General features: G+C 67.2%; 384 protein-coding genes, 5 tRNA genes, 4 pseudogenes and 1 riboswitch. Of the genes and pseudogenes, 251 read left to right on the plus strand and 142 right to left on the minus strand.

Annotated features, from left to right (window positions below; genetic code table 11):
• Positions 1-101: 101 nt before the first annotated feature.
• A complete protein-coding gene (locus ABFP37_RS00005) occupies positions 102-308 on the minus strand; it encodes a hypothetical protein (protein WP_347032380.1) in 207 nt (68 codons plus the stop codon).
• A gap of 131 nt (positions 309-439) precedes the next feature.
• Between ABFP37_RS00005 and ABFP37_RS00010 the strand changes: the two genes are divergently transcribed.
• Positions 440-1,030, plus strand: a complete 591-nt coding sequence (locus ABFP37_RS00010; RefSeq protein WP_038635110.1) for an acyl-homoserine-lactone synthase — start codon at positions 440-442, stop codon at positions 1,028-1,030.
• Positions 1,031-1,061: 31 nt separating this feature from the next.
• Here the strand turns inward: ABFP37_RS00010 and ABFP37_RS00015 are convergent, their stop codons facing one another.
• Both ABFP37_RS00015 and ABFP37_RS00020 read right to left on the minus strand, forming a co-directional pair.
• Positions 1,062-1,727: an autoinducer binding domain-containing protein gene (locus ABFP37_RS00015; protein WP_347032381.1), complete on the minus strand. Its 666-nt coding sequence runs from the start codon at positions 1,725-1,727 to the stop codon at positions 1,062-1,064.
• Between the two features lie 322 nt (positions 1,728-2,049).
• A complete protein-coding gene (locus ABFP37_RS00020) occupies positions 2,050-3,036 on the minus strand; it encodes a hypothetical protein (protein ID WP_347032382.1) in 987 nt (328 codons plus the stop codon).
• A 431-nt stretch (positions 3,037-3,467) separates the two neighbouring features.
• On the opposite strand from ABFP37_RS00020, the pseudogene ABFP37_RS00025 reads away from it, so the two are divergent.
• Positions 3,468-4,232, plus strand: a pseudogene (locus ABFP37_RS00025) (NADP-dependent isocitrate dehydrogenase); the annotation flags it as partial.
• 114 nt (positions 4,233-4,346) lie between these two features.
• On the plus strand, positions 4,347-4,937 hold the full coding sequence (locus ABFP37_RS00030) for an acyl-homoserine-lactone synthase (RefSeq protein WP_038635110.1): 591 nt from the start codon (positions 4,347-4,349) through the stop codon (positions 4,935-4,937).
• Between the two features lie 31 nt (positions 4,938-4,968).
• Here ABFP37_RS00030 and ABFP37_RS00035 read toward each other — a convergent pair whose 3' ends face one another.
• Positions 4,969-5,634, minus strand: a complete 666-nt coding sequence (locus ABFP37_RS00035) for an autoinducer binding domain-containing protein (RefSeq protein WP_347032381.1) — start codon at positions 5,632-5,634, stop codon at positions 4,969-4,971.
• Between the two features lie 389 nt (positions 5,635-6,023).
• Between ABFP37_RS00035 and ABFP37_RS00040 the strand changes: the two are divergent.
• Positions 6,024-7,478, plus strand: a pseudogene (locus ABFP37_RS00040) (NADP-dependent isocitrate dehydrogenase); the annotation flags it as partial.
• Between the two features lie 118 nt (positions 7,479-7,596).
• Here the strand turns inward: ABFP37_RS00040 and ABFP37_RS00045 are convergent.
• On the minus strand, positions 7,597-8,274 hold the full coding sequence (locus tag ABFP37_RS00045) for an SRPBCC family protein (RefSeq protein WP_347032383.1): 678 nt from the start codon (positions 8,272-8,274) through the stop codon (positions 7,597-7,599).
• 83 nt (positions 8,275-8,357) lie between these two features.
• On the opposite strand from ABFP37_RS00045, the gene ABFP37_RS00050 reads away from it, so the two are divergent.
• Positions 8,358-8,948, plus strand: a complete 591-nt coding sequence (locus ABFP37_RS00050; protein ID WP_038635110.1) for an acyl-homoserine-lactone synthase — start codon at positions 8,358-8,360, stop codon at positions 8,946-8,948.
• A gap of 31 nt (positions 8,949-8,979) precedes the next feature.
• Here ABFP37_RS00050 and ABFP37_RS00055 read toward each other — a convergent pair whose 3' ends face one another.
• The 4 genes from ABFP37_RS00055 to ABFP37_RS00070 all read right to left on the minus strand — a co-directional run bounded on the left by ABFP37_RS00055 (position 8,980) and on the right by ABFP37_RS00070 (position 11,869).
• Complete coding sequence (locus tag ABFP37_RS00055; protein WP_347032381.1) at positions 8,980-9,645, minus strand: autoinducer binding domain-containing protein; 666 nt, start codon at positions 9,643-9,645, stop codon at positions 8,980-8,982.
• A 315-nt stretch (positions 9,646-9,960) separates the two neighbouring features.
• Positions 9,961-10,170 (minus strand): SRPBCC family protein, encoded by a 210-nt coding sequence (locus ABFP37_RS00060; protein ID WP_347032384.1) that lies wholly within the window; start codon positions 10,168-10,170, stop codon positions 9,961-9,963.
• Between the two features lie 125 nt (positions 10,171-10,295).
• The gene (locus ABFP37_RS00065; RefSeq protein WP_347032385.1) at positions 10,296-10,676 is read right to left on the minus strand and encodes a hypothetical protein; all 381 of its coding nucleotides are present in this window, start codon (positions 10,674-10,676) and stop codon (positions 10,296-10,298) included.
• Positions 10,673-11,869 carry a serine/threonine-protein kinase gene (locus tag ABFP37_RS00070; RefSeq protein WP_347032386.1) on the minus strand — a complete coding sequence of 399 codons (1,197 nt, stop codon included), beginning with the start codon at positions 11,867-11,869 and terminating at the stop codon, positions 10,673-10,675. Before ABFP37_RS00070 ends, ABFP37_RS00065 begins: the two co-directional genes overlap by 4 nt.
• 46 nt (positions 11,870-11,915) lie before the next feature.
• Between ABFP37_RS00070 and ABFP37_RS00075 the strand changes: the two genes are divergently transcribed.
• Complete coding sequence (locus tag ABFP37_RS00075; RefSeq protein WP_131949441.1) at positions 11,916-12,524, plus strand: acyl-homoserine-lactone synthase; 609 nt, start codon at positions 11,916-11,918, stop codon at positions 12,522-12,524.
• Positions 12,525-12,676: 152 nt separating this feature from the next.
• On the opposite strand, the gene ABFP37_RS00080 is transcribed toward ABFP37_RS00075, so the two are convergent.
• The 3 genes from ABFP37_RS00080 to ABFP37_RS00090 form a co-directional block, all read right to left on the minus strand.
• The gene (locus tag ABFP37_RS00080; protein ID WP_347032387.1) at positions 12,677-13,750 is read right to left on the minus strand and encodes a hypothetical protein; all 1,074 of its coding nucleotides are present in this window, start codon (positions 13,748-13,750) and stop codon (positions 12,677-12,679) included.
• A gap of 88 nt (positions 13,751-13,838) precedes the next feature.
• On the minus strand, positions 13,839-14,918 hold the full coding sequence (locus ABFP37_RS00085; RefSeq protein ID WP_347032388.1) for a hypothetical protein: 1,080 nt from the start codon (positions 14,916-14,918) through the stop codon (positions 13,839-13,841).
• 131 nt (positions 14,919-15,049) lie between these two features.
• Positions 15,050-15,679 carry a hypothetical protein gene (locus ABFP37_RS00090; protein ID WP_347032389.1) on the minus strand — a complete coding sequence of 210 codons (630 nt, stop codon included), beginning with the start codon at positions 15,677-15,679 and terminating at the stop codon, positions 15,050-15,052.
• 12 nt (positions 15,680-15,691) lie between these two features.
• Between ABFP37_RS00090 and ABFP37_RS00095 the strand changes: the two genes are divergently transcribed.
• A complete protein-coding gene (locus ABFP37_RS00095) occupies positions 15,692-16,300 on the plus strand; it encodes an acyl-homoserine-lactone synthase (protein ID WP_131949441.1) in 609 nt (202 codons plus the stop codon).
• Here the strand turns inward: ABFP37_RS00095 and ABFP37_RS00100 are convergent.
• From ABFP37_RS00100 to ABFP37_RS00115, 4 genes are all read right to left on the minus strand, one after another.
• Entirely contained in the window at positions 16,253-16,729 is a 477-nt protein-coding gene (locus ABFP37_RS00100; RefSeq protein ID WP_347032390.1) for a Gfo/Idh/MocA family oxidoreductase, read from the minus strand. The genes ABFP37_RS00095 and ABFP37_RS00100 overlap by 48 nt on opposite strands.
• Before the next feature lie 109 nt (positions 16,730-16,838).
• Complete coding sequence (locus tag ABFP37_RS00105) at positions 16,839-17,546, minus strand: ABC transporter ATP-binding protein (RefSeq protein WP_078030181.1); 708 nt, start codon at positions 17,544-17,546, stop codon at positions 16,839-16,841.
• 2 nt (positions 17,547-17,548) lie between these two features.
• Entirely contained in the window at positions 17,549-18,991 is a 1,443-nt protein-coding gene (locus ABFP37_RS00110; RefSeq protein ID WP_078030180.1) for an FtsX-like permease family protein, read from the minus strand.
• 279 nt (positions 18,992-19,270) lie between these two features.
• Positions 19,271-19,765 carry a substrate-binding domain-containing protein gene (locus ABFP37_RS00115; protein ID WP_347032565.1) on the minus strand — a complete coding sequence of 165 codons (495 nt, stop codon included), beginning with the start codon at positions 19,763-19,765 and terminating at the stop codon, positions 19,271-19,273.
• Here ABFP37_RS00115 and ABFP37_RS00120 point away from each other — a divergent pair.
• On the plus strand, positions 19,764-20,372 hold the full coding sequence (locus tag ABFP37_RS00120) for an acyl-homoserine-lactone synthase (RefSeq protein WP_131949441.1): 609 nt from the start codon (positions 19,764-19,766) through the stop codon (positions 20,370-20,372). The two genes, ABFP37_RS00115 and ABFP37_RS00120, sit on opposite strands and share 2 nt — an antisense overlap.
• Before the next feature lie 11 nt (positions 20,373-20,383).
• On the opposite strand, the pseudogene ABFP37_RS00125 reads toward ABFP37_RS00120, so the two are convergent.
• From ABFP37_RS00125 to ABFP37_RS00140, 4 genes and pseudogenes are all read right to left on the minus strand, one after another.
• Positions 20,384-20,980: pseudogene (locus tag ABFP37_RS00125) on the minus strand (substrate-binding domain-containing protein); the annotation flags it as partial.
• 53 nt (positions 20,981-21,033) lie between these two features.
• On the minus strand, positions 21,034-22,311 hold the full coding sequence (mmsB, locus tag ABFP37_RS00130) for a multiple monosaccharide ABC transporter permease (protein ID WP_078030178.1): 1,278 nt from the start codon (positions 22,309-22,311) through the stop codon (positions 21,034-21,036).
• Positions 22,312-22,355: 44 nt separating this feature from the next.
• A complete protein-coding gene (mmsA, locus tag ABFP37_RS00135) occupies positions 22,356-23,912 on the minus strand; it encodes a multiple monosaccharide ABC transporter ATP-binding protein (protein WP_078030177.1) in 1,557 nt (518 codons plus the stop codon).
• Positions 23,913-24,042: 130 nt separating this feature from the next.
• Entirely contained in the window at positions 24,043-25,233 is a 1,191-nt protein-coding gene (locus ABFP37_RS00140; RefSeq protein WP_078030176.1) for an ROK family transcriptional regulator, read from the minus strand.
• A 207-nt stretch (positions 25,234-25,440) separates the two neighbouring features.
• Between ABFP37_RS00140 and ABFP37_RS00145 the strand changes: the two genes are divergently transcribed.
• The gene (locus ABFP37_RS00145; RefSeq protein WP_078030218.1) at positions 25,441-26,268 is read left to right on the plus strand and encodes a nitrilase-related carbon-nitrogen hydrolase; all 828 of its coding nucleotides are present in this window, start codon (positions 25,441-25,443) and stop codon (positions 26,266-26,268) included.
• Here ABFP37_RS00145 and ABFP37_RS00150 read toward each other — a convergent pair.
• Both ABFP37_RS00150 and alr read right to left on the minus strand, forming a co-directional pair.
• Positions 26,265-27,908: a PucR family transcriptional regulator gene (locus ABFP37_RS00150; RefSeq protein WP_347032391.1), complete on the minus strand. Its 1,644-nt coding sequence runs from the start codon at positions 27,906-27,908 to the stop codon at positions 26,265-26,267. The two genes, ABFP37_RS00145 and ABFP37_RS00150, sit on opposite strands and share 4 nt — an antisense overlap.
• Entirely contained in the window at positions 27,898-29,112 is a 1,215-nt protein-coding gene (gene alr, locus ABFP37_RS00155; protein WP_078030174.1) for an alanine racemase, read from the minus strand. Before alr ends, ABFP37_RS00150 begins: the two co-directional genes overlap by 11 nt.
• Positions 29,113-29,212: 100 nt before the next feature.
• Between alr and ABFP37_RS00160 the strand changes: the two genes are divergently transcribed.
• Together ABFP37_RS00160 and ABFP37_RS00165 are read left to right on the plus strand one after the other, a co-directional pair.
• Positions 29,213-30,754, plus strand: coding sequence for an amino acid permease (locus ABFP37_RS00160; RefSeq protein ID WP_347032392.1), 1,542 nt, complete (start codon positions 29,213-29,215; stop codon positions 30,752-30,754).
• Positions 30,751-32,481 carry an NAD(P)/FAD-dependent oxidoreductase gene (locus ABFP37_RS00165; protein ID WP_347032393.1) on the plus strand — a complete coding sequence of 577 codons (1,731 nt, stop codon included), beginning with the start codon at positions 30,751-30,753 and terminating at the stop codon, positions 32,479-32,481. The genes ABFP37_RS00160 and ABFP37_RS00165 overlap by 4 nt, the downstream gene beginning before the upstream one ends.
• 6 nt (positions 32,482-32,487) lie before the next feature.
• Here the strand turns inward: ABFP37_RS00165 and ABFP37_RS00170 are convergent, their stop codons facing one another.
• The 3 genes from ABFP37_RS00170 to purU all read right to left on the minus strand — a co-directional run bounded on the left by ABFP37_RS00170 (position 32,488) and on the right by purU (position 34,389).
• Positions 32,488-33,009 carry a gamma carbonic anhydrase family protein gene (locus ABFP37_RS00170; protein WP_347032394.1) on the minus strand — a complete coding sequence of 174 codons (522 nt, stop codon included), beginning with the start codon at positions 33,007-33,009 and terminating at the stop codon, positions 32,488-32,490.
• A 37-nt stretch (positions 33,010-33,046) separates the two neighbouring features.
• Positions 33,047-33,406, minus strand: coding sequence for a class I SAM-dependent methyltransferase (locus ABFP37_RS00175; RefSeq protein ID WP_078030171.1), 360 nt, complete (start codon positions 33,404-33,406; stop codon positions 33,047-33,049).
• A gap of 122 nt (positions 33,407-33,528) precedes the next feature.
• Positions 33,529-34,389 carry a formyltetrahydrofolate deformylase gene (gene purU, locus ABFP37_RS00180; protein ID WP_347032395.1) on the minus strand — a complete coding sequence of 287 codons (861 nt, stop codon included), beginning with the start codon at positions 34,387-34,389 and terminating at the stop codon, positions 33,529-33,531.
• A gap of 305 nt (positions 34,390-34,694) precedes the next feature.
• Here purU and glyA point away from each other — a divergent pair, with 305 nt between their 5' ends.
• The 13 genes from glyA (at position 34,695) to ABFP37_RS00245 (ending at position 46,430) form a co-directional block, all read left to right on the plus strand.
• A complete protein-coding gene (gene glyA, locus ABFP37_RS00185; RefSeq protein WP_347032396.1) occupies positions 34,695-36,002 on the plus strand; it encodes a serine hydroxymethyltransferase in 1,308 nt (435 codons plus the stop codon).
• Between the two features lie 8 nt (positions 36,003-36,010).
• Complete coding sequence (locus tag ABFP37_RS00190; protein WP_078030215.1) at positions 36,011-36,904, plus strand: bifunctional methylenetetrahydrofolate dehydrogenase/methenyltetrahydrofolate cyclohydrolase; 894 nt, start codon at positions 36,011-36,013, stop codon at positions 36,902-36,904.
• A gap of 109 nt (positions 36,905-37,013) precedes the next feature.
• Complete coding sequence (locus tag ABFP37_RS00195; protein ID WP_347032397.1) at positions 37,014-38,189, plus strand: sensor histidine kinase; 1,176 nt, start codon at positions 37,014-37,016, stop codon at positions 38,187-38,189.
• Positions 38,186-38,851 carry a response regulator transcription factor gene (locus ABFP37_RS00200; protein WP_347032398.1) on the plus strand — a complete coding sequence of 222 codons (666 nt, stop codon included), beginning with the start codon at positions 38,186-38,188 and terminating at the stop codon, positions 38,849-38,851. Before ABFP37_RS00195 ends, ABFP37_RS00200 begins: the two co-directional genes overlap by 4 nt.
• A gap of 189 nt (positions 38,852-39,040) precedes the next feature.
• Positions 39,041-39,340 carry an SHOCT domain-containing protein gene (locus ABFP37_RS00205; protein ID WP_139362952.1) on the plus strand — a complete coding sequence of 100 codons (300 nt, stop codon included), beginning with the start codon at positions 39,041-39,043 and terminating at the stop codon, positions 39,338-39,340.
• A 139-nt stretch (positions 39,341-39,479) separates the two neighbouring features.
• Entirely contained in the window at positions 39,480-40,433 is a 954-nt protein-coding gene (locus tag ABFP37_RS00210; protein WP_347032399.1) for an ABC transporter ATP-binding protein, read from the plus strand.
• Entirely contained in the window at positions 40,426-41,301 is an 876-nt protein-coding gene (locus ABFP37_RS00215; protein WP_260680817.1) for an ABC transporter permease, read from the plus strand. The genes ABFP37_RS00210 and ABFP37_RS00215 overlap by 8 nt, the downstream gene beginning before the upstream one ends.
• On the plus strand, positions 41,298-42,131 hold the full coding sequence (locus ABFP37_RS00220) for an ABC transporter permease (protein WP_078030166.1): 834 nt from the start codon (positions 41,298-41,300) through the stop codon (positions 42,129-42,131). Before ABFP37_RS00215 ends, ABFP37_RS00220 begins: the two co-directional genes overlap by 4 nt.
• Positions 42,132-42,204: 73 nt before the next feature.
• Entirely contained in the window at positions 42,205-42,768 is a 564-nt protein-coding gene (locus ABFP37_RS00225) for a hypothetical protein (RefSeq protein WP_078030165.1), read from the plus strand.
• 10 nt (positions 42,769-42,778) lie between these two features.
• Entirely contained in the window at positions 42,779-43,612 is an 834-nt protein-coding gene (locus tag ABFP37_RS00230) for an exodeoxyribonuclease III (RefSeq protein ID WP_078030212.1), read from the plus strand.
• Positions 43,613-43,629: 17 nt separating this feature from the next.
• Positions 43,630-44,715: a tryptophan--tRNA ligase gene (trpS, locus tag ABFP37_RS00235; RefSeq protein ID WP_347032400.1), complete on the plus strand. Its 1,086-nt coding sequence runs from the start codon at positions 43,630-43,632 to the stop codon at positions 44,713-44,715.
• 4 nt (positions 44,716-44,719) lie between these two features.
• A complete protein-coding gene (locus ABFP37_RS00240; RefSeq protein ID WP_078030164.1) occupies positions 44,720-45,328 on the plus strand; it encodes a 2'-5' RNA ligase family protein in 609 nt (202 codons plus the stop codon).
• Positions 45,249-46,430, plus strand: a complete 1,182-nt coding sequence (locus tag ABFP37_RS00245) for a YihY/virulence factor BrkB family protein (protein WP_347032401.1) — start codon at positions 45,249-45,251, stop codon at positions 46,428-46,430. Before ABFP37_RS00240 ends, ABFP37_RS00245 begins: the two co-directional genes overlap by 80 nt.
• Here ABFP37_RS00245 and ABFP37_RS00250 read toward each other — a convergent pair.
• The 5 genes from ABFP37_RS00250 to sdhC all read right to left on the minus strand — a co-directional run bounded on the left by ABFP37_RS00250 (position 46,387) and on the right by sdhC (position 50,850).
• Positions 46,387-47,157 (minus strand): alpha/beta fold hydrolase, encoded by a 771-nt coding sequence (locus ABFP37_RS00250; protein ID WP_347032402.1) that lies wholly within the window; start codon positions 47,155-47,157, stop codon positions 46,387-46,389. The genes ABFP37_RS00245 and ABFP37_RS00250 overlap by 44 nt on opposite strands.
• Before the next feature lie 116 nt (positions 47,158-47,273).
• Positions 47,274-48,056, minus strand: coding sequence for a succinate dehydrogenase iron-sulfur subunit (locus ABFP37_RS00255; protein WP_078030161.1), 783 nt, complete (start codon positions 48,054-48,056; stop codon positions 47,274-47,276).
• A 1-nt stretch (position 48,057) separates the two neighbouring features.
• Positions 48,058-49,857: a succinate dehydrogenase flavoprotein subunit gene (gene sdhA, locus ABFP37_RS00260; protein ID WP_078030160.1), complete on the minus strand. Its 1,800-nt coding sequence runs from the start codon at positions 49,855-49,857 to the stop codon at positions 48,058-48,060.
• A 102-nt stretch (positions 49,858-49,959) separates the two neighbouring features.
• Positions 49,960-50,421, minus strand: coding sequence for a succinate dehydrogenase hydrophobic membrane anchor subunit (locus ABFP37_RS00265; protein WP_078030159.1), 462 nt, complete (start codon positions 50,419-50,421; stop codon positions 49,960-49,962).
• A gap of 3 nt (positions 50,422-50,424) precedes the next feature.
• Positions 50,425-50,850, minus strand: a complete 426-nt coding sequence (gene sdhC / locus ABFP37_RS00270; protein WP_347032403.1) for a succinate dehydrogenase, cytochrome b556 subunit — start codon at positions 50,848-50,850, stop codon at positions 50,425-50,427.
• A gap of 213 nt (positions 50,851-51,063) precedes the next feature.
• Here sdhC and ABFP37_RS00275 point away from each other — a divergent pair, with 213 nt between their 5' ends.
• From ABFP37_RS00275 to ABFP37_RS00390, 24 genes are all read left to right on the plus strand, one after another.
• Complete coding sequence (locus ABFP37_RS00275) at positions 51,064-52,197, plus strand: sugar phosphate nucleotidyltransferase (RefSeq protein WP_078030157.1); 1,134 nt, start codon at positions 51,064-51,066, stop codon at positions 52,195-52,197.
• Between the two features lie 60 nt (positions 52,198-52,257).
• Complete coding sequence (locus ABFP37_RS00280; protein WP_078030156.1) at positions 52,258-53,457, plus strand: amidohydrolase; 1,200 nt, start codon at positions 52,258-52,260, stop codon at positions 53,455-53,457.
• A 135-nt stretch (positions 53,458-53,592) separates the two neighbouring features.
• Positions 53,593-54,027 (plus strand): MarR family transcriptional regulator, encoded by a 435-nt coding sequence (locus ABFP37_RS00285; RefSeq protein WP_347032404.1) that lies wholly within the window; start codon positions 53,593-53,595, stop codon positions 54,025-54,027.
• Positions 54,028-54,103: 76 nt separating this feature from the next.
• The gene (locus tag ABFP37_RS00290) at positions 54,104-54,538 is read left to right on the plus strand and encodes an organic hydroperoxide resistance protein (protein WP_347032566.1); all 435 of its coding nucleotides are present in this window, start codon (positions 54,104-54,106) and stop codon (positions 54,536-54,538) included.
• Positions 54,535-55,566, plus strand: a complete 1,032-nt coding sequence (locus ABFP37_RS00295) for an NADP-dependent oxidoreductase (protein WP_078030153.1) — start codon at positions 54,535-54,537, stop codon at positions 55,564-55,566. The genes ABFP37_RS00290 and ABFP37_RS00295 overlap by 4 nt, the downstream gene beginning before the upstream one ends.
• Before the next feature lie 338 nt (positions 55,567-55,904).
• Positions 55,905-57,011 carry a BMP family ABC transporter substrate-binding protein gene (locus ABFP37_RS00300; protein WP_347032405.1) on the plus strand — a complete coding sequence of 369 codons (1,107 nt, stop codon included), beginning with the start codon at positions 55,905-55,907 and terminating at the stop codon, positions 57,009-57,011.
• A gap of 167 nt (positions 57,012-57,178) precedes the next feature.
• A complete protein-coding gene (locus tag ABFP37_RS00305) occupies positions 57,179-58,774 on the plus strand; it encodes an ABC transporter ATP-binding protein (RefSeq protein WP_347032406.1) in 1,596 nt (531 codons plus the stop codon).
• Positions 58,767-60,212, plus strand: coding sequence for an ABC transporter permease (locus tag ABFP37_RS00310; RefSeq protein WP_347032407.1), 1,446 nt, complete (start codon positions 58,767-58,769; stop codon positions 60,210-60,212). Before ABFP37_RS00305 ends, ABFP37_RS00310 begins: the two co-directional genes overlap by 8 nt.
• On the plus strand, positions 60,209-61,531 hold the full coding sequence (locus ABFP37_RS00315; RefSeq protein ID WP_347032408.1) for an ABC transporter permease: 1,323 nt from the start codon (positions 60,209-60,211) through the stop codon (positions 61,529-61,531). The genes ABFP37_RS00310 and ABFP37_RS00315 overlap by 4 nt, the downstream gene beginning before the upstream one ends.
• A 5-nt stretch (positions 61,532-61,536) precedes the next feature.
• Positions 61,537-61,947, plus strand: a complete 411-nt coding sequence (locus ABFP37_RS00320) for a cytidine deaminase (RefSeq protein ID WP_078030149.1) — start codon at positions 61,537-61,539, stop codon at positions 61,945-61,947.
• Positions 61,944-63,257, plus strand: coding sequence for a thymidine phosphorylase (locus tag ABFP37_RS00325; RefSeq protein ID WP_078030148.1), 1,314 nt, complete (start codon positions 61,944-61,946; stop codon positions 63,255-63,257). Before ABFP37_RS00320 ends, ABFP37_RS00325 begins: the two co-directional genes overlap by 4 nt.
• A gap of 4 nt (positions 63,258-63,261) precedes the next feature.
• Positions 63,262-63,879 carry a DedA family protein gene (locus ABFP37_RS00330; RefSeq protein WP_078030147.1) on the plus strand — a complete coding sequence of 206 codons (618 nt, stop codon included), beginning with the start codon at positions 63,262-63,264 and terminating at the stop codon, positions 63,877-63,879.
• 104 nt (positions 63,880-63,983) lie between these two features.
• Positions 63,984-64,733: a DedA family protein gene (locus ABFP37_RS00335; RefSeq protein ID WP_347032409.1), complete on the plus strand. Its 750-nt coding sequence runs from the start codon at positions 63,984-63,986 to the stop codon at positions 64,731-64,733.
• A gap of 57 nt (positions 64,734-64,790) precedes the next feature.
• Positions 64,791-65,942, plus strand: coding sequence for an adenosine deaminase (locus ABFP37_RS00340; RefSeq protein ID WP_078030145.1), 1,152 nt, complete (start codon positions 64,791-64,793; stop codon positions 65,940-65,942).
• Positions 65,935-66,624 carry a MazG nucleotide pyrophosphohydrolase domain-containing protein gene (locus ABFP37_RS00345; protein ID WP_347032410.1) on the plus strand — a complete coding sequence of 230 codons (690 nt, stop codon included), beginning with the start codon at positions 65,935-65,937 and terminating at the stop codon, positions 66,622-66,624. Before ABFP37_RS00340 ends, ABFP37_RS00345 begins: the two co-directional genes overlap by 8 nt.
• Positions 66,625-66,746: 122 nt before the next feature.
• Positions 66,747-68,027, plus strand: a complete 1,281-nt coding sequence (eno, locus tag ABFP37_RS00350) for a phosphopyruvate hydratase (RefSeq protein ID WP_347032411.1) — start codon at positions 66,747-66,749, stop codon at positions 68,025-68,027.
• A gap of 147 nt (positions 68,028-68,174) precedes the next feature.
• Positions 68,175-68,870 (plus strand): septum formation initiator family protein, encoded by a 696-nt coding sequence (locus ABFP37_RS00355; RefSeq protein ID WP_347032412.1) that lies wholly within the window; start codon positions 68,175-68,177, stop codon positions 68,868-68,870.
• 69 nt (positions 68,871-68,939) lie between these two features.
• A complete protein-coding gene (locus ABFP37_RS00360; RefSeq protein ID WP_078030142.1) occupies positions 68,940-69,650 on the plus strand; it encodes a DUF501 domain-containing protein in 711 nt (236 codons plus the stop codon).
• Positions 69,647-70,594, plus strand: coding sequence for a Ppx/GppA phosphatase family protein (locus ABFP37_RS00365; protein ID WP_078030141.1), 948 nt, complete (start codon positions 69,647-69,649; stop codon positions 70,592-70,594). The genes ABFP37_RS00360 and ABFP37_RS00365 overlap by 4 nt, the downstream gene beginning before the upstream one ends.
• Before the next feature lie 33 nt (positions 70,595-70,627).
• Positions 70,628-72,013, plus strand: a complete 1,386-nt coding sequence (locus ABFP37_RS00370) for a S8 family serine peptidase (RefSeq protein WP_078030140.1) — start codon at positions 70,628-70,630, stop codon at positions 72,011-72,013.
• Positions 72,014-72,047: 34 nt separating this feature from the next.
• On the plus strand, positions 72,048-73,514 hold the full coding sequence (locus tag ABFP37_RS00375) for an FAD-dependent oxidoreductase (protein WP_078030139.1): 1,467 nt from the start codon (positions 72,048-72,050) through the stop codon (positions 73,512-73,514).
• 134 nt (positions 73,515-73,648) lie between these two features.
• Positions 73,649-74,629: an N-acetyltransferase gene (locus tag ABFP37_RS00380; protein WP_078030138.1), complete on the plus strand. Its 981-nt coding sequence runs from the start codon at positions 73,649-73,651 to the stop codon at positions 74,627-74,629.
• Positions 74,620-74,693: transfer RNA gene (locus ABFP37_RS00385), tRNA-Leu, on the plus strand. The genes ABFP37_RS00380 and ABFP37_RS00385 overlap by 10 nt, the downstream gene beginning before the upstream one ends.
• A gap of 380 nt (positions 74,694-75,073) precedes the next feature.
• Positions 75,074-76,423 (plus strand): ABC transporter substrate-binding protein, encoded by a 1,350-nt coding sequence (locus tag ABFP37_RS00390; protein ID WP_078030137.1) that lies wholly within the window; start codon positions 75,074-75,076, stop codon positions 76,421-76,423.
• 216 nt (positions 76,424-76,639) lie between these two features.
• Here the strand turns inward: ABFP37_RS00390 and ABFP37_RS00395 are convergent, their stop codons facing one another.
• Genes ABFP37_RS00395 through ABFP37_RS00410 form a run of 4 tightly spaced genes read right to left on the minus strand, consistent with a single transcriptional unit; the run spans position 76,640 to position 80,690 of the window.
• Positions 76,640-77,416 carry an ABC transporter ATP-binding protein gene (locus tag ABFP37_RS00395; RefSeq protein WP_078030136.1) on the minus strand — a complete coding sequence of 259 codons (777 nt, stop codon included), beginning with the start codon at positions 77,414-77,416 and terminating at the stop codon, positions 76,640-76,642.
• Positions 77,413-78,432, minus strand: coding sequence for an ABC transporter ATP-binding protein (locus ABFP37_RS00400; protein WP_347032413.1), 1,020 nt, complete (start codon positions 78,430-78,432; stop codon positions 77,413-77,415). The genes ABFP37_RS00395 and ABFP37_RS00400 overlap by 4 nt, the downstream gene beginning before the upstream one ends.
• Complete coding sequence (locus tag ABFP37_RS00405; protein WP_078030134.1) at positions 78,429-79,397, minus strand: branched-chain amino acid ABC transporter permease; 969 nt, start codon at positions 79,395-79,397, stop codon at positions 78,429-78,431. Before ABFP37_RS00405 ends, ABFP37_RS00400 begins: the two co-directional genes overlap by 4 nt.
• Positions 79,398-79,406: 9 nt before the next feature.
• Entirely contained in the window at positions 79,407-80,690 is a 1,284-nt protein-coding gene (locus ABFP37_RS00410) for a branched-chain amino acid ABC transporter permease (RefSeq protein ID WP_347032414.1), read from the minus strand.
• A gap of 516 nt (positions 80,691-81,206) precedes the next feature.
• On the opposite strand from ABFP37_RS00410, the gene ABFP37_RS00415 reads away from it, so the two are divergent.
• Positions 81,207-82,115: a Bax inhibitor-1/YccA family protein gene (locus tag ABFP37_RS00415; RefSeq protein WP_078030133.1), complete on the plus strand. Its 909-nt coding sequence runs from the start codon at positions 81,207-81,209 to the stop codon at positions 82,113-82,115.
• Positions 82,116-82,235: 120 nt separating this feature from the next.
• Here the strand turns inward: ABFP37_RS00415 and ABFP37_RS00420 are convergent, their stop codons facing one another.
• From ABFP37_RS00420 to ABFP37_RS00435, 4 genes are read right to left on the minus strand one after another with little or no spacing between them, the layout of a single operon-like run.
• Positions 82,236-83,474, minus strand: a complete 1,239-nt coding sequence (locus tag ABFP37_RS00420) for an acetyl-CoA C-acetyltransferase (protein ID WP_078030132.1) — start codon at positions 83,472-83,474, stop codon at positions 82,236-82,238.
• 21 nt (positions 83,475-83,495) lie between these two features.
• Positions 83,496-84,656, minus strand: coding sequence for a galactokinase (gene galK / locus ABFP37_RS00425; protein WP_078030131.1), 1,161 nt, complete (start codon positions 84,654-84,656; stop codon positions 83,496-83,498).
• Positions 84,653-85,837, minus strand: a complete 1,185-nt coding sequence (gene galT / locus ABFP37_RS00430; protein WP_347032415.1) for a galactose-1-phosphate uridylyltransferase — start codon at positions 85,835-85,837, stop codon at positions 84,653-84,655. The genes galK and galT overlap by 4 nt, the downstream gene beginning before the upstream one ends.
• On the minus strand, positions 85,834-86,727 hold the full coding sequence (locus ABFP37_RS00435; RefSeq protein WP_347032416.1) for a DeoR/GlpR family DNA-binding transcription regulator: 894 nt from the start codon (positions 86,725-86,727) through the stop codon (positions 85,834-85,836). The genes galT and ABFP37_RS00435 overlap by 4 nt, the downstream gene beginning before the upstream one ends.
• Positions 86,728-86,858: 131 nt before the next feature.
• Between ABFP37_RS00435 and ABFP37_RS00440 the strand changes: the two genes are divergently transcribed.
• From ABFP37_RS00440 to ABFP37_RS00455, 4 genes are all read left to right on the plus strand, one after another.
• On the plus strand, positions 86,859-87,821 hold the full coding sequence (locus ABFP37_RS00440) for an aldose 1-epimerase family protein (RefSeq protein WP_078030128.1): 963 nt from the start codon (positions 86,859-86,861) through the stop codon (positions 87,819-87,821).
• A gap of 97 nt (positions 87,822-87,918) precedes the next feature.
• The gene (locus tag ABFP37_RS00445; RefSeq protein WP_347032417.1) at positions 87,919-89,256 is read left to right on the plus strand and encodes an AI-2E family transporter; all 1,338 of its coding nucleotides are present in this window, start codon (positions 87,919-87,921) and stop codon (positions 89,254-89,256) included.
• A 3-nt stretch (positions 89,257-89,259) separates the two neighbouring features.
• Entirely contained in the window at positions 89,260-90,498 is a 1,239-nt protein-coding gene (ilvA, locus tag ABFP37_RS00450) for a threonine ammonia-lyase (RefSeq protein ID WP_078030126.1), read from the plus strand.
• A gap of 8 nt (positions 90,499-90,506) precedes the next feature.
• Positions 90,507-91,115, plus strand: a complete 609-nt coding sequence (locus ABFP37_RS00455; protein ID WP_078030125.1) for a rhomboid family intramembrane serine protease — start codon at positions 90,507-90,509, stop codon at positions 91,113-91,115.
• Between the two features lie 91 nt (positions 91,116-91,206).
• On the opposite strand, the gene greA is transcribed toward ABFP37_RS00455, so the two are convergent.
• Complete coding sequence (gene greA, locus ABFP37_RS00460; protein ID WP_078030124.1) at positions 91,207-91,701, minus strand: transcription elongation factor GreA; 495 nt, start codon at positions 91,699-91,701, stop codon at positions 91,207-91,209.
• A gap of 169 nt (positions 91,702-91,870) precedes the next feature.
• Positions 91,871-92,353, minus strand: a complete 483-nt coding sequence (locus ABFP37_RS00465) for a DUF4307 domain-containing protein (protein ID WP_078030123.1) — start codon at positions 92,351-92,353, stop codon at positions 91,871-91,873.
• 85 nt (positions 92,354-92,438) lie between these two features.
• Between ABFP37_RS00465 and mca the strand changes: the two genes are divergently transcribed.
• The 3 genes from mca (at position 92,439) to ABFP37_RS00480 (ending at position 95,945) form a co-directional block, all read left to right on the plus strand.
• The gene (gene mca, locus ABFP37_RS00470) at positions 92,439-93,344 is read left to right on the plus strand and encodes a mycothiol conjugate amidase Mca (RefSeq protein ID WP_078030122.1); all 906 of its coding nucleotides are present in this window, start codon (positions 92,439-92,441) and stop codon (positions 93,342-93,344) included.
• Positions 93,345-93,439: 95 nt separating this feature from the next.
• On the plus strand, positions 93,440-93,718 hold the full coding sequence (locus ABFP37_RS00475) for a hypothetical protein (protein ID WP_078030121.1): 279 nt from the start codon (positions 93,440-93,442) through the stop codon (positions 93,716-93,718).
• A complete protein-coding gene (locus ABFP37_RS00480; protein ID WP_347032418.1) occupies positions 93,696-95,945 on the plus strand; it encodes a thioredoxin domain-containing protein in 2,250 nt (749 codons plus the stop codon). The genes ABFP37_RS00475 and ABFP37_RS00480 overlap by 23 nt, the downstream gene beginning before the upstream one ends.
• Here the strand turns inward: ABFP37_RS00480 and ABFP37_RS00485 are convergent.
• Complete coding sequence (locus ABFP37_RS00485) at positions 95,926-96,645, minus strand: hemolysin III family protein (RefSeq protein WP_347032419.1); 720 nt, start codon at positions 96,643-96,645, stop codon at positions 95,926-95,928. The two genes, ABFP37_RS00480 and ABFP37_RS00485, sit on opposite strands and share 20 nt — an antisense overlap.
• 176 nt (positions 96,646-96,821) lie before the next feature.
• Here ABFP37_RS00485 and ABFP37_RS00490 point away from each other — a divergent pair, with 176 nt between their 5' ends.
• Positions 96,822-97,583, plus strand: a complete 762-nt coding sequence (locus ABFP37_RS00490) for an isoprenyl transferase (protein WP_144275802.1) — start codon at positions 96,822-96,824, stop codon at positions 97,581-97,583.
• Between the two features lie 324 nt (positions 97,584-97,907).
• The gene (locus ABFP37_RS00495) at positions 97,908-99,350 is read left to right on the plus strand and encodes a PhoH family protein (RefSeq protein WP_078030119.1); all 1,443 of its coding nucleotides are present in this window, start codon (positions 97,908-97,910) and stop codon (positions 99,348-99,350) included.
• Between the two features lie 205 nt (positions 99,351-99,555).
• Here the strand turns inward: ABFP37_RS00495 and ABFP37_RS00500 are convergent, their stop codons facing one another.
• The 3 genes from ABFP37_RS00500 to ABFP37_RS00510 are packed head-to-tail and all read right to left on the minus strand — an operon-like array spanning position 99,556 to position 101,614.
• Positions 99,556-100,200, minus strand: coding sequence for a GNAT family protein (locus ABFP37_RS00500; RefSeq protein ID WP_078030118.1), 645 nt, complete (start codon positions 100,198-100,200; stop codon positions 99,556-99,558).
• Between the two features lie 28 nt (positions 100,201-100,228).
• Positions 100,229-100,780 carry a hypothetical protein gene (locus tag ABFP37_RS00505; RefSeq protein ID WP_260680814.1) on the minus strand — a complete coding sequence of 184 codons (552 nt, stop codon included), beginning with the start codon at positions 100,778-100,780 and terminating at the stop codon, positions 100,229-100,231.
• Positions 100,781-100,822: 42 nt separating this feature from the next.
• A complete protein-coding gene (locus tag ABFP37_RS00510) occupies positions 100,823-101,614 on the minus strand; it encodes a hypothetical protein (RefSeq protein ID WP_347032420.1) in 792 nt (263 codons plus the stop codon).
• 58 nt (positions 101,615-101,672) lie between these two features.
• Between ABFP37_RS00510 and ABFP37_RS00515 the strand changes: the two genes are divergently transcribed.
• Positions 101,673-102,296, plus strand: a complete 624-nt coding sequence (locus tag ABFP37_RS00515; protein ID WP_347032421.1) for an A24 family peptidase — start codon at positions 101,673-101,675, stop codon at positions 102,294-102,296.
• Between the two features lie 39 nt (positions 102,297-102,335).
• Here ABFP37_RS00515 and ABFP37_RS00520 read toward each other — a convergent pair whose 3' ends face one another.
• The 5 genes from ABFP37_RS00520 to ABFP37_RS00540 form a co-directional block, all read right to left on the minus strand.
• Positions 102,336-104,066, minus strand: coding sequence for an MDR family MFS transporter (locus tag ABFP37_RS00520; protein ID WP_347032422.1), 1,731 nt, complete (start codon positions 104,064-104,066; stop codon positions 102,336-102,338).
• A complete protein-coding gene (locus ABFP37_RS00525) occupies positions 104,063-104,734 on the minus strand; it encodes a TetR family transcriptional regulator (protein ID WP_347032423.1) in 672 nt (223 codons plus the stop codon). The genes ABFP37_RS00520 and ABFP37_RS00525 overlap by 4 nt, the downstream gene beginning before the upstream one ends.
• A gap of 186 nt (positions 104,735-104,920) precedes the next feature.
• Positions 104,921-106,342 carry a class II fumarate hydratase gene (locus tag ABFP37_RS00530; protein ID WP_078030113.1) on the minus strand — a complete coding sequence of 474 codons (1,422 nt, stop codon included), beginning with the start codon at positions 106,340-106,342 and terminating at the stop codon, positions 104,921-104,923.
• Between the two features lie 87 nt (positions 106,343-106,429).
• Positions 106,430-107,044, minus strand: coding sequence for a carbonic anhydrase (locus ABFP37_RS00535; protein WP_078030112.1), 615 nt, complete (start codon positions 107,042-107,044; stop codon positions 106,430-106,432).
• Positions 107,045-107,054: 10 nt separating this feature from the next.
• The gene (locus ABFP37_RS00540; protein ID WP_347032424.1) at positions 107,055-107,732 is read right to left on the minus strand and encodes a DUF4245 domain-containing protein; all 678 of its coding nucleotides are present in this window, start codon (positions 107,730-107,732) and stop codon (positions 107,055-107,057) included.
• Between the two features lie 211 nt (positions 107,733-107,943).
• Here ABFP37_RS00540 and glpX point away from each other — a divergent pair, with 211 nt between their 5' ends.
• Complete coding sequence (glpX, locus tag ABFP37_RS00545) at positions 107,944-108,963, plus strand: class II fructose-bisphosphatase (protein ID WP_185982402.1); 1,020 nt, start codon at positions 107,944-107,946, stop codon at positions 108,961-108,963.
• 310 nt (positions 108,964-109,273) lie between these two features.
• Here the strand turns inward: glpX and ABFP37_RS00550 are convergent, their stop codons facing one another.
• From ABFP37_RS00550 to ABFP37_RS00570, 5 genes are read right to left on the minus strand one after another with little or no spacing between them, the layout of a single operon-like run.
• The gene (locus ABFP37_RS00550) at positions 109,274-110,233 is read right to left on the minus strand and encodes a peptidoglycan bridge formation glycyltransferase FemA/FemB family protein (protein WP_078030109.1); all 960 of its coding nucleotides are present in this window, start codon (positions 110,231-110,233) and stop codon (positions 109,274-109,276) included.
• A gap of 5 nt (positions 110,234-110,238) precedes the next feature.
• Positions 110,239-111,489, minus strand: coding sequence for a mannose-6-phosphate isomerase, class I (gene manA, locus ABFP37_RS00555; protein WP_347032425.1), 1,251 nt, complete (start codon positions 111,487-111,489; stop codon positions 110,239-110,241).
• Between the two features lie 34 nt (positions 111,490-111,523).
• Positions 111,524-113,173 carry an LCP family protein gene (locus ABFP37_RS00560; protein WP_347032426.1) on the minus strand — a complete coding sequence of 550 codons (1,650 nt, stop codon included), beginning with the start codon at positions 113,171-113,173 and terminating at the stop codon, positions 111,524-111,526.
• Positions 113,174-113,182: 9 nt separating this feature from the next.
• Positions 113,183-113,746 carry a 5-(carboxyamino)imidazole ribonucleotide mutase gene (gene purE / locus ABFP37_RS00565; protein WP_078030106.1) on the minus strand — a complete coding sequence of 188 codons (564 nt, stop codon included), beginning with the start codon at positions 113,744-113,746 and terminating at the stop codon, positions 113,183-113,185.
• The gene (locus tag ABFP37_RS00570) at positions 113,743-114,939 is read right to left on the minus strand and encodes a 5-(carboxyamino)imidazole ribonucleotide synthase (protein ID WP_078030105.1); all 1,197 of its coding nucleotides are present in this window, start codon (positions 114,937-114,939) and stop codon (positions 113,743-113,745) included. Before ABFP37_RS00570 ends, purE begins: the two co-directional genes overlap by 4 nt.
• Positions 114,940-115,136: 197 nt before the next feature.
• Between ABFP37_RS00570 and ABFP37_RS00575 the strand changes: the two genes are divergently transcribed.
• On the plus strand, positions 115,137-115,700 hold the full coding sequence (locus ABFP37_RS00575; protein WP_078030104.1) for a GtrA family protein: 564 nt from the start codon (positions 115,137-115,139) through the stop codon (positions 115,698-115,700).
• Between the two features lie 17 nt (positions 115,701-115,717).
• On the opposite strand, the gene ABFP37_RS00580 is transcribed toward ABFP37_RS00575, so the two are convergent.
• Positions 115,718-116,416: a TIGR03089 family protein gene (locus tag ABFP37_RS00580; RefSeq protein ID WP_078030103.1), complete on the minus strand. Its 699-nt coding sequence runs from the start codon at positions 116,414-116,416 to the stop codon at positions 115,718-115,720.
• A 773-nt stretch (positions 116,417-117,189) separates the two neighbouring features.
• On the opposite strand from ABFP37_RS00580, the gene ABFP37_RS00585 reads away from it, so the two are divergent.
• From ABFP37_RS00585 to ABFP37_RS00595, 3 genes are read left to right on the plus strand one after another with little or no spacing between them, the layout of a single operon-like run.
• Positions 117,190-117,447 (plus strand): WhiB family transcriptional regulator, encoded by a 258-nt coding sequence (locus tag ABFP37_RS00585; protein WP_347032567.1) that lies wholly within the window; start codon positions 117,190-117,192, stop codon positions 117,445-117,447.
• The gene (locus tag ABFP37_RS00590) at positions 117,447-120,851 is read left to right on the plus strand and encodes a glycosyltransferase family 2 protein (RefSeq protein WP_347032568.1); all 3,405 of its coding nucleotides are present in this window, start codon (positions 117,447-117,449) and stop codon (positions 120,849-120,851) included. The genes ABFP37_RS00585 and ABFP37_RS00590 overlap by 1 nt, the downstream gene beginning before the upstream one ends.
• A complete protein-coding gene (locus ABFP37_RS00595; protein ID WP_347032427.1) occupies positions 120,844-122,526 on the plus strand; it encodes a DUF5719 family protein in 1,683 nt (560 codons plus the stop codon). Before ABFP37_RS00590 ends, ABFP37_RS00595 begins: the two co-directional genes overlap by 8 nt.
• Positions 122,527-122,585: 59 nt before the next feature.
• On the opposite strand, the gene ABFP37_RS00600 is transcribed toward ABFP37_RS00595, so the two are convergent.
• A complete protein-coding gene (locus ABFP37_RS00600) occupies positions 122,586-123,098 on the minus strand; it encodes a metallopeptidase family protein (RefSeq protein WP_347032428.1) in 513 nt (170 codons plus the stop codon).
• A 121-nt stretch (positions 123,099-123,219) separates the two neighbouring features.
• On the opposite strand from ABFP37_RS00600, the gene ABFP37_RS00605 reads away from it, so the two are divergent.
• The 4 genes from ABFP37_RS00605 (at position 123,220) to ABFP37_RS00620 (ending at position 126,864) form a co-directional block, all read left to right on the plus strand.
• Positions 123,220-123,609, plus strand: a complete 390-nt coding sequence (locus tag ABFP37_RS00605; protein WP_347032429.1) for a DUF3499 domain-containing protein — start codon at positions 123,220-123,222, stop codon at positions 123,607-123,609.
• A gap of 75 nt (positions 123,610-123,684) precedes the next feature.
• Positions 123,685-123,921: a hypothetical protein gene (locus tag ABFP37_RS00610; protein WP_078030097.1), complete on the plus strand. Its 237-nt coding sequence runs from the start codon at positions 123,685-123,687 to the stop codon at positions 123,919-123,921.
• Between the two features lie 52 nt (positions 123,922-123,973).
• A complete protein-coding gene (ahcY, locus tag ABFP37_RS00615) occupies positions 123,974-125,461 on the plus strand; it encodes an adenosylhomocysteinase (RefSeq protein ID WP_347032430.1) in 1,488 nt (495 codons plus the stop codon).
• A 170-nt stretch (positions 125,462-125,631) separates the two neighbouring features.
• A complete protein-coding gene (locus tag ABFP37_RS00620) occupies positions 125,632-126,864 on the plus strand; it encodes an Ig-like domain-containing protein (RefSeq protein ID WP_347032431.1) in 1,233 nt (410 codons plus the stop codon).
• Here ABFP37_RS00620 and ABFP37_RS00625 read toward each other — a convergent pair.
• The gene (locus ABFP37_RS00625) at positions 126,861-127,682 is read right to left on the minus strand and encodes an RDD family protein (protein WP_347032432.1); all 822 of its coding nucleotides are present in this window, start codon (positions 127,680-127,682) and stop codon (positions 126,861-126,863) included. The genes ABFP37_RS00620 and ABFP37_RS00625 overlap by 4 nt on opposite strands.
• Before the next feature lie 76 nt (positions 127,683-127,758).
• Between ABFP37_RS00625 and ABFP37_RS00630 the strand changes: the two genes are divergently transcribed.
• Positions 127,759-128,745, plus strand: a complete 987-nt coding sequence (locus tag ABFP37_RS00630; RefSeq protein WP_347032569.1) for a stage II sporulation protein M — start codon at positions 127,759-127,761, stop codon at positions 128,743-128,745.
• 123 nt (positions 128,746-128,868) lie between these two features.
• Positions 128,869-130,035 (plus strand): TIGR01906 family membrane protein, encoded by a 1,167-nt coding sequence (locus tag ABFP37_RS00635; protein WP_347032433.1) that lies wholly within the window; start codon positions 128,869-128,871, stop codon positions 130,033-130,035.
• Between the two features lie 63 nt (positions 130,036-130,098).
• Here the strand turns inward: ABFP37_RS00635 and ABFP37_RS00640 are convergent, their stop codons facing one another.
• Positions 130,099-131,805: a phospholipid carrier-dependent glycosyltransferase gene (locus ABFP37_RS00640; protein ID WP_347032434.1), complete on the minus strand. Its 1,707-nt coding sequence runs from the start codon at positions 131,803-131,805 to the stop codon at positions 130,099-130,101.
• An 87-nt stretch (positions 131,806-131,892) separates the two neighbouring features.
• On the opposite strand from ABFP37_RS00640, the gene rsmI reads away from it, so the two are divergent.
• A complete protein-coding gene (gene rsmI, locus ABFP37_RS00645; protein WP_078030090.1) occupies positions 131,893-132,804 on the plus strand; it encodes a 16S rRNA (cytidine(1402)-2'-O)-methyltransferase in 912 nt (303 codons plus the stop codon).
• A gap of 211 nt (positions 132,805-133,015) precedes the next feature.
• Positions 133,016-134,515 carry an NAD-dependent succinate-semialdehyde dehydrogenase gene (locus ABFP37_RS00650; RefSeq protein WP_078030205.1) on the plus strand — a complete coding sequence of 500 codons (1,500 nt, stop codon included), beginning with the start codon at positions 133,016-133,018 and terminating at the stop codon, positions 134,513-134,515.
• Here ABFP37_RS00650 and ABFP37_RS00655 read toward each other — a convergent pair.
• From ABFP37_RS00655 to ABFP37_RS00665, 3 genes are read right to left on the minus strand one after another with little or no spacing between them, the layout of a single operon-like run.
• Positions 134,512-137,094, minus strand: coding sequence for a DUF3488 and transglutaminase-like domain-containing protein (locus ABFP37_RS00655; protein ID WP_347032435.1), 2,583 nt, complete (start codon positions 137,092-137,094; stop codon positions 134,512-134,514). The genes ABFP37_RS00650 and ABFP37_RS00655 overlap by 4 nt on opposite strands.
• The gene (locus ABFP37_RS00660; protein ID WP_347032436.1) at positions 137,091-138,506 is read right to left on the minus strand and encodes a DUF58 domain-containing protein; all 1,416 of its coding nucleotides are present in this window, start codon (positions 138,504-138,506) and stop codon (positions 137,091-137,093) included. The genes ABFP37_RS00655 and ABFP37_RS00660 overlap by 4 nt, the downstream gene beginning before the upstream one ends.
• A gap of 14 nt (positions 138,507-138,520) precedes the next feature.
• Positions 138,521-139,672, minus strand: a complete 1,152-nt coding sequence (locus ABFP37_RS00665) for a MoxR family ATPase (protein WP_347032437.1) — start codon at positions 139,670-139,672, stop codon at positions 138,521-138,523.
• Between the two features lie 285 nt (positions 139,673-139,957).
• Here ABFP37_RS00665 and ABFP37_RS00670 point away from each other — a divergent pair, with 285 nt between their 5' ends.
• The 5 genes from ABFP37_RS00670 to ABFP37_RS00690 all read left to right on the plus strand — a co-directional run bounded on the left by ABFP37_RS00670 (position 139,958) and on the right by ABFP37_RS00690 (position 146,196).
• A complete protein-coding gene (locus tag ABFP37_RS00670; RefSeq protein WP_347032438.1) occupies positions 139,958-140,743 on the plus strand; it encodes a TatD family hydrolase in 786 nt (261 codons plus the stop codon).
• A gap of 294 nt (positions 140,744-141,037) precedes the next feature.
• The gene (locus ABFP37_RS00675) at positions 141,038-142,186 is read left to right on the plus strand and encodes a transglycosylase family protein (RefSeq protein ID WP_347032439.1); all 1,149 of its coding nucleotides are present in this window, start codon (positions 141,038-141,040) and stop codon (positions 142,184-142,186) included.
• A gap of 154 nt (positions 142,187-142,340) precedes the next feature.
• A complete protein-coding gene (gene rsmA, locus ABFP37_RS00680; protein ID WP_078030084.1) occupies positions 142,341-143,228 on the plus strand; it encodes a 16S rRNA (adenine(1518)-N(6)/adenine(1519)-N(6))-dimethyltransferase RsmA in 888 nt (295 codons plus the stop codon).
• Positions 143,229-143,355: 127 nt separating this feature from the next.
• The gene (locus ABFP37_RS00685) at positions 143,356-144,318 is read left to right on the plus strand and encodes a 4-(cytidine 5'-diphospho)-2-C-methyl-D-erythritol kinase (protein WP_078030083.1); all 963 of its coding nucleotides are present in this window, start codon (positions 143,356-143,358) and stop codon (positions 144,316-144,318) included.
• A gap of 48 nt (positions 144,319-144,366) precedes the next feature.
• On the plus strand, positions 144,367-146,196 hold the full coding sequence (locus ABFP37_RS00690) for an ABC-F family ATP-binding cassette domain-containing protein (protein ID WP_347032440.1): 1,830 nt from the start codon (positions 144,367-144,369) through the stop codon (positions 146,194-146,196).
• Positions 146,197-146,533: 337 nt separating this feature from the next.
• Here ABFP37_RS00690 and ABFP37_RS00695 read toward each other — a convergent pair whose 3' ends face one another.
• Complete coding sequence (locus ABFP37_RS00695; RefSeq protein ID WP_347032441.1) at positions 146,534-147,220, minus strand: TetR/AcrR family transcriptional regulator; 687 nt, start codon at positions 147,218-147,220, stop codon at positions 146,534-146,536.
• Between the two features lie 160 nt (positions 147,221-147,380).
• On the opposite strand from ABFP37_RS00695, the gene ABFP37_RS00700 reads away from it, so the two are divergent.
• From ABFP37_RS00700 to sufU, 9 genes are all read left to right on the plus strand, one after another.
• Positions 147,381-147,452 (plus strand) — tRNA-Gln (locus ABFP37_RS00700).
• A 106-nt stretch (positions 147,453-147,558) separates the two neighbouring features.
• Positions 147,559-149,058, plus strand: coding sequence for a bifunctional UDP-N-acetylglucosamine diphosphorylase/glucosamine-1-phosphate N-acetyltransferase GlmU (gene glmU, locus ABFP37_RS00705; protein ID WP_347032442.1), 1,500 nt, complete (start codon positions 147,559-147,561; stop codon positions 149,056-149,058).
• Complete coding sequence (locus ABFP37_RS00710) at positions 149,055-150,035, plus strand: ribose-phosphate diphosphokinase (protein WP_078030079.1); 981 nt, start codon at positions 149,055-149,057, stop codon at positions 150,033-150,035. Before glmU ends, ABFP37_RS00710 begins: the two co-directional genes overlap by 4 nt.
• Before the next feature lie 273 nt (positions 150,036-150,308).
• On the plus strand, positions 150,309-150,911 hold the full coding sequence (locus ABFP37_RS00715) for a 50S ribosomal protein L25/general stress protein Ctc (RefSeq protein WP_078030078.1): 603 nt from the start codon (positions 150,309-150,311) through the stop codon (positions 150,909-150,911).
• 156 nt (positions 150,912-151,067) lie between these two features.
• Positions 151,068-151,652, plus strand: a complete 585-nt coding sequence (gene pth, locus ABFP37_RS00720) for an aminoacyl-tRNA hydrolase (protein WP_347032443.1) — start codon at positions 151,068-151,070, stop codon at positions 151,650-151,652.
• A gap of 163 nt (positions 151,653-151,815) precedes the next feature.
• A complete protein-coding gene (locus ABFP37_RS00725) occupies positions 151,816-154,551 on the plus strand; it encodes a LuxR C-terminal-related transcriptional regulator (RefSeq protein ID WP_078030076.1) in 2,736 nt (911 codons plus the stop codon).
• A 7-nt stretch (positions 154,552-154,558) separates the two neighbouring features.
• Positions 154,559-157,291, plus strand: a complete 2,733-nt coding sequence (locus ABFP37_RS00730) for a LuxR family transcriptional regulator (RefSeq protein WP_260680810.1) — start codon at positions 154,559-154,561, stop codon at positions 157,289-157,291.
• A gap of 474 nt (positions 157,292-157,765) precedes the next feature.
• Positions 157,766-159,091: a SufS family cysteine desulfurase gene (locus ABFP37_RS00735; protein WP_347032444.1), complete on the plus strand. Its 1,326-nt coding sequence runs from the start codon at positions 157,766-157,768 to the stop codon at positions 159,089-159,091.
• A 31-nt stretch (positions 159,092-159,122) separates the two neighbouring features.
• Positions 159,123-159,572: a Fe-S cluster assembly sulfur transfer protein SufU gene (gene sufU, locus ABFP37_RS00740; RefSeq protein WP_078030074.1), complete on the plus strand. Its 450-nt coding sequence runs from the start codon at positions 159,123-159,125 to the stop codon at positions 159,570-159,572.
• Positions 159,573-159,595: 23 nt separating this feature from the next.
• On the opposite strand, the gene nhaA is transcribed toward sufU, so the two are convergent.
• From nhaA to ABFP37_RS00760, 4 genes are all read right to left on the minus strand, one after another.
• Positions 159,596-160,942 (minus strand): Na+/H+ antiporter NhaA, encoded by a 1,347-nt coding sequence (gene nhaA / locus ABFP37_RS00745; protein WP_347032445.1) that lies wholly within the window; start codon positions 160,940-160,942, stop codon positions 159,596-159,598.
• A 144-nt stretch (positions 160,943-161,086) separates the two neighbouring features.
• On the minus strand, positions 161,087-161,308 hold the full coding sequence (locus ABFP37_RS00750; protein ID WP_078030072.1) for a hypothetical protein: 222 nt from the start codon (positions 161,306-161,308) through the stop codon (positions 161,087-161,089).
• Positions 161,309-161,312: 4 nt separating this feature from the next.
• Complete coding sequence (locus ABFP37_RS00755; protein WP_078030071.1) at positions 161,313-161,810, minus strand: DUF2505 domain-containing protein; 498 nt, start codon at positions 161,808-161,810, stop codon at positions 161,313-161,315.
• Positions 161,811-161,857: 47 nt separating this feature from the next.
• Positions 161,858-163,390 carry an SDR family oxidoreductase gene (locus tag ABFP37_RS00760; protein WP_347032446.1) on the minus strand — a complete coding sequence of 511 codons (1,533 nt, stop codon included), beginning with the start codon at positions 163,388-163,390 and terminating at the stop codon, positions 161,858-161,860.
• A 194-nt stretch (positions 163,391-163,584) separates the two neighbouring features.
• Here ABFP37_RS00760 and mfd point away from each other — a divergent pair, with 194 nt between their 5' ends.
• Positions 163,585-167,223 (plus strand): transcription-repair coupling factor, encoded by a 3,639-nt coding sequence (gene mfd, locus ABFP37_RS00765; RefSeq protein ID WP_078030069.1) that lies wholly within the window; start codon positions 163,585-163,587, stop codon positions 167,221-167,223.
• Positions 167,224-167,226: 3 nt separating this feature from the next.
• Positions 167,227-168,051, plus strand: a complete 825-nt coding sequence (locus tag ABFP37_RS00770; RefSeq protein ID WP_185982308.1) for a metal-dependent hydrolase — start codon at positions 167,227-167,229, stop codon at positions 168,049-168,051.
• 86 nt (positions 168,052-168,137) lie between these two features.
• On the opposite strand, the gene ABFP37_RS00775 is transcribed toward ABFP37_RS00770, so the two are convergent.
• The 6 genes from ABFP37_RS00775 to nirB all read right to left on the minus strand — a co-directional run bounded on the left by ABFP37_RS00775 (position 168,138) and on the right by nirB (position 175,318).
• Positions 168,138-168,365, minus strand: coding sequence for a hypothetical protein (locus ABFP37_RS00775; protein WP_078030068.1), 228 nt, complete (start codon positions 168,363-168,365; stop codon positions 168,138-168,140).
• 49 nt (positions 168,366-168,414) lie between these two features.
• The gene (deoC, locus tag ABFP37_RS00780) at positions 168,415-169,158 is read right to left on the minus strand and encodes a deoxyribose-phosphate aldolase (RefSeq protein WP_347032447.1); all 744 of its coding nucleotides are present in this window, start codon (positions 169,156-169,158) and stop codon (positions 168,415-168,417) included.
• 143 nt (positions 169,159-169,301) lie between these two features.
• Positions 169,302-170,186, minus strand: coding sequence for an FAD-dependent oxidoreductase (locus ABFP37_RS00785; RefSeq protein ID WP_078030067.1), 885 nt, complete (start codon positions 170,184-170,186; stop codon positions 169,302-169,304).
• A 238-nt stretch (positions 170,187-170,424) separates the two neighbouring features.
• Positions 170,425-171,645 (minus strand): uroporphyrinogen-III synthase, encoded by a 1,221-nt coding sequence (locus ABFP37_RS00790; RefSeq protein WP_078030201.1) that lies wholly within the window; start codon positions 171,643-171,645, stop codon positions 170,425-170,427.
• A gap of 5 nt (positions 171,646-171,650) precedes the next feature.
• Positions 171,651-172,685 (minus strand): uroporphyrinogen-III C-methyltransferase, encoded by a 1,035-nt coding sequence (gene cobA / locus ABFP37_RS00795; RefSeq protein WP_078030066.1) that lies wholly within the window; start codon positions 172,683-172,685, stop codon positions 171,651-171,653.
• A gap of 2 nt (positions 172,686-172,687) precedes the next feature.
• A complete protein-coding gene (gene nirB / locus ABFP37_RS00800) occupies positions 172,688-175,318 on the minus strand; it encodes a nitrite reductase large subunit NirB (RefSeq protein ID WP_078030065.1) in 2,631 nt (876 codons plus the stop codon).
• Between the two features lie 292 nt (positions 175,319-175,610).
• On the opposite strand from nirB, the gene nirD reads away from it, so the two are divergent.
• The gene (gene nirD / locus ABFP37_RS00805) at positions 175,611-175,976 is read left to right on the plus strand and encodes a nitrite reductase small subunit NirD (protein ID WP_078030064.1); all 366 of its coding nucleotides are present in this window, start codon (positions 175,611-175,613) and stop codon (positions 175,974-175,976) included.
• 11 nt (positions 175,977-175,987) lie between these two features.
• Here nirD and ABFP37_RS00810 read toward each other — a convergent pair whose 3' ends face one another.
• Positions 175,988-177,727: a phospho-sugar mutase gene (locus ABFP37_RS00810; RefSeq protein ID WP_347032448.1), complete on the minus strand. Its 1,740-nt coding sequence runs from the start codon at positions 177,725-177,727 to the stop codon at positions 175,988-175,990.
• Between the two features lie 142 nt (positions 177,728-177,869).
• On the opposite strand from ABFP37_RS00810, the gene ABFP37_RS00815 reads away from it, so the two are divergent.
• Positions 177,870-178,355 carry an Rrf2 family transcriptional regulator gene (locus ABFP37_RS00815; protein ID WP_078030062.1) on the plus strand — a complete coding sequence of 162 codons (486 nt, stop codon included), beginning with the start codon at positions 177,870-177,872 and terminating at the stop codon, positions 178,353-178,355.
• On the opposite strand, the gene ABFP37_RS00820 is transcribed toward ABFP37_RS00815, so the two are convergent.
• Complete coding sequence (locus ABFP37_RS00820; protein WP_347032449.1) at positions 178,352-179,170, minus strand: purine-nucleoside phosphorylase; 819 nt, start codon at positions 179,168-179,170, stop codon at positions 178,352-178,354. The genes ABFP37_RS00815 and ABFP37_RS00820 overlap by 4 nt on opposite strands.
• A 133-nt stretch (positions 179,171-179,303) precedes the next feature.
• Here ABFP37_RS00820 and ABFP37_RS00825 point away from each other — a divergent pair, with 133 nt between their 5' ends.
• Positions 179,304-180,713 carry an NAD(P)H-quinone dehydrogenase gene (locus ABFP37_RS00825; RefSeq protein WP_347032570.1) on the plus strand — a complete coding sequence of 470 codons (1,410 nt, stop codon included), beginning with the start codon at positions 179,304-179,306 and terminating at the stop codon, positions 180,711-180,713.
• 28 nt (positions 180,714-180,741) lie between these two features.
• Here the strand turns inward: ABFP37_RS00825 and ABFP37_RS00830 are convergent, their stop codons facing one another.
• From ABFP37_RS00830 to ABFP37_RS00845, 4 genes are all read right to left on the minus strand, one after another.
• The gene (locus tag ABFP37_RS00830) at positions 180,742-181,563 is read right to left on the minus strand and encodes a hypothetical protein (RefSeq protein ID WP_347032450.1); all 822 of its coding nucleotides are present in this window, start codon (positions 181,561-181,563) and stop codon (positions 180,742-180,744) included.
• A gap of 79 nt (positions 181,564-181,642) precedes the next feature.
• The gene (locus tag ABFP37_RS00835; protein WP_347032451.1) at positions 181,643-183,205 is read right to left on the minus strand and encodes an FAD-dependent oxidoreductase; all 1,563 of its coding nucleotides are present in this window, start codon (positions 183,203-183,205) and stop codon (positions 181,643-181,645) included.
• Positions 183,202-185,388 (minus strand): molybdopterin oxidoreductase family protein, encoded by a 2,187-nt coding sequence (locus ABFP37_RS00840; RefSeq protein ID WP_347032452.1) that lies wholly within the window; start codon positions 185,386-185,388, stop codon positions 183,202-183,204. The genes ABFP37_RS00835 and ABFP37_RS00840 overlap by 4 nt, the downstream gene beginning before the upstream one ends.
• Before the next feature lies 1 nt (position 185,389).
• A complete protein-coding gene (locus ABFP37_RS00845) occupies positions 185,390-186,844 on the minus strand; it encodes an MFS transporter (RefSeq protein WP_078030056.1) in 1,455 nt (484 codons plus the stop codon).
• 278 nt (positions 186,845-187,122) lie between these two features.
• On the opposite strand from ABFP37_RS00845, the gene ABFP37_RS00850 reads away from it, so the two are divergent.
• On the plus strand, positions 187,123-188,535 hold the full coding sequence (locus ABFP37_RS00850; protein WP_347032453.1) for an MFS transporter: 1,413 nt from the start codon (positions 187,123-187,125) through the stop codon (positions 188,533-188,535).
• A 94-nt stretch (positions 188,536-188,629) separates the two neighbouring features.
• On the opposite strand, the gene ABFP37_RS00855 is transcribed toward ABFP37_RS00850, so the two are convergent.
• Positions 188,630-190,444, minus strand: a complete 1,815-nt coding sequence (locus ABFP37_RS00855; RefSeq protein WP_078030054.1) for a biotin carboxylase N-terminal domain-containing protein — start codon at positions 190,442-190,444, stop codon at positions 188,630-188,632.
• A gap of 124 nt (positions 190,445-190,568) precedes the next feature.
• Complete coding sequence (locus ABFP37_RS00860) at positions 190,569-191,246, minus strand: nucleoside triphosphate pyrophosphatase (RefSeq protein WP_347032454.1); 678 nt, start codon at positions 191,244-191,246, stop codon at positions 190,569-190,571.
• Between the two features lie 444 nt (positions 191,247-191,690).
• Between ABFP37_RS00860 and ABFP37_RS00865 the strand changes: the two genes are divergently transcribed.
• Complete coding sequence (locus ABFP37_RS00865; protein WP_347032455.1) at positions 191,691-192,725, plus strand: DUF222 domain-containing protein; 1,035 nt, start codon at positions 191,691-191,693, stop codon at positions 192,723-192,725.
• A gap of 383 nt (positions 192,726-193,108) precedes the next feature.
• Positions 193,109-193,435 (plus strand): hypothetical protein, encoded by a 327-nt coding sequence (locus ABFP37_RS00870; RefSeq protein WP_078030051.1) that lies wholly within the window; start codon positions 193,109-193,111, stop codon positions 193,433-193,435.
• 302 nt (positions 193,436-193,737) lie between these two features.
• On the opposite strand, the gene ABFP37_RS00875 is transcribed toward ABFP37_RS00870, so the two are convergent.
• Both ABFP37_RS00875 and ABFP37_RS00880 read right to left on the minus strand, forming a co-directional pair.
• On the minus strand, positions 193,738-196,281 hold the full coding sequence (locus ABFP37_RS00875; protein ID WP_347032456.1) for an MMPL family transporter: 2,544 nt from the start codon (positions 196,279-196,281) through the stop codon (positions 193,738-193,740).
• A gap of 1 nt (position 196,282) precedes the next feature.
• The gene (locus ABFP37_RS00880; RefSeq protein ID WP_347032457.1) at positions 196,283-197,032 is read right to left on the minus strand and encodes a TetR/AcrR family transcriptional regulator; all 750 of its coding nucleotides are present in this window, start codon (positions 197,030-197,032) and stop codon (positions 196,283-196,285) included.
• A gap of 200 nt (positions 197,033-197,232) precedes the next feature.
• On the opposite strand from ABFP37_RS00880, the gene ABFP37_RS00885 reads away from it, so the two are divergent.
• The gene (locus ABFP37_RS00885) at positions 197,233-197,793 is read left to right on the plus strand and encodes a hypothetical protein (protein WP_347032458.1); all 561 of its coding nucleotides are present in this window, start codon (positions 197,233-197,235) and stop codon (positions 197,791-197,793) included.
• A 52-nt stretch (positions 197,794-197,845) separates the two neighbouring features.
• Here ABFP37_RS00885 and ABFP37_RS00890 read toward each other — a convergent pair whose 3' ends face one another.
• The 5 genes from ABFP37_RS00890 to ABFP37_RS00910 form a co-directional block, all read right to left on the minus strand.
• Entirely contained in the window at positions 197,846-198,550 is a 705-nt protein-coding gene (locus ABFP37_RS00890; RefSeq protein ID WP_347032459.1) for an alpha/beta hydrolase, read from the minus strand.
• 94 nt (positions 198,551-198,644) lie between these two features.
• On the minus strand, positions 198,645-200,108 hold the full coding sequence (locus ABFP37_RS00895; RefSeq protein WP_347032460.1) for a dicarboxylate/amino acid:cation symporter: 1,464 nt from the start codon (positions 200,106-200,108) through the stop codon (positions 198,645-198,647).
• Positions 200,109-200,275: 167 nt separating this feature from the next.
• Entirely contained in the window at positions 200,276-201,961 is a 1,686-nt protein-coding gene (locus ABFP37_RS00900) for a DUF885 domain-containing protein (protein ID WP_347032461.1), read from the minus strand.
• Between the two features lie 79 nt (positions 201,962-202,040).
• On the minus strand, positions 202,041-202,304 hold the full coding sequence (locus ABFP37_RS00905; RefSeq protein ID WP_347032462.1) for an acyl-CoA carboxylase subunit epsilon: 264 nt from the start codon (positions 202,302-202,304) through the stop codon (positions 202,041-202,043).
• Positions 202,301-203,884, minus strand: coding sequence for an acyl-CoA carboxylase subunit beta (locus ABFP37_RS00910; protein ID WP_347032463.1), 1,584 nt, complete (start codon positions 203,882-203,884; stop codon positions 202,301-202,303). The genes ABFP37_RS00905 and ABFP37_RS00910 overlap by 4 nt, the downstream gene beginning before the upstream one ends.
• A 218-nt stretch (positions 203,885-204,102) precedes the next feature.
• Here ABFP37_RS00910 and ABFP37_RS00915 point away from each other — a divergent pair, with 218 nt between their 5' ends.
• The 19 genes from ABFP37_RS00915 (at position 204,103) to ABFP37_RS01005 (ending at position 234,891) form a co-directional block, all read left to right on the plus strand.
• Positions 204,103-204,993, plus strand: a complete 891-nt coding sequence (locus tag ABFP37_RS00915; protein ID WP_078030043.1) for an NAD(P)-dependent oxidoreductase — start codon at positions 204,103-204,105, stop codon at positions 204,991-204,993.
• A 56-nt stretch (positions 204,994-205,049) separates the two neighbouring features.
• Positions 205,050-206,009: a biotin--[acetyl-CoA-carboxylase] ligase gene (locus ABFP37_RS00920; RefSeq protein ID WP_078030042.1), complete on the plus strand. Its 960-nt coding sequence runs from the start codon at positions 205,050-205,052 to the stop codon at positions 206,007-206,009.
• On the plus strand, positions 206,002-206,601 hold the full coding sequence (locus ABFP37_RS00925; RefSeq protein WP_078030041.1) for a PH domain-containing protein: 600 nt from the start codon (positions 206,002-206,004) through the stop codon (positions 206,599-206,601). The genes ABFP37_RS00920 and ABFP37_RS00925 overlap by 8 nt, the downstream gene beginning before the upstream one ends.
• A complete protein-coding gene (locus ABFP37_RS00930) occupies positions 206,591-207,721 on the plus strand; it encodes an adenylate/guanylate cyclase domain-containing protein (RefSeq protein ID WP_078030040.1) in 1,131 nt (376 codons plus the stop codon). The genes ABFP37_RS00925 and ABFP37_RS00930 overlap by 11 nt, the downstream gene beginning before the upstream one ends.
• Before the next feature lie 258 nt (positions 207,722-207,979).
• Positions 207,980-214,084 carry an Ig-like domain-containing protein gene (locus ABFP37_RS00935; protein ID WP_347032464.1) on the plus strand — a complete coding sequence of 2,035 codons (6,105 nt, stop codon included), beginning with the start codon at positions 207,980-207,982 and terminating at the stop codon, positions 214,082-214,084.
• Positions 214,085-214,186: 102 nt separating this feature from the next.
• Positions 214,187-215,158: a MoxR family ATPase gene (locus tag ABFP37_RS00940; protein WP_347032465.1), complete on the plus strand. Its 972-nt coding sequence runs from the start codon at positions 214,187-214,189 to the stop codon at positions 215,156-215,158.
• 67 nt (positions 215,159-215,225) lie between these two features.
• Positions 215,226-216,569: a DUF58 domain-containing protein gene (locus ABFP37_RS00945; RefSeq protein WP_078030037.1), complete on the plus strand. Its 1,344-nt coding sequence runs from the start codon at positions 215,226-215,228 to the stop codon at positions 216,567-216,569.
• A complete protein-coding gene (locus tag ABFP37_RS00950; protein ID WP_347032466.1) occupies positions 216,566-219,070 on the plus strand; it encodes a transglutaminase domain-containing protein in 2,505 nt (834 codons plus the stop codon). The genes ABFP37_RS00945 and ABFP37_RS00950 overlap by 4 nt, the downstream gene beginning before the upstream one ends.
• 235 nt (positions 219,071-219,305) lie before the next feature.
• On the plus strand, positions 219,306-220,400 hold the full coding sequence (locus tag ABFP37_RS00955; protein ID WP_347032467.1) for an RDD family protein: 1,095 nt from the start codon (positions 219,306-219,308) through the stop codon (positions 220,398-220,400).
• A complete protein-coding gene (locus ABFP37_RS00960; protein WP_078030034.1) occupies positions 220,397-221,278 on the plus strand; it encodes a protein phosphatase 2C domain-containing protein in 882 nt (293 codons plus the stop codon). The genes ABFP37_RS00955 and ABFP37_RS00960 overlap by 4 nt, the downstream gene beginning before the upstream one ends.
• A complete protein-coding gene (locus ABFP37_RS00965) occupies positions 221,265-222,992 on the plus strand; it encodes a hypothetical protein (RefSeq protein ID WP_347032468.1) in 1,728 nt (575 codons plus the stop codon). The genes ABFP37_RS00960 and ABFP37_RS00965 overlap by 14 nt, the downstream gene beginning before the upstream one ends.
• Positions 222,989-224,575: a serine/threonine-protein kinase gene (locus tag ABFP37_RS00970; RefSeq protein ID WP_078030032.1), complete on the plus strand. Its 1,587-nt coding sequence runs from the start codon at positions 222,989-222,991 to the stop codon at positions 224,573-224,575. Before ABFP37_RS00965 ends, ABFP37_RS00970 begins: the two co-directional genes overlap by 4 nt.
• Positions 224,566-225,309 (plus strand): hypothetical protein, encoded by a 744-nt coding sequence (locus ABFP37_RS00975; RefSeq protein ID WP_347032469.1) that lies wholly within the window; start codon positions 224,566-224,568, stop codon positions 225,307-225,309. The genes ABFP37_RS00970 and ABFP37_RS00975 overlap by 10 nt, the downstream gene beginning before the upstream one ends.
• Positions 225,306-229,769 carry an FtsK/SpoIIIE domain-containing protein gene (locus tag ABFP37_RS00980; protein WP_347032470.1) on the plus strand — a complete coding sequence of 1,488 codons (4,464 nt, stop codon included), beginning with the start codon at positions 225,306-225,308 and terminating at the stop codon, positions 229,767-229,769. The genes ABFP37_RS00975 and ABFP37_RS00980 overlap by 4 nt, the downstream gene beginning before the upstream one ends.
• An 88-nt stretch (positions 229,770-229,857) precedes the next feature.
• Positions 229,858-230,478, plus strand: a complete 621-nt coding sequence (locus ABFP37_RS00985) for a hypothetical protein (protein WP_139362950.1) — start codon at positions 229,858-229,860, stop codon at positions 230,476-230,478.
• A 60-nt stretch (positions 230,479-230,538) separates the two neighbouring features.
• A complete protein-coding gene (ligA, locus tag ABFP37_RS00990) occupies positions 230,539-232,809 on the plus strand; it encodes an NAD-dependent DNA ligase LigA (RefSeq protein WP_347032471.1) in 2,271 nt (756 codons plus the stop codon).
• On the plus strand, positions 232,806-233,627 hold the full coding sequence (locus tag ABFP37_RS00995; RefSeq protein ID WP_078030027.1) for an inositol monophosphatase family protein: 822 nt from the start codon (positions 232,806-232,808) through the stop codon (positions 233,625-233,627). Before ligA ends, ABFP37_RS00995 begins: the two co-directional genes overlap by 4 nt.
• Positions 233,628-233,911: 284 nt before the next feature.
• Positions 233,912-234,415, plus strand: a complete 504-nt coding sequence (locus ABFP37_RS01000; RefSeq protein WP_185982305.1) for a GNAT family N-acetyltransferase — start codon at positions 233,912-233,914, stop codon at positions 234,413-234,415.
• 89 nt (positions 234,416-234,504) lie between these two features.
• The gene (locus tag ABFP37_RS01005) at positions 234,505-234,891 is read left to right on the plus strand and encodes a RidA family protein (protein WP_078030025.1); all 387 of its coding nucleotides are present in this window, start codon (positions 234,505-234,507) and stop codon (positions 234,889-234,891) included.
• Here the strand turns inward: ABFP37_RS01005 and ABFP37_RS01010 are convergent.
• Positions 234,888-235,553, minus strand: coding sequence for a response regulator (locus tag ABFP37_RS01010; protein ID WP_347032472.1), 666 nt, complete (start codon positions 235,551-235,553; stop codon positions 234,888-234,890). The genes ABFP37_RS01005 and ABFP37_RS01010 overlap by 4 nt on opposite strands.
• A 20-nt stretch (positions 235,554-235,573) precedes the next feature.
• Positions 235,574-237,307, minus strand: a complete 1,734-nt coding sequence (locus ABFP37_RS01015; protein ID WP_078030024.1) for a sensor histidine kinase — start codon at positions 237,305-237,307, stop codon at positions 235,574-235,576.
• A gap of 18 nt (positions 237,308-237,325) precedes the next feature.
• Here ABFP37_RS01015 and ABFP37_RS01020 point away from each other — a divergent pair, with 18 nt between their 5' ends.
• The 5 genes from ABFP37_RS01020 to ABFP37_RS01040 all read left to right on the plus strand — a co-directional run bounded on the left by ABFP37_RS01020 (position 237,326) and on the right by ABFP37_RS01040 (position 243,307).
• Positions 237,326-238,969: a CitMHS family transporter gene (locus ABFP37_RS01020; RefSeq protein WP_347032473.1), complete on the plus strand. Its 1,644-nt coding sequence runs from the start codon at positions 237,326-237,328 to the stop codon at positions 238,967-238,969.
• Between the two features lie 145 nt (positions 238,970-239,114).
• The gene (gatC, locus tag ABFP37_RS01025; RefSeq protein WP_056629433.1) at positions 239,115-239,411 is read left to right on the plus strand and encodes an Asp-tRNA(Asn)/Glu-tRNA(Gln) amidotransferase subunit GatC; all 297 of its coding nucleotides are present in this window, start codon (positions 239,115-239,117) and stop codon (positions 239,409-239,411) included.
• Between the two features lie 6 nt (positions 239,412-239,417).
• Complete coding sequence (gene gatA, locus ABFP37_RS01030) at positions 239,418-241,007, plus strand: Asp-tRNA(Asn)/Glu-tRNA(Gln) amidotransferase subunit GatA (protein ID WP_347032474.1); 1,590 nt, start codon at positions 239,418-239,420, stop codon at positions 241,005-241,007.
• Complete coding sequence (gene gatB / locus ABFP37_RS01035; protein WP_078030021.1) at positions 241,007-242,515, plus strand: Asp-tRNA(Asn)/Glu-tRNA(Gln) amidotransferase subunit GatB; 1,509 nt, start codon at positions 241,007-241,009, stop codon at positions 242,513-242,515. Before gatA ends, gatB begins: the two co-directional genes overlap by 1 nt.
• A gap of 174 nt (positions 242,516-242,689) precedes the next feature.
• Positions 242,690-243,307, plus strand: a complete 618-nt coding sequence (locus tag ABFP37_RS01040) for a DUF5666 domain-containing protein (protein ID WP_347032475.1) — start codon at positions 242,690-242,692, stop codon at positions 243,305-243,307.
• Here the strand turns inward: ABFP37_RS01040 and ABFP37_RS01045 are convergent.
• A complete protein-coding gene (locus tag ABFP37_RS01045) occupies positions 243,304-244,212 on the minus strand; it encodes a LysR family transcriptional regulator (protein WP_347032476.1) in 909 nt (302 codons plus the stop codon). The two genes, ABFP37_RS01040 and ABFP37_RS01045, sit on opposite strands and share 4 nt — an antisense overlap.
• Before the next feature lie 151 nt (positions 244,213-244,363).
• Between ABFP37_RS01045 and tdh the strand changes: the two genes are divergently transcribed.
• From tdh to ABFP37_RS01070, 5 genes are all read left to right on the plus strand, one after another.
• Entirely contained in the window at positions 244,364-245,410 is a 1,047-nt protein-coding gene (tdh, locus tag ABFP37_RS01050; protein ID WP_347032477.1) for an L-threonine 3-dehydrogenase, read from the plus strand.
• A gap of 73 nt (positions 245,411-245,483) precedes the next feature.
• A complete protein-coding gene (locus ABFP37_RS01055) occupies positions 245,484-246,680 on the plus strand; it encodes a glycine C-acetyltransferase (protein ID WP_347032478.1) in 1,197 nt (398 codons plus the stop codon).
• Between the two features lie 36 nt (positions 246,681-246,716).
• Complete coding sequence (locus ABFP37_RS01060) at positions 246,717-247,829, plus strand: FAD-dependent oxidoreductase (RefSeq protein WP_347032479.1); 1,113 nt, start codon at positions 246,717-246,719, stop codon at positions 247,827-247,829.
• A gap of 11 nt (positions 247,830-247,840) precedes the next feature.
• Positions 247,841-249,052, plus strand: a complete 1,212-nt coding sequence (gene hutI / locus ABFP37_RS01065) for an imidazolonepropionase (protein WP_347032480.1) — start codon at positions 247,841-247,843, stop codon at positions 249,050-249,052.
• A 113-nt stretch (positions 249,053-249,165) separates the two neighbouring features.
• Complete coding sequence (locus ABFP37_RS01070; RefSeq protein WP_078030015.1) at positions 249,166-249,975, plus strand: DeoR/GlpR family DNA-binding transcription regulator; 810 nt, start codon at positions 249,166-249,168, stop codon at positions 249,973-249,975.
• A gap of 60 nt (positions 249,976-250,035) precedes the next feature.
• On the opposite strand, the gene ABFP37_RS01075 is transcribed toward ABFP37_RS01070, so the two are convergent.
• On the minus strand, positions 250,036-250,716 hold the full coding sequence (locus ABFP37_RS01075; RefSeq protein ID WP_139362949.1) for a histidine phosphatase family protein: 681 nt from the start codon (positions 250,714-250,716) through the stop codon (positions 250,036-250,038).
• A 106-nt stretch (positions 250,717-250,822) separates the two neighbouring features.
• Between ABFP37_RS01075 and ABFP37_RS01080 the strand changes: the two genes are divergently transcribed.
• Positions 250,823-251,602: a CPBP family intramembrane glutamic endopeptidase gene (locus ABFP37_RS01080; RefSeq protein ID WP_078030013.1), complete on the plus strand. Its 780-nt coding sequence runs from the start codon at positions 250,823-250,825 to the stop codon at positions 251,600-251,602.
• A 130-nt stretch (positions 251,603-251,732) separates the two neighbouring features.
• Here the strand turns inward: ABFP37_RS01080 and ABFP37_RS01085 are convergent, their stop codons facing one another.
• Entirely contained in the window at positions 251,733-252,371 is a 639-nt protein-coding gene (locus ABFP37_RS01085) for a VOC family protein (RefSeq protein ID WP_078030012.1), read from the minus strand.
• Positions 252,372-252,692: 321 nt separating this feature from the next.
• Positions 252,693-252,808: riboswitch (SAM riboswitch) on the plus strand.
• Positions 252,809-252,820: 12 nt separating this feature from the next.
• Here ABFP37_RS01085 and ABFP37_RS01090 point away from each other — a divergent pair.
• From ABFP37_RS01090 to ABFP37_RS01100, 3 genes are all read left to right on the plus strand, one after another.
• Complete coding sequence (locus tag ABFP37_RS01090) at positions 252,821-253,933, plus strand: homoserine O-acetyltransferase (protein ID WP_185982304.1); 1,113 nt, start codon at positions 252,821-252,823, stop codon at positions 253,931-253,933.
• Between the two features lie 194 nt (positions 253,934-254,127).
• Positions 254,128-255,510: an MFS transporter gene (locus ABFP37_RS01095; protein WP_078030011.1), complete on the plus strand. Its 1,383-nt coding sequence runs from the start codon at positions 254,128-254,130 to the stop codon at positions 255,508-255,510.
• A gap of 109 nt (positions 255,511-255,619) precedes the next feature.
• Positions 255,620-256,738: a zinc-dependent alcohol dehydrogenase family protein gene (locus ABFP37_RS01100; protein WP_347032481.1), complete on the plus strand. Its 1,119-nt coding sequence runs from the start codon at positions 255,620-255,622 to the stop codon at positions 256,736-256,738.
• A 66-nt stretch (positions 256,739-256,804) separates the two neighbouring features.
• Here the strand turns inward: ABFP37_RS01100 and ABFP37_RS01105 are convergent, their stop codons facing one another.
• Complete coding sequence (locus tag ABFP37_RS01105) at positions 256,805-257,728, minus strand: LysR family transcriptional regulator (RefSeq protein ID WP_347032482.1); 924 nt, start codon at positions 257,726-257,728, stop codon at positions 256,805-256,807.
• Between the two features lie 125 nt (positions 257,729-257,853).
• Here ABFP37_RS01105 and mmsB (ABFP37_RS01110) point away from each other — a divergent pair, with 125 nt between their 5' ends.
• The 4 genes from mmsB (ABFP37_RS01110) (at position 257,854) to ABFP37_RS01125 (ending at position 261,741) form a co-directional block, all read left to right on the plus strand.
• Positions 257,854-258,756: a 3-hydroxyisobutyrate dehydrogenase gene (gene mmsB / locus ABFP37_RS01110; protein ID WP_347032483.1), complete on the plus strand. Its 903-nt coding sequence runs from the start codon at positions 257,854-257,856 to the stop codon at positions 258,754-258,756.
• A gap of 115 nt (positions 258,757-258,871) precedes the next feature.
• Positions 258,872-260,356 carry a CoA-acylating methylmalonate-semialdehyde dehydrogenase gene (locus ABFP37_RS01115; RefSeq protein ID WP_078030007.1) on the plus strand — a complete coding sequence of 495 codons (1,485 nt, stop codon included), beginning with the start codon at positions 258,872-258,874 and terminating at the stop codon, positions 260,354-260,356.
• A 237-nt stretch (positions 260,357-260,593) separates the two neighbouring features.
• Entirely contained in the window at positions 260,594-261,130 is a 537-nt protein-coding gene (locus tag ABFP37_RS01120) for a hypothetical protein (protein WP_347032484.1), read from the plus strand.
• Positions 261,055-261,741, plus strand: a complete 687-nt coding sequence (locus ABFP37_RS01125) for a hypothetical protein (RefSeq protein ID WP_347032485.1) — start codon at positions 261,055-261,057, stop codon at positions 261,739-261,741. The genes ABFP37_RS01120 and ABFP37_RS01125 overlap by 76 nt, the downstream gene beginning before the upstream one ends.
• A 60-nt stretch (positions 261,742-261,801) precedes the next feature.
• Here ABFP37_RS01125 and ABFP37_RS01130 read toward each other — a convergent pair whose 3' ends face one another.
• The 3 genes from ABFP37_RS01130 to ABFP37_RS01140 are packed head-to-tail and all read right to left on the minus strand — an operon-like array spanning position 261,802 to position 264,440.
• Positions 261,802-262,335: a hypothetical protein gene (locus ABFP37_RS01130; protein ID WP_347032486.1), complete on the minus strand. Its 534-nt coding sequence runs from the start codon at positions 262,333-262,335 to the stop codon at positions 261,802-261,804.
• A gap of 54 nt (positions 262,336-262,389) precedes the next feature.
• Positions 262,390-263,538, minus strand: a complete 1,149-nt coding sequence (locus ABFP37_RS01135; RefSeq protein WP_347032487.1) for a winged helix DNA-binding domain-containing protein — start codon at positions 263,536-263,538, stop codon at positions 262,390-262,392.
• 32 nt (positions 263,539-263,570) lie between these two features.
• A complete protein-coding gene (locus ABFP37_RS01140; RefSeq protein ID WP_078026354.1) occupies positions 263,571-264,440 on the minus strand; it encodes an SGNH/GDSL hydrolase family protein in 870 nt (289 codons plus the stop codon).
• Between the two features lie 76 nt (positions 264,441-264,516).
• Between ABFP37_RS01140 and ABFP37_RS01145 the strand changes: the two genes are divergently transcribed.
• Positions 264,517-265,167 (plus strand): phospholipase, encoded by a 651-nt coding sequence (locus ABFP37_RS01145; RefSeq protein WP_078026355.1) that lies wholly within the window; start codon positions 264,517-264,519, stop codon positions 265,165-265,167.
• 77 nt (positions 265,168-265,244) lie between these two features.
• On the opposite strand, the gene ABFP37_RS01150 is transcribed toward ABFP37_RS01145, so the two are convergent.
• Positions 265,245-265,478: an RNA-binding S4 domain-containing protein gene (locus ABFP37_RS01150; RefSeq protein WP_078026356.1), complete on the minus strand. Its 234-nt coding sequence runs from the start codon at positions 265,476-265,478 to the stop codon at positions 265,245-265,247.
• 33 nt (positions 265,479-265,511) lie between these two features.
• Between ABFP37_RS01150 and ABFP37_RS01155 the strand changes: the two genes are divergently transcribed.
• The 3 genes from ABFP37_RS01155 (at position 265,512) to ABFP37_RS01165 (ending at position 268,976) form a co-directional block, all read left to right on the plus strand.
• Positions 265,512-266,486, plus strand: coding sequence for a DMT family transporter (locus ABFP37_RS01155; protein ID WP_347032488.1), 975 nt, complete (start codon positions 265,512-265,514; stop codon positions 266,484-266,486).
• Between the two features lie 133 nt (positions 266,487-266,619).
• On the plus strand, positions 266,620-268,005 hold the full coding sequence (locus ABFP37_RS01160; protein ID WP_078026358.1) for a glycine--tRNA ligase: 1,386 nt from the start codon (positions 266,620-266,622) through the stop codon (positions 268,003-268,005).
• Positions 268,006-268,007: 2 nt separating this feature from the next.
• Positions 268,008-268,976: a GNAT family N-acetyltransferase gene (locus ABFP37_RS01165; protein WP_078026359.1), complete on the plus strand. Its 969-nt coding sequence runs from the start codon at positions 268,008-268,010 to the stop codon at positions 268,974-268,976.
• Positions 268,977-269,047: 71 nt separating this feature from the next.
• Here ABFP37_RS01165 and ABFP37_RS01170 read toward each other — a convergent pair whose 3' ends face one another.
• From ABFP37_RS01170 to ABFP37_RS01180, 3 genes are read right to left on the minus strand one after another with little or no spacing between them, the layout of a single operon-like run.
• Positions 269,048-270,490: a TIGR00366 family protein gene (locus ABFP37_RS01170; RefSeq protein WP_347032489.1), complete on the minus strand. Its 1,443-nt coding sequence runs from the start codon at positions 270,488-270,490 to the stop codon at positions 269,048-269,050.
• 56 nt (positions 270,491-270,546) lie between these two features.
• Positions 270,547-271,347, minus strand: a complete 801-nt coding sequence (locus ABFP37_RS01175; RefSeq protein ID WP_347032490.1) for a DUF1295 domain-containing protein — start codon at positions 271,345-271,347, stop codon at positions 270,547-270,549.
• Positions 271,344-272,117, minus strand: coding sequence for an alpha/beta fold hydrolase (locus ABFP37_RS01180; protein WP_347032491.1), 774 nt, complete (start codon positions 272,115-272,117; stop codon positions 271,344-271,346). Before ABFP37_RS01180 ends, ABFP37_RS01175 begins: the two co-directional genes overlap by 4 nt.
• 179 nt (positions 272,118-272,296) lie before the next feature.
• Between ABFP37_RS01180 and ABFP37_RS01185 the strand changes: the two genes are divergently transcribed.
• The 6 genes from ABFP37_RS01185 to ABFP37_RS01210 all read left to right on the plus strand — a co-directional run bounded on the left by ABFP37_RS01185 (position 272,297) and on the right by ABFP37_RS01210 (position 278,443).
• Positions 272,297-273,616 carry a YibE/F family protein gene (locus ABFP37_RS01185; protein WP_347032492.1) on the plus strand — a complete coding sequence of 440 codons (1,320 nt, stop codon included), beginning with the start codon at positions 272,297-272,299 and terminating at the stop codon, positions 273,614-273,616.
• Positions 273,617-273,670: 54 nt separating this feature from the next.
• Complete coding sequence (gene dusB / locus ABFP37_RS01190) at positions 273,671-274,852, plus strand: tRNA dihydrouridine synthase DusB (RefSeq protein ID WP_078026362.1); 1,182 nt, start codon at positions 273,671-273,673, stop codon at positions 274,850-274,852.
• Complete coding sequence (locus ABFP37_RS01195) at positions 274,845-276,164, plus strand: deoxyguanosinetriphosphate triphosphohydrolase (RefSeq protein ID WP_347032493.1); 1,320 nt, start codon at positions 274,845-274,847, stop codon at positions 276,162-276,164. Before dusB ends, ABFP37_RS01195 begins: the two co-directional genes overlap by 8 nt.
• A 52-nt stretch (positions 276,165-276,216) precedes the next feature.
• A complete protein-coding gene (gene dnaG, locus ABFP37_RS01200; RefSeq protein ID WP_078026363.1) occupies positions 276,217-278,094 on the plus strand; it encodes a DNA primase in 1,878 nt (625 codons plus the stop codon).
• A 78-nt stretch (positions 278,095-278,172) separates the two neighbouring features.
• Positions 278,173-278,245, plus strand: a tRNA-Asn gene (locus ABFP37_RS01205).
• Between the two features lie 125 nt (positions 278,246-278,370).
• Positions 278,371-278,443 (plus strand) — tRNA-Asn (locus ABFP37_RS01210).
• A gap of 54 nt (positions 278,444-278,497) precedes the next feature.
• Here ABFP37_RS01210 and ABFP37_RS01215 read toward each other — a convergent pair.
• The 3 genes from ABFP37_RS01215 to ABFP37_RS01225 form a co-directional block, all read right to left on the minus strand.
• Positions 278,498-278,905, minus strand: coding sequence for a hypothetical protein (locus ABFP37_RS01215; protein WP_056629491.1), 408 nt, complete (start codon positions 278,903-278,905; stop codon positions 278,498-278,500).
• Positions 278,906-279,026: 121 nt separating this feature from the next.
• The gene (locus ABFP37_RS01220) at positions 279,027-279,206 is read right to left on the minus strand and encodes a glycine zipper 2TM domain (RefSeq protein WP_078026364.1); all 180 of its coding nucleotides are present in this window, start codon (positions 279,204-279,206) and stop codon (positions 279,027-279,029) included.
• 34 nt (positions 279,207-279,240) lie between these two features.
• Complete coding sequence (locus ABFP37_RS01225) at positions 279,241-280,461, minus strand: multidrug effflux MFS transporter (protein WP_347032494.1); 1,221 nt, start codon at positions 280,459-280,461, stop codon at positions 279,241-279,243.
• Positions 280,462-280,642: 181 nt separating this feature from the next.
• On the opposite strand from ABFP37_RS01225, the gene ABFP37_RS01230 reads away from it, so the two are divergent.
• From ABFP37_RS01230 to ABFP37_RS01260, 7 genes are all read left to right on the plus strand, one after another.
• Positions 280,643-281,524, plus strand: a complete 882-nt coding sequence (locus ABFP37_RS01230; protein ID WP_347032495.1) for a phage holin family protein — start codon at positions 280,643-280,645, stop codon at positions 281,522-281,524.
• Positions 281,525-281,579: 55 nt separating this feature from the next.
• Positions 281,580-282,203, plus strand: a complete 624-nt coding sequence (locus ABFP37_RS01235) for a CDP-alcohol phosphatidyltransferase family protein (RefSeq protein WP_347032496.1) — start codon at positions 281,580-281,582, stop codon at positions 282,201-282,203.
• Positions 282,203-283,111 carry a DMT family transporter gene (locus ABFP37_RS01240; RefSeq protein ID WP_078026368.1) on the plus strand — a complete coding sequence of 303 codons (909 nt, stop codon included), beginning with the start codon at positions 282,203-282,205 and terminating at the stop codon, positions 283,109-283,111. Before ABFP37_RS01235 ends, ABFP37_RS01240 begins: the two co-directional genes overlap by 1 nt.
• A 102-nt stretch (positions 283,112-283,213) precedes the next feature.
• Positions 283,214-284,404: a glycosyltransferase gene (locus ABFP37_RS01245; RefSeq protein ID WP_347032571.1), complete on the plus strand. Its 1,191-nt coding sequence runs from the start codon at positions 283,214-283,216 to the stop codon at positions 284,402-284,404.
• Between the two features lie 94 nt (positions 284,405-284,498).
• Positions 284,499-284,572, plus strand: a tRNA-Ile gene (locus tag ABFP37_RS01250).
• Between the two features lie 163 nt (positions 284,573-284,735).
• Entirely contained in the window at positions 284,736-285,062 is a 327-nt protein-coding gene (locus ABFP37_RS01255) for a hypothetical protein (protein WP_347032497.1), read from the plus strand.
• Positions 285,063-285,202: 140 nt separating this feature from the next.
• Positions 285,203-286,393, plus strand: coding sequence for an acyl-CoA dehydrogenase family protein (locus tag ABFP37_RS01260; RefSeq protein ID WP_347032498.1), 1,191 nt, complete (start codon positions 285,203-285,205; stop codon positions 286,391-286,393).
• Positions 286,394-286,457: 64 nt separating this feature from the next.
• Here ABFP37_RS01260 and ABFP37_RS01265 read toward each other — a convergent pair whose 3' ends face one another.
• A complete protein-coding gene (locus ABFP37_RS01265) occupies positions 286,458-287,006 on the minus strand; it encodes a M23 family metallopeptidase (protein ID WP_347032499.1) in 549 nt (182 codons plus the stop codon).
• A 421-nt stretch (positions 287,007-287,427) separates the two neighbouring features.
• Here ABFP37_RS01265 and rpsB point away from each other — a divergent pair, with 421 nt between their 5' ends.
• From rpsB to ABFP37_RS01295, 6 genes are all read left to right on the plus strand, one after another.
• Complete coding sequence (rpsB, locus tag ABFP37_RS01270; protein ID WP_078026373.1) at positions 287,428-288,312, plus strand: 30S ribosomal protein S2; 885 nt, start codon at positions 287,428-287,430, stop codon at positions 288,310-288,312.
• Positions 288,313-288,440: 128 nt separating this feature from the next.
• A complete protein-coding gene (tsf, locus tag ABFP37_RS01275; protein ID WP_078026374.1) occupies positions 288,441-289,277 on the plus strand; it encodes a translation elongation factor Ts in 837 nt (278 codons plus the stop codon).
• A gap of 125 nt (positions 289,278-289,402) precedes the next feature.
• A complete protein-coding gene (gene pyrH, locus ABFP37_RS01280) occupies positions 289,403-290,140 on the plus strand; it encodes a UMP kinase (RefSeq protein WP_078026375.1) in 738 nt (245 codons plus the stop codon).
• Positions 290,141-290,238: 98 nt separating this feature from the next.
• A complete protein-coding gene (gene frr, locus ABFP37_RS01285) occupies positions 290,239-290,796 on the plus strand; it encodes a ribosome recycling factor (RefSeq protein ID WP_078026376.1) in 558 nt (185 codons plus the stop codon).
• On the plus strand, positions 290,796-291,719 hold the full coding sequence (locus ABFP37_RS01290) for a phosphatidate cytidylyltransferase (RefSeq protein WP_078026377.1): 924 nt from the start codon (positions 290,796-290,798) through the stop codon (positions 291,717-291,719). The genes frr and ABFP37_RS01290 overlap by 1 nt, the downstream gene beginning before the upstream one ends.
• A 130-nt stretch (positions 291,720-291,849) precedes the next feature.
• The gene (locus ABFP37_RS01295) at positions 291,850-292,437 is read left to right on the plus strand and encodes a DivIVA domain-containing protein (RefSeq protein WP_347032500.1); all 588 of its coding nucleotides are present in this window, start codon (positions 291,850-291,852) and stop codon (positions 292,435-292,437) included.
• Positions 292,438-292,495: 58 nt separating this feature from the next.
• Here ABFP37_RS01295 and ABFP37_RS01300 read toward each other — a convergent pair whose 3' ends face one another.
• From ABFP37_RS01300 to ABFP37_RS01315, 4 genes are read right to left on the minus strand one after another with little or no spacing between them, the layout of a single operon-like run.
• Complete coding sequence (locus ABFP37_RS01300; protein ID WP_078026378.1) at positions 292,496-293,962, minus strand: cation acetate symporter; 1,467 nt, start codon at positions 293,960-293,962, stop codon at positions 292,496-292,498.
• Positions 293,959-294,312, minus strand: coding sequence for a hypothetical protein (locus tag ABFP37_RS01305; RefSeq protein WP_078026379.1), 354 nt, complete (start codon positions 294,310-294,312; stop codon positions 293,959-293,961). The genes ABFP37_RS01300 and ABFP37_RS01305 overlap by 4 nt, the downstream gene beginning before the upstream one ends.
• Positions 294,309-295,031, minus strand: coding sequence for a LytTR family DNA-binding domain-containing protein (locus ABFP37_RS01310; protein WP_078026380.1), 723 nt, complete (start codon positions 295,029-295,031; stop codon positions 294,309-294,311). Before ABFP37_RS01310 ends, ABFP37_RS01305 begins: the two co-directional genes overlap by 4 nt.
• 36 nt (positions 295,032-295,067) lie before the next feature.
• Positions 295,068-296,264, minus strand: coding sequence for a histidine kinase (locus ABFP37_RS01315; RefSeq protein ID WP_078026381.1), 1,197 nt, complete (start codon positions 296,262-296,264; stop codon positions 295,068-295,070).
• A gap of 164 nt (positions 296,265-296,428) precedes the next feature.
• On the opposite strand from ABFP37_RS01315, the gene ABFP37_RS01320 reads away from it, so the two are divergent.
• Both ABFP37_RS01320 and ABFP37_RS01325 read left to right on the plus strand, forming a co-directional pair.
• Positions 296,429-296,809, plus strand: a complete 381-nt coding sequence (locus ABFP37_RS01320) for a DUF485 domain-containing protein (protein WP_078026382.1) — start codon at positions 296,429-296,431, stop codon at positions 296,807-296,809.
• Positions 296,806-298,422 carry a sodium/solute symporter gene (locus ABFP37_RS01325; RefSeq protein ID WP_078026383.1) on the plus strand — a complete coding sequence of 539 codons (1,617 nt, stop codon included), beginning with the start codon at positions 296,806-296,808 and terminating at the stop codon, positions 298,420-298,422. Before ABFP37_RS01320 ends, ABFP37_RS01325 begins: the two co-directional genes overlap by 4 nt.
• A 97-nt stretch (positions 298,423-298,519) precedes the next feature.
• Here ABFP37_RS01325 and ABFP37_RS01330 read toward each other — a convergent pair whose 3' ends face one another.
• The 4 genes from ABFP37_RS01330 to ABFP37_RS01345 form a co-directional block, all read right to left on the minus strand.
• A complete protein-coding gene (locus tag ABFP37_RS01330) occupies positions 298,520-299,182 on the minus strand; it encodes a hypothetical protein (RefSeq protein WP_347032501.1) in 663 nt (220 codons plus the stop codon).
• A gap of 35 nt (positions 299,183-299,217) precedes the next feature.
• Positions 299,218-299,622, minus strand: a complete 405-nt coding sequence (locus ABFP37_RS01335; protein ID WP_078026384.1) for a DUF4383 domain-containing protein — start codon at positions 299,620-299,622, stop codon at positions 299,218-299,220.
• A gap of 115 nt (positions 299,623-299,737) precedes the next feature.
• The gene (locus tag ABFP37_RS01340) at positions 299,738-300,280 is read right to left on the minus strand and encodes a hypothetical protein (RefSeq protein WP_347032502.1); all 543 of its coding nucleotides are present in this window, start codon (positions 300,278-300,280) and stop codon (positions 299,738-299,740) included.
• 142 nt (positions 300,281-300,422) lie between these two features.
• A complete protein-coding gene (locus tag ABFP37_RS01345; protein ID WP_078026386.1) occupies positions 300,423-300,896 on the minus strand; it encodes an Lrp/AsnC family transcriptional regulator in 474 nt (157 codons plus the stop codon).
• A gap of 195 nt (positions 300,897-301,091) precedes the next feature.
• Here ABFP37_RS01345 and pdhA point away from each other — a divergent pair, with 195 nt between their 5' ends.
• The 3 genes from pdhA to ABFP37_RS01360 are packed head-to-tail and all read left to right on the plus strand — an operon-like array spanning position 301,092 to position 304,650.
• Positions 301,092-302,270, plus strand: coding sequence for a pyruvate dehydrogenase (acetyl-transferring) E1 component subunit alpha (gene pdhA / locus ABFP37_RS01350; protein WP_078026387.1), 1,179 nt, complete (start codon positions 301,092-301,094; stop codon positions 302,268-302,270).
• Positions 302,270-303,280: an alpha-ketoacid dehydrogenase subunit beta gene (locus ABFP37_RS01355; protein ID WP_347032503.1), complete on the plus strand. Its 1,011-nt coding sequence runs from the start codon at positions 302,270-302,272 to the stop codon at positions 303,278-303,280. Before pdhA ends, ABFP37_RS01355 begins: the two co-directional genes overlap by 1 nt.
• Before the next feature lie 8 nt (positions 303,281-303,288).
• Positions 303,289-304,650, plus strand: coding sequence for a dihydrolipoamide acetyltransferase family protein (locus tag ABFP37_RS01360; protein ID WP_347032504.1), 1,362 nt, complete (start codon positions 303,289-303,291; stop codon positions 304,648-304,650).
• 100 nt (positions 304,651-304,750) lie between these two features.
• On the opposite strand, the gene ABFP37_RS01365 is transcribed toward ABFP37_RS01360, so the two are convergent.
• Positions 304,751-305,449: a TetR family transcriptional regulator gene (locus tag ABFP37_RS01365; protein ID WP_313902474.1), complete on the minus strand. Its 699-nt coding sequence runs from the start codon at positions 305,447-305,449 to the stop codon at positions 304,751-304,753.
• Positions 305,450-305,601: 152 nt separating this feature from the next.
• Between ABFP37_RS01365 and ABFP37_RS01370 the strand changes: the two genes are divergently transcribed.
• Genes ABFP37_RS01370 through ABFP37_RS01400 form a run of 7 tightly spaced genes read left to right on the plus strand, consistent with a single transcriptional unit; the run spans position 305,602 to position 313,517 of the window.
• Positions 305,602-307,209 carry a carboxyl transferase domain-containing protein gene (locus ABFP37_RS01370; RefSeq protein WP_078026390.1) on the plus strand — a complete coding sequence of 536 codons (1,608 nt, stop codon included), beginning with the start codon at positions 305,602-305,604 and terminating at the stop codon, positions 307,207-307,209.
• Between the two features lie 6 nt (positions 307,210-307,215).
• Complete coding sequence (locus ABFP37_RS01375) at positions 307,216-309,402, plus strand: biotin carboxylase N-terminal domain-containing protein (RefSeq protein ID WP_347032505.1); 2,187 nt, start codon at positions 307,216-307,218, stop codon at positions 309,400-309,402.
• Positions 309,403-309,404: 2 nt separating this feature from the next.
• Positions 309,405-310,568: an acyl-CoA dehydrogenase family protein gene (locus ABFP37_RS01380; protein ID WP_078026392.1), complete on the plus strand. Its 1,164-nt coding sequence runs from the start codon at positions 309,405-309,407 to the stop codon at positions 310,566-310,568.
• Between the two features lie 23 nt (positions 310,569-310,591).
• On the plus strand, positions 310,592-311,380 hold the full coding sequence (locus ABFP37_RS01385) for a CoA transferase subunit A (RefSeq protein WP_347032572.1): 789 nt from the start codon (positions 310,592-310,594) through the stop codon (positions 311,378-311,380).
• Between the two features lie 2 nt (positions 311,381-311,382).
• Positions 311,383-312,123 carry a CoA transferase subunit B gene (locus ABFP37_RS01390; protein ID WP_078026394.1) on the plus strand — a complete coding sequence of 247 codons (741 nt, stop codon included), beginning with the start codon at positions 311,383-311,385 and terminating at the stop codon, positions 312,121-312,123.
• Positions 312,120-312,671 (plus strand): MaoC family dehydratase, encoded by a 552-nt coding sequence (locus ABFP37_RS01395; RefSeq protein ID WP_260680797.1) that lies wholly within the window; start codon positions 312,120-312,122, stop codon positions 312,669-312,671. Before ABFP37_RS01390 ends, ABFP37_RS01395 begins: the two co-directional genes overlap by 4 nt.
• A 15-nt stretch (positions 312,672-312,686) precedes the next feature.
• Entirely contained in the window at positions 312,687-313,517 is an 831-nt protein-coding gene (locus ABFP37_RS01400) for a CoA ester lyase (protein ID WP_347032506.1), read from the plus strand.
• A 30-nt stretch (positions 313,518-313,547) separates the two neighbouring features.
• Here ABFP37_RS01400 and ABFP37_RS01405 read toward each other — a convergent pair whose 3' ends face one another.
• Positions 313,548-315,002 (minus strand): lipase maturation factor family protein, encoded by a 1,455-nt coding sequence (locus ABFP37_RS01405; RefSeq protein WP_347032507.1) that lies wholly within the window; start codon positions 315,000-315,002, stop codon positions 313,548-313,550.
• A 64-nt stretch (positions 315,003-315,066) separates the two neighbouring features.
• Here ABFP37_RS01405 and ABFP37_RS01410 point away from each other — a divergent pair, with 64 nt between their 5' ends.
• From ABFP37_RS01410 to ABFP37_RS01445, 8 genes are all read left to right on the plus strand, one after another.
• A complete protein-coding gene (locus ABFP37_RS01410; RefSeq protein WP_347032508.1) occupies positions 315,067-315,810 on the plus strand; it encodes a sulfite exporter TauE/SafE family protein in 744 nt (247 codons plus the stop codon).
• A 54-nt stretch (positions 315,811-315,864) separates the two neighbouring features.
• Positions 315,865-317,094: a 1-deoxy-D-xylulose-5-phosphate reductoisomerase gene (dxr, locus tag ABFP37_RS01415; protein WP_347032509.1), complete on the plus strand. Its 1,230-nt coding sequence runs from the start codon at positions 315,865-315,867 to the stop codon at positions 317,092-317,094.
• A 19-nt stretch (positions 317,095-317,113) separates the two neighbouring features.
• A complete protein-coding gene (locus ABFP37_RS01420; RefSeq protein ID WP_347032510.1) occupies positions 317,114-318,445 on the plus strand; it encodes a site-2 protease family protein in 1,332 nt (443 codons plus the stop codon).
• A 104-nt stretch (positions 318,446-318,549) separates the two neighbouring features.
• Positions 318,550-319,290, plus strand: a complete 741-nt coding sequence (locus ABFP37_RS01425) for a hypothetical protein (RefSeq protein WP_347032511.1) — start codon at positions 318,550-318,552, stop codon at positions 319,288-319,290.
• The gene (locus tag ABFP37_RS01430) at positions 319,287-319,814 is read left to right on the plus strand and encodes a hypothetical protein (protein ID WP_347032512.1); all 528 of its coding nucleotides are present in this window, start codon (positions 319,287-319,289) and stop codon (positions 319,812-319,814) included. The genes ABFP37_RS01425 and ABFP37_RS01430 overlap by 4 nt, the downstream gene beginning before the upstream one ends.
• Before the next feature lie 25 nt (positions 319,815-319,839).
• Positions 319,840-320,133 (plus strand): YciI family protein, encoded by a 294-nt coding sequence (locus tag ABFP37_RS01435; RefSeq protein WP_078026402.1) that lies wholly within the window; start codon positions 319,840-319,842, stop codon positions 320,131-320,133.
• 38 nt (positions 320,134-320,171) lie between these two features.
• Positions 320,172-321,338, plus strand: coding sequence for a flavodoxin-dependent (E)-4-hydroxy-3-methylbut-2-enyl-diphosphate synthase (ispG, locus tag ABFP37_RS01440; protein WP_078026403.1), 1,167 nt, complete (start codon positions 320,172-320,174; stop codon positions 321,336-321,338).
• Complete coding sequence (locus ABFP37_RS01445; protein WP_347032513.1) at positions 321,292-322,188, plus strand: GNAT family N-acetyltransferase; 897 nt, start codon at positions 321,292-321,294, stop codon at positions 322,186-322,188. The genes ispG and ABFP37_RS01445 overlap by 47 nt, the downstream gene beginning before the upstream one ends.
• Positions 322,189-322,195: 7 nt before the next feature.
• Here ABFP37_RS01445 and ABFP37_RS01450 read toward each other — a convergent pair whose 3' ends face one another.
• From ABFP37_RS01450 to ABFP37_RS01460, 3 genes are read right to left on the minus strand one after another with little or no spacing between them, the layout of a single operon-like run.
• Complete coding sequence (locus ABFP37_RS01450) at positions 322,196-322,789, minus strand: TetR family transcriptional regulator (RefSeq protein ID WP_078026404.1); 594 nt, start codon at positions 322,787-322,789, stop codon at positions 322,196-322,198.
• A complete protein-coding gene (locus ABFP37_RS01455; protein ID WP_347032514.1) occupies positions 322,786-323,541 on the minus strand; it encodes an ABC transporter permease in 756 nt (251 codons plus the stop codon). Before ABFP37_RS01455 ends, ABFP37_RS01450 begins: the two co-directional genes overlap by 4 nt.
• A complete protein-coding gene (locus tag ABFP37_RS01460) occupies positions 323,538-324,326 on the minus strand; it encodes an ABC transporter ATP-binding protein (RefSeq protein ID WP_347032515.1) in 789 nt (262 codons plus the stop codon). Before ABFP37_RS01460 ends, ABFP37_RS01455 begins: the two co-directional genes overlap by 4 nt.
• 438 nt (positions 324,327-324,764) lie before the next feature.
• Here ABFP37_RS01460 and ABFP37_RS01465 point away from each other — a divergent pair, with 438 nt between their 5' ends.
• The 3 genes from ABFP37_RS01465 (at position 324,765) to ABFP37_RS01475 (ending at position 328,869) form a co-directional block, all read left to right on the plus strand.
• Positions 324,765-326,576 carry a proline--tRNA ligase gene (locus ABFP37_RS01465; RefSeq protein ID WP_078026405.1) on the plus strand — a complete coding sequence of 604 codons (1,812 nt, stop codon included), beginning with the start codon at positions 324,765-324,767 and terminating at the stop codon, positions 326,574-326,576.
• Between the two features lie 18 nt (positions 326,577-326,594).
• Positions 326,595-327,389: a TSUP family transporter gene (locus ABFP37_RS01470; RefSeq protein ID WP_078026406.1), complete on the plus strand. Its 795-nt coding sequence runs from the start codon at positions 326,595-326,597 to the stop codon at positions 327,387-327,389.
• A 76-nt stretch (positions 327,390-327,465) separates the two neighbouring features.
• The gene (locus ABFP37_RS01475; RefSeq protein WP_347032516.1) at positions 327,466-328,869 is read left to right on the plus strand and encodes a pyridoxal-dependent decarboxylase; all 1,404 of its coding nucleotides are present in this window, start codon (positions 327,466-327,468) and stop codon (positions 328,867-328,869) included.
• Here ABFP37_RS01475 and ABFP37_RS01480 read toward each other — a convergent pair.
• The 3 genes from ABFP37_RS01480 to ABFP37_RS01490 are packed head-to-tail and all read right to left on the minus strand — an operon-like array spanning position 328,835 to position 331,931.
• Positions 328,835-329,926: an aminoglycoside phosphotransferase family protein gene (locus tag ABFP37_RS01480; RefSeq protein ID WP_347032517.1), complete on the minus strand. Its 1,092-nt coding sequence runs from the start codon at positions 329,924-329,926 to the stop codon at positions 328,835-328,837. The genes ABFP37_RS01475 and ABFP37_RS01480 overlap by 35 nt on opposite strands.
• A gap of 56 nt (positions 329,927-329,982) precedes the next feature.
• Positions 329,983-330,726 carry a VIT1/CCC1 transporter family protein gene (locus ABFP37_RS01485; RefSeq protein WP_078026409.1) on the minus strand — a complete coding sequence of 248 codons (744 nt, stop codon included), beginning with the start codon at positions 330,724-330,726 and terminating at the stop codon, positions 329,983-329,985.
• Between the two features lie 59 nt (positions 330,727-330,785).
• Positions 330,786-331,931, minus strand: a complete 1,146-nt coding sequence (locus ABFP37_RS01490) for a ferritin-like domain-containing protein (RefSeq protein ID WP_347032518.1) — start codon at positions 331,929-331,931, stop codon at positions 330,786-330,788.
• A gap of 105 nt (positions 331,932-332,036) precedes the next feature.
• On the opposite strand from ABFP37_RS01490, the gene rimP reads away from it, so the two are divergent.
• The 5 genes from rimP (at position 332,037) to rbfA (ending at position 338,008) form a co-directional block, all read left to right on the plus strand.
• Positions 332,037-332,654 (plus strand): ribosome maturation factor RimP, encoded by a 618-nt coding sequence (rimP, locus tag ABFP37_RS01495; protein WP_078026411.1) that lies wholly within the window; start codon positions 332,037-332,039, stop codon positions 332,652-332,654.
• Between the two features lie 11 nt (positions 332,655-332,665).
• Positions 332,666-333,631 carry a transcription termination factor NusA gene (gene nusA, locus ABFP37_RS01500; RefSeq protein ID WP_347032519.1) on the plus strand — a complete coding sequence of 322 codons (966 nt, stop codon included), beginning with the start codon at positions 332,666-332,668 and terminating at the stop codon, positions 333,629-333,631.
• 227 nt (positions 333,632-333,858) lie between these two features.
• Positions 333,859-334,191 (plus strand): YlxR family protein, encoded by a 333-nt coding sequence (locus ABFP37_RS01505; RefSeq protein WP_313902515.1) that lies wholly within the window; start codon positions 333,859-333,861, stop codon positions 334,189-334,191.
• A gap of 152 nt (positions 334,192-334,343) precedes the next feature.
• Complete coding sequence (gene infB, locus ABFP37_RS01510) at positions 334,344-337,247, plus strand: translation initiation factor IF-2 (protein ID WP_078026414.1); 2,904 nt, start codon at positions 334,344-334,346, stop codon at positions 337,245-337,247.
• Positions 337,248-337,498: 251 nt separating this feature from the next.
• Positions 337,499-338,008 (plus strand): 30S ribosome-binding factor RbfA, encoded by a 510-nt coding sequence (gene rbfA, locus ABFP37_RS01515; RefSeq protein WP_078026415.1) that lies wholly within the window; start codon positions 337,499-337,501, stop codon positions 338,006-338,008.
• Positions 338,009-338,075: 67 nt separating this feature from the next.
• Here the strand turns inward: rbfA and ABFP37_RS01520 are convergent, their stop codons facing one another.
• Positions 338,076-339,218, minus strand: coding sequence for a ScyD/ScyE family protein (locus ABFP37_RS01520; RefSeq protein WP_347032520.1), 1,143 nt, complete (start codon positions 339,216-339,218; stop codon positions 338,076-338,078).
• Positions 339,219-339,391: 173 nt separating this feature from the next.
• Here ABFP37_RS01520 and ABFP37_RS01525 point away from each other — a divergent pair, with 173 nt between their 5' ends.
• Both ABFP37_RS01525 and trxA read left to right on the plus strand, forming a co-directional pair.
• Positions 339,392-339,877: a nucleoside deaminase gene (locus ABFP37_RS01525; protein WP_078026416.1), complete on the plus strand. Its 486-nt coding sequence runs from the start codon at positions 339,392-339,394 to the stop codon at positions 339,875-339,877.
• A gap of 13 nt (positions 339,878-339,890) precedes the next feature.
• A complete protein-coding gene (gene trxA, locus ABFP37_RS01530) occupies positions 339,891-340,355 on the plus strand; it encodes a thioredoxin (protein ID WP_078026417.1) in 465 nt (154 codons plus the stop codon).
• A 1-nt stretch (position 340,356) separates the two neighbouring features.
• On the opposite strand, the gene ABFP37_RS01535 is transcribed toward trxA, so the two are convergent.
• Entirely contained in the window at positions 340,357-341,535 is a 1,179-nt protein-coding gene (locus ABFP37_RS01535; protein WP_347032521.1) for a pyridoxal phosphate-dependent aminotransferase, read from the minus strand.
• Positions 341,536-341,666: 131 nt separating this feature from the next.
• Between ABFP37_RS01535 and truB the strand changes: the two genes are divergently transcribed.
• The 3 genes from truB to ABFP37_RS01550 are packed head-to-tail and all read left to right on the plus strand — an operon-like array spanning position 341,667 to position 343,418.
• Positions 341,667-342,602 carry a tRNA pseudouridine(55) synthase TruB gene (gene truB / locus ABFP37_RS01540; protein ID WP_144275794.1) on the plus strand — a complete coding sequence of 312 codons (936 nt, stop codon included), beginning with the start codon at positions 341,667-341,669 and terminating at the stop codon, positions 342,600-342,602.
• A 2-nt stretch (positions 342,603-342,604) separates the two neighbouring features.
• On the plus strand, positions 342,605-342,958 hold the full coding sequence (locus ABFP37_RS01545; RefSeq protein WP_347032522.1) for a hypothetical protein: 354 nt from the start codon (positions 342,605-342,607) through the stop codon (positions 342,956-342,958).
• Position 342,959: 1 nt separating this feature from the next.
• The gene (locus ABFP37_RS01550; RefSeq protein ID WP_078026420.1) at positions 342,960-343,418 is read left to right on the plus strand and encodes a hypothetical protein; all 459 of its coding nucleotides are present in this window, start codon (positions 342,960-342,962) and stop codon (positions 343,416-343,418) included.
• On the opposite strand, the gene ABFP37_RS01555 is transcribed toward ABFP37_RS01550, so the two are convergent.
• The gene (locus tag ABFP37_RS01555) at positions 343,419-344,210 is read right to left on the minus strand and encodes a DUF937 domain-containing protein (RefSeq protein WP_078026421.1); all 792 of its coding nucleotides are present in this window, start codon (positions 344,208-344,210) and stop codon (positions 343,419-343,421) included. It lies immediately after the preceding gene.
• A gap of 236 nt (positions 344,211-344,446) precedes the next feature.
• Between ABFP37_RS01555 and ABFP37_RS01560 the strand changes: the two genes are divergently transcribed.
• From ABFP37_RS01560 to ABFP37_RS01590, 7 genes are all read left to right on the plus strand, one after another.
• Positions 344,447-345,430: a bifunctional riboflavin kinase/FAD synthetase gene (locus ABFP37_RS01560; RefSeq protein WP_078026423.1), complete on the plus strand. Its 984-nt coding sequence runs from the start codon at positions 344,447-344,449 to the stop codon at positions 345,428-345,430.
• A 47-nt stretch (positions 345,431-345,477) separates the two neighbouring features.
• Positions 345,478-346,326 (plus strand): tryptophan 2,3-dioxygenase, encoded by an 849-nt coding sequence (kynA, locus tag ABFP37_RS01565; RefSeq protein ID WP_347032523.1) that lies wholly within the window; start codon positions 345,478-345,480, stop codon positions 346,324-346,326.
• Positions 346,323-347,594 (plus strand): aminotransferase class V-fold PLP-dependent enzyme, encoded by a 1,272-nt coding sequence (locus ABFP37_RS01570; RefSeq protein WP_078026425.1) that lies wholly within the window; start codon positions 346,323-346,325, stop codon positions 347,592-347,594. Before kynA ends, ABFP37_RS01570 begins: the two co-directional genes overlap by 4 nt.
• A 186-nt stretch (positions 347,595-347,780) precedes the next feature.
• Complete coding sequence (gene rpsO, locus ABFP37_RS01575; RefSeq protein ID WP_028271969.1) at positions 347,781-348,050, plus strand: 30S ribosomal protein S15; 270 nt, start codon at positions 347,781-347,783, stop codon at positions 348,048-348,050.
• Positions 348,051-348,288: 238 nt separating this feature from the next.
• A complete protein-coding gene (locus tag ABFP37_RS01580; RefSeq protein ID WP_347032524.1) occupies positions 348,289-350,562 on the plus strand; it encodes a polyribonucleotide nucleotidyltransferase in 2,274 nt (757 codons plus the stop codon).
• Positions 350,563-350,733: 171 nt separating this feature from the next.
• Complete coding sequence (locus ABFP37_RS01585; RefSeq protein ID WP_347032525.1) at positions 350,734-352,077, plus strand: pitrilysin family protein; 1,344 nt, start codon at positions 350,734-350,736, stop codon at positions 352,075-352,077.
• Positions 352,078-352,173: 96 nt separating this feature from the next.
• The gene (locus tag ABFP37_RS01590) at positions 352,174-352,635 is read left to right on the plus strand and encodes a DUF1579 family protein (RefSeq protein WP_078026428.1); all 462 of its coding nucleotides are present in this window, start codon (positions 352,174-352,176) and stop codon (positions 352,633-352,635) included.
• 29 nt (positions 352,636-352,664) lie between these two features.
• On the opposite strand, the gene ABFP37_RS01595 is transcribed toward ABFP37_RS01590, so the two are convergent.
• The 3 genes from ABFP37_RS01595 to moaA all read right to left on the minus strand — a co-directional run bounded on the left by ABFP37_RS01595 (position 352,665) and on the right by moaA (position 354,543).
• The gene (locus ABFP37_RS01595; RefSeq protein ID WP_078026429.1) at positions 352,665-352,946 is read right to left on the minus strand and encodes a hypothetical protein; all 282 of its coding nucleotides are present in this window, start codon (positions 352,944-352,946) and stop codon (positions 352,665-352,667) included.
• A 192-nt stretch (positions 352,947-353,138) separates the two neighbouring features.
• Positions 353,139-353,405: a MoaD/ThiS family protein gene (locus tag ABFP37_RS01600; protein WP_347032526.1), complete on the minus strand. Its 267-nt coding sequence runs from the start codon at positions 353,403-353,405 to the stop codon at positions 353,139-353,141.
• A 4-nt stretch (positions 353,406-353,409) separates the two neighbouring features.
• A complete protein-coding gene (gene moaA, locus ABFP37_RS01605) occupies positions 353,410-354,543 on the minus strand; it encodes a GTP 3',8-cyclase MoaA (protein WP_347032527.1) in 1,134 nt (377 codons plus the stop codon).
• Positions 354,544-354,645: 102 nt separating this feature from the next.
• On the opposite strand from moaA, the gene ABFP37_RS01610 reads away from it, so the two are divergent.
• From ABFP37_RS01610 to ABFP37_RS01640, 7 genes are all read left to right on the plus strand, one after another.
• Positions 354,646-356,313, plus strand: coding sequence for a molybdopterin-dependent oxidoreductase (locus ABFP37_RS01610; RefSeq protein ID WP_347032528.1), 1,668 nt, complete (start codon positions 354,646-354,648; stop codon positions 356,311-356,313).
• A gap of 22 nt (positions 356,314-356,335) precedes the next feature.
• Complete coding sequence (gene glp / locus ABFP37_RS01615) at positions 356,336-357,616, plus strand: gephyrin-like molybdotransferase Glp (protein ID WP_347032529.1); 1,281 nt, start codon at positions 356,336-356,338, stop codon at positions 357,614-357,616.
• Positions 357,613-358,098 (plus strand): cyclic pyranopterin monophosphate synthase MoaC, encoded by a 486-nt coding sequence (gene moaC / locus ABFP37_RS01620; RefSeq protein ID WP_347032530.1) that lies wholly within the window; start codon positions 357,613-357,615, stop codon positions 358,096-358,098. Before glp ends, moaC begins: the two co-directional genes overlap by 4 nt.
• Positions 358,095-358,619, plus strand: a complete 525-nt coding sequence (locus ABFP37_RS01625; protein WP_347032531.1) for a MogA/MoaB family molybdenum cofactor biosynthesis protein — start codon at positions 358,095-358,097, stop codon at positions 358,617-358,619. The genes moaC and ABFP37_RS01625 overlap by 4 nt, the downstream gene beginning before the upstream one ends.
• Positions 358,609-359,100: a molybdenum cofactor biosynthesis protein MoaE gene (locus ABFP37_RS01630; protein ID WP_347032532.1), complete on the plus strand. Its 492-nt coding sequence runs from the start codon at positions 358,609-358,611 to the stop codon at positions 359,098-359,100. Before ABFP37_RS01625 ends, ABFP37_RS01630 begins: the two co-directional genes overlap by 11 nt.
• 105 nt (positions 359,101-359,205) lie before the next feature.
• Positions 359,206-359,964: a 4-hydroxy-tetrahydrodipicolinate reductase gene (dapB, locus tag ABFP37_RS01635; RefSeq protein WP_347032533.1), complete on the plus strand. Its 759-nt coding sequence runs from the start codon at positions 359,206-359,208 to the stop codon at positions 359,962-359,964.
• A 5-nt stretch (positions 359,965-359,969) separates the two neighbouring features.
• Complete coding sequence (locus ABFP37_RS01640; RefSeq protein WP_347032534.1) at positions 359,970-360,449, plus strand: hypothetical protein; 480 nt, start codon at positions 359,970-359,972, stop codon at positions 360,447-360,449.
• 31 nt (positions 360,450-360,480) lie between these two features.
• Here the strand turns inward: ABFP37_RS01640 and ABFP37_RS01645 are convergent, their stop codons facing one another.
• The gene (locus ABFP37_RS01645; RefSeq protein ID WP_347032535.1) at positions 360,481-361,716 is read right to left on the minus strand and encodes a heparan-alpha-glucosaminide N-acetyltransferase domain-containing protein; all 1,236 of its coding nucleotides are present in this window, start codon (positions 361,714-361,716) and stop codon (positions 360,481-360,483) included.
• A gap of 126 nt (positions 361,717-361,842) precedes the next feature.
• Between ABFP37_RS01645 and ABFP37_RS01650 the strand changes: the two genes are divergently transcribed.
• The 8 genes from ABFP37_RS01650 (at position 361,843) to ABFP37_RS01685 (ending at position 370,536) form a co-directional block, all read left to right on the plus strand.
• The gene (locus ABFP37_RS01650) at positions 361,843-362,205 is read left to right on the plus strand and encodes a hypothetical protein (protein WP_260680793.1); all 363 of its coding nucleotides are present in this window, start codon (positions 361,843-361,845) and stop codon (positions 362,203-362,205) included.
• Between the two features lie 9 nt (positions 362,206-362,214).
• The gene (locus tag ABFP37_RS01655; protein WP_347032536.1) at positions 362,215-363,000 is read left to right on the plus strand and encodes a carbon-nitrogen hydrolase family protein; all 786 of its coding nucleotides are present in this window, start codon (positions 362,215-362,217) and stop codon (positions 362,998-363,000) included.
• Between the two features lie 110 nt (positions 363,001-363,110).
• Complete coding sequence (dapA, locus tag ABFP37_RS01660) at positions 363,111-364,019, plus strand: 4-hydroxy-tetrahydrodipicolinate synthase (RefSeq protein ID WP_078026439.1); 909 nt, start codon at positions 363,111-363,113, stop codon at positions 364,017-364,019.
• A gap of 42 nt (positions 364,020-364,061) precedes the next feature.
• Entirely contained in the window at positions 364,062-365,753 is a 1,692-nt protein-coding gene (locus ABFP37_RS01665; protein WP_078026440.1) for a ribonuclease J, read from the plus strand.
• A 93-nt stretch (positions 365,754-365,846) separates the two neighbouring features.
• A complete protein-coding gene (locus ABFP37_RS01670) occupies positions 365,847-368,762 on the plus strand; it encodes a DNA translocase FtsK (protein ID WP_347032537.1) in 2,916 nt (971 codons plus the stop codon).
• Positions 368,763-368,771: 9 nt separating this feature from the next.
• Positions 368,772-369,449: a CDP-diacylglycerol--glycerol-3-phosphate 3-phosphatidyltransferase gene (gene pgsA, locus ABFP37_RS01675; protein ID WP_078026442.1), complete on the plus strand. Its 678-nt coding sequence runs from the start codon at positions 368,772-368,774 to the stop codon at positions 369,447-369,449.
• Positions 369,446-369,946, plus strand: a complete 501-nt coding sequence (locus ABFP37_RS01680; protein WP_347032538.1) for a CinA family protein — start codon at positions 369,446-369,448, stop codon at positions 369,944-369,946. Before pgsA ends, ABFP37_RS01680 begins: the two co-directional genes overlap by 4 nt.
• 230 nt (positions 369,947-370,176) lie before the next feature.
• On the plus strand, positions 370,177-370,536 hold the full coding sequence (locus tag ABFP37_RS01685) for a helix-turn-helix transcriptional regulator (RefSeq protein WP_347032573.1): 360 nt from the start codon (positions 370,177-370,179) through the stop codon (positions 370,534-370,536).
• A 104-nt stretch (positions 370,537-370,640) separates the two neighbouring features.
• Here ABFP37_RS01685 and ABFP37_RS01690 read toward each other — a convergent pair whose 3' ends face one another.
• Entirely contained in the window at positions 370,641-371,150 is a 510-nt protein-coding gene (locus ABFP37_RS01690) for a MarR family winged helix-turn-helix transcriptional regulator (RefSeq protein WP_078026445.1), read from the minus strand.
• A gap of 42 nt (positions 371,151-371,192) precedes the next feature.
• Between ABFP37_RS01690 and ABFP37_RS01695 the strand changes: the two genes are divergently transcribed.
• The 6 genes from ABFP37_RS01695 (at position 371,193) to dapF (ending at position 376,864) form a co-directional block, all read left to right on the plus strand.
• Complete coding sequence (locus ABFP37_RS01695) at positions 371,193-371,417, plus strand: DUF3046 domain-containing protein (protein ID WP_078026446.1); 225 nt, start codon at positions 371,193-371,195, stop codon at positions 371,415-371,417.
• 205 nt (positions 371,418-371,622) lie between these two features.
• Entirely contained in the window at positions 371,623-372,678 is a 1,056-nt protein-coding gene (recA, locus tag ABFP37_RS01700; RefSeq protein ID WP_056627843.1) for a recombinase RecA, read from the plus strand.
• Entirely contained in the window at positions 372,665-373,264 is a 600-nt protein-coding gene (locus ABFP37_RS01705) for a regulatory protein RecX (protein ID WP_347032539.1), read from the plus strand. Before recA ends, ABFP37_RS01705 begins: the two co-directional genes overlap by 14 nt.
• Positions 373,265-373,380: 116 nt before the next feature.
• A complete protein-coding gene (gene miaB, locus ABFP37_RS01710) occupies positions 373,381-374,931 on the plus strand; it encodes a tRNA (N6-isopentenyl adenosine(37)-C2)-methylthiotransferase MiaB (RefSeq protein ID WP_347032540.1) in 1,551 nt (516 codons plus the stop codon).
• A gap of 25 nt (positions 374,932-374,956) precedes the next feature.
• The gene (gene miaA, locus ABFP37_RS01715) at positions 374,957-375,874 is read left to right on the plus strand and encodes a tRNA (adenosine(37)-N6)-dimethylallyltransferase MiaA (protein WP_347032541.1); all 918 of its coding nucleotides are present in this window, start codon (positions 374,957-374,959) and stop codon (positions 375,872-375,874) included.
• A 45-nt stretch (positions 375,875-375,919) separates the two neighbouring features.
• Positions 375,920-376,864 (plus strand): diaminopimelate epimerase, encoded by a 945-nt coding sequence (dapF, locus tag ABFP37_RS01720; RefSeq protein WP_144275791.1) that lies wholly within the window; start codon positions 375,920-375,922, stop codon positions 376,862-376,864.
• On the opposite strand, the gene ABFP37_RS01725 is transcribed toward dapF, so the two are convergent.
• The gene (locus tag ABFP37_RS01725; RefSeq protein WP_347032542.1) at positions 376,845-377,459 is read right to left on the minus strand and encodes a methyltransferase; all 615 of its coding nucleotides are present in this window, start codon (positions 377,457-377,459) and stop codon (positions 376,845-376,847) included. The genes dapF and ABFP37_RS01725 overlap by 20 nt on opposite strands.
• A 374-nt stretch (positions 377,460-377,833) precedes the next feature.
• Between ABFP37_RS01725 and hflX the strand changes: the two genes are divergently transcribed.
• Together hflX and ABFP37_RS01735 are read left to right on the plus strand one after the other, a co-directional pair.
• The gene (hflX, locus tag ABFP37_RS01730; protein ID WP_078026450.1) at positions 377,834-379,411 is read left to right on the plus strand and encodes a GTPase HflX; all 1,578 of its coding nucleotides are present in this window, start codon (positions 377,834-377,836) and stop codon (positions 379,409-379,411) included.
• Positions 379,404-381,461, plus strand: a complete 2,058-nt coding sequence (locus ABFP37_RS01735; protein WP_347032543.1) for an ATP-dependent DNA helicase — start codon at positions 379,404-379,406, stop codon at positions 381,459-381,461. Before hflX ends, ABFP37_RS01735 begins: the two co-directional genes overlap by 8 nt.
• 81 nt (positions 381,462-381,542) lie before the next feature.
• On the opposite strand, the gene lexA is transcribed toward ABFP37_RS01735, so the two are convergent.
• A complete protein-coding gene (gene lexA / locus ABFP37_RS01740; RefSeq protein ID WP_078026452.1) occupies positions 381,543-382,292 on the minus strand; it encodes a transcriptional repressor LexA in 750 nt (249 codons plus the stop codon).
• Between the two features lie 326 nt (positions 382,293-382,618).
• Here lexA and ABFP37_RS01745 point away from each other — a divergent pair, with 326 nt between their 5' ends.
• The 8 genes from ABFP37_RS01745 to ABFP37_RS01780 all read left to right on the plus strand — a co-directional run bounded on the left by ABFP37_RS01745 (position 382,619) and on the right by ABFP37_RS01780 (position 389,041).
• Entirely contained in the window at positions 382,619-383,050 is a 432-nt protein-coding gene (locus ABFP37_RS01745) for a LysM peptidoglycan-binding domain-containing protein (RefSeq protein ID WP_347032544.1), read from the plus strand.
• 114 nt (positions 383,051-383,164) lie between these two features.
• The gene (locus ABFP37_RS01750) at positions 383,165-384,283 is read left to right on the plus strand and encodes a histidinol-phosphate transaminase (protein WP_347032545.1); all 1,119 of its coding nucleotides are present in this window, start codon (positions 383,165-383,167) and stop codon (positions 384,281-384,283) included.
• Positions 384,284-384,342: 59 nt separating this feature from the next.
• Positions 384,343-384,969 carry an imidazoleglycerol-phosphate dehydratase HisB gene (gene hisB / locus ABFP37_RS01755; RefSeq protein WP_347032546.1) on the plus strand — a complete coding sequence of 209 codons (627 nt, stop codon included), beginning with the start codon at positions 384,343-384,345 and terminating at the stop codon, positions 384,967-384,969.
• Complete coding sequence (gene hisH, locus ABFP37_RS01760) at positions 384,966-385,754, plus strand: imidazole glycerol phosphate synthase subunit HisH (protein ID WP_078026456.1); 789 nt, start codon at positions 384,966-384,968, stop codon at positions 385,752-385,754. The genes hisB and hisH overlap by 4 nt, the downstream gene beginning before the upstream one ends.
• Positions 385,755-385,913, plus strand: coding sequence for a hypothetical protein (locus ABFP37_RS01765; protein WP_185982300.1), 159 nt, complete (start codon positions 385,755-385,757; stop codon positions 385,911-385,913). It abuts the gene before it with no gap.
• A gap of 95 nt (positions 385,914-386,008) precedes the next feature.
• On the plus strand, positions 386,009-386,755 hold the full coding sequence (gene priA, locus ABFP37_RS01770) for a bifunctional 1-(5-phosphoribosyl)-5-((5-phosphoribosylamino)methylideneamino)imidazole-4-carboxamide isomerase/phosphoribosylanthranilate isomerase PriA (protein ID WP_078026457.1): 747 nt from the start codon (positions 386,009-386,011) through the stop codon (positions 386,753-386,755).
• A gap of 12 nt (positions 386,756-386,767) precedes the next feature.
• The gene (locus tag ABFP37_RS01775) at positions 386,768-387,679 is read left to right on the plus strand and encodes an SseB family protein (protein WP_347032547.1); all 912 of its coding nucleotides are present in this window, start codon (positions 386,768-386,770) and stop codon (positions 387,677-387,679) included.
• A 60-nt stretch (positions 387,680-387,739) separates the two neighbouring features.
• A complete protein-coding gene (locus tag ABFP37_RS01780) occupies positions 387,740-389,041 on the plus strand; it encodes an MFS transporter (protein WP_078026459.1) in 1,302 nt (433 codons plus the stop codon).
• Positions 389,042-389,135: 94 nt separating this feature from the next.
• On the opposite strand, the gene ABFP37_RS01785 is transcribed toward ABFP37_RS01780, so the two are convergent.
• A complete protein-coding gene (locus ABFP37_RS01785) occupies positions 389,136-389,522 on the minus strand; it encodes a DUF1844 domain-containing protein (RefSeq protein WP_078026460.1) in 387 nt (128 codons plus the stop codon).
• Positions 389,523-389,741: 219 nt separating this feature from the next.
• Here ABFP37_RS01785 and infC point away from each other — a divergent pair, with 219 nt between their 5' ends.
• From infC to ABFP37_RS01805, 4 genes and pseudogenes are all read left to right on the plus strand, one after another.
• Positions 389,742-391,019 (plus strand): translation initiation factor IF-3, encoded by a 1,278-nt coding sequence (gene infC, locus ABFP37_RS01790; RefSeq protein WP_347032548.1) that lies wholly within the window; start codon positions 389,742-389,744, stop codon positions 391,017-391,019.
• 118 nt (positions 391,020-391,137) lie between these two features.
• On the plus strand, positions 391,138-391,332 hold the full coding sequence (gene rpmI / locus ABFP37_RS01795) for a 50S ribosomal protein L35 (RefSeq protein ID WP_009358635.1): 195 nt from the start codon (positions 391,138-391,140) through the stop codon (positions 391,330-391,332).
• Positions 391,333-391,450: 118 nt separating this feature from the next.
• Positions 391,451-391,807, plus strand: a pseudogene (gene rplT / locus ABFP37_RS01800) (50S ribosomal protein L20); the annotation flags it as partial.
• Positions 391,808-392,045: 238 nt separating this feature from the next.
• Positions 392,046-392,891: an RNA methyltransferase gene (locus ABFP37_RS01805; RefSeq protein WP_347032549.1), complete on the plus strand. Its 846-nt coding sequence runs from the start codon at positions 392,046-392,048 to the stop codon at positions 392,889-392,891.
• A gap of 98 nt (positions 392,892-392,989) precedes the next feature.
• Here ABFP37_RS01805 and ABFP37_RS01810 read toward each other — a convergent pair whose 3' ends face one another.
• Entirely contained in the window at positions 392,990-393,256 is a 267-nt protein-coding gene (locus tag ABFP37_RS01810; protein ID WP_078026463.1) for a GlsB/YeaQ/YmgE family stress response membrane protein, read from the minus strand.
• Positions 393,257-393,486: 230 nt separating this feature from the next.
• Here ABFP37_RS01810 and ABFP37_RS01815 point away from each other — a divergent pair, with 230 nt between their 5' ends.
• On the plus strand, positions 393,487-394,440 hold the full coding sequence (locus ABFP37_RS01815) for a cation diffusion facilitator family transporter (protein ID WP_078026464.1): 954 nt from the start codon (positions 393,487-393,489) through the stop codon (positions 394,438-394,440).
• A gap of 49 nt (positions 394,441-394,489) precedes the next feature.
• On the opposite strand, the gene ABFP37_RS01820 is transcribed toward ABFP37_RS01815, so the two are convergent.
• Positions 394,490-395,698, minus strand: coding sequence for an MFS transporter (locus tag ABFP37_RS01820; RefSeq protein WP_078026465.1), 1,209 nt, complete (start codon positions 395,696-395,698; stop codon positions 394,490-394,492).
• Positions 395,699-395,867: 169 nt separating this feature from the next.
• Between ABFP37_RS01820 and ABFP37_RS01825 the strand changes: the two genes are divergently transcribed.
• From ABFP37_RS01825 to ABFP37_RS01840, 4 genes are all read left to right on the plus strand, one after another.
• Positions 395,868-396,326, plus strand: a complete 459-nt coding sequence (locus ABFP37_RS01825; RefSeq protein WP_078026466.1) for a (deoxy)nucleoside triphosphate pyrophosphohydrolase — start codon at positions 395,868-395,870, stop codon at positions 396,324-396,326.
• A gap of 149 nt (positions 396,327-396,475) precedes the next feature.
• Positions 396,476-397,456, plus strand: coding sequence for an ATP-binding cassette domain-containing protein (locus ABFP37_RS01830; protein ID WP_078026467.1), 981 nt, complete (start codon positions 396,476-396,478; stop codon positions 397,454-397,456).
• 32 nt (positions 397,457-397,488) lie between these two features.
• Positions 397,489-398,154, plus strand: a complete 666-nt coding sequence (locus tag ABFP37_RS01835) for a methionine ABC transporter permease (RefSeq protein WP_347032574.1) — start codon at positions 397,489-397,491, stop codon at positions 398,152-398,154.
• A gap of 47 nt (positions 398,155-398,201) precedes the next feature.
• Positions 398,202-399,005: a MetQ/NlpA family ABC transporter substrate-binding protein gene (locus ABFP37_RS01840; protein ID WP_347032550.1), complete on the plus strand. Its 804-nt coding sequence runs from the start codon at positions 398,202-398,204 to the stop codon at positions 399,003-399,005.
• Between the two features lie 96 nt (positions 399,006-399,101).
• On the opposite strand, the gene ABFP37_RS01845 is transcribed toward ABFP37_RS01840, so the two are convergent.
• The gene (locus ABFP37_RS01845; protein WP_347032551.1) at positions 399,102-400,238 is read right to left on the minus strand and encodes an Rv2578c family radical SAM protein; all 1,137 of its coding nucleotides are present in this window, start codon (positions 400,236-400,238) and stop codon (positions 399,102-399,104) included.
• Between the two features lie 183 nt (positions 400,239-400,421).
• On the opposite strand from ABFP37_RS01845, the gene ABFP37_RS01850 reads away from it, so the two are divergent.
• A complete protein-coding gene (locus ABFP37_RS01850) occupies positions 400,422-400,997 on the plus strand; it encodes a pyroglutamyl-peptidase I (RefSeq protein ID WP_347032552.1) in 576 nt (191 codons plus the stop codon).
• A gap of 31 nt (positions 400,998-401,028) precedes the next feature.
• Here ABFP37_RS01850 and ABFP37_RS01855 read toward each other — a convergent pair whose 3' ends face one another.
• Together ABFP37_RS01855 and ABFP37_RS01860 are read right to left on the minus strand one after the other, a co-directional pair.
• Complete coding sequence (locus tag ABFP37_RS01855; RefSeq protein ID WP_078026472.1) at positions 401,029-401,667, minus strand: SIMPL domain-containing protein; 639 nt, start codon at positions 401,665-401,667, stop codon at positions 401,029-401,031.
• A gap of 9 nt (positions 401,668-401,676) precedes the next feature.
• Positions 401,677-402,144 carry a hypothetical protein gene (locus ABFP37_RS01860; protein WP_347032553.1) on the minus strand — a complete coding sequence of 156 codons (468 nt, stop codon included), beginning with the start codon at positions 402,142-402,144 and terminating at the stop codon, positions 401,677-401,679.
• Positions 402,145-402,396: 252 nt separating this feature from the next.
• On the opposite strand from ABFP37_RS01860, the gene pheS reads away from it, so the two are divergent.
• Both pheS and pheT read left to right on the plus strand, forming a co-directional pair.
• Positions 402,397-403,458, plus strand: coding sequence for a phenylalanine--tRNA ligase subunit alpha (pheS, locus tag ABFP37_RS01865; protein ID WP_078026474.1), 1,062 nt, complete (start codon positions 402,397-402,399; stop codon positions 403,456-403,458).
• Positions 403,459-403,460: 2 nt separating this feature from the next.
• Positions 403,461-406,004 carry a phenylalanine--tRNA ligase subunit beta gene (gene pheT / locus ABFP37_RS01870; RefSeq protein WP_347032554.1) on the plus strand — a complete coding sequence of 848 codons (2,544 nt, stop codon included), beginning with the start codon at positions 403,461-403,463 and terminating at the stop codon, positions 406,002-406,004.
• 121 nt (positions 406,005-406,125) lie between these two features.
• On the opposite strand, the gene ABFP37_RS01875 is transcribed toward pheT, so the two are convergent.
• From ABFP37_RS01875 to ABFP37_RS01890, 4 genes are all read right to left on the minus strand, one after another.
• Positions 406,126-407,481 (minus strand): M1 family metallopeptidase, encoded by a 1,356-nt coding sequence (locus ABFP37_RS01875; RefSeq protein WP_347032555.1) that lies wholly within the window; start codon positions 407,479-407,481, stop codon positions 406,126-406,128.
• A 56-nt stretch (positions 407,482-407,537) separates the two neighbouring features.
• Positions 407,538-411,509: a Pls/PosA family non-ribosomal peptide synthetase gene (locus ABFP37_RS01880; RefSeq protein ID WP_347032556.1), complete on the minus strand. Its 3,972-nt coding sequence runs from the start codon at positions 411,507-411,509 to the stop codon at positions 407,538-407,540.
• 80 nt (positions 411,510-411,589) lie between these two features.
• Positions 411,590-412,555 (minus strand): quinone oxidoreductase, encoded by a 966-nt coding sequence (locus ABFP37_RS01885; protein WP_078026477.1) that lies wholly within the window; start codon positions 412,553-412,555, stop codon positions 411,590-411,592.
• Between the two features lie 136 nt (positions 412,556-412,691).
• A complete protein-coding gene (locus ABFP37_RS01890; protein ID WP_347032557.1) occupies positions 412,692-413,717 on the minus strand; it encodes an acyl-CoA desaturase in 1,026 nt (341 codons plus the stop codon).
• Between the two features lie 265 nt (positions 413,718-413,982).
• On the opposite strand from ABFP37_RS01890, the gene argC reads away from it, so the two are divergent.
• From argC to ABFP37_RS01935, 9 genes are all read left to right on the plus strand, one after another.
• Positions 413,983-415,014, plus strand: coding sequence for an N-acetyl-gamma-glutamyl-phosphate reductase (gene argC, locus ABFP37_RS01895; protein ID WP_347032558.1), 1,032 nt, complete (start codon positions 413,983-413,985; stop codon positions 415,012-415,014).
• Complete coding sequence (argJ, locus tag ABFP37_RS01900) at positions 415,011-416,177, plus strand: bifunctional glutamate N-acetyltransferase/amino-acid acetyltransferase ArgJ (RefSeq protein ID WP_078026479.1); 1,167 nt, start codon at positions 415,011-415,013, stop codon at positions 416,175-416,177. Before argC ends, argJ begins: the two co-directional genes overlap by 4 nt.
• Before the next feature lie 31 nt (positions 416,178-416,208).
• Positions 416,209-417,168, plus strand: coding sequence for an acetylglutamate kinase (gene argB / locus ABFP37_RS01905; RefSeq protein WP_078026480.1), 960 nt, complete (start codon positions 416,209-416,211; stop codon positions 417,166-417,168).
• Entirely contained in the window at positions 417,165-418,439 is a 1,275-nt protein-coding gene (locus ABFP37_RS01910) for an acetylornithine transaminase (RefSeq protein ID WP_347032559.1), read from the plus strand. Before argB ends, ABFP37_RS01910 begins: the two co-directional genes overlap by 4 nt.
• On the plus strand, positions 418,436-419,479 hold the full coding sequence (gene argF / locus ABFP37_RS01915) for an ornithine carbamoyltransferase (RefSeq protein WP_347032560.1): 1,044 nt from the start codon (positions 418,436-418,438) through the stop codon (positions 419,477-419,479). Before ABFP37_RS01910 ends, argF begins: the two co-directional genes overlap by 4 nt.
• Positions 419,480-420,016, plus strand: a complete 537-nt coding sequence (locus ABFP37_RS01920) for an arginine repressor (RefSeq protein WP_078026483.1) — start codon at positions 419,480-419,482, stop codon at positions 420,014-420,016.
• A 112-nt stretch (positions 420,017-420,128) separates the two neighbouring features.
• Entirely contained in the window at positions 420,129-421,334 is a 1,206-nt protein-coding gene (locus ABFP37_RS01925; RefSeq protein WP_078026484.1) for an argininosuccinate synthase, read from the plus strand.
• A 5-nt stretch (positions 421,335-421,339) separates the two neighbouring features.
• The gene (gene argH, locus ABFP37_RS01930) at positions 421,340-422,779 is read left to right on the plus strand and encodes an argininosuccinate lyase (protein ID WP_078026485.1); all 1,440 of its coding nucleotides are present in this window, start codon (positions 421,340-421,342) and stop codon (positions 422,777-422,779) included.
• Positions 422,780-423,012: 233 nt separating this feature from the next.
• Positions 423,013-423,750, plus strand: a complete 738-nt coding sequence (locus ABFP37_RS01935) for a maleylpyruvate isomerase family mycothiol-dependent enzyme (RefSeq protein WP_347032561.1) — start codon at positions 423,013-423,015, stop codon at positions 423,748-423,750.
• Between the two features lie 45 nt (positions 423,751-423,795).
• Here ABFP37_RS01935 and ABFP37_RS01940 read toward each other — a convergent pair whose 3' ends face one another.
• Together ABFP37_RS01940 and ABFP37_RS01945 are read right to left on the minus strand one after the other, a co-directional pair.
• A complete protein-coding gene (locus tag ABFP37_RS01940; RefSeq protein ID WP_078026486.1) occupies positions 423,796-424,356 on the minus strand; it encodes a methylated-DNA--[protein]-cysteine S-methyltransferase in 561 nt (186 codons plus the stop codon).
• Positions 424,353-425,876: an AlkA N-terminal domain-containing protein gene (locus ABFP37_RS01945; RefSeq protein ID WP_347032562.1), complete on the minus strand. Its 1,524-nt coding sequence runs from the start codon at positions 425,874-425,876 to the stop codon at positions 424,353-424,355. The genes ABFP37_RS01940 and ABFP37_RS01945 overlap by 4 nt, the downstream gene beginning before the upstream one ends.
• A 223-nt stretch (positions 425,877-426,099) precedes the next feature.
• Here ABFP37_RS01945 and ABFP37_RS01950 point away from each other — a divergent pair, with 223 nt between their 5' ends.
• The 4 genes from ABFP37_RS01950 to tyrS all read left to right on the plus strand — a co-directional run bounded on the left by ABFP37_RS01950 (position 426,100) and on the right by tyrS (position 431,155).
• On the plus strand, positions 426,100-426,786 hold the full coding sequence (locus ABFP37_RS01950) for a DNA-3-methyladenine glycosylase (RefSeq protein ID WP_347032563.1): 687 nt from the start codon (positions 426,100-426,102) through the stop codon (positions 426,784-426,786).
• Positions 426,787-426,833: 47 nt separating this feature from the next.
• On the plus strand, positions 426,834-427,391 hold the full coding sequence (locus ABFP37_RS01955; protein WP_347032564.1) for an adenine phosphoribosyltransferase: 558 nt from the start codon (positions 426,834-426,836) through the stop codon (positions 427,389-427,391).
• 115 nt (positions 427,392-427,506) lie between these two features.
• Entirely contained in the window at positions 427,507-429,735 is a 2,229-nt protein-coding gene (locus tag ABFP37_RS01960; protein WP_078026490.1) for an AAA family ATPase, read from the plus strand.
• 106 nt (positions 429,736-429,841) lie between these two features.
• A complete protein-coding gene (gene tyrS / locus ABFP37_RS01965) occupies positions 429,842-431,155 on the plus strand; it encodes a tyrosine--tRNA ligase (protein ID WP_078026491.1) in 1,314 nt (437 codons plus the stop codon).
• Positions 431,156-431,586 lie beyond the last annotated feature (431 nt).

Here is a 431,586-nt window from a genome sequence, read left to right on the forward strand (position 1 = left end):
TCCCACCTGCCCACGGCGCGGTTTGGGTTTGTGTCTACTGGCTACACGCCCGACGGCGGCGGCCCCTCCAGGGGGCGGCCGCCGTCGGGCGTTAACTTGGTTTAGTTGTCCTCACGTTCTCTGTCAGGTTCGCCTGCCGCCTCCGGGAGGCTGATCTCCCGGGGCTTTGCCAAGGCCATCCGCTCCGGCGTCCAGTACGCCAGGACTTCCTCCGGCGTCTGGCTGACCTGGGCGAAGCTCACAGCTTCGCCACTTTCATCGCGGGGCAGCGATCCCGCCGGCCCGGAGCCGTCAGGCGGACGAGGCATTCTGGTAAACCTTCTCTCCCCCAACGAATGGCTTGACCTCGATTCCACCGAAGCCCCTACCAGATCTTGCAGGTGCCAAGCCTGTGCAAGTCCTCTATAAAACTGCACTCCATCCCTAAGGAACCCCAGCAATGCACATGGAAGAGCACACACTGAGCGAAATGGACGATGAGCTGAAACTCATGCTCGGCCGCTTTCGGCACGAACAATTCGTCGAGAAACTCGGATGGCGGCTGCCCGCCCATCCGAGCCAGGCAGGTTGTGAATGGGATCAATACGACACCGAACACGCCCGCTACCTCCTGGCGTTCAATGCAGACCGCGCCATCGTTGGCTGCGCCCGGCTGATTCCCACCACGCTCCCCAACCTGCTTGAAGGGGTGTTCAGCCATGCCTGCGCCGGGGCGCCGCCCAAGCATCCAGCCGTCTGGGAAATGACTCGCTTCACCACCTGCGAACCGCAATTGGCGATGCCGTTGTTCTGGAGAAGCCTCAAGACGGCCGCCCTGGCGGGCGCAGAGGCCATCGTCGGGATCGTCAACAGCACCATGGAGCGCTATTACAAAATCAACGGAGTCCACTACGAACGGCTGGGCCCGGTCACGGTGCACCAGAATGAGAAAATCCTCGCCATCAAACTCTCGGCCCACCGCGAGCACCATCGCAGCGCGGTCGCACCGTCAGCCTTCATGTCCGGCACATTATTGAAAGAGACAGCTTGATACGGGCCGAGTCGTCCTTTTTGAATGCCCCTCAGATATAGCCCATCGCGACTGCGTAAGACACTGCCTGCACGCGGTTACTGGCGCCGATTTTGCGCTGGATGTTGCGGTGATGGTAATTCACGGTATCGGTGCACACCCCCATGATCACGCCGATTTCCTCCGAGGTCTTGCCGTCGGCCGTCCAGCGCAGCACATCACATTCCCTCCCACTGAACGCCACGCCCGTATTGAAGACACGCACGTCGCTCTCCAGCTCGGAAATTTTCTCGTGGGCCGCGGCGGCAAAGGCTCTGGTCACCGGCTTCAAGGCTTCAAATTCCTGAAGGCTGATGGGGTTGTTCTTGCGCGCCAGGCTTAACACCCCGACCCTCCCCTGGGCGTTGAACGAGGGTTGTGCCAGGCCGTGGCATAAATGTGAATCCTTGGCTTCAGACCACAGGTCCGCGCATCCCCGGAACAACTCATTGCTCCATAGAATGGGGGCCGACGAGACTTTGCTGTGCTTCACCGTGGGATCGATCACCGCGTAGTTAGCCGCCTGATATCGCTGCACCCAGTCCTCGGGGTAATTGCCGTACATATAAGTCCTGGGCCGCATGAACGGGGTCACGCTGCACATGCCGTAGGCAAAAAAATCAAACCGTAGTTCGCGCAAGGCCCTCAACGCGACAGCCGTAAACTCCTGCATATCCATGGTTCGCGCAAAGATACTATAAAAGTACGCATCCCATCCCAACTGCTGCCCTAATTCCATTTTGAGCACCACTAAAGTTGAAAACAGGCCGTTAGACTAGACCAACCTGAATCTCTGTCAACAAGCAAAATCACATCGTCATAGAAGGCTTTGCGCTAGCACTAGATTCATTGCGCCTAATCCAACCAACTACTTAGAACATTGCATCCCGGCGATGTTAGTAAGCCATTACCGCCTCTCAGCCGACGAATGAACCTGCCTCTTCACAATAATGCAACAGTTCATTCGGTGGGCTGCAGCCAACCCGTTCATACGCTAATCACTACAAGATCTGGTAGTCCACCCCCAAGAAACGCAGGTGTATAAACAACACCCGCTCAGCACCGCCAATGGTCTTTCCCCAGTACGGTCCGAACATCGTGGTGGACTGCGTGCCGTAGCCGTAGCTGTTGATGGAGTTCTGGAAGCCGTTGGAGTCGCGGTCGGCGTCCGTGCCGCCCTGCACGAACCACGGCCCGCCTGAGGAACCGCCGGTCATGTCACACGGGATGCCCTGGGTCTTGAACTGGGGGTTGATGGAGTCCGTGCCGGCCTTGCCCGTGCAACTGACCAGAGTCTGGCCGGTGAAGGGGACCGCTGCCGGGTAGCCGAACGACATATAGGTCATCTCGCGCGCCTGGTTGAACTGGACGCCGGATGCGCCCACCACGTCTGACAGGCTCTCACCGTTGACCTTGGAGACGATAGCGAATCCCGTGTCGTACTGAATGTTCCCCAGCTTGCTCCACTGTGACGGCGCGTAGAGTTTCCTGGCCGGCCACTTTCCGTAGGGCGCCGTACCGTTGACGTACCCCGGCACGAAGACGAAGTTGGTGGCGAAGGCGCCGGGGCCCTCGTTGACACAGTGGCCGGCAGTGGAGACGGTGCTCTTGTTGTCGGCAATCACCGAATTGCCCGAGCAGACGTAATTGGCGCCGGCCATGGTGAAGAAGACCTTGCCGATGTGGGCGATGGGGGCAACGTTGGCGTGCAGCGCCTGCAGCGTGACCTGCGCTGTGGTGCCCGCGATCTCGGTACTGGTGCCTGTTTCCGCGACGTCGGCAGTGGCGGACGGGCCTTGGTTGATCTGACGGGCCACTGCCTTGTCAGCCAGCACATCGCCGGGAACAGCTGCCCGCATACGCTCGGGCGTCCAGTATTGGTCCGTGGGTGAATTGGAAACTACGGTGCTGGTGACCTGCAGCGGGTCGGAATCCTGCGACTTTGCAGGAGCAGCGGTTGCGCCGCCGGCTACGGACAGCGCCAGCATCAAACCAGTTGAAAGGCTCGCCAGGCTGGTCGCCAGAGTCTTTTTACTCGTCATTGCGGTCCTACCTATCGGGGTGGAGGGCGGGCGATGGTGGTGCCAGCCGAGTGACGGATTGACCTACCCGGGTATGACAAGCGCTGTAGTTGGAAACGTCAAGTGTGTATTCCAGGTAGGGGTTGTGTAGATATTTCCCCGCCGCGAGGGGTTCACTGGTACGTTCAGCCGCCGGAGCGGTTTTCCTTCATGAGCTAAAGATAGGGCTCAGCCGGGTTTCGGACAATGGATCGTTGCCGCGGATGGCCCGGAGGGTGGTCACGGAATCGGGTCCGGGTGACCCGGTAGGGTTCAAAACGGTCTCCTCGGGTAAGTTAAAGGTTGGTGAAATAGCCGGATTTCCATATACAAGCCGACCTTCAGGGAGACGCCCGAGCATGGCCAAAATTATCTATACCCACACCGACGAAGCGCCGATGCTGGCCACATATTCGTTCCTGCCGATCGTCGAGGCGTTCGCCTCCACCGCAGGTGTGCAGGTGGAAACCCGCGACATTTCCCTGGCCGGCCGCATCATCGCCGTCTTCGGCGACTACCTCACTGACGAGCAGCGGATCAGCGACGCCCTGGCTGAACTCGGCGAACTGGCGAAGAAGCCGGAATCCAACATCATCAAGCTGCCGAACATCAGCGCCTCCGTGCCGCAGCTGAAGGCGGCCATCGCAGAGCTTCAGGCCCAGGGATACAAGCTGCCGGACTACCCGGACAACCCGTCGTCGGACGAAGAAACCGTCATCCGCTCCCGCTACGACAAGATCAAGGGCTCCGCCGTGAACCCGGTCCTGCGCGAGGGCAACTCGGACCGGCGCGCGCCGCTGTCCGTGAAGAACTACGCCCGCCAGAACCCGCACTCCATGGGTGCCTGGTCGTCGGATTCGAAGACCAACGTTGCGCACATGGACGCTAATGACTTCCGTTCCAACGAAAAGTCCGTGGTCATCCCCGCTGACGGCACCATCGAAATCCAGCTGGTCCGCGAAGACGGCACCGTCAAGGTCCTGAAGAAGGCCTTCCCGGTCCTCGCCGGCGAAGTGATCGACGGCACCGTGATGCGCGCTGCTGCGCTGGACGAGTTCCTCGCCGCCCAGGTTGCCCGGGCGAAGGACGAGGGCGTGCTCTTCTCTGCTCACCTGAAGGCCACCCCCCCAACGAATGGCTTGACCTCGATTCCACCGAAGCCCCTACCAGATCTTGCAGGTGCCAAGCCTGTGCAAGTCCTCTATAAAACTGCACTCCATCCCTAAGGAACCCCAGCAATGCACATGGAAGAGCACACACTGAGCGAAATGGACGATGAGCTGAAACTCATGCTCGGCCGCTTTCGGCACGAACAATTCGTCGAGAAACTCGGATGGCGGCTGCCCGCCCATCCGAGCCAGGCAGGTTGTGAATGGGATCAATACGACACCGAACACGCCCGCTACCTCCTGGCGTTCAATGCAGACCGCGCCATCGTTGGCTGCGCCCGGCTGATTCCCACCACGCTCCCCAACCTGCTTGAAGGGGTGTTCAGCCATGCCTGCGCCGGGGCGCCGCCCAAGCATCCAGCCGTCTGGGAAATGACTCGCTTCACCACCTGCGAACCGCAATTGGCGATGCCGTTGTTCTGGAGAAGCCTCAAGACGGCCGCCCTGGCGGGCGCAGAGGCCATCGTCGGGATCGTCAACAGCACCATGGAGCGCTATTACAAAATCAACGGAGTCCACTACGAACGGCTGGGCCCGGTCACGGTGCACCAGAATGAGAAAATCCTCGCCATCAAACTCTCGGCCCACCGCGAGCACCATCGCAGCGCGGTCGCACCGTCAGCCTTCATGTCCGGCACATTATTGAAAGAGACAGCTTGATACGGGCCGAGTCGTCCTTTTTGAATGCCCCTCAGATATAGCCCATCGCGACTGCGTAAGACACTGCCTGCACGCGGTTACTGGCGCCGATTTTGCGCTGGATGTTGCGGTGATGGTAATTCACGGTATCGGTGCACACCCCCATGATCACGCCGATTTCCTCCGAGGTCTTGCCGTCGGCCGTCCAGCGCAGCACATCACATTCCCTCCCACTGAACGCCACGCCCGTATTGAAGACACGCACGTCGCTCTCCAGCTCGGAAATTTTCTCGTGGGCCGCGGCGGCAAAGGCTCTGGTCACCGGCTTCAAGGCTTCAAATTCCTGAAGGCTGATGGGGTTGTTCTTGCGCGCCAGGCTTAACACCCCGACCCTCCCCTGGGCGTTGAACGAGGGTTGTGCCAGGCCGTGGCATAAATGTGAATCCTTGGCTTCAGACCACAGGTCCGCGCATCCCCGGAACAACTCATTGCTCCATAGAATGGGGGCCGACGAGACTTTGCTGTGCTTCACCGTGGGATCGATCACCGCGTAGTTAGCCGCCTGATATCGCTGCACCCAGTCCTCGGGGTAATTGCCGTACATATAAGTCCTGGGCCGCATGAACGGGGTCACGCTGCACATGCCGTAGGCAAAAAAATCAAACCGTAGTTCGCGCAAGGCCCTCAACGCGACAGCCGTAAACTCCTGCATATCCATGGTTCGCGCAAAGATACTATAAAAGTACGCATCCCATCCCAACTGCTGCCCTAATTCCATTTTGAGCACCACTAAAGTTGAAAACAGGCCGTTAGACTAGACCAACCTGAATCTCTGTCAACAAGCAAAATCACATCGTCATAGAAGGCTTTGCGCTAGCACTAGATTCATTGCGCCTAATCCAACCAACTACTTAGAACATTGCATCCCGGCGATGTTAGTAAGCCATTACCGCCTCTCAGCCGACGAATGAACCTGCCTCTTCACAATAATGCAACAGTTCATTCGGTGGGCTGCAGCCAACCCGTTCATACGCTAATCACTACAAGATCTGGTAGTCCACCCCCAAGAAACGCAGGTGTATAAACAACACCCGCTCAGCACCGCCAATGATGAAGGTCTCTGACCCCATCATCTTCGGCCACGTGGTCAAGGCGTACTTCTCCGAACTGTTCGACACCTACGGCAAGCAGCTGGCCGCTGCCGGCATCAGCCCCAACAACGGCCTCGCCGCCATTCTGAGCGGCCTGGACGACCTTCCCGAGGACGTGCGCGAGGGCGTCAAGGCCGCGATCAAGAAGGGCCTGGAAGATGGCCCCGCCCTTGCCATGGTCGATTCGGACAAGGGCATCACCAGCCTGAACGTACCCAGCGACATCATCGTGGATGCCTCCATGCCGGCCATGATCCGCACCTCCGGCCACATGTGGGGCCCGGACGGCAAGGAAGCCGACACCCTGGCGGTTCTTCCGGACAGCTCGTACGCCGGCATCTACCAGGTGGTCATCGATGATTGCCGCGCCAACGGCGCCTTCGATCCCACCACCATGGGCACCGTGCCGAACGTCGGCCTCATGGCCCAGGCCGCGGAGGAGTACGGCAGCCACGACAAGACCTTCGAAATCCAGGCGCCCGGCAAGGTTCAGATCGTGGACGGCTCCGGTGCTGTCCTGATCGAACACGAAGTGGCGCCCGGCGACATCTGGCGTGCCTGCCAGACCAAGGACCTGCCGATCCGCGACTGGGTCAAGCTGGCAGTCACCCGCGCCCGCGCCTCGAAGACGCCCGCTGTGTTCTGGCTGGACGAGGACCGCGCGCACGACGCCCAGCTGATCGAAAAGGTCCGCGAGTACCTCAAGGAACACGACACCGAGGGCCTGCAGATCGAAATCATGTCCCCGGATAAGGCCACGGCATTCACGCTGGAGCGCATCCGCAAGGGCGAGGACACCATCTCCGTCACCGGCAACGTGCTCCGCGACTACCTGACGGACCTGTTCCCGATCCTGGAACTCGGCACGAGCGCCAAGATGCTGTCCATCGTTCCGCTGATCAACGGCGGCGGGCTCTTCGAGACCGGCGCCGGCGGATCCGCCCCCAAGCACGTCCAGCAGCTGCTGCAGGAAAACCACCTCCGCTGGGACAGCTTGGGTGAATTCCTGGCGCTCGCCGTCAGTTTCGAGCACCTTGCCAACACCACGGACAACGCCCGGGCCCAGGTCCTGGCCGACACCCTGGACCGCGCCACCGGCACGTTCCTGCTGGAGGACAAGTCCCCGAAGCGCAAGGTGGGCGAGCTCGACAACCGCGGCAGCCACTACTACCTGGCGCTCTACTGGGCCCAGGAGCTGGCCAAGCAGACGGAGGACGCCGAGCTGGCGTCGTCGTTCGCCGAGGTGGCCGCGGCACTGGCGTCCAACGAGGAGGCCATTGTTGCCGAGCTGCTGGAGGTCCAGGGCTCTCCCGTGGACATCGGGGGCTACTACCGGCCCGACGCCGCAAAGGCCTCAGCCATCATGCGGCCGTCGGCAACGCTCAACAAGGTTGTTTCCAGCCTGGGCTGATCTCCGGCAGCTTGCCTGGGTTTGAAGACGAAGCGCCCCGCCACTCGTTCGAGTGGCGGGGCGCTTCGGTCTATTGCCGTCCGTCCGCCCGGCTGGTTGGCCGGCCCGGATGCGGTGGTTAGCGGTCGGGCGTCTCGTCGCGGCGCGTGTCGGCATGCCGGGTTTCTGTCCGCGGGTCACCTGTCTCCGTGTCCCCGTAGGGTGCGTCGACGGCGAGATCCGGGTCGGCGTCGACCGGCCGTTCAGTGGCGGCTGCGTCGTAGGCGTCTCCTGATTCGTAGGTTCGGCCTGGGACGGCGTCCATGCCGGAGCCGGACGCGTAACCCGTGCCGTCGTCGGCAGATCCGTTGCCGATGCCCGCTCCTGCGGCGCCGGCTCCCGCGGTGCCCGCTCCTGCGGTGCCCGCTCCCGTAGCGCCCGCTCCCGCTCCCGTCGGGCTTTCCACTTCGCCTTCGTTGACGCTTTCACGCCAGGCGCCGGTTTCAGAGCCACGGCTCTCAATGAATTCCTTGAACTTCTTCAGATCCGAAGCAACCTGGCGGGAGTCGAGGCCAACGGCGGCGCCGATTTTCTCCATCGCTGATTCCGGCTCCCACGTGAGCTCGACATTCACCTTGGTTTCGTCAGGGCCCAGGGACTCGAACCAAACGGTACCGGCGTTACGGGGTTCGTTCAGGCTTTCCCACGTCACGCGCTGATCGGGTTCCTGAACAGTGATCTGGGCATCATATTCGCGCTTGACGCCGCCGATGCTGGTCTCGAAATCCCCCAACGAATGGCTTGACCTCGATTCCACCGAAGCCCCTACCAGATCTTGCAGGTGCCAAGCCTGTGCAAGTCCTCTATAAAACTGCACTCCATCCCTAAGGAACCCCAGCAATGCACATGGAAGAGCACACACTGAGCGAAATGGACGATGAGCTGAAACTCATGCTCGGCCGCTTTCGGCACGAACAATTCGTCGAGAAACTCGGATGGCGGCTGCCCGCCCATCCGAGCCAGGCAGGTTGTGAATGGGATCAATACGACACCGAACACGCCCGCTACCTCCTGGCGTTCAATGCAGACCGCGCCATCGTTGGCTGCGCCCGGCTGATTCCCACCACGCTCCCCAACCTGCTTGAAGGGGTGTTCAGCCATGCCTGCGCCGGGGCGCCGCCCAAGCATCCAGCCGTCTGGGAAATGACTCGCTTCACCACCTGCGAACCGCAATTGGCGATGCCGTTGTTCTGGAGAAGCCTCAAGACGGCCGCCCTGGCGGGCGCAGAGGCCATCGTCGGGATCGTCAACAGCACCATGGAGCGCTATTACAAAATCAACGGAGTCCACTACGAACGGCTGGGCCCGGTCACGGTGCACCAGAATGAGAAAATCCTCGCCATCAAACTCTCGGCCCACCGCGAGCACCATCGCAGCGCGGTCGCACCGTCAGCCTTCATGTCCGGCACATTATTGAAAGAGACAGCTTGATACGGGCCGAGTCGTCCTTTTTGAATGCCCCTCAGATATAGCCCATCGCGACTGCGTAAGACACTGCCTGCACGCGGTTACTGGCGCCGATTTTGCGCTGGATGTTGCGGTGATGGTAATTCACGGTATCGGTGCACACCCCCATGATCACGCCGATTTCCTCCGAGGTCTTGCCGTCGGCCGTCCAGCGCAGCACATCACATTCCCTCCCACTGAACGCCACGCCCGTATTGAAGACACGCACGTCGCTCTCCAGCTCGGAAATTTTCTCGTGGGCCGCGGCGGCAAAGGCTCTGGTCACCGGCTTCAAGGCTTCAAATTCCTGAAGGCTGATGGGGTTGTTCTTGCGCGCCAGGCTTAACACCCCGACCCTCCCCTGGGCGTTGAACGAGGGTTGTGCCAGGCCGTGGCATAAATGTGAATCCTTGGCTTCAGACCACAGGTCCGCGCATCCCCGGAACAACTCATTGCTCCATAGAATGGGGGCCGACGAGACTTTGCTGTGCTTCACCGTGGGATCGATCACCGCGTAGTTAGCCGCCTGATATCGCTGCACCCAGTCCTCGGGGTAATTGCCGTACATATAAGTCCTGGGCCGCATGAACGGGGTCACGCTGCACATGCCGTAGGCAAAAAAATCAAACCGTAGTTCGCGCAAGGCCCTCAACGCGACAGCCGTAAACTCCTGCATATCCATGGTTCGCGCAAAGATACTATAAAAGTACGCATCCCATCCCAACTGCTGCCCTAATTCCATTTTGAGCACCACTAAAGTTGAAAACAGGCCGTTAGACTAGACCAACCTGAATCTCTGTCAACAAGCAAAATCACATCGTCATAGAAGGCTTTGCGCTAGCACTAGATTCATTGCGCCTAATCCAACCAACTACTTAGAACATTGCATCCCGGCGATGTTAGTAAGCCATTACCGCCTCTCAGCCGACGAATGAACCTGCCTCTTCACAATAATGCAACAGTTCATTCGGTGGGCTGCAGCCAACCCGTTCATACGCTAATCACTACAAGATCTGGTAGTCCACCCCCAAGAAACGCAGGTGTATAAACAACACCCGCTCAGCACCGCCAGGACCGTCGTGTCGTCGAGTTGGCGGACGGCGTCGACGCCGCTCATGAAACGTGGGAAGTCCTCGAACTGGGTCCATTGGTTGTAGGCCTGGCCTACCGGGACGTTGACGTCGATGGATTCCTGAACAGTTGCCATGCGTAGTTCACTCCTTCAGCGTGCAGGCGGTTAGCCCGTAGTTCTGATTGCTGGGTGTTCGGGTGGAACATCTCCAACGTATCGGGAACGGATCGGCAATTGAAGAGAAGAAGTAAGTTTGCTGACTAAAAAGTGTGATGGGTTGCCGCCTTCGAGGCGGCTGCCTTCTTGGCCGCAGCCGCGGCCGTGAGGTCTGCACGCACGGCGTTGATGGCCACGGTGATGCTCTGGTGCCGCCGGAAGGACACCTGGCCGGCGACAGCAGCGGCGTCGAGCTCTGACCCCAGTCCGTCCAGCGACTTGAGGGCATTGGCGGGGTCGCTGCCGGCGGCAGCGCTGGTGACGGCGAGGACGCGTTGCTGAAGCTGGGCCGCGGTCTTGCCCTCCAGTTCCGGGGCGGGCCCGGCGCACCCGGCGAGCCCCGCGGCGAGGAGGCCGGCCGCCAGAGCGGCCGACGCGCGGATCCCGGGCGCACGACGCCGCCGTGGTCCGGCGAGCAGGATCACGGCTCCACGCTCTTCTGCAGCTCCGAGAGGTGGTCGCCCAAGGTTCCGGTCACGGTGGGGTACGTGACGACGTCGGGCGTTGTAGGTGACGTTAAGGCGACCGTCACCGCGGCTACGCCGCCGAGCAGCGCCGCAGCAACAAGGGCCGAAGCAATCCGGATGCGACGGCTGCGCCACTGCACGCCGGCGGGGCGCGAGCGGCCGTGCAAGCTTGCCGTCGCAGGTTCCTCGACCGGCTGTTGCGCCGTGTCATAGCCCACCGGAAGAAAGGACGACGGCCGCCGCGACGGCAGCGCCGGGAGGACCTTGGTATGTTCCTCGGCCAGTACTGCCGGGGTTGATTCAGGTGAAACCAAGGCTTGACGGAGGGCAATCTCCAGATCGGCGGCCGTCGGCCTGACCGCCGGATCGATGGCCGTCATGGAGGCCAGGAGCTGCGCCCACTCCGCCGGTACGTCCCCGGGGATTTCCGGCGCGCGGTGCAGGCGGGCCACTGCCGATTCCACAGCGCCGCCGGGGTATTCGACCGCACCCTTGATGCATTCCAGGAGCACGAGGCCCAGCGAGTAGATGTCCGTGGCCGGTGAGAGCGGCGAGCCCATGGCCTGTTCGGGGCTGAGGTACGCTGCGGTGCCCACCATGGTGCCGGTTGCGGTAAGCCGGGTGGCGTCGATGATGCGGGCGATTCCGAAGTCGGTCAGCTTGGGCCGCAGGGGTTCCCCGGGCCGGACCTGAACGAGGAGGATGTTGGCCGGTTTGATGTCGCGATGGATGATCCCCAGCCCGTGGACGTAGGCGAGGGCGTCGGCGATTCCGGCGCCGATCACTGCGAGTTCGTCGAGGGGGACCCGGCTGTGCCGCAGGCGGCCCCGCAGGTCCTGCCCCTCCACGAGTTCCATGGTGAGGAACGGCCGTGGCTGGTCCGGGATGCGCGTGTCAATGCCGGCGTCGAACAGCGTCACCAGGCTCGGATGGTTCAGCGTGGCCAGCAGCTCGATCTCGGCTTCCTGCCGCTTGAGCTCATCGGCGTCCGCTGCCTGGGGCGCGAACAGCTTCAGGGCCACATCCCTGCCGAGGTTCTCGTCCCGGGCCGTGTAGACCGAGGACATGCCGCCGCGGCCAATGACGTCTCCGAGCCTGTACCGCCCACCCAGTACTTCAGCTGCCACCCCGCGGGGCGAATCTTCCAACACTTTGCCGTCCTTATCCGCAGTGGCTCCGGTTAAGGGTAATACGCCCATGCGGACCTTCGTTCACGAAGAAGGGCGGTTACCACACGAACTTGCAGCGGATCTCGGGCGCTACCGGCGCCGCGTGTTCGTCGAACAACTCGGTTGGGAGCTCCCGTCGGCGAACGAAAGCTTCGAGCGCGACCAGTTCGATCGCGACGATACCGTGTACGTGTTCGCGCGAAATGCCGGCGGCGACGTGTGCGGATGTGCGCGCCTGCTGCCCACGACGCGCCCGTATCTGCTGCAGTCGCTGTTCGCCGACCTGATCGCCGCAGACATGCCGCTGCCGCAATCGGCGGCCGTCTGGGAGCTGTCCAGGTTCGCGGCGACCGACGACGAAGGCGGGTCGGGCAATGCCGAGTGGGCCGTGCGGCCGATGCTCGCGGCCGTGGTCGAATGCGCGGCGCAGCTCGGCGCGCGGCAGCTGATCGGCGTGACGTTCGCGAGCATGGAGCGGCTGTTCCGCCGGATCGGCATACACGCGCACCGCGCAGGCCCGCCGAAGCAGGTGGACGGACGTCTGGTGGTCGCATGCTGGATCGATATTGATCCGCAAACGTTTGCGGCATTAGGAATCAAGCCGGGGCAGGCAGCCCGGCAAGCCATCGCCGCCTGAATGCAACTGTGGGGGACCGCAGGACGATTCACGGCGGGCATGGCTGCGCCGGCGGCCTGGCTCCGGAACGTCCAAAGACCAATCGGAGCCGGACAGCCGGCCATGGAGCGCGGGGATAGCCCGGACCGGAAGTCCGGGCTATCCCTTCTTGGCTAGGCCATCTTCCTCCGGAGGACCATCAGCATGCCGATGGCGAGGAGGAGAAAAGCGAAAGGCAACAGCTCAGGGTTCGCGCCGGTGTTGGCGAGCGACTGCTTGCCACCCGCCATCTGGGCCGAGGTGGCAGCCGATGCCGAGGCGCCGGTTGTCATCGAACCAGCGGGCTGAATCGTTATTCCCGAGCCTGCCCCGGTGTCTGTTCCGCTGCCGGTGCCGTCTGTGCCCGTGCCGGTGCCGCTTCCGTCGGTGGTACCTGATCCGTCGGTGGTGCCTGATCCGTCGGTGGTGCCTGATCCGTCGGTCGTGCCTGTTCCGTCGGTGGTTCCGTCACCGGGATCCGTGCCGGTTCCATCACCGGGATCGGTAGCGGGAGGGGTGACTACGGACCCTGCGCCGAGGTCGACACCCAGATCGATGCCGAGATTGACGGAAGAATCCGTACCGGTGCCGAGCCCCAGGTCGATTGCGCCTTCAGCAGCCGCACCTGCATCATCCAGAGGACCCGGGTTTCCGAGGTTGACGTCCACGACGGCGGTTGCATCGGTTGCCGGCGTGGTGCCGGTTCCGGTGGTGTTGCCGAGGTTGACGTCGACGAGGGCGTCGGCGGTGGTGCCGGTTCCGGTGGTGTTGCCGAGGTTGACGTCGACGAGGGCGTCGGCGGTGGTGCCGGTTCCGGTGGTGTTGCCCAGGTTGACGGCGGCTGCGGCGGCTGCGGCGGTTGCCGGTGCCGTGGTGGTGCCGGTACCGGTCGTGTTGCCGAGGTTGACGTCGAGGACGGCGGTCGCGGCGGTTGCCGGTGCCGTGGTGGTGCCGGTTCCCGCGGCGTTGCCGAGGTTCACGTCGACAAGGGCCGTCGCATCGGTGCCGGTTAGGGAAGTATTCGACGGCGTTGAGCCACCCAGCAGGCCCAACGACGCCGAAGCAGTGAGGTCCGCAGTGGCGGATTCAGGCGCGACGGTGACCGCGCCATTGATGGTTGTGTCCGCGCTTGCTGCGGTTGCTCCTAGGGCCAAGAGCCCGCCCGCAAACAGGGTGCCCAGCAGGCCCCTGCGAAGATTCTGATGCATTGTGATGTCTCCTGAAGAGTTGTTTGTCAGGCGCTCAAGGCAGCCCGATTGGCCGTGTTTCTGCACATGGAAAGGCAGAAAGGCCCAACTAGTCAGGAGAAGAGCCGGGGTCGATGGCCACCGGCGAAGGGACGTGCTGAAGGGGTCCGCTTACCGGAACGATGCCGGTGAGAGGAAGGTAGTCAAAAGGGCTGGACAGCCACGCGGCCGAGGCCGCCGGGCCGCCCGAGGATTGCCCGCTGCCAGAGCCCGAAGGCGAAGCCGGAAGCAGGGCTTCGAGAACTCGTGTGGCGTCTCCTGCTGGCCCGCCGCCTGCAGGGCTGGCGGGGGAGGACGCAGGGCTGTCGCCGGAGCTTGAAGAACCCGAACTCTGAGAATGAGTCGACAGCGTCCCGCGGGCACCAGTGGCGGCCAAAACGGATGGTAACGGCGGGGTTGCCGTGCCAAGAGCCGGGCCGTCAGGCCTGGCCGCGGGAGGGCTCCCGGGGGCGGACGCTGCCCGATCCGCTACAGGCACGACGTTATTGACAACCTCCACCACGCCGGCAATCGGCGTGACCACCGGAGTAATCAGCGGCGGCGCACCTGCCAGGAGGTCTGAAATTGGCTCGACCGGCAGGTCAACGGGAAGCGTGTCCGTCACGGGTTGACCAACGGTGCCTGCGATGTCCGCAGCCGCTGCGTCAGCCAAGGCAACCACCGGGTCGGTCACCACAGCCACGGGGGCCGGAGGGAGGATGGCGGGCGCAGGCAATTCGCTGAGGAGTGTGTCCACCGGCCCGGTAATCTCGGCCACGATTGGCGCCAGCGCGGTTTCAGGCACAGCCATCACAGGCACTGCGTTCACGGGCTCGGTCGCACCGGCGGGCGCCTTGGTGATGGGCGACGGCACAGGAACCTGTGCCGGATTCGGTGCGGCGGCGGAATGATTGGGAACGTGCGCTCCGCCGGCCGCGTTCCCCACGGCGTCGCCCACCGCCTTGCCCGCGCCGTTGCCGACGGAAGAAACCGTCGACGCAATGCCGCCAAGAAGGGAAGGTTCATCGTGCGGATTGTGGGCGTCCGCGGCCGGTGCGGAAAACGCCAGCCACGCCAAGGCCGCGGCTCCGGCGAGGAGGACCGGGCGCAGGGGGCGGAACGCAGCCCAAGGCAAACGTGCATCGGCCATGCTCAACACCCCCCAGTCACCGAATAATTCGACGATCGTCTACAGCCTAAGCCTGCCGCAAAGTGAGAGTCCAGACCCGGGGAATTAAATCTTCCGATTCGATAAAGCGCCGTCGAGGTCAGCGAAGGACGTCAGTGGGCATCATTCGGGTAACTGACGCCAAGCTGCGCGCGGACGCCGTCGAACAGCCGCATGGTGTTCAAGGAGTCTTCCAGCGGCATGACCGGGCTCTCTGTCAGGCCCTGCTGGACGCACCTCGTGACCTCACGAAGTTCGTAGGTGTAGCCCTGGCCGGCAACCTCGAAGTGCTCGGTCCGGAGGGGCTCACGGCCAATTCCGACCACGAGCTGTTTGGGATTGTTGATGGAACCGAGCGCCTGGAGGTAGCCGAGGCTGCCGGCAACCGTGGCAGCACGCGGGCCGTACGCCAGCAGCGACGACGTGAGTTGCGCCTGGGCGCCGTCGTGGTAGCCGAGGGTCAGCGCATTCTGGGCGTCGACGCCGTCGTCGTTGAGCGTGCCCATGGCACTGACCGCCTGCGGGAATCCCAGCGTGCCCAGTGCCCACAGCAGCGGGTAGACAGTCAGGTCGAGGAGTGCCCCGCCGCCGTCCTTGACGGCCCAGAGCCTGGCTGTGGGGGAGTACGGTGCGGGGAACCCCAGATCGGCGGTGACCCACTGCACGGTCCCCAGTTCGCCCGATCCGGCGATCTCGAAGGCCCGCTGCATGCTGGGGAGGAAGCGGCTCCATACGGCTTCCATCAGGAAAAGGTTATGCGGACCTTCGTTCACGAAGAAGGGCGGTTACCACACGAACTTGCAGCGGATCTCGGGCGCTACCGGCGCCGCGTGTTCGTCGAACAACTCGGTTGGGAGCTCCCGTCGGCGAACGAAAGCTTCGAGCGCGACCAGTTCGATCGCGACGATACCGTGTACGTGTTCGCGCGAAATGCCGGCGGCGACGTGTGCGGATGTGCGCGCCTGCTGCCCACGACGCGCCCGTATCTGCTGCAGTCGCTGTTCGCCGACCTGATCGCCGCAGACATGCCGCTGCCGCAATCGGCGGCCGTCTGGGAGCTGTCCAGGTTCGCGGCGACCGACGACGAAGGCGGGTCGGGCAATGCCGAGTGGGCCGTGCGGCCGATGCTCGCGGCCGTGGTCGAATGCGCGGCGCAGCTCGGCGCGCGGCAGCTGATCGGCGTGACGTTCGCGAGCATGGAGCGGCTGTTCCGCCGGATCGGCATACACGCGCACCGCGCAGGCCCGCCGAAGCAGGTGGACGGACGTCTGGTGGTCGCATGCTGGATCGATATTGATCCGCAAACGTTTGCGGCATTAGGAATCAAGCCGGGGCAGGCAGCCCGGCAAGCCATCGCCGCCTGACTTCTCGCGGGCCACGGCTACCAGTTCGGCCGCCTCCCGGGCATTGATGGTAAAGGCCTTCTCGCAGAGGACGTGCTTTCCGGCGCTGAGGGCCGCCAGCACCATCTGGTGGTGCTGGGCGTGGGGCGTGGCCACGTAGACGACGTCCACGGAATCGTCCGCGAGCAGCCGTTCGTAACCTTCCTGCCCGCCGTCGTCCCCGTACGCCGTGGTGAAGCCGAACTCCTCGGCGAACGCGTCGGCCGTGTGCTGCCCGCGGGAGCTGACGGCGTAAAGATCAGCGTCCTCAAGCAGGGCCAGGTCCCGGGCTACCAGCGACGCGATGCGCCCCGTGGCGATGAAGCCCCACCGCAGTGGGGCTCCGGTGGCGGCGCGGGGATCCTGATTCTGCTGGCTGAACAGCCACGGCTTGGCAATAGGAGAGGTCATCTCGCCATCCTCTCACCCGTCTGTTCGTGTACCGGGAAATTACGGCGGGAGGCGCAGGAGGGTTGGAACCTCCCACACCTCCCGCAGCGCGCACCTCCCGGGGCGTGGATTACACCGCCGCCGGCACCACAGCGCGGTTATGTGCAGGTTCTTCGGTCAACTTGCCCTGCTGCAGCCTGAACCGGCGGTCCGTCTTGTTGGCCAGCGAACGGTCATGCGTGACCACAAGGATGGTGGTGTTGTGGTCCCGGGTGAGCGAATTGAGCAGCTCGATGATGTGCTCGCCGGTCTGCTCGTCCAGGTTGCCCGTGGGCTCATCGGCCAGGATCAGCTTGGGTTCATTGGCCAGCGCCCGGGCAATGGCGACCCGCTGCTGCTCGCCGCCCGAGAGCCGGTTGATGCGCCGCACGTGCTTGTCCGGGTCCAGCTGCACCTGCTCAAGCAACTCGCGCGCCCGCTGGGCCCGCGCGGACTTCCGGACCCCGGCGAACTCCATCGGGAGCATCACGTTATCCAGGGCGGACAGGTTGGGGATCAGGTTGAACTGCTGAAACACGAAGCCGATGTCCCGGCGCCGGTATTCGGTCAGCTTGCCGTCCGGCATGCCGGCCAGGCTGACGCCGTTGACGACGACGTCTCCGCTGGTGGGCTTGTCCAGCGCGCCCAGGAGGGACAACAGCGTGCTTTTGCCGCTGCCGCTCTTGCCCACGATGGACGCCAGCGTGCCCTGTTCCAGCTCGAAGCTGACGTCATTGACGGGCTTGATGGTGCGGTCGCCGGACTTGAAGGCGCGGACGAGGTTCTTGACTTCGATCATGGCTATTCTCCTCGGAGGACTTCGATGGGACGGATGCGGGCGGTCAGCAGCGCCGGAACCAGCGCACCGATGATGGCGACGCCAAACACCGCCACGATGCCCGCGGCAATGACGCCGGGGGACGCGCTTGCCGTGACGGACGTGAGCAGTTGCGAACCGCCGCCGAAGGGTCCGCCCTGACCCGGAATGCCGCCGGCGAAGCCGCCGCCCGCGATGCCGGGGCCGCGCTGGCCGGCGGTCGCCGTCGTCGTGCTTGTGCTCGAACTGACCAGTGCGGAGGCGATGCCGCCGCTGGCAAATGACGCGATCGCCGCGCCGACGACGCTGCCGAGCGCCACCAGAACCAGCGCCTCGAGCACGAACTGCAGGCCAACGGTCCGGTTAGGTGCCCCGATGGCCTTCAGCACGCCGATTTCGCGGCGGCGCTCGCGGACCAGCATGACCATGATCAGCAGGATGATCAGGCCGGCCGTGCCCAGCGCTGCGATGAAGGCAACGAGGGAGATGTTCTTGACGCTGTCCAGCGAGCTGACGGCGGTTTCGAGGTTGCGCTGGCCCTGGGTGACATCGGCCTTGTCGGTGCCGAGCGCGGACTGGAGCGCGGTCTTGGTGGAGTCGACGTTCTCCATGCTGTTGACCGTGACGATCATGGTGGAGAGCTCGCCGGGCAGCGCGGCAAGGGTCTGGGCCGCCGGAAGGGTGACGTACAGGGCGTTGTTGCCGAAGGTCGTGCCGGCGTCAAACAGGCCGGCCACGGTGAAGGTCTTGCTGTTGATGGTGAACGTGGAGCCGACCTTGAGGTTGTTCTTTTCGGCGAGCGTCGTGCCGAGCAGGGCCTTGGCGGAGTCCGCGGTGTAGTCGCCGAGCCCGGTGCCCGCCGTCAGTGCGAGGGCCTTGCCGGTGCTGTCCACTTCGGCGCCGATGCCGGTGGCCGTGATCGGGAGGGAACGCGCCGGCTGCGTGGTTCCGGTTGCGCCGGTGGTGCTGTCGCTGGCCTGGTTGCGGTTGCCAAGGGTTCCGGCGTCGACGGCGGCGGTGAGGCTGGTGGTGAGCGTCGTGGTGGACTGCCCGCCGGGACCCCCCTGGCCTCCGCCCGGGCCGCCTGTCTGGCCGGCCGCCGCCTGCGCGGCAGCTTCGACGGCGTTGCGGAGGCGGAGGGCCTTTGTTCCGACGACGGCGGTCACGTTGGGCACGCCGGCCGCGGTTGCCGCCTGCGCGGCGGTCAGCGGCTCGCCGCCGCCTTCGAATCCCTGGCCGCCGGCCGGGTTGACCGTCAGGACGGTCCCCACCGAAGCGTTCAGCTCCTGGACCTTGGCGGCCACGGCCTGGTTGGCCACGAGCATGGCCAAGGCCAGGCCGATCGCTACGGCCAGCACGGCCACCACGGCTGCCGTTCTGACCTTGTTTCTAAAGGCATTGCCTACACTTCGGGCGAGGACGCTCACTGCACTCCTTGGGATCACGTGCCGGCGGAATGTCCGGCTTCAGATCCCACATTGGTGCCTGCTGCTGTGTAGGAAACCGGCCAAAGCTATGTTTGCGCTGTGAAGGGCCCCCGGCCCGGGCAGCGGACGGGGCCCGGCAGCAGACGGGCGCCCCGGCCCGGGGAGGCGGACGGGGAAGCGGACGGGGAGAAAGGGACGGGGACGAGGGGCCGGGGACGCCAAAGGCCCCGGCCCTCCCTCGCGGGAGAACCGGGGCCCTGGGATGCAGCGCCTGGGACGTTACTTGGTGATCGGTCCGAGTACCGGATCGTCCACGTAGGCCGTCTTGACGTTTTCCTTGGTCACGATGACCGGCTCCAGCAGGTAGGCCGGAACGGTCTTGACCTTGTTGTTGTAGGACTTGTCGTCGTTGATTTCGGGCTTCTTGCCTGCCTGGATGTCCTTGACCATGACGATCGCGTGCTCAACGAGCTTGCGGGTGTCCTTGTTGATGGTGGAGTACTGCTCGCCGGCCATGATGGACTTGACGGACTCAACCTCGGAGTCCTGCCCGGTGACAACCGGAAGCGGCTTGCCGGCCGCCTTGACCGAGGTCAGGACTGCACGGGCCAGGGTGTCGTTCGGGGACAGCACGCCGTCCAGCGAAGCGGAGGAGTAGCTGCCGGTCAGCAGCGTGTCAGCACGGCGCTGGGCGTTCTCTGCCTTCCAGCCCTGGGTGACAGCCTGTTCGAACGTCTTCTGGCCTGAAACGACCTTGAGGGTGCCGTCGTCGATGCGGACCTTCGTTCACGAAGAAGGGCGGTTACCACACGAACTTGCAGCGGATCTCGGGCGCTACCGGCGCCGCGTGTTCGTCGAACAACTCGGTTGGGAGCTCCCGTCGGCGAACGAAAGCTTCGAGCGCGACCAGTTCGATCGCGACGATACCGTGTACGTGTTCGCGCGAAATGCCGGCGGCGACGTGTGCGGATGTGCGCGCCTGCTGCCCACGACGCGCCCGTATCTGCTGCAGTCGCTGTTCGCCGACCTGATCGCCGCAGACATGCCGCTGCCGCAATCGGCGGCCGTCTGGGAGCTGTCCAGGTTCGCGGCGACCGACGACGAAGGCGGGTCGGGCAATGCCGAGTGGGCCGTGCGGCCGATGCTCGCGGCCGTGGTCGAATGCGCGGCGCAGCTCGGCGCGCGGCAGCTGATCGGCGTGACGTTCGCGAGCATGGAGCGGCTGTTCCGCCGGATCGGCATACACGCGCACCGCGCAGGCCCGCCGAAGCAGGTGGACGGACGTCTGGTGGTCGCATGCTGGATCGATATTGATCCGCAAACGTTTGCGGCATTAGGAATCAAGCCGGGGCAGGCAGCCCGGCAAGCCATCGCCGCCTGAATCTTGGGCTGGAGCACCTTCATGGCGCCGTCGAAGAAGACCTTCGCGTTGGCGTCGTCAGGAGATCCGGCGAAGAGCTCGATGTTGTACGGGCCCTGCGGCTTCTTCTTCGCCATGCCCTCGAGGAGTGCCTGGCCCTGCAGCTCGCCGACCTTGAAGTTGTCGTAGGCCACGTAGTAGTCCACGTTCTCGGTGTTCAGGAGAAGACGGTCGTACGCGATGATGGTCGCGCCGGCGTCCTTGGCCTGCTTGAGCTGGGTGCCGAGCTGGGCGCCGTCGATGGCTCCCACGATGATGACCTTGGCGCCCTTGGTGATCATGGCGCTGATCTGGTTCTGCTGCTCCGAGACGCCGCCGTTGGCGAACTGGACGTCCGCTTTGAAGCCGGCGCTGGTGAGTCCGTCGTTGAACAGCTTTTCCGCCAGAACCCAGTTTTCGGAGGTCTTCTGCGGGAGTGCGACGCCGATCGAGGAGTTCTTGGGGAACGCCTCGCCGCCCGCAGTGCCACCGCCCGTTGTACCGGAGTCGGAACGGCCGCAGGCTGTCAGCGCCAGTGCCGCAATGGCAGCGATCGCTGCCGCCTTTCCTGCTTTACCAATCATTCGCATTGCTTGGTTCACTTTCTATAGGGGTGGGAAATGCATCCGGGAGCAGTTCGTGCTCAGGCTTCCCGGGAGATTGTTTCTTTGGTCGAGGTGACCTCGTCCGGCTGGAGCGGCGTGCCTCCGCTGGGACGGTTGAAGCCCTGGGTCAGCATGCCGATGATGGACCTCTTGCCCTGGGACTTGTTGTAGACATCGAATGCCACAGCGATCAGCAGGACCAGGCCCTTGATGATCTGGGTGAGGTCCGCGCCGACACCGAGGAGCTGGAGGCCGTTGTTCAGGACGGCCATCACCAGGCCGCCGACGATCGAGCCGATCACGGTGCCCACCCCCCCGGTCACCGCTGCGCCGCCGATGAACACGGCTGCGATGGCGTCCAGTTCCCAGCCGACGCCGTCGAACGGGCCGGAGGCCGTGGACCGGCCCACGAAGATCATGCCGGCGAGGCCGGCCAGGATGGACATGTTCATCATGACCAGGAAGTTGACCTTCTTGGACTGGACGCCGGAGAGCTCAGCGGCGTGGCGGTTGCCGCCCACTGCGTAGACGTGGCGGCCGACGACGGTCTTGGCGGAGATGAAGCCGTAGATCAGGACGAGGACGGCGAGGATGAGGCCGGGGATCGGGAACGAGGTGCCCGGGCGGCCGGTGGCGAAGAGGTACGTGGCGTACAGGATGGCGCCGCAGACCAGCACCAGCTTGGTGATGACCACCCAGCCCTCGGGGACCTCGGCGCCAAGCGCCTTGGCGGTGCGGCGTGCGCGGAGTTCGCTGAAGACCACGAACGCGACGCCCAGCAGGCCGAGCAGCAGGGTGAGGTTGTTGAACCCCGTGTTCGGGCCGACCTCGGGCAGGTAGCCCGAGCCGATGTACTGGAAATCGGCCGGGACCGGGATGGTGTTGGACTTGCCGACGAACTGGTTGAAGCCACGGAACAGCAGCATGCCGGCCAGCGTCACGATGAAGGCGGGAATCCCCACGTAGGCCGTCCAGAACCCTTGCCAGGCGCCGATCAGGGCTCCCAGCCCGAGTCCGAGCAGGATGCCCAGGTACCAGGGGATTCCCCAGTCCCTGATGGCCAGCGCCACGGTGACGCCGACGAATGCCGCCACAGAGCCCACCGACAGGTCGATATGGCCGGCGATGATGACCAGCACCATGCCGATGGCCAGGATCAGGATGTAGGAGTTGCCGTTGAAGAGGTTGATGACGTTGCCGGGGGTGAGCGTGCGGCCCTCGGTGGCGAATTGGAAGAAAACGATCAGTGCAACCAAGGCGAAGATCATGCCGAATTGGCGGGTGTTGCCGCCAAAGAGCTTCTTGAGCGCGTTCATTGTGTCAGTCCTTGTTCTGGAAGGTTCTGGAGGATTCCAGAGGGTCAGGCGGTTTTTCGGGCGGAAGTCATGAGTTTCATGAGGCTTTCCTGGCTGGCTTCGTCTTTGTCCACGACGCCGGTGATGGCGCCTTCGAAGATGGTGTAGATGCGGTCGGAGAGGCCGAGCAGCTCAGGGAGTTCGGAGGAGATGACGATGACGCCCTTCCCCTGGTTGGCCAGCTGCTGGATGATGCCGTAGATCTCGTACTTGGCGCCGACGTCGATGCCGCGGGTCGGTTCGTCCAGGATCAGCAGGTCGGGGTCGGTGAACATCCACTTGGCCAGGACCACCTTCTGCTGGTTGCCGCCGGAAAGCTTGGCCACGCCTTCCTCCACGGACGGCGTCTTGGTGCGCAGCGATTTGCGGTACTGCTCGGCCACCGTGAATTCCTTGTTGGTGTCCACCACGAAGTGCTTGCTGATCTTGTGCAGCGCCGCAGAGACCGTGGTGGTCTTGATGTCGTCCAAGAGGTTCAGGCCAAGGGACTTCCGGTCCTCCGTGACGTAGCCGAGGCCGGCATCGATGGCCTGCTTGACGGTCTTGAGGTGGAGTTCCTTGCCGTCCTTGTAGATGCTGCCCTTGATGAATCGGCCGTAGGAACGGCCGAACACGGAGCGTGCCAGTTCGGTGCGGCCGGCCCCCATGAGCCCGGCAAAGCCTACGATCTCGCCGCGGCGGACGAAGAAGTTGGAGCCCTTGCAGACCAGGCGGTCCTGCACCTGCGGGTGACCGACGGTCCAGTTCTTTACCTCGAACAGCACCTCCCCGATCTTGGGCTCGTGGTCCGGGAAGCGGGACTCCAGCGTGCGCCCCACCATGCCCTTGATGATCCGGTCCTCGTCAACGCCGTCGGCCTTTACGTCGAGGGTCTCGATCGACTTGCCGTCGCGGATGATGGTGATGGAATCCGCGATCTGCTCGATCTCGTTGAGCTTGTGGGAAATGATGATCGACGTGATGCCGCGGCCCTTCAGGCCCAGGATCAGGTCCAGCAGGTGCTGGGAGTCGGATTCATTCAGCGCGGCGGTCGGTTCGTCGAGGATGAGGAGCCTCACGGACTTGTTCAGCGCCTTGGCGATCTCCACGAGCTGTTGCTTGCCGACGCCGATTTCCTTCACGGGGGTATCCGGGTCCTCCCGCAAACCCACGCGGGCGAGCAGTTCCCGGGTGCGGGTCCGGGCCTCGGCCCAGTCGATCACGCCCCGCTTGACGGGCTCGTTGCCCAGGAAGATGTTCTCGGTGATGGACAGTTCCGGGATCAGCGCGAGTTCCTGATGGATGATCACGATGCCGGCGTGCTCGCTGGCGCGGATGTCCTTGAACTGCTGGACCTCCGCCTGGTACACGATGTCGCCCGTGTAGCTGCCGTACGGGTAGACGCCCGAGAGCACCTTCATCAACGTGGACTTTCCCGCGCCGTTCTCCCCGCAGATCGCGTGGATCTCGCCGGCTTTCACCCTGAGGTTCACATCGGCCAATGCTTTAACGCCGGGGAACTCCTTGGTGATGGAGCGCATCTCGAGGATTACCGGATCACTTTGCGTGTCGAGGGACGTCATTTGCCCTTACGCCTCCAATGCGTGACTTCGTTGTCTGCCCTGCAATCCGCAGGGCCGTCTGATGAAAAAGTAAACTGGATCACAACCCTTGTCGTCAAGTCTTTAACGCAACGGGCAGATAACGAAAAGCTTACGAACGCCGGATTCCGGCATGTTGGAAGACCAGGGCTGCGGCGCCCAAGGCTTCGGCGCGGTCGCCCAAAGAGGACATTGTCAGGGTTGTGGTTTCCCCGATAACGGGCACTGCATGCCGCACCAGGCCACGGCGGACGGGGTCCAGCAGCAGCTCGCCCAGCCCGGCCAGCGGACCGCCCACCACTATCACTTCCGGGTTGATCAGGTTAGCCACATTGCCTAGCGCCCGGCCCACCGCCAGCCCGGCGTCGTCCACGACACGCAGGGTTGCCGCGTCCCTGGCCAGCGCCTTGCGGACGATGTCCGCGGGTGTCAGCGGCCGTTCCTCACCCCGGCCCAGCAGCTCGATCATGGTGGTGGTGGAGGCGATGGTCTCGAGGCAGCCCCTGTTGCCGCAGCGGCAGATCAGGCCGTGTTCATGGATGGTGGCGTGGCCGATTTCGCCCGTGATCCCCACGTTCCCGTAGTACGGAATGCCGTTCAGGATCAGGCCGGCGCCGATGCCCGAACCGATCTTGAGGAACATCAGGTTGCTGACGCCGCTGTGCGGGCCCCACGTGACCTCGGACAACGCCCCCAGATTGGCGTCATTGTCAATGAATACCGGGAACTGCAGGGTGTTTTCGAGGTGCTCCAGGATGTTGATGCCCACCCACTCGGGGAGGATGGCGCCCTGCGCCACGGTGCCCGTCCGGCGGTCGATGGGCCCGGGAATTCCGACGCCGGCACCCACCACGGCGCTGCGCTCCACGCCGCTGCCGGCGAGGAGTTTGGCCAGCAGTGTAACGGCGGCTTCGATGCCCTGATCGGCGTGGTGCCCGAGGGGAAGCAGGACGGATTCCTCGGCGATGATGTGGTAGCTGAGCGAGGCGAGCACGACGCGGAGGTGCCTGCGGCCGAAATCGATCCCGACCGCTACCGCGCCGTTGCTGTTCAGCCGGACGTTGAGCGCCCGCCGCCCGGAGCTGGTGATCGGCTCGGTGGACGCCAGCCCGGAGTCCTGCATGATTTTGACGATGTTGGACACCGTTGCGGTGGACAAACCGGTTTGCCGGGCGAGTTCCGCCTGCGTGGAGGGGCCGTTCAGGAGGCACTCGATGATCCGCTGCTGGTTGAGGTGTCTCAGAGCGGACTGCGATCCGGGGTTCTTGGTTCGGCTCCTCGTTGAGCGCGATGTTGAGGGCATGGTAAGAAGATTGCACCATCGGCTCCTTGTAGTCAAGAAGTTAACGCAAGGCGGGCTCGCCCGAGGTTTTGGGCTCCCCGGACGATCCGTCCCGCAGGCCGGTCTGGCAGGTGCAAATACACCGGCGCGCCCGGCCGGCACCGCGGATACGCTGAGGAGAAAGACGGCCCGGTATGGGGCGGGCGTTCACAAAGACTCGAGGTGATCATGGTGCTACTGGCGCTGTTGCAGGCAAATGCCGCTGTTTTAGACATCGAACGGAACTGCCGGGCCGTTGACGAGGCTGCCCGGAAGGCTGCCGAAGCCGGGGCCGGCGTGCTGCTGACTCCCGAACTCTTTCCCGTGGGGTACGCGCCGCTGCGGATCCGCACCGATCTGGATCCGGCACTCCTACCGGATATCCGCAGCACCTTGGCGGAAATCGCCGCGCGCCACCGGATCGCGCTGGTCTACAGCCTGCCGGCGCTCACGCCCGAGGGGCAATGGCAGATCACCGCGACGCTTCTCGGCGACCGGGGGGAGGAACTCCTCACCTACGCCAAGGTCCACTTGTTCGGGCCGGAGGAGCGTAAGGCGTTCAGCCCGGCACAAGCAGCCCCCGCCGTCGTCGATCTGGCCGGCGTCAGGGCATCGCTGGCCATCTGCTATGACGTGGAATTTCCCGAGATTGTGCGGGCAGCCGCGGCCCGCGGCGCCGAACTGCTCCTGGTTCCCACCGCGCTGGCGCACGGATTCGACGCCGTTCCCCAGGTCCTGCTGCGCGCCCGGGCGCTGGAGAGCCAGCTGACGGTGGCCTACGCCAACCATTCGGGCGCGGAGGACGGCTGCGAGTTCCTCGGCGGAAGCGTCATCGCCGCCCCGGACGGGTCGCTGCTGGCCGCCGCGGGCACCGGCCCGGATCTGCTGTTCGCCGAGGTCAGTGCCGACGCCGTCCGGGACGCGAGGGCGGCCGTGCCGTACCTCGACGACCGGCGTCCCGCCGTTTACCGGTCTTGGGAAGACGGCCTGGGCGGGGACGGCTCAGCCGGGAACTAGGACGGCTCCGCCGGCGGCTGAGCCGTCGCCGGAGGTAGGTCTGCTGAAGGGACCGTCGCCGGCAGCTCATCCGCGTACTGCAGCGCAATCCACAGCTCGGCCCGCACCTGGGCCTCGTTGAGGTCCATGTCCAGCAGCTCCGCCACCGCGTTGATCTGGCGCCGGACACTGTTGCGGTGCAGCCCGAGCACTTTCGCGGTGGCGTCCCAGTTGCCGTTTTCGCCCAGCCAGGATCTCAGCACGGAGAGCTGGGCGCGGCGGCGGTCGGCGTCCTGGCTGAGCAGCGGCTCCAGGAGCCGGCTTGCCAGCATGGTGCCGGCCTCGCGTCCCAGCAGCCCTGCCACGGTCCAGCTGACTTCGCCCACCCGCGCACTTTTGCCGGTGCTCTGGACGCGGGAGCGGAGGGACGTCACGCGCTGGTAGGCGCCGCTCAGGCCGGCCAGTTCGGTGGCATCGCCGATCACCAGGCGCCAGCCGAGCTTTTCGATTTCGGCCAGCAATGCATCGTCCACTTTGAGGCGGGTGACGGCCGCGAAGCCGTAGTCGGTGATTTCCACGAGCTTGGTGTCGAACAGCCGGCGCCACTGCAGCAGCTCACGCACCGGGCTGTCCCCGGCGGGCCACGTTGCCTGGTCCGCCTTGACGCCCTGGACCACCCGAACCGGGGCCGAGCGGGTGGACGAGGTGCTCTGGGCGAGCAGGTCCCGGAGCCCGTTGATGTGCCGCGTTCCGCCGCTGGCCAGGCTGTCCGGGTGGAGCAGCAGTGCCGTGGCCAGCTGGCTTGGCGCCAGGGAACCGCTGGTCCGCTGCCGGACCAGGAGTTCCAGGAGGCCGACGGCGGATGACACCACGCTGTTCTGCGCCGGTGTCAGCGGGGCGCCGGCACCCAGGACCAGGGCCCCCAGGTTGGCGTCGCGGGTGCTGCGCAGCGGATGCCCGAAGACCAGCGCCGACCCTGCGACGTCGAAGGAGTCCATTTCCACCCGGGGCCCGCTCCCGCCCAGGAGGCGGTCCAGGATCGGCTGCAGCGCGGGAAGTTCGACGCCGGAGCCCGCCCGGGCGCGGACCCTTCCGTCCGCGCCCACCAGCACGGCCCACACGGGGACCCGCCGGGTCAGCGCTGCCAGGAGTTCGTGCTCCGGCCGGGCGGAAAGGACGGCACGCATCAGCTGCCTGTTGGTGTCCGCCAGGTGCCGGAACAGTTTGGCGTTGTCCGACTCCAGGAGCTGGGAGAACTCGAGTCCGATCGCCGCGAACGGGACCGTGCTGGGCACCTCCACGAGGGTCAGGTTGTGCCGCACGCAGGCCGCCACCACGGTCTCCGGCACGGCGTCGAAGTACGGTTCCAGCCCGAATCCCAGGGCCCCCACCCGGGCGTGCACGAGGCGTCGCACATAGGCGTCAACCCGGTCCGCGTCGCCCGCCTCGCCCACGAACGGCAGGCCGGCCGTGAGGAGGAACTCGCCGTCGAGCAGGTAGGGGGTCGGGTCTTCCAACTCACTAGGCTCCACCCACCGCAGCAGGCCGGAGCCGTTGCCGCCGTCGTGAAGCACCTTCAACGCCGGCGGCAACTTTGCCAGGAACTGCTCCAGCGTGACGACGCTAAGCCGCTCGGCGCCGGTGGCGGCCTCAGGCGACATGCGGCACACCGTCCCGGGGATCCTCGTAATCCGGGCACTCGTAGGCCCGGGGGAGGCGCGGGGCAATCCTGTTGATGATTTCGTCGCCGTGGCTGCCGATCGCCGCGCCCCATTCGTCCGCGCTGGCCGCACCCGTGCCCGGATCACCAAACAGGACGGCTGTGTCGCCGACGCAGACGCCGCCGGATTCCGGGCCCAGATCCACCATGAACTGGTCCATGCATACCTTGCCGATCACGGGAACCCGCCTGCCGCCGACACGGACGATGCTGCGGCCGGAGATGCCCTTCGGAATGCCGTCCGCGTAGCCGAGCGGGATCAGCCCCAGGAACCGCTCCTCGTAGGTGATGGCCTGGTGCTCATAGCTCACTCCGGTGCCCGCCGGGACCTTCTTCACGAGCACCACGGGAGCCGTCACTGTCAGGGCCGGGCGGAGCCCGTAGTCCGCCGGATCAAGGTGGTCGGCGGGGGCCAGGCCATAGATGGCCAGGCCCGCCCGGACCATGTCGAACGCGAATTCGGGGCGGTCCAGGATGTTGGCGGAGCTGGAAACATGCCTGAGCTGCGGATCCAGTCCGGCCTCCCGCGCCTGGCGGACGGCTTCCTCGAAGGCGGCCACGGCCGCGGCGTTGCCCGGGTGGGCCGGAACGTCGGCCCAGGCGAGGTGGGTCCAGACGCCCCGCACCGTCAGGGTTCCGGCCACCTCGGCCGTGCGTGCGGCGGCCACGAGGTCCGGCCAGTCCTCGGCGCGGGCGCCACCTCGGCTCAGCCCGCTGTCCAGCTCGAGGTGGACGGCTGCCGGCCGTCCCAACGACCGGGCAATGGCCGCCACCACGTCCAGCTGGGCGGTGCTGCCGACTGACATATCGACGTCGTTGTCCACCGCTTCGCGGATGATGTCGCTGGACGCTGTGGCGAGATATAGCCAGGAAAGAACCGGCGCTGTGATGCCGGCGCGGCGCAAGGCGAGGGCCTCGGTGAGCTGGGCGGTCCCGAGCCAGTCGGCGCCGGCCGCGAGCGCCGCCTGCGCCACGTCCACGAGCCCGTGGCCGTAGGCGTTGCCCTTCACCACCGCCATGAAATGCGTGGCAGCGGTGAGGGAGCGGAGGGCCCGGACATTGTCCGAAATCGCGGCCAGATCAACGCTGACCTGGCCGGAAAGCGCCGCGTTTGGGGCGCCTGTCTGTTGTGCATTACGTCTCATGCCAGAACACTATAGGTCATTTTGCACACCGGTGAGAGATGGCTCACACGCCTACTCTTGGTGAGGGGAATCGACAACTACTCACGAACGGACGTCAACGATGACTGTGCCCACCTACACAGAACAGCGGCCGGCGGCGCCGGCTGGCCGCCCCGGCCTGGCAGCCCAGCTGCTTCGCCGCAAGCCGATCGGACAGATGGTCAATGAAGCCGAGACAGGCCACGGCGGACCCCGCCTGGTCCGCAGCTTCGGCGTCCTTCAGCTGACGATGATCAGCGTGGGCGCGACACTTGGGACCGGCATCCTGGTGATCCTGGGCGAATCGGTTCCGCTGGCCGGGCCGGCCATCTGGATTTCATTCGCCATCGCCGGCTTCGCGGCCCTGTTGTCCGCCGTGTCCTACGCCGAGATGGCTGGCCTGGTTCCCGTGGCGGGCTCCAGCTACTCCTACAGTTACGCCACCCTGGGCGAGGGCATGGCCTGGATCTGCGGCTGGTGCCTCGTGCTCGAGTACGCCGTCTCGGTGGCGGCCGTGGCCGTAGGCGCCGGACAATACGTCAACGAGACGCTCGCTGTGTTCGGCCAGGTCCTGCCGGACGCCATCTCGCAGCCGCCCGGCGACGGCGGCGTCATGAACATCCCGGCCATGGTCATTGTCCTGCTGGCCATGATCCTGCTGATACGGGGCGCCAGGGAAAGCGCCTGGGTCAACACGGCCATCGTGATTATCAAGGTGGCCATCCTGATCTTCTTCTGCGCAGTCGCCTTCACGGCCTTCAACGCCGGCAACTTCGAGCCTCTCCTGCCCATGGGCGCTGCCGGGGTCTCCGCCGCCGCTTCCGGAGTGTTCTTTTCCTACATCGGCTTCGACGCGGCCTCCACCGCCGGCGAGGAAGCCCGCAACCCCAAGCGCGACCTGCCCCGCGCCATCATGCTCTCCATGCTGATCGTCACCACCATCTACGTCCTCGTCGCCGTGGCCGCCGTGGGCGCCCGGCCCTGGGGATGGTTCGACGGCAATGAAGCCGCACTGGTCAAGATCCTCGAAGAGACCACCGGCCAGCCCTGGATCGCCCTGGTCTTCGCCGTCGGTGCCGTCCTTGCCATCGCCAGCATCGTGCTGACCGTCCTGTACGGGCAGACCCGCATCCTTCTCTCCATGGCCCGCGACGGCCTCATCCCCAGGGTCTTCGGCCGCGTCTCCCGGAGGACCGGCACCCCGGTTGCAGGCACGCTGATCGTCGGCACCCTCGTGGCCCTGACAGCCGGCCTGGTTCCCCTGGGCGCCCTGGCCGACGCCACCAGCATCGGCACCCTCTTCGCGTTCGCCCTGGTGAACGTGGCCGTCATCTACCTGCGCCGCACCCGGCCCGAGCTCGAGCGGACCTTCCGGGTGCCGCTGTTCCCGCTGACGCCCATCCTGGGCGCGCTGATGTGCGCGTACCTGATGGCCAACCTGGGCGCCGACACGTGGGTGACCTTCGGCATCTGGATGCTGGTGGGGCTCGCCGCCTACTTCGGCTACGGCCGCCGCCATTCCAGGGTGGCCGCGCTGAGCCATGAGGAATACCGTGAACTATCCAGCCGTGAACTTTCCAGCGCTCCGTCCATCCCCGAACTGTCAAAGGCAGACCTTTCATGACCATCGCTACCGAACTGCCGGCCTTCGATCCGTCCAGCACCTCGACCGGACCTGCACCTGCGGCCGCCGACCGGGCGGACCGTGCCCCCGTCACCATGCTGAATCCGGACTTCCCCTTCAGCTATGACCATTACCTCTCCCACCCGGACGGGCTGGGGTCCCTTCCGCCGGAACTGTACGGAACGGAAGTCGCTGTCGTGGGCGCCGGGCTGTCCGGGCTGGTCACGGCCTACGAACTGATGAAGCTCGGGCTGCGGCCGGTCGTCTACGAGGCCGACCAGATCGGCGGCCGCCTGCGCACGGCGAGCTTCCCGTCGGCCCCGGGCGTGGTGGCGGACCTGGGCGGCATGCGTTTCCCGGTATCCGGCAAGGCGTTCTACCACTACGTGGACCTGCTGGGCCTCGAGACCCAGGAGTTCCCCAACCCGCTGGCTCCCGCAACGTCCAGCACGGTGATCGAACTGGCCGGGCAGAAGCATTACGCGACCACCCCGGCCGACCTTCCGCCGTTTTTCCGCGAGGTGGCCGACGCCTGGAAAGCTGCGGTCAACGACGGCGCAAGGTTCAGCGAGATGCAGGACGCCATCAGGGCACGGGATACCGCCCGGATCAAGGAACTCTGGAATGAGCTCCTGCCGCTGCTGGACGAGCAGACGTTCTACGGCTTCATCGCCGGCAGCGAGTCATTCAAGGCAGCGGGCTTTGCCCACCGCGAGGCGTTCGGCCAGGTTGGCTTCGGCACCGGCGGCTGGGACACGGACTTCCCCAACTCCATCCTCGAGATCCTGCGCGTCGTATATACCGACGCCGATGACCAGCACCGCCTCATCGCCGGCGGGGCGCAACGCCTCCCGGAGGCACTGTGGCACCACGCGCCGTCGGGCATGGCCCACTGGCCGGAAGGGACATCGCTGGCGTCCCTGCACTCCGGCTCCCCGCGGGGAGCCGTGGACCGGATCAGCCGGGACGCCAACGGCGACCTCCGCCTCCGTGAGCGGTGGGGACGCGAATCGTCATACCCGGCCGTGGTCACCACCTGCCAGTCGTGGCTGCTCTCCACGCGAATCCACACGGAGGAGGCGCTGTTCCCCGCGGAGCTCTGGACGGCGATCGAACGCTCGCACTACATGCAGTCCTCCAAGACGTTCGTCATGGTGGACCGGCCGTTCTGGAAGGACATCGACCCGGAAACCGGCCGCGAGGTGCTGTCCATGACCCTGACCGACCGGCTCAACCGCGCCACCTATCTCCTGGACAACGGCCCGGACCAGCCCGCGGTGATCCTGCTGTCCTACACGTGGAACGATGACGCGCTCAAATGGCTCGCGCTTGACGCTGACCAGCGCGTGGAGCTCATGCTGCACTCGCTCGAGCAGATCTATCCCGGCGTGGACATCGCCAGCCACATCGTGGGCCAGCCCATCACGGTTTCCTGGGAAGCGGACCCCAATTTCATGGGCGCGTTCAAGGCGAACCTGCCCGGGCACTACCGCTACCAGCAGCGGCTCTTCACGCACTTCAAGCAGGACCACCTGCCGGAAAGCCAGCGCGGGATCTTCCTGGCCGGCGACGACGTTTCGTTCACCGCCGGCTGGGCCGAAGGCGCCGTGACCACCGGGCTGAATGCGGTGTGGGGCGTTGTGAACCACCTCGGCGGATCGTCAGCCGCGGGGAACCCCGGCCCCGGCGACCTGCTCGACGCGCTCGGACCCATCAGCCTGGACTAGCCGACGTCAGCCGGCGTGGATTTCGCGGTGGGCCTGCGCGAGCTCGCGGTAATGGGCCGCGTTGCGCTTCACGCCGTCGAACTCCTCATCCGTGAGTTCCCGGCGGACCTTGGCGGGGACGCCTGCCACCAGGGACCGCGGCGGAACGACCGTGCCTTCCAGGACGACGGCGCCGGCCGCCACGAGCGAGCCGGCGCCGATCACTGCGCCGTTGAGGATGGTGGCGCTCATGCCGATGAGGCAGTCATCCTCAACGGTGCAGCCGTGCACGACGGCGCTGTGCCCGACGCTGACCCGGGCCCCGACGCTGCACGGGAACCCGGGATCGGCGTGCAGCACCACGTTGTCCTGCAGGTTGCTGCCGGCGCCGACGCTGATCGCAGCCGTGTCCGCCCGCACTGAGACGCCGTAAAAGGCGCTGGCGTCTTCGGCGAGGGTGGCACGGCCGATGACGGACGCCGTCGGCGCCACGAAAACTGAGGGATGGATGTCCGGGGTGTCGCCGGCGAAAGAATAGATGGGAGCCATGCCCCAAGCCTAGGACACCCAGTCGGGCTGGCCGGGGCTAGGGGAGGACGACGGCGATCGGCGCGCCTGGCGCGGCCACGCGCTCCAGTTCACGCACGACGCCGTCCGCCTCGTCGGCGGTGAGCCCCGCCAAGGCCTGCACCGCCCAGATAGCCGGGAAGACATGGTCCGCAAACGGCAGGCTTGCGGGTTCCGCCACCGAGACGCTCAGCCGGCGGGAAACGGCATAGCGGACGTTCCCGTCGAATGGATCCACGCCCGTGTAGTGGATGCCCGCCCGGACGAACCTGATTCCGTCGTCGCCCGGACCGCAGCACACCTCCAGCACGGAGCGGAGGCCCTGTGCCTTGAGCAGGGCGATGAACGGTTCCAGTGAGGTTTCCGTGAGCAAGGTCATGGTATTAACCAGTCTCAGTTAAAACATCCGGGGTTGGAAGCCGCGGAGGCAAAGGCCGGACGCCATGACGATCTGTTTCCGGCGTCCCGGACAGACACCACGCCTCAGTCAGGGGCCACGGCTCAGTTGAAGACCACGGTCCGGTTGCCGTCCAGGAGCACCCGGTGCTCGGCGTGCCACTGCACCGCCTGAGCGAGCGTGCGTCCTTCCACATCCCTGCCCATCTGCACAAACTGCTCCGGAGTCCGCGCGTGGTCCACGCGGATCACTTCCTGTTCGATGATGGGGCCCTCGTCCAGCGCGGCGGTGACGTAGTGCGCGGTGGCGCCGATCAGCTTCACGCCGCGGGCGTGGGCCTGGTGGTAGGGCTTGGCGCCTTTAAAGGAAGGCAGGAAGGAATGGTGGATGTTGATGGCCTTGCCCGTCAGCTCGGTGCACAGGTCGTCGGAGATGATCTGCATATAGCGCGCCAGCACGGTCAGTTCTATGCCTTCTTCGGCAATGATCTTCCGCAGCTGGTCCTCGGCCTGCACCTTGGTGTCCGCGGTGACCGGAATGTAGTGGAAGGGAATGCCGTAGAACTCAGCCAATCCGGCGAGGTCGCGGTGGTTGGAGACGATCGCCGGGACCTCGATGGGCAGGGTGCCGGAGCGCTGCAGGAACAGGAGGTCGTTGAGGCAGTGCGCGGACTTGCTCGCCATGAGCAGCGTGCGGACCTTCTGGCCCACCGGGTGGAGGCTCCACTGCATGCCGAAGGCCTCGGCAACAGGTTCCAGCGCGGCCTGGACCGCTGCCCGGGAAGCGGTGGTAGTGGCTTCCACCCGCATGAAGAACGTCCCGGTGGACTGGCTGCCGTACTGCTGCGAGTCCGTAATATTGCAGCCGGCCACCAGAAGGGCGCCGGCGACGGCGTGGACGATTCCGGGGCGGTCGGGGCAGGACAGGGTTACTACGTACGCTTTGGCGAGCTGGTCATCAATCACGAAGAACAGCCTACCCGCGAGGACGCCCGGCATTTGGTAGTCTGTTGGGGTCGCAACTGGCGTTGGGTGGCTAACCACCAGGGAGCGGCATTCACGAAGACCACGGATCGTACGCCTGGGCCGAGGGTCATGTTATGCCGGAAGATCGCTGCGCTTCTCCAAGTGCGCGTTTCCCCGGTGCGTTACAGCGCCTTTGCGGACTCGTGTCCGGGACGGGTCCCTTGGGCTTGTCATCAAAGGGCGGAGCAGCGCCCCAGCCGGTAGCCTGACCTTAGCAGTGCCCATCCCTAGCCAGGAGTTTCTTCGTGACTACTTCACCGACTTCCGTCAGCACTTCCTCCACCGTCAGCAACCAGCCGCTGGCTGAGCTCGATCCCGAGATCGCCGCAGTCCTGGACCAGGAGCTTGGCCGCCAGCGCGGCACCCTGGAAATGATCGCCTCCGAAAACTTTGCGCCGCGCGCCGTGATGGAAGCCCAGGGCTCCGTCCTGACCAACAAGTACGCCGAGGGTTACCCGGGCCGCCGCTACTACGGCGGCTGCGAGTACGTAGACATCGCCGAGCAGCTCGCAATCGACCGCGTCAAGGAACTGTTCGGCGCGGAGTACGCCAACGTCCAGCCCCACTCCGGCGCGCAGGCCAACGCCGCGGCACTCTCCGCCATGATCACCCCCGGTGACAAGATCCTGGGCCTGTCCCTCGCGCACGGCGGCCACCTCACCCACGGCATGAAGCTCAACTTCTCCGGCAAGCTCTACAACGTGGCTGCGTACCAGGTGGAGCAGGACAACTTCCGCATCGACATGGACAAGCTGCGCGAACAGGCCATCGCCGAAAAGCCGCAGGTGATCATTGCCGGCTGGTCCGCCTACCCGCGCCACCTCGACTTCGCCGCCTTCCGCTCCATCGCCGATGAAGTGGGCGCCCTCCTCTGGACCGACATGGCGCACTTCGCCGGCCTCGTTGCCGCGGGCCTGCACCCGAGCCCGGTGCCGCACTCCGACGTCGTCACCTCCACCGTGCACAAGACCCTCGCCGGCCCGCGCTCCGGCGTGATCCTGGCCAAGCAGGAATGGGCCAAGAAGCTCAACTCCAACGTCTTCCCGGGGCAGCAGGGCGGCCCGCTCATGCACGTCATCGCGGCGAAGGCCGTGGCCTTCAAGATCGCCGGCACCGCGGAGTTCAAGGAGCGCCAGGAGCGCGTCCTCGAAGGCGCCAAGATCATCGCCGACCGCCTCAACCAGTCCGATGTGGCCGAGGCCGGCGTTTCCGTCCTCACCGGCGGCACCGACGTGCACCTGGTCCTGGTTGATCTGCGCAACTCGCAGCTGGACGGCCAGCAGGCCGAAGACCTCCTGCACTCCGTGGGCATCACGGTCAACCGCAACGCCGTCCCATTCGACCCCCGCCCGCCGATGGTCACCTCGGGCCTGCGCATCGGCACCCCGGCACTGGCTACCCGCGGCTTCGGCGCGCAGGAATTCACCGAGGTCGCGGAGATCATCGCCACCGCGCTGAAGGCCGGCTCGGGCACCGACGTCGAGGCCCTGCAGGCCCGCGTGGACAAGCTCGCCGCCGACTTCCCGCTGTACCCGCAGCACGAGCAGTGGTGACCCCGTCCATGGCGCAGACCGCGAAGATCCTTGACGGCAAGGCAGCCGCTGCCGCCATCAAATCCGAGCTGGCTGAGCGTGTCGCGGCGTTGAAGGCCCACGGCGTCACCCCGGGCATCGCCACTGTGCTCGTGGGCGCGGACCCTGCCTCGCAGCTGTACGTGTCCATGAAGCACAAGCAGTCTGTGGAGATCGGGATGAACTCGATCCAGCGTGAGCTTCCGGCGGACGCCACCCAGGCCCAGGTTGAGGCTCTTATTGACGAACTCAATGCGGACCCCGCCTGCCACGGTTACATCGTGCAGCTGCCGCTGCCCAAACACCTGGACACCGACGCCATCCTCGAGCGGATCGACCCCGCCAAGGATGCCGACGGGCTGCACCCGACCAACCTGGGCCGGCTGGTGCTCAACGTCAACGGCGAGATCACCTCGCCGCTGCCGTGCACGCCCCGCGGCGTCATCGAGCTCCTGGAGCGGAACGGCTACAGCCTCTCGGGCAAGCACGTCGTGGTGGTCGGCCGCGGCGTCACGATCGGCCGCTCGATCGGGCTGCTGCTCACCCGGCGCGCCGTGAACGCCACCGTGACGCTGACGCACACCGGCACCAAGAACCTCTCGGAGCTGCTCCGGCAGGCGGACGTCATTGTGGGCGCGGCAGGTGCAAAGCACATCGTCAAGGCTGCGGACATCAAGCCTGGCGCGGCCGTGCTGGACGTCGGCGTCACCCGTGAAACCGACCCCGAGACGGGCAAGAGCAAGGTCCATGGCGACATCGATCCCGCCGCCGCCGAGGTGGCAGGCTGGATTTCGCCGAACCCCGGCGGGGTCGGTCCCATGACCGTGGCGCTGCTCATGACCAACGTGGTCGAAGCCGCGGAACGAAAAGCGGGACTCGCTTAGTCGCCCCGAGCTCAACCAGCAGCACCGTAGGGCGCCTACTCCTCCGGGAGTAGGCGCCCTACGCCGTTAAGCAGACGACGATCAGCACCTCCGCCGCTAGGCTCGGACTATGCAGCGCCGTTTCCGTGGACCGCCCACCGCCGTCATCGTGGCCGTGGTGGCGCTGATCCAGGTGGTCGGCACGGTTTTCGCCTCCGCGAGGCAGCCTGACCACCGGCCGCTGGATGCCCTCGCCGTCGCCCTGCTGCTGGCGGGTCCGGCCGCTTTATCGCAGCGCCGGCGCGCCCCGCTGGTCATGCTTCCCGTCGCGGCAGCCGCTGCGGGGGCGTATTTGGCGCTCGGTTACGCCTGGGGTCCGGTGGTTCTGTCGCTGGCGCTGGCCATCGTGTTCTCCGCTGCTGCGGGCAAGCGCTGGCAAACCTGGGCCGTGGCTGGAGCGTGCGGCACGGCGCTGGTGGCCGTGTCACTGTCGCGCGGCGATGAGGCAGCCTTGCTCCGGGCCTTCGCCGGCACTGCGTGGCTGGCCATCCTGGTGCTCCTGGGGGAGGGGGCCAGGCTCCGTAGTGAACGCGTGGCCGAACGGCGCCGGCAGCGGGAGGCCCGGGAGCAGGCGGCCCGCGACGAGTACCGCCTCACCCTCGCCCGCGACATCCATGACGTCGTGGCGCATTCGCTATCCCTGATCAACGTCCGCGCCTCGGTGGCGCTCCATCTGGGCGAGAAGGATCCCGAGCAGTTCCGCCCGGCACTGGAAGCGATCAAGGCTGCGAGCAAGGACTCGCTCGCCGAGATCCGCCAGCTCCTCGGCGTCCTGCGGGACGACGCCCCGCTTAGCCCGGCGCCTCCGCCGCGGCTGTCGCAGATCCCGGCGCTCGCGGACAACGCCCGGCGGGCAGGGCTGGAGGTGAGGGTGAGCCAGCCGGATCCGGACGCAGCCCCCCAGATTCCGGACGCGGTCCAGGAGGCCGCCTACCGGATCGTCCAGGAAGCGCTGACGAACGTGGTGCGGCACGCAGGCGCCGGACAGGCCGCCGTCGTCCTTTCCGTTCAGGCCGCCGGCACAGCGCAGACCGCCGGACTGCTCACCGTGACCATTGACGACGACGGCGCCGGCGCGGCGGGCGTGCCGGACGGCAACGGCGTGACCGGGATGCGAGAGCGGACGGCCGCCCTGGGCGGCACGCTGGAGCTGGCTTCACTGGATCCGGGCTGGCGGGTCCGGGCCGTGATCCCTCTGCCTGAGGAGACAACCCCCGGTTCCCGGAACCCGGACGGCCGGCCATGATCCGCATCCTGCTGGCGGACGATCAGACCCTTATCCGCGCCGGATTCCGCGCCCTGTTGAGCGCGGAACCGGACATGACGGTGGTGGCCGAGTGCGGCACCGGCCGTGATGCCGTGCGGCTGGCGGCCCGCGAACATCCCGATGTGGTGCTCATGGATATCCGCATGCCGGACGGCGACGGGCTCGAGGCCACCCGGCAGATCATGGCCGGCAAGGACCTCGCGGGCACGCGCATCATCATCCTGACCACCTTTGAACTGGACGAATACATCGCCGAGGCCGTCCGGGCCGGCGCCGCGGGATTCCTGGTCAAGGACACCGAGCCGGAGGAGTTGCTCCGTGCGGTGCGCGTGGTCCACGACGGCGACGCGCTGCTGTCGCCATCGGTCACCCGCCGCATTATGGCCCAGCTCGCGGTCCAGTCGCGGGCGGCGGCACCGCCGGCCTCTCTGGACCAGATCACGGAGCGCGAACGCGAGGTCCTGCGGCTCGTGGGCGAGGGGCTGAACAACGCCGAGATTGCCGAGCGGCTGTTCATCACGCCGCTCACGGCCAAGACCCACGTCTCCCGGATCATGACCAAGCTGCTGGTCCGTGACCGGGCGCAGCTGGTGGTGCTCGCCTACGAATCCGGTCTGGTGCGTCCGGGCTGGGCCGGCTGACGGCGTGACCCTCTGACGGCGTGACCCCCGGGCGGCGTGACCCCCCGGGCGGCGCAGCCGGGGGCCTCCCGGCGGAGTATGCCGGCCGCCTAAGGTGACTCCCGACGGCGGACGCCAGGCGGGCGCTTCACGGCCAGACTCGATGCAGAGCCGAAATACGGCCCGGTATTGAGAGTTTGGATGATTGACATGTTTACCGACCTTGCCACCACCGTTACGGCAGCGGCCTCCCAGCTTCCTGCCGACCTTGCCGCCCATGGACCTTGGGGCGGCGGCGGATTCTCGCCGTGGTTCCTGCTTTTTCCGCTGTTCTGGATCCTGGTGATCGGACTGTTCATCTTTTTCGCCCGGCGTACCTGGCGGCGGAACCACGAATGGGCCACCGCCCGGGGCGGGGAAAGCCTCCTCCGGGAGCGCTACGCACGCGGCGAGATCAACGAATCTGAGTACCGCGAGCGGCTCAAGGTGCTGCGCGGCGACCAAAAATAATGTCGGTTCCGGGACGCCTGCCGGCGCCACGCACAACGAATGGATCTTTCGAGACCGGGCTATTCCTTTGACCCCCCGGGCGTACTAGCTTAGGGGGGTGCCCGAACTCCATTCCGCTCAAGAAACGTCCAAAGAGCCTGTGTCCGCCAAAGAAGCCGGAACCGCACCGCCCCACTACGTGATCACCGCGGAAAACCTGACCAAGACCTACGGCGACGTCACCGCCGTCGACGGTATTTCCTTCAGCGTTCCCGCGGGGGAGTCGTTCGGGCTGCTCGGCCCCAACGGTGCCGGCAAGTCCACCACCATGAAGATGATCGGCGGGGTGTCGCAGCGGACGTCGGGCAGCCTGACCATCATGGGCCTGGATCCGGAACAGCACGGGCCGGAGGTCCGTGCGCACCTGGGGGTGGTGCCCCAGCAGGACAACCTTGACGAGGAGCTCAAGGTCCGGGACAACCTCCTGGTCTACGGGCGCTATTTCGGCCTGCCGATGAGCTACCTCAGGCCCAAGGCGGACGAGCTCCTGGAATTCGCGCAGCTCACGGACAAAGCCAAATCCAAGGTGGACGCGCTGTCAGGCGGCATGAAACGCCGCCTGACCATCGCGCGCTCGCTCATCAACGAGCCCCGCATCCTCCTTCTTGACGAACCCACCACGGGACTTGACCCGCAGGCGCGGCACATCCTCTGGGACCGCCTGTTCCGGCTCAAGGAACAGGGCGTCACACTGATCCTCACCACGCACTACATGGACGAAGCCGAACAGCTCTGCGACCGCCTCATCGTGGTGGACAAGGGCAGGATCATGGCGGAAGGATCGCCGGCAAGCCTGATCCGGGAGTACTCCACCCGCGAGGTGCTCGAGCTGAGGTTCGGCTCCGAGCGGAACGCCAGCATCGGCGCGGAACTCGAGGGCATCGGCGAACGGCTGGAGACACTTCCCGACCGTGTCCTCATCTACACCCACGACGGCGAGGCGGCCCTGGAGGAAGTCTCGGGCCGCGGCCTGCGCCCGCTCACCTCGCTGGTGCGCAGATCGTCGCTGGAGGACGTATTCCTCCGGCTTACCGGCAGGAGCCTCGTTGACTGAGCCGTCTTTTGCCGAGGACGTGACGGCACGTCCGACGGCGGCACCTCCTTTGCGTGCCCACTCGCCGGAGGTTTCCGCGGCCAAGGCGCGCCGGTGGGGCGCGTTCTACTATGCCGAGCAGGTGCTGCGCGTCATGAAGGGGTACGGCTGGTCCATCTTCCTGTACAGCGTGGGGCAGCCGGCGGCCTACCTGTTTGCCATGGGCGTCGGCCTGGCCACCCTGGTGGACACCAACACCACCGCAATCTTCGGCGGCGTGAGTTACATCGCCTTCATCGCCCCCGCCCTGCTCATCTCCGCCGCCGTCATGACGGCGGCCACCGAGTTCACGTTCCCGGTGATGGACGGCTTCAAATGGCGGCGGGTCTACTACGGCCCCCATGCGTCCCCGCTGACCCCGGAGCAGATAGCGGGCGGGCAGGTCATCGCCGTGACCTTCCGCTTCCTCCTGCAGTCCGTCATCTACTTCGCCATCGTGGCGCTGTTCGGAGCGTCGCCGAGCGGCTGGGGCTGGGGTTCCGTGGTGGTGGCGACCCTCGCCGGGCTCTCGTTCGGGCTGCCACTGATGGCCTACGCCGCCTCCATCAAGGAGGACAAAGGCCAGTTCGCCATGGTCATGAGGTTCATCGTGATGCCGCTGTTCCTGTTCTCCGGCACCTTCTTCCCGCTGGATACGCTGCCCGTGCTGGTCCGCTGGATCGGCTGGATCTCGCCCATCTGGCATGGCACCGAATTGGGCCGTGTCATGACCTACGGCTACGAGGAATCCCCGGTGCTGACCATCATCCACGTCCTCTTCCTGCTCGGCCTCGCCTGGCTGGGATGGGTCCTCACCAAGCGCCAATTCGTCAGGAGGATGGGGCAGTGACAGTCCTGACCCAGGGCCACAGCGTCACGGAAGAGGCTCGGAACCGGCGTTTCGGCCCGCTGTATTCCCGAAACGTCAGGGCGGTGGTCGGACGTGGCCTGATGGCCACCAAGAGCAGCAACTGGATGGTCATGCTGTCCGGGTTCTTCGAGCCCGTGCTGTTCCTGCTCTCCATGGGGGTCGGCATGGGCGCCGTGGTGGGGTCCGTCCAGGGCCCGGGCGGCCAGGAGATCAGCTACGCGGCCTACATCGCGCCCGCCCTCCTCGCCGTGTCCGCGATGAACGGGGCGGTGTACGACTCAACCTGGAACGTCTTCTTCAAGATGAACTTCGCCAAGCTCTACCAGGGCATGCTCTACACCTCGCTGGGGCCGCTGGACGTGGCGATGGGGGAGATCTTCCTGGCGCTGCTGCGCGGGCTGTTGTACGCCACAGGGTTCACCGCCGTCATGGGCCTCATGGGACTGATCACCACGCCGTGGGCCCTCCTGATGGTTCCGGCCTCGGTCCTCATCGCGTTCGGCTTTGCCAGCTTCGGGATGGGCATCACCAGCTTCATGAAGACGTTCCAGCAAATGGACTGGATCAACTTCATCATGCTTCCCATGTTCCTGTTCAGCGCCACCTTCTATCCGCTCAGCGTGTACCCCGAGTACATCCAGTGGCTGATCCAGGCAATGCCACTGTGGCACGGCGTTGAGCTGCTGCGGGAGATCAGCGCGGCCACCTTCACGCCCGCCACCGCCATCCACATCGGCTATTACCTGGTGATGATCGTGCTCGGGCTCATGCTGACCACCGGCCGGCTCAGGAGCCTGTTCCTCAAGTAGCCGGCCGCGGCGCGCTGTTCGCCGGCGGTGGAAGCGTGCGGGGCAGGCCGCAGGGGTTTGAGACAATAGCTGCATGCAATCTCTGGGCAGCCCCAAGTCTTCGTCCAACCCGTCCAAGGGCGGATTCTCCATGTTCCGCATCAGCGGACCCGGCCTGATGGTCCTGGTCACGGCCTTCGTGGTGGCCGTCATCTTCGCCGCCAACCAGAACGACGTCGTGGGCTGGGTCGTGGCTGTCATCGCACTGTTCTGGCTGCTGCTGGCGTCCTTCGTGGTTTTCAGTATCCAGAAGGCCGCGAAGAAGGCAGGGGCGAAGCTCAACGAGGCGCAGAACGCCTTCAACGCAGCTGCCGGGCGCGCGCCGTCGCGGGTTTCCACGGACCAGGGCGGAACCCGCCTCGTGGGCCAGCGCGGCGAAGCCGAGGAAATCCGGGATTTGAAGCTCGACCACTCCTTCAAGATCGTGCAGGTCCAGGTGCGGGTAGTGGAGAACGAGCGTGCCAAGGGCGACGCCGCGGACCAGGACACCATCCGCCGCGCCCTCGAGACCATCGAGATCACGGCCACCAACGCCCGCGACATGATCAAGTCCTCCGGCGACTCCGGTGAGCCCGTGACCGGAACCATCATCGACTAGAGTGGAACGGGTGAGCTCGGCATTGAAGAAGGACCACCTTCGCATCGCAACAGTCAACGTAAACGGCCTTCGCGCTGCCTACAAGAAGGGCATGGCCGAGTGGCTGGCGCCCCGCGAGGTGGACATCCTGACGCTGCAGGAAGTCCGCGCGCCTGACGCGATCGTCCACCAGCTCCTTGGCGAAGGCTGGCACATCCTGCACGCGGAGGCCGAGGCCAAGGGCCGCGCCGGCGTCGCCATTGCCTCCCGGGCCGAGCCGGTCGCCACGCGCACCCACATCGGCGATGACTACTTCGAGACGGCCGGGCGCTGGGTGGAGGCGGATTTCCGTGTCACGGACGCTGCGGGCAATCCTGCCCAGCTGACCGTGGTGAGCGCCTACGTGCACTCCGGCGAGGTTGATACTCCGAAGCAGGTGGACAAGTTCCGATTCCTGGACGTCATGACCACCCGCCTGACCGAGCTGTCCAAGCACAGTGACCATGCACTGGTCACAGGCGACCTGAACGTAGGCCACACGGAGCTGGATATCAAGAACTGGAAGGGCAACGTCAAACGTGCGGGGTTCCTTCCGGAGGAGCGTGCCTACTTTGACCGCTTCTTCGGCGAGGAGATCGGCTGGAAGGATGTTCACAGGGGCCTGGCGGGTAACGTCAACGGCCCCTACACTTGGTGGTCGCAGCGCGGCCAGGCCTTCGACAACGACTCGGGCTGGCGCATCGACTACCACATGGCCACCCCGGGCCTCGCCGCCGCAGCAGTTTCCGCCGTCGTGGACCGGGCCCCCTCGTGGGACACACGTTTCTCTGACCACGCACCGCTGGTAGTGGACTACCAGCTCTAGTCTTAAGGCTTCGACGAATGACCTCCACCCCAACCGTGACCGACGCCGCAGCTTCCGAGCAGCCCGTTGCCGGAATCCAGCAGGACACCGGCATCCGGCACCGCATCCTTTCCGGAATGCAGCCGTCCGCGGACTCGCTGCACCTCGGCAACTACCTGGGCGCCCTCGTGAACTGGGTGCGGATGCAGGATGAGTACGACGCCATCTTCTTCATCCCGGACCTGCACGCCATCACCGTCCCGCAGGACCCCCACGAGCTTGCCCGCCGCACCCGCGTCACCGCCGCCCAGTACATTGCCGGTGGCGTGGACGTGGACAAGTGCACGTTGTTCGTCCAGTCCCAGGTGCCCGAGCACGCGCAGCTGGCCTGGGTCCTGAACTGCATCACGGGCTTCGGCGAGGCCTCCCGCATGACGCAGTTCAAGGACAAGGCGCACAAACAGGGCTCCGAGCACGCCAGCGTGGGGCTGTTCACCTACCCCGTCCTCCAGGCCGCGGACATCCTGCTTTACCAGCCGCACGGCGTGCCGGTGGGCGAGGACCAGCGGCAGCACGTGGAGCTCAGCCGCGACCTCGCCGCCCGGTTCAACACCAGGTTCGGCAAGGCGTTCACGGTTCCCGAGCCCTTCATCCAGAAGGAATCGGCGAAGATTTACGACCTTCAGCACCCCACCGCCAAGATGTCGAAGTCCTCGGAATCTCCGGCCGGCCTGATCAACCTGCTCGATGACCCCAAGGTCACCGCCAAGCGGATCAAATCTGCCGTGACGGATACCGAGACGGAAGTCCGGTTCGACCGCGAGGCCAAACCCGGCGTCTCCAACCTGCTGACCATCTACTCCGCCATCACCGGCCAGAGCGTCGAGCAGCTCGTCAAGGCCTACGAAGGCAAGATGTACGGCCACCTGAAGGTGGATCTGGCCGAGGCAGTGACCGAGCACCTGACGCCGATCCGCAGCCGCGCCAATGAACTGCTTGCAGACCCCGCCGAGCTGGACCGACTCCTTGCGCTGGGGGCGGACAAGGCGCGCGAGATTGCGTCGGCCACCCTGCAGGACGTCTATGCCAAGGTCGGATTCCTTCCATACGCCGGAGCCCGCTAGACCGATGCCCGCTCCCACGCCCGCCAACAGCGGAGTCAGCAACAGAATGAGCCTCGGGGTCATTCTGGGCTTCCCGCCTGAGATCGCCGAGGAACTGCAGCGATGGCGGGCGTCCTTCGGGGACCCCATGGCCACGGTCATCCCTGCGCACATCACCCTCGTCACCACCACACCCACGCAGGACTGGGAGACGGCCCGGGACCACGTCCGCGCGGTGGCGCGCACGCAGGCTCCGTTCATGGTCACCATCGCCGGGACGGGCTCCTTCCGGCCTGTTTCGCCCGTGGTGTTCATCAATGTGGAGGAAGGCTTCGGCGCCTGCGTTGAACTCCACGAAAAACTGCAGACCGGGCCGCTGGAACGCGATCTGCCCTTTGCCTACCACCCGCATGTGACGATTGCCCACGACGTCGCCCCGGAGAGCCTCGACGAGGCCGAAACAGTGCTGAAGGACTACAGGGCGACCTTCCCCGTGGTTAGCATGGGACTTTACGAGCACGACGCAGACGGTATTTGGCAGCTACGGGAAGAGCTTGACTTTGGTACCGAACCAGACGGCGAACGAGACACACTCCGAGCAGCAGACGCCGACGGAGCAGCCGCTACCCACTGAGCGTGCCCGCCTCAAGCTGGAGGTCATCCGCAAACAGGTGGAGTGGGGCAAGGCACGCAGGTCAGGCGCCGGTACGGCGGCCCAGGCCATGGCGTTGTTACAGTGGCTGCTCGCCCGGCTGAACGCGTTCCGGCCCATGCGGTCGTGGCAGCACTACACCCTCCAGCATGGCCCGCTGATGAGCGCCGGCATCGGGTTCAACATGTTCTTCTCCATCACCGGCCTGCTTACCACCGGATTCTCCGTCGCCGGGCTCGTGCTCCGCGGCCAGCCGGTGCTGCTGGACCGGATCATCGCCAGCGTCTCGGAAAGTGCGCCGGGCCTGCTCAAGGTCAACGGGGGCGACGGGCTGGTGGACCCGAAGGACCTCCTGAACCCTGATGGCCTCGGCTGGACCGCGGTCATCGCCGCCGTCGTCACCGTGATCACGTCGCTGGGCTGGATCGCCGGACTCCGCGAGGGCCTCCGCGGCGTCATGCGCCTGGGGCCGCTGAAACTCAACCCGGTGATCATGAAACTGCATGACGCCGGAACCCTGCTGCTGCTCGGCGTCGTGCTCGTCATCAGCTCCGGCGCGTCGCTCGTGTTCGGAACCGCGGCCGGCTGGGTGATCGAGCAGCTCCGGATGGACGCCGCCGTCGCCGTGCCGCTCGCGGCAGTGATCAAGATCGCCGTTCCGCTGGTGCTCAACTGGGTCACGGCAGTCATCATGTTCAGGCTGGCAGGGGGACTCAAACTTTCCCGTCAGGCACTGCTGGAGGGAACCATTCTCGCCGGAGTCGGCACCACAATCCTGCAGGTCTTCAGCACCGAGCTGCTGGCGGGCGCCGGACGCAATCCCATCCTGGCGCCGTTCGCGATCATCATCGGACTGCTGATCTGGTTCAACCTCGTCAGCCAGGTGTACCTCGTGGCAGCGGCGTGGTCCGCCATCCGCGAGGAAGACCTCAAGGCCGCTCCTGCCGCCAAGCCAACAGGCTGGGGATCACGCCAGGTGCAGCCCGGGAAGACGCCCGTGGAGCGCCACCACCCGGCCGAGCACCCGCGCCCGGTGGGCGTTACCGCCCGGCGTCGAGGTACTGATCGGCCCACGCCGCGATAATCTTTGCGGCCCGGGCCGCCTGGCCCTTGCCCGTCAGCAGGTGGTCGCTGCCCTCGAGGGACACGAAGTTCCTCGGATGGCGCGCCGTCTGGAAGATCGTGCTGGCGTTCTCGATGCCCACGGTGTTGTCCGTGGGGGAGTGCAGGACCATCAGCGGCTTGTGCAGCCGCTTGATGCAGTCGGTGAGGTCGGCGTTTTCGAGGTCCTCCACGAAGTGCCGGCGGATCTCCACGCGCTTGCCGCCGAGGTCCACCTCGGCACTGCCTTCGCTGAGGATCTTGTCCAGGGCTGCGTCAAAGACGTGGGCCACGTGCTTGGGTGAAAACGGCGCGCCGACCGTGGCCACGGCGTCGAGCTCCGGTATTTCGGAGGCGGCCGCAAGGACGGCGGCGCCGCCAAACGAGTGGCCCACCAGGAGCGAGACCGGCCGGCCTTCGGCGCGCATGTACTCTGCAGCGCGGACAGTGTCGGCCACCTTATGGCTGAAGGACCCCTCGGACCACATGCCGGCGGAATCGCCCAGGCCCAGGTTGTCGAAGCGGAGCATGCCGATCCCGTCGTCCGCCAGCGCCTTGCACATCCGCGACGCCGCGGGGCTGTCCTTGCCCAGCGTGAAGCCGTGCGAGAACACCCCCCAGCCCTTGACGGGCCCGTCGGGCAGGTCAATGATCCCGGACAGCATCTCGCCGGTGGACCCTTCAAACGTGATTTTCTCGGAACGTGACATGAGGCCCCTTGGTGACGGCGGAGATGTTGCGGTGGTAATCGTTAAACGACGGCGGCGCCACCCACCGCACGCTTGCCGCGCAGGGTGAGAGACGCCGTCGTCCGCGGTGACCTTTACTAGATCTTGCGGGAGAGAATTGCCTGCTTGACCTCGGCAATCGCCTGCGTGACCTGGATGCCTCGCGGACACGCTTCGGAGCAGTTGAAGGTGGTGCGGCAGCGCCACACGCCTTCCTTGTCGTTCAGGATCTCCAGGCGCATATCGCCGGCATCATCACGGGAATCGAAGATGAACCGGTGGGCGTTGACAATCGCGGCCGGGCCGAAGTACTGGCCGTCCGTCCAGAAAACCGGGCAGGACGACGTGCACGCGGCGCACAGGATGCACTTGGTGGTGTCGTCGAAGCGCTCACGGTCCTCCGCGGACTGCAGGCGTTCCTTGGTGGGCTCGTGGCCCCGGTTGATCAGGAACGGCATGACCTCGCGGAAGGACTGGAAGAACGGTTCCATGTCCACGATCAGGTCCTTTTCAACCGGCAGGCCCTTGATGGGCTCAACGGTGATGGGCTTCGTGGTGTCCAGGTCCTTGAGCAGGGTCTTGCAGGCAAGGCGGTTGCGGCCGTTGATGCGCATGGCATCGGAGCCGCAGACGCCGTGGGCGCAGGAACGGCGGAAGGAAACGCTGCCGTCCACTTCCCACTTGATCTTGTGCAGGGCGTCCAGCACACGGTCCGTGCCGTACATGGTCAGCTTGAAGTCATCCCAGCGGGCTTCTTCGGAAACCTCGGGGTCGTAGCGGCGGACGCGCAGGGTGATGTCGAAGGTGGGGATTTCTCCGCCGCCTCCCACATGGGCAGGCAGCTCGATCTTTGAGGCTGGCTCAGCAAGTTCAGCGGACATATTAGTACTTCCTCACCATCGGCTCGTAGCGCGTAAATACAACCGGCTTGGTGCCAAGCCGAATCCCGGCAATGCTCTCCGCGGATCCGTCCGCGGGAGCGTGCTCGTCCTTGTACGCCATGGAGTGCTTCATGAATTTTTCGTCGTCGCGTTCCGGGAAGTCCTCGCGGAAGTGGCCGCCGCGCGATTCCTCGCGGTGCAGGGCAGCAACCGTCATGACCTTCGCCAGTTCCAGCAGGAAGCCGAGTTCAACGGCCTCCAGGAGGTCCAGGTTGAAGCGCTTGCCCTTGTCCTGGACGTTGATGCGCTTGTAGCGCTCCTCGAACGAGGCGATGTCCTTCAGGACCTGGTTGAGGGTTTCGGCCGTGCGGAACACCTGCATGTTGGCGTCCATGGTGTCCTGGAGTTCCTTGCGGATCTGGGCCACCTTCTCGTCACCGGTGCCGTTGCGGGCAATGTTGAGGAGCTCAATCGTGTAGGCCTCCGGGTCCTCCGGCAGTTCCACGAAGTCCGCCGTCTTGGCGTACTCGGCGGCGGCGATGCCGGCGCGCTTGCCGAACACGTTGATGTCCAGCAGCGAGTTGGTGCCGAGGCGGTTGGAGCCGTGCACGGAAACGCAGGCCACTTCACCGGCTGCGTAGAGGCCCGGCACCACGGTGTCGTTGTCCTGCAGGACCTCGGTGGTGATGTTGGTGGGGATGCCGCCCATGGCGTAGTGGGCCGTCGGGAAAACGGGCACCGGCTCCGTGTAGGGCTCGACGCCGAGGTACGTGCGGGCGAACTCGGTGATGTCCGGCAGCTTCGCGTCGATGTGCGCCGGCTCCAGGTGCGTCAGGTCCAGGAGGACGTAGTCCTTGTTCGGTCCGCAGCCGCGGCCTTCGCGGACCTCGTTGGCCATGGAGCGGGCCACGATGTCACGCGGGGCGAGGTCCTTGATGGTGGGGGCGTAGCGCTCCATGAAGCGTTCGCCCTCGGAGTTGCGCAGGATGGCGCCTTCGCCGCGTGCAGCCTCGGAAAGCAGGATGCCCAGGCCGGCAAGGCCGGTCGGGTGGAACTGGAAGAACTCCATGTCCTCCAGGGGGATGCCGCGGCGGAACGCGATGCCCATGCCGTCACCGGTCAGGGTGTGGGCGTTGGACGTGGTCTTGAAGACCTTGCCCGCGCCGCCGGAGGCGAACACCACGGACTTGGCCTGGAACACGTGCAGTTCGCCGGAAGCGAGGTCGTAGGACACGACGCCGGCAACGCGTTTCTGCTTGTACGGCGTGCCGTCCTCGCGGACGGCGTCTTCCTCGACGGTCAGGAGGTCCAGGACGTAGTACTCGTTGTAGAACTCGACGTTGTGCTTGACGCAGTTTTGGTAGAGCGTCTGCAGGATCATGTGGCCGGTGCGGTCGGCTGCGTAGCAGGCGCGGCGGACCGGGGCCTTGCCGTGGTCACGGGTGTGGCCGCCGAAGCGGCGCTGGTCGATGCGGCCCTCGGGCGTGCGGTTGAACGGCAGGCCCATCTTCTCGAGGTCCAGCACTGCGTCGATGGCCTCCTTGGCCATGACTTCGGCGGCATCCTGGTCAACCAGGTAGTCGCCGCCCTTGATGGTGTCGAACGTGTGCCATTCCCAGTTGTCTTCTTCGACGTTGGCCAATGCCGCACACATGCCGCCCTGCGCCGCGCCCGTGTGGGAGCGGGTGGGGTAGAGCTTGGTCAGTACTGCTGTTCGCGCGCGCTGACCGGATTCGATCGCGGCGCGCATGCCAGCGCCACCGGCACCGACGATGACGACGTCGTACTTATGGACCTGCATACCAGACGCTCTTTCTCTCAAAATTCGCAATAAAACAACGGGCGGGCTGAAGCCGGCTCCGCAAAACAGAAGCCCGCCGGACGGGCGGGCAGCCGCGGTTTGCTACGCGGGGCAGAAGCCGCCGGGCAGCTGGACGCCGTTCACGACCGGGCACGGGTTGAAGGTGAAGATCACCAGGGTGCCCAGGATGATGATGACGGCGGCGGCGGTGAAGAGGACCATCTTGAGCCAGAAGCGGGTGGCGTCCTTCTCGGCGTAGTCGTTGATGATGGTGCGGACGCCGTTGGTGCCGTGCAGCATGGCGAGCCAGAGCATGGCGAGGTCCCAGAACTGCCAGAACGGGTCAGCCCACTTGCCGGCCACGAAGCCGAAGTCGATGGCGTGGATGCCCTCGCCCACCAGGAGGTTGACGAAGAGGTGGCCGAAGATCAGGACAACCAGCACCACGCCGGAGAGCCGCATGAAGAGCCATGCAAGCATTTCGAAGTTGCCGCGGGAGCTGCCGCCGCGGCGGTACTTCGGAGCGATGCCGCTGCGCGGGGAGGGGATCTGCGTTGCAGTCATGGCTTAGTGACCTCCGAGTGCGAGGGACAGGTGGCGGATGGCGAAAGCCACGATGGTGACGATCCAGAGGCCCAGCACTACCCAGAGCATCTGGCGCTGGTATTTGGCACCCTTCTTCCAGAAGTCGACGGCGATGATCCGCAGGCCGTTGAAGGCATGGAACACGATCGCTGCGACGAGGCCCGTTTCACCCAGGGCCATCAGCGGGTTCTTGTAGGCACCGATCACAGCGGTGTAGGCCTCCGGCGAGACCCTCACAAGGGAGGTGTCCAGCACATGGACCAACAAGAAGAAAAAGATCACAACACCGGTAATACGGTGTCCAACCCAGGACCACATGCCTTCACGGCCGCGGTACAAGGTGCCAGCTGGTTTCGTCGGCACTGAATAAACCTCCCTGCAACACAGCGGCGCTGGCGTGGGATCCACGCGGGGGGAACGCCTACTGCGAGAGCACTCGTAGCTCAGGCCTAAATCTAGGCTTCGCTCACAGCTTATTCAATTCAGGTGGTCCTTGGTGACCACGTACTGTACGGTTTTTCGCGGATTTTGAGACGAACGCCACATTCGGTTCCCACTGTGTCCGCAGTGCTGGCGGCGTTGCGGGGGCTTGGCCGGGGTCGTCGGCTAAAGTAGGCCGTGATGAGTAAAGACAAAGTGATAAGCCAGGATTCACCTCTCAGCCGTTTTATTGCTGTGATTCCTGCAGGCGGTGTGGGGACCCGCCTCTGGCCTCTGTCACGTGCAGCAGCTCCCAAATTCCTTCATGACCTCACCGGTTCCGGAAGCACGCTTTTGCGCGCCACTTACGACCGGCTCGAGCCCCTTGCGGGCAATCGCGTCCTGGTTGTCACCGGGACCGCGCACCGCGCGGCAGTCTGCCGCCAGCTGCCGGAGGTCCAGGACGGCGACCTCGTCCTGGAAAGCGAGCCGAAAGACTCCGGCGCCGCCATCGGCCTGGCCGCAGCCATCCTGCACCAGCGGGATCCGGACATCATCATGGGCTCCTTCGCCGCCGACCAGGTGATCAGCCCGGACGAGCTTTTCCAGGACGCCGTCCGCGAAGCCATTCACACTGCAGCGGCAGGCAAGATTGTCACCATCGGCATCAAGCCGACGCACCCGTCCACCGGATTCGGCTACATCCGGTCCGGCGCGTCGCTTCACATTCCCGGAGCGCCCAGCGCCCAGGCTGTGGTCGAGTTCGTTGAGAAACCGGACGAGGACGTCGCCCAGCAGTACGTGGACAGCGGCGAATACGTATGGAACGCCGGCATGTTCGTCGCCCCCGTGGCCCTCATGCTCAAGCACCTGGAAGCAAACCAGCCCGTCCTGTTCAACGGACTGCAGGAAATTGCCGAGGCCTGGGACACGCCGCATCGTGACGAAGTCACCGCGCGCATCTGGCCCACGCTGCCCAAGATCGCCATCGACTATGCGGTGGCCGAGCCAGCCGCGGCCGCCGGGGACGTCGCCGTCGTGCCCGGAACCTTCCGCTGGGACGACGTCGGCGACTTCGCCTCCGTTGGCAGGCTCAACAGCGCCAAGGAAGTGGACGAGGTCACTGTCCTCGGTGAAGGCGCGCGCGTCTTCACCGAAAACGCCAGCGGCGTGGTGGTCTCGGACACCAAGCGCGTCATCGCGCTGATCGGGATCAAGGACGTGGTCATCGTGGACACCCCTGATGCGCTGCTGGTCACCACCAAGCAGCATGCCCAGCGCGTGAAGCAGGCCGTGGACGCCCTGAAGGCCAGCGGCGACACCGACGTCCTCTAACACGCCGTAACGCGGCGAAGGCGATGCCGCTATTCTTTCGGCCCTCGCTACAGTTGAGGTGTGCGCAATTACACTACTGAAGCTGAGCCCACCGCGCTGGTGGGGCCGTGGCTCGAACCGCTCCTGCCGGAACTGATCGATTTTCGCCGGGATTTGCATGCGCACCCCGAACTATCGTTCAAGGAGTTCCGCACCACCGACAAGCTCGTGGAACGGCTGGAGGCCGCAGGCCTGGAGCCGCGGCGGCTCGAGGGCACCGGCCTGACAGTCGACGTCGGCGAGGGTCCCATCGCCACCGCGCTGCGCGGCGACATCGACGCCCTGCCCATCATCGAGGAAACCGGCCTGCCCTTCGCCTCGAAGAACCACGGCGTCACCCACGCCTGCGGCCACGACGTCCACACCACCACCATGCTGGGCATCGCCCTGGTGCTGCACCGCATGCACCAGGAGGCCCCCCTGGGCGGTTCGGTCCGGATCATTTTCCAGCCGGCCGAGGAAACCATGCCGGGCGGCGCTCACGCCTGCATCGAGCAGGGCGTCCTGGACGGCGTGCCGCGCATCCTGGCCCTGCACTGCGACCCCCGAATCAACGTGGGCAAGATCGGGACGCGCATCGGCGCCATCACCTCGGCGTCGGACACGATCAAGATCGAACTCAGCGGCCGCGGCGGCCACACGTCCAGGCCGCACCTCACCGAGGACCTGGTCTTCGCGCTCTCGCAGATTGCCGTGAATGTCCCCGCCGTGCTGTCCCGCCGGGTGGATGTCCGCAGCGGCGTATCGGTGGTGTGGGGGCAGATCAATGCCGGCTCGGCGCCGAACGCGATTCCGGGCACCGGCTACATGGCCGGCACCATGCGCTGCCTGGACCGCGACGCCTGGCACAGCGCCGGCGAGCTGCTCGACGAAGTGGTGCAGCAGGTGGCCGCCCCCTACGGCGTGGATGTCCACCTGGAGCACACCCGCGGCGTGCCGCCGGTGGTCAACTCGGAGCACGAGACTGCGCTCATCGAGGCCGCGGCCCGCGCTGAGATCGGCGAAGGCGCCGTTGTCCTGACCCCGCAGTCCATGGGCGGCGAGGACTTCGCCTGGTTCCTCGCCGAGCTCCCTGGTGCCATGATGCGCCTGGGCACCAAGACCCCCGGCGGCGAGGAGTACGACCTCCACCGCGGCGACTACATCCTGGACGAGCGCGCCGTGGGCTACGGCATCCAGGTGCTCACGGCCGCGGCCCTCCGCACCATCCGCGACCTCTAGGCCCCTTCCCCTATCCAGCGCGAACTGGCAGCTAATTCCCTCAAACTCCGGGTTTGCGGGCATCAGCTGCCACTTCGCGCTTGCTTTTTGCCAAGGTAAGTTGTGCACAATGGAATTGTGGGCTAGCGTTATAGCATGACCGACGCTCCCCGCCTTGACCGCCAGGTGTGCTTTGCGCTCTATGCAGCATCCAGGGCGGCCACCGCCGTCTACCGGCCGCTGCTGGACGGGCTCGGCCTGACCTACCCGCAGTACCTCGTGATGCTGGTGCTGTGGGAAAACGAACCCCGCGGCGTGCGGGAACTGGGGGAGGAGCTGGGGCTCGACTCCGGCACGCTCTCACCACTGCTCAAGCGGCTCGAAGCCATGGGGCTGGTGGAACGCCGCCGCTCCGCAGAGGACGAGCGCCGCGTGGCCGTGCATCTGACCGCGGACGGCACGGCCCTCAGCAGCAAGGCCTCCGGCATCCCCCAGCGCCTCGCCGACGCCGCCGGCCTGAGTCCCCGGGAGCTTGACCAGCTCCGCGAAACCCTGGGCAAGCTCACTGCCGCCCTGCACGATTCGCACTGACGCTCTATTCCGGCCCCAACCCGATACCCCTGGCACCGCACCAGACCCGGATTCCGAAACCATCAGAACGGAACTTATCTTGAAGACTCTCTACACTGCCGAGGCCCTCGCTTCCGGCGAAGGCCGCGACGGCTCCGCACGCACCAAGGACGGCAAGCTGGACGTGATCCTGGCCAGCCCCGTGGAGCTCGGCGGAAACGGCCAGGGCACCAACCCGGAACAGCTCTTCGCTGCCGGCTATGCCGCCTGCTTCCATTCGGCCCTCCGCGTGGTGGGCCGCCAGGAACGCGCCGACCTCACCGATTCCGCCGTGGCGGCGAAGATCCACTTCGGCGCCCTCGACGGCGGTGACGGCTACGGACTGGCGGCCGAACTTGAGATCGCCCTGCCGGCACTGGACCGGGCCGCCGCCGAGGCGCTCATGGCCAAGGCGCACAGGATCTGCCCCTACTCCAACGTGACCCGCGGCAACATGGATGTGGCCCTGAACCTCGTGGAGTTCGCAGCATGAGCGGCAGCCAGGACCGGGCCCTGCCCGCTGTGACCCGCGAAATCCAGCTGGCCTCGCGCCCAGTGGGCCGCCCCGCCCCGGAGGACTTCCGGCTCGCCGAAAGTCCGCTCCCTGAGCTGCGGGACGGGCAGGTGCTGGTCCGGAACCAGTTCATCTCGGTGGATCCGTACATGCGGGGCCGCATGAACGACGTCAAATCCTACTCAGCACCGTTTGCGCTGGATAAGGCGCTCGACGGCGGGGCAGTGGGTGAGGTGATCGCGTCCCGCGCCGCCGACCGCAAGGTGGGGGACGCCGTCGTGCATCACCTCGGCTGGCGGGAGTATGCCGTGGTGGACGCCGCCGCAACCACGCCCGCGCGCACCGACCTCGCCCCGGCGTCCGCCTTCCTCGGCGCGCTGGGCATGACCGGTCTCACCGCCTACGCCGGCCTGCTGAAGGTGGCCGGGTTCAAGGCCGGGGACGCCGTGTTCGTCTCCGGTGCTGCCGGCGCCGTCGGCTCGCTCGTGGGGCAGATCGCCAAGGCCATGGGCGCCTCCCGGGTGATCGGCAGCGCCGGCTCGCCGGAGAAGGTGGCCCGCCTCCTGGAGCTGGGCTTCGACGCGGCCTTCAACTACCGCGACGCCCCCGTCCTGGACCAGCTCAAAGCTGCCGCCGGCGGACGCGGGATCGACGTCTACTTCGACAACGTGGGCGGGGACCACCTCGAGGCCGCGCTGTCCGTCCTGAACGTCGGCGGCCGCGTGGCCATGTGCGGCGCCATCGCGCAGTACAACTCAACCGAACCGCCGGCTGCTCCCCGCAATCTTGCCCTGGCGATCGGCAAGCAGCTGACGCTGAAGGGATTCCTGGTGAGTAGCTACCGGCAGTACGCCGGCGAGTTTGCCGAGCACATGGCCGGCTGGCTGGCCGATGGCACCGTGTCCTACGACGAAACCGTGGTGGACGGCCTCGAGAACGCGCCGCAGGCCTTCATTGACCTCCTGGACGGAGCGAACACCGGAAAAATGGTCGTCCGCATCCAGTAGCAACAAGAGCGCGAACGAAGACTTGAGGCCCTGTTTCGGCGACGATTCAGGGCCTCAAGTCTTCGTTCGTGCTGTCTTTGGCGGGGCTGCCGTGATGCTCCGCGGCCCGGGTGCAGGTGCCCGGCTACTGATAGGTAACAAGTTCTCAACAATCTTCGTTTTCGGCCGCCGATGTGTTATCCGGACGTGGCGCAGGCCACTACAGTGGCTTTCATAAGTGCGCTTCGGCGCAGTGCTGCGAAACCATCAGTGAAAACAGAGTTTCAGTGTGGAGCATTAGAAACGGACACTCATTGAATCTCCGTCGTGGCGCCTATCTCTTTCTTCCTGGAGGAATTTTGAAGAACTCACTGCGTGCAAACGCCAAGCGCGGTTCACTCGCCGGCATGGCTTCCGTTGGCGCGGCGGCCCTGCTGCTGACCGGCTGCGGCCCGGCACCCCAAGCAGGCAGTCCGACCGCCACCGCCAGCGACTACACCGGCTGCATCGTGTCCGACTCCGGCGGATTCGACGACCAGTCGTTCAACCAGTCGTCCTACGAGGGCCTGAAGAAGTCTGAGAAGGACCTTGGCATCAAGGTCAACCAGGTCGAGTCCAAGACCAACAACGACTTTGAACCGAACCTTCGGGCCATGGTGTCCGCGGGCTGCAACCTCACCGTGACGGTCGGTTTCCTCCTTGGTGACGCCACGAAGAAGCAGGCCGAGTCCAACCCCAACAGCCACTTCGCCATCATTGACTTCGGCTACGCCAAGCCGATTGCCAACGTCAAGCCCATCATCTACGACACGGCACAGGCCGCCTTCATGGCCGGCTACCTGGCAGCGGCTTCAACGAAGACCGGCACGGTGGCAACCTTCGGCGGCATCAAGATCCCGACGGTCACCATCTTCATGGACGGCTACGCGGACGGCGTGAAGTACTACAACGAGAAGAAGGGCAAGAACGTCAAGCTCCTCGGCTGGGACAAGGCCAAGCAGGACGGCAGCTTCACCGGCGACTTCGAAAAGCAGGACAAGGGCAAGCAGCTGACCCAGAATTTCCTGGACCAGGGTGCTGACGTGGTCATGCCCGTTGCCGGCCCGGTCGGCAAGGGCGCCGGTGCGGCACTCAAGGAAGCCAAGGCCGCAGGCAAGGACGTCAAGCTCATCTGGGTGGACTCCGACGGCTTCCTCACCGCGCCTGACTACAAGGAGATCATGCTGTCCTCGGTCATGAAGCAGATGGGCTCCGCCGTTGAAACGGTCGTCAAGGAAGACAAGGACGGCAAGTTCACCAACGAGCCGTACATCGGCACGCTCGCCAATGAAGGCGTCCAGCTGGCCCCCTTCCACGACCTCGATTCGGCTGTCCCGGCCGACGTTAAGTCGGAGCTGGACCAGATCAAGAAGGACATCGTCGACGGCAAGCTGAAGGTTGAGTCCGCGGCCAGCCCCAAGGCCTAACTTCCTCCGCTAAGCGCCACCGCCCGGATGGTCATTGACTGCACGGGAGGTGGCGCTTTCCGTTGGGCGCCAACGGCTCACGCCATGACTGCAGGCACTAGGCTGGTGCTGCAGCCACATATCCCGTCCGGCCAGCAGTTCCGGACGCAACGAGATTGGTCAGAGTTTTGAAACTTGAACTCAAAGGGATCACCAAAAGCTTCGGCTCCCTGCTCGCCAATGATCACATAGACGTGGTTGTTGAACCCGGACAGATCCATTGTCTGCTGGGCGAGAACGGGGCCGGCAAGTCCACCCTGATGAATGTTCTTTACGGGCTCTATGAGCCCACCGACGGCGAAATCCTCGTCGACGACGAACCGGTAAACTTCCGCGGACCCGGTGACGCCATGGCAGCCGGGATCGGCATGGTGCACCAGCACTTCATGCTGGTGCCCGTGTTCACCGTGGCGGAAAACGTGGCGCTCGGCGCCGAATCCACCAAAGCGGGCGGCTTCCTGAACCTGGACGACACCCGCCGCAAGATCCAGGAGATCTCGGACCGCTACGGGTTCGACGTCGATCCCGACGCCCTCGTGGAAGACCTCCCGGTCGGTGTCCAGCAGCGTGTTGAAATCATCAAGGCGCTCGTCCGCGACGCCAAGGTGCTGATCCTGGACGAGCCCACCGCGGTGCTGACACCGCAGGAGACCGATGAGCTGCTGGACATCATGCGCCAGCTCAAAAGCGGAGGCACGTCCATCGTGTTCATCTCCCACAAACTGCGGGAGGTGAAGGCCGTCTCGGACATCATCACAGTCATCCGGCGCGGCAAGGTGGTGGGGAGTGCCGATCCCGGCGCCTCAACCACCGAGCTGGCCTCGATGATGGTGGGCCGCGCGGTGAGTCTCACCCTGGACAAGGCACCGGCGCAGCCGCAGGAAACCACGTTCGAGGTCAAGGACCTTACCGTCATTGCGCCGAACGGCCACCACACCGTGGACGGCATCAGCTTCAGCATTGCCCGCGGCGAGATCCTCGCCGTCGCAGGCGTCCAGGGTAACGGCCAGACGGAACTCACCGAGGCGATCCTCGGTTTGCAGGAGCGCGTCAGCGGCTCCATCCTGCTCGACGGAAAGGAACTCCTGGGCCGCAGCGTCAAGGAGGTCCTGCACGCCGGCGTCGGCTTCGTGCCGGAGGACCGCAAGGTGGACGGGCTGGTGGGGACGTTCTCCGTGGCCGAAAACCTGGTGCTTGACCTCTACGACAAAGCTCCCTTCGCCAAAGGCATCAGCATGAGCCCGGCCAGGGTCTTGGAGAACGCCAACTCCCGGATCGGCGAATTCGACGTCCGGACGCCGTCGGCCGCGTCTGCCGCCGGAACCCTCTCCGGCGGCAACCAGCAGAAGGTGGTGATGGCGCGGGAGCTCTCGCGGCCGCTGCGGCTGTTCATCGCCTCGCAGCCCACCCGCGGCGTGGACGTCGGCTCCATCGAATTCCTGCACCGCCGCATCGTGGCGGAGCGGGACACGGGCACGCCGGTCATGATCGTCTCCACGGAACTGGACGAGGTCATGGAACTCGCCGACCGCATTGCCGTGCTCTACAAGGGCAAGCTCGTGGGCATCGTGCCTGCCGGTACCGGCCGTGACGTCCTCGGCCTCATGATGGCAGGGCTGTCACCCGACGAGGCGCACGCGGACCCCGTCCACCATAGCCCTGTTCTCCACAGCGAGCAGGCAGCGACGTCCCCCTCCCACGCCGAAGGAGGCGACCATGACTGACCAGAACGAGCCGCAGCACCCCGGCGGCACGCCCGTAGGCCCCCAGGCTGACAACCACCAGGCTGACACCCACGACGCCGGCACACACCACGCCGATAAGCATCACACTGACAAGCACCACGTTCCCACGCCCGCGGACGAGGAGACTGCCGCGGTGGTGTCCCTGGACACGGCCGGCGGAGCCATGGGACCCTCCGCGGTTCCGGCCACGGCCCAGAGCGGCAAGATCCCCGGCGGCCCGGACACCCTGGCCCGCCGGATTTTCACCGGCAGCGGCCTGGTGTCCGTCCTGGCCGTGCTGCTCGCCCTGATTCTCGGCGGACTCCTGATCGCGCTCACGGACAAGCAGGTGGGTGCCACGGCAACGTACCTGCTGGCCCGCCCCGCCGATTTCTTTTCCGCGGTCTGGGATGCCGCCACCCGCTCCTACGTGGCGCTCTTCCAAGGCTCCGTGTTCAATCCCCGCGGCGCCGGCATCGGCGGGCAGTTCGCCCCGCTCATGGAAACGCTGACCATCGCCACGCCCCTCATCACCGCAGGCCTCGGCGTCGCCCTGGCCTTCCGGGCCGGGCTGTTCAATATCGGCGCCCAGGGCCAGATCATCATGGCCGGCATCCTGGCAGCGTGGGCTGGTTTTGCCCTGCACCTGCCCCTGGGCCTGCACCTGCTGCTGGTCCTTGTGGCCGGGATCGTCGGCGGCGCCATCTGGGGCGGCCTGGTGGGTTACCTCAAGGCCCGGACCGGAGCCCACGAGGTCATCCTCACGATCATGTTCAACTACATTGCGCTGTACCTGCTCAGGTATCTCCTGAATACGCCGGCCTTCCAGCGGCCGGGCGAGTCCAACCCGATCTCACCCATCCTGGACCCCAACGCCGTCTACCCGCAGATCCTTGGCACGCAGTACCGGCTCCACCTCGGATTCCTGCTGGCCATTGCCGCCACCGTCTTCGTATGGTGGCTCCTCAACCGCTCCACCGTGGGTTTTGAGTTCCGGGCCGTCGGCGCCAACCCCAAGGCAGCGCAGACCGCGGGCATCAACGTCTCCCGGTCAACCGTTCTGGTCATGGCCCTCGCCGGCGCCCTCGCAGGCCTTTCCGGCGTGGCCCAGGTGGCCGGCACGGAGAAGGTCCTCACCGACGGCGTCGCCGCCACCTACGGTTTTGACGCCATCACCGTTGCCCTGCTGGGACGCTCGACGCCGTGGGGGACCTTCGCTGCCGGGCTCCTGTTTGGCGCCTTCCGCGCCGGAGCCGTGCAGATGCAGATCCAGACCGGAACCCCGATCGACATCGTGCTCGTCGTCCAGTCGCTGATCGTGCTCTTCATCGCGGCTCCGCCGCTGGTGCGGGCCGTCTTCGGGCTCAACCCGCGGCGCAAGAAGCGGACACCCGCAGGCAGGTCCAAGACGGCAGCAACCACCGGAGGTGCAGCATGAGCACAACATCAACGTCGCCCCTTCCGGGAAAGCCGGGAACCCCGCAGCCGGCTGAAGAGCGCCAGCAGGCCACCTCAGCGAAGCCCGTCACGTGGAAGGTTCCCGTCCTTCTGTCCGTCCTGGGCATCCTGGCATTCATCTTCTTCGGCCTCATGGGGCCCAACCAGACGGCAGGCTTCGGGCTGTCCTCCAGCGGGGACCTCTTCCAGCTGCCCGCCGTCGAAGTGCCGGCCTTCCTGGGCGGCATCGTCCTCTCGGTCCTGATGCTCGGCCTGGCCGGGTACGCCGTGTACCTCAAGACGAAGGACCAGCCCGCGCCGCGCTGGCTCCCGGTCACCTTCACCGTGCTGTTCGTGGCCGCCTTCCTGATCTGGGTGGTGGGTGGTGCCCGCACTCCCAGCATCTCCCTCGCAGGCCTCATCGCAGGCTCGGTGACCCTCGCGGTCCCGCTGGTCTTCGGATCCCTTTCCGGCGTGCTGTGCGAGCGGGTGGGCGTCGTGAACATCGCCATTGAGGGCCAGCTGCTGGGCGGAGCCTTCACCGCGGCATTGGTCGCATCCATGACCAGGAGCCCCTTCCTCGGGCTGCTGGCCGCGGCCGTGGCGGGCGCCGCCGTTTCCATGGTGCTGGCGCTGTTCAGCATCAAGTACCTCGTCAACCAGATCATCGTCGGCGTGGTCCTGAACGTGCTGGTCTCCGGCCTGACGGGCTTCCTGTTCAACACGGTGATGCAGGCGGACAAGGCCACGTTCAACTCGCCGGGCCGGTTGCCCATCATCGACATCCCGGTGCTGTCCAGCATCCCGGTACTAGGTCCCATCCTCTTCAAACAGTCCGTGGTGGGCTACCTCATGTACATCGCCGTCATCGTGGTGTGGGTCGGGCTGTTCAAGACGAAGTGGGGCCTCCGTGTCCGGGCTGTCGGCGAGCACCCGCAGGCCGCGGACACCATGGGCATCAAGGTGAACTCCACCCGGTTCTGGAACGTCACCCTGGGCGGCGCCATTGCCGGCATCGGCGGATCGTTCTTCACGCTGGTGGCGATCGACAGCTTCACGGAGGAGATTTCCGGCGGACGCGGCTTCATCGCCCTGGCGGCGCTCATCTTTGGACGCTGGAACCCCATCGGCGCCTTTTTCGCCTCCCTGCTGTTCGGCTTCGCGGACAACCTGCAGAGCATCGTGACCATCATCGGCACGCCGGTTCCCAGCCAGTTCATGGCCATGCTGCCGTACCTCGTAACCGTCCTGGCCGTGGCCGGCCTGGTCGGCAGGTCACGTCCGCCGGCGGCCAGCGGCATCCCCTACGTCAAGGGCTGACGGCCGTGGACAGTGAAACGTCCGACGTCGATTGGCCGGCTCTGGAGGCCGCCGCCGTCGGCGCCATGAAGAATGCTTACGCCCCCTATTCGAAGTTCCCGGTGGGGGCGGCGGCCTTCACCACTGACGGCCGGATCGTGAGCGGCTGCAACGTCGAGAACGCCAGCTACGGGCTGACCCTGTGCGCGGAGTGTGCGCTCGTGGGCAACCTGCAGATGACCGGCGGCGGGCTGCTGCGGGCCTTTTACTGCGTGGACGGCGGCGGCAACGTTCTGATGCCCTGCGGACGCTGCCGCCAACTGCTGTACGAATTCCGGGCTCCGGGCATGGAGCTCATGACCACTCAGGGAATCAAGACCATGGACCAGGTGCTGCCCGACGCATTTGGCCCCCAACATCTGGAGGAAACCCGGTGACCCAGAAGACCGAGGCGTTTGACGCCGTCGACATCATCCGTACGAAGCGCGACAAGGGCGTCCTGAGCCCCGAACAGATCGACTGGACGATCGACGCCTACACGCGCGGCGTCATCGCCGACGAACAGATGGCGGCGCTGAACATGGCCATCCTGCTCAACGGGATGGACCGGTCGGAGATCTCCCGCTGGACCGCTGCCATGATTGCCTCGGGCGAGCGGATGGACTTCTCCGCCCTCCGGCGGCCCGACGGCGGCGTCAAGGCCACGAGCGACAAGCACTCCACGGGCGGCGTGGGGGACAAGATCACGCTCCCGCTGGCGCCCCTCGTGGCCGTCTTCGGCGTGGCGGTTCCGCAGCTATCCGGACGCGGGCTGGGCCACACCGGCGGCACGCTCGACAAGTTGGAGTCCATCCCGGGCTGGCGGGCCGCACTGAGCAACGACGAGATGATGGCCCAGCTCCAGGACGTCGGCGCCGTGATCTGCGCTGCCGGTGCCGGCCTTGCCCCGGCGGACAAGAAGCTCTATTCGCTCCGCGACGTCACGGGAACCGTCGAGGCCATTCCGCTGATCGCGTCGTCGATCATGAGCAAGAAAATAGCCGAGGGCACGGGCTCGCTTGTGCTCGACGTGAAGGTGGGCAGCGGCGCGTTCATGAAGGACGAGGCACGGGCGCGGGAGCTGGCCGAGACCATGGTGGCCCTCGGCAAGGACGCCGGCGTGAACACGGTGGCGCTGCTGACCAACATGAACACGCCCCTGGGACTGACCGCGGGGAACGCCATCGAGGTGGAGGAATCCGTCGAGGTCCTGGCCGGCGGCGGCCCGGAGGACGTCGTCGAACTGACCGTCCGGCTCGCGGAGGAGATGCTGGCGTGCGCCGGAATCCGCGACGCCGACCCCGCCGCAGCCCTCAAGGACGGCCGGGCCATGGACGTCTGGAACCGGATGATCGGGGCGCAGGGAGGAGACCCGAGGGCGAAGCTGCCCGTCGCCAGGGAAACTGAGACTATTTACGCCCCGGCCGACGGCGTCCTCGTGGAACTTGATGCGATGGCAGTCGGCGTGGCCGCCTGGCGGCTGGGGGCAGGCCGTGCCCGCAAGGAGGACGCGGTGCAGGCAGGCGCCGGAGTCCGCATGCACGCCAAGCCCGGCGCCGCCGTGCGCGCCGGCGAGCCGCTCATGACCCTGCTGACGGACACCCCCGAGAAGTTCGCCCGGGCGAAGGAGGCACTTGACAACGCCGTCACCATCGCGCCGGAAGGCTCGCGCCCGGCACAGCAGCTGATCATTGACCGTATAGCCTGAACCCGTGCAGGCCATCAACGACTTCATCCTTGCTGCCGCCGGGCAGCCCTGGGTCCTGCTCCTTGTCCTGGCCTGCTGCGTCATTGACGGCTTTTTTCCGCCCATTCCCAGCGAATCCGTCGTGGTGGGGCTTGCTGCCGTCGCATCGACGGCGCATGTCCCCAACCCGTGGCTCCTCATCGCCGTCGCGGCCCTGGGGGCGTTCACGGGGGACAACACCGCCTACCTGATCGGCCGCGGCGTCGGCACCACACGCTGGCGCTGGATGCGGGGGCCGCGCATGCAGCGGGCGTTCCGGTGGGCCGGGCGCGAACTGCGGAAGCGTCCGGCGTCACTGATCCTCGTGGCCCGGTTTGTTCCGATCGGCCGGGTAGCCGTCAACCTGACCGCCGGCGCCACGCATTACTCGCGGCCACGGTTCATCGGGATGACCGTGCTGTCCGCCAGTCTGTGGGCCACGTACTCCGTGGCGATCGGACTGTTTTTCGGGCAGTGGTTCGAGCACAACCACCTGCTCGGCGCCGCCATCGCCATAGCCTGCGCCATCGTCCTGGGGATACTGGTGGACATGGCGTTGGCGAAGTTGCGGGGGCGGTTGCCGGATCCGTCCAGTGAGGGGTAATTTCCCGAGCAGGGCGTAGCGGACTATGCTGCGGCCATGGGACACTAAAGAGCGATTTGCGTCACTAATTGTTTTGGTCATTTTCCGCTAGGAGCAACACCCGCGTGGAGTTTATTAATGAGGCCGTGCTCCATGCAGCGGGTCAGTGGTGGATTTACCCTGTATTGCTCGTGTTCTTTTTCGTGGACGGCTTTGCAATGGTCGTTCCCAGCGAGACGCTCATTGTTGCGCTGTCGGCCTTCTCGCGGAACAGCGGCAATCCTAACCTTTGGGTTCTCGGGCTGACGGCGCTCGTAGGCGCCATGGCCGGCGATAACATGGCCTACCTCCTGGGACGGAAGATCGGCTTGGACCGCTGGAAGTGGATGCGCCGGCCGAAAGTTCAGAAGGCCTTCGGCTGGGCACGCTACGAACTCGAAAAGCGCGGGGCCGTGCTCATCTTCACGGCACGCTACATCCCCTGGGGACGCGTGGCGGTCAACTACGTCGCCGGCACCACTGGATTCCCACACCGCCGGTTCTTCGTGCTGGACGCCTTCGCCTGCCTCACGTGGGTAGGGTATTCCATCGGTATCGGGATCGTGGCCAGTTCGTTTTCGTTGCTGCACGACTATCCGCTTCTCGGTGCGGGCATTGCCGTTGTCTTCGCCATCATCCTGGGAATCTTCATCGACCACATGCTCCGCTGGTGGCACAAGAGGCTCGGACGCAACGACGCCGTCACGGCACCGGAAACCCGGACGGAGGAGCCCGAAAGGGGCGCTGAAAGCACCGTTGACGGAACAGGCGATGCCGGCCGCATGGCCCGCGCCGTGCCTGTCGCGGCTGCGGCCGACGCCGAATCCGGGCGCTAAACCGGGGACGCGGGAAGGCCGTTGGCATTGCAGGCGGTCCAACCCTAGAGTTGGTACGTGACTGAGCCAATCGTTGACGCTGCCCCTGCCCTAGACTTCGACCTGAAGAGCCTTCCCAAGGTTTCCCTTCACGACCACCTGGACGGGGGACTCCGCCCGGCCACCATCATTGAGCTGGCCGAGGCCGCTGGCCACACGCTCCCCTCGACCGACCCCACTGCGCTCGGCGTGTGGTTCCGCGAGTCCGCGGATTCCGGCTCCCTGGTCCGCTACCTCGAGACTTTCGACCACACTGTCGCCGTGATGCAGACCAAGGAAAGCCTGGCCCGGGTGGCCAAGGAATTCGTGGAGGACCTCGCGGACGACGGCGTGGTGTACGGCGAGGTCCGCTGGGCGCCGGAGCAGCACCTGCAGCAGGGCCTGACCCTGGACGAAGCCGTCGAGGCCGTCCAGGAAGGCCTGGAAGCCGGGGTAGACGCTGTTGCCGAGACCGGACGTGAGATCCAGGTGGGACAGCTGATCACCGCCATGCGCCACGCCGACCGCGGCCAGGAAATCGCCGAACTCGCCGTCCGCCATCGTGACAAGGGCGCCGTCGGCTTCGACATTGCCGGAGCCGAAGATGGCTTCCTTCCCTCGCGTTTCCGTGAGGCATTCACGTTCCTGGCTGAGAACAACTTCCCCGCCACGGTCCATGCGGGCGAGGCAGCTGGCCTCGAGAGTATCCAGTCGGCGCTTGTGGACGGCCGGGCGCTCCGCCTTGGCCACGGCGTCCGCATTGCCGAGGACATCATGGTGGAGTTCGAGGACGAAGACGCCGATGACGATGACGAAACCGATGACAACATCGGCCTCGTGACGCTGGGCAACCTCTCCAGCTGGGTCCGCGACCGCGGCATCGCCCTGGAAATCTGCCCGTCCTCCAACCTTCAGACAGGCGCCATCGCGGGCTTCGGCGAAGGCATCGAAAGCCACCCGCTCGACATGCTCTACCAGCTCGGCTTCAACGTCACCATCAACACGGACAACCGCCTCATGAGCGGCGTGACGCTCACCGACGAGTTCGAGCTGCTCGTGGAGACGTTCGACTATGACCTCGACGACCTGCTGGAACTCACGCTCAACGCCGCTGAGGCCTCCTTCCTGCCGCTGGAGGAAAGGGAAGCACTGGTGGAGTACATCAACGACGCCTACGCCAACCTTGGCTGAAACCCCGTCCGAGGCGCCCGCCGAAGGGCCGGTGGGGGAGCTTCTCGACGTGATCGCCGCCCTCCGCGAGCATTGCCCGTGGATGGCGGCGCTCACCCACGGGTCGCTCGTGGAGTACCTCCTCGAGGAGGCCTATGAGGTGGCCGAGACCATCGAAACGGGCGCCGATGAAGCGGAACTCCAAGGCGAACTGGGTGATGTGCTGCTCCAGGTGGTGCTGCACGCCCGGCTTGCCGAGGAGCGCGGCACCTTCGCTTTCGGCGACGTCGTCCGCGGCATTACCGCCAAGATGATCCGCCGCAACCCCCATGTCTTCCGGCCGGACGGCTCCCTGCAGGATAGTTTCCCCGCCACCGTGGAGGAGATTGTGCTGAAATGGGACGCGGTCAAGAAAGCCGAACGGCCCGAACGGCTCAACCATTTTGAGGGCATCCCGGGTGCGTTGCCTGCGCTTGCCCGGGCGCAGAAGACCCTCGATCGGGCACAAAGGGCAGGCCGGGCACCGAACGTTGGGCTTGCCCATCCGCTCGTTGAGCTTGCCGAAACCTGCGACACCGAGAACCAGCTAGGCGAGCTGCTGCTCGCCATCGTCGGCTCCGCCCGTAGCAGGGGATTCGACGCCGAACGCGCCCTCCGCGGGGCCGTGCGGCGGTACCAAAACACGGAATCACCGGGATCATGACGTCCGGGTGATGGATAGGTTTCCGTAACGTGCACCACTCTCGACTACGCTAGTCCCTGACGAGGACGTCGAGATTTTCCGCTAGTTTCCCAGTAAATCGCTTCACCATAAGGAGCATATTCATGGCGCTTATCGATGCCATCCACGCCCGCGAGATCCTCGATTCCCGTGGCAACCCGACCGTCGAAGTTGAAGTTCTGCTGTCCGACGGCCAGATCGGCCGGGCAGCAGTTCCCTCCGGCGCTTCCACCGGCGAACACGAGGCCGTTGAACTCCGCGACGGCGACAAAGGCCGCTACCTCGGCAAGGGCGTCCAGAAGGCCGTTGACGCCGTCATCGATCAGATCGCCCCGGCGCTGACCGGTTTCGACGCTACCGACCAGCGCAGCATCGACCAGGCCATGATCGACCTGGACGGCACCCCCAACAAGGGCAAGCTCGGCGCCAACGCCATCCTGGGGGTTTCCCTCGCCGTGGCCAACGCCGCCGCCGCCTCCGCGGACCTGCCGCTGTACAAGTACCTCGGCGGCCCCAACGCGCACGTCCTGCCCGTTCCGCTGATGAACATCCTCAACGGCGGCTCGCACGCCGACTCCGACGTGGACATCCAGGAATTCATGATCGTCCCGATCGGCGCCGAGACCTTCTCCGAGGGCCTGCGCTGGGGCGTTGAGGTCTACCACAACCTCAAGTCCGTCCTGCAGGCCAAGGGCCTCTCCACCGGCCTCGGCGACGAGGGCGGCTTCGCGCCGAACCTGCCGTCCAACCGTGCCGCCCTGGACCTGATCCAGGAAGCCATCAAGAACGCCGGCTACACCCCGGGCAAGGACATCGCCCTGGCCCTGGACGTCGCCTCCTCCGAGTTCTTCACCGACGGTGCCTACCAGTTCGAGGGCAAGGCCCTGACGGCTACCGAGATGAGCGCCTACTACGCCGAGCTCGTGGCCGACTACCCGCTGGTTTCCATCGAGGACCCGCTGGACGAGAACGACTGGGAAGGCTGGAAGACCCTCACCGACACGATCGGCGACAAGGTCCAGCTGGTGGGCGATGACCTCTTCGTCACCAACCCTGCCATCCTGCAGCGCGGCATCGACACCAAGACCGCCAACTCCCTCCTCGTCAAGGTCAACCAGATCGGCTCCCTGACCGAGACCCTGGACGCCGTCTCCCTCGCCCAGCGCGCGGGTTACACCACCATCACCTCGCACCGCTCCGGCGAAACCGAGGACACCACCATTGCTGACATCTCCGTTGCCACCAACGCGGGACAGATCAAGACCGGTGCCCCCGCACGCTCCGAGCGCGTTGCCAAGTACAACCAGCTGCTGCGCATCGAAGAAGAACTCGACGACGCCGCACGCTACGCCGGCCGCAGCGCCTTCCCGCGTTTCAAGGGCTAGTTAGCCGCGAAAACCCGTAACCGGTGGCTATGGTTGAAAGACCATAGCCACCGGTTCTCGTTTAAGGTGGCTGCCCGTCCAGGCCACAGACAAGCGCCACACGTTCACAGGAGTGTCATGGCTACCCGCCGTCCCAAAGTTCCCCGGGTGACCCCAGCAGCACCGCAGTCCCACCCCGGCTCCGCCGGGGGCGACGTCATCCAGGCGGACTTCGGCGGCCACCGTCCGGGAGACACGCACCGCGCGGCGGACGCTGCGCACGGCCGGGGGGAAGCCGCCCGGGAAAGGGACTCGAGCGCGACATCTGCCGGGCCAGCGAACGCCAAGGGTGCAGCAAAGAGTACCCCCGTCAGCACCGGGCCGGCCAAGGAACGGGTGAAGGGAACCGCCGGGAACGGTCGCGTGAAGTCCGCATCCGCCGGGACTGCAGCGGCCGACGAATCCCTCGACCCGGTCCCTGCAAAGGCCTTCTCCGGGCGCATGCTGGCGCTGGCCGTCGTCATGATTGCCATCACCATCATGCTGGCGCCCACCGTAAAGATCTTCATTGACAAGCGCGCCGAAATTGCGGCGCTGGAAGCGGATATCGCGGCCAGCAAGGCGGACCAGGACAACCTCAAACGGCAGGTCTCGCGCTGGCAGGATCCGAACTACGTCAAACAACAGGCCCGGGACCGCATTAACATGGTTATGCCGGGAGAGACCGGCTACTGGGTGTTCGGCAGCGATCTGCCGGCCGGCGCGTCAGGCAGCCAGCCCGGTGCAGCAGCAGCACAAGACCCCGCCGACCTGCCGTGGGTGGATTCCCTGTGGGAGTCCATCAGGCGCTCGGCAACAGACTAGGAGCGGCGCCCGCCGCGGGACTGCCTCAAAGGAGGCGGCCAGAACCGGGCAGGAAGGACGGCCGCGCCAGTGGACGAGAACACGGCAACCGCGCCGGAGGAATCCAGCCAGCCATCGGCACACGACCTTGATGTGCTCAGCCGCCAGCTCGGGAGGCCCGTCCGCGACGTCGTTGAGATCCCGGCGCGCTGCGTCTGCGGCAACCCCCTCGTGGCCGCCACGGCTCCGCGCCTGAGTAACGGGACCCCGTTCCCCACCACCTTCTACCTGACGCACCCCGTCATCACGTCCGCCGTGTCCCGGCTGGAAGCTGCGGGCCTCATGAACGAGATGAATGACCGGCTGACCGCGGACGAGCCGCTGGCAGCCGCCTACCGGGCTGCCCACGAGGCGTACCTGGCGGCACGCGCTGCGATCGGTGCCCGCTCCGGCATCGCTGAGGTCCCCGAAATCGACGGCGTCTCGGCCGGAGGAATGCCCACCCGCGTCAAGTGCCTCCACGTCCTCGTGGGGCACTCGCTCGCGGCCGGTCACGGCGTCAACCCCCTCGGCGACGAGGCCATCGCCGCCATCGCCGAGTGGTGGACGGCCGACCGCTGCTACTGTGACGGCGCGTGGGACACCGACGGCGAAGCGCCGTCCCGGGACCTCAGCCGCCACGGGCCCCAGGGCCTCCCCGCCATCGTCGGGCGGCCTGCGCCGGTCAGGAAGGCCGCGGCCCAGGAGGCCGCAGGCCACGAGTCCGCAGGCCATGAGACCGCCACGGAGGCAGGAAAATGACCACCGTTGCCGCCATCGACTGCGGCACCAACTCCATCCGCCTGCTGATCGCCGACGTGGACCGCAGCAACGGGACCACGAAACTCACCGACCTCGTGCGGGACATGCGTGTGGTGCGGCTGGGCCAGGGCGTGGATGCCACCGGCGAGCTGGCGCCCGAGGCGCTGGAGCGCACGTTTGCGGCCACCGCGGAGTATGCAGAGCTGATCCGCCAGTACAGTGCCGAGAGAGTCCGCTTCGTGGCAACCTCCGCCAGCCGGGACGCCCGCAACCGCCAGGTATTCGTGGACGGCATCCGCAGCCTCCTGGGCGTCGAACCCGAAGTGATCTCCGGTGACGAGGAAGCAGCCCTGTCCTTTGCCGGGGCCAGCAGCGTCCTGCCAATCGCGGGCGATGACCGCGTGCTGGTGGTGGACCTGGGCGGCGGCAGCACGGAGTTCGTGCTGGGCGATGCCGGGGGAGTGCTGGCCGCCAGGTCCGTGGACATCGGCTGCGTCAGGCTCACCGAACGCCATCTCAAGGGAGATCCGCCCACTGCCGAGCAGGTCGCCGCAGCGGAAGCCGACGTCGACGCCGCCATCACCGAAGCGGGGCTGGACGTTCCGCTGGAACGCAGCACCGCCGTCGTCGGGGTTGCCGGTTCCATCACCACCATCACCGCGCATGCGCTGAAGCTTCCGGGGTACCTGCCGGCAGCCATTCACGGAGCCGAACTGTCCATCGGCACCATCCAGGCGGCAGCGACGGACCTGCTGGAGATGACCAGGGCGCAGCGCGCGGAACTGCCCTACATGCACCCGGGCAGGGTAGACGTGATCGGCGCCGGCGCCCTGGTCTGGCGGCGGATCCTCACCAGGATGGGTGAGCTGAGCGGCGGCCGCATCATTACGGCCACCGCCAGCGAGCACGATATTCTTGACGGAATTGCCCTGAGTGTCAGCTAGTCAGGCACCAGCCAACCGAGTATTGGATCTTGAATGACCAGAGCAACAGCCCGGCTCCGCCGGACGGTCTCGGCTCTCCTGTCGGCGACGATCATCGGGGGCATCGCTGCCACGGTGGTCGCAACAGCCCCCGCGGCGCAGGCCGACACCTGGCGCGACAAGGAGTATTGGCTCAAGGAAGCCGGCATCACCAAGGCGTGGGAGGTCTCCAAGGGAGCCAACGTCAAGGTGGCCGTGATCGACAGCGGCGTGGACGCCAACCACCCGGATCTCAAAGGCGTCCTTGCTGGCGGGCATGACGTCTCCGGCGCGGGAACCAGCGACGGGCGGAAGAGCATCGGCGCCAAGCCCGAACACGGCACGCTCGTGGCCACCATGCTTGCCGGCCGCGGGCACCAGCCCAAGAAGGCCGCCAGCGCAAAACCCAGCCCCAGCGCCACGCCGTCCAAGAACATGCCGGACGGCATCATGGGTGTGGCACCTGAAGCCGAGATCCTCTCCGTTTCAACGTGGCTCGGCTCGGCCAATCCCGGCGGAAAAAGCGACCAGGACCAGATCCCGGAGGCCGTCCGCTGGGCCGTGGACAACGGCGCGAAAGTCATCAACATTTCGCTGGGCAGCACTTCCCCGGAATGGCCGCAGAGCTGGGACGCCGCATTCCTGTATGCCGAACAGAAAGACGTGGTGATCGTCGCGGCGGCAGGCAACAGGGTCGGCGGAAACGTGCAGGTTGGGGCGCCGGCCACCATCCCCGGCGTGCTGACCGTGGCCGGCCTGGACCGCGGCGGCGCCGCCAGCACCGACTCGTCCTCCCAGGGCATCAGCATCGGCGTTGCGGCTCCGGCGGAGAAACTCGTCGGAGGGCTTCCGGGAGGCAGCTACGCCGAATGGGCCGGAACATCAGGAGCCACCCCCATCGTGTCCGGCGTGGCCGCCCTGATCCGGTCCAAGTGGCCGCAGATGAGCGCCAAGCAGGTCATCAACCGGATCGTCTCCACGGCCAAGGACGCGGGCGCCCCGGGCAAGGATCCGCTCTACGGCTTCGGCGTGCTCAACGCGGAGGCGGCACTGACGGAGAACGTCGCCGAGACCCAAAGCAATCCGCTGGGGTCTATCTCAGACTGGATCCGCGTGCACCGCCGCGGAAACCTTGCCACGCCCACTCCTGTTCCACCAGCCGAGGCGCCGAGCGCCCACCCCACCCTGCCCGAGGCGACCGTCCCTGTGGCCCAGCCGCCGTCCCGGCTCGACAGCGCACTGCCCGCCGCCGTGGTCCTAGGTTTCGGCGGACTCTTCCTGGCCATCATTGTGGCCGCCGCCATCCAGCTGCGCCGCGTGTACCGGGGTTCAGACGGGAGCCGGGACGAGACCGAGACCGGCGTGCTGGACAAGGTGGACCCGGGCGGACCGACCAGTTAGTGAAGATTTTCACAAACTAATGTATTCTTGAAGCATGGCAACCACCCCCCAGCTCCAGGACCGTCCCCGGGTGCTCGTCGTCGGCGGCGGGTACGTCGGCCTGTACGTAGCACTGAAACTGCAGAACAAGATCGCGAACGCCGGTGGCATCGTCACCGTCGTCGATCCACTGCCCTACATGACCTACCAGCCCTTCCTGCCGGAAGTTGCCGGCGGAAACATCGAGGCACGCCACGCGGTGGTGTCCCACCGCCAGCACCTCAAGCAGACCGAGCTCATCCAGGGCCGCGTCACCTCGATCGACCACGCCAACCGCACTGCCGTGGTTGCCCCGGCAGACGGCGGCGAAAACTTCGAGGTGCCCTACTTCGACGTCGTCATTGCAGCAGGCGCCATCACCCGCACGTTCCCCATCAAGGGCCTGGCGGACAAGGGCATCGGCCTGAAGACCATCGAGGAAGCCGTTGCACTGCGCAACAAGGTCCTCGACCGCATCGAGGTCGGCTCCCTTATCACCGACCCCGCGGAGCGGGCCAAGGCCCTGACCTTCGTGGTTGTCGGCGGCGGCTTCGCCGGCATCGAGTGCATCACCGAAATGGAAGACCTCGCCCGCGCGGCCGTCAAGAACAACCCCCGCGTCAAGCAGGAGGAAGTCCGCTTCGTCCTCGTCGAGGCCATGGGCCGCATCATGCCCGAGGTCACCGAGAAGCAGGCAGTCTGGGTTGTGGAACACCTCCGCAGCCGCGGCATCGAGGTCCTGCTCAACACCTCGCTGGACAGCGCCGAGGGTTCCCTCAAGCTCATCAACCTGCCGGACAAGTCGCTGGCGCAGGAATTCGCAGCCGACACCCTGGTGTGGACTGCCGGTGTCCAGGCCAACCCGATGGTCCGTTCCACCGATTTCCCGCTCGAACCGCGCGGACGCGTACGGGTCCTCGCGGACCTGCGCATCGCCGGCGACGAAGGCATCATCGAGAACGCCTGGGCCGCCGGTGACGTTGCAGCTGTCCCGGACCTCACGGGCAGCGGCCTGCCGGACGGCACCTGCGTCCCCAACGCCCAGCACGCGCTGCGCCAGGCCAAACGCCTCGCCAAGAACCTGTGGGCCTCCCGCTGGGACAAGCCGCTGGTCGACTACAAGCACAAGAACCTTGGTGCCGTGGCCGGCTTCGGCGAGTGGAAGGGTGTTGCCAACATCAACCTCCTGGGCCGCATCGGCCTCAAGGGCGGCCTCGCGTGGCTGGCACACCGCGGCTACCACGGCATGGCCATCCCCACGGTGGAGCGCAAGATCCGCGTGATCATGGGCTGGATCCTGGCTTTCTTCATGGGCCGCGACACCACGCAGCTTGAAGACCTGGACAACCCGCGCGGCGCCTTCGTGGCCGCCGCCACTCCGGCTCCCAAGCCGGCTGCTGCCCCCGTCGCTGCGGCTGCGGACAAGCCCGCAGCCGCCCCGCAGGGCGGTTCCAAGGACGCTGTTGCGGCGGACGCCAAGTAGCACGGACTAACTGACGACGGCGGCCGTTCCCTTTCGGGGGAACGGCCGCTTCGTCGTTTGGCCGCCGTCCGGCTGACCGCCTGCGGCGTGGTGGGGTCCCCGGCAGCGGCGGTCCGCCAGCTTAGACTGGCTGCATGACGGGCGAAAAGAACCTCCAGACCCTGCTGGCCTCGATCCACCCCGTGCTGCGCGAAGGGGAGTATGTATACGTTCTCTGGCCGCACGGAAAACCGCTGACGGGCGGCATCGAAGCGGCCGTGCGGGAGGCCGAGGGGCTGACAGTGGTGTTGCCCCGCGCGGAGGCGGACAGGCTGGAGCTCCCTTACGATTTTGTGGCTGCCTGGATCACGCTCCAGGTCCATTCGGAGCTGGAAGCCGTGGGCCTGACGGCGGCGGTAAGCAGGGCGCTGACGCAGGCCCGGATCAGCTGCAACGTGCTGGCGGGCTTCCATCACGATCACCTGCTCGTGCCAGTGGGGGACACGGCGCGTGCCCTGGAGGCCCTGGCGGAGCTCTCGGCCGCCAACGCCCCGGAGCCTGAGCCGGTCCGGGAGCTGGTGCTGCGCAACGAGAATCCGGAAGACCGGGCAGCAATCCTCAGCCTGACGGCCGAGGCGTTCGCGGTGTCCCCGGTGACGGGGCTGCCCGTGGAAGGCCAGCCCGTGGAGGTGGAGCTGCTGCGGCAGCTCTTCGACTCCGAGGAATACCTGCCGGAGTTCAGCGTCGTGGCGGAGCTGGACGGTGAAATCGTCGGGCACGTCATCAGTACGCGGGCCTGGGTGGATGGGCTGGAGCTGCTGGGGCTCGGCCCCATCGGAGTGACCCCCAGACTGCAGCGCCACGGCATCGGCTCGGCGCTGATGCGCGAAACTGTGGTCCGGGCCAACACGGCGGGGGAGCGCGGCATCGCTCTGCTGGGGAGCACAGAATACTATCCGCGCTTCGGCTTTGTGCCGGCGTCGTCGCTGGGCATCGAGGCCCCGGACAAGAACTGGGGGGACAATTTCCAGTTTCTTCCCCTCGCGCTGTGGCCGGGCGGCGTTCACGGCACCTTCCGATACGCAGGACCGTTTGCCCCCGCGGAAGGCGATACCATTGACCGGGCGCCCCAGTAGCCCAATTGGCAGAGGCAGCGGACTTAAAATCCGCGTGTTGTGGGTTCGAGTCCCACCTGGGGTACTTAGGGCATGGAAGTGCCCGCTTGTGTGCGGGGCCCAGAGGCTGTCGCTTGCCCAAGGCGGCCGCGCTGAAGCTGTCTCCGGCCGTGGCCAAGTGACCGTCCACGCGCATACGGCCGTGGCATTTCTCCGGCCCCAACCGTTCCCTTTGTGCCTTTGCGGCGTTCCCTTGGCACTCCTGTTTCCGAGGTGCCTGTTCTGGCTGCTTCGAAGTCAGGGGCCCCAGTATCCGCAGGTGTCCCATATGCAACGAGTGTTATAAGGATGTGACCTTACTCACTTATGTTCGGGCCTGATTTGCATTAGCTTGAAGTTAAATCAGGAACACCTGACCAATCGCATCAAAGGCCGTTCGCACCTTTCGATCGAGGAGACTCTCAAATGATTTCACTCCCCCAGGCGGCGCCCCGAGTCGCTAAGCTCACAGCGCTTAGCATCGGCGTCGCCCTTCTGGCTTCGGCTTGTGGTGGCAGCTCCACCCCAACCGCGACCACCTCCGCGGCAGGCGCGGCCGGCGGCATTTCCTGCCCGGCGCCCAGCGCGACTGCTGGTGCCTCCAGCACAGCGACCGAAACCGGCGCCGTGCCGCCTTCGACGACGACCACCCCTACGCCACTCAAAATTGGATCGCTTCTGCCGACAACGGGGTCGCTGGCGTTCCTCGGCCCGCCCGAGATCGCCGGTGTTAACCTTGGCATCAAGGAGATCAATGCCGCCGGCGGCGTCCTCGGCAAGCCCGTGCAGGTCATCCACCGCGACTCCGGTGATACCAAGACTGACATCGCGACACAGTCGACCACGGCTCTGCTGGGCCAGGGCGTCAGCGCCATCATCGGTGCGGCATCCTCCGGCGTGTCGAAGACCGTCATCAACCAGATCACTGGAGCAGGTGTGCTGGAATTCTCGCCGGCCAACACGTCCCCGGACTTCACCACCTGGGACGACAAGGGCCTTTACTGGCGTACGGCTCCCTCTGACGTCCTGCAGGGCAAGGTCCTGGGTAACTACATTGCCACCTGCGGAGCTCAGACCTTGGGGATGATGGTCCTGAACGACGCCTACGGCACAGGCCTGCAGAAGAACGTGAAGGAAGCCTTCACCGGGGCCGGCGGCCAGGTCGTGGCTGAGCAGCTCTACAACACCGGCGATTCGCAGTTCAGTAGCCAGGTCGATGCCCTGGTGGCAGCCAAGCCGGACGCTATTGCGCTGATCACCTTCGACGAAGCCAAGAGCATCATTCCGCTGCTGACGGGCAAGGGCATCAAGCCGGAACAGCTGTTCCTGGTTGACGGTAACCTCTTCGATTACAGCAAGGACTTCAAGGCAGGAACCCTTAAGGGAGCTCGCGGCACGCAGCCGGGAACCTTTGCCAAGGAAGACTTCAAGAAGCAGCTACTTGCCATTGACCCCGCCCTGCGGACGTACAACTATGCAGGCGAGTCATATGACGCCGTCAACATGACTGCACTTGCGGCAGAGGCGGCAAAGAGCACGAAGGGCACGGACATTGCCAAGCAGCTCAAGGCAGTCTCCGAGGGCGGCGAGAAGTGCAACACCTTCCCGTCATGCGTCACCCTGCTCCGCAACGGCAAGGACATCGACTACGACGGCCAGTCCGGTCCGATCACGTTCTCTGACGCCGGTGACCCCACAGAGGCTTACATCGGCATCTACGAGTACGACGACACCAACAAGCCGCAGCCTGCTCAAGAAGAGTTCGGCAAGCTGTAAGCCGCTTTCCTAACCAGGTCAGAAGCCCCCGTCCGGCAGGACGGGGGCTTCTGCGTGCCCGCGGGCCTGCGTGAGGTACGTACGAGCGCGGGCGCCGAGCAAAGAGCTGCGGAGGCGGCCGGACGTGCCAGGTGCCAGGCGGAACCAGGCATGCAGAAGGGCCGCCACCGGATCGGTGACGGCCCTGGTGCTAGGTTCTGCCCGTGCGGTTAGCGCCTATTTTTCGTGTTCGTCGGCGAGCGTGCCGAGGTACAGCTGGATGACCTTCGGGTCCTTCATCAGTTCCCGTCCTGTTCCCGTGTACGCATCCTTGCCCTGGTCCAGGACGTAGCCGCGGTCGCAGATCTGCAGGCACCGGCGGGCGTTCTGCTCCACCATGATCACGGACACGCCGGCACGATTGATCTCGTGCACGCGAAGGAAGGTCTCGTCCTGCTTCACGGGGGAGAGGCCTGCCGAGGGCTCGTCCAGCAGCAGCACTGCGGGGTCCATCATGAGGGCACGGCCCATGGCCACCATCTGGCGTTCACCGCCGGACAGCGAACCCGCCCGCTGGGCCCTGCGCTTGCCAAGCTCCGGGAAAAGGCTGGTGACAAAGTCGAACCGCTCGGCGAAGTCCTTGGGACGCTGGAACATCCCCATCTGCATGTTCTCCTCGATGGTGAGCGTGGCGAACACGTTGTTGTTCTGCGGGACAAAACCCACGCCCTGGGTCACCAGCTTGTTGGCTTTGAGGCCGGTCAAGTCCTTGCCACGGACCACGACTGACCCCGAGTGCACCTTCACGAGGCCAAACATGGCCTTGAGAAGTGTGGACTTTCCGGCGCCATTCGGCCCGATGATGCCGATCAGCTCGCCTTTGCGGGCTTCGATGCTGCAGCCGTTGAGGATGTTGACCCCTGGAAGATATCCAGCCACCAGGTTGGTAACTTTGACGACGGAGTCGTCCGCTGCTGCGCTCTGTGCGGCCGGGGCCGCGCTCGTGGCACTCATGCTTTGTCCTTGTCTGTGTGGCCGGGCTCGTGCAGCTCGGGCGCCACAAAGTCGACGGCAATGATGCCGGCGTTCTCCGTGCCCACGATAGATTCCTCGTCCGCGACCAGTTCCTGCTCAAGTGCCTTGATGCCTTCAGAGTCGCCGAGGTCGACGTCGTGGTGGGCGCCCAGGTAGGCGTCGATCACGGCCGGGTTCTTCATGACCTCACCCGGGGGACCCTCAGCCACGATCTTGCCTTCGGCCATGACTACCACCCAGTCCGCGATGTGGCGGACCATGTTCATGTCGTGTTCCACGAAGAGGACGGTCATGCCCTCTGCCTTGAGATTCTTGATGTGGTCCAGCAGGGACTGGGTCAGCGCCGGATTGACGCCGGCCATCGGCTCGTCGAGCATTACCAGCTTGGGCCTTACCATGAGCGAGCGGGCCATTTCGAGCAGCTTGCGCTGGCCGCCGGACAGCGATGCCGCGTAGTCGTCCTTCTTCGTGTCCAGCTTGAATTTCTCCAGCAGGACGTTCGCCTGATCGGTGATTTCCTTTTCCCGGCTGCCCCACATGCCCTTGAACAGGGCCTTGGACAGCCGTTCACCGGGCTGGTCGGAGCCGCCCAGGCGCATGTTCTCCATCACCGTCAGCTTGCCCATGACCTTGGTCAGCTGGAAGGTGCGGACCATGCCCATCCGCGCCACCTTGTAAGAGGAGACGCCGGCAATGCTCTGCCCTTCAAACTGCCATTTGCCGGAGTTCGGAATGTCGAATCCAGTGAGCAGGTTGAAGAGGGTGGTCTTGCCCGCCCCGTTAGGACCGATCAGTGCGGTGATCTTGTGGCGCGGGATCTCAAGGTACTCGACGTCGACGGCGTTGATGCCGCCGAACGTGCGCGTCACGTTTTCGGCGACGACGATGGGGTCCCGTTTCTTGCAGCCGGGGGTGTTCTCGCCGACGGCGATCGCGCGGGCGTCCGTCATGTAGTCGACGCCGGCTTCCATTGACTCTTCGCTGTGCTTGCTCATGCGAACGCCAGCTCCTTCTTGTTACCGAAGACGCCCTGCGGCCTGAAGATCATCAGCAGCATCAGGGCGACTCCCACCAGGATGTAGCGCAACTGCCCGGCCTGGACTGTGGTCAGCCAGGTCACTGCGCCCGATTCGATGAGGCCGTAGAGAATGCCCTGGGTCAGCGACAGAACCACCCAGAAGATCATGGCGCCGATAACCGGCCCCAGGACCGTGGCCATGCCGCCAAGGAGCAGGCAGGTCCACAGGAAGAACGTCAGCTCGGTGCCGTAGTTGGCAGGCTGGACTGCGCCGCGGGGGAGGGTAAACACCATGCCGGCCAGCGCCCCGACGATGCCGCCGATGACCAGCGCTTGCATCTTGTACGCGTAGACGTTCTTGCCGAGCGAGCGCACTGCGTTCTCATCCTCGCGGATGCCCTTCAGGACCCGGCCCCAGGGGCTGCGCATCAGCAGCCAGACGATGATGCAGCAGACAACCACCAGGCCCCAGCCCACGATGCGGATGAAGAAGTCGCGGTTGTTCATGCCGAAGTAGGAGCCCTCGGGGAACGGGTTCATCGAGTAGAAACCGCTTTCAAAGGCTGCGAGTCCGTTGGCCGACCCGGTCACGGAGGTGAGTTGGTTGGTGGTGACGACGTAGCGGATGATCTCCGCCGCGGCAATGGTGACGATGGCCAGGTAGTCTGCCCGCAGGCGGAGGGTGGGGATACCCAGCACCAGCGCGAACAGCACAGAGCAGATGACGGCGATCAGCAATCCCACGAAGAACGGGACGCCGAAGCTGAGGGTGGAGATGGCGAAGCCATAGGCTCCCACCGCCATGAAGCCGGCCTGGCCGAAGTTCAGCAGGCCAGAGTAGCCGAAGTGGACGGCCAGGCCGAGGGCGGCAAGTGCGTATGCGGCCGTCGTCGGGCTGAAAATTTCACTTGCTGCGCTGGAAAGAATGAATCCGAAGTCCATGGCAGCCTCCTAACCCACGCGCTCGCGTCGGCCCAGGATCCCCTGGGGCCGGAACAAGAGGACAACAATCATGATGAACAGTGCTCCCACGTATTTGAGGTCGGCTGCAAGGCCGAAGACGGTGGTCAGTTCGACGAAGATGCCGACGATGACGGATCCGATGAGGGCGCCGAAGACGGTGCCGAGGCCACCGAGGGTAACGCCCGCGAAGATGAGCAGCAGGATCTGCGAGCCCATGTCGAACGTGACGCCGGGACGGTAGTAGGCCCAGAGGATGCCGCCGAGGGAGGCAAGCACGCCGCCAACAATCCAGACGAGACGGATGACGGAGTCCACGTCAATGCCGGATGCCGCTGCCAGGGCGGGATTGTCCGCCACGGCCCGGGTGGCCTTGCCGAGCCGGGTCTTCAGGAGCACTATGCCGATCAGGCCGATCACGATTGCGCTGATCACCAGCGACCACAAGTTATTGGGCGAGATGGAGACCGGGCCGATCTGGATTTCCGCGCTTTGGGCGAAGGGCAGTTGCTGGGTGGCCCCGCCAAAGTAGAACTGGATGATGTAGCGGATTGCCAGGGCCAAGCCGATGCTGACGATCATCATGGGGACCAGTCCGGTGCCGCGGCGGCGCAGGGGCCGCCAGAGGCCGGCGTCCTGGGCATAGCCGAAGAGTCCTCCGCCCAGGAGGGCTAGGAGGATGGCCAGCCAGAACGGCAGGTTCATGGCATCGAAGATGAATACGAGCACGGCCCCGAGCGTCACCATCTCGCCGTGGGCGAAGTTCGTCAGTCCGGTGGTGCCGAAAATCAGGGACAGCCCCACGGATGCGAGGGCCAGCAGGAGGCCGAAGCTCAGGCCAGCGACCAGCCTGTTGAGCAGGTTCTGGCCGAAGTCCTGCTGTTGGACGACGATGCCCTTGCCGAAGGCGAAGATCACCGAAACGTTGGACGTCTGGCTAAACGTGACGTTCCGGGGGTTGGCCTGGCCTTCCGCGAGCTTGATGCCCTGCGGCAGGGTGGACTCGTCCAGTTTGACCTCGTAGGTGCCCTGCGACGGCACCCCTATGTTCCAGGCCCCGTTGGCACCCGACGTTGCTGTTCCAGTGAAGTCACCGTTTTTGGCCGTGATCTTCACACCTTGGATGGGGGCGCGTGCATCATCGCGGAGAAAGCCGCTGATGTTGTTCTGGAACTGCTGGTTCGACGGGGATGGTGTCGGGGATGGCGTGGCCGCCAGCGATGCTGGTGCGGCGACGAGCAGGATCGCCACGACTGCGGCGGCAATTGCCCCCATGGCCTTGAGCAATCCGGCTTGCCGTCGGCGCGGCAGGCCTCTCGGTGTGCGTCTCAAAATGAAAACCTCCACATGGGGATGGTCTGGGTTGCGTCGTTGCAACCGCTGCGAACGGAGAAGGTGACGGACGGCGGAACGGGTGGTGCAAATGGAGCGATGCGATGCTGATGGCTTGACTTCTTGTGATATCCGTCACCCTACTTCGCCCCATGTTACAGCGAGAGCAGTACAAAGTTTGCGCGTCAAGGCGGCCGCCAGATAGCGATCCGATAACGACTGTGAAGCTGGCCACAACCACTAATTCAGCCCAGCTTATGAAAACTTTTGTTGTATGCCAGTATTCCTAAACAGTCCTTCGGTGGCGGGCTGAGCGACCCGCCACGCGGCGGGTGCGTCCATGTCACGATTCCGTGTCAACGGGCCGTCCGCGGAACTTTACACACCGCTGACGCGTGGAAATTGGTAGTTTGAACTTAGAAAATCCATTACTCACCCCTTATTTGGAGGACACCCGCAATGGCACTTGGCGGAAACCCGATCTTCAACGGAAAGAATTTCCGTGAAGCCACCCAGGCACCGCCTGTCCCGCAGGCGTACGGCCAGAACCAGTACGGACAGGGCGCCTACGGCCAGGCGCCCGTCATGGACGCCCCCAGGGGCTGGGGCTCCCAGCAGCCGGGCATGACCGATGACCAGCTGCAGCAGATGTACAACCGGCCGGCCGCCGGGCCGGTCGAAACCGGCCGGATGTCCTACGACGACGTCATCGTCAGGACCGCTATCTGCCTCGGAGCCGTGATGGCAGGAGCCGCCGTCACGCTGTTCGTCGGAATGGCGCTGGCCAGCCTGCTCATGATCGTCGGCGCGCTGGGCGGGTTCGTCCTGGCCATGGTCAACACATTCAAGAAGCAGCCCTCGCCCGCACTCATCCTGGCTTACGCCGGTCTTGAAGGCCTGTTCCTCGGCGGACTGACCCGCATCCTTGACGCCTTGTACCCGGGTGTCGGGCTGCAGGCCGTGATTGGCACGCTCTCCGTCTTCGCGGTGACCCTCCTGCTCTTCCGGAGCGGCAAGGTCCGCGCCACCCCCAAGGCCATGCGCTTCTTCATGATCGCCATGATCGGCTACGCCGTGTTCGCCCTCGTGAACATGGTGATGGTCTGGACCGGCGCGGTGCAGTCCCCGTTCGGCCTCAGCACGAGCGTCGAGATCTTCGGCATCCCGCTCGGTGTTTTCATCGGCATCCTGGCCATCGGACTGGCCGCTTTCTCGCTGATCATGGACTTCACGAGCATTGAAGCCGGCGTCCGTGCCGGCGCCCCTGAGCGCTTCGCCTGGACGGCAGCCTTCGGGCTCACCGTCACCCTCGTCTGGCTGTATGTGGAAATCATCCGCCTGCTGGCGATCCTCCGCGGCGAGGACTAGAACTAAAGCCGGCCTATGCCGTCGTGATTTGAACAAAAGGAGAGGGCCCCGCCAGTTCACCGGCGGGGCCCTCTTTTTGCAGGTCCCTCACCCGGCTAGGCGGGGAGGCGGCGGGCCGGATCAGCTGAGGCGTTCCAGAACGACGGCCATGCCCTGTCCGCCGCCCACGCACAGCGTGGCCAGGCCGAGCGTTCCGTCCGTCTCGCGAAGGCCGTTGAGCAGCGTGGCGGTCATGCGGGCGCCGGTCATGCCGAAGGGGTGGCCCAGTGCGATGGCGCCGCCGTGGATGTTGAGCTTCGCGGAGTCGATCCCGAGTTCGCGGGCACTGGCCACAACCTGGACCGCGAAGGCCTCGTTGAGCTCCACTAGGTCGATGTCGCCGATGGTCAGCCCGGCGGAGGCCAGTGCCCGGCGCGTGGATTCCACGGGACCCATCCCCATCAGCTCGGGTGAGAGCGCGCTGACGCCGGTGGAGACGATGCGCGCAAGCGGCTCCAAGCCGCGTTCCCTGGCCCGCGAATCGCTCATGATGACGACGGCGGCCGCGCCGTCGTTGAGGGGGCAGGCGTTTCCGGCCGTCACGGTACCCCCGCGCCGGAAGACGGGCTCCAAAGCGCTGACGCCTTCGAGCGTGACCCCCGCGCGCGGCGAGTCGTCCCGGTCCACCACGATGCCGTCGCGCCGCCGGTAGGGCGTGATTTCCCGGGCGTAGAAGCCCGAGGCGATGGCAGCCTCCGCGCGGTTCTGGCTCAGCACGGCCCAGGCGTCCTGATCGGCGCGGCTGATGCCGTAGGACGTGGCCACATTCTCGGCCGTCTGCCCCATGGCGATGTAGATGTCCGGCATCCGGCCGCCCAGCCTCGGGTCCGTCCAGGGCGTGTTGGAGGCGGCCCGTGCGGTGGTGCGCTGGCGTGCGGGTTCGAAGAGCGGGTTGTGGTTGCCGGCGTCGGTTTCGCCTGCCCCGGCCCAGCTTTGGTACCGCGACACCGCTTCGACGCCGGCAGCCACGAAGGCCTGCCCCTCGCCGGCCCGGATGGCGTGGAAAGCCATGCGGACGGTCTGCAGGCTCGAGGCGCAGAACCTGTTGATGGTGGCGGCAGGCACATGGTCCAGGCCGGCCAGGATGGTGACCACGCGGGCCATGTTGGAACCGGCTTCCCCGCTGGGCTCGGCGCACCCGAGGTACAGGTCGTCGAGCCCGGGCGTGCTGTCCCCGGTGGGGTCGAACGCCGGCAGCTTGGCCAGCGCCGCACTCACCATGGCCGCGGCGAGGTCGTCCGGCCGCTCGTCCTTCAGGGACCCCTTGAAGGCGCGTCCGATCGGGCTCCTGGCGGTTGAAACAATGACTGCTTCCGGCATGCGCCCAGCCTACGCCCGGTGCTAGGCGAGCCGCATCGCCCCGGCCGCCGGGGTGACGGTGAAGATGTCAGGGGCGGTGTAGCCCGCCTTGGCAAAGGCCTGTTCGACGGCGGCGCGCACCTGCTGCTCCGCCGCCACCGGCGTGAGCGCGATGGCCGCCCCGCCGAACCCGCCGCCGGTCATCCGGGCCCCGATGGCGCCGTTCGCCCGGGACGTGTCGACCGCAAGGTCCAGTTCCGCGCACGAGATTTCAAAGTCGTCCCGCATCGAGGCATGGCTGGCGTCCAGGAGCCCGCCTATCGCTGCGGGACCCTGCCGGCCAAGGAGCTCCACGGTCTGCAGCACGCGCTCATTTTCCGTGACGATGTGCCGGACCCTGCGGAATGTGACTTCGTCCAGAAGTCCGCTGGCCTCCTCCAGGTCCTCCGGTCCGACGTCCCGCAGCGCCCTGACGCCCAGCACCTCGGCGCCGAGCTCGCACGACGCGCGGCGTGAGGCGTAACCGCCGTCGGCATGGGAGTGGGACACCTTGGTGTCGATCACGAGCATGACCAGTCCCGCGTTCTCCGCCTCGAACGGCACCAGCTGCACGCTTTGGTCTCGGCAGTCCAGGAACACCGCATGGCCCTTGGACCCGCGCAGCGACGCGGACTGGTCCATGATGCCCGTGGGGGCGCCCACGAAGTCGTTCTCGGCCCGCTGGGTTGCGAGGACCATCTGCTCGGCACCCAGTCCGGCGCCGGTGAGGTCGTTCAGCGCGGAGATGACGGCGCATTCGATGGCGTGCGACGAGGAGAGCCCGGCACCCAGCGGGACGTCCGAGTCCAGCAAAAGGTCCAGTCCCGGAACGTCGATGCCGCGTTGCTGCAGGGACCAGATGACGCCGAGCGGGTACTTGGTCCATCCCTTGGCCGCCCGGCCATCCAGCGAGGCGGTGTTCGCTGTCGTCAGGCCCTGGTCCCCGTAGGTGGACAGAAGCCGGACGGTTGAGTCGGGACGCACGCCGACGGCGACGCGCGCCGTCTTGTCGATGGCGAACGGGAGCACGAAGCCCTCGTTATAGTCGGTGTGTTCGCCGATCAGGTTGACCCGCCCGGGAGCCTGCCAGACACCGTCCGGGAGGCGGCCGAAGGCGGTCTGGAACTGTTCCGCGAGGTCGGTGGTGCTGACGGCGGGGGTCATGCGTGGGCTCCTTCGGTGAGGCCGGGGGCGGTCGGGGCCAGTGCTTCGGCCGGTGAGGCGGTAACAGTTCCCGGGGAAGCGGGAACGGTGACGGCACGCAGGCGTTCCGCGACCAGCTCGGGGGTGGTGTCGTTGATAAAGGCCCCCATGGCAGCTTCCGATCCCGCCAGGTACTTCAGCTTGTCGGCGGCGCGGCGGGGGGAAGTGAGCTGCAGGTGCAGGTAGCCCGCCGGTCGGAGCGGTTCGTCCACCGGGGCCTGGTGCCACGCGGAGATGTACGGGGTCGGCGTCGGGTAGAGGGCGTCCAGGCGCTTGAGGAGGTCGAGGTACACGTGCGCCAGCTCGTCTTTCTCGTCCCCGCTCAGGGCGGCCAGATCGGGGACCTGGCGGTGGGGCACCAGATGGATTTCCAGCGGCCAGCGGGCAGCGAACGGCACGTAGGCGCTGAAGTTCGAGCTTTCCATGATCATGCGGCTGCCGTCCTCGCGCTCGGCGCGCAGCAGTGAACCGGTCAGCGTCTGCCGGCCGCCGGCGTCGTCATAGAACCTGCGGGCGGCCGCGCCCATCACGGCGGCGCGGGGCGTGACGTACGGGTAGGCGTAGATCTGGCCGTGCGGGTGGTGCAGCGTGACACCGATGTCGGCTCCGCGGTTCTCGAACGGGAAGACCTGCTTGATGCCCGGCAGTGCGCTGAGGGCAGCGGTGCGGTGCGCCCAGGCCTCCACCACCGTGCGGGCGCGGGTTTCACTGAGGCCACTGAACGAACCGGTGTGCTCGGGCGTGAACGTCACCACTTCGCACCGGCCGAAGGCGGGTCCCGTGGTTCCCCAGCCCGGATTGTCCGGGACAGGACCCACTGCCGGACCAAGGGATGGGAAGCGGTTCTCAAACACCGCGACGTCGTAGTCCGGCGCCGGGATCTCCGAGGGATTGGCGTCCGTGGTGGGGCAGATCGGGCACTGGTCCGCCGGCGGCAGGTGTGTGCGGGTCTGGCGGTGCGCTGCCACGGCAACCCATTCGCCCGTGAGGGCGTCGAACCGGACTTCGCCGGGCTCGCCCCTGGGCGGCAGGTCCCGGTGGTCCCTGGTGGTTTCCACGGACCGCGGCCGGGCGGAGCCGGCGTCGTCGAAATAGAGCAGTTCGCGGCCGTCTGCTAGCTGGGTGCTGGTGATGTGGGTCATGCGTCGTGTCCTTTGTACGCGGAAACCTGCGGCGTCCGGCTGGAAGGGAGGGGGGAACGGAGTTGTGCCGAGGGGGCTGCCGCTATGCGCAGATCACCGACAGCCTGTCTTAGTACGTCGGCGGCCTCATGCCGGGCGCCGCGGGTGGCGATGCCGGAATCGGTAATCAGGGTGCCGATGGACGCGAGCGGCGCGATTCCCGCCAGGCCCACAATGCCGTACTTTGACGCATCGGCGAGCACCACCAGCGCACCCGAAGCGCCAATCATGGCTGCGTTGGCCTCTGCTTCCAGAAGGTTCGGTGAGGTAATGCCGGCTTCAGGGTCAATGCCGTGGACTCCCATGAAGCAGAGGTCCGCATGAAGGTTTTCCATGGCGTGCATGGTGACCGGTCCCACGAGAGCCTCGGACGGAGTGCGCTGCCCGCCCAGCACCAGAGTCCGGATGCCGCCGCGCGCGGCTGTGGCCGCGGTTGCCGGGCCCACGGTCCCGGGGACAAGGGCGTTGGCCACCATGATGGAGTTCGTGGCCACCGTCAGCCCGAGATCGCGGGGGAGGAGGCGGGCAAACTCGTACGTGGTGGTGCCGCCGGAAATAAGCAGGGTCATGTCCGGCCGCAGCAGGCTCAGCGCCTCCGCGGCGATGGCCTGCTTTGCCTCGGTCTCCTGTGCCGACTTGCTGACAAACCCGGGTTCGATGGCGCTGAAGGTGCCGGTCCGGGTAGCGCCGCCGTGGACGCGAAGCAGCTGGCCCTCCGCATCGAGGGTGTCGATGTCCCGGCGCACAGTCATTTCGGAGACTCCGAGCACGCCCGCCAGGTCCGCCACGCGGACGGTGCCGCTGGATTGGAGTTCCTGGAGGATCAGGTGCCGCCGCTGGGTTGCGAGCAAGGCTCCTCCTTCCTGTCTGTGGGGCGTATCACCATTGTGGCACAAAACGATCAAAAACAAATACTTTCTAACAAAAGATAACAAGCCGGCCTGCCGGCCGCACGGCCCGGGAGCGTTGTACGGTAGGTTCCATGACTCCCGCCGCCGCTCCTGATCCCAGCGAAAACCACTCGGAACCCAGGCGCTACGCCTCAGGCCGGCAGTACGAACTGAGGCGCGGCGACGCGCTCGCAGTCGTCACCGAGCTCGCCGCGGGCCTCCGTTGGTACAGTCGCGCCGGCATCCAGCTGACCGAGACGTACGGCGATTCGGACATCCCGCCCGGAGCCACCGGAATCACGCTGGCGCCATGGGCCAACAGGGTTGAGGACGGCGTCTGGCACCTTAACGGCAAGAAGCAGCAGCTGGACATCACGGAGGTCTCGCGGAACAACGCAAGCCACGGGCTCCTGCGCAATGCGTCGTACGCGCTGGTCACGGAATCCGAATTCTCCGTGACCCTTGAGGCTCCGGTGTTCCCGCAGCACGGATATCCGTTCCTGCTACGCCACCGCGTGGAGTATTCGCTTGCCGATGACCTGGGGCTCGTGGTGCGGCAGACGCTGATCAACGATTCCCGGGCCGACGCACCCTTCGTGCTGGGTGCCCATCCGTATCTCCGCCTCGGCGAAACTCCCAGCGAAGAGCTCACCCTGACGGTCAGCGGCGCGACGCGGCTGGTGGCCGACGGCAGGCTCATACCGCGCAGCTCCGAACCCGTCAGCGCCGACAGCGACCTGCGGGACGGGCGGAACGTGGGGGACCTCGACGTCGACGTCGCCCTGACTGATCTGCAGTTCGACGGCGGGATCGCCCGCCACACGCTGTCGGCGGCGGACGGCCGGAGCGTCAGCCTCTGGCAGGACGAAACATGCCGGTTCGTCCACGTGTTTGTGACCCGGGAATTCCCGGGCCGCACGAAGGCCGTGGCCATCGAACCGATGACCGGTCCGGCAAACGCCTTCAACTCGGGCGACAGCCTGCGGTGGCTGGCGCCCGGCGAATCCTTCACCATGACGTGGGGAATCGGCGCCGCCCTGGATGCCGCCGCCTAGCGTTTTCTGATCCGGCGGGCGCCGTGCGGGCAACCTGGGCCCGGTATTCCGCGACGCCCCGTTTCCCATTGCCGCAAGGCTAGGGAATTATTGGGCTATGACGCCAGCCAAGGACGCCACACCCGAAGAATTCCCCAGCGCAACGAGAGTGCCGCCGCCCGCCGGACCGGTGCAGCCGGCCAGATCAGACCGGGACCTGGAGGAGGACATTCCCTACGGCGTCCGCATCGCGGCCGCCTGGGCGTGGCGCCTTGGACTGATCCTGCTGATCAGCGCTGCCCTCATATGGCTGCTCGCCAAAGTCACCTTCCTCATTATTCCTGTCATGGTGGCAGCCCTGCTGGCCGGCCTGCTCAGCCCGGTAACAAAGTGGCTGCGGAAGCGGCGCCTTCCGAACGGCCTGGCCGTCGCTGCGACGGTCCTGGGCTTCGTCGGACTGATCGCCGGATCGCTGGCACTCGTCGGGCGGCAGCTGGCGCTGGGCTTCCAGGAGCTGTGGACTGAAGCGCTGACCGGCGTCCAGCAAGTCCAGGACTGGCTCGCGGAGGGGCCGCTGCACCTCACCGCCGCACAGATCGACAAATACATCGAGGAAGCGACGGCTGCGCTGCAGAACAACAGCAGCAGCATCCTGAGCGGCGCGCTCTCCTTCGGCAGCACCGCCGGACACTTTGCGGCCGGACTGGTGCTGGCGCTCTTCATCCTGATCTTCTTCCTCCTTGAAGGCGACCGCATCTGGGGCTTCCTGGTCCGCCTCCTGCCCAGGCGGGCGCGGATCCCCGCCGACGGAGCCGGCCGGCGCGGATGGGCGTCGATGGTCAGCTACGCCCGGATCCAGATGTTCGTGGCCTTCGTCGATGCCTTGGGCATCGGAGTGGGCGCGGCCATCCTCGGCGTCCCCCTGGCACTGCCCCTGGGTGTGCTCGTCTTCATCGGCTCGTTCATTCCGGTGGTCGGTGCGCTCGTGACGGGCGCCATCGCGGTGCTGCTGGCACTGGTCTCCAACGGCCCCGTGAACGCGCTGATCATGCTCGGGATCGTCCTGCTGGTCCAGCAGCTCGAAAGCCACATTCTCCAGCCGCTGGTGATGGGCAAGGCCGTCGCGCTGCATCCCGTGGCCGTGATCCTGTCCGTCGCCGCCGGCTCCTATCTCGCTGGAATCCCGGGCGCGCTGTTCTCCGTTCCCATCCTGGCCGTAGCAAACTCGGCGATTCGCTATATTGCCGGCAGAACGTGGGAACATGAACTTGTGCCGGCTGCCGCGGATGGCAGTGCCATTGCAGGTTCTGCCGGTGCCGGGCTGGACAACACGTTCAGGGAAGTCCGGCTGCCGGGTGCGCATCCCGGCCACGGTAAAGATGCCGATCGTATAACGGGGGCTCCGGGCAGCACTGCCGCTCCGGGCTCCGACGTCGAATCCCCCAAAGGAGAATAGTTCGTGAACACCCCTGAAAGCCTTCCCGTCACGCTGGACGATGTCCTTGAGGCGCAGAAGCTGCTTGACGGGATTATTACCCGGACACCGGTGGAATCGTCCAGGGCCCTGGGCGGCATGGTAGGCGGGGACGTCTTCTTCAAGTGCGAGAACCTCCAGCGCGCGGGTTCCTTCAAGGTGCGCGGTGCCTATGTCCGGATGGCGCGGCTTTCCGAGGCTGACAAGAAGCGCGGAGTGGTGGCAGCCTCGGCCGGCAACCACGCCCAGGGAGTGGCCGTCGCGGCCAAGAGCCTGGGGATCAAGGCGCGGATCTACATGCCGCTCGGCGTGGCCCTCCCCAAGCTCGCCGCCACCCGCAGCCACGGCGCGGAGGTTGTTCTTCACGGTCACAACGTGGACGAGGCACTCGCGGAGGCCCAGCGCTACGCGGACGAGACCGGCGCCGTCTTCGTCCACCCGTTCGACAACGTGGACGTCGTGGCCGGCCAGGGAACGGTGGGCCTTGAAATCCTCGAACAGATCCCCGACGTCGACACCGTCCTCATGGGCGTCGGCGGCGGCGGCCTGCTGGCCGGCGTGGCCGTCGCCATCAAGGCCAGGGCCAAGGAGCTGGGCCGGGAAATCCGGATCATCGGCGTCCAGGCCGAAAACGCCGCCGCGTACCCGCCGTCGCTCGCCGCTGACGCGCTCGTGCCGCTGAAAAAGGTTTCCACCATGGCCGACGGCATCGCCGTCGGCCGTCCCGGGCAGCTGCCGTTCAGCATCATCCGCGAACTTGTCGATGACGTGGTCACGGTCAGCGAGGATTCGCTCGCCAGGGCACTCATCTTCCTGCTGGAGCGGGCCAAGATGGTGGTTGAGCCTGCCGGTGCCGTAGGCGTCGCCGCGCTCATGGACGGCAAGATCGAAAACCCCGGAACGACGGCGGTGGTCCTGTCCGGCGGCAACATCGACCCCATGCTGATGCTCAAGGTCATTCAGCGCGGCCTGTCCGCCGCCGGCCGCTACATGACCGTTCGCATGATGCTCGATGACCGCCCGGGTTCGCTGGCCACCATCGCCCGGATCATTGCCGAGAACGACGCCAACGTGACCGGCCTTGACCACACGCGGGTGGGCGGTTCCATCAGCATGGGAGACGTCTCCATCACCGTGAACCTGGAAACCAAGGGCCACGAGCACTGCGAACAGGTCCTGGGCGCTCTCCGTGCCGAGGGCTTCCAGCCGATCGTGGTGCACTAGGAGCCGGCATGCTGGACACCCCGGGAGACGCTCCGGCAACGCGGGAAACCCCCGCGGCCCGGGCCAAGGGCGGGCTGCTGGTGGTCGGGTCCTTCGTGGTGCTGCTGTTCGCCATTGAGCTGGTGAACATGGTGACGCTGCACGCCCTGAACGGAGTGTTCGGCCTCAGGCCGCGCAGCGCCGACGGCGTCCTGGACATTTTCACGTTCCCGCTGCTGCACGCAAACCTGAACCATGTCCTCTCCAACGCGCTTCCCCTGATCATCTTCGGATTCCTGGTCTTCATGTCCGGGCTGCGCGTCTTCCTCACCGCGGTGGCCTGCAGCTGGCTGGGTTCCGGCGCCGCCGTCTGGCTGATCGGCACCGGGGGAGTCACGGTGGGCGCCTCCGGCCTGGTCTTCGGCCTGTTCGCGTTCCTGCTGGTGCGCGGATTCTTCAACCGCAACTGGTGGCAGATTCTGCTGTCCGTGGTGCTATTCATGGCGTACGGCAGCATCCTCTTCGGGCTGATTCCCAGCGTGGCAGGCTACGTTTCCTGGCAGGCGCACCTCGGCGGCGCCGTCGGAGGCGTCCTCGCTGCCCTGGTGCTGAAGGCGCGGGTTGCTGCCCGCCGCTAACAAGGGTTAAACGGCGACGCCGGCCGTCCCCGCGGAAGGGAGGCCGGCGTCGTGCGTTATTCAGTACCGCCGCAAGTGGCGGGAGAAATGCTTAACCCGCGTACGGCTTGGCGGACAGGATCTCCACGGTGATCTCCTTGCCGTTGGGGGCGGTGTAGCTGAGCTTATCGCCCTCCTTGTGTCCCACGATGGCGGCGCCAAGCGGGGACTTCTCGCTGAAGACGTCGAGATCGGAGTCCCCGGCGATTTCGCGTGAGCCGAGCAGGAAGGTTTCTTCGTCGCCGGCGATCCGGGCAACGACGATCATGCCTGGCTCCACGATTCCGTCATCAGCGGGGGCCTCGCCGACGTGGGCGTCACGGAGCAGGGCGGTGAGCTGGCGGATGCGGGCCTCGATCTTGCCCTGTTCCTCCTTGGCCGCGTGGTAACCGCCGTTTTCCTTGAGGTCTCCCTCTTGGCGCGCAGCTTCGATTTTCTGGACGATTTCCGCCCGGCCGGCGCTGGAAAGGTGGTCCAGCTCTGCCTTCAGGCGGTCAAAAGCTTCCTGGGTAAGCCAAGCTGCAGGCGCGCTGTTGGTGGTAGACACGGACTTCTCCTCTAGTGGTCAAAACAAGCAGTCATACAAGCAAAGACCCCGCCACGGTGGCCACTTGTGGAACTCAGTAACCAACTCAGCGGGGTAAAGGTATTGATCCATTGTAGTCAATCCTGTGGACAAAACCCAACGACCGAGCGGCGTGGGTCACATACCTTCCCTACTTTGCCGCGTCCTTCGCGGCGTCCGGGATCCAGCAGTTGTCCACGACTCCGGACACGGCCTGCGATTCGGTGCGCAGGACGGCGCGCTGGGCCACGGTGCGGCCGCCGTCGGCGCCCTGGTCCTGCTGCGAGTCCGGCTGCACCGGCGGAATGTCAACCACCTTCCAGCCGACCACGGCGAACTTGGAATCGAGGGCCTTGACAGCGCACTTCACCGCAGTGCCGGGTTCCCGAATGACCTGGAAGTCCACCTCGGCCTTCGTGGCATCAACTGTGCTGTAGCCGATGTCCTTGAACGTGACGGACGACGTCGCCGAGGACGTGGACACCCATGCCAGGAAACCGATCCCGGCCGCCAGGGCGGCAACTCCCGCCCAGCGTTTGGCTTTTGCGGACAGCCCGCGCTTTGGACCGCCATAGCGATTGGCTAGGCTAATGTCTGCAGGCTGGGGAGCGCCCGACTTGTCCTCGGTAGTCACCACTCCAGTTTAGTGGTGATCCGCAGGGGAATTATCCGGCCACAGACACCGCAGCCGGCAACCGTAGAAAGAGGAGCAGTCCCCGATGACAGCGTCCACCAGCCAGTCACCTTCGCTTCGCCTTTTGGCCGTCCATGCGCACCCTGACGATGAATCCAGCAAGGGCGCAGCGACCATGGCCATGTACGCGGCCAACGGAGTGGACGTCATGGTTGCGACCTGCACGGACGGCTCCCGCGGCGACATCCAGAATCCGGCGATGGAGGGCGAACCGCACCCGAAGCGGGACATGGCCGGCGCCCGCAGGCTCGAAATGAACCGGGCCGCCCGGATCCTGGGCGTCCGGCAGCGTTGGCTTGGCTTTGTGGATTCCGGGTTGCCTGAAGGCGATCCGCTTCCGCCGCTGCCCGCCGGGTCCTTTGCCCTGCAGCCGCTGGAACGCGCCGCCGCGCCCCTGGTGCGGCTGGTCCGTGACTTCAAGCCGCACGTGATTGTCAGCTACGACGAAAACGGCGGCTACCCGCATCCGGACCACATCATGGCCCACCGTGTGGCCGTGGAAGCCTTCGACGCGGCGGGGGATCCGGCGAGGTATCCGGGCACCGGGGAGGCCTGGGCGCCCAGCAAGCTGTACTACGACCGCGCCTTCAGCCCCGACCGGTTCCGCGCCCTGCACTTCGCCCTCGAGGAGGCGGGCCTCCAATCGCCCTATGCCGAGCGCCTGGCAGCGTGGCTCGAGACGGATGCCGAGGGGCACACCCCGCCCCGGCCGGCCCACGAGACCACGACGCAGGTGGACTGCGGCGACTACTTCGAAGCACGCGATGACGCCCTTCGCGCCCACCGCACGCAGGTGGACCCGCTGGGGTTCTTTTTCGCGGTGTCTGCCGATATGCAGCGGCGCGCGTGGCCGTGGGAGGACTACACCCTCGTCCGGTCCCTGGTGCCCGCCGAACTCCCCGAGAAGGACCTGTTCGCGGGGCTAAGATAGAGACAAGAGATCATTTCTATCCCGTGTAGAAAAGTGCGGGGTAACAACCAACAAGGCCAGGCGTCTCGCGCCCGGCTCCTGAGAAGGTTCCAACAGTGCACCACTTGCTCATCGCCCTGGCTTCGTCCCCGGCACCCTCGCCGTCGCTGCGCCCCGGCGTCACCGAGGACCAGGTGACCCCCGGCCTCCTCGGATTCCTGCTGACGGCGTTCATCGTGGTGCTCACGGCGCTGCTGATCGTGGACATGGTGCGGCGCATCCGGCGCGTGCGTTACCGCGCCCAGGTGGAGGAAGATCGCATGGCAGCGGCCGAAGCCGCCGACATCGCCCACGACGACGCCGCCAACGGCAATGCAGGCCGACAAGACACCTGACCCCGGCACGGGTGACAACGGCCGGGGAACCGGCCAGCCCGGGGAATCCCGGCCGCCCGTGGAAGCCCGGCGGCAGGGACACAACGCGCTGGGCGGGGAACCGTCGGCCTACCTGCGCCAGCACGCCCACAACCCCGTGCACTGGCAGCCGTTCGGCGACCAGGCCTTTGCTGCCGCCGCCGCCCGGGATGTCCCGGTGTTCCTCTCCGTGGGCTACGCCGCCTGCCACTGGTGCCACGTCATGGCCCACGAATCCTTCGAGGACGACGCAACCGCCGAATACCTGAACAGCCACTTTGTCGCGGTCAAGGTGGACCGGGAGGAGCGTCCTGACGTCGACGCCGTGTACATGACCGCCACGCAGGCGATCAGCGGCCAGGGCGGCTGGCCCATGTCCGTGTTCCTGACCCCCGATGGCCTTGCGTTCCACGCCGGAACGTACTTTCCGCCCCGGCCCATGCCCGGCCGCCCGTCGTTCCGCCAGGTGCTCGAGGCCGTGCACGACGCCTGGACCGAACGCCGGGACGCGGTGGAGGAGAACGCCCGCTCACTCGCGCGCAACATGGGCGACGCCCAATTGTCCGCCGCGGTGGACCTGTCCGGGCCGCCCGAGCTGATCGACGCCGGCGTGTTGCCCGCCGCCGTCCGCTCGCTGGCCGCCGAGGAGGATTCCGACGGCGGATTCGGCAACGCCCCCAAGTTCCCGCCGTCGGCCGTACTGGAGTTCCTGATCAGGCACGCGGCAGTCCCCTCGGAAACAGCAGGGGAGGCTCGGGACATGGCGGGCCGCACCCTCGCGGCCATGGCCCGGTCGGCGCTCTTCGACCAGCTCGACGGCGGGTTCGCCCGGTATTCCGTGACCCGGGACTGGTCCGTTCCCCATTTCGAGAAAATGCTCTACGACAACGCGCAGCTGCTCAGGGTCTATGTGCACTGGATCCGGCTGGGCGGAACCGCAGGTTTCCCCGCGGCCGAGGCGGCCGACGTCGCCGGGCGCACCGCCGACTGGATGCTGGCGTCGCTGGGGCTGCCGTCCGCAAACGGCCGCACGGCAGACGCCGGATGCGTTGCCCTGGCGTCCTCGCTGGATGCTGATTCGGTGGTGAACGGGGAACACCACGAAGGCGCCAGCTACCTGTGGACACCCGGTGGCCTGGAGCAGGTGCTCGGCGCCGCCGATGCTGCCGCCGTCGCCGGGATGATGAATGTCGGCGCCTCCGGAACCGTTTCCGACCTCGGCTCGCCGCTGCATCCCGGCCGGGCGCTGTCCGGAGAGGAAGCAGAGGCCTGGGCACGCGCGCGGCCACGGCTTCTGGCGTCCAGGGCGACCCGTCCGCAGCCAGCCCGGGACGACAAAGTGGTGGCCGGATGGAACGGCCTGGCCGTGGCGGCACTCGCCGAAGCCGGAGCGGTCCTGGGCCGCCCGGAGCTCGTAGCTGCAGCGGTGCGCATCGCGGACTACCTGGAACAGGTCCACTGGCGGGCATCGGCCGGGAACCCCGCGGACGGGGAACTGCTACGCGTTTCGCATGACGCTGTGGCCCGGGGGATCGGCGGCCTGCTCGAGGACTACGCGTTCTGCGCGGACGGATTCCTGGCGCTTTACTCTGTCACGGGAGATGCCCGCTGGTACGGACTGTCCGAAGCGGTGATTTCCGCAGCCTGCAGGCGCTTCGTGGCCGGCGGCAGGCTCACGGATTCCGCCGGGGAATCAGGACAGGTTTCCAACGCCCAAGGCGGGCAGCCGGGACTGGACCCCTTTGATAACGCAACGCCCAGCGGTGCTGCAGCCTTCGCCGGGGTTTTGCTGGGCTATGCCGCCCTGTCGGGGTCCGCCGAACACCGGGTCATGGCCGGAAACATCCTGTCGCTCGTGCGTCCGCTCGCAGCACGCGCGCCCCGCGTGGCCGGCTGGCTGCTGGCCACCGCGCAGGCGGCGCTGGCGGGCCCGGTGGAGGCCGCCGTCGTCGGTCCTTCCGGTCCCGAAAGGGACTCGCTTCACCGGGCGTTGCTGCTGGCCCCGAGCCCCGGACTGGTGGTGGCGGTATCCGGCGGCCGTCCGGCTGCAGATGCCCCTGGGCAGCCGGAGGCTGTGCCGTTGCTGCGGGGCAGGACGGCCGGCGCCGACGGGGCGCCGCTGGTGTATGTGTGCCGCGACATGGTCTGCGACATGCCGGTGGCAACCGTATCCGACGTGCTGGAACGGATCAGCTCAGCACCGCGATGACAATCGCCACGAAGTGGGCTGCGAAGGCGAGCACGGTGAAGGCATGGAACAGTTCGTGGAAGCCGAAGTGCTCGTAGCTGATGTTCGGTTTCTTGAGCGCATAGAACACGGCGCCGGCGATGTACAGCGCTCCGCCGATGCAGATGAGCAGGGCGGCAGGGACGCTTGCGGCGAAGAAATCAGGCAGGTAGAAGAGCGAACCGCAGCCAAGGGCAATGTAAATGGGGACGTAGAGCCAGCGGGGCGCATTGGTCCACAGGAGCCGGAACAGCACCCCCAGGATGGCGCCGGACCAGATCAGCCACAGCAGCAGCACCGCGGTGGGCCTCTCAAGAAGGCTCCAGGCCAGCGGGGTGTAGCTGCCGGCGATCACGAGCATGATGTTGGTGTGGTCCAGGCGCTTGAGGACGATCTTCACGCCGGGGGACCAGTTGCCGCGGTGGTAGACGGCGCTGATGCCGAACAGCAGGACGCCCGTGAGGGCGTAAATGGCGGACGTGAGTTTGCGGTCCGGCGTGGGTGCCAGAACAACCAGGATGATCCCCGCGGCGAGGGCCAGCGGCGCGGTGACCGTGTGGATCCAGCCCCGCCACTTGGGCTTGATCATCAGCAGTTCGGCAATGCGGACCGCGGCGCCGTCCACGGCGCTCGGCTGTGGTTCCGTGGCGCCGGAGCTTCCGTCGGGGGCGTTGCTCTTCATGTCTCCAGAATAACCTACGCTCCAGTAAGTTACTCGCTGGTAACATTTCGCCGGGCGGTGGCAGCGCCCCGAAACGGCGCCGGCGGGGCCGATGTGTGCACGCGGCCGCTTCGTCCGGGCGGTAGCCTAGGATTTGCATTGAAGTCATTGAGCCAGGAAGTCAGGTGAATCTCCGGATGGAATTGCCCGGGTTCCTCTATGGCTTCTATGAACGCAAGCTGCTCCGCTCGCTGGAACCGGAACGCATTCCCAGGCACATCGGCGTCATGGTGGACGGCAACCGGCGCTGGGCCCGGCAGTTCAACGCGCCCACCAGCCAGGGGCACCAGGCCGGCGCGGACAAGATCCACGAATTCCTCGGCTGGTGCCAGGAACTCGGGGTCAGGGTGGTCACCCTCTACATGCTGTCCACGGACAACATGAACCGCTCGGGCGAAGAACTGGACCTGCTCATGGGGATCATCGCGAACACGCTGGACCGCCTGGACGAGGACGCCGACATCTCGGTCCATGCCATGGGCGCGCCGGAACTCCTGCCTGACTACCTGGCCGAGCGGCTCACCTCGTTGACGGCCCGGACGCCGGTGCGCGAGAGGCTCCACGTCAACGTGGCAGTCGGCTACGGCGGCCGCCGCGAAATCGTGGACGCCGTGCGCGAGCTGCTGCATGATGCCGTGGCACGCAAGGCGGATATCGGCGAGCTCGCCGACAACCTGTCGGTGGACGACATTTCCCGGTTCCTGTACACGCGGGGCCAGCCGGACCCGGACCTTGTGATTAGGACCTCCGGCGAGCAGCGCCTGTCAGGGTTCCTCATGTGGCAGAGCGCCTACAGCGAGTTCTACTTCTGCGAGGCGCTCTGGCCGGCGTTCCGGAAGGTCGATTTCCTCCGCGCGCTGCGCGACTACGCCGGCCGGCAGCGGCGGTTCGGGACCTAGTCTCCCGCCGGGGCCTGACTTCCGCCTGAACTTCTCCCGCCGGAACCTCCTCTGCGGGGTCGGCCGTGCCCGCGGGGCGCCGCAGGGCGCGCCGTTAATCTCGAATTCACATGACGGCAACAGGAATCGCCGGACGAAGGCTTTGGAAATTAGTTCGGGGAGATTTACGTTAAAACCATCAGCAGGCAAACCGCCGGCTGATCGGGGAGGCCAGTACATGGAGCGAATCATCGCACCGGTTGTATGGGAGGCCGAGCCCGGCCTCCAGGCCGAGCCGCCTCACCAATAACAATTCCGGGCACGCGCCCCGGGGCTGGAGTCGATGTGGCTATTTCTGAACAACTGCCCGAAGTCATCACGGACCAGGGTGAGAAGGCTACCTCTCGCGCCAAGCGAGCTATTTCAAAGACCGGTGCGGCCACGAAAGACGCCGTAGCCGGTCTTGCTGTTTCCGGCCCAAGGTCTGAATCCCAGCCTGCCGTCTCCACCTTTGTCATTGATACCTCGGTGTTGCTCTCCGACCCCCGCGCGCTGCTGCGCTTTGCAGAGCACGAGGTCATTGTGCCCATCGTGGTGATCACCGAACTTGAAGGAAAGCGGCACGACCCCGAACTGGGGTACTTCGCCCGCAAGGCCCTCCGGCTCCTTGATGACCTGCGCATCCAACACGGCGGGCTCAACCGGCCCATTCCGCTGGGAGACGCCGGCGGCACCCTCATGATCGAGATGAACCACATCTCGGCGGAGGTGCTCCCGGCAGGATTCCGGGCCGGCGACAATGACAGCCGCATCCTGGCCGTGGCCAAGAACCTCTCCAACGAGGGCCGCAACGTCACCGTGGTGTCCAAGGACCTTCCCATGCGGGTCAAGGCCTCAGCCATGGGCCTGCTGGCGGACGAATACCGCAACGAGCTCGTCAAGGACTCCGGCTGGACCGGCGTCGCCGAAATCGACGCCAGCGAGGAGGAGATCTCAACGCTCTACGGCCACGAGCCGGTCTTCATCCCGGCAGCCGCCGAGATGCCCGTCAACACAGGACTGGTGCTGCTCTCCAACCGGGGATCCGCACTGGGGCGCGTCGGCGCCGACAAGCAGGTCCGCCTGGTCAAGGGAGACCGCGATGTCTTCGGCCTTCATGGGCGCTCCGCCGAACAGCGGCTCGCCATTGATCTGCTGATGGACCCGGCTGTCGGCATCGTGTCCATGGGCGGACGGGCGGGCACCGGCAAGTCGGCCCTGGCCCTGTGTGCCGGGCTGGAGGCCGTGCTGGAACGGCGCGAACACCGCAAGGTGATCGTCTTCCGCCCGCTCTACGCCGTCGGCGGCCAGGAGCTGGGCTATTTGCCGGGCTCGGAGTCGGAAAAGATGAATCCCTGGGCGCAGGCCGTCTTCGACACCCTGGGCGCGCTGGTGAGCCAGGAAGTCGTGGAAGAGGTCATGGACCGCGGCATGCTGGAGGTCATGCCGCTGACCCACATCCGCGGCCGCTCCCTGCACGACGCCTTCGTGATCGTTGACGAGGCGCAGTCCCTCGAAAAGAACGTCCTGCTCACCGTCATGAGCCGCATCGGGCAAAACTCGAAGATCGTCCTCACCCATGACGTCGCCCAGCGCGACAACCTCCGTGTCGGACGGCACGACGGCGTCGCCGCCGTCGTGGAGACCCTCAAGGGCCACCCGCTCTTCGGCCATATCACCCTCACCCGGTCCGAGCGCTCGCCGATCGCCGCACTGGTGACGGAGCTGCTGGAAGGGGCGGAGATCTAGTCTGAGTGTCGGCAGCCGCGCGGGGTCACCTCCGCGCGGCTGTCGCGTCCCGCCGTCGCTTAGACACCTCCCGCCGCTCCGCTCCGGTCGCTGGGCGACCTCCGCTTCGCTTTGGTCGGCGATGCGCTCCTTTGCGGAACACCACAGCCGCGCTAGTGGGGAAGCGCTGGTTGAGCTTGTCGAAACCCAGGTGCCCGGCCGCTGGTTAGAGCCCCAGGAATCTGGCTGTGGGCTCGTGGCCTTCCACCTTCAGCTGCCAGTCGGGGCGATGGAGGGTTTCCGGGGTCAGGCGGACGCGCTGCACTGACTCCCGCTTGCCGCCCCAGGACATGCGGGTCACGCCGTTGAGTTCGTAGCCCAGGGACCGCGACACGCCCAAGGACTGGGCATTCCAGGCCGCTGCCTCGGACTCCGCCACTTCCGCCTTGAGCCAGTCAAACGCGTAAAGCGCGACGGCGGCGCGCATCTCCTTGCCGAACCCCTGGCCGTGCGCGCTTGACCTCAGCCATGATCCGGTGGTTACGGTCCGAAGCGTGGCGAAATCCTTGGCGTCCATGTCCTGGCAGCCGATGAACGTGTCCCCGTGCCAGATGCCCAGGATGAGCGTCCAGGCCTCCGGCGAGGTGTTGGCCCGGCACCGCCAGTACCACCGGGCCATGTTGGGCCCCAGATCGCCGGCGGCGGCCTCGGCCCACGGTGTGCTGAACGGGCTGCGGCCGCGTTCGTGGATGCCGCTGGCCGCTGCTTCCACCGCAGAGGGAATGTCGTCGTCACGGAGCGGGCGCAGCGTCAGCCGGGGCGTCGTCAGGGTGAGGGCGAACGGAGGCCACACGGAGAACAGCTCAGTCATTTCGGAAGCCTAGCCGATGGCCGGGCTGCTAGCTGCCGGTGTGGTGTGAAACGCCCAGGGACAGCCGGATGCCGTCCGCGTTCTTCAGGACCAGGGCGATGGCCTTGTTCGGAAGTTCGAAGACCATGGTGGCGTCGAGCGACTCGCCCTGGCGAATCTCCGCCTTGGAGGGGGACACCCACAGCGGCCGCAGGTCGCTGCCGCCGAGGCCGCTGACGACGAACCCGGACGTATCCAGCCGGATTCCGCCGGCTTCCAGTGCCGTGAACCGGACCAGCACGCGGACCCGGTGTGTACCCGCGGACGGTCCTTCTTCCAGGACCTGCACGTGCTCGGGCGGCAGCCAGCCGTCATCCTCCAAGGGAACGATTCCGTTGATCCTCGCCGTTCCGCCGGGGACCGTGGCACTCGCCCCGAGGGGCACGCTGGCCTCCGGCTTGGCGTTGAGGAACAGATAGCCGAGAACCAGGCCCAGGGCGCACACGAGGGCAAGGGGGATCACCATCAACCGGCGGCGCCTGTTTCGCGGCGTGGCCAATTCAGTGCCTTCTGTCGATTCTTCCGGGGCAATCGTGGACATGGCTCGAGTCTGCACGGGCCAGGTTGGGAAAACCCTGTGTCCTCAGGCAGGGTTGGGCCGCAGCGGCCACTGGATGTGGGCGCGCACATCCGTGAGGTTCATCGGCTCGGCCACGAAGAGATCATCCAGCATGTACTCGTCCACAGCCAGGATGCGGATCCAATGCCCGCCATGCCGCGATTCGGCGTCGAGGGGTTCGCTGGCCACGCAGACCCCGGTTCCGGCGTCAATCCGGATCCGGGTCCGGCCGGGACCCAGCAGCGGGGCCCCGGGATCGAGAGGACGGTAGCCGGGGTTGGGGGAAACCACTGCTTCCAGCGTCGGCCGCCCCTCGTGGTCCACGTCATGCGCCGGCTCGAGTATCTCCACCGCGTTGGCGTTGGGGAACTCCAGCGGCACGGGCGCGTTGCCTGCCAGTTCCACGGGGTCGAGGGCGGCCGCGAAGCGGCCGTTTCCGAACGACGGTTCCCCGTAAGCAGCCTCCGGGCGGCGCCTGACCAGCCCGCCGTCGTCGTACACCGGGGTGACCAGGTGGGCGGGAAGCAGCCACGACCGCCTGGTGGCGCTGATGTACAGGCCGTCACGTGAATCGTTGATGCCCGTGGTGCTGTTCAGCAGGATACCGTCGGCGGACTCGAGGCGAAGTGCGCCGGGGCGCCGCAGCCAGGCGCGCACCGGGCCGGGGCCGCTGACGGCCGAATCGGAGTATTCGAAGCGGAGGGACTGCCATTTCCACGGGGACGACCGGCAGAGGTTCCGGAAGGATGCGGCCGAATCCGCGGGCGTGGCGGCCCCGCCGTGTTCCTGCCGGTGCTTGGCATCCCAGGTCCCCATATCCACAGTTTACGCGCGGGCCCAGCAGCGGCCGGGGCAAATCCAGTAGCATCCGAGAGTGATCCAACGACTTGGCGAACTCTGGGAAGCAGTTCCGTTCGCATTCTGGCTGGTGCTGGCGGCGTGCGCCTATTTTGTGGTGATGGCCGTGAGGCTCACGGTGATCGATGTGCGGCACCATCTCCTGCCGAACCGGATCGTCTTTCCGTCGTACGCCGTTGCCGGCGTGTTGCTGCTGGGCGCCGTGGCCAGCCTGGCGGCGTGGGCGCCGGCCGGTGCCGGCTTGCCCGACGGCGGGGCTCAGCTGTTCGGGGTTCCCGCGCTGAGGATCGTGGCCGGTGGGGCCGTTCTGTGGCTTTTCTATTTTCTCCTGCGGATGGTCTACCCGCCGGGTATGGGGTTCGGCGACGTCAAACTGGCGGGAGTGCTGGGCATGTATCTGGGCTATCTGGGGTGGCCGCACGTCTTCGCCGGCACGTTCGCCGCGTTCCTGCTCGGCGGCATGTGGAGCATCGGACTGCTGGCGCTCCGGCGCGGAACGCTGAAGTCGGCCATCCCGTTCGGGCCGTTCATGCTCGCCGGTGCCGCGGGGCCATTGTGGCGGCGGCGGGCCTGCGCGGCCCCAAAGGCGGGGGCGCCCCCCCCCCCTGGGTGGCGGCGCCCCTGCTTTTGCTGCGGCTGACTTCCCGAACCCGTCGCCCGGAGTCTTTCCAGGGGCGTGTCAGCGGCGCCGGTCGGCCAGCTCGCCGTCGTCGTTATTGGCGCCGCCCGCCGGGGGTCCGTCTGCGGACGCTGCCGGCAGGTGGGCGGCCGGTTCAGTACCGGTGACGACGGCGCTGCCGCCGTTGCCGCGCCGTGCCGCTTCCAGCCGCTCGGCTTCCTCGCCGCCCACCGCCTCGCCGCGGGCCACCATGCCGGCCGTGTCGGAGAGCGGGATCTGCTTCAGGGTCAGCGCCAGGACCAGCGCAATCCCAAGGAACGGCAGCAGGTACCAGAACACCGGTGCCAGCGAATCTGCGTAGGCGTTCACAATGGCGTCCCGGAGCTGTTCCGGGAGCTGGCTCAGCGCCTGCGGGTCCAGGGTCTGGGTCGACTGCGCCGCTTGTCCGGCGGAGGCACCGGCCCCGGTGAAGGCGTTGGTCAGCGACTCGGACAGCCGGGAGGTGAAGATGGAACCGAACACGGCCACGCCCAGGGACGCACCCACTTCGCGGAAGTAGTTGTTGGTGCTGGTGGCCGTGCCGATCTGTTCCGCAGGCACGGAGTTCTGCACTACCAGGACGATGACCTGCATGATGGAGCCCAGGCCGGCGCCGAAGACGAACAGCTGGACGCAGATGACCCAGATGGGGGTGTCGGCCGTCAGGGTGGTCAGCCAGAGCATGGCGCCCATGGTGAGGGCGGCGCCCATGATGGGGAACATCTTGTACTTGCCGGTCTTGGAGATCCGGATGCCGGAATAGATGGCCATGCCCATGAGGCCCGCCATCATGGGCAGCATGAGCAGCCCGGATTCGGCAGCGGAGGTCCCGGAGGACATCTGCAGGAACGTCGGAACGAAGGCGATGGCAGCGAACATGCCCAGTCCCAGCGTGAAGCCGATGGCCGTGGAGTTCACGAAGATCCGGTTCTTGAACAGGCTCAGCGGGATGATGGGATCCTCGGCCCGGCGTTCCACGGCCACGAAGGCGGCCGCAGCCAGCACCAGGCCGGCGCCGAAGGCCCAGGTGAGCGGCGAATCCCAGCCTTCGTCTTTCTTGCCGCCGAAGTCGGTGAAGAAGATCAGGCATGTGGTGGCGGCAGAGAGGAGCAGCACGCCCAGGATGTCGATCCGTTTCTCCGCCTTCTTGTTCGGCAGGGTCAAAGTGAACCACGCGATGGTGAAGGCGGCGATGCCGATGGGGATGTTGATGTAGAAGGCCCATTCCCAGGTCAGGTGGTCAACGAAGTAGCCGCCCAGCAGCGGTCCGGCCACGGCGGAGAGGCCGAAGATGGCCCCGAGCGGGCCCATGTACTTGCCGCGGTCCTTGGCCGGGACGATGTCGGCAATGATGGCCTGCGAGAGGATCATCAGGCCGCCGCCGCCCAGGCCCTGGATGGCGCGGAAGACCACGAAGCCCCAGAAGTCGGTGGCGAACGCGCAGCCCACCGAGGCGAGGGTGAACAGTGCGATGGCTACAAGGAACAGGTTGCGCCGGCCCAGGACGTCACCAAACTTGCCGTAGATGGGCATGACGATGGTGGTGGCGAGCAGGTACGCGGTGGTGATCCATGCCTGGTGCTCCACGCCGCCGAGCTTCCCCACGATGGTGGGCATCGCGGTGGAGACGATGGTCTGGTCCAGGCTGGACAGCAGCATCCCGGCGATCAGGGCCGAGAAAATGATCCAGATACGTTTCTGGGTCAGCAGCAGCGGCTCGGCTGCTGCCTTGGAACTGACTGCGGTGCTCATTGGTGTCCTTCTGCGGAATGGTGTTCGGGGAGTGTCAGGGGCTGTGAGAAGAGCAGGCGCGCGGAGGCGATGTTTTGCAGCAGCAGGTCCTGGTAGGAACGGGTGTTGCCCTCGGAGAAGTAGGCCATGCTGGTGTGCCGGGCAATGCTGCCCAGGGCCACGACGGCCATCCGGACCACCGGGTGGTCCGGGGTCACGCCTTCGCGGGCGGCCAGTACGCGGGCAAAGTGGGCTTCGCGTTCCTCCGTGGCACCGATGATCTTGAGCATCAGCTGCGGTTCCTTTTTGATGACACCGATCAGCTGGCGCGTCTCCTCCTCGGAGGAGCTCATGCGTTCCGACATCTTCAGCGCCAGCTCCACCAGGTCCTGGAGCAGGCCGGGGGAGATCTCACCGGAGGGGGAGCCGGCGCCGCCGCGGATGAACTCGGCAAAGACCTCGGCAGGCAGCTCATCGTCCACGTGGCCGAGGATGGCGTCCTCTTTGGACGGGAAGTAGTTGAAGAACGTCCGGCGCGAGATGCCGGCCTGTTCGCAGACGTCTTCCACGGTGTAGCCGTTGAGGCCGCGTTCGGCCGTCAGCGACCGCGCGATGGCGGTGATCGCCGCCCGGGTCGCGGCCCGCTTCCGTTCCCGCAGGCCGGTGTCACTAGTTGCACTATTACTCACAAAGTAAAGTTTTGCACCAATTCCTAAATAGTGCAATCTTTGGCAGGAGCGGCCACGTGAGCACCCCCAAAGGGGCGAACGGACACCTGAGCCCCGGCCCGCCGCAGCTCCCTCAACGCCAGCGGCCGCCCGCCTTCGCCGGGAAGGTGGGCGGCCGCCGTCGTACGTAAGGGAGCCGGTGGGGACTTAGGCCTTGTGCGGCGGGCGGGTCATGGACATGACGTCCAGGGCGGTGTCGAGCTGCTCTTCGGTCAACTCGCCGCGCTCCAGGAAGCCCATGGCGACGACGGTCTCACGGATGGTGAGGCCCTCGGCCACTGCCTTCTTGGCGATCTTTGCCGCGTTCTCGTAGCCGATGTATTTGTTCAGCGGGGTGACGATCGACGGCGACGCCTCGGCGAGGAAGCGGGCGCGCTCGACGTTGGCGGTGATGCCGTCGATCATCTTGTCGGCCATGACGCGGCTCGTGTTGGCCAGCAGGCGCACGGATTCGAGCAGGTTGGCGGCCATGACGGGGATGCCGACGTTCAGTTCGAAGGCGCCGTTGGTGCCGGACCAGGCGATGGCCGTGTCGTTGCCGATCACTTGGGCGCACACCATGATGGACGCCTCGCAGATGACGGGGTTGACCTTGCCGGGCATGATCGAGGAGCCGGGCTGCAGGTCGGGGATGGCGATTTCGCCGAGGCCGGTGTTGGGACCGGAGCCCATCCAGCGCAGGTCATTGTTGATCTTCATGAAGGAGATGGCAATGTTGCGCAGCTGGCTGGAGGCTTCGATGAGGCCGTCGCGGTTGGCCTGGGCCTCGAAGTGGTCGCGCGCCTCCGTCAGCGGCAGGCCGGTGTCGGTGGCGAGGAGCTCGATGACGCGCTCCGGGAAGCCGGCAGGGGTGTTGATGCCGGTGCCCACGGCGGTGCCGCCGAGGGGAACCTCGGCCACCCGGGGGAGGGAGGCGTTGATGCGCTCGACGCCGTAGCGGACCTGCGCGGCGTAGCCGCCGAACTCCTGGCCCAGGGTGACGGGGGTGGCGTCCATGAGGTGGGTGCGGCCGGACTTGACCACGTCCTTGAACTCCACGGCCTTGCGCTCCAGCGAATCGGCGAGGTAGCCGAGGGCCGGGATGAGGTCGTTGATCAGCGCGGACGTGGCGGCAACGTGGACCGACGTGGGGAAGACGTCGTTGGAGGACTGCGAGGCGTTGACGTGGTCGTTGGGGTGGACCACTTTGTCGCTGCCGGCAGCCTTCAGGGCGCGGGAGGCCAGTTCGGCGATGACCTCGTTGGTGTTCATGTTCGAGGACGTGCCGGAACCGGTCTGGAAAACGTCGATGGGGAAGTCGCCGTCGTACTTGCCCGCGGCCACCTCGTCGGCAGCGTCTGCGATCGCCTTGGCCAGCTCGCCGTCGAGCACACCCAGTTCTGCGTTGGCCTGGGCAGCGGCCTTCTTTACCCGCGCCAGGGCCTCGATGTGGGCACGTTCAAGGGTCTTGCCGGAGATGGGGAAGTTCTCGACTGCACGTTGCGTCTGCGCGCGGTACAGGGCGTTCACGGGGACGCGGACTTCGCCCATCGTGTCATGTTCAATGCGGAACTCTTCAGTGGAAGTCATGGGGCTAGCTTAGGGCGATCAGGGGCCGCACCGAAAACCGTGAACCGCTTGCTACGGCGCTCCTGGCGGGGCCGCTGCAGTGCCGGTTTAGAGCTCGCCGATTCCGGAAACCAAGTCGGCGCGGCCCTCTGCAAGGCTGTAGGAAAGCCCGATCACAGCCGCCCGTCCGCTTTCGATTGCGTCGGAAATCACACGCGAGCTGTCCACGAGGCGCTGCGACGTCTGCTTGACGTGCTCCACCACCATCTGGTTGACCTCGGTTTCGTCGTTGCGCAGGGAGGTCAGGACGGACGGCGTGATCCGCTCGACGAGGTCGCGGATGAAGCCCACGGGCATCTGGCCCGTTTCCACTGCAGTTTTGGTGGCGCTGACGGCGCCGCAGCTGTCATGACCGAGCACGACAATCAGCGGCACGGCGAGGACGCCGATGCTGTATTCGAGGGAGCCGAGCACTGCGTCGTCGATCACCTGGCCTGCGGTGCGCACCACGAAAGCGTCGCCCAGGCCCAGATCGAAGATAATCTCGGCGGCGAGCCGGGAGTCCGAGCAGCCGAAGATCACGGCGAAAGGATGCTGGTTTTCCACCAGCGAGGACCTTCGCGAGGCGTCCTGGTTGGGGTGTGATGATTCGCCGTTGACGAAACGTTCGTTGCCTTCGCGCAGACGGCGCCAGGCCAGAGCAGGGGTGAGGTAGGTTGCCACGGCAACTACCTTACGGTGCGGGGCTCGCCGAAGGGGAAACCGTTACCGCCGGGTTACTGTCCATGGAATTTACGACGGCGGCGGCCAGCACTGCGAACTCGTCCAGTTGGGCCTCGCCGCTCAGGACGACGGTGGTGCCGCGGTGGTCCAGCACCATACTCTTCTCGCCTTTGCCGGTGTCGCGCAGTTCCCATTCCTGTCCTCCCGCATTCCGGGTTCCGGTCACCGGAGCATTCTTTGTCTGCTGCAGGAGCCAGGTGGGATTGGCGTTCCGGGTCTGGACGAGGCCGATGAAGGCCTCCTTCGGAGTGAGGTAGCCAATTTCCCAGGTGGGCACCCCGGTGCCGGTGCCGGCTTCCCAGCGGGCGTAATTGGGGCGGAATGTGTCGCCCCCCGCGGGGGTCACCGGTGTGAATCCCGCCACACCGGCAGCGTTGCGGGCCACGGCCGTCACATCGATGTTGGGGTGGAACCCGTCGGACTTCGGTGCGGGGTTCATCAGGACGATCGGCAGGAAGGCGGCGATGCTGACCACCAGCGCGACGATCATGCCGATCACCGAGGCGTTGGCCCGTTTGGCGGCAGCGGCGGGGATTACCGGCTTGACAGGCGGCGCTGCCATGGCGGGGGAGCTGCCGTGGCCGGCTTCCGGTGTCGTGGGGGTGGACTTGTCCTGCGTTTCACTCACACCTCTATAGTCGCCCATGCAGGGGCGGAACTCACATTCCGTGCCGGCGACGGTGAGGGAGATCGTGCGTTACGCGGGTGGGTCATCCCATGACCTTGGTGGTCCACCGCGACTATGATCAGTTACAGAGGAATCACCGCGTTGGCCGCCTCAGGCATCGCGGGTCCAATGATCGCCACTCGAAGAAGAGGTTCACGTGTCACCAGCGTCCATGACCCAGAAGTATTCCACGCTTTCCCCGTCGCTTGCCGTTGGCATCGACGAGCCGGACCGCAACCTTGCACTTGAGCTTGTCCGCGTCACCGAGGCCGCGGCGATCGCCGGCGGCCACTGGGTGGGTTTCGGTGACAAGAACAAGGCCGACGGTGCCGCCGTCGACGCCATGCGCTCGTTCCTCCAGACTGTCCACTTCAACGGCGTTGTGGTCATCGGTGAAGGCGAAAAAGACGAAGCCCCCATGCTCTTCAACGGCGAGCACGTCGGTGACGGCACCGGCCCCGAGTGCGACGTCGCCGTCGACCCCATCGACGGAACCCGCCTGACCGCCCTCGGCATCAACAATGCCCTGGCGGTCTTGGCCGTTGCCGAACGTGGCTCCATGTTCGACCCCTCCGCCGTGTTCTACATGGAAAAGCTCGTCACCGGCCCGGAAGCGGCCGACATGGTGGACCTGCGCCTGCCGGTCAAGCAGAACCTGCACCTGATCGCCAAGGCCAAGGGCGTCAAGGTCAACCAGCTCAACGTTATGATCCTGGACCGCGACCGGCACCGCCCCCTCGTGGAGGAAATCCGTGAAGCCGGCGCGCGCACGAAGTTCATCATGGACGGCGACGTCGCCGGTGCCATCGCGGCGGCCCGTGCGGGCACTGGCGTGGACGCCCTCATGGGCATCGGCGGAACCCCGGAAGGTATCGTCGCGGCCTGCGCCATCAAGTCCCTCGGCGGCGTCATCCAGGGACGCCTGTGGCCCACAAGCGACGACGAGAAGCAGAAGGCGATCGACGCCGGCCACGACCTCGAGCGCGTGCTCTCGACCAACGACCTCGTCTCCAGCGACAACTGCTACTTCGCCGCCACCGGCATCACCGACGGCGACCTCCTCAAGGGCGTCCGCTACTCCAAGGACAAGGTGCTGACGCAGTCGATCGTCATGCGCTCCAAGTCCGGCACCATCCGCTTTGTCGATGGCGAGCACCAGGCCAGCAAGTGGGAAGGCTACGCCCGCCGCTAGCCCCACCGCCTAACAGCGCGAACTGGCAGCAAATGACCTCAAATCCAAAGTTTGGGGTCATTAGCTGCCACTTCGCGTTAAGCGCCGGCGTCGTCCTGTCCCGCGATTCGGACCAGTACCGATGCGACATCAAGCGGCAGCGTGTGACGGAACGTCTGGGCTGGCGGGAAGTCCGTGGGCACAGGAGCGACCTGGACGGCGAGCGGCCGTTCGTCGTCGAAAGAGTCTGGGCGCTTCTCGGCGGTCCGTCCTCGCCGATCCGTTCGGCGCGAACTGGCAGCCACTGCCGGCAAAGAACGGAACTGAGGGCTTATCTGCCAGTTCGCGTCAAAACCGAGCGCAGGGTGTCGCGGAGCTTTCGGGCCACCTGGTAGGCCGCGTAGCGGGGCTTGTTGACCGGCAGGTCCCATGTTCCGGGGTAGGCGATCTCGCGGCCGCCGAAGGACTTCTTGAACGCCGTGAAGCCGGCCCACTTGTGGTCCGGCTGGTCGGCCGGGGCCACGCCCCAGAGGTCCACGTGCTTGAGGCCCTTGTCCTGGGCATCGGCCATCAGCGTCACTAGCAGGGGGATGCCGGCACTCAGCTTCCGATGCGTGTCGTCCATGGCCGCGTGGGCATAGGTCCGAGTGTCCGCTGAATCGTACGCCAGGGCAGCCGCGATGGGCCCGCCGTGGAGCTCGGCGATGAACAGCGTGGCGGCGCCGGCGGGCATCATGGCGGCGGCCACCTGGCTCAGGTACTCGTCACTCTGTGGCTTGAAGCCGTTGCGCCTGGCCGTCATATGCAGGAAGTTCAGGAGCACGCGGATGTCCTCCGGATCCTGCGAGGAGCGGAACGTGACGCCCTTCTTGTGGATGTTCCGGTAGAGGTTGCGGTTGACCGGCTTCATCTCGGCAAGGACTTCTTTGAAGTCCCGGTCGAGGTCCACAATCCAGCTGAGCTCGGGCTGCTGATTGACCGGGGCAGGCTGCAGTCCGCGGCTTCGCAGCGCCGCCGGGGCCGTTGCCGGATCCAGTCCTGCCGCTGCGGGCTCGATCCGGATGAAGACGGCGCCGCAGGACTTCGCCACAACCCGAAGGGCCGCCAGGGCGGCATCAAATGCGTCGACGGACTCGGCCACCGGTCCATACGGCGCATACAGCACCTTGCCCGCGGGGTTCTTTTCCTCAACAGCGAGGAAGCTCCACCCCGGGCCGGAGTCCCGGTGAACCGTCCGGCCCAGCGAGGTCTGGAAATCAGCCCATGCCTGGGTCTGCAGGAAGTATTCCACCGGGCTCAGGCCTTCATCGAGGTGGTCACGGCGAAGGCCACGGCTGTTTCCCCGGCACCGGAGACAGAGTGGACATTCACGGGGGCGTCAGCGGCCGGCAGGAACGCGCTCCCGCCGCGGCCCAGTTTAAGGTCACCCCTCGGCGAGTCAAGGTAGACGGACCCCTCAACCACGATGATTACCGCCGCACCTGATTGCGCCAGCGGCACGGGGGCTCCGTCCGGCAGCAGCGCGATCCGCTGGAGCTGGAATTCGCGGAAGGGCGGCTGGTACAGCTCCTGGCCCAGGTCCGAGGCTTCCGCGCGGAGCATGGGAACGCCCACGGACTCGAAGGCAATGGTGTTCAGCAGCTCGGGCACATCGATGAACTTCGGCGTCAGCCCGCCCCTGAGCACGTTGTCCGAGGAGGCCATGACCTCGACGCCGAGGCCGTGCAGGTACGCATGCACGTTGCCGGCGGGAAGATACACGGCTTCGCCGGGCTCCAGCGAGAGCCGGTTCAGCAGCAGGGAAATCAGCACCCCCGGATCTCCGGGGTACTCGCTGTTGAGGCTGAGCACCGTGGAAAGTTCCGGCTGGTAGGGCGCCATCGGCGCGCCGGACGTCAGCGCCTCAACAACCCTCGACGTCGCCTCCTGGACGCCCTCCCCGCCCGCGATCAGCCGCTCGAACGCTGCCCGCAGCGCGGCGCCCTCCTCAGGCAGGGAAAGGTCATCGATCACCTCGGTCAGGATCTGCGGCACGCCGGAGCCGGAGAGCTCCAGGCACCCGGCCAGGTGGAGGAAAACGTCCCGGGACTTCGCCGTTTCCCGGAAACCGCACAGCGCGTCGAACGGGGTGAGCGCGAAGATCATTTCCGGCTTGTGGTTGTCGTCCCGGTAATTGCGGTTCGGTGCATCGGCCGGGACGCCGTCAGCGTTCTCGCGGGCAAAACCGGCCCTGGCCTGTTCGAGGCTGGGATGGACCTGCAGCGAGAGCGGCTTGGCCGCGGCGAGGACCTTGGTGAGGAAGGGAAGGCGGGGGCCGAATTCAGCGACCGATGCCTCGCCCAGGAAATGGTCGGGATCCTCGGAAATCAGCTCGTCCAGGGGCGCCGTGGTGCCGTCCGGACGGGTGGCCACCGACGGGGAATCCGGGTGCGCGCCGATCCACAGCTCCGCTTCGGGGCCGCCCGACTCTGGCCGGCCGAGCAGTCCGGCGATCGCCGTCGTCGATCCCCAGGCGTACGGCCTGAGGACATTGTCGATTTCGTACACAGCCGGGTGTCCTTCTCTCTTGAAGCAGGTGTGACTAAAGGGGAGCGCACTGGCCGTTGGTGGCCACGAGATCCCGGATGGCCTGCTCGTTCCCCTCGCGCTTGAGCTGGTTCAGCATCTTTTCGGTAATAGGTTCGCCGGCCGGCGTGGTGGTCACCGGCGTGAAATCCGACGACGACGACGGCGACGGCGACGGCGCGGGTGTGGTTGCTGGTACGCGCAGCGGGGGACCGGCCGCCGTCAGCCCGCTGCCGCCGGCCGCGCTCTGCGGCTGGAGCACGGCGTCGTCAGGACCGGCCGCGGCCGGTGACGAGGAACTCTGCGAGTCGAGGAGCTTCCGGACACGGTCGTGGATGACGTCGAAGTCAGGCACCGTGGAGAACGACGCGGCGAAGTCCGGCGGACCAATAGTGAGGCGGCGGATCTCCTTGCCCTTGGCCTTCATGGCCAGGTCAACGAAGCTTCCCAGCTGGCTGGAGGAGATGTTGGACTCCACCACCTTGGTGCCGGCGTTGGCGATGTCTTCGAACTTCGAGAGCAGCGTGGCCGGGTCCAGTTGCCTCAGCATGGCCTGCTGGACGCACTGCTGCCGCTGGATCCGTGCGTAGTCGTCAACGAACTCACGGGAACGTCCGTACCACAGCGCGTGGTAGCCATCCAGCTTCTGTTCGCCGGCGGGGATCCAGCCGAGGGGCATGCCATGGATGCCGTTCGCCTCGTCGATCATGTCGCCGCTGATGGGCACCCAGCCGCCGGCCTTGATCCGGATTCCGCCCATGGCATCGATGAGCTTGGCGAAGCCGTCCATGTCCACCAGTACGTACGCCTGGACGGTGATGCCCAGGGTTCCGGACACGGCTTCCAGGGTCGCCTGCGCGCCGGGATCGGCCACGCCGGGGTAGAGGTCCTTGTGTTCGTTGGTGACCTCGGTGTTGATGGCGTTGATGAGGCAGTCGTTGCCGCAGTTGTAGCCGTCGGGATACACCTGGCGCATGGGGGAGCCCTCGCTGAACCGGGCGTTCTGCAGGTTGCGGGGAATGGAGATGATGGCCGTCTTGCCGCTCTCGGCGTCCACGCTGAGGACGGACAGGCTGTCCGGCCGCCGGCCGGTGCGGTCTGCGCCCGCGTCGCCGCCCATCATGAGGAAGTTGTACCGGCCGTCCACGGGATCGATCGCCGGGCCGTTGGCATTGAAGATGCTGCCGATCGCGTTGCGGCTCACGTTGAGCAGGTAGGCCGCATAGCCGAGCGAGCCGCTGCTGAGCACCATCGCGAGGGCCAGCGTGATGCCGACCGCTGGCCGCATCCCCCGCGGAAGGAGGACCGGCCGGATGAGCCGCAGCGTGTTGACGAACAGCACGAACCAGCCGACTGCCAGGGCCGCGAGGATGAGGACGATGAGCAGTGAGGCGATCGGGTTGGTGACAATGTTGATGAGCAGGGTGCGGTTGGTGAACAGCAACACCAGGGCCAGGATCGCCACAGCCCAGACGCTGAGCGTGACCCGCAGTGCTATGCGGCCAAGCTTGCGGTCGCCCGCCACGATCTGGGCGCTCCCCGGCACGAAGAGCGTCAGGAGGATCAGCAGGAAGGCGCGCTTCGTGCGGACGGGCTCCGGCGCACTCGCCGGATTCCGGACGGGGTCCGTCAGCAGGCCCTTGAATGGCAGTTCGTTGTTGGCCATGACGGATCCCTAACGGCTGCCCCGGAGACCGACGTTGTTGTCGGAGAAGACTTCATTGACTTTCTGCCGGAGGTTGGCGCCCTTCCGGCTGGCCACGTCGTTCAGCTCTTGCGCAAAGTCCATGAGCTCGGCGCGCAGGCGCACGGCGAGGTCGTCCGTTCCGGCTGCCAGCATCCGCACGGCAAGCAGGCCGGCGTTCCGGGCGCCGGCAATGGAGACTGTCGCCACGGGGACTCCGGCGGGCATCTGCACGATGGAGAGCAGCGAGTCCATGCCGTCGAGGGTCTTGAGCGGGACCGGCACGCCGATGACGGGCAACGGAGTGACGGAGGCCAGCATGCCCGGCAGGTGGGCTGCGCCGCCGGCCCCGGCGATGATCACGCGGAGACCGCGCTCGTGGGCCGTCTGTCCGTACCGGATCATTTCGGTGGGCATGCGGTGCGCGGAGACAACGTCGGCCTCGAAGGGGATGCCGAACTCTGCCAGGGCATCAGCGGCGGCCTCCATCACGGGCCAGTCCGAATCCGACCCCATGACGAGGCCGACCAGTGGGGCGGGTGTTTCGGGGCTCATGCGTTCTCCTCGGTTGTTGCTGGTCCTGCGTCGGCCGGCAGCCTGCCGTCGCGGATGATGCTGGCCACCGCAGTTGCCCGTTGCCGCAGGGATCCGACGTCCGCAACGGATGCGCCCACCAGGTTGACATGACCTATCTTCCTGCCGGGTCGCACGGATTTCCCGTAACAGTGGACTTTCGCGGCGGGTTCCGCCGCCAGGGCCGCCGGGTAGGCGGAGAACAGGTCCTGGTTGTCGCCGCCCAGGAAGTTCTTCATCACCACGACCTGGCCGAGAACGTCGGTGGCGCCCAGGGGGAGGTTGAGGACCGCCCGGAGATGCTGTTCGAACTGGCTCGTGACGGAGCCGTCCTGGGTCCAGTGGCCGGTGTTGTGCGGACGCATGGCCAGTTCGTTGATGAGGAAGCCGGCCCCGGTCCCGGGCGTCTCGAAGAGCTCCACGGCCATGACTCCGGTGACGCCGAGTTCGTTGGCGATCCGCAGGGCTGCCTCTTCTGCCGACGCGGCAACCTCGAGGGGGATGTCCTGTGCGGGCGCGATCACTTCGTCGCAGACGCCGTCCACCTGGATGGTGTGGACCACGGGCCAGGCCCGGGACGCGCCGTCCGGCGTGCGTGCCACGAGGGCGGACAGTTCACGGCTGAACTCTACCTTGGCTTCGGCGAGGAGCGGGCTCATGGCTTCGAACCAGTCCGCCGTTTCGGCGGCGTCCTCGGCGGAGCTGACGATGCGGACGCCCTTGCCGTCGTAGCCGCCGCGCGGCATCTTGAGCACTACTGGCCACCCGGTCCTGTCGCCGAACGCGATGAGCCCGGCCACGTCGTCCACAGATGCCCATACGGGATTGGGAAGCTCGAGGCGGTCGATGGCGGCACGCATGACGAGTTTGTCCTGGGCGTTGATGAGTGCGTCGGGCCCCGGCTGGACGTTGACTCCGGCTTCGATCAGGGCATGGAGGTGCTCGCCGGGAACGTGCTCGTGGTCGAAGGTCAACACGTCCAAGCCCTTGGAGAACTCCAGGAGCGCAGCGAGATCCTTGTAGTCGCCCACAGGGGCGTTCGCCACGGCTGAGACTGCGGAAACGTCTTCGCCTTCGGCCAGGACGCGGAGTTCAAAGCCCAATGCGGTGGCGGCTGGGGCCATCATGCGCGCAAGCTGGCCGCCGCCAACCACGCCGATTACTGGAAAAGTCACATATGCCAGCCTACAGAAAAGGAGCGCGGTTACCGGCTTCGACGGCGGCGAAGCGCCCTAAATTGCCCGATATCCATGCCGCAGCCCGCTACGGGAGCGCCGTGGGCGGTTCCCCCGTTGAGGATACTCACGGGAAACCGGGCTAAAATGGGAGCTTGGCCCAACGGCCCCCAGTATTCAGACGGCCACGGAGGGTCATGTTTAACACACTTGCAGAGCGCATCCGGGGACTCGCCTCGCTGTTTTGGCGCGAGGTGGCGAAGTTCGGTGCCGTGGGCGGTGTGGCGTTCGTCATTGACAACGGACTGACCTACTACCTCATGCACGGTCCCATGACGGACAGCGAAGCCAAGGCCCGGTTCGTGGGGGCCACAGTGGCCACCGTGTTTTCCTGGATCGCCAACCGCCTCTGGACGTTCCGCCACCGCCGCCAGGCCAATGTGTTGCGTGAGTTCTTCATGTTCATCCTGATCAACGGCATCGGTATTGGCATTTCCACCGGTTTCACGGCCCTGGCCAAGTATTCGATGGGCGTCACGGACAAGAACATGCTCTTCGCCGCCGGCATCGTCGGCATCCTCGTGGCTACCGTTGTCCGCTTCTTTGCCTACCGGTTCCTCGTGTTCAACCAGGAGCTGGACCAGGAGCCGGAGTTTTCCCACGACCACGAGCTCATCGAGCACCACCATGCCGCCAAGCCGGCCGCCCGCCAGGCGGAGCCGGCAGCCGAGGATCCGGAAGTTCCGGCCCGCCGGGAGTGAGTGCGGCGGCGCGGATTTCAATCGCCGTGGATGCGCTCCGCCGCGAGCAGTTTGTCCGTGAGCTCCACGTCGCCGTGCACCAACACCACTGACCCGTCGTTCTTCCACACGCCGAGGGCGTTGGCCAGCGCGGCCTCCAGCCCGTCAGCGGCTTTGACCAGCAGCCTGGCCCCGCCCTCGTGCCCGGCGGCGAACCCGTCCAGCAGTTCCCCATGGCGCACGGCTGTGCCGCCGGCGCGTCGGACGGCCGGCTGACCTGGATCCGGATCGTTGTGGGCCATGAAGACGTCACCGTGCGAGCGGACCTCAGCCGCGTAGTCGAGAACACCGGCGGGCAGTTCACCAGGCCACCGCATGGCCAGGGCGGGCAGCGGCACCGCAATGACGGCGTCGAACCCGTCCCCGGCCCGCGTCGGCTCGGAGGTCGCCAGCAGCTCCGCGCCGTCGCCGTCCAGGATCACCTCCATGCCAAGCTGCCAGGCCGCAAGGGCCCAGATCATGGATTTCCAGTGTGCCGGCAGGTCAAGCCGCAGCCGCGTTCCGGGTCCTGCGTCGAGTTCGTCCTGCAAAAGGTTGCTTGTCTTTGCCACCCAGTTATCCAGCACCCGGCCGGAGAGCTCCACACGCTCCGAGTCGGGTCCGTACCAGGTGAGGCGGGGGGAGGTGGAGTGGCCCGAGCGCAGGGCCGTCATCAGATCAATGGCCGGGATGTTCATGGCTTCATCTTGCCACGCAGAGCACGTGTGTCCACCGGGGTCGTGGCTGGACCGGGCAGCGCCCAGGTCGGCCGCTGGGCCGGTGTCCGCCGCCGGCGTCGGCAGTCCCCGGCACAGCCCGCGAGGGCCGCGGCCGGCCCGGATCAACCATCCGGAAGCCGTGATCTCCGACACATCGCGTTACTAATGTCGTTTTGCGATAACGTGCCGCATTCCTGGGGTTTCCGCGGAATTGCGGTGCACGCTAACCAAACACTAAGCTTGCTGTCAAATTATGCGACCCCGGAATCCGGCCCCGCGAAAAAATTCCCGGGCGTGGCGCGGCCCGTGATCAGGTCGGCCATTGATTATTATCCGGGCGACGGCTTGACTCCCATTACTTACACGCGTGTAATTAGTAATCAAAGCCACCGCGAAGCTCGGGCACACAAACCTAGTGTCCTGAGCGTCCGGGCAAAGGCTGCACTATTCGGGGAGGGGACGCCATGGGGCAAGTTGAGCGTATCCATGAGGAAGCCGTTGTGGCCGGCCAGGCCACTGCAAAATACCGCTCGCGGGGCGTGCCGAGTGACTGGTACGTAGATCCGGCTGATCCGGATGCCGCCGAGCGGTACAACTTGGACACCACTGCGTCGTTGCAGGACCAGGCCACCGCGTTCCTGGCAGAGCATGAAGCACTGCTGGGCGGCCGGCCAGAGCTGGACGAGGACCTCAGCGATCCGCCGATGGAACTGCGGACCCCCGGAGCGGGCACGCTGACCCAGCCGGTGTGGATAGGTTTGCCCCGCGAGCAGGACTTCGACGACGAAGGCGAGCTCGGCTGGCAGACTGATGCTTTGTGCGCGCAGACTGACCCTGAGGCGTTCTTCCCCGAAAAGGGAGGCTCCACACGGGACGCCAAGAAGGTCTGCGGAGCGTGCAACGTCCGGTCCCAGTGCCTTGAATATGCTTTGGCGAACGATGAGCGCTTTGGTATTTGGGGAGGCCTCTCCGAACGTGAGCGCCGTCGGCTGAGGAAGCGAGCAGTCTAATTCTTCAGGAAGTACACGTCACTGCCGTTGTGGTTGCCCATAACGGCAGTGACTATCTCCCCAGGACCCTGGCGGCATTGGCGGGCCAGACCCGGCCGGCGGACGCTGCGATCGGGGTGGATACAGGTTCACAGGACAATTCCGCCGCCCTCCTTGCAGGTGCGTTCGGCAAAGCCAGCGTCACCCGTATCCGCGCCGGCAAAACAGGGATGGGCGCTGCCGTATCGGCAGGCCTTGCTGCACTGGCCCCGTGGAACCCGGAAACCGAGGAGACTGCCTCCGAATGGATCTGGCTCCTGCACGATGATGCAGCCCCCGCCCCGGAGGCGCTGGCGGAGCTGCTGCAGGCCGTGGAGCGTGCGCCGTCAGTCACGGTGGCAGGGTGCAAGCAACTGGACTGGGACGACAAGCGGCGGCTGATCGACGTCGGACTTTCCACCAGCCGCTGGGCCGAGCGGCTCACCCTGATCGAAGCGGATGAGCTCGACCAGGGCCAGTATGACGGCCGCTCCGACACCTTCGCCGTCAACTCTGCCGGAATGCTGGTCCGACGCGACGTCTGGGAACACCTCAAAGGTTTTGATCCGGCGCTCGCCGGCACCGGTGACGACGTGGACTTCTGCTGGCGGAACCGGCTGGCCGGACACCGCGTTGTCGTGGTGCCCAGCGCCAAAATGTTCCACGTTGCGCACCGGCCGCATGCACTGGGCACCGCCACGGCCGCGCGCCGGGCCCAGGTGCACCTCCGGCTCAAGCATGCACCGCTGTGGGCGGTCCCGCTGCACACGGTGGGGGCGCTGCTGGGCAGCATCTTCAAACTGGTCTTCAGCATTGCCGTGAAGGACCCGGGGCACGGCTTCTCCCAGCTTTTGGCGACACTGGCGGCCCTTGGCCGGCCCGGGGCAGTCTTCCGCGGGCGCCGGAATGCCGCCCGCACCCGCCGCGTGCGGCGCTCGGTGGTCAACGCGCTGCAGACCGAACGGCGCGAAGTGTGGGGCCACCGGCGTTCGCTCATGGAAGCTTTGGGCGCCGACGACGATACACAGGCGGCCGACAGCGGGAACGATTCACTGGCGGAACAGCCCAGCGGCGACTCCACGAACGACTTCGCTGCTCTCTCCACCAGCGAACGCGGCTGGGTGGGTAACGGCGCCCTCGCCGCCGTGATTCTTGCCTCGGTGGCTTCCTTTGCCGGACTGGCCGCACTCTTCCAGGCCGACGCCGCCGCCGGAGGCGCACTCCTGCCGGCCTCCGCCAGGCTGGGGGACATCTGGCATCACGCCTCGAGCTGGTGGATCGGACTCGGCGCCGGATTGCCGGGCCACGGTGATCCCTTTGGCTACGTCCTGTGGGTCCTGGGCCTGCTGGGCGGGGGAAACGCGAACGGCGCCCTCATCTGGCTGCTCCTGCTTGCCATGCCGTTGTCCGGGCTGGCCGCCTGGTTCGCTTCGGGCGCCTTGACGTCGCTCCGCCGGTTCCGGCTCGCAGCGGCGGTCGTTTGGGCCGGGGCACCGGCCTTGCAGATCGCCGTCAACCAGGGACGCGTGGGCGCCCTCGTGGCCCACGTCATGATGCCTCTGCTGGTGCTCGCGCTGCTGCGCGCCACAGGCTCCGCGATCGGACGCGGCCGCTTTGCCGTGCCCGCCACGGGCCAGCGGCATCAGGGTGACAAGCTACCGGTGAAACCCGGCGTCAACGGCACACCGTCCTGGACGGCTGCCGCAGCGGCAGGGCTCGCCTTGGCCGTAGTCACCGCTTCGGCGCCGTCGCTGCTGGTGCCGGCCGCCATCGTTGTGGTCCTGAGCGGGCTGCTGCTGCGGGGGAGGGGACGCACCCTGTGGTGGGCCCTGCTCCCGAGCGCGGCTCTGTTCGTCCCGTTCGCCCTGTCCACCCTGGACCGGCCCCGGGCCCTTCTCGCCGATCCGGGACTGCCGCTGGCGTTCGACGCGGCTCCGCTCTGGCAGCAGGTTCTGGGCCAGCCCCTCAGCTTCGACTCCGCAGCCGGGCTGTCCGGCCTGGCGTTTTTCGCGGCCGGTCCCGTGCCATGGGCACTCGTGCTGGCGCTCCTGATCGGCGCGCCGGTGCTCGCACTGGCGGTGGCTGCGCTGCTCATTCCGGCTCGGCGCGTCCGCGTTGCCCGGGCCCTGTGGGCGGGCGCGCTCGTTGTGCTGGCCGGGGGATGGCTGGCCGGGCACGTCGCCACCGGAGCCACGGAGCAGGCCCTGGTGGCGCCGTTCGCCGGGCCCGTGGTGTCCGCCGCCGTGTTCGCGCTGCTCGGGGCGGCACTCATCGGCGGCGACGCCCTGCTTTCCCTTGCCGGGCCCCGCACTTCCCCCGAAGCCGGCGCCGCTTCAGCCGGCAAGGCTCCTGAAACTGCGCCGCGCGGCCGGCGGGCCATCCTGGTCCGTTCCGCTGCGGCGGTGGCCGTAGTGCTCCTCCTTGCCGGTCCGGCGGCGGGCCTCGCCGCCTGGGCGGCCCAGAACGTTCTCCAGCCCGCCGCTACTGCAGGGGCCGCTGCGGACACACCTGCGCTGGGAACTCCCCGCCTCGTGGCTGCCACGAATCCGCGAAGCCTTCCTGCCACGGCCATCGACCGCGGTGAAGGTCCGGAGCAGTCACGCACCCTGCTGATCGGCACGGGTGAGGACGAGACGTACGACGCCTCGCTGATGCGCGGTGCCGGCACAACGCTGGACGGCCTTTCCACCATCGCCTCGGCGCGCAACATCCGGGGGAATCCGGGCAGCGAATCGGTGCGCGAGGATGACGAAGTCACAGCCGCGCTTCGCACCACCGTGGCCACGCTCGTCGCGGGCCAGGGCGTCGACCCGCGGCCCGAACTCGAACAGCTCGGGGCCGGTTTCGTGGTGCTCCGCGCGTCGGACACCGCGGCGCAGCTGACGGCGAGCCGCATGGACGCCGTGCCCGGGCTCGTGGCCGTGGGCCAGACGGACTCCGGCTGGCTATGGCGAGTCAGCCCGCTGAACCAGGCCGTCCTGCAGCCCGCCGACGTCGCCCACCGCGTCCGCATCGTCGACGGCAAGGGCGCTACGATCAGTCTCCTTCCGTCGGGCCTTACCAACGTGGAAACGGCCGTGCCGAAGGGCCCCGAAGGCAGGCTCCTGGTCCTCGCGGAGCGCGCGGACCCGGGCTGGACCGCCTGGCACGACGGCCGCAGGCTCACCTCCACCACCTCGGGCTGGTCCCAGGCATTCACGCTGCCTACGCAGGCGGGGCAGGTCACCGTCCGCTACGAGAGCCCGTGGGCGCCGTGGACGGGAATCATCCAGGCGGCGGTGATCGGCCTGACAGTCCTCCTGGCGCTGCCCATGCCGGCACGGCGCCCCAATACCGGCCTGTCCAGGGACGAAGGCTCCCTGCGTAAGGAATACCAGAATGCATAAGGAAGAGAACGACGCCGGAACACCGGCAGCGTCTTCACCGGCACCCTCCGAAGGAGTCGGCGTCCGCAGCGAAGAACGGGCGAAACCTGCAAAAAAGGGCAGGCGCCCCGCACGCCGCGGCATGGTTACCGGCCTGCTGTCGGCGGTAGCGATTCTGGCGGCCGGGGGCGGGCTGGTCTCAGCTGCATCCCTCGCTCCGCAGCCCGCCAGTGACCGCCGGCTCGAGATCCCGCTGGCTTCCGTTCCTGCGGGCAGCAGCCAGGATGTGTGCCCCGGCCCGGCGAAGCTGCTCGAAGGAACGCCGGTGGGGACGGACCCGCAGTTCAGTCCGGTATCGGCCACGGCCCGGAGTTCGGTCTCGGCGGCCGTCGTCAGCGCGGCCGGCGGTTCGCTGCCCGGAAGCAGGCTGTCCGCACTGGGCGGCTCGGAACTGCTGCGCATCGCTGACGTTCCCGGCAGTGCGACAGCTCCGGCGGGCGCGTCCGGCCAGCTCGCCGGCATCGTCGCCCAGCGGAGCGTGGAGGACGTCAGCGTCCTGAGTGCCGACGCGCTGGGCAACCGGCAGCCGTCCGCAGCCGCCGTCATGAACTACACGGCTACGGACGGGGACCTGCAAGGGTCAGCCGCCGCTGCGTGCCAGGCGCCGTCGAACGACCTCTGGCTTACGGGGGCCAATACGGCAGTGGGCCGCAGCAGTGTCCTGAACATGACCAACGCCTCCACCACGCCAGCCACGGTCAGCCTGGAGCTTTTTGGCAAGAGCGGCCAGATCAAGGCCCCCGGCAGCAGGGGGCTGCTGGTTGCTCCGAAATCCACCCGCTCCATTGTGCTGGCAGGCCTGGCCCCCGGTGAAGAGCGGTTAAGCGTCCACGCCCGCAGCACGGGCGGACCGGTCAGCGCATTCATCCAGCAGAGCGTGCTGCGGGGTCTGACGCCGGGAGGGGTCGATTTCATTGCCCCCGGGACCGCGCCGGCGGCCCGCCAGGTCATGACGGGAATCGACATCCAGGACCCGGACGGGCTGGCAGCGCTCACCGCCGCGCCAGGCTACCTCGACGCCGCACCTTCCGTCCAGATCACCGTTCCGGGGCCCATTGATGCCGTGGTGGAGGTCAAGCTCTTCGGGAGCGCCGGGCAGAAGGCGCTGCCCGGCGGTGGCGTCGTTACCGCCAAGGCCGGGACGGTGACGGATGTTCCACTGGCCGGCGTTCCGGCCGGCCAGTACACCGTGTCGGCGACGTCGGATGTGACCATCGTGGCCGGCGCCCGCGTGAACCGGGGCCTGAAGGCCAGCCAAAGTTCGGATTTTGGCTGGGCGCCGTCAACGGCCCAGCTCGGCAGCCAGCATGTTGTGCCGGTTCCGCAGGACGGCGAGCGGCTGCTCGTATTCGGGGCGCTGGATGACCGGGCCACCATTTCCTACACCCCCATCACTGCCGACGGCAAGCTCCGTCCCGCCGCCAGCGCGAACATCGCCGGGGGCACCACGACGTCCCTGAAGGTGCCGGCCGAAATCGGAAAGTCACCGGTCGTCGCCTACGTGGTGTCCGCCTCCGGCGGCGCGGCCTACGGTACGGTCCTCCTTGAGCGGGAGGGCCGCAACGACGTCTCCACGGTCGCCATCGCTCCCGGCGCCGAGGGGCAGGAAAAAGTGAAGGTGACGCTGGGCCAGTAGGTCCGGTGTGCGGTGCAGGCCCTGCCGGACTGCGGCCAGGCCCTGTTTACCGCCGCGAATCAGTAGCGGCGGCGGTAAACAGGGTCCAGGGTCTCCGGCGCCACGCCGAGCATTTCAGCAGTGTGTTCGACCACAACGTCGTGCACGAGGTCCTGAAGTTCTTCCGGGACCGGGCACGCCTGTTCAACCACCCTGCGGAACAGCGTAATGACGGGTCCCTCGTCCTCGGTGGCGGGCGTGTAGGAGCCAAGGGGGGCCGGCGATCTGTCGGCCACGAGCTGCTCCAGGTTCGGCGGGATCTCCTCGACGGCGAACCGCACGCCGTCGAGCGGCTTGCCCCAGATGTCGTGGAGGCGCTGGGCGGAGTCCATGACGAATTCGTCGAACCGGTCCGAGCGCGTCCGGTAAGCGGGCAGCGTGGGCAGCGTCAGTTCGCCGCGGAGCCCGCGTCCGTGCCGGTTGCGTCGGCGCTGCACAAAGCTTCGCGCGGGAACAGAGCCGGTGGCGTTTAGGGGAGCGTCGGGGTCAGCCAACCGGACCGTAAAACCCGAATCATGGTGCGATGACTGCATATACAGACTCTAAACCCGGCGGATGATTTGCGCGACATAATCCGCGCCGAGCGGCACCGGCGCGGCGCGGGCCGCCGTCAATGTCGGAAAACGATCCCCACCCGGAGTAGTCTGTGATGTCGTGGGTGCTATCCGTCAATGTTCCAGGTCAGCCTGCCGCCAGTCCGCGGTGGCAACTTTGACGTACGTCTACGCAGATTCCACGGCGGTCCTCGGACCGCTGGCCACCTACGCGGAGCCGCATTGTTACGATCTCTGCGAGCAGCATGCCGGCTCCCTGACCGTGCCGCGGGGCTGGGAAGTCCTGCGCCTAGCGATGCCGTCGGAGCGGCCACAGCCCGGCCCGGATGACTTGCTGGCGCTGGCCGACGCCGTGCGCGAGGCGGCCTCCCGGCCGTCGTCGTCAGCCCCTGCGCAAGGGCAGCGCGGCACGCATTCAGCGCTCGAGGCGCCCGCCGGCACGGAGGGTGCCCGCCGGGGCCATCTGCGTGTCCTGCGCGAACCGTCCTGACGCCGAACTGGCGGTAGGCTGGGAGCTGCAAATCCGTCAGCCACAGCGCGCCGCGCCCAGCAGGGAGCAACCATCATGCCAAAGATCAGTCCTGAACTGTTGTCCGTCCTGCGGTGCCCGGTCACCGGATCGGCCCTGACCCAGGAAGGCGAGGAGCTCGTCTCAACCGCCCCGGCAGACAATGGCGAACCGATGCGCTACGCCATTGAAGACGGCATTCCCCTGCTCCTTCCCCCCGAACTCGTCGCCGCGGCCAACGCTGCCCGTTCGGACCAGCACGACGGCCCCGCGACGGCCGCACCCACCGCCTAAACTCCCGCCCGCACCGCAGAAGCCACGACGCCGGATACAGCAAAGGATTCCCATGACTCTCGATTACAAGGTTGCCGACATCTCCCTGGCCGAGGCCGGACGCCACCAGATCCGCCTCGCCGAGCACGAAATGCCCGGACTGATGTCCCTGCGCCGGGAATTCGGGCCCAGCCAGCCGCTGAAGGGCGCACGCATCGCGGGTTCGCTGCACATGACCGTGCAGACGGCCGTCCTCATCGAGACCCTGACCGCGCTCGGCGCCGAGGTCCGCTGGGCATCCTGCAACATCTTCTCCACCCAGGACGAGGCCGCGGCCGCCGTCGTGGTCGGCAAGGGCACCGTCGAGGACCCGCAGGGTGTTCCGGTCTTCGCCTGGAAGGGCGAGACCCTCGAGGAATACTGGTGGACTGCCGAGCAGATCCTCACCTGGCCGGGCGCCGACACGAACCCCGAGCTGGGGCCGAACATGATTCTCGACGACGGCGGCGACGCCACGCTGCTGGTGCACCGCGGTGTCGAGTTCGAGGCTGCCGGCGCCGTTCCGGCCGCCGGGGCCAACGATCCCGAGGAATACGGCATCGTCCTTGACCTCCTGCGCCGGACCCTGGCCGAGGACCCGAAGAAGTGGACACGCCTCGCCGCAGGAATCCACGGCGTCAGCGAGGAAACCACCACCGGCGTGCACCGCCTCTACCAGCTGGCCGAGCAAGGCAAGCTGCTCTTCCCCGCCATCAACGTCAACGACTCCGTGACCAAGAGCAAGTTCGACAACAAATACGGGATCCGTCACTCGCTGCCGGACGGCCTCAACCGGGCCACCGACGTCCTGATCGGCGGCAAGGTCGCCGTCGTCTGCGGTTACGGCGACGTCGGAAAGGGCGCCGCCGAGGCGCTCCGCGGCCAGGGCGCCCGGGTGATCGTCACCGAGATCGATCCCATCTGTGCGCTGCAGGCGGCCATGGACGGCTACCAGGTGGCAAAGCTTGAGACTGTTCTGGCGCAGGGTGACATCTTCATCACCACCACGGGCAACAAGGACGTCATCATGGCCGAGCACATGGTCGGGATGAAGAACAAGGCCATCGTGGGCAACATCGGCCACTTCGACAACGAGATCGACATGGCGGGCCTCGGCCGGGTTCCCGGCATCAGGAAGGTCGAAATCAAGCCCCAGGTCCACGAATGGGTCTTCGAAGGCGACGCCGCGGACGGCGCCGAAGCACGGTCCATCATCGTCCTCTCCGAGGGACGGCTCCTGAACCTGGGCAACGCGACCGGCCACCCGTCGTTCGTCATGAGCAACTCCTTCGCGAACCAGACGATCGCCCAGATCGAGCTGTTCACGAAGAAGGACCAGCCTGCGGGCGCGAGGGAATACGACAACCAGGTCTATGTCCTGCCGAAGATCCTCGACGAGAAGGTGGCCCGGCTGCACCTCGGTGCGCTGGGCGTAGAACTGACCGAGCTGTCCAAGGACCAGGCTGACTACCTCGACGTGGACGTGGCCGGTCCGTACAAGCCCGAGCACTACCGCTACTAGGCGCTGGCACCGGGCGCCCCGGAGGGCGGCGCCGGGTGTGCCATGCCCCCGCCCGCATGGCCCGGGCGGGGTGTTGCCCTGCCGTGCGATAAAATTGACTGGTCAGCGTTACTGCTGGGCACACGGACGGACGCCGACGGGCGGCCCGGCGGGGACATGGAGAATCTGTCATGACGGATAAGAACACGCGGAAGATCGGCAAGATCCTCGCCGTCGTGGCGCTCTGCGCTGCGGTTGCCGCAGGAGGAATCGGTGTCGCCACCGCGCCGGGCTGGGCAAACCCCGCGCCCGAATCCGAGGCTTCCACGCCCGTCCGCAATGAGCCCGGACTGGCCGCCCCCGTGGTCAAGGCCGTCGAACTGGGTGTCACGCCCACGGACGGCGCCAAGGGCGTCAACCCGGCGGTGGCACCATCGGTGAAGGCCGTGAACGGACTCGTCAAGGACGTGGTGCTGGCGCCCACTTCGGGCGGAGCGCCGGTCAAGGGCACGGTGAGTGCCGACGGCAGCACGTGGACCACCCTGGACCCGCTGCTCTTCAACACGGCCTACAGCTACAGTTTCACGATCGTGGATGAGGCGGGCCGGGAAACCAAGAGGAGCCAGACCTTCCACACGGTTGAAAGCGCCAACGAGGCGGACGCCGCCGTCTATCCGGAGAACGGCTCCACCGTCGGGGCGGGGCAGCCCATCGACATCGTCTTCAGCGAACCTGTGGCCAACAAGGCCGCCGTGGAGAAGGCAGTGAAGATCACCGTTTCCTCCAAGCAGCCCGTGGCCTGGCACTGGTACTCGGACCAGCGCGCCCGCATCCGGCCAGAGAAGTTCTGGGCGTCCAACAGCCGGGTCAGCCTGGACATGAAGCTCTTCGGCGTCGACTTCGGCAACAAGATGATCGGCAACTTCAATGCCAAGGTGCAGTTCAAGGTCGGCACGCAGCGCCTGGCGGTCGTGGACGACATCACCAAGACCATGAAGGTCTATTTCGACGGCAAGCTCGTCAAGACTGCTCCCGTCACTCTGGGCAATCCCGAATGGCGGTCACCCACGGGTTACGCCGTCATCCTGCAGCAGGAACGGCGTTCCAAGTTCAACGCCGGCAGCATCGGCCTCAAGCCGGGGGACAAAGGCTACTACCCGCCGCTCACCGTGGAGTACGCCAACAGGCTCACGTGGTCCGGTGTCTACGTCCACCAGGCCCTTGAGTCTGCGTGGAGCTACGTGGGGGTCTCCAACGTGTCGCACGGCTGCGTGGGGCTGCTGCCCGCGGACGCCGTGTGGTTCTTCAACAACATGAAGACAGGGGACGTGGTCCAGGTCCTCAACACCGGCGCGGCGGCCGTCGAGCCGCTCGAAGGCTACGGTGACTGGAACATCCCCTGGGCGCAGTACGCCAAACGTTAGCCCGCGGGGGTGTCCCGGCCGGCGCTGAAGGGGAGGCGGTGGAGGCGTTCGCCGATCCTGCCGCTCTGTTTCCTGGCTTGCTCGAGGCGCCGGAGCTCGCGGCTGCGGCGCTCGGCAAGGACCGCCGCAAGGTAATCGTCGGGAGTCGTGCCGGACGGCGGAGCCGGGGCCACGAAGGCGGCCACTTCCGATGCAAGGGACGCTGCCATTCCGCTGCGTGACAGCGGAGACATCCGTGGTGCCTGCCGGACGAACTGTGCCGCGCGGCGGCCCAGGGCATCCGGGATCCGGCCAATGTCCGCCGCGGCCGCCCAGGCGTGAAGATACCGCGGGGTGACCGCCACGACCGGCGGCTCCACCGGGACGCGTCGGCGCAGCGAATATGTTCCGGCCACAATGTCGCCGAGCCGCCGCGACCTGTCATCGAACAGGGCAACGACAATCGCGATTCCGCCGAGCGTCAGGTAGATCTCCAGGAAGCCAATCAATGCCCGGATGACCGCGTGGCGGAAGCGGATCGCCCCGCCGTCGTCCCGCACGATCCGCAGCCCGGCGGCCAGCTTTCCGAGCGAAAGGCCCCGGGTCAGAGTTTCCACGGCCGCAGGAACAATGACGAGACAGAACACCACGCTGACCAGGATGAGCGCCTGCACGGCAGCCTGGTCCAATTCATCGCCCGCGGCGGCCACTGCCAGCAGGATCCCCACCAGCAATGCGGTATGCGCCAGGACGTCAAGCAGCAGCCCCATGGCGCGGGCCGCAAAGGACGCCGGGCGCAGTTCAAGGACAACTGCCTCGCCTGTGATGAGTGGACTCAATTCGTGCCCCTTACCTCGTGCGGCCTAGTGGTCGCCTAAAGTCTAGTTCGCGGCAGGTTAGGGTAGTGGCGTGGACATGGATGCCTTCTCCGCCGTCAACTCGGACACGTGGTCGAGACTGCATTTCCTCGCGCACAAACGGCTTCTCAGCGGCGCTGACGCCGACGAACTCTTGCGCCTCTACCAGGCGACTTCCGCACACCTGTCCCTGCTGCGGTCCACCGGCGCAGAAAGCGGTCTCTCGGCGTCGCTATCGGCCACGCTTGCGCAGGCGCGCACGCGATTCACCGGCGCACGGTCGAATTTCCTGGCGGACCTTGCGAAGTTCTTCGTCGTCTCCCTGCCCGCCGCCTTGTTCCGAATCCGCTGGCTGACGTTTGCCTGCGGAATCGTGTTCTGCATCATCGGCTGCGCATATGCCTGGTGGATCGGAACGTCCCCCGAGGCCCTGCGGGCCGTTGCGTCGGAGGACGAGGTCCGGCGGTATGTGGAGGAGGACTTCATCGACTACTACTCGGAGAACCCGGCCGCCTCGTTCGCGGGGGCTGTGTGGACCAACAACGCCTGGATCAGTGCGCAGGCGGTGGCTCTGGGCATCACCGGATTCTGGGTCCCCATGATCCTGCTTTCCAATGCGCAGGGGGTGGGAGTGGCTGCCGGCATCTTCGCCGCGGTGGGAAAGGCGGACGTCTTCTTCAGCTACATCCTGCCGCACGGACTGATGGAACTGACGGCGGTCTTCGTGGCATGTGCCGCGGGACTGAGGATCTTCTGGGCGATGGTGTCGCCGGGTCCGCGGACCAGGTCCCGCGCCGTGGCCGCTGAGGGGCGTTCCATGATTACCGTGGCCCTGGGACTGGTCCTGGTGCTGTTCGTGTCGGGACTGGTGGAGGGCTTCGTTACGCCCAGCGACCTGCCGGTGTGGGGGAAGATCAGCATTGGCGGGGCCGTGCTGGCCGCCTTCTGGCTATACGTACTCGTCTGCGGCGGCAGGGCATACCGGGCCGGGGCGAGGGGCGACCTTGACGCCCAAGACGCCGGCTACGGAGAAATAGCCGCGTGATTCCCGCGGGACGCGGGGTGGCATCTCGCGGTGCCGGAGCGCCTGACGGTAGGCTCTTCAGGAGATACACAGCGCTGCCTGGGCCCGACCCGGAGCGCGGACGCCTACGGAAGTGAAGCTGCAGTGAACGACAATACTCCGACCCCGTCCAGACGGCTCGATCCGCAGCTGGATCCGGCCAATGAGCCGGCCATTGATCCTGCCGGCGATTCCGATGCGCCTGCGTTTGACTGGATGAAGCCGGCACCCGCACCGCGGGAGACCGCCGCAGGCACGGAGCGCCCCTCTGAGGACGGCGATTCCGCCGCCCAGCCCGGCAGCCGCGCGGACCGCAAGGCGGCGGAAGCGGCTGCTGCGTACACTGCCGAGGACTCGGACACCGCTGGGCCAGCAGATGCCGCAGCGTCCACCGTCCCCGCCCGCGGCGCCCACTTCAGCGAGCCCCTGCCCACCTCCGCGCTCCAGGTGCGTCCGCCGCGCGAGGACGTGGAGCGACGCAACGCCGAACGCGAACAGGCAGCGAACGCCAAGCCGGTGCTGCCGCGGATCCTGCAGGTCCTGTTGGCAGTCTTCTACCCGGTGATCCTCCTTGTCCTGGCCGTGCGCGCCGTGACCAGCCCGCTCTTCCTGTGGGTCGAGTACCACAGGCCGGGTTTCCCGGGCGATGGCTATGGCTTCAACGCCGACGACCGCATGACCTACGGTTCCTACGCCGTGGACTACCTGAGCAACTGGTCGGGCCCGCGCTACTTGGGCGAACTGGTCAACCGCAGCGGCGACAAGCTGTTCAAAGACGGCGAAGTCAGCCACATGGCCGACGTCAAGCTCGTGATCCTCTCGACTTTCGGCGCCGGAGCACTCCTGGCGCTCATCAGCATCGCGGCTGTCATCTACCTGCGCCGCCGCACCCAAGGCGGCGTCCGCCGCGGGCTGTTCGCCGGTTCCGTCGTCACCCTGGTCATCATCTTGGGCCTCGGCACGCTGGCCGCGCTCGGCTGGCAGCAGTTCTTCACGGAATTTCACCGCATCTTCTTCGCCAACGGCTCTTGGACGTTTGCCCTGGAAGACACGCTGATCCGGCTCTTCCCGGGGCAGTTCTGGATCGACGCCGGCATCGTCATCGCGGCACTCGTCCTGGTCACCGCCGTCGTGACCCTGGTTCTGACCTGGCCGACCCGCCGGCGCCGCGGATTGCCCAAGCCCGTCAAGAAGGACGGCAAGGAAGACGCCGGAGAAGCCGGCACGGACGAAGACGCCGAAGCCGGTGCGGACCAGCCCTCCCGGCTGTAACCGCGACGGCGTACGCCGGCCTGTGCCTCAGATCCGGCCCGTGCGTCAGATCCGGATCTTGCCTCAGATCCAGGAGGGCATCCACATCCTGACGCGCCAGTCCTGGTACGAAATGATCTCGGCTGTCCAGACCGGATAGAAGAAAGCCGAGAGCAGCACGGCGCCCACAACAAACAGGGCAACGCCGTACAGCCCCGACCGCCTGCGCCACAGCGGGTCTGTCCTGCGCCCCAGCACCAGGCCCAGGCAGTAGACCAGGGCGAGGATCAGGTACGGCTCAAAGGAAACGGCGTAGAAGAAGAACATGGTGCGTTCCGGGTACAGGAACCAGGGCAGGTACCCCGACCCGACGGCTGCCAGAATGGCACCTGCCCGCCAGTCGCGGCGTCCCGCCCACCAGAACAGCAGGACCACCAGGGAGACGGCCGCGCCCCACCAGATCAGCGGGTTCCCCACGGACAGGATGGCCGACGTGCAGTTGGAAAGGTCGCAGCCGGGCGTGCCCTGCTTCGGGGATTCATAGAAGAAGGACGTGGGCCTGCCCATGACAAGCCAGCTCCAGGCGCTGGCCTCGTACGGGTGTTCGGAGCTGAGCCCCTGATGGAACTTGAAGGCCTCAAGGTGGTAGTGCGCCAGGGACCGGACCGCGTCCGGCAGCCAGCCCCATACCGCGCTCGGATTCGAGGCGGCCCATTGCCGGTAGTAGGCATCCGTGGACCGGAACCACCCGGTCCAGGTGGCGGCGTACGTCACCGCGGCCACGGGGACGATGCTCGCGAACGCCAGGATGCCGTCCTTGATGATGCCGGCGCTGGTCCAGCCGCGGATGCCGGCGATCCGGCGGGCACTCAGGTCCCAGAAGACCGTCAGGAGACCGAACCCCGCCACGAAGAAGAGGCCCGACCACTTGGTTCCCACGGCCAGGCCCAGGCACACGCCCGCCACGATACGCCACCACCGGATGCCCAGCCAGGGGCCGGACAGCAGCTGGAGGGGCGACGGACGCCCGGCCGGGGTGGCGGCTGCCTGCCGGGCGAGCCGGAGGGCAAGCCGGCGCCGGCCGTCGTCGCGGTCCATCAGTAGTGCCCCGAAGGCGGCCAGGATCCAGAACGTCAGGAAGATATCCAGCAACGACGTGCGTGACATCACCAGGTGATGCCCGTCAACGGCCAGCAGCAGCCCCGCCAGCGCCCCCAGAATGACGGAACTGAAGAGCTTCTGGGCGATCAGGGCGAGCAGCGCGATGGACAGCGTTCCCGTCAGCGCCGCTCCAAAGCGCCAGCCCACCGGATTGTCCGGTCCGAATAGCCACATGCCGGCGGCGATCATCCATTTGCCCACGGGAGGGTGGACCACGTACTCGGGCGTGTTCAGGAGCACGCCGGGATTGCCTGCGATGAACGAGTCGTTCGCCTTCTCCGGCCAGTTCCGCTCATAGCCGCTCACCAGCAGGGAGTAGGCGTCCTTGACGTAGTACGTTTCGTCGAACACCAGGGCGCGGGGGACGTCCAGGCGGACGAACCGGAGGACACCGCCCACGGCGGCGGTCAGGGCTGGAACCAGCCAGAACCAGAGCCTGAGCGACGGCGGGTAGTCCCGCCAGGTGCGGATGCCGCCGAGCAGTCGAAGGGTAAGGGCTTCAGCGGTGAACGCTTCCGTGGGGCGGCTGATCCAGCGGACCCCTCCCGGCTTGCCGCCCGAAGGTTCCGAGGCTGAATCCGGTGTGCTGGCTGATCCGGCCACGTCAGGCCGCACGGAGGTCTGTGTCACCTGCCCATGCTACCTTTCGCCCCCCACGGTCAGCTGACGCCCGGCTATGTGCCCGCTGAAGGTTCCGGCCGGCAGTAGGCTGGACCTGTGGACCAAGACCCGAGCAATGCCCAGACCAGCAGTTCCGAACCGCCTGCAAGCTCGGGGCAGGACGTCACCGCCGGCGGTCCCGGACGAATTGTCCTGGCGGCCACGCCCATCGGCAACGTCGGCGACGCGTCCGCGCGGCTCATCGAGCTGCTGTCCTCCGCTGACATCGTCGCCGCCGAGGACACCAGGCGCCTGCACCGGCTGGTCCAGAGCCTGGACGTCACCGTCGCCGGCCGCGTCATCAGCTACCACGAGCACAACGAAGCCACCAAGACAGCGGAGCTGCTGGAGCAGGTCCGCACAGGGAAAACGCTGGTCATGGTCACCGACGCCGGGATGCCTTCGGTTTCCGATCCCGGCTTCCGGCTCGTCGAAGGGGCAGTAGCCGCGGGGCTCACTGTCACGGCCGTTCCCGGACCCTCCGCCGTGCTCACGGCACTGGCACTCTCCGGACTTCCCACGGACCGCTTCTGCTTCGAGGGATTCCTGCCGCGGAAGGCCGGTGAACGCGCGTCGCGGCTGGCGGATCTCGACGCCGAGCGCCGCACCATGGTCTTCTTCGAGGCGCCGCACCGGCTCGAGGTCATGCTGCGGGCGCTGCATGAGCGCTTCGGGCCGGACCGTAAGGCGGCGGTCTGCCGTGAGCTGACCAAGACTTATGAGGAGGTCATCCGCGGCTCCCTGCGCGAACTTCTGCAGTGGGCGGAAAGCAGCGAGGTCCGGGGGGAGATCGCCGTCGTCGTGGGAGGCGCGCCGGAACGGGCCCCCGGGACACCGGAGGATAGCGTGGCGGCCGTCAATGAACTGGTTTCGCAGGGCATCCGGCTCAAGGATGCCGTGGCCGCCGTGGCCGAAGAGGCCCGCGTCAGCAAGCGCGAGCTCTATGCCGCGGTGCTCGCTGCCAGGTAATTTCCCGCCCGGTTTCGGGCGGGGGCCGTGCTGTGCAGTTGCACAGCGGATGACCGTATGTGTAGTGCGTGCATGCGTAGACACTGGCGAGACGCGGGCAGTAGCGTGGCTTTAAACCGGCCAAGGTTCCGGCAGGGCCGCACGCGGCCAGATGCCGGATGCCGGAGCTGCACACAAACCCGCAACCCGAATTGCTGACGAGGGAGTCACCGTGTCTGTAAATACACAGTCCACTGTTACCGCAGAACGTGAAAGCGAACTGCTCGCATCTGTTCCCACCGGCCTGCTCATCAATGGTGAGTGGCGTCCGGCGGCGTCAGGCAAAACCTTCGACGTCGAAGACCCCTCAACCGGCAAAGTGCTGCTGAGCATCGCCGATGCCTCCGCCGAAGACGGGATGGCCGCCCTTGATGCCGCCGCGGCCGCGCAGGATTCCTGGGCCAAGGTGCCCGCGCGCGAGCGCGGCGAGATCCTGCGCCGGGCATTTGAGCTGGTCACCGAGCGCGCGGAGGACTTCGCACTGCTCATGACCCTGGAGATGGGCAAACCGCTGGCCGAGGCCCGCGGCGAGGTCACCTACGGTGCTGAATTCCTGCGCTGGTTCTCCGAGGAATCAGTCCGGGCTTTCGGCCGCTACTCGGTCTCGCCGGAGGGCAAGACCCGCCTGCTCGTGCAGAAGAAGCCCGTTGGACCCTCGCTGCTGATCACGCCGTGGAACTTCCCGCTGGCCATGGCCACGCGCAAGGTGGCCCCTGCCGTGGCCGCCGGCTGCACCATGGTGCTCAAGTCCGCCAACCTCACTCCGCTGACCTCCCAGTTGTTCGCCGCCGTCATGCTGGAAGCCGGCCTGCCCGCCGGTGTCCTCAACGTCATCCCCACGTCCACCGCCGGTGCCACCACGGGGCCGCTGATCAAGGACGCCCGGCTGCGCAAACTGTCCTTCACCGGCTCCACCGAGGTGGGCCGACGCCTCCTGTCCGACGCATCGGAGAATGTCCTGCGGACCTCGATGGAACTTGGCGGCAATGCCCCGTTTGTCGTGTTCGAGGACGCCGATGTCGATGCCGCCGTCGCCGGTGCCATGATCGCGAAACTGCGCAACATGGGCGAGGCCTGCACCGCTGCGAACCGGTTCATCGTGCACGAATCCGTTGCCGACGAGTTTGCCGAGAAGTTCGCGGCCAAGATGGCGGACATGACCACCGCCCGCGGCACCGAGCCCGAGTCCAAGGTGGGCCCGCTGATCGACGCCAAGAGCCGGGACAAGGTTCACGAGCTGGTCAGCGATGCCCTCGCCTCCGGCGCCACCGCCGTTGTCGGCGGAGCTCCCGTGGACGGGCCGGGCTACTTCTACCAGCCCACGATCCTCAAGGGCGTCACCGAGGGCACCCGGATCCTGTCCGAGGAAATCTTCGGACCCGTCGCGCCGATCATCACGTTCTCCTCCGAGGACGAGGCCGTCCGCCTGGCCAACAACACCGAATACGGCCTGGTGGCCTACGTCTTCACGAGGGACCTCAACCGCGGTATCCGGATGGGCGAGCGCCTCGAGACCGGCATGCTCGGCCTGAACGCCGGCGTCGTCTCCAACGCGGCTGCGCCGTTCGGCGGCGTCAAGCAGTCCGGGCTGGGACGTGAAGGCGGACTCGAAGGCATCGAGGAGTACCTTTACACCCAGTACATCGGCATCGCCGACCCCTACGCCGGCTAGCCTTCGCGCAACCGCCGTACGCCGTCGCGGGCCTTGTCCCAGAGTCCCGCGACGGCACGGCGCACGCGGGCAGCCACACCGCGCACCGCGCGGAAGGGCGCTCCGGCGATCCAAGCCCAGCGGGACATCACCGACGGCGGCAGCCAGTCCGCGCGGAGCCGCGACATCACTCCTGCGTTGCGGCGCAGTGCCTCCCGCACCAGGGCGATCTGTTGCGCCGGTGTTTGTTCCGCCGTGGTTTGGCGGCCCTCGCCGGCCGAGCCAGCATGCCCGTTACCGGGCCGGCCATACTGGTGCCGCTCGAAGTCTCCCGTCAGGGTGATCACCGCGCGGTGCCCGGCGTCGACGGTCCCGGCGTCGGTGGCCCCGGAGCCGGGAGTCCCGGCGTCCACGGTCCCGGCGGATGCGGCACCTTCCGGTTTCCGGCCGTCGTCCCGGTCGAGGGCCGACGAGCCGCGGAGCCGCGCAGAAAAACTCCTGGGTGTTTCACTGGCCGCCGGCGGCACGCCGTAATCCTCGGCGAGGTCCAGCAACTCTGCCCAGGCGAGCGGCACCGCGTCCCGGCCGTTCCTCGCGGCGGCCGGCCTCCGGAGGCGCCGGGCGCGGATGCTGCTGCGCACCAGCCGCGGGGACGCGGCAACCAAGACCAGCACCAGAGCCGCGGCAGCGCCGAAGAGCAGAGGCGCTAGCTGGCTTCCGGTGTCGGCTTCGCCCGCTCCCGGCAGGGGGAGAGGCGGCGTTTCCGGGGCAGCCGGCGGTGTTGCCCCGCCGGTCGGCAGGAGGCCGTCGTTGTTCCCGTCATTCGTGCTGGCGCCTCCGGAGGAGGGATCCTGGGCATAAGGCGGCACCACGCCACGTGAGGGTGTGGGCTCGAACTGAACCCAGCCCAGGCCCTGGAAGTACAGCTCCGGCCACGCGTGGGCATCCCTGGCATCGACCTCGAACTCGGGGAGCGCGCCCTGGCCCGCGACGGACACCGTTTCCCCGGTCAGCCGGCCGGGCGCGTAGCCCACGGCGATCCTGCTGGGGATGCCCTCGACCCGGGCCATCACGGCCATGGCCGAGGCGAAGTGGATGCAGTATCCGCTCTTCTGGGTCAGGAAATCGGCCAGCACAGACAGCCCGTTGCCGTCATAGCCGCCCTGGACCGGTGATTCCAGTGAATAGGTGAAGTCACCGGCACGCAGGTACCGCTGGATTGCCATCGCCTTTGCGTAGGCCGTCGCGCTGTTTCGGGTCACGGCATCGGCAGTGGTGCGGACAATTTCCGGCAGGTTGGCCGGTGGCCTGAGGAACTCGTCCGGAACCCCCTGGACCGGCGCGGAGGACTCGTTCAGCAGCTCCGTGGTCAGCTTGGGGGTGGAGGACACGACGAGGTACTGCTGGTTCCTGGAGTTGGTGTCGGTGCCTTTGATGGTCAGCGTGGCGGGGTCCCAGCTCCACCGGCCCGTGAGCCCGTTGACGGCTTCCGGCGCGTAGGGCGCGGGGAGGTAGGGGCTGGTGAAATCCCCGGTGTTGATCGCCGTTATTTGCCGGACCTGCTCCGGAGCGAGAATCTCGTGCCCCACGTCCATCCGCCCGGCACCCGCCCGGCGGGTTGAATCGCGGTCGTCCGGCGACCAGGACTCGCCGTCGAACCGGTCCACCGTGACGGAGCGCAGATACAGCGGCGCGGTGGCATTCGTGGCATAGGTGATGCGGCCGTCACCTGACGGGCTGCGCAAGCTGTTCCCGAGGCTGATCATGGGATTCAGCCCGTTGGAGGAGCCCCAGGGGTTCAGCCGTGACCCCTGGGGGAAGGTGCCCTGGTCAAAGCCCGGGATGACGAGCTGCAACAGCAGGGCTGCCACCAGGGCCACGGATCCGGTGAGGGCGGCGCGTTTGACCTGTCCGGGGTTCCGGGCCGTGTCCGCCTGGGTGCGCGCATCGGGAGCGAACCACTGGCTGCACGCGAGAATGGCGAGGTACCCGGCCGCCGTCCCCAGGAATCCCGCCAGCCCCACGCTCTGCGGCTTGATGATGGCGGGCACCATCAGGACGGCCAAGAGGCCCAGGCCGCTCGTGGCGGGCATGCCCAAGGGCAGGGCCAAAGCGTCCACAAGGATGACGACGAGGCCCAGCGCGGCGCACGTGACCAGGACGATGCCGGCGTTCGGTGCCACCGGAGAGCTTTCAGCCAGCACGGTTTCGCTGGCGCGCCGGAGAAGCCGGCCCAGCGCGGCCATGGTCGTGTCGGAAGGAATGAACCCCGCGATGCTTTCCCGGCGGAAGAAGGTGAACGTCAGGATGAGCACCAGCGATGCCAGGCCACTCAAGGGCACCAGCACCGGCTGCGCCCGGACGGTGCGCAGGACAGCCATCGCCAGGGACACCACCAGGACGGTGGTGAGAACCGGCAAGAACCACGCCCATCCCCGGAGAACACCGTTGAGGGACAGTGCTGCGCCGCAGACGGCGAGCGCAACGGCGCCCGCCATGACCCAGGGGTAGGCGCCGACGCCACTGCGTTTGGGGCGGGAAGGTTCATTCCAAGGCGGCCGTGCTTCGGCGCTGACCTGGCGCTGGGGCGTGAGCGTCACCGGGCCACCCCCGCACCGCGCCGGACGTCGGCCGAGGCCGTCCAGACCGCTGTATCGCCTTCATCGAAGTACGTCCAGGCTGCGGGCAGCGACGTGGCCGCCTCCACCGCCACAGCACGCCAGCCGCCGAGGCGCAGGGCCTCGAGGACGTCGTGGCACTCGGCGGGCCTGTCGGCGACCACCAAGGCGAACGCGTTCGCCGCATAACCCGCCGCCGGCGCCAGGGCACGGGCCTCCGCCAAGGAGATTTTGCCCAGGACAGCCACGACGGGTCCGCGCATTCGGTGTGCCGCGAGCTTGTCCATGAGCCGGTCGTCGAAAACGGACTGGCCGGAGTCCAAGCCGGTGTGTTCGCGGCGGGCAGCGTCGTGCTCGCGGCGCATGTGGTGCGGACCGGATAACTGGATGGCGGCGAGGCTTTCGGCTACGGACTGCAGGCCGCCGGCGCCGCTGTACTCTTCTGCGTCAGGTTCCGGCGCGGACTGCGAGCGGTGAAAGGCGGGATCGCCCGCCGCGTCAAGGAACCTGAGGGAGTAGTTGCGTTCGGCGAGGTGCGCGCTGACGGACATGGCCGCCGTCACGGCCCATTCGAAGGTGTCACTCGTGACAAGGTCGTCGCCGTCGTCGCTGCCGAAGACCGCGCCGAAGCCCGTGGCAAAGGAGATGAAGCGCTGGTCCAGGATGATCGTGGCCTCAGGCGTGGTGACCGATTCCTCCTGCCTGACCATCAGGGCGCCGTGGCGGGCTGTGGCCGGCCAGTGCACCCGGCGCATCGGGTCGCCGTGCCTGTACTCGCGCGTCATGACGTCGTCATCGCTGGGATTGGCCCGCGTGCGGGTCGCCGTGATGCCGTCGTTTCCGCGGGCGCCGGCCAGTCCCGTCGCGGGAAGTTCGACGGCGGCCGGCGTCACGGTGAGCGTGTCGCCGTCGTCGATGGAGTGCCTGTGCAGCGAAAGCCCGAACGGATCAGTGAACTCCGCCGTCACGGGGCCGATGGTGAACTGCCCCCGTTTTCCTGAACGCAGGTGGTATTCGTAGCGGCTGGTACCGCCCGAGGCGGACCGGGCGGGGAAGCGGAATGCCGGGGATTCGCCGAATCTCGGCGGCAGGCGTTCCTCCATGATGACCCTGCCCACGCCGGTCCCGGTCCGGGCCACGGCCAGCCGGACGGTGGTGATGGAGGCCGTTTCGACCGTCGAGGGGCTGAACTCGCGGTATACCCGGAACCTGGGCTTGACCACCCTGATGCCGGCCAGCGAAATCAGCGGCAGGAGGGTCAGCAGCACGCCGAGCAGCAGGAGGTCCCGGCGGCCCATGACCTGGGCGCAGAGCAGCGAAATCACCCCAGCGGCCAGCAGGCCCCAGCCGCGAGTGCTGAAGAGATGGCGGGGGAGGCTGTCCAGCAGTGCCACGGCGGCGATCCCGGCTAGCGGCTAGGACGCAGTTCGGCTGCCGGCCGCCCCGAGCGGGATCCCGGCTGTCCGGAGCGTGCCGCCTGCCGGTGGGCTTTGGCGGAGTCGGCCATGTCCTGGCTGACGGGCAGCTTGGCCAGGACCCCGCGGATGACGCTCTGCGGGGTCTCACCGGTGCTGGCCGCCTTGCGGTCCAGGATGATCCGGTGCGCCAGCACCGATTCGGCAACGGCAACGACGTCGTCCGGCAGGACGAAGTCCCTGCCGTCCAGTGCCGCTGTTGCCTTGGCCGCACGGAGCAGCTGCAGCATGGAACGGGGGCTGGCACCGAGGCGGAGCATGGCGCTGTCCCGGGTTGCCCGGCCTACGGCGACTGTGTACTCCTTGACGGATTCAGAGACGAAGACCTGCTGAACCGTGGCGATCATTGCCGCCACGTCTGCCGAGGTGACCACTGCCGTGACACGCTCCAGCGGCGAGGTGGCCTGGTGGGTCTCCAGCATCTGGATCTCGGAGTCTTTGTCCGGATAGCCCATGGAGATACGGGCCATGAAACGGTCCCGCTGCGCTTCCGGCAGCGGGTAGGTTCCCTCCATCTCGATCGGGTTCTGTGTGGCCACCACCATGAACGGCGCGGCGAGTCCGTAGGAGTGCCCGTCCACCGTCACCTGGTGCTCCTCCATGCATTCGAGCAGGGCGGACTGCGTCTTTGCGGAGGCGCGGTTGATTTCGTCTCCGATCACGATGTTCGCGAACACGGCGCCGGGCCTGAACTCGAACTGGCGCGAGGACTGGTTGTAGATGGAAACGCCGGTGACGTCGGAGGGAAGCAGGTCAGGCGTGAACTGGATGCGGCTGACGGAACAGTCGATGGTTCGGGCCAGGGTCTTGGCGAGGAGCGTCTTACCCACGCCGGGCACGTCCTCGAGGAGCAGGTGGCCTTGGGCAAGCAGGACCGTGAGCGCCAGCTTCGCGGCCTCAGCCTTGCCGTCGATGACCGTGTTGATGGCTGTCAGGATGCGTTCGCTCGCGGCGCGGAACGCCACGGCATCCAGCGCGGCCGGCTTGTGGCCGTTGAGCTGGTGTCCGCTGTGGGCAGCGCCCCCTGCGAAGCCGTGCCCGCCTTGGATCACTTCGTCGATCGCGGTGCGTCGGTGCGGTTCCATCGGCAACCTTTCAGCCCTGAGTGACGCCCGGAACGGTGCGGCGGAAGTCTGCCGATGCCCGTTGGCGGGCGTTCACATCTTTCCGTACCAGCGTACTAAGACAACTGCCGTGGCTAACAGAGAGTTCCAAGTAATTCTGCGGCCAGTTCCAAGAGGCCAAGCTCCCGCCGCTAGGCTGGAGGGATGCGCCATTCCTTGCCCCCCAGCCCCTATCGCGCGACCGGAAGCGACGGGTCTGGCAAGCAAACCTACCCGCCGGCGCCCGAGCCCCTGCCGGTGCCCGTGATGGACAACCACACGCACCTCGATTTCCCCGGCGACGACGTCCGCGTGGAGGTTGCCGCTGCGCTGGACGCCGCGGAGGCCGTGGGCGTGTGCGGCGCAGTCCAGGTTGGCTGCGACCTCGAATCGTCCAGGTTCACGGTGCGGGCGGTTGATGCGGATGCCCGGCTGCTCGGAGCGGTGGCAATCCACCCGAACGATGCACCTGCCTACGCCCAGCGCGGTGAGCTGGAGGCAGCCCTGACCGAAATCGAAGATCTGGCCGGCCACCCCCGGATCCGCGCCATCGGCGAAACCGGCCTGGACTTCTTCCGCACCGAGGGGGACGGGCTGGCCCACCAGCGGTACTCCTTCCGGCGGCACATCGACATCGCGAAACGGCTGGACCTGACCCTTCAGATCCATGACCGCGACGCCCACAGTGACGTAGTACAGGTCCTGCGGGAGGAGGGCGCGCCGGCACGGGTGGTGTTCCACTGTTTTTCGGGCGATGCGGACCTCGCCCGGATCTGCAACGCCGAAGGCTGGTTCATGTCGTTCGCCGGCACGCTCACCTTCAAGAATGCCGCCAACCTCCGTGCGGCACTGGCCGTGGCGGACCCGGAACTGGTGCTCGTGGAAACAGACTCCCCGTTCCTGACGCCGCATCCGCACCGCGGCCGGCCCAACGCGAGTTACATGGTGCCTTACACCGTCCGGGCCGTGGCCGAATTGACAGGGGCGGACCTCGCCGGTCTGTGCACCGCAATCAGCCGTAATACCGTGCGGGCCTACGGATCCTGGGACTAAGAGGCACGGCTCGCCGCCCCGCTGGCGTGCATACCAGGTAGGCAATAATTTTGGTGGCTTTATAACGCTTCGGTTACAGTGAAAAACTATTAGCCGGGGTCGGGGAAGGCCTCCGGATGATGTCACTCACTTCTTTCAGGCAGGGCGCCTTCGGATGTCCTGCCATGTGAGTGTGGCGGCGCACATGCCTGCTGCAGGCTCCGGGATGGCCCGGAGTCCACCCTAGGGTGATTGCCTCAGGTGCCTCTGTGCGTTTTTCCCCGTGCCCGGACAGCTCAACAGTTACGGGCAATCGTGGTCAACTTCTTCAAGTCGGACGGCAAGTTCAGTTTCGTCAAGGTCGGCACCCAGATGGTGGTGCTCGCGGCACTCGTGCTCGGGCTCGTCGCCTTCGTGGGCAACAACAAGACAGTCACCCTGAATGTTGACGGCAAAGTCAGCTCCGTCCAGACGTTCGGCGGCACAGTGGGCCAGGTGGTCAAGAGCGCCAAGGTTGAGCTCCAGGCAGCCGACCGCGTCTGGCCGTCGGCGGACGCCCGCGTCGAGAACGGCTCCGTCATCAACGTGAACCTGGCCAAGGCCGTGAAGGTGAGCCTCGACGGGGCGGAAAAGACCGTCAGCACCACGGCACCGGACGTGGCCGGGCTCGTGACGCAGCTTGGCGTGGCCAGCGCCTCCGAGATTTCCGTGCCGAAGGACGCCCAGCTGGCCGTCGATGGATCATTCGTGGCCATCTCGACCCCCAAGACGGTGAGCATCATCGCCGACGGCAAGGCAGCCAAGACCACCACGACGGCACCCAACGTCGGAGAAGTACTCAAGGACGCCGGCGTGAAACTGGCAGCGGCAGACCGGTCCTCGCAGCCGGCGAACGCGCCGGTGGTCAACAATATGGTGATCAAGGTTTCCCGTGTTGAGACGGGCAAGACCGCAACCACCACCGAGGAAGTTCCGTTCGACAGGCTGAGCACGGACAGCGCCCAGCTGGCCAAGGGCGAGGAGAAGGTCACCCAGCCCGGCGTCCCGGGCGCGGTCACCAAGACGTACAAGCTGGTGCTCGTTGACGGCCGCGAAGCCTCCCGGACACTGGTCTCCACCACGGCCACCCGGGAGCCGGTCACCGAGAAGGTCACCGTGGGCACCAAGGAAGAGCCGAAGCCGGAAGCGGCCAACACCGGAGCAGCGGCCCCGGCCATGATGAACGTGGCCATGTGGGACAAGATCGCGCAGTGCGAATCGACCGGGAACTGGTCCATCAACAACGGCAACGGCTACTACGGCGGCCTCCAGTTCGACATTCAGACCTGGATCGGCGCCGGCGGCGGAGCCTACGCCCCCAACGCCAGCCTGGCCACGAAGGCGCAGCAGATCGACATCGCCAACCGGGTCTACGCAGAGCGCGGCCTTTCGCCGTGGGGCTGCGGCTGGGCAGCAAGCAGCTAACCAGAAACCTTTAAGCCATCCGGCGCCGCGGCAGCTGACCACAGCTGCGGATCCGCGAAAGGCCGGGTCCGGAACCTCCGGGCCCGGCCTTTGCCGTGCCGCCGCCGTGCCCGCCGTTTCCAGGCGCGGCCGGGCGCCGGGATAGGATACCTAGGTGACTGACCCGACTCCCTCCGCCTCCGGTACTGCGCCAGCCCCCCTATTTGGCGCCTCCGATATCCGCAGGCTGGCCGAGGAAATCGGCGTCCGCCCCACCAAGACCCTCGGCCAGAACTTCGTGATCGACGGCAACACCATCCGCCGGATCGTGGCCGCTGCCGGTATCGGCGCGGAGGAAACCGTCCTGGAAATCGGACCCGGCCTCGGTTCCCTGACTCTCGGCCTGCTGGACGCCGCTAAGTCCGTGGTCGCCGTCGAGATTGATCCCGTCCTGGCGGCCAAGCTCCCGGAAACTGTCCGGCAGTGGCGGCCCGACGCCGCCGGGGAATTCCATCTGGTGCGTGCCGACGCCATGAAAGTCACGGAACTCCCGGCGGAACCCACAGCCCTCGTGGCAAACCTGCCCTACAACGTGGCCGTGCCCGTGGTCCTCCACCTCCTGCAGCACTTCCCGGCGATCCGGCACGGCCTGGTCATGGTGCAGGACGAAGTGGCGGACCGGCTCGCCGCCGGCCCCGGCTCCAAGATCTACGGCGTGCCCTCGGTCAAGGCCGCGTGGTACAGCAGCATGCGCAAGGCCGGCGTCATCGGAATGAACGTGTTCTGGCCGGCACCGAAGATCCAGTCGGGACTTGTGGCCTTCACGCGCCGCGAACCGCCGGTCACCACAGCCACCCGCGAGCAGGTTTTCGCCGTGATCGACGCCGCCTTTGCCCAGCGCCGGAAGACGCTCCGCGCCGCCCTCGCAGGATGGGCGGGGAGCGCTGCCGAAGCGGAGCGCTGCCTCGTCGCAGCGGGGGTGGACCCCACCGCACGCGGCGAAGTCATCGACATCGCAGCGTTCGCCAGGATCGCCGAAGCCCGCCAGGCCGCGGGCGCCTGATGCGCCGAAGCCGGACCCCGGCATCGGCGGCCCGGCCAACGGTGTCCTCTGTAACAGTGTCCCCGGACGACGCCGCCGCGCCCGGGCCTTCTTGGAGCCCGGCACCACCATGCCCTAGCTTGGACTCATGAACGCAGTGAGAGGGCGCTTTGCGGCAAGGACTGTCCGGGTCAAGGCTCCGGGCAAAGTGAACGTCTCACTGGATGTGGGTCCTCTGCGTCCGGACGGCTACCATTCGGTGGCCAGTGTGTACCTGGCCGTCTCGCTATACGAGGAAGTGGCTGCCACGAGCACCGACGGTGACGGCATCACCGTCAGTATCAGTCCCGCCAGCACCCTGGACCTCGACGGCGTGGATATCCCGCTCGATGAGCGCAACCTCGCCTACAAGGCGGCCGCCATCATGGCTGATGTTTCGGAACACTCCACCGGCGTGCACCTGGAAATCACCAAGCGCGTGCCGGTGGCCGGCGGCATGGGCGGGGGATCGGCGGACGCCGCCGCCACCCTGCTGGCCTGCGATGCGTTGTGGAACAGCGGACTGTCCCGGGACGAACTGGCCCATCTCGCCGCCGAGCTCGGGGCGGACGTGCCGTTTGCGCTGCTCGGCGGGACGGCAGTGGGCCTGGGTGTGGGCGATGATCTGTCGCCGGCCCTGGCCAGGGCGCAGATGGACTGGGTCCTGGTCACCGCCGATTTCGGGCTCCCCACCCCGGAAGTTTTCCGGACGCTGGACAGGCTGCGCGACGCCGAGGGGCTGGACGTCGCGGAGCCCACGGCGGTGGACCCGCAGATCCTGCAGGCACTGCGGAGCGGGGACGCCGACGCCCTGAGCAGGGTGCTCGTCAACGACCTCCAACGGGCATCCATCGAACTTGCCCCGAGCCTCCGGGACACCTTGGGCCTTGGCGAGTCATCCGGTGCCATTGCCGGGATCGTCTCCGGCTCCGGCCCCACGGTTGCCCTGCTGGCCCACAATCCCGAGGCCGCAGAAGGACTCGCCGAGGAGCTGCAGCATAAGGGCCTCAGCGCGATTGCCGTCCATGGCCCGGTGCCCGGCGCCCGCATCATCTCCGATACCCTCCTTTAATACCTTCCAACTTTCAGATCCCCCGTTTGCAGAAGAAAGCAGTTCCACGTGGCACACCTGCTCGGCGGCGAGAACCTTACGGTCTCGTACGCAACCCGCACCGTTCTCGATGGCGTAACCCTCGGACTCGAGGAGGGCGACCGGATCGGCATGGTGGGCCGGAACGGCGACGGCAAGTCCACGCTGATGCGCCTGCTTGCGCTGCGGTCCACGCCTGATTCCGGCCGGGTCACCAAGCGCGGGGACGTCAACATCGGCTACCTGGACCAAAGCGACGTGCTCGACGGCGACCTTACCGTCGGTGCGGCGATCGTCGGTGACCAGGCCGACTACGAATGGGCCCGCAATCCCCAGATCCGCGAAGTCATGGGCGGGCTGGTGTCCGACGTCGACTGGCACGCCAACGTCCACGCCCTGTCCGGCGGCCAGAAACGGCGCGTTGCGCTGGCCAAGCTGCTGATCGAGGACCACGACGTCATCATGCTCGATGAGCCCACCAACCACCTCGACGTCGAAGGCGTCGCGTGGCTGTCCAGGCACCTCAAGACCCGCTGGCGCGCCAACCAGGGCGCCTTCCTGGTGGTCACCCACGACCGCTGGTTCCTCGACGAAGTCTGCACCAAGACGTGGGAAATCCACGACGGCATCATGGACCCGTTCGACGGCGGCTACGCAGCCTACGTGCTGGCCCGCGCCGAACGCGACCGCTCCGCATCCGTGGTGGAAAGCAAGCGCCAGCAGCTCGTGAAGAAGGAACTGGCCTGGCTGCGCCGCGGCGCCCCCGCCCGCACGGCCAAGCCCAAGTTCCGGATCGAGGCCGCCAACGCCCTCATCGCGGACGTGCCTGAACCGCGTGACTCCACGGCGCTGAGCAAGATGGCCACGGCGCGCCTGGGCAAGGACGTCCTGGACCTTGAACACGTGTCGCTGGATTTCCTGGGCGGCGACGCCGGCCAGAAGCTGTTCGACAACATCACCCTCCGCCTCGCGCCGGGCGAACGGCTGGGACTCGTGGGCGTAAACGGCGCCGGCAAGACCACCCTGCTGAAGCTCCTCAACGGCGAGATCCAGCCCACCTCCGGGAAGGTCAAACGCGGCAAGACGGTGGTCACCGCGGTCCTCACCCAGGAAGTCAAGGAACTCGACGACGTCTCGGACCTGCGCGTGATCGAAGTGATCGAGCGCGAAAAGCGCTCCTTCAACGTCGGCGGCAAGGAATTCACCGCCGGCCAGCTCGTGGAGCAGCTCGGCTTCACCAACGAGAAGCAGTGGACCCCGGTCAAGGACCTCTCCGGTGGCGAACGCCGCCGCCTCCAGCTCCTGCGCCTGCTGGTGGGGGAGCCGAACGTGCTGATGCTGGACGAACCGACCAACGACCTCGACACCGATACCCTCGCCGCCGTCGAAGACGTCCTCGACGGCTGGCCCGGCACCCTCGTCGTGGTCAGCCACGACCGCTACCTGCTGGAGCGCGTCACGGACCACCAGATGGCCCTGCTGGGCGACGGCAAGATCCGTGCCCTGCCGCGCGGCGTGGACCAGTACCTCGAACTCCGCGAATCCGCCCTCGCCGGTTCCACGGTCACCGGCGGCGGAAACCCGGTCACGTCCGCCAGTTCCGCCCCCGCACAGGCCGTCTCCGGAGCCTCGGAAGCCGAGAAGCGCGACGCCCGCAAGGCCAAGAACCGCATCGAACGGCAGCTGGGCAAAATCACCCAGCAGGAAGAAAAGATCCACGCCCAGATGACCACGGCCTCCGCGGAGCCCTCCGCCGTCGGCCAGCTTGCGGACCTCAACAAGAAGCTCAAGGACCTCTCCGCAGACCGCGAAGCCCTCGAGCTCGAATGGCTCGAGGCGCTCGAAGTACTCGGCGAGTAACTGTCGCAAGGGGTGCCGGAGACGGCCCTTCGACGTCGCTTAGACACGACGCAAAGGGGCTGCTCGCTCGCTGAGCGAGCTCCCACCCCGTTGCGCCGCGATGCGCTCCTTTTCGAAGGACCGCCTCCGGCGAGCGGAGTCACCTCAGCGTTGTGGAACAGCGGGCGTCCCCGAACGGAACTTTTGCAATAGCGGTGCTGGGGTCCTTCGCGTAGTCGCGCATCGCGACGCATCGTGGCGTGAAGGTCGCCCGGCGACCGTAGCGTCACCTATGCGTTGTGTCTAAGCGACGGCGAAGGGCCGTTGCACCGCGTAGGTGACCACAGACGGCGAGGGCTTAGGACTCGCTGCGGAGCTCGGGTTCCTTCTTGAGGCCCGTCAGCCCGTTCCAGGCGAGGTTCACGAGGTGCGCTGCCACGGCGCGTTTGTCAGGCTGGCGGCTGTCCTGCCACCACTGGCCGGTCATCGCCACCATCCCCACGAGCATCTGGGCGTACATGGCGCCGTCGGCCGCACTGAAGCCGCGGCGGGCGAATTCGTCGGACAGTATGTGCTCGACGCGGGCCGTGACATGCGAGAGCAGCGTGGAAAAGGCGCCTTCGGGCTGGGACGGGGGAGCGTCACGCATGAGGATGCGGAAGCCGTCGGTGCGGTCCTCGATGTACGTCAGCAGGGCCAGGGCGGCACGCTCCACGAGGACCCTCGGCTTGGCTTCGTCGGCCAGGGCGTCATTGATGGATGCCAGCAGGATCTTGAACTCAAATTCGACCACCTGCGTGTACAGGCCCTCTTTCGAGCCGAAGTGTTCGTAGATCACGGGCTTTGAGACCCCGGCCGCGGCGGCGATCTCCTCGATGGTGGTGCCGTCCAGGCCGCGCACCGCGAAGAGGCCCCGGCCCACTTCCACCAGCTGGGAACGCCGCTGGGGCCCGGTCATCCGGGACCGCGGGATGCGCGCGGGGACCGCCTCCGGCGTTGCTGTCCGGCTCCCCGCGCCGTCAGTCGTCCCTGTGCTGTTGCTCACCGTCCCATCATGCCTTATGTCAAGCGCCGCCCAGCGGTCCGTGGCCGGTCCCGGCGCGCTGCCCGGAGCGGACCGGCGGCCGTGCGGTCCGAGGTCGCACGAGCATCAACGTTCGTGGCAGAATTGGTTCTCGTGCCTCGGCCTCTGGGCCTTGGCGTGGTCCGCCCTGGTGTAATGGCAGCACCCCGGCCTTTGGAGCCGTGGAGTATAGGTTCGAATCCTATGGGCGGAACGGCTGCATTAGAGGTGTCCAGTAGGATAAGCCTGTTGCCGGTTCCGGGCACACGCTCGGACGCCGCGCATGTAGTACCGCGCAACCGAGCAAGGAGAGCCCGTACGTGAGCCCCGAGAAGTCCGGCCCAGCCGCCGTAATCGTCCTAGCTGCAGGTGCCGGTACCCGGATGAAGTCCCGTACCCCCAAGATTCTCCACGAAATTGGCGGCCGCTCCATGGTCGGCCACGCCTTGCTGGCCGCACGCAGCATCACCCCCCAGCGGCTTGCCCTCGTGGTCCGCCATGAACGGGACCGCGTGGCAGCCCACCTCGCGGAGCTCGATCCCGAGGCCCTCATCGTGGACCAGGACGACGTTCCCGGCACGGGAAGGGCCGTTGAAGTGGCGCTCGAGGCGCTCGACGCCGACACCCCTGTGGCGGGTACCGTCGTCGTGACCTACGGCGATGTCCCGCTCCTCACCGGCGAGATGCTCGCTGAACTCGTCAATACCCACGAAGTCGAGGGCAACGCCATCACTGTGCTGACCGCGCTCCTCGACGACGCCGCGGGGTACGGCCGCATCCTCCGCGGAGAAGACGGAACGGTCACCGGCATCCGCGAGCACAAGGACGCCACCGACGCCGAGCGCGAGATCCGCGAGATCAACTCCGGGATCTACGCCTTCGACGCCGCCGTGCTGAGGGACGCCCTCCGGCACGTCACCACCGACAACTCGCAGGGCGAGAAATACCTCACCGACGTCCTGGGGCTGGCCCGCGAGGCCGGCGGCCGGGTCGCGGCCGTGGTCACCTCGGACCGCTGGCAGGTCGAGGGCGCCAATGACCGCGTGCAGCTCGCCGCCCTCGGCGCCGAGCACAACCGCCGGACCGTGGAGTCCTGGATGCGCGCGGGGGTCACCGTGGTGGATCCCGCCACCACGTGGATCGACTCCACCGTCACCCTGGCGGAGGACGTCCGGATCCTGCCCAACACCCAACTGCACGGCAGCACCACCGTGGCGAGGGACGCCGTCGTCGGCCCCGACTCCACCCTGACCGATGTCCGCATCGGCGAAGGCGCCAAGGTGACGCGCACGCACGGTTCGGGCGCGGAAATCGGCGCGGGCGCGAGCGTCGGACCGTTCACCTACCTGCGCCCGGGCACCATCCTGGGGGACACCGGCAAGATCGGCGCCTTCTACGAAACCAAGAACGTGAAGATCGGCCGCGGCTCCAAGCTGTCGCACCTGGGCTACGCCGGGGACGCCGAAATCGGCGAAGACACCAACATCGGCTGCGGCAACATCACAGCCAATTACGACGGCGAGAAGAAGCACCGCACGGTGATCGGCTCGGGCGTCCGCACCGGCTCCAACACAGTATTCGTCGCACCCGTCACGGTGGGGGACGGTGCCTACAGCGGCGCCGGAGCCGTGATCCGCAAGGACGTACCCGCAGGCGCCCTGGCGCTGTCCATGGCCGCGCAGCGCAATGCCGAGGGCTGGGTTAAAGCCAACCGCCCGGGCACGCGGTCCGCGGAACTGGCAGAAGCCGCAGCCGCCCGCGAAGCCCGCAAAGATTCCCCAAATTCCCCGGCATCTACAGAAGAGGGCAAGCAACCATGACCGAAATTACGGCTCGCGGCGAGAAGAAGCTGGTGCTCGCCGCAGGGCGTGCCCACCCGGAGCTTGCCCGGGAAATCGCCAAGGAGCTGGGCACCGAGCTGCTGCCTGTCGACGCCTATGATTTTGCCAACGGCGAGATCTACGTCCGTGCCGGCGAGAGCGTCCGCGGAACCGACGCCTTCGTCATCCAGGCCCACCCGGCACCCCTGAACAACTGGCTCATGGAACAGCTGATCATGATTGATTCGCTCAAGCGGGCCTCGGCCAAGCGGATCACCGTGGTGTCCCCCTTCTACCCGTACTCCCGCCAGGACAAAAAGGGCCGCGGCCGCGAGCCGATCTCGGCCCGCCTTGTGGCGGACCTGTACAAGACCGCCGGTGCCGACCGCATCATGAGCGTGGACCTGCACACCTCCCAGATCCAGGGCTTCTTCGACGGCCCCGTGGACCACCTCATGGCCATCCCGCTGCTGGCCGACTACATCCGAACCCGGGTCGCCGCGGACAACATCACCGTCGTTTCGCCGGACACCGGCCGCGTCCGGGTTGCCGAACAGTGGGCTGAGCGCCTTGGCGGCGCGCCGCTGGCGTTCGTGCACAAGAGCCGCGACCTCACGGTTCCGAACCAGGCTGTGTCCAAGACCGTCGTGGGCCAGATCGAAGGCCGCACCTGCGTCCTGATCGACGACATGATCGACACCGGCGGAACCATCTCCGGCGCCGTCCAGGTGCTCAAGAACGCCGGCGCCAAGGACGTCATCATCGCCGCCACGCACGCGGTGTTCTCCGATCCCGCCGCGCGCCGGCTGTCCGAGTCCGGCGCCCGTGAAGTGGTGGTCACAGACACCCTGCCCATTCCGGCAGACAAGCGCTTCCCGCAGCTCACCGTCCTCTCCATCGCTCCGCTGATTGCGCGCGCCATCCGTGAGGTGTTCGACGACGGTTCGGTCACCAGCCTGTTCGACGGCAACGCCTGACACCCTGGCTTAAACCATCCGGCCGGCGTTGTGCCCGTTTTCAGTAATCGGGCACAACGCTGGTAGGATTTTTCCCGATACCTTGGCGAGGGAGAGCACCTCCGGAAAACCGGACTGCTGGTCTCCGTTATCGACTGGGTCTGAAACTCCCTTCTGGAAGGGCCGCCCTCCGGCCGCCCGGCGTTGAAGGTCGCTACAGACCTCCGCCCTTGCTGAACACAGTTTTGTTGAACACAGTCGTGATCAACACAGTAAAGCCACCAGGAGAACACTATGTCTGAGCAGAAGCTCGCAGCAGAAGTACGCGCCGAATTCGGCAAGGGCTTCGCCCGCCGCGCCCGCATGGCCGGCAAGATCCCGGCTGTCATCTACGGCCACGGTGCAGAGCCCATCCACATCACGCTGCCCGCCAAGGCCACCACGCTGGCTGTGCGCACCGCCAACGCCCTGCTGTCCCTGGACATCAACGGCGAGGCACACCTTGCCCTCGTCAAGGACATCCAGCGCAACCCGATCAAGCAGATCATCGAGCACATCGACCTCCTGACCGTCCGCCAGGGCGAGAAGGTCACCGTGGATGTTGCCGTGCACGTGTCCGGCGAAACCGCCCCGGGCACCGTTCACAACCTCGAGCTCACCGTTGTCTCCCTCGAGGCCGAGGCAACCCACCTGCCCACCGCCGTCGAGGTCGACATCGAAGGCCGCACGGCCGGCGAGCACATCCACGCCTCCGACCTCGTCCTCCCGAAGGGCTCCGTGCTGCTGACCGACGCCGATGCCCTGGTCGTCAACATCTCCGAAGCCACTGAGGCTGGCGAAGAAGAAGGCGAAGAAGCAGCCGCAGTGGCAGCCCCGGCCGAAGCTTCCGCCGAGTAATCACTGCGTTTCACTTCGCGGTGCCTTCACGCACCGTGTATCAGTGGCCGGGTCCCGTTCGGGCCCGGCCACTGGCGTACCGGCGGGGAACCGCCGGAAACCACTCCCGGCCCGCACCGTTGCCGGCCCGCCCGGCGACCAATTTAGGATTGATGCATGACTGACACCTGGCTGATCGTAGGCCTCGGAAACCCCGGACCCGAGTACAGCCGCAACCGGCACAACGTGGGCCAGATGGTCCTCGACGAACTGGCCGCGCGCATCGGCGGGAACTTCAAGGCCCACAAGTCAAGGGCCCAGGTCCTCGAAGGCCGGCTCGGAATAGGGGGCCCGCGCCTGGTGCTGGCGAAACCCAGCACGTACATGAACGTCTCCGGTGGCCCGGTGTCCGCCCTGGCCAGGTTCTACGACGTTGACCCGTCCCGGGTGGTGGCCGTCCATGACGAAATCGACATTCCCTTTAATACGGTGAAACTCAAGATCGGCGGCGGGGAGGGGGGCCATAACGGCCTTCGGGACATCTCCAAGGGGCTCGCCACCAAGGACTACCTTCGCGTCCGTGTGGGCGTCGGCCGGCCGCCGGGCCGGATGGACACCGCAGATTACGTCCTGCGGGATTTCGCCCCTGCCGAGAAAAAGGAGCTGCCGTTCCTGCTGGACGACGCCTCGGACGCCGTCGAACTCCTGATCAGGGATGGCCTGGCCGCTGCACAACAGAGGTTTCATCCCGCGAAAGTTTGAGCGGCGAATTCATATTCCGCACGCCGAATATCAAGGTCGCCTCAAGGTCTGCGAAATGTGATTCCATGCCCTGTTTTACGGCGGGGGTATCGGGGTAGTCTTCTTCTAAGCGGGGGAGGCGATGGGGCCTTGATCCTGCCAAGCGGGATGTAAGGAAAAGTTCATGTCAATTGAGCCACTGAGCTGGGGACGTGGGTCTACGGCGGGCGTGCTGGCCGGGCCAGCGGCTGCCGGCGGAACGGACCTTCAACGATGGTCGGTTCCGGCGCGTAGTGCCGACCTCGAGGCCATCCGCAATGCGCTGACGGATCCCGATTCCCTGGGGGTAGTAATTACCGGTGCCCGGGGTGTGGGAAAATCCTCGCTCGCACGCACCGCGGTGGCGGAACTTGGCCCTGACGTCTGGGCGATTCAGCTCCGCAGCCCCCTGACCGGTTCACAGACTTCCTACGGCTGCCTGGCTTTCCTGCTCGCAAGGCTTCCGCAAACGGCCATGGGTTCACCCACGGCCATCCTCCAAGGGATCACGTCCCTCATCCGCAGCGACGCCGCAGGCCGGGACTGTGTCATCACCCTGGACACCACCGGCATGATCGACGACATGAGCGCCGGCGTCCTCCTGAACATCATGCTCACGCGCACCGCCAGGGTGATCGCCATTGCCCCCGGCACCAGCGACCTTCCCGCAGATTTCCACTGGCTACTCACGGACCGCCGGCTCACCGAAGTGCGGCTGGAGAACCTCAACGAACTGCAGACCCGGCAGGTGCTTCTCACCCTGCTCGGCCACCGGGTGTCAGCCTCGCTCGTGAGCACGTATCACGCCATCGTCGGCGGCAACCCGCTGCTGCTCAAAGCGCTCGTTACGGAGCAGCAGCAGTCAGGAAACCTCGTCCTGTCCGACTCCGTCTGGACGTTGCGGGACAAGGTGGTGCTGGACGGCGCAACCGGGCTCGATGACATTGTCCGCTCCCGCTGGTCCCGTGAAACCCCGGAGACCCGCGAGGTCATCGAAATGCTGTCCTGTGCCCGCCGGGTGTCCCTTGCCCGGCTGACTGAAATCTATGGCACCGCAACGGTGGCAGACATGGAGGATGCCGGCCTGCTCACCGTTGGGGACACCGAGGCCCGCTGGGTATCCCTGCGGGAACAGTACCTGGGGGATGTCGTCCGTTCCTGGCTGAGCATTTCTCGCCGGCGGGAGCTCCGGGACCAGCTGCTGAACGGGGCGGAACCCGAGCTGACCAACCTGTCCATGGAAGAGCGCATTGAATTCGCCGCCTGGACGCGCGAATGCCAGGCGGAACTCAGCCCGGCCCTGGCAGTGGCCGCGGCAGAGGCGGCCGTGCAGCTGTTCGACCCAAGGTTTGCGCTCAGCTGCCTCGAGAGCCTCAAGAGGACCGACGCCGAATGGGTCGTGGGGCAGCAGCACAAGGGCTCCGCCTACCTGCTGCTGGATCTGCCGCTGCAGGCCATGGCAGCCCTCGACGACATTTCACAGGCCCAGCTGGACCAGCTCGGCGTGGAGGACTTCGCCAACGCTGTGGCACACAAGTGCCGGGTCATGGTCTGGCTGCCGGAACTGACCGGCAACGTCCCCGCTGAGTTGGAAAGGGCGCGCGCGCGCCTGGGCGTGTCCCCCGGCATGGCCACCACCTGGCCGGAGCCGCTGGGTGCGGCCATGAACCGCCTCACGCTGACCGAGTTCGAGTACAAGACCTTCATCGGCGACTACGCCCCCATGATCGAGGCGCTGGAGCAAGCCGCGGATCCGGCAACCAACAAGGACACGGCTTTCCGCATCCAGGCCTCCATGATCCTGATGCAGGCCCTCTCCGCCGTCGGCAGGGAGATGGACGCCCTCCAGCTGATGCGGCGGGTTGGCGGCCAGCTTTCCGACGCCGGACCCATGACCGGACTGCGCGAGAAGTTCGCGATGACGGCCTTCGGCGTGCTGCTGCAGGCCGGCCAATGGCAGCGGTGCCTGGACCTGGTCGGTCCGCCGAAAGGCCAGGCGGAGCGCCGTCTGGCCCACCGTACGTCAGCCACCGAGCTGGCCACCGGAATCGCCTACGTATATTCCGGCCGCGGTGCCGTTGCACTGGATTCGCTGCTGTCCGCTGTGGCACAGCTGGAACTGCGCCCGGTCCTGAACATGCTCCAGGCCGCCTATGCAGCCACGGCCTTCGCTTACGCCCAGATCGGCAACGCCGGACAGTCCCGCAAGTACCTCGACAAGCTGCGGGGCGCGAGGGGCCCGTGCAACTTCGGCACCCAGACCATCACCGATTTCTGCGCTGATATGGCCGGAAGGTGGCTGGGTGACACCGACGCCGTTAAGCGGCTGCTGGAGACGGCCCGGCGCGACATCGCCGCCGGCCGGTACACCCTCGCGGGGATCAGCCTGCTGGGTGCCACCGTCAACGGCACCGACGACGACTTCCGGCTGCTGGAGGAGGTAGCCGGCCACCGGCAGGGAAAGCTGGCGGAGATCTCGCGCCTGATCGCCGTGGGCAGCCGCACCAAGGATGCCAAGGTGCTTCTGGAGGGCGCGCACCTAGCAGCCGAGCTGGAACTGGACGCGGTCGAGGCACGGTGCGTTGCGCTCGCTGTGGACTTTGCCAGGCACTCCGGCGACTCCGCCTCCGCCCGCATCGCGCAGGCCAGGCTGGACAACCTCACCGCCACAGTGCCCAGCCTGCCGATCGTGCCCAGTAGCGGCAGCCCCCTTCTGACCGCCCGTGAGCGGCAGATTTCCAGGCTGGCGGGCAAGGGCGTCTCCAACAAGGATATTGCCCTGGAGATGGGCGTCTCCGTGCGCACCGTTGAAGGCCACCTGTATCAGGTCTTCACCAAGCTCGGCGTGACTTCCAGGGGTGATCTGCCTGGACTCGTCTAATGGCCGCGTGAAAGCGGAATCCGAGCAGAGGCAGCTCACGGGCCGCCGGGAAGTGATTGAGCACGTCTGCAGCATTATCCGCAGCCGGGCGAGCCAGGCTGTCTACCTCATGGCGGGGCCCGGCCTCGGGAAGTCCTCGGTCACGGATGCCGTCAGCGACCAGATGGCCTCGGAAATGACCATCCTGCGCATCCATGGCAGCTCCTCGCTCGCCAAGGTTCCTTATGGTGTGCTGGCCCCGTATACGGCTGAACTCCCCGCGGAAGAGGCGGACTCCCCGGTGGCCGTCCTCAGGGCGGTCTGGACCTATTTTCAGCAGCTCAAAGGGGTCAACGACGTTCCCTTGCTCCTTGTCGTGGACGACGCCCACCACCTTGACGACGCCACCGCAAGCCTGGTGGTGGACATGATGTCGGCCGGGTGGGCCAGCGTTCTGGCCGCCGGCCGTCCACGTCCCGGACTGCCCCAGGCACTGAACCAGCTGTGGTACGACGGCCTCGCTGAGCGCGTGGACCTCAGGCCCCTCACCGGGGACCAGGTGACAGAGGTGGTGGAACACACCCTCCAGGGGACTGTCCCGGCAGGCACCGTGCAGTCGCTGTCGTCGGCGTCAGGCGGCAACCCTTTGCTCCTGAACTGCCTGCTCAGCGATGCGGTCGCGGACGGAACCCTCGTCAAACGGAACGGGATCTGGCTGCTCCTGGGTTCCCTGCCGGCCGACGGGCCCAGGCTCTCTGACGTCGTGGTCAAGGACCTCCTCCGCAGAACCCCGGAGGAACAGGATGCCCTACGCGTCATCGCCCTCGCCGAACCCGTGCAGCGCAGCCTGATCGAAGACGTGTGCGGGGCCGCCGTAGTCCGGTCCCTGTTGGACAACCAGATCGTGAGCGAATCCACCGGCCGGCAAAGCGAACTGCGGCTGTGGCATCCCATCCTGGGCCAATCCATGCGGCACCAGGTGTCAGTCTCCAGGAGCCTGCAGCTGCGACAAAAGCTCGACGGGTACCTGGACACCAGGAACGCCGGCGCCGAAGGCAGGCTGCGGATGGTCGAGTGGTCACTCGAATGCGGCATGGACGTGCCTGATCCGGACCTGCTGGACGCTGCGCTGCTGGCTGTGACCATGTTCAACAATGCCGGTGCCCGCCTTATGACGGCGCACGTCAAGGCCCCGGAACTGCTGGCCCACGCGGAGTCCATCACCGCGAGGGCACTTTTCAACGAAGGCAAATACCGGGAAGCCGCGTCCCTCCTGGACGGATGCTGGCTTGAGCTGGCACGGGATCCTGAGGCTCCGCACATTCTCATGCTCCGGGCGTCAGCCCATTTGGCGCTGGGTAAGTCCGCCCAGCTCCTTCGGGCCGAATCCCGGCACCAACTCGAAACCGCCGGACACGAAGTGGCCGATTCCTGGCAGGACCGGATCCACGCGTTGCTCGAGATGGCAGACACCGGCGATCACGAGAGGATACGCAAAGTCATTGCCGCGCTCGGGTACGCCGGTGTTGCCGACGCTCGCGGCCCCGGGACAGTCATTGGCGGGGAGACCGCAGGGCAGGGCAGTGGACGGTCCAGGGCGGACCTCCGCGCCGCGTCCGTCGGCGAGATCACTCACGCGGTGGCTCAGGCCCTGCTCGCACAAACCCTGGCGTCGGCCGGGTTGGCACACCAGGGTCACGCTGCCGCCCTGACGGCGGCACCGTCGCTGCCTGCACTGCAGGGGGGCCTGTACTTCTTTAATGAGTTCGTCCTGACCCGCCTTGTCGCGACGTCCCTTGCAGCCGGCAACTGGGAATCGGCGGAGCACGAGTTGTCGACCTACGCGCCGGAGCGGGCCGAGGGGGCAGCCACGTTTGGCGGCGGAATCCAGGTGCTGCGCGGCCTCGGGTTCCTGCGGCAAGGGCAGCTGGAACGCGGCTATCAGGTTCTCCTGCCCGCCGTCGAGGCCCTTCGCGTCAACGACCCGCTCCAGGAGTTCAGGTTCGGCTCGGCGCTGGCCTTCTACGCGGCAGCCCGGCTGGGGGACACCGCCCAGGCCAAGCGGCTCGAACAGGACTTCATCGCCGCGCGCCACGCCAGCGGCCCGGGGTATGACCTCTTGGCAGAGGCATACGCGGCGGCTGCCGCGGAGTATCTGGACCGGAAGGGCAGCGGGCTGGACAAACTCCGGGAGCTGGCGGCGTCGGACCCTGTTGCCGCCCAGCCGGGGATCAGGATGGAATGCCTGATCCTGTGTTCCGATCTTGGGGACCGGTCGGTCATCGAGGAGCTTGCCTCGCTGGCCGCTACCGTTGAAGGCCGGTGGGCTGCTGGGTGGCGGCAGCTGGCCCAGGCGTGGGCCTCGGAGGACGCTGACGTCCTCATGGAGACCGCCGCCGGACTGGAGGAAGCGGGACTCATCAACCTGGCGCGTGAGGGGTACGCCCGGGCGGGTGCCCTGCTGGACGGCGCAGGGGAGCGTCGGCGCGCCCGGCAGGCTGTGGCCCACCGGGAGAAGTGCGACGAGGAACTGGGCGAGCGGTTCAGGGAAAGCCCGTTCATCGCCTCGGTTCCGAGCGTCCACCTGACCCGCCGCGAGCGGGACATCGTGGAACTGGCGGTGCAGGGGCTCTCCGACCGCGAGATTGCCCAGCAGCTCATGGTGTCGGTCAGGACCGTCGAGGGCCATCTGTACAGAAGCTACGTCAAACTCGGCGTCCGCCGGCGCGATGAGCTCGCCCTCGCGCTGCCCAAGAAATAGCCTCGCCCACAAAGTAGCGCTGCCCAGGAAAATAGTCCGGCCCAGGAAATAGCCCTGCCCAAGACGTAGCTGCGCGAAATCCGCGCCGTTCGGGCCGCGGCAGGGCCGCCTGCGCGGACCAGTAGTCGATCACCCGAAAAAACGAGTACACAATACTCGTGCCGGAAACGGCAGTGCGCGATTAACTGAGAGAGGCAGCAGAAGCGGTGTCCAGGTGCACCGCCTCAGCTGCCGCCAGGCAGTGCAGGTCTCGATCCGCATACTTCCGGCCACAGCGGCCCGGGTGAAGACGGGGCCGGCGACGTCAGAGCCTTCTGAGACCGAGGCTCTCCCCCCAGCCGTCGCCGGCCCTTATAACTGATAGGCGTGCCGGAGGATACCGGCACAGTCAGGGCGGCCTTTCCCGGGGAAGGGCCGCCTTTACTGTGCTGTGGGACAATTGAGACATACCTCAAGGCACCCCAAGGAGTCCCATTGGCCGTCGTATCAACGCCACCCACGCTCTCGCGTGCCCTCCCCGCCATGGACAACGCTGAGGTCTTGCGGATCCGGAACGACTTTCCCGTACTGGACCAGCTGGTCAATGGCCGTCTGCTGATCTACCTGGACTCCGGTGCCACGTCACAGAATCCCCTGAGCGTCATCGAGGCCGAACAGGAGTTCTACGAGCAGCGGAATGCCGCCGTGCACCGCGGCGCGCACCACCTCGCCGTTGAGGCCACGGAGGTGTTCGAAGACGCCCGGCAGACTGTTGCCGACTTCGTCGGGGCGCAGTTTGAGGAAATCGTCTGGACGTCCAACGCCACCGAGGGCCTGAACCTCATCAGCTATGCGCTCTCCAACGCCAGCCTGTGGGCGGCGCAGGGGCGCGGCGATGCGCGGCTGCGGGAACTGGCCCTTGGCCCGGGCGACGAGATCGTGGTCACCGAAATGGAGCACCACGCCAACCTGATTCCCTGGCAGGAACTGGCTTACCGGACCGGGGCCACGCTGCGGCACATCCCGATCGACGACTCAGGATCGCTGCGCCTGGACCAGGCCGCGGAAATCGTCGGGGAGCGCACCAGGCTGCTGGCCTTCACCCACGCGTCCAACGTGCTCGGCACGATCAATCCGGTCAGTGAACTCGTGGCCTTGGCCCGGCGCGCCGGTGCGCTGGCGGTGCTGGATGCGTGCCAGTCGGCACCGCATCTGTCCCTTGACGTCAAGGAGCTGGACGTCGACTTTGCCGTATTTTCGGGCCATAAGATGCTCGGCCCCACCGGCATCGGCGTGCTGTACGGCAAGCAGGAGCTCCTGGACGTGCTGCCTCCCTATCAGACCGGAGGCTCCATGATCACCACCGTGACCATGGAACGGGCCGAATACCTTCCCTCGCCGCAGCGGTTCGAGGCCGGGACGCAGAAAATCTCCCAGGCCGTGGCCCTCGCCGCAGCGGTCAATTACCTGACGGAGACCGGGATCGACCGCGTGCACCACTGGGAGTCCGAACTGGGCCAGCGCATGGTGGCCGGCCTCGAACGCATCGACGGTGTCCGCGTGCTCGGCCCGGCGTCCGGCCAGGACCGCATCGGCCTGGCGGCGTTCGACGTCGCCGGTGTCCACGCCCACGACGTCGGCCAGTTCCTGGACGCACGCGGAATCGCCGTCCGCGTGGGCCACCACTGCGCCCAGCCGCTGCACCGGCGCCTGGGCCTGACGGCCACCACACGGGCCAGCGCCTACTTGTACAACACCACCGACGACGTCGACGAATTCCTGGATGCAGTGTCCGGGGTCCGCGCCTACTTCCGGGCCTAGTGCCCGGCTACACGAAGACAGGTACCTGAGCATGAGCCTCGACCAGCTTTACCAGCAGATCATCCTGGACCATTCCAAGGCCAGGCATGGCAGCGGCCTGTCGGACACGCCGGCTCCCGAAGGCGCGTCCACCGGCCAGTCGCACCAGCTGAACCCCGTATGCGGCGACGAGGTCACCCTGCGTGTTGCCGTGGATCACGGAACCGTTGCCCAGCTGGCCTGGGACGGCGCCGGCTGCTCGATTTCCATGGCGTCCGCGTCCGTGCTGAGCGAGATGGCCGAAGGCATGTCCGTGGAGGAACTGCGCTCGGTGATCGGCAACTTCCGCGAGGTCCTGCGCTCGCGCGGGAAAGTCCATGCGGATCCCGAAGTACTCGGCGACGCCGCCGCCTTTGAGGGCGTCGCCCGCTATGCAGCGCGGGTGAAGTGCGCCATGATCTCCTGGGTTGCCGCGGAGGACGCCCTGAACCAGGCCGCGTAGCCCGCAGTTCAGCCGTTGGGCTGTCAGCCGGTCCGCTCGAAAACATCCGGCACGCCGTCGCCGTCGTCGTCCCGCTTTTCCTCAAGCTCCACCCGGCGGTAGTGCCGGTTTCGGGCCTTAAGCACGACGGCGGCAATCGCCGACGCCGTCAGCGAGCCGGCCAGGATGGCCACCTTCGCGTGATCATCGTGCACCGAGCCGGGCCCGAAGCTAAGTTCCGCGATCAGCAGGGACACCGTGAAGCCCACCCCCGCGAGCAGCGACAGGCCGGCAACGTCGATCCACTTCAGCCCGTCGTCGAGCTTTGCCCGGGTGGTCCTGGTAACGGCGTAGGTGGCACCGAAGACGCCGATGGCCTTGCCCGCGACCAGGGCAGCCACGATTCCCAACGCCACGGGGTCGGCCAGGGCGGAGGCGATCCCGGCGGCACCGCCGATCGCGACGCCGGCGGAGAAGAAGGCGAAGACGGGCACCGCGAGTCCGGCGGAGACCGGCCGCAGCACGTGTTCCAGGCGTTCGGCCATTCCCGCTGCGTGGCCGGCGCCATGGCCTCCGCCCGCGGCCCGCACCGCGTGGCGGTCCCGGCGTGACACGAGAACCGGGACGGTGAACCCGAGTAGGACACCGGCCACGGTGGCGTGGATCCCGGAGGCATGCACCAGGGCCCAGGTGGCTCCTGCCAGCGGCACCAGCAGGTACCCGCGGCTGATGCGTTTCTGCACCAGCAGGGCAAAGAGCGCCAGCGGGACCAAGGCGGCCAGCAGGAAAACCGGCTCGAGGCCCGAGGAGTAGAAGAACGCGATGATCCCGATGGCGATCAGGTCATCCACCACGGCCAGGGTCAGTAGGAAGGTCCTGAGCGCAGAGGGGAGGTGGGTATTGATGACGGCCAGCACGGCCAACGCGAACGCGATGTCAGTGGCCGTGGGGATCGCCCAGCCCCTGAGGGCCTCGGCACCCTGGCTCCAGGTGACGGCGGCGTAAATGAGGGCCGGCACGGCCACCCCGCCCGCTGCCGCGGTCACCGGAACGATCGCCCGGGACGGCCTGCGGAGTTCGCCGGAAACAAACTCGCGCTTGAGTTCCAGACCGGCAATGAAGAAGAAGATCGCGAGCAGGCCGTCCGAGGCCCAGTGGCCCACGCTCAGCCGGAGGTGCCAGGGATCGAAGCCCAGTTCCAGGTCCCGCAGGCCGAAGTAGGCGCCCGCCGCAGGGGAATTGGCCCAGATCAGGGCGGCGGCCGTGGCAACGAGGAGCAGAGCGCCGCCCACGGTCTCCAGCCGGAGGATGGCTGCTATCCGGAGGTATTCCTTGTAGGTGGAGCGGCTAAACACCGGGCGTGCGCGGGAAGGAAGGGGCGGTCTGGCCACTGGGGCTCCTTGCTCAGGGGGTCGGCAAACGTATTGCCGACCAGACTTCCCGGCGCACCTTTTCTGCCAGCTTAGCCGAGGGTGCCTGAGCGCGACAGCAGAACCCGCCACGGCCGGCTCGGGACCAGTCCCCGGCGGCGCCGCTCAGCCGAGCAGCGCCGCGATACCGATTCCGGCCGTGGCGGCACCCAGAACCATGGACACCGCCACGAGGACCACGTGGACCGTGAGGAACTTCGTGGCCTTGCCGGCGGTGTCCCGCGCCCGCGGGTCCTTCATCACCCGGCGCAGGAACTGGGGCCACACAACGAGCGACCAGAAGCCGGAGATGATCAGGATCCAGGCCAGCACGGCGGGGACGTCCATGGCCTTAGTGGCTTTCGAGCCAGGCCTGGGCCTGCTGCGACTGGATGTTCAGCGCCTTGCCCACCATGGGCTCGGCTGCTTCGGCAATCTTCCCGCCCAGGAACGGGACGGAGGAGGTGACGGTGCCCTCAAGCTCCACGCGGGTGCTGCCGCCGTCGGCCACGAGCCGCTGGACGGCAGTGACGTCGATCGGTGCCCCCGCGATCTTGAGGGAGATGCTGCTCTGGCGGGAGCCGTCGGCGGCCGGAGCGGCCCACTTCTCCACCTGCGTCACCTTGAGGGTTTCACCCACGAACTTGCGGGCGATTTCCGGCAGGCGGGTGGTGGGGAGGGTGCGGACCGAGGTGGTGCTGAAGGCTCCGGCAACGTCACCGTCCACGGTGAAGGACTCGAGGCTGCCGCCCACGAATTCGCTGGTGTGGCGCTGGAAGTCCTCGTTGGCGAACACCTCAGCGACCTTGTCGACGCCGTGGGGAAGGGTAGTGGATGCACTCAGTGCCATGGATCCTCCATTGTTGTGGGGTCAGAACGCTTTTTGCTCCCAACATCCTACGGGGTTGCCTGCGTCTCCTTGTCACCGGGCTTCCTGTTCCCGGACTTTTCAGCGCCGGCGATCTTCCGCGCCGCGGCGGTGATGTTGCGTGACATGGCCGGAAAGATCAGGCTGTGGAACGGTAGGACGGCCAGCCAGTAGAGCCGGCCGCTGAGCCCTTTGGGGAAGAAGATGGCCCGCTGGCGGTACCGGCTGCCGGCCCCGTCGGGCTCCACGGACAGCTCAAGCCAGGCGCGTCCCGGCGCGCGCATCTCGGCCCGCAGGCGGAGCAGCCTGCCGCGTTCGATCCGCTCCACGCGCCACCAGTCCACCACTTCGCCGGCAACAAGGTGGTGCGGGTGCCGCCGTCCCCTGGTCAGGCCGGCGCCTCCTGAGAGCTTGTCCAGCCAGCCGCGGACACTCCATGCGAGCGGCAGGGAATACCAGCCGTTCTTGCCGCCGATGCCCTCAATGATGGTCCACACCTGCGCGGGGTCCACGTCGCCGTAGAAGGTCCGCTCATCCACGTAGACCTTGTGCCCTGCCCACTGCGGGTCGCTGGGCAGCGGATCGGCGTCGGCGCCGGCGTTGGCCCACGTGGTTTCCACCTGCCCGTCGCGTTCCTTGCCCAGCGCCAAGGCGACGGCCGTGCGGTAGCCGGTCAGGCCGCCGTCGGGCTGTTTGATGTAGTCGTCGATGTCATGTTCGGCGGAGACGGCGTCGTGCTGCAGGGACTGCACCAGCGGCACGGACATGGACAGCGGAATCGGGGTCACGAGTGCCACCCAAAGGCCCGCGAGCCTGGGCGCCGGGATAGGCAGCGCCAGGACCACGCGCCGCGGCAGGCCGGCCTCGGCGCCGTACTCCTGCATCATTCCGGCGTAGCTCAGGACGTCCCGGGAACCGATGTCGAAGGTCCGGTTGAGGCGTTCCTGCAGTGATGCGGCGCCCACCAGGTAATGCAGCACGTCCCGGACGGCGATGGCCTCGACCCGGTTCCGCACCCAGCTGGGGGCCGGCATGAGGGGCAGTGTTTCGGCGAGGTGCCTGATCATTTCGAACGAGGCCGAGCCGGAGCCGATCACCACGCCGGCCTGGAACACCACGGCGTCCACGGGGCCGGACAGGAAGACCTTGCCCACGGCTTCGCGGGAGCGCATGTGCGTCGACAGTTCGGTGTTGCGGGGGTGCAGGCCGCCGAGGTAGACGATCCGGTGCACGTCGGCCGCGGCCGCGGCGTTCGCCACGAGTTCCGCCATGGATTTTTCCTTGGCCTCGAAGCCGGACCCCGCAGCCATGGAGTGGACCAGGTAGTACAGGACGTCGACGCCCTTCAGGGCATCCTGCAGGGCACCGGTGTCGTCGAGGCTGCTGCGCACCACCTCAACGTCGCCGAACCAGGGCACACCGGCGATTTTCTCCGGGGACCGGACCAGCACCTTCACGCGATGCCCGGCCTCGAGCAGCCGCGGGACCAGCCGCCCGCCGATGTAGCCGGTGGCGCCCGTGACCAGCACAGTCCTGCGGTCATTTCCGGGGTGGTCGCTCATGGGAGTCTCCTTAGGATGGCTGCGGTGCTGGGTCCAGGCTCAGTTGCCAAGCAAGCTTAGCAACTGGCCCTTCGGGGCGGGCCCGGATGCCGCCCCGCGGCGGCGGGGGTAGGCTGGGACCACCCGGCATTCTCGCGAATTTCGGGTTTTCGTGTTGCCTGCGTTCGAAGTGAAAACCACAGGAGATCCTTGCCATGAGCCCCACCGGCCCGTCCCTCACCGGCCTGCGCCGCGTCCTCGCCGCAGACAAGACCTTCGCCCGCGTTCAGGCCGAGGCAGCCAGGAGCTTCGGCGTCCGCAGCGAGGACTACCAGATCAGCGCCCCCGCGGGTCTGCGCGCGGTGTTGCTGGCGGAAATGGCGGACGGACTCGCACAGGATCAGGGCGGGGATGCCGCATCCGCCGTGGTCCTGGCGGTCACCGCCACGGGCCGCGAGGCGGAGGACCTGACGGCGGCCCTCCGGGCCTACCTGCCGGCCGACTCGGTGGTGGAGTTCCCCAGCTGGGAAACGCTCCCGCACGAGCGGTTGTCGCCGCGCTCGGACACCGTGGGACGCCGGCTTTCGGTGCTGCGCCGGCTGGCGCACCCGGAAAGCTCGACGGCGGGACCCCTGCGTGTGGTGGTGGCTCCCGTTCGCGCCGTGGTCCAGCCGATTGTGGCCGGGCTGGGGGAACTGGTGCCCGTGACCCTGAAGGTTGGCCAGGAGGCCCCCTTCAGCAGTGTTGTGAAGAGCCTCGCCGACGCCGCCTACGCTCGGGTGGACATGGTGACCCGCCGCGGCGAGTTCGCCGTCCGTGGCGGCATGCTGGACGTCTTCCCGCCCACCGAGGACCACCCCATCCGGGTGGAATTCTTCGGCGACGAGGTGGACCAGATGCGCTGGTTCGCCGTCGCCGACCAGCGCTCGCTGACCTCGCCCGGCCTGCACCACCCCACCGAACTCCACGCCCCGCCGTGCCGCGAAATCCTGATCACGCCGTCCGTCATGTCCCGCGCCGCGACGCTGAAATCCCAGCTCCCCGCCGCCGCGGACATGCTGGAGAAGATCGCCGGCGGCATCGCCGTGGAAGGCATGGAATCCCTGGCCCCCGTACTTGTGGACGCCATGGTTCCGTTCATGGAACAGCTCCCCGCCGGGTCCATTTCGGTGGTGGTCGAACCGGAGAAGGTCCGCACCCGCGCGCACGACCTCGCGGCCACCAATGAGGAGTTCCTGGAGGCGGCGTGGTCCACGGCGTCCGACGGCGGAACCGCGCCGCTGGATCTGAGTTCCCAGGCGTCCGCAGCCCTGCACTCCGCCAGCTTCCGCTCGCTGACCGAGACCCGTTCCGCGGCCTTGGGCCATGACGTGTCCTGGTGGTCCATCACCTCGCTGGCCACTGACGAGGAACTCACCCCGGACATCAACGTGCTCAACCTCCACGCCCGCGAACCCCGGGGGTACCAGGGCGACGTCGCCGAAATGATGGAATTCATCGGCTCCCACGTGCGGGACCAGTGGCGCATCGTGGTGGCCACCGAAGGGCCCGGACCGGCTCAGCGCCTGGCTGAGCTGTTCCACGACGCCGACATCCCGTGCGCACGGGTGGAGTCCCTGGACCACGAACCCCAGGCGGGGATCATCGAGGTGACCACGGCCGCCGTCGGACGCGGTTTTGTCCTGGACGGGCTGAAAACCGGGCTGCTGACGGAAGCCGACCTGCTGGGACGCACATCGGCCGGCTCCACGAAGGACATGCGCCGCATGCCGTCCAAGCGGCGGAACGCCGTGGACCCGCTGCAGCTGCTGGCAGGGGACCACGTGGTCCACGAACAGCACGGCATCGGCCGGTTCATCGAACTCATCCAGCGGAAGGTCGCCGGCGGCGGCGACGGCGTCCGCGAGTACCTGGTGCTGGAGTACGCGCCCTCCAAACGCGGGGCGCCGGGCGACAGGCTCTTCGTCCCCACCGACCAGCTGGACCAGGTGACCCGCTACGTGGGCGGCGACACTCCCGTGCTCAGCAAGATGGGAGGCTCCGACTGGGCCAGCACCAAGTCCAAGGCGCGCAAGGCTGTCAAGGAAATCGCTGGCGAGCTCATCCGGCTCTATTCGGCCAGGATGGCGTCCCGCGGCCATGCGTTCGGCCCGGACACTCCCTGGCAGCGCGAGCTCGAGGAGGCGTTCCCCTACGTGGAGACGCCGGACCAGCTCACCACCATCAACGAGGTCAAGGCTGACATGGAACGCGAGATCCCCATGGACCGCCTCGTGTCCGGCGATGTGGGCTACGGCAAGACCGAAATTGCCGTCCGCGCCGCGTTCAAGGCAGTGCAGGACGGCAAGCAGGTGGCCGTGCTGGTGCCCACCACCCTGCTCGCGCAGCAGCACTACGAGACGTTCACCGAGCGGTTCTCCGGGTTCCCGCTGAAGGTGAAGCCGCTGTCCCGGTTCCAGGGGTCGAAGGAGGCGAAGGAAACCGCGGAGGGCGTCAAGAACGGGACCGTGGACGTGGTGATCGGCACGCACCGGCTGCTCTCTAAAGATTTCGCCTTCAAGGACCTGGGCCTGGTGATCGTGGACGAGGAACAGCGTTTCGGCGTGGAGCACAAGGAAGCGCTGAAGAAGATGCGCACCAACGTGGACGTGCTGGCCATGAGCGCCACCCCCATCCCGCGCACCCTGGAAATGTCCCTGACGGGCATCCGCGAAACCTCCACCCTGGCCACGCCGCCCGAGGAACGGCATCCGGTGCTGACCTACGTGGGGCCCTATACGGACAAGCAGACCTCCGCCGCGGTCCGGCGCGAGCTCATGCGCGAAGGCCAGGTCTTCTTCGTGCACAACCGCGTCTCCACGATTGAACGGACCGCCGCCAAGATCCGCGAGCTGGTGCCGGAGGCCAGGGTGGAAGTGGCGCACGGGCAGATGTCGGAGAGCCGGCTGGAGCAGATCATCGTGGACTTCTGGGAGAAGCGCTTCGACGTGCTGGTCTGCACCACCATCATCGAAACCGGGCTGGATATTTCCAACGCCAACACGCTGATTGTGGACGGCGCGGACAAATACGGCCTTTCACAGCTCCACCAGCTCCGCGGCCGCGTGGGCCGCGGACGCGAGCGGGCCTACGCCTATTTCCTGTACCCCTCGGAGAAACCGCTGGGCGAGGTGGCGCTCGAACGCCTGAAGGCGGTGGCCACCCACAACGAGCTCGGCGCCGGCATGCAGCTGGCCATGAAGGACCTCGAAATCCGCGGCGCCGGCAACCTGCTCGGCGGTGAGCAGTCCGGCCACATCCAGGGGGTGGGCTTCGACCTCTACATCCGCCTTGTGGGCGAGGCCGTGGCGGACTACCGCGGCGAGGCCGAGGAAAAGGCCGCCGACATGAAGATCGAGCTTCCGGTCAACGCGCATCTGCCGCACGACTACGTTCCGGGCGAACGCCTCCGCCTGGAGGCCTACCGCAAGCTGGCGGCGGCGCTCACGCACGAGGCGATCGAGGAGGTGCTCGCCGAGCTCGTGGACCGGTACGGCGAGCCGCCGCTGCCCGCGCAGAACCTCGTGGCAGTGGCACGCTTCCGGGTGGGTGCCCGGGAGGCCGGGCTGTCCGACGTCGCGCTGCAGGGCAACTTCATCAAGTTCTCGCCAGCGCAGCTTCCGGAGTCCAAGACCATGCGCCTGAACCGCATGTATCCGGGCGCTCAGTCGAAGCCGGCGCTGGACGCCGTGCTCATCCCCAAGCCCAAGACGGCGAAGATCGGCGGACGGGACCTCCAGGACGCCGAGATCCTGGAGTGGGCCAACGGCGTGATCCGCAACATCTTCTCCGACGCGCCGCTGACAGTGGGCTGAGCCATGATGGGAGGGCACCACGCCGCGTCAGGGGCTGCGGCGTGGGTAGCTGTTGCCTCGACGGGGCCGTACACCCTGGGATGGTATCCGCTGGATGCCACAGGGGTGCTGATCGGCGGAATGGCGACGGCGGGCACTGCCCTGGTCTGTGACTGGGACCACCGCTCCAGCACCGTCGCGCATTCGCTGCCGCCCCTCTCCAACGTGATTGCCGTGGGCATAGAGAACGCCAGCGGCGGCCACCGCCAGGGCACGCACTCCCTGCTCGGGGGCGCGTTTTTCGTGGTGCTGGCCGCGATGGCCGGCCAGATCCAGCTGCAGACGGACTGGGGGCTCCTCTCCGTGGGCGCCGGGCTGCTGTGCATGTTCATGATCAATATCGCAGCCAAGGCGCTGAAGCTGTTTCCGAAGTCGGGCTTCATCAGCAACTGGATCTTCGCGCTGACCATGGCCGGCCTGGTCACCTGGTTCGCGCCCGACCAATGGACCTGGCTGCCGGTGTCCATGCTGATCGGCGTCGTGGTCCACATTGTGGGCGACATGGTGACCACCGGGGGAGTACCCCTCCTGTGGCCGCTGGTGATCAGGCCGCCCAAGTTCCTGCGCCGGCTGCCGGTGCTGAGGACGTTCTGGCGGCCCAACGGCGCGCTGTCCATCCCGCTCCTGGGCCGGGCCGGCTCGCGGCGGGAATGGCTCGTGCTGATTCCGGTGAGCAGCTACGCCATGGTGGGCATGTGCATGGCGGCCTGGTCGCTGGCAGACGCCCATTTTCCTGCCGCGCTGGCGCTGGCCGCCCGGCTGGCCAACAGCCTGATGGGCCTGCTCTGAGGTGAAGCCGCGTTAAACAGCTGAAGCTCCGGACGGGTCCGGAGCTTCAGCTGCTCTTACGTTTGGATGCTGACTGCGGCAGCGGGTCAGTACTCGCCGGCGGAATCCGAGCGGCCCAGGATGGTCTGCGGGATCCAGAACGCGAGGGCGAACAGGCCCAGGCACACAGCCATCGGCCAGGGGTTGTCCAGGGTCAGGAAGGACAGCGAGTAGATGGCGCCCAGGAACAGGGCCATCATCACTGCGAACAGAACAATGCTGGTGACCAGGCTGTTCTCGTTCTGGGGTGTCTGCGTGTCGGTCTTGCTGGACATTCGTTCCTCCTCGGCCCCGCGGGGCTCAAACTGTGGCGGCTTCGGCGGATCAGTAGCCGGACGAACCCTGTTCGCCCTTGACGATCGCAATTCCGGAGCTGGCACCAATACGTGTTGCACCTGCTGCAATCATAGCCTGTGCGTCCGCCAGGGAACGCACCCCGCCGGAGGCTTTGACGCCCAGGTCGGGACCCACGGCGCGCCGCATGAGGGCGATGTCGTCGGCGGTGGCGCCGCCGCCGTTGAAGCCCGTTGACGTCTTGACGAAGTCGGCCCCGGCCTCCACGGCTGCCTCGCAGGCGAGCACCTTCTGGGCGTCGTTCAGCAGGGCGGTCTCGATGATGACCTTCAGGATTGCCTCGCCGGTGTGGACGGCCTCTGCGACCGCCTTGATGTCGTCCACCAGGGCGCCTTTGTCGGAGGCGCGGGCCGCGGCGATGTTGATGACCATGTCCACCTCGTCCGCCCCGTCGAGCACAGCGCCGCGGGCTTCGAAGGCCTTGACGTCGCTGGGGGTGGCGCCGAGCGGGAAGCCGACCACCGAGCATGTCAGCACGCCCGAGCCCTTGAGGGCTTTCTTCACAGTCTTGACCCAGACGGGATTCACGCAGACCGACTTGAACTTGTATTCGGCGGCTTCGGCGCAGACTTCGAGGATTTCCGCCTCGCTCGCCTCCGGCTTGAGCAGCGTGTGGTCGATGAAGGATGCGATATTGGACGCCTGGGCACCGGTAGCGGGGGTCCCTGTGGGGCTTGTCGCGGTGCCCGATCCGGGGCTGGCTTCGTTGCTCATGCTGGTCCTTTCCGTTGGCCTCGTGGGCCGCAGATGCCGCGGTGGTCGCGGTCCTTGCGTGACCATCTTGCCACAGCCTTGCCACAGCGCCGGTGCCCGGCGCCGCAGCGCCAGGCCGCCCACCGTCGCGCCCGCCATCGAGGTCAGGCGGCCGCGGCCAGCCTCCCTGCGGGGACCGCCGCCATGAGCTGCGCGGCGCAGACGCCGGCCGCGGAACCGGAAGCCACCAGCAGCCCCAGCCGCACGCCGTCGAACGACGCCGCATCACCGATTGCCCAGATGCCAGGCACGGAGGAACGGAAGTCGCGGCCGACCACCACGCCGCCGGACTCGGCAGTCTTGACGCCTGCGCCGGCGGCGAGGCTGTCCCGCGGAACCCTGTCCTCCGCCATGACCACGAGGTCGCCGTTCATCCGGCTGCCGTCCTCGAAGACGATGCCTGCGGCCGGCAGCACTGAGCCGGCCAGGGTGGGCACCACAGCTGCGGGACGGGCGGTGGTGCGCACGGGACGGACGCCCCGGGCCCGCAGCACGGCCTCAGCCTGGCCGGCGGCGGGGCCTGTGCCAACGAGGATTCCCAGGGGCCGCCGTCCGAGGACCCGCGTGACTTCCTTGACGGCGTCGCCGATCCTCGCGGCGTCATCAATCGTGGAGTAGCTGAGGCAGCGGCTGGAGCCGTCAACGGGGGAATGCACAGGGGCGGAACCCGTCGCGATGACCAGCTGGTCGTAGCTGAACTCCATGCCGTCGGCAGTGGTCACCACGCGGGCGGCGGCGTCGATGTGGCTGGCAGGCTGGCCGAAACGCACGGAGACAAACGGCAGCGCGGCGAGTTCGAGCAGCTCCGCCGGGGCGTCGTCCCGGCTGCTCAGGACCGTGACCGTTCCGGCGAACCGTGAGGCGGCGAGCTGGCTAACCAGGGCCTGGGCGGCGGGGCCCGCCCCGGCGATGAGGATTTTCGGGGCTGCCTCCGGTGCCGGATCGGAGGTGCGTGCGGTGGCGACGGGGAACTGTGCCGGAGCGGACATGTGCGGGCCCTTTCAAAATGCTGCACCAAGCGGGCCGGATCTCGAGCCCTGTTGTGCTGATGGGACCACTGTAGGCGGGCGGCTTTTCGCGCTTGTTTCCCGTCTGTTGCGGAATTGTCCCTGCCTGTTCGCCAGTTTTTACCCGCCGGTAATACAACCAACGCGGGGTCACTTCGCGCCCATTCGAGTGTGTGGAATGGGCGCGAAGTGACCCCGCGTTGCAGAGGCTGTCCGTGGACTAGACGCGGATCCTGTAACCGCGCTTGACCACTGTCTCCACGAGGCTCCCGTCCGGCAGCGACGACCGCAGCCGGCTCACTGTCATGTCCAGCGCGTGCACGGAGCCGCGCAGTTCGAGGAGTTCGGAGAGCGACTCCCGGGAGAGCACCGCCCCGCCGGCGCCCAGGAGCGCGCGAAGCAGCAGCAGGGGCGCCGGGGCCATTTCCACCAGCTCGCCGTTGATCCGCAGCGAGCGGCCACGCAGCTCCACGCTGCCGGAGCGGGTGTCCAGGCGGCGGACGTGGTTAAGGGCGAGGTGTTCGCACACGAGCCGGATCAGCGCGCCCATCCGGAAACGCTCCGGAACCAGGGGATGGATACCGGCGTCCAGCAGCGGCTGTGCGGTCACCGGGCCCACGACGGCGGTGGTGACGGTGGTCTGCAGGCACTCCACGAGTTGCTTGTACAGTCCCATTTCGTGGGCAGTGCTCCACATGGCGTCCACTGCGGGGGCGCTCGTGAACGTCAGGACGTCCAGGTTGCCGCTGCAGGCGGCCTCGATCAGCCGCGGGAGGCGATCGGCGCCGTCGGGCTTCACCCAGCGGTACGGGGTGACCGTCAGGACGGTGGCGCCGGACATCCGGAGCCGCTCGAGCTGGCGGACGTCCGTGTAGCCGTGCAGCTGCACCGCCACGGTCTTGCCGCGGACTCCCTCGGTCAGCAGCATGTCCACCAGCGTCGCGGTGGTTTCGTCGCTGCTGATCCCGACGTCGGCAAGGCCGGCCGCACGGACGGCGCCGCGGGCTTTGGGCCCGCGGACGAACATCCGGCAGGCAGCCAGGGTTTCCAGCAGCTCCTCGCCGATGCCGGAGGCGTCCGCCGCCTCGCACCAGCGGCGCATGCCGTACGCCGTGGTGGCGATGCACAGATCGGGCTTCGCGGCGATGATGGCCTTGGTGTCCTCGATGAGGCTGATGTCCTCGTTCACCGGCGCGATCTTGAGCGCCGGAGCGTGCAGCACCTCAGCGCCGCGGCGCTCCAGAGCCTCGATGAGGTCGCGGGAACGGCGGTGCGAAGTGACGCCGATCCGGAATCCTTCCAGGGGCGCCTCGGCAACTTCCGGGGCCGCCGCCTCCTGCGGCTCCGAGCCGGCGGTGCCGGGCGCGGCGGATGATGAAGCGGAGGACCCTGCTCGTGCAGTGGGTCCCGTAGCGGGGGCCAGGGCGTTCAACGGACTCATATCGATCACGAACCCAGCAGCGAGGCAGCCAGGCGGTCAAGATCCGCGGCAGCCTCGGCATGCCCGCGGTTGGCCTCAGCCACGCGCACCACCTCGCCGATCACCAGGACGGCAGGGTTGCTGCAGCCGGCGGCGGCGCTGGCAATGGTGCCCAGCTCCGCGATGGTGGTCCGCTGCCCGGGCCGGTAGCCCCGCTCGACGACGGCCATGGGCATGTCGGCGCGCATGCCGGCCCGGCGCAGGCCTGCGGCCAGGTGGTGCAGCGTGCCGATGCCCATCAGGACCACGATCGTGCCGCCCAGGCCGGCCAGGTGGGTGAGTTCCTTCTCAGTCAGCGGCGCGTGGCCGGACACCACGGTGAACATGTGGCTGACTTCCCTGTGCGTCACCGGGATTCCGGCCGCGGCCGGAACGGAGATGGCGCTCGTCACGCCGGAGACCACGCGGACGGGAACGCCGGCTGCAACGCAGGAGGCAACTTCCTCGCCGCCGCGGCCGAAGACGTAGGGGTCCCCGCCCTTGAGCCGGACCACGTTGTTTCCGGCGAGGGCGCTCTCCACCATGAGCTTCTCGATGTCGCCCTGGCTGACTTTGTGGTGCCCCGGGCGCTTGCCGACGTCCACGAGTTCGGCGGACGTCAGGGACGGCAGCTCCTGGTACGGCGCCAGGCGGTCGTAGAACACGACGTCGGCGTCCCGCAGGGCCTTGACTGCCGCCACGGTCAGCAGCTCGACCGTGCCCGGCCCGCCGCCGACGAGCGTGACGTGGCCGATAGGGCCGGCTGCAGGCTCGGCTGCGACCGGAATGCCGGTTGCGCGGCACCTGTCCAGCAGGGCCTCCCAGCCGGGCTGGCCGTCGTCGATCGCCGCGACGAGGAACGGGCGTTCGGGCAGCGGGCCGTCGTGGCCCGCTCCCTGCGGGGTGCTGAGGCGGAAGACGACGGCGCCGGCGGCCTCGTAGCGGCGGACGGCCTGGCGGGCTGCGTGGTCCGAGCCGGTGACCAGGACGTCGCGTCCGGTGAGATCAATGCTGAGCTGCATGCTTATACCTCGTTCTCATCGCGGGGCCTCATGGGGATGGAAGCCCCGATCAGGACCTTCCCCTTTTCTTCTGCCGTGGCCGGGCGCATCTGGCCGCGCTCGTCGGGGACGAAGGTGATGGACTCGTCCTTCTGGTCAGGAGCGTTGACGAAGGAGCGGAACCGGCGCAGGCGCTCGGGATCCTTCAGGGTATCGGCCCACTCGTCCTCGTAGGTGTCGACGTGCTTGGCCATGGCCGCCTCGAGTTCCTCGGCGATGCCCAGGGTGTCGCGCACCACCACGTCCTCGACGTGCTTGATGCCGCCGTCGAGCTCTTCCTGCCACCGGGCGGTGCGCTGCAGGCGGTCCGCGGTGCGGATGTAGTACATGAAGTAGCGGTCAATGTACTTGATCAGCGTCTCGTCGTCGAGGTCCTTGGCCAGCAGCTGGGCGTGGGCCGGGGTGGCACCGCCGTTGCCGCCGACGTACAGGTTCCAGCCGTCGGCGGTGGCGATCACGCCGACGTCCTTGCCGCGGGCCTCGGCGCATTCGCGGGCACAGCCGGAGACGCCCATCTTGAGCTTGTGCGGGCTGCGGAGGCCGCGGTAGCGCAGTTCCAGCTGGATGGCCATGGCCACCGAGTCCTGGACGCCGAAGCGGCACCAGGTGGAACCGACGCAGGACTTCACCGTGCGCAGGCTCTTGCCGTAGGCCTGGCCGGACTCGAAGCCGGCATCCACAAGTTCCTTCCAGATTTCCGGGAGCTCTTCCAGCCGGGCACCGAACATGTCGATCCGCTGGCCGCCGGTGATCTTGGTGTACAGGTTGTACTTCTCGGCCACGGCGGCGATGACGCCGAGCTTCTTGGGCGTGATTTCACCGCCGGCGATGCGGGGAACCACCGAGTAGGTGCCGTCCTTCTGCATGTTGGCCAGCGCGCGGTCGTTGGTGTCCTGCAGGGTTCCGCGGCCGGCGTCGAGGACGTAGGCGCTGTTCTGGCTGGCCAGGATGTTGGCGATGGTCGGCTTGCAGATATCGCAGCCTGCGCCGGTGCCGTACTTGGCCATGATCTCTTCGAAGGAGGTCAGTTCCAGGACGCGGATCGCGTCGAACAGTTCCTGGCGGGACAGCTCGATGTGTTCGCAGAGTGCCTTCGAAACTTCGACGCCGGACTTGGTCAGTTCGGTTTCCAGCAGCTTCTTCAGCATCGGCACGCAGGAACCGCAGCTGGTTCCGGCGCGGGTGCAGCCCTTCAGCTCGCCAAGTTCCTGGACGGGTGCGTTACCGTCGCAGGCGCCGCAGCCGTTGACGGTGTCGCGGATGGTTCCGGCGGACACGTTGTTGCAGGAACACAGGATCGCGTCGTCCGGGAGTTCGGTGTCCGGGGCGTCGCCGCCGCCGGCCGCGGTGAGGTAGGCGCCCGGTTCTGCCGCGAGCTCGCGGCCGAGGAGCGGGCGGAGGCTCGTGTACGGGGTGGCGTCGCCCACGAAGATGCCGCCCAGGAGGGTCTTGGCGTCGTCCGTGGTGACGATCTTCTGGTAGACGCCGCGGGCGGGGTCCGCGTAGACGATTTCGAGGGCGTGCTCGGTCCTGGCGAAGGCATCGCCGAAGCTGGCCACGTCCACGCCGGACAGCTTGAGCTTGGTGGCGGTGTCAAAGCCGGGGAAGGTTGCCTGGCCGCCGTGCAGGCGGTCGGCCACGATCTCGGCCATGGTGTTGGCCGGAGCAACGAGGCCCAGGCACATGCCGCCGAAGTTGGCCACTTCACCGATGGCCCAGATGCCGGGCACCTGCGTTGAGCAGTCGTCGCCGATGACCACGCCGCCGCGGGGGCCCAGATCGAACTGGGGTTCCTCGCCCTCGGCAGCGCGGAAGAGTTCGTCGCGGGGCTTGACGCCGATGGCGACCACCACGAGGTCGGCCGCGATGGTGCGGCCGTCGGCCATCAGCACGCCGGTGACCTGGCCGTCGTCGTCGGCGAGGATCTCGGAGGGGAACACGCCGCCGTGGACTTCGAAGCCCTTGGCCTCGATCAGCCGGCCCAGCGCCTGGCCGGCGCCTTCGTCGAGCTGGGTGTTCATGAGCCAGGGGGCGCCGTTGATAACGACGGGGGTCGCGCCGAGCTGTTCGGTGCCGGCTGCGGATTCAAGGCCCAGGAGGCCGCCACCGATAGTGACGGCGTTGACCTTGCGGCCGAGCTTCTCGGTGAGCTCTGCGATCGACTTGTTGATCGCCCAGACGTCTTCGAGCGTGCGGTAAACGTGCACGTGCTCGGCGCCGGGGATCGGGAGCCTCGCTGCATCCGAACCGGTGGCAACCACCAGTTCGTCGTATTCGTACGTGCTGCCGGCCGCGGTTTCAACGGTCTTGCCCGCGGTGTCGATCCTCACCACGCGCTCGCCGGTCTTCAAGTCGAGTGCGTCGTGCTCCCACATGGATGCAGCTCCAAGCGTGAGGTCAACGCTGCTGTCCGTGAGGGCCTTGCTCAAGGCAACGCGGTCATAGGGCAGGTGCGCTTCTTCCGTGAGAACAGTTACCTGCCAGCCTTCGAGGCCACGGGCATGCATGGCATCCGCAAAACGGTGGGCTGCGGGGCCGCCGCCGGCGACCACGATGCGGCGTGGTGTCTCTGTGCTTGAAGTCTGTTCGGTCACTGTGGGCCTTTCGCTGGGCCGCAGACGGTGCTCTGCAGCTTGTCCATTCAGACTAGGCAAAGGGAATTTCGCTTCAGTTTCCCTTATGTTTCGTGAACTTAACTTCTGCATCACAAACACATTTCCGGACAGGTGAGGTGTCTTTTACGTTCCGGACACATTGACTGCACGCCTCGGAAACACCCGCCGCCTAGCTTGGATATACGGCCGCACTGGCGGCTGATGCAGGCGGAAATACGCCTCGCAGGAACCGGCCCACTGCCGGGAAGCAGGCAAAGGGAGAGGAGCCGACATGACGGCAACACTGGAACTTGAGGATCTGGCCACCGGGTACGCCACTGGCTGGCACCAGGTCTGCGCCGTGGAGGATCTGGAGATCGCCTGGGGCGAAGCGGCACTCATTGCCGGCCTTCAGGTGGCGCTTTTCCGCACCGCGCCCGGTGAGGTTTTTGCCGTGGCACAGGAGGACCCGGCCACCGGCTCCTTCGTCATGGCACGCGGCATACTCGGGTCACGCGGCACGCGTCCCACCATCGCATCGCCCTTGCACAAGGAGGTCTACGACCTCGAGACCGGAGAGTGCTTCGGCAACCCCGAACTGCGTCTGGCCACGTTCAGCACGCGCATCGCCGACGGCGTCCTCGAGGTTGAACTGTAGGACTGCCCTGATTACAGGCCCAGGGCCTCGCGGACGTCGCCCAGCACCTGGTCCAGGGCCGTCCGCGCGGCCAGCCGGGCCTCGGGCAGTTCGGCGGCCGATCCTACGCTGCGGATAACCTCCAGGTAGCACTTGAGCTTCGGCTCGGTGCCGCTGGGACGGATGATCACCCGGCTCAGATCGCGGGTCAGGTAGAGCAGGCCGTCGGTTGGCGGCAGCTGTTCGCTGCCCTCGGCCAGGTCAATGAACGTTTCGACGGCGGAACCGCCGAATGATTCGGGCGGACTCACGCGCAGCCGGTTCATCATGGCATCCAGCAGGCCCAGGTCTGCCACGCGGATGCTCAGCTGGTCGCTCGCGTGCAGGCCGTGGACCAGATACAGCTCGTCCAGGGTGTCGAAGATGGTTTTGCCGTCCGCCTTGGCCGCGGCGGCGAATTCCGCGATCAGCACGGCCGCGGAAATGCCGTCCTTGTCCCGGACCAGGTCCGGGGCCACGCAATAGCCCAGCGCCTCCTCGTAGCCGTACAGCAGGCCCGGGACCCGGGAAATCCACTTGAATCCGGTCAGGGTTTCCTCGTGCGCATACCCTGCCGCGGCTGCGATGCGTGAGAGCAGCCGCGAGGAAACGATCGAATTGGCGAATACGCCGTCGGGCCTTTCCTCGCCGTTTGCGGCCAGCCGCGCCACCACATGTGCCCCGAGCAGGGCGCCCACTTCATCGCCGCGGAGCATCCGCCACGCGCCCGTGTCCGGGTCCTTCGCGGCAACCGCGGCGCGGTCGGCGTCGGGGTCGTTGGCCAGGACGATGTCCGCGTCGGCCTGCATGGCGGCCCCGAGCGCGAGGTCCAGGGCCCCGGGCTCCTCGGGGTTGGGGAAACTGACGGTGGGGAAGTCCGGGTCCGGTTCGGCCTGTTCGCTGACAACCGTGACGTCGGTGAAGCCGGCAGCGCTGAGGACGGACACGGCGGTTTCGCCGCCCACGCCGTGCATCGGCGTCAGCACGATCTTGAGATCGCGGGCGGGGAAGAGTTCACGGTTGGCCAGGGCCGCCGTGGCCGACTCGTAGTCCCGGGCGATGCCGGCGCCCAGCACGGTCCACCCGCCGTCGGCCAGCTGTATGGAATCCACGGCGCCGACCTTGGCGATTTCCGCGGCGATGAGGGCATCGTACGGTGCCACGATCTGCGCACCGCGGCCGCTTTCCTCGACCGCGTGGCGGCCCAGGTACACCTTGTAGCCGTTGTCCTGCGGCGGGTTATGGCTGGCCGTGACCATCACGCCGCCGTCGCAATCCAGTGCCCGCACGGCGTACGCCAGCAACGGCGTGGGCAGCGCGCCCGGCATCAGGAACGTGTCGATTCCGGCTGCGGTGAAGATCGCCGCAGTCTCTTGGGCGAAGATGTCGGAGTTGTAGCGGGCGTCATAACCGACGACGGCGCGCGGCCGGGTTCCGCGGGAGGCCTGCGCCACCGCCCCGGCGAGGAAGCTCGCGAAGCCTGCCGCCGCGCGGCGGACCACCACCCGGTTCATCCGGTTGGGGCCGGGCCCGAGGGCCGCCCGGAGGCCTGCCGTGCCGAACTCCAGCGTTCCGTTGAAGCTGTCGGCCAGTTCCTGGCGCGCCGCCGGCGTGCCGGCTTCGGTGAGGTTGACCAGCTCGGTCAGCGTGGCGGCGGTCACGGGATCCGGATCCTGCGCAGCCCAGGCACGGGCGTCGTTGAGCAGCTGGGAATCGGCATCGGAAGACGTCATAGGAACCAAACTATCGTCAAAGCGGCGGGGACCGGTGCCGGACAAGCCTTCGGTCCGGTCACAACTTGGCTCGCTGCAGCTCCTCGACCGCAGGAATTGCCGTTCCTTGACAGTGAAAATTCAGGACACGTACTGTCTCGGAATGAAGATGAACCAGGGCGTGGAGTGGGCGCTGCACTGTTGCGTGAACATGGCCTGGTTGCCCGGCGATGAGCCAATCAGCAGTGCGCGGCTGGCGGAGCTGTACAAGCTGCCGCCGGCCTACCTGAACAAGCAGCTCCAGGCGCTGGTGCGGGCAGGGGTCCTGGTGTCGGTCTCCGGCCCCAAGGGCGGATTCCAGCTGGCGCGCCGGCCGGACAGGATCACCGTGCTGGACGTGGTGCTGGCCATCGAAGGCAGGGAGCTGGCCTTCCGCTGCGACGGCATCCTGAAGAACGGCCCCGGAGGGGAGATGGACGAGGACTACGCCCGGAGCTGCCTGATCTCCCAGTCCATGCGCCAGGCCGAGCTCGCCTGGCGGACCGAACTCGCCAGGCAGTCCGTGGCGGGCATCGCGCTGTCCATTGAGCGGCGGTTCCCTGAGGCGCGCCCCAACACCGTCGCCCACCTCCTGGGCAGGGTCAGTTAGAGCTTGGCGATGATTTCGGCCAGGAGCTTGGAGATCCGCGGTCCGGCGGCCTGGCCGGATTCGATCACTTCCTGATGGTTTAGCGGCGCGGGGCTGATGCCGGCGGCGAGGTTGGTGACCAGTGAAATGCCGAACACCTCCATGCCCGCGTGCCGCGCGGCGATGGCTTCCAGCGCCGTGGACATGCCGACGAGATCGGCGCCGATCCGCTTGGCGTACTGCACCTCAGCCGGGGTTTCGTAGTGGGGCCCGGTGAACTGCGCGTACACGCCCTCGTCCAGGGAAGGATCAACCTCACGGGCCAGGCCGCGGATCCGGGACGAGTAGAGATCCGTCAGATCCACGAAGGTTGCGCCCTCGAGCGGTGATGTTGCGGTGAGGTTGATGTGATCTTTGATGAGCACGGGGGTGCCCGGCGTCCAGTTTTCGTCGAGTCCGCCGCAACCGTTGGTGAGCACGAGGGTCTTGCAGCCGGCGGCGGCGGCCGTGCGCACGCCGTGGACGACCGCGCGGACGCCTTTGCCCTCGTAGTAGTGCGTACGGGCGCCGAGCACCAGCGCGCGCTTGCCTTCCCGCGTCAGGACCGAGCGGATGGTGCCCACGTGGCCCTCCACTGCCGGCGCGGAAAAGCCCGGCACCTCCGACGCCGTGAGGGTGGCGGTGGTCTCGCCGATGAGTTCCGCGGCCTCGCCCCAGCCGGAGCCCAAAATCAGGGCGATGTCGTGCGAGTCGACGCCGGTCTCTGCTGCGATGTAGTCGGCGGCGGTGCGGGCTGCTTCGAAGGGGTCAGTGTTCAGGAATTCTGTATTACTCACTGGTACAAGCTATCGTGCGGACGCCGGTGTGCACAGCGGAAAACACGGATCGAAGGCACGCCTGCCGGGCGCCGGAGCGGGCCCCGTTTGTTGGTGGTGCGGCAGGGATGCGGGAGAATGGTTGATTGTGACTATGCATCCTGATTTCAGCGCCCCCCGAATCGCAATCCTCGGCGGAGGCCCGGGCGGTTACGAAGCCGCCATGGTGGCCGCCTCCCTGGGGGCACACGTCACCATCATTGAGCGCGCCGGCCTCGGCGGCTCCGCGGTGCTGACCGACGTCGTGCCCTCCAAAACGCTGATCGCGACGGCGGATCTGATGACCCGCGTCGGTGAGGCGGGGGAGCTGGGAGTCAAGTTCGACGTCGACGGCGGGGACTTCGTTCCGGTCATGCGCGCGGACCTGAAGCACATCAACGACCGCCTGCTGGGCCTCGCGCGGCAGCAGTCGAGGGACATCACCGCCGGCCTGGAGCAGCAGGGCGTCCGCATCCTGATCGGCTCCGGCAAGCTGGTGGACAACCACACCATCGAAGTCCTGACGGCCGACGGCACCGAAACCGTTGAAGCCGACGCCATCCTGCTGACCGTTGGCGCCCACCCGCGCGAACTGCCCACGGCCCGCCCCGACGGCCAGCGGATCCTGAACTGGGCCCAGATCTACAACCTGGACGAGCTGCCCGAGGAACTGATCGTGGTGGGCTCCGGCGTCACCGGTGCCGAGTTCGCTTCCGCCTATAACGGCCTGGGTTCCAAGGTCACCCTGATCTCCAGCCGCGACCGCGTTCTCCCCGGCTCGGACACCGACGCTGCGGAGGTGCTCGAGGAAGTCTTCGAACGCCGCGGCGTCAAGGTGCTTTCCCGCTCCCGTGCCGAGACTGTGGAGCGCACGGACGACGGCGTGGTGGTCACCCTGGGCGACGGCTCCCAGGTGACCGGCAGCCACTGCCTGGTCTGCGTGGGCTCCATCCCCAACACGGCCGGGATCGGGCTCGAGGAAGCGGGCGTCGCGCTGACCGAGAGCGGCCACATCAAGGTGGACGGCGTCTCCCGCACCACCGCCCCTAACATCTATGCCGCCGGCGACTGCACCGGCGTTCTAGCGCTCGCGTCCGTGGCGGCCATGCAGGGCAGGATCGCCATTGCGCACTTCCTCGGCGACGGCGTGACGCCCATCAAGCTGCACCAGGTGGCGTCCAACATCTTCACGTCGCCGGAAATCGCGTCGGTGGGCGTGTCCGAGGCCGAGATCGACTCCGGCAAGTACCAGGGCGACGTCGTCAAGCTTTCCCTGAAGAGCAATGCCCGTGCCAAGATGCGCAACCACAAGGACGGCTTCGTCAAGATCTTCGCCCGCAAGGGATCGGGCACCGTGATCGGCGGCGTCGTGGTGGGACCCAACGCGTCCGAGCTGATTTTCGCGATTTCCATCGCGGTGACCCAGAAGCTTCACGTCGACGACGTCGCCAGCACCTTTACCGTGTACCCGTCACTGAGCGGCTCCATCTCTGAAGCGGCGCGGCGCCTGCACGTGCACATGTAGGGGCGCGAGACCCGTGATGTCGATAGGCTCAATCGGCCGTGTCGAGACCGCGCTCCGCGTCCATGCGCCGGTCGGCCACGGGAAGCGCCAGCAGGGTTCCCCAGATCACCATGGCCACACCCCACATGGGACTTGGCATGGCGCCGTCGCGGTCGGGGTATGCGAGCATCGCCGCGCCGATAAGAGTCGCTGACAAGCTGAGGCTCAAGCGCATTAGCGGGCGGCCCGCTGGCCAGAAAGCCATGACTAGGGCGCAAGCCCCCACAGCGAGGCCCGCGGCGCCCTGGACCGGCCAGTGGTTGATGCCCATCGTCTGGAACATCCAATCCTCCGGGCCCGCGGGTTTTGTGCGCGATTCCTCCATGGCCCGCAGGGAGTAGAACAGCCACATCGGCGCGCCGGCGATAGCCAGCAGCAGAACCGGCCAGTCCACCGAAAAGGCACGCGGGAACGGGCCCGCCACTTCCCGGCTCAGCCAGGCGAAGAGCGCAGCCGAGCCTGCAACGGGTACGCCAAGAAGGAGGGGCCGCACATCGGCGCCGATAATGCTGCTGATGGTCAGCGCCACCGCGGCCACCGCGAGCTGCACTACTGCGGGCCAAGCACGGTGGGGCCTGAGCGCGATCCACGCGTAGGATCCCGCCAGGACGAACGTGAACAGGCTTCCCCAGCTGACTTCGAGGGGAACCTTCCACTCGTAGTCCGGATTAGCCCCGTCCGCCAACGTGGTCAGATCGATGATGCCATAGAAGACGACGGCCGATAACCCGGCCATGATCCAGGCGAGCGGTTTCACTGCCTGCACGCGCTCGGAGGTCGCTGTCCCGGGTGTCGCCGCCGCCTCGGCCATACGCAGAGGTTACCTCCGGCCTTCCCTCAGCGGAATACACGCCGGATTTCGACGGGCTCAATCGCGGCCGCGTCAGGTTTTAGACGGCTGCCGCCTGGAAGTGTTTTTCGATGAGCCCCTTGATGTCCTCGTGGCAGCCGCCGCAGCCGGTGCCGGCGCGGGTTGCTGAGGAGACCTCGGCCACCGTGGAGCAGCCGCCTGTCACGGCCTCCGTGATCTTGCCGCCGCTGACGCCGGCACACCGGCACACGGTGCTTTCCGGATCGTTGGAGGCAGCGGACGGCGCCAGCTGGTCCGGTCCGTCCAGACGCAGGAGCAGGGAGCGGTCGGCGGGCAGTTCCGCGCCTCGTTCAAAGAGCTGCACCAGCTCTCCGGCCGTGCGGGGCATTCCCACGCTGACCAGGCCCTCGAGCACGCCGCCGCGGGTGGTCATCTTCACGTAGCGGCCGTGTTCGGGATCGGCCCACTGGGCGATCTGGAGCCGGGGCCGGCCGTTGACTGCTCCGGCGGTCAGGACTTCCTCGTCCCAAGGCTCCGCCGCGTTGTCCCCGGCCACGGCCATGTTCATGCCGCGGGCCTTGAGCACAATCACGCCGGGCTTCTCCTGGGGGAGTGCGGGCAGCGAATCGGCGTCCTCCTGCGATCCCTCGTTGAGCAGCAGCAGGTACTCGGCGAGCCATTCGGCCTGACGCCAGCCCGGTCCGACGAGTCCGGACGGTCCCCGGGCGGTGCGGCACTCAACGCAGTCCGGTTCCGGGCACCGGACTTCGGCGCAGTCGCCAATGGCGAAGATGTGCGGTTCGTGGTGCGCGCGCAGCCGGTGATCCACCAGGATGCCCGTCGCCGTGGAAAGCCCGCAGCCTTCGGCCAGTTCGGTTCGCGGCCGGACGCCGCACGAGAGGACCAGGAGGTCGCCATCGATCGCCGATCCGTCGTCGAGCAGCAGGGCCGAGAACCCGCCGTCGGGAGCGTTGTGTTCCACGCCGGTGGAACGCGCGTTGCCGGCGACGCGCACGCCGCAGTTGCGCAGGCTGGCGGCAAGCACCGCGCCGCCACCGCGGTCGATGTTGCGGCCCAGCGGGTGGGGTCCGTTGTGCACCACGGTGACGGTGGCGCCTTCCTCGGCGGCGGCCAGGGCGGTTTCCAGCCCGAGCACGCCGCCGCCGAGCACCACCACGCGCTTGCGGCCGGCCACGGCCTTGCGGAGGACCTCGGCGTCGCGGAGGTCGCGCAGCGCGGTGACGCCGGCTGGCAGGACGGGCGCGGCGGGGTCCGGGTTGATCCCGGTCAGGTTGGGGATGACGGGGCGGGAGCCGGTGGCGAAGACCAGCCGGTCGTAGTGGGCCGAGGTGCCGTCGGTGAGAATGACGTTTTGCCGTGCCCGGTCCACGCGCTTGACCTTGACGCCCAGCCGGACGTCAACGCCTTCCGCCGTGAGGGCGGCGGCGTCAGCGAGGGCCAGTGCCTCGGCGGTGGTGCGCCCGACGCCCAGATCGGCGACCAGCACACGGTTATAGGCGGCGTCGGTTTCCTGGCCGATGACCGTCAGCCGCACTTGCCCGCCGCGAACCGCCGGCAGCAGTTCGTCGACCAGCCGCGCCGCCACCGGACCGAATCCGACAATTACAATCTGCTCGCTCATGAGGCCTCCGAGGTCTGAAGAACACTGTTGCTTGGTACGTTCGCGGCCAGCCGGATCCATACTTTGTTGAACTTGAATTCGGGCATTCCCGAGATGGGGTCGGTGGCGGCTTCGGTCAGCCGGTTCGCGCTTTCCAGCTCCGGGAAATGGAAGGGCAGGAACACGGTCTCCTGGCGGATGGCCGTGCTGAGCTCCGCCCGGCACACTACCTCGCCGCGCTCGTTCGCCACCGATACCCGTGCGCCGTCCGTGATGCCCATGGCGGCCGCGGCTGCGGGGTGGATCTGCAGCCTGGCTTCCGGCTGGGACGCCAGCAGTTCGGAGACGCGCCGCGTCTGGGCGCCGGACTGGTAATGCTCCAGCAGGCGTCCGGTGATGAGGGTCATCGGCTTCGCGGCCGGGTCAGGGTTCGCCATGGGGGTACGACGACGGCGGGGCGTCACCGCGGTCATGACTGCCCTTCCGTCGGCGTGCGCAAACCCGTCCAGGAACATCCGTGGCGTGCCGGTGCTGCCCGCGGGGTACGGCCAGTACGCGGCTTCGCCGCGGTCCAGCATGGCGTAATCGATGCCGGAGTAGTCCGCCGCGCCGCCGGCGGACGCCAGGCGAAGCTCCTCGAAGACCGTCTCGGGGTCATCGCTGTACGTGGACGGCGCCTCGAGTGCTTCGGCCAGCCGGGCCATGATCCACAGCTCGCTGCGGGCCCCGGCGGGCGGCTGGATGGCCTTGCGGCGGCGCAGGACGCGGCCTTCGAGGTTGGTCAGGGTGCCCTCTTCCTCGGCCCACTGGAGGACCGGCAGGACGAGGTGGGCCTCGGCGGCGGTTTCGGACATGAAGAAGTCGCAGACCACGAGGAAATCCAGGCTGCGGAGTCCTTTGATGACGGCGTTCGCGTCGGGGGACGCCACGGCGATATTGGAGGCGTGCACGAAGAGGCAGCGCACGCCGTCGGGCTGTCCCAGCGACTTGAGCATCTGGACGGCCGGCAGGCCGGGGCCGGGGATCAGCGACTCGGGCACGTCCCAGACCTTGGCCATGTGGGCGCGCGCGGCGGGATCGGTGATCTTGCGGTAGCCCGGCAGCTGGTCGGCCTTCTGGCCGTGTTCGCGCCCGCCCTGGCCGTTGCCCTGGCCGGTGAGTGTGCCGTAGCCGCTGCGGGCGGAGCCGGGCAGGCCGAGCAGGAGGCTGAGGTTGATGGCGGCCGTGGCGGTGTCGGTCCCGTCGACGTGCTGTTCGACGCCGCGGCCGGTGAGGATGTAGCTGCCGCCCTTGCGTGCGCCGTCCGCCAGCCTGCGGGCAGTCTCACGGATGAGGTCGGCAGGAACGCCGGTGAGGGACTGGACGCGTTCGGGCCAGAAGGCGTTGACGCTGCGGACCAGGGCGTCGTAGCCGGAGGTGCGCTCCTGGACGTAGCCGGCGTCGACGAGACCTTCGTGAATGACCACGTGCGACAGGCCGAGCAGGAGCGTGAGGTCGGTGCCCGGCATGGGCTGGAGGTGGAGGCCGCCGCCGTCGGACGTGAAGGCAGCCGTGGCCGAACGGCGCGGGTCCACCACAATCAGGCCGCCGGCTTCACGGACGCCCTGCAGGTGCTGGACGAAGGGCGGCATCGTTTCGGCGACGTTGGAGCCGAGCATCATGATGGTGCTGGCGCCGTCCAGTGCTTCGAGGGGGAACGGCAGGCCGCGGTCCAGGCCGAAGGCCCGCATTCCGGCGGCGGCGGCCGATGACATGCAGAACCGGCCGTTGTAGTCGATGCGGGAGGTGCCCAGCGCGAGGCGGGCGAACTTTCCCAGCTGGTAGGCCTTCTCGTTGGTGAGGCCGCCACCGCCGAAAACGCCGACGGCGTCGGCACCGTACTTGGAACGGGTGTCCTTGACCGCGGTGGTGATGCGGGCCAGCGCCTCGTCCCAGGTGATGGGGCGGTGGACGCCGTCGGGCCCTTTCAGCAGGGGCTCGGTGACGCGGCCGGGGTGCTGCAGGAGCGTGGCCGAGGTCCACCCCTTGCGGCAGAGGCCGCCGCGGTTCGTGGGAAAGTCGCGGCCGCTGACCTCCAGGGCCGGCGCGGCCGGCACGGGGTCTGACCCCGGCTGGACAGCCGGGGTCAGAGCCGCTGGGGACTTGAGCGTCATGGCGCACTGCAAGGCGCAGTAAGGGCAGTGCGTGTCGGCGCTTTTGGTCATGTTAGACGTGTCCCATCGCATTTCGGTTGGCGTTGCGGATGTAGAAGAACCAGCAGACCGCCAGCATTACGACGTAGGCTCCGACGAAGCCGTAGAACGCCGGGGTGTAGGAGCCGCTGGCCGTGTTGGAAGCGTTCAGCACCTGCGGGATCACGAACCCGCCGTAGGCGCCGATGGCCGAGATCAGGCCGAGGGCCGAGGAAGCAAGGCGCTGGGTTGTCACCGAGCTGGCACCCGAGCGGGCGGCCTTGCTGGAGATGGCGAAGATCACCGGGATCATGCGGTACGTGGCACCGTTTCCGAAGCCGCTGGCCGTGAAGAGCATGAGGAAGAGGACCAGAAAGAGCCAGAAGTTCTTCAGCGGCAGGGTCCAGATCATGGTCAGCGTGATCACGGCCATGGCGGCGAAGGCTGAGACGGTCATCCGGGCCCCGCCAAGGCGGTCAGCCATGCGTCCGCCGTAGGGGCGGGCCAGCGAGCCCACCAGCGGGCCGAGGAAGGCCAGCGAAAGGGCCACCGTGCCGACTCCGATGGAGGAGAAGGCGGGGAAGTAGTCCTTGATGAGCTTGGGGAAGACGCCGGCGAAGCCGATGAAGGAGCCGAACGTGCCGATGTACAGCAGGGCCATGATCCACAGGTGCGGTTCCTTGAGCGCGGCCAGCGATCCGGCCACGTCACCCTTGGCGCTGGTGAGGTTGTCCATGTACTTCCAGGCGCCGAAGGCGGCGAGGAGGATCAGCGGTACCCACATGAGGCCGGCTACGGGCAGGTTGACGGTGCCGGCGGCCAGGAGCGTGATGGCGATCGGAACGGCGAGCTGTGCGACGGCGGCACCCATGTTGCCGCCGGCCGCGTTCAGCCCCAGCGCCCAGCCCTTTTCGCGGGCAGGGTAGAAGAAGGTGATGTTGGCCATCGAACTGGCGAAGTTGCCGCCGCCGAAGCCGGCCAGGGCTGCCACGAGCAGCATGACGCCGAACGGGGTCGCAGGGTTCGAGACGCACAGGGCCAGTCCGACCGAAGGAATCAGGAGGAGCATGGCGGAAACTATGGTCCAGTTCCGGCCGCCGAAGCGGGGGACCATGAACGTGTAGGGGATCCGGAGCGTGGCGCCGACGAGGCTCGGCATGGAGATGAGCCAGAAAATTTCCGAGGTGCTGAAGGTGAAGCCTGCGGCGGGGAGCTGGACCACGACGATGGACCAGAGCTGCCAGACGACGAAGCCGAGGAATTCGGCGAAGATGGACCAGTTGAGGTTGCGGCGCGCAATGGCGCGGCCCTGAGTTTCCCACTGGTGCTTGTTCTCAGCGTCCCAGTTGGCGATCCAGCGGCCCGGACGGACCTCAAGGGCGGGTGCGTCGGTGGCGGTTGCGGAAGCGGAGGCGCTTCCGTACCTCGGCTCGGCGGCAAGATCGAGGGAATTGCCGGTGCCGGTTTCTGCGGGGCGGTCAGCAGTCACGGTGTACCTCCTTGGGGGATGTTGTCCTTCTAAGGTAGGGAAGCCGCATTTCGCGGACGGTCGCCGTTTGTTAACGTGCTGTGACATTTGCCTATCAGCGCGCTTCCGGCGGCGTTAGGCTGTTTGAAGGCGCTCATTTTGAGACGGCAGAAAATGTCCGCATTCCGGACCTTTTGTCCATTGAGTGGACTTTGCTAAGTAGTATTGAAGTCTCTGTATCCCTCTGCCGGGCAGCCTTTTTGGAGACGCCGGCCCGGTTCTCACGAAAGCGTTACTACATGTCATCCACTGCCACAACACCGCAGCCGGGGTCAGCCAAGCAAGTGAACTCGCGCGGGCGCGTGATCGTCGCCAGCCTGATCGGCACCACAGTCGAGTTCTACGACTTCTACGTCTACGCCACGGCCGCGGTACTCGTTTTTCCACGGCTGTTCTTCCCCGGCCAGAACGAAACCACCCAGCTGCTGAGTTCCTTCGCAGTCTTTGGCGTCGCTTTCATCGCCCGCCCGCTTGGCTCGATCGTCTTTGGCCACTTCGGTGACAAGTTCGGGCGCAAGGGCACCCTGGTGGCGTCACTGCTGACCATGGGTATTGCCACCTTCCTCATCGGCTGCCTGCCCACGGCCCTCGTTCCGGGCTGGGAATTCTGGGCCCCAGCGCTGCTGGTGGTCATGCGGTTCGCCCAGGGCCTTGCCCTCGGCGGCGAATGGAGCGGTGCAGCCCTGCTGGCCACCGAGAACGCCCCGGCGAACAAGCGCGCCGTCTACGGCACCTTCCCGCAGCTGGGTGCGCCCATCGGTTTCATCATCGCCAACGTCATCTTCCTGGTGTTCAGCTACGCCCTGACCCCGGAGGACTTCGTGGCGTGGGGCTGGCGCGTGCCGTTCCTGCTGAGCGCCGTGATGGTCATCATCGGCCTCTATGTCCGCCTCAAGCTGATCGAGACGCCTGCGTTCACCAAGGTGCTCGAATCCAACGAGGTGGCCAAGCTGCCGCTCGCCCGGGTCTTCAAGACCAGCTGGCGTCCGCTGATCCTGGGCACGTTCATCATGCTGGCCACCTACGTGCTCTTCTACCTGATGACCACGTTCACGCTGACCTACGGCACCCGCCCCGCCACACTGGACGCCGCCAAGGCGGCCGCGGAGAAGGCCGGCAAGCCGATGACCGAGGCCGCTGCCGCGGCGTTCGTTCCCGGACTGGGCTACAGCCGTAACGACTTCCTCTGGATGCTGATCGCCGGCGTCGTGTTCTTCGGCATCTTCACCCTCGTCTCCGGCCCCCTGGCCGAGAAGTGGGGCCGCCGCAAGATGCTGATCGCCGTGACGGCCGGGATCTTCGTGTTCGGCCTGCTGTTCGTCCCGCTGTTCAGCGGCGGGTTCGTCGGCACCATGGCGCTGCTGATCATCGGCTTCTCGCTGATGGGCCTGACGTTCGGACCGATGGGCGCGTTGCTGCCGGAGCTGTTCCCGACGAACGTCCGGTACACCGGCTCGGCCGTCAGCTACAACGTCTCCAGCATCCTGGGCGCAGCGGTGGCACCGTTCATCGCCGTCTGGCTCTGGGAGATGGCGAAGGGCAGCCCCGTGCTGGTCGGCGTCTACCTCACCGTCATGTCGGTGCTGACCCTTGTCGCGCTGTTCCTGAGCAAGGAAACCCGCGACTTGGACTACGAAAACAACGTGGCCTGATACGTAGGCCCTTCCGGATCGCTGGTCCGGCACATACAAATGCCCGGTGTGATCACACACCGGGCATTTGCATGCGTTCTCAGTCCTCGATCGGTCAGTCCTCGATCGTGGCGATGACGGCGCCCGCGGCCACCGTCTGGCCGGCTGCGGCCGTCAGGCCGGTCACGGTGCCGGCACGGTGTGCGGTCAGCGGCTGCTCCATCTTCATCGCTTCAAGCACGACGACGAGATCGCCTTCAGCGACGACGTCGCCCTCGGCCACGGCCACCTTCACGATGGTTCCCTGCATGGGGGAGGTCAGCGAATTTCCGCCTGCCGCCGCGGTGGCGCCGCCCGAGCGGCTGCGCTTCTTGGACTTGGCCGGCTTCGCACCGGCGCTGGAGGCCGCGCCGCTGAATCCGAGGGAGGCCGGGAGTGCCACTTCAAGGCGCTTGCCGCCCACTTCGACCACCACGGTGCGGCGTTCCCCGGCTTCCTCGGCGTCGGGAGTGCCGCCGTCGGGCGTCCATGCCGGAAGGTCGTTGACGAACTCGGTCTCGATCCAGCGTGTGTGGATGCTGAAGGGCCCCTCGGCGGGGGCGAAGGCGGGGTCGCTGACCACGGCCAGGTCGAACGGGATGACGGTGGGGATGCCTTCCACCACCATCTCCTCGAGGGCGCGGCGGGAGCGCTGCAGGGCCTGGGGGCGGCTGGCGCCGGTGACGATCAGCTTGGACAGCATGGAATCGAAGTTTCCGCTGATGATGTCGCCCTGCTCCACGCCCGAATCGATCCGGATGCCGGGCCCCGTGGGGTTCTTCAGCGTGGTGATGGTGCCCGGGGCGGGCATGAAGTTCCGGCCCGGATCCTCGCCCGTGATGCGGAATTCGATCGAATGGCCGCGGACCTCGGGATCGCCATAGCCCAGTTCCTCGCCGCGGGCCAGCCGGAACTGCTCGCGGACGAGGTCGATTCCGGTGACCTCCTCGGACACGCAGTGCTCCACCTGGAGACGGGTGTTGACCTCAAGGAAGGAGATGGTGCCGTCCTGGCCCACCAGGAACTCGCACGTTCCGGCGCCGAGGTACCCGGCCTCCTTGAGGATGGCCTTGGAAGATTCGTAGAGGCGGCGGTTCTGCTCCTCGGTGAGGAAGGGCGCCGGCGCCTCCTCGACGAGTTTCTGGTTCCGGCGCTGCAGGGAGCAGTCGCGGGTGGAGACCACGACGACGTTGCCGTAGGCGTCCGCGAGGCACTGGGTTTCGACGTGGCGGGGGGAATCCAGGAAGCGCTCGATGAAGCATTCGCCGCGGCCGAAGGCAGCGACGGCCTCGCGGACGGCGGAGTCGTAGAGTTCCGGAATTTCCTCGCGGGTGCGCGCCACCTTGATGCCGCGTCCGCCGCCGCCAAAGGCAGCCTTAATGGCCACGGGCAGGCCGAACTTGTCCACGAATTCGAGGATCTCTTCGGCGGACTCCACCGGGTCCGCGGTGCCGGGAACCTGCGGTGCGCCCACCTTCTCGGCGATGTGGCGGGCCTGGACCTTGTCGCCGAGGGCGGTGATTGCCTCCGGGGACGGGCCGATCCACGTGATGCCGGCGTCGATGACCTTCGCGGCAAACTGGGCGTTCTCGGCCAGGAAGCCGTAACCGGGGTGGATGGCGTCGGCGCCGGACTGGCGGGCCGCCTCGATCAGTTTGTCCATCACGAGGTACGACTCGGCGGCGGTGTTGCCGCCCAAGGAGTACGCCTCGTCGGCCAGCCGGACGTGCAGGGCGTCGCGGTCGGGATCGGCGTAGACGGCAACGGAGGCGATGCCTTCGTCGCGGGCTGCGCGAATGATGCGGACTGCGATCTCACCGCGGTTCGCGATCAGGACTTTGGTGAGATTTGCGTGCACTGGACCTGCGGACTGCTCCGGCTTTACTGACAAGGCGTCTCCTTCTTTCCTTCAGGGAGCCTAGCTTGATTTTGAGGATTCCGCCGATATTACTGGCGGAATCCGCGCGTAGGAAGCCTCTGCTTTGTAGGTTTGCTACAAGAAGCCGCCATCTGGCTCATTCGGCCCGCACCTCGGCGGGATCGACGGCGCCGCCGGTCCAGAGTTCAGTGACGCCGACTTTCGCCTGGCCCAGCAGTCCGCGCAGGGTGGAGATGGAGAGCCCGACGACGGTGTGGGGGTCGCCGTCGACCTTGCGGATGAAGGCCCCGCCGTAGCCGTCGATCGTGAAGGATCCGGCGCACTGGAGCGGCTCCCCGGTGGCGATGTACGTATCGATCTCGGCTTCGCTCATGTCCATGAAGTGGACTTCGGCGGAGGACACGGAGCCGAGGGTCGCGCCGGAACCGGCGCGGCCGTCGTCGTTGGAGTTGTCTGTGTCCCGGCAGTCCACGAGCCAGTGGCCGGTGTGCAGGACGCCCATGCTGCCGCTCATCCGGAGCATCCGTTCCTTGGCTACCTCGGCGGTGTACGGCTTGCCGTGGGCCTCGCCGTCGAACTCGAAGACCGAATCGCAGCCGATCACCAGGGCGCCGTCGGCCTCGGGCAGGGAGGCCACGGCCTCGGCCTTCGCGCGGGCCAGCAGGAGGGCGGTGTCGTGCGGGTCTGTCACGCCGTAGCGGGCCTGGACGGCGTCCTCGTCCACATCGGAAACGAGGACCTCGTGGGCGATGCCGGCGTTGCTGAGCAGTTTGGTGCGGGCGGGGGACTGGGAGGCAAGAATGAGGCGGGTCACCGCTCCAGCCTAATCCCGGAAGCCGATCCGGTCCTCTGCCACCGCCCGTCCTTAAATGTCACAGCCCACAGGGACACTTGCATCATCGACGGAATCAGGGACCGGAAGGGGCCAACAATGGCCGGACGCGTTGATTACGACCTCCGTGGCTTGCTCACGATCGGCATCCGCGCGCTTCGGGAAGTGACTTTGCCCGACCGGCTTCGGCGGGCCCTCATTAGGGTGATCGCGCTTAATGTCAGAGCCCACCGGGACACTTGAGCCATGGACGGTAATTGGGGGTCCGACCCGGCTCCGGCCGCAGCGGGGTGCGGTTGCGCCTGCAGCTGCGGTCAGGGTCCGGCAACCGACGGTGCAGGCTCAGCCCTGAGCGGAGGCACGGCCGAGCAGGACGGTGCCCGCCTGATTGATGAGATCCGGACACTGGAAGACAGGAAGTCTGCGTTGGCTGCTCGTCAGGCCCGCCTGTCGGTAGCATTTGACCAGCTGCAGCGCCGGGAGCGGGCTGCGGCCGGGATCCCCGCTGACCAGCTCGGGGCAGGCATTGGAGCACAGATAGCCCTCGCGCGTCGCGAATCCCCGGCCAAGGGGAACCGGTTGTTGGGCCTGGCCAAGGCCTTGGTGATGGAGATGCCCCACACGCTCGCTGCCTTGGAGGCGGGGCAGCTGAACGAGTGGCGGACCACGCTGCTGGTGCGCGAAACGGCGTGCCTGTCCTCCGCGGACCGGTGTGCTGTCGATGAGGAACTCGCGCCCGACGCAGGAACACTGACCGGTTTCGGAGACCGGGCACTGGTGGCCGCAGCCCGCACCGCCGCCTATCGCCGCGACCCGCGCTCCGTCACTCAGCGCGCAGCCCACGCCGCCACCGAACGGCATGTCAGTCTCCGTCCCGCTCCGGACACCATGTGCTACCTGACCGCCCTGTTGCCCGTCTCGGCCGGTGTGGCCGTGCACGCAGCGCTCAGCCGCCACGCGGACTCCCTCCGCTCCGAAGGGGATGAACGTTCCCGGGGGCAGATCATGGCCGACGGCCTGGTTGAAAGGATCACGGGCACACAAGGCGGGATCACGGGGATCGAGATCCAGCTCATCATGACAGACCGCACCCTGTTCCAGGGCGACTCCGAACCGGCCCAGCTGCCCGGTTACGGTGTGGTCCCGGCGGAATGGGCAAGGAGTGCCGTCAGGAAAGCCGCCGCAGTGGAGGGCGGGGCCGCTGGTTCGGACGACGTTGAGGCCTGGCTGCGACGGCTGTACACGGCCCCGGGTGCCGGAGACCTGGTTGCGATGGATTCCCGGGCCAGGCTGTTCCCCGCGGGGCTGCGCCGCTTCATCGACACACCTTATTGCGACGCGCCCATCCGCCATCTGGACCACATCGTTCCCTGGCATCGCGGCGGGACCACCACCCAAGGAAACGGTGCCGGCTCTGCGAAGCCTGCAACCACACCAAAGAAGCGCCTGGCTGGACAGTGAAGCCTTTTGGTTCCGGCGACGCCGGCCGGCTCAGGCACACTCTCGAAGTCTGTACGCCGACCGGCCACAGCTACCGCTCCACAGCACCGCCGCTACCGGGGACGCAGGGTGATGCTCCCGGCGTGGAAGTGAGCCACAGACGCGAACTCCGGCGGTACGCGAAGGTTCGCAAACGTGCCCGGCGACGCGAGGCGGCGCCACGAGACGGTGCGCTCGCGGCCTGAGCCGACAACGCAGATGCTGATTCCACCTGCCCAGTGGCGTTGGCCTTAGAAATGGTCCACTAGTCGGCCTGGTATGTGGAAACAGGATCGCGAGGCTGTTCATGGCAGGCTGAATGGCATCAAAGCCTGGATGGCATCAAAGAAAGGCGCAGGAGCTTCATGAAATGGTTCGGCAAACGGCCTGGCGGTCGTGAGATCGCTTATGAACTTGCGGCGATCGCCAACTGTGCCGTGCACCCTAAGTTTCTGGATGACGCAGTCGTAACCACCGCGAAAGTCGACAGTTGCTTCCTCAACTTCTCGGAACATTTGCACGACTTCGTTGACGCGGTGGAAGAGAGGTTTGCTGTGGACGGCCGTCTGAAAGCCTCGTTCGTCCAGGACGAGTGGGCACGGCACATGAGTGAACTTCCGGATAATTTCGTTTTCCATCGGATTGCTCAGGTTCATTTTCAGCGTTTGGTTGACGGAGTGACTGGGTCCTGAGTCGATTTAGCCGGCGCTGAGTTTGACGACGATGTTCGCCTCGAAGCTGATCTTCCAGATCGTCCGCCGGGTACATCTAAACTGCGCGGCAGTCGGCGCCGGTCCAGGCGGTCGGGCCTTCACCGTCGCCTCCATCGCCTCGGGTGTTACACGTTTCGAATGTGAGCGGCGCCAGGAACCGACTAGGGACTGCGGGAAGAAAGCCGCCCGCCGATCCAAAAGGATCAGCGGGCGGCTTTCCATCAATCCGGGGCGCTGCAGCCGGCAACCGCTGCGGCTACCAGCAGCAGCGGCAGACGGGATCAGCCGGCCGGAGCTTCGGCGGGTTCGGGTACAGAGGCGGCCGCCGCCGTCGTGCTTGGTTTGCGGAGGCGCGCGCCTTCCACATCCACGTCGGGCAGGATGCGGTCCAGCCAGCGGGGCAGCCACCAGGCCTTGTCGCCGAGCAGGTACATCACGGCCGGGACGATCGTCATGCGCACCACGAACGCGTCCACCAGCACGCCGAAGGCCATCGCGAAGCCGAGCGGCCGGACCATGTTCAGGTGGGAGAAGATGAAGCCGGAGAACACGCTGACCATGATGATCGCGGCCGCGGTCACCACGGCAGCGGCGTGGCTGAAGCCCGAGCGGACCGCGTGCCGTGCCGATTCGCCATGCATGAAGGATTCGCGCATGCCCGAGGCGATGAACACCTGGTAGTCCATGGCCAGGCCGAACAGCACACCGATCAGGATGATAGGCAGGAAGCTGAGCACGGCACCCGGGTTGTCGACGCCGAAGATCGCCCCCAGCCATCCCCACTGGTACACCGCCACAACAGCGCCGAAGGCGGCAGCCAGCGAGAGCAGGAAACCGCCCGTGGCCAGTAGCGGCACCACAATGGAGCGGAACACCAGCAACAGCACGATCAGCGAGAGTCCCACCACGATCCCCAGGTAAGGCGGCAGGGCGTCGCCGAGCTTGGTGGAGACGTCGATGTTGCCGGCGGTCTGGCCGGTGAGTCCGATGCTTACACGGGTGGAGTCCTGAATCGCGGCTTTCTCGGCGCGGAGCCGGGAGACGACCTCAACGGTGCTGGCGCTGGCCGGTCCCTCCCTGGGGATGACCTGGAACACGGCGGTGCGGCGGTCCTCGCTCAGGGCTACGGGGATGGCGGCCGTGACGTTCTCCGTGCTGCGGAGGATGTCCGCGACGTCGAGCTGCTTTGCCTGTGCCTCCGCTGCGCTGAGCCCCCCGGGGAGGTCGCCGACGACGACGATCGGGCCGGTTGCGCCTTCGCCGAAGCTGCGGCTGGTCACGTCATAGGCCTTGAAGGCCTGGGAATCGACGGGCTCAGAACCGCCGTCCGGCAAAGCCAGCCTCAACTGGCTCGCCGGCAAGGCGACAATGCCGAGCAGCAGGACGCCGGCCAGCGTGGCCATCACGGGGTGTTTGGTGACGAGTCCGCCCCAGCCGTGGCTGCTGCGGTGCTCGTCCTTGGCGCGGTCCGCGGCCTCGTGCCCGGGCTCGGCATTGTGCTGTTCAGCCCTGGCCCACGCCCGCTTCGAAATCAGCCTCCTGCCGATCAGCGAGAGCACCGCAGGGGTCAGGGTCAGGGCGACGACGACGGCAACGGCCACCGTTGCGGCGGCGGACAGGCCCATCACCGCCAGGAACGGCAGGCCCGGAACGACGAGGGCCGCGAGGGCGATGATGACCGTCAGACCGGCAAAGAGCACGGCATTGCCGGAGGTCCCGGTGGCAAGGGCCACGGACTCCTCGCCGTCCATGCCGGCCAGCAGCTGGCTGCGGTGGCGGTTGACGATGAACAGGCAGTAGTCGATGCCGACGGCGAGGCCGAGCATGAGCGCCAGCATCGGAGAGATGGAGCTCATGTCGACAACCCCGCTCAACGCAAACGTGCCGCCCACGCCGGCGGCCACGCCCAGCAGCGCCATGAGGAGGGGCAGGCCGGCGGCGACCAAGGTGCCGAGCATGAGGATCAGGACGAGGGCCGCGACGGCGATGCCGGTAATCTCGGCAATGCCGAAGATCTCGGAGACGTCCTCGCTGATTTCCTTGCTGGGCAGGGCAGCTACCCCGGCGGGGGAGACTTCCTTGGCGATGTCCTGGACTTGCTGGCGGACCTCGGGTTTCAGTCCGTTGATGGACGTCTTGAACTGGACCTGGGCGATCGCGGCCTTGCCGTCCTCGGAGACGAAGCGCATGCCACGGGAGGCCTCCAGCTGGCGCTTGCCGAGGGCGAGCTTTTCATTGGCCGCCTCGAGTTCCTTGGTGCCGGCGTCAATCTTTTCCTGCCCCGCGGTGAGGGCGGCCTTCTGCTGGCCGAGCTGCGCTTCGATGGCTTCCGCCGGAAGTCCTGCAGCGGTCATTTGCTGTTCGGCGGCCTCCAGCTGGGCCTTGCCGGCGGCGAGTTCGGCGGCGGCCTTGTCCAACTGGACCTTGCCCGCGGCTGCCTTCTGTTCGCCGCCCGCGACGTCCGCGGCGGCCTTGTCCAGCTGCGCCTGCGTGGCGAACGGGTCCACCGTTCCCCGGACGTCCGGGAGGCTGGAGAGCTTTGTCAGCGCGGCGGACACAGCGTCCTTGCCCGCCTGGGTGAACCGGGCGTCATTGGCTTCGAATACGATCCCGGCGGAGCCGCCCGACGCCGAGGGCAGTTCCTTCTTGAGCTTGTCCGCCATCTGCTGGGTCTCTGTGCCAGGGATCTGGAAGTTGTTGGACATGGTTCCGTGAAACGCGGCTGCGGAACCGCCGACGGCCGCAAGGGCCACTAGCCAGAGCGAGATGACGAGCCAGCGGTGGCGGTAGGAAAACTTGCCGAGGCGGTACAAAAGAAGTGCCATGTCAGGACCGTTCTGAGGAGGGCGGGACGGGGGAGATGGATGCCTGGGGCGGGGACAGCGGGGAATCCTGGCCCGTCAGGGCAGGGCGTTCCAGCGGCGAGGCGGCGAAGCCGGATCCCAGCAGGCCCATCGAATCGATCAGCAGTTGCCGGAGGATGGACAGCGATTCCGCGGAGAGGTCGGTGCCGCAGCGGCTGAACCACACTTCCATCGCGGCTTTGCCGCAGGAGATGACGGAGCCGGCCAGGGCGCGGAGGTAAAGCTCGTCCATCTCCGCGGCAGGGCTGTTGGCGGCGCGCTCGCGGGCGGCGGCGATGATCTGCTCCGTGCAGTGGTCCCAGGCCTCGAGCTCGGAGCGGGCCAGCAGGGGACTGGCCTGGGTCAGGCTGAAGAGCTCGGCCATCGGTGCGACCGTCATGGGGTCGGCCAGCTCAACCAGGGCGGCACGCGCAGACTCCAGGATGGGTTCGTCCGCCGGGCGGAGCCGGAACTGCTCCAGGGCGCTGTCCAGGAAGCCGTGAGTGACCGACGCGATGGCGGCCTCGGTGCTGCTGAAGTAGTTGAAGAAGGTGCGGCGCGAAATGCCTGCCGATTCGGCGATGTCCTCCACCGTGAAATTGCCGGGCCCTTCGCTGCGCAGGAGTTCCAGCGTGGAGTCCGAGATGGCCTGCCGGGTTGCGGCTTTGTTGAGTTCACGCCGGGACGGCGGAGCGGCGGAGGGCATGGCCCCTGAAGAAGTGGAAGGTGGCACGCAATTACACTACGTGCATGTTTGCACTCTGCGCAAGAATTTACGGAGAGGGCCGGCTCACAGGTTCGCCGCCGGATTCACATGCAGTTCACAGCCCCCTCATAGGCCCCGGTTTATGTCCGCAGTGCACACTGGTCCCATGGCCGGTACGGCCAGCGAGGACGGCGCCGTCACTGTACGGCAGATCCAGGAGAAATATCATGAAGCGTGCAAAGAAGCTGGCTCTCGGACTCGGTGCGGCGGCCGTGGCGCTCGGTGCGGGATTCGGCGTTACGGGGATGGCGGCGGCAACAACTGCCACTCCGACTCCCACGCCCAGTGCCAGCAGCACTTCCGGCAATCCGGCTCCGGACGGTCATTGGCCGGATGGCGGCAGGCATGGGCACGGCCACGGTGAGCGCGGCGCCCAGGCCGCCGCGCTCGCGGCCAAGCTGGGCGTCGACGAAGCCAAAGTGACGGACGCGCTGAGGGCGTTCCGCGAGGCCAACCGGCCCGCGACGCCCCGAGCGGAAGGACAGCGGCCGGACCGGGCGGCGCGGGAGGCGGCCCTTGCGGCGTCCCTGGCAAAGTCCCTCGGAATTGACGAGGCCAAGGTGAAGACCGCCCTGGAAGAACTGCGCACGGAGGCGCTAAAGAACCGGGCGGCGGAGCTGAAGCCGCGGCTCGATCAGGCAGTTAAGGACGGCACTCTGACGCAGGCTGAGGCGGACGCCGTGGCCAAGGCGGTCGAAAAAGGCGTGATCGGCGGCGGCGGGCGCTAGCTGGCACGCCGGGAGTTTGCTGATTTTGTCGCTGAAGCCTCGCCGGTTTGGTTCAGGCCGTGCGGTCCACCGCGGCGAGGATGGCCGCGCCGAGTTCGGCGGGCTTGGTGAACTGGGGCCAGTGCCCGGTGGGCAGGTCCACGAATTCGACGTCGTTGATGCGCGCCAGTTCCGCCACGTACGGATGGCTGGCTTCGATCCATTCCGTGAGCAGGGAGGACGGAAACTCGCACGCGATGACCGTGGCCGGGACGTCGTAACGGCGGACATCGTGCAGGTGCTGCTGATCCTGGGCCACGCCGCGCGGCTGCGGGATGGCCCGTGCGCGGAACGCGGCCCGCAGCCCGGCATCGAGATCCGTCAGGTCGGCGTCCTCGAAGCCCTCCCACGGCGGCAGCGGCACGTCGTCCCCCTCAGCCGGAAGTTCGTCGTTGATCACTCCGCCTTCGCCGAGCGGGCCGCTGTCCACATACACAGCGCGGGCAACGCGGTCCGGGCGCGCGTCGACGGCGCCGTGGATGATGGCGCCTCCGCCGGAATGGCCGACCAGAACCACCTGGCCGTCGATGGCGTCGACCGCCGCCACGACTGCGTCAATGTGGCTGCGCAGCCCGATGCCCGCACGCGGTGCATCCGCGGACTCCAGCCCGGGCAGCGTGAGCGGATGAACCCGATGTCCGGCCGCTACCAGTGGCGGCGTGACCTCCGACCACGACGACGCATCCAGCCAGAACCCGGGAACCAGAATGATATCCATGGCCGTACCCTACCCGCCCTGCCGACGATTTGGGCTTAACGGACTGTTCCCCGGCGAATAGCCGGGGAACAGTCCTGCTGGCGGCGGTCCGAGGCTAGGGCTTGGAACCGGCCAGCTCACGGCCTTCCGCCGCAGCTTCGGAACGTGCTGCTTCCGAGGCTTCGGCCGCGGAGGCCGCGGAGGCAGGAGCCGGGGCATCGTCCGTGAACGGGTCACCGTTGCGAGGGGCGTTGTAGAGTGCCTCGTCCAGGATGCCCTGGCGCTTGGCCACGATGGTGGGGATCAGCGCCTGGCCTGCCACGTTGACCGCCGTGCGGCCCATGTCCAGGATGGGGTCGATCGCCAGCAGGAGTCCGACGCCGGCCAGCGGCAGTCCCAGCGTGGACAGCGTCAGCGTCAGCATGACGACGGCGCCCGTGGTTCCGGCCGTCGCGGCGGATCCGAGGACTGACACGAGGGCGATGAGCAGGTACTGGCTGAAATCCAGCTGGACGCCGAAGAACTGGGCCACGAAGATGGCGGCGATCGCGGGGTAGATCGCGGCGCAGCCGTCCATTTTGGTGGTGGCGCCCAGCGGAACGGCAAAGGAGGCGTAACCGCGGGGAACGCCGAGGTTCCGTTCCGTCACGCGCTGGGTCAGCGGCAGCGTTCCGATGGAAGAGCGGGACACAAATGCGAGCTGCACGGCCGGCCACACGCCGGAGAAGTACTGCTTCACGGAGAGCCCGTGGGACCGCACCAGTACGGGGTACACGCCGAAGATCACCAGGGCGAGGCCGATGTAGATCGCAACGGTGAACTTGCCCAGCGAGCCGATGGTGTCCCAGCCGTACACGGCGACCGCATTTCCGATCAGGCCCACCGTGCCGAGGGGAGCGATGCGGATGATCCACCACAGCACCTTCTGGATGACGGCCAGCCCCGAAGCGTTGAGTGCCAGGAACGGTTCGGCCTGCTTGCCCACCTTGAGGGCGGCGATGCCGACGGCGATCGCGATCACCAGGATCTGCAGAACGTTAAAGCTGACAGCCGTGGTCACGGCGCCGGAATCGGCAACCGTGGTGGTTGCGCCGAGGCCCAGGAAGTTCTTGGGGAAGAGGCCGGTCAGGAACGCCCACCAGTCACCCGACTTGCCCGAGTATTCCTTTGCCTCGCCGGAAATGCCGGTGTTGGCGCCGGGCTGCAGCAGCACGCCGAGGCCGATCCCGATCACCACGGAAACCAGCGCGGTGATGGCAAACCACAGCAGGGTGTTCCAGGCCAGCCTGGCCGCGTTGGAAACCTCGCGGAGGTTGGAGATCGAGCTGACCACGGCGGTGAAGATCAGCGGCACGACGGCGGTCTGCAGCAGCGAGACGTAGCTCGAGCCGATGGTCTGCAGCGTGGCGCCGAGCCCGTTGGGGCTGGTCTTGGTGCTGCCGGTGTACTTGGCCAGGAGGCCAAGCCCGAGCCCGACGATCAGGGCGGCGATGATCTGGAAGCCGAAGGAGCCTGCCCACCGGGGCAGCTGGAAGCCGGTCTGTCCGGCCGGAGAAGAAGTGCTGGTTTGATTGCTCACCCGAACAACCTAGGCCGCACAAAATACAGCTTCCAGCCGACATTGAGAAATATTACGCGCACCTTGCTGCCCGGCATGGTCCAGATGCCCGGAAAATCAGCGCCAGAGCAAGCTTTTGTGAAGTTATTCCCGCCCTGCCTGTGGCAAAGATCTCTCGGCGAGGAGGTTTAGCCCAGCATCGCGCGCTTGAGCGTGTCGAGACCTACGGAACCGATGTTCAGCGCCTTGGTGTGGAAGGCCTTCAGGTCGAAGCCGGGGCGGGCCTCGACTTCGGCGCGGATCTGCTCCCAGAGCCGCTGGCCCACCTTGTAGGACGGAGCCTGGCCCGGCCAGCCCAGGTAGCGGACGAATTCGAACTGCAGCTGCCCTTCGCTGATGTCCAGGTTGGCCTTGAGGAAGCCGAGACCCTTGTCCGGCGTCCACGCGCCCGACCCCCAGCGTTGCGGCATCTCCAGCTCAAGGTGGACGCCGATGTCGAACACCACCCGGGCCGCCCGCATCCGCTGCATGTCGAGCATCCCCATGTGGTCGCCGGGGTCCTTGAGGTAGCCGAGTTCCTCCATGAGCTTCTCGGCGTACAGCGCCCAGCCTTCGCCGTGGCCGGACGTCCAGCAGACGTTCCGGCGCCAGTTGTTGAGGAGCTCGCGCCGGTAGACGGCAGTGGCGATCTGCAGGTGGTGGCCGGGCACGCCCTCGTGGAACACCGTAGTGGTCTCGGCCCAGGTGGTGAACGTGTCCTCGCCGGCGGGAACGGACCACCACATCCGGCCCGGCCTGGTGAAGTCGTCCGAAGGGCCGGTGTAGTAGATGCCGCCGTCGTCCGTGGGGGCGATCCGGCACTCGAGCGTTTTCATGACCTCGGGGATCTCAAAATGGACGCCGGCCAGCTCCGCCACGGCGCGGTCTGAGAGCCCCTGCATCCACGCCGTGAGGGCGTCGGTGCCCTTGAGCTGGCGCGAGGGATCGTTGTTCAGGATTTCCTTCGCCTCCGCAACGCTGGCTCCGGGCCGGATCTCGCCGGCCACGGCTTCCTGCGCGGCGATGATCCGGTCGAGTTCGCCCACGCCCCACGCGTAGGTTTCCTCCAGGTCCACGGTGGCTCCGAGGAACGACCGCGATGCGAGCGCGTACCGCCCGCGCCCCACGGCGTCCTTGTCCGGCGCAACCGGCAGCAGTTCCTCGCGGAGGAATTGGGCAAACGCCGCGTACGCTGCCCGGGCGGCGGCAGCGCCGTCGTCGAGGTTTTTCCGCAGGTCCTCCGGCAGCGGGCCGTCGGAGGACGTGGCACCTGCCGCCAGCTTCGCGAAGAAGCCGTCCTCGGCGGCGTACCTGGTGGTCTGCTCAATCACGATGCCCACCTGGCGCGAGGCGGAGACCCGGCCGGCCGCCTTGGCCGCGCGGAGGGACTCGATGTAGCCGCTGAGCGCGCCGGGAACGTTGTGGGCGCGGCCGGCGATGTGCTCCCAGTGCTCCAGGGTGTCGGTCGGCATGAGGTCAAAGATGGAGCGGATGTTCTGCGCCGGGGATTCGATGTTGTTCAGCTCGGCGGCGTCCCAGCCCGTTGCGTGGATTTCCAGCTGGAGCCCGAGCCGCTCGCGCATGGCATCAAGCGTGACGGCGTCGACGTCGTCGGCAGGAGCCAGGCCAGCGAGCTCGTCGAGGGTTTCGCGGGCCGCCGCGGCGAATTCCGCGATCCCGGCGGGGGAGAAGTCCTGGAATTCGGTGTCGTGGCCCGGCACGCCCAAGATGGTGGCGAAGCTCGGGTTGAGCCGGATGAGCGTGTCCGTATACGCGTCGGCGACGGCATCGATGGCGGTCTTGGGGCGCGCGGGGGCTGAGGTTTCACTAGTCACCCCACGAGACTAACGGCGCCAGCCCAGTTATGAAAGATTTACTGAACTTTTCCGGATCCCGAGGGCCCCAGCCGCATATTCAGCCGCCGCTGCGCTTCCACGCGCCGGGACCGGGCGTCGGGCCGAGCCGAAGCTGCTGCCGCCGGACCCAGTGCCGGACGCTGGGCTTCTCGAGGCCAGCCTCTTCGGCCGACCCCAGGGAAAGGACGACGGCGGTCAGCGCCGCCAGCTCCTCGGGCGTCGGTTCTCCCTTGGTCACGGAGAAGAGCGGGGCTTCGGCAGGCTCTTTGGTTTCGCCAGGCTCAACCAGCGGGGCGTCGGCCGGCGGATCTTTCGGGCTCACAGCGGGATGTTTCCGTGCTTCTTGGTGGGGAGGCTGGCGCGCTTGTCACGGAGCGCCCGGAGTCCCTTGATGATCTGGACCCGGGTGTCCGAGGGGGCGATGACGGCGTCAACGTAGCCAAGCTGCGCGGCCTGGTAGGGGTTCAGCAGCTCCTCCTCGTACTGGCGGATGACCTCGGCGCGCTTGGCCTCGACGTCGCCGCCGGCTTCGGCCACGGCAGCAAGGTCGCGGCGGTAAAGGATGTTGACGGCACCCTGCGCACCCATGACACCGATCTGCGCGGTGGGCCAGGCGAGGTTCAGGTCGGCCCCGAGCTTCTTGGAGCCCATGACGATGTAGGCGCCCCCGTAGGCCTTCCGTGTGATCACGGTCAGCTTGGGCACGGTGGCTTCCGCGTAGGCGTACAGGAGCTTGGCGCCGCGGCGGATGATGCCCTGGAATTCCTGGTCCTTGCCCGGCAGGAAGCCGGGAACATCCACCAGCGTGATGATGGGAACGTTGAAGGCGTCGCAGTGCCGCACGAACCGGGCGGCCTTCTCGGAGGCCGAGATGTCCAGGGTGCCGGCGAACTGCATGGGCTGGTTGGCCACGATGCCCACGGTGTGGCCCTCGACCCGGCCGTAGCCGATCATCACGTTGGGGGCGTACAGCGACTGCATCTCCAGGAAATGGGCATCGTCGACGATCTGCTCGATGACCTTGCGCATGTCGTACGGCTGGTTGGCGGAGTCGGGGATCAGTGTGTCCAGGGCGCGGTCGTCGTCGTCGACCTCGAGTTCCTGCTGGTGCTCCAGGACCGGGGCTTCGGAAAGGTTGTTGGAGGGCAGGAAATCGAGGAGTTCCCGCACGAATTCGATGGCATCGGCTTCATCCGACGCCAGGTACGTGGACGTGCCGGTGGTCGCGTTGTGCTGGCGGGCGCCGCCGAGGGTTTCCATGTCCACGTCCTCGCCCGTGACGGTCTTGATGACGTCCGGGCCGGTGATGAACATGTGCGAGGTCTTGTCCACCATCACCACGTAGTCGGTCAGGGCGGGGGAGTAGGCGGCGCCGCCGGCGCACGGGCCCATGATCAGCGATATCTGGGGGACGACGCCGGATGCGTGCACGTTGTTGCGGAAGATGTCCGCAAACATCGCCAGCGAGGCCACGCCTTCCTGGATGCGGGCGCCGCCGCCGTCGTTGATGCCCACCACGGGGCAGCCGTTGCGCAGCGCGAATTCCTGGACCTTGACGATCTTTTCACCGTTGACCTGGCTCAGCGAACCTCCGTAAACGCTGAAGTCCTGGCTGTAGAGCGCCACGAGCCGGCCGTCCACCGTGCCGTAGCCGGACACCACGCCGTCGCCGAGCGGCTTCTTCCTCTCCATGCCAAAGGCCGTGGAGCGGTGCACCGCCAGGGCGTCGAACTCCACGAAGGATCCTTCGTCCACGAGGAGGTCGATGCGCTCGCGGGCCGTGTTCTTGCCGCGGGCATGCTGCTTCTCGACGGCTTCCGGGCCGGAGGGCTGCTCTGCACTGGCCTGGCGGTCGCGGAAATCGGCAATCTTTCCCGCCGTCGTGGTCAGATCGTGGCTCATGAATGTCTCCGGCTCTGTAGCTGATCGGTGCTGTAGCAGCGTAACGCGGGGCGCTGGGTGCAGGCTTAAGTAGCTTCCGCACAAATCCAAGGCCCCGATGGCTAGTCTAATGACGCTTATTCCCCGCACCGCTGTAGGGATCCTACAATTTTCGTCCGCGGCGTCGGCGAGATGACCAATGTTACTCGCCAGTAACATTAAGCGGCTAGAGTGTCCCTATGACTTCAAGCGACGATGCTTTCCACGCCCCGGCCACGCCCTACCGTGCCGCCGGTTCCCTGCAGGGCCGCACTATCCTGATGTCCGGCGGCAGCCGCGGGATCGGCCTCGCCATCGCCCTGCGCGCCGCCCGCGACGGCGCCAATGTGGTGCTGCTCGCCAAGACGGGGCAGCCCCACGCCAAACTCCAGGGCACAGTGTTCAGCGCCGCCGAAGCGCTGGAGGCCGCCGGCGGCAAGGCCCTGCCGCTCGTGGGGGACGTCCGCAATGACGAGGACGTGGCGCACGCCGTGACGGCCGCCGTTGAGCATTTCGGCGGGATCGACGTCGTCATCAACAACGCATCAGCAATCGATTTGTCCACCACGGACGCCGTGGACATGAAGCGGTACGACCTCATGCAGGACATCAACGTCCGCGGCACCTTCCTGCTATCCAAGCTGGCCCTGCCCGCACTTCGGAAGTCGGACGGCGGGCACATCCTCACGCTCTCGCCGCCGCTGAACCTTGATCCCAAATGGGCAGGCAAGCACCTGGCCTACACGATGGCCAAGTACGGCATGAGCCTGACCACGCTGGGCCTGGCGGAGGAACTCAAGGCCGACGGCGTCAGGGTCAACTCGCTCTGGCCCTGCACCCTGATTGACACCGCAGCCATCAGGAACATGCCCGGAGGGGACGCGATAGTCCGTGCGGCCCGCGGTCCGGAAATCATGGCGGACGCGGCGCACGCCGTGCTCACCGGCAGCAACCTCGCGGAGGGGACGGGCAGCCCCAGCGGAAACTTCTACACGGATGAACAGGTGCTGTCCGCGGCCGGAGTAACCGACTTCCGGCCCTACAGCCTGGGCGCGGACGAGGACAGCCTCGTCCCTGACATCTTCCTCTGACCGGTTGACCCGATCCGGCCGGCCGTTCCTGCCCGGTAACTCGATAGGATTCAACTATGGAAGCCGCACGCCCTGACGATAGCCGTGAACCGCAGGAGAACCTCACCGGAGCGAAGGGGCTGCCCGAGCGGCCCGCGCTGGACCGGGACGCGCTGTCCAGCGCCGAATTCCTGTCCGCCAACGGAATCGCGCAGCTGACGGTGGTAGACACCACTGGTTCCACCAACGCCGACCTCCTACGTGCGGTAACCGTGGACCCGAAAGCCTGGCCGGACCTGGCGGTCCTGACGGCGGAACACCAGACTGCGGCCCGCGGACGGCTGGACCGGGCGTGGGAAGCACCCGCCCGCAGCTCGGTCCTGGTCTCGGTGGTGCTGCGGCCCGTCAACGCCGACGGCCGGCCGCTGCCCACGCAGACCTACTCGTGGCTCTCCCTCCTGGCCGCGCTGGCGCTGCGCGATGCCTTGCTGGAGACGGCGGGAATCCCTGCCGAGCTCAAGTGGCCGAACGACGTCCTGGTCCGCGGCAGGAAGGTTGCCGGCATCCTGGCCCAGCTGGGGCCGATGGGCGACGGCTCCGTACCGCCCGTCATCCTGGGCACCGGCCTGAACGTCACGCTCACGGACTCCGAGCTCCCGGTTCCGACGGCCACGTCCGTGCAGCTTGAGGGTGCCGGGACCGTGGACCGGACCGTGCTCCTGAAGAGCTACCTGTCCCGGTTCTGCATGCTGTACCGCAGCTTCTGCAACGCCGACGGCGACCCCACGGCGGGGCTGGCTGGCGGACCGTCACTCCACAAGCGCGTGGAAGCCGTCATGGTGACACTGGGCAAGCAGGTCCGTGCCCAGCTGCCGGGCGACCACGAAATCATCGGCCACGCCACCCGGCTCGATGACTCCGGCTCGCTGCGGGTGGTGGATGCCGCCTCCCACGAACACGTGGTGACTGCCGGGGACGTGGTTCACCTGCGCCCCTGGACCCCGCCGGGGCAGTCCGCGGAAAGCGGCTATGCGTAAAGAACTCCTGCCGGGGGAGCAGGTCATTGTGATGACCCGCCCGCAGCCCAGGATGCTGTTTGTCCCGGCGGTAGTGTTCGTTCTGATGCCTGCCCTCGCCGCCTTTGCCAGCGCCTGGATCATCCGCGGCGGACTGTCCGGGCTGGTTCCGGCCGTGTCGGGCCAATGGACGTCCTGGCTGGTTGCGGCCTGCGTGCTGGCGGCCGTGTGGGTCCTGGCCGGCTATTGCCTGCCGAGGCTGATGCGGTGGCATGCAACCCGCTACTTCCTGACCAGCCAGCGGATCCTGGCCCGCTACGGCGTGCTGCGGCGGCGGGACCAGCAGGTCTTCCTGGCCTCAGTGCGTAATGTCACGGTTAGCCAGACGATGCTCCAGCGGATGTTGCGCTCCGGGAATATATCCTTGGATGCCGGGCACCAATTTAGCGCCGAGTTGCGGGACGTGCCGGAAGTTGCCACGTTCCACAGGTTCTTGCTGGATGCTATTGATGAGCTCCCGGATGAAGAAGTTTTTGGAATGGGCCATGCGCCGGAGGAATTCGACGCCGGTTTTCCGCGGGACATGAGAGAAGGTGGAAGAGATGAACGATGATGATCCGCGCAGCAGCCAGGAAACGGACACCGGCGAGGTGACCGACGCCGTCGTCGAAGCTCCGCACACCGGCACCCTCTCCGCGGAACGGATCGCGGCAAAAGCACTCGAGGCGCGCCTGCTGGGTGGCGAGCGCAAGCTGCGCCGCCGTGAGGTGGCCGCCGGCGCCGGACTCTCGCTGCTGTCGGCCCGGAAGCTGTGGCGCGCCCTGGGCTTCCCCAACCTCGGCGACGACGACGTAGCCTTCACCGAGCGCGACCAGGCCGCCCTGAACACCGTGGTGAACCAGGTCCGGTCAGGAAAGCTCACCGAAGACGCCGCCATCTCCGTCACCCGGGCCATCGGCCAGATGACGGACCGCATGGTGGTGTGGCAGATCGAGGCCCTCGTCGAGGACATGGTCCATGAGCAAGGGCTCACGGACGCCCAGGCCCGCAAGCGCCTGGTGCATGAACTTCCCGCGCTCGTGGAACCCCTTGAGGAAATGCTGGTCTACTCGTGGCGGCGCCAGCTCAACGCCGGCGTCCAGCGGCTGGCCGTCCGGGCCGAGGCCGGGCTGCAGGCCAGCGAGGAAGGCCGCGAAGGCGATGAGGACGACGCTCCGCTGCCCCTGGCGCGGGCCGTGGGCTTCGCCGACCTGGTGTCCTACACGAGCCTCTCCCGGCGGATGAACGAAAAAACCCTGGCCAAGCTGGTCCAGCGGTTCGAAAACAAATGCGCCGAGATCATTTCCGTGGGCGGTGGCCGCCTCGTGAAGACGGTGGGCGACGAAGTCCTCTACATCGCCGAAACCCCTGCTGCCGGCGCGGAAATTTCCCTGGCGCTGGCGGAGGCCTTTACCCGGGACGAAATCCTCCCCGAGGCCCGGGTGGCCATGGTCTGGGGGCGGATTCTGTCCCGCCTGGGAGACATCTACGGCCCCACCGTCAACCTCGCCGCCCGGCTCACCACCCTGGCAGATCCGGGAACGGTGCTGGTGGACTCCATGACCGCGGCAGCCCTGGACCAGGACGAGCGGTTCGTGCTGATTCCCCAGGACGTGGAGAACGTCCGCGGGTTTGGCGAGATCCAGCCGGTGGTGCTGGCCCGTGGCCAGGGCAAGGGCCTGGTCCTGGACTGAACCCGTAGCGGACCAGGTGCCGGAACGGGGGAGTCCTCCCCATCGCGCATCGCGGCGGCCGTGGGTAGGCTTGCGCGGGTAACGGGGAGTCCCGCACCGGGCCCTCCTTGGACAACCGCCTGCACCCATGTAATAGTCGAAACTCAGAATTATTCCGGCGTCTCAATGGGGGAGTGGCGGAGTGTCACGGCTCCTGATGAACATCAGGGCCAATAAGCCGCGCTCAGGCGGCTGTGATTTCGGGGGAATAAAAACGCTGTGTCAACTTTGTTCGGCAGGCTGGGGCTCAGGAACCGCCGCAACAAGCTCATCACCGGTACTGCGTTTTCTGCGGCAGCCGTCGCGCTTGTTGCCGGCGCCGTGATCTACCCGGGCTTCAAGACCACCGAGGTGGACTTGAACGACGGCGGCGTATGGGTGGTCAGCAAGGCACGCAACGCTGTGGGCAGGCTGAATTACCCCTCGCGGGTCCTGGACGGAGCGGTAACCCCGGCCAGCACCACCTTTGACGTCCTGCAGAACGCCGGCAAGGTGTTCGTCGATGACGAATCCGGCTCCACCCTGAACCAGTTGTCCGCCGCCAACATGAGGCTCGGCGGGGACAGACAGCTCCCCGGCTCGGCGCAGGTCAGCTTCGGGACCGAGGTCATTTCCGTCACGGACCCCGCCGCCGGCAAGATGTGGGCGATGTCCCCCACCACGGTCAATGCCTTCGACGAGGAATCCAGCGAGCCGGCAGTCGCCGGCTCCCAGGGGCTGGTGTCGGCGGTTGGCTCGGATGACCGGATCTACTCGGCGGATCCGAAAACGGGGCAGGTAACCGTCACCGCCGTGGACGCCTCCGGCCAGCCTACCGCCACGGAATCCAGCACCTGGGACGGCCTGAAGGGCGCCGGCGACCTCCAGCTGGCCGTGGTGGGGGACCAGCCTGTAGTCCTTGACGCCGCCGCCGGCCGGCTGTTCCTTCCGGGCGGCCGTGAGCTGGCGCTGGCGGACGCGAGGGAAGCGAAACTCCAGCAGTCGGGCCCGGCGTCGGACTCCGTGGCCCTGGCCACACCCAAGGCGCTTGTGAAGCAGCCGCTGGACGGCTCGACGGCGAAGACCGTCACCTCCGGCGGGCAGGGCGTGCCGGCCGCGCCCGTGCAGCTGGGCGGCTGCACTCACGCCGCGTGGTCCGGCGTGAACAAGTACGTGCGGGACTGCGCCAACGACGCGGACGACAAGAACGTCGCCGTGCCCAAGGCAAGTGCGTCGCCGAGCTACGTGTTCCGTGTCAACCGGGACCTCGTGGTGCTGAACGACGTGAATTCGGGGAATGTGTGGCTCGTCAACCAGAACATGCAGCTGGTCAATAACTGGGACGACGTGGTTCCGCCGAAGAACCAGGCCGATGACCAGGACGAGGAATCAGCGGACGACAACACCAGCAACATCCTGCCGGACCGCACCAAACCGAACCGGCCGCCGGAAACCAAGCCCGACGTCGTCGGCGTCCGGCCCGGCCGCACCACGGTCCTGAGCGTGCTGGACAACGACTCGGACCCCGACGGCGACGTCCTCACCGCGTCGGTGGGGAACGAGGGCCCCGCAGCGGGCAGCCTCGAGAGCATCCACGGCGGATCGGCGTTCCAGATCGCCGTCCCCGCGGACGCCGCGCCCGGAACCGAGACGTTCGACTACAGCGCGGCGGACGGCCGCGGCCTTTCCGCCGGCGGCAAGGTGACCCTGAACGTGGTGGGTCCCGACGAGAACAGGCCGCCCGCGTTCAAGCGGAGCGATCCCACCACCCTGCTCGTGGAGCAGGGGAAGACGGTCAGCCAGAACATCCTGACGGACTGGGCGGATCCCGACGGCGACGACCTCGTCCTCATGTCCGCCACCGCCGACAATGAACAGGACCAGGTGAAGGTCCGGCGCGACGGGCTGCTCACCTATCAGGACTCCGGGGCCTCGGCCGGCAAGAAAAGCGTCACCGTGTCCGTGTGGGACGGACAGGGCACCTCCACCGGAAAAGTCGTGGTGAACGTGCAGCCGCCGGGCGCACTGGCGCCGGTGGTGAACTCCGACCACGTGACCGCCGTCGTCGGCCAGGACCTGGTCATCGCACCGCTGAAGAACGACGTCGACCCCAACGGCGGCGCCCTCCGGCTCGCCCAGGTGGAGGCCGGCGGTCCCGCCGAACTCGGTCCCGTCACCGACGGCGGCACGGTCACCTTCCGCAGCCGGACGCCCGGGCCCGTCTACCTGACGTACATTGCGAGCAACGGTCCCCAGAGCAGCCAGGGCCTCATCCGGGTGGACGTCGAATCCGGCAAGGACACGGGAAAGCCTGTGGCCGTCCATGACGTGGCCCTGCTGCCGGTGGGCGGCAGCGTGCTCCTGGACCCCCTGGCCAACGATTCCGATCCCTCCGGCGGCGTCCTGGTGCTCCAGTCCGTCTCGCTGCCGGAAAATGCCACCGCCTCGGTCAGCGTCATTGACCACAGCGTCCTGCGGATCACCGACATCGCCGGAACCAAGGACCCCTTCGTGTTCCGCTACACCATGTCCAACGGCCGGGATTCAGCCACCGGAAGCGTGTCCGTGGTGCCGGTTCCCGCCCCGGCCGTGGTGGAAGCTCCGCAGCCCAAACCCGATGAGATCAACGTCCGCGTCAACGACGTGGCCACCATCCCCGTCCTGGACAACGACACCCACCCGCAGGGCGAAAAGCTGAGCGTCGATCCGGTCCTCCCGCAGGCCGTGCCCGCCGAGGACGGCAGGAGCTTCGTTTCGGAAAACACCCTCCGGTTCATCGCCGGCGGCCAGCCGAAGACCGTCCGGGCGATCTACAACGCGGTGGACCCCCAGGGCCAGAAGAGCGCGGCTGCCGTCACCATCCATATTCTTCCGCTCGAGGGCGCCGAGAACTCCCGCCCGCAGCCCAGGAACCTCACGGCCAGGGTGGTTGCGGCCGGCACGGTCCGGATCCCGGTGCCGCTGGACGGCATCGATCCCGACGGCGACTCCGTCCAGCTGACCGGAATCGACAGCACGCCCGCCATGGGCACCGCGACGGCCGGAAGCAACTTCATCGACTTTGTCGCAGCCGGGGACGGAGCCGGAACCGATTCCTTCCGGTACAAGGTGGTGGACCGGCAGGGTGCGGTGAACACCGGCACCGTGACCGTGGGCATCGCGCCCCGCGGCGACACGAACCAGAAGCCCACGCCCGTGGATGACGAAGTCAAGGTACGCCCCGGCCGGCAGATCGCCGTCGACGCGACCGGAAACGACACCGACCCCGACGGTGACCTGATCCGCATCCTCAGTGACGGCATCGAAGCGGACGCCGCACTGAAGGCGCAGGTCAGCAAGCAAAGCGGACGCATCATCCTGCAGGCTCCGGCTGCCGAAGGCACCGTCAACGTCCGGTACACCGTTGCCGACGAGCGGGGCGCCTCCGCCCAGGCGGCCATCCGGGTGGTGGTGGACAGCAAGGTCCCGCTGCAGGGGCCCATTGCCCGGGATGACCGGGTGACCTCCGCCCAGACCCTCGGCAAGACCGCCGTCGACGTTCCCGTCCTCAAGAACGATGAGGATCCCGACGGCGTGGGCGAGAACCTGAAGGTGGCCAGCGGCGCCGAAACGGCCCGCCCCGGGGCGGACGGCAACATGATCGTCGAACTGACCGAGCAGCCGCAGCTGGTGCCGTACACGGTTGAGGATGTGGACGGCAAGACGTCCACCGCCATCATCTGGGTGCCGGGCATCGGGCAGCAGGTGCCGACCCTCGCCAAGGACGATGTGCTCGAGGTCGTTGCCGGCCAGTCCGTCACCGCCGACCTCGCCGAGTGGGTGAAGGTGCGCGAAGGCCGCTCGCCCCGCCTGACCCAGACTGACCGGATCAAGCTGATCGGAGCGGACGGCGCCGACCCCGTGGCGAACGGCGGCACCGCCATCACGTACACCGCGGGCAAGGACTACGTGGGCCCGGGGTCCATCAGCTTTGAAGTGACGGACGGCACCGGTCCCGACGATGCTGCCGGACTCAAGTCCACCCTGAGCATCCGCACCAAGGTGCTGCCGGACCCCAACCGGAACAACCCGCCCACGCTGCTGGGCGGCGCGGTGGACGTGCCGCTGGGAGATTCCGCCGCAACCGATCTGGCCAAGCTGACGTCCGACCCCGACGCCGACGACTTAAGGAACATGAAGTACGAGGTCCTCGGCGCGGCTCCGCAGGGCTTCAACGCGGACATCGACGGCGCGTCCCTCAAGGTCTCGGCGAAGGACGGCGTGCGTCCGGGCGAGGACGGCTCCGTGCAGGTCCGGGCGAAGGACCCGCGCGGGCTGGAAGCCGTCGCCACGTTCCGCCTCTCCGTCACTGCCTCCAACCGCGCCAAGGCCATGGCCAACGACGACATCGAGGCCGATGCGGCGGCCGGCAAGCCCGTGACGGTGAAGGTGCTGGCGAACGACTCCAACCCCTTCCCGGACGTGCCCCTCAAGATCCTGGGCGTGGCGACCGAAACCGGCCAGGGCTCTGCCGCCATCTCGGGGGACTCGGTGACCGTCACGCCGTCGGCCGGATTTTCCGGAACGCTCATTGTGTCCTACACCGTGGCGGACAAGACCGACGAAGCGTCCCGGTACGCCACGGCCCGGATCCGGCTGACGGTCAAGGACAAGCCGCTGGCGCCCACCACGCCGCAGGCCCAGAGCGTCGGCGACCAGACAGCCCTGCTGAACTGGACCGCGCCCGCGGACCGCGGCTCACCCATCACCAAGTACACGGTCTACGGCGAGGGCGGCTACCGGCAGGACTGCCCGGCCAACTCGTGCACCCTGAACAACCTGGTGAACAACACCAAATACCACTTCCAGGTGACGGCCACGAACGACTTCGGCGAGTCCGAACGTTCACCCGTTTCAGCCGAGGTCCGCCCCGACGTCAAGCCCGACGCCCCTCTTGCTCCGGCGATGAAGTTCGGCGACAAACAGCTCACCATCACGTGGAAGGCACCGGCCAGCAAGGGCTCGCCGGTCAAGTCCTACGACCTCGAGATCTCGCCGGCGCCCAACGGTCAGAACGCGCAGGTCCAGAACCTCACGGCCGCCGCCTACGTCTGGAAGGGCCTTCAAAACGGCGTTGCCTACAAAGTGCGCGTCCTGGCCAGGAACGACGCCAAGGACCCTTCTGAATGGAGCGCCTACTCCGCCGCGGAAACACCCGCCGGAGTCCCCGTGACACCGGCCGCGCCGACAGTCTCCGGCGCCGGCTCCGTGGGCAACCAAAGCCAGCTGCAGGTGAACTGGACGGCACCCAACAACAACGGTGACGCAGTGTCCGCCTACACGCTGACAACGTTGCGCGGAGGGACGGCGGTCAAGAGCCAGCAGGTGGCCTCCGGAACGTCCCTGAACGTTTCGGTGGCAAACTCCGAAACCGACTACACGTTCACCGTGTCGGCCACCAACAAGGCGGGAACGTCCGGGACCAGCGCCCAGTCCGCGCCCATACGTGCTGCAGGAAAGCCGGGAACGGTAAACAGCGGCAGCGTGCGCGCGCCGGGAAACAGCGGGCAGCTGGACGTGACGTTCACGCCACTGACCGAAGCCCAGCGCAACGGCTCCCAGGCCGATGAAATCCGCTACCGCTGGTCCACCGCGTACGGTTCAGGCCCGATCAATGCCGGCGGCGGAACCATCACGAACCAGCCCAACGGCAGGACCGTGACGGTCAACATCATCGCCACGTCCATCAAGAACAACGTGTCCGGGGACGCCAAGGCGATCGGATCGGCAGTGCCGTACGGGCCGCCCGGCGCGCCGGCCGTTTCAGGCGAAACGTCCCCCAAGGGAGACCCCCAGGTGCACTGGACCTGGACCGCACCTAACAACAACGGGCGGCCCATCAACCGCTACGAGGTCAACTATGACGGCACCGGCTTCAAGTCCGTGGGCCTGACCCGGCAGTACAACCACTCCGGCGGCGGCTGGGGCCAGCGGCATACCCTGGCGGTCCGAGCCTGCAACGGCACCAACGGGATCAAGGACTGCGGCACGGCGGACTCCGCGGCCTCAACGTCGGGGGCCGATCCCACGCCGCCGCTCACCGAAGTCAGGGTCAAGCGGAGCGACAACAACAGCTGCCCGGGCAAGCCCGGCGTCGCGGACCGCTACAACGCTGCGACGCGCAGCTGCGGAGGCAGCGACGCCAACTGGGTGTCCTATTCGGACGGCTGGATCGCCACGCCGTGCTGGGCGGACATCTACAACAACAACGGCCGCTGGTACCTGATGAACGGCGGGCCGCACTCCGGCTGGTACGTCAAGGGCGTCACGGTGGACGTGAGGGGACCTGGCGTTGGCCAGTGCTGATCCCGGGGAGCCATCCCATGACGAACCAATGAACCGCCCCGGAATTGCCGGAAACTATGCGCCACACAGAAACTTTGCGCCACACAGAAGAGGAACCAACTCATGACCATGACCACCGAGCAGGCCGCCTGGTTTGCAGGCACGTTCGAAAAGCTCGTTGCCAACGTGGGCCAGGCCGTCCTGGGCAAGGCACACGTCATCCGCCTGACGTTCACCGCCATGCTGGCCGAAGGCCATGTGCTGTTCGAGGACGCACCGGGAACGGGCAAGACATCTCTGGCGCGCGCGCTGGCCGCCACCGTCAAGGGGTCCAACAACCGTATCCAGTTCACTCCGGACCTGCTGCCCTCAGATGTGACCGGTGTGACCATCTACGACCAGAAGACCCAGAAGTTCGAATTCCACAAGGGCCCGATCTTCAACAACATCGTTCTCGCCGATGAAATCAACCGCGCCTCGCCCAAGACGCAGTCGGCGCTCCTGGAAGTCATGGAGGAATCCCGCGTCACCGTGGACGGCACCACGTACGAGGCGGGACGCCCCTTCATGGTGATGGCCACCCAGAACCCGATCGAGCAGGCCGGCACATACCGTCTGCCCGAAGCCCAGCTGGACCGGTTCCTGATCAAGACGTCCATCGGCTACCCGGACCACGCCTCCACCGTCCAGTTGCTCGGCGGCGCCAACCTGAAGGACCGGTCCCGGGACCTGCAGCCGGTCATCACCACGCAGGCCGTGGCGGACATGGCCGACCTCGCGGCCACCACGCACGTGGACACCGCCGTGCTGGAGTACATCTCCCGGCTCTGCGAGGAGACGCGGAACGCCCCGGAGACGCGGCTGGGAGTGTCCGTCCGCGGTGCCCTCGCCATGGTCCGGGCGGCCAAGGTCTGGGCAGCCAGCCAAGGGCGCAATTTCGTCCTGCCGGACGACATCAAGGACCTCGCGGCGGTCGTCTGGACGCACCGGTTCGTGATGGACCCCGAGGCCGAGTTCTCCGGTGCGACGGCCGACGCCGTGCTCGCCCGGGTGCTGGCCGACGTCGCAGCGCCGCAGCAGCGCGCGACCGTCTGATACGCGGTATCCGGCCCGCTGCCACCGCTCCGCCACCCACCGAAGCATCGCTAACAAAGGTTCCAACATGTCCACCGGCACCCCGCTCACCAGGCTTGCTGACCGCTCGCGGCCGCCCTTCGGCAAGGACGGCATGCCCTCCGCCAAAGGCAGCCGGCTCCACCGCCCGGCGGTGTGGCGCGAGGCCGGCAGCACCGCCGGACAGGCGCTGGCCCCTGCCTGGCGCGCCGTCCGCGGTTTTTGGGAGCGCCACATCGGTCCCGTGCTCTCCGTGGTGAGCGTCCTGGGCTGGTCCGTGCTGGGGGCGTCGGCGTTCCTCTGGACTGCCGGTCACGCCTACGGCTGGCAGGAAGCCAAGGCCGCGGCGGTCGCAGCGCTGGTGCTCTTCCTCATCGCGGTCGGCTTCATCCTGGGGCGGTCCTCGTACGGCGTCCTGCTGGATCTCGCCCGGACCAGGGTGGCCGTGGGGGACAGCGCCGTGGGCAGCATCGCCGTCTCCAACACGTCCGCACGGCCACTCCTGCCCGCCGACCTGGAACTGCCGGTGGGCGGAGCGACGGCCGTCTTCCACCTGCCCCGCATGAAGCCGCAACAGGTGCACGAGGACCTCTTCACCATCCCCACGGCACGCCGGGCCGTCATCGTGGTGGGCCCCGTGCGTTCCGTCCGCGCCGACCCGCTGCACCTCCTGCGCCGCCAGGTGCTCTGGACCGAGCCCGAGGACCTCTACGTCCATCCGCGGACGGTGGCCTTGGCAGGTTCCGCCGCCGGCTTCATCCGCGACCTGGAGGGCATGCCCACCACCGATCTCTCCAGTGCGGACGTCTCCTTCCACGCCCTGCGCGATTACGTGCCCGGTGATGACCGCCGGCACATCCACTGGAAAACCACGGCCCGGACCAACAAGCTCATGGTGCGTCAGTTCGAAGAAACACGCCGGGCCCACCTTGCCATTTCGCTGTCCATCAACACCGACGAATACGCCTCCGAGCACGAGTTCGAGCTGGCCATCTCCGCCGCCGCCTCCATCGGCCGCCAGGCCATCCGCGAGCAGCGCGAACTGGACGTCCTGACCCAGGCGGGCCCGCTCCGCTGCGAAACCGGCCGCAACATGCTCGATGACATGACCCGGATTGTCGGCGCCCCGCAGCGGAAGACCGCCGTCGACCTTGCCCGGACGCTGGCCGACACCGTCCCCAACGCCTCCGTCGTCTTCTTCGTGGTGGGCAGCCAGGTGAAGCCCGCCCAGCTCCGCTCTGCCGCGGCCTCGGTGCCGCCCGGCGTGCGCAGCATCGCCGTGCGGCTCGACGCCGGTGCGGCCCCGGCACGTGCCAACATCGCCGACCTCACGGTGCTGACCCTCGGCGACCTCTCCGACCTTCCCGCCGTCCTCCGAAAGGCTGCCGCATGAGCCAGGCACCCGGCCTCCGCCCGCGGCGGCAGGTTCCGTCCGCGCCGCCCTCGGCCTTCGCCAGCGGCCAGCCGCGGTGGCATTTCCTGCTCGACGGCGGCGCACTCACCGTGCTGCTCGGGCTGGGCGTCCTCGGCTTCAGCCTCAGCTTCGGCGGCGACCCGTACTACCTGGTGGCGGGCTTCGGCGGGATCATCCTCGGCCTGGCCGTCTCCGCCTGCAGCGCGCATTTCCGGCTGGGCCTCCTGATCACCACGGCCCTGGCTCTAGGTTCCTATCTGGTCCTCGGCACCGCCCTGGCTGTGCCCGGCGCAGCCATCGCGGGCGTCATCCCGAGCCCGGAATCGCTGCGCACGCTCCTGCTCGGGGTGGTGTTCTCGTGGAAGGACATGCTCACGGTGGGGGTCCCCGTGGGAACGGCGGGCGGGGTGCTGATCGTCCCCTTCCTGAGTTCGCTCATCGCCGCGGCGGTTGCTGGGGTGCTGACCTGGCGGGTCAGGAGCCCCTACTGGCCCCTCCTGCCGGTGCTGGCCCTGTTCGTCACCGGCATCGCGTTCAGCACCAATGCCGGGTTCCTCACCGTGGAACGGGGCACCGCCCTGACGGTCGTGGGCATTGCCTGGGCCACGTTCCGCCGGGACTGCCTGCGCCGCACCGACACCCGCAAGGTCTCGGTCAACCGTCCCCAGCACGACGCCGATACCGCCGGCCGGGCGCGGCTGCGGCGCCTGGCAGCCGGGGCCGCCGTCATAGCCGCCACCGTGGGCATCACGGCCGTCGTGTCGCCGCTGTTCGCCGCCGGCGACGAACGCAAAGTCCTGCGGAACGTCGTCGTGCCGCCGTTTGACTCCAAGGACTACGTCACGCCGCTGGCGAGCTTCCGCAACTTCGTCAAGGACAAGAAGGACGACGCCCTGTTCGTCGTCAAGGGTCTCCCCAAGGACGCCCGGGTCAGGCTCGGGGCCCTGGACGCCTTCAACGGCACCAATTACACGATGGACCCGAACGGCTCAGGCAACTTCAGCAAGGTGGGCGACGCAAAGTCGATCAACACCCTCGCCGATACCGCGGCATCGGTGCCCACCAACGACTACACGCTGGACATCACGGTCGAGGACTATCAGGGCTACTTCGTCCCCGGCGGCAGGAAAACCACCGGCCTCAGCTTCGCCACGGGCTCGTCCAACGCAGCCGCGGGGCTGTACTTCAATTCCGGAACCGACACGGCAGTCACCACCAAGGGCCTGTCCCAGGGCGATTCCTACAGCGTCCAGGTTTCGGACCCGGTGAAACTGGAGCACGGCCAGCTGACGCAGTACGACTTTGCCAAGGTCACGCTCCCGGATGCCGCGGAGGTCCCGCCGGTGGTGGGCGCCCAAGCCAACGACCTCGCGGCCGACGCGCCCACGGCCATCGACCGGGTCCGGCAGATCGAGGCCCATTTCCAGAAGAAGGGCGCCTTCAGCAACGGGCTCATCGCCGACGGTCAGCTCCCCAGCGTGTCCGGCCACGGCGCGGCGCGCATCCGGGACCTGCTGACCGCCAAGCAGATGCTGGGCGACGACGAACAGTATGCCGTGGCCATGTCCCTCATGCTGCGGCACCTGGGCATCCCCTCCCGCGTCGTCATGGGCTTCTACCCGGACCCGAAGAGCCCGGAAAACGGCGCAGGTGAAGTCAGGATCCTGGGCAAGGATGTCCACGCGTGGGTCGAGGTTGCCTTCGACCGCGTCGGCTGGGTCACGTTCGATCCCACGCCGCCCAAGGACAACATCCCCATTCCGCCGGACCCCGAAAGCAAGTCCAAGCCCAAACCCCAGGTCCTGCAGCCGCCGCCCCCGCCGCAGGAACCGGCCGACCTCCCGCCGGACTCCTCGCCTGACGCGCTGGACGCGGACGAGAAGAAGAACAATCCGTGGCTCTTCTGGGGTCCCATCCTCAGCGCCATCGGCATCGGCCTGATTCCGGTCGGAATCCTGACCCTGCCGCTGCTGGTCATTGCCCTGCTCAAGTCGCGGCGGAGGAAGTCCCGTTTCGCTGAGGGGCACCCGGCACAGCGGGTCGGGGGCGGATGGAACGAAGTCCTCAGCCTGGCCACGGACATGGGCGCGGCTGTTGACGGCCGCGCCACGCGGCGGGAGACGGCAGCCGTTGTGGCGGAGGCGTTTCCGGCGACCGGCACCACCACCACGATGCTGGCACACCGGGCGGACGCTTCCATCTTCGGGGCGGGCCAGCCCAGCGAGGACGAGGTCCGGGAGTACTGGGAGATCGTGGACGGTTCGCTCAAGGAAATCACCGGCACAGTCGGGTTCTGGCGGCGCCAGCAGGCACGGTTCTCGCCGCGGTCCTTGCTGGCCGATGCCCGGGCCGCCCTGAATTCCCGCGGCGATAATGCACGGACGGCCCTGAATCCTCGGGCCGTCCTGAAGGCACCAGCTGCCCTGCGGGCACGCTTCCGGGGACGGAACGCGTCCAAGGGCGGAGCCGGCGATGAGTGACAGGGTGGAGCGGTGCGTGCACTGCCGTCAGCCTGTCCGCACCGGGGCAACCTACTGCGGTGCGTGCGGGGCGCCCCTGGCGAACCGCGGCGGCCGCGCCGTTCGCGGGTCCAGCGGCGGTGCCCGGTCCGACCTGACCGGGCACAACAGTGTGGGCGGCGCCGAAACCCGGGCCGCGCCGCACGCCGGGCCGATTCCCGGTAGCATCCCGGTAGGGCCGGGGGAAGGATCTGGAATGGGAGGGACACTGGAGCTGGTGCCGGCTGCGCCGGGCAAGCGTCTCGGCGCCGCCGTGCTTGACTGGCTGGCTCCGGCAGTGATCCTAGTGGTCCTTCTGTCCGTCGGATTTGCGAGCGTCACCAGCACCCGCAGCTCCGGCTTCATCGTGTACGACACGGGCATGCTGGTCCTCCTCGGAAGCGTGGCCGTAGGCCTGACCCTCATCTACACGTTCGTCCTGGCAGGCATCGAGGGCAGGTCCGGCAACACCATCGGAAACCGCCTCATGGGCATCCGCAGCACTGACAGCGACGGCTACGCACCGGGCGCCGGTACTGTATTCCTGCGCGGCATCGTCACCGGAGCAGGAATACTCCTGGCAGTCCTCGCCGCCGCACTCGTGGCCATCTTCAAGTGGTTCGATGTTGCGCCGTGGATCCTGGCGCCCGCCGTGCTCCTCGGCATTGCCTGGGCGGTCGTCGTGGTCCTGTCAAATGCCTGGGACAGGAACGGCCGGCTCCGGGGATGGAATGACGTTGCCGCCAAGACCCTCGTGTTTGACGTCGGCGCCGGCCGCAATCCGGTGACCACCGGCGGCATCCAGGGCCCGTACAGCTTCGCGCCCCTGGACCTTCCACCCGTGCAGCAGGTGGCCTCACCGGTCGCCTCGCCCGTTGTTTCACAGCCGGTCTCCCCGGCGGCGGCCAACGCCGGCGGCCACCCCGACGACGGACTGGACCGGACGCAGCTGCGCTCCGGTTCCGGCTTGGCCGGACCGGTCGCAGTGCTGCGGATACAGCTCGACGACGGCCGCGACTTCCGGCTGGACCGGCACGTTCTTATCGGGCGCAATCCCGCCGCCAACCCGGGCGAGTCCCAGGCCCAGCTGCTGGCGGTTCCGGATCCCGGGCGGACCATTTCCAAGACCCACCTTCACCTCCTCACGGACGGTGCGGGCGTCTGGGTGACGGACCGCAACTCCACGAACGGCAGCGCCGTCACCACACCGGACGGCGTCCGCACGGCGCTGCAACCCGGCGTGCCATCATTTGTCAGCCCCGGAACCACGGTTCATTTCGGGGACCGCAATTTCACCGTAGGACAGGCATGAACTCACAGCAGGCGGCCCACACTCCAGGGGCCGGCCGGGAGCCGGGCCTCAGCCTGAGCTACGGCTACGGCACAGACCGCGGCCTTCGCCGCGAGCTCAACGAGGATTCGTTCATCGCCTCCGATCCCGTGTTCGCCGTCGCGGACGGCATGGGCGGCCATGAAGCCGGCGAAGTCGCGAGCGGCATGTGCGTCAGGGCACTGGCGGCAATGCCGCAGCTGGCCACGGGGGAGCGGACCGCCACGGCTTCCGTCGTGCAGCACTTCCTGGCCGCCGCGGATGATTCCATCCGCACCGCCACAGGCTCGCGTGCGGGCACCACGCTGAGCGGCGTGGTGGTGGTGGAGCAAATGGGCGTTCCCTACTGGCTGGTCATGAATATCGGTGACTCCCGGACGTACCGCCTCAGCCAAGGCCAGTTCGCCCAGGTCAGCGTGGACCACTCCGAAGTCCAGGAGCTGGTGGACACCGGAGAGATCACGGCCGAGCAGGCCGCAGTCCACCCCCGCCGGCACGTCGTGACCCGCGCACTGGGCACGGGCGATGACACGGAAGCCGACTACTGGCTGCTCCCGATCGAGGAGGGCGACCGCGTCATGATCTGCTCGGACGGGCTCAACGGGGAGCTGACGGACGACCGCATGCTGGGCATTCTGGGCTCGGTGGAAGACCCCCAGGAAGCTGTGGACGCGCTCATCCAGGCAGCCCTGAGGAGCGGCGGCAGGGACAACATCACCGTGATCGTCATCGACGCCAGGAACGTCCTGGATGATGCAGGCGCGGCCACCACGGCACCGAGGACTGCCTCGGCCGCCGAGGACGAGGACACCCTGCCGCGTGCAGCCGCGACCGAGGAATCTGCCCATGACCGCAGCTAGCTACGTTCCGGGCGGCTGGTTGGGGCTGGTCCGCTCCGGAACGGCGGTCGTCCTTGGCCCCGATACGCCGGCGCCGCTGGTCAACACCGTGTGGGACCTGTTGGGCGACGGGCCAGAAGTCCATGACGTGCTCCACGCCGTGACGAGCGGATTCGGCGTGCCCCTGTCCCGTACGCCCTGGTTCGGCATCATTGGAATCGGGGAGTCACTGAGGGTCTTCCTCCGCGGTGACCTCGACCTGACGGTTCAGCTTCCGGGCGGCCCGGTGGAGCTCGACGGCCGGAATGTCACCACCTGGACCGAGCGGTGGCTGGACGCGCCGGAGTGGTTCAGCCTGACCGTTCCGGGCCAGTCCTCGGCCTTGGAGCTGCCGGTCACGGAAGGCGCAGTCTTCCTTAAGACCCTCCGAGTGGAGGTCACCGGAGGCGGCAAGCCTACGGTGAATCCGCGTGAGGCGGCTTCCGCGCAGGAAGCCAACCCTGAAGCGGTCCTGGAGCAAGCGCGGGAAGCCTCGGCCGAGACCGTCGCGGGGATCCCCGAGGAAACGTCCGCGGGGATGCCGGGGAACGGGCCGGCTGACGGCGGGATTGAAGAGACGCGCATGCCCGAGACGGGCTTCACCGTCACCGGGGCCGCTGACCTGTCCGGCTCAATTGAAGAAGAGCCACAGCCACAGCCGCAGCCGCAGCCGCGGCAGCCGGCACCGGCCACCGAACTTACCGGTTCGTACGACCACCTCTGGGACAAGACTGTGGTGCGCCGCATCGAGGACGCGGCCGTCCGTGACGACCAGGACGACGACGGCGCCCCGCGACCGGCGAGCGAGGCAACCGACGGCACGGAATCAGCAGGCCAGGAATCAGCAGGCCAGGAGCCTGCGGAACCCCGGGAAGCCAACCAGAAGCTGGCTGCCGCGCCGGATGCCGAGCCAGTTGCAGAGCCCGCACCGGCCAGCCACGCGCCGGCGTCCGGCGGACTGATTGATTCGGTGCCGTGGGCCACCGGCGGTGACCGGGGCCCGCGCCCCCAGGCCCCGCCGTCGTTCATTTCCCTGCCTGACGCCCGTCCGGAAGCGGAGGGGGCGCCCGAACAGGAGCTGCCGGCACAGCCGCCCGCCCAGGAGTCACCCGGACAGGAGCTGCCTGGACAGCTTGCCGACGGCGACCACGACGGGCAGACCATTCTCAAGAGCGACCTGGCGGCGGCGCCCGTCCAGCCCGCCGCGGCCGCTGCCTCCGGCCGGTCGCCGGGCGGAGGCCCGCTGGTTTTGGCCCGTGTGTGCGCACGGGGCCACGCCAGCCCGCCCACGAGCGCGCAGTGCCCCGCCTGCGGTTCCGCCCTCCCGGACGTCGCCGTGCAGGTGCCGCGTCCCCGGCTCGGCCGGCTGCGGCTGTCCACGGGAGACGTGATCGATCTCGATGAGTCGCTGGTGATTGGACGGCAGCCGTCGGTGTCGCGCGTCCAGGGCGGCGTCATGCCGCGGCTGGTCCAGGTGGCGAGCCCCGGCGGCGACATTTCGCGGTCCCACGTCGAGGTGCGACTGGAGGGCTGGCACGTGATGCTGTGCGACCTGAAGGCCACCAACGGCACCGTGCTGATCCGTGAAGGCCAGCCGCCGCGGCGCCTGGCCCAGAACGAGATGGCCATTGTCCTGGACGGTGACATCGCCGAACTGGGCGATGACGTTTCCTTGCGCTTTGAGGAGATCCTGTGAGTTCCAAGCGGCCCGTAGCCCCGCCGCCCCGCATCCCCGGCTTCACCTACGTCAGCCTGCTCGGATCGGGCGGATTCTCCGATGTCTACCTCTATGAGCAGGACCGCCCGCGCCGCAAGGTGGCCGTGAAGGTTCTCCTCTCCGGCCTGAAAACGGAAGGCGCGCGGCGCCGGTTCGAGTCTGAGGCCAACCTCATGGCCCAGCTGTCGTCGCATCCGTTCATCGTCACCATCTTCGAGGCCGAGGTCACGGAGGACGGGCACTCCTACCTGGCCATGGAATACTGCTCCCGGCCCAGCCTGGACGTCCGGTACCGGCGGCAGCGCTTCAGCGTGGACGAGGTCCTGGCCGTCGGCATCCAGGTGGCCTCCGCCGTCGAAACAGCCCACCGGGCCGGCATCGCGCACCGTGACATCAAACCGGCCAACATCCTGGTCACGGACTACAACCGGCCGGCCCTGACCGACTTCGGCATCTCCGGAACCCTCGGCGGCGACGCCGACGAGGACGCCGGGATGTCCATCCCGTGGTCCCCGCCGGAACAGTTCCGGGAAGGAAAGGTCGACGGCGCCATGGTGGACGTGTGGGCACTCGGCGCCACGCTGTACACCCTCCTCGCCGGACGCTCGCCGTTCGTCCTGCCCGGGGCGGATAACTCGCAGAAGGAACTGATTTCCCGCATCACCGCCATGCCCGTCCCGCGGCTCGGCCGGGCCGACGTTCCTGAATCGCTGGAACAGGCGCTGGCAACAGCCATGGCGAAGTCGGCGTCCTCCCGGTATTCCTCTGCCCACGCCTTCGCGCTGGCACTCCAGCGCATCCAGGCCGAGCTCAACCTGTCCGTCACGCCCTTCGAGGTCCTGGAGGAGCGCCAGCAGGAGGACAGCCATCCCGACGACGGGTTCGAGGAAACCCGCGTACGCAGCATCGCCGCCATCGACCCCGACAGAACGGGCAGTGCCCCGACCTTCCCGGCGCGGACGTGGCCGCTGGACAGCGGACAGCCTGCCCCGGCGCCGTCCCCGGCTCCTGCGCCGTTAGCACCGGCAGCCGTCCCTGCCGCAGCACCCGACGGCGACGACTGGACCCAGGCAACGGTCCTCCGCAGCGGCCGGCCCAAGGCCCCGGACGCGCCCGCGACCGACGCGCCGCCCGCGGACCACGGGAAGCGCAACCTCTGGCTGGCCATCTCCGGCGGAACAGTCCTGGTGCTCGCCGTCGTGGTGGGCGTCGTAGTGGCGTCCTCGGCGCCGCAGCCCCAGGTGCTGGCCAGCGAACAGCCCAGCAAGCCGCCAGCAGATGCCCTGGATGACGGGTCCGTGCCGGACGTCGCGAAGCTCGCTGGTGCGGCGGGAGCAGCCGGGAAGGTCCGGTTCACGTGGACCAACCCGCAGCCGAAGCCGGGCGACACCTATAAGTGGCGGATCAAGACCGTCAAGGACGGCGGGGGCTACCAGTCCACGTCCGTGCCGCGCGTGGATGTGACCGCCAACCCCACCGAACCCACCTGCGTGCAGGTGATCATTGTCCGCAGTGACGGCTCCGCGTCCCCGGCGGGCGAGGACTCCATCGCGTGCGTCTGACGAAACAGCCCAAAGAGGAGACACTGAAAATGGGAGACCTGGCCATAGACTTCTGCGGCGAATGGTACGAGCCGACGGACGAGGACATCTTCAGCATCGGCCGCGAAGGCGACCTGGAAGTGGATGACAACCCGTACCTGCACCGGCGCTTCCTGCAGATCGCCCGGTACGACGGCATCTGGTGGCTCAGCAACGTGGGCAGCATGCTCTCGGCAACCGTGGCCGACGGCTCTGGCGGAATGCAGGCCTGGCTCTCCCCGGGCGCCCGCCTGCCGCTGGTCTTCAGCCACACCACCATCATCTTCACGGCCGGGCCCACCACCTACGAATTCGCCGTGCACCTGAAGACGCCGTCGTTCCGGCAGGAGGCTCCGGGCGATTCCAGCGCCGGCGACACCACCATTGGGCCTGTGGTCTTCACGGACTCCCAAAAGGCGCTAATCGTGGCGTTGGCCGAACCCATGCTGCGGCGGGAAGGGACCGGATTCAGCGCGATTCCGTCCTCCGCGGCGGCCGCCAAGACCCTCGGCTGGGCGCTCACCCGGTTCAACCGGAAGCTGGACAACGTGTGCGACAAACTGGACCGCGTAGGCGTGGCCGGCCTCCGGGGAGGCGGCGGGAAGCTCGCCACCAACCGGCGCGCCCGGCTCGTGGAGCATGCCGTCACATCCCATTTGGTGACCGCAGATGACCTGTACCTGATTGAAAAAATGAGAGGGACCGACGAAGGATGAGAATCCGACTGACGCTTCGCCGGGACCCCGCTGACGCCAAGGACCTCGCCGTCACCGTGGACGGCCTGGCCACTGTGGCGGACATCGCCACGGAACTCTGGACCGCAGACCCCGGCCGGCGTGATGAGCCCGCCCCGCCCAATCTCTCGCTCCGGATCGATGAGGCGTTCGTGGCCGGCGGCATGCGCGGCATTGTGCTCAACCGCACGGACAACCTGCTGGAATCGGGCCTGCGGCCGGGATCGGTTGTCTCGCTGACCCAGGTCAGCGAGCAGTTTGGAGTTCCCGGGGCCGGGAGTGGTCCTGGCGGCGGCCGCGGACCAGCAGCCGCCACCCTCCGCATTCTGTCGGGGCCCGACGTCGGCCGGGAGTTCTCGCTGCCGTCCGGCACCAGCTACATCGGCCGGGACCGGGACGTCGACGTCCGGCTGACCGACCCGCTGACCTCGAAGCGGCACGCACGCATCACCGTGGGGGAGAGCGTCGAGATCGTTGACACCAACTCGGCCAACGGCCTCCAGATGGACGGGCTGCCCGTCACCCGGGCCACCCTGAATTCCTCGGACACCGTGACGCTCGGCGACACCGAGCTGACCGTGGTGCCGCTGGCCCGCAGCGGCGCGGCCGCTCCGACGTCGCCCCTTGTTGACTTCAACCGTTCCCCGCGCGTGGTTCCCCGGTTCGCCCCGTCAAAGCGGGTGGCGCCCGCCGGGCCAAAACGGCAGGACCACCACGCCTTCCCGTACATCATGCTGATAGCCCCGCTGATGATGGGCGCCGTCCTCTTCGCTGTCACGCAAAGCCTGATTTCCATGGTTTTCATGCTGATGATGCCGCTGTTCATCGTGGGGCATCACGTGGACCAGAAACTGCAGTCCAAGCGGGAACACAAGGAGCAGGTCAAGCAGTTCCGCGAATCCATGGCCGCGTTCCGGCTGGACATCACCGAGCTGCAGCGCGTGGAACGTGCGGTCCGGCTGCAGGAGGCGCCGTCCGTCAGCGACACCGTCGATTCGATCTACAAGCTTGGCCCCCTGCTCTGGACCCACCGGCCCGAGCACCAGGGGTTCCTCGGGCTCCGGTTCGGACTCGGCACGGTGCCGTCGCGGGTGCCGTTCGAGGAGCCGAACTTCAGCGAAACCGAAACGGCGTACCGGCGCGAAATCGAGGACTGCCTGGACCAGTTCCGCGAGATTGAAGGCGTGCCGGTCGTCTCCCAGCTGCGGTCTTCCGGCTCGTTCGGCCTCGCGGGCTCCCGCGGGCTGGTCGACGACGTGGCCAGGGGCATGGTGCTGCAGCTCGTGGGCCTGCACTCGCCGGCCGAGGTCGCGGTCGCGGCCATCACGTCCACCCGGTCGCGGGAACGCTGGAACTGGCTCCAGTGGCTGCCGCATGTCGGGTCGAGCCACAGCCCGATCGCGGGCGACCACCTTGCGGCCGGTTCCGCCAGCGGCTCCGGCCTCCTGGCCCGGCTGGAGGACCTCCTGGAGCTCCGCGAAGCCGCGCTGAAGTCGGCAGGCCCCGTCCACCGGCCCGGGATCCACGAGGAAACCGGGGACCTCCCCGCCCCGGTGCTGCCCTCGGTCCTGGTCATCATCGAGGACGACGCCCCGGTGGACCGGGGGAGGCTCACCCGGCTCGTGGAGCGCGGACCCGACGCCGGGGTGCACGTTCTGTGGGTGGCCACCGGCGTTGAGGCCCTCCCGGCCGCGTGCCGTGACTTCATGGCGGTCGACGGCGAACACGGCACCACTACGGGGCAGGTGCGGCTGGGACGCCACACGTATCCCGTGAGCTGCGAAAGCCTCGACGCCGAACTCGCCGGCCAGCTGGCGCGCATGCTCTCGCCCGTGGTGGACGCCGGAAAGCCCCTCGAGGACGACTCGAACCTGCCCCGCGCCGTTTCCTACGCGGCGCTGATCGGCAAGGACTTCCTGGACAATCCGCAGGTCGTCGCGGAACGGTGGCAGGAAAACAACTCGGTCCGCACCACCGCCGTCGCGAACCGCAAGGACAGCGGGTCGCTGCGGGCGCTGGTGGGATCCAAAGGCGTCGAGCCGCTGTACCTGGACCTCAAGAATGAGGGCCCCCACGCGCTCGTGGGCGGCACCACGGGCGCCGGCAAGTCCGAGTTCCTGCAGTCCTGGGTCATGGGCATGGCCACCGCCTACAGCCCGGACCGGGTGAGCTTCCTCTTCGTCGACTACAAGGGCGGTGCCGCGTTCGCCGACTGCCTGCACCTGCCGCACACGGTGGGGCTCGTCACGGACCTCTCGCCGCACCTCGTGCGCCGCGCCCTGACCTCACTGCGCGCCGAACTGCATTACCGGGAGCGGCTGCTGAACCGGAAAAAGGCCAAGGACCTGCTGGCCCTGCAGCGCGAGGCGGACCCCGACGCGCCGCCGTACCTGGTCATCGTGGTGGACGAGTTCGCCGCCCTCGCCACCGAGGTCCCCGAATTCGTGGACGGCGTGGTTGACGTCGCCGCCCGCGGCCGGTCCCTCGGGCTCCACCTGATCCTCGCCACCCAGCGCCCGGCCGGCGTCATCAAGGAGAGCCTGCGCGCCAACACCAACCTCCGCGTGGCGCTGCGCATGGCCGACGAGGACGACGCCACCGACATCCTCGGCGTCCCGGATGCCGCCTACTTCGACCCCTCCATCCCCGGCCGCGGCGCGGCAAAAACAGGACCGGGCCGGATCCAGGGGTTCCAGACCGGCTACGCCGGCGGCTGGACCACCGAACGGCCGCAGCGCCCGCAGGTCGACATCGTGGAAATGGCGTTCGGGTCCGGTCCCGCCTGGGCGACGCCGGCGCCGGAGTCTGCGGTCAGGGACGAGCCGTCCGGTCCCAACGACATCGCCCGGATGACCGCCAACGTCATCCGGGCCGCGGACCTCCTCGCCATCCGGCCGCCCCGCAAGCCGTGGCTGAACGAACTGGCCATGACCTACGATTTCTCCCTGCTGCCGAACCCGCGCACGGACGAGCGCCTTCTGCTCGGCGTTGCCGACGATCCCGCCCGCCAGGACCAGCCCACGGTCTTCTACGAGCCCGACAGGGACGGCAACATGGCCATCTACGGCACGGGAGGCTCGGGCAAGTCCGCCGCGCTCCGCGGGATAGCCATTGCTGCCGCCGTCACCCCGCGCGGGGGCCCGGTGCACGTCTACGGGATCGACTGCGGTTCCGCCGGCCTGAAGATGCTCGAAGAACTCCCGCACGTCGGCGGCATCATCGACGGCGACGACGTCGAGCGGGTGGGCCGGCTCCTGCGCTGGCTCCGCGACCTCGCTGATGACCGCTCCGCCCGCTTTGCCGAGGTCCGGGCGTCCACGATCGTGGAGTACCGGAAGCTCGCCGACATGCCCGACGAGAAGCGCATCTTCGTGCTCGTGGACGGCATGTCCGCCTTCCGCGAGGCATACGAATACAGCCGCCTCTCAGCCTTGTGGGACCTCTTCCTGCAGCTGGCGACCGACGGCCGTCCCCTGGGCATCCACCTCGTCGTCACCGGTGACCGCCCCAACTCCGTGCCGCCGTCGTTGCTTGCGTCCATCCAGCGCAGGCTGGTGCTGCGGCTCTCCGCTGAGGAGGACTACATCACCATGGACGTCCCGAAGGACGTCCTGGGCAAGGCATCGCCTCCCGGGCGCGGCCTGCTCGGCAGCCATGAGGTGCAGCTGGCCGTCCTGGGCGGCAACTCCAACCTGGCGCTGCAGGCGAGGGAGGTCCACAAGCTCAGCGAAGCCATGCTGCGCCAGGGCGTCGAGAGGGCCCCGCGGATCGAACGGCTGCCGGAACAGGTGGACCTGGACATCCTGCCGGCAGGCCGGCCGGACCTGCCCGTGATCGGCGTCGACGACGAAACGCTGCAGCCTGCCGCCATCATGGCCAAGGGCCCGCTCCTGCTGGCCGGCCCGCCGGGCGCCGGCAGGACCGTGGCGCTGGTGACGCTCGCCTACGCGCTGCGCCGCTCGAACCCTGAGACGGAGCTGGTCTACATCGCGTCGCGGAAGTCGGCGGTGGCATCGCTGCCGGTCTGGGACCGTTCGCTCGTGGGACCGGACGACGTCGAGGAAGCCGTGGAGGCACTGACGGACCATTCCTCGGCCAACCCCGGGAAGCTCGCCATCTTCATCGAGGGCCTCACGGATTTCACGGACACCCTGGCGGAGTCCGGCGTGGAACGGCTTGTGGCGGCTTCCATCAAGGCCGATCAGTGGGTGGTCGGGGAGTCCGAGACGTCCACGTGGTCCTCGGCCTGGTCGCTGGCCCAGCCCTTCAAGTCCGGCAGGCGGGGACTGCTCATCAATCCGGGCGATATCGAAGGCGACAGCCTGCTTAATACGTCGCTGGGACGGGTCAGCACCGACTTCATTCCGGGCCGCGGCTACATCGTGGGCAGGGGCAAGGTGCGCAAACTCCAGATCGCCCTGCCACCGGAGAGCCGGCAGTAGGGGATTTGCTACCCCGCGCTGCCCTGTAGGAAGATACCCGGGACAAGACTCTGTGCGGGACTGTCCTCCGCGGCTGCAAAGGTAACCAATGATCCGACCCCATTTCCTACGGACCACGGTGGTGCCCGGACTCGCTGCCACGGCGCTGGCCCTAGCGGCGGCGGCAGGCGTCACGGGGGCCGCGCACGCCGAACCGCTGTGCGGCCTGCCCACACAGCCGTGCTCGTCCGGTTCGCCCGCGCCGACGGCTCCGTCGTCCGGTTCGCCCGCACCCACGGCCGAGCCTTCGACCCCACCGCCTGCGAGGAAGGCGCCGGCCCCCGCGCCTGCCCCGCCGGCTCCCGCCAAGCCGCCCGCGAACCCCGCCCCGGTTGCGCCCACCGCGGCACCGGCTCCGACTGCCCCGGCCACGGGGCGCATGACGGCGACATCATCACCGTCCGCCACGGCGGCCCGCACGACGGCGGTCCCCGCCACTGCGAGCGCCTCGCCCAGCCGATCCGACTCCGGCCCGACCGCCGAGTCCAACTGGAACAAGCCGATTGCCAAGCCCGTGAAGGCGAGCCATGCAGCGGCCGTCAGCACCGGTGACGACGGCCCCGGCGGATACCTGGGGGTGTTCGCCATCATGGGAGGCGTTCTGCTGGTGGGCTTCGCCGGACTCGTGTTCGCCCTGTGGAGCAGGAACCGCCTCGCCGGCCACGTGTGATCCCTCAGGGACGGCACGTCCAGTCGGCACAATGTCAGGGCTGTAAGGCAAGATAGGTCTGTGAGCACAGCATCAGGCCCCGCAGACAATGCAGCTACCGGAACTGACCAGCTCGAGCCGGAAGTGATTCCGCCGGAGTCGGTCCGTGAAGAATACGAGAACCTGGCGGACCTCGTCCGGAAATACCGGTTCGCGTACTACCAGGAAGACGAGCCGCTCGTCTCGGATGCCGAGTTCGACACCCTCTTCCGGCGGCTGGAGGAACTCGAGGCCCTGCACCCCGAGCTCGTGTCCAATGATTCACCCACCCAGGAGGTGGGCGGGGAAGTGTCGGCGGCGTTTGCCGCCGTCGAACATCTCCAGCGCATGTACAGCCTCGAGGATGTCTTCTCCCTCGAGGAGCTGGAAGCCTGGATCACCAAGGCCGAGGCCGGCATTGCCAAAGTCGGCGACCACCAGGTTTCGTGGCTGACCGAGCTGAAGATTGACGGCCTGGCGGTGAACCTGCTGTACCGCGACGGAAAGCTGGTCCGGGCGGCCACGCGCGGCGACGGCACCACCGGCGAGGACATCACCCACAACGTGCTCACCATCAAGGAAATCCCGCAGGAGCTCAGCGGCAGCGGGTTTCCCGCCGAAATGGAGATCCGCGGCGAGGTGTTCATCCCGTCAAAGGCCTTCGCGGAGTTCAACGAGGCGCTCATCGAGGCAGGAAAGGCGCCGCTGGCCAACCCGCGGAACGCCGCGGCGGGTTCGCTCCGCCAGAAGGATCCCGCCGAAACCGCCAAACGCCCGCTGAAGATGTTCGTCCACGGGATCGGCGCCCGCGAGGGCCTTGAAGTGGCCAGCCAGTCCGAAACCTACCGGCAGCTGGAGGCGTGGGGGCTGCCCGTCAGCCCGTACTTCGAGGTGCTGGGCGGCCTGCCCGACGTCCTGAAGTTCATCTCCCGGTACGGGGACAAGCGGCACAGCCTGCTGCACGAGATCGACGGCATCGTGGTGAAGGTGGATGACTTCGCCACCCAGCGCGCCCTCGGGTACACCACCCGCGTCCCGCGCTGGGCCGTCGCCTACAAGTACCCGCCCGAGGAAGTGCACACCAAACTGCTGGACATCGCCGTGAACGTGGGGCGCACCGGCCGGGTCACGCCTTACGGCATCATGGTGCCGGTCAAGGTGGCCGGCTCCACCGTGGAAATGGCCACCCTCCACAACCAGGACGTGGTCAAGGCCAAAGGCGTGAAGATCGGCGACATCGTGGTGCTGCGCAAGGCCGGCGACGTCATTCCGGAAATCGTCGGGCCCGTCCTGGCCCTGCGCGACCAGCAGGATCCGCCGGTGCGCGACTTCGTCATGCCCACGGAATGCCCGTCCTGCGGCACCCCGCTCTCGCCCGCGAAGGAGGGGGACGTCGACATCCGCTGCCCCAACGCGCGGTCGTGTCCCTCGCAGCTGCGCGAACGCGTGTTCCACCTGGCAGGACGCGGCGGCTTCGACATCGAGGCTCTCGGCTGGGAAGCAGCCATTGCCCTCACGCAGCCCGCCGAACCGGAGGTTCCGCCGCTGACCACCGAGGCCGCCCTCTTCGACCTCACCCCGGAGGACCTCGCCCCGGTGAAGATCCGCCGCGAGAAGCGGTCCAAGGGCGTGGCCACCGGCGAGTTCGAGCTCGTGCCGTACTTCTACAGCAAGGGCACCGCGAAGACGCCGTCCAAGCCGACGGCCACCACGGAAAAGCTCTTCAAAGAACTTGAAAAGGCCAAGACCCAGCCGCTCTGGCGGGTGCTGGTGGCGCTGTCCATCCGGCACGTCGGGCCGCGGGCCTCCCGGGCCCTCGCCACGCACTTCGGCACCATGGACGCCATCCGGCGGGCCTCCGAGGAGGAACTCGCCGGCGTGGACGGGGTGGGTCCCACCATTGCCGCAGCGCTCAAGGAGTGGTTTGCCGAGGACTGGCACCGGGAAATCGTTGACCGCTGGGCCGCCGCCGGAGTCCGGATGGCGGATGAGCGGGACGAATCGACGCCGCGCACCCTTGAAGGGCTGACCATCGTGGTCACGGGCACCCTGCCCGGCTTCAGCCGGGACGAGGCCAAGGAGGCCATCCTGATCCGCGGCGGCAAGGCCGCCGGCTCGGTGTCGAAGAACACGAGCTACCTGGTGGCCGGCGAGAATGCCGGCACCAAGCTGGACAAGGCCGAGCAGCTGGGCGTGCCGGTCCTCGACGAGGACGGGTTCCGGGAGCTACTGGCCAAGGGACCGGCTGCCGGAGCACCGGAGGAAGCGGCCGCTCTAGATGCTACGGACGACGACAGGAACGGCTCCGAATGAGCACGGATCCGACTGAGCTGCTCGGCGTGGCCAAGGCAGCCGCCGAGGCCGGCGCCGCGGTGCTGTCCACCCGGACCAGCGGTTCCCTGGCTGACGGCGCCGTCAGCAACAAGGGCGACGCGGGGGACTGGGTCACCGCGTTTGACGTTGCTGCCGAGGACGCGGTCCGCAGCGCCATCCGCGGCGCCCGCCCGCAGGACACCATCACCGGCGAGGAGCACGGGACCACCCGCCCCGAGAATCCCAGCGGATTCCGCTGGTCCATCGACCCGCTGGACGGCACCACCAACTTCATCCGGAACATCGTCTACTACGCCACCTCCGTCGCAGTTGCCGACGCCGACGGCGCGTGGCTGGCCGGCGTCGTCAACGCCCCGGCCCTGGGGCGCGTGTACTACGCCGCCAAGGGCCACGGCGCCTGGCTCGAACAGGACGGCCGCCGCGTCCAGCTCACCGGTCCAGTGTCCGGCCGCGCCGGCCAGATCCTGGCCACAGGATTCAGCTACGATCCCGAGGTCCGCGCTGAGCAGGCAGCCGCGCTCGGCGGCTTCATGGAAGGGTTCGCAGACGTGCGGCGGCTCGGTTCCGCGGCCCTGGACCTGTGCCTGGTCGCCGACGGCACGCACGACGCCTTCGGCGAGCGGGGCCTCAACGAACATGACTTCGCCGCCGGAGCCCTGATCGCCGAGGAAGCCGGCTGCTGGGTGCGGCGTCCCCGGCTCACCAGCCCGCTGAACGGCGGCCCAACGGACGACGAACGCCTCGCAGCGTGGACATGCGCGGGAACGCTGGAAATGTCCGGCAAGTTTCCGCTCTGAGGCGGCGGCGGTGGACTTGTTACCCGTATACCAGACGTGCCCGGCAAATTTCAGCCCGGGGGCGGGGTCAGGTTGTAGCGCTCAATGATGTCCGGCAGCCAGGGTGCCTCGGCGAAATGCAGCCATAGTCGGACGCCAGTTTTTCGATGACGGCAGGGTCGGGCAGACCCGCCTCAATTGCGGCGGTACGAGCGCCCCAACCGGAAACGGGTGCGAGTGATAGTTCAATCACGGAAACAGCTGTTTCGCGCTGCCCATCCGGGCGCTGGAACTAGCATTGACTGGTGCAGCCGCAGATCATTGTCCGTCCAGCAGTCCCCGCCGATTACGAGGCAATAGCCCGGATCACCCGCGATTCCTATTTGGCGGCGGGATATTTCGACAACGCCGACCACCCCTATATGAAGCAGATCCAGGACGTGGCCAGGCGGGCGGAACAGGCCACCATCTGGGTGGCCGAACGGGACGGCCGGATTGTGGGGTCCGTGACGCTGGCTGTAGCCGGCGAGCCGTATGCGGACATTGCCCTGGGCGACGAACTCGAATTCCGCATGCTCGTGGTGGACCCTGCCGTGCAGCGCAGCGGCGCCGGGCTGGCGCTGGTGGAGGCGATCATCGCGCACGCCAGGTCGCTGGACGGCATCAGCGCCGTGGCCCTGACCACCGGCGGGACATGGGAGAGCGCCCACGGCCTGTACCGGAAGACCGGCTTCCGGCGGGTCCCCGAGCGTGACTGGTTCGTGCCGGACACCGACATAAAGCTGCTGGTTTTCCGGCTGGACGTCTAGCCGACCTAGAGTGGTGCCGACTCATTCCCCCGGCCCATTCCCCGGCTGCCAAGCGCCGGCCGGCGTGCGGCCCCAGTGAAAGGCGCACCATGCGCAAGACATTCGGCACCGGTTCCGTCTGGGAACAGACCCTTGGGTATTCCCGCGCAGTCCAGGTGGACAACACCCTGTACATTTCCGCCACCGCCGCCAGCGGTGAGGACGGCATCGTCGGCAACGACTTCTACGAACAGACCAAGTACATCCTCGAGAAGCTGGAAACCGTCCTGGCCGACGCCGGCTTCGCTTTCGCCGACGTCGTGCAGTCCAAGCTATACCTGACGGACATCACCAAGTGGGAGGACGCCGGCCGCGCCCACGGCGAGGTGTTCGGGGAGATCCGCCCCACGCTGTCACTCGTGCACGTGCTGCCGTTCCTGGACCCCAAGATGCTTGTGGAGATCGAACTCGTCGCCCAGAAGAGCGCCAGCTCTTAGGAGGCCGGGAGGCCGTAGCGGTGTTCGGGCCGGCCCGTGGTTCCGTAGCGGAGCTGGATCTCGACGGCGCCGTCGTCCGCCAGCGAGGACAGGTACCGCTGCGCGGTGGCGCGCGAGACGCCCACCCGCGCGGCGACGTCGTTCGCTGAGTACTGCTCGCCGGGCAGAAGGGATTCCAGCACCGCCGCTTCCGTGGCGGAACGCGGCCTGGCCGACGGCGAGACGTCGCCGGGGATGAGGGCCCGTTTGGCGCGCTCCACGGTGTCCTGGTCCAGCGACCCCGGCTGGGCCAGGATCCGCCGGTACCTGGCATAGGACCGCAGCTGCTGGGACAGGGATTCCGCGGTGAACGGCTTCAGCAAGTACCCCAGGGCGCCGCGTCGGAACGCCGTCCGCAGCGAGGCGGCGTCGGAGGCCGCGCTCAGGATCATGGTGTCCACGTCCAGCTGGTGCAGCAGGTCCAGGCCGGAGGCGTCCGGCAGATATACATCCAGCAGGACCAGGTCCGGCCGAAGGCTATGGATGGACTGCAGGGCGAGCGACGCCGAACCCGCCGGCGGCAGGGCCAGGAACCCCGCCACCGAGTCGACGTAGGCGGCGTGGAGTTTGGCCACGTGGAAATCGTCGTCCACAATCAGCACCCTGAAATCCTCAGACATCATCGTCCCATCCTCGTTGTCGCTCAGTCTTTCCGCGCCGTGGTGGTGCCCGGCAGCATGGCCATGAAAACGGCGCCCGGCCCGCCCGCGCTGCCGGGCTCCAGCACCCTGACGTCGCCGCCGCGGCGCCGCGCGAGCTGCCGCGCGAGGGCCAGCCCCAAGCCGTGGCCCCCTGCCGAGCGGGCGGGTCCGCCCGCCGAGCGGACCGGGCCGGCCGCCGTCGTGAATCCTTCGGCGAACACGGACTCCAGGTCAGCGGCGTCAGGCAGCCCGTCGCCGGAATCGGCGACGACGATATGCAGCGTCCCGCCGTCGTCCGTCGGTTCGTCGAGCAGTTCCAGCTCCACCCAGCGTTCGCCGCCCGAGCCGGCCACCGCCGCGTTGACGGCGTTGTCGATCAGGTTTCCGAGGACCGTGGTGACGTCCTGCGGATCGGTCACCTGGCCCCGCACCAGGGTCTCGGGACCGATGCGCAGGGTGACGCCGCGTTCGTCGGCCTCCACCCCCTTGGCCCCGATGAACGCCTGGAGATACGGGTCCTGGAGCAGTTCGGCCTGGTCCACCGGGAACTTCAGCGGCCCGGTGGCGGCGAGCCGCGCCAGGTAATCCCGCGCCTGCTGGTGCTGGCCGATGCTCATGAACCCCGCAATCGTGTGCAGCTGGTTGGCGAACTCGTGCCGCTGCGCCCGCAGGGCCGTGGACATGGTGCCGACGGCGTCGAGCTGGCGCGTCAGCTGCTGCAGCTCGGTGCGGTCGCGCAGCATGACCACCCAGCCAAGGTCCTCCTGCCGGTGCAGTGCCTTACGGGCGCTCGCCACCAAGACCTGGCCGCCGGCGATCAGCTCCACTGCTTCGCCTTCCCTGGCGTCAGGCTGCGTGAGCGCCTTGAGCTGGGGCGGGACCGGCGCGGCACGCCAGAGGCTTCCGGACAGGTCGGGCTGGCCCAGGAGCCGCTGGGCCGCGGCGTTGAAGACGCTGATGCGGCCTTCCGCGGAGATGCCCACCACGCCCTCATCCACGCCCTCGAGCACGGCCACCTGGTCGTGGACCAGGGTGCTGATTTCCTCGGGTTCCAGGCCCAGGGTGAGGCGCTGCAGCCTGCGCCGGAGCAGGAACGAGGCCAGGACGCCCGCCAGGAGTGAGCCGGCCGCCGTCAGCACGATGGGCCCGATGTCCCGGCCCAGGCTCTGGCCGATGGACTCGGTGGAATAGCCGACGCTCACCTCGCCCACCACGGCGGGGGACGCCCCGCCGGAACCGGAGCCGGCGCCGGTGCCGGGCGCGAAGACCGGCACCTTTGCCCCGGCCGACGGCCCCAGCGTTCCCGTGTTGCGGGTGGTGACTTCGCGGCCGGCCAGCGCCTCGGACGGATCCGTGCTGACCCGCTCGCCCAGCCGCTCGGCGTCGGGATGGGCCAGCCGGAGTCCCGTTTCGTCGGTGATCACCACGAAGAGGGCGCCGGTGCGCGTGCGTGCCCCCTCGGCGGCCGCCATCAGCGGGCCGGCCAGCAGTTCGGCCCGCGGGGGAGTGCCGGGCTGCCGGCTGATGGCCTGCACCTCGGCCCGCACGGACGGGTCCGAAGCCACCGTCCGGGCGAGCGTCAGCGCCTGGTTTTCGGCCTCCCGGCCCAGTCGTTCATACGTGAGCCACGCGTGCACGGCGCCGCTCAGCAGCACCACGAGCAGCACCACGCCGAGCTGCAGCAGCAGCGTCTGCGTGGAGAACCTGAGCGGCAGCCTGCGGGCGGGGCTCGTCATGGGACTCCTTGGGCGGACATGGGCGGGGCTGTGTGCAGACCGCCGGCGGGGCGTGAGCAGAATGCGCAAAATGCTCCCAATAAGCAGTATGCCAATCAATTGAGCCAAAGGCACTGCCGTGACCCGCGCCACTCTAACGTCTGTAGTGCGCATCACATCGAGGTGGTGCCACTCATCAAGAAGGAGCCGGCTGTGCTGGTATTACTTGGATTCGCCATGATCGCGGTATTCATGGTGCTGATCATGACGAAGAAGTTGACGCCAGTGCTGGCGCTGATCATTGTCCCCACCGTTTTCGGTCTTTTCGCAGGCGCAGGCCTCGGCATCGGGGACATGGTGATGGACTCGATGAAGTCCATGACCTCCACCGCTGCGCTGCTGATGTTCGCCATCATCTACTTCGGCCTGATGATCGACGTCGGGCTGTTCGACCCGCTGGTCCGGTTCATCCTGCGCAAGCTCGGCAATGATCCCGCGAAGGTGGTCCTCGGCACCGCAATCCTGGCGGCCGCCGTATCCCTGGACGGCGACGGCTCCACCACCTTCATCCTCACCACGGCGGCCATGCTGCCAATCTACCTCCGGCTGAAGATGAGCCCCGTGGTCCTCACCTGCGTGGCCGGCCTGGCCAACGGCACCATGAACATCCTGCCGTGGGGCGGCCCCACCGCCCGCGCCGCCACCGCCCTCAAACTCGACGTCAACGACGTCTTCGTTCCCATGATCCCGTCGCTGATTGCCGGCCTGGTTGTCGTCCTCGTGTTCTCCTGGCTGCTCGGCCTCCAGGAACGCAACCGCCTCCGCGCCACGGCGCCGGAAATCTGGTCCGTGCCGGACACCGCCGAAGCGTTCGACGGCGGAACCCCCGCCGGCGGTTCGGGAACCGGCCCTGGCCGCAAGGGCACCGGAACCGCACCTGTTCCCGCAACGGGAGGCCCCGCCGTCGGCGGCTCCTCCGTGGCCGTCCTGGAACGCACCGAGACACTCGCGGACGGCGACGCCGGCCTGACGGACACCGCACTGGACCCCAACCGCAAGACGCTCCGGCCCAAACTGCAGTGGTTCAACCTGGGCCTCACCGTCGCCGTGATGGTCATGCTGGTGGCCGACCTCGTGCCCCTGCCGTTCGTCTTCATGGTGGGCTCCGCCATCGCCCTGCTGGTGAACTTCCCCAAGGTCAAGGACCAGGGCGCCCAGCTCGTGGCCCACGCACCGTCCATCGTTGCCGTGGTCAGCATGGTCATGGCCGCCGCCGTCCTGACCGGCGTGCTCAAGGGCACCGGCATGGTCGAGGCCATGTCAGCCTGGCTCGTGGCCATCATCCCCTCCGACATGGGCCCGTTCATGGCCGTCATCACCGGCGTCCTCAGCATCCCGATGACGTTCTTCATGAGCAACGACGCCTTCTACTTCGGCGTACTGCCCGTCCTGAGCGAGACCGCCGCACACTACGGAGTCAGCGCAGCCGAAATGGCCCGGGCCTCCATCACAGGCCAGCCGTTCCACCTGCAGAGCCCGCTGGTTCCGGCCATCCTGCTGCTCGTTTCGCTCGCCAAGGTGGACCTCGGCGACCACCACAAGAAGGTGCTGTGGCGGACCGCCGTCATCTCCCTCGTGATGCTCGGCGTAGGAATGCTGACCGGAGCCATCGGCATCGGCTAGCCAGCCAACCACCCGCACCAAGCAACGCGGGGTCACTTACGGCCCATTCCGGAGCTCCGGATGGGCCGTAAGTGACCCCGCGTTGTTCGTCGTCCAACCCACGTAGACTGGTTCGGAAAACAATCCGAACTTGCAGGGGAGATCCATGGCTGCGATCAACCGTGACGACGTCGCGCATCTCGCGCGGCTCGCTCACATTGAGATGAGTGCTGAAGAGCTGGACAGGATGGCCGGCGAGCTTGCCGTCATCGTGGATGCGGTGAAATCCGTAAGTGAAGCCGCAGGTGACGATGTCCCTGCCACCTCGCACCCGATTCCGCTCAGCAACGTGTTCCGCGAAGACGTGGTGGGCCACACCTTCACCGCCGAGCAGGCACTGTCCGGTGCCCCGGATTCCGATGAGAACCGTTTCAAGGTCCCGGCCATCCTGGATGAGGCATAAGACACAATGACTGACACCAACAGCAACCAGCTCATCCGCCTCTCCGCAGCCCAGCTGGCCGAGAAGCTCGCCGCCCGCGAAATCACCTCCGTCGAGGTTGTCCAGGCGCACCTGGACCGCATCGCCGCAGTGGACGGCGGGGACCGCGGCGTGCACGCGTTCCTGCACGTCAACGCGGAAGAAGCGCTCGCCGTCGCCGCTGAGGTAGACGCCATCCGCGCCGCCGGCGGACCTGCCGCCGAGGAGCTGCACGAGCTCGCCGGCGTGCCGATCGCCGTCAAGGACCTCATCGTCACGGTCGGCCAGCCCACCACCGCCGGGTCCAAGATCCTCGAGGGCTGGCACAGCCCGTACGACGCCACCGTGGTGCAGAGGCTGCGCGCCGCGAAGATGCCCATCCTGGGCAAGACCAACCTGGACGAATTCGCCATGGGCTCCTCCACGGAGCACTCCGCCTACGGCCCCACCCGCAACCCGTGGGACCTGGACCGGATCCCCGGCGGCTCCGGCGGCGGCTCGGCTGCCGCCGTCGCCGCTTTTGAGGCGCCGCTGGCCCTCGGCACGGACACCGGCGGATCCATCCGCCAGCCCGGCGCGGTCACCGGCACCGTGGGCGTCAAGCCCACCTACGGCAGCGTGTCCCGCTACGGCGCCATTGCGATGGCCTCGTCGCTGGACCAGATCGGCCCGGTCTCACGCACCGTGCTGGACTCGGCCCTCCTGCACCAGGTGATCGGCGGCCACGATCCGTTCGATTCCACCTCCCTGCCGGACCCGCTCGGCGACCTCGTGGCCGCGGCACGGCTCGGCAACGTGGACGGCATGAAGATCGGCATCGTCAAGGAACTCCACGGCGAGGGCTACCAGGCCGGCGTGGAGAACCGCTTCAACGAGTCACTCGAGCTGCTCAAGGAAGCCGGCGCGGAAATCGTTGAGGTGTCCTGCCCCAACTTCCAGTACGCCCTGGGCGCCTACTACCTGATCATGCCGTCCGAGGCCTCCTCCAACCTGGCCAAGTTCGACGGCGTCCGGTACGGCCTGCGCGTCCTCCCGGAGGACCCGCCGCTGACCATCGAACGCGTCATGGGCGCCACCCGCGCCGCCGGCTTCGGCGACGAAGTCAAGCGCCGCATCATCCTCGGCACCTATGCGCTGTCCGCGGGCTACTACGACGCCTACTACGGTTCCGCGCAGAAGGTCCGTACCCTGATCCAGCGCGACTTCGACGGCGCCTTCGCCAAGGCCGATGTCCTGATTTCCCCGACGGCCCCCACCACGGCCTTCAAGCTGGGCGAGAAGCTCGACGACCCCCTGGCCATGTACCTCAACGACGTCGCCACCATCCCGGCCAACATGGCCGGCGTTCCCGGCCTGTCGCTGCCGGGCGGCCTGGCCGATGAGGACGGACTGCCCGTGGGCATCCAGCTCCTGGCGCCCGCCCGCGAGGACGCCCGCCTGTACCGCGTGGGCGCCGTCCTGGAATCGCTGCTGGAGGCGAAGTGGGGCGGCCCGCTCCTGGACCGTGCCCCGGAACTGGCCGCCTCACCGGTGGCCAAGCCTGTCGAGACCCTTGTCGACGCCCAGGAGGCAAAATAATGAGCACTGACGCAACCCTGACCTTCGAAGAGGCCATGGAGAAGTACGATCCCGTCCTGGGGTTCGAGGTCCACGTTGAGCTGAACACCAAGACCAAGATGTTCTCCTCCGCGCCGAACGTCTTCGGCGACGAGCCGAACACCAACGTCAACGAGGTGGACCTCGGCATGCCCGGCGTCCTGCCGGTGCTGAACAAGACGGCCGTGGAATCGTCCATCAAGATCGGCCTGGCGCTGAACTGCAAGATCGCAGAGGCCTGCCGCTTCGCCCGGAAGAACTACTTCTACCCGGACACCCCGAAGAACTTCCAGACGTCCCAATACGACGAACCCATCGCGTATGACGGCTACCTGGACATCGAGCTCTCCGACGGCACCGTGTTCCGCGTCGAGATCGAACGCGCGCACATGGAAGAGGATGCCGGCAAGCTGACCCACCTCGGTGGCTCGGCCGGCCGCATCCAGGGCGCCGACTACTCGCTGGTGGACTACAACCGCGCCGGCGTTCCGCTGGTTGAGATCGTCACCAAGCCGATCGAGGGTGCCGGTTCCCGCGCCCCCGAACTGGCGAAGGCGTACGTGGCCGCGGTGCGGGAAATCGTCAAGAACCTCGGCGTGTCCGACGCCAAGATGGAGCGCGGCAACGTCCGCTGCGACGCCAATGTCTCGCTGCGCCCGCACGGCCGCGAACGCTTCGGCATCCGGTCCGAGACGAAGAACGTGAACTCGCTGCGCGCCGTCGAGCACGCCGTCCGTTACGAGATCCAGCGGCACGCCGCCGTCCTGGACTCCGGTGAGCCGGTCATCCAGGAAACGCGCCACTGGCACGAGGACACGCGCACGACGACGTCGGGCCGGGCAAAGTCCGACGCCGACGACTACCGCTACTTCCCGGAGCCCGACCTCGTTCCCGTGGTCGCCTCACGCGAATGGGTGGAGGAGCTGCGCGCCACGCTGCCCGAACCGCCGGCTGCCCGCCGCAAGCGGCTCCAGGCCGACTGGGGCTACTCGGATCTTGAGTTCCGCGACGTCGTCAATGCCGGCGTCATGGACGAGATCGAAGAGACCATCGCCGCCGGTGCCACGGCTTCCGTGGCCCGCAAATGGTGGATGGGCGAGATCGTCGGCCGCGCCAAGAACGCCGACGTCGACCCCGGCCAGCTGGGCGTCTCACCGGCCACCATCGTTGAGTTGAGCAAGATGGTGGAAGACGGCAAGATCAACAACAAGATGGCCACCGAGGTGCTGGACGGCGTGCTCGCCGGCGAAGGCACGCCCGCCGAGATCGTCGAAAAGCGCGGCCTCGCCGTGGTTTCCGACGACGGCCCCCTGCTGGAAGCCATCGACGCTGCGCTGGCCGCACAGCCCGACGTCGCGGACAAGATCCGCGCCGGCAAGTTGCAGGCCATCGGCGCGATCGTCGGCGGTGTCATGAAGGCCACCCGCGGCCAGGCCGACGCCGGCCGCGTCAAGGAGCTGATCCTGGAGAAGCTGGGCGTCAGCGCCTGACGCATGCGTTTTAACCCAACTGGGTCGCAGTTAACGCCGTTCTGAACGCTCAGAACCGCGCGAGCTGCGACCCAGTTGGGTTAACAGCCGCGTTCCATGTTCTCCATAAGGTCCGGGCCCTAAACTGCGGGTTCAGGGCGCCGGAGTCCCGCCGGTGCGGCGGAAGGACATGCCATGCCGGTCAAGGATCCAGGCAAACGACGCAGCACCGCGCTGGCGGTGGCCATCATCTTCGCGCTCAGTGGAGCGGGGGTGGCCGTCGCATGGGCCGCCAGTGAACCCGGAGCACAGGCCCGGGACGCGGCCGCGCAGCTCGCACCGCCGCAGCTGGCACCGCCGCAGGCCGCGGCGACGCCGTCGCCCTCGGGACCGGGCAGTTCCGACAAATCCCAAGGCAAGGTCAAGGCGCGTGAACTTCACGGCGAAAGCGTGGTGAAGAAGGCCGACGGCAGCTTTGAAAAGCGGTTGACGCAAACCGGCACTGTGGAATCCGTGAGCGACAAGGCCATCACGGTCAAGAGCGAGGACGGATTCAGCCAGGAGTATGTGATCAACGCCGGGACGCGGATCGGGAAAGCGCCAAACCCTGCGGCAGCCGCCCCTGCGGACCTCAAGCAGGGGGACACCGTGCGCGTCAGGGGCATCCGGGACGGCCCCTCGGTCACGGCAACGGTGATCGTTGAGGGCGCCGCCAACGGAAAGGGACTCGGCCAGGGTCTGGGCAAGAAACCCGGCCACGGACTGGGCCGGAGTAACGGCCAGGGCAAGGGACTCGGCCAGGGCCAGGGTTAATCGTGGGCGAGGCGGGCCATGATGTCCTGCAGGGCCTCGCAGACCACCCGGACCGATGCGCGTTTGAGGTTTTCCGGCCGGGCCAGGATGTCGATCCGGCGTCGCGTGCTGATGCCCTTCAACGGGCGCAGCACGATGTCCGGGTTCATCACGGGCCGCGCCGTGTGCCGCGGCAGCAGCCCGATCACCCCTCCCGCCGCCACCAGGGCGGCCACCGTGGAGTAGTCGTTGATCCGGTGGACGATATTCAGCTCCCGGCTGGAGACGGCGGCGACGGCGGACAGCACGTCGGCAGGGGAGTAGCCGGTGCGGCTGGTCACCCACGGTTCGCCGACGACGTCGTCCGCTTCCAGCGTTGCCTGGGCCGCCAGCCGGTGGCCGGCCGGAAGCGCGACGTCGAGTGGCTCATGCGCCAGCGGGATCACCGCCACCCGTTCCTCCGGCCAGCGCGGGCTGTGATCCATCCGGTGCGCGATCACTAAGTCGTAGCGGGCCGTCAGCGCGGGGAAGTCCTGCTGCGCCACGTCCTCGTCGGACAGCAGCACCTTCGGCTTGTCCGGCCCGTCCAGCAGCCGCGCCAGCGGCGCGAAGAGCGCCTGCCCGGCACTGTGGAACCCGCTCACGGTCACGGGCGCCACGGTCGAGCCGTGGTAGGCGCCGATGGCCATGCGGGCCTCCGCCATGGCACTGACCACGGCGGCACCGGCGTCCGCAAGCACCTGGCCGGCCTCCGTGAGCACCAGGTTCCGGCCCTCCTTGCGCGTCAGCGGAACCTCGACGCTCTTCTGCAGCTGGGCCAGCTGCTGTGACACGGCGGACGGCGTGACGAGCAGGGTTTCGGCCACGGCCTTGACGCTTCCGAGCGCGCCGAGTTCGCGCAGCATCTCAAGCTGGTGGATTTCCATGGCCACCATCTTATGCCTTAGCAATTGCTAAATCGTCGATTGAGAAAATTCCCCTTGTGCTAATGCGTTGGAGTGGCTCTAATGAAGGGAGATTCCCCCGCATGATGCTGCCAAATGATGCTGCCGCTCATGCCGAAAAGTTAGGAAGCCAATGAAGGCCCTCTACAAGGCCGGCGCGCACGCCGGGTTCGAACTCGTTGACCGTCCCGAGCCCGAGGCGGGCCCCGGGGACGTCAAGATCCGCGTGATGACCACGGGCATCTGCGGCACGGACCTGCACATCCAGTCGTGGGATGCCTGGGCCCAGGGGATCATCCAGGCACCGCTGATCGCCGGCCACGAGTTCTATGGCGAGGTTGTGGAGACCGGCGAAGACGTCCGGGACGTCAAGGTGGGGGACCGCGTCTCGGGCGAGGGACACATCGTCTGCGGCATCTGCCGCAACTGCCGCGCCGGCCGCCGGCAGATGTGCATCCACACTGTGAGCGTTGGCGTGCAGCGGGACGGGGCGTTCGCCGAGTACGTGGTCATCCCGGAAACGAACGTCTGGGTGCACCAGGATCCCTCGGTCACCCCGGAGCTCGGCGCCATCTTCGATCCTTTCGGCAACGCCGTGCACACCGCGCTGAGCTTCCCGCTCGTGGGCGAGGACGTGCTGATCACCGGGGCCGGCCCGATCGGGCTCATGGCCATCGCCGTTGCCCGCCACGCCGGCGCACGCAAGATCGCCATCACCGACGTCTCGGCCCCCCGTCTGGAGCTGGCCCGCCAGCTCAGCGTGGACCTGGCCATCGACGTGTCCAAGACACGGGTCCGGGAAGCGCAGCGGGAACTGGGCCTCCGCGAGGGCTTCGACATCGGCCTGGAGATGTCCGGGCACCCCACGGCACTGCCGGAAATGATCGACAACATGAACCACGGGGGCCGGATCGCCATGCTGGGCCTGCCCAGCCAGTCCATCGAGATCGACTGGGGCAAGGTGGTCACGCACATGCTGACCCTGAAGGGCATCTACGGCCGCGAAATGTTCGAGACCTGGTACGCCATGAGCGCCATGCTGTCCTCCAACCCCGTCCTGCGCGCCAGCATCTCCGCCGTCGTGACGGACGTGCTGCCGGCCTCCCAGTGGGAGAAGGGCTTCGAAATCGCCCGCGCCGGAGTCGGCGGCAAGGTTGTGCTCGACTGGTCTGGATTCTAGCCAGCGCCTGCCCGAAAACAGCACCTGACCCCCAGCCTCAAGAACCCTACCCTTTCCCAGCCGAGGAGCCCCCATGTATTCAGCCACCAAGGACCAGCTGCGCAGCGAACTGGACGAGATCCGCGCCGCAGGCCTCTACAAGACCGAGCGCCACATCGACTCGCCGCAGGCAAGCCACATCACAGCGGGCCAGATCGGGCAGTCCGGCCAGCCCGTCCTGAACTTCTGCGCCAACAACTACCTGGGCCTCGCCGACCACCCGGACATCATCGCCGCGGCCAAGTCCGCCATGGATGAGCGCGGCTTCGGCATGGCCAGCGTCCGCTTCATCTGCGGCACCCAGGACCTGCACCTGGAGCTCGAAGCCCGCGTGTCGAAGTTCCTCGGCACCGAGGACACCATCCTGTTCTCCAGCTGCTTCGATGCCAACGGCGGCGTGTTCGAGTCCCTCTTCGGCCCGGAGGACGCTGTGATCTCCGATGCGCTGAACCACGCCTCGATCATCGACGGCATCCGGCTCTGCAAGGCCCAGCGGTTCCGCTATGCCAACCAGGACATGGCCGACCTCGAGGCCAAACTCGTCGAGGCAAAGGATGCCCGGCGCAAGATCATCGTCACGGACGGCGTCTTCTCCATGGACGGCTACCTCGCGCCGCTGGAGGCCATCTGCGACCTCGCCGACAAGCACGATGCCCTGGTGATGGTGGACGACTCGCACGCCGTGGGCTTCATGGGCGCCACCGGGGCCGGAACCCCGGAACACGCCGGCGTGTCCTCCCGCGTGGACATCTACACCGGAACGTTCGGCAAGGCCCTTGGCGGGGCGTCCGGCGGCTACGTTTCGGGCCGCAGCGAGGTGGTGGCCATGCTCCGCCAGAAGGCCCGCCCCTACCTCTTCTCCAACTCCCTCGCGCCTGCCATCGTGGCCGCGACCATCAAGGCCCTGGACCTCGTGGAGACCTCCGCAGAGCTGCGCGCGCGGTTGTTCCAGAACGCCGAACTGTTCCGCCGCCGGATGACCGAGGAAGGCTTCGAACTGCTCGACGGCGAACACGCGATCGTTCCGGTGATGTTTGGTGACGCCGTGATGGCCGCGAAGATCGCCGACCAGATGCTTCAGCACGGGGTCTTCGTCACGGCCTTCAGCTTCCCGGTGGTGCCGCGCGGTGCTGCCCGCATCCGCGTCCAGCTGTCCGCCGCGCACAGCGCCGACGACGTCGAAACGTGCGTCCAGGCGTTCGTCAAGAGCCGGAACGCGGTGGCCGGCTAGCCCTCGCCGCCACCGTACATCTGCAAGGATGGAGCCATGGCAGCAACTTACGACGTGGTGATTGTCGGCGGCGGGATCGCGGGCCTGTCCCTGGCTTCCGCGCTGGCCGGGCGGTGCAGCGTGGCGCTGGTGGAGGCGGAACAGCAGCTGGCGTACCACACCTCCGGACGCTCGGCCCGGCAGCTCATCCCCAGCTTTGGCCCGTCGGTGGTCCAGGAGCTCACCGTCCGCACGCTGGAACTGATGGCGGCGAGGGATGCCGTGCTTCCGGAACCCGTCCTGACGCCGCGGAGCTTCATGCTGATCGGCGACGAGGAAACCGTGCGGGCGGAAGCCAGCGGCCACATGCGGACCATCAGCCATGCGGAGGCCCTCGCGCAGTGCCCGGTCCTGGCACCGGAATCATTCACCGCTGCCGGCCTGGACACGGGTTCCTTCGGCTGCAACGCACCGGTCCTCCTCGAAGACCACCGGGCGCGGGCCGAGGCCGCCGGCGTGGACATCATCACCGGTGCCCGGGTCCATTCGGCGCAGCGGCTCGGAACGGGATGGCAGCTGGGCGCCGGTCAGGAAGCCTTTCAGGCCGGCGTCGTAGTCAACGCCGCCGGCGCCTGGGCGGACGACCTGGCAGTCATCAGCGGCGTCGAGAAGCTCGGGCTGCAGCCGTACCGGCGCACGGCGGCCATAGTCGCCGTCGAACATTCCCTTCCTGACGCGTGCCCCATGGTGGCCGCTGCTGACGACTCCTTCTACTTCCGCAGGGAAGGGGCCGACGTGCTGATTTCCCCGTCCGAACACGTGCCCAGCGGGGCCGGGGATGCGCGCCCGTTCCCCGGCGACGTGGAGCGGCTGATCACCCGGCTGAACACGGTGACTTCGCTCGGCATCGGCGCGGTCCGCACGGCCTGGACCGGCCTGCGCACCGAGGCCGCCGACGGCGTCCCGGTGGTGGGGTTCGACGCCGAGGCCCCCGGATTCTTCTGGCTCGCCGGCCAGGGCGGCTACGGATTCCAGACGTCGTCCGGGATCGCCGAGCTCGCTGCCGCCCAGATCCTCTCCGGGTCACAATATCCACCGGCTGAGGGCACCAGTCCGGAATCCCGGACAACGGACGCGCTTGCCGCAACGCGCTGGTCCATCCGGCGCTGAAGAATGGGTTCATGACTACCCTCATCACCAACCTCGGCGAGCTCATGACACAGGACCAGGAGCACCGGGTCCTCCGGGATGCCGCGGTGGTGGTCGAGGGCGAACGGATCGCCTGGATCGGGGCGGCGTCCGGTGCCCCTGCCGCGGACGAGTCGGTGGACGCCGGCGGCCGGGCTCTGCTGCCCGGCTGGGTCGATTCGCACACCCACCTGATTTTTGCGGGTGACCGGACAGCGGAGTTTGAAGCCCGGATGGCAGGGCAGACCTACAGCGCCGGCGGCATCGCCGTCACTACCGGAGCCACCCGGAGCACCGGAGATTACGACCTCACCCGGCTCGCGATGGGCCGCGTGGCGGAGGCGGCCTCACAGGGAACCACCTACGTGGAGACCAAGACGGGGTACGGCCTGGACGTGGAGCAGGAGGCCAGGAGTGCCCGGATCGCCGCGGGCGTGGCCGACGAAGTGACCTATCTGGGCGCGCACCTGGTCCCCGCGGGAATGGACGCCGACGACTACACCGCCCTCGTCTGCGGCGCGATGCTGGATGCCGTGCGCCCTTTCGTGGCGTGGGCCGACGTGTTCTGTGAGCGCGGCGCCTTTTCCGAGGAGCAGTCCCGCCGGGTGCTGCAGGCCTGCCGCGATGCCGGGCTGGGACTGCGCGTCCACGGCAACCAGCTGGGCCACGGATCCGGTGTGCAGCTCGCCGTCGAGTTCGGCGCCGCGAGCGTGGACCACGTGAATTACCTGTCCGGGCAGGACATCGACGCGTTGGCTGCGAGCTGGTCCGGCTGGGATCCCGCCGCCGGCGCGGGGCGGCGGGGAACCGTGGCCACGTGCCTGCCCGCGTGCGACCTTTCCACCCGCCAGCCGCTGGCCCCGGCACGCCAGCTCCTGGACGCCGGCGTGCCCGTCGCGCTCGCCTCCAACTGCAACCCCGGGACGTCCTACACCAGCTCCATGGCGTTCTGCGTCACCACCGCCGTGCTGCAGATGCACCTGAGCGTCCACGAGGCCGTCCGCGCGGCGACGTACGGCGGCGCCCTGGCGCTCGGCCGTGAGTCCGGGAACGACGTCGACGGCGAACGAGCGGTGGGGTCGATCGCCATCGGGCACCGCGCGGACCTGCACCTGCTGAACGCGCCGTCGGCCACCCACCTGGCCTACCGTCCGGGCATGCCGCTGACACATGCCGTGTGGCGTGCCGGAGTGCGGGTACGGTAGGAACCCGGGCGAGGCGAAAGCCGGCCCGCGGATGACGGAAGATGATCGTTTGGCGTCTGTTAGAATCAAGAAACGTCACTTTCCAGTGACTTTTGGTTTCCGGAGAGGCTAGCATGACCCGCACCGACCGACTGACGGCAATCCTGGATCTCCTTGCCGAAACCGGGCAGGTGGAGGTCGACGAAATCGTCACCCGGCTCGGCGTCTCTCCGGCCACCGCCCGGCGTGACCTCGACAGCCTTGCAGAGCGCCGTCTGCTGAGCCGGACCCGCGGCGGGGCCACCACCGGGGCCCTGGCGTACGACCTCCCCGGCCGGTACAACCGGGACGACCACGCGGCAGCCAAACAGCAGATTGCCCTGGCGGCCTCCGCCCTCATCGCTCCCGGCATGGTGATCGGACTCTGCGGGGGTACCACCAGCACCGCGCTGGCCCAGATCCTGGCAACCCGGGAGGACCTCAACTCGCCGTCCAACCAGCCGACGCTGACGGTGGTCACCAACGCCATCAACATCGCCTCGCAGCTGGCCGTGCGGCCCAACATCAAGGTCATGGTGACCGGCGGCGTCCTCAACCCGCGGTCCTACGAGCTGGTGGGGCCGTACACGGACATCATCATGCAGAAGGTGGTGCTGGACATCGCGTTCATCGGCGTCAACGGCATTGATGCAGAGGTGGGCCCCACCAACACCGGCGAGGGCGAGGCCTCCGTCAACGCTCTGCTGGCCAGCCGTGCCAGCGAGTCCTACGTCATCGCGGATTCGTCCAAGGTGGGCCGCCGCGCCTTCGCCACCATGGACGGCTACGAGTTCACCCGGCTGATCACCGATTCCGGCATTTCCGCGGCGGACAAGGCGGCCTTCGAAGCCCGGGGCACCGAGGTGATCGTGGCGCCCGAGACGCCGCGGACCAGGACGCTCTGACCGCGGGCCAGCGCTGAAGGCGGCCGCCAGAAGACCGGGGGCCCCTAAGACCGGCGGCCCCTAGAAGACCACGGGCGGCGCGTCGAGCACGGTCTCGTCCACGCGGCGCTCAACCCACTGGGTGAAGGGCTTGTCCAGTTCATACTTGCCGAGCTCGGTGCGGACCAGCATGCGGACCTCCGCGTTCTCCGGGTTGTTCAGCGACTCGAAGTATTCAACGGACCAGTGGAACCAGCGCATGCAGAACAGCCGCATGGTCAGCCCGTGCGTGACCAACAGGGTGTTGGGGGAGTAGCTGGGCTTTGACCAGTGGCGGTAGAGCGTCTCCATGAACGACGAAATGCGGTCATAGACGTCCGAACCGGATTCGCCTTCCCGGAACCGGTAGAAGAAGTGCCCGTAGGCGTTGCGCAGCTCCTTCTGGTCTTCGATGTCGCCGGAAATCTGGAAGTTGGCCCAGTCCTGCTCGCGGAGCCGGGGCTCTTCGATCACGCGTTCGGTGAGGGACCCCAGGTTCAGCGCCTCAAGGGTCTGGTACGCCCGCAGGTACGGCGAGACGTAGACGCTCACCTCGCGGCCGTCCAGTTCGCGCCGGATGCGCTCGCCGGCGGCCTTGGCCTGCTCCAGGCCCAGGTCCGTCAGCGGAATCCGGTAGTCGGGCACCCGGTTGTAGATGGAGGTGTCGGCGTTGGCGGCGGACTGGCCGTGCCGGATCATGATGATTTTCCCGGGCGCACTCATAGTTCCCCAGCATAGGGCCAGACTCCCGGCGCAGGGCCGGCCGCCCCCATGAGGCGGGGCCGGACCCAAACAGGAAAGTACCAGCAACTGCAGGCAAGATAGGAGCATGTTGGTTCCTTCCCGCCGTCGGCTGCGCATTGAAGTCTGGATAGTCCTGGGGCTGTCCCTGGGGCAGTCGGCCGTGTATTCGGTGGTCCAGCTGCTGGACAAGATGACGCGCGCGCCCCTGGCCCAGGGCACGTCCACCCTGAACCGTTCGCAAAGCACGCGCGAATATTTCGACCTGACGTACCAGCTGCTGGACATCATCTTTGCCCTGGTGCCGGTCCTGCTCGTCATCTACTTCATGACGGAGCAGCGCCAGACGAAGGCAGGAGTGGGCTACGACTCCGGCTCGGCCTTCCAAAAGCTCGGCTTCAACTTTGCCCGCCCGGGACGGGACCTGCTGCAGGGCCTGGGCCTGGCAGCCCTGATCGGCGTCCCCTCGCTGGGTCTGTATGCAGCGGGGCGGGCCCTGGGCATCACGACGGCGATCATCCCCAGCGCCCTGGACGCCTACTGGTGGACCATCCCCGTGCTGATCCTCTCCGCCATGCGCCACGCCATTCTGGAGGAAGTCATTGTGGTGGGCTACCTTCTTGACCGTTTCGGCAAGTTCGGCTGGTCCACGCCGCTGGCCATTTTTGCGAGCTCCATGCTCCGCGGCAGCTACCACCTGTACCAGGGGTTCGGGCCGTTCATCGGGAATGCCGTCATGGGCGTGGTGTTTGCCTGGATCTACACCAAAACCCGCCGGGTGATGCCGCTCGTCATTGCCCACGCGCTGCTGGACATCGTGGCATTCGTCGGATTCAGCCTCTTCGGCAAGGCCGTGGGCTTGGGATGAAAGTAATTCGGCCGCCATCGGTGGGTGACGTCGTTGGCACCCGCTGATGGCGGCCGAAGCGTAGGGGCAGCATGCTGCCGGGCCCGGCCACGCTGCCGGAGCCGGCGTGCTGCCGGAGGTGAAGAGGACGTCAGATGGTGACGGCGCCCGCTGCGGTTTCGAAGGTGACGGACAGGATCCCCGGCGTTCCGTGCGGAGCCACCCAATTGACGGCGACATCCTCCAGGGGCTTTTCGACCGGCTCGCCGAGCCACTCGGTGACCCGTTCAGCGGACCCGGCGATGGTGAGGCTGGACATCTTGACGTTGCTGTCATAGGCGTTGGACGGGTGAAGGGAAGGATCGCCCTCCCACTTCAGCATGTACGGAACCTGCGGATCGGCGATGAGTCCGAGGATGCCGATCTGCTTCCATACCAGCTCGCGGCCGTCCGGGAATTTGCGGTTGCCGTTGACGGCGGCCCGCCCCAGTCGCGTCTCGAACGGGGCGAGGTCGTCCACTTCGACGCACCAGCCCATCCAGCCGCCGCCGGCAGCGGACCGGGCACGGACAGCCTGCCCGAAGGGGGCCTTGTCCGACGCCGGGTGGTCCAGCACTTCCACAACTTCCAAATACTTGTGCCCCGCGAGCGGGATAATCATGTTCCGGGTCCCAAACCGGGGATGCACTCCGCCCTTCACGGCTTCGACGCCGAGGGCAGAGGAGATACGTTCGGTGGTGGCAGCCAGGCCATCGTGTTCACAGGCGTAAGAGACGTGATCCATGCGCATGCCATCATCTTGGCATTTTGTGACGGGGCTCTCAGCTAAGGGGATCCTAACCGTGGTGGGATGTCCGGATTTCGACGAAGTTCGTCATAATGCTGGGCGCGTTCAAGGGGTACTGACCGCGTCGTGGCCAGCCCCAGCCTGTACGGCGGCACGCATAACCGGCCTCGAGCACATCGATGACATCCTGGCCGATCTCGACGCCGGATTCCGGGCGGCCAAGGGCGCCTAAGGTGTGCACTCCCAAGGCCGCAGCGCGGCCGGGAGTCACACAACCGTCACAATCTTCGCGCAGGCGGCGACGTGTTTCGTAAACTTAGCCTAGGTCATGAGTGCCAGCAACAGCCCCGGCTTGCTGGCCGGCAACCCTCCTTCCGCGGCGGGGTGCCCCGGGTGAAGACCTGGCCTGCCGGTCAGTCGTCGGCAGGCAAGCGCGTAGAAGAGGTTTACCTATGACGATTTCCGTCACCCGCACCGAAGTCCCGGACGGCACTGTGCAATACGTCAACATCGGCAGCCTGGAGCTTGAAGCGGGCGGATTCCTTCCGGACGTGACCCTTGCCTACGAAACCTGGGGAACTCTGAACGAGGACGGCTCCAATGCCATCCTCGTCCAGCATGCCCTCACGGGGAGTACTCACGTCACGCGGGGGAGCGGAAATGAAGAAGGCTGGTGGGAGCAGCTGGCCGGCCCGGGTGCCCCGGCTGATACGGACCGGTTCTTCGTGGTGTCCATCAACATCGTCGGCGGCTGCTACGGATCCACGGGGCCGTCGTCGGCCGCGCCGGACGGCAAGCCGTGGGGATCACGCTTCCCGCTCGTGACGCTGCGGGATTCCACCGCGGCCGAGGCGCGGCTCGCGGACCAGCTGGGCATCAGCAGCTGGTTCGCGGTGCTGGGCGGTTCCATGGGCGGGGCCCGCGCCCTCGAGTGGGCCGTCACCTACCCGGAGCGCGTGCGCCGCTGCGGCGTTATAGCGGTAGGGGCCAACAGCACCGCCGAACAGATCGCCTTCGCCCAAGCGCAGACTCTCGCAATCAGGCAGGACCCCAACTTCAACGGCGGGGACTACTACGGCGGCCCGCTGCCCGAGGCGGGGCTGGCACTGGCCCGGCGGATCGCGCACATCACGTACCGTTCCGCCTACGAATTCGATTTCCGGTTCGGCAGGAACGCCCAGACCTCCGAGGCGCCGCTGGAGGCCGAATCCCTGGGGGTCCGCGGCCGGTACCAGGTGGAAAGCTACCTGGACCACCAGGGCAGCAAGCTTGTGCGGCGTTTTGATGCCAACAGCTATATCGCCATCACGGAAACACTGATGAGCCACGACATCTGCCGCGGGCGCGGAACCCTGAAGGAAACGCTGTCCAGGACCACCGCCGAGTTTTTCGTCGCCGCCGTCGACACGGACCGGCTGTACTTCCCGGCCCAGTCCCGCGAGCTCGCCGAAGCGCTGCCCGGCGACGTCGACGTCCATGTGATCGAGGCGCCGATCGGCCACGACGGCTTCCTCACAGACATCGGGCAGCTAAATGCCCAGCTGAGGGACCACTTCCTGGCTTAGCCGCCGCCGCACACGGCGGCGCCAGGCGCTGCCGGAATGTGCATTTATGCAGATGCGTTCTGCACTATTTGGCGTTGAGCTTGCAGCAATGGCAGACCATACTCGTTGGAACCGGCGGTTCGTGGTGCGCGTCACACACGTCCGCCACTGACTGGTCCCATGGGCGTCGAAGAAGACCCCGAAGGAGTTCACTAATGAGTACGGAAAACTCCGCCGCAAGGCGCGTAGAGGAAACCGATGTCAAGGCATCCGGCCTGAAAAAAGTCGTCACGGCCTCCATGGCGGGCACCGTTGTTGAGTGGTATGAGTTCTTTCTCTATGCCTCGGCGGCCACCCTGGTGTTCGGCAAGATGTTCTTCCCCAACTCCGGCACGGAGCTGGACGGCATCATTGCCGCGTTCGTCACGTACGCCGTCGGCTTCGTGGCGCGCCCGATCGGCGGCATCGTCTTTGGCCACTTCGGCGACAAGTTCGGCCGCAAACAGCTCCTGCAGCTGAGCATCGTCCTGGTGGGTATCTCCACCTTCCTGATGGGCTGCCTGCCGACCTTCGCACAGATCGGCTACTGGGCACCGGCCTTGCTGGTCTTCCTGCGCTTCGTCCAGGGCTTCGCCGTCGGCGGGGAATGGGGCGGCGCCGTCCTGCTCGTGGCCGAACACAGCCCGAGCAAATCGCGCGGATTCTGGTCCAGCTGGCCCCAGTCCGCCGTCCCGATGGGCAACCTGCTCGCCACCGGCGTACTGTTCACCCTCTCCTCCACGCTGTCGCAGGCCGACTTCCTCGGCTGGGGCTGGCGCGTCGCCTTCTGGCTGTCGGCCGTGATCGTCATCATCGGCTACTACATCCGGACCAAGGTCCAGGATGCCCCGATCTTCCTCGAGGCGCGCAAGGAAGTCACGGTCGAAAAGAAAGGCTACGGCGTCGCCGAAGTCTTCCGCCGGTACCCCCGCGGCGTCTTCACGGCCATGGGCCTGCGCTTTGCCGAGAACATCCTCTACTACCTCGTGGTGACCTTCTCCATCACCTACCTGAAGGTTGTGGTGCAGACTGACACGTCCCGGATCCTGTTGCTCCTGCTGGTGGCGCACTTCATCCACTTCTGCGCCGTGCCGATGGTCGGCAAGCTTTCCGACTCCCTCGGCCGCAAGCCGGTGTACATGGCAGGCGCCGTCCTTGGCGGAACCTGGGGCTTCTTCGCCTTCCCGATGATGGACACCAAGAACGACATGGTCATCCTCGCCGCCATCACCATCGGCCTGCTGTTCCACGCACTGATGTATGCGGGCCAGCCGTCCATCATGGCGGAAATGTTCCCCACCCGGATGCGCTACTCCGGCGTTTCCCTCGGCTACCAGGTGACGTCCATTGTGGCCGGCTCGCTGGCACCGATCATCGCCACGGCGCTGCTGGGCAGCTTCAAGTCCTCTGTTCCGGTGGCCCTGTACCTGCTGGCAGCCTGCGTCGTGACTGCTGTCTCGGTGTACTTCCTCAAGGAAACCCGCGGCATCTCGCTCCACGACGTTGACGCCGCCGATGCCCAGGGAACGGCCGATCTCCTCGCAGCCGGCAGGAAGTAAGCGCCCCGGCAAGAGGAACAGGCAACATCACCAGGCAGCTGCCCGGACCCGCGGCCAACGCGGGCCCGGGCAGCTGCGTGTCAGCCATTCACGCAAAGGCAGGATCCCCATGCGAGCAGCAATCCTCTATTCAACCGTCCCGTCCGGAACCAGGTACGCCGAGGCGCAGCCCCTCGTGGTGCAGGACCTGGACCGGCCCGAGCCCCGGGCCGGTGAGCTGGGCATCGACATCACCTACTCCAGCCTGTGCCACTCGGACCTCTCCGTAGTGGACGGCTCCCGGGTCCGGCCCCTCCCCATGGCGCTGGGGCACGAGGCCGTGGGGCGGGTCGCGGCCGTGGGGGAGGGCGTTGCGGACATTTCCGTCGGGGATCACGTGGTGCTGGTCTTCGTGCCCAGCTGCGGTGACTGCCGGGCCTGCAAGGCCGGCCGCCCCGCCCTCTGCCACCGGGCAGCGGAAGTCAACGGTTCCGGCGACCTGCTGCACGGTGAGGCGCTGCTGCGGACGCCGTCTGGCGAGCGGATCAACCACCACCTGGGCGTCTCCGCGTTTGCCGATTACGCCGTCGTGGCCCGGGAATCCGTGGTGGCCATTGACGACGACGTCCCGGACACCGTGGCGGCGATGTTCGGTTGCGCTGTGCTCACTGGCATGGGGGCCGTCCTCAATACCGCAGCGGTCGACGCCGGCCAGTCGGTTGTCGTCTTCGGGCTGGGTGCCGTGGGGCTCTCCGCCGTCATGGCGGCGTCGCTCGCCGGGGCCTCCGCAGTGATCGCCATCGACCCCAACACCGGCAAACACCAGCTGGCCCTCGACTGCGGCGCGACGGCGGTGGGCACCCCCGATGATGCCGCCCGGCTCATAGCGGAGGCCACCGGCGACGGCGTGGATGTTGCCATCGAGGCCGTGGGTTCGGCCGGTGTGATCGCATCGTGCCTGGAGCGGGTGACGAGGGGCGGAGCCGTGGTCTCGGTGGGCCTGCCCCACCCGTCCGCCGAGCTGACCGTCCCGGCGCTGCAGTTCGCGGGCGCGGGCAAGCGGCTGCTGGGCTCTTACATGGGCGACGCCGTTCCCGGGCGGGACATCCCGCTGTATCTGGGCTACTGGCGCGACGGCCGGCTGCCGGTCGAACTCCTGCACACGGACACCAGGCCGCTGGCCGAAATCAACGAGGGGCTGGACGCCCTTGCCTCCGGGCGCGTGGTCCGGCGGCTGTTCCGGGCGTGACGCCGTCCCGCCGTCGTTCTTGTGCTGCTGTTCAGCCGGTCACGCTGTTCAGCCGGCCAGCACAGTTCAGCCGGCCAGCAGCTCCTGGCGTGTGTGCACTTCCTCCTTGAGGGATGCGATCACGGCCTGCACCGGGGCTGACCGGAGCGATTCGGGGCGGGCCACTGCCCAGATGGGCAACTGGCGCTGGAAGTCGCCGGGGAGGACAGGAACGAACTCCGGCTTCCCCGACACCATGAAATTCGGCAGCAGGCCGATTCCGGCGCCCCGGCGCACGGCCTCCACCTGGGCGAACACGCTGGTGGCCTGGAAGCTGGATTTCGGCACGGGCAGCTGCGCGGACCACCGGTGACCCAGCTCGGCCACCTGCAGGGCCGATTCCACGTAGGACACAAAGCTGTGCTGCCCTACGCCGTCGAGCGTTTCCGGGAGCCCGAATTCGTCGGCGTACGCCGAGCTGGCGTAGAGGCGGAGGTAGTAATTGCTCAGGAAGATGGTCTGGGCGTTGCTGACGTCGGTCCTGCCCACCACTATTTCGAGGTCCACGCCGGACCGGTTCTGGCTGACCTTCCGCGTGGCGCTGAGCATCTCCACGTTCAGCAGAGGGTGCTGCCGCTGGAGCCGGACCAGTGCGGGGGTGACGAACTCGGACCCGAAGCCGTCCGACGTGCTGATCCGCACCAGGCCGGAGAGCGCATGCTGATCCTGACGGATAAGCCCGGACAGCGACCCCAGGGTCTCCTCGATGGCTTCGGCTGCGGTCACCGCCGACGCCCCGAGCTGCGTCAGCTCCCAGCCGTGCGGGCTGCGTTCGAGAGTCCTGCCGCCGAGCTGCTTGTCGAGGGCGAGAATCCTTCGGGAGATGGTGGTGTGGGTGGTGCCCAGCGTCTCCGCCACCGCGTTGAACCGGCCCAGGCGGGCCACGGTCAGCAGGATGAGCAGGTCGTCCGGACTAGGAAGCCGCCGCGAGTCCACGGATGTGCCTTTCACTCGTATGTGCATCAATGCACATGCCGTCTGTATTTTTTCCCCTTGATTGCACTGTAGCAGGGTGTGATGGTTGACACAGAACCTTCGGCCCCAGCGGCCGGACCCAAAGCAAAGGAGCTTGCGCCATGGCAGTAATCGGTTGGATCGGTCTGGGGAACATGGGTGGTTCCATGTCGGCAAACCTGGCGCAGGCCGGGCATGACGTGCGGGGCTTCGACCTGAACCCGGCAGCGGTCGCAGCCGCCGAAGCAGGCGGCGTGAAGCCGGTGGCGAGCATCGCGGACGCCGTTAACGGCGCCGACGTCGTGTTCACCATGCTGCCCAAGGGCGAGCACGCCAAGGCTGTTTACCTGGGCCAGGACGGCGTCCTCGCGCACGCCAACACCCGCACGCTGCTGGTGGACTCCTCCACTATCGACATCGCCTCCGCGCAGGAACTGCACGACGCCGCCGCTGCCGCCGGCTTCCGCTTCGTCGACGCCCCGGTCTCGGGCGGCATGAGCGGCGCCAAGGCCGGAACCCTGACCTTCATGGTGGGCGGCGAGGCGGCGGCCGTGGCCGACGCCACCGGCTACATCGAACCGATGGCCTCCAACATCATCCCCACCGGAGGGGCCACCACCGGGCAGGCCGCCAAGATCTGCAACAACCTGATGCTCTTCATCAACCTCGCATCAACGGCCGAAGGAGCCGTGCTGGCCGATCGCCTCGGGCTCGACAAGCAGGTCTTCTGGGACATCGCGTCCGTCTCCTCGGGAGACAGCTGGGCCCTGCGCACCTGGTACCCCGTGCCGGGCGTGGTTTCCACCGCCGCCTCGAACAACGATTTTGCTCCTACCTTCACCACCGAGCTGGCCAACAAGGACATCGGCCTGGCCATCAGCGCCGCGGAGGACACCGGAACGCCCCTGGAGATCGGCAGGCACGTCCAGCAGCTTTTCCAGCAGCTCATCGACGCCGGCGAGTCGGGCAAGGACTGCTCCATGATCATCAAGCTGGTCGACGGTTCGCTGGACACCACCAAGTAGCCGCCCACTCCCGTTTCACCCGATTCATTTCACGCGCTTCCATTCACCCCACGGTCAACGCCGACCCGCCCCCGTCCGGAACAGCCCGTGCCGGACCCGCCAGAAAGAGACATCCATGGAAACCATTCCGCATTTCATCAACGGGAACCGCGTCAGCGACGCCGACCGTTTCGGCCCCGTCTTCAACCCCGCAACCGGCGAGCAGGAGAAGCAGGTTGCGCTCGCCTCAGCCGCCCGGGTCGAGGAGGCCATCGCAGCGGCGCGTGCGGCCCTGCCGGCCTGGCGGGCAACGAGCCTTGCCAAGCGCACCAACATCTTTTTCCGCGTCCGCGAAATCCTGACGCAGCGCAAGCCCGAGCTCGCGGCGATCCTCACCAGCGAGCACGGCAAGGTCCTCTCCGACGCCGAAGGCGAAATCTCCCGCGGCCTCGAGAACATCGAGTTCGCCACCGGACTTTCCCACATGCTCAAAGGCGAGCGGTCAGAACAAGTCTCCAGCGGCGTCGACGTTCACTCCGTCCGGCAGCCCGTGGGCGTGGTGGCGTGCATCACGCCCTTCAACTTCCCGGCCATGGTGCCGCTCTGGATGATCGGCAGCGCGCTGGCCTGCGGCAACACCGTGCTGCTGAAGCCCAGCGAGAAGGACCCCTCGTCCGCCGTGTTCATCGCCGAGGTCTTCGCCGAAGCGGGACTGCCAGCAGGCGTGCTGAACGTGGTCCAGGGCGACAAGGAGGCCGTGGACGTCCTGCTGGAACACCCCGACGTGAAAGCTGTCAGCTTCGTCGGGTCCACGCCGATCGCCCAGTCCATCTACAAGCGGGCAGCCGACCACGGCAAGCGCGTCCAGGCCCTCGGCGGCGCCAAGAACCACATGGTGGTCCTGCCCGACGCCGACCTGAACATGGCTGCGGACGCCGCGATCTCGGCCGCGTACGGCTCGGCCGGTGAACGCTGCATGGCGGTCAGCGTGCTCGTCGCCGTCGGGAACATCGCCGACGATCTTGTCTCGGCCATCAGCAGCCGCATGGTGACGCTCAAGATCGGCCCAGGCACTGACCCGTCCTCCCAGATGGGGCCGCTGATCACCGCTGACCACCGCGACAAGGTTGCGTCCTACGTGGCGGGCGCCGAAAACGAAGGTGCCACCGTCGTCGTGGATGGCCGTTCGCAGCAGTTCGATTCGGACGGCTTCTTCATCGGCGTCAGCCTGGTGGACCACGTCAAGCCCGGCATGAAGGTGTACGACGACGAAATCTTCGGCCCGGTCCTGTCAGTGGTGCGCGTTGACACCTACAACGACGCCGTGCGGCTGGTCAACGAGAACGAGTTCGGCAACGGCGTGGCCATCTTCACCCGCGACGGCGGCGCCGCGCGGCAGTTCGAGTTCGACGTCGAGGTCGGGATGGTGGGCGTCAACGTGCCGATCCCGGTGCCGGTGGGGACGTTCTCCTTCGGCGGCTGGAAGAATTCCCTGTTCGGCGACACGCACATGTACGGGCCGGACAGCATCCGTTTCTACACGCGCGGCAAAGTCGTGACCACCCGCTGGCCCGATCCGTCCACGTCCGTCATTGACCTCGGGTTCCCGCAGGTCGACTGAATGGTCGGCTAAGCGTCCGACCGTTCAAGCACCGGGCCTGCAGTAAGACAGCCCGTGTCCCCGCCGCCAAAAGCGGCGGGGACACGGGCCGTTCAGTTTCTGCCGCGGATTTGCCGGCAGAGTCCCACTCAACATTCAGGGTTCGGATTTGTAGTTCCGGTGGCCGCCGTTTTTTGTCAGTGGTCGCTGGCAGACTTCAGGTATGGAAGGCATGGGGAACCGGGACAGGATCGAGAAGTGGCGGCGGGAGCCGGCACGAGTGTGCGGGACCTGATCGCGTCCCTGGCCGGCATCCGCCCCTGCAGTGACGGCGGTGCCGGGATGATTGATCAGATGCGGGATCTGGAGGATCTGAAGTCCGCCGCGGCCGCGCTGCAGGCCCGGATCGCGGTGGGGTTCGACGCAGGCCAGCGCCGCGCGCAGGCCGCGGCGGGGGTCCCGGCGGATGAACGCGGCAAGGGCGTAGGGGCGCAGATCGCGCTGGCCCGGCGCGAATCCCCGGCCCGCGGGTCCCGGCTGTTGGGCCTGGCCAGGGCCCTGGTGACGGAGATGCCCCGCACCCTGGCTGCGCTGAGCGCCGGGGAACTGAACGAATGGCGCGTTGCTCCCGGTCACCCGGCGTCGCCGTCCACGCCGCCCTTACCCGGCACGCGGACACCCTCGCCGGGACGGGAGACGGCCGCTCCCGCGGGCAGATCATGGCCGATGACCTCGTCGAACGGATCACCGGCACGCCGGGCGGGATCACCGGCATCGAGATCCAGCTCGTCATGACCGACCGCACCCTCCTCCAGGGCGACTCCGAACCCGCCCGCCTCCCCGGCTACAGCATCGTCCCCGCCGCCTGGGTCCGGGCTGCCGTCCGGGACGCCGCGGTAAGGGAGGGCCGGCCAGCCGCTGCGGAAGACGCACATATCGCGGAAGGCGCACTCAGCGCGGAAGCCGCCACGGGGAACGCCACTGTGGATGTCTGGCTGCGGCGGCTGTACACCGCCCCGGGCACCGGGGAACTGACCGCCATGGATTCCCGTGCCAGGCTCTTCCCGGCCGGGCTGCGCCGCTTCATCCGGGCCCGCGACCACACCAAAGAAGCCCCCGGCTGGCGGGCAGAGCCGCGCCGCGGGCCCGCCGATGCCCGACCCGGTGACGCCGGCCGACGAAGGCACACCCTCGAGATCCGCAGCCCCACCGGCCACAGCTACCACTCCACCGCGCCACCACTGCCCGGCACACCACTCAGTGATACCTCACGGGCCGCGTCGCTAATGGCCGGCACCGCGCCGTCCGGAAGCCGCCGACGCAGGCGCGAGCTTCTGCGCCACGCCAAAAGCCTCAAACGCGCAGCCCTCAAACGCGCGCAGGCCAAAGCCGCGGTTGCCGCCTAGGAGTCAATCGACGCCGCGCACCGGAGAGAGCGCGTTGGCAGACAGTAGTTTGAGGTCCTGCTACCCGTTGGTGATGTCATTGCGGCGGGTCATGTACTCCTCCATGGAGATTTCACCGTTGCTGTACTGCTGGTCGAGTTCGGCCAGTTTCCGGGCGCGGAATCCCTGCGGGGCCGACGGTGGCGGGGGAGCCGAGGGGGCAACGCCCCCTTGCGGGGGCCCTGACTGCTGCTGCGGGTTGGCGCGGTACCCGGGGCTGTCCTCGTACGGCATGGGCCCCGGCGCTCCTGAGGGGTTAGCACCCGCGCCAGGCGATCCCGGGTAGGGAGGGTATCCGTAAGGCTGGTCCAGCGGGGGAAGCTCCTGCCGGCCGCCCGGCGGAAGTCCAAGGCCACCGCTGAGGTAGTCCTGCTGGGTGTAGCCGTCCCTGGGCCCGTTGTCCCGCCGGCCCTGATGAGGGCCACCGAACCGGCCATCAAACTGTCCGGAGAAGCCCTGCCCCTGGTCCCTGCGTTGTACGGACCGCCGGTACATCCGCATTCCCACGGGAACGAGGAACGACAGAATGATGATCCAGAAAAACAAATTGTTCACAGTGGAGGGCCTCTCGTGAGTGTTGTTCCAGCTTAGTCCTCCCGGATGATCTGTTCAGGAGCGGTCTCCGGACCGGAGGGAGGCTGGCATGCCCAGAAAATCCCCGTACTGCGCCATGCTCCGGTGAAGCGCTTGGTTCATCGCCTCATCGCCGGGCCCGTCGCGCATCCCGGGCAGGCGGACGTCCAGTTCGCAGCGCTGCCCGGCGGATCCGTTCCGCACGAACGAATGCCGCCATGAACCGGCCATGCGTCCGTCCAGGAGAACCATGTGCAGGGGAGCGCCATCAAGCGGATATGCCGGCGCGCTTCCGCCGAGGTAATGGCGGGAGACCGAGTACCCCATGATGTATTCGTCGTAGCACTGCACGAGGTCTATCCGCGGCCGCCGGCCAAGCGATAGAGAGTCAGGCGCCCGGAAATAGAACGTGAGGCCGTCGATCGTTGAAGTCTCCAGCGCCGCGGGGTTGGCTTCCAGCCCGAGCGCCAGCCCCAGCCGAACGTCGGCCATCGTCAGGCCGGACCAGTCGGCGCAGTCCTTTACCGTGGCAGGGCCGCGGCTCCGGAAGTACCGCACCGCCAGCGCGGCCAGGGATTCCTCTTTGGATAAGGCGGTAAGGCCGGGCGGCGCCCCCTGGACGCGTTCGTCGAAGGCCGCGTAGGTCTGCCGGAGGGCGCCGCCCGCACTGCGCACGGGCACCCCGCTCGTCAGCACTCCGCTGATTTCGGCATGCATGATCAGGTAGGCCAGGCCGAGCCCCGTGGCCGCAAAACCCGCACGCTGCAGTTCCGCTGCCAGCTGCTCCCGTGTCCGATGTGCGCCGTCCGCCACCGCCGCAGCCAACACTGCGGCGCTCTTTGCCGCAGTCTCGGAGTCGATCCCGGTTCTCCGGTACGTCCCGGCATTGGTCCGGTGCAGGCGCGGAGCGGACAGTGCCCGCAGCCACGGCAAGTCGTCCCGGTGCACGAAATGCCAGGTGGGCCGCAGGATATGGGTCCGGAGGATCCTCCCGTCAGCGACTGCCTGCTCCACGTCGTCCGCGGTGGCGTCCGCAGTCCGCTGCGCCAGGGACCAGCGGGCATAGGGAAATTCCTGGGCCTGAACGGCGAGCAGGTTTTTCAGCGCGTCGTCCGCCGTGGCCGCGGCAGGAGCGCGGAGCTGCTGGCTCGCCAGCCGGATCCGTACCACGTCCTCCGGTTCCATCTCCGCCGTCGCTCCTTACGCGCAGCCCGCTGCTACTGCCGGACCGCGTCCTCCGAGCCCAGGGGGCCTTCGCCGGAACCCAGCGGAACCCCCGGACCAAACACGGGTCCCGGGGTGGGGCGCTTCGGGGTGATGCCGTCTCCGGAGGAGCGGTGGCGCAGGCGCCGGACCACCCAGGGCACAAAGTACTCCCGTGCCCAGACGAGGTCTCCGGTGCGGGCCTCACGCCAGCTGCGCGGGGGCAGCGGCTTGGCGGCCAGCGGCTCAAGACTGTGCTGGACGTTGAGGGCCTCGAGCACCATTGCCGCAATGGTGTGGTGGCCGAGTGGCGAAAAGTGCAGGCGGTCCTCGTCCCACATCTGCGGGTCCTTCAGCTGACGGAGGGACCACATGTCGGCGATGATGGCGTCATGCCGGGCGGCGATGGTGCGGAGGTTCTCGTTATAGATGGCCACCTTGCTGCGGATCCGGCCAAGCACGGACGAACCGGTGTCGGGGCCGTTGAACAGGACCACCGTCGCGCCGCTCATCGTCAGGATCTGCACGACGGGGTCGAGCCGTTCGGCCAGGGTATCGGGGTCCCCGCCAGGGCGGATGAGGTCGTTGCCTCCGGCGGAGAGCGTCACGAGATCGGGTTTGAGGGCCAGGCAGGGGGCGAGCTGCTGGTCGATGACCTGCTGGAGCAGGCGGCCCCGCACGGCCAGGTTGGCGTACGCAAAGTCGTCGTGGCCGCGCCCCAGCTCCTCCGCCACGCGGTCGGCCCACCCCCGGTAGCCGCCCGGGCTGCTCGGTTCGGGATCACCGATTCCTTCGGTGAAGGAGTCTCCCATGGCGACATAGCGGCTCCACGGGTGGCGGCCGGGAGGTCCTTGGGGATTCTGCATCGATTCGGCTCCGCTCACCCTCACATCCTGCCTTGTCCCTGCCAAGCTACGCCACCGTAGGTTGTTACTGGCGGGTAACTGCAAGAATGGAGCCATGACTTTTGCCGACTCCTTTCCTGCCCCCGTCGTTCTGTGGTCCGAGCCCGAGGAGGCACGGGCCGGCAAGCCCCTGTTGGTCCTGCTGCACGGCTACGGAGCGAACGAGCAGGACTTGCTCAGCCTGGCGGACATGCTCCCGGACGAGTTTGCCGTGGCTTCCGTCCGCGCGCCCATCGCCATGGGGCCGGGCTTCTCCTGGTTCCCGCTGACCGGCACGGCCGACTACTCCGTCGACGCGGTCAAGGCCGCCTCCGGATACGTCCTCGACTGGCTCGACACCGTCAGGGCGAACCACCCGTCCGTGACGCTCCTCGGCTTCTCCATGGGAATGGCGATGGCCACCACGCTGCTGCGGCAGCGCCCCGCGGACTTCGCCGCCGTCGTCGGGCTTTCAGGCTTTGTGGTCAACGCGGGCGTCGACGGCGAGTTCCGTGACGCCGAGCTCGACGGCACCGTGCCCCTCTTCTGGGGCCGGGACCAGCAGGACCCGGTCATCACACCGGACAAGATCGAGTACACGATGGGGTGGGTCCGGAACCACGTGAAGCTGACCAAGGTGCTCTACACGGGGATGTGGCACGGCATCAACGCCCAGGAGATCGGCCACGTGTCCGAGTTCCTTACCCATGAGGTGCTGAACAAGTAAACCTGCGCCGGCCACGGCGTCTCATTCACCATGGCCGGCCCAGCTTTGCCCCCTACACAGCCCCCTCTGCAGCCGCGTTACGCCGCTGGCGCACTGACCCGGACGGTCTGGCCGTTGACGGTGACCGTGTCGCCGTCGTGAAGCTGCCGGCCGCGGCGGTCGTCGATCTCGCCGTTGACCTTCACCAGGCCGTTCTTGATCAGCTCCGCGGCCTCCACGCCGTCCTCCACGAGGTTGGCGAGCTTCAGGAGCTGGCCCAGACGAATCATGGCGTCGCGGATGGGGATCTCTTCGATTTCCTGGTTGCTCATACCAGTAATGATGCCTGACGTAAGGTGAATCCAATGACCCATGCACCCCGGCTTCCGCTTGCCGCGGGCCTTCCAATGGCCGTGGCCGCCGGCCTGGCCATCCCCGTCCAGGGACGGATCAACGGTGCCCTGGGTGCCCGCCTCGGAGACGGCATCGCCGCCGCCGTGGTCAGTTTCAGCACCGGCCTGGCCGTGATGATCCTTGTGTCCCTGATCCTGCCGCGCGGACGGGCCGGCCTCCGCCGGATACTGCCGGCCCTGCGCGAACGGCGCTTCCCGCCGTATTACGCCTTGGCCGGAGGCATCGGTGCCTTCTTCGTCTTCGCGCAGTCCTTCACGATCGGCTTGCTGGGGGTCGCGCTGTTCACCGTGTCCACTGTCACGGGGCAGACCGTCAGCGGGCTGCTCGTGGACCGGCTGGGAATAGGCCCGGGGGGCAAGAAGGCCGTGACGGGCATCCGCGTCATCGGCTGCGTCCTCACGATCGCGGCTGTGGCGTGGGCAGTGTCGCCGCGCTTCGGGGCCTCCGGCGCCGCCAGCGACCCCGCCCAGCTAATCCTCCTGGTGCTCCTTCCCGTGGCGGCCGGCTTCCTCATGAGCTTCCAGCAGGCGATGAACGGCACTGCCACCATGCACTACGGCACGCCGATCGCGGCAACCCTGGTGAACTTCATCGCCGGCGGCTTCGTGCTGTGGACGGCGTTGCTCGTGAAGCTGGCGATCGCCGGTGCGGGCAACCCGCTGCCGGGGGAGTGGTGGTATTACCTCGGCGGCCCCATGGGATGCGTCTTCATCGGAGTCGGTGCCCTGCTGGTGCGCAGCCTCGGAGTGCTAGTGACCGGGCTCGGCATGATCGCCGGCCAGCTCCTGGGCTCGCTGGGCCTTGATCTGCTGGTTCCCGCCCCCGGCACCGTGGTGGAAGTGCCCACGGTGCTCGGGACACTGCTGACCCTGGCGGCCATCGTCGTCGCAACCCTGCCGTGGCCGCGGGGCGCCTTTCGGAGGTAGCGCCCGGTAGGCTAGGACACGCAGCTTTCTGCACATTCTTCCCTTCGCACACCCCCCGCCCGGCAACCAGCCGGGGTTCCGGGGCCAGAAACCGCGGACCGCACCCAGCGGCCCTGTAGAAATTGGAGTTCCCATGGCAGCAAAATCCGTCCTCGACCAGGTCATCTCCCTCTCCAAGCGGAGGGGCTTCGTATTCCAGGCCGGCGAGATCTACGGAGGCTCGCGTTCCGCCTGGGACTACGGCCCCCTCGGTGCCGAGCTGAAGGAAAACATCAAGCGCCAGTGGTGGCAGTCCGTGGTGCGCGGCCGCGAGGACGTGGTTGGCCTGGATTCCTCCGTGATCCTTCCCCGCCAGGTCTGGGAAGCATCCGGCCACGTGGATGTCTTCTCCGATCCGCTCGTTGAGTGCCTCTCCTGCCACAAGCGCTACCGCGCCGACCACCTCGAGGAAGAGTACGAGGAAAAGAAGGGCCGGCCGGCTGAAAACGGCCTCAAGGACATCGCCTGCGCCAACTGCGGCACCCGCGGCGAATGGACCGAACCGCAGGAGTTCTCCGGGCTCCTGAAGACCTTCCTCGGCCCCGTGGCCAGCGACGAGGGCCTGCACTACCTGCGGCCCGAGACGGCCCAGGGCATCTTCGTGAACTTCAACAACGTGCTCACCACGTCGCGCAAGAAGCCGCCGTTCGGCATCGGCCAGATCGGCAAGTCCTTCCGCAACGAGATCACGCCCGGAAACTTCATCTTCCGCACCCGCGAGTTCGAGCAGATGGAGATGGAATTCTTCGTCGAGCCCGGCACGGACGAGCAGTGGCACCAGTACTGGATGAAGGAGCGCATGGACTGGTACACCGGCCTGGGCATCCGCGAGGACAACCTCCGTTTCTTCGAGCACCCGCTGGACAAGCTCAGCCATTACTCCAAGGGCACCACGGACATCGAGTACCGCTTCGGTTTCCAGGGCTCCGAGTGGGGCGAGCTCGAAGGCATCGCCAACCGCACGGACTTCGACCTCACCACGCACGCCAAGGCCTCGGGCACTGACCTGAGCTACTTCAACCAGGCCACGAACGAGCGCTACACGCCGTACGTGATCGAGCCTGCTGCCGGCCTGACCCGGTCGTTCATGGCCTTCCTGATCGATGCGTACACCGAGGACGAGGCACCCAACGCCAAGGGCGGCGTGGACGTCCGCACCGTGCTCAAGCTGGACCCGCGGCTAGCCCCGGTCAAGGCCGCCGTGCTTCCGCTGAGCCGCAACGAGGACCTTTCGCCGAAGGCCAAGGCCCTCGGCACCCAGCTCCGCAAGAACTGGAACATCGACTTCGACGACGCCGGCGCGATCGGCCGCCGCTACCGCCGCCAGGACGAAATCGGTACCCCGTTCTGCATCACGGTGGACTTCGACACCCTCGACGACCAGGCCGTCACCATCCGTGAGCGCGACACCATGAGCCAGGAGCGTGTCTCCCTGGACAAGGTGGAGGGCTACCTGGCCGCACGGCTGATCGGCGCCTAGGCGTGGCGATCCAATACCGTGAATGGCGCGAGGGCGACGACCTCGCGCTGCTGGAGGTCTGGGGAGACCCGGAAACCGTCCAGGCCGGACAGTTCCGCGGAACGCTGGCACCGTCCGGCAACTCTCCCTGGCGCCGCTGCATCGTGGCCGAGGACGTTGTTGACGGCGTCGCCATCCCGGTGGCTGCCGGCGTGGTCCACGAGGCGTCGCTGCACCCGGAGCGCCTTTGGGCCTACATCGAGGTGGCGCGGGACCACCGCCGCACCGGCATAGGTTCCACCCTGCTGGTCATGCTCCGGCGCGAGGCTGAAGGGTCGGCGTCGGGCGTTTCCAAGCTGCGGTGCAAGGTGGAGCCGGGCACTCCCGGCGCGGCCTTCGCGGAGGCGGCCGGGCTCGCTCCCATCCAGCGCTCGCAGCTCGTGGTGGTGGAGCCGGCCGCGCTGAAGCTCCCCGTCTTCGGGGACGGTTCCGAGGAAGCGGCGTCGGAGCGCATCGAGGATCTGGCCACCGGTTCGGTGGAGCTCTCCGACGTGGTGGGCAGGTACTACACCGCCGTGCACGGCTGGGACAGCCCGGGCGACCTGAGCGTCGCCACGGTGCAGCGGCTGTTCCTGGACGACCTCAGCGGCGCCCACGGCGCGATTGTGCTGCGGGCCCCGAAGGCCAGCGCCTTCGGCCAGGGCGTGCCGGCATCGAAGAAGGGCAGGCTGCAGGCGTTCGCCGTCAGCTATGCGCAAGGCAGCTCGGACCATCCCTCGGATGTGTTCCTCGGCCATGAGCCGGAGCTGGACCCGGACGAGGCCCAGGCCGCGGTCCGCGATCTCCTGGCCCTCATCGCATACCAGTACCCGGTCCTGATGGAACTGGACGACTCCATGACAGCGCTGCGCGCCGTCGTCGAACCCCTGATGGAATCCGGCAAGGCCCGTCGCCAGGGGTCCGAGACGTTCGTCGTCTCCGACCCGGCCTAGCCCTTAACCCCGCTGACCCGCAGTAGTGACCGTTTCCAACGGTGGCTGCTGCGGGTCAGCGGGGTTAACAGCTACTTGCTCGGGATTACCGGGGGAACGAAGCCGAACGTCATTCCCAGCAGCCACACGAGCAGGAGCACCACGGGCAGGTGGAACACGAACTGCAGGAACGTGAAGCCCACCAGGTCCCGGGCCCGCAGCTTGAGCACCGCGAGCAGCGGCAGCATGAAGAACGGGTTGACCAGGTTGGGCAGGGCCTCGGCGATGTTGTAGATCTGGACGGTCCAGCCCAGGTTCATGTTCACATCCGTGGCCGCCTGCATGACGTATGGCGCCTCCACCAGCCACTTGCCGCCGCCGGAGGGAACAAACAGCCCCAGCACGGCGGTGTAGAGGGCAATCACGACGGCGAACGCGCCGCCGCCGCCGATGTCCGAGAAGAATTCGGCCAGGTGCGCCGAGAGGGACATGCCGCCGTTGCCGGTCGCCTTCGTGAGGATGGCCGCCATGGCTGCGTACAGCGGAAACTGCACGAGGATGCCGGCCGTCGCGGGCACGGCCTTGGTCACCGCCTGCAGGAAGTTCCGCGGAGTGCGGTGCAGCACAAGCCCCAGGATGAGGAACACCAGCAGGTATCCGTTGAGGCTGCTCACCACGGTCAGGAACGGCTTGGTGAGGAACTGCGACACCAGCCAGCCCAGGGTCAGGAGTCCGGCGAGGATCGGCAGGATCATGCTGTATTCCAGCCATTCGCCCGGCCGCGACCGCGGCGCCGGTTCAGTGAGATCGTCGTCGAGGTCCACACCGAGGTCCTCGGCCGTGCGCACGGCGGCACCGCGCGGCGCCGAGAAATGGGCGATGACCGTGGTGAGCGCCATCAGGATGGCCAGGGTGAGCAGCGACTGCCACGTGAAGATGGTGGTGCCGAAGTCCAGGATCCCCGTGATCTTCAGGAGGGCCGGCGGCAGAGAGGCGGCCGTGGCCTGCAGCTGCGCGGCCGAGGATGACAGCCCGAGTGCCCACACGGCACCGAGGCCCATGAAGGCGGCCGCGCCGAGCGCCCGGTAGTCCACGGACAGGTCCTTGCGGCGGGCGATGGCACGCGCCAGCAGTCCGCCAAAGATGAGGCTGAGGCCCCAGTTGAGGAAGGAAACGGACATGGAGAGCATCGCCACGAAGCTCACGGCGGTCCGCGCCGTCGACGGAACCAGCGCAAGCCTGTTGATGAGCTTCGCCACCGGCGGAGACGTTGCCACGACGTAGCCGGTCAGCACAACCATGGCCATCTGGAGGGTGAAGGCGGTGAGGTCCCAGAAGCCGTTGCCGAACGAATCGGCGATGGACTGGGGTGAGGCGCCGATGGCGAGGGCGGCCACGGCAATGAGGACCACCCCGGCCAGCGCGAAGATGTAGGCATCCGGGAACCACTTTTCCGTCCATGCCGCCAGCCGCTGGGCCAGGCGGGCCAGGCCGCGTTCGTCGATCTCACTTCTTGTCAGGACTCTGTCTGCCACAGGAAGGATCCCTCTCCATTGAGTGTGTGCGTACCTATGGAGCCTAGCGCCGGAAGTCAGTGGCGCCGCGGCGGCCGGGGGATGAAGCCGCTCGTGGACTCCACGTACTCGCGGTAGCCGGGGCGGCCGGACATGGCTTTTTCGGTGAGCGGCTTGCCGGTCTTGCCTGCCAGCGTCCAGATCATCAGCGCGGGAGAGAGAACCGTGAGGATTCCCGGCCAGGAATCCGCCGCGATGAGGAACAGCCCGGCCCAGACGGCGGCGTCGCCGAAATAGTTCGGGTGGCGGGTGTAGCGCCACAGCCCCGTGTCCAGCACCGTTCCACGCCGGGACGGGTCCGCCTTGAAGCGCGCCAGCTGCCAGTCGCCTACGGCCTCAAAGAAGAAGCCGATCAGCCAGCACAGCACGCCGGCGACGGCGAGCGCCCCCAGCGGCCCCGTGCTGAACATGCCCACCTGCACGGTCAGGGACACGAAGAACATCACCGTGCCCTGCGGCAGGTACACCCGGCGGAGGGCGTAGACGTTCCGCGACCCGGGCGCGCCTTCCAGAAGAGCGGCATAGCGCGGATCCTCGTGCCCGCCGCGGGCGCGCCGGCCGATATGCGTGCCCAGCCGGCTCCCCCAGATCCCCGTCAGGACCAGGAGCAGCAGCCGCCTCGCGTCATCTCCCGCGCCGGCCGACAACGCAAAGGAGACGGCCGCGACGGCGACGAATCCCGGCCCCCACGCCACGTCCATGACCGAGTGCCGGCCCTGGGCCACGGCCACCGCAAAAGTCACGCCAAGCACCACGATGACGGATAGCGCCGTCCACGGCAGACCGGCCAGGAACGCCTCCAGCGGGAACGGGCTCACAACACCACCGGAACGTTTCCGGCGGCGGGCGGCAGCATCCGATCCAGCGCAGCTGCCGGCGCGGACGGCTTGGCCCCCGCCCCGCCGGTCTTGTCGGTGAAGGCCTTCATCAGGAAACCCGTGGCCAGCGTGTGCCACAGCCGCACGCGCCGGAACATGAAGTGCCCGGCGCCCCGGAGCGACACGTACTGCACCACCCCGGCCTCCTGGGCAGCGCGTCGGGCGAACCGCAGTGAGGCCGCCGGGCTCGTCCAGCGGTCCTGGTCGCCGTGCACGATCAGGAGCTTCCGCCCGGCCAGCGGCGTGGCCGGCGTGGTGTCATCGAGCCACGGAGCCAGTGCCACCGCGGCGTCCACCTGGGGATCGTCCGCCGCGCAGATTGCGGTGAGGCCGCCCATCGAGTGCCCCAGCAGGTACACGGGGAGGCCGGGATGCGCTTCGTGGATCTTCGCCAAGGCCCAGCGGGCGTCCTTCAGCGGTGACATCTCGTCGCCGTTCCAGCCGCGCACGCGGTTCCGCAGGATCCATACCGCCAGCCCCCGGTCCTTCCCCGCCCGGTGCAAATGCCGCGCAAACGGCACCATCCGGGCCGGGCTCAAATGGCGGGCCTCGACCGGCTCGAAGCTGTGCGAGCGGCCTCCGTGCAGGACCAGCGCCACGCCCCGCGTGGTTCCGGCCGGGTGCAGGACGGTCAGGACAGCTTCCGACGGCGTTCCCTCCGGCAGTGCTGCGGGTACCGTCTCGCGCCGGTCAGTTCTGCGCTGGCTCACTCCTGCGTCCTCCGACTTCCTGTGGTCTATTTATCAACACTATGGTGCCCGCCGTAGAGTTCAAGCATGAGGTCTAACTGCTGATGGGTTCAGGTCACTCCCACGGTCACACAGGGCATTCGGAGCCAACCGCCGAACAGATTGCCGCCCGCCGGAAGGCAAACAGGATTCTGGCTGCGGTGCTGATTCCGCTGACCCTGCTGACGCTCGCAGCCATGGCGGCGCTGTGGCCGTCCGGCAGCCGCGAGGGCCTGACCCTCGCCAATCCGTATGCCGCTGCCCCCGGCGTCAGCTTTGACACCGGCCGGATCCAGCGGGTCGTCACGGAGGGCTGCAGCCAGGCGACGGCGCAGAACCCGCAACAGGGTTCCCAGGGCGGCGCCCAGGACGGCGGCGGCTCCCAGTGCACGTTCGCCTTCACCGAGCCGGACAAGGGCGGCAACCCGGTCAAGGTGGTGATCAACCCTGACATCGCCAAATCCCACGGCGTGCGGGTTGGCGACAACATCCGCTACCTCAACCTCTCCAACGCCCAGGGCGCGTCCGCTGCCCAGGGTTCGCCGGCCTACATCTTCGTGGACTTTGTCCGGACCATGCCCATCATCCTGCTGGCTGTCCTCTACGCCCTGGTGGTGGTGGCGGTGGCGCGCTGGCGCGGACTCCGCGCCCTGATCGGCCTCGTCGGCGCCTACTTTGTGCTGGTGAGCTTCATGCTGCCCGGGCTCGTCGAGGGGAAGCCGCCGCTCCTGCTGGCGCTGGTGGGATCCACGGTGATCATGATCGGCGTCCTGTATTTCGCGCACGGTTTCTCGGCGCGGACGTCCACCGCCCTGCTGGGAACCATATTCGGGCTGGGCATCACGGCGCTGCTTGCGGCCTGGGCAACGGACGCGGCAAACCTCGCCGGGGTGGGGAACCACGATGCCGCCACGCTGACCAATATCTCGGGCAGTATCTCCATTTCCGGCATCATCCTGTGCGGGCTCATCATTTCCGGCCTTGGCGTCCTGAACGACGTCACCATCACGCAGTCCTCGGCGGTCTGGGAACTGTACGAACTGGCGCCGGCCACCAGCGCCCGCAAGCTGTTCACGTCCGCGATGAGGATCGGCCGGGACCACATCGCCTCCACCGTGTACACCATTGCCTTCGCATACGCCGGCGCGGCCTTGCCCGTCCTCATCATCGTGATGCTCTACGACCGCCCGCTCGGCGAGGCGCTCACCAGCGCCGAACTGTCCGAGGAGGTCATCCGCACCCTGGTGGGATCGATCGGCCTGGTGCTGGCCATTCCCGTCACCACGCTCATCGCCGTCCTCGTGGTCAAGGCCACCGGCATCCGCACCGGCGGCCAGGCTGCCGTGACGCCCGACGACGTCGAGGACACCGGAGCGCTGGCGGCTGCGGCGGCGGTCGCCGGGGAAACCCGGACGGCGGACGAGGCGTTCGGCCCGGCGTCCGAGACCCGGCGCGGCAGGCGGGCCGCCCAGCGCGGCTGAACGCCGCCGTCGGCGGTTCCTGCTCGATTTGCCCGTCTTTGAGACAATGGACGGGTGACTGTTGTAGCAACGCCTCCCGCCCCCAAGCTGGAACTTCCGCCGCTGAAACTCGGCCCCATCACCGTGGACACCCCGGTGGTGCTGGCACCCATGGCCGGAATCACCAACACCGCCTTCCGCAGGCTCTGCCGTGAATACGGCGGCGGCATGTACGTGGCGGAGATGGTCACCTCCCGCGCACTGGTGGAACGCACGCCGGAGTCGCTGCGCATCATTTCGCACGACGACGACGAGAAAGTCCGTTCCGTGCAGCTCTACGGCGTGGACCCCGTCACGGTGGGGCAGGCCGTGCGCATGCTCGTTGACGAGGACCGCGCGGACCACATCGACCTCAACTTCGGCTGCCCCGTGCCCAAGGTCACCAGGCGCGGCGGCGGCTCGGCCCTGCCGTGGAAGATCGACCTCTTCACCGCCATCGTGCAGACCGCGGTGAAGGAAGCGTCCAAGGGCGGCATCCCGCTGACCATCAAGATGCGCAAGGGCATCGACGACGACCACCTGACGTACCTCGACGCCGGCCGCATCGCCCGCGATGCCGGGGTTGCCGCCGTCGCGCTCCACGGCCGCACGGCCGCACAGTTCTACTCCGGCCAGGCCGACTGGTCAGCGATCGCCCGCCTGCGCGAGGCCCTCCCGGACATCCCCGTGCTGGGCAACGGCGACATCTGGTCCGCGGAGGACGCCGTGCGCATGGTCCGCGAAACGGGCGTCGACGGCGTAGTGGTGGGCCGCGGCTGCCAGGGCCGCCCGTGGCTCTTCGGCGACCTGCAGGCCGCCTTCGAAGGAAGCGATGAGCGGCACCGCCCGGGCCTGCGCCAGGTGGCCGAAGGCGTGTACCGCCACGCCGAACTCATGGTGGAGACCTTCGGCAACGACGAATACAAGGCCCTGCGCGAAATCCGAAAGCACATGGCCTGGTACTTCAAGGGCTACGTCGTGGGCGGCGAACTGCGCGCCAAGCTGGCCACCGTGCCCACCCTGGAGGTGCTGCGCGAACTGCTGGACCAGCTGGACATGGACCTGCCCTACCCGGGCGCCGATTCGGAAGGCCCGCGCGGCCGCGCCGGTTCGCCCAAGAAGCCGGCGCTGCCCAAGGACTGGCTGCTGAGCCGGCAGATGGACGCAGAGCAGACCCGCGACATCTCCGCCGCGGAACTGGACGTGTCCGGTGGGTGAAAGCCAGCTCGCCGAGAGCCAGTTGGTCCCCGCCCGCGGGCCGTCCCAGCCCCTGCCCGGCTACGGGCCCCACGATTCGGCCCGCTGGGTGGAGGAACCGCCCAAAAACACCTACCGGTCCGACTTTGAGCGTGACCGGGCCCGCGTGCTGCACTCCTCGGCCCTGCGCCGGCTCGGTGCCAAGACCCAGGTGGTGGCGCCGGACACGGACGACTTTGTCCGGACCCGGCTGACGCACAGCCTCGAGGTGGCGCAGGTGGGCCGTGAGCTCGGACGTGCCTTGGGCTGCGACCCCGACGTCGTGGACACCGCCTGCCTCAGCCACGACCTCGGACACCCGCCGTTCGGCCATAACGGCGAGTCGGCGCTGAACGAGATGGCGCACGCAATCGGCGGCTTCGAAGGCAACGCCCAGACGCTCAGGCTGCTCAGCCGGCTCGAGCCGAAGGTCATGGACCCGGCCGGCCTGCCGGCCGGCCTGAACCTCACGCGGGCGAGCCTGGATGCAGCGGCCAAGTACCCGTGGTCCGCCCTGGACGCCCCGGTGATCCATGGCCAGCGCACTAGCAAGTTCGGCGCCTACGAGGACGATCTGCCCATCTTCAACTGGATCCGGGAGGGGGCGCCGGAGCGCCGCTCGTGCCTCGAGGCCCAGGTCATGGACCTCGCCGACGACATTTCCTATTCCGTCCACGACGTCGAGGACGCCATCGTCGCCGGCCATTTCCAGCTGCGCTGGATGGACAACCCGGACCACCGGGCACGCGTGGTGGGCTACGCCAAGCAGTGGTACCTGCCCCACAACGATCCCGCGGCCATCGACGCCGCCCTCGCCCGGCTGGAGGCCACCGACGTCTGGGTGCGCGAGGCCGACGGCAGCCGCAAGTCCATGGCGGCGCTCAAGGACATGACCAGCCAGCTGATCGGCCGGTTCTGCCAAAGCGCACTGGAGACCACCCGCGCCGTCTACGGCCCGGAAAGACTGACACGCTACCGGGCCGAACTCATGGTCCCGGACGAGACCGTCATGGAAATCGCCGTGATGAAGGGCCTGGCCACCACGTTCGTCATGACCACGGACCACCGCCAGCCCATCTACGAACGCCAGCGTGAGGTCCTGCACGCCCTCGTGACGTCCCTGAACGCCTCCGGGGACCGGCACCTGGAACCGATGTTCGCCGCCGACTGGCGGGATGCGGCCGACGACGGCGCGCGGCTCCGCGTGGTCATCGACCAGGTGGCGTCGCTGACGGACGGCTCCGCGCTGGCCATGTACGAACGGCTGGTCGGCAGCCTGCCGTCCCTGTGGTGACGGAGGCCACTGTCTGCGCTTCGTTGTCGGCCCCCGGGACTAGGATGGCTTCGTGGCCGGCCTGATCAAACGTGAAGATATCGATGAAGTACGCCAGCGCACGGACATCAAGGAAGTAGTCGACGGGTACGTCACGCTCAAGGGTGCCGGGCTGGGTTCGTTCAAGGGCCTGTGCCCGTTCCACGATGAGCGCTCGCCGTCGTTCACCGTCCGCCCCCAGGTGGGGCGCTACCACTGCTTCGGCTGCGGCGAGGACGGCGACGTCATCGCGTTCGTGCAGAAGCTGGACCACACCTCCTTCCACGAGGCCGTGGAGAAGCTGGCCGCCCGGATCGGCTACGAGCTGCGCTACGAGGACGGCGGCACCGGCCCGAACCGCGAGGAGGTGGGCAAGCGCCAGCGGCTCCTGGACGCCCACAAGGTGGCCGATGAATTCTTCCGCTCGCAGCTGCTGACACAGGGCGCCGCCGAGGGCCGGAAGTTCCTGCAGCTCCGGGGATTCGACCGCGCGGCGGCGGATCAGTTCGGCGTCGGCTACGCGCCGCAGGGCTGGGACGCGCTGCTGAAACACCTCCGCGGCCGCGGTTTCACGGATGCCGAGCTGAAACTGACGGGCATGTTTTCCGAAGGCAACCGGGGCATCTACGACCGCTTCCGCGGCCGCCTCATCTGGCCCATCCGGGACATCGCCGGGGACACCATCGGCTTCGGCGCGCGCAAGCTCTACGAGGATGACCAGGGCCCCAAATACCTGAACACCCCGGAAACCACCCTGTACAAGAAGTCCCAGGTCCTGTACGGCATCGACCTCGCCAAGCGAAGCATCGCCAAGGAGCGCCAGCTGGTGGTCGTGGAGGGCTACACGGACGTCATGGCCTGCCACCTCGCGGGGATCCCGACGGCGGTGGCCACCTGCGGCACAGCGTTCGGCGCCGACCACATCAAGATCGCCCGCCGGCTGCTGTCCGACGACGGCACCGGGGGAGAGGTCATCTTCACCTTCGACGGCGACGCCGCCGGCCAGAAGGCGGCCCTGCGGGCCTTCGAGGAGGATCAGCGCTTCGTCGCCCAGACATACGTTGCCGTGGAGCCGACCGGCGCGGACCCCTGCGACCTGCGCCAGACCCGGGGTGACGCAGCTGTCCGCGAACTGATCGCCACACGCCGGCCGCTCTTTGAATTCGCCATCCGGGCGGCCTTGAAGAGGCACAACCTGGACACCGTGGAAGGCCGCGTGGCCGCGCTGCGGGAATCCGCACCGGTGGTGGCCCAGATCCGCGACGCCGGCATCCGCCCCGCGTACACGCGGGAGCTGGCCGGATGGCTGGGAATGTCCATCGAGGACGTAGGCGGCGCGGTTGCCGCGGCCGCCAAGCGCGGCGCCCAGGGCGCCCCGCATAACTCTGCTCCCGGCGTTGCCCCGCTCCCGGCGTCGGGCGTCCTCCCGTCCTTCAACCGTCCTGATCCGCGGGACCCGGTGGCCTCCATGGAGCGCCAGGCGCTGGAGGTGGCCCTCCAGGAGCCGGCAATGCTGGGCGGCGGCATCTGGGAGCGGTTTGCGGCCGTCCGGTTCGCCACTCCGGCCTACCAAGCCATCCACGATGCCATCCGTGCCACGGGGCACGGCTTCATCGGCGATCCTGTGCAGTGGGTGGAGAAGCTGCGCCAGGAGGTTCCGGAGCCGTTGCAGCCGCTGGTCTCCGAGCTCGCCGTGGTCCCGCTGCCGGCCAACACCGCCGAGGGCGTGCTCAAATACTGCCGGGACATCCTGGCGAGGCTCTTCGAGCTGCAGATCACGCGCGTGAAGGCGGAAAAGATGGGACAGCTGCAACGGCTGGATGCCAGCGCCCAGCCGGAGGAATTCCAGCGGCTGAACCGCGAACTTATGATGCTGGAAATGGAGCGCCGCTCGCTCCGCTCGGACGCCTAAACCGCCCTGCGAGGAGGCCCGGCCCGGGGCCGATTTCGTTTCCCGGCAGGGTCTTTGCTAGGCTTATACCCGCTTCATTCCTCCTTAGCTCAATTGGCAGAGCATTCGACTGTTAATCGAAGGGTTGCTGGTTCAAGTCCAGCAGGAGGAGCGCACAGTCCCCGTTCCGGGCCTCCGGAACGGGGACTTTTTCATACCCGGGCGGGGTATTTCGCCGCCCTGTTCCGCCGATTTCCCATAGCGGCGGAACCTTTGCTAATGTCATACCTGCTTCATTCCTCCTTAGCTCAATTGGCAGAGCATTCGACTGTTAATCGAAGGGTTGCTGGTTCAAGTCCAGCAGGAGGAGCAAGTAACAGCCCCCGGCCTCATGAGGCCGGGGGCTGTTGTCTTAAGTAGCGATTCAGACGAAGTCCATCTCCACCTGGAGGAACCTCTCGGCCTCGGCCACGGCCTCGGCGAAGGCCTCCCTTTCTGTGGGCGACTTCCGGGGCTCCCGCGGGTGCCATTCGTGCGGAGAGGAATGGACGCGCGTGAACCCGCCGTCGGGCGGGGCGTAGAAGATGCCGAAGCGCTGAACCGGCCATTCCGGGGACGTCTCCGGGGCCACCAGCAGGGCCGCATTGAATGCCGGGTTGAACCACTGGGCTATGGGCCGCCGTCGGTCTTCAGTGAAAAGTCCCGCCGCATAGAGAGCTGCCGACTGCGCACTGGTCTGTGTGCACAGCCGGTCCCACCACAACGGCAGTATGCCGGCGTCGCAGCGCTGCCACGTGGCCGGAAGTGGAGGATGATCCTGCCAGTGAGGCACGTAACAACTTTATCGCGCACGGGGCCGCGCCGAAAAGATGGCCGCAGCAGCTGGCCGTAAGGGAGAGCGGGCGCTCAGTGCCGGGTCCCTCGCCGGTTCCCAAAGCGGGTTCAGAGCCGGCTCAGGGCCGGTTCCATGGCCCCGGATTGAGGCGGTACAGCAGCGCCGAACCCGCCACGGCACCAAGGATGATGCCCATCGCAGGGTTCCCCACGGCCCTGCCGGCGAAGTACCCTGCCACCGCTCCGAGGATCGCTCCAACGAACAGTCCGCGGCGGTTGCGGTGCGGTTTGCGGGTCATGCTGCCAGCCTACTGGCTGCGTGCTGCCAGGGGCCTAGTGGATGGACGGGACGGTCCTGGGCCGGACCACGAGCCACAGGGCCGCGGCGGCGAGGAAAATGCAGCAGGCCTGGACGGCGCCCATGGGAGTGGCGGAACTGCCGCCCAGCCAGCCCACCACGGGCGAGATGACGCCGGCCATCATGAACGTGGAGGCGCCCAGCAGCGATGCCGCAGTGCCGGCCTGCGCGCCGTGGCTGGACAGTGCCAGGACCTGCACGCTCGGGAAGGTGAAGCCCGTACCGAGGATGTAGAACCACAGCGGCACCATTACGCCCCAGAGCCCGAACCCCAGCTGGTCGAAGATGACGATCAGGACGGCCATCAGGAACATCCAGGCGGTGGAGCCGGCGAGGATCCACTGCGGGGGCACGCGGCGGATGAGCCTGGAGCTGGTCTGGACTCCGGCCACGATGCCGAGGGAGTTCACGCCGAACAGCAGGCCGTACTGCTGCGGCGTGAATCCGTAGATGTCTTGGAACAGGAACGGGGACGCGGAGAGGTATGTGAACAGCCCGGCGAAGTTCATGCCGCCGAGCATCAGCAGGCCAACGAAGATCCGGTCGGAGAAGAGCGCACGGTAGCGCTGCCGCGCCGTCAGGCCCGACTGGCCGCGCTTCTCCCGCGGCAGTGTCTCGCGGACCAGGAACATTGCGGCGACGATGACCACGGTGCCGTAGCACGCCAGGAACGCGAAGATGCCAGGCCACGGCATCACCAGGAGCAGCTGCGATCCGATGACGGGCGCCAGGATGGGGGCCAGCCCGTTGACCAGGGCCATGCGTGAGAACATCCGGACCATGGCGTAGCCGCTGAAGAGGTCGCGCACCATGGCCATGGCCACGACGCCGCCGCCCGCTGCGCCAATGCCCATCAGGACACGGAAGAGGCCCAGGCTGGCAATGTCCGTCGAGAGCGCGGCCCCGACCGAGGCGGCGATGTGCAGGGCCGTTGCCAGGATGAGGGGCATCCTCCTGCCGAACTTGTCGCTGAACGGCCCAACCACCAGTTGTCCCAGCGCAAAGCCGAGTGTTGTGCCGGTCAGGGTGAGCTGGACGGCCGCCTCCGATACTCCCAGGCTCGCCTCCAGCGCCGGGAAGGCCGGCAGGTAGAGGTCCACGGTGAACGGGCCCAGAGCCGTGAGGGCGCCAAGAAGGAGGATGTAGAGGAACTTCTGGCGGCGGCTGAGTGCATCGCCCGGGTTGATGGTGGTCACAGAGACCAATCCTAGGGTGCAAAGATCATACTTTTACAGCGTTGGAGGGCTCGCCGGAAAGTATTTCCAGAAGTTGGGGAAGACCCTGAATGATAGTTTTGTCACCGGGGACGCGCTGAGCAACAGTCCGACCCGGAGAAGCCGAAGAAGAATCAACTATGGAACCAGTTAGGCGGAACCTATGAGCGGGCGTCACAGCGGGCGGGCCAACCAGGGATTGCGTATTACTGCGCTGCCAAAAACGTTGAAACTCATCTTCCAGTTGGCGCCGCGCCAGCTCAACGACGAGATTGCCCTGGCCAAGGTCGAGGTCAAGCGCAAGGGCAAGCAGCTGGGCGTTGCCGGAGCGTTTTTCGGAGTGGCCGCCGTGTTTGCCGCCTTCCTGCTGACCGGCCTGATCGTCGCCGCCATCATGGGACTGGCCACCATCATGCCTGCCTGGCTCGCGGCACTGATCGTATGCGCCGTGTTCCTCATCATTGCCCTCATCGGCGGGCTCGTCGGCCTCCGGAAGTTCAAGCAGGCAATGCCGCTCGTCCCGGAGGACACTATCCGCGGCCTTAAGCATGATCTTGGCATCGCCAAGGAAGGCTCGGACTTCGACCCCGCTGTGCTGGACCCGAACTCGCCGCAGGCCAAGGCTGCCAAGGAAGCCAAGGAGGCTGCCAAGGCCAAGGAGAAGGCAGACAAGGAAGCCAAGGCCGCAGCAGAGGCCATTGACCTGCCCGCCCCCACCGAGCCGGAACTCCGCCGCCGCGTGCACCAGCGCCGTGAACACCTCAAGGGCGTCCGTGACGAGCTTGGCGAGGAGATCGACGTCAAACCCCAGGCCCAGGCCCTCCTTGCTCTTGCCCGGCACCGCCTGGACAACGGCAAGGACAAACTCCGGGAAGGCACGGAGCGGGCGGCCGAAAAGCTTTCGTCACTGTCGTCATCGGCCCGCTCCGGAGAAAACCGGGGCTCCCTGCCGGGGCAGCTGGAAGCCCGCTGGAAGCCGCTGCTCGCCCTCGCCGCATCCGCCGCGGTCCTGCTCGCGCTGCTACGCAAACTGTTCAAGAGCTGAGCGCTGCCCTGAACTTTGACAGGAAGACGCCGCCCGCCATGGAGAGGGGGACCGGATGAGGTTCACCGGCGCTGGTTCCGGGCCCGGCCAGCCGCACGTCGACCGCGATCTGGTCTTCACCATCCCCAACTTCCTCACGGTTCTGCGCTTCATGGGCGTGCCGCTCTTCATCTGGCTGGTGCTTTCCCGGCACGAGTACGGACTGGCTGTTCTGGTGCTGGCCGTCATGGGCGGCACCGACTGGGTTGACGGGTACGTCGCCCGGCGGTTCAACCAAACCTCCAAGCTGGGCCGCGTCCTGGACCCCATTGCCGACCGGCTGGCGCTCATCGCCGTGGCGGTCACACTGGTGATAGCAGAAGTGGTGCAGTGGTGGTACCTGGCCGCACTCCTGGTGCCGGATGCCGTGTTGCTCACCATGTCGCTGTTCTATTTCCACGGCCATCCGGATCTGCCGGTCAGCATGGTGGGCAAGGCCCGCACCGGACTGCTGCTGCTGGGAACTCCGCTCCTGGTGCTTTCGAAACTGGCCATACCCTTTGCTGATGCCTACTTCGTTGCGGCGTGGATCGTGCTCGGCCTGGGGCTGCTCGGCCACTGGGTGGCCGCCTACAACTATTTCTGGGCCATCCGCCGGAAAGGCAAAATGCTTGCTGCTGACGACGGCGGGCACGGCTGATGGTGTGGGTTGCGGTTTTCCTCGCGGTCATGGGCGCATTCTTCCTGGCCTTTGGCGCCCAACGGCAGGGGAGCGCGGTCAAAGCCGACACCGGCGGGCTGGCGCTCAGCTCCAACGGATTCCTGCGCCTGCTGCGGAATCCCCGGTGGGTTTTCGGGCTCCTGCTCTTGTGCATGGGCATGGCGATGAACGCCGTCGCCCTGGTGTCGGCCCCGCTGACCGTCGTGCAGCCAATCGGAGCCATCGCCCTGGTCATCACCACCATCGTGAACACCAAGGACCAGGGGCTGAGCATCAACCGGGCCACGGTGGTGGCGATCACCGCCTGCGTCACGGGCTCGGCACTGTTTGTTCTCCTGGCCGTGTTCGTTACGCAGGAAAACCACCACGTCAGTTCCGCCGACGAGCTCACCATTGTCCTGCTGCTTGCCCTGGCCGTGAGTATCTTCGGCACGCTGGCGGCCATGTTCAAGCACCGCATGAGCGCCTTCATCTACATCCTTGGCGCCGGCGTCCTGTTCGGATTCGTGGCGGTGCTGACCCGGATCATCGGCAAGCACCTCATCGATCCGAACGGTTTGGCCCTGCTGAACGTGCAGTGGTACTCGGTGGTTGCCATCGCAGCGGCAGGAGGCCTGGGGTCCTGGTTCGTGCAGAGCGCCTACTCCACCGGCCCGCCGGACCTGGTGATTGCCGGGCTGACGGTGATTGATCCCATTGTGGGCATCGCGATCGGCATCGCCATCCTGGGAGAGCTGCGTCCGGATGTCCACGCCGTCTTGGCGATTGCCATGGGTACGGCCGCATCCCTTGCTATCGTGGGAGTGATAGCCCTCTCCAGGCACCATCCCGAAGTCACCAAGCGCAAGAAAGACGCTCGGAAGGCTGCAGGCAGGGCATCCCACTAGCCGATTTTTCACTGCGGGCCAGGCGCCAACGCGCCAGCGGCCACCAGGTGCGGTCTGTCAAAGCCAACCGCACCGTGACCATCAGGAGCTCTCCACGTGACCATGCCCGATGCCCAGCGTCCACTGACCGTCCTCATTGCGGCGGACACCTATCCGCCCCACGTCAACGGCGCAGCACAGTTCGGCTACAGGCTGGCCCTGGGAATGACGGCCCGCGGACACAACGTCCACGTTCTCGCCTGCCGGCCGGACAAGGGTAAAAGCTTCACCGAAATCCGCAAGGAAGCCACCGTCCACCGGCTTCGCTCGCACGGTGTCTTCACGCACGAGTATTTCCGGATCTGCTTCCCGTGGGAGATCAAGAAGGAGATCAGCCTGCTGTTCGACAAGGTTCAGCCGGACGTAGTGCACATCCAGAGCCACTACATGATCGGCGAGCACGTGCTCTACGAAGCCGCGAAGCGCGGTATCCGGATCGTGGCCACCAACCATTTCATGCCCGAGAACCTCAACCCGTTCCTGCCGTTCCCGCAGTGGTTCAAGGACATCATCGGGAAAATATCCTGGAAGGACATGGGCAAGGTGATGGGCCAGGCGGATGTCGTGACCACGCCTACCCCGCTGGCCGCCAAGGCCATGCACCAGCACGCCTTCCTGCGCAAGGTGCTGCCGCTGTCCAACGGCATCGACTCCGCTGCCTACGAGCTCAGGCCGGACGAGGTCATTGAGCCGCACGCTCATCCCACCGTCCTTTTTGCGGGCCGGCTGGCGGAAGAGAAGCACGTTGATGTGCTGATCAAAGCCGTGGCGGCCAGCCCCGCGGACCTGAACGTGCACCTGGAGATCGTGGGCGGAGGGGAAGTCCGGTCTGCGCTTGAGGCGCTCGTGGAGCGGCTCGGCCTGCAGGACCGGGTCAGGTTCCTGGGCCTGGCCAGCGACGAGGACCTGCGCAAGGCGTACATCAGGGCGGACATCTTCTGCATGCCGGGAACCGCGGAGCTGCAGTCGCTGGTGACCCTTGAAGCGATGTCAGCCTCCACACCTGTGCTCCTGGCCGACGCCATGGCCCTTCCCCACCTGGTGCGGGACGGTGAGAACGGCTATCTGTTCACGCCCAACGACAGCGCGGACCTGGCGGAGAAGCTGACGCGGATCCTGCGCCTGCCGGCCGAGGAGCGGAAGGCCATGGGTCACGCCAGCCGCTGCATGGTGGAGCCCCACAGCATCCAGGGGACCCTTCAGACCTTCGAGGACCTGTACCGTGGCGCGAGCTACGACGACAAGGTGGTCTAAGGCCAAGGTGGTCTAGAGCCGGCCGCCAGTTTGCTAGAGTGTTTTTGCCCTGCAGATGGCGGACCCCGGTGAGGGGCCGCAGCATCCGGGGCGTGGGGCTATAGCTCAGCTGGTTAGAGCGCGGGACTCATAATCCTAAGGTCCTCGGTTCAAGTCCGAGTAGCCCTACCCGAAAAGTGCCCCTGAGCCGCGGAAACGCGGCTCGGGGGCACTTTCATTGTGATGCCGGCCCGTGAAAGCGTCGGGCGAGGTTCCGACGGCCGTTCTTCCGTTGGAGGATCCGTCGGTGGTTACCGGTCGGGACGGCGGAGATGGTGCCTAAGCTTGCGCCATGAATATCGATCCGGACGCGGCAGGATTGCTCGCCCAAGTCATCCCCTCCCTCTTGGTCTTCCTGGCCCTTGAAGACAGGTTGTCTCCCGCGAACGTGCCTCGTCGGAAGGTGCGGAGAAGGCTGTCGAAGTGGCGGGAAGTGGCAGTCATCATGAACCTGGCTGCCCTCTTTCTTTGCCTGATCATCGTGGTGACAGGGTTGGAAAGCGCCGGAGTGAGCTGGTTCATTGGCGTCAGCGTCGGTTACCTGGTGGCGGTCCTGGCGCTGCTTTTCGCGGCCATGTTCGGAAAGGAAGAAGGGCGGGGCCTGAAGAGGTTGCAGTAGTCACATGCCAGTGGCCGCACGCGGGTGTGCTCCGCGGGCTTTGTTTCCCAGGGCAACTGCGGTAAGTTACTCACCAGTAACATACTGCTGACGCAAGGCGCGGCCGTCAGGCCGGTGCTGATCACCCGCGAAGGAACATCATGTCCACAGCTGCGACCGACATTAACGACCTGCCCTACGCCGACGGCGACTTCTTCGCCTTCGAGCAGCTGCTCAACGGCAAAGAACAGGACCGGCTAGTCGAGATCCGCTCCTTCCTGGCCCGCGAGGTGAAGCCCATTGCGGTGGACTGCTGGAACCGGGGCGAGTTTCCGATGGAGCTGATCCCGAAGCTCGCCGAGATCGACCTCGTCAGCCCGGTGCGCCGCCAGGGCTACTCCAACCTCTTCGCTGGCATCGTGCACGCCGAGGTCACGCGCGCGGACACGTCCATTGCCACATTCATGGGTGTCCACGACGGACTCTTCACTGGGTCCATCGAGGCGCTCGCCTCCCGCGAGCAGCAGGACGCCTGGCTGCCGGACATCTACGCACTCAGGAAGATCGGTGCCTTCGGCCTCACGGAACCCCTGGGCGGCTCCGACGTCGCCGGCGGAACGCGCACTACGGCCCGGCGCGAGGGTGACCAGTGGATTCTCAACGGCGCAAAGCGCTGGATCGGGAACGCGACCTTCTCCGACTGGGTAGTCATCTACGCCAAAGACGTGGCTGACAACCAGGTGAAGGCATTCCTCGTGGACAGCACGCTGCCCGGGTTCAGCGCCACCAAGATCGAGAACAAGATATCGCTGCGGACCGTGCAGAACGCGGACATCACGCTCAAGAATGTGGCCGTTCCGGAGTTCTTCAAACTCGCCCATGCCAACAGCTTCCGCGACACCAACAAGGTCCTGAAGGTCACCCGCCTCGCAGTGGCGTGGCAGGCCGTGGGCCAGCAGCTTGCCGCCTTTGACGTCGCCCGGCGCTACGCGGTGGAGCGCCACCAATTCGGACGCCCCCTCGCGTCGTTCCAGCTGGTGCAGAGCCAGCTGGTCCAGATGCTGGGCAACACCGTCAGCTCCATGGGCATGATGGTGCGGCTGTCGCAGCTCGAAGACGCGGGCCAGGCCAAGGATGAGCAGTCTGCTCTGGCCAAGGCGTTCACCACCGCCCGGATGCGCGAGAGCGTGGCCATTGGCCGCAGCCTGCTCGGCGGAAACGGCATCGTGACCGACTTTGAGATGGCCAAGATCTTCGCCGACGCAGAGGCCATCTACTCCTACGAGGGCACCCATGAGGTCAACACGCTGGTGACCGGCCGTGCCATCACCGGCATCTCGGCCATCGTCTAGCCCCACGTGTAGTCCCGGCCGCAATCCCGCCCGATCCCGCCCGATCCCGCCCGACCCCGCCGGGTCAGTCGGGAGGCCGTCCGTCCAGGGGCAGCAGGACCGACGGCCGCAGGTCCAGGACGAATTCCAGCGGGTTAACGTACTCGTCGCCCCGGCGCACGCCCCAGTGAACGCAGGGCGTCGGGCCGCAGTGCCCGGCAAGAAGCGTGCCCAGGAGCTGCCCCTTGGCCACGGCGTCGCCTTTCGCCAGCGTGCTCGCCACGGGTTCGAAGCTGCTGCGCAGGCCGTTGCCGTGGTCCACGGTGATGACGGGCCGGTCCACCACGACGCCCACAAAGCTCACGGTGCCGGACTCCGGCGCGGTGACCGGTCCGCCGTCGGATGCGGACTTCAGGTCCACGCCCCGGTGGCCACTGAGCCACGGCTTGTCCGGCGGGTCAAAGGCCCGCAGGACCGCCGGCCGGGGAGTCAGCGGCCAGCTCCACGAGCCCGCCGCCGGCAGCGGAGCACGGAGGCTGACGGGGGCAGCCGGAGCGCCGGCGGCAGGCGCGGTTGCCGGTGCTGTTGCGGCAGCCGCGAGGAACAGGAGGGCGATGAGCGCGGGGGCTTTCATTCACCCAGCTTCGCCGCCGGGACCGGCGGCCGGAACCGCCTCTTCGGCGTATGTGGAAAACGCCGCCGGCGGCCCCGGAACTGGTGCTTTTGCCACGTGCCCCTGTAGTACACTTGGTGGAGCAGTTTGCTGTGCCCTCAACGTATTCCAGTCTCTGGGGTAGCGTCAGCACGCCCCATTCAGGAGTGCGGGGGAGCAGCAGCTGACTACGCGTATCCAGCCCTCCAAAACCGGAAGCCGATGCTTCCCGCCGAGGAGGATTGTGCCTCTTGCGGTCAGGCCGGCAACGGTCCTGATGAGAAGCGCAATGGATGCCAGGAGCTTGGCCCGCCTGGGCGAAGCTAAATAACCGTCAACTATTGGCAGGGTAAGAGCGGCCCATGGGCTCTCTCATGAATGACCTGCCGGAAGGAGCGTCGGCATGCCCGTCGTAACTATGCGCCAGCTGCTTGACAGCGGCGTCCACTTTGGACACCAGACCCGTCGTTGGAACCCGAAGATGAAGCGTTTCATCTTCACGGAGCGCAACGGCATCTACATCATTGACCTTCAGCAGTCGCTGTCCTACATCGACCGCGCCTACGAGTTCGTGAAGGCCACCGTCGCACACGGCGGAACCGTACTCTTCGTCGGCACCAAGAAGCAGGCTCAGGAAGCAATTGCCGAGCAGGCCACCCGTGTTGGCCAGCCGTACGTCAACCAGCGTTGGCTCGGCGGTATGCTGACCAACTTCCAGACGGTTGCCAAGCGTATCCAGCGCATGAAGGAACTCGAAGAGATCGACTTCGACGACGTCGCCGGTTCCGCTTACACCAAGAAGGAACTGCTGCTCCTTCGCCGCGAACTCACCAAGCTTGAGTCCAACCTCGGCGGTATCCGCAACCTGACCAAGGCACCCTCCGTGCTCTGGATCGTGGACACCAAGAAGGAACACCTGGCCGTTGACGAAGCCAAGAAGCTCAACATCCCCGTTGTGGCCATCCTGGACACCAACTGCGACCCGGACGAAGTCGACTTCCCGATCCCCGGCAACGACGACGCCATCCGCTCCGTGAACCTCCTGACCCGCGTTGTCGCTGACGCTGTTGCAGAGGGCCTCATCGCCCGCAACCAGCGCGCAACCGGCACTGCCGAGACCCCGGAAGAGCCGCTGGCCGAGTGGGAGCGCGAACTCCTCGAGGGCAGCAAGTCCGAGGAAGCTCCGGCAGCCGCCGAAGCACCGGCCGCTGAAGCTGCTCCTGCTGAAGATGCTGCCGCTGCAGAGGAAGCCCCGGCCGCTGCCGAGGCTACCGACGCCGAGAAGTAAACAACTCCACCGGGATTTCCCGGCTCTGTCCGCAGTGCCGGGGTAACTGACAGGATGGCGGCTCACCAGGTGAGCTGCCGTCCTGTCGGTCCGTACACCACATAAATTTTCTAGACAGAGGGGTTCACATGGCGAACTACACTGCCGCTGATATCAAGGCTCTGCGCGAGCGCACCGGCGCCGGCATGATGGATGTCAAGAAGGCTCTCGACGAAGCCAACGGCGACGCCGAGAAGGCCATCGAGATCATCCGCATCAAGGGCCTGAAGGGCGCTACCAAGCGCGAAGGCCGCTCCACTGCTGAAGGCCTGGTTGCTGCCAAGGTCGACGGCGGCGTGGGCGTAATGATCGAGGTCAACTGCGAGACCGACTTCGTCGCCAAGGCTGACAAGTTCATCCAGCTGGCCGACAAGGTCCTCGCCATCGCCGTCGAGTCCGGCGCCGCCGACCTCGAGACCCTGCTCGCCACCGACGTGGACGGCAAGCCGCTGTCCGAGGTCGTTGTCGAAGAGGGCGCTGTCCTCGGCGAGAAGGTAGTGGTCCGCCGCATCTCCCGCATCGAGGGCGCCACGGTCGACGCTTACCTGCACAAGACCTCCAAAGACCTCCCGGCCCAGGTCGGCGTTCTGTTCGCTGTTGACGGCGAAGGCGAAGCCGCTGTAACGGCCGCCCACGACGTCGCAGTCCACATCGCAGCCATGGCTCCGAACTACCTCTCCCGCGAAGACGTTCCGGCTGAACTCGTTGAGTCCGAGCGCCGCATCGCCGAAGAGACGGCCAAGGCCGAGGGCAAGCCCGAAGCCGCCATGACCAAGATCGTGGAAGGCCGCGTTACGGGCTTCTACAAGGGTGAAGTCCTGGTTGACCAGGCTTTCGCCAAGGATGCCAAGAAGTCTGTGGCGCAGGTCCTCGAAGAGGCCGGCGTCAAGGGAACCGCCTTCACGCGTTTCCGCGTCGGCTCCTAGTCAGACACGCAAGGGGGTGGTCACTTCGGTGGCCGCCCCTTTTGCATGCACGGGCCAGGCGGGAATATGAGCTTTGGCCGTGCAGCACGATAATCTAGCTCAGAGTTCACCAACGGGAAGGCACCATGGAAGCCGTCAAAACTTCAGTCCAGTCAGAGAAGAACAGGCGCCGGGTCCTCCTGAAGCTGTCCGGTGAGGTCTTCGGAGGAGGCAAGCTGGGCGTTGACCCGGACACCGTCCGGGGAGTCGCCAAGCAGATCGCCGCAGCCGTTCCCGACGTCGAGGTTGCCATTGTCGTGGGTGGCGGAAACTTCTTCCGCGGAGCCGAACTCTCCCAGAGCGGCATGGACCGGTCGCGTGCCGACTACATGGGCATGCTGGGAACCGTCATGAACTGCCTCGCCCTGCAGGACTTCCTGGAGCAGGCCGGCGTCGAGACCCGGGTCCAGAGCGCCATCACCATGGGCCAGGTCGCCGAGGCCTACATTCCCCGCCGTGCCATCCGCCACATGGAGAAGAACCGCGTCGTGATCTTCGGCGCCGGGGCCGGGCTGCCCTACTTCTCGACCGACACCGTGGCCGCCCAGCGCGCCCTCGAGGTCCACGCGGACGTGGTGCTGATGGCCAAGAGCGGCGTGGACGGCGTGTACACGGCCGATCCGAAGAAGGACCCGAGCGCGGAGAAGCTGGAAAAGCTCAGCTACGACGACGCCCTCCGCCGCGACATCCGGGTCATGGACCAGACCGCGATGACCATGTGCAAGGACAACAACCTGTCCATGGTGGTCTTCGGCATGGAAGGCGAAGGCAACGTCACGCGCGCCATCCGCGGCGAACAGCTGGGAACGCTGGTCACCCCCTAGTTACAGCTAGGATATTTTTAGGAAGGTTCCGCCCATCGGGCGGAACCCGGATTGTGAAATGCCCCGGTCCGCCGGGAACCAATTTCTGAGGAGAGATCGTGATCGAAGAAACCTTGCTCGAAGCCGGGGACAAGATGGACAAGGCGGTTGAGGTAGCCAAGGAAGACTTCGCCTCGATCCGGACCGGCCGGGCAACCCCGGGCCTGTACAACAAGGTGATGGTGGAGTACTACGGCACCCCCACGCCGCTCCAGCAGCTGGCCTCCTTCGCGGTTCCCGATGCCCGCACCATCCTCATCACCCCGTACGACAAGACTGCCCTGCGCGACATCGAACGGGCCCTCAGCGATTCGGAGGTCGGCGCGAACCCGTCCAACGACGGCAACGTCATCCGCATCACCATCCCGGAGCTCACGAAGGAACGCCGCAAGGAGTACGTCAAGATCGTGAAGTCCAAGGGTGAGGACGCCAAGATCTCGATCCGGAACATCCGGCGCAAGGCCAAGGAAACCCTGGACAGGCTCGTCAAGGACGGCGAAGCAGGGGAGGACGAAGGCAGCCGCGGTGAAAAGGAACTCGATGCCATGACCAAGCAGCACGTCGACGGCATCGACGAACTGCTCAAGCGCAAGGAAGCTGAGCTGCTCGAAGTCTGATGGGCCAGGCACAGCAGGCCCCCGGAGCCCGGGCGCGATCGCGGACCCGCCAGCCGAGGCCTAACCCGACCCCCGGGGCCGGACGCAACCTGCCGGCGGCAACCGCCGTCGGATTGGCCATGCTCTTTGCCGTGCTGGGCGGCCTGCTGTTCCTGCCGCTGGGGTTCGTCGCCGTCACCACTACCTTTGCCATTTTCGGCGTGTGGGAAATCTTCCGTGCCCTCGAGGCCACCGGCACACGCCTGCCGATCGTCCCCGTGATGGTCGGCACCGTGGCCATGCCGTTCTCCGCCTACTTCGGCGGACCGGAAAGCCTGCTGTTCGCCATGCTGATCAGCAGCGTTGCGGTGCTGCTGTGGCGGTCCGTCGAGAGCGCAACCGGCTCGGCCCGGAGCATCTTCGCCGGCGTCTTCACCCTGGCCTGGGTTCCGTTCCTGATCAGTTTCGCGGCGCTGCCGCTCCACGTGGCGGGCGGTGTGACTCCGATCGGCCCCTGGCCCGGCGGCGTGGTGCCGGAGGGGGCGTGGCAGATCGTCATCCTGCTCCTGCTCGTGGTCTCCAACGACACTTTCGGTTACCTCGTGGGGGCATCCCTCGGCAAGCACCCCATGGCTCCCAAGATCAGCCCCAAGAAATCATGGGAAGGCTTTGCCGGGTCCATGGCCGGCGCCATGCTGATCGGTGTCCTGGCAAGCATCTTCCTGCTGGGCAAGCCGTGGTGGGTGGGCGTGGTCCTGGCCGTCGGCATGGTTGCATCCGCCACCGCCGGCGACCTCGCCGAGTCCATGGTGAAGCGCGAACTGGGCATCAAGGACATGAGCAGCATCCTGCCCGGGCATGGCGGGGTCATGGACCGGCTCGACTCCATTGTGTTCGCGTCCCCGGTGGCGTACATGCTGTTCGTCCTGGTGTCCGGCACCTGACACTCCGGCCCTGAGGCTCCGGCCCTGGGGGTCCGGGTTTGCCGGGCACGGCTCTGCCGGGTCCCCGCCGGCTAGCGCGGCGCCCTACAATATTGCGGTTACTACTGAGCTGAAAAGCATTGAAGGAAACATGGTGAGAGTGGACAGCAAGCGGCAGATCCCCGCGTCTTTCGAGCGTGTGGCGCGGACCGACTACGGCTACAACGCCAAGCAGGTGGACCAGTTCCTGCAGCGGGCCCGTGTATCCCTGGAGACGCCGGCGGCGGCCGTCCACCCCATCAAGAGCGCCGACGTCCGGTCGGTGTCTTTCGACCCGGTCAAGGGCGGATATTCCGCTACGGCGGTTGACGCGGCCCTCGATCGGCTCGAAGACGCCTTCGCCCGCCGCGAACGCGACGAACTCATCGCGGTGCAGGGGGAGGATGCCTGGCTGCGGCAGATCGGGCAGCTTTCCGGAACGCTTCGGGGCCGCCTGCACAGGCCCGACGGCGAGAGGTTCCGCCACCCGGTCAAGAAGAAGGCGCGGAGCTACAACACCAAGGACGTGGACAGGCTCTGCACGGACCTGATCGGCTACCTTGAGGAGGACAAGCCGCTCAGCGTGGACAACGTCCGCCGGGCCGTGTTCCGTCCGGCCGTCGGCAAGGACGGCTACGAGGAAACCCAGGTGGACGCATTCCTGGACCGCGTCGTCGAACTGATGGCCGCGATCGACTGAACGGCGTCACCCGCCGCTGAGCGTCCGCGTTCCGTAGGCTGGGGCCGCCGGAGCCCGCTCAGCGTTCCGTGGCGAGCGGCCTTTCGGGCGTGTGCAGCCTGGTCATGACCTTGGTGATGGTCCGCGGCACGCGTGCACTGGTTGCCCGGGACGTCAGGATCATGACGGCAAAGGCTGCAGGCACCGTCCAGGCCGCCGGCTGGGCCAGCCAGGACGGCGTCCCGGCCGCCCCGAGCACTGTTCCGGCCACCATGGCCCCGCCGCACAGCACGCCTCCCGTCACCATGCCCGCAATGGCACCGGCATCGGTCAGGCCCCGCCACCAGATTCCCAGCAGCAGCACCGGGCAGATCGTGGAGGCCGTGAAGGCGAAGACCAGGCCCACGCTGCCGGCGAGGGCCAGCGAGTCCGTCGTGAATGCCAGGCCCAGCGGAACCGTGGCTGAAACCAGCGCGGCCAGCCTGAAGCCGCGGACGCTGCCCCCGAGCACGTCCTGGCTGATCACGCCGGCCAGGGAAACCACCAGCCCTGACGTCGTGGACAGGAAGGCGGCGAAGGCTCCGGCCACCACGAGGGCCGACAGCAGTTCGCCGGCAGGCCCGCCCACGAGGCGTCCCGGCAGCAGCAGCACCACGGCGTCGGCCTGCCCTGTGTCGGCGAGTTCGGGTGCGAAGACGCGACCCAGCAGTCCGAAGGCCGTGGGGAACAGGTAGAACACGGAGAGCAGGCCCAGCACAATCAGGGTGGTGCGCCGGGCGGAGTGCCCGTCCGGATTCGTGTAGAAGCGGACCAGGACATGCGGCAGGCCCAGGGTTCCGAACAGCAGCGCCACCAGAAGCGAGATGTTTTGGTACGGGCCGGCCGGAACCTGGCCCGTGGGGTTGGTGGCAGGGGCGGCCTCTGCCGGAAGATCGTTTCCGCTCAGGACAAAGACCATGAAGATGATGGGGACGGCCAGCGCCGTGAGCTTGAGCCAGTACTGGAATGCCTGCACAAAAGTGATCGAACGCATGCCGCCTGCAACCACGGTCAGGCACACCACCACAACCACCGCGGTGGACCCTACCCAGGGCGGCAGGCCCGTGGTGGTCCGGATCGTCAGGGCGGCGCCGTGCAGCTGGGGAACAATGTACAGCCAGCCCACAATGACCACTGCCAGGCTCGTCACCCGCCGCACGGCGCGGGAGTCCAGCCGCGCCTCCGTGAAGTCCGGAATCGTGTAGGCCCCCGAGCGGCGGAGCGGGGCCGCCACGAACAGCAGGAGCATCAGGTAGCCGGCCGTGTACCCCACGGGATACCACAGGGCATCAGTGCCGGACAGCAGGATCAGGCCGGCCACGCCGAGGAAGCTTGCGGCAGACAGGTACTCGCCGCCGATCGCGGAGGCGTTCCACCAGGGCCGCACGGTGCGGGAAGCCACGTAGAAGTCGCCGGTGGTCCGGGAGATCCGGAGCCCGTAGAAGCCGATCACCGCGGTGGCCACCGACACGGCGGCAACGGCGGCGATCCCGACGGCGGGGCTCACAGCTTGTCCTCGGCGAGGTCCCGGTACCGCGCCTCGTTGCGCGTGGCGCTGCGGATATACAGCCACGCGCTGATCCCGGCCACCGGATAGATTCCGGCGCCCAGCAGGAGCCAGTCAAAGGGGATTCCCGCAATCCGGGTTTCGGCCAGCCCGGGGATGGCACCGAGCAGCAGGGGAAACGCGCCGAGAATCAGCAGGAATCCGCCCGCAACCACCAGGGCGAGCCGCAGCTGGGACCGGATCAGGGAGCGGACAAACACCTGCCCCATTTCCGATTCCTCGGCGGCCTCCCGCGGCTCGGTTGCCGGCCTGGCCGCGGAACGGGGCGCCGTCACCCTGACGCGTGTCATGCCTGCGGCCGGATCCGGGTGGCCTCGAGCTTCTCCCGGACGGCCGGCAGGTGACGGCGGCTGATGGGCAGCTCGGCATCCTCCACGGTGACGCTGGGACGGACCGCGGCGAGCTTCAGGTGCGTGACGTGCGAGAGCGCAATGAGATACGAACGGTGGGTGCGGATGAAGCCGGCGTCCGCCCACTGCTGTTCAAGGTCCGCCAGGGGAACGCGGATGAGGTAGCTGGCATCGGCCGTGTGCAGCCGCGCATAGTCCCCCTGCGCCTGGACGTAAGTGACGTCGTCGCGCCGGATCATTCTGGTGGTGCCGCCCTGGTCCACGGTGATCATCTCCGGGGCGGGGCCGCCGCCGTCGCGGATCAGCTCGCTGATCCGGCCCACGGAGCGGGCCAGCCGCTCCGCCCGGACGGGCTTCAGCAGGTAGTCCACCGCCGCCAGCTCGAAAGCCTCCAGGGCGCAGTCCTCGTCCGCGGTGACAAAGACGACGGCGGGTGGCCGGCTGCTGCGGGAAATGACCCTCGCGATCTCCAGGCCGGACACTGCCGGCATGTGGATGTCGAGGAAGACGGCGTCCACAGTTTCGGCTTCGAGGGCCCGCAGCGCCTCGGCGCCGGAGGACGCGCGGAAAATGGTGCCGATCCTCTCATCCCTGCCCAACAGGAAGGCGAGTTCTTCGATGGCGGGCAGCTCGTCGTCGGCGACGAGTACGTTAATCATGGTTCTAGGTTATCTGCCGGCCGGGCCGCGGGGTTCTCAGGCGTTGTGCCCCGGCTGGGACTTGGGGACCCGCATGGTGATCAGCGTCCCCTCGCCGGGGGCCGTCTCGATCACCAGCCCGTGGTCGTCGCCGTACACCTGGCGAAGCCGTGCGTCGACGTTCCGCAGCCCGACGTGTTCCCCGTCCAGATGTCCGGCCAGCATGGACTGAAGCTGCACCGGATCCATCCCCACGCCGTCGTCCTCGATGGTGACCTCCGCGAAGGCGCCGGAATCGTTGGCGGAGATGGTGATGTGGCCGGGGCCTTCCTTCGCCTCGAGGCCGTGCCGGACCGCGTTTTCCACGAGCGGCTGCAGGCTCAGGAACGGTATCACCGTGCTCAACACCTCCGGCGCGATCCGCAGGCTCACCTGTACCCGGTCACCGAACCGGGCCCGTTCCAGCAGGAGGTACCGGTCTATGCACCGCAGCTCCTCGGCGAGCGTGGTGAAGTCCCCGTGCCGCCGGAACGAGTAGCGGGTGAAGTCCGCGAACTCAACCACCAGTTCGCGGGCCCGCGCCGGGTCCGTGTTGATGAAGGAGGCAATGGCGTTGAGCGAGTTGTAGATGAAATGCGGGCTGATCTGTGCCCGCAGCGCCCGGACCTCCGCTTCCATCAGGAGGGTCCGCGAGGCATCCAGCTCCGCCAGCTCCACCTGGGCGGCCACCCAGTCGGCCACTTCGGTGGTGGCGCGGACCAGGCCGGCTCCGGCGGAAGGGGCAAAGGCCGCAACAACCCCCACCACCCGGGAGCCCGCCCGGATGGGCGCGATGACGGCGGACGCAATCGAACCGGATTTCCGGGGAGGCACCTGCAGGTCGCCGGCGCTGAACATCTGCGTCCTCCCGTTGGACAGCACATCGGCGGCGAGCTCCATGAGCCGGGGCCGGAGCTCTTCGCCGGGACCGTCCCAGGCCAGCACCCCGGACACGTCGGTGATGGCCAGGGCGTCGCACCCCAGCAGGGCCCGGAGCTGCCGGCTGGCCTTCGCAGCACCGGCCGGGTTCAGCCCCGTCCGGAGGTGCCGGCCGGCCTTCGACGCCGCATGAAGGGTGTTGTAGGTGGCACGCTCGGCGTCGGTCCCCAGCTCGCGGAAGGAGCGGAGCACCTTGAGGCCAACCCCGACGACGACGGCAATCGCCAGGGCGATCACCGCCACGGCGGCGACAGCGTAGAGAGGGGAGTCGGGCATGTTGCCCAGCGTAGCGCGTGCCGTTTGTCGCAGCATCGTGACCGCTAGGCGACCGGTTTCCGCAGGTACTGGAACCTTTCCCAAGACCGGAGCACAGTGATAGGAGTCACACTGGCCTGGAGCGTGCGAGCCCGTGTGGGAGAAAGTCTCAATGAGGAGGAACGATGGGTAACAGTGCCCGAACTCCGGACGTCGCGGCGTCCGCGGACTTCGAGGAAGTCCAAGCCACCGAGCAGTTCCAGAAACTGCGCAAGCGCCACCGCAGCTTTGTTTTCCCCATGGCCGTGGCATTCCTGCTGTGGTACTTCGCCTACGTCCTGCTGGCCGACTATGCGGTCGACTTCATGTCCACCAAGGTGTGGGGGAACATCAACGTGGGGCTGATCATGGGCCTGCTCCAGTTCGTCACCACCTTTGCCATTACGGGCTGGTACGTCAGCTACTGCAACCGGAAGCTGGACCCCATCGCCGCGGAGATCCGCCACGGCATTGAGGGCCACGAATTCGACAAAGCGGGCAACCGCATGGGTGGAGCATCCAAGTGATCAGCATTCCTACAGCGGTCGACGTCGCCGCGCTCAAGGACACCACGCTCCTGAACATGGGCATCTTCGCCCTGTTCGTCGCCGTCACCATGGTGATCGTCCTGCGGGCGAGCCGGAACAACAAGACCGCGGCCGACTACTACGCGGCCGGCCGCTCCTTCACCGGGTCCCAGAACGGCACCGCCATCGCCGGTGACTACCTGTCCGCGGCATCCTTCCTGGGGATCACCGGTGCCATCGCCATCAACGGCTACGACGGCTTCATGTACTCCATCGGATTCCTTGTCGCCTGGCTCGTGGCGCTCCTGCTCGTGGCCGAACTGCTGCGCAACACCGGCAAGTTCACCATGGCCGATGTCCTCTCCTTCCGGCTCAGGCAGCGTCCGGTCCGCATCGCCGCCGCCATCTCCACCCTGGCAGTGTGCTTCTTCTACCTGCTGGCCCAGATGGCCGGTGCGGGCAGCCTGATCTCCCTGCTGCTGGGCATCAGCGACTGGGGCGGCCAGGCCCTGGTGATCATCGTCGTGGGCGCCCTCATGATCACTTACGTGCTGATCGGCGGCATGAAGGGCACCACCTGGGTGCAGATCATCAAGGCCATCCTGCTCATTGCCGGTGCCGCCGTGATGACGCTCTGGGTCCTGGCCATCTACGGCTTCAACCTGTCCAGCCTGCTGGGTGCGGCCGTGGAGACCTCCAACAACCCCAACGTCCTGAACCCGGGCCTGCAGTACGGCAAGACCGAAACATCCAAGCTGGACTTCATGTCCCTCGGCCTCGCCCTGGTTCTCGGCACGGCCGCCCTGCCGCACGTGCTGATGCGCTTCTACACCGTGCCCACGGCCAAGGAAGCCCGGAAATCGGTGGTGTGGTCCATCTGGCTGATCGGCCTGTTCTACCTGTTCACCCTGGTCCTCGGTTACGGTGCCGCTGCCCTCGTCGGTGCGGACACCATCAAGGCTGCTCCCGGCGGCGTCAACTCCGCCGCCCCGCTGCTGGCCTTCTACCTGGGCGGACCGCTGCTCCTGGGCTTCATCTCCGCGGTTGCTTTCGCCACGATCCTCGCGGTGGTGGCCGGACTCACCATCACCGCCGCGGCGTCCTTCGCCCATGACATTTACGCCAGCGTCATCGCCAAGGGAAAGGCCGACGCCGACACTGAAGTCAAGGTGGCCCGCCGCACCGTGGTGGTCATCGGCATCATGGCCATCCTGGGCGGCATCTTCGCCAACGGCCAGAACGTCGCCTTCCTGGTGGCGCTCGCGTTCGCCGTCGCCGCATCCGCCAACCTGCCCACCATCATCTACTCGCTGTTCTGGCGCCGGTTCACCACCCAGGGCGCAGTATGGAGCATGTATGGCGGCCTGGCATCGGCGATCATCCTGATCGTGCTCTCACCGGTGGTGTCAGGGGCCAAGACGTCGATGATTCCGGGAGCCAGCTTTGCGATCTTCCCGCTGAGCAACCCGGGCATCGTGTCCATCCCGCTGGCCTTCCTCCTCGGATGGCTGGGCACGGTCCTGGACAAGAACCGCGAGGACCGCAGCAAGCAGGCCGAGATGGAAGTCCGCTCCCTGACCGGCGTCGGTGCCGAGAAAGCCGCTGATCACTGATTCCGTGATCTAGCTCCGGGCCGCTGACCGGCCAACAAGACAGAAGCCCCCGCGCGTAGGCGCGGGGGCTTCTGTGTGCCTGGCTGCTGGTGCTGCTTCAGGGACCGTGGTGTCCGGCCGCGCCGCCGGAATGGCTGCCGTGCGGGACGGCGAACTGGCCGGCCGTGGACCCCGCGAGTCCCGGCGTCGCGATGGCCGCGACCGCCAGGGCGCCGGCGAAGGCAGTGGCGAGGAGCCGCCCGGCACCCGTTCCACCGGAGGCGGGCCGGCCGCCGTCGACATCAACGCCGCCGTCATCACCGCCGGGCTGCCGGCCAAGCCAGGCTTTGGCAGCGATGATCATGAGGGTCAGCAGCAGAGCAGCGAGGTGGCTGAGGCTGAGGCCGGCCATGTCGCCTCCTGCGCCCATGACGATGGCCAGCACGTGGACCGCCGCGGCTGCCGGGAGCGCCGCTGCGGATGTGCGGGCCCAAGGAAAGTTGCCGTTCCGCAGTGCCGCCACCGTCCAGGCGAGCAGGGTTGCTCCCCACAGGGCGGCGGCCAGGGCCAGGCCGGTCTGCCACGGCGGCCCGGTCCCGTCCGCAGCGAACAGGCTGGAAGAGACTGCCAGATTGACGGAAGCGGCGCCGAGACCCGCGAAGCCTGCGAACAGCCGGACGGCTGCCTCCCCGGGTGACGCCGGCGGCGGGGCATCCGCCGTCGGCGTTTGTCTTATCAAGCCCGCTTCCCGGCGGTTGCGGAGTTCTGCCTCGCGCTGCATGGGTGTTGGCTCTCTGCTGCCCTGGCCGAGTACACCTAGGCGCGCGCGGCCACGGGGGCCTTGTCCATGGACAGGCCGACGCCCAGCAGCAGAACGGCGCTGGCCAGGTGGAGCACGTTGTCCGCTCCGTTGAGGGCAATGATGTTCAGCGGCGAGCTGAGCAGGAACAGGCCGAGGATGCCCACCAGCAGGTACACGGCACCGACGCCGGCGTTGACGGTGCGGGCCAGCTGGACGTTTTTCAGGCCCGCGGACAATAGTGCGGCGCCGATGGCGAGGTGGATTACGTTGTGCAGCGGGTTGACCTCGAAGATGATGAGGTTCGCGCCTTCAGTGGAGAAGAAGCCGATTCCCGCTGTCACGGCGAATCCGACGAGTCCCACGAGCAGGTAGACGGCTCCGAAGACGGTGGCGATAAGGCGGTTCGGTGAGTTGCGCATGGCCCGAATCCTTCCGGTTAGGCCGGGGCGCCTGCCCCGGCCGGACTGCGGAGCCCCGGGCGGGGCTCTCGGAAGCAATTCGGACCGTCGTGGCCCGTGGATGGGTGGGCGGCGGTCAGCCCTTCGGCTTGAGCCGGATGTTGACCATCTTCAGCTCGTCCTTGCCGGCGAAGCGGTATACGAGTGCAATGTCCTTGCCGTCGCAATTGATAACTCCGGTCACATCGGCGATATTGGATCCGCTTTCGGAGCTCATCTTGAGGTCGTCGTACACAGTGGTGCAGGACTGGTCCAGCTTGAGGCTCTCGACGCCGGAAGCGAAATCCTCCTTGGTCAGCTGTTTCTTGAGCGCCGGGTCCATGAAGTCGTCGTAGGCCTTGTCCGTCTCCCCGGCGAGCACCAGCTTGGTGAAGTCGTCCGCAAGGTCAGAGGCCTTCCGCGTAGCCCCGCCCACGAGGTTCAGCAGCAGCAGCACTCCCACCACCACCAGCAGCAGGACGCCTCCGACGATCCCCACGACGATCCACAGGCCCTTGCGGCTCCTCGCCGGAGGTTGGCCCGGCAGCCCGAAGGGCGCGGGAGGGAGCGGCCGGCGGCCGCGGAACTGCTGGCCGTACGGTTGCTGACCGGGCTGATACGGGTCCTGTGGGTTGCTCAACTGGAGCCTTTCCGGCAACCCACACGGGCGTACCTGATTACTGGGCCGTTGCCGGCGCCCGGGCATGTCTCGAGTCATTTTACGTGGCAATATCCTGTGGCTCGGTCCCCTGGGCGGATCGGCCCCGGGCGGAACGGCGGCATCACTCGGCTGCGGAGCCACGGTCCAGCAGGGGCTGGATCCGGAACGGAATAAGCTCGCCCATGGCCAGGGCTGTATCGGTCCTGTCCACGCCGTCGCACGCGAGGATTTTTCCGTTGATCCGGAAGAGGTCTTCGGCGTCAAGTGCCACTACGCGGAGCAGAAGATCGGCCGAACCCGTCAGGCCGTAGCCTTCCAGGATCTCGGGCACGCTTGCCAGCTCTTCGGCGAGCCGGCCCAGTTTCTGCTGCTGGACGTGCACCGAGATGAAAGCCATGAGCGGGTAGCCGAGCGACACCGGATTGATGCGGCGTTCGAAGGAGAGGAAGACGTGTTTCTTCTCGAGTTGGGCCATCCGTGCCTGGACCGTGTTCCGGGACAGTCCCAGCTTCTGGGCCAGGGCCACCACGGTCCTGCGCGGATCCCGGGCCAAGGCTGAAAGCAGCCGCGTGTCAGTGCCATCCAAAGCTTGCATAATGCGCAAGGCTAGCACGGTCCGGGTCGGCCAAATGGTGCATTGTGCTCAGTTTCCGCGGCGGTGGTTGTACCCCTTGAGCATTGTGAGTATGGTCACAATTATCCGGGGCAACGGTGCCCCGAAGGCTGTCGCGCGGCGGGATCACGAGTCCTTGCACGGGGCGGTCACACGACGTCAGAAGGTTGCGCAACGGTGTTGACAGACGAAGTGGGCCAGGGCGGTACACCCGCCGTCGGCCCGGGCAACAGTACGGGACATCGAGGAGGGGCCAGCCAGAACCTGGTCCAGCTGATCACCCCCCAAGGGGAGCGTGTCAGTCATCCGGAGTACGACCCCTGGGTCCGGGACATCTCGGACGAACAGCTCGGCTCCCTCTATGAGGACATGGTGGTCATCCGCAGGATTGACGCCGAGGCCACGGCGCTCCAGCGCCAGGGCGAACTGGCACTCTGGCCGCCGCTGCTCGGCCAGGAAGCAGCCCAGATCGGATCGGCCCGCACGCTGCGCGACGACGACTTTGTTTTCCCCAGCTACCGTGACAACGGTGTTGCCTACTGCAGGGGAGTGAGACCGGAGGACCTGGTCCGAGCCTGGCGGGGCAACGCCTCCGCCGGCTGGGACCCGTTCACCGTGAACGTCGCCACGCAGCAGATCATCATCGGGGCGCAGAGCCTGCACGCCACGGGCTATGCCATGGGCATCCAGAACGACGGCGCCGACTGCGTCGCCGTGGCCTACTTCGGCGACGGCGCCACGAGCGAGGGCGACGTCAACGAGGCCATGGTGTTTGCGGCCAGCTTCCAGGCTCCCGTGGTGTTTTTCTGCCAGAACAACCACTGGGCCATCTCGGAGCCCGTGCGGCTGCAGTCCCACATCCACCTCGCGGACCGCGCCTCAGGCTTCGGAATTCCCAGCATCAGGGTCGACGGCAACGATGTCCTCGCCGTCATGGCGGCGACCCGCATTGCCTTGGACCGTGCCCGCCGCGGCGGCGGCCCCACCTTCATCGAGGCCGTGACCTACCGGATGGGACCGCATACGACGGCGGATGACCCCACCCGGTACCGGGATGCCAACGAGCTCGAGGACTGGGCCGCCAAGGACCCGATCAGCAGGGTGAAGTCGCTGCTGGACCGCAAGGGACTGCTGACCGCGGACCTTGAGGCCGCGGTCGCTGCGAAGGCCGACGCCGTGGCCAAGGAACTCCGGGCCGGCACCATCAACATGCCCGAGCCGGAGCCGCTTGACATCTTCAAGCACGTCTACAGCACGCCGAACTCCTGGCTGGACCGCCAGCAGGACCACTACTCCCGTTACCTGGCATCCTTCGGCGATCCCGCAGGAGCCAACTCAGAGGAAGGTGCACGCTGATGACACAGATGACCTTTGCCCGAGCCATCAATTCGGGCCTGCGCAAATCCCTCGAAAACGATCCCAAAGTAGTCCTTATGGGCGAGGACATCGGAACCCTGGGGGGCGTCTTCAGAGTCACCGACGGCCTGCAGAAGGACTTCGGCAAGCACCGTGTTGTGGACACGCCCCTGGCCGAGGCCGGCATTATGGGCACGGCGGTGGGCCTTGCCTACCGCGGCTACCGTCCCGTCGTGGAGATCCAGTTCGACGGCTTCATCTACCCGGCGTTCGACCAGATCGTCAGCCAGGTCGCCAAGATGCACTACCGCACCCAGGGCGCCGTTAAGATGCCCATCACCGTCCGCGTCCCGTTCGGCGGCGGAATCGGTTCACCCGAGCATCACTCCGAGTCTCCCGAGGCCTACTTCACGCACACCTCCGGCCTGCGGGTGGTCAGCCCGTCCAGCCCGCAGGACGCGTACACCATGATCCAGCAGGCCATTTCCTGCGATGACCCCGTGCTGTACTTCGAACCCAAACGCCGCTACCACGACAAAGGCGACGTCGATGAGACCCTGGACCCGGGCAGCGCGCTGCCGCTGGGGAATGCCCGCGTCATCACCGAGGGAAAGGATGTCACGCTGGTGGCTTACGGCCCGCTGGTCAAGACCGCCCGGGACGCCGCCATTGCCGCGGCGGATGAGGGAGTTTCCATCGAAGTCATTGATCTCCGCTCCCTCGCGCCCGTCGACTATGCGGCGCTGGAGGCATCCGTCCGCAAGACCGGCCGGCTTGTCATCACGCACGAGGCCGGGCAGTCGGGTGGCCTGGGCGCCGAGCTGGCCGCCAGTATCACCGAGCGCTGCTTCTACTACCTGGAGACTGCTCCCGTCCGCGTCACCGGATTCGATGTGCCGTACCCCTATTCCAAGCTGGAGATGCACCACCTTCCGAGCCTGGACAGGATCCTCGACGGCGTTGACCGTGCGCTCGGCCGGCCGAACTCGCTGAGCGGGCTGGAAGGATGACCGCCACCATGATCAAGGAATTCCGGCTCCCCGATCTCGGCGAAGGCCTGACCGAGTCCGAAATCGTCAGCTGGAAGGTCAATGTTGGCGACACCGTGACCCTGAACCAGATCATTGCCGAAGTGGAAACGGCGAAGGCCGTCGTGGAGCTGCCTTCCCCGTTTGCCGGTGTGGTCACCGCCCTGCACGAGCAGCCGGGCACCGTGGTGGAGGTGGGCAAGCCGATCGTCTCCTTCGAGGTGGAGGGTGAGGCGGCCGGCCAGCCCGCCGGCGGTGCGGCTGAGGCGCCCGCCGCCAAACGCGAACCGAACCTGGTGGGGTACGGCGCGGTCCTCGAAGATACCGGCCGCCCTGTCCGCAGTGCGCGCACCTTCGCAGCCGCGCCGGTTGAGCATATCGAAACCGCCGCGCCGCTGGTTAAGCCTGTCGAAACCAAGCCCGCCGAACCGTTGACCGGCGAGCGGCCCCGCTCCACGCCGCCGGTGCGGAAGCTGGCCAAGGACCTTGGCGTGGACCTGGAGCATGTTACCGGCAGCGGCCCCGGCGGGCTGATAACCCGCGACGACGTACGGAACTTCGTGGGCGGCGGTGACCGTCCGGCCGCGGCCCAGGAGCTGGCGGGCGAAGCCGGCCAGGCGCAGGAACACGTTCCGTCTCCCCGGCCTGGTGAACGCGAGATGCGCACGCCCATCAAGGGGGTGCGCAAGTTCACGGCGGCGGCCATGGTCTCCAGCGCGTTCACCGCGCCCCACGTCACGGAGTTCCTGACCGTGGACGTCACGCCGGCCATGGAGCTCCTGACCAGGCTGAAGGCGAGCAAGGCCTTTGCCGGGTTGAAGCTGACGCCGCTGACCCTCGTGGCCAAGGCGGCCCTGATCGCCCTGCGGCGCAGTCCAACCCTCAATTCCCGGTGGGATGAGGCCAACCAGGAGATCGTGCAGTTCAACTACGTGAACCTGGGGATTGCGGCGGCCACCCCGCGCGGCCTGACGGTTCCCAACATCAAGGACGCGGACCGGATGACGCTGGCGGAGCTGTCCACGGCGCTGACCGGGCTGACCGAGACGGCCCGAGCCGGCAGGACCAGCCCGGCGGAGCTCTCCGGCGGCACCATCTCCATCACCAACATCGGTGTATTCGGGATCGATGCCGGGACGCCCATCCTCAATCCGGGGGAGGCCGCCATCCTGGCCATGGGCGCGGTGCGGAAGATGCCGTGGGAGTACCAGGACGAGGTCGCGCTCAGACAGGTCATGACCCTGAGCCTGTCCTTCGATCACCGGCTGGTGGACGGCGAGCAGGGATCCCGGTTCCTGGCGGACCTCGGAGCCCTCCTGGCTGATCCGGGCATGGCGCTCGCGATGGTCTAGTGCCTGCTGATTGAGCCTGTCGAAACCGATTTCGGCGGGCTCAATCAGCGCCGGGCGGGCTCAATCAACGGTGGGCGGGCTCAATCAGCGGTGCGCCGGCTCAGTCAGCGGCGGCTTGGGGCCCGCCGGGCGCCGTGAGGGCGGCCAGCGCCATGTTCTCCAGGAGCGGCCGTGCCGACCTGATGGCCATTCTCCGCCCGTGGTTGCGGACCGAGTGCGGCGTGGAGTTGATCAGTCCGAAGGTTGCATGGGCGCGCATCCGGAGGTCTGCCGTGTCCGTTGCGTGGTGGATCCCCGCCAGAACGTCCACCCACAGCTCCACGTAGCTGCGCTGCAGCGCCCGGACATGGGCCTGGTCCTCGTCGGTGAGGTTGCTGAAGTCCCTGTCCTGGACCCGAATCACGTCCGGATTGCTGAGCGCAAAGTCCACATGAAACTGGACCAGCCGGCCCAGCGCCGCGAGGGGGTCCGCGGCGTCGGCAACAACGAGCCGGCCGCCGTCGAGCAGGTCCTGGCTGACCGTCAGGAGCAGGGCCCCCAGCACGGCCTGCTTCCCCGGGAAGTGGCGGTACACGGCGGGGCCGCTCACCCCCGCGGCGGCACCGAGGTCCTCCAGGGAGACGCGGTTGAAACCGTCGGCGGCGAAGAGGGAGGCGGCCGCGGACAGCAGGGCCTGACGGCGGGTTTCCTTGGCCCGGCTGCGCTGCGTCGCGCGGTTGGGCGTGGTTCCCTGGTCCGGCGGGGCGGGCTGGACGGCATCGCTGCTTTCGGCAACCTGGCCGTGCTCCGTGATCTGCACATTTCCTCCTCGAAACTGCAAACTCTAGCAACTCATCCGTGTGTTGGACATCACAGTTAATAGAGACTAACCTAAATCTCAGTTACACGGCACTAACCGAAAATAGCCGGGCCCGCGGGAATCCGGGCCGGTCAAGGAAATGGAAGCGGTCAATGGAGACACTCGCCAGCAAGCTGGACGCCACGAGCGAGGCCTTTGCGGCCAATAGCGTCGCCCAGGAGGCGCTCGCCGGCGAACTGCGGAAGCGGCTCGCCGTGGCCGCCCTGGGCGGGCCGGAGAAATCCCGCGAGCGCCATGTGGCCCGGGGCAAGCTCCTTCCGAGGGAGCGGATCGACCAGCTCCTGGACGACGGCAGCCCGTTCCTTGAGATTGCCCCGCTGGCAGCCAACGGGATGTACAACGACGACTCTCCTGGCGCCGGCGTGATCACGGGCATCGGCCTGGTCCACGGGCGCCAGGTCCTGGTCATCTCCAACGACGCCACCGTCAAGGGCGGCACCTACTACCCCATGACGGTGAAGAAGCACCTGCGGGCCCAGGAGATCGCGCTGGAAAACCGGCTGCCCTGCGTCTACCTCGTGGACTCCGGCGGAGCCTTCCTCCCCAAACAGGACGAGGTCTTCCCGGATAAGGAGCACTTCGGCCGGATCTTCTATAACCAGGCCAGGATGTCCGCGGCCAAGATTCCGCAGATTGCCTCCGTCATGGGCTCCTGCACCGCCGGCGGCGCGTACGTTCCGGCCATGAGCGACGAGACGGTCATCGTCCGCAATCAGGGAACGATCTTCCTGGGCGGACCGCCGCTGGTGAAGGCGGCCATCGGCGAGATCGTCACGGCCGAGGAGCTCGGCGGGGGCGACGTCCATTCCCGGATCTCCGGCGTCACGGACCACTTGGCCGAGAACGACGAACACGCCCTGCAGATCGTCCGCGACATCGTCTCCACCCTGCCGCGGCCAGCCGCGCCCGCCTGGGACGTGGACACCGCCGTCGAGCCTGTAGTGAACCCCGCGGAGCTCTACGGAGCCGTCCCCACGGACGTCAACGCACAGTATGACGTCCGTGAGGTCATCGCCCGCCTCGTGGACGGCAGCCGGTTCCACGAATTCAAGAAGAACTACGGCACCACCCTGGTCACCGGCTTCGCGAAGCTGCACGGGCATCCCGTGGGCATCGTGGCCAACAACGGCGTGCTCTTCAGCGAGTCCTCGCTCAAAGGCGCCCACTTTATTGAGCTCTGCGACCAGCGGGGCATCCCGTTGGTCTTCCTGCAGAACCTCTCCGGCTTCATGGTGGGCAAGGACGTCGAACAGGGCGGCATCGCCAAGAACGGCGCCAAGATGGTGACGGCCGTCGCCACCGCCCGCGTGCCGAAGCTGACTGTCGTGATCGGCGGATCCTTCGGCGCCGGCAACTATTCGATGTGCGGGCGGGCCTACTCGCCGCGCTTCCTGTGGATGTGGCCCGCGAGCCGCATCTCCGTGATGGGCGGCAACCAGGCTTCCAGTGTGCTGGCCACGGTGAAGCGCGACCAGTATGAGGCCGCCGGGCAGGAGTGGTCCGCAGCGGACGAGGAAGCCTTCAAGGCTCCCATCAAGCAGCAGTACGAGGACCAGGGGAGTCCCTATTATTCCACCGCCCGTGTCTGGGACGACGGCGTCATCGACCCCGCGGACACCCGCACTGTCCTGGGACTGGCGCTCGACGTCGTCTCCCGAACCCCGCTGCCGGAGACTTCCTTCGGCCTGTTCCGGATGTGAGCGGCCATGACCAATCCAGCTGACCCCAACCTGTTCCACACCGTCCTCGTGGCCAACCGCGGCGAAATCGCCTGCCGGGTGATCAGGACGCTGCACGCCATGGGCATCCGTTCGGTCGCCGTCTACAGCGACGCCGACGCCGACGCCCGCCACGTGCGGGAAGCGGACCTCGCCGTGCGGATCGGTCCGGCCGCCGCGGCCGAAAGCTACCTGAAAATCGAGGCGATCATCAGGGCCTGCAAGGACACCGGCGCCCAGGCGGTGCACCCCGGCTACGGTTTCCTGAGCGAGAACGTGGAGTTCGCCCGCGCCCTGGAGGCAGCCGGCATCGCCTTCATCGGCCCCGGCGTCGAATCCCTGGACGTCATGGGGGACAAGATCCGCTCCAAGAACCACGTGGCCGGATACGGCGTCCCGGTGATCCCGGGCATCGCCGAACCGGGGCTGACCGACGACGACCTGATCGCCGCCGCCGCGGCCGTGGGGTATCCCCTGCTCATCAAGCCGTCCGCGGGCGGCGGAGGCAAGGGCATGCACGTGGTGGAACGGCCGGAGGACCTCCCGGCAACGCTGGCCACCGCGCGTCGCGTCGCGGCCAGCGCCTTCGGCGACGACACGCTTTTCCTGGAACGCCTCGTCAAGGCCCCGCGGCACATCGAAGTGCAGGTGCTCGCCGACACGCACGGGAACGTCATCCACCTGGGGGAGCGCGAATGCTCCCTGCAGCGCAGGCACCAGAAGGTGATTGAAGAAGCGCCGTCGCCGCTCCTGGAATCACTGGCCGACGGCGGAACCACCCGGGCGCGGATCGGCGAGGCCGCCTGCCAGGCGGCCCGGAGCGTCCACTACACCGGGGCGGGCACCGTGGAGTTCCTGGTCTCGGACAACGCCCCGGACGAATTCTTCTTCATGGAGATGAACACGCGCCTGCAGGTGGAGCATCCGGTCACCGAAATGGTCACCGGGGTGGACCTCGTGGAGTGGCAGGTGCGCATCGCCGCCGGCGAGGTGCTCACCGTGGCGCAGGACGACGTCGTGCTTAACGGCCACGCCGCAGAGGCGCGCGTCTACGCGGAGGTCCCGGAGCGGAACTTCCTGCCGTCCTCCGGCGAGGTGGTCCTGCTCGATGAACGGGGCACCACCTTCACGGCCCGGGCGGACCCGCCCGCCTTCGCGCCCGCCTCCGCGGACCCGCACATCCGCATCGACTCGTCGCTGCAGCCCGGACTGGAAATTTCCAGCGACTACGATCCCATGCTCTCCAAGGTCATCGCGTGGGGCCCGGACCGCAAAGCGGCACTCGACAAGCTGGACAGCGCGCTGGAGCGGTACACGGTGCTGGGGGTCGGAACCAACGTGGAATACCTGCGGCTCCTGATCAACGACGACGACGTACGCGCCGGCCGCCTCGACACGACCCTCATTGACCGCAAGATGCCGGACCTCACGTTCCGGAGCGCCGGAGACACCGAGCTCATCGCCGCGGCGCTCCCGTTCTGGGCCATGCATGAGGCGCCGGCCGGCGTCGCCTCGCCCTGGGACACCGGCCGGGGCTGGCGGCTGGGCACCCCCGCCCCCTGGCGCATGAGCTTCGGGCTCCCCGGCGGAGCCGTGGCCACCGTGGCCGTCACGTGGCTGAGTGACCAGGACCTCGGCCATGCGACGGTCCGCGTCAACGGCGGACCGGAGCGAAAGGCCGCCCTCCTGGCCCTGACCAGCCGGTCCGTCGACCTTGAAATCGACGGGCAGGCACACACCTTCGCGCTGGGCTCCCACTGGGAGGGCCACCCCCATGAAGGGCGTCCGCAGCAGGTCTACGTGGGAAACGGCGGATGGTCCTGCGGCCTCGACGTCCTCACCCGGGAATCCCGCCTCGCGCGCGTCCTGGCCGCAATCGAGCGGGAAGAGGGTGTGGCCGACCCCGAAGTCCGCTCACCCATGCCGGGGACCGTCGTGTCAGTCTCCGTGCACAACGGCGACGCCGTGGAAGCCGGGCAGGTGCTGCTCTCCGTGGAAGCGATGAAGATGGAGCACCAGCTCGTGGCCGAGGTGGCCGGAACGGTGCACATCAGCGCGAAGACCGGTGACCTCGTGAAGGCGGACCAGGTGCTCGCCACGATCCACGCCGAGCCGCCCGCCGGCCCGTCAGAATCCCCAATCCAAGATCCAACCAATGAACGTAAGGAAGCCTAGCTATGGCCGATTTTGAGCTCAGCGAGGAATACCAGGACCTCAGCAACACCGTCCGGGAATTTGCCGACGAGGTCGTCGCGCCCGTCTCGGCCAAGCACGACGAAGAGCACAGCTTCCCCTACGAGGTTGTCTCCCAGATGGCGGACATGGGCCTGTTCGGTCTGCCGTTCCCCGAAGAATCCGGCGGCATGGGCGGGGACTACTTCGCCCTGGCCCTCGCGCTGGAACAGCTCGGCAGGGTGGACCAGTCCGTGGCCATCACCCTGGAAGCGGGCGTTTCCCTGGGCGCCATGCCCGTCCACCGCTTCGGTACCGAGGCCCAGAAGGAGGAATGGCTGCCGCTGCTGGCGTCCGGAAAGGCGCTTGCAGGCTTCGGCCTGACCGAGCCGGAAGCGGGCTCGGACGCCGGCGGCACCAAGACCACCGCCCGGCTGGAAGACGGGCACTGGGTGATCAACGGCAACAAGGAATTTATCACCAACTCCGGGACTGACATCACCCGGCTGGTGACGGTGACCGCCGTGACCGGCCAGCACGAGCGCAAGGACGGCAGCGTCAAGAAGGAAATCTCCACCATCCTGGTGCCGACCGACACGCCCGGCTTCAAGGCCGAGAAGGCGTACAACAAGGTGGGCTGGAACGCGTCCGACACCCACCCGCTGACGCTGAAGGACGTCCGCGTGCCCGAGGCCAACCTGCTGGGTGAACAGGGGCGGGGCTACGCCAACTTCCTGTCCATCCTTGACGAAGGCCGCATCGCCATCGCGGCACTGGCCACCGGCGCGGCCCAGGGCTGCGTGGATCTCTCGGTCCGCTACGCCAAGGACCGCAGGGCCTTCGGCCACAACATCGGCAAGTACCAGGCCATCTCCTTCAAGATTGCCCGCATGCAGGCACGCGCCCACACGGCCCGGCTGGCCTACTACGATGCGGCCGCCAGGATGCTCGCCGGCAAGCCGTTCAAGACCCAGGCGGCCATAGCTAAGATGGTCGCAGGCGAGGCAGCCATGGACAACGCGCGGGACGCCACCCAGGTGTTCGGCGGCTATGGCTTCATCAACGAATTCACCGTGGCGCGCCATTACCGCGACTCCAAGATCCTTGAAGTCGGGGAGGGCACCACGGAGGTCCAGCTGATGCTGATCGCCCGGGAACTCGGACTGTAGCCGGCCTGAAAGGATCAACGATGATTGACAAGGTTGTTGCCAGCGCTGCTGAAGCGGTCGCGGACATTCACGACGGCGCGTCGCTCGCCGTCGGGGGTTTCGGCCTCTGCGGGATCCCGGTGGCCCTCATTGACGCCCTGCACCACCGCGGCGCCAAGGACCTGGAAACCGTGAGCAACAACTGCGGCGTGGACGACTGGGGCCTCGGCATCCTGCTCAGGGACGGCCGGATCCGCCGCACCATCAGCTCGTACGTCGGGGAGAACAAGGAGTTCGCCCGGCAGTACCTCTCCGGCGAACTCGAGGTGGTCCTCACCCCGCAGGGCACGCTGGCGGAGAAGCTGCGCGCCGGCGGTGCCGGCATCCCGGCGTTCTACACGAGAGCGGGCGTGGGTACCCAGGTGTCCGACGGCGGCCTGCCGCAGAAGTACGACGCCGACGGCAGCATCGCGGTCGCCTCCGCTCCCAAGGAGGTGCGCAGCTTCGGCGGCGTGGACTACGTCCTCGAAGAGTCCCTCACACCCGACTTCGGCCTGGTCCACGCCTGGAAGGGCGACCGCCACGGCAACCTGGTCTTCCACGCCACGGCAATGAACTTCAACCCGCTCTGTGCCATGGCGGGCAGGGTCACCATCGCCGAAGTCGAGGAACTGGTGGAGCCGGGGGAGCTGGACCCCGAACACATCCACGTGCCCGGCATCTTCGTCCAGCGCATCGTCGTCGCACCCGAGATCGAGAAGCGGATCGAAAAGCGGACGGTTGCCCTTTCGGCGCAGTCCGCAGCCGGCACCACCGAACAGGCAGGAGCGTAGCCATGGAGTCGAACAGCTCGCAGGGGGCGCCGCCCCGCCCCGAGGCCGTCCGCCATGAGTACCGGCGTGCCGCGACGTCCCACCCGGAGGGCAAGGGATGGACGCGCAACGAGCTCGCGGAGCGGGTGGCGCAGGAACTCAGCAACGGCCAGTACGTCAACCTGGGCATCGGCATGCCCACGCTGATCCCGAACTACATCCCCGCCGGCGTCGAGGTGGTGCTGCACTCGGAGAACGGGATCCTGGGCGTCGGACCCTACCCCGGCGAGGACGAAGTGGACCCGGACCTCATCAATGCGGGCAAGGAAACCGTCACGGTCAACAAGGGCGCGGCCTTCTTCGACTCGTCGCTGTCCTTCGGCATGATCCGGGGCGGCCATGTGGACGTCGCCGTGCTCGGCGCCATGGAGGTCGCCGCCAACGGGGACCTGGCCAACTGGATGATCCCGGGCAAGATGGTCAAGGGCATGGGCGGCGCCATGGATCTGGTCTTCGGCGCCAAGAAGGTCATCGTCATGATGGAGCACGTGGACCGGAGCGGCCGGCCAAAGATCGTGGAGCGGTGCACCCTGCCGCTCACGGGCAAGGCCTGCGTGGACCGGATCATCACGGACCTCGCCGTCATTGACGTGACGCCGGACGGCCTGGTGCTGCGGGAGCTGGCCCCGAACGTCTCCGTCGAGGACGTCGCCGCTGCCACCGGCGTCGAGCTGCTCGAGGAAGACCAGGAACTGACCGTATGACGGCGAACGCTGAACAGAGTGCTGACGGGGTTTCGACAAGCCCAACCAGCGGCAGCCCCCGCGTGATCGAACAGCGCGGGCTGTACTTTGAGGAACTCGAAGAGGGCGTGGTGTACGCGCACCGTCCGGGCCGGACGGTCACCGAAACCGACAACGTCCTGTTCACCACCATGACCATGAATACGCAGGGGCTGCACCTTGACGCGGCGTGGAGCGCGGGGCAGCCGTTCGGCCAGCGGCTGGTGAACTCCATGTTCACCCTGGCAACCGTCGTCGGGCAGTCCGTTCCGCAGCTGACGCAGGGCACCATCATCGCGCAGCTGGGACTGACCGATGTGTCCTTCCCCGGTCCGCTGTACCACGGCGACACCCTCTACACCGAGACCGTCATCACGGGCAAACGGCTCTCCGCGTCCCGGCCCGGCCAGGGGATCGTCACCATGAAGCACACCGGCCGCAACCAGAACGGCACAGTGGTGGCCCTCGCCACGCGCAGCTGCCTGATGTGGACGCGGGAGGCGTACATGCAGGCGCAGACGGAAAAATAATCGGACAATGACTGTATGACTTTTGTGATGGGCCCGGCCCTGCTCTTCTGCCCTGCTGACCGCCCCGAGCGTTTCCAGAAGGCTGCCGAGCGCTCCGACGCCGTGATCATCGACCTCGAGGACGCGGTGGCGGCTGCGGACAAGAAGCGGGCCCGGGGGGCCATCCTTGCCCAGCTCGGCAGCTCAGGCGAAGGGCCGGAGCTCGATCCCAGCCGGACCATCGTCCGGATCAACCCGGCGGGCACGGCGGACTTCGAAAAGGACCTGCACTGCCTGGCCCACACGCCCTACCGCACCGTGATGCTCGCCAAGACGGAAAGCGCTGAGCAGCTCCGGGCGCTGGAGGGCTTCCACGTGATCGCGCTGTGCGAAACGGCGGCCGGCATCGTCAACGCGCCGGCCATCGCCGCCGCCCCGAACGTCGTGGCGCTCATGTGGGGCGCCGAGGACCTGCTCGCGTCCCTCGGCGGGACATCCAGCCGCAAGGACGACGGCGGCTACCGCGCCGTGGCCCTGCACGCGCGCTCGTCGGTGCTCCTGGCTGCCGGTGCCTTCGGCAAGGAGGCGGTCGACGCCGTCTACGTCAACATCCCCGACCTTGAGGGGCTGGCCGAGGAGGCACGGGACGCCGTGGCCTCCGGCTTCAGCTCGAAGGCCTGCATCCATCCCGGCCAGGTGGCTGCCGTCCGTGCCGCCTACGCGCCGTCGGGGGATGAAGTGGCCGCCGCCAGGGAACTCCTCGAGGCCGCCCGCGCCGCCGGGACCGGCGTGTTCCAGTTCAAAGGCACGATGATCGACGGCCCCATCCTCAAGCACGCCGAAGCGACCCTCCGCAAGGCCCGCTAACGCGGGCGCTTCCTCTCCGCACTTGCCTGCTCAGCCGCCGCGCCGCAGGGACAGGGGCGGGATGGCCTCGTACAGCGGCGTCCGGATCCAGCGCTGGCCGGTCTCACGGAACTCGGCCCGGCTGGAGAAACGGTACAGGTACGTCCGGGCGCGCACCCAGCGGGGGCGCTCGCCGTCGAACGGGTCGTCGCGCAACAGGCGCAGCACCACCTTGTCCGCCTTCAGCAGCTTTTCCAGGAAGGCGTAAAACCACTCCTCGTGCACGGTGCGCAGGGGCAGGAACCACATCAGCCAGTCGAGCCGCAGGTGGTACGGGGCCCACTGGCGCGGCAGCCTGCGCACGTCCCCGGGCTTTCCCTTGAATCCGTACTCCCGCCAGTCCGCCGACTCGTCGGGCTCCTCGTCGCTGGTGCCCTCCACCGCCACCTCGATCCGCTGCTTCGTGACCGTGCCGAACGCGCCGTACGTGTTCACGAGCTGCCACCGGTTGAAGCTGGCATTCATCAGCTGATGATGGGAGAACAGGTTACGGACCGGCCAGTAGCTGAGCACCAGGAGCAGCACCGTGACGGCGAGCGTGAGGATGAGCCACCACAGCGGAGTTTGCCGAGCGCCGCCGGCCGCCTGCCAGTCCAGCGGAAGGACCGGCAGGACTGCGTGGGCCACGGAGTCGCTGACTGCGGCGAAGGCCAGCACAATCGCTATCCAGTTCAGCCACGCGAAATTGCCGCTGGCCACAAGCCACAGCTGCGTGAAGATGATGATGGCGGCCGCGGCGCTTCCCACGGGCTGCGGAGCGAACAGGAAGAACGGCACCACGAGTTGGGCGAAGTGGTTGCCCAGCACCTCCAGCCGGTGAAAGGGCTTCGGCAGCAGATGCGCCTGCCGGCTCAGGGGACCCGGCATGGGCTGGGTCTCATGGTGGTAGTACAGGGCCGTGAGGTCCCGCCACTCCCGGCCGCCGCGGAGCTTGATCATGCCCGCGCCGAACTCCAGGCGGAACACCAGCCACGCCACCAGGAGCAGGACGGTCCGGGGCGGGTCTGTCTGGTCTGAACCCAGGAAAGCCACGGTGAAGCCGGCCTCGAGGATCAGCATCTCCCAGCCAAAGCCGTAGAACGTCTGCCCGACGTTCACGATCGACATGTACAGCAGCCACAGCGCCAGGAAAGCGATCATCGGCAGCCACGGGGGCCCAGCCTGCGGAAGTCCGGCCACCAGGACGGCCGAGATGGCCAGCCCCGTCCCGCAGACGGCGCGGAGCAGCCGGTCCGAGTATCGCCATCGGAAGAGCGTGGGCCGCCGCAGCCTGCTGAACCCCGACAGATAGTCGGGCACGGGAAGGAGGCCGCGCTCGCCGAGCAGCGCAGGGAACTGGTTCAGGGTTGACAGGAACGCAACGAAATAGAGCGCGGCGATGCCCCGCTGCAATACCAGCCGGGCGAATTCGTAGTCCGGCGCGTCGAACCAGGAAGCCCAGTCCACGTTTCCACGTTACGCCTGCCGGGAAACCCGTCAAGGCAGTCCCGGGCGGCACTAGGATCGAACCATGTTTGCTCTGGTGCTCATCGTGGTTGTCGCGGGAGCGCTGGCGCAAAGACTGGCCGGGCTGGGATTCGGCCTCCTGGTCTCGCCGGTCCTGGTGGTGCTCCTGGGGCCGTTCGACGGCGTGATGATCATCAACCTCTGCGGTGCGGCGTCATCGCTGCTGATCCTGTCGCGGGTCTGGCGGCACGTCCAGTGGCGGCGCTACTTCGGCCTCGCGGCTTCCGCGCTGACCGGCGTGGTACCCGGCGCCTGGCTGGCCAGCCATGTCCCTGAGGCCCCCTTGGAGATCTGCATCGGAGTCCTGCTGATCCTGGGGCTGCTGGCTTCCCAGCGGCTGAACCGCAGCTCCTGGCGGGCCGCGGGCGCGGCCCCCATGGTGGCGCTGGGATTTACCAGCGGGCTTATGAACGCGGCCGCCGGAGTCGGCGGTCCGGCCATCACCGCGTATGCCATCGTCACGCGCTGGGAGCAACGGAGCTTCGGCGCCACCCTGCAGCCCTACTTCATCACCACGGGGCTGTCCTCGCTGCTGACCAAATACCTGTTCTCCGGCGGCCACCTTCCGGCCCTGGAAGGCTGGCAGTGGCTGGGCATCCTGGCCGCCATGATCCTCGGAATCGTCGCCGGTGACCTGCTGTCGGGGCGGGTGCAGCCGGGCTTGGTGCGGAAGATCGTCGTCGTGATCGCGTACGCCGGCGCGGTATCCACCGTGTCCAAGGGCGTCCTGGAACTCGCGCTCTCCTAGTCCGGGTGGCCACCGCCCGTCCGGAGGCGGCCCGCGGTGCGGGATACTTAAGCCATGCAGACTTCGGGCTCCAGCCGTCCAGCCGGCCGTCCAGCGACAGGGCAGCCGCGCAGAATCGTCCTCCTCGGATCCACCGGTTCCATCGGCACGCAGGCGATTGACGTCGTCGACGGCGCACCGCACCTTTTCGAGGTGGTGGCGCTGAGCGCCGGCGGCGGCAACCTGGAGCTCCTGGCGCAGCAGGCCGTGCACACGCAGGCCGCCGCGGTGGGCATGGCCCAAGGGGATCCCCACCGTCTGCAGGACCTGATCGACGACGCCGCCCGGGCGGCCGGGCTGGCAGGGTACCGTCCGGAGATCATCAGCGGCCCCGACGCCTCCACCCGGATCGCCGCCGTCGAGGCGGACGTGGTGCTCAACGGCATCACCGGATCCATCGGACTGGCACCGACGCTGGCCGCCCTGGAATCCGGAGCCACGCTGGCACTGGCCAATAAGGAATCGCTGATCGTGGGCGGCTCCCTCGTCAAAGCCGCCGCCGCGGAAGGCCAGATTGTGCCGGTGGATTCGGAGCATTCGGCCATCGCCCAGTGCCTGCGTTCAGGCTCCGCCGCCGAAGTGGACAGGCTCATCCTGACGGCGTCGGGCGGTCCGTTCCGCGGCCGGACCCGGGAGCAGCTGTCGTCCGTCAGCCCGGCGGAAGCCCTCGCCCACCCCACGTGGGACATGGGGCCCATGGTCACCACCAACTCCGCCAGCCTGGTCAACAAGGGCCTCGAGGTGATCGAGGCCCACCTGCTCTTCGACATCCCGCTGGACAGGATCGACGTCGTGGTCCATCCGCAGTCCGTGGTCCACTCCATGGTCCAGTTCGTGGACGGCTCCATCATCGCCCAGGCCTCCCCGCCGGACATGCGGTTGCCCATCGCCCTCGGGCTGGGCTGGCCGGACCGCGTTCCGCAGGCGGCCACACCCTGCGACTGGACGCAGGCAACCAGCTGGACGTTCGAGCCGCTGGACGCCGCCGCCTTCCCGGCCGTCGGCCTTGCCAAGGACGCGGCGAAGCAGGGAAGCACCTACCCGGCCGTGTTCAACGCCGCCAACGAGGAAGCCGTGATGGCGTTCCATGCGGGCCGGATCCGGTTCACAGACATCGTGGACACCATCGAAGCCGTACTCAGCGAACATCCGGGTTCCTCCGTGCTAACGGTCGAGTCCGTGCTGGATGCTGAGAAGTGGGCACGTGCACGCACGCACGAACGTTTAGCAGTGAGCAGTCTCTAGGAAGCAGCAGATCGAAAGCATGAGTCCCGTCATTCTCTTCATTATTGGTGTCGTCTTTGTGGCCGTCGGCATCGCGGTCTCCATCGCCCTGCACGAGGTGGGACACCTGCTCCCGGCCAAGCTCTTCAAGGTGCGCGTCACCAAGTACATGATCGGCTTCGGCCCCACCCTCTGGTCCACGAAAAAGGGCGAGACCGAATACGGATTCAAGGCGCTTCCGCTCGGCGGCTACGTGTCGATGATCGGCATGTACCCGCCCAACAAGGAAGACGGTTCCGTCCGTCCCTCCAGCACCGGCATGTTCCAGACACTGGCCACCGAGGCCCGCTCCATGGCCCATGAGGAAGTCGGCCCCGGGGACGAGCACCGTGTGTTCTACCGGCTCCCGGTCTGGAAAAAGATCATCGTCATGCTCGGCGGACCGGCGATGAACCTGCTGATCGGCCTGGTGCTGACCGCAGTGATGCTCATGGGATTCGGCCTGGCCGAGCCCACAACCACCATCGCCGACGTCTCCAAGTGCCAGGTGAAGGCGGGGGAAACCGTCGATCCGAACTCAGCCGACTGCAAGCTGACTCCCGCTGCCGCCGCGCAACTCAAGCCCAACGACGTCATCACGTCCTTCGACGGCAAAGCCGTGACCAGCTGGGATGAGCTGACAGGCTGGATCCGCGCCTCGGCCGGCAGGGAAGTCAGCATCACCGTGCAGCGGAACGGTGCGCCCGTCACCACCACCGTCACGCCGGTGCTTTCGGCGCGGCCGGTGGTCGGTGCCGACGGCCGGCAGGCCAAGGACGACGCCGGGAAGCTGATGTACCAGGATGTCGGCTTCCTCGGCATCGGGGCGCAGACGGCGCTGGTGCCGCAACCGGCGTCGGCCGTCCTGCCCATGGCAGGGGAGAACATCCGGCAGGTTGCCGGCGTCATCCTCAATCTCCCCGCCCGCGTGGCCGGGGTGGCGAAGGCTGCCTTCAGCGAGGAGCCCCGGGACCCGAACGGTCCCATCAGCGTGGTGGGCGTGGGCCGGGTGGCCGGCGAAGTTGCCGCCATGGAAGAGGTTCCGGCGCAGTCCAGGCTCGCGGCCCTGGTAGGCCTGATTGCCGGCCTGAACTTCGCGCTGGCGGTCTTCAACCTGGTGCCGCTGCTGCCTCTCGACGGCGGACACATTGCCGGAGCGCTCTACGAGGCCGTCCGCCGGCGCGTGGCCAAGCTGTTTGGCAAACCCGATCCCGGAGCCTTTGACATCGCGAAGATGCTCCCGGTGACCTATGTGGTGGCCGCGCTCCTGATGGGCATGGGCGCGCTGCTGATCTACGCGGACATCGTGAAACCGGTGAATCTCTTCGGTTAGCACCCGCCAGGCGGTGATGTCAGCATTTCACCTCTTTTTGACTGATTTTAAATAATCAGCTGAAAATGATTGATGTTGGAAGTTGAGCCGCCTAAGGTTGATTCATGTACGTCATGACCATTGACCAGCGGGGCAGCAGTACTGACATTGACAGGGTGCCCGAATTCCTCGACGGGCTGCGGCCGTTCTCCACTGCCCGCTTCGAGCGCTCAGTGGGCGACGAGGTCCAGGGCGTCCTTGACGAGCCCGCTGCCGTGGTGGACGTAGCTCTGCATGCGCTCCGGAGTGGCCTTTGGTATGTGGGCATCGGCGTCGGGCCGGTGAACCTGCCGTTGACGGCCAGCCCCCGCGAAGGATCCGGAGCGGCCTTCGTTGCGGCGCGCCAGGCCGTGGACCGGGCAAAGGCCGCCGCCGGCCACGTCCCCCTGGCGGTGGTCTCCGGGGGTGTCCGGCGCGGCCTGCCTGCCTCCGCGGGCGCCCCGGCGGGCGGTGGCGCCGGGAGCCGTGGTGCCGAAACCCGCGATGCCGGGGTGAGGGCCTGCGCCAACGCAGAGGCTGTGCTGCGGCTCATCGGACGGCTGGTCCGGGAACGGACCGAAGCCCAGTGGCGGGTGGTCGATGCGCTCCGCGCCAAGAATGAGCGTGATCCCGGCCGGCACGGATTGCAGAAACAGGTGGCCAGGGAGTTGGGAATCAGCGACCAGTCGGTGAGCCGGGCCATCCTCAGATCCGGATGGCAGGAAGAATGGGCGGCGAGGCCAGCGGCGGAAATGCTGCTGGCAACCGCCCATGGGCTGATCCGCGACACCGTCGGCCCCGACGCAAGCAACCGAGGAGAACGGTGAACGCACTCTGGATCGCCGCAGCACTGCTGACGGCCGGTTTCGTAGGCTGGCCCGTGACAGCGCTGGTGTTCAGGCTGGCCCGGACCATCGACGACAAAGCCGACGCTGTCACAGCCGGCGCGGACGCTGCCGATGACCCCTCGGCCGACGTCACTGTGGACCATGAAAGCGTGGACCATGAAAGCGTGGACCGTGAAAACGTGGACCGTGGAAAACCGGACCGTGAAAACACCGTGAACGGCGATATTACGGTGGGCGGTGAAGCGGCCGCGGCGGCGCCCACCGTGCGCATCCTCCGGGGCGGGGCGATCATCGGAGTGCTGGAGCGCCTGGCCGTATGCCTCGCCATTCTCGCCGGGCAGCCTGTGGCCATTGCCTACGTGGTGGCCATCAAGGGCCTGGGCCGCTTTGCCGAGCTAAAGGAAACGCCGGTTGCGGCAGAGCGCTTCATCATCGGGACCCTCGCCTCCATGCTGTGGGCCGCCGGCGTCGCCGCTTTCACGAAGGTCGTGCTCCTCGGCTAGCCCGGCTGCGGGATAGGGTATCCGTATGACTGTTTTTGCTGTTGAGTACGTATACGACGCCGAGTCCACCGAGACCCGCAATGCCAGCCGCCCGGCGCACCGCGAATGGACCGCAGGACTGGCGGAGGAGGGGACCATCCTGGCGAGCGGCCCCTACGGTGACGGCGCCGGTGCACTGCTCATCTTCAAGGCGGCCGACGAGAACGCGCTGAACGAGATCCTCCGGCAGGACCCGTTCGCGGCAGCCGGCGTCATTTCCGGCACACGCACCACGGTGTGGGCGCCGCTGACCGGCCTGCTGGCCGGGCACGCAGCCTAGCCGCCGTACTTACTGATTCTTCGATACAAGGAGTCCACGTGACCTCGGTCAGCCTGGGAATGCCATCCGCACCGCCGCCCGTCCTTGCGCCCCGCCGCAAGACGCGCCAGATCAAAGTCGGCTCCGTGGGCGTCGGCTCCGATTCGCCCATCAGCGTGCAGTCGATGACCACCACCCCCACCACGGACATCAACGCCACGCTGCAGCAGATCGCGGAACTGACGGCGTCCGGCTGCGACATTGTCCGTGTGGCCTGCCCGTCGGCGGATGACGCCGAGGCGCTGCCGATCATCGCCCGCAAATCCCAGATTCCGGTCATCGCGGACATCCACTTCCAGCCCAAGTACGTCTTCGCGGCCATTGAGGCCGGCTGCGCGGCCGTGCGCGTGAACCCCGGCAACATCCGCAAGTTCGATGACCAGGTCAAGGAAATCGCGAGGGCGGCCAAGGACCACGGCACGTCCATCCGCATCGGCGTCAACGCCGGGTCCCTCGAGCCGGGCATCCTGAAGAAGTACGGCAAGGCCACGCCGGAAGCGCTGGTTGAATCGGCCGTCTGGGAGGCCTCCCTGTTCGAGGAGCACGGCTTCCACGACTTCAAGATCTCCGTCAAGCACAATGACCCGGTCATCATGGTGGCGGCCTACGAGATGCTGGCCGAGAAGGGTGACTGGCCGCTGCACCTCGGTGTCACAGAGGCCGGCCCCGCCTTCCAGGGCACCATTAAGTCCGCCACCGCCTTCGGGGCGCTGCTTTCGCGCGGCATCGGCGACACCATCCGCGTCTCCCTGTCCGCCCCGCCGGTCGAGGAGATCAAGGTGGGCAACCAGATTCTGCAGTCGCTGAACCTGCGCCCGCGCAAGCTGGAAATTGTCTCCTGCCCGTCGTGCGGACGCGCGCAGGTGGATGTGTACACGCTGGCCGAACAGGTGACCGCCGGACTCGAGGGCATGGAGATCCCGTTGCGCGTCGCCGTCATGGGCTGCGTCGTCAACGGACCGGGCGAAGCACGCGAAGCGGACCTGGGCGTTGCGTCCGGCAACGGCAAGGGCCAGATCTTTGTGAAGGGCGAGGTCATCAAGACTGTTCCCGAGAGCCAGATTGTTGAGACACTGATCGAAGAGGCCATGCGTATCGCGGAAGAGATGGGGGAGGCCGATGGCGAAGATGCTGTCAAGGGTAGCCCCGTGGTTAGCGTCTCATAAGGACGGAACAGACCCGGACGGCGCAACCGTCCGGGTACTCGGCGTCGCGGACACGGCCGGGCTGCGCCAGTTGGCCGGCGCGGATCCGGTGGCGAATGTCTTCATCCTTGCGCACCTGGAATCCACCGGAACGGCCGCGCCGACTCCCGGCGGCGCCAATGTGCTGGGCGTCTTTGAGGACGGCGTGCTGGTCGGTGCCTGCTGGGCGGGCGCCAACCTGGTTCCCGTCCAGCTTGATCCCGGCTTCACGGGGGCAGTGGCAGCGGCAGCCCACCGGTCCGGCCGCCGGTACGCCTCAATCTTCGGCCCGGCGGGCACAGTCCTTGCCCTGCACAGCCATCTGGAGCAGCTCGGCCACGCCGCACACGAGGTGCGGCCGGACCAGCCGCTCATGACGATTGCCGGACCGCCGGCCGTTGAACCTAACTGGCAGCTGGGGTACGGGCAATATGCCGACTTCGACACCATCCTGCCCGCCTGCGCGGCAATGTTCGAGGAGGAAGTGGGCTACTCGCCGTACCTGGGCGGGCGCGACTTCTACAGCCGGAGGGTGGCCGGGCTGATCCGCCAGGGGCATTCCCTGGTCCACCTGAGCGACGGCGAGGTGGTGTTCAAGGCCGAGCTCGGGGCAGTGACGTCGGAAGTCACCCAGGTCCAGGGCGTGTGGATGAACCCCAGCTACCGCGGGCTGGGCCTGAGCGCGGGCTACATGGCCGCAGTGGTGCTGCTGGCCCAGAAGATAGCGCCAATCACCAGCCTCTACGTCAACGACTACAACTCCCGGGCCCGCGCCACCTATGAACGGGTCGGCTTCCGCCAGGTCGGGACCTTCGCCACCGTTCTGTTCTGAACGTTTCTCAAAGTCTTCCCGTCAGGTAGCGCTGGATGTTCGGCGCAACGAGCCGCACCACGTCATCCTGCGAGGCCGAGGCAAGCGGCTCAAGCCTGACCACGTAACGGACCAGTACAAGCCCCACGAGCTGGCTGGCCATGAGGTTGCCGCGAATGGCCACCTCATCTGCCGTTCCGGGCACACCGGCCATGATCCGGGGCAGCACTGTGCGTGCCACCAGATCCCTAAGGAGCGCGGTCTTGGCTGTGGACCCGATGGTGCCGCGGAGGAAGGCAAGCAGGCCGCGCTGTGCCGGGCTGTCCCAAAGGCGCAGGACCGCACGGACAATGGCTTCGGCGCGCTGCCCGGGTGCGGATGCCGCCACTCCGGCAAAGACCTGCGCGGGATCGGCGGGCAGCCCCACGCTCCGGGAGAACAGCTCATCCTTGCCGCTGAAGAAGTGATGGACCATGGCGGGGTCCACGCCGGCTTTCCGCGCCACCTGCCTCAGGCTGGTGCCCTCGAAGCCCTGTTCGGCAAAAAGCCCCCGCGCGGCAGCGAGGATCTGGTCGCGGGATCCTTCCCCGCCCGCGGAACGCCGTCCGCGCCGTTCCGTCACGGCGTGCTCCGCCGCAGGGTCAGCCCAGCGAGGACCAGCACCGCCAGGACCACGGCGGCCATGACTCCGACGTCCTGCCACATTGCGGCCGTGGCCGTGCTGTTGCCGGCGATCTCCTGCAGTGCGTCCACCGAGAACGTCAGCGGAAGCACGTTGGAGACGCCCTCCAGGAAGCCGTTCATCCGGCTGCGCGCCACAAAGAGTCCGCAGAGCAGGATCTGCGGCACCACCACCACGGGCATGAACTGCACGGCCTGGAACTCAGTCCGGGCGAAGGCCGAGCAGAACAGTCCCAGTGCCACGCCCAGCACCGCGTTGACGACGGCCACCATGACCACCAGGGCAGGGCTGCCCTTGATGTCCAGGCCGAAGATCCAGTACGCCACCGCCGTGGCCACGAGGGACTGCATGGCGGCCATGACCGAGAACGCCACGGCGTAACCGAACAGCAGGTCCGCCTTGTGGATGGGCGTGGTCAGGAGCCGCTCAAGCGTCCCTGACGTCCGCTCCCTGAGCATGGTGATGGAGGTCACCAGGAACATCACCACGAACGGGAAAATCGCCAGCATCATCAGTCCCACCCGGTCAAAGGTCCGCGGGACGCCGGCGGGCAGTGCTTCATTTTCGAAGAGGAAGTAGACCGCCGTCAGCAGCAACGCCGGAACCACGAGAATCAAGGCGATGCTCCGCCGGTCGTGCCGGAGCTGGTCCAACACCCGGCCCGCCGTGGCCAGCATCATCCCGAAGTTCATGGCGCCACCTCGCTCCCGGCGCCGCGGATGATGTTGAGGAAGGCCCTCTCCAGGTCCTCGCTTCCGCCCCGCCGGCTGAGCTCCGCGGGCGTGAGCTGCGCGAGTATCAGGCCCTCCCGGAGCAGCAGGAGCGAGGCGCAGTGGCCGGCTTCCTCCATGACGTGGCTGGAAACCAAAAGTGTCGTCCCGGCGTCGGCCATGGTGCGGAAGCGGTCCCACAGCTCGGCCCGCAGCACCGGATCCAGCCCTACCGTGGGCTCGTCAAGGATCAGCAACGCGGGCTCTGACACCAGGGCGCACGCCAGCGACACCCGGCTGAGCTCCCCGCCGGACAGGTCGCCGGTCTTTCGCCCGGCCAGGTCCGCCAGGCCGACGGCGGCAATCGCCGCTGCGGCGTCGCCGCGGTTCCGGCCGTGCATGGCGCCGAAGTAGCGCACGTTGGCCTCGACGCTCAGGTCTGTGTACACGCTGGGGGACTGCGCGACGTAGCCAACCTCATGCCTAAGGCGGGCATGGCCCGCGGGCCTGCCGAGCACGCGGACAGTGCCGGAGGATATCCGCTGAACGCCGAGGAGGACCCGCATGAGCGTGGTCTTGCCGCTTCCCGAGGGCCCCAGCAGCCCGGTGATCCGGCCGGGTGGAATGGTGAATTCGAGGCCGCGGAGGACGTGGGTTCCGCCGCGGCGGACGTGGAGGCCCGCGGCTTCCACGGCGGGGCCCGCAGCGCCATGCCCGGAACCCGACGACGGGCCCGGAGCCGGGCCCGCATCTGTTGCTCTTCCCATGTCCGCCTCCGGCATCACCGGGTGGTTCCCGGCGAGTAATTCATCGGTTGATGAAATAAATCTAGATCTGCCAGGGGCTGTGATCAACGGGCTGCGATTAAACGGACGCCGGTCCGCCGGTGCGGAAGCGTGGGGTAACGGGGCTGTCAGCGGGATCATCCGGGCACGCAGACTTGAATCGGTGACCACCATCACATAGGTTCTACCTAACCGTGTCGTTCGGGCGCGGATGGTCTCAGAGAATTAGCGGCATGACCGGCCGCGGAGCCACGCCACCACAAGGATGACCAGCCGGAGACGGCCAGGGGCTTCTTTGCGGGGCGTGGCTCTTCTGCAGTGCGGCCACCGGCGCCCGGGACGCGGAAGCCGCGGCGCTGCCTTGCCGGTAGATTAGTACCCAGACAATCAGCACTTTCCCCCAGAAACGGATACCGACCCGTGGTCCTTAGACTTTCCAAGCTGTTCCTGCGCACCCTGCGTGAAGATCCCGCCGACGCAGAGGTGGCCAGCCACAGGCTCCTCGTCCGCGCCGGCTACATCCGCCGTGCCGCGCCGGGCATCTACACGTGGCTGCCCCTCGGCCTGAGCGTGCTGCGTAAGGTTGAACAGATTATCCGCGAGGAGATGGCGGCCATCGGTGCCCAGGAAGTGCATTTCCCCGCACTGCTGCCGAAGGAGCCCTACGAGGCCACCAACCGCTGGACCGAGTACGGCGAGGGACTTTTCCGGCTCAAGGACCGCAAGGGCGGGGACTACCTCCTGGCCCCCACCCACGAGGAAATGTTCACCCTCCTGGTCAAGGACCTCTACTCCTCGTACAAGGATCTGCCGCTGAGCATCTACCAGATCCAGAACAAGTACCGTGACGAGGCACGTCCCCGCGCCGGCCTGCTGCGCGGCCGGGAGTTCATCATGAAGGACTCCTACTCGTTCGACGTCGACGACGCCGGGCTGGACGCCAGCTACGCCGCGCACCGTGCCGCCTACCTGAAGATCTTCGAGCGCCTTGGCCTGGAGGTCATCCCGGTGGCGGCCACCGCCGGGGCCATGGGCGGCTCCAGGAGCGAGGAATTCCTGCACCCCACCGAGATCGGCGAGGACACGTTCGTGCGTTCGGCCGGCGGCTACGCAGCCAACGTCGAGGCCGTTACCACCGTGGTGCCGGCCGAGATCGACTTCACGGACACCCCCGCTGCCGAGATCCGCGACACCCCCAACACGCCCACCATCGAAACCCTGGTGGACGCGGCGAACCAGCTCGTGCCCCGGAGCGAGGCCGACGGCGGCGCCTGGACCGCCGCCGACACCCTGAAGAACGTGGTCCTCGCCGTGACGCTGCCCACCGGTGAGCGCCAGATCGTGGTCATCGGCGTGCCCGGTGACCGCGGAGTCGACCTCAAGCGCGTCGAGGCCAACATCGGCGCCTACCTCCCCGTCGCCGGCGAGATCACCGTGGAAGCGGCAGGAGACGAGGACCTCGCCAAGAATCCCTTGATTGTCCGGGGATACCTCGGCCCGGGAATGTCCCTCGGCGCACCCCTGCTCGGCCTCGAGGGCGCCGCCAAGCTCCTTTACCTGGTGGACCCGCGCATCGTGAACGGCACTGCCTGGGTGACCGGCGCCAACATGGCCGGCAAGCATGTCTTCGGACTTGTGGCCGGGCGCGACTTCGGCTGGGACGGCGTCATTGAATGCACCGAGGTCCGCGCCGGCGACGAGGCACCCGACGGCTCCGGGCCGCTGGAGACCGCCCGCGGCATCGAAATGGGCCACATCTTCCAGCTCGGCCGCAAGTACGCCGAGGCCCTGGAGCTGAAGGTCCTGGACCAGAACGGCAAGCAGGTCGTGGTGACCATGGGCTCCTACGGCGTCGGTGTCACCCGCGCCGTGGCTGCCCTGGCCGAAGCCAACCACGATGCCAAGGGCCTGATCTGGCCCCGGTCCGTGGCCCCGGCGGACGTCCACGTCGTCGCCGTCGGCCGTGGCGAGGAAATCTTCGCCGCAGCCGAGCAGCTCTCCGTCGAACTCGAAGCCGCCGGACTGGACGTCATCTACGATGACCGCCCCAAGGTTTCCCCCGGCGTGAAGTTCGGCGACGCCGAACTCGTCGGCGTGCCCACCATCGTGGCCGTCGGCCGCGGACTCGTGGACGGCGTGGTTGAGATCAAGGACCGCCGCACAGGCGAAGCGGAAAACGTGGCCGTGGACAAGGCTGTTGACTTCGTGGTCAACGCCGTCCGCAGCAACTGACGTCCCTGAGCCGCCAGGGTGGTCTCGGGGTTCGAATCGATCCAGCTCGCCACTCTCGTCCTGATAGTGGTGGCCGGATTCGCTGCCGGCTGGGTGGACGCGGTAGTGGGCGGGGGCGGGCTGCTGCAGCTTCCGGCGTTGCTGCTGGTACCGGGAATCACGCCGGTGCAGGCGCTGGCCACCAACAAGATGGGGTCCATCTTCGGCACCACCACCAGCGCCGTGACGTACTACGGCCGCGTCCGGCCTGACCTCAGGACGGCGCTGCCCATGGCCGTCATTGCCCTGGCCGGCAGCTTCGGCGGCGCCTTGCTGGCCGCCCGGCTGCCGGCCGAAGTCTTCAAGCCGATCATCGTTGTGGCGCTGGTCGCCGTCGCGCTTTTCACCGCCCTCAAACCCGACGCCGGCCACCTGACGGTACTGAGGCACGACGGCCGCACACACTACGTGGTGGCCTGCACCATCGGCGCGGTGATCGGTTTCTACGACGGACTGATCGGCCCCGGAACAGGCTCGTTCCTGGTGATCGCGCTGGTCTCGGCCATGGGCTACGCGTTCCTCGAAGCCAGCGCCAAGGCGAAAATCGTCAACATGGCCACCAACGCGGGCGCCCTGCTGTTCTTCCTGCCGCACGGATCGCTGCTGTGGGGGGTGGGCTTGGTGCTCGGGCTGGCGAACATGGCCGGAGGATACCTGGGCGCTCGGACGGCCGTGAGGCAGGGGAGCCGGTTTGTGCGCATCGTGTTCTTGACGGTTGTTGCCGCCCTGATCATCAAACTCGGGGCTGACGTGTGGCAGGAAAACTTCGCCTGAAGCGCGCTCGGTGGCGCGCCCCGGGAGGGGACAAACGGACCTCGCGAGCCGCCCGGGGAAGGCGTAGCATGCCCGTATGTCAGCCGGTGCGGAACCCTATGCGGAGGCCCTTCATGCTGCCGTAGGCCACGCCACAAGATGGCTCGCGAGCCAGCCTGGCCGCCGCGTGGGGCCGGCGCAGACGGCCGGTGAACTGGCGGCCGCGTTCGGCGGCGACCTTCCGCGCTCCGGAATGCCGGCGGCGGAGGTCGTGGATTACCTCGCCCTGCATGCCGAACCGGGGCTCATGGCCATGCCGTCGGGCCGGTTTTTCGGCTGGGTCATCGGGGGAACACTGCCGGCAGCCATGGCGGCGGACTGGCTTGTCAGTGCCTGGGACCAGAATTCGGTGCTCCGCTACGCCACGCCCGCCATGGCGGCCATCGAGGAAGCAGCGGGCGGCTGGCTGCTGCGGCTGCTGGGCCTGCCGGAGGAGTCCGACGTCGGGTTCGTCACCGGTGCCACCATGGCGAATTTCACCGGCCTTGCCGCTGCGCGCTGGCGCCTCCTGACGGACGCCGGCTGGGACGCGGACCGCGACGGCCTGTCCGGCGCGCCTCGAATCCACTGCCTTGTCGGCGAGGAACGGCACGACACGATCGACCTCGCGCTGCGCTACCTGGGCCTGGGCAGCCCCACCGTGGTCCCTGCCGACAGCCAGGGACGCATCGACGCCGCGGAACTGGACTGTGCCCTGGACCGCGCCCTGGCGTCCGGACCCGCCCCGATACTGGTGTGCCTGCAGGCCGGAAACCTCCATTCCGGGGCCTTCGACCCCTTTGCCGCGGCCATCGCGGTGTCGAAGGCACACGGCGCCTGGGTGCACGTGGACGGGGCCTTCGGGCTGTGGGCCGCTGCCGTCCCCGAACTCGCCGAGCTGACCGCAGGCGTCGCACGGGCCGACTCGTGGGCCACGGACGCCCATAAGAGCCTCAATGTCCCGTACGACTGCGGAGTCGCCGTCGTGAAGGATGCCCGGGCAATGCGGAGCGCCATGGGGGTCAGCGCCAGCTACCTGATCCAGGATGCAGACGGCGCCGGTGATCCGAGCCAGAAAGTCCCGGAACTCTCCCGCAGGGCGAGAGGCGTGCCGGTGTGGGCCGCCCTGAAATCGCTGGGCAGCGACGGCGTGGCCGCGCAGATCCGCGGGCTTGCTGCCTCGGCGGCAATGCTCGCGGAAAAGCTTGCGGCCATGGACGGGGTGCAGGTGCTGAACGAGGCCGGCTTCACCCAGATTTCCGTCGCCTTCGGCGACGACGCCACCACGCGGGACGTGACGGCGCGAATCCTGGCGGACGGGAAGGTCTGGATGTCCGGATCCCGCTGGCACGGCAGGGACGTGCTGCGGATCTCGGTCAGTAACTGGAGCACCGGCGCGGACGACGTCGACACGGCGGCCGAGGCCGTCAAACAGGCTCTTGAAGCTGTCCGAGCCCGCTGACAGCCGGACCCCGTACGGGCAGTGCTGCTGCCGACCCTGCCGCCTGGCCCGGTTCGGGCAGCGCGTGCGGAGCCGGGAGCCCGTCCAGGGTCCGGCCGGCCAGCGTGCTGGAAATCCAGAGGGAACGGGCCAGGTCCCCGCCATGACCGGCCTTCGAGGCGTAGTGCAGGGCGTTGTCCACCTCCCGGGCGATGCTCCACTGGCGGGCGGTCTCGGGATCCAGGCCGGCCGCGAGGCTGAAGTCGCGGCAGCGCTCGAGCAGCCCTGCCGCGGGATCGGCGGCGGGGAGGTCCCGGATGCGGTTCCACAGCAGGGGCGCTACGGCGAACTCGGCCTCGCCCACCATCGGCTGCGGATCGATGGCGGCAAAATTCCCCGGCCCGGGCTGCTCCGGCGCGCCGGGGCGGGCCAGGATATTGAGGAAGTGGAAATCCGTATTGACCAGTACGTCGGAACCGGAACGGCGGCCCACGGCACCCCTCGTCTGGCACACCTCAAGGGCGGCCTCCAGGAGCCACCGCGGAAAAGGCCTGCCGAGCTGTTCCCAGTCGGCGGGCAGGTCATCGCTCCACTGCTCCGCGCGGGCCGCGACATGGGCAAATTCCCGCCACTGCGGGCGGCCGTCAGGCACCAGGCACAGATCCCGCATGAGCCCGCCCCACACCTCCACGGCCGTGTCCATCGGCTCGGTATGGAGCGACCTGCCGGCATACAGGCGCTCCAGCAGCATGGCGCATGTTCCGGCGTCGGAGGCGAGCAAGCGAACGGCGCCGTGCCCGTCCCAGAGGGTCAGCGCATGGCGCTCCACGAGGGCCTCGTCATGGGGGAAGGCCACCTTCAGGGCCGCGGCGGTCCCGTCTGACCGCACCGGCACAACGATGCCGCCGTGTCCGCTCCACGGAAGCGCATCCTGCCCGAGGTCCAGTTCGAGTTGCCACTGGTCCATGCGTCCGCGGATCATGCCGGGAAGGGAGGCCAGCCAGGCACGGCCCGCGCTGTTACCCGCGTAGCGGCGCGCCAAGTCCGGCGGAATGGGGACGTCTCGTGGCTGGCTCATCCGTTCCAGCGTAGTTGACGGGCCTTCCTCAGCCCGGAAGGCTCCGTCCAGGCGGGCTAGACGATGCCGCTGGCCCCCAGCAGGTTGCCGATGGTGAACGTGGCGGCCAGGGCAAGCCCGCCGCCCACCACCACCCGTGCGGCAGCCCGGACCTTGGAGCCGCCGCCGATCCATGCCCCGAGGCCCCCGGTCAGGGCCAGCGCCACCAATACGGCGCCGAACGTCACCGCCACCCTGATGTTCTCCGGCGGCAGCAGGATGGCCAGCATGGGCAGGACCGCGCCCAGGGTGAAGGCGATGGCCGAGGCAAAGGCGGCGTGCCAGGGGCTGACGATGTCCTCCTCATCGATGTTCAGCTCGGCCGAAAGGTGCGCCGCCAGTGCATCGTGCTCAGTCAGCTCCCGGGCCACAGTCCTGGCAGTCTCTTCGCTCAGTCCTTTGGTCCGGTAGATTGCCGCGAGCTCATGAAGCTCTTCCTCGGGTTCCTCGGCGAGCTCGCGGCGCTCCTTTTCGATCATCGCCTTCTGGCTGTCGCTTTGGCTGCTGACGGACACGTACTCGCCCAGGGCCATGGACACGGCGCCGCCCACAAGCCCGGCAGCGCCCGCCGCGAGAATTGGCCCGTGTTCGCTCGTGGCGCCGGCAACCCCCACCACGATCGCCGCGACCGACACGATGCCGTCGTTCGCGCCGAGGACGCCCGCGCGCAGCCAGTTCAGGCGGTGGACGATGTCGTTGCTATGGGGCTCGTTTTCGTGCTGCCCTTCAGGGGGCAATGCCGCATTGTCCGCTGAATCCATGCCTCCAGCAAACCACTCAGGGCGTCACGCTGCCAGAGTGCATCTCTTCCGTGCTGGGGCTAGCCTGCCGGCAGCGGCGGCAGCAGGGTGGTGTCCAGCACGATTCCCGGAACCGGGCCGGTGTCGGATCCCCAGCGGATAGAGCGTTGTGCGGCTTGAAGGAGCGATGCGATGGCCCAGCGCCGGGTCCCGCCGTCGCTCAGGGCTACAAGGTCGCCGTACACCGGCAGTGTTCCGGCCTCCAGGCTGGCCAGGCCGGCCGCGGGCGTTTTCAGGAACGAGGTGCCGAGCGTGTAGCCCGGATCCCTGGGAGGGATGGGCGCGCAATGGGCACGGCTGTGCCCCTCGGCCTCATCCACCAGCGCCTCGTGTCTGGCCAGCAGGTCCTTGGCCTGTCCGGCGGCGGCGCCTTCCAGCCTCGTGAGGGCCACCTGGTATCCGTAGACGGTCTCCACCTCGGTGCGGACCACTCTGTCCAGCGCGTCCGCCAGGGACGCTGCCCCCGGGTTGGGGGAGGCCGTCCCCGCGTCAGCCGTAGCGGCGCCACCCGGCGCCGGGCGGGACGCGGGCGCGGGGGCCGGCGCCGGCGGGGAGGCTGATGCCGCGCACGGGTCCGCCGCTGTGCGCTGCGGTGCCGGGGCTGTCGGCAGTGCCGGGACCGGCGTCCCGGACGCCTCGGCGAGGGACCTCGCCTGAAGCAGCTGCGCGGTACCTACCGCGGCCAGCAGGCGGGCCATCCCGCCGTCGGCCGTTTCCGCCTGGACGAGGCGCTGTTTGCCGCTGGCGGACAGTCCGGCCACCAACGCAGCAACGGTGGCCGGAGCCGCGGTGGCCGAGGCCCTGCCCGTCGCCGGACCCGTAGCCGAACCTGGCGACGGGGAGGCCGGTGCGCCGTCGGGTCCATTTTCGGCCGGGAGGACCAACGCCCTGGCCTGCGTAGTCAGCAACGTCACAGTCCGCGAGAAAAGCTGCCGCTGGGCACCGGAAGCGCCCTCGGCAAGTTCGTGGCCCGCGGCCCGCAGCCGCATGGTTTCAGCCAGCGCCGAGGCGCGCGCCTGCTCGGAAAAAGGAGGTACGGCGGGGGCCGGAGCTTCGCGCGGAATCAGCGCAAAACCGAGACTCAACACCAGGAACGCGGTGAAGCAAAGCAGGGAATAGCGGAAAAAGTTCCGCGGCCTGCTGTTTTCCCTGGTGTCGTCTTTCACAACAGACCATGTTGTCACGGCCGGAAGGAACTCGGTGCACCAAGCCCGTCGGAAAATGGCTACGCTAGTAGTCACAACATCATCTATCGGGAGGCGGCCGGCATCGTGAGCAATGCAGAAGCCACGGCTTCATCAGACCGGACCGACGCGGGAAGGGCTGAACCCGCGGCAGTCCACAATCCCGAGGCTGAACGCCTCCGGGCCTTGCTTGAGCCCGCGGTTTTGGCGAACCGGCTCTACCTGGAGGATGTTGCCATCAACATCGCAGGCTCCAACCGCGTGGTCAACGTGGTGGTGGACCTGCCGCAGGAAGAAACCGGCGGGGTCAGCCTTGATGTCATCGCAGACATCTCCAAGGAGCTCTCCGACATCCTGGACGGCGATCCCAGCACCGACAGCCGTCCGTACGACCTTGAAGTCTCCTCGCCCGGCGTGGGCCGCCCCCTGACCGAGCCGCGGCACTGGCACCGCGCCCGTGGACGCATGGTGAGCGTCAAGGTCATCCAGGGCGAGAACGTCACCGGGCGGATCCAGTCCGTGGACGAATCCGGAGTGACCCTCGTCCCCGAAATTGCAGTGAAAAAAGGCATGAAGCCGAAACAGGGCGACCCCGTAAAACTTCCTTTCGACAAGATCCGCAGCGGAAAAGTCGAAATTGAGTTCAGCCACCTCGACGAGGCCGGTCTGGAAAATGAACACAATGGACCTTCTGAGGAGGCCTGATGGATATTGACATGAGCGCACTGAGACTCCTGGAGCGTGAGCGCGAAATCCCGCTGGATCTCCTCATCCCCACGATCGAGCAGGCGCTGCTGGTTGCCTACCACAAGTCGCCGGGAGCCTTCGAGAAGGCCCGCGCCGAGCTGGACCGCAAGAGCGGCCACGTGACCATCTGGGCCACCGAAATCGACGACGACGGTGCACCCATCGGCGAGTTCGAGGACACCCCCGCCGGTTTCGGCCGCATCGCAGCCAGCACCGCCCGCCAGATCATCCTCCAGCGCCTGCGCGACGTCGAGGATGACAACGTCCTGGGCGAGTTCAAGGGCCGCGAGGGCGAACTCGTTGCCGGCCTGATCCAGCAGGGCAACAACCCGCACATGATCCAGGTCAACCTCGGCACGGTGGAGGCGCTGCTTCCGCCGCCCGAGCAGGTGCCGGGGGAGAAGTACGTCCACGGGAACCGTCTGCGCGCGTTTGTGATTGACGTGCACCGCGGCACCAAGGGTCCGTCCATCACGCTGTCCCGGTCGCACCCGGGCCTCGTGCGGAAGCTCTTCGAGCTGGAGGTACCCGAGATCGCCGACCACTCCGTGGAGATCGTTGCCCTGGCCCGTGAGGCCGGCCACCGCACCAAGATCGCAGTGAAGGCCAACACGCCCGGCATCAACGCCAAGGGTGCATGCATCGGAGAAATGGGTTCCCGCGTGCGGGCCGTCATGACCGAGTTGAACGACGAAAAGATCGACATCGTGGACTTCAGCGAGGATCCGGCGACGTTTATCGCCAGCGCACTGTCGCCTTCACGTGTGAATTCAGTCACCATCACCGACGAAGCGACCCGCTCGGCGCGGGTAGTGGTGCCGGACTACCAGCTCTCCCTGGCCATCGGCAAGGAGGGCCAGAACGCCCGCCTCGCTGCGAAGCTGACCGGCTGGCGGATCGACATCGTTTCCGACGCCGCCGCTCCCCGCGGCTAAAAGGACTCCTCCCCGGCCCGGCGCCGCCCGGACCGGCACCGAAACTGCCCGCGATTGCAGCGGGCAGTTTCGGGTGACAGGCCCCTGAGGGGCTAGAATAGAACATGACCGCGCCTCGCAGCCGGCATCAGCGTGCTTGTGTGCGCCCGCAAATTTGCCTCACGGCAGCAGCGGGCCGCCGGGCAGGCAGTTATGTATAGGCAGGAAGATACTCGACAGTGGCACACGTGCAACACCTCGGGAATCAGCCGCAACGTACCTGCATCGGATGCCGGAAAAAAGGATCGCGGTCTGAGTTACTCCGGCTTGTCTCCGGCGCCGGCGGTTCGTCCGCCGTCGTAGTGGATGAACGACGCCGGATGGCTGGCAGGGGTGCATGGCTGCACCCCAGCGAAGCGTGCCTCGCACTGGCGGTCAAACGTCGAGCGTTCGGACGCGCCCTCAACGGCGCGACCGGAACAGCCGATGTTGAACGCCGGATCACGGCAGGCACGCAAGCCGTGGACACTCCGGTGGCCGCAGCAACAACCGTCCAACCTGAAAGCGGGTCAGAAAACTGATGGAAACCCGATGAGTTCCCAGCGATGAGTGCGCAACGATGACAACTTTGTTGCGCTCTGCAATGGGCCTTTCAGCTGCACTCGCGGCGGAGGCCCGCAGTAAGAAGTAGACGGTTCGTGCCTGGCTCGGTGCGGACCGAGACAGGAGAAATGTGGCCAAGGTCCGCGTACATGAGCTTGCTAAAGAGCTCGGTATCACTTCCAAAGATGCAGTAACCAAACTGCAGGAACTGGGCGAATTTGTTCGCTCCGCCTCTTCCACCATTGAGGCCCCCGTGGTGCGGAAACTCCGTAACGCCTTCCCCGACGCGACTGCTTCGAAGTCCGAAGCACCCGCATCCGCGCCAAAAGCACCGGCCAAGGCGGCAGAATCACGTCCCGCCCCGGCTCCCGGTCCCGCCGCCCCCAAGGCTGCGGCACCCGCTCCGGCGCCGGCCGCCAAGGCTGAAGCTCCGGCCGCGCCCGCAGCACCTGCTGCTCCCGCCGCCGCTGCCCCCGCAGCTCCTTCCGCCAGCGCTCCCGCGGCACCCTCCACGGGCGCCAAGCCCGGGGCACGCCCGGCACCGAAGGCTGAAGCTCCGGCCGCGCCGGCAGCCCGCCAGGGTGGTTCGGCTCCGCGTCCGGGCGGCCCGCGCCCCGGCAACAACCCCTTCGCCACGTCCCAGGGCATGCCCCGCGGCCGTGGCGGCGACGGAGACCGTCCGCCGCGCCCGGGAAACAACCCGTTTGCACCGTCCCAGGGCATGCCCCGTCCCGGTGGCAGCCGCACTGACGGCGACCGCCCCGGCGGCCCCCGTCCGGCAGCAGGCGCCGGCGGTCCCCGTCCGGCAGCAGGCGCAGGTGGCCCCCGTCCGGGCGGTCCCCGTCCGGCAGCAGGCGCCGGTGGCCCCCGTCCGGGCGCTCCCCGTCCGGCTGGCGCCGGCGGAAACCGTCCGACTCCCGGCATGATGCCGAACCGCACTGAGCGTCCCGCACCGGCCGGTGCAGGACGTCCCGGCGGCGGCGGCGGCGGACGCGGTCCGGGTCGTCCCGGCGGCGCTCCCGGAACCGGCGGCCCCGGTGCCGGCGGCGGTGCTCCGGCCGGCGGTGGCTTCGGCAAGGGCGGCCGCGGTCGCGGCGGAACCCAGGGTGCGTTCGGTAAGGGCGGCGCTGGCCGTGGCAAGCAGCGCAAGTCGAAGCGCGCAAAGCGCCAGGAGCTTGAGCAGATGAGCGCCCCGTCGCTGGGTGGCGTGAGCGTACCCCGCGGCGACGGCAACACTGTAGTCCGGCTTCGCCGTGGCTCGTCCATCACGGACTTCGCCGACAAGATCGAGGCGAACCCCGCAGCGCTGGTGACCGTGCTCTTCCACCTCGGTGAGATGGCAACGGCCACCCAGTCGCTGGATGAGGAAACCTTCGCACTGCTTGGCGAGGAGCTTGGTTACAAGCTTCAGGTCGTTTCGCCGGAGGACGAGGAGCGCGAGCTGCTCTCCACCTTCGACATCGACTTCGATGCCGAGCTCGAAGCAGAAGGCGACGAAGACCTTGAGGCGCGTCCTCCGGTAGTCACCGTCATGGGTCACGTTGACCACGGTAAGACCCGACTGCTTGACGCCATCCGCAAGTCCGACGTCATGGCGGGCGAGCACGGCGGCATCACGCAGCACATCGGTGCCTACCAGGTCACGCACAACCACGAAGACATTGATCGGAAGATCACCTTCATCGACACCCCCGGTCACGAGGCGTTCACCGCCATGCGTGCCCGTGGTGCGAAGGTCACCGACATCGCCATCCTCGTGGTCGCAGCGGACGACGGCGTTATGCCGCAGACCGTTGAAGCCCTCAACCACGCCCAGGCGGCCAACGTGCCGATCGTCGTGGCCGTGAACAAGATCGACAAGGAAGGCGCCAACCCGGACAAGGTCCGCGGCCAGCTGACCGAGTACGGCCTGGTTCCGGAGGAATACGGTGGCGACACCATGTTCGTGGAGGTCTCTGCCCGCCAGAACCTGAACATCGACGAGCTGCTCGGCGCGGTCCTGCTTACCGCAGACGCCGCCCTGGACATGCGAGCCAACCCGAACAAGGACGCCCGCGGTATCGCGATCGAAGCCAACCTGGACAAGGGCCGCGGTTCCGTGGCCACCGTCCTGGTGCAGTCCGGTACGCTGCGCGTCGGCGACACGATCGTTGCGGGAACGGCCCACGGCCGCGTCCGTGCGATGTTCGACGACGACGGCAGCGCCCTGACCGAGGCCGGCCCGTCCCGCCCCGTGCAGGTGCTGGGTCTGTCCAACGTGCCGCGCGCCGGTGACACCTTCTTCGTGACTGCTGACGAGCGCACCGCCCGCCAGATCGCCGAGAAGCGTGAAGCAGCCGACCGCAACGCCGCCCTGGCCAAGCGCCGCAAGCGCATCAGCCTGGAAGACTTCGACCAGGCCGTCGCCGAAGGCAAGATCGACACCCTCAACCTCATCCTCAAGGGTGACGTGTCCGGTGCCGTGGAAGCCCTCGAAGACGCGCTGCTCAAGATCGATGTCGGCGAGGGTGTCCAGCTCCGCGTTATCCACCGCGGTGTCGGTGCGATCACGCAGAACGACGTCAACCTGGCAACGGTCGACAGCGCCGTCATCATCGGCTTCAACGTCAAGCCCGCCGAGCGTGTTGCCGAACTGGCAGACCGCGAAGGCGTGGACATGCGCTTCTACTCCGTCATCTACGCAGCAATCGATGACATTGAGGCAGCCCTCAAGGGCATGCTCAAGCCGGAGTACGAAGAGGTCCAGCTTGGTACCGCCGAGGTCCGCGAAGTGTTCCGTTCCTCCAAGTTCGGCAACATTGCAGGCTCGATCGTCCGCTCCGGTGTTATCCGGCGCAACGCCAAGGCCCGCATCAGCCGCGACGGCAAGATCATCGGTGACAACCTCGCCGTTGAGACGCTCAAGCGCTTCAAGGACGACGCCACCGAGGTCCGCACGGACTTCGAGTGTGGTATCGGGCTTGGCTCGTACAACGACATCAACGAGGGCGACATCATCGAGACCTTCGAGATGCGCGAGAAGCCGCGCGTCTAGGTTGTTCTAGCTGACACAAAGGTGCGCGGGGCCGTTGGATTTTTCCGGCGGCCCCGCCCCTACGCTGGGCGGCATCGGATCTGCGATCCTTTGCCGCCCAGCTCCGGCAGGCCCGACGCCACTCCCACGCCGCCGGAAAAAATCCAACGGGAGTCCGTCGTAGACTCGCCTTAGGTGCGTGGCAACAAATCCCAACGTGTGTACGAAAGCCGCTAACGCGCCGTCGTGCATCCAAATATTTAGGAGTGGAAATGGCTGATCCGGCACGCGCTGCCAAGTTGGCGCAGCGGATTAAGGTTGTTGTTGCAGAGGCCCTGGGCCGGAAGGTCAAGGATCCGCGGCTTGAGGGCATCACTGTCACCGACGCCCGCGTGACCAATGACCTGCAGCACGCCACGATCTACTACACCGTGTTCGGCGACCAGGCCGTGCAGGCCGATGCCGCCAAGGGCCTGGAGAAGGCCAAGGGTGTGCTGCGGCAGGAGGTGGGCCGGAACATCACTGTCCGCCTGACTCCCACGCTGGAGTTCGTGGCGGACCAGATCCCCGTGAACGCCTCCAACCTGGAGGAACTGCTCCGTGCGGCGAAGAAGCGCGACGCCGAGGTTGCGGCCCTGGCCGAGAACGCCAAGCACGCCGGCGACGCCGACCCGTACAAGAGCGACATTCCCGAGGACGTGGAAATCGACGAAGACGATTTCGACGAAGAGGACATCGACCTCAGCGCCGACGGCGCCATCGACGAGGACCGGAACAAGTAACGTTCGCCTCGGAATTGCGTTCCCCTAATGGTGCGGCCGGATCCACGGGAGCCGGCCGCACCATTTTCTATTGGTCCTCCAGGGGCGCCGTCACAACGTGCCCGTCGGGAGCCTTGTTCGAGTCCGGCAGTGCGTTGACCGTGGCGTAGAGGGTTTCGCCCCTGACGTCCACGTCCGCCGTCAGTGCGCCAGGGAGGGCCACGCTCTGCTCGCCCGAGCGGGCAGCAAGCCTGAGCACGCCCTCGCCGAAGAGTGAGGCAACGTAGACGTTGCCGTCATCGTCCATGTCCAGCCCGGTGGGGGACATCACGTCGTCGGCAAACAGCTTCACCCGGCCGTTGTCCGGATCGACCTTGTACACCGCACCGCGGGCGCCCAGGGCCGGATCTTCCGGTCCGCCCGGGAGCACTGTCACATACAGCCAGCCATCCGGACCCCGTTTGACGTCGGTGGGCACAGGCTCGAATTCATATGTGTGGCCCGCAATGCAGCCGGGGAGCTTCAGCGCAGTCGCCTCTGCGGCCGTGAAACGGTGCGGCCGGGACGGCAGCACCGCCACGGTCTGGGCCTCGCCGGTCTCCACCTCCACGGAAACGATGCTGTTGGCTCCGGCATCGGCCACGTAGATGGTGCCGCCGTCGACATCGATGCCATACGGATGCGAATCGATCTGGCCCTTGTACGAGGCTTCAACGTCCGGGGGTAGCTGGGCCGCGCAGGCGGCGGGAAGATCGCGGAATCCGTAGCTTGAACCGCCGTCGGCATTTTCCTTGGTCTCGAGGGCGGCAAGATCCCCGAAAGTGCGCTGCTTGCCGTCGGAATCAATGCTGCGGATATGCCCGGCCAGGGCTCTCGGATCCATCGGCCCCGCCCCTTGGCTCTCCGCCAGATAGACCGTCCCGCCCCGGCGGTCCGTGCCGGCAACGTCCCAGGCTGGGTTCTCGTAAACGACGGACTTCGCACCGGCGCGGGCGAGCTGCGTGAGCCTGCCGGCGAATTCTTCGCTCACCAGAACAGATCCGTCCGGTCCGTCGCTGAGGTGGAGCGGAGTCAGCAGGCCTTTCGCGAGCACGGTTGCTGCCGCGGGCGACGCGGTAACGCCGGTCGGTTGCACGCCGTTCGGATCACCGGCGGCGTGGCTGGCCGGAGCAAAGGACACAAGAAGCGAGGAAGCGGCGACGGCCGCCACAAATGAACGTCGATTTTTCATGGTGTCTCCAATGTCAATGGTGTTCATCCAGAGCATTGAGACCGTTGTTTGGCGCGAAATGCGGGGTGCCCCCAACGCGCGCATTTTAATCCCGCGGGTCCCGGCTGTCGATGGGCTCCGCATTACCGAACGTGTAGGGGCCCGGACGGGCGCGTGCTGGCTATGATCAGATCATGCTTGCCCAACCTTCAGCTGCAGATGTCGTGGAGTACCTGAATCAGGCTGTGGCCTTGGCGGAACGGAATGTGGCCGCCGGCGGCGGGCCCTTCGGTGCCCTCGTTGTCACCGCCGACGGCACCATCCACGAAGGCGTCAACCGGGTCACCCGGGACAACGATCCCACCGCCCACGCTGAGGTGGTGGCCATCCGGACTGCGGCCGCGGAATCAGGCAATTTCGATCTGGGCGGCGCGGTCCTCTACACCAGCTGCGAACCCTGCCCGCTCTGCCTGGCGGCGGCGCTCTGGGCCCGTATCGACCGCGTCTACTACGCGGCGGACCGGCACGGCGCTGCAGCGGCGGGATTCGACGACGCCGTGTTCTACGAATACTTCGGCGGCACCCGGCCGGAACTGCTTCCGGTCAGCCACACTCCGGTTCCGACGTCGGACGCCCCCTTCCGGGCCTGGCGCGGCAACGCGGAACGCACCGATTACTGATCGGACCCTCAGCATGTCAATTGAAGAGAAAGGCGGAGAGGTGGCCTCACAGCTGCTTAGTTGTCCAAGCTGCGGAACGACAAACCGGGTTCCCGATGCGGCGACCGGCCACCCTCGCTGCGGACGCTGCCGCAAGGACCTCCCCTGGATCGTGGCGGCAGGTGATTCTGACTTCGCAACGATCGCGGAACAGTCAGCCGTACCCGCTCTGATCGATTTTTGGGCCGCTTGGTGCGGCCCCTGCCGGATGGTCAGCCCGGTGCTCGACAAGCTCGCACAGGAAAGAGCAGGAGAGATCAAGCTTGTCAAAGTCGACGTGGACCGAGCCCCGGAACTATCACGGCGTTTCGCCGTGCAGTCGATTCCCACGCTTATGGTCATCAGCGGAGGCAAGGTGGTGGCCCGGCAAACCGGAGCGGCACCCGCTCCCGCGCTTCGCTCCTGGCTCGAGCAGGCACTCGCCGACATCAGAGGCTGAGCTACGCCGGCTTGGAGACGGCACCCACGCCGCCGCGGGGGAGCCGGCCCAAGCCCTCCACCAGTTCCGCCCTGTCCGCGCATAAGGCTATGCGGATCCAGCCCTCGCCAATGGACCCGAAGGCGGTGCCGGGGGCGAACGAAACGCCGGACTCGGCGAGGAACTGGCGAACCCAGGCCCGGACATCACCGCCGCTGACATGCGAGACGTCGGCCCACAGATAGAACGCGCCCTGCGCGCTCAGGAACGGGATGCCCTTGGCCGCCAGGACGGATGACGCCGCGTCACGGTTGGCGCGGTAGTGCGAACGGGCGTGCGCCACGTAATCCTGCGGGCCGGTCAGGGCCGCGAGCGCCGCGTACTGGGAGGGTGAAGCCACGCAGGAGATGATCGCCTCCATCACATTGTTCATCCGCTGCTCGAGGCCGGGCGGGCAGACCAGGGCGCCGATCCGGAGCCCGGTCAGCCCGTAGGTCTTGGACAGCGTCAGCGACGTGAACACCCTCGCTTCGCCGGGAACGGCGCTGTCGAAGCGGGCAGGGCTCACATGCGGGACGTCGTACGTGAAGGCCTCGTAGCATTCGTCGGAAATGATCCAGAGGTCGTGGCGCCGGGCCAGTTCCACGAGCCGGCGGGTCAGGTCCTCGCCCAGCACGGCGCCCAGCGGGTTCGACGGCGAATTGAGCATGAGGACCCTGGTCCGCTCCGTGATGAGTGCTTCGATGTCCTCGATCCGGGGCTGGAAGTCGTGCGCGGGATACAGCGGATAGCCCACCGGCACGGCGTGAAGCAGCCGGCTGGTCATGGCGAAGGTGGGATAGCCGGGATTGGGGATCAGGATCTCGTCACCCGGGGCGAGCAGCAGGCTCATGGCAAAGTGCAGGCCCTGCTGGGCTCCGTCAACCACGTACACGCGGTCGGCCCCTATGTCCGCGCCGGACTGCTCACGGAACCTGGCCGCGAAGGCTTCCCTCAGCGCGGGGATCCCGGCGTTCGGTGTGTAGTTCGTCTCGTCGCGGTCCAGGCAGGCCATGCCCGCCTCCAGGACGTGCCGGGGGAGGGGAAAGCCCGGTTCCCCGATGCTCAGCACCACAGCGCCCGGCGTGCGCCAGGCCGCCTCGGTGATCTCGCGGATCTGGTTGACGGGGACTTCGCGGACGTGCGCTGCAAGCTCGGGCATGACTGCCATCCTAGCCCCGCCCCTCCGGGACCGGCCGTGTCATCCGCCCGCGCGAACCATGCGGCCTCGGCGAGGCGGCGGCTGGAGGACGCGGCACCGGGCGCCCGGCTGGCCCCGATATACTGGGAGGCGTGCTTTCTGGACTGGTAATAGTGGACAAGCCGCAGGGATGGACCAGCCACGATGTGGTTGGCCGGATGCGGCGGATCGCCGGTACCCGGAAAGTGGGCCATGCCGGGACGCTGGATCCCATGGCAACCGGCGTGCTCGTCGTCGGAATCAACAAGGCCACACGGCTGCTCACCTACATTGTCGGCACCTCCAAGACCTACACGGCGACCATCCGGCTGGGTGAGTCCACCGTTACGGACGACGCCGAGGGAGACATCGTCAGCAGCGCCAGCGCCGCGGACGTGACCGACGACGCCGTCCGCACCGGGGTAGCCGCCCTGACGGGCGAGATCCAGCAGGTGCCCAGCAGCGTCAGCGCCATTAAAGTCAACGGCGAACGTGCCTATGCCCGCGTCCGTTCCGGCGAGGACGTCAAGCTCGCGGCCAGGCCCGTGACCATCCACCGCTTCGAAGTCCACGGAATCAAGCGGGAACAGGGCGGGGAGGTGGTGGACGTGGATGTCACGGTGGAGTGCTCCTCCGGCACCTACATCCGTGCGCTGGCCCGCGACCTGGGCGATTCCCTGGGTGTCGGCGGGCACCTGACGGCGCTGCGCCGGACCCATGTGGGGCCGTACTCGCTGGAGCAGGCCCGGACGCTCGAACAGCTCGCCGAAGAGCTGGAGGTCCTGGAAATGTCCCAGGCCGCCCGTGCCCTCATGCCCAACCGTGAGCTCAGCGCCGAAGAAACCACCGAGATCTCCTTCGGTCGCCGGATCGCCGCCGGCGCCCCGGCAGGCTCGGCTGACGCCGCCACAGCGGAGCGTCCGGCGGCGGCGTTTGCGCCCGACGGTTCACTCGTGGCGCTGCTGGCGGACACCGGCAGTTTCGCGAAGCCCGTGCTCGTGTTCGCGCCGGGAACCGGCGGACAGGACAGCGGCGGGCAGGCCGGATAGCCTTGGACGCGTATTTCTACATCATCCTGGCCATCGGCCTCCTGTCCACCGTCATCTGCGCGGTGGCCGGCATCCTGAAGAAGGCCCCCAACGATGTCACCATCCTGTCGGTGGCCGCCGTCGAACTGGCCTTGCTGGTCTACCTCGTGGGGTCGATCGTCCGCGTGATCGCCGGGGAACGCATCGCGGGGGAGGCCTGGGAATTCTGGGGCTACATCGTCACCGCCCTCATGCTGCCCGTCGCCGCCGTGTACTGGTCCATCCTGGAACGGACCCGCTGGAGCAACTTTGTCCTGGCCGCCGTGGGAGTGACCGCCCTGGTGATGGCCGCCCGAATGAATCAGATCTGGTACTGAAGTGGAAGAAGCAGACAACGTGACAGCTACGTCCTCCGAACATGCGGCCAAGAAGCCGGCCGACACCCGGAACACGGGACCGGGCCGCCTCCTCATCGCCGTCTACGCCGTCTTCGCCATTTCTGCCACGGCCCGTGCCGGCTACCAGATTCTCACCAAGTTCTCCGAGGCCCCGCTGGCGTACCTTCTGTCGGCTGTCGCCGCCCTCGTGTATCTCGTGGCCACGGTGTCGCTGGCGAAAGCCGGACGGACCTGGTTCAAGGTGTCCGTCATCGCCGTGCTGGTGGAACTGATCGGCGTGCTCGTGGTGGGCGCGCTCAGCGTGTTCGACTCCGTCCAGTTCCCGCACGAAACCGTGTGGTCATTGTTCGGCCGCGGCTACGCTTTCATCCCGCTCATCCTGCCCGTGCTCGGCCTGATCTGGCTCTACCGCCGGCGGCCGGCCCCGCGGTCCGCGTAGTCACTGCCGCGGGCCGGGCTCCTGTCCGCCCGGATTTTCCTCGCCCGGCAGGTCCACGTCGATAAGCTCGCCGGGCGTCACTGACCGCTGCGTCGGCAGCCCCTGCGCGGGCTGTGACTCCTGCGCCGCTGCCTCCGGGGCCGGGTCGGAGGGGCTCCCCTCTGCAGGCTCCGGAGCCGGCTGTGGCTGCTGCGGCTGGCCGCCGCCCAGGATGCCGCCGAGGATGTCACCCAGGCCACCCTGCCCCTGCCCGCCTGCGCCGGCCGCGCCGCCGAGGATGCCGCCCAGGATGCTGCCGAGATCGATGCCGCCCGCTCCGCCGTCGCCGGTTCCGCCGTTGCCCGCTCCGCCGGGCAGCGGCGAAGCCTGCCCGCCACCCTGCTGTCCGCCGAGGATCTTCTTGGCCAGGTAGGACATGATGATGGGGGCGAGAATCGGAAGGAGCCTGCGGACCAGGTCCCCGCCGGCGCCGCCCAGATTGGCCGTTCCCGCCAACTGGTTCGCCACCTGGTCCTGCTGCCCGCCGAACGCGTGGCCGACGATCTTCTCGCCGTCGGCGGTGTCCACCTGCGCGGGGTCCACGCCGCCGTCGGCCAGGCCGTCCTGGTGCTGGGCCAGCGCGGATTCGAGGGACGCCGCGCCGTCCGGGGCCTGGGCGTTGTTCTGCAGCCCGGCAAGGAGCGTGGGCACCGCAGCTTCCACGGCGGCCCGCGCGGACGCCGTGTCGGTGCCGAGCAGGCTTGCGATCTGGTCAACCGGGATCTGGTGCAGGAGGTCATGGAGGTCGGTCAAGGCGTACTCCTTTTGGTCCGCAGGCAGCGCGGATTCTCGGGGGAGCGGCGCAGGTTCGCGTCGCCGGACAGCTGCCCCTGCATCGTAGTCCGGGACTCCCGCAGGCGCTAGATCACCGCGTCGCCGGGCTCCGCCGCGGTCCGTGGCGCCGGACGAATGCGGGTAATCTTAGAGAGTTCCGGAGCCTGGATGGGCACCCGGACGTGTTTCCTGTCAGGCAGTAAAAGGCGAGGTTGATGGTCCACATCTGGAACGATCCGACCGAGGTCCCCGGCGACTTTGGTCCTTCCGTTGTCACTATCGGCAATTTCGACGGCGTCCATCGCGGCCACCAGCAGGTGCTGTCCCAGCTGATCCGGACCGCACGGATGAACCGCGCCAAATCGGTCGCCGTGACTTTCGATCCGCACCCGGCGCAGGTTCACCGGCCCGAGAGTGCGCCCGAGCTGATCATGGGGCTGGAGGACAAGCTCCAGGCCCTCGGCGAGCTTGGCCTGGATGCCGTGCTGGTCATGAAGTACTCGCTCGAGCTTGCGAGCCTCACCGCCGAGGAGTTCGTGGCTTCGGTCCTGGTGGACAGCCTTCACGCCAGCCACGTGGTCATCGGCCACGACGCCCGCTTTGGCCGGGGCAACTCCGGTGACCTGAACACCATGAAGCAGCTGGGCGAGAAGTTCGGCTTCGAGGTGCTGGTCATCAGCGAATTCGGTTCCGAAGGTTTCCCGCTGCACGACGACGGCGGGACGGACCGCCGCTGTTCGTCCACCTGGGTGCGCGAGGCGCTGAACGACGGCGACGTCGCCACCGCAGCGGCCGTCCTGGGCCGACCGCACCGGATGCGGGGGGAAGTGGTGCACGGGGCAGCACGGGGCCGTGCCCTGGGATTCCCCACTGCCAACCTCGCCCATGAAGCGAGCGGCCTCATCCCCGCCGACGGCATCTATGCGGGCTGGCTGGTGGACCAGGACGGCACGCGGTGGCCAGCCGCCATCTCCGTTGGATCAAATCCGACGTTCGACGGCGTCAGCCGCCAGGTGGAAGCCCATGTCATCGACCGCCCGGAAGAGACCGTGGACGAGTTCAATCTGTACGGCCAGACAGTAGTGGTGGAATTTGTTGCCAGGCTCCGCGGCATGGTGGCATACCGTGGGCCTGAAGCCCTCGTGGAGCAGATGCGCGAGGATGTGGTGCAGACGCACGGCATCCTCCTCAAGCGCTGAACCGTCAGCCCCACACAGTTCTTGGCAAGGAAGGCAACGCTGTGAGCGTGGAGAAGAACACCAGAAAACTGGACAAGGGGATCGTCCGCGACTTCAGTTCGCGGATGAGCTACGCGTCCTATCTGCAGCTGCCCACGCTGCTCAGCGCCCAGCAGCCGGTCAGCGAGCCGGAACATCATGACGAACTGCTGTTCATCATCCAGCACCAGACCACCGAACTGTGGCTCAAGCTCGTGCTCCATGAACTGCGGAGCGCCGCGGAACGGCTGCGGGCCGACGACCTCGGCACAGCGCTCAAAGGCATCGCGCGGGTCAAGCACATCCAGAAGACCCTGACGGAGCAGTGGTCGGTGCTCGCCACGCTGACGCCCACGGAGTACTCGGAATTCCGCGGTTTCCTGGGCAACTCCTCGGGCTTCCAGTCCAGCCAGTACCGGGCCGTGGAATTCGTGCTGGGCAACAAGAACAGGAAGATGCTGCCCGTGTTCGAATCCGATCCGGAGGCGCATGCCCTGCTGCAGGAAGTCCTCGAGGCTCCGAGCATCTATGACGAATTCCTGGCGTACCTGAAGCGGCAGGGCTTCGACGTTCCCGATTCCGTGCTCAACCGGGATGTGACCAGGGCTCACGAGTTCGCGCCCGAGCTGGTGCCGCTGTTCAAGTACATCTATGAAAACGCCTCCGCCAACTGGGGCGCCTATGAGGCCTGCGAGGAACTCGTGGACCTGGAGGACAACTTCCAGCTCTGGCGGTTCCGGCACCTGCGCACCGTGCAGCGGACCATCGGCATGAAGGCGGGGACCGGCGGTTCCAGCGGTGCGGCCTTCCTGCAGAAGGCCCTCGAACTCACCTTCTTCCCGGAGCTGTTCGCCGTCCGGACGGAGATCGGCCGGTGAGCGCCCTGAACCCGCAAGCGGCTGACCCGCAGGCGGCTCACGCCACGGACGCCCTCCGGCAGCGCGCCGTCGAGCTCGACGCCGCCGACCCGCTGGCCGCCTACCGCGGCCACTTCATCGGCACGGAAACCGACCTGTCCTACCTGGACGGCAACTCCCTGGGCCGGCCGCTCAAGCGCACGCCCGGCGACATCAGCACGTTCATCCATGAGGGCTGGGGCGGCCGCCTGATCCGCGGCTGGGACGAAGAATGGCTGGATTTGCCCCAGGCCATCGGCGACCAGCTGGGCCGTGCGGTCCTCGGTGCCGCCCCGGGCCAGGCCATCGTCGCCGATTCCACCACCGTGGTCCTGTACAAGCTGATCCGCGCGGCCCTGGCTGCCGTGAAGGACCGCGCACGGACAGAAATCGTCCTGGACACGGACAATTTCCCCACCGACCGCTACTTGGTCGAGGGCATCGCGCGGGAGGAAGGGCTGACCCTGCGCTGGATCGACGCCGACCCCGCCTCCGGGGTGACCCTTGACCAGGTGAGGGAGGCCGTAGGGCGGGCCACCGCCGTCGTGCTTCTCAGCCATGTGGCGTACCGCTCCGGGTTCCTGGCCGATCTGCCCGGAATCACGGCGGCCGTGCACGACGCCGGCGGGCTGATGGTGTGGGACCTGTGCCATTCCGCCGGGTCAGTGGAGCTGGAACTGGACGCCTGCGGCGTCGATTTTGCCGCCGGCTGCACCTACAAGTACCTGAACGGCGGCCCCGGCTCGCCGGCCTTCGCCTACGTCAACGCCCGGCACCTTGCCGGGCTGTCGCAGCCCATCTGGGGATGGATGGGCCGGAAGGACGCTTTCGAAATGGGGCCCGGCTACGAGGCGGCTCCGGGAATCCGCGGCTTCCTCAGCGGCACCCCCGCCATCTTCGGAATGATCGCGATGCGGGGCACGCTGGACCTGATCGAGGAAGCCGGCATGCCCGCCATCCGGGAGAAATCGCGCCGGCTCACCGCGTATGCGCTGGAACTGCACGACGCGTGGCTCGCACCGGCCGGCGTGAAGCTTGCAACGCCCCGGGATCCGGAACTGCGCGGCAGCCACATCACCATCGACCACCCGGCCTTCCGCGAGGTGACGGCGAAGCTGTGGGAGAAGGACGTCATCCCGGATTTCCGCGCACCGCAGGGCATCCGCATCGGCCTCTCCCCGCTGAGCACGGGCTTTGCCGAGGTGCACCGGGGCATGGACGCCATCCGCGCGCTGCTTCCGGCGGGCTGACGGGCTTCCTGCCGCGTTTCGACAAGATTGCAACAAGGCCGGTAAACTAAGCGGTGGATCCGGCTGCAGTCCGTGGTGGCTGGTTCTTGCCTTGTGCGGGACTCCCTCTTTGAGGGGACGATCCGCCCGGCACACCCGGCAGTGAAGTACTGACTCGGGCCTCACGGCACATCTCTAGGAGTTATTGTGGCACTTGACGCCGCTGTAAAGCAGTCCATCATCAAGGATTTCGCAACGTCCGAGGGCGACACCGGTTCGCCGGAGGTCCAGGTTGCGGTCCTGACTCAGCGGATCAAGGATCTCACTGAGCACATGAAGGAGCACAAGCACGACTTCCACACCCAGCGCGGTCTGCTGGCCATGGTCGGTCGTCGCAAGCGCATGCTCACCTACCTCAAGAACACGGACATCGCCCGCTACCGTGCGCTCATCGAGCGCCTCGGCCTGCGCCGCTAGTCTGAACCAGGGGGCGGCCCTTTCCTCTGATGGAACGGGCCGCCTTCTTCAGTAGAAAAATTAAACAGGAGGATCAACCGCATCACGCATTCGCGGTCCTCGGTAGTGATCCCCGGGAAGCTTCGTTGACTGAAGCCCGGCCCGTGGGTCTCGATCGATGACCGGGTGCAGTGCAGGCCAGTAGACAGATGCTGGGCTGGGTTGATGCGGCTGGACTTCCGTTAAACAAGAAACGGAGGTGACTCTCTTGGAGGGTCCCGAAATCCAGTTCTCAGAAGCAGTCATTGACAATGGCCGCTTTGGCAAGCGTGTAATCCGCTTCGAAACCGGCCGTCTTGCCAAGCAGGCAGCCGGCGCAGCCATGGTGTACATCGACGAAGACACCGCGCTTCTGTCCGCCACCACGGCCGGCAAGCACCCCCGCGAAGGCTTCGACTTCTTCCCGCTGACGGTCGACGTCGAAGAGCGCATGTACGCCGCGGGCCGCATCCCGGGCTCGTTCTTCCGCCGTGAAGGCCGCCCGTCCACCGAGGCCATCCTGGCTTGCCGCCTGATGGACCGCCCGCTGCGTCCGGCCTTTGTGAAGGGCCTGCGCAACGAGGTCCAGATCGTGGTCACTGTCCTGGCCATCAACCCGGATGAGCTCTATGACGTCGTGGCCATCAACGCCTCCTCGATGTCCACCCAGCTGTCCGGACTTCCGTTCTCCGGCCCGATCGGCGGCGTCCGCGTTGCCCTTGTGGCGGACGAGCAGGGTTCGCAGTGGGTTGCCTTCCCGAAGCACTCCCAGCTGGAGAACTCCGTGTTCAACATGGTGGTTGCCGGCCGCGTTGCCGGTGACGACGTCGCGATCATGATGGTCGAGGCAGAAGCCACGGACAACTCCTGGAACCTCATCAAGGAACAGGGCGCCACTGCCCCCACCGAAGAGGTTGTTTCGGAAGGCCTCGAGGCCGCCAAGCCGTTCATCAAGGCCCTCTGTGAAGCCCAGCAGGACCTGGCAGCCCGCGCCGCCAAGCCCACCGTTGAGTTCCCGGTCTTCCTGGACTACCAGGACGACGTGTACGCCGCCGTTGAGGCAGCTGCAGCCGAGAAGCTGACCGCCGTGTTCCAGATCGCTGACAAGCAGGAACGCGACAACGCCGCGGACGAACTGAAGGACGAAGTTGCTGCTTCCCTGTCCGGCCAGTTCGAAGGCCGCGAGAAGGAGCTGTCCGCAGCCTTCCGCTCCGTCACCAAGCACGTGGTGCGCCAGCGCATCCTCAAGGACCAGGTCCGCATCGACGGCCGCGGCCTGACGGACATCCGCCAGCTCACCGCCGAGGTCGAGGTTCTGCCCCGCGTCCACGGTTCGGCTATCTTCGAACGCGGCGAGACCCAGATCATGGGTGTCACCACGCTGAACATGCTGAAGATGGAACAGCAGATCGATTCGCTGTCGCCGGTAACGCGCAAGCGCTACATGCACAACTACAACTTCCCGCCGTACTCCACCGGTGAGACCGGCCGCGTGGGCTCGCCCAAGCGCCGCGAAATCGGCCACGGTGCCCTGGCCGAGCGCGCGCTCGTGCCGGTGCTGCCGTCCCGCGAGGAGTTCCCGTACGCCATCCGCCAGGTGTCTGAGGCCCTCAGCTCCAACGGTTCGACGTCGATGGGCTCGGTCTGCGCCTCCACGCTGTCCATGCTCAACGCCGGTGTGCCGCTGAAGGCCGCCGTTGCCGGCATCGCCATGGGCCTGGTCTCCGACCAGGTTGACGGCCAGACCCGCTACGCGGCCCTGACCGACATCCTTGGCGCCGAAGACGCTTTCGGCGACATGGACTTCAAGGTCGCCGGTACGTCCGAGTTCGTCACGGCCATCCAGCTGGACACCAAGCTCGACGGCATCCCCGCCTCCGTGCTGGCAGCAGCGCTGAAGCAGGCCCGCGAAGCACGCCTGCACATCCTCGAGGTCATCAACGCCGCGATCGACACCCCGGACGAGCTCTCCGAGTTCGCACCGCGCGTCATCGCCGTCAAGATCCCCGTGGACAAGATCGGCGAGGTCATTGGCCCCAAGGGCAAGATGATCAACCAGATCCAGGAAGACACCGGCGCTGACATCTCCATCGAGGACGACGGCACCGTCTACATCGGCGCCACGAACGGTCCGTCTGCTGACGCTGCACGGTCCGCGATCAACGCCATTGCCAACCCGCAGGTTCCGGAAATCGGCGAGCGCTACTTGGGCACGGTCGTTAAGACCACCACGTTCGGTGCTTTCATTTCCCTGACCCCGGGCAAGGACGGCCTGCTGCACATCTCCGAGCTGCGCAAGCTCGCCAGCGGCAAGCGCGTGGACAACGTCGATGACGTGGTCTCCGTGGGCCAGAAGATCCAGGTCGAGATCACCAAGATCGACGACCGCGGAAAGCTGTCCCTGTCTCCCGTGGTGGCTGACGAAGAAGGCGCCGGCGAAGGCGAGCGCGTTCACGCCTCGACGCCCGCCGAGGGCTCTGACTCCGCCGAGTAGTTCCAGGGTTCCGGCACTGGCACACAGTCATTGCTGAACCGAAGACGGCGGGGCCGGTGGGTTAATCCACCGGCCCCGCCGCCGTTAACCCGGGCTCCCGGGGAGACGCCGACTGCGGGGCCCGCTGGTACGATTGCAGGCAGATTTGGCTCCGCTTCCTGAAAGGCCTTGATGACTGTCGTACCCCTGCCCCTGGCGCAGAACCACCCCGGCGAGACCCTGATCCACGGAGCCGACGGAGGCTCCGAAGTGCGCCGTTCCGTCCTCCCCGGCGGCGTGCGGGTGCTGACGGAGGCGATGCCGGGCCAGCGGTCCGCGACCATCGGTTTCTGGGTCGGCGTGGGCTCCCGCGATGAAGCCCCGGGCCAGCACGGCTCCACGCACTTCCTGGAGCACCTGCTGTTCAAGGGCACCAAACGGCGCACCGCACTCGAAATCGCGTCGGCCTTCGACGAGGTCGGCGGCGAATCGAATGCGGCCACGGCCAAGGAGAGCACCTGCTACTTCGCCCGCGTCCTGGACACCGACCTGCCCATGGCCATTGATGTCATCGCGGACATGATCACCGGGGCCGTGCTGGACCCCGCGGAGATGGAGCAGGAACGGGACGTCATCCTGGAGGAAATCGCCATGGACAGCGATGACCCCACCGATGTTGCCCACGAGCACTTCGTGGCCGCGGTGCTCGGAACCCACCCGCTGGGCCGGCCCATCGGCGGCACGCCGGACGCCATCCGGGCCGTGGCCCGCGATTCAGTCTGGGACCACTACCGCCGTTACTACCGTCCCGACGAACTCGTGATCACCGCCGCCGGCGGCCTGGAGCACGACGTCGTCTGCCGCCTCGTGGTGGACGCCCTCCACACAGCCGGCTGGTCGCTTGAGCCCGGCGCGGCGCCGGTTGACCGCCGGTCCACGGTACGCGCGGACATCACCGGGACGGCGGGCCTCCACGTGGTCAAGCGCCCGGTGGAGCAGGCCAACATCATCATGGGCTGCCCCACGATCGTGGCCACGGATGAGCGCCGCTACGTCATGAGCGTACTGAACGCCGTGCTGGGCGGCGGAATGTCCTCCCGGCTGTTCCAGGAGATCCGCGAGAAGCGCGGACTGGTTTACTCCACCTATTCCTTCGCCTCCTCCTACGCCGACGCCGGATACTTCGGGATGTACGCCGGCTGCACTCCCACCAAGGTCCGCCAGGTGGTGGAACTCCTCGGCGCGGAACTCGACAAGCTCGCAGACGGCGGCATTTCCGACGGCGAACTCCGCAAAGCGGTGGGCCAGCTGTGCGGTGGCATCGTGCTGGCGCTGGAAGACACCGGCTCGCGCATGTCGCGCCTGGGACGTGCAGAGCTCGTGTCAGGCGAGTATCAGGACATCGACGAAACGCTCCGGCTCATCAAGGCCGTGACGGCAGGGCAGGTCCAGGAACTGGCCCGCGAACTTGCGGCCGCGCCCCGCACGGTGACGGTGGTCGGACCCTTCGAGGAGACCGAAACCTTCGGCCTCTGACGCATCGGTGACCCTGGCGGCGCCGCCCGGCGGCATGCCGCTGGACAGGCCTCGCGGGCCGGACCATGATGGAGCCAATGCCACTCGGGAGGAAGAATGGACCGTCCGCAACCGGGGTCAGCACACGAGGCTCTCGAGATTTTCGTCGGGCGCTGGCTGGGAACCACCGAGCTCGCCGCCTCCTACTGGGGGCCCGCCCGGACCGCCACGGCAGAGGTGACGTTCACCCGGGCCGCGGGCGGCTTCGCCGTGGTCCAGACCTACCGGCACACCGAGGCCGACGGCAGCCACTTCGAGGGCCACGGCGTCTTCACTGTGGACCCCGACCACGATGAAACCCTCTGGTATTACGTCGACAGCATGGGACGGCCGCCGGCGGCGCCGGCGCGCGGTGTCTGGCATGATTCCACGCTGACCGTGGAGCGGCACAGCGACCGCGGAACCGCCAGGCACACGTTCCGGGTTGACCGGGGGGTCCTGACCCACACGGCGGAACTTAGGCTGGGCGACGCCCAGGACTTCAGCCCGTTCATGACGTCGATCTGCCACCGCGCCTGAGCTGCTATGGGGTCCTGCAAGCCGGGCGACTAGCCCACTACCTCAACGACCCGGGTTTTCGGGGAGCCGGACAGGGCAGGCGCCACGTCGGGGGAGTTCCACACGTTCTCCTGCAGCTTGGCCAGCAGCCCCTCGGCCTGTTCCTGGCTCTCAAAGTCGAGTTCCACCACCACGTAGTGCGGATCGTCCACCGGGCGGCTGATGCGGTGGGTGATCACTCCCGAGCCCGCACGGTCCACCGGGTCGCGGTCAAACGCGGCCCTCCACATGTCAAAGTCTTTGATCGCGTGCTCAATTTGCAGCGTGAACATTCCGGTCTCCTTAGGCGTACCGCTCTCCGTCGGGCGGTAGTGCCATGGTAGATCCCGGTGTGCGGCGGCGACATAGCACTGACGCAACTGGGTAGCAGCTGGCGCGCTTCTGGGCGCTGGGAACGGCGCGAGCTGCGACCTAGTTGGGCCGATGGGGTGCCGAGATGGGGTGCGGGGGAAGGCTGCGGGAGACTATCCGCCGGCGAAGGGCGGCAGGACGTCAATCACGTCGTCGTCGGACAGCACAACCGTCCGGTCCCGCACGGCGATCTCGTTCAGCAGGAAACTGCTCCGGGCCAGGATTCGGTCCAGCGGGGGAGTACCGGCCGGCGGCACGGGACGTTCGACACCGAGCACTGCGGCCAGCAGCGCTTCCACCGTGGAGCCGGGAGGAAGCTCGAAGCGTTCCTCGTCGACGCCTGCCGCGGCGCGCGCCGCAGCGAAGTACCTTACGTTCAACTGTTCAGCCTCCGATGGCGCTCATGCTGCGGTCCGGCTGGACGAAGTCCGGCGCATCGAGACCCACGTGGTCCATCCCGTGGGCTTTCGGCTTGACCCACATGGCGTCCTGCCAGCGCCCGGCCAGCTGCCGGTCGCTGGCGCCCTCCCGGAGCAACCCGAGCAGGTCAAACTCCTCGCGGGAGAAGAGGCAGCTCATGATCTTGCCCTCTGCAGTGATCCGCGTCCGGCGGCAGTCCGAACAGAACGGTTCGGTGACCGAGGCGATGATGCCCACGGTTCCCAGCACGGGGCCGGCGGCTTCGGCCGAACCGGCCACCCGGCGTCGTACTTCAAAACGTTCGGCGGGCGCACCGTCGCGTTCCCGCGGATCCGGGCTGAGGACGTACTCGGCCGAAAGCAGCTCCCGGATTTCCGACGCCGTGATCATGTTCCGGCGCGTCCAGCCGTGGTCGGCGTCGAGCGGCATCTGCTCGATGAAGCGGAGTTCATAGCCGCGTTCCAGCGCCCAGGCGAGCAGCGACGGCGACTCGGCGTCATTGATGCCCCGCATCAGCACCGCGTTGATCTTGACCGGGCCGAGGCCGGCGGCCCAGGCGGCGTCGACTCCCGCCAGGACGCGGTCCAGGAAGGGGCGCCGCGTTAGCTCGGCAAAGGTTTCCTCGTGCAGGGAATCGAGGGAGACGTTGATGCGCGTCAGCCCGGCAGCCTTGAGTGCGGCGGCCTTCTTGTCGAGCCCCACACCGTTGGTGGTCATGGAGATCGGAAGCTCCGGGTGGGCCTTCCGCAGGGCGGCGATGATGTCGATGAGGTCGGCCCTGACCAGAGGTTCCCCGCCGGTGAGGCGAAGCTCGCGCACGCCCAGCAGATCCACGCCGATCCCCACGATCCGGACGATTTCCGCGGCGGACATGACGGCCTGCTTGGCCAGCCATTCGAGCCCCTCCGCCGGCATGCAGTAGGTGCAGCGCAGATTGCACTTGTCCGTGAGGGAAAGCCTCATGTCCGTGGCCCGGCGTCCGTAGCGGTCCGCAAGGCCGGCGGGAGCATCGGCCGGACGGGCAGCGGGAAGGGGCTGCGCGCCGGAAACCGGAACGCCTCCTTCGCGGGGCTGCGGGATGCCAAGCTGAACACTCATGAATTCAGGCTACGCCACGCGGGGGCCATCGCTCACGCTGTGACTTCGCGCTTTGCGTTCCGGCGCAGTGCGAACGGACTTCATCGAACCTATGCTGGAAGTGTGAACGAGTCCCAGCCAGCCGGACCCGGGGCGGCAGCCGGACACCAGGTCCACCCCGAAGCAAAGCCGGGACCGTCCAACGCGTTACCTGCGGGACCGTCCGGCGCCGGGGCGGCGTCCGGAGCGGGCCGGAGGGTGCCGCGCCGCTGGGCTGCCGCCGCCGGTGTCGTGGCGGCAGGCACAGGACTCGTGGCCAGCGAACTCATCGCCGGGTTCGTCAGCCCGTCCCTCTCCACCATGACCGCTTTGGGCGGTGCCGTCATCGACGCCGCCCCGCCGGGCGTCAAGGACTGGGCAGTTTCGCTTTTCGGCACCGCAGACAAACTGGCGCTGCTGGCAGGCATGGCGCTGGCGATCGCTGCCTTCGCGGCGGTGTCCGGCGTGGTTGAGCTGCGCCGGCGCTTCGCGGGCGCCGCGATTTTCGCCGCCTTCGGCATCGTGGGCGTGGTGGCGGTCCTGACGCGCGCGCAGGTGACCGTCACCGCCGTCGTGCTTCCTGTGCTTGCCGCCGGCATCGCCGTGCTGGTGCTCCGGAGCCTGATCGGACGGCTGGCCGCCTGGCACGTCGCCGGCCGGCAAGGCGAGGCAGCGGGCCTGCCCGCGCGGCGCGGCTTCTTCCAGCTGCTGGGCGGCACCGCGGCGGCCGTCGTCGTCGGCGGGGCCCTTGCCACCGCCTGGCGGGGAGGCGCCGCCGGCGTCAGCGAGCTCCGCAGGGCACTGCGGCTGCCCAAGCCGCTGCTGCCGGCGGCAGCGATTCCGCCCGGCGCCGAGATCGGCCTGGCCGGGATGCAACCGCTCGTGACGCCGAACCCCGAGTTTTACCGCATCGACACCGCGCTGTCAGTCCCGGTCATCGATCCGCGCGAATGGAGGCTCAAGGTCACCGGCCTGGTGGACCGTGAGATCGAACTTGATTTCGACGCGCTGCTGGCCAAACCGCTGAGGGAGCGCCATGTGACCATCGCCTGCGTGTCCAACGAGGTGGGTGGCGACCTGATCGGCAATGCGCTCTGGCTTGGCTGGCCCGTCCGCGAGCTGCTGGCGATGGCAGGTCCGAAGCCGGGCGCGGACATGGTGCTCGCCAGGAGCACGGACGGCTGGACCGCCGGCACTCCGCTGGAGGTCCTCACGGACGGCCGGGATGCGCTGCTCGCCGTGGGCATGAACGGCGAGCCGCTTCCGCTGGAACACGGGTTTCCGGTCCGCATGATCGTCCCCGGCCTCTACGGATACGTGTCAGCCACGAAATGGCTTACGGAACTCAAAGTCACCACGTTCGCCGACGACGTCGCCTACTGGACACCGCGCGGATGGTCCGCGCGCGGACCCATCAAGATCTCTTCGCGCATCGATGTTCCCCGTGACGGCCGGTCCGCGCCTCCGGGCCGCGTGGTGTTCGGCGGCGTGGCGTGGGCGCAGCACACCGGAATCGGGAAGGTGGAGCTGCGGGTCGATCGGGGCAGCTGGCAGCAGGCCGACCTTGCTCCCGGCATCTCTGTGGACACCTGGTACCAGTGGCAGCTCGGCGTCGATCTGCAGCCGGGACAGCACGAGGTCCAGGTGCGCGCCACCGACCTTCACGGTGCCGCGCAGACCGAGGAGCACCGGTCCGTCGCTCCGGACGGCGCCACGGGCTTCCACACCATTAGAGTTGACGTAAACCCGTAGCCGCCGCATCGAAGGCAGGACCATGCACAGCCACCCGCAGCCGCACGCCACTGCCACCACGTCCGCCCCCCAAGCACCCCACGCGCACGGGACCTCTCACGCGCCCCGGAGCGTGGCCGAGCACCGGCAGGCGGTCCGGGAGCTCCTGGCGCCGCTCGCAGCCGGCCGCAGCCAGCGGCTTCCCCTTGCCCAGGCGTTGGGCCGCGGGCTGGCCGAGACCGTCACGGCGCCGCTGAGCCTGCCTCCGTTTGCAAACTCCCAGATGGACGGCTTCGCCATCCGCTCCGCGGACGTGCCCGACGCCGGCGCGGAACTGCGCGTGGTTGCTCCCGTTCCGGCGGGCGCCAGCCCGGCAGCCCTTGAACCGGGCACGGCGGCCCCGATCATGACGGGGGCCATGGTCCCCGCCGGGGCAGACGCCGTCGTACCCGTCGAGCGGGCGGTTCCAGCCGCGTTCCCTGCCCCCGGCGAAGCAGCCACAGTGTGGCTGCCCCCGGCGGCGGCCGGGACGTTCATCCGCGACGCCGGAAGCGATATCGAGGCGGGCGAACGCGCCCTGGCTGCCAGCACTTTCCTGGGACCCGGGCAGCTGGGGCTGCTGGCCGCCCTGGGGCTGGCGGACGTCCTGGTCCACCGTCCGCTGACCGTTCTCCTCGTGACCACGGGCGATGAGGTGGTGGAACCCGGCGAACCGCTGGCGGACGGCAAGGTCTACGACGCCAACGGCACGCTGCTGGAAACCGCGCTGCGGCAGGCGGGGCTGGCCGTGGTCCGGGCGGGCATCGCCACCGACAACCCGGCGGAGCTGCGCAGCCTGTTGCGCAGCCACACGGCGTCCGTGGACCTCATTGTCACCACCGGCGGAGTCAGCAAGGGCGCCTACGAGGTGGTCCGGCAGGCCATGGACGGCCAGGACGTGGCATTCCAGCACGTGGCCATGCAGCCTGGCGGCCCGCAGGGACTCGGAATGTTCGACGGCGTCCCCCTCCTCGGGTTCCCGGGGAACCCGGTCAGTTGCCTCGTCTCCTTCGAGATGTTCCTTCGTCCCGTCCTCAGCGGACTGTTCGGGTCGCCGGCGCCGAGGCCCGCGGTCCGCGCCCGGCTCGCGCAGCCGCTGACGTCCCCGGCGGGCAAGCACCAGGTCCGGCGCGGGAACCTGCTGCCGGACGGAACCGTGCGGCTGGAGGGCGGCGAAAGCTCCCACCTGGTCCGTGCCCTCGCGCAGTCAAATGCCCTGGTCCATGTGCCCGATGGCGTCGGCGCACTCGCCGAGGGCGCCGAAGTGGAAGTATGGATGCTGTGACTGCAGAAAATGACAACGCCGCGCTGACGCACCTCCGCCGTGACGGGACGGCCCAGATGGTGGACGTCTCGGGAAAACCGGAGACCACCCGCGAGGCCACGGCCACCGCAACGGTCCGGAGCACCCCGGAGGTCCTGGCGCTGCTGGGCTCCGGCGGCCTGCCCAAGGGCGACGCCCTGGCCGTCGCGAGGGTCGCCGGAATCATGGCGGCCAAGAAAACCCCCGAACTCATTCCGCTGTGCCACCCGCTGCCGATTTCGAAGGTCACGGTCGACTTCGAACTGGGAGCAGATGCCGTGGACATCCTTGCCACAGTGAAGACCAGGGGAGTCACCGGCGTCGAATTGGAAGCCCTGACCGCCGCCTCCGTCGCGGCGTTGAGCGTGTACGACATGATCAAGGCCGTGGACAAGCATGCCGTCCTGACGGACATCAAGGTGCTCGCCAAAAGCGGCGGCAAGAGCGGGGACTGGGCACTGTGAGCAGCGCTGCAACCAATTCAACGCCCCACGTCCACGGTGAGGTGCAGGGCCGGAAGGCCGGCGTCGTCATTGCCTCGACGCGGGCCGCGGCCGGAATCTACCGGGACGAGACCGGCCCGGTCATCATCGACTGGCTCACCGAACACGGCTTTGAGCCCTTTCCGGCAATGGTGGTGCCCGACGGCGAGCCGGTGGGAGCCGCGATCCGCGCCCTCCTGACCCAGCAGCCCGCCGTCGTCATCACCAGCGGCGGCACCGGGCTGAGTCCCGATGACCGGACGCCGGAGATGACGCTGCCGCTGCTGGACCGCGAGATCCCCGGCATCATGGAGGGCATCCGGCAGGCCGGGATCGCCAAAACTCCCCATGCCATGCTCAGCCGCGGGCATGCCGGCGCGGCCGGCCGGACATTCATCGTTAATCTGCCCGGATCACCGAAGGGCGTCATGGACGGACTGTCCGTGCTGGATCCGGTGATCGGGCACCTGTGCGACCAGTTGGAGGGCGGACATGGGCACTGAACCATTCCTGACGGGGCCATCATTCACGGGGCCGGCATTCGAAGTAGTGCATGCGGTGCTGAGCGCCGAGCCCATCTCCGTGGACCAGGCCATCGCGGCCGTGGAGTCGGACACCGCAGGCGCGGTGGTCAGCTTCAGCGGCGTGGTGCGGAACCACGACGGCGGCAAGCCGGTTGACCGGCTCAGTTACAGCGCGCATCCGACGGCGCACCAGGTGATGGCCGACGTCGTGGCGCAGCTGGTGGCCGAGCACGAAGGTGCCGGCGCCTCCACGCCGCCGGTCCGGATCTGGGCAGCACACCGTGTGGGCTCCCTGGAAATCGGCGAACCGGCCCTGGTCTGCGCGGTGTCGGCGGCACACCGCGGGCAGGCCTTCGCCGTGTGCTCCGAACTCGTGGACCGCATCAAGGCACAGGTCCCCATCTGGAAGGAACAGTTCTTCAGCGACGGCACCGTCGAGTGGGTCGGGGCCGGGGCGTAGGTACCGGGCCCGGTTTTGGTTCGGGGCCTGCCCGCCGGCCGCACGTGAGGTAACGCATGGCGCCCGGTTCCTTTCGCCGGGCGGGCGAAAGGTAGTGTTGAATCCATGACCGAACAACTCGCTGTCGCCGTCCTGGGCGCGAACGGGCGCATGGGCGCCGAGGCCGTCAAAGCGGTAGAGGCCGCCCCCGACATGAAGCTCGTCGCAGCCTTGGGACGGGGCGACTCCCTGGACACTTTGCTCAGCGCCGGTGCCAGGTTCGTGGTGGATCTCACCGTTCCGGAGAGCACCCGGGAGAACGTCCGTTTCGCCGTCGAGAACGGCATGCATGCGGTCGTGGGCACCACCGGCTGGGACACCGGAAAGCTGCAGGAGCTCGGCGACCTGCTGGCAGGCCGTCCGGACGTCGGCGTGCTGATCGCGCCAAACTTTGCCCTCGGTTCCGTCCTGGCCTCGGCGTTCGCCGCCAAGGCTTCCAAGTACTTTGAATCCGTGGAAATCATCGAGCTCCACCACCCTGACAAGGTCGATGCGCCCTCCGGCACGGCCGTCCGGACCGCCCAACTGGTCGCGGCGGAACGCGCAGCGGCCGGCGTCGGGCCAAGCCCGGATGCCACCACCAGCGAACTTGCCGGCGCCCGCGGCTGCGACGTGGACGGAGTCCGTGTGCACAGCGTGCGGCTCCGCGGCCTCGTTGCACATCAGGAGGTCCTCCTCGGCGGCCCGGGGGAGCAGCTGACCCTGCGGCATGACTCGTTTGAGCGGGCGTCGTTCATGCCCGGCGTCCTCCTGGGGATCCGGAACGTCGCGAACCACCCCGGACTGACCGTGGGCCTGGACGGCTACCTGGACCTGGGGCTGTAAGTACCGTGAAAACACTCCTCGGCCCGCTGAAAAAGAACCGCACCAAAATCTGGGTGGGCGCGGTCACCCTCCTGCTGGTCTTCTACCTGGTGGTGTCCTTTCAGCGCTCGGTGCTCCTGCTCACGGATGCTGAACCCGTGGCCAAGGCCATCGGGGCGGCGTACCTTGTTCTGCCGGGCATCGGCGCGTGGGCGCTGATCCGTGAACTGCTGTTCGGCGCCCGCACCGAACAGATGGCCCGCGTGCTTGAAGCCGAAGGCGGCCTGCCGGTGGACAACCTTCCCCGCACACCCGCCGGACGGATTGTCCGTGCCGCGGCGGACCAGGAATTCGAGAAGTACCGTGCGGAAGCCGAAGCTGCCCCGGACGACTGGCGGTCATGGTTCAGGCTCAGCTGCGCCTACGACGCCGCCGGTGACCGCAAGCGCGCCCGTTCCTCCATGCGGGACGCCGTGCGGATGTTCCAGGCCTCCAAGGCGCCCTAATGGGGCAAGCGGGGACGCGGCAGCCCGGAGGTCACCGGATCCGCGCCGGCTGGTGCCGTCCCACCTGATTGGCGGCATGCCCCAGCCATTCCAGCGGGCCGCGCCACTTCAGGACGGCGAAGACCATCCCGATCAGCACCGCCAAGGCGGCATGGGCGACGTACATCCCGTCCTCGGTCCACCCGGCCGGGAGGGGCTTGAGGTGGAACGACGCCACTACGCAAACGTGGGCCGTGTACAGCGTCAGCGTCATGGCCCCGGCGCCGCGCAACGGAAGCAGCAGGTCCAGATCCAGCCATTGCCCGAGCCGGCCAATCAGCAGGCAGAGTCCGACGACGGCGGCCGCCGCGCCGCTCGTGTGCAGCAGGTCCAGCGTGGTTCCGGAGTGGGGTGCGCTGCCGGCCAGCCACCACCATGAACCCTCCTGCCGGACGCCGGCGAGATTGACCTGCAGGAGGCTGTCCAGCGGGTAGTTGGGGTCGGTGAGGAGCGCCTGCAGTGCGGGCCTGCCGCCCCATTCCTCCATGGCTGCCGTGCCCAGGACCTTCGCGAAGGCGGCCACCGCGGTGCCGCCGGCCAGTAGCAGCACCGGTACCACCGCCGCCGACAACGCCAGGCGGCCGAGGATGAGCCCCACCAGCAGATACGCAATCCACTGGAACACCGGGTAGTAGCCCGTCAGGAACAGGTCGCCCAGCAGTTGGCCCGGCGTGGACAGATCCTCCCAGCCGGGGTTGTGGTTCAGCTGCAGCGGCGGATCCGCGGCCATGAGCCAGGGCCGGAGCAGGAAAGCGATCACCGGGGATGCCAGGATCCAGCCTGCGGCCCAGGCGCAGAGTGCCTTCAGCCGTAGCCCGATAAACGGCAGGATGCACAGGAAGAGGGCGGCGTAGTGGACCAGGATCACTGCCACATTGACGTCCAGTCCACCTAGGGCGAGCCCGACGACGGCAATCACCAGGGCGCGCAGGGCGATGCCCCGCCGTGCCGCAGAGAGGGCGCTGCCCTCGAGGGGCCTCTGCTTGCCGGTGGAAAGGGCCAGTCCGATGCCTGCCAGGACGGCGAAGAGGGCTGCGGCCCGCCCGGAGAAGGTCAGTCCGATCCAGGTCGGGGTCAGCGCGGCGTCGGATTCGAACGTCGGCAGCAGGTGGGTGGCCATCATTCCGAGGAGGGCGAGGCCACGCGCGGCGTCTATTCCCGCAAGCCGGGTGCTGACTGCTGCGCCTTTCTTGGTTCCGGACTGTGCAGCCGTGCTCCGCGAGGTCATGAAGCGATCGTCTCACATCCGGATATGGCGCCGTTCCCTCACGGCCTGCCGTCCTGCGTGGCTCCGACGCGGCGTGGATGGAAGCAGGCCTTGTATTCGAATATATGTTCGAATAGCATCGTCAGCATGAACAACTCATCGAGGCATATGTCAGAGCGCGGCTCGGACAACCGCGCGGACAAACCGGCTGCACGCAGCACGGCAGGGCCACTGAAGGCGATGAGCCCCGGCGTGGTGGACTACCTGTTCCGGCAACTGGTCGCCGGCGAGCCTGCCGAGGACCTGCAGTGGAGCAGCCAGGGAATCGCGCTGTCGGCACAGGTTCCCGGGGCGGAGCTGGCGCGCCGGCTGTCCGAAACCGACCTGGATGCGCTGACGCCCACGGAGCTGTTCCACTACGTCCGCGCCGCCCAGCGCCTCGCCAGCTGGGCGGAGTCCCTGCGGGAGGCGGCTGTGGAACGCTACTGCGCGGGGACGGACCCTGCCTAGGATGGAGGCGTGACCTCAGCGCTGACCGTATCCGCCGTCCAGTACCAGGCCCTGGAGGGCGGCATTGCCGTCAACGCGCCGGAGCACGTGCGCCTCATCGAGGATGCCGATTCGCACGGTGCCAGGCTGGTGCTTTTCCCCGAACTCTCGCTCACCGGATACAACCTGCCCCTTCTCCGGGACGGGGATCGTCCGGGCGGGGACCAGTGGCTGGTGCCTGGCGACGTCCGCCTCGATCCCGTTCGGGAAATCTGCCGGCGGACAGGGAACACCGCGGTGGTCGGTGCGGCGTATCGTGAAGCGGATGGCACGCCACGGCTGGCTGCCCTGGCACTCCACCCGAACGGCGACGCCGATGTCGGCTTCAAGACACACCTCCACGGGGACGAGGAGTCCCTGTTTGCCGCCGGGCCGGGCCCGGCTGTCCTGGACGTCGACGGCTGGAAGATTGCCCTGGCCATTTGCTTCGACGCAGCCCACCCCGGCCACTCGGGCACGGCCGCGGACGCCGGCGCCGACGTTTACGCCGTATCTGCCCTCTACACGGAGGGGGAAGGGCACCGCCTGGGGCTGCACCTGGGGGCGCGGGCCATGGACAACCGGACCTACACGGTGCTGGCCAACCTGGGCGGCCGGACACCCCTGGGTCCGTCCTGTGGCCTGAGCGGCTTCTGGGGCCCGGACGGCCTGCCCATGCAGCATGCCTCCGGGACCGGAACGGAAGTGGTCACCGCCGTGCTGCGGCGCGGCCCCCTCGATCGGTACCGGCAAGAACGGCTACGGCACGATCGGTAACGGCAGCCGAGCTGGCGGCACGGCCGCAGATCCGCTGTTTTCCCGAATTTGACGATCATCACGCACCGGCCATTGTCCTAACCTGCAGGTGACAGGGTAACGTTTTTCCCATGGCTGACACTTCCGCGCACATTCCTGCTCTTGGTACGCTCTTGACCGCTATGGTCACGCCCTTCACCAAGGATGGCAAAGTGGACTACCAGCAGGCTGCGGAGCTGGCCAGCAAGCTCGTCGACGACGGCTGCGACGGCCTGGTGGTCACCGGAACCACGGGGGAAACCTCCACCCTCAAGGACGAGGAAAACCTCGGAATGTTCCGCGCCGTCAAGGAAGCGGTCGGCGGACGGGCCAGCATTATCGCCGGCACCGGGACCAACGACACAGCCCACTCCGTGCACCTTTCCCAGCAGGCGGCTGCGCTCGGTGTCGACGGGCTCCTGCTCGTCACGCCGTACTACAACAAGCCCAGCCAGGCCGGCGTCCGCGCGCACTTTGAGACCATCGCGTCGTCAACGGACGTGCCCGTCATGCTCTACGACATCCCGGGCCGCTCCTCCATCGCGATCGCGCCCGAGACCATGATCCGCCTCGCGCAGCACCCGAATATCGTTGCCGTCAAGGACGCCAAGGCCGATTTCGCCGCTGCAACGCGTGTCATGGCCGAGACCGACCTTCTCTTCTACTCCGGCGACGACGGCCTGACCCTTCCCTGGATGGCCCTGGGCGCCGTGGGACTCGTGGGCGTGACCACCCACGTTGCCACCCGCCGCTTCCGGGAACTCATCGACGCCGTCAATGCGAACGACCTCGGCACCGCCCGCAAGATCAACTTCGAACTTGAGCCCGTGGTGCGCGCAACCATGACCCGTATCCAGGGAGCCGTTGCGGCCAAACAAATTCTTAAATGGCAGGGAGTCCTGCCCAACTCGGTTGTCCGTTTGCCCCTCGTGGAGCCGGACGAAGCTGAGATCGAAATCATCCGCGAGGACTTGGCGGAGGGAGGGCTGGTCTTTTCCTGACGGACTGAGACCGGCACTCTTCCGCCTGGAAAGAAGTGCATTATGACCCAAGTAGCCCTACCCGGCCTCGTCACGCCTCCCCGTCTTCCCCAAGGCACCCTGCGGATCGTTCCGCTCGGCGGGCTCGGCGAGATCGGCCGCAACATGGCTGTGTTCGAAATCGACGGCAAGCTGCTCATCGTCGACTGCGGCGTCCTCTTCCCCGAGGAAACGCAGCCGGGCGTCGACCTGATCCTGCCCGATTTCTCCTACATCGAGAACCGGCTGGATGACATTGTCGCCGTCGTCCTGACCCACGGCCACGAGGACCACATCGGCGCTGTGCCGTACCTGCTCCGGCTCCGCAACGACATCCCGCTGGTGGGATCGCAGCTGACGCTCGCCCTCATCGAGGCAAAGCTGCAGGAACACCGGATCAAGCCGTACACCCTCACGGTGGTCGAGGGTCAAGTGGAGAAGTTCGGCCCCTTCGAATGCGAGTTCGTGGCCGTCAACCACTCGATTCCCGATGCCCTCGCCGTCTTCCTGCGCACCGCGGGCGGAACCGTCCTGCACACCGGTGACTTCAAGATGGACCAGTTGCCGCTGGATGGCAGGATTACGGACCTCCGCCACTTCGCCCGCCTCGGCGAAGAGGGCGTGGACCTGTTCATGTCGGACTCCACCAACGCCGACGTCCCCGGGTTCACCACCGCGGAAAAGGAAATCGGCCCCACCCTGGACCGGCTCTTCGGGCAGGCCAGCAAGCGCATCATTGTGGCCTCCTTCTCGTCCCACGTGCACCGTGTGCAGCAGGTCCTTGACGCCGCGGGCAAGCACAACCGAAAGGTCGCCTTCGTGGGCCGGTCCATGGTCCGCAACATGGCCATCGCCGCGAAGCTTGGCTACCTGGACGTGCCGGACGGCATCCTGGTGGACGTGAAGAACATCGGGAACCTGCCGGACAACCGCGTGGTGCTGATGTCCACCGGTTCCCAGGGCGAGCCGATGGCCGCGCTGTCCCGCATGGCCAACGGTGACCACCCGGTGGTGGTCGGCGAGGGCGACACCGTCATTCTGGCTTCTAGCCTTATCCCGGGCAACGAGAACGCCGTCTTCCGCATCATCAACGGGCTGCTGAAGCTGGGTGCGGACGTCATTCACAAGGGCAACGCCAAGGTCCACGTGTCCGGCCATGCCGCGGCCGGAGAGCTGCTGTATTGCTACAACATCCTTGAGCCGCTCAACGCCATGCCCGTGCACGGCGAGACCCGCCACCTCATCGCCAACGGAAAAATCGCCGAGGAATCGGGCGTGCCGGAGGCGAGCATCCTGCTGGCGGACAACGGCACCGTGATTGACCTCAGGGACCACCAGGCTGACGTGGTGGGCCAGGTTGAGGTCGGCTTCGTCTACGTTGACGGCTCCAGCGTGGGCGAAATCACGGACGCGGACCTCAAAGACCGCCGTGTCCTGGGCGATGAAGGCTTCATTTCCATCATCACGGTCATCAACCGCGCCACCGGCAAGGTGGTCTCGGGGCCGGAAATCCACGCCCGCGGCGTCGCGGAAGACGATTCGGTTTTCGACGACATCATCCCTCGGATCAATGCTGCGCTGGAGGAAGCCGTCCTCAACCGCACGGACCACACCACCCACCAGTTACAGCAGGTTGTCCGCCGCGTGGTCGGAACCTGGGTCAACCGTAAGCTCCGCCGCAAGCCGATGATCATTCCGGTGGTCCTGGAAGCCTAGGCGGCCGTCGCGGCGCCGGCCGCGCTGGCGAACACAGCCCCGAAAGCCCGTAAATCCGCGGATCCGGGGCCCGGGTGGAGTACCGTGGCACATATGGCCACACGTACTTCCCCCGCGCCAAAACGTACTTCCGGCGGCAAAGCAGGCACGTCCGCGAGCCGCTCCGGTTCCGCCGCGGCCAGATCCGGCCGGGCGGGAGCGTCGGCCGGCTCTGGCCGTACGCGGCAGATGCCCGCCGTCGAAGCCCGGCAGCCCTGGCTGCTGCGGGTGGTCGGCGGCGCGTGGCTCGGCATCGGGCACCTGGTGGGCGGGGGAGTGCGGAGAATCGGCCACGACGTGAGCGACCTCGCCCCAGAGGACCGCCGCGACGGTGCCGCGCTGTTCAACCTGGCGCTGGCGGTCTTCATCGCCACCTTTGCCTGGTGGGGCCTCCGGGGCTGGTTCCCGGACGCCGTCTACGCGGTGGTCAACGGGACGTTCGGCTGGATGTCGCTCGTGCTGCCGCTGATGCTATCGGTCTGCGCCTTCAGGCTGTTCCGCCAGCCGGCCGACGGCCGGGGCAACAACCGCGTGGGCATCGGCTTCCTCATCATGACGTTCGCGGGGTGCGGGCTTGCCCACATCGTCGGCGGCCAGCCGACCGTGAGCGACGGCTTTGACGGACTGCGTCAGGCCGGCGGCATGCTGGGCTTCCTGGCGGCCACGCCGCTCGTGGCCATTCATGCGGCGGTGCCGGTGGTCCTGTACGCCTTGCTGGCCTTTGTCTCGCTGCTCATCATCACGGCCACCCCCTTCGGTGCCATTCCCCGGCGCCTGCGCGGCGCCTACGAGCACCTGATGGGCATCGACCTTCAGGACGACGGGGACGACGGCGGCGGCCACGACCGCAGCTACCTCTACGACAGCGCCCCGGCCGAGCCGAAAAAGAAGCGGAAACGGCTTTTCGGCAAGAACGACGACGCCGACGCCCGGCTCGAGGGATACGTCGGAGACGAAGCCTTCGAACATGCCGTCATCGACGATGACGCCGAACCCGGCCCCGCCAAGGGCACGAAGGGCGCGAAGGGCGCCAGCGCCGTGGCGCCCGGCGTGCGCCGCCCCACGCAGGCCGAAATCGCCGTCGAGAAGATCAAGGCAGCCCAGGGACTGGGCAGCACTGCCGGAGAGGCGGGCGAAAACGCCACCGAGGCCATCCCGCTCGTCACTCCCGGAATGGTCGCCGCCGGTTCGTTGAACCCGGCAGCCGGTGCGGCGGCCGCCCAGGTCCCGTCGCGTCCCGTCGCCCCCGCGCCGCCGCCCACACCGATTCCGCAGCGCACCGAGCAGCTGTCGCTGGCCGGCGACGTCACGTACACCCTGCCGTCGTCGGACGTCCTGACGCCGGGATCCATCCCGAAGGAGCGCACGGAAGCCAACGACGCCATCGTTGCCTCCCTGACCGAGACGCTGACGCAGTTCAACGTTGACGCCCAGGTGACCGGCTTCAGCCGGGGCCCCACAGTGACCCGCTACGAGATCGAGCTGTCACCGGGCACCAAGGTGGAACGCGTCACGGCCCTGTCCAAGAACATCTCCTACGCCGTCGCCTCGAGCGACGTCCGCATCCTGAGCCCCATCCCGGGCAAGTCCGCCATCGGCATCGAGATCCCCAACACGGACCGCGAAACCGTCTCGCTCGGCGACGTCCTCCGCAGCCAGAACGCCCGTCGCACCGACCACCCCATGGTGATGGGCGTCGGCAAGGACGTCGAGGGCGGCTACGTCGTGGCAAACCTCGCCAAAATGCCCCACCTGCTCGTGGCCGGCGCCACCGGTGCCGGCAAGTCGTCCTTCGTGAACTCGATGATCACGTCCATCCTGATGCGTGCCACCCCGGACGAGGTCCGCATGGTCATGGTGGACCCCAAGCGCGTGGAACTCACGGCGTACGAAGGCGTCCCGCACCTGATCACGCCCATCATCACCAACCCCAAGAAGGCCGCCGAGGCGCTGCAGTGGGTGGTCCGCGAGATGGACGCCCGCTACGACGACCTCGCCAACTACGGGTTCAAGCACATCGATGACTTCAACAAGGCCGTCCGCGCCGGCAAGGTCCACCCGCCGGTCGACTCCAAGCGCGTCATCCGCCCCTACCCGTACCTGCTGGTGATCGTGGACGAGCTCGCCGACCTCATGATGGTGGCGCCCCGCGACGTCGAGGATTCCATCGTCCGCATCACCCAGCTGGCCCGCGCCGCCGGCATCCACCTGGTCCTGGCCACCCAGCGCCCCTCCGTGGACGTCGTCACCGGCCTGATCAAGGCCAACGTGCCGTCCCGCATGGCGTTCGCCACGTCCTCGGTCACGGACTCCCGCGTGGTCCTGGACCAGCCGGGAGCGGAAAAGCTGATCGGCCAGGGCGACGCCCTGTTCCTGCCGATGGGCGCCTCCAAGGCCATGCGCGTCCAGGGCGCCTGGGTCACCGAGTCCGAAATCCACAAGGTGGTGGAACACGTCAAGGGCCAGCTCAAGGCGGTCTACCGTGACGACGTCGCCCCGGAAGCGCAGAAAAAGCAGATCGACGACGACATCGGAGACGACCTCGAGGTGCTGCTGCAGGCCACGGAACTGGTGGTCACCACGCAGTTCGGCTCGACGTCGATGCTCCAACGCAAGCTCCGCGTCGGGTTCGCCAAGGCCGGCCGCCTCATGGACCTCCTCGAGTCCAGGGGAGTCGTGGGGCCCTCCGAAGGATCCAAGGCGCGCGACGTGCTGGTCAAGCCGGACGACCTCGCCACCGTTCTGGCCGCCATGAAGGGGCAGGAATCCCCGGCGATGCCCGATTCCCAAACCGCAGCGCTCAGTGACAACGCCAACGCCAACATCGCCCAGGGCGGATACGCCGAGGACCTCGTTGCCGCCGGCCTGGACAACCGCACCCAGAACGTGGAGTACTACGACGGCGCGGACGGCAGCTCCGGCGACGACGAGGACGGTTCCGAAGACGCCTGGTCCCTCACCGGACGGTAGCCTAGAAGGGTGACTAGCACCGAAGCGACCGCGGCCGGCTCCAACAGCTCCGGGATCTGGAATCTTCCCAACATCCTCACCATGCTCCGCATCGTGCTGGTGCCGTTCTTCGTCTGGTTCCTTATCGCCGATGCCCCCGGCCAGCACAGCGAGTCCGGGCCCTGGCGCTGGGCCGCCGTGGCGGCGTTCGCCGTCGCCATCTACACGGACAAGCTCGACGGCGACATTGCCCGGAGCAGGGGACTGGTCACCGACTTCGGAAAGATCGCCGATCCGATTGCCGACAAGCTCCTAATCGGCTCCGCCCTGGTCATGCTCTCCGTCCTGAACGAGCTGCCCTGGTGGATTACGGTGCTCATCCTGGTCCGCGAATGGGGCATCACCGCCCTGAGGTTCTTCGTGATCCGTTACGGCGTGATCCCGGCGTCCCGCGGCGGCAAACTGAAGACCGTAGTCCAGACCGCGGCCATTTTCCTCTACCTCCTCCCGCTCTCCGGCCTCGCGCCGTGGCTGGTCTGGGTGGCCTTCGCCGTCATGCTTGTCGCCGTGGGGATCACCGTGTGGACCGGCGCCGAGTACGTCATTGAAGCGATGAAGGTACGGACCCAGGGGCTGCGCCGGCGGGCCGAGGAACGCCAAAACCAGGAACACCAGGAGCACCGGAAACCGGAAACCCAGGAGGGATGACCATGACCAACCTGCACCGGATCGCCGGCGAGGCTGTCGCCGCCGCCGTGCAACGGGGAATCACCGTTGCCACCGCAGAATCGCTCACGGCCGGCATGGTCACGGCGATGCTGGCAGACACGCCCGGCGCATCGGCCATGCTGCAGGGCGGCGTTGTTTCCTACCAGAACTCCGTCAAACGGGACGTCCTTGGCGTTCCGCAGGCGCTGCTGGACTCCCTCGGTTCCGTTGACGGCGCAGTGGCGGCAGCGATGGCCGACGGCGCCCGACGCACCTGCGGTGCCGACCTTGGAGTGTCCACCACGGGAGTCGCGGGGCCGGACGAGCACGACGGCAAGGCGGTGGGAACAGTGTTCATCGGGGTCGCCACGGCCCAGGGCTCGACGTCGTTTCCGTACAGCTTCGAGGGCACCCGGGCAGAGATCCGGGCCCTGGCCTGCGCGGCCGCCCTGGAGCGACTGCAGGAGGCCCTAGCGTCGCTAAGCTACCGGGAGTAAGGTTGCCGGGAACAAAAAGCGAATCCGAATAGTTGTTATTTTGTGTCGCCCCCGCATTAGGGAGGCGCCTAGGATGAAAAGACCAACAGCGGTTCGCTTCACGCGAACCGGACTAACGAGGGAGCAAGGCGATACAGATGGTAAAGCAGCCCGTATCCGTAAACGGCGTTGTCCGCTGGAAGGATGTGGGCCTCGCCGATCAGGCAAAGAGCGAACAGAAGGAGCGCAAGATGGTAGTACTTCGTCACGAAATCGGTGATGTTCTGCGCGACGTTCGCCAGCGTCAGGGCCGGACCCTCCGCGAAGTTTCACACAGTGCCAGGGTTTCCCTCGGCTACCTCAGTGAAGTGGAGCGCGGCCAGAAGGAAGCCTCTTCGGAGCTGCTGTCTTCGATCTGCTCGGCCCTCGACGTTCCGTTGTCCAGCATGCTCCGAGAGGTCAGCGACCGCGTCGCCGTGGCCGAAGGTGTTGCCGTTCCGGACACCGTCCCGCAGGAATTCTCGCAGCGTTACGGCCGCGACCTTGACCGCGAACTCAATACTGAACTGTCTGACGAACTGGCCACGGGGCTGCTCTCGGGCGCCCGGTAACCAGCTCCACGGAATATAGACGCCAGGCCTCCGGCACATGCCGGAGGCCTTCGTCGTGCCATGCCAGTCGTGCCGCCAGTGCCGCGCCAGGGCCGCCCGGCGTCCTAGGGGGTCCCGTCCTTGGGGAACCCGTCGCGTTCGTACGTGGCGTTGAGCTTGGCCATGTAGGAGGCCAGCGCCTCAAGGTCCTCCACGGGCCATTCGCCCAGCCTCTCGCGGAAAACCTCCCGCCTGGCGTCCTGCACCTGGTGCATTTTCTCTTCACCGTGCGCCGTGAGCCTGATGGTCTGGGCACGGCCGTCCAGCGGGTCCGCTTCCTTGACTACGAGGCCGATGCTTTCCAGGAAGGCAATCTGCCGGCTGACCGATGGCTTGCCCACTCCGATGCAGGATGCCAGCTCCGTCAGGCGGATAGGGCCCTCTTTGCGGATCACCGTCAACAGGCCGTAGGCCGCGGGCTCCATGTCCGGGTGCACCTGGCGTGACAGCTGCTGAGAGACGGACCGGGCGCGCCGCCAGAAAATGCTGATCTGATGCTCCACGGTCTTTAGCGCGGCATCGAGGGTGTCCTCGGAGGGGGCAGAGACTCCGGGGGCGTCGGCTGGGTTGCTCATGGCAACCATTCTAAGGTCCGCGCCCGTGAGAGACTCTATGTCGTGAGAATTAGTGATTTCTGGCGGCTTATGGACGACGAATTCGGCGCAGGCTACTCGCGCGTGCTCGGTGGTTCTCTGGTCCTCGCCGGCGTCGGCAGCCGGACGGCGGAGCAGGCTCTCGCCGCCGGCGTCAGCCCCCGCGATGTGTGGCTCGCCGTCTGCGACGTCCAGGACGTCCCCGCGGAGCGCCGCCTGGGCCGCGACATCAAGCCCAGCAGGAACTGACAGGCGCCCGCCTGCCTGAAGAGCCCTGACACGCCGACAGATTGTTCGAATATCTGTTCGGGTGCGGCTATGCTTTTTTCGAGCAGGTTATCCACATACGCACGCCCGTCCGGCAACAATGTCAGAGGGCGGGGATAGCGTCAGTGATGACAGAAACAGGCCGCACAGGCCACTCCACAGCGAGAAAGCATTAGAGGTGTGAACCATGGCGGCAGCCCCGGATCGTGAAAAGGCGCTCGAAGCAGCGCTTGCCCAGATTGACAAGCAGTTCGGCAAAGGCTCCGTCATGCGGCTGGGCGATGAAGTCCGGGCCCCGATTGAGGTCATCCCGACCGGCTCCATTGCCCTGGACGTCGCCTTGGGAATTGGCGGACTGCCGCGCGGCCGGATCGTTGAGATCTATGGACCGGAATCGTCCGGTAAGACCACCGTCGCCCTGCACGCCGTGGCGAACGCGCAGCGGCAGGGCGGCATCGCCGCCTTCATCGACGCCGAGCACGCCCTCGACCCCGAGTACGCGGCCAAGCTTGGCGTTGACACCGACGCCCTGCTGGTTTCCCAGCCGGACACCGGTGAGCAGGCACTGGAAATCATGGACATGCTGATCGGCTCCGGCTCCCTTGACGTCATTGTCATCGACTCCGTGGCTGCGCTGGTGCCGCGTGCGGAAATCGAGGGCGACATGGGAGATAGCCACGTTGGTCTGCAGGCACGCCTCATGAGCCAGGCGCTGCGAAAGATCACCGGACGGCTGAGCCAGACCAAGACCACCGCCATCTTCATCAACCAGCTCCGCGAAAAGATCGGTGTCTTCTTCGGCTCGCCGGAAACCACCACCGGCGGTAAGGCGCTGAAGTTCTACGCCTCCATCCGGATCGACGTCCGCCGGATCCAGACGCTGAAGGAAGGCGCCGACTCGGTCGGCAACCGGACCAAGGCCAAGATCGTCAAGAACAAGATGGCCCCGCCCTTCAAGATCGCCGAGTTCGACATCATCTACGGCCAGGGCATCTCCCGCGAGGGCGGCATCATCGACATGGGCGTCGAGCACGGCATCATCAAGAAGTCGGGGTCCTGGTTCACCTACGACGGTGATCAGCTCGGCCAGGGCATGGAAAACTCCCGCCGCTTCCTGCGCGACAACCCTGAACTGGCTGCGGAGCTGGAACGGCTCATCAAGGAAAAGCTGGGCGTCGGGGTGGCCCCCGCAGCCGCTGACGCCGCGGCCTCGCCGAAGCTGAAGGCCGTTGACGGGTTCTAGCAGCAAGCGTTCCGGCAGCAAGCGCCGCGCCGCGTCCGCCGGCCAGGATCCAGTCCCGCCGTCCTCGTCCGCCGAGGACAGGTTCGCGGGGGACCGGGAGCCTGACCCGGCGGCTGTGGCGCGCGCTATCGTGCTCCGGCAGCTGACCAGTTCGCCCAAGAGCAGGCTGCAGCTCGAGCGCAAGCTGGCGGAGCGCAACGTGCCCGAGGACGTCGCCGCGGCAGTCCTGGACCGCTTCGAAGAAGTCAGGTTGGTCGACGACGCGGAGTTCGCCGAGATGTGGGTGCGGAGCCGCTCGCAGACCCGGAAACTGGCCAAAGGTGCCCTCCGGCGGGAGCTGGCGGAAAAAGGCATCGACGGGGACGCTGCGGCGTCTGCCCTGGAACAGCTCAGCGACGCCGACGAGGAAACGGCGGCCCGCCAACTGGTGGAACGCCGCCTCCGGCCGGGAACTGACCTGTCGGACCGTGCCGAGCGGGACAAGGTCACCCGCCGGCTGGCGTCCATGCTTGCACGCAAGGGGTACCAGCCGTCGCAGGCCTTCCGCATCGTGGGTGAAGTGCTCGACGCCGCATCCGGCAGCTAAGGCACTAATACGCTGAGACCTGGGCGGCCCGGCTTCGTGCCGACACGGCGTCGGGCACTTTGGCCGCCCGGTGGCCGGGGCGACGGGGAGTTGGGCGCAGCCGGTACGCTTAACGGGTGAGTCTGACCTACCCTTCCCCCGCATCCGGCACCGTTCCAGCAGCAACCGACGCCTCCGCCGCGCCCCGCACTTACCAGGTGCGGACGTTCGGCTGCCAGATGAACGTTCACGATTCCGAGCGGATGGCAGGGATGCTGGAGGCTGCCGGTTACGTTCCGGCGGACGGTGCCCAGGCCGACGTCGTGGTGTTCAACACCTGCGCCGTCCGGGAAAATGCGGACAACAAGCTGTACGGCAACCTGGGCATGCTGGCGCCCATCAAGGAAGCCAACCCCGGGATGCAGATCGCCGTGGGCGGCTGCCTCGCCCAGAAGGACCGAGAAACCATCCTGAAAAAGGCGCCGTGGGTGGATGCCGTCTTCGGGACGCACAACGTGGGCGCCTTGCCGGCACTCCTCGACCGGGCACGCCACAACAACGAAGCGCAGCTCGAGATCCTCGAGTCGCTGGACGTCTTTCCGTCCACCCTGCCCACCAAGCGCGACTCCGTCTATTCGGGCTGGGTGTCCATCTCCGTGGGGTGCAACAACACCTGCACGTTCTGCATCGTCCCGGCCCTGCGGGGCAAGGAGAAGGACCGCCGGCCCGGAGACATCCTCGCCGAGGTCCAGGCGCTGGTGGATGACGGCGCCATCGAAGTGACACTGCTTGGCCAGAACGTCAATTCGTACGGCGTGGAATTCGGCGACCGCCAGGCGTTCTCCAAACTGCTCCGCGCCTGCGGTGAGATCCCGGGCCTGGAAAGGGTCCGCTTCACGAGCCCACACCCGGCAGCGTTCACTGACGACGTCATTGACGCCATGGCCGAGACCGGGAACGTCATGCCCCAGCTGCACATGCCGCTCCAGTCGGGCTCCGACAAGGTCCTCCGCGACATGAAGCGGTCCTACCGTTCCGCGAAGTTCCTCGGAATCCTGGACAAGGTCCGGGAGAAGATTCCGCACGCCGCGATCTCGACCGACATCATCGTCGGCTTCCCCGGCGAGACGGAAGAAGATTTCCAGGCCACCCTGGACGTCGTCGAAAAGTCACGGTTCGCCACGGCCTTCACCTTCCAGTACTCCAAGCGTCCCGGCACGCCGGCCGCCGACCTGCCGGACCAGCTGCCCAAAGCCGTGGTGCAGGAACGCTTCGAACGGCTCACCGCCCTGCAGGACCGCATCGCCGCCGAGGAGAACGCGAAGCAGCTCGGACGCCGCGTCGAGGTCATGGTCACCGCCCAGTCCGGCCGCAAGGCGGAGGAAACCCACCGGTTGTCGGGCCGCTCGCAGGACTCGCGGCTCGTGCATTTCTCCATCCCGGAAGGTGCCCCGGCGCCGCGCCCGGGCGACGTCGTGACGGTCACCGTGACGGAAGCGGCGGCATTCCACCTGGTCGCGGACCCGGCGACGCCCGACGACTACGTCCTCCGGCGTTCGCGCGCCGGCGACGCCTGGGACAGGGCACAGGCTGACTCCTGCGGCGCCCCGGCACCGGGAGCCCCCGGCACAGCGGGGAAAACCGGGGTATCGCTAGGCATGCCGTCCCTTCCGGTCCGGACCCGCTAACAGCGTGGGCGAAGGTTCCCCAGCCGTGAGTGACCACCCGGCCAGTCCGGAGCAGCCGCCCGTCATCGCCGTCGTCGGGCCCACGGGCTCGGGAAAGTCCGACCTCGCCGTCGAACTCGCCCTGGCGCTGGACGGCGAAGTCATCAACGCCGATGCCATGCAGTTCTACCGGGGCATGGACATCGGAACGGCCAAGATCACCGATGCCGAGCGCAGGGGAGTCCCGCACCACCTGCTGGACATCCTCGACGTCACCCAGGAAGCGTCTGTCTCCGACTTCCAGCGGCTGGCCAGGGCAGCCGTCGCCGACATCCACAGCCGCGGAAAGCGGGCCATCCTGGCAGGTGGATCCGGCCTGTACGTCCGTGCAGCGCTCGACGTCCTCGATTTCCCGGGGACCGACCCGGACATACGCGGCCGGCTCGAGCAGGAACACGCCGCGGCCGGGACGGACCCCCTGCTGGAACGACTGCGCGCCGTCGACCCGGTGTCCGCCGGGCGGCTCGGTGACAGCCGCCGCATCATTCGTGCGCTGGAGGTCTTCGAGCTCACAGGGCGGCCGTTCAGCTCCTTCATGCCCACCCGCGAGTACGTCCGGCCGGCCGTGCAGATCGGCCTGGAGGTTGACCGGGACGTGCTCCGCGAACGGCTGGCCGAACGGGTTCACCGGATGGTGGAGCGCGGACTGCTGGCCGAGGTTGAACGGCTCGACGCTGCCGGACTGCGCCGCGGCAGGACGGCTCCCCGCGCCCTGGGCTACGCCCAGTTCCTCAAGGTGCTCGACGGCGAGGCTGACCTCACCCAGGCCACCGAGGAAACCATCGTGGCCACGAGGCAGTTCGCCCGCCGCCAGCTCACCTGGCTCCGTGCGGATCCGCGCATCGGCTGGCTTGGCTGGCAGGATCCGGACCTGACAGCCAAGGCTGCGGCGCTGTGTTCCTGAAAGCCCGTTTTCCGGACCGTGGCGGCGTGAAGGTAACCTTGAAGCATGGATGAAACCCTTGCCGAAACAGCCGAGTCTGCCACCGCGCGGCTGAGCGGACTCCGCTTCTCCAAGGGCCACGGAACGGGCAACGACTTCGTCCTCATCGCCGACCCCGAGGGCCTGCACGCCATCTCGCCCGAGCAGGTGGCCGAACTGTGCGACCGCCACCGCGGCATCGGCGGCGACGGGCTCATCCGGGCCGTTCCTTCCCGGCTCCTCGACGAAGGGCGGCAGCTTCTTGCCACGCACCCCGACGCCGAATGGTTCATGGACTACCGGAACGGAGACGGCTCACTGTCGGAGATGTGCGGCAACGGGGTCCGCGTGTTCGTGCACTTCCTCCTCGCCGAAGGCCTGGCAGAGCTCCCGGCCGGCGGTTCGCTGACCATCGGCACCCGCGGCGGCGTCAAGACCATTGTCCGCACGGGGAACGGATACGCCGTCGATATGGGGCCGTGGGAGTTCATCTTCCCGGCTGAGGCGGCGGCGCGGGCCATGGATTCCCTGGTCGGCGCCGACGGCCTGGAAGTGCCCCGCCCGGCGCTGTCCGTCAGCATGGGCAACCCGCATACGGTGGTCGCGCTGGCCGAACTCGCTGAGTTGGAGGGCATGCGGCTTTTCACGGCACCGCACGTTGACCCCACCCCCGCCCACGGCACCAACGTCGAGTTCGTCGTACCGTCGGAGCCGCTGGTCCATGACGGCGTCGGCACGGTGACCATGCGCGTCCACGAGCGCGGCGTCGGCGAAACGCAGTCCTGCGGAACCGGAGCATGCGCTGCGGCGGTGGCGATCCGTCACTGGGCCGGACAGGGCGCACCGGACGCCTGGCACGTGAAGGTGCCGGGCGGCGTCGTCGGGGTTAAATTCTTCACCGTGGCCGACGGCCGCGAGCACGTGGAGCTCAGTGGCCCGGCAACGATCGTTGCTACCGGGACGCTTTCCTGACCCGGAGGATCCGGAACGACTTCGATGTACTCTCCCGGCTCACACTGAACGAGTCGTCGAGCACCTCGACCAGCCAGCGCTGAAGGGAATCCGAGCCCAGGTTCTTCTGCACCACGAGCCAGGCGGAACCGCCAGGGGCCAGCCGCGGCAGCCACAGCAGAAGCAGTGAATGCAGTTCATCCTTGCCGATCCGGATCGGCGGGTTGGACCAGATCGTGTCGAAGCGCAGGTCGGGATCAACAGCTTCGGGCGTGCTGGCCGTGACGTTGTCCAGGCCAAGCAAGGCGGCGTTCCCGTTCGTCAGCGCGATGCAGCGCTCGTTGACGTCAACGGCGAAAACCCGTGCATGCGGAGCGCGCAGCGCCATGGTCAGGGCAATCGGGCCCCATCCGCAGCCGATGTCCAGCAGGTTCCCCTGCGGTGCCGGTGCCGGAACATCTGCCAGCAGGACCGCCGTGCCTTTGTCGATGCCGTCCGGGCTGAAGATTCCGGCGGAGGTCTGCAGGTTCCGCGTTTCACCCGCCAGTTCAACCGTGAGGGGCTTGCGGGTGAAGGGCCCCGCGGGCGAGGCGCTGAAATAGTGGGCAGACTCCATAACTGGCCAGATTAGTGGGCCGCCCGCCCGATGGGAAACCGGACCATACGGTCTGCTAGTCTGGAACGCATGTTCTTGATCTTTGAGTAGTCGGCCCCCTTCGCCGGCCTTGAGCTGCCCCCTTCGGACCTCTCCGAACGGCCAGCCATCCCGGCCTCACCGGCACAGACGTCCCCTCCCGGAGCGATGCAGGTACTGACCTTCCGCCCGGCGCGCCGCAGCACCCCACTCAGATCAATTTACCGGCCCAGGCGTGTCCGCCACGGCCTCATAGGAGCCTCTCCATGACCCCTCGCCGTCAGCCCAGCGCGAATACCGCGCCCAAGGGCAGCAATCAGCACTATTCTGAAGATGCAGAACCTTTTAGGGAGACCATGACCAGTCAGCAAAACTCCGGATCCGAGCCGGCGGCCCAGGACATGAGTCCTGAGGAAATCCAAGCTGTCATCGACCGGATCCTCGCCAAGGACGTCCCGGCCAGGAATGCCTCGGCGGCAAACGGCGGCGGAGCCGGCAGCAAGGCAGTATTTGGCAAGGCCCAGGCGATTTCCGGGATCGATGAGGAACACAGCCTGTTCGACGGCGATCAGCAGGACCTCGAGGAACGCCGGGCACTGCGCCGCACCGCGGGGCTGTCCACCGAACTCGAAGACGTCACCGAAGTCGAGTACCGGCAGCTTCGCCTGGAGCGTGTGGTCCTGGCAGGGCTCTGGACCGAAGGCACCTTGGCGGACGCCGAAAACTCGCTGCGTGAACTTGCCGCGCTGGCGGAAACCGCGGGCTCAGAGGTCCTCGACGGCCTGGTCCAGCGGCGCGCCAAACCGGATCCCGGCACGTTCCTCGGCTCCGGCAAGGCCTTGGAACTCAAGGACATCGTGATGTCTACCGGTGCGGACACCGTCGTGGTGGACGCGGAACTGGCACCGTCGCAGCGGCGCGGACTCGAAGACATCGTCAAGGTCAAGGTCATCGACCGCACGGCCCTCATCCTCGACATCTTCGCCCAGCACGCCAAGAGCCGCGAAGGCAAGGCCCAGGTGGAACTGGCCCAGCTGGAATACCTCCTCCCTCGCCTCCGCGGTTGGGGCGAGTCCATGTCCCGCCAGGCCGGTGGCCAGGTGGGCGGCGCCGGCGCCGGCATGGGATCGCGTGGTCCGGGTGAAACCAAGATCGAACTGGACCGGCGGCGGATCCGGACGCGGATGGCCAAACTGCGGCGCGAGATCGCCGCGATGAAGCCGGCCCGGGAGACCAAACGTGCCAACCGACGTCGCAATGCCGTGCCTTCGGTCGCGATCGCCGGCTACACCAACGCCGGAAAGTCGTCCCTGCTGAACCGGCTCACGGATGCCGGAGTCCTGGTGGAGAACGCCCTGTTCGCCACCCTGGACCCCACCGTCCGCAAAGCCGAAACCGCTGACGGGCTCGGCTACACGCTGGCTGACACCGTGGGCTTCGTGCGTTCGCTTCCCACCCAACTGGTGGAGGCGTTCCGTTCCACCCTTGAGGAAGTCGCGGATTCGGACCTGATCCTCCACGTGGTGGACGTCTCCCACCCCGATCCGGAGGGGCAGATCGCCGCTGTGCGCGCCGTTTTCGCCGAGGTGGACGCCCGCAAGGTGCCCGAGATCATCGTGCTCAACAAGGCGGACGCAGCGGACCCGTTTGTCGTGGAGCGGCTCAAGCAGCGCGAACCGCGCCACGTGGTGGTGTCCGCCCGCACGGGTCAGGGCATCCCGGAGCTCCTGAAGGCCATCAGCGAGTCCATTCCGCGCCCGAGCGTCAAGCTCGAGCTGCTCGTCCCGTACCACCGTGGCGACCTGATCAGCAAGCTCCACGACTCCGATGCGGAGATCCTGAGCCTGGATCACGAAGAGGGCGGCACCCGCGCCGTGGTCATGGTCCGGGAAGGCCTCGCGGCTGAACTGGAATCCTTCATCAGCAATGACTGAGCGGGCGGCGGACCACGCCGATGCCACGGCCGGCGAGCAGTTCGTCATCGAACTGCTCGACCGCGCCGTGGCCGGCATGGGCGGCCAGAGCCGCAGCGGCCAGCATGAGATGGCCCGGCAGGTGGCCAGGGCGATCGAAACCGGGGACCACCTGCTGGTCCAGGCAGGCACGGGAACCGGAAAGTCACTCGCCTACCTGATCCCCCTGATTGCCCACTCGCTGGAAAGCGACAAACCAACCCTCGTGTCCACGGCCACCCTGGCACTGCAGACCCAGATCGTGGGCCGGGACCTGCCGCGGCTGCTCAAGACCATCACGCCCGCCCTGGACAGGCCCGTCAAGATCGCGCTCGTCAAGGGCCGGTCCAACTACGTGTGCCGGCACAAGCTGGAGGGCGGCTTCCCCTCGGAAGAGGCCTCCGAAGGCCAGCTCTTCTCCTTAGGCGAGGACACCAGCGTGCCGCATTTCGCCGCGGCCATGGGCGGGCCGTCGTCGCAGCTCGGCAAGGAAGTGGTCCGGCTCCGTGAGTGGGCCGAGAAGACCGACACGGGGGACCGCGACGAACTCCTCCCAGGCGTGACGGACCGGGCCTGGCGGCAGGTCTCGGTCACCTCCATGGAGTGCCTCGGGGCGCAGAAGTGCCCCCTGGCGGCCGAGTGTTTCAGCGAACTCGCGCGGCACAACGCCGCCGAAGCCGACGTCGTGGTCACCAACCACGCGATGCTCGCAGTCAGCGCCTTTGAGGGCCTGGCCGTCCTGCCCGAATACGACGTCGTGGTGGTGGACGAAGCCCACGAACTCCAGGACAGGGTCACCGGAGCCGTCTCCGGGCAGCTGTCGGTGGCCATGGTCCACGCGGCTGCCTCAGGCGCGCGAAAACACACCGGCATCACCGTTGATGCGCTCAACACGGCCGCCGCGAACCTCGAACTCGCCGTGGCCGGGGTGCCCAGCGGGCTGCTCCCGAACGGACTCAATGACGAGCAGCTGGACTGCGTGGACCAGCTCCGCGAGGCCTGCCGGGCAGCATTGTCCGATTCCAAGGGGGACAGCAACAACACACCCGACGGCGGGCGGCAGCTCGCGCGTTCCCGCCTCCTCGTGATCCTGGAACTGTGCGAGCGGCTGCTGGCGGCGCGTGAAAACCGCGAAGTGGTGTGGTTCTCGCGGAACAGCACGTTCGATCCGCAGCAGGGCTACTCGGCGCCGGACGAATCGTCGCCCGCCCTCATCAACATCGCTCCGCTCAGCGTCGCGGGCCGGCTGCGGGAAGGCCTCTTCGCCGGCCACACCGTGGTGCTGACCTCAGCCACGCTTGCCATCGGCTCGGCCTTCGAACCCGCTGCCGGCGGGCTTGGCCTCGTGGGCGAGGGCGCTCCGAGCTGGACCGGTGTGGATGTAGGGTCGCCCTTCGACTATCCCAAGCAGGGCATCCTGTACGTGGCCGGCCATCTGCCCAAGCCGGGCAGGGGAACTTCGCCGGAGGCCCTCGACGAACTTGAGTCGCTGATCCGTGCCTCCGGCGGGGGAGCCCTGTGCCTCTTCTCGTCGCGGCGCGCCGCCGAGGACGCCGCCGAGGCGCTGCGCCCCCGGCTGGATGTCAGCGTCCTGTGCCAGGGCGATTCCACCATGACGGCCCTGGTCAAGCAGTTTGCCGATGAGCCGGACACGTGCCTGTTCGGAACGATGTCGCTGTGGCAGGGTGTGGACGTGCCCGGCGGGTCATGCCGGCTCGTGGTGATTGACAGGATTCCGTTCCCCCGGCCCGACGACCCGCTGATGACCGCACGCTCCCGGGCCGTGGCCCAGGCCGGCGGCAACGGCTTCATGTCGGTGTCAGCCACCCACGCGGCGATCAGGCTGGCCCAGGGGGCGGGACGGCTGATCAGGTCCACTGATGACAAGGGCGTGGTGGCGGTGCTGGATTCGAGGCTGTCCACCGAGCGGTATGGCGCTTTCCTCCGCGCAGCACTGCCGCCGTTCTGGCCGACGACGGACCGGAAGATTGCCGTGGCTGCCCTGGAGAGGCTGGCCGGCGCGCGGTCCTAGGCTTTACGGCCAGCTGGGACTTATAGCCGGCCGGGATACGGGCGGCATCGTTGAGGCGTAGCCGGGCGCAGACGGGTGGGGCTAGAGCGAACGCAGCACTGAGACCACTTTGCCCATGACCACGGCGTGGTCGCCCAGGATCGGTTCGTACTGGGTGTTTTGCGGAAGCAGCCAGGTGTGGCCGTCCCGCTGCCGGAAGGTCTTGACGGTCGCTTCGTCGTCGAGCAGGGCGGCAACGATGTCGCCGTTGACGGCGTCGCTTTGCCGCCTGACCACCACCCAGTCGCCGTCGCAGATGGCGGCATCCACCATGGAATCGCCGGCCACCCTCAGCATGAAGAGTTCGCCATGGCCGACGAGCTGGCGGGGCAGGGGCATGAGCTCCTCCACGACCTGGTCCGCGAGGATGGGCCCGCCTGCTGCAATCCGGCCGACCAGCGGCACCATGGCCGTGTCCATGGCGCTGGGCAGTTCAGAGACGGTTCCGCCTCCCACGCTGTGGAGCGCGGCGTCCTTCGAGGCCCCCGGGGCCTTTGCTGCGCCCGCGTCCAGGGTGAGCGGCATGAGGACTTCCATGGCCCGCGGGCGCTTGGGATCGCGCCGCAGGTAACCGAGCTTTTCCAGCTGCGAGAGCTGGTGGGTGACGCTGGACAGGCTGGCCAGGCCGACGGTGTCGCCAATTTCGCGCATCGACGGCGGATAGCCGTTCTCGTTGACTGACCGCTGGATCGTTTCCAGGATCCGCTTCTGGCGGACAGTGAGTCCCTTGGGTGTCCGCTGAGACCGCTGGCTGCGCTGGGGAGCCGTGCCGCCGGAGGCTTGTGCTGCCATGTTTGCCAACGCCTTTCCATTCCACCCGGCATCCGTGGCTGCAGTTGCCGGGAACTTCCGGACTGAAATTGTCAGACCCTGCTGATCAACTGCAGATGTGGTTGTTCTTTGATTCCCAACGTAGGCCAGCCCTACGGCTTTTTCAAACATTTGTTCTAGCGAGTCTCGACTTAATTCGTTGATAAGTGCTAAAACTGAGGAAAGCAAAGTTCGAACATGTGTTCTAGTCAAGCAGTCGAGTGTGCGGGTTATTCGAATATCCCGGCGATCGGCCGGTGGACAGGCGCAAACCGGGCAGCACAGATTGGTCCAGGAGGGCTCAGGTCATGTCAGCTTCAACAACAGTTCAGTGCTCACTTCCGCAGGGTATGGAAACGGCGGCGCGGCAGAGTTTCCGGCACAGTGACCGGCGTAGTGCGCCGGTCAGCGGCCGGCCGGTCAAGCCGCCGCGGCTGCGTCTCACGCGCCGCGGCCGGATCGTCCTGATTGGCCTGCCGCTCGTACTGCTGGCCGCACTTCTGCTGTCGCTGGCCGGCCTGCTGAACTCCCCGGCCAAGGCGGCCGACATCGCCAGCGAGCTGGCAGTCACGCCGACGGTGTCCGTGACGGTCCAGCCAGGGGAGTCCTTGTGGGCCATTGCCGGGGCGGTGGACCCCGGCCGCGACCCGCGCGACGTCATCGCGGATATCGTCCAGCTGAACGATCTGGATGGCGGCAGGGTTATGCCGGGCCAGCAGCTGTTTGTTCCGTCCAAGTAGCCAGCGTGTGTTTGGACGCCGGGCGTCCGGTTTGCTTCGACCGACACGGTGGTCCGGACCCCGCCAGATCGTCACAGTTTCAGGCCCGCCGCCCGTGGCACTTAAACTGTTCCAGTGAGTGACCAGCTTGAGCGACTTAACCGATTGCCCCTCCGGACCAACCTGCGGGGGCTGACACCCTACGGTGCGCCGCAGCTTGACGTCCCCATCCTGCTCAACGTCAACGAGAACACTCATGGCGTGCCGGCCGATGTCAGGGCCGCCATCGCCGTGGCCGTGACCGAGGCCGCCGCGGGCCTCAACCGCTACCCGGACCGCGAATTCACCGAACTCCGGGAAGCCCTCGCCGAGTACCTCGGCCACGGGCTCGGCGCCGAAAATATCTGGGCAGCCAACGGCTCCAACGAAGTGCTCCAGCAGATTCTGCAGGCCTTCGGCGGGCCGGGGCGTACGGCGCTCGGGTTCCCGCCCACGTACTCCATGTACCCGCTGCTCGCCAGCGGAACGGACACCGGCTACATTGTCGGCAAGCGCGCCGGGGATTACGGCTTGAGCGCTGAGGACGCTGCACGCCAGGTCCGCGAGCTGCAGCCGAACATTGTGTTCCTGTGCTCACCCAACAACCCCACCGGCACCGGCCTCGGCCTGGACGTGGTGGAGGACGTCTACGAAGCCGGCGAGGCCAGCCAGACCATTGTGATCGTGGACGAGGCCTACCATGAGTTTGCCCACGACGGCACGCCAAGCGCTCTCACCTTGCTGCCGGGCCGGGAGCGGCTCATCGTGTCCCGGACCATGAGCAAGGCATTCGCCCTCGCCGGCGCGCGGCTCGGCTACATGGCGGCGGCACCGGAAGTGGCCGACGCCCTGCGCCTCGTGCGCCTGCCCTACCACCTGTCGGCCATCACCCAGGCCACCGCCCTCGCGGCGCTGCACCACCGCGAGGCGCTCATGGCCGACGTCGAGGACATCAAACTGCAGCGCGACCGCATCGTCGCCGAACTGACGCGGATGGGGCTGCGGCCGGCGGCATCTGACTCCAACTACGTCTTTTTCGGCGGCCTCGAAAACCCGCACGAAGTCTGGCAGGCCCTGCTGGACGCGGGCGTGCTGATCAGGGACGTCGGCATCCCCGGGCACCTGCGGGTCACGGCAGGAACTGAGACGGAAACCACAGCATTCCTGGAGGCGCTGGAAAGCATCCTGGCCAGCCGGGCTGCCCTTCCGGCCTAAACTTGAGCGTAGACCAAGCAACGTCTGAACCCTCCTTCGTCAAAAGGACACCTATCACCATGAGCGACACCGGAATCAAGGCTGCCGGGACCCGGACTGCACGCCTGGAGCGTGCCACCAGCGAATCTTCCGTCCTGGTGGAGATTAACCTCGACGGCACCGGAGTGTCGGACATCAGCACCTCGGTCCCGTTCTACGACCACATGCTGACCGCGCTGTGCAAGCACTCACTCATCGACATGACCGTCAAGGCCACCGGCGACATCCACATCGACGTGCACCACACCGTCGAAGACGTCGCCATCACGTTCGGCGAAGTACTGCGCACCGCACTCGGCAACAAGGCGGGCATCCGCCGCTTCGGCGAGGCCACGGTGCCGCTGGACGAAGCCCTTGCGCGCGCCGTGGTGGACGTTTCCGGCCGCCCGTACCTGGTGCACGGGGGAGAGCCCGCGGGGCAGGAGTACCACCTGATCGGGGGCCACTTCACGGGATCCCTGACCCGGCACGTCTTCGAGGCCATCACACTGCACGCCGGCATCTGCCTGCACATGAACGTCATCGCCGGCCGCGATCCGCACCACATTGTCGAGGCCCAGTTCAAGGCCTTCGCCAGGGCGCTGCGCGCAGCCGTGGAACCGGACCCCCGAGTGGAAGGCATTCCGTCCACCAAGGGTGCCCTGTGACCGGCAAGGTCTTGCGGGAGGGCGCCATCATCGATCCCTCGGCCACCGTCAGGCCGGCCTCCCCGGAGGGGAAGCCGACCGTCACTGTCCTGGACTACGGCTCCGGCAATGTCCGTTCCGCCGTCCGTGCCCTCGAGCGCGCCGGCGCCGAGGTCATCCTGAGTTCCAAGCCCGAAGACGTCCTCAATGCGGACGGGCTGCTTGTTCCTGGTGTCGGCGCCTTCGAGACCGTGATGCGCGAGCTCAAGGCAGTGGACGCCATCAGGATGATCGGCCGCCGCGTAGCAGGCGGCCGGCCGGTCCTGGGCATCTGCGTGGGCCTCCAGGTGCTGTTCGAGGCCGGCGTCGAACACGGAACCGAAGCTGAAGGCATGGGGGAGTGGCCCGGCAAGGTGGAACTCCTGCCCGCAGACGTCGTTCCGCACATGGGCTGGAACACCGTAAAGGTTCCGGAAGGCTCCAAGCTCTTCGAGGGCGTGGAGTCCGAGCGCTTCTACTTCGTGCACTCCTACGGTGTCCAGAGGTGGGACTTCGACGTCGTGCAGCCCCGCATGGCCCCTCCGCTCGTGACGTGGTCGGAGCACGGCGCGCCCTTCATCGCCGCCGTCGAAAACGGACCGCTGTGCGCCACCCAGTTCCACCCGGAAAAGTCGGGCGATGCCGGCGCGAGGCTCCTGAAGAACTGGGTGGAAGGGCTCCGCAGCCACCACCAGCGGCACGCAGCGTCCGCGTCGGGCGCCACGCCGGCCGACACCACCCCGGCAACCCCAGCGGCGGACGCCTAGATGTGGTCCATCGTGCTGATGGGCCTCGCCGGCCTGCTGGCGGGCGGCGCGCTGTCCTTCCGGCAGCAGAACAAGCCGCTCTGGACGCAGATCGGGTTCTACGTGCTGGCAGGAATGTCGCTGCTGGCGGCGTACCTGCTGACCTTGCCCGGCCAATAACCGGCGGCCTCCGGAACCACCGGCGGCACAACAGCGCTTCACGCCACAACCGCGCTCCATGGAAATCAGCGCTACACGAGAACTGAGGACACGAGATGATCAGCCAAACCGAGCTTCCTGTACTGGAGCTGCTCCCCGCAGTCGACGTCGTGAACGGCCAGGCTGTCCGCCTGGTCCAAGGTGAAGCGGGCAGCGAGACGAGCTACGGCACGCCGCTGGAGGCGGCCCTCAACTGGCAGGAGCAGGGCGCGGAATGGGTCCACCTGGTGGATCTGGACGCTGCGTTCGGCCGCGGCTCCAACGCCGAACTCCTGCGCGAGGTGGTGGGCCGGCTGGACATCAACGTGGAGCTGTCCGGCGGCCTGCGCGATGACGAGTCGCTGGAAAAGGCGCTGGACCTGGGCGTGGCCCGCGTGAACCTCGGCACGGCCGCGCTGGAAAATCCGGACTGGACGGCGCGGGCCATCGAGCGCTTCGGCGACAGGATCGCCGTCGGACTGGACGTCCGGGGCACCACGCTGGCCGGCCGCGGCTGGACCAAGGAAGGCGGCGACCTCTGGGACGTCCTGGGCCGCCTCGAGGAGGCCGGCTGCGCCCGTTACGTGGTCACCGATGTGACCAAGGACGGCACCCTCCAGGGCCCCAACGTCGAACTACTGCGGCAGATGGTCGAGAAAACCGGCAAGCCCGTGGTGGCGTCCGGCGGCATCTCCAGCCTTGACGACCTGAAGGTCCTCCGCTCGCTGGTTCCGCTCGGCGTCGAGGGTGCCATCGTCGGCAAGGCCCTGTACGCCGGGGCATTCACCCTGCCGCAGGCCCTCGATGTCGCCGGCCGCCGCTAGGCGGCGCATGTCATGGCCGAGCACAGGCTGACGCCCGAAGGTGGGGCAGGCGCGCAGGAGGAACAGCCTCCGGCACGCCGCCTTCCCGGGCACATCCAGGCTGCCCTTGCGGGCGCCGGCGGCCTCACGGATTCTGCCGGCCGGCCGTGGGCGGGCCGCAGTCTTGAGGGTGAGAACGCCAGCATCCACAACTTCGAGGACGACGACGGCACAGCGGACACAGGGTATCTCGCCGCCGTTTCGGCCCTCCTCACCGCCGACGGCGACGAAGCCGCCGTCGTCGCTTCCCTGGCCACGGCGCGCGTTTTCGTGCCGATTGTGGCCCAGTTGGCCGAGGAAGCCGAGGGCGTGGACGGGCTGCATGCCGACAAGCAGGCCGACATGGCACTCGTGACGCTGAAGGCGCCCGACGGCCGGCTCGCGATGCCGGTGTTCAGCTCGGCCGGGGCCCTGGCCGCGTGGCATCCCGACGCGAGGCCCGTTGCGGTCTACGCGGCACGGGCGGCGCTGTCCGCCGTGGCCGAAGGCGCCGAGTTGCTGGTCGTGGATCCGGGATCCGAGGTCACCTTCGTGGTGCGGCGACCGGCCGTCTGGGCACTTGCCCAGCAGAAGCAGTGGATTCCCGCCTACCGTGACGCAGAGCTGGCGGCCCTGCTGCGCTCGGCCGCGAAAACCCGGCCGGCGGTCCGCGGCCTGGAAGTCCTCCCCGGCGCAGGCGTGGCAGCAGCAACGGCCTCAGGCGTTCGGATTGACGGTGGCGGGCCCGGGCCGGAACTGCGCGTGGTGCTCTACCTTGAGGACGGGCTCGATGCCGCCGCGGTCCAGTCCCTCGTCGCCGGCCTCCAAAACGACTGGAGCCGGAATGTATTGTTTGGTGAGCGTGTTGACTCGATCGAAGTCAAGCTAAGGCGCGCCGCGGAGTAACCGGCGGTCCCCAGATGGTCCGTCCTGCTGCTGCCCGGCCGCGGAACTAAGGACCTACCTGTGAATTTCACCCTGTACCGGGAGCTGCTGGCCGTCAGGCCCATCCGGCGCCTCCTGGTCGTCGGCATGATCGCGCGCATTCCCCATTCGGCGGCCGGCGTGCTCCTGACCCTGCACATCGTTCTGACCCTGGGAGAGGGCTACGCCGCTGCCGGGGCAGCAGCGGCCGTCATGACCATCGGCATTGCCCTCGGCGCCCCGTGGCGGGGGCGGCGCGTGGACACGGCCGGACTCCGGACAGCCCTCATCCCGTCCGTCGTTTCCGAGACCGTCATCTGGTCCATCGTGCCGCACGTCTCCTACCAGTGGCTGCTGCCGCTCGTCTTCGTCGGGGGACTGCTCACACTTCCCATTTTTAGCGTTGTCCGCCAATCGCTGGGCGTATTGGCGGACGGTGACCAGCGCAGGACCGCCTTCGCCCTGGACGCCATCAGCACCGAGGTGGTGTTCATGATCGGGCCGGCCGCAGGAGCGATCGTCGCCACGAGCGGACATTCGGTCCTCGGACTGACGATCGTCGGCGTCTCCACATCCCTGGCCGGGCTTTTTCTGATGTGGTTCAACCCGCCCACCCGCAGCGCTGGCCGCGATGAGGCATGCGAGGCGGACGAGCAGGAGGCCGCCGAGGTTGCCGTCGTGGCGGCCGCCCCCGCCCACCTGCAGGAAGCTGCTGCCGAGCTCGGGCCCGCGGCCGCCGGCAGCCGCCGCCGTGCAGGTATCCGGCGCAAGGTGGCCCACAACTTCAGCTGGTTCACCGCGTCCGTTGCCGCGGTCTTTGCCGTCGCCTCCGGGGCGGGCATGGTGCTGAGCGGCACCGATGTGGGCATCGTTGCCGCGCTGGAGACCGGCGGGCATCAAAGCGAAATCGGGATTGTCTTCCTCTTCTGGTGTGCCGCTTCGGTCATCGGCGGCCTCATCTACGGTGCCATGCACCGCCCGGTGTCGCCGATCCTCCTGCTCCTGGGCATGGCGGCGCTGACCATCCCCATGGGCTTCGCCACAGACACGCTGACGCTGAGCCTGCTCGCCCTGCTCCCGGGCCTCCTCTGCGCGCCGGTGCTCTCGGCCGCCTCGGAAAAAGTCGCTGACCTCGTGGACGAGGCACGGCGCGGTGAGGCGATGGGCTGGTACGGATCCGCGCTCACTGCCGGCGTCGCCCTGGGTGCCCCGCTCGCCGGGGTGTTCATCGACGGCGTCGGGCCGTGGGGCGGGTTCGTTTCGGTGGGGGTGGCCGGCGTCCTGCTGTGCGCCGTCGGACTCACCCTGCAGCGCCGCCGCCGGCGGCGCGCGGCCATGGCCTAAGAGGGCGCCAGACGCGACTGCCCGCGAGACAGAACGACGGCGGGCCGACCTCCCAAGGTCAGCCCGCCGTCGTCGTGATATGTCTTCGTGGGACTTAGTTAACTGCTCCGGTGTACTTTTCGCCCGGGCCCTTGCCCGGAGGATCGGGGATGATCGACTCTTCACGGAAGGCGAGCTGCAGGGAGCGGAGGCCGTCACGCAACGGTCCGGCGTGCTGGGAACCGATCTCCGGAGCGGCTGCGGTCACCAGGCCGGCGAGGGCCGTGATGAGCTTCCGGGCCTCGTCCAGGTCCTTGAGTTCTTCTGCGTTCTCTTCGGCAGCCAGGCCGAGTTTCACGGCGGCGGCGCTCATGAGGTGCACGGCGGCAGTGGTGATGACCTCGATGGCCGGAACCTCGGAGATGTCGCGGACCTGCTGGGAAACATCGGCCTGGTCTCCGGCGGCCTGGTAAACGTGTGAATTACTGTCTGGAGTGCTCATACGGTAAGCTTGTCACAGACCGACTGGATGTCGTTATTTTGCCGTGGATGAGACCCACTGCCCGCAATGTGCGGGAAGCGGGAATCTTTCTGTAGAATTGACATTCAGTTTGCAAGCGGAGTTCTCTCCCACCCGCGTCAGCCGTTTTTCCGAGTAGTTACGGGAAGCAAGGTTGCCGGGTAAAGGTCGGGCGTTTTCATCAGGCAGGAGCCTGGGAAAGTGCGTGCAGTCCCTGCGGGGCCTGCGCATCCGATCCTCGAGGCCTTCGATTGCTCCGGCAATTGGGGGCCTTCTCTATTTTGCCGGTGGAATACCCATCACGAACACAGGAGCTTTAACATTAGCGAGCCAAGAATCAATGAGCGTATCCGCGTCCCTGAGGTGCGGCTGGTCGGCCCTGCCGGCGAACAGGTAGGAATCGTCCGTATTGAGGATGCCCTGCGTCTGGCTGCCGAGTCCGATCTTGATCTCGTTGAAGTTGCACCGCAGGCCAAGCCTCCGGTGTGCAAGCTGATGGACTTCGGCAAGTACAAGTACGAGGCCGCAGTCAAGGCCCGTGAGGCCCGCAAGAACCAGACCAACACGGTTCTGAAGGAAATCCGGTTCCGCCTGAAGATCGACACCCACGACTACGAGACCAAGCGCGGCCACGCCCTGCGCTTCCTTGGAGCCGGGGACAAGGTCAAGGCCATGATCCAGTTCCGTGGCCGCGAACAGCAGCGCCCCGAAATGGGCCTGCGCCTGCTCCAGCGCTTCGCCGAAGACGTCAATGAAGTTGGCGTGGTTGAGTCGAGCCCGCGCATCGATGGCCGCAACATGGTCATGGTGATCGGTCCGCTGAAGAACAAGGCGGAGGCCAAGGCCGAAGCCCGCCGTGCAACGCAGCGTGCCGAAGCCAAGGCCCAGAACGAAGCGAAGGCATCGGGCCGCGTCGACACCTCGGGTGACGATCAGGCACCGCTGACACAGTCGCTCGCCGACCTTCTGCCGGAAGGCTTCCAGGTTTCCACGGAGGAAACCGTGCAGGACGCCCCGGCAGCAGCTGAGACGGCCGCTCCGGAAGCCGCCGTCGAAGCGCCTTCGGCTCCGGCCGAAGCGGCTCCGGCTGCCGAAGCTCCCGCCGAGGAAGCACCGAAGGCTGAAGCACCGAAGGCTGAAGCCCCGAAGGCGGAAGCACCCAAGGCTGTCAAGGAGGCCGAGCCGAAGCGCGAGGCTCCCGCAGCGGCTGCTCCCAAGGCAGCAACCGCTGCGCCCAAGGCGGCAGCACCTGTTGCTCCGAAGGCGGCTGCTCCCGAGGCTGCAGCGCCGGTGGCACCGAAGGCGGCAGCACCTGCTGCTCCGAAGGCGGCAGAGGCTGAGAAGGCTGCTCCGGCAGCGCCGAAGCCTGCAGCTGTTCCTGCTCCGCCCAAGCCGGTGGCCAGGCCGGCCGCGCCGAAGCCCGCTGCGCGCCCCGCGCCGCGTGCCACGCCGAAGCCGGCAGGCAAGAAGACCACTTAGTTCACAACTGCGGAAGGTATCGCCTTCAGGCAGTCAGCAACCAGCATGCCGCCCGCAGGGGCGGCTGCACGAAAGAACTGCGGACATTGTCCGCGGATACGTTAGGAGATCGGTTCCCATGCCGAAGATGAAGACCCACAGTGGTGCTAAGAAGCGCTTCAAGCTGACCGGCAGCGGCAAGCTGCGCCGCCAGCAGGCCAACCGCCGCCACTACCTCGAGCACAAGTCCTCCAGGCTGACCCGCCGCCTCGCCGGCGACAAGATCGTCTTCAAGGGCGACGCCAAGGTCATCCGGAAGATGCTCGGCATCTAATTTCCAAGCATTCTGACTGACTGCCACCTGGCACCAGTCAACTACCAATAAGCCTTCTCAGGCCGGCCGGGTTACCGGCAGTAGACGCTTGGGAGCAGATTTTTGAAGGAGTACGCACGTGGCACGTGTGAAGCGGGCGGTAAACGCCCACAAGAAGCGCCGGGTTATCCTCGAACGCGCCAAAGGTTACCGTGGACAGCGCTCACGCCTGTACCGCAAGGCCAAAGAGCAGCTGCTGCACTCGTTTGTGTACAGCTACGGTGACCGCAAGAAGAAGAAGGGCGACTTCCGCCGCCTGTGGATCCAGCGCATCAACGCTGCATCCCGCGCCAACGGACTGACCTACAACCGACTGATCCAGGGCCTGAAGGCCGCTGAGGTCGAGGTTGACCGCCGCATGCTGGCCGAGCTGGCTGTCTCCGACGCCAACGCCTTCGCCGCGCTGGTCAAGGTCGCCAAGGACTCCCTGCCCGCCGACACGTCCGCTCCCGCCGTCAAGGCTGAAGCTGCTGCGGCTCCCAAGGCAAAGGCTGCTAAGAAGCCTGCCGCCAAGAAGACTGCTGCGAAGAAGCCGGCTGCAGCCGCTGCCGAGTAGTACAGCAACAGGTGGTTCAAGGACGGGTGGCAACTGCCACTAAGGTTCTTATATGAACGAAACCGGGCGCCCGCAAGACTTTCCGCTTTCCAACCCCCGAGCTGATCGGGTGAGGAAGGTGGCACAGCTTGCCGGGCGCCCGGCCCGTTTAAAGCGCCGCGAGTTCCTGGCCGAGGGGCCGCAGGCCGTGCGCGAAGCCCTGACGCTGCATCAGAAGCGGGTTGCCGCGGGGGAACCCGGCATCGTCTATGAGGTCTACGCAAGCGAGTCCTGCCTGGACCGGCACCCGGATCTGGAGACACTCGCCGAGGGCACCACGGCATACCTTGCCACCGACGAAGTGCTGGCCGCGATGGCGGATACGGTCACCCCGCAGGGCATTCTCGCGGTCTGCGGTTTCCTGGATGTAGGCCTCGAGCAGGTGCTCGACGCCGGCCCGCAGCTGGTTGCCGTGCTGTGCCAGGTCCGCGACCCCGGCAACGCCGGAACCGTGCTCCGGGCGGCCGACGCGGCCGGCGCCGACGCCGTCATCCTGACAGCCTCCAGCGTTGACATCTATAACCCCAAGGCCGTGCGCTCGACGGCCGGATCCCTCTTCCACCTGCCCGTGGTGCTCGGCGCTGAGGTCGGGGACCTGGTGGCCCGCTGCAAGGAACGCGGCATCGGGGTCCTCGCGGCGGACGGCCAAGGCCAGCTGAACCTGGACCGTCTCCAGGACGAGAACGCGGCCCGCCGCCTGGGGGCCTCGGCGGCCGAGTCGGTATATGCGCTGGAGAGCCCCACGGCCTGGCTCTTCGGCAACGAGGCCCAAGGCCTGTCCGAGGACGAGATCGCGCTGGCCGACCACCGGGTGGCCGTGCCGGTCTATGGGGAAGCCGAAAGCCTGAACCTCGGCACCGCGGCCACCGTCTGCCTTTACGCGAGTGCCCGTTCCCAGCAGCCGGTCCCGTCCGGGCCTAAGTAAGCGCCCGGCGCAAGAAAAGCGGGGACCCACCGGCTGGTGGGTCCCCGCTTTCCTATGTGCAGCTGGCATGCCTTCCGGCTGACCAGCGCCTCGTGGTCTTAGGTGGTCCGGTTGCGGCCGGTGATGGCCCCGTAGACACCGGCGACTACCAAGCCGCCGATAATGGCGAGGATCCAGGTGCCGAGGTCGAAGAACGCCAGGTCACCCTTGCCGAAGAGAAGGCTGCCGATCCAGCCACCAACGATGGCGCCTACGACGCCCAATACCAAGCTGGTGACCCAGCCGCCGCCAACCCTACCGGGCATAACGGCCTTAACAATTGCGCCTACGATCAGGCCGAGAATAATCCAAGCAAGAAAACCCATTGTCTCCTCCTTCATATTCGTCGGGATCGATTCGTGTCAGTCCCGATATGGCTTCAAGCTAACACAGCGCACGATTATTTGTCAGCACGCTTAGTTTCAAGGTTTTCGTGGCGCCAGCGCGTCATGCCTGGTGCACTGCCGCGGACCGGCCGGGTACGGTATTTACTAGACGGCTGCGGTAGGCGGCCTATCCATTCCCTTGTAATTTCCTGTGAAGAGGTGAAGTTCCCTTGGCTGCAACTGGCGGTACCAAGGCGATCGTCGCGGCTCTGGCTGCAAACCTGACCATCGCTGTCTTGAAGTTCGTCGCATTCATTCTGACGACGTCGTCCTCCATGCTGGCCGAAGCCATCCACTCGGTGGCCGACTCCGGAAACCAGCTCCTGCTGCTCGTGGGTGGAAAGCGTGCCCAGAAGGCTGCCAGCGAGGAACACCCCTTTGGCTACGGCCGCGAACGTTACATTTACGCGTTCATCGTCTCGATTGTGCTGTTCAGCGTCGGCGGCCTGTTTGCCCTGTATGAGGCGTGGGAAAAGATCCAGCACCCGCACGCCATCGAGGGCGACTTCTGGTGGGTTCCGCTCGCCGTGCTGGTGGGCGCGATCATCGCTGAGTCCTTCTCGTTCCGGACGGCCATCGTCGAATCGAACCACATCCGCGGCAACCAGACCTGGGTCAAGTTCGTGCGGAACGCCAAACAGCCCGAGCTGCCCGTGATCCTGCTGGAAGACCTGGGCGCACTGCTTGGCCTTGTGTTTGCGCTCTTCGGCGTCGGCCTGACCTTGATCACGGGGAACGGCATCTGGGATGCACTCGGCACGGGCATGATCGGGCTGCTGCTCGTGGCCATCGCCGTCATCCTGGCCATGGAGACGAAATCGCTGCTGCTGGGTGAATCCGCGACGCGGGACGACGTTGCCAAGATCAGGGCGGCCATCGAGTCCGACGGGACGGGCATCATCCACCTCAAGACCCTCCACCTCGGGCCCGAGGAACTGCTCGTGGCCGCCAAGATCACCGTGGGTGCCGCGGAGTCCGGACTGGACATCGCCAGGCTCATTGACGCCGCCGAAGCGCGTATCCGCACGGCCGTGCCGATTGCCAGGGTCATCTACCTTGAGCCGGACGTGCACCGTGCTGAACTGCCCAGCGGACAGGCGTTCGCGGGGGACTCCGGAGCCTGACACCCCGGGCGCCATCCCGTCTTCCGGCCGCTGGCCGCGTGCCCCTTGGTTACGCGGTCAGCGGCTTTTTACGTTCCAGCATGCCGCTGAGGACCGCGACGCCGAGTCCCAGAACGGCGAGCACGGCCCCCACGAGGGCGGGCGCGACATAGCCCCAGCCCCAGGCGATGACCAGGCCGCCCAGGAAGGCGCCCAGGGCGTTCGCCACGTTCAATGCCGCGTGGTTGAGCGAGGACGCCAGCGACGGCGCGTCCGGCGACGCGTCCAGCAGGCGGGTCTGCAGCGCCGGGACCAGCATGGAACCGGCCGCTCCCACGACGAAGACCATCACGAATGCCGACCACGGCCAGTGCACAGCGACGGCGTAAACGACCAGGGCAACCGCGATGGCGGGCAGGACCCGGTAGATGGTTCCCATGACGGATTTGTCCGCGATCCGGCCTCCCACAATATTGCCTGCCACCATTCCCAGGCCATAGAGGGCCACAACGAACGGCAGCAGCGCCGACGGGATGCCGGCTACGGACGTCATGGTGTGGGCGATGTAGGTGTAGGTAGCGAAGAACCCGCCGAACCCGACGACGCCGATCATCAGGGCGAGCCAGACCTGCGGGCGTTTGAGCGCGCCCAGTTCCCTGCGGATGCTGGCGTCGGCGTGCACCGTCTGGAACGGGACGAACCGCCAGATCAGCGCCAGGGTGACCAGCCCGAGCGCTCCCACCAGGACGAAGAGCAGCCGCCAGCCGAAGGCCTGGCCGAGCCACGTGGCGAAGGGTACGCCGATGACATTGGAAACGGTCAGTCCGGCCATGACCATCGAGATGGCCCAGCCCCGCTTTGTGGGTGCCACGAGTGAGGCCGCAATGACGGCCGCCACGCCGAAGAACGCACCGTGCGGCAGCCCGGCGGCGAAGCGCGACACCAGCATGCTTCCGTAATCGGGGGCGATGAACGACGTCAGATTGGCGACGCTGAAGAACAGCATGAGGCCCAGCGCCAGGTGCTTGCGCGGAAGCTTCGCGCCGACGGCCGCCAGCAGGGGAGCGCCGATGACGACGCCCAGGGCGTAGGCCGAGATCAGGTGGCCGGCCTCCGGCGTGCTGATGCCCAGCCCCAGCTCAACCTCTTTGAGCAGCCCCATCATGGCGAACTCCGTGACTCCGATGCCGAAGCCTCCCATGGCCAGGGCAAGGATGGCCAGTCCCGGGTGGGTGGCGCCGGACTTGAGTTTGCCGGGCGCGGTAACAGTGGTCGTCATGTGCCTTCTTTTCGCGAACGTAAGGTGGTGAACCGCCTCAGCGGGCCGGGCGGGACCGGCAAAAGCGCGCAACAAATCGTATTTTTGGATCTGAATTTTCAACGGCGAAGGCGCGGCCGGTATTCCCGCTCTTTCCATTCTGCCGCATGGCGCCCCATAGACTGGGGCCGTGACTGAACTTATCCAGGTGGTGGGCGGCGCCGTCCTTGATTCTCTGGCGGATCCCTGCCGGCTCCTCGTCGCGCGGAGGACGGCACCCCCGCAGTTTGCCGGCATGTGGGAATTTCCCGGCGGCAAGGTGGAACCCGGCGAGGCCCCCGAGGTTGCGCTGCACCGGGAACTTCACGAGGAGCTGGGCATAACCGTCCGGCTGGGCGCTGAACTGCAGGCTCCGGACGGCACGGGGTGGCCGCTGAATGAGCGCGCTTCCATGCGCGTGTGGTTCGCGGAGATCGCAGGGGGCGAGCCCCTTCCGCTCGAGGACCATGACGAACTCCAGTGGGTCAGCCTCCGTGAGTGTGACGATGCTCTCACGCTGCCGTGGATCCCGGCGGACCTCCCCATTGTCCGGGCGCTGCTCAAAACACTGGCCGCCCCGGTGCGCGCCGACTCCATCCGCCGGAATTAACTGGCCCCCCGGCCGCATATTCGTGCGTATTGTTCGGATTTGGGGCGGCTGTGTGCGCCTTGGCAGAATCTATATGCTGGACGCCGCCGCTGCGTCCACCCCTTGGACATCTCCGACGGGGACTGCCACGCATTCTTAAAAGGAGCCCCATGATCTCGGTGAGCCGCGTCGTCAAGAGCTATGGCTCCGGGGCCTCGCAGGTCCGCGCCCTTGACGATGTGACGCTGACCGTGGAACGGGGCGAGATTTTCGGCGTCGTCGGCCAAAGTGGTGCCGGAAAGAGCACGCTGATCCGTACGATCAACTCGCTGGAACAGCCGGACTCCGGAAGTGTCCACGTTGCGGGCAGGGACATGACGAGTCTGGCGGGCACCGAACTGCGGCGAGCACGCCACGACATCGGCATGATCTTCCAGCACTTCAACCTGCTCAGCAGCCGGACCGTGAAGGCCAACGTTGAACTCTCACTGGAAATCACTGGCGCGGGCCGCAGCGAACGCCGCCGGCGCGCCCTCGAGATCCTTGAACTGGTGGGGCTGCAGGGCAAAGCCGCCGCGTACCCCGCGCAGCTGTCCGGCGGCCAGAAGCAGCGCGTCGGGATCGCCCGCGCGCTGGCGTCCAACCCGACCGTGCTGCTGAGCGACGAAGCCACCTCCGCGCTGGACCCCGAAACCACACGCCAGATCCTGGACCTGATCCGCCAGCTCAGCAAGGACCTCGGGCTGACAGTGCTGCTGATCACGCACGAGATGGACGTGGTCAAGAGAATCTGTGATTCCGCGGCCGTCATGAGCCAGGGCCGGATCCTTGAGCAGGGGCCGGTCGAGAAACTCCTGACCACCGAGAAGTCCCTGCTCGGACAGGCGCTCTTTCCGTTGGGCGAAATCCCCGAAACCTCGGGCTCGGTTGTCGAAATCACCTTCACCGGCATCCCGACCGACCGCCCGGTGATCGCCCAGCTGGCGCGCCAGCACGGGCTCGACGTCGGGATCCTCGGTGCCGCCGTGGAAACCATCCACGGGCGCCAGACCGGCCGGACCCGGCTGGAACTTCCCGGTGACCAGGAAACCGTCGACGCTGCTGTTGCCGACCTGCGTTCGCAGGGACTTTTCGTGGAGGTAATCAAGTGATCGACCGCAACGACCCCTATTTCTGGGCCGACCTGCTGGACACCATCCTCAAAGGCGCGGGGGAGACGTTCTACACGGTGGGCGTGAGCCTGTTGCTGACAATTGTCTTCGGCCTCGCAGTCGGCGTGCTGCTTGTCACGACGGAGGCAGGCGGGCTGCTCGGCAAGCCGTTCGGAAGCCGGATTCTCGGAATTGCGCTCAACCGGGTCCTCGACGTCCTCGTGAACATGGGGCGCTCCATTCCCTTCATCATCCTGATGATCCTGCTCATCCCCTTCACCCGCCTGCTGGTGGGATCGTTTATCGGCCCCACTGCTGCCATTGTCCCGCTCACGATTGCCGGCGTGCCCTTCTTCGCCAGGCTCGTCGAAATCGGCATCCGCGAGGTGCCGACCGGCCTGGTCGAAGCCGCCCAATCACTGGGTGCCGCGCGGTGGACCATCCTCACCAAGGTCCTCGTCGCCGAGGCCGTGCCCGCCCTGGCGCTGGGTCTCTCCACCACGGTGGTGGGGCTGATCGGATACTCGGCGATGGTCGGTGCCGTCGGCGGCGGCGGCCTGGGCGATGTTGCCTTCCGCTACGGCTACCAGCGCTACAGCCCCGAGTACATGTTCGGCGTCGTCATCCTGCTTGTCCTGCTCGTCCAGCTGTTCCAGTCCCTGGGAAACTTCGCCGCCCGCAGGCTTTCCCACCGCTGACCTCCTCCCCGCTTTCATCCCCACCGCTCCATCTCCGAAAGAAAACCATGATCCGATCGAACATCCTCAAGGCGGCCGCACTCGGCGCGGCCGCCATCCTTGCCCTCTCCGCCTGCGGAAGCGGAGGCTCATCCGCACCTTCGGGAACCATCAAGGTCGGTGCCCTCGCGGTGCCCGCCGGCGACATGCTCAAGCACGTCCAGCGGGAGCTCGCCTCCAAGGAAGGCCTCACGGTCGACTACAAGGAGTTCAGCGACTACAACACGCCGAACCCCGCCGTCAGTGACGGCGACATCGACGCAAACCTTTTCCAGAACACCACATTCCTCGCGACATACAACAAGGCCTCCGGCAAGGACCTGGTGAGCGTGGGCAAGGTGTACCTGCCGCCGATGGCCCTGTACTCCAATGACGTGAAGAGCCTGGACGCACTCCCCGCCGGCGCGTCAGTGGCGATCCCCAACGACCCCACGAACGAGTCGCGCGCGCTGAAGCTGCTCGCGTCCAAGGGGCTCATCGAGGTCGCCGAGAACCCCATCACGCTCAAGGACGTCAAGGCGAACCCGAAGAACCTGAAGTTCACCGAGATTGAAAACGCCAGCCTTCCGCAGGCGCTCAACGACAAGGACGCCGCGATCGTCACGCTGGCTTTCGCCCTTCCGGCCGGCCTCACCGCCGACAAGCAGCTCCTCGTCGAAGGCAAGGACAGCGCCTACTACAACGTTCTCGCGGTCAAGTCTGAAATGAAGGACGATCCCCGCGTGCAGAAGCTCTACAAGATCCTCACGTCGCAGGACATGAAGGACTTCCTCCAGGAAAAGTACAGGGGCCTGGTCATTCCGGCCAGCTAGTACCGGCCGGCAGGAACTGGCGAAGGGCAGGACGGTTCAGCGTCCTGCCCTTCGTTGTCTGTTTTGCGGCCTGGCAGTCCCCGGGGGTACTTCCGTTCAGAAAAGTGTCGGCTGGGAAGCTGCGGGCGCAGCACCGGCCTGGGCCGCCCTGCCGGCACCGTCCAGGGGTATGCTGCCGGCCGGGTACTGCGCCTCTTCGCCGCGGGGATCGTCGACGTCGCGGTGGCTGAACCCGTGTGAACCGGAAAAACCATGGCGGGCCTTGAAGTAGCGGATCCTGCCTGCAAGCCACTCACGGTATTCCTTTGACGCGTAGGAGCCTGTGCCGTACAGCCTGCGGTACCGTCCGGCCAGTTCCGGGTGGCGCGCGGCGATCCACTGCATGAACCATTCGCGCGTGCCGGGTTTCAAGTAGAGAGCTCCGGCCGTGACTCCGGTGGCGCCGGCGGAGGCCAGGGCGCCGAACAGGGAGTCCAGGGCTTCGTCGCTATCCGACAGCCAGGGCAGGATCGGCATGGCCATCACCCCGCACGGCAGCCCGGCGTCGCGAAGCCGCGATACGAGCTTGAGCCGGGCCCGCGGCCCGGGGGTGCCGGGTTCCACGGCTTCCGAGAGCCGCTCGTCCGTCATGGCCAGCGAGATCCCGATGCCCACCGGGACCTGGGCGGCCGCGTGCTTCAGCAGTGGAATGTCGCGGGCTAGCAGGGTCCCCTTGGTCAGGATGGACAAGGGAGTGCCGGAGTCGGCCAGTGCCCCGATGATTCCCGGCATCAGGCTGTAGCGGCCCTCGGCACGCTGGTAGGGGTCGGTGTTGGTTCCGAGGGCGACGTGCTGCCGCCCCCACGAGGGTTTGGCCAGCTCCTTGCGCAGGACTTCAGCGGCGTTGATCTTGACCACCACCTGGCTGTCGAAATCCAGGCCGGCGTCGAAGTCCAGATAAGTGTGGCTCTTGCGGGCGAAGCAGTAGACGCACGCGTGGCTGCAGCCGCGGTACGGGTTGACCGTCCACTCGAAGGGCATCCGCGAACCGGCAGCCACCTTGTTGAGCACCGATTTGGCAGTGACCTCATGGAAGGTGACCCCGGCAAATTCAGGGGTGGAGACGGACCGCACAAGCCCGGCCAGTGGCAGCAGCGGTTCCGCGGCAGGGGCGGCGGTGCCCGTGCTGTTGGATCCTTGTTCTCCCGGCTGCTCGCCGAGCCTGGGTCTGAGTGCCTGTGCGTCCCATCTCATGCACTCCATTCGAAGGTATGTTCGAATTTAAGTCAAGGTCCGTGGCCGGTGTTTCGCGGTTCTGCTGGACCTGCCGGCCGCCCGGCATCGATGGAGGGCGGGACGCTACGCTTGGTCCATGATCCTGCTCACCGGGTTTGAACCTTTGGCGGCCACGCCGCAAACCCGTCGTGGGGGGCGGCCGTGCATGCCCGGACCATACTCCGGGGAGAAGGCCTGGCCGTGGAGGCGGTGGAGCTGCCGTGTGTCTTCGGTGCCGCGGCCACTGCCCTCGGCAATGCCCTCGATGCGCTCGAGCCGGAGCTGGTGGTGTGCATTGGCCAGGCGGGAGGCCGCGACCGGGTATCCCTCGAGCGGATCGCCATCAACTGCGAAGACGCGCCGATTCCGGACAACGCCGGCAACCAACCGGTGGACTGCCAGGTCGTTGCGGACGGGCCGGCCGCGTACTTCAGCTCACTGCCGGTGAAGGCGGCGCTCCTGGCCGTGACCACGGCCGGATTTTCCGCGGAGGTTTCGCAGACGGCGGGAACCTACGTCTGCAACCACACCTTCTATGCATTGATGCACGCGCTCGCGTCGCGACCCGGCGTCCGCGGCGGGTTCGTCCACGTCCCGTTTGAAACCGGTCAGGTGCCGGAAGGAAGCGCCGCCCCGTCGATGCCGTTGGAATCGATGGCGGAGGCGATCGCCGTCGTCGTCCGCGCTTCACTGGCGCAGCGGCCGGACCCGAAGCTGGCAGCGGGCAGTACCCACTAGCTCAGCCACTCGCCGGGGCGCTTCAGCCAAGTCAGCCCGTCCGCTGCCGCAGCCCCCATTGCACCGTGATGGTGACGCTCACAGCGGCCGTACCCGCTTCCACGGCCACCGCGTCGGTGGCAAACGCGGGCTCCATCTTTGCCACCGGGACGGGGGCGGAGGACGCGGGGTGCTCTGAGACGGTCACGACGTCGCCCAGCTCCGCATTGGCCAGTGCGGCGAACTGCGCAGCCGAGGACGCGGCGTCCTGCCAGGCCGCCTCCCGCGCCGACGCCGTCACGGCCGCCGCGTCCGTGAAGCCCAGCTGAAGCCCGTCCAGCCTCACGTCGTTCCCGCCGGCCTCCACAGCCGCGGCTATGCTCTCGGCTGCGGCCGCCACGTTACGGAGACGCACGCTCAGCACGCTGGACGCCACATAGCCGGTGACTTTCTGGCCCTGTCCCTCCTGCCAGATCACATCGGCGCGGACATTCAGGCCGGACGTGCTGATGTCACGGTGGTCGACGCCGTGGCCGCGCAGCGCCGTTGCCACCGCGGCGGACGCCGCGCCTGCGGCCGTGAACGCCTCTCCGGCGTTCTCCCTCCGGCATTCCACACCGACGGAGATGGTCAGCTGGTCCGGGACAGCCTCAGCCGTTCCGGTCCCCGTGACCGTGACGGTCCTGGACAACCCACCCACTCAGGCCCCCGTTCCGCCGGCGTTGCCGCCGGACGTTCGGCCGGTTCGCCGCGGCGGCCGGGGCCGCCTGCGATCCGGGTAGCCGCCGGCTTCCAGTCCGGCCCGGCGTTCAAAGAGGTTCCCCGACGCCGGATCGCCGGTCCGCAGCCTGGACCAGGCGGCGGCCAGGAAGTAGAACACGAGGAATGGAGCACCCAGGCACCACGCGTACTGCGTGCTGTGCCGTTCCTCATGCTGCAGGAGGACCGGGTTGGCCAAGGCTGCGTCCGGGCCGGCGCGGTAGATGACCACGTTGCCCACCGTAAATGCCCCGGCGAAGGGCAGCCTCCACCGGTAACCGGTGGCTATCACCAGGCCGCGCGGACCGTCCACCGTCCTGGTTCGCGCCAGCGTGGCCAGCAGCAGCCCAAGCGGCGTGGAGCCATTCAGCACGTTCGCGAGTTGCCGCAGCCGCTGTCCCGGGGTCATGAGGCCATGCTAGCGGCAGGCGCTCACGGTAAACATGGCTGCGGTGCCCGGCGCCGCGTTCAGGCAGCCCGGCCCCGTCAATTAGACTGGGAACAGCGCCTGCCGGCCACCCGCCGGCGAGCCTGCCCTTGTCATTGGGTGACGTCAGGGATGACTTCATGCAATGACGTGCCAGTGACGGACGCGCCGCCGGGGAACCGGCATAGCAGCACCGGCCATTGGCATCACCCGACTCGTAGCTAAGAACAGTAGATGACTGAAACTTTGCCGGGCGCTGCCATCCCGAACCCTCTGGATGAAGCCGCCATCGCCGCCGCCGTAGACCAGGCCATCACCGCCATTGCCGGTGCCTCCACGCTCGATGAACTCAAGGCTGTCCGCCTGGCCCACACCGGTGAGAAATCGCCGCTGAGCCTGGCCAACCGGGAGATCGGCGGCCTTCCCAAAGACCAGAAGGCCGCCGCCGGCAAGATCATGGGTTCCTCCCGCGGGCGCGTCAACAAAGCGCTCGCCGAACGCACCGCCGAGCTCGAGGCTGAAAACGATGCCCGCATCCTGGTCGAGGAAACCGTGGACGTGACGGCCGCACCGCGCCGCCGCCGCGCCGGAGCCCGCCACCCCCTCTCCACGCTCCAGGACCGCGTCGCGGACATCTTCGTGGGCATGGGCTGGGAAATCGCCGAGGGTCCCGAAGTCGAGTCCGAGTGGTTTAACTTCGACGCACTGAACTTCAAGCCGGATCACCCCGCTCGCGAAATGCAGGACACCTTCTTCGTGGAGCCGCCGGAAGCCCACCTGCTGATGCGCACCCACACCTCCCCGGTGCAGGTCCGGTCCATGCTGGAACGCGAGCTGCCCATCTACGTGCTGTGCCCCGGCAAGGTGTTCCGCACCGATGAACTCGACGCCACGCACACCCCGGTCTTCCACCAGTTCGAGGGCCTGGCCATCGACAAGAAGCTCAGCATGGCGGACCTCCGCGGGACGCTGGAGCACTTCGCCCGGCAAATGTTCGGCGACGAAGCCCAGATCCGGCTCCGTCCCAACTACTTCCCGTTCACCGAGCCGTCCGCGGAACTGGATATCTGGCACCCGGGCGCCAAGGGCGGCCCGCGCTGGATCGAATGGGGCGGCTGTGGCATGGTCAACCCCAACGTGCTGCGCGCCGCGGGCATCGATCCGGATGTCTATTCAGGTTTTGCCTTCGGCATGGGCATCGAGCGCACGCTCATGTTCCGCAACGAGGTCGGCGACATGCGCGACATGATCGAAGGCGATGTACGTTTCAGCGAGCACTTCGGGATGGAGATCTAACAGTGCGTATTCCCCTTTCCTGGCTGCGCGAATTCGCGCAGGTACCGGCCGGAGCGACGGCCGAAGACGTCATGGCGGAGCTCGTCAAGGTCGGCTTTGAAGAAGAAGCGGTCCACCGTCCCACGGACGGCCTCAAAGGCCCCGTCGTCGTGGGCCAGGTCCTGAGCCTGGTCAAGGAACCGCAGACCAACGGCAAGACCATCAACTGGTGCCAGGTCCGCGTTGTCCCCGAAGGCCAGGAGCAGACCCTGGCCGGCGAGGGCATCGACCCCTCCGGCGTGCAGGGCATCATCTGCGGTGCCCACAACTTCGTGGAAGGGGACAAGGTGGTGGTCACGCTTCCGGGCGCCGTCCTGCCTGGCGACTTCCACATCTCGGCACGAAAGACCTACGGACACCTGTCCGCCGGCATGATCGCCTCCGTCCGCGAACTGGGCATCGGCGAGGACCACGACGGCATCCTGGTGCTCTCCCGGATCGGGCTGGATCCGGAAATCGGCGCCGACGCCATGGAACTGCTGGGCCTCTACGACCAGGCCGCCGAGATCAACGTCACGCCGGACCGCGGTTACGCCTTCTCGATCCGCGGCGTGGCCCGCGAATACGCCCACGCCACCGGCACGGTCTTCACTGACCCGGCGTCGAAGGTGCAGGCGCCGGCAACACTGTCCGGCGGCTACGGCGTCAAGATCAACGACGACGCGCCCATCTACGGCAAGCCCGGCTGCGACCGGTTCGTCGCCCGCACCGTCCGCGGCGTGGACGCCACTCGGGCCACTCCGCCGTGGATGTCCGCACGCCTTCGCCTGGCCGGCATCCGCTCCATCTCGCTGCCCGTGGACATCTCCAACTACGCGATGCTCGAACTTGGCCAGCCGCTGCACTTCTATGACCAGGACAAGCTGTCCGGGGACATTGTGGTCCGGCGCGCCGTCGCGGGGGAGAAGCTCACCACCCTTGACGGCAAGGAGCGCGCGCTGGACCCCGAGGACCTCCTGATCACGGACGCCTCCGGCCCCATCGGCGTCGCGGGCGTCATGGGCGGCGCGTCCACCGAAGTATCGGATGCCACCTCCACCGTCCTGATCGAGGCAGCCCACTTCGAGGAAGTGTCCATCGCCCGCTCACGCCGGCGCCACAAGCTGCCCTCGGAGGCCTCCAAGCGCTTCGAGCGCGGCGTGGACTGGCAGGTGGCCAACGTCGCCGCGCAGCGCGCCGTCGACCTCCTCGTCGAGCTGGCCGGCGGGACGGCGGATGAGGCGGGTACCGACGTCGGAACCGCTCCCGACGCCGTCACGATCGCCCTGCCCGCGGAGTTCCCCGCCACGCGCATCGGCCTTGACTTCACCGAAGAGCAGATCGTCACGTGCCTTGAGGACCTCGGTGCCGTCGTCGAAAAGAACGACGGCGGCTGGTCAGTCGCTGCCCCGAGCTGGCGGAACGACCTGGAAACCAAGGAGGACCTCTCCGAGGAGATCGCCCGCCTGGTGGGGTACGACAAGATCCCGGCCACGCTGCCCGTGGCGCCTCCCGGCCGGGGCCTGACCCGCGTGCAGCAGCAGCGCCGCCGCCTGGTCCAGGCGCTGGCGGATGCCGGGCTGACCGAGGTCCTGTCCTATCCGTTCGTATCGAAGGCTGCCAACGACACGTTCGGCGTGGCCGGGGCGGGCGAGCCCAGGACTGCGGTCAAGCTCGCCAACCCGATCAGCGAGGAGCACGGCTACCTGCGCACTTCGGTGCTGCCGGGCCTCATCGAGGTGGCCAAACGCAACCATTCCCGCGGGTTCCGCGACCTGGCGCTCTTCGAAGCCGGCCTCGTGTTCCTGCCCGGCGATACCCTGGGCACGGCCAGCATTCCGCCGCTCGGCGCCAAGCCCTCCGACGAGGTGCTGGACGCACTGTACGACGGCGTTCCGGACCAGCCGCTGCACATCGCCGCCGTGCTGACCGGCCACGATTCGCCCGCCGCCGCGGGCCACACGCCCAGGGCATGGGACTGGGCGGATGCACTCGACATTGCCCGCCAGGCCGGCGACGTGCTCGGCGTTGAGATTGTGGTGAGCCAGGGACATCACCAGGCCTTCCACCCGGGCCGGGCCGCGCAGCTTTCACTGCGTACCGGCGAGGTGGTGGGATACGCCGGTGAGCTGCATCCGAAGCTCCTGGCCGCGCACGACATGCCGGCGCGGTCCGTGGCGCTGGAAATCAACGCCGACGCGCTGTTCGAGGCCGCGGCCGACGTCATTGTGGCCCGCCACATTTCCACCTTCCCGGTGGCCACCCAGGACGTGGCGCTCGTAGTGCCGCAGGAGGTTCCGGCGGACGACGTGCTGGCCGCGCTGCGCGAGGGAGCCGGCGAGCTGCTGGAAGACGTGGCGCTTTTCGACGTGTACGCGGGCAAGGGCATCGAAGAAGGCAAGAAGTCGTTGGCGTTCGGGCTCCGGTTCCGCGCCGCGGACCGGACGCTGACTGCCGACGAGGCCTCCGCTGCCCGGGAGCACGCCGTTGCCCTGGCCGCCTCGCGGTTCGGTGCGGTACAGCGCTAGGCCCAGCACAACCGGACCGGGAACTGCCGGCTTGAAAACCATGGAAGACCACGCCCGCCGGCGTGGTCTTCCGTGCTTTCCCGGGCGGTCCCGCCGACGAATTTGCTGCTGGACCGCGGCGTCAGCTCCCCGGCATGGCCGGAAGCGCCGCTTCATACAGCCAGGGGTGCAGGAGGGCTTCCGAGTCCAGGCCCGTCACGTGATCGGCGGTCAGGATGAATTCGGCGGTGGACACGGAGCCGTGGCTCTTGGTCCGGGTCCACTCCTGGAGCAGCGCGAAGAAAGCCATGTCCCCGCAGGCCAGGCGGAGCGCGTGAAGCGCCAGCGCACCGCGCTTGTAGACCCTGTCATCGAACATTAGTTCGGGGCCCGGGTCTCCCACCAGCAGGTCCTGGGGGCTGGTGCTGAGGCGCCGCCAGGCGGCCGCGGCCCGGTTCTGCACGGGCATGATGGCGGCTTCCTCCGACCAGATCCATTCCGCGTAGCAGGCAAATCCCTCGTGCAGCCAGATGTCGCTCCAGGTGCTCGCCGTCAGGGAATTTCCGAACCACTGGTGGGACAGTTCGTGCGCGATGAGGCGCTGGGACTCCCATTCGGAGCCGAGATGGTTGCGGCCCAGGATGGACAGGGACTGCGCCTCGAGGGGGATTTCCAGGGCGTCATCCGTCACCACCACCGTGTACTCGGGAAACGGATAGGGGCCAAAGCAACTGACAAAGGTGCGCATCATGTCGGCCTGGCGGGTCAGCCCTGCCAAGGCGGAATGCGTGAGCGTCGGCGGGACGGCGGCGAACTGGGCCACCCCGCCGGACGCCGGCAACGTCAGAAGCTCGTACCGGCCGATCTGAACCGTGGCCAGGTACGTGGCCATGGGCTCTGCCTGTTCGTAGACCCAGGTCTGCCGGCTCGACCTGGTGGTGTGGCCCACGAGCAGGCCGTTGCATACGGCGCGGTACCCGGCGTCGGTGGTGACAGAGATGCGGTAGCTCGCTTTATTCCGCGGGTGGTCGTTGCAGGGGAACCACGACGGCGCGCCGTTGGGCTGGCCCGCGACGAGCACGCCGTCGGTGAGCTCCTCCCAGCCCACTTCGCCCCAGAGGCCCTTGCGGGGCGCCGGATTTCCCTCGTAGCGGATGTCCAGGGTGAAATCCGCTCCCGCGTCCAGGACCTGCTCGCAGTGCACCACGAGCTGCTCGGCCCGCTGGGCGAACCGGCGCACCCGCGCGCCGTTTAGCTGGATTTTCAGGGCCCGGAGGCCGGTCATGTCGAGGACGACGGCGGACGTCCGCCGGGCGGCGACGGCATGCAGCACTGCGCGGCCGTTCAGGCGGTTGCTGGCGAGTTTGTAGTCAAGGTCCAGTTCGTAGCGCACCACGCGGTAGGCATCCGTCCCGTGCCCCGGAACGTAGGGGTCGCTGGTGCCGGCGGCGCCGGGCACAGGCAGGACCGCCGGGCCGGGGGATTCTGCGGGACTCATAAACGGGTGCCTCACTCAAGCTGTCGTCGGGACCGTCCGGGTATCCCGGCTGGCCATTATTTCAGGCGGGGGGCCGGAACCGAAGGCCCCGTCCAGGGGCTCACCGGGTTGCCCATCCAGTAGGTCCCTGCAGGAACGGTCTCGCCCCGCATGACCAGGGACGCCGGACCCACGGTGGCGCCCTTGCCCATCCGCGCCTGCGGCAGAATGACGCCGTGCGGGCCCATCGTTGCCCCGTCTTCGAGCGTAACAGTGTCAATGCTCATGATGCGGTCGTGGAAAAGGTGGGTCTGGACCACGCAGCCACGGTTGACCGTTGAGCTGGCGCCAAGGGTCACCAGGTCGGCCTCCGGCAGCCAATAGCTTTCACACCACGTGCCGCGGCCGATCCTGGCGCCGAGGGCCCGCAGCCACCAGACAAGGGCAGGCGTTCCGCTGGCAGACCTGGCGAACCAGGGCGCGCTGACCATCTCAATGAACGTGTCCACCACTTCGTTGCGCCAGATGAATGAGCTCCACAGCGGGTGCTCGCCGGCCTTGATCCTGCCCACCAGCAGCCATTTGGCCGCCACGGCGCTTCCGGCAGCCACGCCGCCGGCGAGCAGGATGACCAGGCCGCCGAGTGCGGCCGCGGCGCCGTAGTTGAACATGGCTGCCAGCCAGTCAAACGTGACCATGACCGCCAGGGCCAGGGCAACGGTCAGCATCACCGGCACGAAGCGGCACAGTTCCCAAAGGGTCCTGGCCACCTTGAGCCCGAACGGCGGCTGGAACGTCCTGGTGTCATCGGACGCCACCGCCGTCCGCCGAAGCCTGACCGGCGGGCTGCCCAGCCACGAGGTGCCGGACTTCGCCTTGCTGGGCGTGGCGGACAGGACGGCAACCAAAGAATACTTCGGAACGTTGCGTCCCGCCGCGGTCATCCCCGAGTTGCCCAGGAAGGAACGCTTTCCGATCTTGGCAGGAGCGATCCGCATCCAGCCGCCGCCCAGTTCGTAGGAGGCCACCATCGTGTCATCGGCCAGGAAGGCGCCCTCGCCCACCGTGGTCATCTTCGGCAGCAGGAGGACGGTGGAGGCCTCCACATTCTTGCCGATCTTGGCTCCCAGCAGCCTCAGCCAGACCGGAGTGAAAAGGCTGGCGTAGATCGGAAACAGCAGGTCGCGGGCCAGGTCCAGGACGCGTTCGGTGGCCCATACCTGCCAGCCGATGCGGCTCCGGACGCGGTAGTAGCCTTCCTGGAGGCCCGTGCCCAGCAGGCGCGTGGTGCCCAGAATCAGCAGGGCATTGACCAGGAACCAGGTGAGGGAAGCCAGCGGCAGCGACGCCAGCAGCTGCGGCCACGCACCCACCAGGGATTCGCTTCCCCTGATAAACAGGAAAACCACCAGTGCGGCCGACACCGCTGAGGCGTAGGGAATCATGGCAAGGACTGCGGAGGCGGCGGCGAAGGCTGCGAACCAGAGCCGGCCGATGAGCGAGCCGACCGGCTGGACATCCGGCCAGTCCTGTTTGGCCTTGCCGCGGCGTTCGGCGGGGGAGCCGGCCACGACCTGCCCGGCCTTGACCTTGCCCAGGACCGCCGAGCCCGGCTCCACCTGGGCGCCGGCGCCGATGCTCGCCCCCGGCATCAGCGTGCTGCGGGCGCCGACCGTGGCGCCGGCTCCGACGTGCACCCGGCCGATATGCACGATGTCGCCGTCGATCCACCACCCGGACAGGTCCACCTCGGGTTCGATGTTGCTGCCGCTGCCCAGGGCGAGGAATCCGGTGACGGGAGGCAGCGAGTGCAGGTGGACGTTGTTGCCGATCTTGGCTCCCAACGCCCTTGCGTAGTGAGGAACCCACGGAGCGCTGGCCAGGCTGATGGCGCTTGCGAGGTCCTGGATCTGCTCGGCGAGCCAGAGCCGCAGATGCACCCTGCCGGAACGGGGATACATCCCGGGCACGACGCCACGGAGCAACACCCGCGCCGCTGCCACCGAGATGGCCATCCGGCCGGGCGGGCTCACGAAGACGAGCCAGGACACCGCAACCCACCACCAGGACAACGTGGGAGCGGCGGCAAAGCCCGCGAACGCGGCGAGCAGGTTGTTGGCGGCCATGAGGTAGGTGAGCCAGCGCATGCCTACGAGGATGTGCAGCGGGATGCCCATGAGGGTCTGGAAGACCTGGGACTTTAGGGCCGTGGGCCGCACCGGCCGGTCCGGTGCGGGCCCCGCGGCGGCGCCTTCGGGCAGGGACTGCCGGGCGGCGTCGATCAGGGCGCCGACGCGCGGGGTGGCGTAGATGTCCGCCACCGTGATGGTGGGATAGCGGACACGGAGGGCCGAGACGAGCTGGGCTGCCGCCAGCGAGCCGCCGCCGTGGGCGAAGAAGTCTGCGTCGAGGCTTGCCACGGCGCTGCCAAGGACTGCCCGCCACTGGTCAACAATCCATTGGGCGTCGTCCGGCAGGTTCAGCGGCGCGGCCGCGGCGTCCGCCGCTCCGACCCCTTGGAGAGGCCACGGGAGTGCATGCCGGTCCACTTTTCCGCTGGTTTTCGTGGGCAGGCTTTCGACGACGGTCAGCATCGGGATGAGAGGTGCGGGCAGCGTGGCGAGGAGCTGCTCCCTGGATGCCACCAGGTCCAGTGCGGCGTCCCCTGCCGGTGCCAGGTATCCCACGAGGACCTGGTTGCCGGCGGCGGTGGTGCGGACCGCGGCGGCTGCACCTGCCACGCCCCGTAGGGACTGCAGGGCGGCGTCGATCTCGCCGAGTTCGATCCGGCGGCCGCCGAGCTTGACCTGTTCGTCGGCACGTCCCATGAAAATCAGGCCGGCCTGTTCGTAGCGGACGAGGTCGCCGGAGCGGTAGGCGCGGCGCCAGCCCAGCGAGGGCATGGGGGCGTACTTCTCCGCGTCCTTGAGAGGGTCGAGGTAGCGGGCCAGGCCGACGCCGCCGATGATGAGTTCGCCGATTTCCCCTTCGGCTACGGGAACGCCGCTGGCATCAACCACGGCGAGGTCCCAGCCGTCGAGGGGCAGGCCGATCCTGACCGGACCGCTGCCGCCCAGGGGCGCGGCGCAGGCAACGACGGTCGCCTCGGTGGGGCCGTAGGTGTTCCAGACCTCGCGGCCCTCCACGGCGAGGCGTTCGGCGAGTTCCGGCGGGCACGCTTCGCCGCCGAAAATCAGCAGCCGGACACTTTCGAGGGACTCGGCCGGCCACAGGGCCGCGAGGGTGGGCACCGTTGAGACAACGGTGATGCCGTGGCTGATGAGCCACGGCCCCAGGTCCATCCCCGTGCGGACCAGCGCGCGGGGAGCCGGCACGAGGCACGCGCCATGGCGCCAGGCCAGCCACATCTCTTCGCACGACGCGTCGAAGGCCACGGACAGGCCGGCGAGCACACGGTCCTGCGGCCCCACGGGTTCATCCTGCAGGAAGATCCTGGCTTCGGCGTCCACGAAGGCCGCCGCGGAACGGTGCGGGACGGCCACTCCCTTGGGCGTCCCCGTGGAACCGGACGTGAAGATGACCCAGGCGTCGTCGTCGGGCCGTGCGGTGCGCGGCCCGGGGTACGGCCGGGGACGATTCTTGTCGGTGACGATGTCCCCGTGGGCCCGCAGGATCCCCGACACGCCAGCCTCACCAAACACCAGCTTGGCGCGCTCGTCGGGATCGTCGGCGTCGACCGGGACATAGGCCGCGCCGACCAGCATGACGGCCAGGATGGAGATGTAGAGCTCATTCGTGCCGGAGGGGATCCTGACGCCGATCCTGTCGCCCGCGCCGAGGCCGGCCAGATGCAGCCGGCGGCCGGCGGCCCGAACCTCTGCCATGAGCTGCGAATAGCTCAGGGACTGGTGGCCGTCGTCCAGCGCCGATGCGTCGGGAAAACGGCTGGCGGAATCGGTCAGGATGTCCAGCAGCGTGCGCTCCGGCGGCGCCGCGGCGCCACCGGGCAGCTGCGGGGCGTGCACGACGGCGGCCGGCGCCTCATCAGTGGGAGTGGTGCCGGTGGTCTGCGGTAGCTGGTCATTCACAGGGTGATTCTTTCCCGGCAACATGAACGGAAGGTGTCGCGGTTTGCCTGGTGTTCATGTTGCCGGCGGCGAGTAGCCGCTTAGGGAACCAGCAGGACCTTGCCGGTGGTGCGGCGGCCCTCGAGGTCCTCATGGGCGCGCCGGGCCTCGGCCAGCGGATACGTGGCACCGATGCGGACCTTCAGGTCTCCGCTGGCTGCGGCCGCGAAGACCTCGCTGGCGCGCCAGCGCCGCTCCTGCTCGTTGAGCAGGAAATGCGCGAGCGAGGGCCGGGTCAGGGTCAGCGATCCGCCCGCGTTGAGCCGCTGCGGATCAAACGGCGGCACCGGACCGGAGGCGGCACCAAACAGGACCAGGGAACCCCTGGTGCGCAGGCAGGACAGTGACCCGTCGAAGGTGTCCCTTCCCACGCCGTCGTACACCACGTGCACGCCGGTCCCGTCCGTCAGCTCCCTGACCTGGTGCGGGAAGCCGTGGTAGCGGAGCACATGGTCGGCGCCGGCCTCCAAGGCGAGCGCTTCCTTCTCGTCGGTAGAAACGGTGGTGATGACCCGCGCCCCCTTGGCTTTGAGCAACTGGATCAGGAGGAGGCCGACGCCGCCGGCTCCGGCATGCGTCAGGACGGTGTGGCCGGGTTCCACCCGGAAGGAGGAGTTGATGAGGTAATGCGCGGTCATGCCCTGCAGCGGCAGCGCCGCGGCGGTGAGGTCGTCCACTCCGTCCGGGACCGGGAGGGCCTTGCTGGCATCCAGGACGGTGTAGCGCGCGTAGCACCTGGAGCCTTCGGCCGTGGCCACCCTGTCCCCGACGGCAACGGCGGTGACGCCCTCGCCGATTTCCTCGACCGTTCCCGAGGCCTCGGAGCCGGGAACGAACGGGAACGGCACGTTATACGTGCCGTTCCGCTGGTACGTGTCAATGAAGTTGACGCCGGTTGCCGCAACCTTGAGCAGGACCTGGCCGGGGCCAGGAACGGGGCGTTCCACTTCCGTGAGATCCAGGACTTCCGGCCCGCCCGGCTGTGGGGCAACGATGGCGTGTGTCATTGAATGTCTCCTTTTCCGGCGCCGGACCTCCGGCACCTGATCCTCACTTCATCCTAGGGACCGGGGTGCTGAAGGGTGAAGTCGGACCGCCTGCTGGTCGGCGTGCAACGGCGCGCCGCAGGTCCTGCCGTGTCGGTCAGTAGCGCCGGGTGACGGTGGCCATGGGGCATTCGAAGTGGCGACCGGCGGAGAGCCCTACGTCATTAAGGTAGCGGACGATGATGCCGTAGGACTGCAGCAGCGTGGTCTCCGTGTACGGGACCTGGTGCTTGGCGCAGAACTCCCGGACGATCACGGCGGCCTTATCCAGCTGCGGGCGGGCCATGTCGGGGAAGAGGTGGTGCTCGGCCTGGCGGTTGAGGCCGCCAAGCAGAATGTCCATGAAGCGGCCGCCGGAGATGTTCCGGGACGTCAGGACCTGGCGGCTGAAGAAGTCCACGCGGCTGTCCGCGGGCAGAACGGGCATGCCCTTGTGGTTCGGGGCGAAAGAAGCGCCCATGTAGAAACCGAAGACGGCGAGCTGGACGCCGATGAACGCCAGGGCCATGCCCCACGGCAGGAAGGTGAAGGTGAGGACCGGCAGGACGCTGAGCCTGGCCAGGAGGATGGGCAATTCAACCCAGCGGTGCGTGACCTGGGCGCGGCGGAAGATGAACTTGACCGAATCGATCTGCAGGCCGAGGCCGACCAGGAACAGCAGCGGGAAGAAGAACCAGCCCTGCTTGCGCGTCAGGAAGGAGAACCGTCCCTGCCGGGCTTCAACCGCTTCGGTGTGGAAAGCGATCGGTCCGGGGGCGATGTCGGGGTCCTTGGAAATGACGTTCGGGTGGTTGTGGTGGGCGCCATGCTTCTGCTCCCACCAGGAATAGCTCATGCCGGCCACGGAAGTGGCGAGCAGCCTGGCCGCCCAATCGTTGGCACGCCGGGAGGCGAAGATCTGGCGGTGCCCGGCCTCGTGGGCCAGGAAGCTCAGCTGGGTGCACAGGATGCCCAGGGCGGCGGCGATGAGGAGCTGAAACCAGCTGTCACCGATGAGCGCGAAACCGAACCAGGTGGCCGTCATCAGGAGCACCAGGACGGAGAAGACCGTGATGTAGAAACCGACGCGTCGCTCGAGGAGGCCCTCGGCCTTAACGGTCTTGAGGAGTTCTGAGTAGCTCAAGACAACCGCATTGGATTGCCGGACCCGGGACTGCGGGCGTTCTGAAGTGAGGGAGGGGGTCATGAACTGCATGCCTCGTAACTGTTACGGGCAACGCTGCAGCCGACATTCGGCCCGCAGCGGTCTGGATTACCCTCTCTCAAGCATACGCCGGGCGTAGTAGTCCAATGTTTCGGGAAACCCGGAGCGCGGGACGATTCCGGGCGCACCAACGCAGTGCATAAATATCGGAACCTATGCATAGTCTTGCTGTATAGTCGTTCCCATGACTATTTCTGTTGCCGTTTCCGGCGCTAGCGGCTACGCCGGCGGCGAAGTGCTCCGCCTCCTGGCCGGTCATCCCGACGTCACCATCGGTGCCATCACCGCGCACAGCAACGCCGGTTCCAGACTAGGCGAACTGCAGCCCCATCTCCATGGCCTGGCCAGCAGGATTCTTGAAGACACCACCCTGGACAACCTGTCCGGGCACGACGTCGTGTTCCTGGCGCTGCCGCATGGCGCCTCGGCGGAGATAGCAGCGCAGCTGCCCGAAGGCACCGTGGTGATCGACGCCGGAGCGGACCACCGGCTGGAAGACGCCGCAGCGTGGGAGAAGTTCTACGGCTCCGCGCACGCCGGCACCTGGCCCTACGGTCTGCCGGAGCTCCCCGGCCAGCGCGAGAAACTCAAAGGCGCCACCCGGATCGCCGTGCCCGGCTGCTATCCGACGTCGGCGCTGCTGGCGCTCACCCCCGGGTTCGCCGCCGGGCTGCTCCAGGTCGAGGACGTCGTCATCGTCGCCGCCTCGGGCACGTCGGGGGCCGGGAAGGCCGCCAAGGTGAACCTGATCGGCGCCGAGGTCATGGGCTCAATGAGCCCGTACGGCGTGGGCGGCGGCCACCGGCATACGCCCGAAATCGAGCAGGGGCTCGGCAACGCAGCGGGGGAGCCCGTGACGGTGTCCTTCACGCCCACGCTCGCCCCCATGAGCCGCGGCATCCTCACCACCGCCACGGCCCGGGTCAAGCCCGGAGTGACGGCCGAACAACTGCGCAGCGCCTGGGCCGAGGCCTACGACGACGAACCGTTCGTGCACCTGCTTCCGGAAGGCCAGTGGCCCTCCACGAAGTCGGTCCAGGGGTCCAACCACGCTGCCATGCAGCTGGCCTTCGACGAACACGCTGGCCGCGTCATCGTCACGTGCGCCATCGACAACCTCACGAAAGGGACCGCCGGCGGCGCCGTGCAGTCCATGAACATTGCCCTCGGCCTGGCGGAGACCGCCGGCCTCAACCTGCAGGGAGTTGCCCCGTGACCGTTACCGCCCCCAAGGGATTCCGCGCCGCGGGCGTCAAGGCCGGCCTCAAAGCCTCCGGAAACCCGGACCTCGCACTCGTGGTCAACGACGGCCCGTCGCAGGCGGCCGCAGCCGTCTTCACGTCCAACCGCGTGGCCGCCGCCCCCGTCCACTGGTCCCGCCAGGTGGTCTCGGACGGCCGCGTGGACGCCGTCATCCTGAACTCCGGCGGAGCCAACGCCTGCACCGGACCGCAGGGCTTCCAGAACACCCACACCACGGCAGAGAAAACCGCCGAGGTCCTCGGCATTTCAGCCACGGACGTCTTCGTCTGTTCCACCGGACTGATCGGCGAGCAGCTGCCCATGGACAAGATCGTCCCGGGGATCGACGCCGCCGCTGCCGCGCTCAGCGCGGACGGCGGAACGGACGCCGCGACGGCCATCATGACCACGGACACGGTGCCGAAGCAGGCAGTCTTCACCGGCGTGGACGCCGAAGGCAATGAATTCACCATCGGCGGCATCGCCAAGGGCGCCGGCATGCTCGCGCCCGGCCTTGCCACCATGCTGGTGGTCCTCACCACCGACGCCGACGTCCAGCCGGAAATGCTCGACGTCGTCCTCCGCGACGCCACGCGCGTCACCTTCGACCGGGCGGACTCGGACGGCTGCATGTCCACCAACGACACCGTGGTCCTGATGGCCTCCGGTGCCTCCGGTGCCGTGCCGTCCGCCGAGGCATTCGGCGAGGGCCTCACCGGCGTGTGCGCCGAGCTGGCCCGCAAGCTGATCGGCGACGCCGAAGGCGCAAGCCACGACATCGCCATCCGCACGTTCAACGCGGCCAGCGAACGGGACGCCGAAATTGTCAGCCGCGCCGTGGCCCGGTCCAACCTCTTCAAGGCCGCCATCTTCGGCAAGGACCCGAACTGGGGACGTGTCCTGTCCGCGGTCGGAACCACGGACGCCGTCTTCGAACCCGACGAGCTGAACGTCTCCATGAACGGCATCCAGATCTGCCAGAACGGCAGCATCGGCCAGGACCGGAAACTCGTGGACCTGGAGCCGAGGGAAGTGCTGGTGGAGATCGACCTCCAGGCCGGCGGCGCGGAAGCCACCGTCTGGACCAACGACCTCACGCACGAGTACGTCCACGAGAACAGCGCCTACTCAAGCTAGATCCACCAGCCATCCCTGGAGAACAGCCCGCATGAACACCCAGACCCGCGAGACCACGTCCATGAGTGATGCCCAGGACAAGGCCGGCACGCTGATCGAGGCCCTGCCGTGGATCCAGCGCTTCGCCGGAACCACCATGGTGATCAAGTACGGCGGCAACGCCATGGTCAACGATGAACTCCGCCGTGCCTTCGCCGAGGATGTCGTGTTCCTGCACCACGTGGGGATCCACCCCGTGGTGGTCCACGGCGGCGGCCCGCAGATCAACGCCATGCTGAGCCGGCTGGGCATCGAATCCGAGTTCAAGGGCGGCCTGCGTGTCACCACCCCCGAGGCGATGGATGTGGTGCGCATGGTCCTCACCGGCCAGGTGGGCCGCGAACTCGTGGGCCTGATCAACTCCCACGGTCCGTACGCCGTCGGCATGTCGGGCGAGGACGGCGGCCTGCTGCGCGCGGTCCGCACCGGAACGGTCGTCGACGGCGAAGAGGTGGACCTTGGCCTGGTGGGCGAGGTCGTGGGCGTGAACCCGGAGGGAATCGTCGACATCCTGGCCGCCGGCCGGATTCCGGTGATCTCCACCGTGGCCCCGGAGATTTTCGACGACGGCGGGGCCGACGGCGGGTCCCAGCGCGTCCAGACCACCGGGCAGGTCCTCAACGTCAACGCGGACACAGCCGCCGCCGCGCTGGCCGAGGCACTCGGCGCCTCGAAACTGGTGATCCTGACCGACGTCGAAGGCCTGTTCGCGGACTGGCCGGACCGTTCCTCGCTGATTTCGTCGCTGACGGCCTCCGAGCTCCGGGACCTGCTGCCGTCGCTCGAATCCGGCATGATCCCCAAGATGGAGGCCTGCCTGAAGGCGGTCGACGGCGGGGTGGAGCGCGCGCACATCGTGGACGGGCGCCTCGCCCACTCCATGCTGCTTGAAACATTTACGACGGCGGGAATCGGCACCCAAGTGGTCCCGGACGAGGAGACGAACGCATGAGCAACTTTGAACAATCCGCAGTCGCTGAGCAATCCCCGGTGGCCGAGCTGGTGGAAACACGCGGCCATGCCGGCGCGGAATGGCTGGCCCGCTATTCGTCCTCGCTCATGGGCGTGTTCGGCACGCCGCAGCGCGTCCTGGTCCGCGGAGCCGGCTGCCTGGTCTGGGACGCCGACGGCAAGGAATACCTGGACCTGCTCGGCGGCATCGCCGTGAACGCCCTGGGCCACGCCCACCCGTTCGTGACGTCCGTGATCGCCAGCCAGCTGGCCACGCTGGGGCACGTTTCCAATTTTTTCACCAGCCCCACGCAGATCGCCCTGGCCGAGAAGCTCCTGGCCTTGAGCAAGGCGCCGTCAGGCTCGAAGGTCTTCTTCACGAACTCCGGCACCGAGGCCAATGAGGCCGCCTTCAAACTTGCCCGCCGGAATTCCGCCGGTCCCGACGGCAAACCCAGGACCCGGATCATCGCGCTCGAGGGCGCCTTCCACGGCCGGACCATGGGGGCGCTGGCCCTCACGGCGAAGGAAGCGTACCGGGCGCCCTTCGAACCGCTGCCCGGCGGCGTGGTCCACATTCCGTTCGGCGACGTTGAAGCCCTCCGCAACGCCGTGGACGATACCGTCGCAGCGGTCTTCCTCGAACCCATCCAGGGGGAAGCCGGCGTCCGGCCCCTCCCGGCCGGCTACCTGCAGGCGGCCCGCGAGCTCACATCCCAGGCCGGTGCCCTGCTGATCCTGGATGAAGTGCAGACGGGCATCGGCCGGACCGGAAAATGGCTGGCCAGCGACGACGCCGGGATCGTCCCCGATGCCGTCACCCTGGCCAAGGGCCTTGGCGGCGGTTTCCCCATCGGAGCCCTGATCACGTTCGGCGAGAAGACCTCGTCCCTGCTGACCGCCGGACAGCACGGCACCACCTTCGGCGGCAACCCCGTGGCCACGGCCGCGGCCCTGGCCACCCTGCACGCCGTCGAAAGCCAGCACGTGCTGGACAACGTCCGGGCGGTCGGCGAGCACCTCCGCGCTGCCCTGGCCGGCGTCGACGGCGTCACGGAAGTCCGCGGCGAGGGACTCCTGATCGGCTTCGACCTCGACGCCGACGTTGCCCCCGCCGCCGTCACGGCCGCGCTCGACGCCGGCTTCATCATCAACAGCCCCGGGCCGCGCACCATCCGCCTGGCCCCGCCGCTCATCCTCACGGAAGACCAGGCAGACCGTTTTCTGGCCGCCCTTCCGGCCATCCTGCAAACCGCAAAGGAAGCACAGTGACTGCAGCAGTGACTCCCAAACCCATGACCCGCCACTTCCTCAAGGACACCGACCTCAGCCCTGCCGAGCAGGCCGAAGTCCTCGAACTGGCCGTCCGCATGAAAGCGGCGCCGTACAGTGTCCAGCCCTTTGCCGCGGACGGCAGCGGCCGCAAGACCGTGGCCGTGATCTTCGACAAGACCTCCACCCGGACCCGGGTTTCCTTCGCCACCGGGGTGGCGGACATGGGCGGAAACGCCCTGATCATCAACCCCGGCGAAGCGCAGATCGGCCACAAGGAATCCGTCGAGGACACTGCAAGGGTGCTGGAGCGCATGGTCTCCACCATCGTGTGGCGGACGGGCGCACACTCCGGGCTCGTTGCGATGGCGGAAAACTCCCGGGTTCCCGTGATCAACGCCCTGTGCGATGACTACCACCCCTGCCAGCTGCTGGCGGACCTCCTGGCCGTCAAGGAGCACAAGGGCGAACTCAAGGGGCTCACCATGGCCTACCTCGGGGATGCCGCCAACAACATGGCCAACTCCTACCTGCTGGCCGGTGTCACCGCCGGAATGCACGTCCGGATCGCCGGCCCCGAAGGCTACCTGCCCGCCGCCGGCATCGTGGCCGCCGCCCAGGAGCGCGCCGCCGACACCGGCGGCTCGGTCCTGATCACCTCGGACGCCGCGGAAGCACTCAAGGGCGCCGACGTCGTGGCCACCGACACCTGGGTATCCATGGGCCAGGAAGCGGAGAAGGAAGCCCGGCTGCAGCTGTTCCGTGAGTACGCCGTCGACGAGGCCGCCATGGCACAGGCGGCGGAAGACGCCGTCGTGCTTCACTGCCTGCCCGCGTACCGGGGCTACGAGATCTCGGCGGGCGTCATCGACGGCCCGCAGTCCATCGTGTGGGACGAGGCCGAAAACCGCCTGCACGCGCAGAAGGCGCTCATGGCCTGGCTCATGCACCGCTCCGGGCTGGCAGTCGTTGACGGGCTGGCGCCGGTTGACGGGCTGGCGCCGGTTGACGGGCTGGCGCCGGGGGCAGGGCAGGCCTAGTTGTCCGTCCAGCCCCCGTCGCCGGGCGCGAGCCCGGCCACCAAGACAGCCCGCCAGGCGCGGATCACCGCCATCTTGACGGGCGAATCGGTGCGCTCCCAGGCGGAGCTCGCCGCTCTGCTGGCCGACGACGGCGTGCAGGTCACCCAGGCCACGCTGTCGCGGGACCTCGTTGAACTCGGCGCGGTCCGCGTGCGCGGCAAGGAGGGGGTCCTGGTTTACGCCGTCCCCGGTGAGGGCGGGGAGCGCGCTGCCAAGAGCGGGGTCAGCCAGGAAATCCTCGACGCGCGGCTGGCCCGGCTGTGCGGGGAACTCCTGGTGACTGCCGAGGCATCGGGGAACATCGCCGTGCTGCGGACGCCTCCCGGGGCGGCGAACTTCCTCGCCCTCGCGATCGACCATTCCGTCATGCCGTCCATCCTGGGCACCATAGCGGGGGACGACACTGTGCTGCTGGTTGCCCGGGATCCCTTGGGTGGACCTGAGCTCGCGGCCCGGTTCCTGCGGCTCGCCGAGGAAGCCGGCGCCGGCCAGTAGCCGGCCAGTTGCCGGCCGCGTGCGTCGGTGTGAAAGGCTTTCACCGGGCGGCTTTTTCAGGCGAATTTATTCAGACAAGCATGATCATCAAAACAACTAAGGAGCATTTCAAGTGACTGAGCGTATTGTTCTGGCCTACTCCGGTGGCCTCGATACTTCCGTAGCCATCGGCTGGATCGGTGAAGCCACCGGCGCCGAGGTCATCGCCGTGGCGGTCGACGTCGGGCAGGGCGGCGAATCACTGGAGACCATCCGCCAGCGCGCGCTGGGCTGCGGCGCCGTCGAAGCCTACGTGGCCGACGCCAGCGACGAGTTCGCCAACGAATACTGTGTGCCCACGCTGAAGGCCAACGCGCTCTACCAGGGCCACTACCCGCTGGTGTCCGCGATCTCCCGCCCGGTGATCGTCAAGCACCTGGTCAAGGCCGCCCGCGAATTCGGCGCCACCACCGTGGCCCACGGCTGCACCGGTAAAGGCAACGACCAGGTCCGCTTCGAAGTGGGCATCCAGACCCTCGGCCCGGACCTGAAGTGCATCGCCCCGGTCCGCGACCTCGCCCTGACGCGCGACAAGGCCATCGCCTTCGCCGAGGAAAAGGGACTGCCGATCGAGACCACCAAGAAGAACCCGTACTCGATCGACCAGAACGTCTGGGGCCGCGCCGTCGAAACCGGTTACCTCGAGGACATCTGGAACGCCCCCACCAAGGACATCTACGACTACACCGCCGCCCCGGAATTCCCGCCGGCACCGGATGAGGTCACCATCTCCTTCGAAGCCGGCGTGCCGGTGGCGATCGACGGCGTCAAGGTCACCCCGCTGCAGGCCATCAAGGAGCTGAACCGCCGCGCCGGTGCCCAGGGCGTGGGCCGGATTGACGTCGTCGAGGACCGCCTCGTCGGCATCAAGTCCCGCGAAATCTACGAGGCTCCCGGCGCCATGGCCCTGATCACGGCCCACAAGCACCTCGAGGACATCACCATCGAGCGCGAGCAGGCCCGCTTCAAGGCCACTGTCGGCCAGCGCTGGGCCGAGCTGGTCTACGACGGCCAGTGGTTCTCCCCGCTGAAGCGCTCACTGGACGCTTTCATCGAAGACACCCAGAAGTATGTCTCCGGCGACATCCGCATGGTGCTGCACGGCGGCCAGGCTATCGTCAACGGACGCCGTTCGGAGACGTCGCTGTACGACTTCGACCTCGCCACGTACGACACCGGCGACACCTTCGACCAGTCCATGGCCCGCGGCTTCATCGAGCTGTGGGGCATGTCCGCCAAGGTTGCCTCCGGCCGCGACATCCGCGTTGCAGGACAGTAATCCCTATGGCTGAGCCTGTCGAAACCCAGAAGTCCGAAGCGACCAATACAGGCGCACTGTGGGGCGGCCGGTTCGCCGGCGGCCCCGCGGACGCCCTCGCCGCCCTGAGCAAGTCCACGCACTTTGACTGGCGGCTGGCCCGCTACGACATCGCCGGGTCCAAGGCGCACGCCCGCGTGCTGCACAAGGCCGGGCTGCTGGACGACGCCGAGCTCGAAGGCATGCTCGACGCCCTGAGCCGGCTGGACGACGACGTCGCCTCCGGCGCCTACCTGCCGGCGGAGTCCGACGAGGACGTGCACGGTTCGCTGGAACGCGGCCTGATCGAGCGGGCCGGCACCCAGCTCGGCGGCAAGCTCCGCGCCGGGAGATCCCGCAACGACCAGGTGGCCACCCTCGGCCGCATGTTCCTGCGCGACCACGCCCGGATCATCGCCCGCGGCGTCCTGGCCACCATCGACGCGCTGGTGGACCAGGCGAAGGCCCACCAGGGAGTGGCCATGCCCGGCCGCACCCACCTGCAGCACGCCCAGCCGGTCCTGCTCAGCCACCACCTGCTGGCCCACGCCTGGGCGCTGCTGCGCGATGTGCAGCGGCTGGCCGACTGGGACAAGCGCGCCGGGGTTTCGCCCTACGGTTCGGGTGCCCTCGCCGGCTCCTCGCTGGGCCTTGACCCGGAGGCCGTGGCTGCCGACCTGGGCTTCTTCTCGGCAACGCACAACTCGATCGACGGCACCGCCTCCCGCGACGTCTTCGCCGAGTTCGCCTGGGTCACCGCCATGATCGGCGTGGACCTGTCCCGCGTGTCGGAGGAGGTCATCCTGTGGGCCACCAAGGAGTTCTCCTTCGTGACACTGCACGATTCCTACTCCACCGGTTCCTCGATCATGCCGCAGAAGAAGAACCCGGACGTGGCGGAGCTGGCGCGCGGCAAGGCAGGGCGCCTGATCGGCAACCTGACCGGGCTGCTGGCCACGCTCAAGGGACTGCCGCTCGCGTACAACCGCGACCTGCAGGAGGACAAGGAGCCGGTGTTCGACGCCGCCGACACCCTGGAGGTCCTGCTCCCGGCAGTCTCCGGCATGATTGCGACGCTGACGTTCAACACCGAACGAATGGAATCGCTGGCTCCGCAGGGCTTCGCGCTGGCCACGGACATCGCCGAATGGCTGGTCCGCCAGGGTGTTCCGTTCCGTGAGGCGCATGAGCTCTCGGGTGCCGCCGTGAAGCAGGCCGAAAGCCGCGACGTCGAGCTGTGGGACCTGACAGATGCCGAGTACGCGGCCATCTCCGAGCACCTCACGCCCGAGGTCCGCACTGTCCTGAGCACGGAAGGCTCGCTCAACAGCCGGAACTCGCAGGGCGGGACGGCGCCGGCCGCCGTCGAACGCCAGCTTGCCGCGCTGGAAAGCGAGCTAGCCGGCGTCCGCGGGTACGCAGGCTGACAGCCACACGCTCTCTCAGTTGTTGCAGCTTTCTCGCCAGCGCTCACTCACTTTCCGCAAGAAAGTGAGAGAGCGTGGCCGATATTCATGCAACAACTGAGAGAGCGTTGGGGTCTACCGCCGAAAGCTCCCCGCAGGCCCGGCACGACCGCCGGCACATCAGGCATTTCTACGGCCCCGGCCGGCCGCGGGACCTGCGTTAAGGCCGATTAACTGTCCGCTACGATTGCCGTATGACCGCAATCACACCTGACACGGTTCTCGCCGAACTTCACCACGCGGCCGACGTCGTTGCCTCCCTCGCCGCAAAGCTCACCGAGGAAGACGTCCCGGCGCCCTCACTTCTCCCCGGCTGGACGCGCGGACATGTGCTGGCGCACACCACCGGCATCTCGAATGCCATGGCCCGGCAGCTTGAATTCGCATCCCGCGGTGAAACGGTGGAGCTTTACGACGGCGGCTACGACGGCCGCACGAGTGCCATCGAAGCAGCTGCCGGCCATGGCATCGACGAACACCGCCGCGACCTCGCCGCAGCGCTCGAACGGGCCCTTCGGGCGTTCGACTCGCTGGAACCGGGCGGCTGGCAGGTCCCCATTTCCTACCGCGGGGGAGTGGTGCTCGACGGCGGCCAGGCCCTGTGGCGCGAACTCGTGATCCATGCGTCAGACCTCGGCGCCGGGCGCGGGCCGGAAACCTGGAGCAGGCAGTTCTGCGAACACCTCTTCGATTTCCTGTCGGCCCGTGTGCCGGAAGGACAGAAGTTCGTGCTCCAGCCCCTCGGCCTGCCGCCGGTCGCCATCGGTACCGGCGGCCATTCCACGGTCATCAGCGGAATGGTCACCGACATCGCGGCCTGGCTCGCAGGCCGCGAACCGTCACTCGGCAGCCTGCGCGCCTCGGCGGCGGCCGACGGCGTGGACCTGCCGAAGCTGCTGCCGTGGCCGTCGGGAGTTCCGGCGTCCCAGTAGGGCCCGGCCGGCGTCTTCGCCTAGCGCACCTGTGCTGGCCCTGGCCTAGCGCACCTGTGCTATTTGACGTTCCGCCGGGAGTGAGTCCGTCGGGCGGGCATGCGCCGTGAGCGATTCCCGTTCGCGGGCCAGGAGGCTTTCCTTGACCCGGAGCCCCCAACGGAAGCCGCCGAGCGTGCCGTCCGTTCGGACCACCCGGTGGCACGGCACGAACAGTGCCGCGGCGTTGAGGGCGCACGCGCTGGCGGCCGCACGGACTGCCTTCGCGTTGCCTGAAAGTTCCGCGTACTCGGTGTAGGTGACGGGGGCTCCAGGACCGACGGTGCGCAGTACGTCCCAGGCGTGGGAACGGAACGGCCCTGATTTCTGCAGCACCGGCACGCCCATTGCGGGCGCCGGATCGCCCGCGTAGAAAGCTTCCACGGCCGCGGAAATGGGGCCGAGATCGTCCACCGTGTCGTAAGTCTCGGGCAGCAGCTCCGGATGGATCTGACCGGTCAGTTGGCCGGTGTCCGCGGTCCAGCCCGACGCAAGAACCACGCCGTCCCGGGCAATGATGGTGAACGGGCCGTCCGGTGTGGCCATGGTGAGTAACTGGGCTTTCATGTCATCGCCTTCGTTGTCTGTGCGGTCTTGGCAGTGGTTTTGGGGGCGGCAGCGGCGGCGCGCCAGAGGTGCATCGTGGCGTAGGACCGCCACGGGCTGACCTCACTGAAATCGGACGTCGGCGCCGTGCTGTTTGAGCCGGCACCGTCCCCGCCAGCACCGTCCCCGCCGGAAAGGGCTCGGATTCCGTTGCGGACGGCGGCGTCGTTGGCCAGGAAGACATCCGGGGCGCCAATCACGCGCATGGCGACGTACCCCACCGTCCAGGGTCCCACCCCCGGCACGGGCAGGAGTTTCGCGCGCAGCCCGGGCAGGTCATCCCCGTACCCCAGATCCAAGTCCCCGCTGGCAAGCGCCTGGGCGGTTGCCACGAGTGATTCTATTCTTCGCCTCGGTCCGCGCAGCAGTTCGCCGCCGGCCTCGGCGATCTGTGCCGGTGTCGGGAACAGCCGGTCGAGCCCGTCGCCGGCCGTCATGCTGGGGCTGCCGGCCGCGGAGAGTTGCGTGAGTGCCGTCCGGGCGGCGGCCACCGTGATCTGCTGGCCGATCATGGCGCGGATCAGGAGCTCCTGCGGGTCCAGCGCACCGGGCATGCGGATCCCGGGAGCGGAGGCGACCGCCGCCGTGAGCCGGGGATCCGCGCCCAGCGCAGCGTCGATGGCCACCGGATCGGCGTCAAGGTCGAAGAGCCGCCGGACCCGGCTCAGCAGCGACGGGAGATCCCGCAGGTCCACCGCGCCGATGGTGAGAACCAGCGGCCGGCCCGGGGCGTCGCCGTCGTAATCCACCCGAAAGCGTGCGTCGCCGTGCGGCAGCTTCAGTGAGCGGGCGTAGGAAACCGGCGTTCCGGCTTCGATCCCCGGGATGGCGCGGACCGCCAGGAAACTGAAGATGCCCGGATCGAACGGTTCGCGGTAGGGAAGATTGAGGGTCAGGGCTGTGCTGGCCGCCGGTGTCGGGTGGTGGCGGGCGGTGGCCCGCAGGGCGGTCGGCGTCATGTCGAACACCTCGCCCACGGTCTCGTTGAACTGGCGCACACTGCTGAAGCCGGCGGCAAAGGCGATGTCCGCGAGTTTCATGGGCGTGGACACCAGCAGCGTGCGGGCGGTCTGCGCCCTACTGGCCCGGGCGAGGGAGAGGGGACCGGCGCCGAGTTCATGGCTGAGGATCCGGTTCAGCTGCCGGGACGAATAGCCCAGGCGCGCGGCCAGGCCTTCCACGCCGTCGCGGTTGATGACGCCGTCGTTGATGAGCCGCATGGCGCGGCCGGCGATGTCTGAGCGGATGTTCCAGGCAGGTGTTCCCGGCACAGCTTCGGGCAGGCAGCGCTTGCAGGCGCGGTAACCGGCGTCGTGGGCTGCGGCCGACGTTTCGTAGAAGGTGACATTCTCGGCCTTCGGCGTCCTGGCCGGGCACGAAGGCCTGCAATAGATGCCCGTGGTCCGCACCGCCGTGTAGAACTGCCCGTCGAAACGGGTGTCCCGCGCATCGATTGCGCGGTAGCGCTGCCAAAAGTCCATGAACCCATCCTGCCAGCCGGCAGGAGGCAGGGCTAGCGGAAATCGGACATGGGCGTGGGTGGGCTGCCGTGCGGCCGAACCGGCTCGGCGCCCGCACTGCCGGACTGGCCCGTGTTTGCGGCCAACCCCCGGCGGCCCGGAGCACCGTTCCGCCCGCGGGGGCTCAAAACCGGGCCAGTCCGGCACGCAGGCCCCTCCGCGGAGCGTTCGGTAGAGTCGGAGCATGACCGTTCGCAGCAGCCCGTCGGTCCCGGAGGACCCGGTGCCGGAGGACCCGGTGCCGGAGGACCGTGTGCGGGAGGTATTGTCCGGCGATGCGCGGGAGATCGCCCCGCTGCTGCTGGGCGCAGTCCTGACCCACCACACCCCGGACGGCCCGGTCTCCGTGCGGCTCACCGAGGTGGAGGCCTACATGGGTCCGGGCGATTCCCTGCATCCGGACCCCGGTTCCCATACGTTCCGCGGCCCCACCCGCCGGAACGCCCCCATGTTCGGCCCGGCGGGACACCTTTACGTCTACTTCACGTATGGGATGCACTACTGCGCCAACATCGTGTGCGGACCGGCCGGACACGCCTCCGCCGTCCTGCTGCGCGCCGGTGAGGTGGTGGCCGGCCGGGAGGCTGCGCTGGTGCGGCGGAGGACGTCGAAATCTGCCCGGGACCTGGCCAGCGGCCCGGCCCGGCTCGCCCTCGCCCTCGGCCTGACAACGGCGGACAGCGGACGCGACGCGTTGAGCGCTCCGTTCGGGCTGCAGCTTCCCCCGGTTCCCGCCGTGGATGTCAGCTCCGGCCCCAGGGTGGGCGTCTCCGGCGACGGCGGATCGCACGACTACCCGTGGCGGTTTTGGCTGACCGGCGACCCCACTGTGTCCCGCTACAAGGCGGCGAAGGTCCGTTCCGCGCAATAGGTTTCTGCGCAGTAAGTTTGGCGGGCCAACCGACGTAGGCTTGACGGGTGAACCAGCGCGAACCAACCCCTGCCCCGAAATCCGTCCCCGTGGACGAACTGATCAGCAGCCTCTGCGCCACCGTGTCGGACTACCCCAAGCCGGGGATCATGTTCAAGGACCTGACTCCCGTATTCGCCGACGGCGGGGCGCTGCGGGCCATCGTGGACGCCTTGGTGGAACCTTTCAAGGGGCAGTTCGACGCCGTGGCCGGAGTCGAAGCCCGCGGTTTCCTGCTCGCCGCCGCGGCCGCGTATGCCACGGGAACAGGCGTGATCACCGTGCGGAAGGCCGGCAAGCTGCCCCGCGCCGTATTCTCGGAGGACTACGCCCTGGAATACGGCACGGCCACGCTCGAGCTGCACACCACGGACCTGGCAGCGGGCAGCCGCGTACTGATCCTGGACGACGTCCTCGCCACGGGCGGCACCCTCGGCGCTGCGGCCCGGCTGTTCGAGCGCTGCGGCGTCCACGTCTCCGGGGTGGGTGTGGTTATGGAACTCGGGGAACTGCGCGGACGCTCGGCCCTGGCCGGGCACCGCGTGCGCTCCCTGCTCCGCCTCTAGCGTCCGCCACGCTGCCGCCGGTCACGCCCGGCGGCAGCCACGGCCACCGCCGCCATGTTCTTCAAAATGGTTGTAGAATGGACGGTCTGTCTTTTGCGATAGGGGAAACGTCTAAATGCACGACGCCGATTTGGCCCACGAGCGGGCCTACGTTGCCGGTTTGTATGCACGGCTTGATGAATTGCGCGCTGAAAAGCGTGCCCAGTTGGCGCAGGTTCGCCGTGCCGGTGCCGTGGGCACCATGCAGAACGTTTCCGAACGCGACGCCTTTGCGGCCCTTTACGAGGACCGCCTGGCACAGCTGGACGCCGTCGACGACCGCCTCGTCTTCGGGCGGCTTGACCTCGACTCCGGTGAGGCACAGTACATTGGCCGGATCGGACTGACCACCGAGGACCTGGTCCGGCTCATGGTGGACTGGCGCGCGCCGGAGGCCGGCCACTTCTACCAAGCCACGGCCTTCGACCGACAGGGCGTGCGCCGACGGCGGCACCTGATCCTCCAGGGCCGTGACGTCAAGGCCATTGAAGACGACGTCCTCGACGCCGACATGCTGGCCGACTCGGATTCCCTGCAGGGCGAGGGCGCGCTGCTGGCTGCCCTGAACTCGAAGCGCACGGGCCGGATGTCGGACATCGTCGGCACCATCCAGTCCGAGCAGGACCGCATTATCCGCTCCTCGATCTCCGGGGCCCTCGTGGTCCAGGGCGGGCCGGGCACCGGAAAAACCGCCGTCGCCCTCCACCGTGCCGCCTATCTGCTGTACACCCACCGAGACCGGCTCAAGACCGCCGGAGTCCTGCTGGTGGGGCCGTCGTCGTCGTTCATGAAATACATCGAACGGGTCCTCCCGTCACTGGGCGAAACGGGCGTGGTGATGGCCAGCCTCGGCAGGCTGATGCCGGGCATCATTGCCGTCCCTGAGCCCGAGGCGGACGTTGCTGCCATCAAGGGCCGGCTGGACATGGCCGATGTCATTGCCAACGCTGTGGCCAACCGGCAGCGCATTCCCGCCGAGAACCGCATTCTGGAAGTTGACGGGCGCAAGCTTGTCCTCACGCCGCGCCAGGTGCGCCGCGCCCGGGAACGCGCCCGCTCCACCGGAAAGCCCCACAACGAGGCCCGCGTGACTTTCGTCAAGATCCTCCTGCGGGAACTGACGGAGCAGATGACGGAGCTCGTGGAAGCGGGAAGCATCGGCAACAATGCCGACCGCTCCTACCTCGCCGAGGACGTCCGCACGGCCAGGGACGTGCGCATCGCGTTGAACCTGTGCTGGATGCCCATGACGCCGGAGAAGCTGGTCAGCGAACTGCTGAGCAAGCCCGCCATCCTGGAAGCCTGCACGCCCAAGCTCACCGCACGGGAACGCGAGCTGCTGCTGCGCGCCCCGGACGCGCCGTGGACTGAATCCGACGTTCCGCTGCTCGACGAGGCTGCAGAGCTCCTCGGCGAACTCGATGCCGCCGCAGGCCGCGGACTCGCCCAGCAGGAACACGACCGCGCCCGCGACCTGGCCAATGCCCGGCAGACGCTGGTCAACATGGAGACCGCCGGCGTGGATGTCCTGATGTCTGCCGAGGAACTCGTGGAGCAGAACCAGGAGCGGGAGGCCCGGCTGACGGCAGCCGAGCGCGCCACCACCGACCGCACGTGGGCGTTCGGCCACATAGTGGTCGACGAAGCGCAGGAACTGTCACCCATGCAGTGGCGCCTCCTGGTCCGCCGCTGCCCGCTGAAATCCTTCACCATCGTGGGGGACATCGCGCAGACCAGCTCCGTGGCTGGCGCAAATTCGTGGCAGGGCGCCCTTGCGCCGCTGTTCGGCGACCGCTGGCAGCTTGAGGAACTCACTGTCAACTACCGGACGCCGTCGCAGGTCGCCGAGGCAGCTGCCCGCATGGCTAACGCGGCCGGCCTCGTGGTGTCCGCTCCCAAGGCGGTCCGGGAGGGCCGCTGGTCGCCCATCATCGACCGCGTGGAGCCGGGCAGCCTGGTGAGCCGGCTCGTGGAGGTCCTTCCGGACGAACTGGACGCGATCGACGGCGGCTTGCTGGCCGTGATTGCCGACGGCGAGCTTCTTGGCGAGGCCACCGCCGCGCTGCGCGCGGTCTACGGCCGCCGGATCGGCACCGGTGCCGGCAGCTACGAGCAGGACGTCGTGGTGATCAGCCCCCGGGAAGCCAAGGGACTGGAATTCGACGGCGTCGTGGTTCTGGAACCGTCCGCCATGCTGAACCACGAACACGGCCGGGTGGGCGATCTGTACGTGGCCATGACCCGGCCGACGCAGCGGCTCCGGCTGATCGCGGGCGCGGGCATTCCGGCAGGCATCGAACGCTGAGATTGTCCGGAGCAGTTCCGGGCACCCGTCGCCGGCCCTGATGACGGGCGCCCGGTGCGCTGACACGGGGCCGCCGCGGGCCGCCGATCCTGCTAACTTAGAAGGCGTGTCACACCTAAACGACCTCGAATCCCAGCAGAACGACCCCAGCTTCGCCAATGTTTGGCAGGAGCTCAAATGGCGCGGACTTGTCCACGTGTCCACCGATGAGGTGGAACTGGAGAAACTCCTCGCGGGGGACCCTGTCACGTATTACTGCGGGTTCGATCCCACGGCCCCGAGCCTTCACCTGGGAAACCTGGTCCAACTCCTCCTCATGAGGCGCCTTCAGCTGGCGGGCCACAAGCCCCTTGGCCTCGTGGGCGGCTCCACGGGCCTGATCGGTGACCCGCGGCCGACGGCGGAACGCACCCTTAACACGAAGGACACAGTTTCCGAGTGGGTGGGCTACCTGCAGGCACAGGTGCGGCGGTTCCTCAGCTTCGATGGCGCCAACGCGGCCCGCATGGTGAATAACCTTGACTGGACGGCGCCGCTGAGCGCCATCGACTTCCTGCGCGAGATCGGAAAGCACTTCCGCGTGGGCACTATGCTGCGCAAAGATGCCGTGGCGTCGCGCCTCAGCTCCGACGAGGGCATCAGCTACACGGAGTTCAGCTACCAGATCCTGCAGGGGATGGACTACCTGCAGCTCTACCGCGACTACGGCTGCCTGCTGCAGACCGGGGGATCCGATCAGTGGGGAAATCTGACAAGCGGCACGGAACTCATCCGCAAGGTGGAGGGCAAGACCGTGCACGCGCTTGGCACGCCGCTCATCACCAACGCCGACGGAACCAAGTTCGGCAAGAGCGAAGGCAATGCCATCTGGCTGGATCCGGCCATGTGCAGCCCGTACGCGTTCTACCAGTTCTGGCTGAACACCGCCGACGCCGATGTTGTTGACCGGCTCAAGGTGTTCACCTTCCTCAGCCGCGCCGAGATCGAGGCGTTTGCGGTGTCCGTTGCCGAACGTCCCTTTGCACGCGAGGGCCAGCGCAAGCTTGCCTACGAGGTGACCTCGCTGGTTCACGGCGTCGAAGCGACTGAGAAGGTCATCGCGGCATCGGCCGCGGTCTTCGGCCATGGGGACCTGTCGGTGCTGGATGAGCAGACCCTCGCAGCGGCGACGTCCGAGCTGCCGTCGGCGGCAGTGGACGGGGCCGGCCTGGGGATCATTGATCTGCTGGTGGCGTCGGGGTTGTCGGAGAGCAAGTCGGCCGCGCGCAGGGTCGTTGGCGAAGGCGGCGCGTACGTCAATAACGCCAAGGTGTCAGACCCCGACGCCGTGATACCGCGGTCCGAGCTGTTGCACGGCAAATACCTGCTGTTGCGCAGGGGCAAAAAGAACCTGGCCACCGTGCAGGTATCGGGTAACTAGCACCACGATCCCTGCATCGCACGCTCCTCCGCAGCCGATTTGCACGGCCGCGGGGGAGCGTGTAATGTCTTCTGAGTCGCCGCCGCTGAGTGGTGACAAACCCCCTTCACTGAGAAGCAATTCTTCATGTTCAAAGCACTGAATGAAGAAAAGCTTTTAATGGTGCTGGGCGGATTCGTTTTACGGAAGTGAATATCGGGAAAATAACCCGGATTTGCAAAGTGAATATGAATGAAATAAGCTATAAACATCGCAGCGAAGAAATGCGGAACAAATAAATTAGCGGATTGAATTGCTAATTGTTTCGAGAAGTATTCGAATGTGTCTGTTGTTTGAGAACTCAATAGTGTGCCAAGTTTGTTGATACCGGTTTATTTTATATGAATTGGTTGAATTTGCCAGGTTGCGCCACCCCGTGGTGTGGTCTGGTT

Source organism: Burkholderia sp. RS01 (assembly GCF_039748055.1).
GTDB lineage: Bacteria > Actinomycetota > Actinomycetes > Actinomycetales > Micrococcaceae > Arthrobacter.

Coding starts and splice junctions, on each gene's coding strand:
- ABFP37_RS00760 (WP_347032446.1), bottom strand. CDS start 163,390: ATGAGCGACCACCCCGGAAATGACCGCAGGACTGTGCTGGTCACGGGC.
- rpsB (WP_078026373.1), top strand. CDS start 287,428: ATGCCCGTCGTAACTATGCGCCAGCTGCTTGACAGCGGCGTCCACTTT.
- gatC (WP_056629433.1), top strand. CDS start 239,115: ATGGCTGCGATCAACCGTGACGACGTCGCGCATCTCGCGCGGCTCGCT.
- ABFP37_RS00685 (WP_078030083.1), top strand. CDS start 143,356: ATGAACGCAGTGAGAGGGCGCTTTGCGGCAAGGACTGTCCGGGTCAAG.
- ABFP37_RS01665 (WP_078026440.1), top strand. CDS start 364,062: ATGACCCAAGTAGCCCTACCCGGCCTCGTCACGCCTCCCCGTCTTCCC.
- ABFP37_RS01645 (WP_347032535.1), bottom strand. CDS start 361,716: ATGACCTCGCGGAGCACGGCTGCACAGTCCGGAACCAAGAAAGGCGCA.
- ABFP37_RS01745 (WP_347032544.1), top strand. CDS start 382,619: ATGTCAGCTTCAACAACAGTTCAGTGCTCACTTCCGCAGGGTATGGAA.
- mfd (WP_078030069.1), top strand. CDS start 163,585: ATGAGCCCCACCGGCCCGTCCCTCACCGGCCTGCGCCGCGTCCTCGCC.
- ABFP37_RS00390 (WP_078030137.1), top strand. CDS start 75,074: ATGATTTCACTCCCCCAGGCGGCGCCCCGAGTCGCTAAGCTCACAGCG.
- ABFP37_RS00410 (WP_347032414.1), bottom strand. CDS start 80,690: ATGGGGGCAATTGCCGCCGCAGTCGTGGCGATCCTGCTCGTCGCCGCA.
- ABFP37_RS00415 (WP_078030133.1), top strand. CDS start 81,207: ATGGCACTTGGCGGAAACCCGATCTTCAACGGAAAGAATTTCCGTGAA.
- recA (WP_056627843.1), top strand. CDS start 371,623: ATGGCGGCAGCCCCGGATCGTGAAAAGGCGCTCGAAGCAGCGCTTGCC.
- ABFP37_RS00915 (WP_078030043.1), top strand. CDS start 204,103: ATGACTTCAAGCGACGATGCTTTCCACGCCCCGGCCACGCCCTACCGT.
- ABFP37_RS00240 (WP_078030164.1), top strand. CDS start 44,720: ATGCCCGCTCCCACGCCCGCCAACAGCGGAGTCAGCAACAGAATGAGC.
- ABFP37_RS01085 (WP_078030012.1), bottom strand. CDS start 252,371: ATGCGCATGGATCACGTCTCTTACGCCTGTGAACACGATGGCCTGGCT.
- ABFP37_RS00575 (WP_078030104.1), top strand. CDS start 115,137: ATGTTTAACACACTTGCAGAGCGCATCCGGGGACTCGCCTCGCTGTTT.
- ABFP37_RS01910 (WP_347032559.1), top strand. CDS start 417,165: ATGAGCAACTTTGAACAATCCGCAGTCGCTGAGCAATCCCCGGTGGCC.
- ABFP37_RS01785 (WP_078026460.1), bottom strand. CDS start 389,522: ATGAGCACTCCAGACAGTAATTCACACGTTTACCAGGCCGCCGGAGAC.
- ABFP37_RS01395 (WP_260680797.1), top strand. CDS start 312,120: ATGACGGCGAACGCTGAACAGAGTGCTGACGGGGTTTCGACAAGCCCA.
- hisB (WP_347032546.1), top strand. CDS start 384,343: ATGAGCGACACCGGAATCAAGGCTGCCGGGACCCGGACTGCACGCCTG.
- mmsB (WP_078030178.1), bottom strand. CDS start 22,311: ATGAACGCGCTCAAGAAGCTCTTTGGCGGCAACACCCGCCAATTCGGC.
- ABFP37_RS00030 (WP_038635110.1), top strand. CDS start 4,347: ATGCACATGGAAGAGCACACACTGAGCGAAATGGACGATGAGCTGAAA.
- ABFP37_RS00985 (WP_139362950.1), top strand. CDS start 229,858: ATGATCCGACCCCATTTCCTACGGACCACGGTGGTGCCCGGACTCGCT.
- ABFP37_RS00670 (WP_347032438.1), top strand. CDS start 139,958: ATGGACAACCACACGCACCTCGATTTCCCCGGCGACGACGTCCGCGTG.
- ABFP37_RS00830 (WP_347032450.1), bottom strand. CDS start 181,563: ATGGCCGAGGCGGCGGCGACACCCGGGACAGCGACCTCCGAGCGCGTG.
- pyrH (WP_078026375.1), top strand. CDS start 289,403: ATGGAAGCCGTCAAAACTTCAGTCCAGTCAGAGAAGAACAGGCGCCGG.
- ABFP37_RS00595 (WP_347032427.1), top strand. CDS start 120,844: ATGCATAAGGAAGAGAACGACGCCGGAACACCGGCAGCGTCTTCACCG.
- lexA (WP_078026452.1), bottom strand. CDS start 382,292: ATGGCAGCACAAGCCTCCGGCGGCACGGCTCCCCAGCGCAGCCAGCGG.
- ABFP37_RS00400 (WP_347032413.1), bottom strand. CDS start 78,432: ATGAGCAAGCACAGCGAAGAGTCAATGGAAGCCGGCGTCGACTACATG.
- ABFP37_RS00165 (WP_347032393.1), top strand. CDS start 30,751: ATGACCATCGCTACCGAACTGCCGGCCTTCGATCCGTCCAGCACCTCG.
- ABFP37_RS00175 (WP_078030171.1), bottom strand. CDS start 33,406: ATGACCTTGCTCACGGAAACCTCACTGGAACCGTTCATCGCCCTGCTC.
- ABFP37_RS00775 (WP_078030068.1), bottom strand. CDS start 168,365: ATGTCCAGCAAGACCGACACGCAGACACCCCAGAACGAGAACAGCCTG.
- tsf (WP_078026374.1), top strand. CDS start 288,441: ATGGCGAACTACACTGCCGCTGATATCAAGGCTCTGCGCGAGCGCACC.
- sdhA (WP_078030160.1), bottom strand. CDS start 49,857: ATGCAGGTCCATAAGTACGACGTCGTCATCGTCGGTGCCGGTGGCGCT.
- ABFP37_RS00370 (WP_078030140.1), top strand. CDS start 70,628: ATGACCAGAGCAACAGCCCGGCTCCGCCGGACGGTCTCGGCTCTCCTG.
- ABFP37_RS00085 (WP_347032388.1), bottom strand. CDS start 14,918: ATGGCCGATGCACGTTTGCCTTGGGCTGCGTTCCGCCCCCTGCGCCCG.
- ABFP37_RS00885 (WP_347032458.1), top strand. CDS start 197,233: ATGAAGCGTGCAAAGAAGCTGGCTCTCGGACTCGGTGCGGCGGCCGTG.
- ABFP37_RS00105 (WP_078030181.1), bottom strand. CDS start 17,546: ATGATCGAAGTCAAGAACCTCGTCCGCGCCTTCAAGTCCGGCGACCGC.
- ABFP37_RS00995 (WP_078030027.1), top strand. CDS start 232,806: ATGAGCACGGATCCGACTGAGCTGCTCGGCGTGGCCAAGGCAGCCGCC.
- ABFP37_RS00365 (WP_078030141.1), top strand. CDS start 69,647: ATGACCACCGTTGCCGCCATCGACTGCGGCACCAACTCCATCCGCCTG.
- ABFP37_RS01125 (WP_347032485.1), top strand. CDS start 261,055: ATGGCCGATGACCTCGTCGAACGGATCACCGGCACGCCGGGCGGGATC.
- ABFP37_RS01845 (WP_347032551.1), bottom strand. CDS start 400,238: ATGAGATGGGACGCACAGGCACTCAGACCCAGGCTCGGCGAGCAGCCG.
- ABFP37_RS00810 (WP_347032448.1), bottom strand. CDS start 177,727: ATGACGTCTTCCGATGCCGATTCCCAGCTGCTCAACGACGCCCGTGCC.
- ABFP37_RS00200 (WP_347032398.1), top strand. CDS start 38,186: ATGATCCGCATCCTGCTGGCGGACGATCAGACCCTTATCCGCGCCGGA.
- ABFP37_RS00440 (WP_078030128.1), top strand. CDS start 86,859: ATGACTCCCGCCGCCGCTCCTGATCCCAGCGAAAACCACTCGGAACCC.
- ABFP37_RS00505 (WP_260680814.1), bottom strand. CDS start 100,780: ATGTCCACGATTGCCCCGGAAGAATCGACAGAAGGCACTGAATTGGCC.
- ABFP37_RS01420 (WP_347032510.1), top strand. CDS start 317,114: ATGAGTCCCGTCATTCTCTTCATTATTGGTGTCGTCTTTGTGGCCGTC.
- ABFP37_RS00630 (WP_347032569.1), top strand. CDS start 127,759: ATGGATGCCTTCTCCGCCGTCAACTCGGACACGTGGTCGAGACTGCAT.
- pheS (WP_078026474.1), top strand. CDS start 402,397: ATGACTGAAACTTTGCCGGGCGCTGCCATCCCGAACCCTCTGGATGAA.
- ABFP37_RS00580 (WP_078030103.1), bottom strand. CDS start 116,416: ATGAACATCCCGGCCATTGATCTGATGACGGCCCTGCGCTCGGGCCAC.
- ABFP37_RS01585 (WP_347032525.1), top strand. CDS start 350,734: ATGACTGTCGTACCCCTGCCCCTGGCGCAGAACCACCCCGGCGAGACC.
- ABFP37_RS00875 (WP_347032456.1), bottom strand. CDS start 196,281: ATGGCACTTCTTTTGTACCGCCTCGGCAAGTTTTCCTACCGCCACCGC.
- ABFP37_RS00255 (WP_078030161.1), bottom strand. CDS start 48,056: ATGTCCGCTGAACTTGCTGAGCCAGCCTCAAAGATCGAGCTGCCTGCC.
- ABFP37_RS01310 (WP_078026380.1), bottom strand. CDS start 295,031: ATGATTAACGTACTCGTCGCCGACGACGAGCTGCCCGCCATCGAAGAA.
- ABFP37_RS01100 (WP_347032481.1), top strand. CDS start 255,620: ATGCGAGCAGCAATCCTCTATTCAACCGTCCCGTCCGGAACCAGGTAC.
- ABFP37_RS01360 (WP_347032504.1), top strand. CDS start 303,289: ATGATCAAGGAATTCCGGCTCCCCGATCTCGGCGAAGGCCTGACCGAG.
- ABFP37_RS01370 (WP_078026390.1), top strand. CDS start 305,602: ATGGAGACACTCGCCAGCAAGCTGGACGCCACGAGCGAGGCCTTTGCG.
- ABFP37_RS00715 (WP_078030078.1), top strand. CDS start 150,309: ATGTCTGAGCAGAAGCTCGCAGCAGAAGTACGCGCCGAATTCGGCAAG.
- ABFP37_RS01390 (WP_078026394.1), top strand. CDS start 311,383: ATGGAGTCGAACAGCTCGCAGGGGGCGCCGCCCCGCCCCGAGGCCGTC.
- ABFP37_RS00755 (WP_078030071.1), bottom strand. CDS start 161,810: ATGGCACTGAGTGCATCCACTACCCTTCCCCACGGCGTCGACAAGGTC.
- ABFP37_RS01535 (WP_347032521.1), bottom strand. CDS start 341,535: ATGCCCGAGCTTGCAGCGCACGTCCGCGAAGTCCCCGTCAACCAGATC.
- dxr (WP_347032509.1), top strand. CDS start 315,865: ATGCAGACTTCGGGCTCCAGCCGTCCAGCCGGCCGTCCAGCGACAGGG.
- ABFP37_RS00315 (WP_347032408.1), top strand. CDS start 60,209: ATGAGCACAACATCAACGTCGCCCCTTCCGGGAAAGCCGGGAACCCCG.
- ABFP37_RS00140 (WP_078030176.1), bottom strand. CDS start 25,233: ATGCCCTCAACATCGCGCTCAACGAGGAGCCGAACCAAGAACCCCGGA.
- ABFP37_RS01840 (WP_347032550.1), top strand. CDS start 398,202: ATGATCCGATCGAACATCCTCAAGGCGGCCGCACTCGGCGCGGCCGCC.
- ABFP37_RS01160 (WP_078026358.1), top strand. CDS start 266,620: ATGGCAGCAAAATCCGTCCTCGACCAGGTCATCTCCCTCTCCAAGCGG.
- ABFP37_RS01320 (WP_078026382.1), top strand. CDS start 296,429: ATGGGTAACAGTGCCCGAACTCCGGACGTCGCGGCGTCCGCGGACTTC.
- ABFP37_RS00120 (WP_131949441.1), top strand. CDS start 19,764: ATGCGGACCTTCGTTCACGAAGAAGGGCGGTTACCACACGAACTTGCA.
- ABFP37_RS00920 (WP_078030042.1), top strand. CDS start 205,050: ATGGAAGCCGCACGCCCTGACGATAGCCGTGAACCGCAGGAGAACCTC.
- ABFP37_RS01630 (WP_347032532.1), top strand. CDS start 358,609: ATGGGCACTGAACCATTCCTGACGGGGCCATCATTCACGGGGCCGGCA.
- ABFP37_RS00010 (WP_038635110.1), top strand. CDS start 440: ATGCACATGGAAGAGCACACACTGAGCGAAATGGACGATGAGCTGAAA.
- ABFP37_RS01935 (WP_347032561.1), top strand. CDS start 423,013: ATGACCGCAATCACACCTGACACGGTTCTCGCCGAACTTCACCACGCG.
- sufU (WP_078030074.1), top strand. CDS start 159,123: ATGAGCCTCGACCAGCTTTACCAGCAGATCATCCTGGACCATTCCAAG.
- ABFP37_RS00960 (WP_078030034.1), top strand. CDS start 220,397: ATGAACTCACAGCAGGCGGCCCACACTCCAGGGGCCGGCCGGGAGCCG.
- galT (WP_347032415.1), bottom strand. CDS start 85,837: ATGACCCACATCACCAGCACCCAGCTAGCAGACGGCCGCGAACTGCTC.
- ABFP37_RS01455 (WP_347032514.1), bottom strand. CDS start 323,541: ATGAACTTCGGGATGATGCTGGCCACGGCGGGCCGGGTGTTGGACCAG.
- ABFP37_RS00055 (WP_347032381.1), bottom strand. CDS start 9,645: ATGGATATGCAGGAGTTTACGGCTGTCGCGTTGAGGGCCTTGCGCGAA.
- eno (WP_347032411.1), top strand. CDS start 66,747: ATGGCGCTTATCGATGCCATCCACGCCCGCGAGATCCTCGATTCCCGT.
- ABFP37_RS00035 (WP_347032381.1), bottom strand. CDS start 5,634: ATGGATATGCAGGAGTTTACGGCTGTCGCGTTGAGGGCCTTGCGCGAA.
- dapF (WP_144275791.1), top strand. CDS start 375,920: ATGGATGAAACCCTTGCCGAAACAGCCGAGTCTGCCACCGCGCGGCTG.
- gatA (WP_347032474.1), top strand. CDS start 239,418: ATGACTGACACCAACAGCAACCAGCTCATCCGCCTCTCCGCAGCCCAG.
- ABFP37_RS00815 (WP_078030062.1), top strand. CDS start 177,870: ATGAAGATGAACCAGGGCGTGGAGTGGGCGCTGCACTGTTGCGTGAAC.
- ABFP37_RS01650 (WP_260680793.1), top strand. CDS start 361,843: ATGAACAACTCATCGAGGCATATGTCAGAGCGCGGCTCGGACAACCGC.
- mmsA (WP_078030177.1), bottom strand. CDS start 23,912: ATGACGTCCCTCGACACGCAAAGTGATCCGGTAATCCTCGAGATGCGC.
- ABFP37_RS00395 (WP_078030136.1), bottom strand. CDS start 77,416: ATGAGTGCCACGAGCGCGGCCCCGGCCGCACAGAGCGCAGCAGCGGAC.
- ABFP37_RS00560 (WP_347032426.1), bottom strand. CDS start 113,173: ATGGCCAACAACGAACTGCCATTCAAGGGCCTGCTGACGGACCCCGTC.
- trpS (WP_347032400.1), top strand. CDS start 43,630: ATGACCTCCACCCCAACCGTGACCGACGCCGCAGCTTCCGAGCAGCCC.
- ABFP37_RS01255 (WP_347032497.1), top strand. CDS start 284,736: ATGAATATCGATCCGGACGCGGCAGGATTGCTCGCCCAAGTCATCCCC.
- dapB (WP_347032533.1), top strand. CDS start 359,206: ATGACCGAACAACTCGCTGTCGCCGTCCTGGGCGCGAACGGGCGCATG.
- ABFP37_RS00910 (WP_347032463.1), bottom strand. CDS start 203,884: ATGAGCCACGATCTGACCACGACGGCGGGAAAGATTGCCGATTTCCGC.
- ABFP37_RS00840 (WP_347032452.1), bottom strand. CDS start 185,388: ATGACCAAAAGCGCCGACACGCACTGCCCTTACTGCGCCTTGCAGTGC.
- ABFP37_RS00060 (WP_347032384.1), bottom strand. CDS start 10,170: ATGGCAACTGTTCAGGAATCCATCGACGTCAACGTCCCGGTAGGCCAG.
- ABFP37_RS00665 (WP_347032437.1), bottom strand. CDS start 139,672: ATGGAACCGCACCGACGCACCGCGATCGACGAAGTGATCCAAGGCGGG.
- ABFP37_RS01245 (WP_347032571.1), top strand. CDS start 283,214: ATGCCCGATGCCCAGCGTCCACTGACCGTCCTCATTGCGGCGGACACC.
- ABFP37_RS00050 (WP_038635110.1), top strand. CDS start 8,358: ATGCACATGGAAGAGCACACACTGAGCGAAATGGACGATGAGCTGAAA.
- ABFP37_RS01670 (WP_347032537.1), top strand. CDS start 365,847: ATGGCCACACGTACTTCCCCCGCGCCAAAACGTACTTCCGGCGGCAAA.
- ABFP37_RS00725 (WP_078030076.1), top strand. CDS start 151,816: ATGTCAATTGAGCCACTGAGCTGGGGACGTGGGTCTACGGCGGGCGTG.
- argC (WP_347032558.1), top strand. CDS start 413,983: ATGACTATTTCTGTTGCCGTTTCCGGCGCTAGCGGCTACGCCGGCGGC.
- ABFP37_RS01460 (WP_347032515.1), bottom strand. CDS start 324,326: ATGGGAAGAGCAACAGATGCGGGCCCGGCTCCGGGCCCGTCGTCGGGT.
- ABFP37_RS01235 (WP_347032496.1), top strand. CDS start 281,580: ATGAGGTTCACCGGCGCTGGTTCCGGGCCCGGCCAGCCGCACGTCGAC.
- ABFP37_RS00940 (WP_347032465.1), top strand. CDS start 214,187: ATGACCATGACCACCGAGCAGGCCGCCTGGTTTGCAGGCACGTTCGAA.
- ABFP37_RS01485 (WP_078026409.1), bottom strand. CDS start 330,726: ATGGATTCAGCGGACAATGCGGCATTGCCCCCTGAAGGGCAGCACGAA.
- ABFP37_RS00510 (WP_347032420.1), bottom strand. CDS start 101,614: ATGGGGACCTGGGATGCCAAGCACCGGCAGGAACACGGCGGGGCCGCC.
- ABFP37_RS01090 (WP_185982304.1), top strand. CDS start 252,821: ATGACGATTTCCGTCACCCGCACCGAAGTCCCGGACGGCACTGTGCAA.
- ABFP37_RS01265 (WP_347032499.1), bottom strand. CDS start 287,006: ATGAAAGCCCCCGCGCTCATCGCCCTCCTGTTCCTCGCGGCTGCCGCA.
- ABFP37_RS00930 (WP_078030040.1), top strand. CDS start 206,591: ATGAACGATGATGATCCGCGCAGCAGCCAGGAAACGGACACCGGCGAG.
- ABFP37_RS00015 (WP_347032381.1), bottom strand. CDS start 1,727: ATGGATATGCAGGAGTTTACGGCTGTCGCGTTGAGGGCCTTGCGCGAA.
- ABFP37_RS00610 (WP_078030097.1), top strand. CDS start 123,685: ATGCCAAAGATCAGTCCTGAACTGTTGTCCGTCCTGCGGTGCCCGGTC.
- ABFP37_RS00380 (WP_078030138.1), top strand. CDS start 73,649: ATGACGGGCGAAAAGAACCTCCAGACCCTGCTGGCCTCGATCCACCCC.
- ABFP37_RS01295 (WP_347032500.1), top strand. CDS start 291,850: ATGGTGAGAGTGGACAGCAAGCGGCAGATCCCCGCGTCTTTCGAGCGT.
- ABFP37_RS00170 (WP_347032394.1), bottom strand. CDS start 33,009: ATGGCTCCCATCTATTCTTTCGCCGGCGACACCCCGGACATCCATCCC.
- ABFP37_RS00445 (WP_347032417.1), top strand. CDS start 87,919: ATGACGCCAGCCAAGGACGCCACACCCGAAGAATTCCCCAGCGCAACG.
- ABFP37_RS01520 (WP_347032520.1), bottom strand. CDS start 339,218: ATGAAAAATCGACGTTCATTTGTGGCGGCCGTCGCCGCTTCCTCGCTT.
- ABFP37_RS00490 (WP_144275802.1), top strand. CDS start 96,822: ATGGAATTGCCCGGGTTCCTCTATGGCTTCTATGAACGCAAGCTGCTC.
- deoC (WP_347032447.1), bottom strand. CDS start 169,158: ATGAGCAACGAAGCCAGCCCCGGATCGGGCACCGCGACAAGCCCCACA.
- ABFP37_RS00225 (WP_078030165.1), top strand. CDS start 42,205: ATGCAATCTCTGGGCAGCCCCAAGTCTTCGTCCAACCCGTCCAAGGGC.
- ABFP37_RS01335 (WP_078026384.1), bottom strand. CDS start 299,622: ATGCGCAACTCACCGAACCGCCTTATCGCCACCGTCTTCGGAGCCGTC.
- ABFP37_RS01150 (WP_078026356.1), bottom strand. CDS start 265,478: ATGAGCAACCAGGAAATCGAAGAGATCCCCATCCGCGACGCCATGATT.
- ABFP37_RS01010 (WP_347032472.1), bottom strand. CDS start 235,553: ATGATGTCTGAGGATTTCAGGGTGCTGATTGTGGACGACGATTTCCAC.
- ABFP37_RS01075 (WP_139362949.1), bottom strand. CDS start 250,716: ATGAGTGCGCCCGGGAAAATCATCATGATCCGGCACGGCCAGTCCGCC.
- ABFP37_RS01095 (WP_078030011.1), top strand. CDS start 254,128: ATGAGTACGGAAAACTCCGCCGCAAGGCGCGTAGAGGAAACCGATGTC.
- ABFP37_RS01690 (WP_078026445.1), bottom strand. CDS start 371,150: ATGAGCAACCCAGCCGACGCCCCCGGAGTCTCTGCCCCCTCCGAGGAC.
- ABFP37_RS00835 (WP_347032451.1), bottom strand. CDS start 183,205: ATGAGCGAGCAGATTGTAATTGTCGGATTCGGTCCGGTGGCGGCGCGG.
- ABFP37_RS00095 (WP_131949441.1), top strand. CDS start 15,692: ATGCGGACCTTCGTTCACGAAGAAGGGCGGTTACCACACGAACTTGCA.
- ABFP37_RS01475 (WP_347032516.1), top strand. CDS start 327,466: ATGTCAGCCGGTGCGGAACCCTATGCGGAGGCCCTTCATGCTGCCGTA.
- tdh (WP_347032477.1), top strand. CDS start 244,364: ATGAAGGCCCTCTACAAGGCCGGCGCGCACGCCGGGTTCGAACTCGTT.
- ABFP37_RS00100 (WP_347032390.1), bottom strand. CDS start 16,729: ATGACCTCTCCTATTGCCAAGCCGTGGCTGTTCAGCCAGCAGAATCAG.
- ABFP37_RS01860 (WP_347032553.1), bottom strand. CDS start 402,144: ATGACCCCGGGACAGCGGCTGCGGCAACTCGCGAACGTGCTGAATGGC.
- ABFP37_RS01290 (WP_078026377.1), top strand. CDS start 290,796: ATGGGCCAGGCACAGCAGGCCCCCGGAGCCCGGGCGCGATCGCGGACC.
- ABFP37_RS01810 (WP_078026463.1), bottom strand. CDS start 393,256: ATGGGTTTTCTTGCTTGGATTATTCTCGGCCTGATCGTAGGCGCAATT.
- hflX (WP_078026450.1), top strand. CDS start 377,834: ATGACCAGTCAGCAAAACTCCGGATCCGAGCCGGCGGCCCAGGACATG.
- ABFP37_RS00265 (WP_078030159.1), bottom strand. CDS start 50,421: ATGACTGCAACGCAGATCCCCTCCCCGCGCAGCGGCATCGCTCCGAAG.
- ABFP37_RS01830 (WP_078026467.1), top strand. CDS start 396,476: ATGATCTCGGTGAGCCGCGTCGTCAAGAGCTATGGCTCCGGGGCCTCG.
- ABFP37_RS00790 (WP_078030201.1), bottom strand. CDS start 171,645: ATGAGTCCGTTGAACGCCCTGGCCCCCGCTACGGGACCCACTGCACGA.
- ABFP37_RS00750 (WP_078030072.1), bottom strand. CDS start 161,308: ATGGACGTCCCCGCCGTGCTGGCCTGGATCCTGATCATCTCCGGCTTC.
- rbfA (WP_078026415.1), top strand. CDS start 337,499: ATGGCTGATCCGGCACGCGCTGCCAAGTTGGCGCAGCGGATTAAGGTT.
- ABFP37_RS00890 (WP_347032459.1), bottom strand. CDS start 198,550: ATGGATATCATTCTGGTTCCCGGGTTCTGGCTGGATGCGTCGTCGTGG.
- ABFP37_RS01080 (WP_078030013.1), top strand. CDS start 250,823: ATGTTGGTTCCTTCCCGCCGTCGGCTGCGCATTGAAGTCTGGATAGTC.
- trxA (WP_078026417.1), top strand. CDS start 339,891: ATGTCAATTGAAGAGAAAGGCGGAGAGGTGGCCTCACAGCTGCTTAGT.
- ABFP37_RS00980 (WP_347032470.1), top strand. CDS start 225,306: ATGAGAATCCGACTGACGCTTCGCCGGGACCCCGCTGACGCCAAGGAC.
- argH (WP_078026485.1), top strand. CDS start 421,340: ATGGCTGAGCCTGTCGAAACCCAGAAGTCCGAAGCGACCAATACAGGC.
- nusA (WP_347032519.1), top strand. CDS start 332,666: ATGAGCGCACTGAGACTCCTGGAGCGTGAGCGCGAAATCCCGCTGGAT.
- ABFP37_RS01590 (WP_078026428.1), top strand. CDS start 352,174: ATGGACCGTCCGCAACCGGGGTCAGCACACGAGGCTCTCGAGATTTTC.
- hutI (WP_347032480.1), top strand. CDS start 247,841: ATGACTACCCTCATCACCAACCTCGGCGAGCTCATGACACAGGACCAG.
- ABFP37_RS00520 (WP_347032422.1), bottom strand. CDS start 104,066: ATGAGCACCGCAGTCAGTTCCAAGGCAGCAGCCGAGCCGCTGCTGCTG.
- ABFP37_RS00950 (WP_347032466.1), top strand. CDS start 216,566: ATGAGCCAGGCACCCGGCCTCCGCCCGCGGCGGCAGGTTCCGTCCGCG.
- ABFP37_RS01735 (WP_347032543.1), top strand. CDS start 379,404: ATGACTGAGCGGGCGGCGGACCACGCCGATGCCACGGCCGGCGAGCAG.
- pth (WP_347032443.1), top strand. CDS start 151,068: ATGACTGACACCTGGCTGATCGTAGGCCTCGGAAACCCCGGACCCGAG.
- ABFP37_RS00965 (WP_347032468.1), top strand. CDS start 221,265: ATGACCGCAGCTAGCTACGTTCCGGGCGGCTGGTTGGGGCTGGTCCGC.
- ABFP37_RS00145 (WP_078030218.1), top strand. CDS start 25,441: ATGGTGCTACTGGCGCTGTTGCAGGCAAATGCCGCTGTTTTAGACATC.
- ABFP37_RS00080 (WP_347032387.1), bottom strand. CDS start 13,750: ATGCATCAGAATCTTCGCAGGGGCCTGCTGGGCACCCTGTTTGCGGGC.
- cobA (WP_078030066.1), bottom strand. CDS start 172,685: ATGCAGCTCAGCATTGATCTCACCGGACGCGACGTCCTGGTCACCGGC.
- purE (WP_078030106.1), bottom strand. CDS start 113,746: ATGAGCCCCGAAACACCCGCCCCACTGGTCGGCCTCGTCATGGGGTCG.
- ABFP37_RS00455 (WP_078030125.1), top strand. CDS start 90,507: ATGCTGGACACCCCGGGAGACGCTCCGGCAACGCGGGAAACCCCCGCG.
- ABFP37_RS01045 (WP_347032476.1), bottom strand. CDS start 244,212: ATGGAAATCCACCAGCTTGAGATGCTGCGCGAACTCGGCGCGCTCGGA.
- ABFP37_RS01685 (WP_347032573.1), top strand. CDS start 370,177: ATGGTAGTACTTCGTCACGAAATCGGTGATGTTCTGCGCGACGTTCGC.
- ABFP37_RS01220 (WP_078026364.1), bottom strand. CDS start 279,206: ATGACCCGCAAACCGCACCGCAACCGCCGCGGACTGTTCGTTGGAGCG.
- ABFP37_RS01680 (WP_347032538.1), top strand. CDS start 369,446: ATGACCATGACCAACCTGCACCGGATCGCCGGCGAGGCTGTCGCCGCC.
- mca (WP_078030122.1), top strand. CDS start 92,439: ATGACAGCGTCCACCAGCCAGTCACCTTCGCTTCGCCTTTTGGCCGTC.
- ABFP37_RS01375 (WP_347032505.1), top strand. CDS start 307,216: ATGACCAATCCAGCTGACCCCAACCTGTTCCACACCGTCCTCGTGGCC.
- ABFP37_RS01775 (WP_347032547.1), top strand. CDS start 386,768: ATGGCCGAGCACAGGCTGACGCCCGAAGGTGGGGCAGGCGCGCAGGAG.
- ABFP37_RS00310 (WP_347032407.1), top strand. CDS start 58,767: ATGACTGACCAGAACGAGCCGCAGCACCCCGGCGGCACGCCCGTAGGC.
- ABFP37_RS01230 (WP_347032495.1), top strand. CDS start 280,643: ATGAGCGGGCGTCACAGCGGGCGGGCCAACCAGGGATTGCGTATTACT.
- ABFP37_RS01240 (WP_078026368.1), top strand. CDS start 282,203: ATGGTGTGGGTTGCGGTTTTCCTCGCGGTCATGGGCGCATTCTTCCTG.
- ABFP37_RS00190 (WP_078030215.1), top strand. CDS start 36,011: ATGGCGCAGACCGCGAAGATCCTTGACGGCAAGGCAGCCGCTGCCGCC.
- ABFP37_RS01330 (WP_347032501.1), bottom strand. CDS start 299,182: ATGCAGCGCGAGGCAGAACTCCGCAACCGCCGGGAAGCGGGCTTGATA.
- ABFP37_RS01525 (WP_078026416.1), top strand. CDS start 339,392: ATGCTTGCCCAACCTTCAGCTGCAGATGTCGTGGAGTACCTGAATCAG.
- ABFP37_RS00770 (WP_185982308.1), top strand. CDS start 167,227: ATGATGGGAGGGCACCACGCCGCGTCAGGGGCTGCGGCGTGGGTAGCT.
- ABFP37_RS00090 (WP_347032389.1), bottom strand. CDS start 15,679: ATGGAAGCCGTATGGAGCCGCTTCCTCCCCAGCATGCAGCGGGCCTTC.
- ABFP37_RS00485 (WP_347032419.1), bottom strand. CDS start 96,645: ATGAAGAGCAACGCCCCCGACGGAAGCTCCGGCGCCACGGAACCACAG.
- ABFP37_RS01410 (WP_347032508.1), top strand. CDS start 315,067: ATGTTTGCTCTGGTGCTCATCGTGGTTGTCGCGGGAGCGCTGGCGCAA.
- ABFP37_RS01155 (WP_347032488.1), top strand. CDS start 265,512: ATGACCCATGCACCCCGGCTTCCGCTTGCCGCGGGCCTTCCAATGGCC.
- ABFP37_RS01435 (WP_078026402.1), top strand. CDS start 319,840: ATGACTGTTTTTGCTGTTGAGTACGTATACGACGCCGAGTCCACCGAG.
- ABFP37_RS01055 (WP_347032478.1), top strand. CDS start 245,484: ATGTATTCAGCCACCAAGGACCAGCTGCGCAGCGAACTGGACGAGATC.
- ABFP37_RS01820 (WP_078026465.1), bottom strand. CDS start 395,698: ATGACGACCACTGTTACCGCGCCCGGCAAACTCAAGTCCGGCGCCACC.
- ABFP37_RS00150 (WP_347032391.1), bottom strand. CDS start 27,908: ATGTCGCCTGAGGCCGCCACCGGCGCCGAGCGGCTTAGCGTCGTCACG.
- ABFP37_RS01480 (WP_347032517.1), bottom strand. CDS start 329,926: ATGAGCCAGCCACGAGACGTCCCCATTCCGCCGGACTTGGCGCGCCGC.
- ABFP37_RS01380 (WP_078026392.1), top strand. CDS start 309,405: ATGGCCGATTTTGAGCTCAGCGAGGAATACCAGGACCTCAGCAACACC.
- ABFP37_RS01115 (WP_078030007.1), top strand. CDS start 258,872: ATGGAAACCATTCCGCATTTCATCAACGGGAACCGCGTCAGCGACGCC.
- ABFP37_RS00870 (WP_078030051.1), top strand. CDS start 193,109: ATGAAATGGTTCGGCAAACGGCCTGGCGGTCGTGAGATCGCTTATGAA.
- ABFP37_RS00285 (WP_347032404.1), top strand. CDS start 53,593: ATGACCGACGCTCCCCGCCTTGACCGCCAGGTGTGCTTTGCGCTCTAT.
- ABFP37_RS00375 (WP_078030139.1), top strand. CDS start 72,048: ATGGCAACCACCCCCCAGCTCCAGGACCGTCCCCGGGTGCTCGTCGTC.
- ABFP37_RS01425 (WP_347032511.1), top strand. CDS start 318,550: ATGTACGTCATGACCATTGACCAGCGGGGCAGCAGTACTGACATTGAC.
- dapA (WP_078026439.1), top strand. CDS start 363,111: ATGGCTGACACTTCCGCGCACATTCCTGCTCTTGGTACGCTCTTGACC.
- ABFP37_RS00620 (WP_347032431.1), top strand. CDS start 125,632: ATGACGGATAAGAACACGCGGAAGATCGGCAAGATCCTCGCCGTCGTG.
- nirD (WP_078030064.1), top strand. CDS start 175,611: ATGACGGCAACACTGGAACTTGAGGATCTGGCCACCGGGTACGCCACT.
- ABFP37_RS00945 (WP_078030037.1), top strand. CDS start 215,226: ATGTCCACCGGCACCCCGCTCACCAGGCTTGCTGACCGCTCGCGGCCG.
- ABFP37_RS01560 (WP_078026423.1), top strand. CDS start 344,447: ATGGTCCACATCTGGAACGATCCGACCGAGGTCCCCGGCGACTTTGGT.
- ABFP37_RS01355 (WP_347032503.1), top strand. CDS start 302,270: ATGACACAGATGACCTTTGCCCGAGCCATCAATTCGGGCCTGCGCAAA.
- alr (WP_078030174.1), bottom strand. CDS start 29,112: ATGAGACGTAATGCACAACAGACAGGCGCCCCAAACGCGGCGCTTTCC.
- mmsB (WP_347032483.1), top strand. CDS start 257,854: ATGGCAGTAATCGGTTGGATCGGTCTGGGGAACATGGGTGGTTCCATG.
- ABFP37_RS01345 (WP_078026386.1), bottom strand. CDS start 300,896: ATGCAAGCTTTGGATGGCACTGACACGCGGCTGCTTTCAGCCTTGGCC.
- ABFP37_RS00160 (WP_347032392.1), top strand. CDS start 29,213: ATGACTGTGCCCACCTACACAGAACAGCGGCCGGCGGCGCCGGCTGGC.
- ABFP37_RS00925 (WP_078030041.1), top strand. CDS start 206,002: ATGCGTAAAGAACTCCTGCCGGGGGAGCAGGTCATTGTGATGACCCGC.
- ABFP37_RS01305 (WP_078026379.1), bottom strand. CDS start 294,312: ATGACACGCGTCAGGGTGACGGCGCCCCGTTCCGCGGCCAGGCCGGCA.
- ABFP37_RS00205 (WP_139362952.1), top strand. CDS start 39,041: ATGTTTACCGACCTTGCCACCACCGTTACGGCAGCGGCCTCCCAGCTT.
- moaA (WP_347032527.1), bottom strand. CDS start 354,543: ATGAGTGTTCAGCTTGGCATCCCGCAGCCCCGCGAAGGAGGCGTTCCG.
- ABFP37_RS00020 (WP_347032382.1), bottom strand. CDS start 3,036: ATGCTGGCGCTGTCCGTAGCCGGCGGCGCAACCGCTGCTCCTGCAAAG.
- ABFP37_RS00500 (WP_078030118.1), bottom strand. CDS start 100,200: ATGACTGAGCTGTTCTCCGTGTGGCCTCCGTTCGCCCTCACCCTGACG.
- ABFP37_RS00250 (WP_347032402.1), bottom strand. CDS start 47,157: ATGTCACGTTCCGAGAAAATCACGTTTGAAGGGTCCACCGGCGAGATG.
- ABFP37_RS01950 (WP_347032563.1), top strand. CDS start 426,100: ATGACCGTTCGCAGCAGCCCGTCGGTCCCGGAGGACCCGGTGCCGGAG.
- ABFP37_RS01960 (WP_078026490.1), top strand. CDS start 427,507: ATGCACGACGCCGATTTGGCCCACGAGCGGGCCTACGTTGCCGGTTTG.
- ABFP37_RS01020 (WP_347032473.1), top strand. CDS start 237,326: ATGGGCGGGGCTGTGTGCAGACCGCCGGCGGGGCGTGAGCAGAATGCG.
- ABFP37_RS00005 (WP_347032380.1), bottom strand. CDS start 308: ATGCCTCGTCCGCCTGACGGCTCCGGGCCGGCGGGATCGCTGCCCCGC.
- rpmI (WP_009358635.1), top strand. CDS start 391,138: ATGCCGAAGATGAAGACCCACAGTGGTGCTAAGAAGCGCTTCAAGCTG.
- ABFP37_RS01595 (WP_078026429.1), bottom strand. CDS start 352,946: ATGTTCACGCTGCAAATTGAGCACGCGATCAAAGACTTTGACATGTGG.
- ABFP37_RS01400 (WP_347032506.1), top strand. CDS start 312,687: ATGACTTTTGTGATGGGCCCGGCCCTGCTCTTCTGCCCTGCTGACCGC.
- galK (WP_078030131.1), bottom strand. CDS start 84,656: ATGACCCCCGCCGTCAGCACCACCGACCTCGCGGAACAGTTCCAGACC.
- argB (WP_078026480.1), top strand. CDS start 416,209: ATGAACACCCAGACCCGCGAGACCACGTCCATGAGTGATGCCCAGGAC.
- gatB (WP_078030021.1), top strand. CDS start 241,007: ATGAGCACTGACGCAACCCTGACCTTCGAAGAGGCCATGGAGAAGTAC.
- ABFP37_RS01040 (WP_347032475.1), top strand. CDS start 242,690: ATGCCGGTCAAGGATCCAGGCAAACGACGCAGCACCGCGCTGGCGGTG.
- ahcY (WP_347032430.1), top strand. CDS start 123,974: ATGACTCTCGATTACAAGGTTGCCGACATCTCCCTGGCCGAGGCCGGA.
- ABFP37_RS00955 (WP_347032467.1), top strand. CDS start 219,306: ATGGGAGGGACACTGGAGCTGGTGCCGGCTGCGCCGGGCAAGCGTCTC.
- ABFP37_RS01940 (WP_078026486.1), bottom strand. CDS start 424,356: ATGAAAGCCCAGTTACTCACCATGGCCACACCGGACGGCCCGTTCACC.
- ABFP37_RS01945 (WP_347032562.1), bottom strand. CDS start 425,876: ATGGACTTTTGGCAGCGCTACCGCGCAATCGATGCGCGGGACACCCGT.
- glpX (WP_185982402.1), top strand. CDS start 107,944: ATGACCCAGAAGTATTCCACGCTTTCCCCGTCGCTTGCCGTTGGCATC.
- ABFP37_RS00825 (WP_347032570.1), top strand. CDS start 179,304: ATGCATCCTGATTTCAGCGCCCCCCGAATCGCAATCCTCGGCGGAGGC.
- ABFP37_RS01070 (WP_078030015.1), top strand. CDS start 249,166: ATGACCCGCACCGACCGACTGACGGCAATCCTGGATCTCCTTGCCGAA.
- ABFP37_RS00295 (WP_078030153.1), top strand. CDS start 54,535: ATGAGCGGCAGCCAGGACCGGGCCCTGCCCGCTGTGACCCGCGAAATC.
- ABFP37_RS00850 (WP_347032453.1), top strand. CDS start 187,123: ATGTCATCCACTGCCACAACACCGCAGCCGGGGTCAGCCAAGCAAGTG.
- ABFP37_RS01725 (WP_347032542.1), bottom strand. CDS start 377,459: ATGGAGTCTGCCCACTATTTCAGCGCCTCGCCCGCGGGGCCCTTCACC.
- ABFP37_RS01875 (WP_347032555.1), bottom strand. CDS start 407,481: ATGAGTCCCGCAGAATCCCCCGGCCCGGCGGTCCTGCCTGTGCCCGGC.
- ABFP37_RS00785 (WP_078030067.1), bottom strand. CDS start 170,186: ATGTCCGCTCCGGCACAGTTCCCCGTCGCCACCGCACGCACCTCCGAT.
- ABFP37_RS01315 (WP_078026381.1), bottom strand. CDS start 296,264: ATGCCCGACTCCCCTCTCTACGCTGTCGCCGCCGTGGCGGTGATCGCC.
- ABFP37_RS01145 (WP_078026355.1), top strand. CDS start 264,517: ATGACTTTTGCCGACTCCTTTCCTGCCCCCGTCGTTCTGTGGTCCGAG.
- ABFP37_RS01260 (WP_347032498.1), top strand. CDS start 285,203: ATGTCCACAGCTGCGACCGACATTAACGACCTGCCCTACGCCGACGGC.
- ABFP37_RS00275 (WP_078030157.1), top strand. CDS start 51,064: ATGAGTAAAGACAAAGTGATAAGCCAGGATTCACCTCTCAGCCGTTTT.
- ABFP37_RS01015 (WP_078030024.1), bottom strand. CDS start 237,307: ATGACGAGCCCCGCCCGCAGGCTGCCGCTCAGGTTCTCCACGCAGACG.
- ABFP37_RS00075 (WP_131949441.1), top strand. CDS start 11,916: ATGCGGACCTTCGTTCACGAAGAAGGGCGGTTACCACACGAACTTGCA.
- ABFP37_RS01060 (WP_347032479.1), top strand. CDS start 246,717: ATGGCAGCAACTTACGACGTGGTGATTGTCGGCGGCGGGATCGCGGGC.
- ABFP37_RS00710 (WP_078030079.1), top strand. CDS start 149,055: ATGACCGAAATTACGGCTCGCGGCGAGAAGAAGCTGGTGCTCGCCGCA.
- ABFP37_RS01445 (WP_347032513.1), top strand. CDS start 321,292: ATGGCGAAGATGCTGTCAAGGGTAGCCCCGTGGTTAGCGTCTCATAAG.
- priA (WP_078026457.1), top strand. CDS start 386,009: ATGATCAGCCAAACCGAGCTTCCTGTACTGGAGCTGCTCCCCGCAGTC.
- ABFP37_RS00195 (WP_347032397.1), top strand. CDS start 37,014: ATGCAGCGCCGTTTCCGTGGACCGCCCACCGCCGTCATCGTGGCCGTG.
- ABFP37_RS01765 (WP_185982300.1), top strand. CDS start 385,755: ATGTGGTCCATCGTGCTGATGGGCCTCGCCGGCCTGCTGGCGGGCGGC.
- ABFP37_RS00480 (WP_347032418.1), top strand. CDS start 93,696: ATGCAGGCCGACAAGACACCTGACCCCGGCACGGGTGACAACGGCCGG.
- ABFP37_RS01005 (WP_078030025.1), top strand. CDS start 234,505: ATGCGCAAGACATTCGGCACCGGTTCCGTCTGGGAACAGACCCTTGGG.
- ABFP37_RS00530 (WP_078030113.1), bottom strand. CDS start 106,342: ATGACTTCCACTGAAGAGTTCCGCATTGAACATGACACGATGGGCGAA.
- ABFP37_RS00420 (WP_078030132.1), bottom strand. CDS start 83,474: ATGCCGGAAGCAGTCATTGTTTCAACCGCCAGGAGCCCGATCGGACGC.
- ABFP37_RS00405 (WP_078030134.1), bottom strand. CDS start 79,397: ATGGACTTCGGATTCATTCTTTCCAGCGCAGCAAGTGAAATTTTCAGC.
- ABFP37_RS00600 (WP_347032428.1), bottom strand. CDS start 123,098: ATGCAGTCATCGCACCATGATTCGGGTTTTACGGTCCGGTTGGCTGAC.
- glp (WP_347032529.1), top strand. CDS start 356,336: ATGCACAGCCACCCGCAGCCGCACGCCACTGCCACCACGTCCGCCCCC.
- ABFP37_RS01885 (WP_078026477.1), bottom strand. CDS start 412,555: ATGACACACGCCATCGTTGCCCCACAGCCGGGCGGGCCGGAAGTCCTG.
- ABFP37_RS01135 (WP_347032487.1), bottom strand. CDS start 263,538: ATGGAACCGGAGGACGTGGTACGGATCCGGCTGGCGAGCCAGCAGCTC.